This window comes from Paraperlucidibaca wandonensis (genome assembly GCF_042677145.1).
Lineage (GTDB): Bacteria > Pseudomonadota > Gammaproteobacteria > Pseudomonadales > Moraxellaceae > Perlucidibaca > Perlucidibaca wandonensis.
Genome location: NZ_JBHTIT010000001.1, coordinates 1,379,841 through 1,836,598, shown reverse-complemented (window position 1 = coordinate 1,836,598; position 456,758 = coordinate 1,379,841). Strand labels below are relative to the sequence as shown.

The 456,758-nt window shown below is 52.6% G+C and carries 427 protein-coding genes, 3 tRNA genes, 1 other RNA gene and 12 pseudogenes (2 of these 443 cut by a window edge); 258 read left to right on the top strand and 185 right to left on the bottom strand.

The genetic code is table 11. The features are described 5' to 3' along the window. From ribD to ACFQ0F_RS08605, 10 genes are all read left to right on the top strand, one after another. Positions 1-1,031, top strand: partial view of a bifunctional diaminohydroxyphosphoribosylaminopyrimidine deaminase/5-amino-6-(5-phosphoribosylamino)uracil reductase RibD gene (gene ribD / locus ACFQ0F_RS08650; RefSeq protein ID WP_379071197.1) — the 3' portion only. Its footprint begins 172 nt before the window's first position; 1,031 of the gene's 1,203 nt are visible here — the last part of the coding sequence; its start codon lies beyond the left edge, outside the window; its stop codon occupies positions 1,029-1,031. Between the two features lie 17 nt (positions 1,032-1,048). Next, a complete protein-coding gene (locus ACFQ0F_RS08645; RefSeq protein WP_379071194.1) occupies positions 1,049-1,714 on the top strand; it encodes a riboflavin synthase in 666 nt (221 codons plus the stop codon). Beyond that, entirely contained in the window at positions 1,701-2,060 is a 360-nt protein-coding gene (locus ACFQ0F_RS08640; protein WP_379071191.1) for a hypothetical protein, read from the top strand. The genes ACFQ0F_RS08645 and ACFQ0F_RS08640 overlap by 14 nt, the downstream gene beginning before the upstream one ends. Positions 2,061-2,101: 41 nt before the next feature. Next, complete coding sequence (ribBA, locus tag ACFQ0F_RS08635) at positions 2,102-3,205, top strand: bifunctional 3,4-dihydroxy-2-butanone-4-phosphate synthase/GTP cyclohydrolase II (protein WP_340676089.1); 1,104 nt, start codon at positions 2,102-2,104, stop codon at positions 3,203-3,205. 15 nt (positions 3,206-3,220) lie between these two features. Next, the gene (gene ribH / locus ACFQ0F_RS08630; RefSeq protein WP_340676090.1) at positions 3,221-3,694 is read left to right on the top strand and encodes a 6,7-dimethyl-8-ribityllumazine synthase; all 474 of its coding nucleotides are present in this window, start codon (positions 3,221-3,223) and stop codon (positions 3,692-3,694) included. 3 nt (positions 3,695-3,697) lie between these two features. Further along, a complete protein-coding gene (nusB, locus tag ACFQ0F_RS08625; protein ID WP_340676091.1) occupies positions 3,698-4,138 on the top strand; it encodes a transcription antitermination factor NusB in 441 nt (146 codons plus the stop codon). A 50-nt stretch (positions 4,139-4,188) separates the two neighbouring features. Then, on the top strand, positions 4,189-5,256 hold the full coding sequence (thiL, locus tag ACFQ0F_RS08620; protein ID WP_379071186.1) for a thiamine-phosphate kinase: 1,068 nt from the start codon (positions 4,189-4,191) through the stop codon (positions 5,254-5,256). A gap of 10 nt (positions 5,257-5,266) precedes the next feature. Further along, positions 5,267-5,794, top strand: coding sequence for a phosphatidylglycerophosphatase A family protein (locus tag ACFQ0F_RS08615; RefSeq protein WP_340676093.1), 528 nt, complete (start codon positions 5,267-5,269; stop codon positions 5,792-5,794). 102 nt (positions 5,795-5,896) lie between these two features. Then, a complete protein-coding gene (ribA, locus tag ACFQ0F_RS08610; protein WP_379071182.1) occupies positions 5,897-6,496 on the top strand; it encodes a GTP cyclohydrolase II in 600 nt (199 codons plus the stop codon). Further along, positions 6,493-7,824, top strand: coding sequence for a tryptophan--tRNA ligase (locus ACFQ0F_RS08605; RefSeq protein ID WP_379071179.1), 1,332 nt, complete (start codon positions 6,493-6,495; stop codon positions 7,822-7,824). Before ribA ends, ACFQ0F_RS08605 begins: the two co-directional genes overlap by 4 nt. A gap of 22 nt (positions 7,825-7,846) precedes the next feature. On the opposite strand, the gene ACFQ0F_RS08600 is transcribed toward ACFQ0F_RS08605, so the two are convergent. The 5 genes from ACFQ0F_RS08600 to ACFQ0F_RS08580 all read right to left on the bottom strand — a co-directional run bounded on the left by ACFQ0F_RS08600 (position 7,847) and on the right by ACFQ0F_RS08580 (position 13,700). Then, entirely contained in the window at positions 7,847-8,275 is a 429-nt protein-coding gene (locus ACFQ0F_RS08600; RefSeq protein ID WP_340676096.1) for a CBS domain-containing protein, read from the bottom strand. An 87-nt stretch (positions 8,276-8,362) separates the two neighbouring features. Continuing rightward, positions 8,363-10,357, bottom strand: coding sequence for a 1-deoxy-D-xylulose-5-phosphate synthase (locus tag ACFQ0F_RS08595; protein ID WP_379072160.1), 1,995 nt, complete (start codon positions 10,355-10,357; stop codon positions 8,363-8,365). A 38-nt stretch (positions 10,358-10,395) separates the two neighbouring features. After that, entirely contained in the window at positions 10,396-11,349 is a 954-nt protein-coding gene (locus ACFQ0F_RS08590; protein ID WP_379071175.1) for a polyprenyl synthetase family protein, read from the bottom strand. A gap of 5 nt (positions 11,350-11,354) precedes the next feature. Then, entirely contained in the window at positions 11,355-11,606 is a 252-nt protein-coding gene (locus tag ACFQ0F_RS08585) for an exodeoxyribonuclease VII small subunit (protein WP_340676098.1), read from the bottom strand. Between the two features lie 54 nt (positions 11,607-11,660). Beyond that, complete coding sequence (locus ACFQ0F_RS08580; protein WP_379071172.1) at positions 11,661-13,700, bottom strand: TonB-dependent receptor; 2,040 nt, start codon at positions 13,698-13,700, stop codon at positions 11,661-11,663. A 128-nt stretch (positions 13,701-13,828) separates the two neighbouring features. Here ACFQ0F_RS08580 and ACFQ0F_RS08575 point away from each other — a divergent pair, with 128 nt between their 5' ends. Continuing rightward, on the top strand, positions 13,829-14,320 hold the full coding sequence (locus ACFQ0F_RS08575) for a hypothetical protein (protein ID WP_340676100.1): 492 nt from the start codon (positions 13,829-13,831) through the stop codon (positions 14,318-14,320). Positions 14,321-14,332: 12 nt separating this feature from the next. Beyond that, the gene (locus ACFQ0F_RS08570) at positions 14,333-15,115 is read left to right on the top strand and encodes a TetR/AcrR family transcriptional regulator (protein ID WP_340676101.1); all 783 of its coding nucleotides are present in this window, start codon (positions 14,333-14,335) and stop codon (positions 15,113-15,115) included. On the opposite strand, the gene mtgA is transcribed toward ACFQ0F_RS08570, so the two are convergent. Further along, positions 15,075-15,809, bottom strand: coding sequence for a monofunctional biosynthetic peptidoglycan transglycosylase (gene mtgA / locus ACFQ0F_RS08565; protein ID WP_379071168.1), 735 nt, complete (start codon positions 15,807-15,809; stop codon positions 15,075-15,077). The genes ACFQ0F_RS08570 and mtgA overlap by 41 nt on opposite strands. Before the next feature lie 4 nt (positions 15,810-15,813). Next, on the bottom strand, positions 15,814-16,824 hold the full coding sequence (locus tag ACFQ0F_RS08560; protein ID WP_340676103.1) for a class 1 fructose-bisphosphatase: 1,011 nt from the start codon (positions 16,822-16,824) through the stop codon (positions 15,814-15,816). Positions 16,825-16,977: 153 nt separating this feature from the next. Here ACFQ0F_RS08560 and mscL point away from each other — a divergent pair, with 153 nt between their 5' ends. The 6 genes from mscL (at position 16,978) to ACFQ0F_RS08530 (ending at position 22,991) form a co-directional block, all read left to right on the top strand. Then, a complete protein-coding gene (gene mscL, locus ACFQ0F_RS08555) occupies positions 16,978-17,391 on the top strand; it encodes a large-conductance mechanosensitive channel protein MscL (protein ID WP_340676104.1) in 414 nt (137 codons plus the stop codon). Between the two features lie 4 nt (positions 17,392-17,395). After that, positions 17,396-18,829: a patatin-like phospholipase family protein gene (locus ACFQ0F_RS08550; RefSeq protein ID WP_379071164.1), complete on the top strand. Its 1,434-nt coding sequence runs from the start codon at positions 17,396-17,398 to the stop codon at positions 18,827-18,829. A gap of 96 nt (positions 18,830-18,925) precedes the next feature. Continuing rightward, the gene (locus ACFQ0F_RS08545) at positions 18,926-20,014 is read left to right on the top strand and encodes a ferredoxin reductase (RefSeq protein WP_340676106.1); all 1,089 of its coding nucleotides are present in this window, start codon (positions 18,926-18,928) and stop codon (positions 20,012-20,014) included. A 25-nt stretch (positions 20,015-20,039) separates the two neighbouring features. Beyond that, complete coding sequence (locus ACFQ0F_RS08540) at positions 20,040-21,158, top strand: fatty acid desaturase family protein (RefSeq protein WP_379071161.1); 1,119 nt, start codon at positions 20,040-20,042, stop codon at positions 21,156-21,158. 3 nt (positions 21,159-21,161) lie between these two features. Then, the gene (locus ACFQ0F_RS08535; RefSeq protein ID WP_340676107.1) at positions 21,162-22,325 is read left to right on the top strand and encodes an esterase/lipase family protein; all 1,164 of its coding nucleotides are present in this window, start codon (positions 21,162-21,164) and stop codon (positions 22,323-22,325) included. 48 nt (positions 22,326-22,373) lie between these two features. After that, positions 22,374-22,991: a class I SAM-dependent methyltransferase gene (locus ACFQ0F_RS08530; RefSeq protein WP_340676108.1), complete on the top strand. Its 618-nt coding sequence runs from the start codon at positions 22,374-22,376 to the stop codon at positions 22,989-22,991. Between the two features lie 40 nt (positions 22,992-23,031). On the opposite strand, the gene ACFQ0F_RS08525 is transcribed toward ACFQ0F_RS08530, so the two are convergent. The 4 genes from ACFQ0F_RS08525 to ACFQ0F_RS08510 all read right to left on the bottom strand — a co-directional run bounded on the left by ACFQ0F_RS08525 (position 23,032) and on the right by ACFQ0F_RS08510 (position 31,427). Then, positions 23,032-23,940, bottom strand: a complete 909-nt coding sequence (locus ACFQ0F_RS08525) for a transglutaminase family protein (protein WP_379071158.1) — start codon at positions 23,938-23,940, stop codon at positions 23,032-23,034. Next, entirely contained in the window at positions 23,940-26,411 is a 2,472-nt protein-coding gene (locus ACFQ0F_RS08520) for a circularly permuted type 2 ATP-grasp protein (protein WP_379071155.1), read from the bottom strand. Before ACFQ0F_RS08520 ends, ACFQ0F_RS08525 begins: the two co-directional genes overlap by 1 nt. Before the next feature lie 27 nt (positions 26,412-26,438). Beyond that, on the bottom strand, positions 26,439-29,756 hold the full coding sequence (locus ACFQ0F_RS08515; RefSeq protein WP_379071152.1) for a transglutaminase family protein: 3,318 nt from the start codon (positions 29,754-29,756) through the stop codon (positions 26,439-26,441). Positions 29,757-29,846: 90 nt separating this feature from the next. Then, a complete protein-coding gene (locus tag ACFQ0F_RS08510) occupies positions 29,847-31,427 on the bottom strand; it encodes an inorganic phosphate transporter (RefSeq protein ID WP_379071149.1) in 1,581 nt (526 codons plus the stop codon). Between the two features lie 128 nt (positions 31,428-31,555). On the opposite strand from ACFQ0F_RS08510, the gene ACFQ0F_RS08505 reads away from it, so the two are divergent. Next, on the top strand, positions 31,556-32,431 hold the full coding sequence (locus ACFQ0F_RS08505) for a crotonase/enoyl-CoA hydratase family protein (protein ID WP_379071146.1): 876 nt from the start codon (positions 31,556-31,558) through the stop codon (positions 32,429-32,431). 83 nt (positions 32,432-32,514) lie between these two features. Here the strand turns inward: ACFQ0F_RS08505 and ACFQ0F_RS08500 are convergent, their stop codons facing one another. Next, positions 32,515-33,876 (bottom strand): DEAD/DEAH box helicase, encoded by a 1,362-nt coding sequence (locus tag ACFQ0F_RS08500; RefSeq protein WP_340676114.1) that lies wholly within the window; start codon positions 33,874-33,876, stop codon positions 32,515-32,517. Positions 33,877-34,126: 250 nt separating this feature from the next. On the opposite strand from ACFQ0F_RS08500, the gene ACFQ0F_RS08495 reads away from it, so the two are divergent. From ACFQ0F_RS08495 to ACFQ0F_RS08480, 4 genes are read left to right on the top strand one after another with little or no spacing between them, the layout of a single operon-like run. After that, on the top strand, positions 34,127-34,540 hold the full coding sequence (locus tag ACFQ0F_RS08495) for a hypothetical protein (RefSeq protein WP_379071143.1): 414 nt from the start codon (positions 34,127-34,129) through the stop codon (positions 34,538-34,540). Further along, on the top strand, positions 34,540-35,367 hold the full coding sequence (locus tag ACFQ0F_RS08490; RefSeq protein ID WP_379071140.1) for an SDR family oxidoreductase: 828 nt from the start codon (positions 34,540-34,542) through the stop codon (positions 35,365-35,367). Before ACFQ0F_RS08495 ends, ACFQ0F_RS08490 begins: the two co-directional genes overlap by 1 nt. A 14-nt stretch (positions 35,368-35,381) precedes the next feature. Further along, entirely contained in the window at positions 35,382-37,592 is a 2,211-nt protein-coding gene (locus ACFQ0F_RS08485; protein WP_379071137.1) for a hypothetical protein, read from the top strand. A gap of 3 nt (positions 37,593-37,595) precedes the next feature. Beyond that, positions 37,596-39,017 (top strand): hypothetical protein, encoded by a 1,422-nt coding sequence (locus ACFQ0F_RS08480; protein ID WP_379071134.1) that lies wholly within the window; start codon positions 37,596-37,598, stop codon positions 39,015-39,017. A 5-nt stretch (positions 39,018-39,022) separates the two neighbouring features. On the opposite strand, the gene ACFQ0F_RS08475 is transcribed toward ACFQ0F_RS08480, so the two are convergent. Beyond that, complete coding sequence (locus tag ACFQ0F_RS08475) at positions 39,023-39,940, bottom strand: mechanosensitive ion channel family protein (RefSeq protein ID WP_379071131.1); 918 nt, start codon at positions 39,938-39,940, stop codon at positions 39,023-39,025. A gap of 103 nt (positions 39,941-40,043) precedes the next feature. On the opposite strand from ACFQ0F_RS08475, the gene ACFQ0F_RS08470 reads away from it, so the two are divergent. Further along, complete coding sequence (locus ACFQ0F_RS08470; protein WP_379071128.1) at positions 40,044-40,916, top strand: mechanosensitive ion channel family protein; 873 nt, start codon at positions 40,044-40,046, stop codon at positions 40,914-40,916. A 1-nt stretch (position 40,917) separates the two neighbouring features. Here the strand turns inward: ACFQ0F_RS08470 and ACFQ0F_RS08465 are convergent, their stop codons facing one another. The 9 genes from ACFQ0F_RS08465 to ACFQ0F_RS08425 form a co-directional block, all read right to left on the bottom strand. Further along, positions 40,918-41,958, bottom strand: coding sequence for a potassium channel family protein (locus ACFQ0F_RS08465; protein ID WP_379071125.1), 1,041 nt, complete (start codon positions 41,956-41,958; stop codon positions 40,918-40,920). After that, positions 41,955-42,851: a mechanosensitive ion channel family protein gene (locus tag ACFQ0F_RS08460; protein WP_340676122.1), complete on the bottom strand. Its 897-nt coding sequence runs from the start codon at positions 42,849-42,851 to the stop codon at positions 41,955-41,957. The genes ACFQ0F_RS08465 and ACFQ0F_RS08460 overlap by 4 nt, the downstream gene beginning before the upstream one ends. A 10-nt stretch (positions 42,852-42,861) precedes the next feature. Further along, positions 42,862-46,005, bottom strand: coding sequence for a hypothetical protein (locus ACFQ0F_RS08455; protein ID WP_379071122.1), 3,144 nt, complete (start codon positions 46,003-46,005; stop codon positions 42,862-42,864). A gap of 179 nt (positions 46,006-46,184) precedes the next feature. After that, on the bottom strand, positions 46,185-46,883 hold the full coding sequence (locus ACFQ0F_RS08450) for an anti-sigma factor (RefSeq protein WP_379071119.1): 699 nt from the start codon (positions 46,881-46,883) through the stop codon (positions 46,185-46,187). Continuing rightward, positions 46,870-47,421, bottom strand: coding sequence for an RNA polymerase sigma factor (locus tag ACFQ0F_RS08445; protein ID WP_340676125.1), 552 nt, complete (start codon positions 47,419-47,421; stop codon positions 46,870-46,872). The genes ACFQ0F_RS08450 and ACFQ0F_RS08445 overlap by 14 nt, the downstream gene beginning before the upstream one ends. A gap of 2 nt (positions 47,422-47,423) precedes the next feature. Beyond that, a complete protein-coding gene (locus tag ACFQ0F_RS08440) occupies positions 47,424-48,566 on the bottom strand; it encodes a HupE/UreJ family protein (protein ID WP_340676126.1) in 1,143 nt (380 codons plus the stop codon). Beyond that, positions 48,563-49,705 carry a hypothetical protein gene (locus tag ACFQ0F_RS08435; protein ID WP_379071115.1) on the bottom strand — a complete coding sequence of 381 codons (1,143 nt, stop codon included), beginning with the start codon at positions 49,703-49,705 and terminating at the stop codon, positions 48,563-48,565. The genes ACFQ0F_RS08440 and ACFQ0F_RS08435 overlap by 4 nt, the downstream gene beginning before the upstream one ends. 32 nt (positions 49,706-49,737) lie before the next feature. Then, the gene (locus ACFQ0F_RS08430) at positions 49,738-49,953 is read right to left on the bottom strand and encodes a hypothetical protein (RefSeq protein WP_340676128.1); all 216 of its coding nucleotides are present in this window, start codon (positions 49,951-49,953) and stop codon (positions 49,738-49,740) included. 21 nt (positions 49,954-49,974) lie between these two features. Next, positions 49,975-51,417: a DUF4331 domain-containing protein gene (locus ACFQ0F_RS08425; protein WP_379072157.1), complete on the bottom strand. Its 1,443-nt coding sequence runs from the start codon at positions 51,415-51,417 to the stop codon at positions 49,975-49,977. Between the two features lie 649 nt (positions 51,418-52,066). On the opposite strand from ACFQ0F_RS08425, the gene ACFQ0F_RS08420 reads away from it, so the two are divergent. From ACFQ0F_RS08420 to ACFQ0F_RS08405, 4 genes are all read left to right on the top strand, one after another. Next, on the top strand, positions 52,067-54,205 hold the full coding sequence (locus tag ACFQ0F_RS08420; RefSeq protein WP_379071112.1) for a TonB-dependent siderophore receptor: 2,139 nt from the start codon (positions 52,067-52,069) through the stop codon (positions 54,203-54,205). A 292-nt stretch (positions 54,206-54,497) separates the two neighbouring features. Further along, entirely contained in the window at positions 54,498-56,198 is a 1,701-nt protein-coding gene (locus tag ACFQ0F_RS08415) for a PepSY-associated TM helix domain-containing protein (protein WP_379071109.1), read from the top strand. Continuing rightward, on the top strand, positions 56,188-56,499 hold the full coding sequence (locus ACFQ0F_RS08410; protein WP_379071106.1) for a DUF3325 domain-containing protein: 312 nt from the start codon (positions 56,188-56,190) through the stop codon (positions 56,497-56,499). The genes ACFQ0F_RS08415 and ACFQ0F_RS08410 overlap by 11 nt, the downstream gene beginning before the upstream one ends. 386 nt (positions 56,500-56,885) lie before the next feature. Next, positions 56,886-57,302, top strand: coding sequence for a hypothetical protein (locus tag ACFQ0F_RS08405; protein WP_379071103.1), 417 nt, complete (start codon positions 56,886-56,888; stop codon positions 57,300-57,302). A gap of 534 nt (positions 57,303-57,836) precedes the next feature. Here the strand turns inward: ACFQ0F_RS08405 and ACFQ0F_RS08400 are convergent. Next, positions 57,837-58,550, bottom strand: coding sequence for a helix-turn-helix domain-containing protein (locus ACFQ0F_RS08400; protein WP_379071101.1), 714 nt, complete (start codon positions 58,548-58,550; stop codon positions 57,837-57,839). A 121-nt stretch (positions 58,551-58,671) separates the two neighbouring features. On the opposite strand from ACFQ0F_RS08400, the gene ACFQ0F_RS08395 reads away from it, so the two are divergent. The 15 genes and pseudogenes from ACFQ0F_RS08395 (at position 58,672) to ACFQ0F_RS08325 (ending at position 70,285) form a co-directional block, all read left to right on the top strand. Further along, positions 58,672-58,872 carry a hypothetical protein gene (locus ACFQ0F_RS08395; RefSeq protein ID WP_379071098.1) on the top strand — a complete coding sequence of 67 codons (201 nt, stop codon included), beginning with the start codon at positions 58,672-58,674 and terminating at the stop codon, positions 58,870-58,872. Between the two features lie 109 nt (positions 58,873-58,981). Continuing rightward, positions 58,982-60,286, top strand: coding sequence for a protein rep (locus tag ACFQ0F_RS08390; protein WP_379071095.1), 1,305 nt, complete (start codon positions 58,982-58,984; stop codon positions 60,284-60,286). Between the two features lie 13 nt (positions 60,287-60,299). Then, positions 60,300-60,656, top strand: coding sequence for a hypothetical protein (locus ACFQ0F_RS08385; RefSeq protein WP_379071092.1), 357 nt, complete (start codon positions 60,300-60,302; stop codon positions 60,654-60,656). A gap of 98 nt (positions 60,657-60,754) precedes the next feature. Beyond that, positions 60,755-60,931 (top strand): hypothetical protein, encoded by a 177-nt coding sequence (locus ACFQ0F_RS08380; RefSeq protein WP_379071090.1) that lies wholly within the window; start codon positions 60,755-60,757, stop codon positions 60,929-60,931. Positions 60,932-61,023: 92 nt separating this feature from the next. Then, positions 61,024-61,248 (top strand): hypothetical protein, encoded by a 225-nt coding sequence (locus tag ACFQ0F_RS08375; protein ID WP_379071087.1) that lies wholly within the window; start codon positions 61,024-61,026, stop codon positions 61,246-61,248. A gap of 114 nt (positions 61,249-61,362) precedes the next feature. Continuing rightward, positions 61,363-62,613 (top strand): hypothetical protein, encoded by a 1,251-nt coding sequence (locus ACFQ0F_RS08370; RefSeq protein WP_379071084.1) that lies wholly within the window; start codon positions 61,363-61,365, stop codon positions 62,611-62,613. 1 nt (position 62,614) lies between these two features. Then, positions 62,615-62,893 (top strand): hypothetical protein, encoded by a 279-nt coding sequence (locus ACFQ0F_RS08365; RefSeq protein WP_379071081.1) that lies wholly within the window; start codon positions 62,615-62,617, stop codon positions 62,891-62,893. Further along, positions 62,893-63,906 carry a zonular occludens toxin domain-containing protein gene (locus ACFQ0F_RS08360; RefSeq protein ID WP_379071078.1) on the top strand — a complete coding sequence of 338 codons (1,014 nt, stop codon included), beginning with the start codon at positions 62,893-62,895 and terminating at the stop codon, positions 63,904-63,906. Before ACFQ0F_RS08365 ends, ACFQ0F_RS08360 begins: the two co-directional genes overlap by 1 nt. Continuing rightward, positions 63,903-65,141 (top strand): type II secretion system protein GspD, encoded by a 1,239-nt coding sequence (locus ACFQ0F_RS08355; RefSeq protein ID WP_379071075.1) that lies wholly within the window; start codon positions 63,903-63,905, stop codon positions 65,139-65,141. Before ACFQ0F_RS08360 ends, ACFQ0F_RS08355 begins: the two co-directional genes overlap by 4 nt. Next, complete coding sequence (locus ACFQ0F_RS08350) at positions 65,141-66,151, top strand: phage integrase (RefSeq protein ID WP_379071072.1); 1,011 nt, start codon at positions 65,141-65,143, stop codon at positions 66,149-66,151. Before ACFQ0F_RS08355 ends, ACFQ0F_RS08350 begins: the two co-directional genes overlap by 1 nt. Before the next feature lie 58 nt (positions 66,152-66,209). Continuing rightward, complete coding sequence (locus tag ACFQ0F_RS08345; RefSeq protein WP_379071068.1) at positions 66,210-67,193, top strand: DUF6602 domain-containing protein; 984 nt, start codon at positions 66,210-66,212, stop codon at positions 67,191-67,193. Between the two features lie 297 nt (positions 67,194-67,490). Next, positions 67,491-68,126 carry a hypothetical protein gene (locus ACFQ0F_RS08340; protein WP_379071065.1) on the top strand — a complete coding sequence of 212 codons (636 nt, stop codon included), beginning with the start codon at positions 67,491-67,493 and terminating at the stop codon, positions 68,124-68,126. After that, positions 68,123-68,311: pseudogene (locus tag ACFQ0F_RS08335) on the top strand (helix-turn-helix domain-containing protein); the annotation flags it as partial. The gene ACFQ0F_RS08340 and the pseudogene ACFQ0F_RS08335, both read left to right, overlap by 4 nt. Before the next feature lie 69 nt (positions 68,312-68,380). After that, positions 68,381-69,328 (top strand): ImmA/IrrE family metallo-endopeptidase, encoded by a 948-nt coding sequence (locus ACFQ0F_RS08330; protein WP_379072154.1) that lies wholly within the window; start codon positions 68,381-68,383, stop codon positions 69,326-69,328. A gap of 348 nt (positions 69,329-69,676) precedes the next feature. After that, a complete protein-coding gene (locus ACFQ0F_RS08325; protein WP_379071062.1) occupies positions 69,677-70,285 on the top strand; it encodes a hypothetical protein in 609 nt (202 codons plus the stop codon). Positions 70,286-70,403: 118 nt separating this feature from the next. On the opposite strand, the gene ACFQ0F_RS08320 is transcribed toward ACFQ0F_RS08325, so the two are convergent. The 6 genes from ACFQ0F_RS08320 to ACFQ0F_RS08295 all read right to left on the bottom strand — a co-directional run bounded on the left by ACFQ0F_RS08320 (position 70,404) and on the right by ACFQ0F_RS08295 (position 75,952). Then, a tRNA-Ile gene (locus ACFQ0F_RS08320) sits at positions 70,404-70,480 on the bottom strand. A gap of 60 nt (positions 70,481-70,540) precedes the next feature. Next, the gene (locus ACFQ0F_RS08315; protein WP_379071059.1) at positions 70,541-71,998 is read right to left on the bottom strand and encodes an SDR family NAD(P)-dependent oxidoreductase; all 1,458 of its coding nucleotides are present in this window, start codon (positions 71,996-71,998) and stop codon (positions 70,541-70,543) included. 96 nt (positions 71,999-72,094) lie between these two features. Further along, positions 72,095-72,844 (bottom strand): SDR family NAD(P)-dependent oxidoreductase, encoded by a 750-nt coding sequence (locus ACFQ0F_RS08310; protein ID WP_379071056.1) that lies wholly within the window; start codon positions 72,842-72,844, stop codon positions 72,095-72,097. After that, positions 72,841-74,232, bottom strand: coding sequence for a DASH family cryptochrome (locus ACFQ0F_RS08305; RefSeq protein WP_379071053.1), 1,392 nt, complete (start codon positions 74,230-74,232; stop codon positions 72,841-72,843). Before ACFQ0F_RS08305 ends, ACFQ0F_RS08310 begins: the two co-directional genes overlap by 4 nt. Before the next feature lie 35 nt (positions 74,233-74,267). Beyond that, positions 74,268-75,272 carry an NAD(P)/FAD-dependent oxidoreductase gene (locus ACFQ0F_RS08300; RefSeq protein ID WP_379071050.1) on the bottom strand — a complete coding sequence of 335 codons (1,005 nt, stop codon included), beginning with the start codon at positions 75,270-75,272 and terminating at the stop codon, positions 74,268-74,270. A gap of 74 nt (positions 75,273-75,346) precedes the next feature. Beyond that, the gene (locus tag ACFQ0F_RS08295; protein WP_379071047.1) at positions 75,347-75,952 is read right to left on the bottom strand and encodes a TetR/AcrR family transcriptional regulator; all 606 of its coding nucleotides are present in this window, start codon (positions 75,950-75,952) and stop codon (positions 75,347-75,349) included. A gap of 73 nt (positions 75,953-76,025) precedes the next feature. On the opposite strand from ACFQ0F_RS08295, the gene ACFQ0F_RS08290 reads away from it, so the two are divergent. Both ACFQ0F_RS08290 and ACFQ0F_RS08285 read left to right on the top strand, forming a co-directional pair. After that, on the top strand, positions 76,026-78,044 hold the full coding sequence (locus ACFQ0F_RS08290) for an oxidoreductase (protein ID WP_379071044.1): 2,019 nt from the start codon (positions 76,026-76,028) through the stop codon (positions 78,042-78,044). A 118-nt stretch (positions 78,045-78,162) separates the two neighbouring features. Continuing rightward, positions 78,163-78,990, top strand: coding sequence for an SDR family NAD(P)-dependent oxidoreductase (locus ACFQ0F_RS08285; protein ID WP_379071040.1), 828 nt, complete (start codon positions 78,163-78,165; stop codon positions 78,988-78,990). A gap of 112 nt (positions 78,991-79,102) precedes the next feature. On the opposite strand, the gene rpoD is transcribed toward ACFQ0F_RS08285, so the two are convergent. The 4 genes from rpoD to rpsU all read right to left on the bottom strand — a co-directional run bounded on the left by rpoD (position 79,103) and on the right by rpsU (position 84,167). Next, positions 79,103-81,031 (bottom strand): RNA polymerase sigma factor RpoD, encoded by a 1,929-nt coding sequence (gene rpoD / locus ACFQ0F_RS08280; RefSeq protein ID WP_340675629.1) that lies wholly within the window; start codon positions 81,029-81,031, stop codon positions 79,103-79,105. Between the two features lie 143 nt (positions 81,032-81,174). Further along, positions 81,175-83,265, bottom strand: a complete 2,091-nt coding sequence (gene dnaG, locus ACFQ0F_RS08275; protein ID WP_379071037.1) for a DNA primase — start codon at positions 83,263-83,265, stop codon at positions 81,175-81,177. 119 nt (positions 83,266-83,384) lie between these two features. Continuing rightward, entirely contained in the window at positions 83,385-83,834 is a 450-nt protein-coding gene (locus ACFQ0F_RS08270; protein WP_340675391.1) for a GatB/YqeY domain-containing protein, read from the bottom strand. Between the two features lie 117 nt (positions 83,835-83,951). Next, the gene (gene rpsU, locus ACFQ0F_RS08265; protein WP_340675392.1) at positions 83,952-84,167 is read right to left on the bottom strand and encodes a 30S ribosomal protein S21; all 216 of its coding nucleotides are present in this window, start codon (positions 84,165-84,167) and stop codon (positions 83,952-83,954) included. Positions 84,168-84,302: 135 nt separating this feature from the next. Here rpsU and tsaD point away from each other — a divergent pair, with 135 nt between their 5' ends. Then, positions 84,303-85,322 (top strand): tRNA (adenosine(37)-N6)-threonylcarbamoyltransferase complex transferase subunit TsaD, encoded by a 1,020-nt coding sequence (tsaD, locus tag ACFQ0F_RS08260; RefSeq protein WP_340675393.1) that lies wholly within the window; start codon positions 84,303-84,305, stop codon positions 85,320-85,322. A 26-nt stretch (positions 85,323-85,348) separates the two neighbouring features. Here the strand turns inward: tsaD and plsY are convergent, their stop codons facing one another. Then, positions 85,349-85,948, bottom strand: a complete 600-nt coding sequence (plsY, locus tag ACFQ0F_RS08255; RefSeq protein WP_379071033.1) for a glycerol-3-phosphate 1-O-acyltransferase PlsY — start codon at positions 85,946-85,948, stop codon at positions 85,349-85,351. A gap of 68 nt (positions 85,949-86,016) precedes the next feature. On the opposite strand from plsY, the gene folB reads away from it, so the two are divergent. Further along, a complete protein-coding gene (folB, locus tag ACFQ0F_RS08250; protein ID WP_340675395.1) occupies positions 86,017-86,379 on the top strand; it encodes a dihydroneopterin aldolase in 363 nt (120 codons plus the stop codon). 48 nt (positions 86,380-86,427) lie between these two features. On the opposite strand, the gene ACFQ0F_RS08245 is transcribed toward folB, so the two are convergent. The 6 genes from ACFQ0F_RS08245 to pdxA are packed head-to-tail and all read right to left on the bottom strand — an operon-like array spanning position 86,428 to position 91,470. Beyond that, positions 86,428-87,180 carry a pteridine reductase gene (locus tag ACFQ0F_RS08245; protein WP_379071030.1) on the bottom strand — a complete coding sequence of 251 codons (753 nt, stop codon included), beginning with the start codon at positions 87,178-87,180 and terminating at the stop codon, positions 86,428-86,430. Then, on the bottom strand, positions 87,173-88,414 hold the full coding sequence (locus tag ACFQ0F_RS08240; protein ID WP_379071027.1) for a multifunctional CCA addition/repair protein: 1,242 nt from the start codon (positions 88,412-88,414) through the stop codon (positions 87,173-87,175). The genes ACFQ0F_RS08245 and ACFQ0F_RS08240 overlap by 8 nt, the downstream gene beginning before the upstream one ends. Continuing rightward, positions 88,411-89,223, bottom strand: a complete 813-nt coding sequence (locus tag ACFQ0F_RS08235) for a symmetrical bis(5'-nucleosyl)-tetraphosphatase (protein WP_379071024.1) — start codon at positions 89,221-89,223, stop codon at positions 88,411-88,413. The genes ACFQ0F_RS08240 and ACFQ0F_RS08235 overlap by 4 nt, the downstream gene beginning before the upstream one ends. Beyond that, positions 89,223-89,618 carry a Co2+/Mg2+ efflux protein ApaG gene (apaG, locus tag ACFQ0F_RS08230; protein WP_340675399.1) on the bottom strand — a complete coding sequence of 132 codons (396 nt, stop codon included), beginning with the start codon at positions 89,616-89,618 and terminating at the stop codon, positions 89,223-89,225. The genes ACFQ0F_RS08235 and apaG overlap by 1 nt, the downstream gene beginning before the upstream one ends. Next, positions 89,615-90,445 carry a 16S rRNA (adenine(1518)-N(6)/adenine(1519)-N(6))-dimethyltransferase RsmA gene (gene rsmA, locus ACFQ0F_RS08225; protein WP_340675400.1) on the bottom strand — a complete coding sequence of 277 codons (831 nt, stop codon included), beginning with the start codon at positions 90,443-90,445 and terminating at the stop codon, positions 89,615-89,617. Before rsmA ends, apaG begins: the two co-directional genes overlap by 4 nt. Further along, the gene (pdxA, locus tag ACFQ0F_RS08220) at positions 90,442-91,470 is read right to left on the bottom strand and encodes a 4-hydroxythreonine-4-phosphate dehydrogenase PdxA (protein ID WP_379071020.1); all 1,029 of its coding nucleotides are present in this window, start codon (positions 91,468-91,470) and stop codon (positions 90,442-90,444) included. The genes rsmA and pdxA overlap by 4 nt, the downstream gene beginning before the upstream one ends. A gap of 263 nt (positions 91,471-91,733) precedes the next feature. On the opposite strand from pdxA, the gene ACFQ0F_RS08215 reads away from it, so the two are divergent. Together ACFQ0F_RS08215 and ACFQ0F_RS08210 are read left to right on the top strand one after the other, a co-directional pair. Beyond that, positions 91,734-92,909: a sensor histidine kinase gene (locus tag ACFQ0F_RS08215; RefSeq protein WP_340675402.1), complete on the top strand. Its 1,176-nt coding sequence runs from the start codon at positions 91,734-91,736 to the stop codon at positions 92,907-92,909. Positions 92,910-92,911: 2 nt separating this feature from the next. Continuing rightward, on the top strand, positions 92,912-93,595 hold the full coding sequence (locus tag ACFQ0F_RS08210; RefSeq protein ID WP_379071017.1) for a response regulator: 684 nt from the start codon (positions 92,912-92,914) through the stop codon (positions 93,593-93,595). Between the two features lie 6 nt (positions 93,596-93,601). Here ACFQ0F_RS08210 and ACFQ0F_RS08205 read toward each other — a convergent pair whose 3' ends face one another. Both ACFQ0F_RS08205 and ACFQ0F_RS08200 read right to left on the bottom strand, forming a co-directional pair. Beyond that, positions 93,602-94,987 carry a peptidylprolyl isomerase gene (locus ACFQ0F_RS08205; protein WP_340675404.1) on the bottom strand — a complete coding sequence of 462 codons (1,386 nt, stop codon included), beginning with the start codon at positions 94,985-94,987 and terminating at the stop codon, positions 93,602-93,604. After that, complete coding sequence (locus tag ACFQ0F_RS08200; protein ID WP_379071014.1) at positions 94,987-97,674, bottom strand: LPS-assembly protein LptD; 2,688 nt, start codon at positions 97,672-97,674, stop codon at positions 94,987-94,989. Before ACFQ0F_RS08200 ends, ACFQ0F_RS08205 begins: the two co-directional genes overlap by 1 nt. A 78-nt stretch (positions 97,675-97,752) precedes the next feature. On the opposite strand from ACFQ0F_RS08200, the gene ACFQ0F_RS08195 reads away from it, so the two are divergent. From ACFQ0F_RS08195 to ACFQ0F_RS08155, 9 genes are all read left to right on the top strand, one after another. Then, positions 97,753-98,808: an aminoglycoside phosphotransferase family protein gene (locus tag ACFQ0F_RS08195; protein ID WP_379071012.1), complete on the top strand. Its 1,056-nt coding sequence runs from the start codon at positions 97,753-97,755 to the stop codon at positions 98,806-98,808. Next, a complete protein-coding gene (gene murU, locus ACFQ0F_RS08190; protein WP_379071009.1) occupies positions 98,805-99,521 on the top strand; it encodes an N-acetylmuramate alpha-1-phosphate uridylyltransferase MurU in 717 nt (238 codons plus the stop codon). Before ACFQ0F_RS08195 ends, murU begins: the two co-directional genes overlap by 4 nt. 16 nt (positions 99,522-99,537) lie before the next feature. Then, the gene (gene rpe, locus ACFQ0F_RS08185; protein WP_340675408.1) at positions 99,538-100,212 is read left to right on the top strand and encodes a ribulose-phosphate 3-epimerase; all 675 of its coding nucleotides are present in this window, start codon (positions 99,538-99,540) and stop codon (positions 100,210-100,212) included. A gap of 42 nt (positions 100,213-100,254) precedes the next feature. After that, positions 100,255-100,944: a phosphoglycolate phosphatase gene (locus ACFQ0F_RS08180; RefSeq protein WP_379071006.1), complete on the top strand. Its 690-nt coding sequence runs from the start codon at positions 100,255-100,257 to the stop codon at positions 100,942-100,944. 157 nt (positions 100,945-101,101) lie between these two features. Beyond that, positions 101,102-102,586 (top strand): anthranilate synthase component I, encoded by a 1,485-nt coding sequence (gene trpE, locus ACFQ0F_RS08175; RefSeq protein ID WP_340675410.1) that lies wholly within the window; start codon positions 101,102-101,104, stop codon positions 102,584-102,586. A 3-nt stretch (positions 102,587-102,589) separates the two neighbouring features. Then, entirely contained in the window at positions 102,590-103,174 is a 585-nt protein-coding gene (locus ACFQ0F_RS08170; RefSeq protein ID WP_340675411.1) for an aminodeoxychorismate/anthranilate synthase component II, read from the top strand. A gap of 2 nt (positions 103,175-103,176) precedes the next feature. Beyond that, positions 103,177-104,226: an anthranilate phosphoribosyltransferase gene (trpD, locus tag ACFQ0F_RS08165; RefSeq protein WP_340675412.1), complete on the top strand. Its 1,050-nt coding sequence runs from the start codon at positions 103,177-103,179 to the stop codon at positions 104,224-104,226. Then, positions 104,223-105,011 (top strand): indole-3-glycerol phosphate synthase TrpC, encoded by a 789-nt coding sequence (gene trpC / locus ACFQ0F_RS08160; protein WP_340675413.1) that lies wholly within the window; start codon positions 104,223-104,225, stop codon positions 105,009-105,011. Before trpD ends, trpC begins: the two co-directional genes overlap by 4 nt. 57 nt (positions 105,012-105,068) lie before the next feature. Then, positions 105,069-105,494: an OsmC family protein gene (locus ACFQ0F_RS08155; protein WP_379070999.1), complete on the top strand. Its 426-nt coding sequence runs from the start codon at positions 105,069-105,071 to the stop codon at positions 105,492-105,494. A gap of 13 nt (positions 105,495-105,507) precedes the next feature. Here ACFQ0F_RS08155 and coq7 read toward each other — a convergent pair whose 3' ends face one another. Further along, positions 105,508-106,152, bottom strand: coding sequence for a 2-polyprenyl-3-methyl-6-methoxy-1,4-benzoquinone monooxygenase (gene coq7 / locus ACFQ0F_RS08150; RefSeq protein WP_340675415.1), 645 nt, complete (start codon positions 106,150-106,152; stop codon positions 105,508-105,510). A 3-nt stretch (positions 106,153-106,155) separates the two neighbouring features. Further along, a complete protein-coding gene (locus ACFQ0F_RS08145; protein ID WP_340675416.1) occupies positions 106,156-106,500 on the bottom strand; it encodes a histidine triad nucleotide-binding protein in 345 nt (114 codons plus the stop codon). Positions 106,501-106,845: 345 nt separating this feature from the next. Here ACFQ0F_RS08145 and glnA point away from each other — a divergent pair, with 345 nt between their 5' ends. From glnA to ACFQ0F_RS08095, 10 genes are all read left to right on the top strand, one after another. Further along, positions 106,846-108,255, top strand: coding sequence for a type I glutamate--ammonia ligase (glnA, locus tag ACFQ0F_RS08140; protein ID WP_340675417.1), 1,410 nt, complete (start codon positions 106,846-106,848; stop codon positions 108,253-108,255). Between the two features lie 147 nt (positions 108,256-108,402). Beyond that, a complete protein-coding gene (glnE, locus tag ACFQ0F_RS08135; protein WP_379070993.1) occupies positions 108,403-111,117 on the top strand; it encodes a bifunctional [glutamate--ammonia ligase]-adenylyl-L-tyrosine phosphorylase/[glutamate--ammonia-ligase] adenylyltransferase in 2,715 nt (904 codons plus the stop codon). Continuing rightward, the gene (rfbD, locus tag ACFQ0F_RS08130) at positions 111,114-112,016 is read left to right on the top strand and encodes a dTDP-4-dehydrorhamnose reductase (RefSeq protein WP_379070990.1); all 903 of its coding nucleotides are present in this window, start codon (positions 111,114-111,116) and stop codon (positions 112,014-112,016) included. Before glnE ends, rfbD begins: the two co-directional genes overlap by 4 nt. Positions 112,017-112,112: 96 nt before the next feature. Further along, positions 112,113-113,036 carry a branched-chain amino acid transaminase gene (locus ACFQ0F_RS08125; RefSeq protein ID WP_379070987.1) on the top strand — a complete coding sequence of 308 codons (924 nt, stop codon included), beginning with the start codon at positions 112,113-112,115 and terminating at the stop codon, positions 113,034-113,036. Positions 113,037-113,039: 3 nt separating this feature from the next. Beyond that, on the top strand, positions 113,040-113,978 hold the full coding sequence (locus ACFQ0F_RS08120; protein ID WP_379070984.1) for a mitochondrial fission ELM1 family protein: 939 nt from the start codon (positions 113,040-113,042) through the stop codon (positions 113,976-113,978). After that, positions 113,975-114,790, top strand: coding sequence for a polysaccharide deacetylase family protein (locus ACFQ0F_RS08115; RefSeq protein WP_379070981.1), 816 nt, complete (start codon positions 113,975-113,977; stop codon positions 114,788-114,790). The genes ACFQ0F_RS08120 and ACFQ0F_RS08115 overlap by 4 nt, the downstream gene beginning before the upstream one ends. Continuing rightward, the gene (locus ACFQ0F_RS08110; RefSeq protein ID WP_340675423.1) at positions 114,780-115,775 is read left to right on the top strand and encodes an ELM1/GtrOC1 family putative glycosyltransferase; all 996 of its coding nucleotides are present in this window, start codon (positions 114,780-114,782) and stop codon (positions 115,773-115,775) included. Before ACFQ0F_RS08115 ends, ACFQ0F_RS08110 begins: the two co-directional genes overlap by 11 nt. A 2-nt stretch (positions 115,776-115,777) precedes the next feature. Then, positions 115,778-116,860, top strand: a complete 1,083-nt coding sequence (locus tag ACFQ0F_RS08105) for a glycosyltransferase (protein WP_379070978.1) — start codon at positions 115,778-115,780, stop codon at positions 116,858-116,860. 3 nt (positions 116,861-116,863) lie between these two features. Continuing rightward, positions 116,864-117,649, top strand: a complete 786-nt coding sequence (locus ACFQ0F_RS08100; RefSeq protein ID WP_379070975.1) for a glycosyltransferase — start codon at positions 116,864-116,866, stop codon at positions 117,647-117,649. Between the two features lie 108 nt (positions 117,650-117,757). Further along, entirely contained in the window at positions 117,758-118,699 is a 942-nt protein-coding gene (locus ACFQ0F_RS08095; protein ID WP_379070972.1) for a glycosyltransferase, read from the top strand. 2 nt (positions 118,700-118,701) lie between these two features. Here ACFQ0F_RS08095 and ACFQ0F_RS08090 read toward each other — a convergent pair whose 3' ends face one another. From ACFQ0F_RS08090 to ACFQ0F_RS08040, 11 genes are all read right to left on the bottom strand, one after another. Then, entirely contained in the window at positions 118,702-119,640 is a 939-nt protein-coding gene (locus ACFQ0F_RS08090; protein ID WP_379070969.1) for a glycosyltransferase family 2 protein, read from the bottom strand. Further along, on the bottom strand, positions 119,640-120,572 hold the full coding sequence (locus ACFQ0F_RS08085; RefSeq protein ID WP_379070966.1) for a glycosyltransferase family protein: 933 nt from the start codon (positions 120,570-120,572) through the stop codon (positions 119,640-119,642). Before ACFQ0F_RS08085 ends, ACFQ0F_RS08090 begins: the two co-directional genes overlap by 1 nt. A gap of 10 nt (positions 120,573-120,582) precedes the next feature. Next, complete coding sequence (locus ACFQ0F_RS08080) at positions 120,583-121,698, bottom strand: glycosyltransferase (protein WP_379070963.1); 1,116 nt, start codon at positions 121,696-121,698, stop codon at positions 120,583-120,585. Beyond that, positions 121,695-122,243, bottom strand: coding sequence for a dTDP-4-dehydrorhamnose 3,5-epimerase (rfbC, locus tag ACFQ0F_RS08075; protein WP_379070960.1), 549 nt, complete (start codon positions 122,241-122,243; stop codon positions 121,695-121,697). The genes ACFQ0F_RS08080 and rfbC overlap by 4 nt, the downstream gene beginning before the upstream one ends. Next, on the bottom strand, positions 122,240-123,109 hold the full coding sequence (gene rfbA / locus ACFQ0F_RS08070) for a glucose-1-phosphate thymidylyltransferase RfbA (protein ID WP_379070957.1): 870 nt from the start codon (positions 123,107-123,109) through the stop codon (positions 122,240-122,242). Before rfbA ends, rfbC begins: the two co-directional genes overlap by 4 nt. Next, on the bottom strand, positions 123,106-124,173 hold the full coding sequence (rfbB, locus tag ACFQ0F_RS08065; RefSeq protein ID WP_379070954.1) for a dTDP-glucose 4,6-dehydratase: 1,068 nt from the start codon (positions 124,171-124,173) through the stop codon (positions 123,106-123,108). Before rfbB ends, rfbA begins: the two co-directional genes overlap by 4 nt. A gap of 74 nt (positions 124,174-124,247) precedes the next feature. Continuing rightward, complete coding sequence (locus ACFQ0F_RS08060) at positions 124,248-125,372, bottom strand: DegT/DnrJ/EryC1/StrS family aminotransferase (RefSeq protein WP_379070951.1); 1,125 nt, start codon at positions 125,370-125,372, stop codon at positions 124,248-124,250. A 10-nt stretch (positions 125,373-125,382) separates the two neighbouring features. Next, positions 125,383-126,120, bottom strand: coding sequence for an N-acetyltransferase (locus ACFQ0F_RS08055; protein WP_379070948.1), 738 nt, complete (start codon positions 126,118-126,120; stop codon positions 125,383-125,385). Then, complete coding sequence (locus tag ACFQ0F_RS08050; protein WP_379070945.1) at positions 126,120-126,515, bottom strand: sugar 3,4-ketoisomerase; 396 nt, start codon at positions 126,513-126,515, stop codon at positions 126,120-126,122. The genes ACFQ0F_RS08055 and ACFQ0F_RS08050 overlap by 1 nt, the downstream gene beginning before the upstream one ends. After that, positions 126,512-127,471 carry an LpxL/LpxP family acyltransferase gene (locus ACFQ0F_RS08045; protein ID WP_379070943.1) on the bottom strand — a complete coding sequence of 320 codons (960 nt, stop codon included), beginning with the start codon at positions 127,469-127,471 and terminating at the stop codon, positions 126,512-126,514. Before ACFQ0F_RS08045 ends, ACFQ0F_RS08050 begins: the two co-directional genes overlap by 4 nt. 79 nt (positions 127,472-127,550) lie before the next feature. Continuing rightward, entirely contained in the window at positions 127,551-127,934 is a 384-nt protein-coding gene (locus tag ACFQ0F_RS08040) for a hypothetical protein (protein WP_379070940.1), read from the bottom strand. A gap of 431 nt (positions 127,935-128,365) precedes the next feature. On the opposite strand from ACFQ0F_RS08040, the gene waaA reads away from it, so the two are divergent. Continuing rightward, positions 128,366-129,661, top strand: a complete 1,296-nt coding sequence (gene waaA, locus ACFQ0F_RS08035; protein ID WP_379070937.1) for a lipid IV(A) 3-deoxy-D-manno-octulosonic acid transferase — start codon at positions 128,366-128,368, stop codon at positions 129,659-129,661. Further along, positions 129,658-130,398 (top strand): 16S rRNA (uracil(1498)-N(3))-methyltransferase, encoded by a 741-nt coding sequence (locus ACFQ0F_RS08030; RefSeq protein WP_379070934.1) that lies wholly within the window; start codon positions 129,658-129,660, stop codon positions 130,396-130,398. Before waaA ends, ACFQ0F_RS08030 begins: the two co-directional genes overlap by 4 nt. 34 nt (positions 130,399-130,432) lie before the next feature. On the opposite strand, the gene ACFQ0F_RS08025 is transcribed toward ACFQ0F_RS08030, so the two are convergent. Then, positions 130,433-131,785, bottom strand: a complete 1,353-nt coding sequence (locus ACFQ0F_RS08025; RefSeq protein ID WP_340675442.1) for a TolC family outer membrane protein — start codon at positions 131,783-131,785, stop codon at positions 130,433-130,435. A 282-nt stretch (positions 131,786-132,067) separates the two neighbouring features. Between ACFQ0F_RS08025 and thiC the strand changes: the two are divergent. The 6 genes and pseudogenes from thiC to serB form a co-directional block, all read left to right on the top strand. After that, a pseudogene (gene thiC, locus ACFQ0F_RS08020) lies at positions 132,068-133,894 on the top strand (phosphomethylpyrimidine synthase ThiC); the annotation flags it as partial. Continuing rightward, on the top strand, positions 133,894-134,508 hold the full coding sequence (locus ACFQ0F_RS08015; RefSeq protein WP_340675444.1) for an NUDIX domain-containing protein: 615 nt from the start codon (positions 133,894-133,896) through the stop codon (positions 134,506-134,508). The pseudogene thiC and the gene ACFQ0F_RS08015, both read left to right, overlap by 1 nt. 38 nt (positions 134,509-134,546) lie before the next feature. Continuing rightward, the gene (locus tag ACFQ0F_RS08010) at positions 134,547-135,053 is read left to right on the top strand and encodes a DUF1249 domain-containing protein (RefSeq protein ID WP_379070929.1); all 507 of its coding nucleotides are present in this window, start codon (positions 134,547-134,549) and stop codon (positions 135,051-135,053) included. Then, complete coding sequence (gene parE / locus ACFQ0F_RS08005) at positions 135,050-136,939, top strand: DNA topoisomerase IV subunit B (protein WP_379070926.1); 1,890 nt, start codon at positions 135,050-135,052, stop codon at positions 136,937-136,939. Before ACFQ0F_RS08010 ends, parE begins: the two co-directional genes overlap by 4 nt. Before the next feature lie 3 nt (positions 136,940-136,942). Next, on the top strand, positions 136,943-139,180 hold the full coding sequence (gene parC / locus ACFQ0F_RS08000; protein ID WP_340675447.1) for a DNA topoisomerase IV subunit A: 2,238 nt from the start codon (positions 136,943-136,945) through the stop codon (positions 139,178-139,180). Positions 139,181-139,186: 6 nt separating this feature from the next. Then, positions 139,187-140,410, top strand: coding sequence for a phosphoserine phosphatase SerB (serB, locus tag ACFQ0F_RS07995; RefSeq protein ID WP_379070923.1), 1,224 nt, complete (start codon positions 139,187-139,189; stop codon positions 140,408-140,410). Between the two features lie 38 nt (positions 140,411-140,448). On the opposite strand, the gene ACFQ0F_RS07990 is transcribed toward serB, so the two are convergent. From ACFQ0F_RS07990 to serA, 5 genes are all read right to left on the bottom strand, one after another. Continuing rightward, entirely contained in the window at positions 140,449-141,339 is an 891-nt protein-coding gene (locus ACFQ0F_RS07990) for a LysR family transcriptional regulator (RefSeq protein WP_340675449.1), read from the bottom strand. A 125-nt stretch (positions 141,340-141,464) separates the two neighbouring features. Further along, a complete protein-coding gene (locus ACFQ0F_RS07985) occupies positions 141,465-142,721 on the bottom strand; it encodes a hypothetical protein (protein WP_379070920.1) in 1,257 nt (418 codons plus the stop codon). A 156-nt stretch (positions 142,722-142,877) separates the two neighbouring features. Beyond that, positions 142,878-143,741: an archaetidylserine decarboxylase gene (gene asd / locus ACFQ0F_RS07980; RefSeq protein ID WP_379070917.1), complete on the bottom strand. Its 864-nt coding sequence runs from the start codon at positions 143,739-143,741 to the stop codon at positions 142,878-142,880. Between the two features lie 94 nt (positions 143,742-143,835). After that, a complete protein-coding gene (locus ACFQ0F_RS07975; RefSeq protein ID WP_379070914.1) occupies positions 143,836-144,558 on the bottom strand; it encodes a 4'-phosphopantetheinyl transferase family protein in 723 nt (240 codons plus the stop codon). 5 nt (positions 144,559-144,563) lie between these two features. Continuing rightward, the gene (serA, locus tag ACFQ0F_RS07970; RefSeq protein ID WP_340675453.1) at positions 144,564-145,793 is read right to left on the bottom strand and encodes a phosphoglycerate dehydrogenase; all 1,230 of its coding nucleotides are present in this window, start codon (positions 145,791-145,793) and stop codon (positions 144,564-144,566) included. 98 nt (positions 145,794-145,891) lie between these two features. Between serA and ACFQ0F_RS07965 the strand changes: the two genes are divergently transcribed. Further along, positions 145,892-147,292 (top strand): FAD-binding oxidoreductase, encoded by a 1,401-nt coding sequence (locus tag ACFQ0F_RS07965; RefSeq protein ID WP_379070911.1) that lies wholly within the window; start codon positions 145,892-145,894, stop codon positions 147,290-147,292. 48 nt (positions 147,293-147,340) lie between these two features. Then, positions 147,341-148,051: a fumarylacetoacetate hydrolase family protein gene (locus ACFQ0F_RS07960; RefSeq protein ID WP_379070908.1), complete on the top strand. Its 711-nt coding sequence runs from the start codon at positions 147,341-147,343 to the stop codon at positions 148,049-148,051. A 29-nt stretch (positions 148,052-148,080) separates the two neighbouring features. Here the strand turns inward: ACFQ0F_RS07960 and ACFQ0F_RS07955 are convergent, their stop codons facing one another. Both ACFQ0F_RS07955 and yrfG read right to left on the bottom strand, forming a co-directional pair. After that, positions 148,081-148,494: an RNA-binding S4 domain-containing protein gene (locus tag ACFQ0F_RS07955; RefSeq protein ID WP_379070906.1), complete on the bottom strand. Its 414-nt coding sequence runs from the start codon at positions 148,492-148,494 to the stop codon at positions 148,081-148,083. Next, complete coding sequence (gene yrfG, locus ACFQ0F_RS07950) at positions 148,491-149,228, bottom strand: GMP/IMP nucleotidase (RefSeq protein WP_379070903.1); 738 nt, start codon at positions 149,226-149,228, stop codon at positions 148,491-148,493. The genes ACFQ0F_RS07955 and yrfG overlap by 4 nt, the downstream gene beginning before the upstream one ends. Before the next feature lie 62 nt (positions 149,229-149,290). Between yrfG and ACFQ0F_RS07945 the strand changes: the two genes are divergently transcribed. Continuing rightward, complete coding sequence (locus ACFQ0F_RS07945) at positions 149,291-150,250, top strand: 3'(2'),5'-bisphosphate nucleotidase CysQ family protein (protein ID WP_379070900.1); 960 nt, start codon at positions 149,291-149,293, stop codon at positions 150,248-150,250. 60 nt (positions 150,251-150,310) lie between these two features. Here ACFQ0F_RS07945 and ACFQ0F_RS07940 read toward each other — a convergent pair whose 3' ends face one another. The 3 genes from ACFQ0F_RS07940 to ACFQ0F_RS07930 are packed head-to-tail and all read right to left on the bottom strand — an operon-like array spanning position 150,311 to position 152,921. Then, entirely contained in the window at positions 150,311-151,498 is a 1,188-nt protein-coding gene (locus ACFQ0F_RS07940) for an iron-containing alcohol dehydrogenase (protein WP_379070897.1), read from the bottom strand. Position 151,499: 1 nt separating this feature from the next. Beyond that, positions 151,500-152,027, bottom strand: a complete 528-nt coding sequence (locus ACFQ0F_RS07935; RefSeq protein WP_340675460.1) for a hypothetical protein — start codon at positions 152,025-152,027, stop codon at positions 151,500-151,502. 48 nt (positions 152,028-152,075) lie between these two features. Continuing rightward, positions 152,076-152,921, bottom strand: a complete 846-nt coding sequence (locus tag ACFQ0F_RS07930) for a 23S rRNA (adenine(2030)-N(6))-methyltransferase RlmJ (protein WP_340675461.1) — start codon at positions 152,919-152,921, stop codon at positions 152,076-152,078. Between ACFQ0F_RS07930 and ACFQ0F_RS07925 the strand changes: the two genes are divergently transcribed. Further along, entirely contained in the window at positions 152,920-153,615 is a 696-nt protein-coding gene (locus ACFQ0F_RS07925; protein ID WP_379070892.1) for a 2OG-Fe(II) oxygenase, read from the top strand. The two genes, ACFQ0F_RS07930 and ACFQ0F_RS07925, sit on opposite strands and share 2 nt — an antisense overlap. A 9-nt stretch (positions 153,616-153,624) precedes the next feature. Here ACFQ0F_RS07925 and ACFQ0F_RS07920 read toward each other — a convergent pair whose 3' ends face one another. From ACFQ0F_RS07920 to argE, 5 genes are all read right to left on the bottom strand, one after another. Next, the gene (locus ACFQ0F_RS07920) at positions 153,625-153,990 is read right to left on the bottom strand and encodes a CoA-binding protein (protein ID WP_379070889.1); all 366 of its coding nucleotides are present in this window, start codon (positions 153,988-153,990) and stop codon (positions 153,625-153,627) included. A 23-nt stretch (positions 153,991-154,013) separates the two neighbouring features. Next, positions 154,014-155,405 carry a DsbA family protein gene (locus tag ACFQ0F_RS07915; protein ID WP_379070886.1) on the bottom strand — a complete coding sequence of 464 codons (1,392 nt, stop codon included), beginning with the start codon at positions 155,403-155,405 and terminating at the stop codon, positions 154,014-154,016. A gap of 5 nt (positions 155,406-155,410) precedes the next feature. Then, on the bottom strand, positions 155,411-157,090 hold the full coding sequence (gene ilvD / locus ACFQ0F_RS07910; protein ID WP_379070883.1) for a dihydroxy-acid dehydratase: 1,680 nt from the start codon (positions 157,088-157,090) through the stop codon (positions 155,411-155,413). An 11-nt stretch (positions 157,091-157,101) separates the two neighbouring features. Beyond that, positions 157,102-158,421 carry an amino-acid N-acetyltransferase gene (gene argA, locus ACFQ0F_RS07905; protein WP_340675630.1) on the bottom strand — a complete coding sequence of 440 codons (1,320 nt, stop codon included), beginning with the start codon at positions 158,419-158,421 and terminating at the stop codon, positions 157,102-157,104. Between the two features lie 78 nt (positions 158,422-158,499). Next, positions 158,500-159,660 carry an acetylornithine deacetylase gene (argE, locus tag ACFQ0F_RS07900; RefSeq protein ID WP_340675466.1) on the bottom strand — a complete coding sequence of 387 codons (1,161 nt, stop codon included), beginning with the start codon at positions 159,658-159,660 and terminating at the stop codon, positions 158,500-158,502. 203 nt (positions 159,661-159,863) lie between these two features. Here argE and ACFQ0F_RS07895 point away from each other — a divergent pair, with 203 nt between their 5' ends. Both ACFQ0F_RS07895 and ACFQ0F_RS07890 read left to right on the top strand, forming a co-directional pair. Continuing rightward, the gene (locus ACFQ0F_RS07895; RefSeq protein WP_379070880.1) at positions 159,864-161,522 is read left to right on the top strand and encodes an alkaline phosphatase; all 1,659 of its coding nucleotides are present in this window, start codon (positions 159,864-159,866) and stop codon (positions 161,520-161,522) included. Next, positions 161,522-162,046, top strand: a complete 525-nt coding sequence (locus ACFQ0F_RS07890) for a hypothetical protein (protein ID WP_379070877.1) — start codon at positions 161,522-161,524, stop codon at positions 162,044-162,046. The genes ACFQ0F_RS07895 and ACFQ0F_RS07890 overlap by 1 nt, the downstream gene beginning before the upstream one ends. A gap of 35 nt (positions 162,047-162,081) precedes the next feature. Here ACFQ0F_RS07890 and tatC read toward each other — a convergent pair whose 3' ends face one another. From tatC to rpmE, 13 genes and pseudogenes are all read right to left on the bottom strand, one after another. Further along, complete coding sequence (gene tatC / locus ACFQ0F_RS07885; protein ID WP_379070874.1) at positions 162,082-162,843, bottom strand: twin-arginine translocase subunit TatC; 762 nt, start codon at positions 162,841-162,843, stop codon at positions 162,082-162,084. Next, positions 162,836-163,189 carry a Sec-independent protein translocase protein TatB gene (gene tatB, locus ACFQ0F_RS07880; protein ID WP_340675470.1) on the bottom strand — a complete coding sequence of 118 codons (354 nt, stop codon included), beginning with the start codon at positions 163,187-163,189 and terminating at the stop codon, positions 162,836-162,838. Before tatB ends, tatC begins: the two co-directional genes overlap by 8 nt. Before the next feature lie 20 nt (positions 163,190-163,209). Further along, positions 163,210-163,467 (bottom strand): twin-arginine translocase TatA/TatE family subunit, encoded by a 258-nt coding sequence (tatA, locus tag ACFQ0F_RS07875; RefSeq protein WP_340675471.1) that lies wholly within the window; start codon positions 163,465-163,467, stop codon positions 163,210-163,212. A 45-nt stretch (positions 163,468-163,512) separates the two neighbouring features. Beyond that, a pseudogene (gene hisIE / locus ACFQ0F_RS11720) lies at positions 163,513-164,237 on the bottom strand (bifunctional phosphoribosyl-AMP cyclohydrolase/phosphoribosyl-ATP diphosphatase HisIE). An 18-nt stretch (positions 164,238-164,255) separates the two neighbouring features. After that, positions 164,256-165,905: an AarF/UbiB family protein gene (locus tag ACFQ0F_RS07860; RefSeq protein ID WP_340675474.1), complete on the bottom strand. Its 1,650-nt coding sequence runs from the start codon at positions 165,903-165,905 to the stop codon at positions 164,256-164,258. After that, positions 165,902-166,534 (bottom strand): ubiquinone biosynthesis accessory factor UbiJ, encoded by a 633-nt coding sequence (locus ACFQ0F_RS07855; RefSeq protein ID WP_340675475.1) that lies wholly within the window; start codon positions 166,532-166,534, stop codon positions 165,902-165,904. Before ACFQ0F_RS07855 ends, ACFQ0F_RS07860 begins: the two co-directional genes overlap by 4 nt. Positions 166,535-166,554: 20 nt before the next feature. Next, positions 166,555-167,295 (bottom strand): annotated as a pseudogene (gene ubiE, locus ACFQ0F_RS07850) (bifunctional demethylmenaquinone methyltransferase/2-methoxy-6-polyprenyl-1,4-benzoquinol methylase UbiE); the annotation flags it as partial. Between the two features lie 56 nt (positions 167,296-167,351). Next, positions 167,352-168,101, bottom strand: coding sequence for an FFLEELY motif protein (locus tag ACFQ0F_RS07845; RefSeq protein ID WP_340675476.1), 750 nt, complete (start codon positions 168,099-168,101; stop codon positions 167,352-167,354). A 70-nt stretch (positions 168,102-168,171) separates the two neighbouring features. Continuing rightward, on the bottom strand, positions 168,172-169,518 hold the full coding sequence (gene hslU / locus ACFQ0F_RS07840) for an ATP-dependent protease ATPase subunit HslU (RefSeq protein WP_340675477.1): 1,347 nt from the start codon (positions 169,516-169,518) through the stop codon (positions 168,172-168,174). A gap of 2 nt (positions 169,519-169,520) precedes the next feature. Next, entirely contained in the window at positions 169,521-170,045 is a 525-nt protein-coding gene (gene hslV / locus ACFQ0F_RS07835) for an ATP-dependent protease subunit HslV (protein WP_340675478.1), read from the bottom strand. After that, positions 170,042-170,593 carry an SPOR domain-containing protein gene (locus ACFQ0F_RS07830; protein WP_379070866.1) on the bottom strand — a complete coding sequence of 184 codons (552 nt, stop codon included), beginning with the start codon at positions 170,591-170,593 and terminating at the stop codon, positions 170,042-170,044. The genes hslV and ACFQ0F_RS07830 overlap by 4 nt, the downstream gene beginning before the upstream one ends. Positions 170,594-170,726: 133 nt before the next feature. Then, complete coding sequence (argS, locus tag ACFQ0F_RS07825; protein ID WP_379070863.1) at positions 170,727-172,487, bottom strand: arginine--tRNA ligase; 1,761 nt, start codon at positions 172,485-172,487, stop codon at positions 170,727-170,729. Between the two features lie 107 nt (positions 172,488-172,594). Then, the gene (gene rpmE / locus ACFQ0F_RS07820) at positions 172,595-172,813 is read right to left on the bottom strand and encodes a 50S ribosomal protein L31 (RefSeq protein ID WP_340675481.1); all 219 of its coding nucleotides are present in this window, start codon (positions 172,811-172,813) and stop codon (positions 172,595-172,597) included. A gap of 202 nt (positions 172,814-173,015) precedes the next feature. Here rpmE and ACFQ0F_RS07815 point away from each other — a divergent pair, with 202 nt between their 5' ends. Then, positions 173,016-175,283 carry a primosomal protein N' gene (locus ACFQ0F_RS07815; RefSeq protein ID WP_379070860.1) on the top strand — a complete coding sequence of 756 codons (2,268 nt, stop codon included), beginning with the start codon at positions 173,016-173,018 and terminating at the stop codon, positions 175,281-175,283. Between the two features lie 3 nt (positions 175,284-175,286). Here the strand turns inward: ACFQ0F_RS07815 and ACFQ0F_RS07810 are convergent, their stop codons facing one another. Next, positions 175,287-177,785: a penicillin-binding protein 1A gene (locus ACFQ0F_RS07810; protein ID WP_340675483.1), complete on the bottom strand. Its 2,499-nt coding sequence runs from the start codon at positions 177,783-177,785 to the stop codon at positions 175,287-175,289. A 154-nt stretch (positions 177,786-177,939) separates the two neighbouring features. Between ACFQ0F_RS07810 and ACFQ0F_RS07805 the strand changes: the two genes are divergently transcribed. From ACFQ0F_RS07805 to ACFQ0F_RS07780, 6 genes are all read left to right on the top strand, one after another. Beyond that, positions 177,940-179,250, top strand: coding sequence for a secretin N-terminal domain-containing protein (locus ACFQ0F_RS07805; protein WP_340675484.1), 1,311 nt, complete (start codon positions 177,940-177,942; stop codon positions 179,248-179,250). Then, a complete protein-coding gene (gene aroK / locus ACFQ0F_RS07800) occupies positions 179,237-179,719 on the top strand; it encodes a shikimate kinase AroK (RefSeq protein WP_379072149.1) in 483 nt (160 codons plus the stop codon). The genes ACFQ0F_RS07805 and aroK overlap by 14 nt, the downstream gene beginning before the upstream one ends. Positions 179,720-179,747: 28 nt before the next feature. After that, positions 179,748-180,842 carry a 3-dehydroquinate synthase gene (gene aroB / locus ACFQ0F_RS07795; RefSeq protein ID WP_379070856.1) on the top strand — a complete coding sequence of 365 codons (1,095 nt, stop codon included), beginning with the start codon at positions 179,748-179,750 and terminating at the stop codon, positions 180,840-180,842. Continuing rightward, positions 180,839-181,567: a hypothetical protein gene (locus ACFQ0F_RS07790; protein ID WP_379070853.1), complete on the top strand. Its 729-nt coding sequence runs from the start codon at positions 180,839-180,841 to the stop codon at positions 181,565-181,567. The genes aroB and ACFQ0F_RS07790 overlap by 4 nt, the downstream gene beginning before the upstream one ends. Before the next feature lie 150 nt (positions 181,568-181,717). Then, the gene (gltB, locus tag ACFQ0F_RS07785; protein ID WP_379070850.1) at positions 181,718-186,184 is read left to right on the top strand and encodes a glutamate synthase large subunit; all 4,467 of its coding nucleotides are present in this window, start codon (positions 181,718-181,720) and stop codon (positions 186,182-186,184) included. 27 nt (positions 186,185-186,211) lie between these two features. Then, positions 186,212-187,633: an FAD-dependent oxidoreductase gene (locus ACFQ0F_RS07780; RefSeq protein ID WP_379070847.1), complete on the top strand. Its 1,422-nt coding sequence runs from the start codon at positions 186,212-186,214 to the stop codon at positions 187,631-187,633. A 90-nt stretch (positions 187,634-187,723) separates the two neighbouring features. On the opposite strand, the gene ACFQ0F_RS07775 is transcribed toward ACFQ0F_RS07780, so the two are convergent. Beyond that, positions 187,724-188,098, bottom strand: coding sequence for a hypothetical protein (locus tag ACFQ0F_RS07775; RefSeq protein WP_379070845.1), 375 nt, complete (start codon positions 188,096-188,098; stop codon positions 187,724-187,726). 89 nt (positions 188,099-188,187) lie between these two features. On the opposite strand from ACFQ0F_RS07775, the gene hemE reads away from it, so the two are divergent. After that, the gene (hemE, locus tag ACFQ0F_RS07770) at positions 188,188-189,288 is read left to right on the top strand and encodes a uroporphyrinogen decarboxylase (RefSeq protein ID WP_379070842.1); all 1,101 of its coding nucleotides are present in this window, start codon (positions 188,188-188,190) and stop codon (positions 189,286-189,288) included. A gap of 50 nt (positions 189,289-189,338) precedes the next feature. Here the strand turns inward: hemE and ACFQ0F_RS07765 are convergent, their stop codons facing one another. Both ACFQ0F_RS07765 and ACFQ0F_RS07760 read right to left on the bottom strand, forming a co-directional pair. Continuing rightward, positions 189,339-190,055, bottom strand: coding sequence for a hypothetical protein (locus ACFQ0F_RS07765; protein WP_379070839.1), 717 nt, complete (start codon positions 190,053-190,055; stop codon positions 189,339-189,341). A gap of 89 nt (positions 190,056-190,144) precedes the next feature. After that, the gene (locus ACFQ0F_RS07760) at positions 190,145-191,941 is read right to left on the bottom strand and encodes an ATP-binding cassette domain-containing protein (RefSeq protein WP_379070836.1); all 1,797 of its coding nucleotides are present in this window, start codon (positions 191,939-191,941) and stop codon (positions 190,145-190,147) included. 117 nt (positions 191,942-192,058) lie between these two features. On the opposite strand from ACFQ0F_RS07760, the gene ACFQ0F_RS07755 reads away from it, so the two are divergent. After that, positions 192,059-192,250, top strand: a complete 192-nt coding sequence (locus ACFQ0F_RS07755) for a SlyX family protein (RefSeq protein WP_379070833.1) — start codon at positions 192,059-192,061, stop codon at positions 192,248-192,250. Positions 192,251-192,308: 58 nt separating this feature from the next. Here the strand turns inward: ACFQ0F_RS07755 and ACFQ0F_RS07750 are convergent, their stop codons facing one another. Then, entirely contained in the window at positions 192,309-192,803 is a 495-nt protein-coding gene (locus ACFQ0F_RS07750; RefSeq protein WP_340675495.1) for a DUF4442 domain-containing protein, read from the bottom strand. Between the two features lie 5 nt (positions 192,804-192,808). Then, entirely contained in the window at positions 192,809-193,297 is a 489-nt protein-coding gene (locus ACFQ0F_RS07745; protein WP_379070830.1) for a YajQ family cyclic di-GMP-binding protein, read from the bottom strand. Positions 193,298-193,366: 69 nt separating this feature from the next. Between ACFQ0F_RS07745 and ACFQ0F_RS07740 the strand changes: the two genes are divergently transcribed. The 4 genes from ACFQ0F_RS07740 (at position 193,367) to ACFQ0F_RS07725 (ending at position 195,973) form a co-directional block, all read left to right on the top strand. After that, the gene (locus tag ACFQ0F_RS07740) at positions 193,367-193,864 is read left to right on the top strand and encodes a DUF4442 domain-containing protein (RefSeq protein ID WP_379070828.1); all 498 of its coding nucleotides are present in this window, start codon (positions 193,367-193,369) and stop codon (positions 193,862-193,864) included. Then, positions 193,864-194,511 carry an MBL fold metallo-hydrolase gene (locus ACFQ0F_RS07735; protein ID WP_340675498.1) on the top strand — a complete coding sequence of 216 codons (648 nt, stop codon included), beginning with the start codon at positions 193,864-193,866 and terminating at the stop codon, positions 194,509-194,511. Before ACFQ0F_RS07740 ends, ACFQ0F_RS07735 begins: the two co-directional genes overlap by 1 nt. Positions 194,512-194,627: 116 nt before the next feature. Beyond that, a complete protein-coding gene (locus ACFQ0F_RS07730) occupies positions 194,628-195,032 on the top strand; it encodes a PA2779 family protein (protein WP_379070824.1) in 405 nt (134 codons plus the stop codon). Between the two features lie 11 nt (positions 195,033-195,043). Then, positions 195,044-195,973 carry a PA2778 family cysteine peptidase gene (locus ACFQ0F_RS07725; RefSeq protein WP_379070821.1) on the top strand — a complete coding sequence of 310 codons (930 nt, stop codon included), beginning with the start codon at positions 195,044-195,046 and terminating at the stop codon, positions 195,971-195,973. On the opposite strand, the gene ACFQ0F_RS07720 is transcribed toward ACFQ0F_RS07725, so the two are convergent. Further along, positions 195,963-196,457, bottom strand: coding sequence for a hypothetical protein (locus ACFQ0F_RS07720; protein ID WP_379070818.1), 495 nt, complete (start codon positions 196,455-196,457; stop codon positions 195,963-195,965). The genes ACFQ0F_RS07725 and ACFQ0F_RS07720 overlap by 11 nt on opposite strands. A gap of 30 nt (positions 196,458-196,487) precedes the next feature. Then, positions 196,488-197,501, bottom strand: a complete 1,014-nt coding sequence (gene lipA, locus ACFQ0F_RS07715) for a lipoyl synthase (RefSeq protein ID WP_379070815.1) — start codon at positions 197,499-197,501, stop codon at positions 196,488-196,490. A gap of 172 nt (positions 197,502-197,673) precedes the next feature. Between lipA and sthA the strand changes: the two genes are divergently transcribed. Then, positions 197,674-199,059, top strand: coding sequence for a Si-specific NAD(P)(+) transhydrogenase (gene sthA / locus ACFQ0F_RS07710; RefSeq protein ID WP_379070812.1), 1,386 nt, complete (start codon positions 197,674-197,676; stop codon positions 199,057-199,059). Between the two features lie 66 nt (positions 199,060-199,125). On the opposite strand, the gene ACFQ0F_RS07705 is transcribed toward sthA, so the two are convergent. The 3 genes from ACFQ0F_RS07705 to ACFQ0F_RS07695 form a co-directional block, all read right to left on the bottom strand. Then, positions 199,126-199,980: a bile acid:sodium symporter family protein gene (locus ACFQ0F_RS07705; protein WP_379070809.1), complete on the bottom strand. Its 855-nt coding sequence runs from the start codon at positions 199,978-199,980 to the stop codon at positions 199,126-199,128. A 92-nt stretch (positions 199,981-200,072) separates the two neighbouring features. Further along, entirely contained in the window at positions 200,073-200,633 is a 561-nt protein-coding gene (locus ACFQ0F_RS07700; RefSeq protein WP_379070806.1) for a PH domain-containing protein, read from the bottom strand. A gap of 110 nt (positions 200,634-200,743) precedes the next feature. Next, complete coding sequence (locus tag ACFQ0F_RS07695) at positions 200,744-202,042, bottom strand: DcaP family trimeric outer membrane transporter (protein WP_379070803.1); 1,299 nt, start codon at positions 202,040-202,042, stop codon at positions 200,744-200,746. A gap of 218 nt (positions 202,043-202,260) precedes the next feature. On the opposite strand from ACFQ0F_RS07695, the gene acs reads away from it, so the two are divergent. After that, positions 202,261-204,213, top strand: coding sequence for an acetate--CoA ligase (gene acs, locus ACFQ0F_RS07690; protein WP_379070800.1), 1,953 nt, complete (start codon positions 202,261-202,263; stop codon positions 204,211-204,213). A 30-nt stretch (positions 204,214-204,243) separates the two neighbouring features. Continuing rightward, the gene (locus tag ACFQ0F_RS07685) at positions 204,244-204,915 is read left to right on the top strand and encodes a response regulator transcription factor (protein WP_340675508.1); all 672 of its coding nucleotides are present in this window, start codon (positions 204,244-204,246) and stop codon (positions 204,913-204,915) included. A 10-nt stretch (positions 204,916-204,925) separates the two neighbouring features. Here ACFQ0F_RS07685 and ACFQ0F_RS07680 read toward each other — a convergent pair whose 3' ends face one another. Genes ACFQ0F_RS07680 through ACFQ0F_RS07655 form a run of 6 tightly spaced genes read right to left on the bottom strand, consistent with a single transcriptional unit; the run spans position 204,926 to position 212,678 of the window. Further along, complete coding sequence (locus tag ACFQ0F_RS07680; RefSeq protein ID WP_379070791.1) at positions 204,926-205,738, bottom strand: class I SAM-dependent methyltransferase; 813 nt, start codon at positions 205,736-205,738, stop codon at positions 204,926-204,928. 3 nt (positions 205,739-205,741) lie between these two features. Next, on the bottom strand, positions 205,742-206,974 hold the full coding sequence (locus ACFQ0F_RS07675) for an FAD-dependent oxidoreductase (RefSeq protein ID WP_340675510.1): 1,233 nt from the start codon (positions 206,972-206,974) through the stop codon (positions 205,742-205,744). Positions 206,975-207,011: 37 nt separating this feature from the next. Then, positions 207,012-210,485, bottom strand: a complete 3,474-nt coding sequence (locus ACFQ0F_RS07670) for a PAS-domain containing protein (protein ID WP_379070787.1) — start codon at positions 210,483-210,485, stop codon at positions 207,012-207,014. Positions 210,486-210,545: 60 nt separating this feature from the next. After that, positions 210,546-211,217: a lipoyl(octanoyl) transferase LipB gene (gene lipB / locus ACFQ0F_RS07665; RefSeq protein WP_340675512.1), complete on the bottom strand. Its 672-nt coding sequence runs from the start codon at positions 211,215-211,217 to the stop codon at positions 210,546-210,548. 3 nt (positions 211,218-211,220) lie between these two features. Beyond that, entirely contained in the window at positions 211,221-211,505 is a 285-nt protein-coding gene (locus ACFQ0F_RS07660; protein WP_340675513.1) for a YbeD family protein, read from the bottom strand. A gap of 24 nt (positions 211,506-211,529) precedes the next feature. Next, positions 211,530-212,678 carry a D-alanyl-D-alanine carboxypeptidase family protein gene (locus tag ACFQ0F_RS07655; RefSeq protein WP_340675514.1) on the bottom strand — a complete coding sequence of 383 codons (1,149 nt, stop codon included), beginning with the start codon at positions 212,676-212,678 and terminating at the stop codon, positions 211,530-211,532. Positions 212,679-212,825: 147 nt separating this feature from the next. On the opposite strand from ACFQ0F_RS07655, the gene ACFQ0F_RS07650 reads away from it, so the two are divergent. Continuing rightward, positions 212,826-213,626 (top strand): crotonase/enoyl-CoA hydratase family protein, encoded by an 801-nt coding sequence (locus ACFQ0F_RS07650; protein ID WP_379070782.1) that lies wholly within the window; start codon positions 212,826-212,828, stop codon positions 213,624-213,626. A gap of 3 nt (positions 213,627-213,629) precedes the next feature. Here the strand turns inward: ACFQ0F_RS07650 and ACFQ0F_RS07645 are convergent. The 8 genes and pseudogenes from ACFQ0F_RS07645 to ACFQ0F_RS07610 all read right to left on the bottom strand — a co-directional run. Then, positions 213,630-214,208, bottom strand: a pseudogene (locus tag ACFQ0F_RS07645) (septal ring lytic transglycosylase RlpA family protein); the annotation flags it as partial. A 412-nt stretch (positions 214,209-214,620) separates the two neighbouring features. Continuing rightward, positions 214,621-215,667: a lytic murein transglycosylase B gene (mltB, locus tag ACFQ0F_RS07640; RefSeq protein WP_379070779.1), complete on the bottom strand. Its 1,047-nt coding sequence runs from the start codon at positions 215,665-215,667 to the stop codon at positions 214,621-214,623. Between the two features lie 22 nt (positions 215,668-215,689). Next, positions 215,690-216,838, bottom strand: coding sequence for a rod shape-determining protein RodA (rodA, locus tag ACFQ0F_RS07635; protein WP_340675517.1), 1,149 nt, complete (start codon positions 216,836-216,838; stop codon positions 215,690-215,692). Further along, a complete protein-coding gene (mrdA, locus tag ACFQ0F_RS07630) occupies positions 216,835-218,736 on the bottom strand; it encodes a penicillin-binding protein 2 (RefSeq protein WP_340675518.1) in 1,902 nt (633 codons plus the stop codon). Before mrdA ends, rodA begins: the two co-directional genes overlap by 4 nt. A gap of 53 nt (positions 218,737-218,789) precedes the next feature. Next, positions 218,790-219,257, bottom strand: a complete 468-nt coding sequence (rlmH, locus tag ACFQ0F_RS07625) for a 23S rRNA (pseudouridine(1915)-N(3))-methyltransferase RlmH (RefSeq protein ID WP_340675519.1) — start codon at positions 219,255-219,257, stop codon at positions 218,790-218,792. A gap of 15 nt (positions 219,258-219,272) precedes the next feature. After that, positions 219,273-219,632 (bottom strand): ribosome silencing factor, encoded by a 360-nt coding sequence (gene rsfS, locus ACFQ0F_RS07620; protein ID WP_340675520.1) that lies wholly within the window; start codon positions 219,630-219,632, stop codon positions 219,273-219,275. Further along, positions 219,629-220,330, bottom strand: a complete 702-nt coding sequence (gene nadD / locus ACFQ0F_RS07615; protein WP_379070773.1) for a nicotinate-nucleotide adenylyltransferase — start codon at positions 220,328-220,330, stop codon at positions 219,629-219,631. The genes rsfS and nadD overlap by 4 nt, the downstream gene beginning before the upstream one ends. Next, complete coding sequence (locus ACFQ0F_RS07610) at positions 220,305-221,561, bottom strand: glutamate-5-semialdehyde dehydrogenase (RefSeq protein ID WP_340675522.1); 1,257 nt, start codon at positions 221,559-221,561, stop codon at positions 220,305-220,307. The genes nadD and ACFQ0F_RS07610 overlap by 26 nt, the downstream gene beginning before the upstream one ends. 153 nt (positions 221,562-221,714) lie before the next feature. Here ACFQ0F_RS07610 and ACFQ0F_RS07605 point away from each other — a divergent pair, with 153 nt between their 5' ends. Then, positions 221,715-222,779 (top strand): META domain-containing protein, encoded by a 1,065-nt coding sequence (locus ACFQ0F_RS07605; RefSeq protein WP_379070770.1) that lies wholly within the window; start codon positions 221,715-221,717, stop codon positions 222,777-222,779. Between the two features lie 25 nt (positions 222,780-222,804). On the opposite strand, the gene ACFQ0F_RS07600 is transcribed toward ACFQ0F_RS07605, so the two are convergent. From ACFQ0F_RS07600 to leuS, 4 genes are read right to left on the bottom strand one after another with little or no spacing between them, the layout of a single operon-like run. Next, positions 222,805-223,596, bottom strand: a complete 792-nt coding sequence (locus ACFQ0F_RS07600) for an acyl-CoA thioesterase (protein WP_379070767.1) — start codon at positions 223,594-223,596, stop codon at positions 222,805-222,807. Positions 223,597-223,614: 18 nt separating this feature from the next. Then, positions 223,615-224,640: a DNA polymerase III subunit delta gene (holA, locus tag ACFQ0F_RS07595; protein WP_340675525.1), complete on the bottom strand. Its 1,026-nt coding sequence runs from the start codon at positions 224,638-224,640 to the stop codon at positions 223,615-223,617. After that, positions 224,624-225,211 (bottom strand): LPS-assembly lipoprotein LptE, encoded by a 588-nt coding sequence (locus tag ACFQ0F_RS07590; protein ID WP_379070764.1) that lies wholly within the window; start codon positions 225,209-225,211, stop codon positions 224,624-224,626. The genes holA and ACFQ0F_RS07590 overlap by 17 nt, the downstream gene beginning before the upstream one ends. A 28-nt stretch (positions 225,212-225,239) precedes the next feature. Further along, positions 225,240-227,864 (bottom strand): leucine--tRNA ligase, encoded by a 2,625-nt coding sequence (leuS, locus tag ACFQ0F_RS07585; protein WP_379070761.1) that lies wholly within the window; start codon positions 227,862-227,864, stop codon positions 225,240-225,242. A 93-nt stretch (positions 227,865-227,957) separates the two neighbouring features. Here leuS and ACFQ0F_RS07580 point away from each other — a divergent pair, with 93 nt between their 5' ends. Then, positions 227,958-228,728, top strand: coding sequence for a YdcF family protein (locus ACFQ0F_RS07580; RefSeq protein WP_379070758.1), 771 nt, complete (start codon positions 227,958-227,960; stop codon positions 228,726-228,728). Here the strand turns inward: ACFQ0F_RS07580 and ACFQ0F_RS07575 are convergent. Genes ACFQ0F_RS07575 through ACFQ0F_RS07555 form a run of 5 tightly spaced genes read right to left on the bottom strand, consistent with a single transcriptional unit; the run spans position 228,722 to position 234,171 of the window. Further along, positions 228,722-229,942: an ABC transporter permease gene (locus tag ACFQ0F_RS07575; RefSeq protein WP_379070755.1), complete on the bottom strand. Its 1,221-nt coding sequence runs from the start codon at positions 229,940-229,942 to the stop codon at positions 228,722-228,724. The two genes, ACFQ0F_RS07580 and ACFQ0F_RS07575, sit on opposite strands and share 7 nt — an antisense overlap. Next, the gene (locus ACFQ0F_RS07570) at positions 229,930-230,688 is read right to left on the bottom strand and encodes an ABC transporter ATP-binding protein (RefSeq protein WP_379070752.1); all 759 of its coding nucleotides are present in this window, start codon (positions 230,686-230,688) and stop codon (positions 229,930-229,932) included. The genes ACFQ0F_RS07575 and ACFQ0F_RS07570 overlap by 13 nt, the downstream gene beginning before the upstream one ends. Continuing rightward, complete coding sequence (locus ACFQ0F_RS07565) at positions 230,688-231,872, bottom strand: efflux RND transporter periplasmic adaptor subunit (RefSeq protein ID WP_340675531.1); 1,185 nt, start codon at positions 231,870-231,872, stop codon at positions 230,688-230,690. Before ACFQ0F_RS07565 ends, ACFQ0F_RS07570 begins: the two co-directional genes overlap by 1 nt. After that, positions 231,869-233,215: a TolC family protein gene (locus ACFQ0F_RS07560; protein WP_379070748.1), complete on the bottom strand. Its 1,347-nt coding sequence runs from the start codon at positions 233,213-233,215 to the stop codon at positions 231,869-231,871. The genes ACFQ0F_RS07565 and ACFQ0F_RS07560 overlap by 4 nt, the downstream gene beginning before the upstream one ends. After that, complete coding sequence (locus ACFQ0F_RS07555) at positions 233,215-234,171, bottom strand: TIGR01777 family oxidoreductase (protein WP_340675533.1); 957 nt, start codon at positions 234,169-234,171, stop codon at positions 233,215-233,217. Before ACFQ0F_RS07555 ends, ACFQ0F_RS07560 begins: the two co-directional genes overlap by 1 nt. A gap of 112 nt (positions 234,172-234,283) precedes the next feature. Here ACFQ0F_RS07555 and ACFQ0F_RS07550 point away from each other — a divergent pair, with 112 nt between their 5' ends. Next, the gene (locus tag ACFQ0F_RS07550; protein WP_379070745.1) at positions 234,284-235,363 is read left to right on the top strand and encodes a CobW family GTP-binding protein; all 1,080 of its coding nucleotides are present in this window, start codon (positions 234,284-234,286) and stop codon (positions 235,361-235,363) included. On the opposite strand, the gene lnt is transcribed toward ACFQ0F_RS07550, so the two are convergent. The 4 genes and pseudogenes from lnt to ACFQ0F_RS07530 form a co-directional block, all read right to left on the bottom strand. Next, a complete protein-coding gene (gene lnt, locus ACFQ0F_RS07545; RefSeq protein WP_379070742.1) occupies positions 235,331-236,869 on the bottom strand; it encodes an apolipoprotein N-acyltransferase in 1,539 nt (512 codons plus the stop codon). The genes ACFQ0F_RS07550 and lnt overlap by 33 nt on opposite strands. 3 nt (positions 236,870-236,872) lie before the next feature. After that, positions 236,873-237,718: an HlyC/CorC family transporter gene (locus ACFQ0F_RS07540; RefSeq protein WP_340675536.1), complete on the bottom strand. Its 846-nt coding sequence runs from the start codon at positions 237,716-237,718 to the stop codon at positions 236,873-236,875. After that, positions 237,715-238,233 carry an rRNA maturation RNase YbeY gene (gene ybeY / locus ACFQ0F_RS07535; RefSeq protein ID WP_340675537.1) on the bottom strand — a complete coding sequence of 173 codons (519 nt, stop codon included), beginning with the start codon at positions 238,231-238,233 and terminating at the stop codon, positions 237,715-237,717. The genes ACFQ0F_RS07540 and ybeY overlap by 4 nt, the downstream gene beginning before the upstream one ends. A gap of 19 nt (positions 238,234-238,252) precedes the next feature. Next, positions 238,253-239,227, bottom strand: a pseudogene (locus ACFQ0F_RS07530) (PhoH family protein); the annotation flags it as partial. A 224-nt stretch (positions 239,228-239,451) separates the two neighbouring features. Between ACFQ0F_RS07530 and ACFQ0F_RS07525 the strand changes: the two are divergent. The 3 genes from ACFQ0F_RS07525 (at position 239,452) to ACFQ0F_RS07515 (ending at position 242,261) form a co-directional block, all read left to right on the top strand. Further along, complete coding sequence (locus ACFQ0F_RS07525; RefSeq protein ID WP_379070738.1) at positions 239,452-240,423, top strand: alpha/beta hydrolase; 972 nt, start codon at positions 239,452-239,454, stop codon at positions 240,421-240,423. A gap of 74 nt (positions 240,424-240,497) precedes the next feature. Continuing rightward, positions 240,498-241,289 (top strand): TrmH family RNA methyltransferase, encoded by a 792-nt coding sequence (locus ACFQ0F_RS07520; RefSeq protein WP_340675539.1) that lies wholly within the window; start codon positions 240,498-240,500, stop codon positions 241,287-241,289. 3 nt (positions 241,290-241,292) lie between these two features. Continuing rightward, positions 241,293-242,261: a calcium/sodium antiporter gene (locus ACFQ0F_RS07515; RefSeq protein ID WP_340675540.1), complete on the top strand. Its 969-nt coding sequence runs from the start codon at positions 241,293-241,295 to the stop codon at positions 242,259-242,261. A 142-nt stretch (positions 242,262-242,403) separates the two neighbouring features. Here ACFQ0F_RS07515 and miaB read toward each other — a convergent pair. After that, positions 242,404-243,729, bottom strand: a pseudogene (miaB, locus tag ACFQ0F_RS07510) (tRNA (N6-isopentenyl adenosine(37)-C2)-methylthiotransferase MiaB); the annotation flags it as partial. A gap of 89 nt (positions 243,730-243,818) precedes the next feature. Here miaB and ACFQ0F_RS07505 point away from each other — a divergent pair. The 4 genes from ACFQ0F_RS07505 to ACFQ0F_RS07490 are packed head-to-tail and all read left to right on the top strand — an operon-like array spanning position 243,819 to position 247,892. Beyond that, entirely contained in the window at positions 243,819-245,762 is a 1,944-nt protein-coding gene (locus ACFQ0F_RS07505; RefSeq protein ID WP_379070734.1) for a lytic transglycosylase domain-containing protein, read from the top strand. Positions 245,763-245,765: 3 nt separating this feature from the next. Then, a complete protein-coding gene (locus ACFQ0F_RS07500) occupies positions 245,766-246,365 on the top strand; it encodes an SCO family protein (protein WP_340675542.1) in 600 nt (199 codons plus the stop codon). Continuing rightward, positions 246,362-246,850, top strand: a complete 489-nt coding sequence (locus ACFQ0F_RS07495) for a copper chaperone PCu(A)C (protein WP_340675543.1) — start codon at positions 246,362-246,364, stop codon at positions 246,848-246,850. Before ACFQ0F_RS07500 ends, ACFQ0F_RS07495 begins: the two co-directional genes overlap by 4 nt. Next, positions 246,840-247,892, top strand: a complete 1,053-nt coding sequence (locus tag ACFQ0F_RS07490) for an MBL fold metallo-hydrolase (protein WP_379070730.1) — start codon at positions 246,840-246,842, stop codon at positions 247,890-247,892. The genes ACFQ0F_RS07495 and ACFQ0F_RS07490 overlap by 11 nt, the downstream gene beginning before the upstream one ends. Here ACFQ0F_RS07490 and ACFQ0F_RS07485 read toward each other — a convergent pair. Genes ACFQ0F_RS07485 through ACFQ0F_RS07475 form a run of 3 tightly spaced genes read right to left on the bottom strand, consistent with a single transcriptional unit; the run spans position 247,889 to position 250,649 of the window. Beyond that, positions 247,889-248,920, bottom strand: coding sequence for a M14 family zinc carboxypeptidase (locus tag ACFQ0F_RS07485; RefSeq protein ID WP_379070727.1), 1,032 nt, complete (start codon positions 248,918-248,920; stop codon positions 247,889-247,891). The two genes, ACFQ0F_RS07490 and ACFQ0F_RS07485, sit on opposite strands and share 4 nt — an antisense overlap. Then, positions 248,917-249,894, bottom strand: coding sequence for a magnesium/cobalt transporter CorA (gene corA / locus ACFQ0F_RS07480; protein WP_379070725.1), 978 nt, complete (start codon positions 249,892-249,894; stop codon positions 248,917-248,919). The genes ACFQ0F_RS07485 and corA overlap by 4 nt, the downstream gene beginning before the upstream one ends. Before the next feature lie 38 nt (positions 249,895-249,932). Beyond that, positions 249,933-250,649 carry a double zinc ribbon domain-containing protein gene (locus tag ACFQ0F_RS07475; RefSeq protein WP_379070722.1) on the bottom strand — a complete coding sequence of 239 codons (717 nt, stop codon included), beginning with the start codon at positions 250,647-250,649 and terminating at the stop codon, positions 249,933-249,935. 48 nt (positions 250,650-250,697) lie between these two features. On the opposite strand from ACFQ0F_RS07475, the pseudogene bioB reads away from it, so the two are divergent. The 9 genes and pseudogenes from bioB to ACFQ0F_RS07430 form a co-directional block, all read left to right on the top strand. After that, positions 250,698-251,690 (top strand): annotated as a pseudogene (bioB, locus tag ACFQ0F_RS07470) (biotin synthase BioB); the annotation flags it as partial. Positions 251,691-251,830: 140 nt separating this feature from the next. Continuing rightward, complete coding sequence (locus tag ACFQ0F_RS07465) at positions 251,831-253,036, top strand: aminotransferase class I/II-fold pyridoxal phosphate-dependent enzyme (protein ID WP_379070720.1); 1,206 nt, start codon at positions 251,831-251,833, stop codon at positions 253,034-253,036. Positions 253,037-253,043: 7 nt separating this feature from the next. Next, positions 253,044-253,853 carry a pimeloyl-ACP methyl ester esterase BioH gene (gene bioH / locus ACFQ0F_RS07460; RefSeq protein WP_379070717.1) on the top strand — a complete coding sequence of 270 codons (810 nt, stop codon included), beginning with the start codon at positions 253,044-253,046 and terminating at the stop codon, positions 253,851-253,853. 56 nt (positions 253,854-253,909) lie between these two features. Continuing rightward, positions 253,910-254,701 (top strand): methyltransferase domain-containing protein, encoded by a 792-nt coding sequence (locus ACFQ0F_RS07455; RefSeq protein ID WP_379070714.1) that lies wholly within the window; start codon positions 253,910-253,912, stop codon positions 254,699-254,701. A gap of 55 nt (positions 254,702-254,756) precedes the next feature. After that, entirely contained in the window at positions 254,757-255,458 is a 702-nt protein-coding gene (gene bioD, locus ACFQ0F_RS07450) for a dethiobiotin synthase (RefSeq protein ID WP_379070711.1), read from the top strand. A gap of 258 nt (positions 255,459-255,716) precedes the next feature. Beyond that, the gene (locus ACFQ0F_RS07445; RefSeq protein ID WP_379070708.1) at positions 255,717-257,504 is read left to right on the top strand and encodes an acyl-CoA dehydrogenase C-terminal domain-containing protein; all 1,788 of its coding nucleotides are present in this window, start codon (positions 255,717-255,719) and stop codon (positions 257,502-257,504) included. A 104-nt stretch (positions 257,505-257,608) separates the two neighbouring features. After that, positions 257,609-259,387 (top strand): acyl-CoA dehydrogenase C-terminal domain-containing protein, encoded by a 1,779-nt coding sequence (locus ACFQ0F_RS07440; protein ID WP_379070705.1) that lies wholly within the window; start codon positions 257,609-257,611, stop codon positions 259,385-259,387. Positions 259,388-259,500: 113 nt separating this feature from the next. Continuing rightward, positions 259,501-260,508 carry a hypothetical protein gene (locus ACFQ0F_RS07435; RefSeq protein WP_379070702.1) on the top strand — a complete coding sequence of 336 codons (1,008 nt, stop codon included), beginning with the start codon at positions 259,501-259,503 and terminating at the stop codon, positions 260,506-260,508. After that, entirely contained in the window at positions 260,508-261,509 is a 1,002-nt protein-coding gene (locus ACFQ0F_RS07430; protein ID WP_379070699.1) for a hypothetical protein, read from the top strand. The genes ACFQ0F_RS07435 and ACFQ0F_RS07430 overlap by 1 nt, the downstream gene beginning before the upstream one ends. 10 nt (positions 261,510-261,519) lie before the next feature. On the opposite strand, the gene ACFQ0F_RS07425 is transcribed toward ACFQ0F_RS07430, so the two are convergent. The 10 genes from ACFQ0F_RS07425 to aroQ form a co-directional block, all read right to left on the bottom strand. Continuing rightward, positions 261,520-263,787: an NADP-dependent malic enzyme gene (locus ACFQ0F_RS07425; protein WP_340675631.1), complete on the bottom strand. Its 2,268-nt coding sequence runs from the start codon at positions 263,785-263,787 to the stop codon at positions 261,520-261,522. 86 nt (positions 263,788-263,873) lie between these two features. Further along, positions 263,874-265,169 (bottom strand): phosphoribosylamine--glycine ligase, encoded by a 1,296-nt coding sequence (purD, locus tag ACFQ0F_RS07420; protein ID WP_379070696.1) that lies wholly within the window; start codon positions 265,167-265,169, stop codon positions 263,874-263,876. A 16-nt stretch (positions 265,170-265,185) separates the two neighbouring features. Beyond that, positions 265,186-266,775, bottom strand: coding sequence for a bifunctional phosphoribosylaminoimidazolecarboxamide formyltransferase/IMP cyclohydrolase (gene purH, locus ACFQ0F_RS07415; protein WP_379070693.1), 1,590 nt, complete (start codon positions 266,773-266,775; stop codon positions 265,186-265,188). A 54-nt stretch (positions 266,776-266,829) separates the two neighbouring features. Then, a complete protein-coding gene (gene fis, locus ACFQ0F_RS07410; protein WP_220375698.1) occupies positions 266,830-267,105 on the bottom strand; it encodes a DNA-binding transcriptional regulator Fis in 276 nt (91 codons plus the stop codon). A gap of 39 nt (positions 267,106-267,144) precedes the next feature. Further along, positions 267,145-268,173: a tRNA dihydrouridine synthase DusB gene (dusB, locus tag ACFQ0F_RS07405; protein WP_340675559.1), complete on the bottom strand. Its 1,029-nt coding sequence runs from the start codon at positions 268,171-268,173 to the stop codon at positions 267,145-267,147. After that, on the bottom strand, positions 268,170-268,877 hold the full coding sequence (locus tag ACFQ0F_RS07400) for a DUF3426 domain-containing protein (protein WP_379070689.1): 708 nt from the start codon (positions 268,875-268,877) through the stop codon (positions 268,170-268,172). Before ACFQ0F_RS07400 ends, dusB begins: the two co-directional genes overlap by 4 nt. Positions 268,878-268,912: 35 nt before the next feature. Then, a complete protein-coding gene (gene prmA / locus ACFQ0F_RS07395; protein ID WP_379070686.1) occupies positions 268,913-269,809 on the bottom strand; it encodes a 50S ribosomal protein L11 methyltransferase in 897 nt (298 codons plus the stop codon). 125 nt (positions 269,810-269,934) lie between these two features. Then, on the bottom strand, positions 269,935-271,275 hold the full coding sequence (gene accC, locus ACFQ0F_RS07390) for an acetyl-CoA carboxylase biotin carboxylase subunit (protein WP_340675562.1): 1,341 nt from the start codon (positions 271,273-271,275) through the stop codon (positions 269,935-269,937). Positions 271,276-271,289: 14 nt separating this feature from the next. Then, a complete protein-coding gene (gene accB / locus ACFQ0F_RS07385; protein WP_340675563.1) occupies positions 271,290-271,763 on the bottom strand; it encodes an acetyl-CoA carboxylase biotin carboxyl carrier protein in 474 nt (157 codons plus the stop codon). A gap of 48 nt (positions 271,764-271,811) precedes the next feature. Next, on the bottom strand, positions 271,812-272,264 hold the full coding sequence (aroQ, locus tag ACFQ0F_RS07380) for a type II 3-dehydroquinate dehydratase (protein ID WP_379070681.1): 453 nt from the start codon (positions 272,262-272,264) through the stop codon (positions 271,812-271,814). A 398-nt stretch (positions 272,265-272,662) separates the two neighbouring features. Here aroQ and coxB point away from each other — a divergent pair, with 398 nt between their 5' ends. Genes coxB through ACFQ0F_RS07360 form a run of 4 tightly spaced genes read left to right on the top strand, consistent with a single transcriptional unit; the run spans position 272,663 to position 276,958 of the window. Beyond that, positions 272,663-273,844: a cytochrome c oxidase subunit II gene (gene coxB / locus ACFQ0F_RS07375; protein WP_340675565.1), complete on the top strand. Its 1,182-nt coding sequence runs from the start codon at positions 272,663-272,665 to the stop codon at positions 273,842-273,844. After that, positions 273,841-275,442 carry a cytochrome c oxidase subunit I gene (ctaD, locus tag ACFQ0F_RS07370; protein ID WP_340675566.1) on the top strand — a complete coding sequence of 534 codons (1,602 nt, stop codon included), beginning with the start codon at positions 273,841-273,843 and terminating at the stop codon, positions 275,440-275,442. The genes coxB and ctaD overlap by 4 nt, the downstream gene beginning before the upstream one ends. Positions 275,443-275,454: 12 nt before the next feature. Beyond that, entirely contained in the window at positions 275,455-275,988 is a 534-nt protein-coding gene (locus ACFQ0F_RS07365) for a cytochrome c oxidase assembly protein (protein ID WP_340675567.1), read from the top strand. Between the two features lie 52 nt (positions 275,989-276,040). Continuing rightward, entirely contained in the window at positions 276,041-276,958 is a 918-nt protein-coding gene (locus ACFQ0F_RS07360) for a cytochrome c oxidase subunit 3 (RefSeq protein WP_340675568.1), read from the top strand. 40 nt (positions 276,959-276,998) lie between these two features. Here ACFQ0F_RS07360 and ACFQ0F_RS07355 read toward each other — a convergent pair whose 3' ends face one another. Beyond that, positions 276,999-277,205 carry a DUF2909 family protein gene (locus ACFQ0F_RS07355; protein ID WP_340675569.1) on the bottom strand — a complete coding sequence of 69 codons (207 nt, stop codon included), beginning with the start codon at positions 277,203-277,205 and terminating at the stop codon, positions 276,999-277,001. Positions 277,206-277,253: 48 nt separating this feature from the next. Between ACFQ0F_RS07355 and ACFQ0F_RS07350 the strand changes: the two genes are divergently transcribed. The 9 genes and pseudogenes from ACFQ0F_RS07350 to ACFQ0F_RS07310 all read left to right on the top strand — a co-directional run bounded on the left by ACFQ0F_RS07350 (position 277,254) and on the right by ACFQ0F_RS07310 (position 285,222). Next, positions 277,254-277,979 carry an SURF1 family protein gene (locus ACFQ0F_RS07350; protein ID WP_379070674.1) on the top strand — a complete coding sequence of 242 codons (726 nt, stop codon included), beginning with the start codon at positions 277,254-277,256 and terminating at the stop codon, positions 277,977-277,979. Continuing rightward, positions 277,976-278,569, top strand: a complete 594-nt coding sequence (locus ACFQ0F_RS07345; RefSeq protein WP_379070671.1) for a hypothetical protein — start codon at positions 277,976-277,978, stop codon at positions 278,567-278,569. The genes ACFQ0F_RS07350 and ACFQ0F_RS07345 overlap by 4 nt, the downstream gene beginning before the upstream one ends. Then, positions 278,562-279,593 (top strand): COX15/CtaA family protein, encoded by a 1,032-nt coding sequence (locus ACFQ0F_RS07340; RefSeq protein ID WP_379070668.1) that lies wholly within the window; start codon positions 278,562-278,564, stop codon positions 279,591-279,593. The genes ACFQ0F_RS07345 and ACFQ0F_RS07340 overlap by 8 nt, the downstream gene beginning before the upstream one ends. Then, positions 279,590-280,492, top strand: a complete 903-nt coding sequence (gene cyoE / locus ACFQ0F_RS07335; protein ID WP_379070665.1) for a heme o synthase — start codon at positions 279,590-279,592, stop codon at positions 280,490-280,492. Before ACFQ0F_RS07340 ends, cyoE begins: the two co-directional genes overlap by 4 nt. 181 nt (positions 280,493-280,673) lie before the next feature. Further along, positions 280,674-280,886: a cold-shock protein gene (locus ACFQ0F_RS07330; protein WP_116207554.1), complete on the top strand. Its 213-nt coding sequence runs from the start codon at positions 280,674-280,676 to the stop codon at positions 280,884-280,886. Positions 280,887-281,478: 592 nt separating this feature from the next. Continuing rightward, positions 281,479-281,691 (top strand): cold-shock protein, encoded by a 213-nt coding sequence (locus ACFQ0F_RS07325; protein ID WP_340675632.1) that lies wholly within the window; start codon positions 281,479-281,481, stop codon positions 281,689-281,691. Between the two features lie 2 nt (positions 281,692-281,693). Continuing rightward, positions 281,694-282,911 (top strand): annotated as a pseudogene (gene rhlB / locus ACFQ0F_RS07320) (ATP-dependent RNA helicase RhlB); the annotation flags it as partial. Positions 282,912-283,160: 249 nt separating this feature from the next. Further along, positions 283,161-283,427, top strand: coding sequence for a DUF4212 domain-containing protein (locus ACFQ0F_RS07315; protein WP_340675574.1), 267 nt, complete (start codon positions 283,161-283,163; stop codon positions 283,425-283,427). A 13-nt stretch (positions 283,428-283,440) separates the two neighbouring features. Next, positions 283,441-285,222: a sodium:solute symporter family protein gene (locus tag ACFQ0F_RS07310; RefSeq protein ID WP_379070660.1), complete on the top strand. Its 1,782-nt coding sequence runs from the start codon at positions 283,441-283,443 to the stop codon at positions 285,220-285,222. A 53-nt stretch (positions 285,223-285,275) separates the two neighbouring features. Here the strand turns inward: ACFQ0F_RS07310 and ACFQ0F_RS07305 are convergent, their stop codons facing one another. From ACFQ0F_RS07305 to gatC, 4 genes are read right to left on the bottom strand one after another with little or no spacing between them, the layout of a single operon-like run. After that, complete coding sequence (locus tag ACFQ0F_RS07305) at positions 285,276-286,058, bottom strand: alpha/beta fold hydrolase (RefSeq protein ID WP_379070658.1); 783 nt, start codon at positions 286,056-286,058, stop codon at positions 285,276-285,278. Further along, complete coding sequence (gene gatB, locus ACFQ0F_RS07300) at positions 286,055-287,512, bottom strand: Asp-tRNA(Asn)/Glu-tRNA(Gln) amidotransferase subunit GatB (protein WP_379070655.1); 1,458 nt, start codon at positions 287,510-287,512, stop codon at positions 286,055-286,057. The genes ACFQ0F_RS07305 and gatB overlap by 4 nt, the downstream gene beginning before the upstream one ends. 21 nt (positions 287,513-287,533) lie before the next feature. Next, positions 287,534-289,009: an Asp-tRNA(Asn)/Glu-tRNA(Gln) amidotransferase subunit GatA gene (gene gatA, locus ACFQ0F_RS07295; protein WP_340675633.1), complete on the bottom strand. Its 1,476-nt coding sequence runs from the start codon at positions 289,007-289,009 to the stop codon at positions 287,534-287,536. Beyond that, complete coding sequence (gatC, locus tag ACFQ0F_RS07290) at positions 289,010-289,297, bottom strand: Asp-tRNA(Asn)/Glu-tRNA(Gln) amidotransferase subunit GatC (protein WP_340675578.1); 288 nt, start codon at positions 289,295-289,297, stop codon at positions 289,010-289,012. A 203-nt stretch (positions 289,298-289,500) separates the two neighbouring features. Here gatC and ACFQ0F_RS07285 point away from each other — a divergent pair, with 203 nt between their 5' ends. From ACFQ0F_RS07285 to ACFQ0F_RS07255, 7 genes are read left to right on the top strand one after another with little or no spacing between them, the layout of a single operon-like run. Beyond that, positions 289,501-290,541, top strand: coding sequence for a rod shape-determining protein (locus ACFQ0F_RS07285; RefSeq protein WP_449304928.1), 1,041 nt, complete (start codon positions 289,501-289,503; stop codon positions 290,539-290,541). A 19-nt stretch (positions 290,542-290,560) separates the two neighbouring features. Further along, entirely contained in the window at positions 290,561-291,517 is a 957-nt protein-coding gene (mreC, locus tag ACFQ0F_RS07280) for a rod shape-determining protein MreC (RefSeq protein WP_379072144.1), read from the top strand. Further along, a complete protein-coding gene (mreD, locus tag ACFQ0F_RS07275) occupies positions 291,501-291,977 on the top strand; it encodes a rod shape-determining protein MreD (protein ID WP_340675579.1) in 477 nt (158 codons plus the stop codon). The genes mreC and mreD overlap by 17 nt, the downstream gene beginning before the upstream one ends. Further along, positions 291,974-292,561, top strand: coding sequence for a Maf family protein (locus tag ACFQ0F_RS07270; protein ID WP_340675580.1), 588 nt, complete (start codon positions 291,974-291,976; stop codon positions 292,559-292,561). The genes mreD and ACFQ0F_RS07270 overlap by 4 nt, the downstream gene beginning before the upstream one ends. A 9-nt stretch (positions 292,562-292,570) precedes the next feature. Further along, the gene (rng, locus tag ACFQ0F_RS07265) at positions 292,571-294,043 is read left to right on the top strand and encodes a ribonuclease G (RefSeq protein WP_340675636.1); all 1,473 of its coding nucleotides are present in this window, start codon (positions 292,571-292,573) and stop codon (positions 294,041-294,043) included. A gap of 12 nt (positions 294,044-294,055) precedes the next feature. Beyond that, a complete protein-coding gene (locus ACFQ0F_RS07260; protein ID WP_379070650.1) occupies positions 294,056-297,766 on the top strand; it encodes a YhdP family phospholipid transporter in 3,711 nt (1,236 codons plus the stop codon). A gap of 5 nt (positions 297,767-297,771) precedes the next feature. After that, entirely contained in the window at positions 297,772-298,590 is an 819-nt protein-coding gene (locus tag ACFQ0F_RS07255; RefSeq protein WP_340675582.1) for a carbon-nitrogen hydrolase family protein, read from the top strand. Positions 298,591-298,612: 22 nt separating this feature from the next. Here ACFQ0F_RS07255 and yjgA read toward each other — a convergent pair whose 3' ends face one another. From yjgA to ACFQ0F_RS07205, 10 genes are all read right to left on the bottom strand, one after another. Continuing rightward, positions 298,613-299,179, bottom strand: a complete 567-nt coding sequence (gene yjgA / locus ACFQ0F_RS07250; RefSeq protein ID WP_340675583.1) for a ribosome biogenesis factor YjgA — start codon at positions 299,177-299,179, stop codon at positions 298,613-298,615. Between the two features lie 43 nt (positions 299,180-299,222). Next, the gene (locus ACFQ0F_RS07245; RefSeq protein WP_340675584.1) at positions 299,223-299,498 is read right to left on the bottom strand and encodes an HPr family phosphocarrier protein; all 276 of its coding nucleotides are present in this window, start codon (positions 299,496-299,498) and stop codon (positions 299,223-299,225) included. After that, positions 299,498-300,370 carry an RNase adapter RapZ gene (rapZ, locus tag ACFQ0F_RS07240; protein ID WP_340675585.1) on the bottom strand — a complete coding sequence of 291 codons (873 nt, stop codon included), beginning with the start codon at positions 300,368-300,370 and terminating at the stop codon, positions 299,498-299,500. Before rapZ ends, ACFQ0F_RS07245 begins: the two co-directional genes overlap by 1 nt. Positions 300,371-300,509: 139 nt before the next feature. Next, positions 300,510-300,797 (bottom strand): ribosome hibernation-promoting factor, HPF/YfiA family, encoded by a 288-nt coding sequence (gene hpf, locus ACFQ0F_RS07235; protein ID WP_340675586.1) that lies wholly within the window; start codon positions 300,795-300,797, stop codon positions 300,510-300,512. Between the two features lie 203 nt (positions 300,798-301,000). Continuing rightward, positions 301,001-302,461 (bottom strand): RNA polymerase factor sigma-54, encoded by a 1,461-nt coding sequence (locus ACFQ0F_RS07230; RefSeq protein ID WP_379072140.1) that lies wholly within the window; start codon positions 302,459-302,461, stop codon positions 301,001-301,003. Then, positions 302,461-303,186, bottom strand: a complete 726-nt coding sequence (gene lptB, locus ACFQ0F_RS07225; protein WP_340675587.1) for an LPS export ABC transporter ATP-binding protein — start codon at positions 303,184-303,186, stop codon at positions 302,461-302,463. The genes ACFQ0F_RS07230 and lptB overlap by 1 nt, the downstream gene beginning before the upstream one ends. Beyond that, a complete protein-coding gene (gene lptA / locus ACFQ0F_RS07220) occupies positions 303,183-303,758 on the bottom strand; it encodes a lipopolysaccharide transport periplasmic protein LptA (RefSeq protein WP_340675588.1) in 576 nt (191 codons plus the stop codon). The genes lptB and lptA overlap by 4 nt, the downstream gene beginning before the upstream one ends. Beyond that, the gene (lptC, locus tag ACFQ0F_RS07215; protein WP_340675589.1) at positions 303,742-304,305 is read right to left on the bottom strand and encodes an LPS export ABC transporter periplasmic protein LptC; all 564 of its coding nucleotides are present in this window, start codon (positions 304,303-304,305) and stop codon (positions 303,742-303,744) included. The genes lptA and lptC overlap by 17 nt, the downstream gene beginning before the upstream one ends. Beyond that, positions 304,305-304,838: a 3-deoxy-manno-octulosonate-8-phosphatase KdsC gene (gene kdsC / locus ACFQ0F_RS07210; protein WP_379070643.1), complete on the bottom strand. Its 534-nt coding sequence runs from the start codon at positions 304,836-304,838 to the stop codon at positions 304,305-304,307. Before kdsC ends, lptC begins: the two co-directional genes overlap by 1 nt. Continuing rightward, a complete protein-coding gene (locus ACFQ0F_RS07205; RefSeq protein ID WP_340675591.1) occupies positions 304,838-305,809 on the bottom strand; it encodes a KpsF/GutQ family sugar-phosphate isomerase in 972 nt (323 codons plus the stop codon). The genes kdsC and ACFQ0F_RS07205 overlap by 1 nt, the downstream gene beginning before the upstream one ends. A gap of 144 nt (positions 305,810-305,953) precedes the next feature. Here ACFQ0F_RS07205 and ACFQ0F_RS07200 point away from each other — a divergent pair, with 144 nt between their 5' ends. Genes ACFQ0F_RS07200 through hisC form a run of 10 tightly spaced genes read left to right on the top strand, consistent with a single transcriptional unit; the run spans position 305,954 to position 313,711 of the window. Continuing rightward, on the top strand, positions 305,954-306,757 hold the full coding sequence (locus ACFQ0F_RS07200) for an ABC transporter ATP-binding protein (protein ID WP_379070640.1): 804 nt from the start codon (positions 305,954-305,956) through the stop codon (positions 306,755-306,757). Positions 306,758-306,763: 6 nt separating this feature from the next. After that, a complete protein-coding gene (gene mlaE, locus ACFQ0F_RS07195) occupies positions 306,764-307,543 on the top strand; it encodes a lipid asymmetry maintenance ABC transporter permease subunit MlaE (RefSeq protein ID WP_379072137.1) in 780 nt (259 codons plus the stop codon). Beyond that, on the top strand, positions 307,543-308,049 hold the full coding sequence (gene mlaD / locus ACFQ0F_RS07190; protein WP_379070637.1) for an outer membrane lipid asymmetry maintenance protein MlaD: 507 nt from the start codon (positions 307,543-307,545) through the stop codon (positions 308,047-308,049). Before mlaE ends, mlaD begins: the two co-directional genes overlap by 1 nt. A gap of 46 nt (positions 308,050-308,095) precedes the next feature. Further along, on the top strand, positions 308,096-308,731 hold the full coding sequence (locus tag ACFQ0F_RS07185; RefSeq protein WP_379070634.1) for an MlaC/ttg2D family ABC transporter substrate-binding protein: 636 nt from the start codon (positions 308,096-308,098) through the stop codon (positions 308,729-308,731). After that, the gene (locus ACFQ0F_RS07180) at positions 308,731-309,060 is read left to right on the top strand and encodes an STAS domain-containing protein (protein WP_340675595.1); all 330 of its coding nucleotides are present in this window, start codon (positions 308,731-308,733) and stop codon (positions 309,058-309,060) included. The genes ACFQ0F_RS07185 and ACFQ0F_RS07180 overlap by 1 nt, the downstream gene beginning before the upstream one ends. Then, positions 309,057-309,308 (top strand): BolA family protein, encoded by a 252-nt coding sequence (locus ACFQ0F_RS07175; protein ID WP_340675596.1) that lies wholly within the window; start codon positions 309,057-309,059, stop codon positions 309,306-309,308. The genes ACFQ0F_RS07180 and ACFQ0F_RS07175 overlap by 4 nt, the downstream gene beginning before the upstream one ends. A gap of 41 nt (positions 309,309-309,349) precedes the next feature. Further along, positions 309,350-310,621, top strand: a complete 1,272-nt coding sequence (gene murA, locus ACFQ0F_RS07170; protein WP_340675597.1) for a UDP-N-acetylglucosamine 1-carboxyvinyltransferase — start codon at positions 309,350-309,352, stop codon at positions 310,619-310,621. Beyond that, on the top strand, positions 310,618-311,262 hold the full coding sequence (gene hisG / locus ACFQ0F_RS07165) for an ATP phosphoribosyltransferase (protein WP_340675598.1): 645 nt from the start codon (positions 310,618-310,620) through the stop codon (positions 311,260-311,262). Before murA ends, hisG begins: the two co-directional genes overlap by 4 nt. A gap of 34 nt (positions 311,263-311,296) precedes the next feature. Continuing rightward, a complete protein-coding gene (gene hisD / locus ACFQ0F_RS07160; protein ID WP_379070628.1) occupies positions 311,297-312,598 on the top strand; it encodes a histidinol dehydrogenase in 1,302 nt (433 codons plus the stop codon). 39 nt (positions 312,599-312,637) lie between these two features. Then, positions 312,638-313,711: a histidinol-phosphate transaminase gene (gene hisC / locus ACFQ0F_RS07155; protein ID WP_379070626.1), complete on the top strand. Its 1,074-nt coding sequence runs from the start codon at positions 312,638-312,640 to the stop codon at positions 313,709-313,711. 38 nt (positions 313,712-313,749) lie between these two features. Here the strand turns inward: hisC and ACFQ0F_RS07150 are convergent, their stop codons facing one another. Further along, positions 313,750-314,889: a S1C family serine protease gene (locus ACFQ0F_RS07150; RefSeq protein ID WP_379072134.1), complete on the bottom strand. Its 1,140-nt coding sequence runs from the start codon at positions 314,887-314,889 to the stop codon at positions 313,750-313,752. A gap of 77 nt (positions 314,890-314,966) precedes the next feature. Between ACFQ0F_RS07150 and ACFQ0F_RS07145 the strand changes: the two genes are divergently transcribed. After that, a complete protein-coding gene (locus ACFQ0F_RS07145; RefSeq protein WP_379070623.1) occupies positions 314,967-315,719 on the top strand; it encodes a Nif3-like dinuclear metal center hexameric protein in 753 nt (250 codons plus the stop codon). Positions 315,720-315,726: 7 nt separating this feature from the next. On the opposite strand, the gene pdxH is transcribed toward ACFQ0F_RS07145, so the two are convergent. Next, a complete protein-coding gene (gene pdxH, locus ACFQ0F_RS07140; RefSeq protein ID WP_379070620.1) occupies positions 315,727-316,362 on the bottom strand; it encodes a pyridoxamine 5'-phosphate oxidase in 636 nt (211 codons plus the stop codon). Further along, on the bottom strand, positions 316,359-317,381 hold the full coding sequence (locus tag ACFQ0F_RS07135) for a hypothetical protein (protein ID WP_379070617.1): 1,023 nt from the start codon (positions 317,379-317,381) through the stop codon (positions 316,359-316,361). Before ACFQ0F_RS07135 ends, pdxH begins: the two co-directional genes overlap by 4 nt. A 118-nt stretch (positions 317,382-317,499) precedes the next feature. Between ACFQ0F_RS07135 and ACFQ0F_RS07130 the strand changes: the two genes are divergently transcribed. Beyond that, entirely contained in the window at positions 317,500-318,042 is a 543-nt protein-coding gene (locus ACFQ0F_RS07130; RefSeq protein ID WP_379070614.1) for a C40 family peptidase, read from the top strand. Between the two features lie 26 nt (positions 318,043-318,068). Here the strand turns inward: ACFQ0F_RS07130 and ACFQ0F_RS07125 are convergent, their stop codons facing one another. Further along, entirely contained in the window at positions 318,069-318,842 is a 774-nt protein-coding gene (locus tag ACFQ0F_RS07125; protein WP_379070611.1) for a ferredoxin--NADP reductase, read from the bottom strand. Positions 318,843-318,982: 140 nt separating this feature from the next. Next, positions 318,983-320,173, bottom strand: coding sequence for an alpha/beta fold hydrolase (locus tag ACFQ0F_RS07120; protein WP_379070608.1), 1,191 nt, complete (start codon positions 320,171-320,173; stop codon positions 318,983-318,985). Positions 320,174-320,361: 188 nt separating this feature from the next. On the opposite strand from ACFQ0F_RS07120, the gene ACFQ0F_RS07115 reads away from it, so the two are divergent. The 6 genes from ACFQ0F_RS07115 (at position 320,362) to ACFQ0F_RS07090 (ending at position 325,089) form a co-directional block, all read left to right on the top strand. Beyond that, the gene (locus ACFQ0F_RS07115) at positions 320,362-321,126 is read left to right on the top strand and encodes a glutathione S-transferase N-terminal domain-containing protein (RefSeq protein WP_379070605.1); all 765 of its coding nucleotides are present in this window, start codon (positions 320,362-320,364) and stop codon (positions 321,124-321,126) included. A gap of 18 nt (positions 321,127-321,144) precedes the next feature. After that, a complete protein-coding gene (locus ACFQ0F_RS07110; protein ID WP_379070603.1) occupies positions 321,145-322,194 on the top strand; it encodes a hypothetical protein in 1,050 nt (349 codons plus the stop codon). 2 nt (positions 322,195-322,196) lie between these two features. Then, positions 322,197-322,733, top strand: a complete 537-nt coding sequence (locus ACFQ0F_RS07105) for a DUF2058 domain-containing protein (protein ID WP_340675609.1) — start codon at positions 322,197-322,199, stop codon at positions 322,731-322,733. 72 nt (positions 322,734-322,805) lie between these two features. Further along, complete coding sequence (gene lpxO, locus ACFQ0F_RS07100; RefSeq protein WP_340675610.1) at positions 322,806-323,705, top strand: lipid A hydroxylase LpxO; 900 nt, start codon at positions 322,806-322,808, stop codon at positions 323,703-323,705. Between the two features lie 68 nt (positions 323,706-323,773). Continuing rightward, the gene (locus ACFQ0F_RS07095; protein WP_379070598.1) at positions 323,774-324,637 is read left to right on the top strand and encodes an alpha/beta fold hydrolase; all 864 of its coding nucleotides are present in this window, start codon (positions 323,774-323,776) and stop codon (positions 324,635-324,637) included. Positions 324,638-324,768: 131 nt separating this feature from the next. After that, on the top strand, positions 324,769-325,089 hold the full coding sequence (locus ACFQ0F_RS07090) for a hypothetical protein (RefSeq protein WP_340675612.1): 321 nt from the start codon (positions 324,769-324,771) through the stop codon (positions 325,087-325,089). An 86-nt stretch (positions 325,090-325,175) separates the two neighbouring features. Here the strand turns inward: ACFQ0F_RS07090 and ACFQ0F_RS07085 are convergent, their stop codons facing one another. Then, positions 325,176-326,636, bottom strand: a complete 1,461-nt coding sequence (locus tag ACFQ0F_RS07085) for a flavin-containing monooxygenase (RefSeq protein WP_340675613.1) — start codon at positions 326,634-326,636, stop codon at positions 325,176-325,178. Positions 326,637-326,778: 142 nt separating this feature from the next. On the opposite strand from ACFQ0F_RS07085, the gene ACFQ0F_RS07080 reads away from it, so the two are divergent. Beyond that, positions 326,779-327,567, top strand: a complete 789-nt coding sequence (locus ACFQ0F_RS07080; protein WP_340675614.1) for a nitroreductase family protein — start codon at positions 326,779-326,781, stop codon at positions 327,565-327,567. A gap of 136 nt (positions 327,568-327,703) precedes the next feature. On the opposite strand, the gene acnB is transcribed toward ACFQ0F_RS07080, so the two are convergent. Both acnB and ACFQ0F_RS07070 read right to left on the bottom strand, forming a co-directional pair. Continuing rightward, on the bottom strand, positions 327,704-330,313 hold the full coding sequence (acnB, locus tag ACFQ0F_RS07075; RefSeq protein WP_340675615.1) for a bifunctional aconitate hydratase 2/2-methylisocitrate dehydratase: 2,610 nt from the start codon (positions 330,311-330,313) through the stop codon (positions 327,704-327,706). Between the two features lie 192 nt (positions 330,314-330,505). Further along, positions 330,506-330,958: a YhcB family protein gene (locus ACFQ0F_RS07070; RefSeq protein WP_379070592.1), complete on the bottom strand. Its 453-nt coding sequence runs from the start codon at positions 330,956-330,958 to the stop codon at positions 330,506-330,508. Positions 330,959-331,098: 140 nt separating this feature from the next. Between ACFQ0F_RS07070 and ACFQ0F_RS07065 the strand changes: the two genes are divergently transcribed. From ACFQ0F_RS07065 to ACFQ0F_RS07025, 9 genes are all read left to right on the top strand, one after another. Further along, complete coding sequence (locus tag ACFQ0F_RS07065) at positions 331,099-331,785, top strand: alpha/beta hydrolase (protein ID WP_379070589.1); 687 nt, start codon at positions 331,099-331,101, stop codon at positions 331,783-331,785. Further along, positions 331,751-332,905, top strand: a complete 1,155-nt coding sequence (gene zapE / locus ACFQ0F_RS07060; protein ID WP_379070586.1) for a cell division protein ZapE — start codon at positions 331,751-331,753, stop codon at positions 332,903-332,905. Before ACFQ0F_RS07065 ends, zapE begins: the two co-directional genes overlap by 35 nt. Before the next feature lie 227 nt (positions 332,906-333,132). Then, positions 333,133-333,561, top strand: a complete 429-nt coding sequence (rplM, locus tag ACFQ0F_RS07055; RefSeq protein ID WP_340675619.1) for a 50S ribosomal protein L13 — start codon at positions 333,133-333,135, stop codon at positions 333,559-333,561. Positions 333,562-333,572: 11 nt separating this feature from the next. Beyond that, positions 333,573-333,959: a 30S ribosomal protein S9 gene (gene rpsI, locus ACFQ0F_RS07050; protein WP_340675620.1), complete on the top strand. Its 387-nt coding sequence runs from the start codon at positions 333,573-333,575 to the stop codon at positions 333,957-333,959. Positions 333,960-334,194: 235 nt separating this feature from the next. After that, positions 334,195-334,785 carry a ubiquinol-cytochrome c reductase iron-sulfur subunit gene (gene petA / locus ACFQ0F_RS07045; RefSeq protein WP_340675621.1) on the top strand — a complete coding sequence of 197 codons (591 nt, stop codon included), beginning with the start codon at positions 334,195-334,197 and terminating at the stop codon, positions 334,783-334,785. Between the two features lie 23 nt (positions 334,786-334,808). Further along, positions 334,809-336,017, top strand: a complete 1,209-nt coding sequence (locus ACFQ0F_RS07040; RefSeq protein ID WP_379072131.1) for a cytochrome b — start codon at positions 334,809-334,811, stop codon at positions 336,015-336,017. Beyond that, on the top strand, positions 336,017-336,685 hold the full coding sequence (locus ACFQ0F_RS07035) for a cytochrome c1 (RefSeq protein WP_340675622.1): 669 nt from the start codon (positions 336,017-336,019) through the stop codon (positions 336,683-336,685). Before ACFQ0F_RS07040 ends, ACFQ0F_RS07035 begins: the two co-directional genes overlap by 1 nt. Positions 336,686-336,823: 138 nt before the next feature. Further along, a complete protein-coding gene (locus ACFQ0F_RS07030; protein WP_340675623.1) occupies positions 336,824-337,432 on the top strand; it encodes a glutathione S-transferase N-terminal domain-containing protein in 609 nt (202 codons plus the stop codon). An 8-nt stretch (positions 337,433-337,440) separates the two neighbouring features. Then, positions 337,441-337,845: a ClpXP protease specificity-enhancing factor gene (locus ACFQ0F_RS07025; protein WP_340675624.1), complete on the top strand. Its 405-nt coding sequence runs from the start codon at positions 337,441-337,443 to the stop codon at positions 337,843-337,845. 1 nt (position 337,846) lies between these two features. Here the strand turns inward: ACFQ0F_RS07025 and ACFQ0F_RS07020 are convergent, their stop codons facing one another. From ACFQ0F_RS07020 to ACFQ0F_RS07010, 3 genes are read right to left on the bottom strand one after another with little or no spacing between them, the layout of a single operon-like run. Further along, a complete protein-coding gene (locus ACFQ0F_RS07020) occupies positions 337,847-338,443 on the bottom strand; it encodes a BON domain-containing protein (RefSeq protein ID WP_379070578.1) in 597 nt (198 codons plus the stop codon). Continuing rightward, positions 338,433-339,029 (bottom strand): D-sedoheptulose-7-phosphate isomerase, encoded by a 597-nt coding sequence (locus tag ACFQ0F_RS07015; RefSeq protein ID WP_340675626.1) that lies wholly within the window; start codon positions 339,027-339,029, stop codon positions 338,433-338,435. Before ACFQ0F_RS07015 ends, ACFQ0F_RS07020 begins: the two co-directional genes overlap by 11 nt. 15 nt (positions 339,030-339,044) lie before the next feature. Then, positions 339,045-339,443 carry a YraN family protein gene (locus ACFQ0F_RS07010; RefSeq protein WP_340675627.1) on the bottom strand — a complete coding sequence of 133 codons (399 nt, stop codon included), beginning with the start codon at positions 339,441-339,443 and terminating at the stop codon, positions 339,045-339,047. A gap of 92 nt (positions 339,444-339,535) precedes the next feature. On the opposite strand from ACFQ0F_RS07010, the gene rsmI reads away from it, so the two are divergent. The 19 genes from rsmI to lpxC all read left to right on the top strand — a co-directional run bounded on the left by rsmI (position 339,536) and on the right by lpxC (position 359,477). Next, positions 339,536-340,396: a 16S rRNA (cytidine(1402)-2'-O)-methyltransferase gene (rsmI, locus tag ACFQ0F_RS07005; RefSeq protein WP_379070574.1), complete on the top strand. Its 861-nt coding sequence runs from the start codon at positions 339,536-339,538 to the stop codon at positions 340,394-340,396. A gap of 66 nt (positions 340,397-340,462) precedes the next feature. Continuing rightward, positions 340,463-340,816: RNase P RNA component class A (gene rnpB / locus ACFQ0F_RS07000), an RNA gene on the top strand. A gap of 71 nt (positions 340,817-340,887) precedes the next feature. After that, positions 340,888-341,274, top strand: coding sequence for a hypothetical protein (locus ACFQ0F_RS06995; RefSeq protein ID WP_379070571.1), 387 nt, complete (start codon positions 340,888-340,890; stop codon positions 341,272-341,274). Between the two features lie 314 nt (positions 341,275-341,588). Next, positions 341,589-342,044 carry a division/cell wall cluster transcriptional repressor MraZ gene (gene mraZ / locus ACFQ0F_RS06990; protein WP_340674835.1) on the top strand — a complete coding sequence of 152 codons (456 nt, stop codon included), beginning with the start codon at positions 341,589-341,591 and terminating at the stop codon, positions 342,042-342,044. A gap of 2 nt (positions 342,045-342,046) precedes the next feature. Further along, positions 342,047-342,991: a 16S rRNA (cytosine(1402)-N(4))-methyltransferase RsmH gene (rsmH, locus tag ACFQ0F_RS06985; protein WP_379070566.1), complete on the top strand. Its 945-nt coding sequence runs from the start codon at positions 342,047-342,049 to the stop codon at positions 342,989-342,991. Further along, positions 342,988-343,299, top strand: a complete 312-nt coding sequence (gene ftsL, locus ACFQ0F_RS06980; RefSeq protein WP_340674836.1) for a cell division protein FtsL — start codon at positions 342,988-342,990, stop codon at positions 343,297-343,299. Before rsmH ends, ftsL begins: the two co-directional genes overlap by 4 nt. Then, positions 343,296-345,080: a peptidoglycan D,D-transpeptidase FtsI family protein gene (locus tag ACFQ0F_RS06975; RefSeq protein WP_379070561.1), complete on the top strand. Its 1,785-nt coding sequence runs from the start codon at positions 343,296-343,298 to the stop codon at positions 345,078-345,080. Before ftsL ends, ACFQ0F_RS06975 begins: the two co-directional genes overlap by 4 nt. A 1-nt stretch (position 345,081) precedes the next feature. Next, positions 345,082-346,557, top strand: coding sequence for a UDP-N-acetylmuramoyl-L-alanyl-D-glutamate--2,6-diaminopimelate ligase (locus ACFQ0F_RS06970; protein ID WP_379070558.1), 1,476 nt, complete (start codon positions 345,082-345,084; stop codon positions 346,555-346,557). Next, entirely contained in the window at positions 346,554-347,906 is a 1,353-nt protein-coding gene (locus ACFQ0F_RS06965; RefSeq protein ID WP_379070555.1) for a UDP-N-acetylmuramoyl-tripeptide--D-alanyl-D-alanine ligase, read from the top strand. Before ACFQ0F_RS06970 ends, ACFQ0F_RS06965 begins: the two co-directional genes overlap by 4 nt. Continuing rightward, positions 347,906-348,988 (top strand): phospho-N-acetylmuramoyl-pentapeptide-transferase, encoded by a 1,083-nt coding sequence (gene mraY, locus ACFQ0F_RS06960; RefSeq protein ID WP_340674840.1) that lies wholly within the window; start codon positions 347,906-347,908, stop codon positions 348,986-348,988. Before ACFQ0F_RS06965 ends, mraY begins: the two co-directional genes overlap by 1 nt. Before the next feature lie 9 nt (positions 348,989-348,997). Next, positions 348,998-350,380 (top strand): UDP-N-acetylmuramoyl-L-alanine--D-glutamate ligase, encoded by a 1,383-nt coding sequence (gene murD / locus ACFQ0F_RS06955; protein ID WP_379070550.1) that lies wholly within the window; start codon positions 348,998-349,000, stop codon positions 350,378-350,380. Continuing rightward, the gene (gene ftsW / locus ACFQ0F_RS06950; RefSeq protein WP_379070547.1) at positions 350,377-351,573 is read left to right on the top strand and encodes a putative lipid II flippase FtsW; all 1,197 of its coding nucleotides are present in this window, start codon (positions 350,377-350,379) and stop codon (positions 351,571-351,573) included. The genes murD and ftsW overlap by 4 nt, the downstream gene beginning before the upstream one ends. Next, the gene (murG, locus tag ACFQ0F_RS06945; RefSeq protein WP_379070544.1) at positions 351,560-352,639 is read left to right on the top strand and encodes an undecaprenyldiphospho-muramoylpentapeptide beta-N-acetylglucosaminyltransferase; all 1,080 of its coding nucleotides are present in this window, start codon (positions 351,560-351,562) and stop codon (positions 352,637-352,639) included. Before ftsW ends, murG begins: the two co-directional genes overlap by 14 nt. Next, positions 352,636-354,069 (top strand): UDP-N-acetylmuramate--L-alanine ligase, encoded by a 1,434-nt coding sequence (murC, locus tag ACFQ0F_RS06940; RefSeq protein WP_379070541.1) that lies wholly within the window; start codon positions 352,636-352,638, stop codon positions 354,067-354,069. The genes murG and murC overlap by 4 nt, the downstream gene beginning before the upstream one ends. Beyond that, a complete protein-coding gene (locus ACFQ0F_RS06935) occupies positions 354,066-354,995 on the top strand; it encodes a D-alanine--D-alanine ligase (RefSeq protein WP_379070538.1) in 930 nt (309 codons plus the stop codon). Before murC ends, ACFQ0F_RS06935 begins: the two co-directional genes overlap by 4 nt. Further along, on the top strand, positions 354,992-355,819 hold the full coding sequence (locus tag ACFQ0F_RS06930) for a cell division protein FtsQ/DivIB (protein ID WP_379070535.1): 828 nt from the start codon (positions 354,992-354,994) through the stop codon (positions 355,817-355,819). Before ACFQ0F_RS06935 ends, ACFQ0F_RS06930 begins: the two co-directional genes overlap by 4 nt. A gap of 64 nt (positions 355,820-355,883) precedes the next feature. Continuing rightward, the gene (gene ftsA, locus ACFQ0F_RS06925; RefSeq protein WP_340674847.1) at positions 355,884-357,146 is read left to right on the top strand and encodes a cell division protein FtsA; all 1,263 of its coding nucleotides are present in this window, start codon (positions 355,884-355,886) and stop codon (positions 357,144-357,146) included. A 122-nt stretch (positions 357,147-357,268) separates the two neighbouring features. Further along, entirely contained in the window at positions 357,269-358,507 is a 1,239-nt protein-coding gene (gene ftsZ / locus ACFQ0F_RS06920) for a cell division protein FtsZ (protein ID WP_340674848.1), read from the top strand. A gap of 55 nt (positions 358,508-358,562) precedes the next feature. Continuing rightward, positions 358,563-359,477 carry a UDP-3-O-acyl-N-acetylglucosamine deacetylase gene (gene lpxC, locus ACFQ0F_RS06915; protein WP_340674849.1) on the top strand — a complete coding sequence of 305 codons (915 nt, stop codon included), beginning with the start codon at positions 358,563-358,565 and terminating at the stop codon, positions 359,475-359,477. A gap of 88 nt (positions 359,478-359,565) precedes the next feature. Here lpxC and ACFQ0F_RS06910 read toward each other — a convergent pair whose 3' ends face one another. Beyond that, on the bottom strand, positions 359,566-360,021 hold the full coding sequence (locus ACFQ0F_RS06910) for a DciA family protein (RefSeq protein ID WP_340674850.1): 456 nt from the start codon (positions 360,019-360,021) through the stop codon (positions 359,566-359,568). A 52-nt stretch (positions 360,022-360,073) separates the two neighbouring features. Between ACFQ0F_RS06910 and ACFQ0F_RS06905 the strand changes: the two genes are divergently transcribed. From ACFQ0F_RS06905 to ACFQ0F_RS06890, 4 genes are all read left to right on the top strand, one after another. After that, complete coding sequence (locus tag ACFQ0F_RS06905; RefSeq protein WP_379070530.1) at positions 360,074-360,970, top strand: M23 family metallopeptidase; 897 nt, start codon at positions 360,074-360,076, stop codon at positions 360,968-360,970. A gap of 171 nt (positions 360,971-361,141) precedes the next feature. Beyond that, positions 361,142-363,916 (top strand): preprotein translocase subunit SecA, encoded by a 2,775-nt coding sequence (gene secA, locus ACFQ0F_RS06900; RefSeq protein ID WP_379070527.1) that lies wholly within the window; start codon positions 361,142-361,144, stop codon positions 363,914-363,916. Between the two features lie 35 nt (positions 363,917-363,951). Then, positions 363,952-365,172 (top strand): bifunctional glutamate N-acetyltransferase/amino-acid acetyltransferase ArgJ, encoded by a 1,221-nt coding sequence (gene argJ, locus ACFQ0F_RS06895; protein ID WP_379070524.1) that lies wholly within the window; start codon positions 363,952-363,954, stop codon positions 365,170-365,172. A gap of 1 nt (position 365,173) precedes the next feature. Next, positions 365,174-366,157 carry a Nudix family hydrolase gene (locus ACFQ0F_RS06890; RefSeq protein ID WP_379070521.1) on the top strand — a complete coding sequence of 328 codons (984 nt, stop codon included), beginning with the start codon at positions 365,174-365,176 and terminating at the stop codon, positions 366,155-366,157. A gap of 24 nt (positions 366,158-366,181) precedes the next feature. Here ACFQ0F_RS06890 and ACFQ0F_RS06885 read toward each other — a convergent pair whose 3' ends face one another. Genes ACFQ0F_RS06885 through ACFQ0F_RS06860 form a run of 6 tightly spaced genes read right to left on the bottom strand, consistent with a single transcriptional unit; the run spans position 366,182 to position 370,504 of the window. Then, positions 366,182-366,394, bottom strand: a complete 213-nt coding sequence (locus ACFQ0F_RS06885) for a DNA gyrase inhibitor YacG (protein WP_340674855.1) — start codon at positions 366,392-366,394, stop codon at positions 366,182-366,184. Then, the gene (gene coaE / locus ACFQ0F_RS06880) at positions 366,391-366,990 is read right to left on the bottom strand and encodes a dephospho-CoA kinase (protein ID WP_379070518.1); all 600 of its coding nucleotides are present in this window, start codon (positions 366,988-366,990) and stop codon (positions 366,391-366,393) included. The genes ACFQ0F_RS06885 and coaE overlap by 4 nt, the downstream gene beginning before the upstream one ends. Continuing rightward, positions 366,972-367,865 (bottom strand): prepilin peptidase, encoded by an 894-nt coding sequence (locus ACFQ0F_RS06875; protein ID WP_340674857.1) that lies wholly within the window; start codon positions 367,863-367,865, stop codon positions 366,972-366,974. The genes coaE and ACFQ0F_RS06875 overlap by 19 nt, the downstream gene beginning before the upstream one ends. After that, entirely contained in the window at positions 367,865-368,941 is a 1,077-nt protein-coding gene (locus ACFQ0F_RS06870; RefSeq protein WP_379070515.1) for a type II secretion system F family protein, read from the bottom strand. The genes ACFQ0F_RS06875 and ACFQ0F_RS06870 overlap by 1 nt, the downstream gene beginning before the upstream one ends. Next, positions 368,929-370,053, bottom strand: a complete 1,125-nt coding sequence (locus tag ACFQ0F_RS06865) for a GspE/PulE family protein (RefSeq protein ID WP_379070513.1) — start codon at positions 370,051-370,053, stop codon at positions 368,929-368,931. Before ACFQ0F_RS06865 ends, ACFQ0F_RS06870 begins: the two co-directional genes overlap by 13 nt. A gap of 7 nt (positions 370,054-370,060) precedes the next feature. Continuing rightward, positions 370,061-370,504: a pilin gene (locus ACFQ0F_RS06860; RefSeq protein WP_379070510.1), complete on the bottom strand. Its 444-nt coding sequence runs from the start codon at positions 370,502-370,504 to the stop codon at positions 370,061-370,063. A 201-nt stretch (positions 370,505-370,705) separates the two neighbouring features. Here ACFQ0F_RS06860 and ACFQ0F_RS06855 point away from each other — a divergent pair. From ACFQ0F_RS06855 to ACFQ0F_RS06845, 3 genes are all read left to right on the top strand, one after another. Further along, positions 370,706-370,781: transfer RNA gene (locus tag ACFQ0F_RS06855), tRNA-Thr, on the top strand. A 104-nt stretch (positions 370,782-370,885) separates the two neighbouring features. Continuing rightward, the gene (locus ACFQ0F_RS06850) at positions 370,886-371,941 is read left to right on the top strand and encodes an integrase (RefSeq protein ID WP_379070507.1); all 1,056 of its coding nucleotides are present in this window, start codon (positions 370,886-370,888) and stop codon (positions 371,939-371,941) included. 22 nt (positions 371,942-371,963) lie between these two features. Further along, positions 371,964-372,239 (top strand): hypothetical protein, encoded by a 276-nt coding sequence (locus ACFQ0F_RS06845; RefSeq protein ID WP_379070504.1) that lies wholly within the window; start codon positions 371,964-371,966, stop codon positions 372,237-372,239. Positions 372,240-372,242: 3 nt separating this feature from the next. Here the strand turns inward: ACFQ0F_RS06845 and ACFQ0F_RS06840 are convergent, their stop codons facing one another. Next, positions 372,243-372,476 (bottom strand): helix-turn-helix domain-containing protein, encoded by a 234-nt coding sequence (locus ACFQ0F_RS06840; protein WP_379070501.1) that lies wholly within the window; start codon positions 372,474-372,476, stop codon positions 372,243-372,245. A 357-nt stretch (positions 372,477-372,833) separates the two neighbouring features. Here ACFQ0F_RS06840 and ACFQ0F_RS06835 point away from each other — a divergent pair, with 357 nt between their 5' ends. From ACFQ0F_RS06835 to upx, 3 genes are all read left to right on the top strand, one after another. Next, a complete protein-coding gene (locus ACFQ0F_RS06835) occupies positions 372,834-373,094 on the top strand; it encodes a hypothetical protein (RefSeq protein ID WP_379070498.1) in 261 nt (86 codons plus the stop codon). Positions 373,095-373,612: 518 nt separating this feature from the next. Beyond that, the gene (locus ACFQ0F_RS06830; protein WP_379070495.1) at positions 373,613-373,822 is read left to right on the top strand and encodes a hypothetical protein; all 210 of its coding nucleotides are present in this window, start codon (positions 373,613-373,615) and stop codon (positions 373,820-373,822) included. Positions 373,823-374,043: 221 nt separating this feature from the next. Further along, positions 374,044-377,856 carry an anti-phage protein Upx gene (gene upx / locus ACFQ0F_RS06825; protein WP_379070492.1) on the top strand — a complete coding sequence of 1,271 codons (3,813 nt, stop codon included), beginning with the start codon at positions 374,044-374,046 and terminating at the stop codon, positions 377,854-377,856. Between the two features lie 29 nt (positions 377,857-377,885). On the opposite strand, the gene ACFQ0F_RS06820 is transcribed toward upx, so the two are convergent. From ACFQ0F_RS06820 to ACFQ0F_RS06805, 4 genes are all read right to left on the bottom strand, one after another. After that, positions 377,886-378,491, bottom strand: coding sequence for a hypothetical protein (locus ACFQ0F_RS06820; protein ID WP_379070489.1), 606 nt, complete (start codon positions 378,489-378,491; stop codon positions 377,886-377,888). A gap of 110 nt (positions 378,492-378,601) precedes the next feature. Beyond that, on the bottom strand, positions 378,602-379,435 hold the full coding sequence (locus tag ACFQ0F_RS06815) for a hypothetical protein (protein ID WP_379070486.1): 834 nt from the start codon (positions 379,433-379,435) through the stop codon (positions 378,602-378,604). Further along, positions 379,432-381,045: a hypothetical protein gene (locus ACFQ0F_RS06810; RefSeq protein WP_379070483.1), complete on the bottom strand. Its 1,614-nt coding sequence runs from the start codon at positions 381,043-381,045 to the stop codon at positions 379,432-379,434. Before ACFQ0F_RS06810 ends, ACFQ0F_RS06815 begins: the two co-directional genes overlap by 4 nt. 4 nt (positions 381,046-381,049) lie before the next feature. Then, entirely contained in the window at positions 381,050-381,364 is a 315-nt protein-coding gene (locus ACFQ0F_RS06805) for a hypothetical protein (RefSeq protein WP_379070481.1), read from the bottom strand. Between the two features lie 352 nt (positions 381,365-381,716). On the opposite strand from ACFQ0F_RS06805, the pseudogene ACFQ0F_RS06800 reads away from it, so the two are divergent. The 3 genes and pseudogenes from ACFQ0F_RS06800 to ACFQ0F_RS06790 all read left to right on the top strand — a co-directional run. Next, positions 381,717-382,004, top strand: a pseudogene (locus ACFQ0F_RS06800) (hypothetical protein); the annotation flags it as partial. Between the two features lie 171 nt (positions 382,005-382,175). Continuing rightward, positions 382,176-383,291 carry a hypothetical protein gene (locus ACFQ0F_RS06795; protein WP_379070478.1) on the top strand — a complete coding sequence of 372 codons (1,116 nt, stop codon included), beginning with the start codon at positions 382,176-382,178 and terminating at the stop codon, positions 383,289-383,291. A 274-nt stretch (positions 383,292-383,565) separates the two neighbouring features. Further along, complete coding sequence (locus ACFQ0F_RS06790; RefSeq protein ID WP_379072129.1) at positions 383,566-384,066, top strand: ion transporter; 501 nt, start codon at positions 383,566-383,568, stop codon at positions 384,064-384,066. A 436-nt stretch (positions 384,067-384,502) separates the two neighbouring features. Here ACFQ0F_RS06790 and nhaR read toward each other — a convergent pair whose 3' ends face one another. Next, on the bottom strand, positions 384,503-385,414 hold the full coding sequence (nhaR, locus tag ACFQ0F_RS06785; RefSeq protein ID WP_379070475.1) for a transcriptional activator NhaR: 912 nt from the start codon (positions 385,412-385,414) through the stop codon (positions 384,503-384,505). 212 nt (positions 385,415-385,626) lie between these two features. On the opposite strand from nhaR, the gene ACFQ0F_RS06780 reads away from it, so the two are divergent. Both ACFQ0F_RS06780 and ACFQ0F_RS06775 read left to right on the top strand, forming a co-directional pair. Beyond that, the gene (locus ACFQ0F_RS06780; RefSeq protein ID WP_340674862.1) at positions 385,627-386,577 is read left to right on the top strand and encodes a sodium-dependent bicarbonate transport family permease; all 951 of its coding nucleotides are present in this window, start codon (positions 385,627-385,629) and stop codon (positions 386,575-386,577) included. A gap of 5 nt (positions 386,578-386,582) precedes the next feature. After that, positions 386,583-386,885 carry a P-II family nitrogen regulator gene (locus ACFQ0F_RS06775; protein WP_340674863.1) on the top strand — a complete coding sequence of 101 codons (303 nt, stop codon included), beginning with the start codon at positions 386,583-386,585 and terminating at the stop codon, positions 386,883-386,885. A 171-nt stretch (positions 386,886-387,056) separates the two neighbouring features. Here ACFQ0F_RS06775 and ACFQ0F_RS06770 read toward each other — a convergent pair whose 3' ends face one another. The 3 genes from ACFQ0F_RS06770 to ACFQ0F_RS06760 form a co-directional block, all read right to left on the bottom strand. After that, the gene (locus ACFQ0F_RS06770) at positions 387,057-389,924 is read right to left on the bottom strand and encodes a valine--tRNA ligase (protein WP_379070470.1); all 2,868 of its coding nucleotides are present in this window, start codon (positions 389,922-389,924) and stop codon (positions 387,057-387,059) included. Between the two features lie 98 nt (positions 389,925-390,022). Next, positions 390,023-390,454, bottom strand: coding sequence for a DNA polymerase III subunit chi (locus ACFQ0F_RS06765; RefSeq protein ID WP_379070467.1), 432 nt, complete (start codon positions 390,452-390,454; stop codon positions 390,023-390,025). Between the two features lie 3 nt (positions 390,455-390,457). Beyond that, positions 390,458-391,951, bottom strand: a complete 1,494-nt coding sequence (locus ACFQ0F_RS06760; protein ID WP_379070464.1) for a leucyl aminopeptidase — start codon at positions 391,949-391,951, stop codon at positions 390,458-390,460. A 177-nt stretch (positions 391,952-392,128) separates the two neighbouring features. On the opposite strand from ACFQ0F_RS06760, the gene lptF reads away from it, so the two are divergent. The 4 genes from lptF to ACFQ0F_RS06740 are packed head-to-tail and all read left to right on the top strand — an operon-like array spanning position 392,129 to position 395,286. Next, on the top strand, positions 392,129-393,226 hold the full coding sequence (lptF, locus tag ACFQ0F_RS06755; protein ID WP_340674867.1) for an LPS export ABC transporter permease LptF: 1,098 nt from the start codon (positions 392,129-392,131) through the stop codon (positions 393,224-393,226). Further along, positions 393,223-394,287 (top strand): LPS export ABC transporter permease LptG, encoded by a 1,065-nt coding sequence (gene lptG / locus ACFQ0F_RS06750; protein ID WP_340674868.1) that lies wholly within the window; start codon positions 393,223-393,225, stop codon positions 394,285-394,287. Before lptF ends, lptG begins: the two co-directional genes overlap by 4 nt. Further along, a complete protein-coding gene (locus tag ACFQ0F_RS06745) occupies positions 394,287-394,955 on the top strand; it encodes a PP2C family protein-serine/threonine phosphatase (protein WP_379070459.1) in 669 nt (222 codons plus the stop codon). The genes lptG and ACFQ0F_RS06745 overlap by 1 nt, the downstream gene beginning before the upstream one ends. Further along, the gene (locus ACFQ0F_RS06740) at positions 394,942-395,286 is read left to right on the top strand and encodes a hypothetical protein (protein ID WP_379070456.1); all 345 of its coding nucleotides are present in this window, start codon (positions 394,942-394,944) and stop codon (positions 395,284-395,286) included. Before ACFQ0F_RS06745 ends, ACFQ0F_RS06740 begins: the two co-directional genes overlap by 14 nt. 14 nt (positions 395,287-395,300) lie before the next feature. Here the strand turns inward: ACFQ0F_RS06740 and ACFQ0F_RS06735 are convergent, their stop codons facing one another. Then, complete coding sequence (locus ACFQ0F_RS06735) at positions 395,301-395,963, bottom strand: RDD family protein (protein WP_340674871.1); 663 nt, start codon at positions 395,961-395,963, stop codon at positions 395,301-395,303. Between the two features lie 71 nt (positions 395,964-396,034). After that, positions 396,035-396,121, bottom strand: a tRNA-Leu gene (locus tag ACFQ0F_RS06730). 100 nt (positions 396,122-396,221) lie between these two features. On the opposite strand from ACFQ0F_RS06730, the gene queA reads away from it, so the two are divergent. The 7 genes from queA (at position 396,222) to ACFQ0F_RS06695 (ending at position 402,891) form a co-directional block, all read left to right on the top strand. Continuing rightward, the gene (gene queA / locus ACFQ0F_RS06725; protein ID WP_379070452.1) at positions 396,222-397,397 is read left to right on the top strand and encodes a tRNA preQ1(34) S-adenosylmethionine ribosyltransferase-isomerase QueA; all 1,176 of its coding nucleotides are present in this window, start codon (positions 396,222-396,224) and stop codon (positions 397,395-397,397) included. Further along, entirely contained in the window at positions 397,394-398,524 is a 1,131-nt protein-coding gene (gene tgt / locus ACFQ0F_RS06720) for a tRNA guanosine(34) transglycosylase Tgt (RefSeq protein ID WP_379070449.1), read from the top strand. Before queA ends, tgt begins: the two co-directional genes overlap by 4 nt. A gap of 5 nt (positions 398,525-398,529) precedes the next feature. Beyond that, positions 398,530-398,865 (top strand): preprotein translocase subunit YajC, encoded by a 336-nt coding sequence (gene yajC / locus ACFQ0F_RS06715; RefSeq protein WP_340674874.1) that lies wholly within the window; start codon positions 398,530-398,532, stop codon positions 398,863-398,865. Positions 398,866-398,916: 51 nt separating this feature from the next. Further along, positions 398,917-400,773 carry a protein translocase subunit SecD gene (gene secD, locus ACFQ0F_RS06710; RefSeq protein ID WP_379070445.1) on the top strand — a complete coding sequence of 619 codons (1,857 nt, stop codon included), beginning with the start codon at positions 398,917-398,919 and terminating at the stop codon, positions 400,771-400,773. Positions 400,774-400,782: 9 nt separating this feature from the next. Beyond that, entirely contained in the window at positions 400,783-401,700 is a 918-nt protein-coding gene (gene secF, locus ACFQ0F_RS06705; RefSeq protein WP_379070442.1) for a protein translocase subunit SecF, read from the top strand. 79 nt (positions 401,701-401,779) lie between these two features. Beyond that, the gene (locus ACFQ0F_RS06700; protein ID WP_379070440.1) at positions 401,780-402,055 is read left to right on the top strand and encodes a hypothetical protein; all 276 of its coding nucleotides are present in this window, start codon (positions 401,780-401,782) and stop codon (positions 402,053-402,055) included. Between the two features lie 182 nt (positions 402,056-402,237). Beyond that, positions 402,238-402,891, top strand: coding sequence for a hypothetical protein (locus ACFQ0F_RS06695; RefSeq protein WP_340674878.1), 654 nt, complete (start codon positions 402,238-402,240; stop codon positions 402,889-402,891). Between the two features lie 56 nt (positions 402,892-402,947). Here the strand turns inward: ACFQ0F_RS06695 and suhB are convergent, their stop codons facing one another. Then, a complete protein-coding gene (suhB, locus tag ACFQ0F_RS06690) occupies positions 402,948-403,763 on the bottom strand; it encodes an inositol-1-monophosphatase (protein ID WP_340674879.1) in 816 nt (271 codons plus the stop codon). Positions 403,764-403,819: 56 nt separating this feature from the next. Here suhB and ACFQ0F_RS06685 point away from each other — a divergent pair, with 56 nt between their 5' ends. Both ACFQ0F_RS06685 and cysE read left to right on the top strand, forming a co-directional pair. Next, positions 403,820-404,614 carry an RNA methyltransferase gene (locus tag ACFQ0F_RS06685; protein WP_340674880.1) on the top strand — a complete coding sequence of 265 codons (795 nt, stop codon included), beginning with the start codon at positions 403,820-403,822 and terminating at the stop codon, positions 404,612-404,614. 29 nt (positions 404,615-404,643) lie between these two features. Then, positions 404,644-405,435 carry a serine O-acetyltransferase gene (gene cysE, locus ACFQ0F_RS06680; RefSeq protein WP_449304934.1) on the top strand — a complete coding sequence of 264 codons (792 nt, stop codon included), beginning with the start codon at positions 404,644-404,646 and terminating at the stop codon, positions 405,433-405,435. Positions 405,436-405,442: 7 nt separating this feature from the next. On the opposite strand, the gene ACFQ0F_RS06675 is transcribed toward cysE, so the two are convergent. Continuing rightward, on the bottom strand, positions 405,443-406,750 hold the full coding sequence (locus tag ACFQ0F_RS06675) for a hemolysin family protein (protein ID WP_340674881.1): 1,308 nt from the start codon (positions 406,748-406,750) through the stop codon (positions 405,443-405,445). Between the two features lie 231 nt (positions 406,751-406,981). On the opposite strand from ACFQ0F_RS06675, the gene iscR reads away from it, so the two are divergent. The 16 genes and pseudogenes from iscR (at position 406,982) to der (ending at position 421,281) form a co-directional block, all read left to right on the top strand. After that, positions 406,982-407,491 (top strand): Fe-S cluster assembly transcriptional regulator IscR, encoded by a 510-nt coding sequence (iscR, locus tag ACFQ0F_RS06670; RefSeq protein ID WP_340674882.1) that lies wholly within the window; start codon positions 406,982-406,984, stop codon positions 407,489-407,491. Between the two features lie 39 nt (positions 407,492-407,530). Beyond that, positions 407,531-408,748: an IscS subfamily cysteine desulfurase gene (locus tag ACFQ0F_RS06665; RefSeq protein ID WP_379070436.1), complete on the top strand. Its 1,218-nt coding sequence runs from the start codon at positions 407,531-407,533 to the stop codon at positions 408,746-408,748. Positions 408,749-408,776: 28 nt separating this feature from the next. Next, a complete protein-coding gene (iscU, locus tag ACFQ0F_RS06660; RefSeq protein ID WP_340674884.1) occupies positions 408,777-409,160 on the top strand; it encodes a Fe-S cluster assembly scaffold IscU in 384 nt (127 codons plus the stop codon). A 38-nt stretch (positions 409,161-409,198) separates the two neighbouring features. Further along, positions 409,199-409,522: an iron-sulfur cluster assembly protein IscA gene (gene iscA / locus ACFQ0F_RS06655; RefSeq protein ID WP_340674885.1), complete on the top strand. Its 324-nt coding sequence runs from the start codon at positions 409,199-409,201 to the stop codon at positions 409,520-409,522. Between the two features lie 15 nt (positions 409,523-409,537). After that, positions 409,538-410,089, top strand: coding sequence for a Fe-S protein assembly co-chaperone HscB (hscB, locus tag ACFQ0F_RS06650; protein WP_340674886.1), 552 nt, complete (start codon positions 409,538-409,540; stop codon positions 410,087-410,089). Continuing rightward, the gene (gene hscA, locus ACFQ0F_RS06645) at positions 410,089-411,972 is read left to right on the top strand and encodes a Fe-S protein assembly chaperone HscA (protein WP_379070431.1); all 1,884 of its coding nucleotides are present in this window, start codon (positions 410,089-410,091) and stop codon (positions 411,970-411,972) included. The genes hscB and hscA overlap by 1 nt, the downstream gene beginning before the upstream one ends. Before the next feature lies 1 nt (position 411,973). Then, entirely contained in the window at positions 411,974-412,312 is a 339-nt protein-coding gene (gene fdx / locus ACFQ0F_RS06640) for an ISC system 2Fe-2S type ferredoxin (protein WP_340674888.1), read from the top strand. A 7-nt stretch (positions 412,313-412,319) separates the two neighbouring features. Beyond that, on the top strand, positions 412,320-412,517 hold the full coding sequence (gene iscX / locus ACFQ0F_RS06635) for a Fe-S cluster assembly protein IscX (protein ID WP_379070428.1): 198 nt from the start codon (positions 412,320-412,322) through the stop codon (positions 412,515-412,517). Positions 412,518-412,583: 66 nt separating this feature from the next. Next, on the top strand, positions 412,584-413,015 hold the full coding sequence (gene ndk, locus ACFQ0F_RS06630; protein WP_340674890.1) for a nucleoside-diphosphate kinase: 432 nt from the start codon (positions 412,584-412,586) through the stop codon (positions 413,013-413,015). A gap of 198 nt (positions 413,016-413,213) precedes the next feature. Beyond that, positions 413,214-414,374 (top strand): annotated as a pseudogene (gene rlmN / locus ACFQ0F_RS06625) (23S rRNA (adenine(2503)-C(2))-methyltransferase RlmN); the annotation flags it as partial. Between the two features lie 10 nt (positions 414,375-414,384). Next, on the top strand, positions 414,385-415,542 hold the full coding sequence (locus ACFQ0F_RS06620) for a helix-turn-helix domain-containing protein (RefSeq protein WP_379070425.1): 1,158 nt from the start codon (positions 414,385-414,387) through the stop codon (positions 415,540-415,542). A gap of 29 nt (positions 415,543-415,571) precedes the next feature. After that, complete coding sequence (gene ispG, locus ACFQ0F_RS06615) at positions 415,572-416,690, top strand: flavodoxin-dependent (E)-4-hydroxy-3-methylbut-2-enyl-diphosphate synthase (protein WP_340674902.1); 1,119 nt, start codon at positions 415,572-415,574, stop codon at positions 416,688-416,690. Between the two features lie 22 nt (positions 416,691-416,712). Beyond that, positions 416,713-417,996 carry a histidine--tRNA ligase gene (gene hisS, locus ACFQ0F_RS06610; protein WP_340674892.1) on the top strand — a complete coding sequence of 428 codons (1,284 nt, stop codon included), beginning with the start codon at positions 416,713-416,715 and terminating at the stop codon, positions 417,994-417,996. A 14-nt stretch (positions 417,997-418,010) separates the two neighbouring features. Continuing rightward, positions 418,011-418,694, top strand: a complete 684-nt coding sequence (locus tag ACFQ0F_RS06605; protein WP_379070422.1) for a YfgM family protein — start codon at positions 418,011-418,013, stop codon at positions 418,692-418,694. 1 nt (position 418,695) lies between these two features. Further along, on the top strand, positions 418,696-419,844 hold the full coding sequence (gene bamB, locus ACFQ0F_RS06600; RefSeq protein ID WP_340674894.1) for an outer membrane protein assembly factor BamB: 1,149 nt from the start codon (positions 418,696-418,698) through the stop codon (positions 419,842-419,844). A 33-nt stretch (positions 419,845-419,877) separates the two neighbouring features. Next, positions 419,878-421,281: a ribosome biogenesis GTPase Der gene (gene der / locus ACFQ0F_RS06595; RefSeq protein ID WP_340674895.1), complete on the top strand. Its 1,404-nt coding sequence runs from the start codon at positions 419,878-419,880 to the stop codon at positions 421,279-421,281. A 69-nt stretch (positions 421,282-421,350) separates the two neighbouring features. Here the strand turns inward: der and ACFQ0F_RS06590 are convergent, their stop codons facing one another. Together ACFQ0F_RS06590 and xseA are read right to left on the bottom strand one after the other, a co-directional pair. Further along, positions 421,351-422,478, bottom strand: coding sequence for a M23 family metallopeptidase (locus tag ACFQ0F_RS06590; protein ID WP_340674896.1), 1,128 nt, complete (start codon positions 422,476-422,478; stop codon positions 421,351-421,353). Beyond that, positions 422,475-423,839, bottom strand: a complete 1,365-nt coding sequence (xseA, locus tag ACFQ0F_RS06585; RefSeq protein ID WP_379070417.1) for an exodeoxyribonuclease VII large subunit — start codon at positions 423,837-423,839, stop codon at positions 422,475-422,477. Before xseA ends, ACFQ0F_RS06590 begins: the two co-directional genes overlap by 4 nt. 198 nt (positions 423,840-424,037) lie before the next feature. On the opposite strand from xseA, the gene guaB reads away from it, so the two are divergent. The 4 genes from guaB (at position 424,038) to ACFQ0F_RS06565 (ending at position 428,883) form a co-directional block, all read left to right on the top strand. Then, positions 424,038-425,504 (top strand): IMP dehydrogenase, encoded by a 1,467-nt coding sequence (gene guaB / locus ACFQ0F_RS06580; RefSeq protein ID WP_340674898.1) that lies wholly within the window; start codon positions 424,038-424,040, stop codon positions 425,502-425,504. After that, entirely contained in the window at positions 425,501-427,141 is a 1,641-nt protein-coding gene (guaA, locus tag ACFQ0F_RS06575; protein ID WP_379070414.1) for a glutamine-hydrolyzing GMP synthase, read from the top strand. Before guaB ends, guaA begins: the two co-directional genes overlap by 4 nt. A gap of 69 nt (positions 427,142-427,210) precedes the next feature. Then, positions 427,211-428,206 carry an Lnb N-terminal periplasmic domain-containing protein gene (locus ACFQ0F_RS06570; protein ID WP_379070411.1) on the top strand — a complete coding sequence of 332 codons (996 nt, stop codon included), beginning with the start codon at positions 427,211-427,213 and terminating at the stop codon, positions 428,204-428,206. 353 nt (positions 428,207-428,559) lie between these two features. Continuing rightward, complete coding sequence (locus tag ACFQ0F_RS06565) at positions 428,560-428,883, top strand: hypothetical protein (protein ID WP_379070408.1); 324 nt, start codon at positions 428,560-428,562, stop codon at positions 428,881-428,883. 1 nt (position 428,884) lies between these two features. Here the strand turns inward: ACFQ0F_RS06565 and ACFQ0F_RS06560 are convergent, their stop codons facing one another. Further along, positions 428,885-429,058 carry a hypothetical protein gene (locus tag ACFQ0F_RS06560; RefSeq protein ID WP_379070405.1) on the bottom strand — a complete coding sequence of 58 codons (174 nt, stop codon included), beginning with the start codon at positions 429,056-429,058 and terminating at the stop codon, positions 428,885-428,887. Between the two features lie 215 nt (positions 429,059-429,273). On the opposite strand from ACFQ0F_RS06560, the gene ACFQ0F_RS06555 reads away from it, so the two are divergent. The 25 genes and pseudogenes from ACFQ0F_RS06555 to asnB form a co-directional block, all read left to right on the top strand. Further along, positions 429,274-429,816: a nucleoside deaminase gene (locus ACFQ0F_RS06555; RefSeq protein ID WP_379072125.1), complete on the top strand. Its 543-nt coding sequence runs from the start codon at positions 429,274-429,276 to the stop codon at positions 429,814-429,816. A gap of 157 nt (positions 429,817-429,973) precedes the next feature. Beyond that, on the top strand, positions 429,974-430,195 hold the full coding sequence (locus ACFQ0F_RS06550) for a hypothetical protein (protein WP_379070402.1): 222 nt from the start codon (positions 429,974-429,976) through the stop codon (positions 430,193-430,195). Positions 430,196-430,270: 75 nt separating this feature from the next. Next, complete coding sequence (locus ACFQ0F_RS06545) at positions 430,271-431,644, top strand: YjbF family lipoprotein (protein WP_379070399.1); 1,374 nt, start codon at positions 430,271-430,273, stop codon at positions 431,642-431,644. Continuing rightward, positions 431,641-433,968 (top strand): YjbH domain-containing protein, encoded by a 2,328-nt coding sequence (locus ACFQ0F_RS06540; protein ID WP_379070396.1) that lies wholly within the window; start codon positions 431,641-431,643, stop codon positions 433,966-433,968. The genes ACFQ0F_RS06545 and ACFQ0F_RS06540 overlap by 4 nt, the downstream gene beginning before the upstream one ends. 118 nt (positions 433,969-434,086) lie before the next feature. Further along, positions 434,087-435,208, top strand: a complete 1,122-nt coding sequence (locus tag ACFQ0F_RS06535; protein ID WP_379070393.1) for a polysaccharide biosynthesis/export family protein — start codon at positions 434,087-434,089, stop codon at positions 435,206-435,208. Further along, entirely contained in the window at positions 435,208-435,636 is a 429-nt protein-coding gene (locus ACFQ0F_RS06530; RefSeq protein ID WP_379070391.1) for a low molecular weight protein-tyrosine-phosphatase, read from the top strand. Before ACFQ0F_RS06535 ends, ACFQ0F_RS06530 begins: the two co-directional genes overlap by 1 nt. A 48-nt stretch (positions 435,637-435,684) precedes the next feature. Next, complete coding sequence (locus tag ACFQ0F_RS06525) at positions 435,685-437,865, top strand: polysaccharide biosynthesis tyrosine autokinase (protein WP_379070388.1); 2,181 nt, start codon at positions 435,685-435,687, stop codon at positions 437,863-437,865. 18 nt (positions 437,866-437,883) lie between these two features. After that, complete coding sequence (gene wecB / locus ACFQ0F_RS06520) at positions 437,884-439,008, top strand: non-hydrolyzing UDP-N-acetylglucosamine 2-epimerase (RefSeq protein ID WP_379072122.1); 1,125 nt, start codon at positions 437,884-437,886, stop codon at positions 439,006-439,008. A gap of 136 nt (positions 439,009-439,144) precedes the next feature. Next, positions 439,145-440,410 (top strand): UDP-N-acetyl-D-mannosamine dehydrogenase, encoded by a 1,266-nt coding sequence (wecC, locus tag ACFQ0F_RS06515; RefSeq protein ID WP_379070385.1) that lies wholly within the window; start codon positions 439,145-439,147, stop codon positions 440,408-440,410. Positions 440,411-440,412: 2 nt separating this feature from the next. Beyond that, on the top strand, positions 440,413-441,603 hold the full coding sequence (locus ACFQ0F_RS06510) for a UDP-N-acetylglucosamine 4,6-dehydratase (protein WP_379070382.1): 1,191 nt from the start codon (positions 440,413-440,415) through the stop codon (positions 441,601-441,603). 15 nt (positions 441,604-441,618) lie between these two features. Continuing rightward, positions 441,619-442,767 carry a LegC family aminotransferase gene (locus ACFQ0F_RS06505; protein WP_379070379.1) on the top strand — a complete coding sequence of 383 codons (1,149 nt, stop codon included), beginning with the start codon at positions 441,619-441,621 and terminating at the stop codon, positions 442,765-442,767. Between the two features lie 207 nt (positions 442,768-442,974). Next, on the top strand, positions 442,975-443,286 hold the full coding sequence (locus ACFQ0F_RS06500; RefSeq protein ID WP_379070376.1) for a hypothetical protein: 312 nt from the start codon (positions 442,975-442,977) through the stop codon (positions 443,284-443,286). A 113-nt stretch (positions 443,287-443,399) separates the two neighbouring features. After that, on the top strand, positions 443,400-444,548 hold the full coding sequence (gene neuC, locus ACFQ0F_RS06495; protein ID WP_379070373.1) for a UDP-N-acetylglucosamine 2-epimerase: 1,149 nt from the start codon (positions 443,400-443,402) through the stop codon (positions 444,546-444,548). Next, positions 444,548-445,624, top strand: a complete 1,077-nt coding sequence (gene neuB, locus ACFQ0F_RS06490) for an N-acetylneuraminate synthase (RefSeq protein ID WP_379070370.1) — start codon at positions 444,548-444,550, stop codon at positions 445,622-445,624. The genes neuC and neuB overlap by 1 nt, the downstream gene beginning before the upstream one ends. Continuing rightward, positions 445,617-446,273, top strand: a complete 657-nt coding sequence (locus tag ACFQ0F_RS06485; RefSeq protein WP_379070367.1) for an acetyltransferase — start codon at positions 445,617-445,619, stop codon at positions 446,271-446,273. The genes neuB and ACFQ0F_RS06485 overlap by 8 nt, the downstream gene beginning before the upstream one ends. Next, a complete protein-coding gene (locus ACFQ0F_RS06480) occupies positions 446,273-447,325 on the top strand; it encodes a nucleotidyltransferase family protein (protein WP_379070364.1) in 1,053 nt (350 codons plus the stop codon). Before ACFQ0F_RS06485 ends, ACFQ0F_RS06480 begins: the two co-directional genes overlap by 1 nt. After that, positions 447,322-448,014: a pseudaminic acid cytidylyltransferase gene (pseF, locus tag ACFQ0F_RS06475; RefSeq protein WP_379070361.1), complete on the top strand. Its 693-nt coding sequence runs from the start codon at positions 447,322-447,324 to the stop codon at positions 448,012-448,014. The genes ACFQ0F_RS06480 and pseF overlap by 4 nt, the downstream gene beginning before the upstream one ends. A 46-nt stretch (positions 448,015-448,060) precedes the next feature. Next, a pseudogene (locus tag ACFQ0F_RS06470) lies at positions 448,061-449,079 on the top strand (IS30 family transposase). A 58-nt stretch (positions 449,080-449,137) separates the two neighbouring features. After that, on the top strand, positions 449,138-450,103 hold the full coding sequence (locus ACFQ0F_RS06465; protein WP_379070358.1) for a Gfo/Idh/MocA family oxidoreductase: 966 nt from the start codon (positions 449,138-449,140) through the stop codon (positions 450,101-450,103). A 13-nt stretch (positions 450,104-450,116) separates the two neighbouring features. Further along, a complete protein-coding gene (locus ACFQ0F_RS06460; protein WP_379070355.1) occupies positions 450,117-451,058 on the top strand; it encodes a Gfo/Idh/MocA family oxidoreductase in 942 nt (313 codons plus the stop codon). 42 nt (positions 451,059-451,100) lie between these two features. Beyond that, complete coding sequence (locus ACFQ0F_RS06455; protein ID WP_379070352.1) at positions 451,101-451,790, top strand: hypothetical protein; 690 nt, start codon at positions 451,101-451,103, stop codon at positions 451,788-451,790. Further along, on the top strand, positions 451,791-453,149 hold the full coding sequence (locus ACFQ0F_RS06450; RefSeq protein WP_379070349.1) for a lipopolysaccharide biosynthesis protein: 1,359 nt from the start codon (positions 451,791-451,793) through the stop codon (positions 453,147-453,149). A gap of 2 nt (positions 453,150-453,151) precedes the next feature. Next, positions 453,152-454,360, top strand: a complete 1,209-nt coding sequence (locus tag ACFQ0F_RS06445; protein ID WP_379070346.1) for a hypothetical protein — start codon at positions 453,152-453,154, stop codon at positions 454,358-454,360. Continuing rightward, entirely contained in the window at positions 454,357-456,105 is a 1,749-nt protein-coding gene (locus ACFQ0F_RS06440) for a hypothetical protein (protein WP_379070344.1), read from the top strand. The genes ACFQ0F_RS06445 and ACFQ0F_RS06440 overlap by 4 nt, the downstream gene beginning before the upstream one ends. Then, positions 456,089-456,758, top strand: partial view of an asparagine synthase (glutamine-hydrolyzing) gene (gene asnB, locus ACFQ0F_RS06435; protein WP_379070341.1) — the beginning only. The gene runs 1,190 nt beyond the window's last position; the window shows 670 of its 1,860 coding nt (coding positions 1-670); the start codon lies at positions 456,089-456,091; its stop codon lies off the right edge, out of view. Before ACFQ0F_RS06440 ends, asnB begins: the two co-directional genes overlap by 17 nt.

Genomic DNA, 456,758 nt, shown 5'->3' with positions numbered 1-456,758 from the left:
TTTATGCTTTGGCTGAGGCGGGAGAGTTAGCTCGCGGTGCAACAGCCTACGTCACGCTCGAGCCCTGCGCACATCATGGCCGTACGCCGCCCTGTGCTGAGGCATTGATCGCTGCTGGCGTGGCAGAAGTGGTGGTCGCCGTTCGTGATGCTAATCCGCAGGTCGCTGGCCGTGGCCTCAAGCTCTTAAGAGATGCCGGCATTCATGTCCGCGATGGCTTGCTCGCTGAACAGGCGCAGGCGCAAAACCCCGGATTTTTACGTGTGATGGCCGGCGGTCGCCCTTGGCTGCGCGCAAAAATAGCCCTCAGTGCCGATGGCCGCAGCGCCATGGCATCGGGCGAGTCGAAATGGATTACCGGCAGTGCCGCCCGCGCCGATGTGCAGCGATGGCGGGCACGTAGCAGCGCTATTATTACCGGCTCTGCTACGATTTTGGCCGATGACCCTAGTTTGAATGTGCGTCCAGAGATGTGGGCGGATGCTGCGCAGCTGCAGGCACATGCGGCCAATGGCGTGCGTCAACCTGAGCGTGTGGTGCTCGACACGTTTGCGCGTACGCCTATAGATTCCGCATTGTTTGCGGCGGGTGGTGCGGTGCGCGTATTGCATGGTGCTATTGATGGTTCTGCTGAAGTGGCCGCTCGAGTTGAGGCTCTGAAGGCAAGTGGTGCATTACTGCAGGCGATAGCGTTGGCAACAGCTAATTCGCCTACACAGAGCGCTCCGCAAACGGCCAGCAACCAATCAGGTCTAGATATTCACGCGGCATTATCCACGCTAGCGGCAGCGGGCCATCACACCTTAATGCTGGAGGCGGGCGCCACGCTCACCGGTGCTTTTTTACGAGCAGGCGTGGTCGATGAATTAATTGTTTACCAAGCGCCAACGTTACTCGGCAGCGAAGCGCGTGCTGCCATTGCATGGCCCATGCAGCGCATGACTGAGCAGTGCCGCTTGAGGGTTACGGATCGCCGCCAAATCGGTGAAGATACCCGCACGATTTACCATTGCTCAGTTGCAGCAACTTAAGGCTCCGGAGTTAGGCAATGTTTACAGGCATTATTGAAGCGGTTGGTTTAGTACGACGTATGGAGCCGCGCGGCGGAGACCTGCGCTTAACCATCGCCACCGGCAAGCTAGACATGGCTGACGTCAAACTCGGTGATTCGATTGCTACTAATGGCGTTTGCCTGACCGTGATTGCGCAGGGCAGCGATTGGTATAGCGCCGATGTCTCGCTGGAAACCGTGGCACGCTCAACGTTAGCGAACTTCACCGTTGGCCATCGCGTCAACTTAGAAAAAGCTTTGTTACCGACTACGCGCTTGGGCGGCCATTTGGTCAGTGGTCATGTTGATGGCGTTGGTGAAATTGTCTCGGTTACGCCAAGTGCGCGCTCGATTCGCTACCGCGTGAAAGCCCCTGATAGCCTCGCGAAATACATGGCGGAAAAAGGTTCGATCACCACCGATGGCGTGAGTTTGACCATTAATGCCATCGATGGTGCCGTGTTTGATCTCAATATCGTGCCGCACACCGTGCAAGAAACTAATGTCGGTGATTGGGCTCCAGGCGTTAAGCTCAACCTCGAAGTCGATGTTTTAGCGCGCTACCTCGAGCGTTTGATGATGGGCGAGCGCGCTGCACAATCCACTGCTGGCGCTGGTATTACGCTGGCTATGTTGGCGGAGAATGGTTATGGCTCACATTAAAATGAAGCACACTTTTTCGCAGCACCTAAAGTTGGCGGCACTGGTGATTGCGCTCATGCCTGCCTCGGCATTTACTGTCGATTTTGCCGCCGCCCGCGAGCAGCAGTTTATGCAGACCTGCATGACAGATGCGACCGTAGCTGCTGGCCAGCGCGAAGCCTTGTGTCGTTGCATTTTTGACGCCTTCGCCTACGGTGGCGAAACGCGTTTTGGCATCACCGATGTTTTAGCTTTAGACGAACGTGTTTGGGAGGCTCCTGATCGGCGCCTACCTCGCAATGCCCTCGGCGAGGGTGTACGCCAAATCCGCCAAGCCTGTGTTCGTGAAGTTAATACGGCACGCTAATTAACCGGCCTTTTCTCGGCCATTAACTCGATAGGATAGGCATGAAACTTGATTCTGTAGAAGCGCTGATTGAAGACATACGCCAAGGCAAAATGGTGGTGTTGATGGACGACGAAGATCGCGAAAATGAAGGCGATATCGTCATGGCCGCCTCACATTGCCAAGCCGAGCACATCAATTTTATGGCGCGTCATGCGCGCGGCTTAATTTGCATGCCGATGACGCGTGAGCGTTGCCAGCAGCTCGATCTCGGCCTCATGGTGCAAGCCAATGGCTCCGGCTATGGCACGAAATTCACCGTGTCTATTGAGGCGGCAACAGGTGTCACTACTGGTATTTCCGCTGCCGATCGCGCACGCACCGTGCAGGCGGCTGCTGGCTTAAATGCTACGTCGGCAGACATCGTTCAGCCGGGTCACATTTTCCCATTGATGGCTGAGCCCGGCGGCGTTTTGCATCGTGCTGGCCATACCGAAGCTGCTTGTGACTTCGCGCGACTAGCAGGTCTTGATCCCAGCGGTGTTATTTGTGAAGTGATGAATGACGACGGCACCATGGCGCGCCGTCCTGATTTAGAAAAGTTTGCCGAAGAGCATGGGCTGAAAATCGGCACCATCGCCGACTTAATTCACTACCGCATGGTGCATGAGCAAACCGTGGCATGTGAGTCGACACGCACACTGCCTACTGAGTTTGGTGACTTCCAGCTGCACGTATATCGCGAAGCCAACAACGACGGTGTACACATTGCCCTAGTTAAAGGTGAGCTTGGAAGTGGTGCTGTGCCGACAGTACGTGTGCACGCCGTAAGCCCGTTGCGAGATCTTTTACATGCTCGCTATAACGGTCGCTTGGGTTGGAATATGCAGCGCAGCCTGAAAGCCATAAGCGAGGCCGAGTCTGGCGTGCTAGTGCTGCTCAGCCAAGACTATCGCGCCGCCGATATGATTGAACACATCGAAGGTTTTTTTGCTGAGCGTCCGCGTACGACGGAGACATCTGGCATGTACCGCACTATCGGTGTTGGCTCGCAAATTTTGCGCGATTTAGGCGTGTCGAAAATGCGTTTGCTGAGCTCGCCAATGAAATTTAATGCGCTCTCGGGTTTTGGCCTTGAGATCGTCGAATACATTACTACTGATTAAATCTGAGGATAAACCATGAGCCAAATCAAAACCTTGGAAGGTAACTTCCAAAACGCCAATGCCCGCTATGCGATCACCGTTGGCCGTTTCAATAGCTTTGTTGTGGAATCACTGCTCAGCGGTGCACTTGACGCGCTAAAGCGTCATGGCGTGACTGACGACAACATCACCGTCGTGCGTGCACCAGGTGCGTGGGAGCTGCCATTGGTAGCGAAAAAGCTCATTGCTACTGGTAAATACGATGCTGTTATCGCGCTTGGCGCCGTGATTCGTGGTGGCACACCGCACTTCGATTTCGTCGCTGGCGAATGCGCGAAAGGCTTGGGCGTTGTGTCATTGGACTCGGATATTCCAGTGAGCTTTGGCGTGCTAACGGTCGATTCCATTGAGCAAGCGATTGAGCGTTCAGGCACGAAAGCAGGCAATAAAGGCGCCGATGCAGCTATGGTTGCCATCGAGATGATTTCGCTACTAAAGGCGGTAGGTTAACTCGTGAGCGCAAGCCCTGGCCTCAATCCTGCAGCGCGCCGTAAGGCCCGGCGTTTCGCGCTGCAGGGACTCTATGAATGGCAAATGTCTGGTAACCCGGCATTTGAAATCGAGGCGCGTTATCGCGTCGAAAATGCCATGCACAAAGTTGACTTGGATTATTTCCATGACCTGCTGCATGGCGTGCCACCGATCCATGCCGAACTCGACGAACTGTTTACGCCACTGCTCGACCGCGAGTTTTCCGCGCTAGACCCAGTGGAGTTGGCGATTTTGCGCATCGGCAGTTTCGAGCTTCAGCATCGTGTCGACGTGCCTTATCGCGTGGTGATTAACGAGAGCATTGAGCTGGCGAAAACCTTTGGTGCGACCGAATCACATAAATACATCAACGGTATTTTGGATCAGTTGGCGCAGAGCTTACGCCGGCATGAGCTTGATTAATTCATGATGCTTTTCAGCTCAGCGATGCCAGCTATGCGGAGTTTTGCGCAGTGAGCATCGGTGAGTTTGAGTTGATTCGGCGCTACTTTGTTCGCGACAAAATCACTGTGCCGGGGCACCCAAGCGTGGGCACTCCGCAAGTGACTTTGGGCATTGGCGATGATGCTGCGCTGCTGGAAGTGCCTGAAGGCGAGCGCTTGGTGGTGACCACCGATACGCTGGTTGCTGGCCGACACTTCTTGCCCAATGCCGACCCTGGCGATATAGCTTGGAAGGCGCTGGCGGTGAATCTCTCTGACCTGGCGGCGATGTCCGCTACCCCATTAGCGGTGACGCTAAATCTGACTTTGCCCGAGGCAGATGAATCGTGGCTGGCGGCATTTTCCACAGGATTTTGGAATTTAGCCGACATCTATGAGCTGCCCTTGGTTGGCGGTGACACCACGCGTGGGCCATTGTCGGTAACCATTACCGCAATGGGCAGCGTTGAGCAGCGTTATGCTTTACGGCGCAGCACGGCTCAAATTGGCGATGTGATTTGTGCCACCGGAACTTTGGGCGATGCTGGCGCGGGTTTGGCGCTGGCGCTGTATGCGTTTAAACAAGCGAGCTTGCCGTTGGCTTCAGATGCCACGGCTGCTGCGCTCGCCGATGAAGCGCTACTCAACCTTTCCGATGATCACCAAGACTATCTCCTCGATCGGCTCAATCGGCCATCACCGCGCATAAACTCAGGTGTGGGCGTTCGTGGTTTCGCCAGCGCCGGTATGGATATTTCCGATGGTCTCTTGCAGGACCTTGGCCATCTGCTCGCGGCTTCAGGCGTGGGCGCAGAGCTTGAGATCGACAATCTGCCTCTATCCGATGCGCTGAAAGCGTATGCTCGCACCAGCCTGAAAGCCCATGCGCAAGCACGTGATTGGGCCTTAAGCGCCGGCGATGATTACGAGCTACTGCTGACCATCCCGCCAGATAAATGGCAGCAGCTCGATAACACGCCGGCAATAAAATCTAAGCTCACAGCCATCGGTAAAGTGACGAAAACTCTCGGCTTGCGCTTGACCAAGCAAGGCAAGGCTTGGGAGCATGAAGGCCTCGCTGGATATCAGCACTTTTGAGTACGCGCGCATGAAACAGCCGCTGCCACGCTTACCGCGTGCGCTGGATTTATTAGCCTATGGTTTTGGCTCAGGCCGCAGTCCGAAAGCTCCAGGCACTGTTGGCTCTGCGCTCGCCGTGGTTTGGTTTGCCGCATTCGCCAGTTTTCCCTTGCCGGTGTACCTGATTTGGGTGGCGATTGCCGCTGTCGCCGGCGTCGCCATTTGTGGTGAGGCCGCTAAACATATGGGCGTACATGATCATCCGGGCATTGTCTGGGATGAGTTTGTTGGCCAATGGATTGCGCTAATCCCCGTGGTGCCACTGCTGAACTGGGACACCCACCACGTTATTGCCGTACTGCTCGGCTTTGGCCTGTTTCGCCTCTTCGATATTTGGAAGCCATGGCCGGTGAGCTGGGCCGATGGCCATGTGCATGGCGGCCTTGGCATCATGCTCGACGATATTATTGCAGGCGCTATGGCCGCTATCGTGCTCTATTTCATCCTGCCGTATTTGCCCGCAGCCGAAGCTGGCTGGTTTGGTATCGTGCAATAAGCACTCACGCTTTTTTGCGTACTCCTTCTGCGCGCGAGTCTGCCGCAGAGGGGCGCAGTTTTGCTACACTCTGCACCCCCTGCGTTGACCGGAGCCGATCTGGTGGCCTTTGAATTTGTAGCTGCATCCCGCTTGCCGACACAGTTTGGCGAGTTTTCCATTCATGCATTCCAAGATAGCGCCTCTGGCAAAGAGCATATTGCCCTGAGCATGGGCACGCTTGATGACGGCGAGCCAGTGCTAATGCGCGTGCATTCGGAATGCTTAACGGGGGACAGCTTTGGAAGTTTGCGTTGCGATTGCGGCCCGCAGTTACATGCCGCCATGCAGCAAGTCAGTGAGTTAGGTCGCGGCGTTATTTTGTATTTACGACAAGAAGGCCGAGGCATTGGTCTGGTCAATAAAATCCGCGCATATGCCTTGCAAGATGCTGGTGCCGACACCGTTGAGGCCAATGAGCAACTCGGTTTTGGCGCTGACTTACGCGAATACGCCATGTGCGAAGACATGCTGCGGCATTTAGGCGTAACTCGTGTGCGCCTACTAACTAATAACCCTAAGAAGGTTGATGGCCTGCGTGCTGTAGGCATCGATGTCATTGAGCGCGTGGCTTTGTTTGTTGGCGGCAACCCGCACAACGAAGGCTATATGCAAACTAAGACCGATAAAATGGGCCATATGCTGGCGCCGGAGAAGTCATGAGCGTGCGTGTTCTCACCGGCATTACCACTACCGGCATCCCACATTTGGGTAATTACGCCGGCGCTATTCGCCCAGCGGTTGCCGCTAGCCGCGAGAGCGGTGTCGATGCCTTTTATTTTCTTGCCGACTATCACGCGCTGATCAAATGCGATGACCCCGCGCGCATCGCTCAGTCGCGCTTGTCTATCGCCGCAACGTGGTTGGCCTGTGGCTTGGATGCTGAGCGCGCCACGTTTTATCGGCAATCAGATATTCCTGAAACCACCGAGCTGAACTGGCTGCTGACTTGTGTTGCTGGCAAAGGCTTGTTGAATCGTGCGCACGCTTATAAGGCTGCAGTAACGGCAAATGTCGATGCGGGCCAAGATGCCGATGCCGGCGTGACCATGGGTTTGTATAGCTATCCTGTGCTAATGGCCGCCGATATTTTGCTGTTCAATGCCCATCGCGTGCCGGTCGGTCGCGACCAAATTCAGCATGTGGAAATGGCGCGTGATATCGCCCAGCGCTTTAACCACGTTTTCGGCAAAGGTCGCGACTATTTTACGCTGCCTGATGCTGTTGTTGATGAGCAAGTGGCGACGTTACCCGGCCTTGATGGCCGCAAAATGTCGAAAAGCTACGACAACACCATCCCGCTATTTTCTACCGCGAAGCAGTTGAAAACTGCAATTTCGCGCATCGTTACCGATTCACGTTTGCCTGGCGAAGCCAAGGATGCCGACAGCTCGCATCTATTCCAAATCTATCGTGGCTTTGCCAGCAATGAGTCCAGCGCCGAGTTCCGCCAGAGCCTGCTCGATGGCATGGGCTGGGGCGATGCCAAGCAACAGCTCTTTGCCTTGCTCGATGCCGAGCTAGCGCCGGGTCGCGAGCACTACAATGCCTTGCTGCAACGACCAGATGATCTTGAAGATATCTTGCTAGCAGGCGCGGCTAAAGCGCGTGCGATTGCGCAACCATTTTTAGCGGAATTACGCGAAGCCGTAGGCTTGCAAAGCTTTCGTAGCAAAGCGGCTAACAACACAGCGAAAGTGAAAAAAACGACGAATGCTGCGCGCGTGGTTAGTGCTCGCGATAGTGATGGTCAGTTCCGTTTCCGTCTGCGCAATGCCGCCGGCGATGTGCTGCTAACCAGCATCGCCTTTGCTGATGGCAAAAGTGCCGGTCTAGCGGCGAAAGCCATGATTCAAGGCAGTGATGAATGGCAGAGCAGCGAGTCTGCTTGTGCGCTGTGGCAGGCTGGCGTATTGGTGGCTGAGTGCGAAGCGGAGCTGGCTGATGCTGCGGTTATCGCCTTAGCCGAACTGCGCGCTTTAGAAGATTAACTGCCCAGGCGGCAGTGGCTAGTTAAGTAGCCACTGCGCTAGCAGGGTCTCGTTTTTGCGCAAGATCATGGAGTGCGCGCAGCACATCGCGGCGACTAATCTGACCGACCACCACGCCCAAGTCATCAACTACAGGCAAGCGTCGGCGCCCACGTTTCTGAAACAAATCAGCAGCGTCTAAAATACTTTGGCTAGGATGAATGGAGTCGATGCCAATACTCATGACATCGCGCACTAGGCCTGAGCTCATGTCGTAATAACCCGACTGCAAAAGGTCACCCAGGCAGTCAGCCTCAGAAAACATACCAATTAGTTCGCCATTTTGAACCACGGGCGCGCCAGATATTTTGTGCTGCAGCAGGGTTTTGATGGCGGCATCGATGCTCACTTCAGGGCTGAGCACGATAGGCTGTTTAGCCATGTAATGGTCGACACGGATATCATGCAGCATCTAGCGACCTCGACTTAGCGACTATGGTTATCGAGTCATGGCCTAAGTCGAGGGCGGGGTCAAGTGGCTTGCGCCCAGTGACAGTTTTTAGTGGCCGAGCTGCGTGCGAGCAAGGCGTTCGCCGATGGCGCGCACAATGCCATCGCGATCAAGACCGCAGGCGGCATGCATTTGCACAGGCGAGGCGTGTTCGATATAGGCGTCGCGAATGCCGATGGTGAGTAGGCCGCAGTGGTAGCCATTGGCGTGCAGCCACTCGCCGACAGCTGAGCCGGCTCCGCCCATCACCGCGTGCTCTTCAACACTGACCAATAGGCTGTGGCTGTTGGCAAGTTCGACTAAGCAGGCTTCATCTAGCGGTTTTACCCAGCGCATATCAACGATGGTGGGCGTTGCTAGACCTAGTTTTTTTAGCTCATCGGCGGCCTGTGCCACGGCTTCTAGGCGCGAGCCGAAGTTTAGGATGGCAACTTCAACGCCACGACGTAGCGTGCGTGCGCGGCCAATGGCTGGCAGCTCAGTGCTTGCGTTGATAGCTGCGCCAGTGCCGGTACCGCGCGGATAGCGCACCGCCGATGGGCCTTGGTGTTGCCACGCGGCTTCGAGCAGGGCGTGGCATTCGGCTTCATCGCTGGGCGCGGCGATGATCATATTGGGGATGCAGCGCAGGAAGGCGAGGTCGTAGGCGCCGGCATGCGTCGGACCATCTTCGCCAACTAAGCCGGCACGATCGATGGCAAAGGTGACATCGAGATTTTGCAGGGCAACGTCGTGAATGAGCTGGTCATAGCCGCGTTGTAGAAACGTCGAGTAGATGGCGACAACGGGTTTCAAACCTTCGCAGGCAAGGCCGGCGGCAAAGGTTACTGCGTGCTGCTCGGCAATCGCCACGTCGTGATAGCGCTCGGGATATTGTGCGGCAAAACTCACCATGCCTGAGCCTTCGCACATGGCTGGCGTGATGCCGACCAAGCGCAAGTCTTTCGCGGCAGCTGCGCAAAGCCAGTCGCCGAAAACATCGGAGTATTTTTTCGGCTTCGGCGCGACAGCCGCAACTACATGAGCGGCGCTGGCTGTGGCATCAATAGAGCTAGCCGCTGTTTTCTTCGCCTTAGCAGCGGGCTCTGCTGCACGCTCGGTCACTGGCGCAATTTTGCTAATCGCGTGATAGCCAATTGGGTCAGCTTCGGCCGGCGCAAAACCTTTACCTTTGGTGGTAAACACATGCAGCAGCTGCGGCCCTTTCGCCTCGCTTAAATTGGCGATGGTCTCGATAAGCTCATCGAGGTTGTGGCCATCAATCGGGCCAACATAGTTAAAGCCGATGGACTCAAACAAGGCGCCGGGCGCGTCGGTGACCATGGTCTTCATTTGTTCTTCGGTGCGGCGAACAAAGTTCATCGCGGTAGGCATCGATTGCAGCACGCGCTTGCCGCCTTCACGTAGCGCGATATAGCTTTTGCTTGCCCAAATACGCGAGAAATAATTCGACAGGCCGCCGACTGCATTTGAAATCGACATTTGGTTGTCGTTCAAAATCACCAGCATATTGGCATTTTGATGTGCAGCGTCATTTAGCGCTTCGAAGGCCATGCCCGCCGTCATTGCGCCATCGCCAATAACGGCAACCACTTTACGCTCACTGCCAGTGAGCTCGGCGGCACGTGCCATGCCCAGTGCGGCAGAAATCGATGTTGACGAGTGGCCAACGCCAAAGGTGTCGTAAGGCGATTCTTCGCGGCGTGGAAACGCGGCGAGGCCATCTTGCTGGCGCATGGTGAGCATTTGCTCTTTGCGACCAGTTAAAATTTTGTGCGGATAGGTCTGATGGCCAACGTCCCAGACAACTCTGTCCTGAGGCGTGTTGTAGACATAATGCAGGGCAATGGTGAGCTCAATAACGCCGAGGCCGGCACCAAAGTGACCGCCTGTTTGACCCGTGCTCCAGAGCATAAACTCGCGTAATTCGCGGGCCAGTTCAGGCAGCGCGTCGACCGGCAACTCACGCAGTTTATCCGGCGTCGGCACTTGGTCGAGCAGGGGCGTAAGCGGTCGATTCAGCGGAATTTCGTGGAACATCAGAGGCCTTCCTGAGCAGATGGGCGAATTATACCCATTCGTCAGTGATCGCGCGCGAGTAAGTAGTTTGCCAGCGTGCGTAATGGTTCTGCGGGCTCGCCCAATGGCGCGAGTGCGGCCAAGGCATCATCGGTGAGTTGGCGCGCTAAAGCTTGCGCTGCTCCTAAGCCCAGTAGTGCAGGGTAGGTGGCTTTCGCATGTGCGGCGTCGGCGCCAGATTGCTTGCCAAGCGTGGCGGTGTCGCCGATGACATCAAGCACGTCATCGTGGACTTGGAAGGCTAGACCTAAAGCATCGGCGTAATGATCAAGTGCTGCGAGTTGAGCCTCGCTGGCGTTGCCAGCAAGCGCGCCTAAACGCACGGCGGCGCGAATCAGAGCGCCGGTCTTGTAGCGATGAATTTGACTGAGGGCATCGACGGTGATGCTTTGGCCTTCGGCGGCGAGGTCGAGGCGTTGGCCATAAACCATGTCGCGTGCGGCCTGAGCCAGTGCGCGCGTTTGCTCGGCGGCGATTAGTGCGTGTGCGCTTGAGGATACGCGTGCCGCGTCTGCATTCGGCGCATCAACTAGCCCGTCGCTTAGTGCGCAAAAGGCCAGAGCTTGCAGCGCATCGCCGGCTAAAAGTGCTGTGGCCTCATCGAACTGGCGATGGCAGGTGGGCTGGCCACGGCGCAGATTATCGTCATCCATGCAGGGTAAGTCGTCGTGCACTAGTGAGTAGCCATGAATGCACTCGACGGATAATGCCGCCGATTCAGCGGCCTGCCAGCTGCCGCCGACGCTTAAGCACGCGCCCCAAGCTAAAGCTGGTCGCACGCGCTTGCCGCCATTGGCCATGGCGTAGTCTATGGCGGCGTTAAGCCGCTCATCATGGCCCTGATGGCGTGCGAGAAAGTCCTGCAGCAGAGGTGTAAAGCGAGTCTGCGTCTGAACTAAAAGCTCTGGCAGCGAAGCGGCCGCTAACGATGTAGCGGCCTCAGATGCGATGGGCATGGTGCTTAGCTATCGTCGCGCGGTGTGAATGCCTCGGTGTCGAGGCTGCCATCGCGCTTGGCGAGTAGCAGCTGCACTTTTTGCTCGGCGGCATCTAGCGATTGCTGGCATTGGCGGGTGAGGCGCACGCCTTCTTCGAAGGCTTTTAGTGCATCTTCCAATGGCAAGTCGCCGCCTTCTAAGCGCTGCACTTGCGACTCTAGTTCGGCGAGCGCGCGCTCAAAATCGACAGGCTTTGCTTGCGTTGCGTCCGTCATCGCGGCTCTCCGTTTTTCGCACAAAATTGAATGCGCTATTTAACCATGCCACGGCTAAAACTTATATCGCAAGCCTACGACGCCGCCACGCCCTGGCGCTGGCACGGCATCCTTAATGAACGATGTGGCGCGGCGAATATCATCATCGAGCAAGTTAGTGCCTTGCACGAAAACACTGGCCTCGCTGCTGCCATGACGGTGCAGCACTACGCTGACATCGGCATTTAGCAGGCCATAGCCGGCAGTTTGTGTGTCGAGGCGACCTGGGCGATCTTGATCCATGGCCTGAACATAGCTGATGTTGGCGCTGGTGGCTTTAAAGTGGCCATGCAAGCTCAGGCCATAGCGTGCCGGAGTTAGACGTGGCGCAGGAGCATCGCCAGTCGAAGTTTCGATGGTGCCACGCACGGCATCGGTAAAGCCGCGAATGCTCAGCTGTACGGGGCCGTCGGTTTCATTTAAAAGCGCATAGTTGGCGGCGAGTTCGTAGCCGCTGAAGCGAGCGCGATTTTGACGATAGTTGATCAACAAGAACTCGCCGGCAGCATTGACAGTGCCATCGTCTTCAACTCGTGTTGGATTGCCGAGGCCATCGTCGACTTCACTGGCATAAATATAATTGCGTGCCTGCTTGTGAAATACGCTGGCCTCGAAGCCAAAGCGGCCTTGGTGATGATCAAAGCCAATCTCCAAATCTTGACTCTGTTCTAAGCGCAGCTGAGCGCCGCCAACTTCGAAGGTTCCAGTGGCGGCGTGAGGGCCTTGGGCATACAACTCCTCAATGGCCGGTGCACGTTCAGCATGCGTTAGCGTGATACGTAAGTGGCTGTTTTCGCTGATGTCATAAAGATTGCCTAACGATGCACTGACCGGCGTAAAGTCACGAGCAACGGCTCCTTCTGGGTCCATTCGTACGCTTTCCACCCGCGCACCTAACTCAATTTTATTGCGGCCAAAGCGGCGCTCTTCCAGCACAAAAAGTCCAGCCTGCTGGCTTTTGGTTGCCGGCACATAAGCCTCATCGCCAATGGCGGCAAATTCGCGTTGACCTAATTGCACACCGACCACGCCACGAAAGCCGGCAATAGGCTGATGCACAGCTTCAATGCGTGCCTGCGTTTCATTATTGGTGAAGCGTGTGCCGGCAGTGGCGGCATCTTCAAACTCGGTGTGGCCATAGCGCGAGTCGCTGATCTTGAAGCGTAGAGACTCCAATGCTGAAATAGGGTCACGAAGCAGCGCCTGTGCGTCGTAGCGGCGCTGGCGCATAACGATAAATGCTTCATCCTCCACCGGCAGGCCATAACGTTGGTCGTATTGGCTGGCGGAGAAGCCAAAGGCATTGCCTGCATCGCTGATATAGCTATAGCCGAGTGCGCCGTTATCGAGGTCGTTGGCGCTATTGGCGAGGCGGCCTTGGCTCGGACTGCTGCCATCCACAGCCGCATTGCCTGGAATGGCGTAGTTTTCGCTGCGGCTACGGGTTCCGTCGATATGCCATTGGTGATTGCCTTGGCCATAGTTGATGTCGGCCGCGCCTAGAGCGTTGCGTGCGTTGGAGCCTTGGCTCGCCTCTAGCGATCCTGAAAAGCCTTCGGTTACCTCGGTGGCAAGGCGCGAGTCGGTGACATTGACCACGCCGCCAGAGGCGCTGCTGCCGTAAAGCAGGCTCGCGGGGCCTTTAATAATTTCGATTTGGCGCGCGATTAAGGGGTTGATGGTGACCGCATGATCGGGGCTGAGCGCCGACACATCCATGGCGCTAATGCCGTTGGCGAGCACATCGACGCGTGGACCAGATTGTCCGCGAATGACCGGACGTGATGCCCCAGCGCCAAAGTCGCCGGTGCTAATGCCGGGCTCATTTGCTAAAGTTTCGCCAATGCTTGCGCGCTTCTTACTGGCCAAGTCTTCACCGCTCAAAACTGCAATAGGCTGTACTAACTCATCGGCAGTGCGGCCTAAAGGGCTGGCGCTAATGGTTATTTCGAGTAATGGCTTGGCTTCTGGGGTGTTGGCCAAACTCATGCCGCTAGCTAATGCAGTAAGGGCAAAAAGACTTAAAGGTGTAGAGCGATAAAGGCGGGCGCGCATTAAACATATCTCCGGTGGCTGATGGCCGATATGTTATACCATAACACTTTTAGTGCAAGCCCTAAGACTATTCGGCAGGCATCATCGACTGCGTTATGATGCGGCATCGATGATTAAGGGGTGCATCTGTGTCCGTAACCAAGCCATTTACCGAGGCCGAGCTGGCCCAAATTAAAAAAGACTGTCAGCGCAAAGTGCGTCGCATAGCGTGGGTCTCTGCCGGCGCAGCCATTGTGCCAGTGCCTTTATTTGATGTGGTATTTGATGTCGGCGTGTTGATTAAAGTTGTGCCTGAGATCAACCAGCGCTTCGGCCTTGAGCCTGAACAAATTGCGCAGATGTCAGATGAGACGCGCATTCAAGTATGGAAGCGGCGCGCTGAGCGCGGCAGCGAGTTGATTGGTATGGTCGTTACCCGCGAGCTGATTCGTCGCAGCCTGCAAGGCATGGGTACGCGCATTGTGGCGAAGCAAGTGACGAAATTTATTCCGTTAGGTGGGCAAATTGTCGCCGCAACTTTGGGTTATTGGATCATGCGCAAGTTGGCCATGAGCCATGTTGATGATTGCTACGAAGTTGCGCTAACGGCTAATGGCCATAGTCCGAAAGCGAAGCGCTAACCTGGAAATAGCATGATCGATGAGTCGCCGAAAAAACCAAGCAAGCAGGCCGCCGAAGTGAAGGCCTCTTCCGCGAAAACCGCTGCTGCTAAAAATCCTGCTGCGAAGAAAGCTGCCGAGAAAAAGCCATCAGCCGATCGCGGCAGACGCTATCGCGGCGTCAGTGAAGAGGCGCGACAAGCTGAGCGCCGCCAACGCTTTGTCGAGGCAGGGCTGACCGTGTTTGGTTCGCGGGGTTATCACAGCTCCACGGTGCGCAGTATTTGTGCTGAAGCAGGGCTGACTGAGCGCTATTTTTACGAATCATTCTCCAATAGCGAAGACTTGCTTTGCGTGGTCTACGACTACACCAATCAGCGTGTACGCGAGCGCGTATTGGCTGCTGTGATGGATGCACCGCGCGATGTCTCAGCCATGGCCTACGCCACCTTGGTGGCGTTTCTTAGCATCATGCGTGATGACCCACGGATGGCTCAGCTATTATTTGTTGAGGTGCTAGGAGTGAGCGAGCGTGTCGATCAGCGCTACCGCAAAAGCGTCGAAGACTTTGCCCAGCTCATGCAGCTTATGGTGGCTCCACTGCTTGACGCGAAAGCCTTGCCGGCACCTTTGCAGCCCGACATTTTATCGGTGGCGATGCTGGGCTCGGTGATTACCGTGGTTTCGCGCTGGATGATCAATGGCTTTCAAGAGCCCATCGACACCATCGCGGAAAACTTGCACGTTGTCTTAGTTGCGATGATGCGCCATTTGGTTATTTTGGCGGACGCACCTGATGCATCCGCTTCGAAATAGTCGCAGTACGGCGGTTCAAATAGCGCGTGCTGCGATGCTTATCGTAGTAGCGCGGGTTGGGGATCATCGCAGCTAGTTTCGCCGCTTGTTGCGGGCTTAGATTATTCGCGGAAACGCCGAAATAATGCCGTGCGGCGGCTTCGGCACCAAACACACCATCGCCCCATTCGATCACATTTAGATAAATTTCGAAGATACGCCGCTTATCTAAGCGCTGTTCGATCATCAGCGTGATGATGGCTTCTTCGCCTTTGCGCAAGGGCGAGCGCGAGCCTGATAAAAATAGGTTTTTCGCCAGCTGCTGCGAAATTGTAGAGCCGCCGGCAACAATGCGACCCTTCTTAATATTTTTCTTCCACGCTACCTCAATGCCATCCCAGTCGAAGCCTTCGTGCTGAGTGAAGCCACTATCTTCTGCGACCATTACCGCGCGTTTTAATGAGCCTGAGATACGCTCATACGGCACCCATTTATGCTTCAGTGCCGCGTCCGGATTTTGCTGCTGCATGGCATCTAGGCGAGCACTCATAAACGCCGTCGACTGCACCGGCCGACTTTCCCACCACCAAATCTGCGCATATACCCATGCGTGCCAAGCCAGCACCATGGTTAGCGAGAGCAGCACTAAGCGCCCAAGCAAACGCCGCCACAGCGGCTTGGCTTTGCGCCGCGTGCTTTTCGTGTTTTTACGCATACGTTTAAGCACTATGCAGGCGGGTCAACTCAGCGATTTCTTCGCTAGCACCAAGCATCACCGGCACGCGTTGGTGCAGGCCGCTAGGCTGAATATCCATGATGCGCTGATGACCGGTGCTGGCCTCGCCGCCGGCTTGCTCGACCAACCAAGCCATTGGGTTTGCCTCATACATCAGGCGTAATTTGCCGCCTTTGCTGGCCATTTTGCTATCGAGTGGATAGAGAAATACGCCGCCACGACAGAGTAGGCGATGGACATCGGCGACCATTGCGGCAACCCAACGCATATTGAAATCTTTCGCGCGCGGGCCGGTTTTGCCGGCGAGCAAATCCGCGACATAGCTCTGCACCGGTGCTTCCCAAAAGCGCTGATTCGACATATTGATGGCGAACTCCTGCGTTTGCGCGGGCAGAGTTAAGTTTTCTTGGGTGAGCAGGAGCTCGCCGCTGTAGCGATCGAGCGTGAAGGCATGCACGCCATGGCCTAGGGTAAGAATGAACTGCGTTGATGGGCCATAAATGGCATAGCCAGCGGCAACTTGGGCGCTGCCGGGCTGTAAAAACACGGAGGCATCGCGGGCATCGCAGCCGTTTGGTGCCGGCAGCACAGAGAAAATGGTGCCTACGGGCGCATTGATGTCGATGTTTGATGAGCCATCGAGCGGATCAAATAAGAGTAAGTAAGCGCCTTCGCTGCCCGGGTGTGGCACAGGGAATGGGTCGTCCATTTCTTCCGAAGCCATACCGGCTAGGTGGCTGCCGTCGCTATGTAGCTGTAGCAAAATATCATTGGCGATGACGTCGAGCTTTTTCTGATCTTCACCTTGCACATTTTCGCTGCCGGCAGCGCCAAGCACGCCAGCGAGCGCACCTTGGCCAATGGCGGCGCCAATACGACGACAGGCTTCAGCCGTGACCATCAGGGTTTGGATGAGATTAGCGGGCAGGGCGCCATGGCCGCGGCTTGAGTCATGCAGCCAGTCGGTGAAGGTAATGTGTTGCTCTGTGGTCATGTCGCGGCCCTGTTTGAGTCAATAATGTAGGCAGTATAGCAGTGCACTAGATGACTGCGAGCGATGGAAAACTCTGTTTCGGGCTAGACGCTTTTGTCATTGCACCGTTTAATAGGCGCCTGCCACTCGGCTGAGCAACCTAGGAGGCCTCTAATGAGCCTGATCCAAGAATTCCGTCAGTTTGCTATTAAAGGCAATGTGATTGATCTCGCTGTCGGCATCATCATTGGTGCTGCATTTGGCAAAATCGTATCGTCGTTTGTTGGCGATATTGTCATGCCACCTATTGGTGTCTTAGTTGGCGGTGTCAGCTTTGTTGACCTTGCGGTAGTGCTAAAAGAAGCAGTTGGTGATCAACCCGCTGTGCTACTGAACTACGGTAAGTTTCTGCAAACATTACTAGATTTCTTCATCGTTGCATTCTCAGTGATGATGGCTGTGAAAGGCATCAACTCGATGAAGCGCAAACCTGAGCCAGCACCTGAGAAGGCCGCAGCGCCAGTTCCGCCAACGCCACAAGAGCAGCTCTTGATGGAAATTCGCGACCTATTGAAACAAAAAGGCTAAAGCCATGAGTCTGAGCGAGGAAGACGCCTTACTGCGCATTAAGCGAATGGAGGCCTCGCTCATTCGTAGCCATCTTGCGCACAGCGATGTGCTGCCGAAAGCGGACTACCAGCTTCTGCGCTATGCCTTAGTGCTGGCACGCTTGCGAGCGTTTAGCCCCGGTGCTGCAGGCCCTCGTGGCGAACAGCGTGAAGTACGTAAAGAGGTCACGCTCAATACCTCGCCGGTGTCGAGCTTGCGCCAGCTTTTGCTAGACACGCTCTATGTTCCGCTGCGGGAACAACGCAATATATTGCTGCGCTTAAGCCAAGCACGTCAGCAAGTCGACGGTGTGCGTACGGCGACCGCGCAGGCGCGGCGTGAACTCATTGCAACACATGCCCACGACTTTAGTGCTGCCGAACTCGATGCCGAGCTTTGCCACAAAGTTTTGGTGCTGATGCCGGGTGGCGGTGGTGGCTCTGGCTTTGTCTATATTGGCTTAGTCGCGCGCTTAAAGGCTGAGGGCTTGATGCCCTCGTATATCGTCGGTGCGTCCATTGGTGCCTTGCTTGGCGGCCTGATGGCACGAGATGCTGAGCCTGATATTGATGCCTTGATGGCCTGGGGCAAGGGTCTGCGCATGCGGCAGATTTTCTCGCGACCTACCATCGGTGGTGCCTTGAGTTTGCCTGGTGCCGTGCGCCTGCATTTGCGTGGCATGGATCAAATGCTGCGTCATCCGGATGGCTCGCCGCTGCGCATCAAAGACTTGGCCATTCCCTACGATGCATTGATAGCCGGCGTAAAACTCTCGGCCTACCGTGATTTGCCTGCCGCTCCTGAGCGCCGTAGCCATATGCTGGGCGCACCGCTAGTGGTGGCAGAGCGCATGTTGCAGCTGCTGAGCTACTTCAGTCCGCACGTTGCCAAAGGTATCGTTCTGGGCCGAGATGAAGTCACGCGTGAGATGCGCGTTGTCGATGCCATTGGTTTGTCTTCGGCGATTCCCGGTGTGTTGCAATACGCACCTTGGCGAGAAGATGCGCATAGCCTGAAAATTCTCAGCGATCTGCGTGAAACGCATAAATTACGCGCCTTCATGGATGGCGGCACGGTGGCAAATGTGCCGGCTCGCGCCGCTTGGAAGGGTGTGCAGTCGGGCCGTATTGGCACCCGTAATGCTTACTATCTAGCGCTGGACTGTTTCCATCCGCAATGGAGTGCAGGCCATGCTTGGCTGATCCCCGTAACGCAGGCTATTCAGGCGCAATTACCGGCGCAGCGGCCCTATTACGATTGGCTAGTTCGCTTTCAGCCAACACCATCGCCAGTGAATTTATTGCCCACCGAAGCGGTGTTCGATAAGGCATTTCAATGGGGGTGGCAGCAAGCGGATGCCATTTTGCCGCAACTACATGAGGCCCTAAAGCCATTGCAAGTGCCTGATTTTACTTAAGCTAAAAGCTTATTTAAAAAATTGAGTGTACAAGTGTTGACCTAAAATAAGTACATGTGTACTCTGAGTGTGTAGATGTTCACTTGGAGACGCAAAATGTCGTCGCAATTTGTCTTACCCTCATTTGTTGGTCGTGTCGTTAAGTCTGTAGTGACCCCTTCGGTCATCGACTTCTGGGCCGCCGAGTTAGGCCTTGATAGCCGTGTTGAGCGCACCGTTTGCCGCGTCGTTGCGCGCTGGATGGAAACAGCCGACACTGTTACTTTGGTCGTTAAACCTAATCGTAATTTCTCTGGCTTCAAGGCTGGTCAGCACGTCAACCTCAGCGTAGAGATTGACGGCATTCGCCATACTCGCAGCTATAGCTTCAGCGAAGCGCCTGCGGCAACTGGCTTACTCGCCATTACCGTGAAAAAAGTACCGAATGGTCGCGTTAGTAATTACTTAGTCGATCGGGTAAGTGTTGGCGATCGCATTGAGCTCGGCCAAGCTTTTGGTGACATGACCTTTGCTCAAGGCGCACCAGAAAAAATCGTCATGCTCGCAGCCGGTAGCGGTGTTACGCCTTTGATGAGCCTGCTGCGTGAGCTTGCGCAACAACAAATGCCCAGTGATGTGGTGTTTATGTTTTGGGCGCGTACACGTGCTGATCTGATTTTCCGCACCGAGCTAGAGGTGCTAGCAGCGCAATACCCGCAGCTTCGATTAGTGCCGATTTATGAGCATGAGACCGAGCTGCAAGCTGGCGACTTAACTGGTCGTCCATGCGCCGAGCATTTTGCTGATATTGCCGACATGAATGAACGCACGGTATATGCCTGCGGCCCAACCGGCTTTATGAACGCTGTGCAGACATTGGTTGCCGATCAAGCGCAGGTGTTTCATGCCGAAGCCTTTACGCCGCCAGTGTTTGTTCCCAGCAGCACAGAGACCGTACGCGTGTTCTTGAAGAAGTCCAATAAGCATGTCGATTTGCCACAAGGCATGCCGCTACTCGACGCGCTTGAAGCACAAGGCATCAAGCCAAATTCGGGTTGCCGTATGGGCATTTGTAACACTTGCGCCTGTGGCAAGTCTGGTGGCGTGACACGCAACTTATTAACCCAAGAATTAGATGTCGATGACACTGCTAGCTTACGCATCTGCGTTAATGCCGCTGTCGGCGACCTCACTTTAGATTTGTAATGCCACAGGCATTCGGAGAAATATCATGAGCAAGAGCCGTCAGTTGAGCCCAGCAGAAATCGAAGCCTTTGGTGCCGAAGTTGATGCCATTAAGCAGCGCCATTTAGCCGATGTTGGCGAGCGTGATGCAAGCTATATTCGCAAGATCGAAAAAGCTGTGCGCTATACCGAAATAGCCGGTCGCGGTCTGTTGATGGCCGGCATTTTCCCGCCCGCATTTGTTGCCGGTGCGACACTGCTAGGTGTGTCGAAAATTCTCGACAATATGGAACTTGGCCATAACGTCATGCATGGTCAGTACGACTTTATGCAAGATCCGCGCTTTAGTGGCCAGACGTTTGAGTGGGACACTTGGTGCACCGCCGATAACTGGCGCTATAGCCACAACTTCATGCACCACACCTACACCAATGTGCTCGGCCAAGATCACGATATTGGCTATGGCGTGCTGCGTATTTTCCCTGAGCAAAAATGGGAGCCACGTTTCTTGGCTAACCCTGTGCTAGCCGTCACGCTAGCCGTACTTTTCGAAAACTTATTAGCACTGCAAACTCTGGAGACAGAGAAAGTTCTGGCTGGTGAGAAAACTTGGAAAGAATGGTTTAAGCAAGGCAAACCAACATTCCGTAAAGGCTTTAAGCAAGTCGCGAAAGACTATGTATTTTTCCCCTTGCTGGCCGGCCCATTCTTTTTGCCGGTATTGGCGGGGAACTTTATCGCCAACATCATGCGTAATTTGTGGACCTTCACCATCATTTTCTGTGGTCACTTTACTGAAGATGCCGAAGTGTTTGCCATTGAGACACTAGAAAATGAAACACGTGGTCAATGGTATTTGCGCCAGATGCGTGGCTCGTCGAACCTCACTGGCGGCAAGCTATTTCACATCATGAGCGGCAATTTAAGCCATCAAATCGAGCACCATTTATTCCCAGAAGTGCCGGCACATCGTTATGCCGAAATGTCGGTGGAAATGCGCGAAATCGCCAAGCGCTATGGCCAGAACTACAACAGTGCTTCACTGGTAAAACAGTTCAGCACAGTCGCTGGTCGTATCTTGCGCCATGCCTTACCTAGCTCGCCTAAAAAGGCGCTAACCGTGCTCGCGGCTGAGGGAAAAGTCAGCTTGGCGCAGGCGGCTTAAGCCATGCGTTTAGCCTTATGGAGTAGCAAGGGCGTGGCGCATTTGGCCATGCACTCGGCGGCTGAGATCACGGAGCTGGTTACCGAAATGCACGGCACCATTAAGCGTGTGCCATTGCCCTTGGGTGCTGGCCTTAGTGATGCTCGTGCCGCGGCGCCATTTCCATATCGACTCATCTCCGGCGTGTTTCGTCAGTTGGCGCGCGGTATTGGCATGTTGCCGGTGCATGCCGACCTGACATACCAACCGCCATATGCATTGCCGATCATCAGTGCGTTAAATGGTGTCTGCGGCGATAAGCTGGCGCGCTGGCAAAGCCCGCTAGCGCTGCCGATGAGCTTGCGCGATAGCGAAGGCCATGCCATTGCTTGGGGTGATCTCACAGGCGCTACGCCGAACACAAAAATCGCGCTATACATTCATGGCTTGTGCATGAGCGATCGCGAATGGCAAGCGCCTACCAAGCAAGCTACCGATGAATTGATGCGCAGCAAAGGCTGGCAAACTGGCCATCTGCGCTACAACAGCGGCCGTGCGATTTGGCAAAATGGTGCAGATTTGGCGAACTGGTTGGAAGCAGCCAATGCGGCTTATCCGGCTCGCGAAATTGTGCTTATTGGCCATAGCATGGGCGGCCTGCTAATGCGTAGTGCCTTTGCCTATGCGCAGGATCATGGCCAAAGCTGGCCGGCACGAGTAAGCAAAGCTGCGTATTTAGCGACACCACATTTGGGCGCGCCACTGGAGCGCGCTGGCAATCGTCTCAATACTTTGCTCGGTCATTCGCCTTACACCGCGCCATTTATGCGCTTGGGCAATATCCGTAGCGCAGCAATTAAGGATCTGCGTTACGGCTTCATCAGCCAAGTCGAGCATGAGCAAACGCAAGACATCGGTTCGCGCGATCATCGTCTGCAATTAAATCCATTACCCGATGGCATGGCGCATTTGCTGATAGCCGGCAGCCGTAATCCGGAAGCTGCAAAAAACTGGGTCGGCGATGGCTTAGTGCCGCTCTATAGCGCACTTGGCCAACACAACCGCGCCGAGAAAACACTGCTCGCGGAAAATATCACACGCTTGTGCTTCGACCATGTCGATCACCTTGCCATGCTGAGCGATGTTCGCGTTTGGGATGCGCTCACCGACTGGTGGCTAGCGCCCTAAGGCGGAATGCGTTACAACCCATGACATCATTTTCAATGAGTTGATGTCATGGGTTTCTACGATAAGCATATTCTTCCGCATCTAATTAACTGCGCCTGCGGTTTGCCCGCAATGATGGGGCAGCGCGCGAAACTGATTCCGTTGGCGACAGGACGCGTCATTGAGTTAGGCATCGGCACCGGACTTAATCTGCCATTTTATGATGCGAAAAAAGTCAGCGCGATTATCGGCGTTGACCCCGCCGTAGGCATGCATAAAAAAGCCCGCGAGCGCGCTGAGCAAATCAGTATCCCCGTCGAAACCGTAGCGCTAGAGCTAGAGCAAATTGCGGCCGAAGACGATAGCTTCGACACTGCCGTGAGCACATTCACTCTCTGTACAATTCCTGATGCTATTGCTGCGTTGCACGAGGTTCGTCGCGTGCTGAAGCCTGGTGGTGAGCTGCTATTTTGTGAGCATGGCAAGTCACCGGATGCTGGCGTCTATGCTTGGCAGCAGCGCATACAGCCATTCTGGAAACCATTGGCCGGCGGCTGTCATTTAGATCGTGATATTCCAGCGATTATTGAGCAGGGCGGCTTTCGCATCGTGGAGATGGAAAAACGCTATTTGAAAGGGCCGAAGCCGATGACGTATGTTTTTCGTGGTCGCGCTGTGGCGGTGTAATCGATCCAGTCGCTAAGATGACTGAGTGTTCGCCCTTTGCTTATGCCTCTGGCAGCAGTTGATCTTCATAGGGCGCTACCGTCACGCGCACGGTGAGTTCATGATGACCGCCACCATGAATCACGCCGCGTAAGGGCGAGATGTCGGTGAAGTCACGACCCCAGGCAAGCGTGATGTGCTGTTGGCTTGGGCTAATATTATTGGTCGGGTCGAAGTCCATCCAACCCTGTGATGGACACCAAACTGATACCCAGGCATGCGAAGCATCGGCACCAATCAGGCGAGCCTGACCGGGTGGCGGCTGAGTTAGTAAGTAACCACTAACGTAACGTGCCGGTAGGCCGTAGGCGCGTAAGCACGCAATCATGAGCTGGGCAAAATCTTGGCAGACGCCGCGCTTTTTGCGCAGTACCTCAAGCAACGGTGTGCCAATATCAGTTGCCTCAGGATCAAAGGTTAGTTCAGTAAATATACGCTGCATCAGTGCGTGGGCGACCTGAAAAATTGGTCGGCCGGGGACAAAGCAGGGTGCGGCCCAGTCGGCAAACTCATGCTTAATTCGAATAAGCGGCGACTCATGCCGGAAAATTAGAGCGTCGCGTTGCTCTGGGGTCAGTGCAGCTGAGCCCGGATAACGACACATCGCGGTAACCACCTGCCATGGCAGGCTTGAAGACAGCGCCACAGGCTTGCGGGCTAGCACAGAAATATCGAGCTCGCTGATCAAGCTCAAGTGCTGATGCGGTTGATTAAGTTCTATGGTTTGGTTTGGATTGCCGAAGCTGTCGTTGCTCGTCTGGCTAAAGTCCGGAGCCGGCTGGATATTGATGCGCGCCGTATGAATTTGCTGCCAAGCCAGCGGCCGTGGTGCTAAGTGCAGTACTTGCTGCGAGAGCAAGACCAGCTGCTGATAATCGTAAAGGGTTTCGTGGCGAATACGGTAGCGCATCAGCTTGAGCTCATCTGTTGGCTATCGTCATCGACATGGGCGAAAAACTGTAATGCAATGCCATTGCCAGCGCCAAGAGCGGCGCCTTGAATATCGGCAATCAAGGGGCTGAGTCGTTTTAAGCAGCGTTGTAGTCGATCAGGAAAGCCTAACTCACCCTCAATAACTGACAAGTCCAAGCTAAGCAGATCATCGTGTGCGCTTTGCATTAGTGGGAGGTCACGACTACCTAAGTCGCGCATCATGCTAAGCAAATGGGTGATCTGATGGCCAAGGCCATGCGGGTTGCTAGGGTCAAGTAGCAGTAGGTCGAGCACGGGCAGCCATTGCGCCTGAGTTAAATAGCGCAGCCGATAAGTAATGCGGCTATTGGCCATTTCCAGTAGCCAGTCAAGGCTTTCGCTGGCCTCATTGGCGGGGCTATCGAGCACTGTCATGATCAGTTGCGCTTGGCCTTGTAGCCGTTCGAGGCGGCGACCTAGCATTAGAAAGCGCCAGCTTACATCTTGCGTCATGTCATCGAAGGCAAAGCCGGATAGCGCCGATAGTGTGGTCATTAGGCGGTCAATAAAATTCAACGCTGAGGCTGGATCGAGCACATCAGGGCTGAGTTGGCGCGCCTCGGCCTCAAGCTCAACAATAGCCTGCCAATTTTCCTGCGATAAGTAGCGATGCACTTGGCTACTGGCGAGCACTAGCGCGCGCAGTGTTGACAGCAGATCAGGATGACTGCCGTTGCTATGCACACTGCTGAGCAGCTGCTGTGTAAGTTCATCTTCAGTGCTAAACAGCTCTAAGCTCTGGCCATAATGTAGCGCCAGCATCAGCCCTAAGCCTTGGCTTGGATCTGCTTCCATGTGACGAATTAACGTTGAACGAATGAGCCGTGCGTGATGGTCGGCGCGTTCAGCGTAGCGTCCAAGCCAAAACAGATTTTCAGCGATGCGTGAGGGCAGGTAGGGATCAATACGGCGCAAGTCGCGTATGTGTATGCGCTTACCTTGAGGCAAGTGTTGGCGAGGTTTAGCGCTAAAACAAACCCAGGTATCTTTGCTAGTGCCGCCGCGCTGCATCGACACCATATCATCGTGAGAATTGGCAGCGACGCGCGTGAGAGCCCCGGGCATCACTACATAGCCAGACTCTGTTGCTACGGCATACACGCGCATACCGCAGGCATGATTATTAAAGCGCTGGCTGTCGCGATGCCACATAGGTGCTTGCGCGAGCTGCATGCGTTCTTGTGCGAGATAGACATATGGGCGCTGGCGTATGCGCTCGCATAGGTCTTTGCGTGCAGCAGGAGACAGGTCGCGACCAAAGACGGGATCAAAGCGTTGCGAGCTAAACACGGGTTTAAACACCAACTCATCTATGCGCTCAAGTGCTTCTTCCATAACTGCTGGCTCGCCACACCACCATGTCGCTACTGAAGGCAAGCTTAAGGGTGCGCCCAGCAGACGCTCGCTAATGGCTGGCAGAAAGCCCAACAGACCCTGCGACTCCAGTACCCCACTGCCCAAGGCATTTGCAATGAGCACATGGCCGGCGCGTGCAACGGCAAGCAGGCCAGGCACGCCTAGCGCTGACTCATTGCGAAGCTCTAAAGGGTCACAGTAGCTATCGTCTAAGCGGCGATAGATTGCATGTACGCGCTTGAGGCCAGTCAATGTTTTCAAATAAACATAGGGTTGGCGCACACTTAAGTCATGACCTTCAACAAGAGGAATGCCGAGATGGCGTGCGAGATAGACATGCTCAAAGTAGGTTTCGCTATAGCGGCCTGGGCTGAGCAATACCACCAAGGGTGATTCATCGTCACAGGGAGCTTGACGCTTTAGCGTAGCGAGTAGCGTATCGAAAAATGGTGATAAGGATTGCACACCAAGGCTGCGAAATGCCTCGGGAAACGCGCGCGCGACTACCTGTCGATTTTCGAAAGCATACCCAGCACCGCTAGGCGCTTGCGTACGATCGGCCATTAGCCACCATTGGCCATCGCCGGCTCGCGCGAGATCAGCGGCATAGACATGGACATAGCAGCCTTTCGGCGGTTTGACATCACGGCAGGCGGTTAAATAGTTGGGGTGGCCAAAGACTAGTTCGGGTGGCAGCAAGCCCTCATTGAGCAAATGTTGTGGGCCGTAAATATCTTGTGCTACGGCATTGAGCAGGTGCGCGCGCTGAGCAACGCCGTCAGCAATGATCTGCCACTCTTCAGGCGGAATAAGGTTTGGTACGGCCCCGACGCGCCAACTATGTTCTTGATTCTCGCCATAGAGCGCGTAGGTAACACCATTTTCTTGGATGCGTCGGGTCACAAGATCATCACGCTGCTGCATCTGCGCGGGACTGAGCTTGCCCAGTGCGTCAGCCATGGGCTGCCAGTGCGGGCGCAGCTTACCGTCGGCACTGAACAGTTCATGGTAACGACCGGGTTGCGGGCGCAGAGAATTTAGCAAGGAAGTCATGGTGGCCTATCAGCTAAGTATGCGGCGTTAGGTCGGCCTAACGTGGCGCAAATCTACCATGAACGGGTGCTCTCGGCGTGGCGGCAATGTCGTGATGCTCACTTTGCCGCCACTATGGCCATGGCGCATAAAGCGCGCCAAACGCCGACCTTCAGCCTCATAGGCATTGATTGGTGCGCCTTCATAGCTGCGTCCGCCCGGATGCATAACGTGATACTGGCAACCACCGAGCGCACGATCATGCCAAGTGTCGATAATGTCGAAGGTCAGTGGTGCATGCACACCGATGGTCGGGTGTAGGCAGTTGCTCGGTTGCCACGCACGATAACGTACGGCGGCAATGTATTCGCCAGCGACGTCGGTTTGCCGGAGTGGCAGCGCAACACCATTGCAGGTGACGGTATAGCGATCGGGCGCCATGCCACTGACTTTCACCTCAACACGCTCTACCGAAGAGTCGACATAGCGCACAGTGCCACCGGCGCCAGCTTCTTCGCCGAGTACATGCCAGGGCTCAAGCGCTTGGTTTAGCTCCATGTGCATGCCCTTGATGTCCAAGTCACCATAGTGCGGGAAGCGGAAATTGAACTGCGCGCGATACCAGTCGGGTGAGACGGCATAGCCGGCATCTTTCAAAATACTTAAGACGTCGTGGAAGTCTTGCTCGACTTCGTGGCGCAACATGAAGCGATCATGCAGCGTCGTGCCCCAACGTGCGAGTCGCTCAGGCGCATACGGCGTTTGCCAGAAATGCGCGACCAGTGCGCGCAACAAGACCTGTTGCGCCAACGACATGTCCACATGTGGTGGCATGTCAAAGCCGCGTAATTCGAGCAGGCCGAGACGTCCAGTGCTGCTATCGGGCGAATACAGTTTGTCTATGCAAAATTCAGCGCGATGCGTATTGCCAGTGGCATCGACGAGCAAATGCCGAAGCAGACGATCGACTAGCCATGGCGGACAACTTTCGCCAGCTGGTGGAAATTGCGCAAACGCAGTTTCCAATTCATAGAGTGCATCTTGGCGCGCCTCATCAATGCGTGGTGCCTGTGAGGTTGGGCCAATAAACAGTCCTGAAAACAAATATGACAGCGACGGGTGGTTATGCCAAAAGCTGACCAAACTACGCAGCAAATCTGGTCGCCGCAAAAATGGCGAATCGACGGGCGTGGCACCACCAAGCACGGTGTGATTGCCACCGCCGGTGCCGGTGTGGCGGCCATCGACCATGAATTTTTCAGGACTTAAATGGCACTCATGCGCGGCTTGATAGAGAAATTGTGTGCGCTCGACTGTCTCCGCCCAACTTGTGGCTGGGTGAATATTGACTTCGATCACGCCAGGGTCTGGCGTCACTGAAAAGCGCTCTAGGCGCGGGTCTTTTGGCGGCTCATAGCCTTCTAAAATCACCGGCTGCTTGAGGATTTTTGCAGTGGCTTCAATGGCGGCCATCAGCTCAATGAACGCAGGTAGCTCGGCTAGCGGCGGCAGGAATAGATACAAATGACCATCGCGGACTTGTGCGCATAGGCTGGTGCGCACGATACCGTCGGCGGAGGCGTTGAGGCTAGGTTTAGCCGCATGCATTTCGGCTTCAGCATCGCGCTCATCGGCACGCGTCATGCGCGGTGAACATAGGGATGATGTCAGCGATAGCGCAGGGTAGGACTGCTGTGGATCTTGCGCATGCAGATAGGGGAAGTCTGATGATTTCACCCATGGCAATGACTCTAGCGGCAGGCGATAGCCCATGGGCGAGTCACCAGGCAGCAAGTAGCAAGTTTCATCGCGCAAAAACCATTGCCCAGTTTGCCAGCGTTTGCCGTTGTGGCTGCGTGCTAGCGGTAGGGCATAGCCCACTACCTCGCCGAGGCCTTCTTCGGCAAAAATGCGCGCCATGCGAGCACGTTCCATCGGGTCTTTGAGGCGGGGGTCGCTGGGTAGCACATTGCTTGGCAAGCTTCTCTCGCGCCAAAGGTAATACAGCGTGTCCTCATAGGTGGGAAACAGACTACCTTGTGGGAGGTGCAGGGCGAGGCTGAGCTTTTTTAAGAAGCTTTCAGCGTCAGCGCTGGTGGCATTGCCAGGTGTTTGCTCATCGGCAAACAGCGCAGAGTTTTTCCACAGCGGCTTGCCATCACGTCGCCAAAAGCAGTTCAGAGACCAGCGCGGTAATTGTTCACCGGGATACCATTTGCCTTGGCCGAAGTGTTGTAAGCCGCCTTTGGCGTATTGATCGGCCATGCGCTTATAAAGCTCGATCGCACGAGCACGTTTGGTTGGGCCGAGGGCATCGGTATTCCATTCGGCACCATCAGGGTCGTCGGCGGCGACAAAAGTCGGCTCTCCACCCATGGTTAGGCGTACATCCTGTTTTTTCAGGTCAACATCGATGCGTGTCCCGAGGGCAATCATGGCTTCGCGCTGAGCATCCGTGAGTGGCTGAGTGACGCGCGGTTGCTCATCGAGGCGAGTAACGGACATCTCATGGCTGAACTCGCACTCGGCCTCATCAACAACACCGCTGATTGGCGCGGCAGAAGTAGGCTCTGGACTGGCGGCTAGTGGTAGATGACCTTCGCCGGCAAACAGACCGGAGGTCGGGTCTAGGCCAACCCATCCGGCGCCAGGTAAATAGACTTCGCACCATGCATGCAAGTCGGTGAAGTCGACCTCGGGGCCATTGGGGCCATCGACTGATTTCACATCGGGTGTGAGCTGAATTAAGTAGCCCGAGACAAAGCGCGCAGCGACGCCAAGATGGCGCATCAGTTGCACCATTAGCCATGCCGTGTCGCGGCAGGAGCCAGAGCGTTTGCTCAGTGTTTCATCGGGAGTTTGCACGCCGGGTTCTAGGCGAATGGTGTAGGCAATATCGTTAAATAAGCGCTGGTTGATATCGACTAAAAAGTCGATGGTCGGGCGTTTGGTTTTCGGGATCGCATCAAGATAGTGCGTTAGCGATGGCGTCAACGCGTTCACGCGTCGATATGGTGCGAGCTCACGTTCTAGCGCCTCATCCTCGCTGGGTGTAAACGGCCATTGCTCCGCTTCAGGAGCAAGGAAAAAGTCAAAAGGGTTGATGACGGAAAGCTCAGCCGTTAGATCAACGGTAACGCGGAAGTGCGTGGTTTTTTCTGGGAAGACCAAGCGCGCAAGATGGTTGGCCTGCGGGTCTTGCTGCCAGTTAACGAAGTGCTCTTCAGGCGTGATGCCGAGGCTATAAGAGAGGATGCGCGTGCGGCAATGTGGTGTCGGGCGCAAACGCACTAACTGTGGGCCAAGTTGTACAGGACGGTCATATCGGTAGTCCGATACATGATGCAGTGCAATTATAATGGACACAGCGAGCCTCGGTAAGCAGACATCTTAGCGAAAGCACAGCAAGTGCCGTGCCATCGCTAAGGTGCTCAGGCTGCAGAGTAGCTTTTGGCCTTAAGCAAGCATGCCGCGCAGCATAAAGAAGATCAGGCTGGCCATCAGTGCCGTGGCTGGCACAGTGATGATCCACGCCGAAACGATGCGCATGATTTGCGAGCGTTTCACCAACTCTTTGCGATAGACCTTTTTCAGATTTTTGCGCTCACCTTTAGAGAAGTGCGCGGGATCTTCATTGGCCTTAGACAGTGCCTTTAGGTCACGCAGCATCACCCCTTTTTGATGAATGTCGGCGTGATTAAAGTGTTGTAAGAAAACATCGATGGCAGCTTGGTCATCTTCTGGGTGGTGATCTTTAATCTCCATAACCATGCGATCGTAGTTTTTCTTCAGATATTCGCGCAGAAAGCCCACACCAAATACACCGCCCACGGCGATATGTGTCGAACTCACAGGCAAGCCGAGCTGGCTGGCAATAATCACCGTGATGGTTGCCGCCATAGCAATGCAAAAAGCGCGCATTTGATCAAGCTCGGTAATGCCGGTGCCGACAGTGCGAATGACTTTTGGGCCAAACAAAGCTAGACCAATCACGATGCCCAGCGCGCCAATCATCATTACCCATAAAGGGATAGCCGCCGAGGTGCCGAACTCACCTGGATGCGCCGTGTAGACATCGACAATGGCTGCTAATGGGCCGATGGCATTGGCGACATCATTGGAGCCATGAGCAAAGCTGAGCAGGGCGGCGGCGAAAATCAGTGGCACGGTGAATAAGCTATTTACGCCTTGCTTGCCTTCGAGGAACTGCGACTTAGGCTGCCTTAGTCGCCAACGCACAAGAACAAAAACGCCGAGAGCAATGACTAAGCCAATTAATGTGGCCTGCATCAGAGAGATGTGAACTATCTGTTTCAGGCCTTTTTGTAGGATATAGACGCTGAACACCAAGGCCATGGCCGCGACTAGCCACGGCACCACTTTTCGAGCTGCCGCCATCATGTCGGGCTTGTAGGTAATGCTGCGTTTAATCAAATACAAAAACGCCGCAGCGACGAGACCGCCGAGCACAGGTGAGATGATCCAGCTTGCTGCGATGCCGCTCATCGTGGACCAGTTCACAATATCAAAGCCGGAGGCAGCGATGCCGCCGCCGAGAACAGCGCCAACGATAGAGTGTGTAGTCGAAACTGGTGCGCCGATAGCCGTGGCAATGTTTAGCCAGAGTGCGCCAGCGATTAGTGCGGCCATCATGATCCAAACAAAAGTGTCGGAGTCTGGAATTAAGTTGGGGTCGATAATGCCATTGCGAATGGTGCCAACCACTTCGCCACCGGCAATGATAGCGCCAGCGGCCTCGAAGACAGCGGCGATCGCAAGCGCGCCACCGAGCGTCAGTGCGCGTGAGCCCACGGCGGGGCCAACATTATTGGCGACATCGTTCGCGCCGATGTTCATTGCCATATAGCCGCCAACCATCGCGGCCATAACTAACATGATGCTAACTTCGCCAACGCTTTGGCTGGCGGCGTATAACATCACGCCTAAAATAAAGAGCAGGCCTATGCCGAGCCGGACTTGATCGCCGCGGTTTTTATCCATCGCGCGATCCATGCCTTCTAAATGCTTTAGATCCATGACCCAACCTCTGTGATATTTATAAGACAAAATTATGACAGAAAGTGGACATGGATTGCGCGGTTGTCGAAAGTGCTTCGCTCAGGTACAACCGCAGTTCATCGAAAACTTAGTCATTGGAGCGTTGCATGAGCTATACCACCCTGAAATATGACGTGAGTGAACACATCCTCACGCTGACGCTTAATCGTCCCGATCAGCTCAATAGCTTTACGGTGATCATGGCCAATGAGTTAGTGGACGCCTTTGGTCGTGCTAGCGAAGATGATGAGGTTCGCGCCATTGTGGTAACGGGCGCTGGCCGTGCCTTTTGTGCTGGCATGGATTTAACGGCACCGGGCAATGTCTTTGGTTTAGATGAGTCACAACAGCCCAGTGTTGAAGATATGCATTCACGCCTGAATGATCCGGCTATTTTTGATGGTGTGCGCGATACCGGCGGCCGCGTGACTTTGGCGATTTACGACTGCAAAAAACCGGTCATTGGTGCCATTAACGGTGCCGCGGTTGGTATTGGCGCGACCATGACCTTGGCCATGGATATTCGATTGGTGTCGGAGAAAGCCCGTATTGGTTTTGTCTTTGGCAAAATCGGCGTAGTGCCCGAGGCCTGCTCGAGCTGGTTTTTGCCGCGTATCGTTGGCATTCAGCAAGCGCTGGAATGGGTCTATAGCGGCGATATTTTAACTGCAGAGCAAGTGCTCGCTGGCAGGCTCGTGCGCTCGGTGCATACGGCCGATGATTTGCTGCCAGCAGCCTATGAGCTCGCGCGGAAGTTCAGCCAGAACAAGTCGCCAGTGGCCGTCGCCTTTGCTCGCCAGATGATGTATCGCAACGCCGCGCAGCCGCATCCTATTGAGGCGCATCGCATCGATTCCTTGGCGATGTTCTACACTAGCCTGGAAGATGGCAAAGAGGGCGTGCAGTCGTTTTTAGAGAAGCGTGACCCGCAGTACACCAGCCGTGCCAGCAAGATGCCGGCGATTTATCCTTGGTGGAAATAGGCGGCTAAAACGACATCAGCGCGCTTTTTAGGGCGCGCTGATGTCGTTTTAGGCTGTTAAGCGCGAAGGCTTATCGCGAAGGCTTATCGCGAAGGCTTAGAGCCTGACGAAGGCCGTGAGCTTGGGCGTGATGTTGGTCGCGACGAGGGCGCAGGTGCTGCGCCCGCAGCCGGACCATTGCCCGATGAGCGACGGCGCTGGCTGGGCTGATCGCGACGAACTTGATCAGCTGCACGCGCAGGCTTATCGCGGCGAGGACCACGGGGTGGTGGCGCCTTGCGCAGTGGCTCAGGCTTGGCGTTAGGGTCGGGCTCAAATCCGGGCACGATGACGCGGTTAAGCTTCTGTTTAATCGTGCGTTCGATATCTGCGAGCAACTTCAGCTCATCGACACAAACCAATGACACCGCTTCACCGCCGGCGCCGGCGCGACCAGTACGGCCAATGCGGTGAACGTAGTCTTCCGCCACTTGCGGTAACTCATAGTTGACCACATAAGGCAGGGAGTCGATGTCGATGCCGCGTGCGGCAATATCGGTGGCGACTAGCACGCGCAGGCGATTGGACTTGAATTCGCGCAGCGCTTTTTCTCGCGCTGTCTGGCTTTTATTGCCGTGGATGGCCATGGCCGCAATGCCATTTTTATCGAGCTGATCGGCAAGGCGGTTGGCGCCATGCTTGGTGCGCGTAAACACCAGTACTTGCGACCATTCACCATCGAGGATGAGCTTCTCAAGGAGCTGACGTTTGGCTTCGCGATCGACTGGATAAATGGTCTGTTCGATGCGCTCGACGGTGGTGTTGCGCGGCGTAACTTCGACTGTGGCTGGGTCTTTCAGCAAGCTATTGGCGAGGTTGCGAATTTCATCGGCAAAGGTTGCAGAAAACAGTAAGTTTTGGCGCTGCTTGGGCAATATCGCGAGCACGCGGCGGATGTCGCGAATAAAGCCCATGTCGAGCATGCGATCAGCTTCATCAAGAACGAATAGCTCAATGCCGCCAAGATCCAAGGTGCCTTGGCCAACGTGATCGAGTAGACGGCCAGGTGTTGCCACCAGAATATCGACTTTGCCGCGTAGCTTAGTGACCTGCGGCTGCATGCCAACGCCACCAAACATCACCATCGAGTTTAGCGATAACTGTTTGCCATAGGTGCTAACGCTTTCTTCGACTTGCGCGGCAAGTTCACGCGTTGGAGTCAAAATCAGTGCGCGTGGGCGATGGCGTGTGCTCGGGTGCATGGCATGGCGTGAGCTCAGCAATTGCAGCATGGGCAGCGTGAAGCCGGCAGTTTTGCCGGTGCCAGTTTGTGCGGCGGCGAGTAAGTCGCGGCCGGCTAAAACCACTGGGATAGCGTCACGTTGAATTGGCGTGGGCGTGGTGTAACCCACGGCCTCGAGTGCTTGCAGCAGCTCGGGCATCAGGCCCAGATCAGCAAAAGACATAGGAGAAACTCTAGAAATAGACGCGCATCATACCGCATGCGCGCCTCAGCCTGAGATCTGTATGTAAATTAAGCAGAATCGCTCACGTGATAATAAGCCATGAAAATGGCGTACTTCACAGCGGTTGTTACAATTAAGTAGTTTGTGTGAGCATCGATTTTTGTTATGTTGCTTAAAATAAAAATTAACGACAAAAAGTGACATAAATGTCCGCCACTTTTTTGTCACAAAATGACGGCAGCTAGTGTTTATGCGAAATTTTATCTACGCCATCTTGGCGATTATCTCTCTGATTGCATTGTGGTTTTTCATGGCGCCAAGCGCGCCGCAAACCTCCGTGGTAGCTTTTGTCGCAACCCCCGATCTAACAACAAATAACGAGCCCAAGGCGGCTATCGAAACCGCCGATTATCATTGGCAAATTCAAGCAGGGAAAATCATCGGGCCGCAGCAAGTTGAGGTGCCTCAGAATGAAACTTTGCTGTTGTCTTTCATCAGCGATGTGCCCGACGAAGTGCATTTGCACGGCTACGAGCAAGCAGTACAGATCAATGCAAACGAGCCTGCCACGCTCCGCGTTCGACTTGAGCATAGCGGTCGCTTTGAGCTCGAAACGCATCGCCTACATCGCGTAATCAGCGTACTTGAAGTGGAGCCGCGCTAATGATTTTAATCACCGGTTGCTCTAGCGGCATTGGCCATGCACTTGCCTTGGCGCTGCATGCGCGCGGAGCTTCGGTGTGTGCGACTGCGCGCCGCCCAGAGACATTAGGCGAGTTAGCAGAAAAAGGCATTTTGACACTTGGCCTAGATGTAAACAGCCCTAACTCTATTGCGGCATTAATGGCTGAGCTAGCGCAACGCAATATCACCCTGACCGGCCTTGTGAACAATGCTGGGTACGGTCTTATGGGGCCTCTCGCCGATATTTCAGCAGCTGATGCTTCGCAACAATTTCAAACCAATGTGCTCAGCCTCTTGGCAATGACACAGGCCGTTATTCCTACTATGGCCGCGCAAGGGCAAGGCTTAGTCGTTAACGTTGGCAGTGTCTCGGGTGTGCTCACCACGCCATTTGCGGGCGCTTACTGTGCCACGAAGGCTGCCGTGCACTCACTCTCCGATGCACTGCGCATGGAGCTTGCGCCCTTAGGCATTCACGTCATGGTGGTGCAGCCAGGAGCCATTGCCTCATCGTTTGGCGCGACAGCAAGTAACACCGTTGAGGTGAGGCCTGGCTCGCTATATGCGCCACTAGCGAACGCTATCATGAAGCGCGCATCGGCATCACAGCAGCAAGCAACGCCAGCTGCAGTCTTTGCTGAGCAACTGGCAGCAGCAATGCTGCGTAGAACACCTCCTGCATATATACGTTTGGGCAAGGGCGGTCGAGCATTGCCATTGTTAGCGCGTTGGCTGCCGCTATCGCTACGCGATGCGCTACTCAGCCGACTCTTTTCCTTACCTAAACTAAAAACATTAAAAAAATAATAACGAGGCTAGACATGAATATTTCAGGTTTTTCTACACGTATCGCCATGGCGGCGCTACTGGTAGCAACGAGCGCCTTGGTAGCTTGTGGCAATAGCAGCGATGGTGCCGCTGCTGGATCTGAGAATCCGCAAACGCGCCTTGCACCAAAGACAAAGTATGCGATGGCGAATAACTGCTTTGCACTGCAGTCGGTTGCAAGCAATGCCTATGCTGCGAGCAATGGCTCTGGCGGTTATGCCTTCAGCGCAAGCTCTCCAGCCAATGCTGAAGCGTTCTATATGAAGCCAACGGCCTTGGGTGAGTATTTAATCCAGGCAAAAAACAAAACATTATTGAGTAATGCGGGTGCCGCGATTGGCAGCGCCATGAAGCCAAGCAATGCCACGGTGTGGTCAGTAGATATGCCTCGCGCTGGCGTCTTTACGCTAAGCAATAGCGATACGGATAAGCGGATGCAGCTAGGCGAGCAAAATGCCTTGATCTTGTCTTCTAGCTCCGATAAAGCCGGCGAATTCCGCTTTGTGCCGACTACCGATTGCACGCCGTACCCTGAAATTAGCACCGATATTGTAGGTAAAACCTATGTTGGCCGCGGTATTGATAAGCCTGTTATCGGCTTTGCTGAAGTGCATACGCACATGGCCATGGGTCATGAAATGTCCGATGGCAAACACATTGTTGGTCCATCTGCTGGCGGTGTGATGTATGGCCAAATGTTCCATCGCTTTGGCGTGCCGCATGCGATGGCGGATTGTGCTGATTGGCATGGACCGCAAGGTATTCGTGATCCCGAGGCTCTTATCCTCGACATGACGCCTTTAACAATGCATGACACGAAGGGGTGGCCCACATTTATTGACTGGCCAAAAGCTGACTCACAGCTTCACCAAGCTATGTACTACAAATGGGTCGAGCGTGCTTGGCAGGCAGGCATGCGAATTATGGTTACTGAAGGCACAAATATTGCTGCGCTTTGCGAAGTGGGTCGATTGGCTGTGCTGCGCCCTGGAGCAGAATGTAACGACATGCGCCTAGGTATTTCGCAGGTAAAGTATCTATTTCAGCTGCAAGATTATGTTGATGCTCAAGAAGGTGGCCCGGGCCTAGGCTGGTTTCGGATCGTGAAAACTCCGCAAGAAGCTCGACGAGTGATTAACGATGGCAAGCTTGCCGTGGTGGCAGGCCTAGAGTTTGCCAACGTGTTTGATTGCACCGTTCATTTCACGCCAGGTGGTTTGCTGGGCGAAGTGCGAGGTTGTACGAAGGAAAGTATAGATCGCCAAATCGATGAAGTATGGGACCTCGGCGTGCGTGAAATCTTCCCGTATCACGACATCAATAGCGCGCTTGGTGGCACTGGTTTGTTTAGTGACATTCTCAATATCGTCGGCTTTTACGGTACCGGCGGCTTTTGGCAAACATACGACTGCCCAGATGGCGGAGAAGGCGAAAAATACTTTTTTTCTGCGGGTGCGAAAATCGCCATCACACCGCCGGGCTTAGGTAATGATCCTCTTACGAGCACACTAATGGGGCTGACTAAAGGCCTGCTGCCACTGTATCCATCGGATCGTCGCCAATGTAATGCACGTGGCATGACCGATCTCGGTGAGTACGTCATGCAGCGCCTGATGGCCAAAGGCTTCGTCATTGATATTGATCATGCGGAACTGTCCATCAAAACCAAAATGCTGGATATGGCGAATGCTCAAACACCTAAGTACCCGCTGATTTCGGCACACGGTGCGCATGGCGGCTTAAGCATTAAACAAGCAAAAGACCTGCTTGCTGGTGGCGGCTTAATTTATCCATTCAAACCTAATGGCAAAGGCCACGTTGATTTCCTAAACAAGCTCAAGCCAATCTGGCCAGCTGATCGCGGGCCTATTCCACTCGGCTACGGTATGGATGCTAATGGCATTGCTGACCGTGCAGGCCCTCGTGGCGCGGGTAGCAAGCCTGTGCAATATCCATTCACCTTGTTCCAAGGTCCAGACTGGGGTCCACAGTTTGAAGGCATCGCACCTTTAAAGGTCAACCTGCAAACTCATCCTGAAAGTGGCAAAACATGGCCTATCGATGAAGTCGGTACTGCGCATTACGGCATGATGGCTGACTATGTTGAAGAGGTTCGTTTGGAGGGCGGCAAGGAAGCTATCGATGCGCTTTATCGTTCGGCCGAAGCCTATATTCAAATGTGGGAACAAACGGTGAATCGTTAAGTCATGCGCCGAAGCATTGCGCTTGCAGCGCTAGTGTGTGGGCTGATGCCATCATTGGCATTGGCCCATTCCTTTGGCCGCCAATACAACTTGCCAGTTCCGCTGTGGCTCTATCTTTATGGTGGCGCGGCGGCACTGGCGTTATCATTTTTTTTAGCCGCATTTATGATGCGCGGCGAACAACATGCTGTGGTAAAGCCACGGCGGCTACTTTATAAAAAATCCTCAAAAGCATACTTGGCGCGATCGCTTAGTGTGGGCTTTCTGCTGCTTACAATTGCCACGGGATTTTTGGGCAATCGCGACCCTTACGTTAACTTCAATATGACCTTTTTCTGGATCGTATTTTTGCTGGGCTTTACTTATCTCAGCACGTTAACTGGAAATTATTATCGCGATATAAATCCATTCACTAGCCTAGGTCTAGTCTTTAGCCGAGTTTTCCCGCGCTGGCGACGAGGCTATTTTCGTTACCCTTCATGGGCGAATTATTGGCCAGCTTTGATTGCCTATTTAGGCTTAATTTGGATAGAGCTATTTACTCATAACACGCCACTAAGCTTAGGTCAGACCTTAGGTGCTTACACACTGTATTGCCTGGTCGGCATGGCGCTATTTGGCGTGGCGAAATGGTCGCGCTATGGAGAGCTATTTAGTGTGATGTTTCGCCTGATGGCACTGATGTCACCGTTCCATCGTGGCCGACATACCGTGTCTTGGCAGGCGCCGCTCTCTGGCATGTTGCGCGAGCAGCCGCGACATTTAGCACTGCTGCTATTCGTATTATTTTTATTATCGTCGACGGCATTTGATGGCCTGCGTGCGACGAGCTGGTGGGTTGCTCTTTTTTGGCAAGATCGCACTGGCCTGCTTACCGAATGGTTAGGCAGTGCGCCAATCTACAATTTCTCTACCTTGAGGCCTTACTACATGGCTTATGAAAGCAGTGTGCTCCTGCTTTCACCCTTTGTTTATGGCGCGATTTATATGCTCTGCATGGCGTTGGCCAAACTGCTGACGGGTAGCCCATTGACGGTGATACAGCTCAGCTTGCGCTTTGCCTATAGCCTGCTGCCGATAGCCTTGGTCTATAACATCACGCATTACTACACGCTGATTTTCACGCAAGGCGTGAAGGTAGTGAGCATGTTGTCTGACCCCTTTGGCTGGGGCTGGAACCTATTTGGCACGGCAGGTTTGTGGCGCGCACCGATCATTCCCGATGTTGCCGTGGTCTGGCATACACAGGTCGGGCTGATCGTCTTGGGGCATGTCATCAGTGTTTATATTGGCCACCGTATCGCGCTGCGCACTTTCGCGACGGCGCGCCAAGCCACGCTGAGTCAGCTGCCACTATTGGTTTTAATGATGGCTTTTACCGCATCAGGCTTATGGATTTTGGCGCAGCCAATTGGTGCTCGATAACGTAGCTATGCTGCTGGCTCTGCGTCACTACTTTCGTTTGCGATACGCAGCACGCCGGAACGAATATGCAGGTCGCGTTGCGGAAATGGAATCTCGATATTACGGGCGCTCAGCTCGGTTTCTAATGCCCATAAATATAAGGCCTGAGTGCGAGCTGGCGTTTTGACTAGATCCTCATCTACCCAAATCACTAGCTCGAAGTTCAGGCTGCTGTCGCCAAATCCCACCAACCAAACATCGCTTTTATGTGTGGTATTACTCACCGTACCTTCAACTGAAGCCGCTGCGGCTAAGCCGGCTTCACGCACGAGTTCCTTGTCGCAACCATAGGCCGCGCCAAAGGGTACATGTATGCGGCGATTCTCATTATCGAAGGTCCAGTTTGTCACGCGGCCATTGATAAATTCGGAGTTGGGCACAATTACGTCAACTGAGTCATTGGTCGTGACGCGGGTATAGCGAATACTTATCTCACTAACGCGACCAACCACTCCCGATTGCAAGTCGACAAAATCACCGACCTTTAAGGTTTGCTCAAGTAGCAGCACGATGCCAGAAATAAAATTGCTGAAAATATTCTGTAAGCCGAAGCCAATACCGACACCGATGGCTCCGCCGACCAGCGCCAAGTGCGATAAATTGATGCCGAGATAGTCGATGCCCATAAAGGCAACAATGCCCCAGACTGTATAGCGCATGATGCGTGATAGAGCATAAATTCCGGATTTGCTGAGTGTAACGGTGCGGTCGGGCCGAGCTAGTCGTAATAGGCCACGGTCAATAATGGCTACAAGCACTCGAGCTAATACTAAAAAGCCGATGAGGGCGATAATGCGGCTTACGGTGATGTCGGTTTTCCCGACACTAAGTAGCGGGTGTGTGAGTAGCTGGGTTACTTGATCTAGCCATTGCAAGAAGTCCATGTGCTACCCAGAGTTGTGTTGACGCAATTGAGTGAATACTTGGATCATACAAGGCTGAGCTGTGGTGTAAACAAAAGTCATCATTAATGAATTAGAGGCTGGTATGGATGAGTTGAGCTCGCGTTTGCTGGCACGGTTACAAGATGCTTTTTCAATGGAAGAAATGGCGCAAACGGCCGTCAATGGCCTGATTAACATCGCCACTGCCTTGGCAGTATTCATGGCTTTTTATGTTATTTGGCGATTGCTCAGAGTGGCTCTAAATGTCGCATCTGCGCGCAGTGGTGTTGATGAGACCACTGTGTCATTTATGCAAACACTATTGAAATACGGTGTGTTGGCGGTTGGTTTTATTAGTGCGCTAGATACGGCTGGCGTACAGACTGGGGCAGTCATTGCCTCACTGGGCATTGCTGGCTTGACCATAGGTTTTGCGGCCAAAGATGCGTTGTCGAATTTGATCTCAGGCATTTTAATTTTTATTGATAGACCATTTGTGATTGGCGACTTAGTTGAAGTTGATGGTCAATACGGTCGTGTTGATCGCATCACGCTGCGGTCAACACGCATCATCACGCGCGATGGCAAAATGCTGGCGGTGCCAAATACCGAAGTAATTAATCAAACCGTAGCTAGCTACACCAACTTTCCTAATTTACGCATCGATATTGCGGTGACAGTGGGTGTGGAGGAGAGCTTGGGCCGTGTTCGTGAGCTGCTCTTAGGCATCCTTAAGGATAAGCCTGAATATATGAGCGAGCCTGCGCCGCGCGTGGTAGTTACAGCCTTGAATGACTATAACCTTGCCTTGGAGCTGCAGGCATGGATTATCAATGAGCGTGAGCATGTTGAGCTGCGTTTTGCCTTACGCGAGAGCGTTTTTGAAACATTGCGCGCAGCAGGAGTAGAGATGCCTCTTGAGACCTTGCAGCTAGTGGCTCCCAATACTGAGGAGCCAGTGCTGCGAGCATCATAGGCTAAGGTGTGTCTGTTGCTTGGCTGGACTCAATTTCTAGTAGTCGATCATTGGGCTGAGCACGTGAACGCTCGCCCTCCCAGAAACCGATGTGTTCGCCGCCGCGATTAATTCGCACAACTAAATTTGGTCCTAGCTCGCGCATAGTTTTGCCGATCTCCTCTGGCTCTACGGCACGCTCAATTAAGCGAACGCGGCCATCGGATTGCATGAGATCATTGATGTAGTCTGCGACATGAGTGGACTCAACAGAGTCCGCCATTAAGTAGCCGCCGACAATCGATGGCGCGATGATGGCGTCAGCACCGGCTTGGCGAATGAGCTTAATATTCTCCTCTTCACTGGCAGATGCGATAACGCGAACACTCGGGTTCAGGTGGCGAGAGGTCAATATCGTGAGCACGGCAGCATCATCGCGACCAAGGCAAATGAGCACTGCTTTAGCCTGCGCGATACCGGCATCGGTGAGTATATATTCGCTAGTGGCATCGCCTAAAAGGCCAATATAGCCATGTTCTGCTGCGGCTTTTAAGTTCTCAGCATGTTGGTCAATGATCAGCACTTGGCCGATAGGCGTGCCGCGCAATACTGCCTCGTGTGCGGCACTTCTGCCGCTATGACCATAACCACAAATGATCACATGGTCGCGTAGGGATTTTTGTAAACGAGTCATGCGACGTGTCTCCAGCCAGCGTTGTAGCACTAGCTCGTAAGCAGTGCCTAAGAAAATAAACCAAATGATTAAGCGCAGCGGTGTGACAAAAATAGTGTCGATTAGGCGAGCGCGATCACTGATCGGCACGATGTCGCCATAGCCCACGGTGGTGATGGTGACGGCGGTAAAATAAGCGACATCACCGAAGCTCATATGACCATCGTGCGTATCTTTTAAGCCATCACGATCAAGCCAGAAAATCAGTAAAACTAGCCCAATCAAAGCCAGGATAAGACCGATTCGTCGGAGCAAAACATGTTCTGGTGAGTGCTCAGATTTTATATAAATACGCTTTCGCGGCTTCTGTGTTCGAACCGGTGGAATCATGGTTGGCCGCCGTGCTCGCCAGGAACCATTGGGCTGATGTTCGTCGCCGTGCCGGGCTCGCTATTGAGTAGAGCCTCACTGGGCTCACGCGGGGCTAGCCGATATAAAATAGCAGGTCGTTGAATATTGGCTTCGGCAAAGCCGCGCACGATGCGCTCGGTCACATCGGACTCGAGCAGCTTTTCATTGCGCACATCCATGACATAGACCTTGGTGCGAACGCGCAGCGCGAAATATTGCTCATGTACCACTTCGTTAACCAACACTGCCCATGGTTTGTCGAGATAGGCATATGGGCTGCTAGTAATCGCATCACGCGCAATGCGTTTGGCGCTAGCAAGGTCTTGGTCGATGGCAATATAAAAGTCGAGCTGGATGAGCATATTGAGCTCGCCAGCATTGCCGCTGGAAACGCTGTCATTAAGAAACTTGTTATTGGGAATGGTGATGAGGTTGTCATCCAGCGTGACCAAGCGTACCGAGCGCAGGCCAATGGCAACAATTTCGCCATAATAGCCATCGAAGCTGACTCGATCGCCGACTTGAAATGGCTTATCGATGAGCAGAGTGATGCCGGCAATAATTGATGCCGCCAAGTCTTTAAAAGCAAAGCCAACCGTGACCGCAATGGTGCCGCCCAAGGCCAGCAGCATTTCATCCGAGAGCACAAAAATCACCGGCACAATGGCCGAGATAGTGCCGATATAAATAACGAAACGAAGGATGGTGGCGAGCTGATTAATCGCTAAGCGGCGGTCCACCATGCGGTCGCCAAGCTGATCGCTGGCTTTGCGCAAGAGCTGAACTGCGGCCCAAGCGAAGGCAATAATAATCAGCACCGTGGGGATGCTGCCAGGGCGAATAAATTGCAAAATTTGCGTGGTGTCATTCATTGCGTATGCCTCATACCACGAGTAATTTTTTACGCTGCAAAAAGCGCAGCACGGCACGGTTCCAATGCGATGACACGCGGTAGCGTTGGTCGTCGCAGGTGGTTAAAAAGCCGCGCTTATGTAGCAAGTACAAAGCACGCTCGCACTCATTTAAGGCAAAGCATAATGATTTTGCGGCCTCGGGGGCAGTGAGGTTTTCATGCTGCACCAAGCACGCCAAAACATAGTGCGTGCGCGTGGCGAAGTCCTCAAGTGCACTCATCGGAGGCATGGGGAAGAGATGCACTTCGACGCGCTTATCGCCGATCAGCTGTAACGACATACGGAAAAAGTGCAGGGCTAAGCGCGGATTGCCATCGGCATAATCCCAAACCAGCCGGTGATAACGATCGGCAACACGCTCCGCTTCTTCGTCGTTGATCAGTGGTGTTGGGTTTGGCGCTAAGGCATCGTTATTAAGCAGGCTGTCGTAGTCGGCAGTGAAGCCGGCGGATTCCATGCGTGCATCGATAAGTTCGCCAATACGTTGGTCAGACCATGGCGGTAGTGCCAAGTGCTGGTCGTAGACATCACGGTTGGGATGGATGCGCTGCAAATACTCAAACGGCCATGATGCGAAAGCAATGACCCAGAGCACACGCCCCACAGTGGCCTGAGCGATGTAGACAAAGGCATCGTAGCCAGCCAAGCCGCCGACTGTGCGCAACATTAGGTTTTGGCCTAAGTCGAGCAGCACAACTTGCGGGCGCTGCGCGTGCAGCTGAGCAATGATTTGATCTGGATCTGTCGAGTCTGCGATGCCGAGCGCGTGGCAGAGCAATAGGCAAACACCATCGGCCTGATAATTACGCTCTTCTAGGCTGTGATAAACACAGGTCATATCGTCCGGCAGGCTGCGTTTGAGCGCCATCAGCCAGCTAGTTTTGCCGGCGCCACGATCGCCCGTTAGCGCGATCAAGTCGCCACGGCCGCCATCATGGAGCGCGATAGCTTTCTCTAGGACAGTGTTGAGCTTAGGGAAGTTATCGATGCTGAGGTCGGCAGTAGCGGGCTCTTCGCTGAATGCCAGCATCAGTTCTTCCGGCAGTGGTGCGACCTCAAAAGCATCTGCTTGATTGCGCGATTTGCGCTCGAGTTGGCGGCGAAATAAGTAGGCTAAGGCCTTGCGTGTTTGTTCAAAGCCAAGCGCTAAATCGCTGACCCATGTCCATAAGCCACGCGCTGCAACGAAGATAAATGCCATGGCGGCAAGGGCTAAACCATAGCTATGATTTTGGCTTTTATGAACTAGCTCAGCTAAGCGACCATTTGGCGAATAGCTCAAATACGCTTGCGTGACTTCGCTACGCCAGGCGCGGATTAAGCGCCAAGCCACGATCAAACCACCAAGCGTCGCAACGTCCTCGGCAATGCCATAAAGCGCACCGCGACCGAGTAAGGCTTGCGCAAAAATTAGGTAAATGGTGACTACTAAGGCCCAGCGCGCGACCCAGCGTAATGAGCGCAAAATCTTGTGATTGAGCTCGTTGCTAACGGCTCGGTAGCGAGAAATGGCGGTGAGAAATACTCGGTGAATCAGCGCCAAAGCCAGTGCGTAAAAGCCATAGGCATAGGCTAGTTTGCGCAGCACAGCCACTTCAGCAATGATCAACTCCGACGCATAAAGCCAGTCGAAAATCAGATAGATGCTGAGCAGTAAGGTGAGTTCGCGGGCAACAGCGGTGAGGGTGATGGCGGCGCGATCGATATTGGCGCGTAAGGTCTTTGGCTGCACATGCGTGATGAGCCATTGCCGAGCGCGATTAATCCAGCCTCGGCAGCGGCGTCGCACCCATACGCTGAGCCCGATAAGCAGCAGTAGCTTTAGTAAATCAATGCCGAGTTTGCCGGCGGTAAACACATCTTGCAGCAGCGAGAATAGGCTCTGGGCGTCATGCGCTCGTTGCAGCGGATACCAGCTAGCCATGAGGCGAACGTGGGCGATTTCATCGAGCACCCGAGCCATGCCCTGGGTATTAAAGCCGGTTGCCTCTGAGCGCTTTTCGGGGCTGAGCTGGCCTAGTAAAGTCACGCGCTGGGCCTGCAAAGTTTGCAGGCCAGTCATCTTAGTATTGGCGTCTTGATAGCGCTCTTGCTGCTCGCGCTCTGTGAGCTGTGCGGTTTCTTGTGCTATGCGCTGGCGCAGCTGGATGATGCGTGCGACTAGCGCACCGTGAGCGGCAAAGCGGCTGTCGTTTAGCGATAGCGGCTCTTCTCGTAGGGGCAGCTGACTGGCGCTATTGAGTCTGTTTAGCGCTTGCGCCGCACCTTCGCGCAGGCTCTTTAAATCGCTACGAATGCTGCTGTAAAGTTCGTCGGCCTGCGCGCTTGGCAATGGTGTTTGCTGCGAGACAGCTGCGTAACGGGCAAATAATTCTCGGCGTTGATCGAGCTGGGTTTGATTAGATTCGGCCCATTGTTGGCGCAGCGCTGCAAGCTCGCTGAGTTGCGCTAATAGACGCGCCTCTTCAGTCGCCAATACGCGCTCGCCATCATTACGCGCGGCAGTAGCAGCGGCCAGCGCGTTATCGCGAGCAAGTTCAGTAGATGCTAAAGCCTTTGCCGAAGCCGCTTGTTCGGCCAGCAATGATTCTTGCGCGCGCTTTAAGCGGTCTTGCTCAATGAGCGCGACGCGTCGCTCCGCTGGCAGCTGCAGAAAGCTCAAGCGCAGGCGATCACGCTCACGTCGCAATAAAACAAAATGGTCTGCCTGAGCGACGGGAGCTTTAGATTGCACTTGCTCGGTGCCAGCCTTCTTGCTTGGTGCGGTGTCTTTTTTCTCCGCACTGCTATTTGTCGCTGGCGCTTCCTCTATCTCGACACTTAGCCGCTCTTGCAGCGATTGGATGCGCTGCGTCACGGCTTGCGCATCGCTTAAGTCAATTTCAAATAGCGCTGGCAGCGAGGCGTTTTGTGGCAGCTGACCGACTAGCAATGCCTGCAAATCGGCAATCTCGGCCTGTAAATGCGTCAGCGTGACTTCTTGTGCGCTAGGTACAGCAGCTTCGCGAGGGGGCGCATCTTTGCTGGCGGGCTCTACGCTCCAGGCCGTCGGTGCAGACAGCATGGCGGTGGCCAATAATATGGCGCGTAGCCAGTTCGGCTGATTAGTCAAAACGTACCCCAGGCGAATTTTTCTTAGTGCTTAGTATGCCCTGACAGCAGCCTTAGGTCATAGGGTGTTGATGGCTTCCTGCATAGCTAGGCCTTATGACCATATTAGCGTCGTAAATTGCTGAAGAAAAACCTAAAACCGTGTCTGAGATTAATTGACTACTACAGACTTACGGTGCTCTAACTTTTGGAGGCTTTACCGCTAAATATAACTGGGCCGCTGGGCAGAGCATTGAGTGAGCCACCAAGTGGTTCATCGCTAATAGCAAAAACCGTAACCCGACTTAGCTGATCGCGCTGAGTAACGCTGAGGTTTAGCGTGGAGCTTTGTTCAACCAAAGTAATTATCCCTAGCGAGTGCGGAGTACCTTCTGTATCGATAGCCCAGAGTTGCAGGCTTCGATTAGCAGGTTGTTGCCAAGCCACGTTGACTGAGACGCTGACTTGGCCGTCGCTACGCTGGCTAATTTGCCAGCGAGCGAGCTGATGTTCACTGCTCAGCGTTGCCAGTGTTTTCAGCTGCAAAGCCGGAGTTGAAATGGTCGTAGGAGCTGACGGTAACGCTAACCAGAGGCCAAGGCTTGCGGCCATAGCTAAGGTTGCACCAATCCAGCGTGCATTCGTTGAGCGGCGAGCAGGCAAAGGTACTGGCGCGGCAAAAAGTACCTGCTCAATACCATTCCACACTCCAGTCGGTACGGGCGTTTCCGGTAGCCAGTTTGCCATCGGCGCTAAGAGCTGCTCCCAACTTGCAACTTGGTCAATAAGCTTTGAGTCCGCGGCGCTCAATCGTTGCCAGCGTTTAGCTGCTGCTCCACGCAGTGTCCCTAAGGCAGCTTCGGCACTAAGGGCGTCAGTCATCTCATTAGATAGTTGCATGATGTAGGCACCTCCGTAAGTTTGCTAAGCCGCGGCGGACATGTGACTTCACCGAGCCCAGTGGGGCTGCGAGCTTTTCGGCCAGTTCGCGATGGCTTAGGCCATGAAAAAATGCCAGCGTAAGAGCGCGTTGCTGCTGGCTATCGAGGCCATCCATACAGCGTGCTAAGTCGGTAGCTTCATGTTGAGTTTGCAAGGCCTGTAATGGCGATGGTTGCTCAGAAACCAATTCTGGCCAGTCGACTAAGTCAACTTCTTCAATACGGCTTGTGCGTTGCCGTAAGCTATCTATGCATCGATTTCGGACAATGACATTTAGCCAGACTTGCACGCTGCCTTTACCTGCGTGATAGCTGCTAGCTGAGCGCCAAATATTGATAAAAGCTTCCTGCAGCACTTCCTGCGCTAAGTCGCGATTGCGCAAAACCGAAATGGCTAAAGTGAATAGCCTTGGTGACGTGCGTTGGTAAAGCGTCGCAAATGCTTGTTGGTCACCAGCACCCATGCGTGTGACCAAGTCGGCCAGTTCGTCGGCCATAATTACCCCGGAATAAGTTGCCATTCAAATACCCGTTGCAACAGCCAAATACTCGCCACCAGAGCGATGAGTAAGCTGCCAACAGGCAGTACAAATTTGCGATAAATGCGTGAAGATCTAGCCCACCAAAGTAGTGGAAATAACACTAAGACAATACTCAGTTGGCCTAGCTCAACACCGGTATTAAAGCCTGCTAGAGCTGAAAGGCGAGGGCCCGTGGTAAGCGGTAATCCTTGCAATACGCCAGCAAAACCAAAGCCATGAATCAGACCAAAGAGGCCGGCCAGCAGTGCGCGCGAGTGAATCAGGCGTGGCGATATTGTGTGCACGGCGGCGAGCACAATGGAGGCAGCAATAGCCGACTCTACCCATCGTGAAGGCAGCACAACCACTTGAAGTGCAGCAAGCGCCAAGGTGATCGAGTGTGCCACAGTAAAGGCGGTCACAACGCCAGCCGTATGCGTTATGGCTGAGCGAAATGAACGCGAGGGTAGCCACTGTTTATCTTGGCGCGCTAGACAGGCCGGTAGCAGCAAGCACAGTAAAAATAAAATATGGTCGTAGCCAGAGAGCAAATGATGAATGCCCTCATGCATAAAGCGCGTAAACGTTAACCACAGACTGGAGTCGGTAGCGATATCAACGGCACCTTGATCGGGGCGAAGCACGGCTGTGCTGTGCTGGTTTCCTGAGTGCAGGCTGAGCAGCCCTCGGTGTAGGCTATCGATGCCGTTTAGCAGGCGATAGTCGATATTCAGCGCATCACCATCTTGTGCACCGGGGCAAGTAACTAGCCAGTGCTGAGCGGCATACAGCCCATCGCTATGTTGCACTACGCCCAGCGGAGCCGACTGGCCCAGCCATTCGCAGGCGTGCTTGCCCAGCTTCAGTGTTAGTTGGCTTTGCAGCAGGCTTTCTATATCGGCACTGCGCGTGCGTACTTCGCCCCACGTTAGCTGATGATCATTATTGCTATCGAGCACGAGCAGCAAATCTAAGTCGCGCAGCGCCACATCCCATGTCACACCAAGTACAGGGCCGTCTTGCTCAATCGTTAAATAGCTATCGCCTGCTTTATGCGCCCAACTCAGCGAAGCCAGCAGTAAAAGGCAGATGCCCGCAAAAATCCGCAGACAATGACTCATTTATTTGAGCTCGGTAACGCGGCATTTCCAGCACTCAGCCAGCGCTGTACACGGACATCTTCAAACTTAGTGCTGGCTTGCCATTTGGCCAAGATAGCTAAGTCTTTTTTGGCAGATTGCGCTAAGGCGGCTCGAATATATATGCGGTAGTCAGCGGTTTCGCGCTGCACCGTCCAATTGCGCTGAGCAAGGCGTAAAGCAGTTGCGGGTTGCTGCATTACATCCAAATAAAATGTGGCTAGTTCGCGCTCATGGCCAGGCTCGCCTCGCGCTAGGAATGCCTGCCAGCGACCAAGCGCTTGCTGCTTATGCGCAGTTGCAGACTTGCTAAGGCCTAGCTGTTGTTCGGCTCGCGTGAGTAAGCTGAGTAGACCATCGTGGGCCGTCCACGGCGCAAGCAAGCTCAGGCTATCGCGTGCATGCCCTTGCCAAAATAACCAGTCGGCATAGGCAGCTACGGCCTCAGCTGATCCCGCAGCTGCCGCTTCTCGATAGTCGTCCTCGGCACTGTTATCGGATCCGAGTCTATCGGCCATGTCGGCCTGACTCAGGCGCCACCACGTGCGTTGATCCGAGGTTAGCCCTAGCTGCTTGGCGGGCAAGGCATTGAGCCTGGCCAGTGCTTCGCTTGCTTGTCCGGTCGCCCCTTGCACTTGCGCTTGGCAGATCAAGGAAAACGGCAACATCGCAAGGCCCGTGAGCTGATGACAGCGCTTTGTGGCATGAGCATAGCGGCCTTGAACTAGGGCAATCGATGCGCTCATTAATGCTGCTTCTGAATGCACGGCAGAAGGCGAGGCCAGTAGGGTATTGAGCACGCGCTCAGCAGCATCAAAATGATGATTTGCTTGCAGCAATCGTGCTTGAAGTAATTGGGTGCCAAGATCGGCAGGGTGTTTGGCTAGCAGCACACGCAGTTGCGCGTCGGCATAGCCTAAATATCGAGGGTCGCCTTGTTGTCTGGCGATAGTGAGTAAGCTTTGCACGCGTTCTAGTTGCGAGGCGAGTGAGCTTGTATTGGTAGTGGTGGTTGGTGCACTGATGCGTGGGCCAGATGGCAAAGATTCCAACACGATGCTGTCGTCGGAGGGTGTAATTACCTGGCGCATGGTGTCGGCCGCCCATAAGGGCGTCGACACTAGCGTACTCAGGGCAAGAAGTAGCCCAAGCCTCATAGAGGCTCCGGCTCCGTCGTTTCTGGCGTTGTAGCTATCAGGCGATCAAATAGCGCCTGCATGGGTTCCATCGCTTCGCTCATGTCATTAAGCAATGCGCGAACCTCAGCAACAAAACCATCGTTAGCTACGGCCTTATTGTTTTCGCCATCACAGGCAGCCAGCGCGAACGCGGCTACTGTGACTAAGGCGAGTGGGGTGAATTTGTTCATCGTCACTCTCCTGTTGGTGGCTTAGTTAGTGGATGTAGCGCCAGCTAATGGTGTTTTCAGGTATGGGAAGGTGCTGTTGAACTGGCTTGCTTGTTGGATTGCGCCATCAGTAAAGCCCAGCGTGCCTGCTTTAGCATCATCAGGAGAGCAAACGCCAAGACCTGCATGACAGAGCAAGCCCATAGCTACACGTAGCTCAATATCGACAACATCATCGCCAGGGCGACGGCCATTGGGGAAGCCGGCATTGTCGCCTGCTACAACACCTAGGCGATTTTGATTTGCTGCAGGTACTGGCGGCACATCAGACGTATTTAGGCGCAGCATTTCTGAACCTTTCACATTAGCCGGTTGGTTTAAGCCAGGAACGCCGGTTAAGAACGCTGTGACTAAATCGGTTCGCGGGAAGTTCGTGGGTGCTGGTGTTTGAAATAGCGCCTCAATCAAAAATGGTAGTGATGGATTGGTCACGTAGTCGGCAAACTGCGCATCATCTTTTGGCTGGCTGGCATTGAATTTATCTTTGTCTTTTAGACCAATAATAACTTCATTCACCAGCGGCATGCCGAGGCGTGAAACTTGTGCCCATGGGCCGCCTTCCTTGCTTGCGGAGCTATTGTTGCTGCCGGGTTTAGGGTTGATCAAACGCGCTTGGCGTACGCTAGCGGTAGTCCAGCCCCCAATAACCTTTTCATTGCCAGCGGTTAAGCAGCTACTGGGTATTTCCATGGCCAATGTGGTGACGTTTTTATCGGCGAGATCGTCGCGCTCAACACTTTCGCTGCCAACAGGGTTGGCAATATTGATCAAGTCAAAGGTCTCGCCCAAGTTCACCACAAAGGAATCTTTACGCTGACCGACGAATATTTTGCCCTGCGTGGAGCAGCCTGGAATGTCTACGTTGTAGATAAACTGGTTCGCATAGGAGGCATAGTTGGGAATGGATTTGTTGCCGATGTTATCGACTGGCTTAGTGAATGTGCTGCCGCCACCAGCAGCATTGGTCAGCAGTTGGCGCGAGCTGTTAGCGCCACGACGTGGGCCTTTTACCATGGTGACGGTGAATGATTCCGCTACATTAAGCGTCGGAACATTGCCTTGGGGTGGCAAGTTGACTAAAGGTATTGAAGTCATTTTGCCGCCTACGGGAACCTTTAGGTCTTTAAGCGTATTTTTGAAGCGAAACTGGAAAGTAATGTCTTCGACCGCATCGCCGTTATTGTCGAGATGAATTTCATAAAGCGCATTCGGGTCGAGAGAGAAGTAGTTTGGTCCGCCGTAGGCATCTTGTAGCGGTAGGTAGTTAGCAATCAGCGTTACAAAGTTCTGACGGTTAGCTTCATAGCTGCGGAACATATAAAAGTCAGTGCCATCGACTTTCGGTTGTGAGGTGATATACGGCGCTTCACGGTGACTTGAGGCGTATGCGGTAGTAGCAACGGTCGCGCTAGCCATCAGCATCATGCCGACTAAAGGCAACAGGCGCGGGCGTTGGGATTTGCGATTGATCATAGGGTAACTCCACGAATTCTAAGCGTTATGGTGGTGTTGCTAGACCTATACGCAGCGTGTGGAGGTTTGGATGCAGTTATTTTTAGCTTTTTGCTATGAGCGACTCGATTGGATAACCAAATGATCTTGGCGAGATAGGCGATTAAGATTTTTTGGCACTGGCTAAGCGTCATTTTGTAGTGGTCAACTAACTCCGGACGTTGCTTTAACTGTTCTTCCGAGAGCACTGGACCTTTAAGCTACGTGAAGACATGCCGTTAAGGTGCAAGTAATTGACTAGTATCATAAATTGGTGGGCCCGGTCGGACTTGAACCGACGACCAAAGGATTATGAGTTCCGTTATAAATCAATAAGTTAATGATAATTAAGCGAAAGTTAGCGTAACCTATTAATCGGTACAGTTGTTTGAAATCAGTGGTTTAGCATAGTTAAGCGAAATGTAGCCAAGCTGAGCACTGTACCTCTGCTGTACCTTTTCTATCGTAATAGTCAGATGCAACTCAGCATGATGGGCAAGGTGTTTTGCGGAGATTTTCCTTGCACCCGTAATGCTAAATGATAATAATTAGCATTACGAATTACAGATTGGTGTTAGTCGACATGTCTCAGGTAGCATTTCATCCAACGCGCATAGCTCTTGTTGTGGCGCTTACATGCGGTCAAATCTCGACTGCGGTAGCAGAAAGTTCCGCGGCGCCAGCTGCTCCTCTGGTAATGCCAGAGGTGGTCATCACAGACGCCATGGGCGTGCTTGATGATGGATTAATTACACAGTCCCGCGCCGCGTCGGTAGGTAAAAGCTCAGCAGCCATTCAAGACACACCATTCGCCATGAGCATCATTGATGTTGAGCAAATTCGCGAAACTGGTGCAAAAAACATTCAGGAAGCGCTCGTATACAGCTCCGGAGTTTATTCCGGTCGCTATGGCTTTGATACTCGAGGCGATTGGGCAGCAATTCGAGGTCTCTCACCATCAAACTATATTGATGGTCTGCGAAGTGGATTTGGTTCGTACAATAACGTCCGTCCAGAAATTTACAGCTTAGAGTCATTAGAGGTTCTTAAGGGGCCATCTTCGGCGTTATACGGACAAGCTGAGCTGGGCGGCATTGTGAATGTGGTGACCAAAAAGCCAAGCAGTACGGCATCTAAAGAAGTTGAAATGCAGTTGGGTAGTCATGGGCGCAAGCAGTTGGCTCTCGATTTGACGGGCCCTGTAAGTAAAGATCAAAAATTCTTGTACCGCTTAGTCGCCTTAAAGCGCGATAGCGATACGCAAGTAGATTACGTAAATGATGATGCCGAGCTTTTAGCGCCATCATTAACTTGGCGTCCAAATGAGAATGCAAGTATTACGGCGCAATACACGTATCAAAAAAACGACTCAAAAGTGTCTTCGCAATTCCTACCATCAAAGGGAACGATTGATCCTGCGCCATTAGGTCAAATTCCTTCTAGTCGTTTTATGGGTGAGCCAGATTGGGATCGTTACGATACGGATAAAAATGAATTTAGTTTGATTTGGGATCAGCGCATTTCTGACTCCTGGAAGGTGGTGAGCAATCTAAGGCAAACAAACTCATCAAGTGAGACTCGAGAGATATATGCGCAGGTTGGGCCAGTGCCTGATGACGCTGGAAATATAGGTCGAACAGTATATGCAGCGGATCGTGAGACCGATGTTTTTGCAGCGGATTTCAGGTTTGAAGGAAGCTTTAAGCTTGGAGCGACAAAGCACAATGTGGCTGTTGGCGTTGATCATCAGAATGCATTGTGGGAAGAGTTTAATTACACAAATACAAAGCCAACATTAGCGGCAAATGGAGTTGATGACTTCAATTTGTACAGCCCTGTTTATGGCTCGGCAGGCATGATGAACTATCTCTCTACGCTTACGACAGTAGATAGAAATGACAATAAAATTGTGCAAACTGGCGTGTATGTCATGGACCACATGGAGTGGGGCCCATGGGTTGTATCTGCTGCAGTGCGCAATGACCGAGCTCAAAATGAGTTATTGAAAGTGGTAGGTTCGAATGATGTGGTTAAAAACTCGGCTACCACAGGGCGCGCAGGCTTGATGTATCGTTTGGATAATGGAGTTTCGCCATACATTAGTTGGTCTTCAGCTTTCTCGCCAAACTTAGGCACCGATGGCACACCTGGTGCCGGCTTTCTTAAGCCAACAACTGGAGAGCAAACAGAGGCGGGGGTGAAGTATTTATCCCACTCAGGACGCACATCAGCGACATTGGCTTGGTTTGATATTGAGCAGCAGAATCGAGTTATCGATGGCGCAACACCTGGTGGTAGCGAACAAGTTGGTGCTGTCATTAAAGGTTGGGAGGCAGAGGTTCGTCAACGAGTAGGTCCGCTTGAGATAATGGCCAATTACACAGATTTCGATGCAAAAAACGAAGCAACTGGCCATCGACTGTCGGCTATTGCTGAGAAAACAGCATCTGCGTGGGGGCAGTATTATTTCGCATCTGGCCTGCGAGCCGGCTTAGGTGCTAGGTACATTGGCGATGTAGTTGGAAGTAATAGTGCGCCGCAAGTCCCTTCGGTCACTCTGTATGACGCAATGGTTGGCTATACGACGGGCCCGTGGGATGTGCGTCTAGATGCAAGAAATTTAGCTGATAAAACCTATGTTTCTTGGTGCCGTGGTGCAGGCATGGACTGTGGCTATGGGGAGCAATTAAGCGCCAATCTCACAACACGTTATCGCTTCTAAGATATGTGGCCAACTATCTCTCGCATTTTTGCCGCCCTAATCGGCGGCTATGCGTTTACATGGGGCATTGCCTCATTCGGCATTGCTGGTCTAGTGGCATCTGGCATCGATTTTCATGATGCAGAAGCCGCCATGTATATAGCTGCATTTTTAGTTTATCTAGGCGTATTTCTATGGGCGTTTTGTGTGCCCAGTCTAATTCGTTTGTGGGCGATACTTTTTGGTAGTGCAGCAATATTGATAGCGTCATCCTTGCTATTGCAGCGGTTTATTTTGTCTTGAGAGTTTCCCCATGTTGACTAATTTTCGGCAGACCATGGCATGGCTCCATACCTGGTTTGGTCTCGTGCTTGGCTTTATTCTAATGGTGTGCTTTTTCTTTGGCACGCTGTCAGTGTTCGACAGAGAGATTGATCGTTGGGCTATTCCTCAGACTCGGTTTGAGCCGCAGCCTATGCCATCTTTTGACAAGGTGTTGTTGCCAGTATTGCAGCAAATCCTGCCTGAGCAAGATGACTATGATGCGAAAGTCCAAAAGCTTCATGACTCATCCAAGGGTGACGTTCCGGCGCGAGCGACGCTGCTACAAGATAGATACTGGGCCTATACCACGCATCGCGACCCTGTTCTTGGGATGGGTGTCAGATTTAGCGTCCCTACTGCATATGATGCTATGGAGGCACGTAGGATTAATGGCGATGTAGTCTTGGACCCTCGCAGTGGCGAGATTATTTCAGACAGTGCATTACGTATTGGTAGTGGATGGTTTTATCCGATGCACTACAGTCTAAATTGGCCTTGGAAAAATATTGGCTATTGGATCGTTGGCTTAGCGGCTTTCACTATGTTGGTGGCATTAGTTACTGGTGTGATTTTGCACAGAAAGGTGTTTCGCGAGTTTTTCACTTTTCGCCCAGGTCGCCGAACGCAACGAAGTGCGCTTGACCTACATAACATGACCGGTGTGATGGCTCTGCCATTCCATTTTTTCTTTGCGTTTACTGGCTTGGTGATTTTTGCGGGAACTATCTTTTTGCCAGTTACGCATACATTGCTAAAGCCAATTCATGATGAGCAACATGTGCTTGAGGCGCAGCGCACGGGACTGCCTAGTGAACGATCCGGCACTGCAGCTGCACTGTCATCGGTAGATGCAATGGTCGTAGAAGCAAAGACACGATGGGCCGCACGAGGCATGCCTGGCGAGGTGGGATTTCTGCAAGTTAATTTCGTCGGTGATGAAAATAGCTATGTGAGTATTTATCGCGCAGGAAGTGATCGGGTAGCGTTGGTTGGGGAGGGGGTTTACTTCCAAGGGAGTACTGGCAAGGTGCTTTATGAGGATCCAGTGCGAAGTCCAGTTTCCGCCACTAATGAGTTTTTGACCGGTTTGCATTTACAACATTTTGAGCACTGGCTGTTGCGCTGGCTGTATGTTGTGGGGGGGGTACTGGGTAGTTTATGTATTGCCACCGGATTTATTTTCTTTGTTGAGAAGCGCAAAAATCAGCATGCAAAGATTGGTAGCTACGGCAGCTGTATCGTTGATTCCCTCGCGGTAACTATGATCACAGGGATGTGTATTGCAGCTGTTGGAATGCTGGTCACTAATAGGCTGCTTCCGGCTGAGTTAATCGCTAAAGGCGATTATGAGAAAGCTTCATTTTGGGGGCTATGGATGCTTGCTATGGTGCATGCATTTATTCGTAGTAGCCCAGTCGCGCAAGCTAAGCATAATCCTGCTTGGCAAGAACAGTGCTGGGTTATCGCAGCCTTAGCGATAGCGGCTGTTGGGCTCAATTGGATTACCACTGGCGACCATTTATTGAAAACGCTTGTGTGGGATCGTTACTGGCCAGTAGCTGGCGTGGACTTGTCTTTGATCACAGTAGCTTGCATTTCGGTTTGGGCTGCAAGGAAGCTCTCTCGAAAGGATTTAAGTGACTCAGCTAGCCTTGAGTCAGAAAGGCAAGGTGATCAAAATGTCGGATAGCCTTTGGTTGGTGATAGCGGCATTTATTAGCTTTATTGGTATGGCGTGGATTGCACTAAGCTTTTCTGCACATTGGCAGCAGATAATGCAGAGGCCCTCGCAGCAACATCGAGTTGCACGCCAGCTATTAAGGGCTCTGGGCTATTTATGCGTGTTGCTAGCATTATTAGCCTGTCTTATGGCCGATCATCCATCGATTGCGATCTTGGCTTGGCTAATGTTATCGACCGCCTCGGCATTTTTAGTTGCCAATATTATTGCTTGGCGCCCATCATTTTTGCGATTCGTATGGGTTCGATAATCTGGAGGCCAAAGGAGGTGCCGCGGCTCGGCACTGTACCTTTGCTGTACCGCTAGACCATGGGACTGCATGGGCTATATGCATAAGCAATTGATTTATAACATAAATTGGTGGGCCCGGTCGGACTTGAACCGACGACCAAAGGATTATGAGGGCGTTTACTTCCGCCTCTGGTTTGCCACGATTTCACACAATGCACCATATACGCGGCTTCTGGATTTTGCTGACCTTTGTTAGAGCACAATAAACCATAGTTCTGTTGACACTTTGTTGACATCAGAGCGGGTGCTGCTTGGCTAATGTTGAGGCGAAGTGTTTAATATGATCAAACAAGGTGACTTGAGCATGCTCAAGTTCTAGCTACGAAAGATCGACATGGATGACGTATGAAAATTTTAGCATTGTTTGTTTCAACAGTTTTGGCCACCACTAATGCTTTTGCGGCTACTTCACCATTGCTTGCTGGCATGACCGATGCGCGACTTATGGTTTACCCCTCCGAGTATAAAGATGCAGCGACCCGTGCATTTAGTAAGCGTTTAACTCTGAATGATGCATCGCCCAACGTAGTTTCGGTAAGTGTCAATGTGTACCAGGGAGGTATGATCAACGGGAACAGAATCAACTTTGGCAGTGTTCAGCTGGAGATTTATCGTCCCGGGACTGTGAGCATTAACGGCAAACCTGTTGTTGCTAAGGTTGGTGTATGGTCGGCTTCAGAGAATGTCTACTCAGACGATGGCTTTTCATTTGTTAATCCCTATAACTCAATTGAAAGTCTTGCATCTAAGGCATTTAGATAAAGTTAGGTTGCATCTAAGTTGCCTAAAAAAATGAGTTTGCTCAAAGTTAAGTAGGTGTCTTGCCTAGCTCATAGCTCAGAGACTCTCGGCATGATTTTTCAATTCAGATCGACTTGTGAGAATGCAAAATGATGAAGCGCCAGAGTAGGCCTAAAGCGGAAGGGCTTAAGCGTCCGCCAAGCTCTGATCTTAATGTGCTTATTAGCAAAATAACTAAGCAGAATTGTCATCCAGAAACTGATACTGGTGTGTCAGCTGGTCGAGAGAGGGTTGTTTTCCAGAAATAGCATCCTTTAAAACCCCAACCCTAAAATAGCTAAGTTATTGTTATGTATGGGTAATTTTTTTATCGGAAGCTTCGGCGTTGTGATTTTTAATGATGTTCGCCTTTTCTGACACCAAAAACGAACTTTAATGGCTTCTATAGGTCTTGCGCTGCATTGCAAGCCATTGATTTTTAAAAACTTTAAAAGTTGCGTCCTTTAAAACCCCACCCCCCCTCAGCTTCAACTTGTGCATGCCCAAGTTTTAGACCTACTTTGTCCAACGGTTAAGACTCGCTTTAGCTTCAAGAAACTCTTTGCCTTCTATTGCTGCCTCGTCGCATATTTGAGACTCCCAAATGACTCGACCGCTTTCGGCCTTATCAAGCTCTCCGATGATGCATTTCAGCTCAAAGCGTTCAATGCCAATGTCTTTTAGCCATGCAATAAATAGGCTTGTTTCCATCGATGGCTTCTCGCTTTTCAGCGAAATTGAACCGTAGTCAGCCCAAACTACATCTTCTGTTTCGCCATGCCGAGTCCTAACCGGTATTGCACAGGCAACATCTATAGCCTTTTTGTCAGTTATAAATATTGCCTTAGCTGATAGGGCTTTTATCTTCACTGCACATTCTTCAGGGCTTCTTGGGTCAAACCTATTAATGATCGTCATAGCGACTTGATCACTGGCCTTGGCATTTTCAGGCATCAGATGCCCTCCAATTTTTTGCACTTTCCCACTGATCAGCCACAGTGCATGTTCAGGAAATGCTTGTGCAATTTTGGTCAGCACTTCGCCGCCTGGCATAACACCTTTTTGTTCTAAAGCTTTAATGGTGTGGATGTTTACACCAGTGCTTTCAGCAAATTGTTCACGTGTCATTTTGACGCCCTCTCTAATGCTCCGAACTCTCTCTGGCAACGAGAAAAAGAGTTCCCTAGCAATTTTTTGAGTTTTTGAATCTTCCTCGTTGACAGGTGTCATGATATACCCTAGCCTCAACTAAGGGGTAAGTTATTACCCCTTGAGAGTGATTTTGGTGATAATTTTATATTCTACTGCTTTGTTATCACTGAGCAGTAAGAAAATTTCGGAGTGAGGCTAAATGAGCGAAAACGTTAACGTAAAGCTAATGGAACTACTTTCTTTTACACCGGTTCAAACGCTTGAGCGGTTTTCATTTTTTTCCGGCCTTCCTGAAGGGGTCGTTCGTGGCATGACCGAGCGTGGACAGCTACCGACGCGAAAAATTGGCAAGCGCCGATTGGTCAATCTCGTCAAGTTGGCTCAAGAGTGCTCTGAATAAAAAGAAAAGCCCCCACAGGGTGCAACCTGCGGGGGCTTAGTTTTGTCCACCAATCCGTCTAGAGAAGGGAGACACCACTATGGTACCTGTCTGTTTTGAACAGTCAAACATGACGCAATTATTGGATGCCGGAAGTACGCCCCGCAGCGTTAGCGAGGAGCGCACTACCGGCATCCAAGGTGGCCCTCTTGGTAACATGGCCATAACGACTTCACCCTACCCACAATTCAATAGCTTGAAGCTTCCCGAAAATTTCGGAATGGCAATTGATTTGAACACTGGTGAGTTTCTGAATCAGATTGGGCCTCATCAATATGAGGTTTCCGACATTGACCGAGCTACTAGCAAATACGCTCTTCGTTCAGCCGCACGTGAGCTGCTGAAGCCATATCGCAAAACAAGCAACGAAGGTAAATCCTTACCAGTTTATAAAACAGTTCGTTGTGGTCTTTATCTAGTCAGTAGAGGTTCCGGTGTTGGCGTTCTTCGTTCTACTGAATATGGAACCGCACATTTTTCAAACTTATGCACTTGCTCAAATGTTTGGCTATGCACAGTTTGTGCCTCCAAAATTTCAAACCGACGCCATGCTGAGTTGATTCAAGCTACACAGCGTAATAACGAAAGTGGCGGCGTAAACGGCTTACTTACTGTCACAGTTCCTCATGCTCGTGCTGATCGTTGCGCCGAGGTAATAGAGCGCGTTCAAAAGCTCTTTTCGACGCTGAATAGCGGTAAAGCAGCTGTTAATTTCAAAAACAGGAATTCAATCCTAGGCCAAGTTCGAGCACTTGAGTTCACTCATGGCTTCAATGGATGGCACCCCCATATTCACAGCCTTCTTTTTGCTGAACATCCAATGTGTTGGGAAGAAGCGGGCGATGAGCTATATCGGCGTTGGTCTTCATCAGCAAAAAAACACTACGGTTGGGAATTGCCGCGAATTTCTTTAGATCTTCGCGGTGGCGAAAGAGCAGCCTCATACGTATCGAAATGGGGAATAGAAGATGAGATCACCAAAGGCTTACAAAAAGAGGGCAAAAGCGGAAGCCGCAGCCCTTGGGGTCTACTTTCAGACTACGCGAACGGCAATACCCTTGCAGGAAAACACTGGCAAGAGTTCGCAACTTCAGTTTGTAAAAAAACCAATTCAGATCGAATTATTTCCAGTCGCCAATTGGTATGGAGTCGAGGCTTAAAAGGGATCTATGGCATTGGCGAAGCTACCGACGAAGAGATAGCAGCAAATCAAATTGAGCCGGCAATTCTGCTCGGCACCCTTACTTTTGATGAGTGGAAAAAAGTCATTGGTCAGCCTTTCGAGGCTCGTCCTGTGCTTTTGCAAATCGCCAGTATTGGCACTATCGAAGATGTAAAAACTTACGTTAATTCACTACCCCCTGTTTCTAAATAAAAGGAAATAAATCATGAGCTTTCTAAACTCAACCGTTTCAAAAAAATCGTACCTAATGAACATCTACCCAAGCAAAGGCGTAATTCAAAGCTCAGGCCAAGCCTATGACACAACGCACGTCTGGCTAATGGCACAGCAAAAAAATCCCAATGGTACTAGCGGTTTCACTGTTGAGATGTGTCGTTGGGGCACCTCTGAAAACGCTGCCAAATTTGATCATATTCGATTGGATCAAACCGGCCCTATTGAAGTCGAAATTGAGCTCCGCGAAGTCCACAAAGGCACTGGCGATAATGAGCGCAAAGAAATTGAGATCCTAAATATGCGTCTTGTTCAGCCAAGCGTAGTGGCAGAGAAAAAGGCTTCCTAATGAGCTATCAGCAAGTAGTAGTCGGCTGTCAGACGGGCACAAAGTGGACTGCACCTTTGTCCACTTCTACGCCTGATCCATGTCCATCTGGACAGAAAATGACTGCGATAACGCTTGTCTTACCAACTCAGTCAGAGCTCGATTTGTTGAGTTCTGGTGGATTTGATGCGGTTGAGGCCGGTGGCTATTTTTCGTTTGCTCTTGGAGCTGTAATTGCTTTTTGGCTGCTCGGTAAAAGCGTTGGCGCTATTACCAATTTTGTTAAAAAAGTTTAGCTGCCGTGCAAGGTGGCTACTCAAAAGAATCCCCTCTCTGGGGTAGGGCCGCAGACCCATTTCTGTAAAACCAATCCGTCTGGAGAAGAAAAATGGAAGTTAAAACCAAGTTCAGCCCGTTGACCAAAGTTGCTGCCGTTGCAACTGTTTATGCTTTAACCGCACCGGTTCATGCCGATGCTATTAGCGACCTTACCGACTCTGTTGATTTCGCTTCGGTGATCACAGGCGTTATGGCGATTGCTGCCTCTATCCTTGCCCTTTACCTGGCATTGAAGGGCGCGCAAATCATCTTGAAAAAAGTCAAAGGCGCCTAATGGAGAGGGCGGGGGAAACCCTGCCCTTTTTTATATGCAAGCATTCTGGAACATAGCTCTTTTTGCGCTAGGCATCGCGTGTGCTTGGTCACTTGTTATTGGTTGGGAGAAAACATGAAGCGCCATTTCATTCCATTTGCATTCCTTGCAATGTTTTTGCCCCAACTCTCCCAAGCTGCAAGTATTCCTACAACTGCATCTTCACGTGTAGGCGTTGTTATTGAAGGCGCAATTATTTCTAAAACTATCGCTCAAGGCGTAGCTAAGACTGACGCAAAAGTCCTTGCAACCAGTTCGGCAGTTGGCGCGCTTTCCTCTGTTTTAACCCCCGCTTGTTATACGGCAGGTTGGATAAGCATGGGATATTGCATGGTTCTTAATGCAGCTCTACCCATATTTGTTGCACTCGCTATTAACTCATCCACCCAAATCATGACTGCTGCCGAGGGTGTAAGCCTTCTTCGAAATCCGATTACTGCTACGTCAGGTTCTTCGCCTTCTACTTATCCCGAACTAATTGAGTCTATGGGCTATCAGGCTGAACGCAGTTACAGCTACACAGGCTCTAACAGTGTACCTATGAGGCAGCACTTCAAAACTACAGTTGGGGACAATGGATACAGCCCCATTACTGGTTGGAACGAAGTATATATTTATCAAGTTTCAAACTATCTTGGCACTGGCTTGGCAGTTTGGGTTCACTTGTATGAGATGAACTACCCAGTTGGCCCCATTTTATTTAATCCAACTTTGCCTCAAGAGGCTGTTAAAAACATACCTGAAGCCGATCTTCCTAAACTAGTTACTCCAGAAGTACTTGCAGATAGTGCAAATACATCATGGAGTAAAGCAGCTGAACAGCCGGACTACCAAGGTCAGCCTTACAATCCTGAAGATCCAATTACTCCTGCCGACATTCAGCGCGAATTGGCTAAGTTACCTGCTTCTGAACATCCAACTGTTGCTGATTACATTAGTCCTCAGCTGCCAGGAAATGTTGACCCTCTGACTCATGTGGCTTCTACAGATCCAAGCACTTCTACAGGTGGTGCTCAGACTATTAATGTGACAGTTGATCTTGGTGCTGATCCTGCTATAGCCGAACCCACTCTTGAGGAAGCCCCCACCGGTACTTCAATTGTTCAACCATTGCTTGATCAGCTTAATCCATTCCGCAATTTCAATTTGCCTGCCCACGCTAGTCAATGCCCTGTTGCGGTAATTGAGTTCTCCATGTTCTCACGTAGTTTTTCCGGTCAGATTGGCAGTCACTGTACCCTTTGGGAACAAAACGCTTCACTTCTTGCGGGTGTGATGACTGCATTTTGGTTGCTAAGTGCCACCTTCATTTTCTTGAGGGCTTAACATGTATGCCATTCTGTTTTCAGCTTTTAACTCTGCACTTGCTTGGGTCTTCCGTGCTGTCCTAGTTAAGTTCGTTGTTGCTTATACGTTGTTCCACTTCATACGGCTTGTTGTTGAGGTTGTTGCCTCGCTTGGGCCATCTGCATCGGCTCTTGAAAGTGCGTTCGCTGCTATTCCACCTGGCGTCTGGTGGTTCTTGGATGCCTTCCAGATTGGCTTTGGTTTAACTGTGTGTCTCTCTGCCTATAGCGCAGCCTTCATTATTAGAAGGCTTTCGTAATGCCTATTAATGCATATACAGGTTTGATGGGCTCAGGCAAAAGCTACGAGGTGGTTTCTTCGGTAATCCTTGATGCACTTTCTCAAGGTCGCCGCATAGTGTCGAATATTGACGGATTAAATTATGAAAAAATTGTTGATTACTTAATTTCTAAGCGTGGACTTGAAGAGGAAAAAATCGGTACTGTTGTTTTGGTTAGCAATGAGCAAGTTAAGTCGCCTAATTTCTTTTGTCATGGCACTGAAGTTGAAACTATTGTTCAAGCAGGGGATCTTGTTTGCATCGATGAGGCTTGGCGTTTTTGGGGCGCAGGTGAGGCCATTCCGGATCCACACTTTATTTTCTTTCGTGAACATCGGCACTATGCCCACCCCGAGACAAACGTTTGCTGTGACCTAGTTCTAATGGTTCAAGACATTAGTGACTTAAACCGAAAACTAAAAGCTGTCGTTGAGTTGTCCTTCCGCACCAAGAAGCATAAGGCTTTGGGCCTTTCAAAGTATTACGTTGTTCAGGTTTTTGAAGGATATCGGCTTAACGCTAAAACCCAAGTTAATATGCTTCAGAAAAAATACGACCCTACGATTTTTCCTCTGTATTCCAGTTATGCGGGTGGCAAGGGCAAGGAAGTAACAATTGATAAGCGACAGAATTTGCTCCTATCAAAAGGCTTTCTGATACCTGCCTTCCTAGTTGTAGCATTAGCTGCCTTTGGCATACCAAAAGTTTGGCAGTTTTTCCACCCCAAGCCGACACCACCAAAAAGTAATGTCAGCACTAGCCGACCTCACCTAGCGCCAAGTGTTAACGCATCATCGGACACGACTGTTTCAACTTCGACAACTCTACGAATTGTTGGTTACTACTTACGTTCCGATGGTGAATACATTGTTATTTATATGGATGGCCCATACACACGATCAGCGAAGGCTCGTGCTTTTATCATGGATGGCTATAACACTACCGGCTTCATTAATGGGCAGCCGGTTGCTTTCTTTGGTGGCACTCAATGAGACTATTTCTCATAGTTTTGCTCTCCCTTGCTTCAACGCAACTTTTCGCGGCGATGCCTAAGCTTGTTTTTGATCAAGTTCCTATCGCTGATTTAATACGCATTTATTACAGTGATATAGAGAAAAAGAGCTTCTTAATTGACGACTCAGCTTTGGCAATTAACAAGCGACTCAGCCTGACTTTTCAGGGTTCAAAACCATCTGAATACTCAAGAATGATGAAGCATGCTTTACGCATTTCAGGTCTTGAGTTGATCAGCATGGAAGATCTGGATGTTATTGTTTCAAAGCCTGTAGCCACTTCAACGGCTATTCAGCACTTCTATGCATACAAGCCAAAGCATCGAGAAGTTTCTCAGCTAATAGACCAAATGCGTTCATCATTTCCGGAAGGCCAATTCACAACACAGCGCACGATAAGCGGGTCGGCATCCCTTGAGCCAGGTCAGCAACTCTCGGATCAAGGTGCTACAGCAAACATCAGCCGACGCGCTGACATTTTGACCTTTCGTGGCTCGGATCAAAACATTAAAGACCTGCAACTATTACTAGGCACGCTAGATGTTGCTGAGCGCCAAGCTAATGTCCAGTTGCTCGTCTACGAGTTCCAAAGTGGTAGCCAAGACTCAAGCGCACTTAAAGTTGTTGCTGACCTTCTAGGTGGCCGGTTAGGGCTTACGGCGGGACTGTCTCATCAGGGCGATGCTTCTATGCAATTAAGCGTTTCTGGTCTTAGCGTTGTTGCTGACGTACTTAAGACGGATGAACGTTTTAAAGTTGTAAGCCGACCATTTCTAAGCGTTAAAAATGGATCTGCTGCACGTTTTCAATCTGGTAGTGATGTACCGGTATTAGGTTCAATTACTACGGATAAAAATGGCAATCCGCTACAGTCCATTGAGTATCGCAGTTCCGGTGTTATTCTCGATGTGACTCCAAACATCCATGAAAAAGATGTTGAGCTTTCTGTCAGGCAGCAACTAAGCGATTTCAGTCAGACTCAAATTGGTGTCAACAGTAGCCCAACTTTGAACAAGCGTGAGTTGAGCACTACGCTTGTGACTAAATTCGGAGAGGTGGTCGTACTTGGTGGCCTAAAATCAGAGCGTGAGTCTGACAGCAAGCGTTGGTTTCCTTTCTTCAATCTCTTTCCTCTGAGCAAGTCTAAGGAGTCACGTTCTACTGAATTGGTCGTTCTTCTTCAGCTTCAGCCTGTAGTTCCGGAGCAAGGCTGATGAGCATAACCAAAACCCCAAGTGGCCGTTGGCTTGTAGATATTCAGCCAGGCGGCAGAGGTCACAAACGGTTTCGTAAGACTGTCGATACTAAAGCTGAAGCTTTACGTTTTGAGCTTCACGTTTCAGCGCAAGTGCAATCGGGTCAACCTTGGCAACCAACAGCTAAGGATCGTCGGCGTCTAAGTGATCTTGTTAAGCGGTGGCACGACGTACATGGTCGCAATCTCAAAGATTCTGAGAACCGAAGGCGACACTTGGACAATATTGTTTTGTCCCTCGGCAACCCCATTGCCGTTCAATTTACTTCAAAGCAATTTGCGGATTATCGCGCCTCTCGGCTCGATGATGGCGTAAGCGCGAACACGATTAACCATGACCATTCATACCTACGTGCTGTTTTTAATGAATTGATTAGATTGGGTGATTGGCAGTCTCCAAATCCTTTGCTATCCGTTCGCAGGCTTAAAACTGTTGATACTGAGCTTTCATATCTCACTCACTACGACATTCGCCGCTTGCTTGACCAACTAAAACAAGGCCCAAACGACAGTGCCTATATCATTGCGCGAGTTTGTTTGGCTACCGGTGCTCGGTGGAGTGAAGCTGAGCTACTTTGTCGTGAAGACGTTCTGCCAGGCAAGCTTCGCTATTTAGGCAAGAATGGCCGCTATCGCTACATCCCGATTTCGGCTGATATTGAAAATGATCTTGTTGGCCGCGCAGATTCAGGGCGACTCTTTGTTCCTTCTTATAACGCATTCCGTTATGCGCTTAAGCGTTCTGGCATTGATCTTCCCGATGGTCAAATGACGCATGTTTTGCGTCATACCTTCGCTAGTCACTTTATGCAAAATGGCGGCAGCATTCTTACACTTCAGCGTATTTTGGATCATTCAAGCCTAGCCATGACCATTCGCTATGCTCACATGGCGCCGGATCACCTTTTGCAAGCACTCGATCTGAATCCACTGGCTGTGCAGCTGTCTGCCGGAGACAATGTTTTGTGAGATTTGCTTAATTGATTTAAGCTATTGATATTCCAACTTATTACTTGGTGCATAGCTCATGTCTACTGCTTATCATGATGTACATGATTTTATTAGGGCGATGTCTGACACTATAAAAGATGAGTATGACCGAATTCAGCGAAGAGCACTTGATGACCCTGGAACTGCAGGAGATGAAGGCGAGGAGAACTGGAGGTCTCTTTTGGAGGGATGGTTGCCGAAGGGCTATACGGTTGTGACAAAAGGTAGAATATTGGGCTTTGATGGTGAAAGTAGCCCTCAAATGGATGTAATTGTTTTGCGGCCCTCATATCCACAAATTCTTATAAAAAAGAAGCATTATCTAATTGGCGGTGTTGCGGCAGCCTTCGAGTGTAAGTTAACTCTTAATGCTGCTCATGTAACAGAAGCCGTTAAAACGGGAGCTAAGTTGAGGCGTTTAATTAGGCCTCGCTTTGGCACGCCATATTTCGATTTAACTAGTCCTTTATTGTATGGGATTTTATCCCATGCTCACTCTTGGAACGCAGCTTCTTCAACTCCCTATGAGAATATTAGAAGTGCTCTTGATGCTGCCGATGCAACGTATGTTGAGCATCCTAGGGAGATGATTGATTTTATTTGTGTGGCAAATCTTGGAGGATTTGCTTCGGGCCGATCTGCCAAAGTCTCTGTGCCATGTGTGGCTACGGGAGCCGATGGGCAAAGCTGGCCGTCCATATCGGAGGTCCCTCAAACAGCTACCTCGTACAACGAGATGCGAACACATGATGACAAGTACAATGCTATTGGTATGTTATTGGTTAGATTGACCCATAAACTTGCTTATGAGGATCCTTCGCTTCGCGAGCTTTCAATGGATCTTTCCCATATTGGGTTTCCTGGGCAAGGGCTTGCTTTCGATGGTCGCCAAAGGGTGTGGCCTGAAAGTGTGATTTCTAACTATTCGCGAGAAAATTTGCCGCAGAAGTATCAAGACTGCACGCTTATTGTTGGTGAACATAAACATCCATGGAACCAGTGGAAGGCAATTTACTATTAAGTATTAAACTGAATGGCGTTCATGCACGGCTCCAGATTATCTTTAACAGACTCTTGAGCTGAATCTACTCGTGACACTTGCATTACACTAGCGACCCCCTGCCTCCGTTAAACCAATCGCGTAGCGATAATTCACGCACCTATGCTCTGAGTAGGCACTCGCGCAGACGCTGCCAACACTGCTACACGTCCCTAGATGAGTAAAATGAACACCTTCTAAATTTAAGTGTCACATCCATTGTGGCGACAACTTTTATGGTGTAAATTCGTATTCACGACATCTGCTGGTGATTCGATCATGAAGAGCAAAGAAGCTATCGGAAAAATCTTGACGGACTCTATCCCTAGAGAGTTTATCCTCAATTTTGAAAGGCATTACCCCGCCGCGCTCGAGAAAGCGCAGCAAATAGGCGACACGGTAGCTGAAGGGCACCGTAACTCGGTTGTCGGTCATCACCGACACTTTGCTTTGAATGAAGCCGTTGTGCATGCGTTCGATGACACGGGCATTACGCATAATCCTCTGCGCGGCAATGGCATTGTATTTGGCCGAGTTAATGTTGCGACTCTGGGGCGAGTACACATGAATTATGGTAAGTGGGATAATTCGAGGCGTAGTAAGTCCAAGATTAAGCTGTGTCTTCCGAACAAAAAAATAGCAGCAATAGTCCAGTATGATTTTTGGAGTCCTGTGGATACTCCGATAGCAGAGATAACAGCATTTTTGGTTACGCAAGGAAGTGGCACTGCCATGAGTCCTGCAACAGCCTACATAGTTGTCCCTGACGACACTATGGATTTGCGAAATCCAATATTCTTAGAGCCACTCAGTGTTTTTATTCAGCGTTATCAGCAACTCGAATCTGTTGTTGATAGTGCGGTTCCTAGGCTGAAGGCTGGTGTCAAAATAATGGAGCACTCGGATAAATCATGAGTCGTTCAATTGGAAACTTCATCCCAGCAAGACTGGATCAGGCACTGGCGGCACGCGGCTTCTCTGCTGTCGAGTTATCTGCCAGAGCTGGAGTTACGGCTACTACGATTAGTCGCTGGAGAAATGGGGCTCAACTTCCAAGCGGTGATGTGTTGTGTCGTTTGGCTGAGGAGCTGAGAGTCAGTCCTGAGTGGCTCACTCGTCCTATTTTTGAGGCTGTCTCCAAACCGTACTTTCGAGGAAGTATTGCGCCTATGAAAGCAGAGCGCTCTATTTTACGTGCACGAGTAGAGTGGCTTGATGAGATATCCCAGCAGCTTGAACAGTATGTGGATTATCCACAGGTCAATCTGCCATCAGTGCCTTACGAAAAGCTAAGTGATATTACTAATGCAGATATTGAAGATGCCGCCGAACGGTGCCGTACACAATGGGGCTTAAAGAATGGCCCTGTAGCAGATGTTTTGCTGCTATTAGAAAGTGCAGGTGTGCTTGTTGCCAGAGAGGAGACAGGGACTCCGCGAATCGAAGGTTTATCTGCATGGAGTGCTACTGGGCGACCATTGGTGCTGTTGTGTGCTGATAAAGGCAATGCATATCGTAGCCGTTTTGATGCTGCGCATGAGCTTGGCCATCTTGTTTTGCATAAGCATATTGAAGCGCCAGTTGACCCTGCTGCGCACAAGCTCATGGAGCAACAAGCGCATCGCTTCGCCGGTGCTTTTTTATTGCCAAGTCGCGGCTTTGCGGCTGAGGTGTCATCACCTGTCTCATTACAAGGCTTGCTCTTTCTAAAGAGGAGATGGGGTGTCTCTGTTGCGGCAATGATTATGCGGCTTGTTGCTTTAGGTATTATTGGCGATGCTGACTACCTAAGATTGATCAAGCTTAGGTCTGCAAAGTGGGGCAATAAGCAGGAGCCTAATGATGAAGACCGAGAGCCGGAGACGCCACGGCTACTGCGTCGTACTGTTGAGCTTCTTGAGCAGGAAGGGGTTGTGAGAGCTGATGCATTACCCTCATTGACTGGGTTGTCCGCGCGTGATGTGGAGGGCTTGCTTGGACTGCCATTTGGGTCACTTAGCCTTCCGAAGGCAAGTGTGTTGGAGCTTTCTCTAAAACCTAAGATAAGTGCTAGTACAGATGGCGAGCCATCTCCTCGCGGTGACAATATCTTAAAGTTCAGCTCACCCCATAAGTGATAGAAGAGACGCTTGTTTTACAAGACACCTTGCGTCCGAGCTTGAGTAAGATCTGATGGGTCTCTCTGGCATGCTGTAATGCATGGGGGGTTGCCTTTTTTTGCTCATAAAGGCAACTTAGCAATCGCCCTTGCGGGTAGATAGATCCGTTTGGCGTGCCGTAAGTTATTGATAGGCAATAAAAAACCCGCTATATGCGGGTTCTTTACAATTCTCTTCGTCTGTCCTCGGGGGGAGGCTTTCGCCCGCAAGTCCCGTGGCTAGTTAAGTTAGCTTAAGGTAACAAAGCAGATGGTGTCAACGGTAAGTGAAATTGAGGCAGTTAGGCAGGCGCTTTCGACTGCTCGTATGAGTACCTACGAAAGAGAGGCTAAATGGTCGTTGCCTGCTGATCCGTCTGCATTGCACCTGTATGCATGGAATGCCCAGATGTCAGCAGCACTTTTATTACCTCTTCACATCTGTGAGGTTGTTATCCGCAACGCAGTATCTGATGTTTTGGTCGCTACCTACGGAGCGAATTGGCCGTGGGAAGTGACATTTGAGCGAAGCTTGCCGGCTGCGGCAAAGGGATATTGTCAGGTCAAAGACCTTCAGATGGCACGTAAAGGTGTGACCACTGTCGGCAAAGTTATTCCTGAACTCAAGTTCATCTTCTGGCAAAAAATGTTTACTAGCCGTCATGATGTTCGTCTTTGGGATGTACATTTGCGAAGTGTCATGCTCAATGCCCCATTGGCTGATCCTATCCGCACTATTCGAAAGTCAGCTTATGACAGCTTGGAGCAGATACGACTGTTGAGGAATCGCATTGCGCATCACGAGCCGATTTTCTCAAGAAATCTTGCTGATGACATTGAGATGATAAATAAGCTTGTGATGCTGAGATCGCGTGATGTCGCTAACTGGATGAAACATTATGAGCAGGCTACGTTCCTTCTGGCAAATAAGCCATGACTATTCACAACACGTCAAAGAGTAAAAAAACATTTGATGCGGTTGACACTTCGTTGGCAGGTGCAGAGGTTTAGTATCTACTTTGATGGCTACTTGCCACTCAAGCGATTGATTTAATTGGTGGGCCCGGTCGGACTTGAACCGACGACCAAAGGATTATGAGTCCTCTGCTCTAACCAACTGAGCTACAGGCCCGCACGAGTGGCTTGACGCCGAAATGCAGGCGCGCAGTGTAGCAAGCACGATGCCGCTCGACTAGACAGAAATCTGTTCTTCATACCAAGAAATTAATGCTTGCACGTCGGTTTCGCTGCTGGCGGTGTTGGGCAGTAGTGCGCCGGGGCGGCGGGCGCGATCAAACCAAAACTCACCGCTGTGTTGGCCTTGTGCAAACACGGGATGGCTGGCGAGCCAGACGGCGGTGTCGCTGCCTTGGCGCGCGTTGCGTAGCCATTTGCCCATGCGCTGATTGAAGTCGGGCAGGGCGCTGGCCACGCCAGGCGTTGCGGCCCAGCCGGGATGCATGGTGTGCAGGCCTAGGCCACGATGTTGCGTGGCCCAGTACTGGCTAACATCGAGCAAAGCGCGTTTGGCTCGGGCATAGGCTTGGGGGCCGTTAAAGGGCTCATTGGCGAAGGCCATGTCATCGAGCCGAATGCCTTGTGTGTAGAGCCCACCGGAGACGACTTGAATGATGCGGCCGCCACGTGCGGCGAGCATTGGCGCGAGAGCTTGAGTGAGCAGCGCGGGCGCGACGAAATTCACCGCCATGGTGCGCTCTAGGCCATCGCTAGTAAGCGCTTGTGAATCGAATAGCGCGCCGGCGTTATTGATCCAGACATCTAATGGCCGCTCAAGCGCCAATAGCTGCTGGCTGAGCGCGCGCGTGCTGGCGATGTTGGAGAGCTCAGCCTCAATGCATTGAATGTCGATGGCGTGGCTGGCCCACGGGCGTATGCTTTCCGCTGCTTGCGCTAAGCGCTCAGCTCCGCGGCCGATCAACACTAAGTCGGCTCCCAATCGCGCCAACTGTTGCGCGCAAGCCAGCCCTAAACCGGATGTCACACCGCTAATGCCAACGCGTCGGCCATCGAGGTAGCGCGAGAGGCCACGCGAGGGCATCTTGCGATAGCCGCGGCGGGTGTAGTTGATCATGCCGGGTAAGACTAAGCGCTCGGCTAGTCGTGCTAGGGCGCCGGGCTGCGAGGGCCCGTCATTTTCTAGCGCGCCTTTGAGGCCGTTCATCGCGGCATCGCTAAGGCGGCTGCCCCACCAATTCAACACGGGCATGAGTAAGCTCGGGACATCTGCAGTGGTGATGTCGGCGCGATAATCTAGCGTGCATTCGTTCGCGCTAGTGGCGCTCAGCGCGAGCGTATCGACAGCAGTAAAGCCATCGCCAATGCCGGTGAGCACTAGGCGTGCCTGACCTTGCTCTGATGGTGGCTCGCAAATGTCGAGTGTGTAGCGCATGGGCACAGAGCGGCCCATGACATTGAGTTGCAACGCGAAGGACGGCTTGCTCAGCCCAGAGCGAGATACTGAATCGCCGTGGGTGCTTTCGAGCTCCTGTGTTGAGCTCGTGGCCTCGCGCTCAGCGCTAAATACGCCCGGGTCCCATTGCTCGATATTGTCGAAATCGCGTAGGTAGCGAAAGACTTCCACCAAGGAGCGTTTCAGTGGCAATACGCGGTGCAAATTCAGTGTGGTCATTGAAGACTCCGGTGGCGCGAAAGCGTCCATGCTACCGGCAAATAGCGGTGCATGGGCTAATGTGTGCTGAGTTTAGCGTTGAATCACTCGCCTATATTAGCCGCGTGGTAGCGGATGAATTAGTGCTTGGCCACCATCGATATTAATATTTTGGCCGGTGATCCAGCTCGCCTCATCGCTCAGTAAAAACGCCATCAGCCCGGCAATATCAGGGCCGCGGCCGATGCGCTGCATAGGGTTAGGTTTGCTATTGCGCGCGATGGCTTCGTCGCTGTCGGTCAGGCGTCCTGCCAGTGGCGACACGACTAGGGCCGGGTGCACGCAATTGACGCGTATGCCTTTGTCGGCATAAGTCGCCGCGGTGCTCAGCGCGAGCCCGGCGACGGCAGCCTTGGCGCTACCGATGGCTTCATGATTAGGAAAGCCGGCATGTGCCACCAATGAGCCGACCAAAACAGCCGCCGAGGGCTCGCGATGTTTGCGCGCGCCATCGACAAAGGCTTTTAGGCAGTAGGCCGCCGAGTAAAAATTATGCTTCATCACGGCCTCAAAATCGGCCTCGCGCGTGAGGTGCAACGGCTTAATAAACGTCGAGCCTACGCAATGGGCAAAGCCAGTGATGGGCCCCATGGCAGCTTCGGCGCTAACGCGTAAGTCGGCGGCCACGCCCGGCTCAGCCACATCGCCAGCGGCAATATGGCAGGGCGTATCGAGTCGATCGGCCAGCGTTTGTAGGCGCTCGGCATCGCGACCGGTTAGTACTAAACGATGGCCTTTTGCCGCTAAGCTTTCGGCGAGGGCCGAGCCGACTGTGCCGGCAGCGCCGGTAATCCATGTGGTATTCATCGCATGTGCTCCTGATCGGAATGATGTCGTTCGGATAACCAATAGCGCTGATAAGCGCCATCGGGGTCATACATAGCGGCTTGGCGTGATGGGCTGAAGCGACGATCGCTGCGCGGATCGGTACCGGCGCCAGCGAGGTAGAGCCAGTTGCCTTGGTTGCTGGCGACATCGAAATCGATGAGCTGATGCTCAAACCACGCTGCACCCAAGCGCCAGTCTAGCGCTAAGTCGTGAATCAAATAACTGGCGACATTTTGCCGCATGCGATTGCCCATATAGCCGCTGGCGGCGAGTTCGCGCATGGCGGCATCGACCCAGTCGCAACCAGTATTACCTTGGCACCAAGCAGCAAAAGCAGCAGGGTTATGACGTGCTTTTGCGCTGCTGTGCGAGAGCTGATTTTGGATGCCACTCCGGCTGAAGCAGCGCCGGCCATAGCGCCACATCAGTAGCTGAAAATACTCGCGCCAGAGCAGCTCAAACCAGAGCCAATAGCTACCGTCATTGGCGCCTAAGCGCGCCTCATAGGCCAGTCGTTGTACTTCAATTTCGCGCACCGAGAGACTGCCCACAGCCAGCCACGGCGACCATTTGCTCGAATAATCGCTGCCTAACAAGCCGTTGCGCGTGGTTTTGTAATCGGCCACGAGACCGCTGCTGAAATAGCGCGCCAGATGCGCCAGTCCAGCGGTCTCGCTGCCCTGCCAGGCAGGCTCGGTATAAGGCAATGCGCTACGGGTGGCGGTTGAACACTGCTGTGCCGATGCGCTGTGTGAATGCAATAAAGCCGCAACCTGTTCGCGTGCCTGAGCATAAAAATCTGCGGGCAACTCAGCGGATGGTGGCAGTGCCGTTGGTGCAGCCAGCGGAGCCACACTTGGCCATTGTGCGGTCTCAATGAGTTTGCGAAAACGCGTGAATGGCACTGGAAATGGCTCAAGCGCAAACGGCAAATCATCGGGGTCAAACAGACCGCCGCCGTGCACAGCCTGCACTGTTACGCCGCTTGCCTGCAACTTCGCAATGGCCTCGCGTTCTTCCCAGTCGGGATGGGCATGCACAAAAATCGGTGCTTCACCTAAGGCTCGGCTGATATCGCCGAGCGCTTGCACCGGCTCGGCGAGCACAATCATCAGCTCATTGCCCAAGGCACGAAGCGAGGTATCAAGCGCGCCTAATGCTTGGCCAAGATATGCAAGGCGATGCACACCAATACGTGGCACACCCGCTGGCCCCAGCGCCAGCCAATGCGGTGGCAGACAATAGACCGCAAGTAATCGCTCAGCGCGGCTGGCGAGTCGTAATGGTGCATGATCATGCAGGCGTAAATCGTGGCGAAACCAGACAATGGCCTGTGCGTTATCTTTAAGTGGCAGCGATGGGTTCATGATGGCCTTAGGCTGTCAACGGCTGTCAACGGCTGTCAACGGCAGTCAACGGCAGTCAACGGCAGTTCGGCGCAGATGGCGTCGGCTGCCGCCAAGCCGCTGTGCATGGCATCGATAGCAGTTGCGCCCAAGCAGGCATCGCCGGCATAAAACAGGCCATGCTCGCCACGCAAATATGCCTTACCGGCAGCAGCACTGACATAGCCATAACGCCAGCGATGAGCCTCTAAAGATTCTGTGTTGGCGGGCAATTTGAGTGCTTCAGCGGCAGCGTGCATCAGTGCTAGAGCTACGCTTTCGCTACTCTCTTCTAGATGCGCCGCGCTCCATGCTGCCGTAGCATGCAACGTAAAACGGGGTGCGCCGCCACCTTGAGGGCGCAGGTCTTCACGGATGCACAGAGCAATGCCACTGGCCTGCAAGTCATCGCGAATGAAAACGCCGGCTGCAAGTGCTGGCGAGGCTTTTGGCGCCCAGCGCACACTCCAGCAGGGCGCATGGTGCATCGTTTGTAGCTGCTGACACAGGCGATACTGGCTGGGTAGCTTCGATAGTAATGCCAATGCTTGTACTGGTGGGCAGGTCATCAGTACTCGATCAAATGGCCCAAGCCAACCCAGCTGCTCGCTAAATTTCAGCCACCAATTATTGCCGTCGTGCTTGAGCTCGCACAGTGTGTGTTCAAAGTGGCAGGTAAGGCCTTCTGTCCACAGCTGTGCGAGGCTATTGATGCTGTCGCTAGGCACAAACGCAGGCTGTTTTTCACCATGGATGGCGCTGACATGAAGTGTGCTCAGTCCATGGCTCAGGGCGTGTTGCAGGCGCGGATCGCTGGGAGTGGGAGCCTGTGTTGGCATGGATAAAAACGGTGCACCATGATTAAAGCTGCCCCAGTCACTGCGGTGCGAAGCCAGTCGGCCACCGGCGCGGCGGGCTTTATCGAAGACTGTGCAGAGCAGGCCTTGATGCTGAGCTTCGCTGGCGGCTATTAAGCCGCTGGCGCCGGCACCGATGATGGCGAGGCGGAGAACGTTGTGCATGTCGGCAGTCTCATCGCTAAATCAAGACGCTTACCCTGCCTGTATTGCTATTATTTTTGTATTACACACAAGGTCTACGCCGAGCTTTTGTCTAAGGCTTGATGAATCAATGCCATCGCCGTTTTTGCGATGTCCTCGATAGTCTCTGCGGTAAATGCCAGGCCATCGTTATACATACGGCAGAGGCCATGAAGCGTGGCCCAAGCAACCTGCACGACACGTAGGGCGCTGACGCTGGCGGGTAGTTCACCGCGATCTTGCATGCTCTGAACATGCTGCGTAATGATACGCACATGTGCCCTAGCAGCAGTTCGAAATGACTCTGCATTGGGGTCACGCCAGAGCAGGCTGCCGAAAATTAAGTCATACAGCGCGGCCTCGCGACGAGCAAAGCCGACGTAACCCAGAGCAAAACTTTCCGCGCTAGCATCGCTCGTGATGGCCGCCTGCATGACCACCACAAACTCCGCCATCGCAGCCTCACCTAGGCTTGTGAGTAAGGCGTGCTTGCTGCGGAAGTGGTGATAAAGCGCTGGTGTCGAAACGCCAAGCTCATCAGCCAATTGTCGTAAGCTCAAAGCCTGCACGCCCTCGGCTCGAATGCGAGCAAGACCCGCTGTAATTATGCTATGACGCAGGTCACCATGATGATAGCTAGGCTTGCTTGGCGCTCTTGACATTGCCGTAAATCCTCGTATCTTAACGGTGTTAACTTTAGCGCGCTAACGTCGTTTTGACGAGGACTTAATTACAATGACTGCTTTTAATCACATGCTGGCCCCGCTCGATCTAGGCTTCACCACGCTTCGCAACCGCATCGTCATGGGCTCCATGCACACTGGCTTAGAAGATCGCTTCTGGAATTACGGCAAGCTTGCGGCCTATTTTGCTGAGCGCGCCAAGGGCGGTACGGCATTGATGATTACCGGTGGTATCGCAATGAATCGCCAAGGTTGGTTGCTGCCTGCAGCCGGCACCATGAATAGTTACGGCGATATTATGAATCATCGCCGAGTGACGTCAGCGGTACATGAGCACGGTGGCAAAATTCTTATGCAAATGCTGCACGCCGGTCGTTATGGCTATCACCCATTTCAGGTGTCGTCGTCGGCGGTGAAGTCGGCCATCAACCCGTTTAAACCAAAGGCAATGACCGAAAAGGTTATTCTGTCGACCATCAAAGACTACGCTCACTCTGCTCGTTTGGCACAAATGGCCGGTTACGACGGCGTGGAGATCATGGGTTCAGAAGGTTATTTGCTGAACCAGTTCATCTGTTCACGAGTGAACCAGCGTACCGATCAATGGGGTGGCTCGGTAGAAAATCGCATGCGCTTACCGGTAGAAATTGTTAAGGCCGTGCGTGCAAAAGTTGGCCCGAACTTCATTATTTGCTATCGCATGTCGCTGATCGATTTAGTGCCCGGTGGTAATACCTGGGATGAGATCGTGACCATCTGCAAAGCCCTTGAGGCCGCAGGCATAACTATTCTCAATACCGGTATTGGCTGGCATGAAGCGCGTGTCCCGACCATCGCCACGCAAGTGCCACGTGCGGCTTTCCGTAGCGTTACTGCGCGCATCAAAAAAGAGCTGAAGGTGCCGGTGATGGCATCGAACCGCATCAATACGCCTGAGGTTTGCGAAGACATCGTTGAAAGCGGCGATGCCGATTTGATTTCGATGGCACGTCCACTTTTGGCCGACCCAGACTTCGTTAATAAAGCAGCGGCAGGCAAGCCAGAAGCTATCAATACATGTATCGCCTGCAACCAGGGTTGCTTGGATCTGACCTTCTCAAACAAGCGTGCTACTTGCTTGGTAAACCCACGTGCGGGTTACGAAACTGAATTGGTCTATGTGAAGTCGACGAGGCCGAAAAAAGTCGCCGTCGTTGGCGGTGGCATGGCTGGCCTAACCGCCGCCACAGTAGCTGCCGATCGTGGTCATGACGTCACACTGTTTGAATCAGCAGCAGATATTGGTGGCCAATTTAATATGGCCGCCGCCGTGCCTGGCAAAGAAGAGTTCCAAGAAACCATTCGTTTCTATCGCTATGAAGTAGAACGTAGCGGCGTGAAAGTGAAGCTCAACACCAGCGTTAGCCATGAGGATTTAGCAAGCTTTGATGACATCGTCATTGCTACCGGCGTCAAACCACGCATTCCACGCTTTCCTGGCATTGACCATCCGAAAGTGTTGGACTACGCCCAAGTTCTGCGCGGCGAAGTTAATGTTGGCCAACGCGTGGCAGTGATTGGCTCCGGTGGTATTGGTGTCGACACCTGCGCCTACCTTCTCGAAGAGCACAATCAGTCGGTCGAACATTGGGCGAAGTATTGGGGCATCGATTTTGATGTCACCGAGAATGGCCTAACGGCACCTGAGCGTCGTTTTGCTTCGCGTGAAATCACCATGTTGCAACGTAAGCCTGGCGTGAAAAAAATGGGTGCAGGCCCAGGTAAAACCACGGGCTGGGCGCACAAATTATTACTTGGTCAATTTGGTGTGAAAATGCTCGCCGAAGTTGAATATGTAAAGGTCGATGACCTTGGTTTGCATATTCGTGTGGATGGTGAGGAGCGTATCCTCGATGTCGATCATGTAATTTTGTGCGCGGGCCAAGAGTCAGTGACAGATATGCTGCCGCGCGATGCTGAAGGCAAAATTACCGACAGCCGTTACCACGTAATTGGTGGTGCCAAGCTGGCTGGTGAGCTTGATGCGCGTCGTGCCATTCGTGAAGGTGCTGAATTAGCTGCGGCACTATAAGGTTGGTTTAAGGCTCGTCGCGCTTAGGGTAAGTGCGGCGGGTTTTAAAATTCATTGACATGGCGCGTTGTCACTTATATCGTGCCATCGTTCACTGTCACCGTATTAGGGTTTCCTTATGAAAGATTTCAAGAATAAAGTGGCTGCCATCACCGGTGCTGGTTCTGGCATGGGTCGTTCGCTTGCTGTGTTGTTGGCCGCACGCGGCTGTCACGTAGCACTTAGCGACATCAATGAAAAAGGCTTGGCTGAAACAGTCAAACTGCTCGATGGCACTGGCGTTAAAGTCACCTCGCAGAAGCTCGATGTTGCCGATAAAGACGCCGTTTTTGCTTGGGCCGATAAAGTTGCCGGCGACCATGGCAAAGTAAATTTGATCTTCAACAACGCTGGCGTTGCTCTCGGCTCAGTAGTTGACGGTGGTGGTTACGATGATTTTGAATGGATCATGAACATCAACTTTTGGGGAGTGGTGCATGGCACCAAGGCATTCTTGCCTTACCTAAAGGATGCTGGTGATGGCCATATCATTAACACCAGCAGCTTGTTTGGCTTGATTGCTGTGCCTTCGCAGAGCGCCTATAACGCCTCGAAATTTGCTGTGCGTGGCTTCACTGAAGCTTTGCGCGAAGAATTGGATTTGCAAAAAGTTGGTGTGAGCGCGACCAGCGTTCATCCCGGTGGCATTAAAACCAATATCGCCAAAGCGGCGCGTATGGATCAGTCAATCAGCAAGATTGGTATGGATGCGAGCAGCACCGCCAAGTTTGAAAAACTATTCCGTACCACTGCCGATGAAGCCGCTGCACAAATGCTTCGTGCCGTGGAAAAAAATCAGCGCCGCTTACTTATTGGTGCCGATGCCAAGGTTTTAGATTTGGTCGTGCGCATCTTCCCATCGGGCTATCAAAAGCTGATTGCGATGGGTTCGAGCCGCATGAAGTAAAATGCGCGAGACATAAAAAAACCGGCTTTAAAGGCCGGTTTTTTTATGTCCAAGAACATTGAGCTGTTAAAGGCGGCGCTCTGCAAACTCACAGAGCGCCGCGTTTGCCAGATTACTCAGTGTCGAGGAATGAACGCAGGTGTTCGGAGCGAGTTGGATGGCGCAGCTTACGCAGCGCTTTCGCTTCAATCTGACGAATACGCTCACGCGTGACATCAAACTGTTTGCCCACTTCTTCCAAGGTATGGTCGGTATTCATATCGATACCGAAGCGCATACGCAGCACTTTCGCTTCGCGTGGCGTGAGGTTTTCTAAAACTTCACGCGTTGCTTCACGAAGGCCTTCCGAGGTCGCAGCATCGATAGGCGAGGTCACCAAAGTGTCCTCAATGAAGTCACCTAAATGGCTGTCTTCATCATCACCAATCGGCGTCTCCATGGAGATCGGCTCTTTCGCGATCTTCAGGACTTTGCGCACTTTGTCTTCAGGCATTTCTAAGCGTTCGCCGAGTTCTTCAGGCGTTGGTTCGCGACCCATTTCTTGCAGCATCTGACGCGACACGCGGTTGAGCTTGTTGATGGTCTCAATCATGTGCACGGGGATACGAATGGTGCGCGCTTGGTCAGCAATCGAACGGGTGATGGCCTGACGAATCCACCATGTCGCATAGGTCGAAAACTTAAAGCCACGACGGTATTCAAACTTGTCGACGGCTTTCATCAAGCCGATATTGCCTTCTTGGATCAAGTCCAAGAACTGCAGGCCACGGTTGGTGTATTTCTTCGCAATCGAAATAACCAAACGCAGGTTGGCCTCGACCATTTCCTTTTTGGCGCGACGTGCTTTCGCTTCGCCAACGCTCATGCGGCGGCTGATCGCTTTTATTTCGGCGATGCTTAAGCCGCCATGATTGTCACTAACTTCAAGCAGGCGTTCTTGCGCACGAATAATATATTCGCGTTGTGTTTCAAGAGCTTTAGCAATCGATTTGCGTTTGCTGACAACACCATCTAGCCACGTCAGGTCAATTTCATTGCCGGGGAAGTCGGCGAGGAAATGGCTGCGATCCATGCGAGCGCGACGTACGCAGGAAATCATGATCACGCGTTCTTGCGCACGAATGATGCTGATGTTGGAGCGAATATGCTCAGCGATGCCGTCATACACGCGTGGCGTTAATTTGAACATCATGAACTGGTTAGCCAGTTCTTCGACGTTGGTCTGCCACACTTTCGATTCGCGACCTTGGCGCTCTTCGGAGCTGTCCGTTTTCTTTAGCTGCTTGCGTAGTGCATCCACGCGCGCTGCCAGCTTTTCCATGTCGATGCCGCCATCATTTTCATCGGCAGTATCGTCATCAGTAGTGCTTTCTTCTTCCTCTTCGCTATCGTCTGCTTTGGCGTCTTTTGAGCCTTTTGCATCCTTAGCGTCTTTCGCCTCTTTGGCTTTCTTGGCGGCCAAAGCGGCTAGGGCCGCGTTGTGATCAACTTCTTTAGGTGCGCTAGCGCCATCATCATCAGGGTCTAAAAAGCCAGAGATAACGTCATTAATGCGGCGCTCGCCAGCATCGATTGCATCAAACTCATCGACTAGTAATTCCACCGCACGTGGCCAATAAGCCATGGCGTGCAGAACGTCGCGGATGCCTTCTTCGATGCGTTTGGCGATAGCAATTTCGCCTTCGCGGGTGAGCAGCTCGACCGTGCCCATTTCGCGCATATACATACGCACGGGGTCGGTGGTGCGGCCGGGCTCGTTCTCCACCGAGGCCAAAACGGCAGCGGCTTCTTCGGCGGCGAGGTCATCGTCGCTGGCTTCTGGCGTTTCCTCACGCATGAGGTCGTCAGCGGCAGGCGCGCGCTCGTGCACCGGGATGCCCAAGTCATTGAGCATCTGAATGATGTCTTCGATTTGCTCGCTTTCAGTGACCGATTCAGGAAGGTGATCGTTCACCTCGCCATAGGTCAGATAGCCTTGATCTTTGCCGCGCTTGATGAGCTCGGCGAGCAGGGAGTTACGCTTTGCCTTATCCAACGGCATATCGTCTGGTCCATCTGCGTCTTGCTGAGATGGATCTGGCGTGTTCGGCTTTTTGGTGCTCATGTGGCCCCTCGCGCAACGGCTGCAAAATAAGAGCGGGATTATAAGCCGAGAAGGGGGTGTTTGTCAGCTCACAAGCGTACTCAGCTACTCGGTGCTTGCGGCAATTGACGCATCCAGTCAGCGAACTCACGCTTTGCCAGCGTTAAAGCCAGTAGGTTTTCCATATTTGGCGATTTTTGCAGTGTGTTATCGGCATGAGCAATGCGCTGTTCGAGTAATCGGCTGTGTAAGCGATGGCTCAGCGCTTCAGCTTCCAATGTGCTGTCGGCGTCGGGTAAAAGGCTTTCAGCAGCTGCGATGGAGGCTAATGCTTCACCTTCGGGTCGGCCATGCCAGCTTCCTAGTAACGCCGCTAAGGAGCGTTCTGGCGCTTCTCGTAGAGCCTGGGCTAATGTGCAAAGCAGCTCGGTTTCGGGGTCGTTGAGGCTGCCGAGCATGGCTTCGGGCCAGAGTTGCGCATGGCTTGGCTCGCGCAGCAACAGGCGAATGGCCTGCGCCGACAATGAGCGTAGCCCAGGTCGTGCCGGCGCTTGCGGGCGCAGCTTGCGTGCTGCTTGTTGGGTGAATGGGCGCTTGCTCGGCGTAAAGCTCGATGGTCGCTCATCACTCTGGTTCGATGAGCTTGCTAGGCTGGCGTAATAAGCCTCGTCAATGGAGCTGCGCTCGTCATCGTCTGCGGCCCAGTGTGTGTCATAGGCGGCATCATGCGAGCTGTCATGTTGGGGCTGATGATTCTGCTCATAATTACTCTGCGCATGACGATGTGACTGCTGCGTGCTCGCTGTCTGTTGAGCAGTCTGCGCCACGGCCTCAGCGGCAGCTTTCGCTGCCTGCTCACGCGCCACAGTCTGTGCCTCATGCTTTTCTAACATTTGCGCGAGCTGCTTTTCCAGCACGGCCACGCTGAGCTGAGTGATCTCGCTTAGGCGCTGCAATAGCAAGGTGCGAAACAGCGACTCCGGCATAGTCATCAGCAATGGCAGCGCCACGGTCGCGAGCTGTGTGCGGCCTTCGATCGACGCTAGGTTTAGCGATTCACTTAAATGCTTAAATAATTGGTCGGCCAGCGGCACGGAATCGGCATCGATGCGCGCACGAAACATCGCCGCGCCTTCTTTGCGCACAAGGCTATCGGGGTCTTCGCCATCGGGCAGAAAAAGAAACTTCGCACCAACGCCATCGCGCAGAGCGGGCAGGGCATTCTCTAGGGCGCGCCAAGCAGCGCGGCGGCCAGCGCTGTCACCATCGAAGCAAAAAACGACTTCGGGCACGACGCGAAATAGGCGTTCGACATGCGTGGTGCTAGTGGCTGTGCCAAGCGTTGCCACGGCCTCATGGATGCCGGCTTGCGCGAGCGCGACCACATCCATATAGCCTTCGACCACGAGTAGGCGTGTGAGCTTGCCGGACTGGCGTGCCTCATAAAGCCCATACAGTTCTTGGCCTTTGTGGAACACCGGTGACTCAGGCGAGTTCAAATATTTGGGCTTGTCGTCGTTGAGTACGCGACCACCAAAGGCGATGACGCGACCACGAAAATCACGGATGGGGAAAATTACCCGATCGCGCATCGCGTCATAGTGAGATTGGCGCTGCGGGTTGAAAATAGCCAAACCCGAGGCTAGCAAGAGATCGCGCATGGCCGTGTCTTGGCCAAGACTTTGCAGCATGTTATCCCAGCCTGGCGGCGCGTATCCAATGCGAAACTGCTTGGCGATTGCGCCGCTAACACCACGATTTTTTAGATAGCCAACGGCGCGCTGCTTCTGCGTGGCGCTACGAAGTTGCTGCTCAAAAAATACGGCGGCGCGCTCAAGAGCATCGAATAAGGGCTGCTGTGTTGGCTTGTGTGCCGCGGCGGCATCGCGTGTTTCAGGTAGTGTTAAACCGGCGGCACCAGCGAGTTGGCGCAGGCCATCAATGAAGTCGAGACGGTCGTGCTCTATCAGAAAGCTCAGTGCGTTACCGGTGGCACCACAGCCGAAGCAGTAATAAAACTGCTTCTCGCGATTGACCGTAAACGAGGGCGATTTTTCTTGATGGAAAGGGCAGCAGGCCGAGTAATTTTTGCCCGCACGCTTGAGCTTGACGCGTGCGTCAATCAGATCGACGACATCGGTGCGCAAAAGCACTTCATCGATAAATGATTGCGGAATACGACCAGCGGACATGCGGGCTAATGCTCAAGCAGAAACGGGGAGTTGAGTGTGCGACAGCAAGCTTTGCAGCGCAATCGTCAGTCAATTGAGCAGGAGCTTTTTTGGCTGACGATCTCTAGGCTGGTGCTTTCTTAAATTGAAAGGCGCGCTTTAACTTGCTGCGACAGTGCACCGACATCGGCACGACCAGCGACCATGGGGCGCAATAAATTCATCACTTTACCCATGTCTTTCGGGCTAGTGGCACCAGCTTCAGCAATGGCAGCGGAAATCAGCGAGAGTAGTTCCTCTTCGCTTAATGGCGCTGGCAAAAACTCTTGCAGAATGGCTATCTCAGTATTTTCACGCTCGGCCAACTCTTGGCGATCACCAGCAATAAAAGCGGCGGCGGATTCGCGGCGCTGCTTCACTAGTTTTTCCATGACGCCTAAGGAGCGGGCATCATCGAGCTCAATGCGCTCATCGACTTCAATTTGTTTAAACGCGGCGAGTGCGGTGCGGATCACCAGCAGGCGATCTTTTTGCTGGGCGCGCATGGCGTCTTTCATGGCATCTGTTAGACGAACTTTTAGTGCAGGCATGACAAAGCTAGCTCATACAGCGAGTGAATGCTGAAGCGATAGAAATAAAGCAGATGTGACCAACGCAGCTATGCGGTACGCGAGCGCAAAAGAATCTGCTCGCGTAACCAGCATGGCTTAGTACAAGCGTTTAACTTTTACGGCTTCGCGCTGTACTTTTTTGGCGTGACGCTTAACAGCGGCAGCGGCTTTGCGCTTGCGCTCTTGCGTGGGCTTCTCGTAGAAGTCACGTTTGCGAACATCGGCTAACACACCAGCTTTTTCGCATGAACGCTTGAAGCGACGCAGTGCGACGTCAAACGGTTCGCCTTCTTTTACTTTAACGTTGGGCATGAATTGCTCACCTGTTACAAATTACGGAACGCCATCGGGGGCGTGGGGCGCGGATTTTAGCCAGATTCATCTGGAATGGCAAACACCCTGTGTAGAGCGCTACACTTCGCGCCATGAAAAATGGAGAGAAATGGCATGCGCGTGCTAGGTATTGAGACCTCGTGTGATGAAACTGGCGTCGCTATTTATGACGATGCGCCGGGGGCTGGGCTATTGGCGCATCGCCTGCATAGCCAAATTGAGATGCATAAAGACTATGGCGGCGTGGTGCCCGAGCTGGCCTCGCGCGACCATATTCGCCGCCTCGTGCCCTTAGTGCGCGGCATGATGGCCGATGCCGACATCAGTGCCGATAGCATCGATGGTATCGCCTACACATCGGGCCCTGGGCTTGCTGGCGCGCTGTTAACAGGTGCGCTAATGGCACGCTCGCTGGCCTACGCCTGGGGCGTGCCTGCCGTCGGCGTGCATCATATGGAAGGGCATTTGCTAGCGCCTTTGCTAGAGGCTGAGCCGCCTGAGTTTCCTTTTGTCGCCCTATTGGTTTCTGGCGGCCATACCCAGCTCATGAAAGTTGAAGGTATTGGCCGTTACGAGCTGCTCGGCGAATCCATCGACGATGCTGCCGGCGAGGCCTTCGATAAAGTCGCCAAAATGCTCGGGCTGGACTATCCCGGCGGGCCATCGGTGGCGCGTCTAGCCTTAACTGGCCGTGATGATGCCTTTAAATTTCCACGCCCAATGCTCGACCGCCCAGGTTTGGACTTCTCGTTTAGTGGCTTAAAAACCGCTGTGCTCACCGCGCGCAATCAATCAGAGGATTCGCCAACTAAAGTTGCCGATATTTGTGCAAGTTTTGAGGCGGCAGCGGTCGATACCTTAATTCGCAAATGCTTACGCGCATTAAAGCAGACTGGCTTGAAGCGCTTGGTACTAGCGGGTGGTGTCAGTGCAAATAAGCGCCTGCGCCATGACTTAGCGCTGGCCTTGAAACCTATAGGTGGCCAAGCGTTTTATCCTGCTCCAGCTTTTTGCACTGATAACGGCGCAATGATCGCCTTTGCTGGCGCGCAGCGTTTGCGTGCGGGTGAGCGTCAAGACCTAACGGTTAATGTGCGTGCGCGATGGCCAATGACTGAGCTGGCAGCCATCTAAGGTCTATTCAAGATAAGCCGCCGCCGCTATTTAAAGCGGCGTTCAGTGCCCTCGATTAGCGCCTTCATATTGGCTTTGTGGCGCGCCAATAGCAGCAAGCTCATGCCGACCACGCCGAGCATGGCTTCGGGCAGCAAAAACTGAGTAAGGATGGGTGCGGCAATAAAGCCAACGATGGCGCCAAGCGAGGAGTAGCGTGTTAGCGCAAATGCCGTAATCCAAAGCGCGATCACGGTGCCGCCAATAATTGGCGATAGTGCGAGTAAAACGCCGAGCGCAGTCGCCACACCTTTGCCACCTTCGAAGCGAAAAAAGATCGGGTATAAATGACCCATAAAGGCGGCGAAGCCAATGGCACTAACCAGCATCACATCGAGCCCGTAATAGCGCGCTGCAAGGACTGGCAATACGCCTTTTAGCATGTCGCCGAGCAAAGTTAGGATCGCGGCTTTTTTGCCGCCGAGGCGTAGCACATTGGTAGTGCCAGGGTTGCGTGAGCCATCGGTGCGCGGGTCGGGCAAGCCCATAATACGACAAACAATGATCGCGGCCGAAACAGAGCCGGCGAGATAGGCTAGAATCAGCGCCGCAATCGCAACAAAGTCGGCAATAGATTCAGGGCTCATAGTCGCTCCAACTTGGGGTATGTGGCTCGCATCTTAGCAAAAAAATCAGGCGCGAAACGGGGCAACACGTGGACATTGTATACATTCGAGATTTCAAAATTGAGACGGTCATTGGCATGTTTCAATGGGAGCGCCGCATCCAGCAGACGCTGAGTTTGGACTTGGAGATGGCTTGGGACATTCGCCCAGCTGCGGCTACCGACACGATTGCCGAGGCACTGGATTATCGAGCAGTGTCGGAGCGACTGAAGTCGCATGTGGAGCAGGCGCATTATCAGCTGGTTGAAACCTTGGCTGAATCGATTTGGCAGATTTTACGCGAGGAGTTTTCGGTGCCGTGGTGCCGCCTGCGTGTGAGCAAGCCAGGTGCGGTACGTGGTGCGAAAGATGTTGGTGTGCTGATAGAGCGTGGTGTGAAGCCAGCTCAGTAGGTCCGGGCGTTTGTTACTTAACGAGCGCTAGGCCTGTTGTCGGCGGGCTCAGCCCCAGACCGTGCGACCGCCATCGACAGCGATAATCTGACCATTGATGTAGCTAGTACCAGTAATTAAAAACACCACTGCTTCAGCAACTGCCTCAACGCCACCAACTCGCCCCATGGGCACGGTGCGCAAGATCTCGGTCTTCATTGCCTCACTCATTTCACCGCTACCTTCGGGCCAGGCAATTGCGCCTGGCGACACACCATTGACACGAATAGCAGGTGCCAGCTCCTTTGCTAGTGCCCGAGTCATGGCGGCATTGGCTGCTTTTGCCATGCAGTAGAGGCTGTGATCTTGCAGCGGATATGCAGCGTGAATATCAATGATATTGACGATGGCGCCAGCGCCACGTGCTGCCAATGCAGGCCGCAGCGCTTGGCTTAGGAAATACGGAGCGCGCGCATTGCTGGCGAAAAGAAGGTCCCAGTCATTTTGCGTGGCACCACCAAAGGGCGTGGGGTAGAAGCTAGAGGCGTTGTTCACCAATGCATCGAGTCGCCTCCAATGCGCCTGTGCTTTCTCGGCTAGTGCTGTAATTGCATTTGCATCGCTAAGGTCGGCGACGAGATAGTGCGCTGAATCTAAGCGCTGGAGATTTAGGCGCTGGCACAGGCTTTCAGCATCGGCCTCGCTGTGATGGCAGTGCACCAATACGCGCCAGCCTAAGGCGTGTAACTGCTCAGTAATGGCTGCACCAACTCGCTTTGCAGCACCTGTGATTAGCGCAACGGGAGCGTCAGAATTATTCATGCTTAGCCTGCCAACTCGCCTTAAATTCAGTCAGTCTTTCTAGTCGTATGGCCGCAATGGCGTTAGCCATTTCCGCACCACGATAACCTTGCGCAACAAGCGCGGCATTGTCGATATGACAGGCAGCAGCAGCGCCTAACCAAAAATCGCGCTGCCAATACGGGCGATCTTCCAAGCCTGTGCGTCCACGAGCATCGGCCTCGCAGGCATTGAGAAACTCGCCTAGGCGCTCGTGTCGGCGCCACGCATCTACGCGCTGCAAACGATCAAGTAAAACTTCTGCCGAGTGTGTATTGGCGCGATGGCAGTCAAGATGAAACTCGCCAACGACGCGAGCTAAGGCCTGATGTGTCGCCGGCACTTTTAGGCGAGCGCAGAGCGCATCGATCAATGGCAGGCCGCGAACTTCATGGCCGGTATGGCTTGGTAAAACAGGGTCTGGCGTTAGGGCTTTGCCGAGATCATGCACGAGCACAGCAAAGCGGACAGCGCTTGAGGCTTGCAGGCGCGCGGCCTGGCCTAAGGCCATTAGCGTGTGCACGCCGGTGTCTATTTCGGGGTGATAATCCGCGCGCTGGGGCACACCAAAGAGCGCATCGACTTCGGGAAAACAGACCTTTAGCGCGCCACAATCGCGCAGTACTTGGAAATAAATCTGCGGTGCGTCGCTCATTAGCGCACGTTCGGTTTCTTGCCACACGCGCTCGGGCGTTAGCAGTGCCAGTTCGCCTGACTCTGCCAGTTCGCGCATCAGCGCTAATGTATCGTTGGCCACGCGAAAGCCAAGACTATGAAAACGTGCGGCAAATCGTGCAACGCGCAGCACACGCAGTGGATCTTCAGCAAACGCCGGTGAGACGTGTCGCAGTAAGCGGTCGGCTAAGTCTTGCTGGCCACCGTAGGGGTCGATTAGCGCGCCAGCGTCAGCTTTGGCCATGGCGTTGATGGTGAGGTCGCGGCGCTCAAGGTCGGCCTCCAAGCTCACATCGGGATGAAAGTCGCAGATAAAGCCGTGATAGCCCGCGCCCTGTTTACGCTCGGTGCGCGCCAAGGCGTATTCGGCCTGCGTTTCGGGATGCAAAAATACCGGGAATTCATGTCCAACTTGGCGATAGCCTTGATCGGTTAGCCATTCCGGTGTTGCGCCTACCACCACATAATCGATGTCATGTACCGGCAGGCCGAGCAGCTCATCACGCACGGCACCGCCAACGCGATAAATCTGCGGGCTCATGTCAGCCCCGGCGTACTGGTCGTGCGCTCGCCGGTCTCTAGGCAATAGGCCGTGAGGTATTTGCCCCAGACGCAGCCGCTATCGAGTGCGATGGCATGGGTTTGATGAGTGATGCTGTCGAGCGCTGCCCAATGGCCGAAAAATACGCGCTGGGCAACAGGGCGCAGAGCCGGCCAATCAAACCATGCCTTAAAGCCTTCGGGCAGATCGCTATTGCCAGTTTTGTGCTGAAAATTTAACTGGCCATCGGCGTCGATTAAACGCATGCGAGTGAAATGATTGGTGATGACGCGCAGGCGATCGGTACCAGCTAAGTCATCGCTCCACGCACTGGGCTCGTTGCCATACATGGCGGCAAAAAAACCAGCGGCGTGTTCGCTGCGTAGGATGGTTTCAACCTCAAAGGCGAGCGTTTGCGCCTGCTCAAAAGACCAGCTTGGCGGTAGACCAGCATGAGTCAACACATCGCCTGTGGGCAGTGTGATCAGCAGCGGCTGTTGCTGCAGCCAGCGCATGAGCTCAGCGGCATCGAATGCATCTAGAATCGGCTGTGTGAGATCTTTTGGCTTCACTCTGGCATGGCCGTGAAAGGCTGCTAACAAGTGCAAGTCATGGTTGCCGAGCACGGTGCTGGCAGCTGAACCAAGATTTTTAATAAGCCGCAATGTGCCAAGTGAATCTGGCCCGCGTGCGACTAAATCACCAGCAAAAAACACATGATCGGTAGATGGATCAAAGGCGATGCGCACTAATAAGTCTTCGAGCGCGGCTCGACAACCTTGCACATCGCCGATGAGAAAATGGCGCATCAGTTTAGTACGCGAGGGATAGCCAGCGTGAAGGCAGGAATCGGCGATTCGAAGCGCTCGCCAATGTCATCGAGCATGCCATAGGAGCCGTGCATGCTGCCCACTGGCGTTTCGATCACGGTGCCACTGGTGTATTCGAAAAATTCGCCCGGGGCTAAAACGGGCTGCTCGCCAATCACGCCATCGCCGCGAATTTCCTGCACGCTGGCCTCACTATTTGTGATGATCCAGTGCCGCGTTAGCAGGCGTACGGTGCGCGTGCCTTCGTTTTTAATATGAATGTGATAGGCAAACACATAGCGCTGATCACTCGGGCTCGATGGCTCTGCAAGGTATTCGCTGCGCACCGATACGCGGATGCCGCGCTCGTCGGTTGCTTGCACTGATTGGCTCATGTGGGTTCGTCCAAAAGGGCGTGAGTAATGGCTACATAGTCTGCCACTGACAAGGTTTCAGGGCGAGCACCTAAGTTTACGCCAGCCTTTTCCAATGCGCTGGCGGGGTATTTTCCTAGGGCATTGCGTAAGGTTTTTCGGCGCATAGTAAATGCAGTGCCGACAACTTCGCCGAGCAGTTTTTCATCACGGCAAGGATGTGGCAACACAGCGTGTGGCGTGAGGCGAATGATCGCCGACATCACTTTCGGCGGCGGATTAAATGCCTCTGGCGGCACATCAAATAGCCATTCGGGCAAGCAGCGATATTGCGTCATCACACTCAGTCGGCCATAGGCTGAATCGCCTGGGCCAGAGCACAGCCGATCGACCACTTCCTTTTGCAGCATAAAAGTCATGTCGACGATCAGTTCGCTATGGCTGAGCAGATGAAAAATCAGCGGTGTGGAGATGTTATAGGGCAGGTTGCCAATGACACGAATCGGCGCATCGGCACTCGCCAAGGTGCTGAAATCGAACTTCAGCGCATCGCCTTCGTGAATGATCAGCTCGCCGAGACCTGCCAGTGTTTTTGGCAAACGAGCAGCTAAGTCACGATCGAGCTCGATGACGTGCAGGCGCTCAACGGCTGGCAATAAAAACTTTGTCAGTGCTGCTAAGCCTGGACCAATTTCCACCACTGATTGGCCAGGAATTGGCGTGAAGCTGGCGACGATTTGCTGAATCACGCGCTCATCATGGAGAAAGTTTTGGCCAAAGCGTTTGCGTACAACATGGCCCTCAACAGCTTTTCCTGATGGGCGGCGCTTTGGGCGAGGTGAGTTCATACGAGTAAATCCTGTGTGCCCAATAGCGAGCGTCTAGCGTTGATCATGGCAAGTGCCTCATGGATGGCGGCTTTCAAGCTGCCGGCATTGGCAAGACCGGTGCCGGCGAGTGTGAGCGCGGTGCCGTGATCAACTGAGGTGCGAATAATTGGTAGGCCTAGCGTGATGTTCACGGCATTGCCGAAGCCGGCGTGTTTTAGCACCGGCAAACCTTGGTCATGATACATCGCCAAGACGGCATCGGCCTGCTGCAAATGCTGTGGCGTAAACAGTGTGTCGGCGGGCAGTGGGCCGATGAGGCTTAAACCTTCTTCGCGCAAGGCCGCGAGTGTGGGCTCAATAATTTCAATTTCTTCGCGGCCCAAATGCCCACCCTCGCCGGCGTGCGGATTCAGGCCAGTGACATAAATTCGCGGCTGAGCAATACCAAACTTATCGCGTAAATCGGCGTGCAAAATTCGTAACACCTGCTTCAGGCGTGTCGGCGTGATGGCATCGGCAACATCGCGCAAGGGTAAGTGCGTCGTAGCCAGCGCCACGCGCAAGCCGAGGCAGGTCAGCATCATCACCACGCGCTCAACGCCGCATCGCTCTTGCAGAAACTCGGTGTGGCCGCTGAAGGCAATGCCAGCGTCGTTAATCACCGCCTTGTGCAGCGGGGCAGTTATTAATGCATCGAAGCCACCATCTAGACAACCATCGCAGGCACGGGTTAGTGAGGCCAAGACTGCAGGCACTAGTGCGGTATTGAGTTGGCCGGGCTGCTCCTGTTCGGGCAATGGCGTTTCGCAAACCCACAAATGCCCAGGCGTATGCTCTGAAGCAGGTGAGTTAGGCTGCCAAGCGCTACAGCTCAGCGGCAGCTTCAAGCGCGCAGCAGCACGCAGCAGCATGGCGCTATCGCTAATGGCAATGAGTTGCGCCGGCCACGACTCTTGGGCAATCTGCACAAGCAGATCGGGGCCAATGCCAGCAGGTTCGCCGGGCGTTAGCGCTAGGCGTGAAATGATATGAGGGTGTGACATGCGAAGGTGCATCCCGTGCGTCGGTCATTCACGCCATTGTGCCATAGGCAACCTGAGAGGGGAGTGAATGCCGACGTCGGACGCTCTGCGCTGGAGGCCTACCGCAAAGGGCTGCAGTGCAGGTGTTATGGCCAGCAGAGGTGGCCTGATTAACGACTTGGCTATTGTTAGATGATTGCTCCGCGCCGCCAAGTAAAAATCCCGTAAAATCGGCGTAGTTATTTTCACACACGCTTTTTATGTGGCCTTTCATGGAGAGCGTTATGTTGTCGTGGCTGAGTTTACGCCCATACGTTTTTGCGCTCAGCGTGTTGGCGGCGACTACCTTGCTCGCATGGCTATTGCAGCCCTATGTGTCGCTACCAAATCTCGTCTTACTATTTGTTATGGCCGCCGTCATGGTGGCCTATTGGGGCGGTCGTGGCGCAGCTGTGTTGGCGTCGGTGCTGGGAGGTTTGGCTTATGCCGTGCTCTATGTGCCATGGGCATTTTTGGATGTTGCGGAAACGGGGCAGTACGCCTTAACGCTATTTATTACTGTCGGTTTGAGTTGGTTTATTAGCCAGCTCACCACGCGTTGGCGAGATCAAGCATTGGTCGCTACCGAGCGGGCGCGCGAGCTAGACCGGCTGTATCGCTATACCCGTGAGCTAGAGACCGAACGCCTTCGCAACTCGGTATTAAGCGCGCTATCGCATGATTTGCGCACGCCATTGGCAAGTCTAGTGGGTGCGAGCTCATCGTTAATGTCTGATGAAATCACCTTAGATGAGCCCGCTCAGCGCGAACTCATGAGTCTTATTTATGATGAGTCGCGGCGCATGCAGGTGCTCGTTGAGAATTTGCTGGAGTTAGCGCGACTTGAGTCCGGCCCGGTAAAACTGCAGCAAGACTGGCAGGCCTTGGAAGAGGTATTAGGCGCTGCTCTGGCGGTATGGCGTCGTGCATTAGCGCCGCGAGAAATTCGTGTAGAACTGCCTGATGACTTGCCGTTGCTGCGCTTTGACCCACGTTTATTAGAGCGAGTATTCGCCAATTTATTTGAAAATATTGGTAAATACACGCCGGAGCAGACTGTGGTTACTGTGCGCGCCAAGGTTCTTGCCGATGTTGTGACTTTGACCATTAGTGACAATGGCCCGGGCTTTAGTGAAGACCCTAGCATGCTGTTTCAGAAATTTTATCGTGGCGACAGCGTGGGTTCTGCACCGGGCGCTGGGCTAGGTTTGACGATTTGTCGTGCCATTATGGATGCCCATGACGGAAGCATTGTGGCGAGTAGTCGAGATCCGCAAGGTGCACGTTTTACTCTGAGCTTGCCGACGAGCGCGCAACCCATGCTCGACTACGATGAGGCTTCAGATGACGATGAGCTTGCATTGCCAAGCAATAGTGCTCAAACAGCAGTAGCTAATGCAGCGACCGAAGGTAGGGACTAGGCATGAGCGTTGATATTTTAGTGATTGAAGATGAGTCCAGCCTGGTGCGATTACTATCGACGGCGCTGACGGCTCAAGGCTACGTCGTCACCACCGCGATGTCGGGGAATGAAGCTTTAGCGCGTGTGGCCGTAGATGATCCAGCACTGATTTTGCTCGATCTTGGCCTGCCAGATATTGATGGCCTTCAGCTATTGCCGCGGCTGAAAGAGCGCTGTGCAGCGCAAGTTATTGTGGTATCGGCACGCAGCCGCGAAGAGGAAAAAATTGCAGCGCTTGATGCCGGTGCGGAGGATTACTTAACCAAGCCATTTGGTGTGGCTGAGCTTTTAGCGCGCTTACGCGTGGCGCAGAGGAGGCGGCTCGAAAGTACGCCAATTAGTCAGCAATATTCGGTGGCTGAGTTGTTTATTGATTTAGCACAACGCCAAGTCACTCTGGCCGGTGTGCCGGTGAGATTAACGCCGAAAGAGTTTCAGATGTTGGCCATTTTGGCGCAATCGGCTGGGCGAGTGGTCACGCATGCTCAGCTATTGCAGGCGGTATGGGGACGCCATCATGGCGATGACACCCACTATTTGCGGATTTATTTGCGGCAACTGCGACAGAAAATTGAAGCCAATCCAAGCGAGCCCCGTTATTTGCTAACGGAGCTCGGTGTTGGTTATCGTTTGGCGGCAGAGTAGTAGGGCTTAGTTGCTGCCACGGAAGTCGACATAGGCCTCTGCGCGAAGCTCACGTAGCCATGCCCCAAGCTCTTCGTCATAGGCTCGAGCAAAGAGAATCTGCTTAGCACGATCGCGTAGAACGGTTTCGCGCATATCTTTTTCACGCTCGCCATCGACGCGCAAAATATGCCAGCCAAAACTACTTTGGAATGGTTGGCTAATAGCACCGATCGGTGTTTGCCCAATCATGCTGTCGAACTCAGGCACCATGTCGCCGGGCGAAACCCAGCCCAAGTCGCCACCTTTTACTGCAGAGCCTGGGTCTTGCGAATTGATGCGTGCTAACTCAGCAAAGTCGGCGCCATTTTTCAGCTTCTTATAAAGCACATTCATGACTTCACGAATGTCTTCGCTAGACTGCAAGTCATTGGGACGCATGAGAATATGACGCACCTCACGCTGCTTAACGACCGTAGTAGGGACGGGCGGTGGTGGCGGCAATAGTGTGTTTGGGCTGCGCAGTTCGCGACGATCCAGTAGCCAAATTAAGTGCCAGCCGCGCGGTGAGCGAATTAGCTCTGGCGCATCACCAGCGATCAAGCGCTCTAGCGGCGCTTGCAGTAAGTCGGGCAGTTGCGCAGTGCTACGCCAGCCTAATGGCTCAATTGCGGCCTCAGGAGCTTTGCCTTTAAAGCTATCGATGGCCTGCTCGGGAGTCATTGCCTGCGCTTGCAACTGCAGAATTTGCTTGGCGAGATCGGCTAAGCGCAGCTGCTCTTTAGCGTTGGCACTTTCTTCCACGGGCACTAGCACTTGCGTGACTAAATACTCCATGGTTGGCGCTGCAACGGGCGCGGCAGCTTCTGACTTTTTATTGAGCTGAACATCGAGCTGTCGGTTTAGCTCGGAGCCGGCAGGCGTGGCCATAAACTGATTGATGTCGGCATCAGTAATATTGATGCGATCGTTCATGCGGCGTTGGCGCATACGCTCAATGATTTGCTCGCGAGCAATGGCATTGCGCAAATACTCGAACGAAGTGCCTGGTGTGCTGTCGAGCTTGGCGCGAAAGGCGTCAAGGCTTAAGCCATTTTGCTTGGCTAAATTTGCCAGCGCGGCATTCACGGTATTGTCATCAGGGCGAATGCTGTTGCGGCTAGCGAGTTGTAGCTGCAAGTTTTCCATGATCAGCTGTTCGCGAGCGGCACCAAATAGCTGCGCATCGTCTGGCACTTGAGCGCCGCGCTGCTGCGCTTGAAAGCGCAGGTCGCCCATACGCGCTTCGATATCAGATTTCAAAATCACGCCATCGTTGACGATGACGGCGACTTGATCGACCGCTGTCGCCGCGTGCGATACGCCAGTTAGCAGTGTCGTTAAGCAGGTGAGTGCCAGCAGATAGCGCCGCATTAAAAGCCTTCCTTTTTGTGATCAAGTTGGTTGTAGCCGAACACGTTTTTCTCAAACAAGGTGTCGACGTTAGTGCCGAATCCTGCCAAACCTTTCAGCACGATTTCAATAAAGATAGCCTCGCGGCTACGGTCAGATGTGGGGCTGTTGTTGGCCGCCGCATCGGCAATAAAACTGCGTTTAAACAGGCGCACCTGCCAACAGCAAGCCTCGTACGATACGCCAAAGAGAGCCTCTTGTGACTCTTTTTCCTTGATGTCGTAGTTCCATAAGCCGAGCACTTTCCAGTTCACGCCCAATGGTTGAACGAAGGATAGCTGAGTTTGGCTGACGGCTTTTTGGCCGATGCTTGGGTCATCGCGGCGGAAGCGATAGCCGGCGTTATAGAGGCGGTCGCCTGTTTTTGGTAAGTAGCTAGCGCCAACGCTGTATTGCGAGAGGCGAGAGCCTTCAGAGTCCATCAGCAAGTCGGCAAAAAAGCTGGTTTCTTCATTGGCGCGGAAAGTCATATTGCCGGCATAGCTAGATGCGGGGCTGGTGTCGACTGCGACAGCAGGATCTAAGCGAACCTCGCGGTCACGCAAATAGACAATTTGGCCTAATGACGCTTGTAGGCGCTCAAAGCCATCGGCGTCGAGCCAGCGGGAGGTTAAGCCGATAGCGACCTGGTTGGCATCATCGATGCGGTCACCGCCGGAAAAGCGGGTGTCACGAAAGAGCTGATCATAGCTAAATGTGGTCACGGCGCTGTCGAAGTTAGGCAATGAGCTTTGGTCGCGATTCGGCGCGTAGAGGTAATACAGGCGAGGCTCAAGTACTTGCGAGCTGCCGTTATTGCTGAAGCGTTCGAAAATTAAACCAGTGTCTAGACTTAGCGTTGGCACAGTTAGGCTGGTATCTTCATTGCCAGTGACGCCATTGCCATCGAGCGCATAGCTCAAGTGGCTGAGTTTGGCTGCTGGACGTAGATAGCCCCAAGGTTGCGAATAATCAAAGCGAACCTCTGGATCTAAGCGTATGCGTGTGCCATTGACTTCGGGCGCGCTGCCATCATCAATATTGCGCTCAAAGCGAGCTACTTCCGCGCGCATGCTGCGTTGCCAGCCCGGTAAGCGCTCGCGCTCACTGGTGACTAGAAATTGCGGTACGCGTGAGTAGGGCTTATCGACATCTAAAAGATCAGGGTCGATGGTTTGGAAGCCTTGTGCTCGAGCGACGAAATGCCAGTCTGGTGTGTCGTAAAACACTTCGCCTAAACGCTCTTGGTGCGTTTGGTTAGCGAGATTTAGGTCAGTGCCTAAATCGGTGAAATAGAAATTATCTGAGACATAATTCAGCGAGGTACGTGCGCGCCAGCCATTTTGCCAATCAGCGCGCTGATCTAGCGAGGCGGACTTGCGATCTTCACCTGTTTTTTGATCGCCAGGCAAAATAGCCGCTTTCAGCTCGCCGCTGCCAAAGTCATGCGTTAAATAGCGAGTTTCGGTTTCTAGCATGGCACCGCGCGAGCTCAGCAGACGCGGTGTCACTGTGGCATCGAGTTGCGGTGCAATATTCAAATAAATCGGCACTGACAGATCGAAGCCGCCATCGTTGGTGTTACCAAAGCGCGGAATCAAGATGCCGGTTTGGCGGCGATCATCAATTGGAAAGCGGAAGTACGGTAAGTACAGAATTGGCACGTCTTGAATGCGCAATTTAGCGCTATAAACTTCGCCAATGCCGGTGTTGGGATTGAGCTCAATATCTTTCGCTTCAAATGACCAGACACGACTACCTGGTGCGCAAGTGGTGTAAATGCCGCGGTCGATTAATAGCGTGCCGTCGCTAAAGCGGCGCATACGATCGGCGCGGCCGTGGGCATGCATGGCTTGCGAGACAAACTCGCTGCTGAGTAGTTGGCCTGCGCTGGTGTTGATATTCACTACCGCTTGTTCGCCGGTGAGCAATACGCCGGGTTGAGCAATGCGCACATTGCCATCGAAGCGACCAAAGTTACGGTCTTGCGTGATGCTGCCGCTGTCGGCTTCGAGCAGGCGGCCGCCCTGTGTGATGCGCACGCTGCCGCTGAGATCAGCGCCGCCTTCATCGTTATAGCTTAATGAGTTGGCTAGAGCCTCGATGTCGGAGGTGTCTAAGTCGCCCAATGGTGTGCTCAATGGCACAGGCGTGGCCCATGCGCCTTGGCAAGTGGCATCTAATGGCGGCTTGTCGGCGTCGGGCAGTTGTGCGATTTGAGCGGTGGTTAACCAGCCTAGGCGTGTCCCGACTGTATCGACACTGTCTAGATCTTTAGTCGGCGTGGCGGCTATCGATGTCGCAGCAGCTGGAGCATCCACGACAACTTTGTCGGCTGGTTTCGCGGGCTCAATAATTCTTGCCGGTTCAGCAATAGTAGGCGGAATAACCGCGCTGCTCGGGCTTGGCTGATTCACCGATTTCGGAGCGACCGGACTAGGAACGCTGGGCAGTTGCATCAGCAAAGATGATGGACGTTGTGGCTTAGGAGCCTCAATAAATTCATCGTCACGCTCAGCAGCGGCATAAACTGAGAGTCCTTCATTGGACTCGACGCCGTATGGTGACGCAGATAAGCCGGCGCTAGGCAGCACTAAAAGTGCTGCAGCCAGAGGGGTTAGGCGGGCAAAAGCCACCTTTGCAGAAGTATTTACAAGTTTATTTGTCATGGCGCGCAAGCAGGGGTCGCATCAGGATTTAACGGATAATAGAATCATTGACCCCTGTTCAGCTAGGAAAATCCCGTAATGAGCTCAGATGTCCGCGCGCAACAGCTCGCGCAATGGCTGCACGCTTGGCATAAAGGCCAGCCGCAGTGGTCTTCCACCATGGGCCCATTAACGATGATTTCTGGCGATGCCAGCTTTCGCCGCTACTTCCGCCAAGTGTTTTCGCAGGGCAGTTTAGTGGCTGTCGATGCGCCACCCGAAAAGGAAAATTGCCATCCATTCGTGGCGATTGCCGGTGCGTTACACGACCACGGCCTGTGTGTGCCGCAAGTGCTGGCATGGTCGTCATCGAAAGGATTTATGCTGCTCACCGATTTGGGCGACACCTTGTTAGGTTCGGAGCTGAGCGCGACATCGGTCAACACACTTTATGGTGCCGCGATGACGGCATTGATCGATATGCTGGATTGCCCTGCGCCAACCAATTACGCCTTGCCTAGCTATGACCGTGAGCGCCTGCTAACAGAAATGCGTCTGCTCAGTGATTGGTTTATTCCGCAGCTCTTGGGCGTGACCTTAAATGAAGTTGATGCAGCTGCTCTTGAGGCGCAATTTGGTCTGATCGCCGATGCTATTGCAGAGCAGCCCACCGGCTTTGTTCATCGTGATTATCACTCGCGCAATCTCATGCTCACGCCCGAAGGCGAGCTTGGCATTATCGATTTTCAAGACGCGGTAACAGGGCCAATTACCTATGATCTGATGTCGCTATTGCGCGATGCCTATGTGGTTTGGCCGGCAGAGGATGTCAATCGTTGGATTGCGCAATTTCATCGCCAGCTGCAGCAGGCAGGCAAACTTGAGCGACATATTAGCTTGAGCTTGTTTGCGCGCTGGTGCGATTGGATCGCCGTGCAACGCCATCTCAAAGTGTTGGGTATTTTTGCTCGCCTAAGCTTTCGCGACGGCAAGCATGGCTATCTCAACGATATTCCTGTGGTCTATCGCTATGCGCTTGATGAATTAGCGCCGTATGCAGAGCTGGCACCATTACGTGCCATCTTGCTGAAGATTTTGCCCGAATATTTAGCGCGCAACCCGAGTGCTGCGCCGACATTGGAGTCGTATTTGTGAAAGCAATGATTCTGGCTGCCGGTCTGGGTACGCGCATGCGGCCACTGACTGATGACACGCCGAAGCCTCTACTCAAGGTGGGTGGCAAGCCGCTGATCGTATGGCATCTTGAAGCTTTGCGTGCGGCAGGAATAACACAAGTCGTTATTAATACTGCATGGCTAGGTAAAAAGCTCGAGCAGGTCTTGGCAGATGGGCGCAGTTTCGGCGTGCAAATTCATTGGTCGCATGAACCTGATGGCAAGCCGCTGGAAACAGCAGGTGGCATCGTGCAGGCGCTGAGCTTGATCGGCAATGAGCCATTTATCTTGGTCAATGGCGATATTTGGCTGCGCTATAACATGACTGCCTTGCGCGGGGCGTTGGCTCCTGGCAAGCAGGCACACTTAGTGTTAGTCGATAATCCTGAGCATAATTTAATGGGTGATTTTGGCTTGCAGGGCATCACATCTGGCGCCCCTGTGGTTGGAGAGCAGGCGTTGCTGACTGATAAGTGTGAAGACTCAGCCTTCACATATGCCGGCTTGGCCGTGTATTGTCCTAGTCTCTTTCAGGGCTTAAGCCAAGGTGTGCGGCCATTGGCTCCCTTGCTGCATGATGCCATTGCCGCTGGCCGTGCCAGTGGTGAGTATTTTCCCGGCCCTTGGGTTGATGTTGGCACGCCGCAGCGACTTACCGACCTAGATACGGCCATCTGCGCCCGCCAAATTTAACTTGTACGAGAGCGTTATGACTGAGTTTTTAATTGCACCATCCATTCTGTCTGCTGATTTTGCTCGCCTTGGTGCGGAAGTCGATGCCGTGCTCGAAGCGGGTGCCGATGTCGTGCATTTCGATGTCATGGATAATCACTATGTGCCGAATCTGACCATTGGTCCGATGGTCTGCAAAGCGCTGCGCAAATACGGCGTCACTGCGCCCATCGATGCGCATTTGATGGTGCGTCCGGTCGATCGCCTGATCGGTGATTTTATTGAAGCGGGTGCCAGTATCGTCACCTTTCACCCCGAAGCCTCTGATCATGTCGACCGCTCATTGGAGCTGATACGCTCGGGTGGCGCCAAATGCGGGCTAGTGTTTAATCCAGGCACGCCGCTGCATTACCTTGACTACGTGATGGATAAGGTTGATGTGATTTTGTTGATGAGCGTGAACCCCGGTTTCGGTGGGCAGAAATTCATTCCCGGCACCTTGGCAAAGCTGCGTGAAGCACGTGCACGCATTGACGCTTCGGGGCGTGATATTCGTTTAGAGATTGATGGCGGCGTGACCGCGAAAAATATTCGTGAAATTGCCGAGGCTGGCGCTGATATGTTTGTTGCCGGTTCGGCAATCTTCAATACGCCGAGTTATGCCGAAGCTATTGCTGCGATGCGTGCGGAGTTGGCGCAAGCAAAACGCTAGGGCAGACTGGTCGAAGTGCTTTCTAACAGCGGAGTGTGCGACATGGATGAACTGAAAAGTTGGTTTGGTGGTCTACCGCAACTCATTATGTTTGATTTGGATGGCACGCTTGCCGATAGCGCTGCTGATATTGCCATTGCGCTCAATCGCGCGCTGGACGACTTGGCTCTGCCGCCAGTGGCCGATGAAGTGGTGCGCAACGGCATTGGTCGTGGTGCCGCACGCTTAATGGATGTCGCCCTGCAGCATGTGCGGCCTCAGCTCGATAACGCCATGCAGCGCCAAGTTGAAAACGAGCAATTGCTGAGCGCTTTTATGCACCGCTACGAAGACGCGGTGTGCGAATTCAGCACGGTGTATCCCGGCGTACGTGAGTTTCTCGACGCGGCAAAAGCGCAGGGCATTAACATGGCCTGCATCACCAACAAGCCGCTAAAGCCCGCCAATGCACTGCTCGATGCGCTCGAACTCAGTGAGTATTTCAGCGTGGTGTTGGGCGGCGATTCTTTAACGCACAAAAAGCCACACCCCGAACCGCTGCAACATTCGCTGCGGCATTTCTCAGTAACTCCCGACAAAGCCCTGATGATTGGTGACTCGCGCAATGACGTGGAAGCGGCGAAAGCGGCTGGCGTGCGTGTATTGGCACTGCCCTATGGCTATAATTACGGCGAAGCCATTGAGGCCAGTGAACCCGATCGCGTGGTTGCCACATTGGCCGACATGCTTTAATTTTCAAACCTCTGTGATAGGCGCGACGGTGTGTCGCGCTATCCGCTGAATTTAGGTGTGCATGATGCGTTTGCTCAACCGTGTTGACTGCTTCTGCTGGCGATGGTGATTGCCTCGCTAACACGTTGTGCCGTCTGCATTTTTTGAGTGAAACCACATGAACGCTGAAACCTTTGCTGGGCTATTAGCCCAAGGCTATAACCGCATCCCCGTGGTGCGCGAAATCCTCGCCGATCTCGATACTCCTCTGTCGTGCTACCTGAAAGTGGCGAACGCGCCTTACACCTATTTGTTTGAATCGGTGCAGGGCGGTGAGCAGTGGGGCCGCTATTCGATGATCGGCTTGCCAGCACGAACGGTGTTGCGCATCAATGGTCATCAGATCGACATTCGCCGTGATGGTGTGGTGCTCGAACAGTTCACTTGTGATGACCCATTGGCTTTTGTCGATGAGTTTCGCGAGCGTTATCGCGTACCAGAGCTTGAGCATTTGCCACGCTTCAGCGGCGGCCTCGTCGGCTATTTCTCTTACGACACTGTGCGTTATGTCGAGAAGCGTTTGGCCGCCGTAGTAAAACCAGACCCGATTGGCACGCCAGATATTTTCTTTATGGTGTCAGATGAAGTCTTGGTTTTCGACAACATCAAGGGCACGGTGCTGCTCGTTGTCCATGCCGACCCTGCACAGGCTGATGCGCTGGCGAATGCTGAAAAGCGTATCGACGATTTGGTAGCGGTACTGCGCCAACCTATCTCCGTGCGTCCAGAAGATGCCTTTGTGCCTGATCAGGTCACGTGCGAGGCAGACTTTGTTTCTAGCTTTCCTGAGGCCGACTTTAAGGCCGGCGTGAACCGCATCAAGGATTATGTGCTGGCGGGCGATGTCATGCAGGTAGTGCCGTCGCAGCGCTTAAGTGCGCCATTTGTGCAGCCACCGTTGTCGCTGTATCGCGCCTTGCGACATCTGAATCCATCGCCTTATATGTACTTTGTTCATTGCGACGACTTCCATATTGTCGGCTCCAGTCCAGAAATTTTGGCTCGCGTTGAAAATGGCCAAGTCTCGGTGCGCCCGATTGCCGGCACACGCAAGCGCGGTGCCACACCTGAGCGCGATCGTGAGCTCGAAGTGGAGTTATTGGCCGACCCGAAAGAGATTGCCGAGCATCTGATGCTTATCGATTTAGGTCGCAATGACGTTGGTCGCGTCGCACAAATCGGCCAAGTGCGCCTGACTGAAAAAATGAAGATCGAGCGCTACTCGCACGTCATGCATATCGTCTCCAATGTTGAGGCGACATTGCGTCCCGAAGTGACGGCGCTCGATGTCCTGCGCGCGACTTTGCCGGCCGGCACGCTGTCGGGTGCACCGAAAGTGCGTGCGATGGAAATTATCGATGAGCTCGAGCCAGTGAAACGCGGCATTTATGGCGGCGCCGTCGGCTATTTAGCGTGGAATGGTGCGATGGACACGGCGATTGCCATTCGCACCGCCGTGCTCAAAGACGGCCAAATGCATGTGCAGGCAGGTGCCGGCGTCGTTGCCGATTCCGTGCCTGAGCTGGAATGGATGGAAACCTTAAATAAAGCGCGTGCGCTCATGAAAGCCGCTGAGCTGGCATCGACCGGGTTTGGGAGCTAAGCCATGTTGCTGATGATCGATAATTACGACTCCTTCACTTACAACCTCGTGCAGTATTTCGGCGAGCTCGGTGAAGAAGTGCGTGTCTTTCGCAATGATGAAATCACCCTAGAGCAAATCGCTGAGCTAGCACCATCGCGCTTAGTTGTCTCGCCGGGCCCATGTACCCCGACCGAGGCAGGCATTTCGATTGCTGCCATTGAGCGCTTTGCTGGGCAGATTCCCATCTTGGGCGTGTGCTTAGGCCACCAGAGCATTGGCCAGTTATATGGCGGTGAAGTGGTGCGCGCACGGCAGGTCATGCATGGCAAAACCTCGCCGGTGTATCACGCCAATCAAGGCGTGTTTCGCGACCTTAATAACCCGCTGGTGTCGACACGTTACCATTCACTAGTGGTGCGCGCCGAGACCTTGCCCGAGTGCCTGGAGGTGACGGCGTGGACGCAACATGCCGATGGCTCGCGTGATGAAATCATGGGTCTGCGCCATAAAACCTTGGCAGTGGAGGGCGTGCAATTTCACCCCGAATCTATTCTCAGTGAGCAAGGTCATGCGCTGCTGAAAAACTTTCTTGAGCAGGTGCGATGAGCATGGACATAAAAGCTTCCCTTGGGCGTTTGGTCGAGCGCATCAATCTGTCCACAGATGAAATGCAAGACATCATGCGCGCGCTGATGCAGGGCGAGTTGGCCGATGCGCAAATTGCAGCGCTGCTGGTGGCATTGCGCATGAAGGGCGAGTCGATTGATGAGATTGAAGGTGCAGCACGCGTAATGCGCGAGCTCGCCACGCCGGTCGTGCTTGCTGAGCATCCGCACATCGTCGACATCGTCGGTACTGGTGGTGATGGCGCTAACTTATTTAATGTCTCTACTGCGGCAGCGATGGTGGTTGCCGCCGCCGGCGCGCGCGTGGCTAAGCATGGTAATCGTGCGGTGTCATCGAAAAGTGGTAGCGCCGACTTGCTCGAAGCTGCTGGTGTTAATTTGGCGCTCGATGCCGAGCAAGTCGCACGCTGCATCAATGAAGTTGGTGTTGGCTTTTTGTTCGCAGTGAATCATCACGGCGCGATGAAGTATGCGGTGCCGGCTCGACAAGCAGTGGGCATTCGCACGCTGTTTAATTTGCTTGGTCCACTGACCAATCCGGCCTTTGTAAAGCGCCAAGTCGTTGGTGTATTTAACCCTGCGTTATGCCGCCCGATGGCGGAGGTGCTAATGCGGTTGGGTAGTGTTCATGCATTAGTGGTGTGTGCCAATGATGGCCTCGATGAGGTTTCGCTAGCCACGCCCACCCGCGTGGCTGAGCTGAAAAATGGCGAAGTGAAAGAGTATGTCATCACGCCAGAATCGCTTGGCGTGCCCAGTCAAAGCCTTGTGGGTTTGAGTGTGGCGAATTCGTCTGAATCGCTGGCTCTAATTCAAAATGCCTTGGGCAAGCGCAGCACGCCCGAGGCAGTGAAGGCGGCGCAGCTCATCTCGCTCAATGCTGGTGCGGCGATTTACGTTGCCGGCATTTGCCAGACTTGGGCGCAAGGCGTGGCCTTTGCCGATGACTTAATGTGTAGCGGTCAAGCATTAGAGAAGCTAAATGATCTGCGCTCATTTACCCGTGCCTTGCGCCCGGAGGCCTCAGCGTGAGTACTATTCTCGACAAAATCATGGCGCGTAAGCGCGAAGAAGTTGCCACGCGCCGCAAGCGTTATTCGCTAGCTAATCAAGAAGACTTTGCCCGCGAAGCTAGCCCTGTGCGTGGCTTCACCGCCGCCGTGCAAGGCCGCATTGCGCAAGGTCAATCGGGCGTAATTGCCGAGATTAAAAAGGCTTCGCCATCGAAAGGTGTGATTCGCGAAAACTTTCAGCCCGATGCCATTGCCGCGTCGTATCAAGCCGGTGGCGCTGCCTGTTTATCGGTGCTGACCGATGTCGACTTTTTCCAAGGCAGCGATGCTTATCTCAAGCAAGCTCGTGCTGCCTGCGACTTGCCGGTAATCCGCAAAGACTTTCTCTACGATCCGTATCAAGTAGTTGAAGCGCGTGGCATCGGTGCCGATTGCGTGCTGCTGATCGTGGCTGCGCTTTCCGATGCCCAGCTCAATGAGCTCTATGCCTGTGCTCGCGAGCACAATATGGATGTCTTAATTGAGGTGCATGATCGCGCCGAGCTGCTGCGTGCTTTGCCCTTAGGTAGTCCGCTAGTTGGTATCAATAACCGCAACCTTCACAGCTTCGAGGTCTCGCTCAATAACACGCTAGATTTGCTCGCTGAAATCCCAACGGGGCGCACAGTGATTACTGAGAGCGGCATTAGCACGCGCGATGATGTTGCCTTGATGCGTGAGCATGGCGTCAATGGTTTCTTAGTAGGTGAGGCCTTTATGCGCGCGCCTGAACCAGGCGATATGCTGGCGTCTCTGTTTAGTTAAGCATTTTTTTTCAAACGGCATTTATAAGCTCAGGCGATTTGAGCAGAGGAGTTCATCATGCAAGCACGCGTTCATTGGCAGGGCGAAGTCAGCTTCCGCGCCGAGTCCGGCACTGGTCATTCGGTGGTGATGGATGGTCCACCGGACCACGGCGGCTTAGATCGTGGCCCGCGCCCCATGGAGCTTTTGCTGATGGGCATGGGCGGCTGCGCTTCGTTTGATGTCATGACCATGCTAAAAAAATCGCGCCAGCAAGTCACTCATTGCGAGGCCGTACTCGATGCCGAACGCGCCGACGCCGTGCCAGCAGTTTTCACCAAAATTCATGTGCACTTCATCGTAGAAGGCATTGGCCTAAATGAGGCGCATGTGAAGCGCGCCGTTATGCTCTCTGCAGAAAAATACTGCTCGGCATCGATCATGCTGCAGGCCGGCGGCGTCGAAATTACGCATAGCTATGAGGTGTTAGAAACACCCGGCTGAGTAATGATCGGAACTACACGTAATAAGTAGTTCCTGTCATCACTTTGGCCATCACCGACATGGCGTGCTGCACCGGCGCAGGCAATTCAGCGGCGCCGGCATCAATGGCCATTTGCCGATGTTCCGCTTCGTCGCTATGCATCTGCGCCAGTACCGCGCGGGTGCGGCGATCGTTCATGGGTAGCTGGTTTAAATGCCCCTGCAAATGCTCACAAACCTGAGCCTCAGTCGCGGCAACAAAGCCCAAGCTCCATTTATCGCCAGCCAAACCAGCTAAAGCGCCCATAGCAAACGATGCGCCATAAAACAGCGGATTTAAGCGGCTAGCCGGCGCGCCCAGCTCATCTAAACGCTGCTGGCACCACGCCAAATGATCGACTTCTTCGGCAGCTGCTTGCTGCATATCGCTACGCACTGTTGGCAGCTTTGCGGTTAGCGCTTGGCCTTGATAGAGCGCCTGCGCGCAGACCTCGCCAGTATGATTTACTCGCATAAAGCCGGCCACTTGGCGGCGTTCCTCATCAGATAAGCCTGCTTCAGCATGGGCAATAGCTGGCGACGGGCGCTGTGCCACGGCGGCATCGCGAGCCAGTGTGCGCAAGACTTGGTCGGCCTCGCAGATGAGCTTGTCGACCCAGCTTAATTGACGTTGGCTCATGACTTAACCTGGTGGCCAAGTGAGCTTGCGACCAGCAAGCAAGTGCAGGTGGATGTGGTAGACGCTTTGGCCGCCGTTACCATTGCAATTCATCACCACGCGATAGCCATCGTCGGCCACGCCTAAGTCGGCGGCGAGCTTGCTGGCAGTGGTCATCAGTTCACCTAAAATCAGCGCTTCACTCGCAGGCACATCATTGAGCGTGGTGTAGTGCTGCTTGGGGATAATCAGCAAGTGCGTTGGTGCTGCGGGAAATAAGTCGTGGAAAGCCACCACGCGATCATCTTCATAAACGATGCGAGCGTTGACTTCTTTGTTGGCGATCTTGCAAAAAATGCAGTCGGTCATAAGCTGACTCTGAGGTTTGAGGGTGAATAAAACATATAGCTAGCTAGCCTAAGGGCTCTGCTGTCTTTGAGCAATAAATGCTATTGTATCTCGCCTTGCGGTGAGCTGTGAGCTCATGGCAAGGCGTGCATTATTTTGGTGCGCTTCCGCAGCATCCTGCCTTATTTTGGGGCAAGTGGCGCAGGGCAAGCACCAATGTAGCGCTCGGAAGGCCGCTAGTACTGAGCTTATGACGTTTTGCTCAGACTGGCATGGATGTTGCTGAAACCCTAGTCAGACAACGCGCGCTCTGCGCCTCGTTAGTCATTTACTCGAATTGAACACCAGCTCTCTGGAGGAGCCAATATGTCGAACAAGGTGCTGAATCTGATCAAAGAAAACGAAGCCAGATGGGTAGACTTTCGTTTCACCGACACCAAGGGTAAAGAGCAGCATGTCTCCTACCCAGCCCACACCATAGACGAAGATACTTTCGTTGATGGCAAAATGTTTGATGGTTCCTCCATCGCCGGCTGGAAAGGCATTGAGGCCTCAGACATGATTCTCATGCCTGATGCTGAAACCGCTTTCATGGACCCGTTCTTTGAAGAATCCACCGTCGTTGTTACCTGCGACGTTATTGAGCCAACAACCGGCCAGGGCTACGAGCGCGATCCACGCTCCATCGCCAAACGCGCTGAAGCGTATTTGCAGTCGACCGGTATTGGCGACACTGCATTCTTTGGCCCAGAGCCAGAGTTCTTCATTTTTGACGACGTTAAATGGCAAATCGATTATTCCGGCTGCAGCGTGAAAATCAGCGCAGAAGAAGCGGCATGGTCAACCAACAGCACATTTGAAGGCGGCAACTCAGGCCACCGTCCTAGCATCAAAGGCGGCTACTTCCCCGTGCCACCAATGGACCCAGCGCAAGATTTACGTGCTGCCATGTGTACTGCTATCGAAGCTATGCTTGGCGAAGGTAAAGTTGAAGTGCAGCACCACGAAGTGGCGACTTGCCAGGCCGAAATCGGTGTCACTTTTAACACGCTAGTGCGCAAAGCTGACGAAGTGCAGGTACTGAAATACGCCATTCACAACACAGCTCACGCCTACGGTAAAACTGCTACGTTTATGCCTAAGCCCATCGTTGGTGATAACGGCTCTGGCATGCACGTGCACATGTCCATCTCCAAAGATGGCAAAAACTTGTTTGCTGGCGACCAGTACGCGGGCTTGTCGGAAATGGCTTTGTTCTTCATCGGCGGCATCATCAAGCATGCCCGCGCGTTGAACGCGATCACCAACCCCTCGACCAATAGCTATAAGCGTCTCGTGCCACATTACGAAGCGCCCATCATGCTGGCTTATTCGGCACGCAACCGTTCAGCTTCGATCCGTATTCCTTATGTGTCGAGCCCGAAAGGCAAGCGTATTGAAGCGCGCTTCCCAGACCCCGTAGCTAACCCCTACCTGTGTTTTGCTGCGCTGTTGATGGCTGGCCTCGATGGCATCCAAAACAAAATGCACCCAGGCGAAGCAGCAGACAAAAACCTGTATGACTTACCGCCAGAAGAAGAAGCGAAGATCCCAACAGTAGCTCACAGCTTAGAAATGGCTCTCGACGCTCTGAAGGCTGACCATGACTTCCTGCTTAAAGGTGGCGTGTTCACTAAAGAAATGTTGGATGCCTACATTGAGTTGAAAACTGAAGAAGCTCGCCGTGTTAGCACGACGACTCACCCAGTTGAATTCGATATGTACTACAGCTGCTAGTCGCTTAGCGGTTTTAGCTGCGCCAAAAGGCCTGCCTCGTGCAGGCCTTTTTGTTATTGGGCATCGGCAAAATGTTATGGTGCGTGGCATCATCAGCGCTGATTTGAGCGCGATAGCATTAAGCAAAACTATTAGAAGGGAACAGGCATGGAGCTGCTGAAAAACGCATTAGCGTGGTCGCCATGGTTCGCCCAGCAATATGAGCTACTAACACCGGTGCAGCGCGAGGCTTTGCTGGCATCGTTGTTTCTGGCGCGGAGTGCTGCTGATTGGCAGGCCTTGGCTCAAGCGCAAATAGCTGATCTGCCAAGCGCCGAGTCGCGTCCATTACCAGAGCTTGCTCGTGGCGTTGATCCACGCTGGCAGGCACGGCTGCGACAATGGCGCCGTGTCGAGCAAATGCGCTTAATTGCTCGCGATATGTCGCGCTTGTCGACCATGCCTGAGCTCACAGCTGAGCTGTCGTATTTTGCCGATGCTGCAGTCGGTGTGGCATTGGCGCAAGCGCATCAAGAAGTTGCCTTACTGCACGGGCAGCCGATAGGTGGCGACAGTGGTAAGTCGCAGGCCATGTTGGTCATTGGCATGGGAAAGCTAGGTGGCTATGAGCTCAATCTCTCCTCCGATATTGACCTGATTTTCAGCTACGAGGAAGAGGGCGAAACCGATGGTCGCCGCAGCATTAGCAACCAAGAGTTTTTTAGTAAGGTTGGGCAGCGCATCATTACCCTGCTTGATCCAATCACTGCCGATGGCTTTGTCTTTCGCGTTGATATGCGCCTGCGGCCTTGGGGTGATGGCTCCGCGCTAGTTGCTGGCTTTGATGCACTTGAGAGCTATTACGAGCGCCATGGTCGCGAATGGGAGCGCTATGCTTTTATAAAAGCGCGTATATGCGCTGGCGATAGGGCTGCTGGTGAGCGCTTGATGAAATCTCTCAAGCCTTTTGTTTATCGGCGCTATATTGATTTCGGCGTGTTTGAGTCGCTGCGTGAAATGAAATCAATGATTGCGCGTGAAGTGCGCCGCCTTGACCGCGAAGACAATATCAAGCTCGGAAGCGGTGGTATTCGCGAGATCGAATTTATCGCGCAAGCATTTCAGCTGATTCGCGGTGGTGTCGATACGCCGTTGCAAACACGTGAGTTATTGACGGTGTTGCCGTTACTGGCTGAGCGTGAGCTATTGCCGCAAGCAGCTGTGGATGAACTGACAGCGGCTTATTATTTTTTGCGCGATTGCGAGCATCGCATACAGGCTTTGTATGACCAACAAACACAAACGCTACCCAGTGCTGCCTCAGATCGCCAGCGCTTAGCAGAGGCAATGGGATATGCCGATTGGCCGATGTTTAGTGCCGCGCTGGCGGCTCATCGTGCAGTAGTTAGCAGCTACTTTCAGGATGTGATTGTTTCGAGTGAGGCTGAGCCTGCAGATGAGGCTGCAATGGATACCTGGCCAGAGGCTGTGCAAGCGCTGATTGACTCACGTGCTAGCCAGCAACTGGGTAGTACTAGTCGAGCGCGCTTAAAGCGACTACTGCCTTTGCTTGTCACGCAATGCCAAGCGCATGAGCGACCGGAATTGGCGTTGTCACGCGTACTTCCGCTGATCGAAGCTACGCTGCGGCGCTCGGCTTACCTGATGCTATTAATTGAAAATCCCGAAGCGCTGTCTCGATTAGTGGATCTTTGTGCAGTCAGCCCCTGGATTGCCGAAGCACTGGCGCGGCATCCAGTCTTGCTCGATGAACTACTCAATGCCGCCACTTTGTTTGCGCCGCCAAGCGCTGAGGTCTTAGCGACCGACTTACGTTCGCAGCTCATGCGCATCCCCGAGGATGATCTTGAGCGACAGATGGATGTGCTGCGTATTTTCCAAAAAGGTCATGTGTTGCGCGTAGCGGCATCGGACCTGAAAGGCACATTGCCATTGATGAAAATTAGCGATGCACTGACGTGGATTGCGGAGGTTGTGCTGCAAGAAGTGTTGAATCTGTGTTGGCATCAATTGGTGGCTAAACATGGCCGACCGCATCGTGTCGATGGTAGCGATTGTGAGCCAGGATTCATCATTGTTGGCTACGGCAAACTCGGTGGCATTGAGCTTGGCTATGGCTCCGATTTGGACTTGGTGTTTATTCACGATGGCGATCCGTCCGGTGAAACCAATGGCGCTAAGCCGTTAGACACCGCCAGTTTTTACGCGCGCCTAGGGCAAAAAATCATTCACATGATGACCACGGCAATGGCCACGGGCCTGCTCTATGACGTGGACATGCGCCTACGACCTTCTGGCGCATCAGGTTTACTGGTGACTTCGCTCGATGGTTTTGCCAAATACCAGGCTGAACATGCTTGGACCTGGGAGCATCAGGCCTTGGTACGGGCTCGCGTGGTGGCCGGCGATCAGGCGTTGGCGGAAGGTTTTGGCGGTGTGCGCGAAGCGCTTTTACGGCGCACACGCGACGCCGCATCTCTACGTATTGAAGTTGTTGAGATGCGGCAAAAAATGCGCGATCACCTAGCGCCAAAAGATCTGAGCGAAGTGGACTTAAAGCACAGCCCTGGCGGCCTTGTTGATATTGAATTTTTAGTGCAATACCTAGCGCTGGCACACGCTCATGCGCACCCTGAAATCTGTCAGTGGCCGGACAATATGCGCCTGCTAGAGACATTTATGACGACGGGTATTTTGCCAGCAGCGGATGCGCAGCAGTTGATGGAGGCATATATCAGCCTTCGTGCGCGTGGGCACCGCCAGGCCTTGGCCAATGAGAAGCAGCTACTTGCGGCAGATGAGCTGCGTAGCGAGCGCGAAGCGGTGCGGCGCATTTGGTACGACACAATGGAGAGTTTATGAAAATACTAATTACCGGTGCCAATGGCCAAGTGGGCCATGCACTAACGCAGCGTCTGGCTAGCTTAGGCGAAGTCATTGCCCTGGATAGACAAGGTGCAGACTTGAGTAAACCTGAGGGGTTGGTGGCTGTGCTCGATGCACATCGGCCAGACTGGATCATCAATGCAGCGGCTTATACAGCAGTAGATAAAGCCGAGAGTGAGCAGGACTTGGCGAATGAGATCAATACTAAAGCACCAGGCGTGATGGCTGCATGGGCCGAAAAGCATGGCGCGAGATTGGTGCATTACTCCACCGACTATGTTTTCGATGGCCAGCTTGATCGACCTTACAGAGAGGATGACGCGACGGCTCCGCTGAATGTTTACGGCGCCACTAAGTTGGCCGGTGAGCAAGCTATTTTGGCGACAAAGGCGCAGGCATGGGTGTTCCGCACAACCTGGGTTTTTGCTGCTCATGGCGCTAATTTCCTGAAAACCATGCTAAGGCTAGGGCAGGAGCGCGATGCTCTGTCGGTGGTTAATGACCAGATCGGTGCGCCAACCTCGGCTAGTTGGATAGCAGAGGTTACGGCACGCTTGATCGAGGCGGAAAACACACCGGCTACAGGTGTTTATCATCTGGCCGCTGCGGGTAGCACGCACTGGCAGGGCTATGCGCAATTTGTGCTTAGTGAGGCTCAGCGCCTAGGTGTGTCACTTAAGGTGAGTCCTGAGCAAGTGGCCGGCATTCCGTCGAGCGCGTATCCGACGCCGGCACAACGACCAATGAACTCGCGCCTAAATAGCGATGCACTCATGGGTGCCTTAGGTCTAAGCGCGCCGGATTGGCGCACAGACGTGGCACAAGTGACTGCGGAACTCGTGGGTCAAGCAAAATCATCAAGCAAGGGCGTTTAGCTAGTATCGAAAAGCACGACTTTATGGTGCAATAGCCCACTACTTTTTATTGTGCTGGCCGAATGGCGAGCGCGCTGCGTGCGTGGAGAGCAAGCGATGTCGATGTCTGATCGTGATGGGGTGATTTGGTATGACGGCAAATTGGTGCCGTGGCGTGAAGCACAAACTCATGTGCTTACTCACACCTTGCATTACGGCATGGGCGTCTTTGAAGGCGTACGCGCGTATTCCACCGATCGTGGAGCCTCGATTTTCCGCCTGAAAGAGCATACTGAACGACTATTTATGTCGGCGCATATCATGAATATGCCAATGCCTTACAGCCGCGATGAAATCAACGAGGCGCATCGCACCGTGGTTCGCGAAAACAAACTGCCGCACGCGTATTTGCGCCCGATGGTGTTTTACGGATCTGAAGGCATGGGCCTGCGCGCCAGCAACCTGAAAGTGCATGTGATCGTGGCGGCTTGGGAGTGGCCCGCGTATATGGGTGCTGAAGCCTTAGAGCGTGGCATCAAAGTTCGCACATCTAGCTACACGCGCCACCACGTCAACATCTCGATGACGCGCGCGAAAGCCAACGGCAACTACATCAACTCAATGTTGGCACTGCAAGAGGCCATCTCTGGTGGTGCTGAAGAAGCATTGATGCTCGACCCTGAGGGCTATGTTGCTGAGGGTTCGGGTGAGAACGTTTTCATCGTGCGCGATGGTGTGATCTACACGCCTGATGTGACCTCATGCCTCGACGGCATTACGCGTAAAACCGTGATTCAGCTAGCTGAAGCCAATGGCTACACGGTGAAAGAGAAGCGCATTACTCGCGACGAAGTTTATATTGCGGACGAAGCGTTCTTTACTGGCACCGCTGCTGAAGTCACCCCAATTCGCGAGCTCGATGGCCGCATGATTGGCGCAGGCCATCGTGGTCCTATCACCACCGTGCTGCAGAAGCAGTATTTTGATGTTGTTAACGGTCGCTCGGCTGAGCATGCCGATTGGCTGACACCGGTCAGTTAATCGATGCCGACTGCTGCCGAAAAACCTGAGGCCGCTGAGCGACCTCAGGTTATTTGGCGGCTGCTCGATGGCAAGCCCGGTCATGAAAATCAGACTTTAGGCTTGTTGCGTGCACTCGAGCGCCTTGCTGCTGAGCGTGGCCAAGCTGCGCCGCAATGTATTGAGTTACCTGTCGCTGATCAGCACTTTTCCTTATGGGGTTTCGTGCTCAAGCGCTTTCATCTTGGCCAAAACCTGCCGTCGCCAGATTTTATTATCGGTGCTGGCCATCGCACGCATTGGCCCATGCTCTGCGCCCGTCGCGCTTTCGGCGGCAAAGCCATTGCGCTGATGTCGCCAAGTCTGCCTTGTGCTTTCTTCGACCTAGTTGTTGCTCCCGCGCACGACGGCTTAACAGGCCGTAATGTTGTCGTCACCGAAGGCGTGCTCAATGCCATGCAGCCGGGCGTGAAAACCTCGGGCTATACGCTGGTATTAGTGGGCGGTGAAAGTAAGCATTTTGAATGGTCAAATGAGCAGGTGTTGACGCGGCTAAAAGAGCTGGCCACGCGCTACCCGACGCTTTGTGTGACCGACTCGCGGCGTACACCTGCCACTTTGCGGGCTGAGCTGGCCTCGATTTTTGCTGATCGCTACATGCCATGGGAAAACTGTCCGACAGGATGGCTAGTCAACGAGTTAGCCAGCGCAGAGAATGCTTGGGTGACTGAGGATAGCGTATCGATGATTTATGAAGCATTAAGTGCCGGGTGTCGTGTTGGCTTGCTAGGCCTTAGCGAGGCTAAAGGGCGACTGGCGCAAGGCATTGCAAGTCTACGGGAGGCGAAGCGAGTAGTGCGCTGGTTGCCAGGCACAATAATGCCTGCATTGCCTTTGGTGCCGCAGGCTCTTGCTGAGTCTGATCGAGTAGCGCATACCTTATTTTCGGCGGCGCGAGCGTGATTACACTCTGCTTATTGCCCGCGTTATGGCTGCTTTGGTTCTCTCACCGTTATGCTTGGTGGCGGCCAGTGATGAGCTGGCAGCATCCGCGCGTGTTGATGTATCACATGGTTAGTTCGCATAAAAGTGGGGCTAGGTTTAACGGTCTGCGTGTGTGCCCCAAGCGCTTCGAGCAACAGGTACGCTGGTTGGCAAACAACGGATTTCAGTTTTTCACGGTGAGCGAGTTGTGGGCACAATGGGCCACGCTGCCAGAGAAAGCAGTAGCCATTACTTTTGATGACGGTTATGCCGATAACTTGCACAACGCGCTGCCCATCTTGAAAAAATACAATGCCTGCGCCACGGTTTATGTCGTGGTCGATCGTCATGATCGCGATTGGTCTACCTATAAGAAAGCACATCATAATTCTGGTGAGTTAGCGCGCGAATCCAAACTTAGCGATGCAGAAGTACTTGAGCTTGTTGCTAGTGGCCGCATCGAAATCGCGTCGCACACACTGACGCATTGCAATATGGCAACTACATCGATTGCCGATAAGCGTCATGAATTAGCCGCATCAAAGCATGAGCTGGAAGTCTTGATTCAGCGCCCCGTGATCAGCTTTGCCTATCCCTTTGGCATCTATTCTGCTGAAGATATTCAGCTTGCTCGCGAGGCTGGCTACAGCACAGCGGTAACTACGGTAGAAGGCATTGATAAGCTCCAACCCTTGCCCGATCCATTAGACCTCAAGCGTATTAAAGTCAGTGGAAAAGATAATTTATTAGCGTTTGTCATGCGTATGCGCGGAGGTCGGCGTGGCTGGTGATCGTGTACTCTGGCTATTAAGCGATGGTGCGCCCGGACATTGGAGCCAGAGCCAAGGCATTGCTGATGCACTAGCAGCAACGGAGCCGGTTGATATTCAGCGTATCAATTTGACCGTGCGCAGTACCTTTTGGAAGAGGCTTGGACGGCTGAGCATGCCTTGGATTCGCAACTCACGGTGGTGGCTAGCCAAAGTCTATAACATCAGGCTTCCAGCTAGTACGCCAAGTCTTATTATCTCTTCAGGCGGCAACACACTACTGGCCAATGCTTTATTAGCTCGATTGTTCAACGCGCCTAACGTGTATAGCGGCACGCTCAAAGGATACGACGCGAGTGCTTATCGAGTGATCTTCACTGTGGTTAGCCAAAAGTTGAGTAACAATTGTATTCTGCCCCTGCCTCCTGTGCCGCAGGCTATTTCGTCTGTCCCTGATATTGCCGGCGATGCGACACCATGTGTCGCGGTATTAATTGGCGGAGATGGTGCTGGTTATCGCTACACAGCCGCTGACTGGCGGAACTTGGCGCAATGGTTAGTTGCACTGGCCGCATCCCGCGAAGCACGTATTTTATTGACTACTTCGAGACGAACAGGCGCCGCTGCTGAAGCTATTTTGCAAGCGGAACTGCCGGTCGATTTGCTGGCAGATGCTGTTTGGTGGTTACAAGACCCACGTCCTGTGGTGCGTAGCTTTTTGCAGCGCGCGACGTCGGTGGTGGTTACCGAGGATAGTCTGACGATGATTGCCGAGAGTATTTATTCTCGCCGTGAGGTGCTGACCTGGGCGCCCGAGCAAGTCGCACCCAATACCAATGATGCACAAGCACTCGCTAATTATGCAGCTGATGGTTTAATTTTCCGAAGCCATATGGGGGCAGAAATTAACTTACTTGCCCGGGATGCCAAAATAGCTCACTGCCCTGATGTGCCGGGGATGATTCGCGCTGCTTTACAGCCTCATCTCAATTTAGGCGAGCTCTGAACATGCAGATTTTAATCTGGGGTCGCTATGGAAACTATGGCCCGGACTATCCTAGAAATCGTGTTATTGAAAGTATTTTGCGCGCTCAAGGGCACGGAATCAGTCGCTTCTTGCCTAGATTGTCATGGCTGGCTGACTGGGAGTACTCCTTACGTGGAGGAAGTGTGCCGGATCTTATTTGGGTTCCTTGCTTTCGTCAGCGTGACCTTGCCGCTGCGGCTCGCTACGCGCGCCGCCACAAGATTCCACTCGTCTTTGATCCACTCATTAGCGCTTACGACAAGAGAGTGAATGAGCGTCAGAAGTTCGCGGCTAGTAGCACTAAAGCAAAGCGTCTGCTTGCTTGGGAGAGTGGGCTTTTCCAGCAGGCAGACTGGTTAATTGCCGACACCATTGGACATGCAGGCTATTTTGTTGAGACTTTTGGTGTGTCGCGAGAGCGAGTGGTGGTGGTTCCTGTGGGCGCTGAAGAGGCCATATTTACGCCGCAGCCATGGCCTGCTAAAGCGCACGATGCGCCGTTGGAGCTGACTTTTTTTGGCACTTTCATTGGCCTGCAAGGTGTCGATGTGTTGGCGCAAGCCATATTGCAATATGAAGGGCCGCCGGTGCGTTGGCGCTTGATTGGCGAAGGGCCAATGCGAGCTGAGTGCGAATCAGTATTGGCGCACCTACGAGTTGAGGCACCGGGCGCTGGCGTGAGCTTTGAGCCCTGGGGGCCATTGCATGAGCTGCCTAGTCGTCTTGCCAGTAGCGATGCCATCTTAGGTATTTTTGGTGGCAGCGCCAAAGCGCAGCGGGTGATTCCGAATAAGGTGTATCAGGGATTGGCGATTGGGCGACCTGTAATTACGGCAAGTACGGATGCTTACCCTGATGTTTTGCGAGTTAGTGAGGCCAATGGTTTGTTTTGGGCATTGCCAGGTGAAGCCCTATCAATAGTTCAAGCTGTGATGAGGCTGCATCAGTATCGTGAGAGCCTAGGTGATATTGGTGTTGCCGCTAGAGCTGTTTATGAGCAGTGCTTCTCAAATGAAGTGTTGGCAAAGCAGATTGCTTTATTGCTTTCGACGATAAAGAAGTGATCTATGCATAAAGTATCAATAATTATTCCAAATTTTAACTATGGTCAGTATGTGAGTGAGGCAATAGAGTCCGCGCTCAATCAAACCTATCCTAATATTGAAGTTATTTTTATTGACGATGGCTCAGTCGATGGTAGCCTTGATGCAGCTTTGAGCTATTCGATCACAGTGTTGTCGCAAGAAAATCAAGGAGTTTCTGCCGCTAGAAATAATGCAGCTAGTATGGCGACAGGTGACTATCTATTATTTCTTGATTCAGATGATTTGCTATATCCAGATGCAATAGAGGTTATGGTTAAAGAGCTAGCCTCATCAGAGGCTAATATTGGATTTTGCTATGGGCAGCTTCAGTATTTTGGCGAAAAAAATGATATTTTTATATCTGCTCCATTCGATCCGAAAAAACTTTCATTCGCAAACTATATTCAAACTAGTGTTTTAATTAAAAAGTCTATATTTGATGCGGTTGGTGGGTTTGATCGAGGGTTTGCTTTGAGGGAGGACTGGGAGCTTTTCATACGTGTTTGGCATTATGGCTACAGTGGAAAATATTTGCCAAGACCAGTGATAAAATATAGAAAGCACAGGCCAAAAAAGGTTGTTCGGGAAATGAGTAAGCTGAGAAAGAGGCTTTCGGATGTAAAGCTGATTAGGCTGTATCCAATGTTTTTCTGGCGTAAAGTTTTGTCAAGCCCTGTCAGGTTTTTATATTACAATTTTCGTTATTTCAAGCCGTCAATGGTTGGCAATTATGGTAAATCTAAAATGGAAATTAAATTAATTAAATAATATTTATGTCTTGTAAGTATGGCAGCTTACGTACACGATCTGTAATGATTAAGACATGAGCTTGAGTAGCGATTCAGCTGCTAAGGCGCCTCACTGATGAGTCCGGCAATGCAATTAACACCACAGGTTACGTTCTTTCTTTTCGCTTATAACCAAGAGGCGTTTATCAGAGCTGCTTGCGAAGCTGCACTAGCTCAAACCTATACGCCTCTAAAAATAATATTGTCTGATGATTGCTCTACCGACAAGACATTTCAAATCATGAAAGAGATAGTTGCAAACTATAGTGGCCCTCACGAGGTAGTGCTTAACCGTAATGAGCAAAACTTGGGCTTGATTGGCCATGTTAACCATGCAGTGACAATGGCTGATGCAGACTTAATAGTGGTTGCAGCAGGTGATGATATTTCTCTGCCTGATCGGACCTCAGCAATTGTGAATGCCTATCAGGAGCGAAAAGGAATGGCTTTCTCGTTCCACTCGGCAGTTACGAAAATTGATGTACAGGGCAGTTCGCTAGGTTTGTGGGAGCCGCCCTTGACGGAAAATAAGCCATCGGCAATGGCGCTAGCAGATAGTACATCTTTGGTCATTGGGGCGACTCATGCCTGGACTAAAGATGTATTTCAGACCTTTGGGCCAATTACTTACCGTCGAGCCTACGAAGACTTAGTAATCGCTTATCGAAGTGCGCTGTTGGGTGGGCTACATTATATTAATCAACCGCTAGTAGCTTATCGCGTTGGGAATGGTGGGCTTTCAACGTCGGCGTGGGAGCCAGTAAAGAATAAGAAAGAGCGGCGTGCTAGGCTCGTTAATGGCTTGATGGTGTCTATCGATGTGCTCGAGCAAAGGCGAGCCGACTGTCTTACTATTCGAGAGCATAGTTTGGCAAAAGCTTTGACCCATGTTCTGTGGAGAAATAAAATTTCCTTGTTTGTTTATCAGCAGGACATGCCTATTTTTAAAGTTTTTGTCTTAGCCATTAAGCATGGCTGTATCCACGCGTTCACTAGAGCATACTCGCGACGCCTACGAAGAGTAGTTTAGTCTTAGAGGAAGTAGCCTAACGGCCCTAGTGAGTAGTTCTTTATTTTACGAAGCTGCTTTTTTAGAGAGTCATTTGGGAAAAGTAATTTACGCATACGGAGTAGGTTCAGAAAAGTAGTAAAGCTGAGAATCGTGTGAGAAGCAGATGAGTGCTTCAGCAGTAATGTGGCCAGATGTTTTGCTGGCTGCTCTCCAGGTAGTGAGATGACGGCCTTTGCCAGATAGTAAAGCGCGTTGCGAGATGATTGAAAGCGCGCTCTTTTGCTCTTTCGTGGACGACTTTTGTTGGCGCCGTTGACCTGATTGTGGTCATGAATACGGTGTTGGGTTAGTGCGATGGGTAAGTACCGCAGCTGCCCGAGACCGCAAGCAACTACTGCTAGCCAGTGATCGTATATTGGACCTGCGGGAAATGGCTGAGCAAGTTCGATAAAGTCTCTGCTCAGCATCATATTATGTCCAGAGTAGCAATTTGCAAAAAAAAGCGACTCTTGCGATTGGAGGATCTTTTTTTGGCCAATATATGTGAGCTCCGACGGCGCGCTCAGCTCGCCGTATTGGTCAATTATGCAACCATCTGAGCAGGTTAGGCCGGCGCGATGCATTTCCCAGTCGTTAACCATAGTTTCTATTTTATTAGCTATCCAAATATCATCTTGATCACTGATGAAAATCAAGTCGCCCTTACTTGAATGCAGTGCTGCTTCAAAGGTCCTGTTTGAACCTTGATTTGATGAGTTAAGCAGCAAGCGTATATTGCCGTGTAGCTGTTGATAGGCGCGAATAATTTCTACTGTGCCGTCGGTAGAGCAGTCATCAATGATCAAAACTTCATCGGCAGGCATGGTCTGCTGAATAATGCTATCTAGCTGGGCAGCCAAGAACTTTTCACCATTGTAGGTGGCCATTACCACTGACACGCTGAGCGTAGAGTTGCTCATTACATATGATCCATTAGTGTTTTGAGGCGATGAATAAAGGAATGATTCTCAATGCAGTGCGCATGACCGTTTGCTGCAATCGCTCGACAGTGTTCGCTATTTTGAATAAGCATAGCGATTTCAGAAGGGTTGCGATACACAACGATGTCTCGATCAATAGTAAAGTTTAGCTTCAGGTCGCCCACTGCATCAGTGACTAAACAACTACCATAAGCTGTGGCATCAAAGCATCGTGCAGGTAGCCCCGCCATTATATTGTTGGTGTTGATCTGATTTAGAATGAACTTATGATTACCGTAGAGATCTCTTACCGCCTGCAATGACAGTCGTTTATTGAGAGTTTTTATTGCAGGATTTTTTAAAATTGGCCATTTAGGCCCGATGACTAATGTGGGGTAGTTAATTTTCTCTAGCAACTCAATGCGATTCTCTGATGGCGCGGCAACAAATAAAAGCTCGCTTCGGCGCGATTCCCAGCTTGGCTGGGTCGCTTGAGAGGGTATAGTGGCTAATGGCAGGTACTTGCTGGATAAGCCTAATGATAGCCCTTGCCTTACCAGAGCGGTGTCGGTGAAATAAAATGTGTGAATACTTGTATTTTCGACAAGTCTTTTCTCAAATCGATCACCGATCCATTGGGCCGTTTTGGCCCCGGACCGTGTCAGTAGCTCGTTGATTTCTGACCTTAAATAAAAAAGATCAACTAGTAGTATATGGGTGGGTGAGAAGCTAGTAAGCACGCCTTCTAGGTCTTTTGCGACTTGCCGCCTATAGGCTGGCGCACTATCTCCTAGAAGGCCTTTGAGCGCGTGCGATCGCCAATTTTCATGATTAAGAGCGAAGCCGCGCGACATATTGTCAGCGGACGCTAAAACATCTTCATACCAATTAAGTATGCCGCCGCGCTTGCCTATTATTAGTAGCCTATTCATTTAGTAACGTTTAATTGGTAATAGGGCGCTGCTGATAAGCGTCCAGCGTTAGTGCACACATATTCTTGAGACTAAAGCTTTTAGCGTTAATGCAGTGATCTTTCATGCTCAGAGTCTTTATTAGCTTTAGTTGTAGATCGGGCTGATTGTTTAGTTGTGCCGCTCCTGTTGGATAGCATGCATTCAAAATTTCGCCCACGCCCCCATGGCTCCACCCGACAACAGGTGTGCCAATGCTCAGGGCCTCTAGAACAGTGCGCCCAAACGTTTCTGGCTGTGTTGATAGCGAAAGCACAATGTCGCATTGACTAAAAACTTCGCGAATATCACTGCGAAGCCCCGTAAACGTAATATCACTGCTTAGCCCAAGCTCGGCTACTCGCGCCTGAAGCTCAGCTAGATAGGGGCGCTTTTTCTCTTCCACACCTCCAACTATCAATCCGTGCACAGCAGAGTCTTGGGACTTCATTTTCAGCAGAAGGCTGAAAAAATCTTCATGGCCCTTTAATCGCGTGATGCGGCCAGGCAAGCACAGTACTTTTTTGCCTATCAGTTGAGGATAGTCTTGCTTCCATTTAGCTAGCCATTGCGCCGATGGCTGATAACCGCGAGGAAACTCCTCTGGATCCACGCCGCGATAAATCAGTTTTATTCGCTCTGGTGGGCAGCTAGGATAGTTCGTCAAGATATACTCGCGAACAGTTTCCGACACTGCAATCACTACCTCTCCCTTAGTCATAATCGCGCTATATGGGCTCACCGAATATAGGCCATGCACAGTAGTGATAAAGCGTGGACGTGTGGATGGGTGCATGCGGCGCAGTGCGAGCCAAGCAATCCATGCGGGGATGCGTGATCGTGCATGCACGATGTCAGGTTTGAGTTCGCGTAGCAGTCGGCGAAACGGGCGTATTTGAAACAAGCTGGCCAAAGACTTACGGTGCACTGGAATTTGGATGTGCTCGCTACCTTCGCGAACCAATTGGTCGACTAGTCTCCCTCCATTTGATGCCACAATAGAGCGATGCCCTGCAGCCACTAATGCGCGAGCGATCTCTAGTGTGCCGCGCTCCACGCCACCACTGTGTAGGGCAGGCAAGGTTTGCAACACGGTTAGTTTTTTCATGCTAGGAGCTCAGCTAACGTTAAGCCTTGGCGATCCTTATCAGTTAGCAATGGTTCGTCGCTAAGCTCATGCAAGGGCCAGTCAATCTTAAGCGCAGGATCATTCCAAAGTAGCGTAGCCTCTGATGCTGGATGATAGAAATCCGTAGTCTTATATAGAAAGTCAGCGGACTCACTCAGCACCAAGAAGCCATGGGCTAAGCCTGGCGGTATCCAGAGTTGGCGATGATTATCTTCGTTTAGCTCAGTGCCCACATGTTGGCCAAAGGTCGGTGAGTCAGGGCGAATATCCACGGCGACATCGTAGACACGACCTATAGGTACTCGTACCAACTTGCCTTGTGGCCGCACGCGCTGAAAGTGCAGGCCACGCAATACACCCTTGCGTGAGCGTGAGTGATTGTCTTGCACGAAAGCGACCTCATGCCCAATAGCTGCGTTAAACGCTTGGGCATTCCAGCTTTCTAGGAAAAAGCCTCGGGCATCGCCAAATACTTTCGGCTCTAAAATAAATACATCAGCAATGGCCGTTTTAATTACGTTCATGCTTCACCCAATACGCCAAGCAAGTACTGGCCATAGCCTGTTTTTTTCAATGACTCAGCTTCAGCCTGTAGGCGTTCGCGGCACAGCCAACCCTGGCGATAACCAATTTCCTCAAGGCAGGCCACTTTTAAGCCTTGGCGTTTTTCAATGGTTTGTACGAATGAGCCCGCTTCCATTAACGAGTCATGGGTGCCGGTATCTAGCCAAGCAAAGCCGCGACCTAGTAGCTCTACGTGCAGATCGCCACGAGCCAAGTAGGCATTATTGATGTCAGTGATTTCTAACTCACCACGCGCTGAGGGTTTTACGGCGCGTGCGATATCCACGATGTCTTTGTCGTAAAAATACAGGCCAGTAACGGCGTAGTTTGACTTGGGCTGTGCGGGCTTTTCTTCAATAGACAAGGCCTTGCCACTGCTATCAAAATCAACCACACCGAAGCGTTCTGGGTCGGTCACGTGGTAGCCAAAAACGGTCGCACCGGTTTCGCGATTTGCGGCTTGCTTGAGCTGTGCGCTGAACGATTGGCCATAAAAAATATTGTCGCCGAGCACTAAGCACACGCGGTCATCGCCAATGAAGTCAGCACCGATGATGAAGGCTTGTGCTAAGCCATCGGGACTGGGCTGGATAGCGTAGCTCAGCGAAATGCCGAAGCTGCTGCCATCGCCAAGAAGACGCTGATAGCCTGGCAGATCATCAGGTGTAGAAATAATCAGTATGTCGCGAATGCCCGCGAGCATTAGCACCGATAGCGGGTAGTAAATCATTGGTTTGTCGTAGATAGGTAGTAGCTGCTTCGACAAACCACGGGTGATGGGGTGTAGTCGTGTGCCCGAACCGCCGGCGAGGATGATGCCCTTCATTGTGTTGCTCCAATACGTTGTAATTGATAGGCGCCGCTCAGCACGCGCTGCCACCACGCCTCATTGGCCAAATACCATTGCACGGTTTTGCGCAAACCGCTGTCGAATGACTCTTGCGGCACCCATCCTAATTCGCGCTCAATTTTTGAGGCGTCAATGGCGTAGCGCGCGTCATGACCTGGGCGATCTTTGACAAAAGTGATGAGATCTTCATAGCGCGCTACGCCAGCAGGTTTGCGGTCAGCGGCAAGCTCTTCAAGCAACGCACATAAGGTTCGCACCACATGAATATTGGTTTGCTCATTGTGACCGCCAATATTATAGGTTTCACCGACTTCACCGGTTGTGACCACGCGTATTAGTGCTCGTGCATGGTCCTCCACATAGAGCCAATCGCGAATTTGCAAACCATCGCCATAGACTGGCAGCGGCTTGCCTGCCAAGGCATTGAGCATCACGTGCGGGATGAGTTTCTCGGGGAAATGGTAGGGGCCGTAGTTGTTCGAGCAGTTGGTGATCAGCGTTGGGAAACCATAGGTACGTTGCCAAGCGCGCACGAGGTGATCGCTCGCGGCTTTGCTAGCCGAGTATGGCGAGCTCGGCGCGTATGGTGTGGTTTCTAAAAACAGGTCATCGGTGCCATGGAGGTCGCCGTAGACTTCATCGGTGCTGATGTGATGAAAGCGAAAGGCCTCACGGCGCGATGCATCGAGTCCTGACCAATAGGCCCGAGCTGCTTCGAGCAAAGTGTAAGTGCCGGTGATGTTGGTGTGAATAAACTCACCTGGTCCATCAATGGAGCGATCGACATGTGACTCGGCGGCCAAATGCATGACGGCATCGGGTTGATGCTCTGCGAAGACGCGATCGAGTGCGGCGCGATCACAAATATTGACTTGCTCAAAGGCGTAGCGTGATGAGCTCGCGGCATCGGCTAGTGATTCGATGTTACCGGCATACGTTAGGCAGTCAACATTGATCACTGAGTGTTGGCTGTGCGCAATTAGTTCGCGAACTACGGCTGAGCCTATAAAGCCGGCACCGCCGGTGACTAAAATTTTCATGCGAATTCCTGTAAAAATCTATCCGTACTTTAGAGTTAGAAAGTGAGCACTTAGACTTTGAATGTTTAGCAAATCTAACATTTCTGAAAGCTATTACACGCAGCGATAACTCTCTCTACTTGCTCTGCCGTTATTGTTGGACCTATTGGCAGACTTAGTACTTGTTCATGCATAAGCTCGGAGGCAGGGAGAGCTAATGAGCTTAGCGATTTATAGGCCTGCTGCTTGTGCGGAGGTATTGGGTAGTGAATAAGTGTTTGCACACCATTATTGAGCATATGCTTTTGCAGCTCTGCTCGATGCTCACAGCGAATAACGTATAAGTGCCACACGTGCGACTCTGTGTCGTTCACGCTATTTTGGAGGGCCTGTGTGGGTAGTGCGATCAGCGGGTTGTTAATGCCTCGAGTGTAGGCATCTGCCACTGTTCTGCGTTGCGCCATTTCCGTATCAAGATGCTTTAGCTTCACACTAAGCATGGCTGCTTGAATTTCATCTAAACGACTATTAACACCCTGGTACAGGTTTTTGTACTTCTCGTGCGAGCCATAGTTCCCTAGCGCACGTAATGTTTTGGCAAGCTCGTCATCATTAGTAGTAATCGCTCCAGCATCTCCTAGCGCTCCGAGGTTTTTTCCAGGATAAAAGCTAAAGCCACTGGCATCACCCCAGTTACCGGATTTTTTGCCATTAATGCTAGCGCCGTGAGCTTGGGCTGAGTCTTCCAAGACTAATAAGTTATGCCGTTTAGCTATAGCCATTATCGCGGGCATATCGGCTAATTGGCCATAGAGGTGCACAGGCAATATAGCCCGTGTCTTCGGTGTAATCGCCTTCTCGATTAAGCTTGGCGACACGTTATATGTTTGCTCGTCGGGCTCGACTAAAACAGGCACTAGTCGATTTTCAGTAATCGCTAAAATGCTTGCGATATACGTATTAGCAGGCACGATGATCTCATCGCCTTCTTTTAGTTTGCCGAGTGCTTTCCATGCGCGAAATACAAGAATTAGTGCGTCTAGGCCATTGGCGACACCAATGGCGTGCTTGGTGCCACAGTACTGCGCAAACGCTTGCTCGAACTGAGCAAGTTCACTGCCACCGATATACCAACCAGAGTCGATAACTCGTGCGCAAGCATCGACTAGCTCGGCGCGATATTTGGCGTTGATGGATTTTAAATCTAGAAATGGAATCACATTCGTGCTCTTATGTCGCTGGCCATAATTTGGTTATTTCTTCTGGATACCCTCGTTTAAAATGCTCTCGCCACGGGTATGCAGGTCCAGACTTATCTGAAAGCTGTATCTTTGATGTTGAGCAAATAAGTTTAGCAGGAGACCCTGCGTAAACCATGTCTGGTTGAGTTTCGCCTTTAAGTGAAGAGTGCGCCCCAACCAAGCAGCCTTTCGCAACAATTGCGCCAGGCAAAATGACACTCATTGTTGCTATTACTGCATAATCCTCTATGGTTACACCAAGTAAAGTTTTGCTAGGTGGGTGAGGGTCATTTGTTAACACAACGTATGGAAATATCCAGACAAAGCTACCTATCTTTGATTTTTGCCCAATGTGCACATTACTATGAAACCTGACGTAATCACCTATTTCACAGTGCCCTTGTAAGTCTGACAATGTTCCAATTTGGAGCCCCCTGCCTGCTTTTACTTTTTCACGAACTGTAACTCTGTGGCCAGTTATTAAGCCCTCTGCAAATACTGACCCCTCGTAAAATATACTATGCGATCTAATGTGTGAGCTTTTCCCTATAGTTAGCAGTTTTTGATCTGATAAGCTATTACTTACTCCAATTTCACAAAATCCTTCAATTATAGTTCCATCATTAATTTCGACATTATCATATATTATTGTATATGGCCCAATCGAAACATCATTTCCGATTTTAGATTTTTCTGACACTATTGCTGTTTTATGAATTAGACTCATTATAATGCCCTTAAAAACTCATCGTAGTTTCGAATATAATCTGTTTCATTATAATGCTCACTAGCTAGCACAAGCAGCACGCAATCTGTACTGAAGTCATGCATTTCTCGCCAAACTAAATCACCAATGATTAAGCCCTTGGTAGGCGAGTCCAGCCAAGCCTCTTTTCGTGTAGCGCCATCATCTAAGACCATTCGGCATTTGCCCGTAACACATACCGCGATCTGCTTAAGATTTCTATGCGCATGAAAACCTCTAGCTACGCCGCTTTGTGTGCCAAATATGTAGTACACCCGCTTAATCTCAAACGGCACAGTTTTATGTGCTTCAAGAGCGACTAATGATCCTCGGTCATCACCTAGCGGTGGAAAATTCGCCCATTGAATTAAACTCATGCGTCCTTCTTCCTTTTTTTCTTCGCATAATACGAGAGCTGACCTTCTAGTTGGCTCTTAAACCGTCGATGAAACCACATGTATTGCGCCGGCGCACGCCGAATCAGCGTGCCCAACTCTGCGTTTATGCGACTAGCATCGACGACATCATCGCCGCACGGGTAGCCCTCTAGCGCTGGCGTAAAACTCAGCGTGTAGTCGGCGTCATCGCCGTGACGCATGAAGTGTGAAAACAACACAGCGGAGCCATTGACTTTGGCCATGCGTGCGGTGGCAGTGAGCGTGGCGGCGGGCACGCCAAAAAATGGTGCCATGACGCCTTGCTTGAGGCCGAAATCTTGGTCTACTGAAGTCCATACGGTTTCGCCTTTTTTCAGCGCTTTAAACAGCGAGCGCATGTCGGCGTGGTCGATTTGGCCGGAGTAGAGCTTGGCGCGGCGGTTGCGGATAAACCAATCGGCGACGGGATTATTTTGCGGGCGATAGACTACTTGCAGTGGAAATTGCTGCGAGATGATGACGCCGCTTAAGTCTAAGTGGCTGTAATGCGCCCCGAGAATGATGACGCCACGCCCTTCGGCTTGAGCGGCATGGACATGCTCGACGCCATTCACGCGGCAGGCTTTCAGTAGCAGCGAGGGTGAGCGCATCCAGCCACGGGCGACTTCCATTACGCCGATGCCGCCTTCGCGGAAGATATTGCGCACTAAAAGCTCACGCTCGCTCTCACTGAGCTCGGGAAAGCACAGGCCAATGTTTACTCGAGTATCTGCCACGCGTGATGGCACCAGCTTATAAGCAAGCGCGCCTATGCCTGCGCCCATGCGCCGTTGTACTGCCCATGGCAGCCAGCCGAGCAGGCACATCAGGCCTAAGCCGAACCAGATCGGCCAATAGCGTGGATGTAGCATGAATAAGTGAATACCGTCGTCGGCGCGAACTACATTACGTCCCATAACTACCTGTCATCAAAATCAAAACTGCGCCTAGTGTATGTCGGTCAGTGCAATGCCTCCAGTGCTGCAAAAGGCAGGACTAGCCCAAACGTCGCCGATAAGTCAGGAGTGCCAAAATAAGCAAAAGTGGCAAAGCCATTTCAAGACTCTCTTCCATGGCCACAATGACAAGTCGAGCATTTGCAGGAATAGCGATATTAAATAGCTCATGCATTTGTGAACTAAAGCGATCAAGAATCTTGGATGTAGCACCTAGCGCAAGGCTGTAAACAAGTAGGTGTGCTGAGGTGTCTGAGCTTGCGTGATTGCGTAAAAACTGCAGCATAAGCTTGGCTAAATATATAAGCAAAGCAATCATGAGAAGCAAAATTAAGCCGCCAATAAGCTTGTCGTACAAAGGAGTATCTGGGCTTTTATAAAAGTTGGATTTGATAAAGCTATCGCTAAACAATGCCTTATGCATATCAAACTCTCGGGCGCACATAAGTAGAGCTGCGATACTTGAGCCAAGGCGAACACGTAACTGCAGCTGGCTCTGCAATAAAACAACGGCAGCCAGTATTAACCATAGGACTGTGCTGAACACTTCGTATGGACCACTTTCGCTATATAAAAAAGTCGAAACTTCGAGCGGTGCCTTTAGTGCTATGTAGGCAGCAATGCCTAGATAGGCGGCCAGTGGCGGGAGTAAGACTTTTAGGGTGGATACGTGGCTTTTCAATTTACTGTCTCATTGGCTATCTGCTTGATAGGGCGATTATTCTGTAGCTGGCTCTACTGATCGGAATCTTTTAAGGCATATCCGCGAGCCATAATTACCTGTCATCAAAACCTAAACAGCGCCTAGTGTATGCGGGTAGAATCATTGCCTCCAGTATTTCCGAGGAATGGCTTTTGCCCCGTTGGCTCTACACCGTGTTGCTCACGCTAGCATTCCCTTTTGTGTTTCTGCGGCTATGGCTGCGCGGGCGCGCGTCGCCTGCTTATCGCCTGCGTTGGCGCGAGCGTTTGGGGCGGGCCCCGAGCGATGCCTCAATGCTCACGCGCCCGATTTGGCTGCATGCAGTTTCGCTTGGTGAAACATTGGCTGCGCGACCGTTGGTCGAGGCCATTCGCGAGCATTATCCCGATGTGCCACTACTGATCACGACCATGACGCCGACTGGCTCGGCGCAAGTGCGTGCGCTTTGGGGCGATGACAATGCTGACTTTGCCCATGTCTATGCGCCGTATGATTTCCCGTGGGCCGTGCGGCGCTTTCTCGCGCACTGGCAGCCGCGCGCATTAGTGATTATGGAAACTGAGTTGTGGCCAAATACTTTGGTGGCGGCACGGGCTCGTGGCATTCCGGTGATGCTCGCCAATGCTCGGCTCTCGGAGCGCTCGGCACGTGGCTATGAGCGTGCGGGCCTTCTTGGTGCTGAATTGATGCGCCAACTCACGGTGGTGGCTGCGCAAGATGAGGCTACGGCTGAGCGCTTTTGCTTGCTGGGGGTGCCATCGAATCAAGTTGTGCGCACAGGTAGCGTTAAGTTCGATCTCGCCGTGCCTGAGCATTTGCATGATGACGCTGCGCGCTGGCGCGTGGCGTGGTCTTTGCTTCAGCGGTCGGTGTGGGTCGCAGCAAGTACGCATGCGGGTGAAGATGAGATTGTGCTGGCAGCGCATCGTGCAATTTTGCAGACACATCCCGAGGCGCTGCTGATTTTGGTGCCACGCCATCCAGAGCGCTTCGATGCCGTCGCTAAGCTCATTAGCAACGAAGGCTTGCAGGCTGTTAGGCGCTCATCGCATGAGCTAGTCGGCGCCAACACGCAAGTATTGCTGGCCGATAGCATGGGTGAGTTATTGCTCTGGCTGGCCATGGCGAAAGTGGCTTTTGTTGGCGGCTCGCTGCTTGCGCCAGGCGGCGGACATAATGCGCTGGAGCCATTGGCTGTGGGCGTGTCGACGCTGACCGGCCCGCATTACACCAACTTTCAAAGCATCAATGACACGCTCATCGCGGCCGGCGCTTTGACTGTCGTGAGCAGCGCGGCGGAGCTAGCGCAGGCAGTTTTAGCGCGCTTCGATGATCCTGAGTTACTGCAGAGGCAGCGTGCTGCAGGTGCGGCCGTCATGGCGGCAAATCAGGGCGCAGTGGGGCGACAGCTGGAGTTGTTAGCGCCTTGGTTGGGCGAGGGCGCGTGAACCTCATCACTTTTACATCGGAAGATTTAATCGCACCCGACACGCTGGTGTTGCGCGATCGCCGCTTACAGCATTTGCTCACCGTAAATCGCCCTGAAATTGGCTCGCTTTTAAAAGTCGGTGAACTAGGTGGCATGATCGGTCAAGGTGAGATCATCGCGCTTTCGCCTGAGCAGGCGACACTGCGCATTCGTCTCGATACACCGCCTCCGCCAAAACGCGAAATGGTTTTAGTGCTGGCGTTGCCGCGACCGAAAATGCTCAAGCGCATCTTGCAAATGGTGGTGACGTTGGGCGTGACTGAGCTGGTTTTAATCAATAGTTTTCGCGTGGAAAAAAGCTTTTGGCAAAGCCCGTGGCTCAGCGAGGCGGCTATTGCTGAGCAGCTGCGTTTGGGGCTGGAGCAGGCTGGCGACACAGTCGCTCCGCGAGTGACATTGGCACCGCGTTTTAAACCATTTGTCGAGGATGATTTGCCGGCGTTAATGCAGGGTCGCCAAGGCTGGGTCGCGCATCCAGCTAAGCAAGCTAATGGGCCACAAGAGGGCAGTGCAGAGACGAGGCGCTTATCCCCCAGTACTAAGCCCACGCTCTTAGCCATTGGCCCAGAGGGTGGATTTATCGCTTATGAAATAGAAAAACTGCAGGCCGCAGGCCTAATCTGCTGCGATCTCGGCCCACGTATTTTGCGCGTAGAGACAGCGGTCGCAGTGGCACTAGGGCAGCTATTGCCTTAGCGGCGATCACGCCATAAGCATCCGACCATTACGCTTATTTTGCCGCTAACCAGCCGTTCACCGTCGCAACTGTCGCTTCATCTAGCTGCCCGGCCAGCGCCTTCAATCGCAAGCTATTCATCACATAGTCGTAGCGCGCGTTAGCGTAGTCACGGCTAGCGGAATAAACGCGTGTTTCAGCTTGCAACAACTCGACGATATTACGCGAGCCTACTGAGTAGCCGGCCTGTGCGGCCTCACGCGCGAGCTCTGCTGAGCGCAGGGCGCGCTGGCGAGCGGCAAGGCGTTGGCTATCGGTTTTAACCGTCATAAATGCGGTGCGTGTAGCGGTCACGATTTGATGTTCTTGCGCCATCGCCGCTGCGCGAGCGGCATCGGCTTGATAACCAGCTTGCTTGACCAACGCCAGCGTGCGACCGCCGGCAAATAGCTCCCAGCGCGCCTCTACGCCGATAGCACTTTGGCGGCCAGCATTAAAGTTGATCGGCGAGTTTGGGTTGGGTGGTGTGATATCTGAATTGCGAATATCGCCGGTGCTGGCATAGGCATCAATGGATGGTAGGAAGCCTGCCCGTTGCGCTTCTTTAGCTTTCGCTGCGGCCGTTGCGGCGAAGCGTGCGGCAATTAAGCCAGGGTTGTTTTGCTTCGCGAGTTCGGCCCATGCTTTGGAGTCATTCGGCACTGGGTTTGGGGTCGGGATGCTTTCTGGTAAAGGTGATAAATCATCGACTTCGGTGGCTAAAGCGGCGTTTAGCGTTTCCTTGGCATGAGTTAGGCCTATTTCAGCGCTCAAGCGCTCGGCAGTCGCGGTGTCACGCTGAGCATCGGCCTCTACAACATCGGCGCGAGCGATCACGCCGACTTTAAATTGTGCCTGAGCTTTATCGCGCTGGCTGCTCAATGCATTTTCTTGTGCCTGCGCGAACGCCAGTGTGTCTTGCGCACGCAGTACATCAAAATAAGCACTGGCAACACCTAAAAATAACTCTTGGGTGCGGCTATCGGCCTCGGCTTCCTGCTGCGAACGCTGTGCACTAATGGCCTTGTACTGATGCCAAGCATCCCAATGAAAAATTGGCTGAGTTAGGCGTGCGCCCCAGGTGGTTTGCTTGTAGTCGAGCTTGCCAAGGGCGGCTGACTGGCTATTGATGTTGATTTTGTTATAGCTGGCTTCTGCACCTAAGTGCGGCAATAGCGCTGAGCGCGCAATAATCGTGGATTGGCCTGCAGCGAGGCGTTGTGCACGTACTGCCGCTAAATTTGGATCATTGACTGAGGCGAGTTGAATGGCGCCAAGTAGGTCTAGCGCATGCGCCGGCAGCGCAATAGTAGCGGTGGAAATAGACAGCATGGCCAAGCTAAGCAGGCGTTTGGACAAAGTGCGCATGAGGCATGACTCAAAAAATGATTGCGAGAGCCTAAGCTGAGGCGCGGTGACGTGCAAGTCATCGTGCCGATGAGCTGCTCATACACTACACATGTAGGAGCAAAGCAGGCACTCAAAGCCTCGCGTCGTGTTGTGACAGCAGGCCCTCGCGCTATATAGTGGCGCATCGCTGAGCGGCCGAGCGGCCGCTATTTACTACGCCATCAGGATGAGCTCATGAATTCGCCCGAAAAAGCCTTTTTAAGCAGTGCTGCCACTGTCGATGCAGCAGCCATTGCGCCGTTGCCAAACTCGCGCAAGGTCTACGTTACGGGCTCGCGTCCTGATATTCGCGTGCCGCAGCGCGAAATTAGCTTGGATGACACACATACCAATAATGGCATTGAGAAAAATGCGCCGGTCATTGTGTACGACACATCCGGTCCTTACACCGACCCATCGGTGAAAATTGATATTCGCCAAGGCTTGGCCAGTGTGCGCTCGAGCTGGATCGATGAGCGTGGCGATGTTGAATTGCTCAGTGGCGTTAGCTCAACCTTCGGCCTACAGCGCGAAAAAGACTTAACCACTGCTAATTTGCGCTTTGGCCACACGCGCCAACCACGCCGCGCTAAGGCCGGCATGAATGTGTCGCAAATGCATTATGCGCGTCGCGGCATCATCACGCCGGAAATGGAATACGTAGCGATTCGTGAAAATCAGCGCTATGAAGCTATGGCCGATAGCGGCCTGTTGCACCATCAGCATCCGGGCCAGAGTTTTGGTGCGTCGATTCCGAAAATCATCACGCCTGAATTCGTGCGTGAAGAAATTGCTCGTGGCCGCGCGATCATTCCTGCCAACATTAACCACACTGAAGTCGAGCCTATGATTATTGGCCGTAACTTTTTGGTTAAGGTCAACGCCAATATCGGTAACTCAGCGCTGGGCTCTTCGATCGATGAAGAGGTGGAAAAAATGACCTGGGCCATCCGTTGGGGTGGCGACACCGTGATGGATCTTTCCACCGGCAAAAACATCCACGAAACTCGCGAATGGATCATTCGTAACTCGCCGGTGCCAATTGGCACGGTGCCGGTGTATCAGGCTTTGGAAAAAGTCGGCGGTGTTGCTGAAGACTTAACGTGGGAACTTTATCGCGACACGCTTATTGAGCAGGCCGAGCAGGGCGTGGATTACTTCACTATCCATGCTGGTGTGCTCTTGCGCCACGTGCCACTGACTGCAAAACGCATGACTGGCATTGTTTCGCGCGGTGGTTCCATCATGGCTAAGTGGTGCTTGGCGCATCACAAAGAAAACTTCCTTTACACGCATTTCGAAGACATCTGCGAAATCATGAAAGCCTACGACGTGTCCTTCTCACTTGGTGATGGTCTACGTCCTGGTTCAATTGCCGATGCCAATGATGCGGCCCAGTTTGGTGAGCTAGAAGCACTTGGCGAGCTGACTAAAATCGCGTGGAAGCACGATGTGCAAACTATGATCGAAGGCCCAGGCCACGTGCCTATGCATTTGATCAAAGAGAATATGGATAAGCAGCTTGAATGCTGCGATGAAGCGCCGTTCTACACCTTAGGCCCGCTCACCACCGACATCGCACCAGGCTATGACCACATCACTTCCGGCATTGGCGCTGCCATGATCGGTTGGTTCGGCTGCGCCATGCTCTGCTATGTGACACCGAAAGAGCATTTGGGCCTGCCCAATAAAAAAGATGTGAAAGACGGCATCATCACCTACAAGATCGCCGCTCATGCCGCCGATTTGGCGAAAGGCCATCCGGGTTCGCAAATTCGCGACAACGCACTGAGCAAAGCCCGCTTTGAATTCCGTTGGGATGACCAATTCAATCTCGCGCTCGACCCCGATACCGCTCGCTCATATCACGATGAAACGCTGCCGAAAGAGGCGCATAAAGTGGCGCATTTCTGCTCCATGTGTGGCCCGAAGTTTTGCTCGATGAAAATCACCCAAGATGTGCGTGATTACGCCGATAAGCTCGATGCTAATAAAACTGCTGAGGAGTTAGCAGAGGCAGAAAAAGGCATGGCCGAAATGTCCGCAGAGTTCCGTCGCCAAGGCGCGCAGCTCTATAAGGAAGTCTGATGAATCACGGCGAATCTGAATCTGGCGATATCGAAGTCATCCAGCGCGATACTGTGTTTCAAGGCTTTTATCGCCTCGATCGCGTGCGCTTAAAGCACCGCCAGTTCGATGGATCAATGGGCCCAGAAATTAGCCGTGAGTTATTTGTTCGGCCGCATGCAGTCGGCGTGCTGGTTATCGATCCTGAGACCAGCGAGCTGCTGCTAATTGAGCAGTTTCGTGTTGGCGCCATGGCGGATAAATACCCTTGGCAAATCGAAGTGGTTGCGGGCTTGGTTGAGCCTGGCGAATCACTGGAAGCCGTGGCTATTCGCGAAACTGTCGAAGAGGCCGGCGTGGCTATTTCAGAGCTAGAAAAAGTCTTTGAGTTTATGCCCAGTGCTGGCGGCTCTGATGAGCGCTTCACCTTGTTTGTCGCCCCAGCCAATTTGTCCCGCGCCGGTGGCGTGCACGGCGTAGTGGAAGAGGGCGAGAACATTCGCGTTACCGTGGTCAGTCTAAACCAAGCGCTGCAATGGCTTGCGCAAGGTCGTATCAATAACGCGCCGTGCATGCTTGCTGTGCAGTGGTACGCTGCGAATCGCGATCGCCTGAAAAAGAAGTGGGGTAAATAGCCTCAATGTGGCCGCGATACACCGTCGATCTGGCGGGCATGCATGCACTTTACGAACTCAATTACGCGCGCATGACCAAACTCCTGCGCGGTGCTGGCGTGCACGCTCGCGTGGGCTATATTGCGCCAATTGAGTTTGCCTGGGGTGAATCGGTCAAGTTTGGCGAGCTGTGGTTGCCGCAACCGGTTTTGCAGCTCAGCCGTATCGAACAAACGCGTTATACCGAGACTTGGCGTTTGGCACAGATGACCCCGGCCTTGCCGTGGTGCCCCGAGCTCGACATGGAAGTGCGCCTCTATAATGACGCCGAAATGGCCGATGTCTTACGCTTTCAGCGCGCGCGGCGGATTCCCGCTATTGTTGGCCTCGCCGACGCACAAGGCTGGCGCGTCAACGAAAAAGAATTAGTAAATCGATTTTTAGGTGATTGTCTGCAGCATTGCTTGGCTTATGGTCATGCTAGAGACCCTCGATTATTGCCTGATTTTTCGCGCTGGGATGGCTTATCGCAGCCGCCTTTGGCGCCCTCGGAGGATGTGGAATGAGTGTTTATAGTGCCTCGGCTATTGAGGTTTTATCGGGGCTAGATCCGGTGCGCAAACGCCCGGGCATGTATACCGACACCACGCGCCCGAACCACATGGTGCAGGAAATTCTCGACAACTCCGTAGACGAGGCCCTCGGCGGTTTTGCTGATGAAGTCCGCGTTGTGCTCCACGCCGATGGCCTCATTGAGATCAGCGACAACGGCCGTGGTATGCCTGTCGATATTCATCCTGAGCATGGCGTTTCGGGTATCGAGCTCATCCTCACGCGTCTGCATGCTGGCGGTAAATTTTCCGGCAAAAATTATAAATATTCCGGTGGTTTGCACGGTGTTGGCGCCTCAGTGGTTAACGCCTTATCGACACATTTGGAAGTCGAAGTAAAACGCAATGGCCAGCTCTGGCGCATGACCTTTGCCGATGGCTATAAGCGTGATGATCTGCAAATTGTTGGTGATTGCGCTAAGCGCGCAACAGGCACGGTGGTGCGCTTTCGCCCCGATCCGAAATACTTTGACTCGTCGAAAGTCTCGCTGACCAAACTCAGGCATGTGCTGCGCGCAAAAGCGGTGCTTTGCCCCGGCCTACACTTACATTTTCACGATGTCGCCAGCGGCGAGCGCCTCGAATGGCATTATCAAGATGGCTTAAGAGATTATCTGGTTGAAGCTACCGATGGTTGGATGCGCCTGCCCGATGAGCCATTTCTAGGTCAGTTTGAGTCCAAAGCCGAAACGGTAGATTGGGCGGTGTTGTGGTTGCCCGAAGGCGGCGATCTAACGCAAGAATCCTACGTTAACCTCATTCCCACCATACAGGGCGGCACTCACGTAAACGGCCTGCGTAGCGGCTTGCTCGATGCATTGCGAGAGTTCTGCGAATTCCGCAGCCTACTTCCGCGCGGCATCAAATTAGCACCTGAAGATCTTTGGGATCGCTGTGCTTTTGTGCTTTCAGTGAAGATGCAAGATCCGCAATTTGCCGGCCAAACCAAAGAGCGCTTGAGCTCGCGTGAGTGCGCGGCGTTTGTCTCTGGTGTCGTGAAGGATGCGTTTTCGCTGTATTTGAACCAACACACCGAGATGGCCGATCAGCTCGCTCAGCTCGTGATTAATTCAGCTCAGCGCCGGCTGAAGCAAAACAAACAAGTCGCTCGTAAGCGCATCACATCAGGCCCTGCACTACCTGGCAAGTTGGCTGATTGTGCTGGCTCAGATATCAAGCGCAGCGAATTATTTTTGGTCGAAGGTGACTCCGCTGGTGGTTCAGCGAAGCAGGCTCGAGATCGCCAATTTCAGGCTGTTATGCCCTTGCGCGGTAAAATTCTCAACACATGGGAAGTGGAGTCGACACAGATTCTCGCCTCGCAAGAAGTGCACGACATTGCCGTCGCGCTCGGTGTCGATCCCGGTTCTGAAGATTTAAGCGGCCTGCGTTATGGCAAGGTCTGTATTCTCGCCGACGCTGACTCCGATGGTCTTCACATCGCCACACTGCTTTGCGCTCTGTTTATGCAGCACTTTCCAGCTCTAGTGCGTGGCGGTCATGTCTGTGTTGCGATGCCGCCGTTATTTCGTATCGACCTCGGCAAGCAAGTGTTTTACGCCCTCGATGAAGCCGAGAAAAAAGGCATCCTTGATCGCTTAGAGGCTGAAAATAAGCGTGGCAAGCCGCAAGTCACGCGCTTTAAAGGTCTCGGCGAAATGAATCCGCTGCAACTGCGCGAAACCACCATGGCTCCGGATACGCGCCGGCTCATCCAGCTGGTACTTGATGAACCCGAAGCCACACACGAAATGATGGATATGCTGCTGGCGAAAAAGCGCTCCGGCGACCGCAAAATATGGTTAGAGGCCAAAGGTAATTTGGCCGATGTGGAAGTATAAGAAATGACTGACGAACTGATCTTGCCCGCCGATGGCACTGAGCTGGTGCCCATGCGCACCTACACCGAGCAGGCGTATTTGAACTACTCGATGTACGTGATTAAAGACCGTGCGCTGCCGCATATTGGCGATGGTTTGAAGCCAGTACAGCGCCGCATTGTCTATGCGATGAGCGAGCTTGGACTGAAAAATACCGCCAAGCATAAAAAGTCGGCGCGTACCGTCGGCGATGTGCTCGGCAAATACCACCCGCACGGCGACTCAGCCTGTTACGAAGCCATGGTGTTGATGGCGCAGCCGTTCAGCTATCGCTACCCATTGGTCGATGGTCAGGGCAACTGGGGTTCACCAGACGATCCTAAATCCTTCGCCGCCATGCGTTACACCGAAGCCAAGCTCTCGCCCTATGCTGACACGCTGCTCGCTGAGCTAGAGCAGGGCACAGTGAATTGGCAGCCTAACTTCGATGGCACACTCGATGAGCCCTGCGTCTTACCCGCGCGTCTGCCCAACTTATTGCTCAATGGCACGACTGGTATTGCGGTCGGCATGGCTACTGACATCCCCGCGCACAACCTGCGCGAAATCGCCCAAGCCACCATCGCACTGCTAAACGATCCCGGTCTCTCGCTCGATGATCTTTGCGAGTTTGTGCAAGGCCCAGACCTTGCTACCGCCGCCGAAATCATCACCCCGCGCCACGACCTCGTGCAGATGTACGCCACTGGTCGCGGCGGTTTCAAAATGCGCGCGGTCTATGAAATCGATGATGGCGACATCGTCATCACCGCCTTGCCGCATCAAGTCTCTGGCGCAAAAATTCTCACGCAAATCGCCGATCAAATGCAGGCGAAAAAGCTGCCATGGGTTGCCGATTTACGCGACGAATCTGACCATGAAAATCCAACGCGCCTAGTCGTGGTGCCGCGCTCAAATCGTGTCGATGCTGAGCAGCTGATGGGGCATTTATTCGCCACCACCGAGTTAGAGAGCAGCTATCGCGTCAATATGAACGTCATCGGTCTCGATGGTCGCCCGCGCGTCATGGGCCTGCGCGAAATGCTCAGCGAATGGCTAGAATTCCGCACACTCACCGTGCGTCGCCGTCTACAGCATCGCCTCGATAAAGTTTTGGCGCGTTTGCACATCCTCGATGGTTTGTTGATTGCCTTCTTAAATATCGATGAAGTCATCCGCATTATTCGCTACGAAGAAGAGCCTAAAGCCGAGCTGATGCTGCGTTTTGGCCTTAGCGATATGCAGGCCGAAGCCATCCTTGAGTTGAAACTGCGGCATTTGGCCAAGCTCGAAGAAATGCGCATCAAAGGTGAGCAAGATGAGCTGGCGAAAGAGCGCGATCATCTGCAAAAAATCTTGGGCTCGCATCTGCTATTGAAGCGATTAATTATCAAAGAAATTGAAGCTGATGCCGCCAAATACGGCGACGCGCGGCGTTCGCCATTGGTCGAGCGACGCGAAGCTGAAGCCTTAAAAGAAAGTGATCTAACACCCGCCGAGCCCGTCACTGTAGTGCTTTCCGACAAAGGCTGGGTACGCGCCGCCAAAGGTCATGATGTCGATGGCACTAGCCTCAGCTATAAAGCCGGCGATGCCTTCCTAGTGCAAGCCGCAGGTAAGTCCAACCAGCAGGCTATCTTTATGGATAGCACGGGCCGTAGCTATTCCTTGTTGGCCAATACCTTGCCCAGCGCACGTGGCCAAGGCGAACCGCTGACCACAAAATTAAACCCTCCCGCAGGCGCGCAGTTTGTCTGCCTTATCATGGGTGAGACATCGCAGCGTGTGCTACTTAGCAGTAACGCAGGCTATGGCTTTGTCGCCACACTCGCTGATATGGAGGCGGGCAATCGCAACGGTAAAGCCTTGCTGACCTTGCCTGCTGGCTCCGAGGTGGTGGCACCTGTCTTACTAAAAGGCAGTGAGCAAGATCAGTTGGCGGTGCTCAGCAGTGGTGGACGTTTACTGGTATTCCCAATTGCTGATTTGCCGCGTTTGGCAAAAGGTAAGGGCAATAAGTTAATGAATTTGAGTGCCAGCGAAGGTGAGAGCATTGTCCAAGTCATCCCCATTGCCGAAGGTCAAAAACTCACGGTAATTGCCGGCGCGCGCCACGTCACACTCAACGATAAAGACCTTGCTCACTATGTTGGCGAGCGCGGCCGTCGTGGTCAAAAATTACCGCGCGGCTTCCAGAAAGTCGACGGCCTGCGCGTGGAGTAACTGTAGATGCGTGAAATTCTCTTAGTATCAATCTCTGGCCCTGATCGTCCCGGTATTAGCGCCGCCCTTACTGAGGCGTTGGCTTCTCATAAAGTGAGCGTGCTTGATGTCAGTCAGGCCGTTATTCATGACCAGCTCACGTTAGGCCTGGTGATTGAAACTGGCGGTGAGCAGGACTCGGCCATTCTCATGCGTGCGGTGTTGTTTAAAGCGCACGCACTCGGCCTGCAGGCTCGCTTCACGCCGATCAGCGCTGATAGCTATCACCAATGGGTTTCTGGTCACGGCAAGGCGCGATATATCTTTACGGTGTTGGCGCGCAAAATCACCGCTGAGCATTTAGCGGCGATGACCAAGTTGATCGCTGAGCAAGGCTTAAACATCGATGGCCTGCAGCGTTTATCGGGTCGCGTTCCTTTAGAAGGTGAGGGCGGTGAGAAGCAAGCTAAGGCTTGCGTCGAGTTTTCGGTACGCGGCGAGCCGAAATCAGCTGATGCTCTGCGCGCGGAATTATTACGCTTGGCTGGTGAGCACGGCATCGATATTGCCTTCCAAAAAGACAATGCCTTTCGCCGTAATCGCCGCCTCGTTTGCTTCGACATGGACTCCACACTGATTGAGCATGAAGTCATCGATGAGCTCGCTATGGCGGCCGGTGTTGGTGCGCAAGTGGCGGCAATTACTGAGCGAGCCATGCTTGGTGAACTCGACTTTACGCAAAGCTTTGAGTCTAGAGTGGCCTTGCTTAAAGGTCTTGATGCGAGTGTGTTGGAGTCAATAGCGCAGTCGCTGAAGCTCACTGAGGGAGCTGAGCATCTCATGCTCACACTCAAGGCTCTTGGCTATAAAACCGCTATCTTGTCCGGTGGCTTTAACTATTTTGGTGAATACTTGCAGCGCAAATTAGGCATCGATTATGTCTTTGCTAATCAACTTGAAATTGAAGATGGCAAAGTCACTGGCCGCGTTACTGGCCAGGTAGTTGATGGCGCACGCAAGGCTGAACTATTGAAAATGATTGCCGAAAAGGAAGGCGTGAATCTAGAGCAAGTCATCGCTGTAGGTGATGGCGCTAATGACTTGCCTATGCTCAGCATTGCAGGTCTAGGCATTGCCTTCCGCGCTAAACCATTGGTGCGTGCAAATGCCAAACAAGCCATCTCTACCCTTGGTCTCGACGGCATTTTGTACTTGCTTGGTGTGCGCGATAGAGACTTGGATTTAATCTAAATACTGGCCAAGGCTATGTGCTTTGGTCGCAGCTATTTTTAGTCCGGTAAATTGACACCACACGCCGCTAAGAATCGTCTTAGTCCACGTGTGGTGTATTTGTTTTTATGGCGCAATACAAAAAGTGATCGGCGTAAGTCTAAGAATGGTGTGTTTAAGATCACCACGCGCCCAGCATCGTGTGCTTCCTGCAGTGTCATACGTGAGGCACAGCCCAGCCCAATATTTGCCTCTACGGCACGTCGGATGGCTTCGGTGTGACTAAGCTCTAGCCGTATATGCATGCCAACTAATTTTCCTGCGATAGCATTATCAAATACTTCGCGCGTGCCCGAGCCAGCCTCACGCAAAATCCATTGCGCCTGATTCAAGTCTTCGAGTGTCAGTGACTCTTTCGTAGCGAGTGGATGTTGGGGGCTGGCAAATATCACTAGCTCATCATCTATCCATGGCAATACATCGATATCGGGGTCGTGGCAAAAGCCTTCAATAAAGCCAATATCGCAGGTGAATTGCCTTACAGACTCGACAACGTGGCGCGTATTGCCTACGTCTAAGCTGATTTCTGCTTCGGGGTGTAGCTGCAGATAGTCGCCGATGCGCTGAGGCATCAAATAGTTGCCTACGCTTAAGCTGGCACCAATGCGCAAGCGGCCGCTACCTGGTAGATCGCCGCGACAGATATCTTCGATTTCACGAACGCGGGCAACTGACTCTAGCGCGAGTGGTAGTAGGCGATGGCCAAGGTCATTAATCTGTAGGCGTCTACCGACACGATCAAAGACTTTCTCGCCAAGCTGCGACTCTAGATCTGAAAGCGCCATGCTGGTCGCGCTTTGCGTGAGATTGAGCCACTCTGAGGCGCGTGTAACGCTGCCTTCGCGTGCCACAGCGGCAAATACATCGAGCTGTTTTAAGGTGATGCGCATGAGCAGTTGCCAATAAGTAAACGCAATGCTCTAGCTTAGCGGAACTTAGTCTCTGAAAACAAAACACCCCGCACTAGGCGGGGTGTTTTTGATGTTGCTTCAGCAGTCCATTGCTGCGAAGTTGCTTACAGACCTAGCAGGCCGAGTAAGCCACCAATAGGAGCCAATGGTGTGCCGGCTAATGCGCCAGATAGTGGACCTGTGCTACCTGTACCACCGGTTGGTAAGCCGCCGCCGAGCAAGTCACCTAGTAATGGGATGCCTGCTAAAGGATTGTCACCACCTGTGCTGCCTGTAGCGCCACAATTACCTGTCAGCTTCAGTGGGCAAGTTAGCGCACTTAAAGGATTTAGAAGCGTTGGTAGTAAACCATCAGTACCGGCAAGAGGAACCAAGATTGCGCCCAATGAATCCGTCAGTTGGTTAATACCAGCTTGGATTTGTGGGCCAGCGGTACTTGCTAGCTGGCCTGTTGGGTCTAGACCGATCAGGGTGCCAGTTAAGTTGCTTAGCAAATTGTTCAATAGGGCTTGCAGCTCTGCTGCAGTGCTTGGCTGTTCAATCTGATCCAGAACGCCACCGAGATCAACCAATGTGTCGGACAGCAGTACGAGTACGCCACCAACAATCGGGGCTGTAACAACTTGGTCTGGCAGGCTGTCACTCAGTGCAGTACCAAGCTGTGCAACACCTTGGCCGAGCTGATCAACAATCTCACCGTTGGCACCACCATTTTGGATGGCTAATAGTGGGCCTAAGATGGCGTCTAATGGTGTGCCAGTTGGTCCACCAGCAGGTGTGCCTGAGCCACCTAATGTGCCAAGTGCTTCTAGGGGCGTACCAGCGAATGGGTTGCTGCCACCACCAAATAGAGCAATCAATGCATCTAATGGTGAGCCGCCAGTACCGCCGCCAGTAGTGCCACCTTGTGATCCGCAGTTACTCACTGCGCTAGGGTCGGCCAAGGCCATTAATGCATTAGGCAAGTTGACTGTCAGTGATTGCAATGCAGTTGATAAGCTGTCGCCACTGGCCAATAGAGCTGCCTGCAGAGCCGCTGGGTCCTGCGTGCCTAGTGTGGTATTCAGGCTGCCGAGCAAATTGGTTAGCAGGGCGTCGGGACCATCAACAAGATCGTTTACTGTTGGGTCTAAGCAAAAGACTAAGGCGCCTAATGGATTGTCAGTGCCAATAAGGCCTGCGAGGCCAGTCAATGTGCCGCTGAGTTGAGTTTGTGTGTCGTCAAGAATTAGGCGTGGGCCAGTACCACCGCCAGTACCACCGCCACCAGTAGTATTGCTATTGCCATCAGCGCCGCAGGCAGCAAGACCAAGTGCTAGCGCGCAGCTAGCAGCTAAGCGAGTAAATTTAGATGTGTTCATATAAGCCTCGGCAAATCGTGGCGCTGCAAAACCGAGGTCGAGCAGCACATATGGGTAATTTGGTTACGGTGCGGATTGTAAACGTCAAACGCGCTTGGATTTGTAGAGCTTTTGTAAACAACTGTATAGGACTGCCTGGTCATATACATAAACGCATTACTTTTTGCTTAAAACATAGCCTAAACGCTGGCCCATGCGTGTCGAGCTGCTAGTTACAAATTCCTTTTCCCAGCTCATTACGTTTGGCCCGAAGAGAATAATGGCGGTGGAGCCGAGGCGGAAGCGGCCTAATTCGTCACCGCTGTTTAGTGTGATTTGCTCATGGGCTGCAAAGTCGCGCGTGCGGATTTCTGAACCTATAGCTTCGACGCCGCCCCAGACAGTTTCAATGCTGGCGACAATCATCGCGCCGACTAAAATCACAACCATGGGGCCAGCTTCGGTGTCGAAATGGGCTACTAAGCGTTCATTACGGGCAAATAAGTTGGGCACGGTTTGCGCGGTGAGGGTGTTGACCGAAAATAGATCGCCGGGCACATAGACGCTGCGTGTGAGCTTGCCAGTGAGTGGCATGTGTACACGGTGATAGTCGCGTGGCGATAAATACACAGTGGCGAACTGGCCGCCAATATACGCTTGTGCGCTTGTGTTATCGGCGAGTAAGTCGCTGAGGCTGTAGTCGTGGCCTTTGGCTTGAAATACACGGTCATTGGTGATGGGGCCGAGTTGCGAAATCGCGCCATCGGCTGGGCAGAGAATGCTGTCGTTCTCTGTGCACAATGGCCGTGCGCCGGGCTTTAAGGCGCGCGTGAAAAAATCGTTGAAACAGGCGTATTGCGACAAGTCTGGCTCTAGCGCTTCGCTCATGTCGACGTTATAGCGTTCGGCAAAGCGTTGAATGAAAGTATCTTTTATCCATGGTGTGGTGCTGGAAGCAATTTTGCCAACGAGGCGCGAGAGCCCGTGTTGCGGCAGCAGATATTGCACCGATGTGCGCAGGCGGTCGACTGTGAGAGCCATGGTATTAATTTCCTAAAAGTAATGTCGCGATGGTAATGCACAGATGATCTGGCATAAAGCGTTCGAGGGCAGTGGGCGTATTGTTTACGACGTGTTACAGCGCGAGTGCTGCTGGCCAACTCAAGCTAAGGACGCCAATTTCGGTTGGCGCTGCATTGGGTTCGTTTAGCGAAACCGTGAGGCTATGCCATTGGCCGAGTTGAACGTGCTCAATGACTGCGGTGGCCGTGTTGAGGCTTTTTAGATCGATGCGCAAACCCATGCCTTGAGCTTTAACGACCGCCTCTTTGCGTGTCCAGATGCTTAAAAAACCAAGATCAGTGTCAGCGAGGCTATGTTCATTTGGGTGGTAGTAGCGGTTAATTAAGGCTTCTCGCGATCGTGAGCGACCGAGCACTTCTAGATCTATGCCCAAGGCTCCAGCTAGAGTTTCCGACTCCGACTCCGACTCCGACTTTGTGTTTGAGGCGGTCTGCTGTTGAAAAAACTCATGCGGAGCAATCGCTAGCGCCACAATATATTGGCTATGTGACCAGTTCAGTTGCCAACGACCATCGGGCCAATAGGGCTTGCCTAGATCAGTTGTTTGTAGCTCGGGCGGCGTTAAGCTGTTGTCGTCGTGCTCTGCGAGCCATGACAACACTTGAGCTCTTTGGCGCTGCCGTAGCGAATCGGCGGGCAGGGGTTCTAGTGCGGCTATATATACGGTGATGTGTTCAGGCGCAGCGCCATCGCGAATGCAGCCTTGTGTGTCGACGTTATAAATGACTCGGCCGCCACGAGCGGGAGCTGCGATGGCGGCCGAGATCATAGACATTTAGCTTAGTACAGTACGCGGGTGCGAATAGTGCCGTTGATCTGTTGCAGCTTTTCTAGCGCGACGTCTGAATAAGCAGCGTCAACTTCCATGACTAAATAGCCGATGGTGTCGTTGGTCATCAGCGATTGGCCGCTAATGTTGATGCCATTTTCAGCAAACACTAAGTTGATGGCCGAGAGCACGCCAGGAATGTTTTTGTGGATGTGCAGCAGGCGGTGTTTGCCCGGGGTCACGGGCAGTGATACTTCAGGGAAGTTCACCGATGTGGTGGTTGCGCCGGTATCGGAATAGCGTGCGAATTTCTCTGCAACCTCTAGGCCGATATTGGCCTGTGCTTCTAGTGTTGAGCCACCAATATGCGGCGTCAAAATCACATTGAATAAGCCACGCAGCGGCGACACGAACTCTTCATCGTTTGATTTTGGCTCTTTCGGGAACACGTCAATTGCCGCGCCGTTTAAGTGCTTGCTAGTAATAGCTGCGGCCAATGCATCGATATCGACACAGGTGCCACGTGCGGCATTGATGAAGATGCTGCCTGCTTTCATTTGTGCGAAATGCTCAGCGCGCATCATATTGCGAGTCGATGGTACGTCTGGCACATGCAGTGAAACTACATCGGATGTGCTTAGCAGCTCTTCCATGCTGGTAACTTGGCGAGCATTGCCGAGTGGCAGCTTGGTTAGCGTATCGAAATAAATAACGTGCATGCCCAGTGATTCAGCTAGAACAGAAAGCTGCGAACCAATGGAGCCATAACCGACGATGCCTAGCGTTTTACCGCGAGCTTCGTAAGAGCCTTCAGCCGACTTTGACCAGCCGCCGGAATGTACCATGGCGTTTTTTTCTGGGATGCCGCGAAGCAATAAAATGAGCTGGCCCAAGACCAGTTCGGCGACTGAGCGAGTGTTTGAGTAGGGCGCATTAAAAACGGGAATGCCGCGCGTTAGTGCCGCTTTCAAATCGACTTGGTTGGTGCCGATGCAAAAGCAACCAATGGCCACGAGTTTGTCAGCTGCAGCAATCACTTTTTCGGTGAGCTGCGTGCGCGAGCGAAGGCCAACGAAGTGTGCATCTTTGATCTTTTCAATCAGCACATCTTCGTCGAGTGCACCGCGAATGTATTCAATATTGGTGTAGCCATTGTTGGCTAAAATATCGAGCGCATTTTTGTGAACACCTTCGAGCAACAGAAAGCGGATTTTGGCTTTATCGAGGGATAGCTGGCTCATGATGCGCGCTCGCAGATGGTAATTTCGAGGGCGGCATAGTAGCACAGGCTCTGCATTAGGTAGAATGGTCGAATTGAAATCTGTTATAGGACGCTGACATGGCATTGGCCGCTGCAACACTTCAGGCATTGGTAAATATTGTGGGCGAGTCCCGCGTGCGTGTGGATGAGCAAAGCTTGGCAACTTGGGGTGTGGACTGGACCAAAATGTATACGCCAGCGCCATCAGCCATTGTTTTTCCATCGAGCATCGAACAAGTGCAGGCGGTGGTTCGTCTGGCCAATGAGGCGGGCTTTGCCATCGTGCCATCGGGCGGTCGTACTGGCCTGTCGGCGGGCGCAGTTGCTGCCAATGGCGAAGTGGTGGTGAGCTTCGACTATTTAAATAAGATCACTGAGTTCATCGCGGAGGATCGCGCGGTGCGTATTCAGGCTGGCGTGGTGACTGAGCAGCTGCAAAATTTTGCTGAAGAAAAAGGTCTGTATTATCCGGTCGATTTCGCTTCGGCGGGCTCGTCGCAACTGGGCGGCAATATTGGCACCAATGCTGGCGGCATCAAGGTTATTAAGTACGGCATGACTCGTAATTGGGTGTTGGGCTTGAAGGTAGTGACCGGCAAGGGCGACATTCTCGAACTCAATAAAGACATGATCAAAAATGCCACCGGCTATGATTTGCGGCATTTATTTATTGGCGCTGAAGGCACGCTGGGTCTGGTGGTTGAGGCGACAATGAAGCTCGACCGTGCACCGCGTAATTTGCAGGTGATGGTCTTGGGCACTCCCGACTTTCCATCGGTGATGAATGTGTTGCGAGAGTTTCAGGCTCGGCTAGACCTTACCGCCTTTGAGTTTTTCTCTGAGTTGTCGGTGCAGATAGTCACTGCGCATTCGGGGATTCCGCGGCCGTTCGAATCCGCGACTCCGTTTTACGCACTGCTTGAGTTCGAGGCTCTGTCGGAGGCCATGAGCGATGAGGCAATGACTATTTTCGAGCATTGCGTGGAGCAGGGTTGGGTAGTTGATGGCGTGCTAGGCCAGTCGGAAACTCAGGCGAAAAACCTCTGGCGCCTGCGCGAAGATATCTCAGAGACCATCGCTCCCTTCACGCCGTATAAAAACGACATCTCGGTGATGATTGCGCGCGTTCCGGCTTTTATTGCCGATATCGACACCATTGTCTCTAGTCAATATCCAGACTTCCGCGTGGTCTGGTTTGGCCATATTGGTGATGGCAACTTGCACTTAAACATCCTCAAGCCCGATGCCATGGAAAAAGCTGATTTCTTCGCCAAGTGCAAAGAGGTCAATGTGCAGGTGTTTGAGACGGTGCAGAAATACAACGGCTCGGTGTCGGCAGAGCACGGTGTTGGCATGACTAAGAAAGCGTATTTGACCTATACGCGCTCGCCGGTTGAGATTGAGTATTTGCGTGCGATCAAGCAGGTTTTTGACCCGAACGGTGTGATGAATCCGGGCAAGATTTTTGATTTAGCTTGAAGCCGCTCGGCATTTGCGTTGGCGTTTTATGAGATAGGAGTGGACGGCATGGATTATCAGCATCAATGGTATGGCGGAGCGGCAACAAACTTACCCGTTGGCAAGCTGGTCTGTGTCGGTCGCAATTACGCTGCCCATGCGCGCGAGCTTGGTAACGAAGTGCCTGATGCACCGATTATTTTCCTTAAGCCAAGCACATCGGCCGTGGCATTGGAGTCTGAGTTTCCAATTCCAGTGGGGCAGGGCGAATGCCATTTTGAAACTGAAATCACGCTGCTGATTGGCCAGAGCCTGCTTGTGCCTGCGCAGAGTAATTCCGTTACGAAAGACATCACAGCTTTGCAAGAAGTGAGCGCTGAGCAAGCACGTGCGGCTATTGCTGGCGTTGGTTTAGGCTTAGACCTTACCTTGCGTGAGAAGCAAAACGAGCTAAAAGCGAAAGGACAGCCCTGGGAGTTAGCCAAAGCATTCGATGGCTCGGCGCCGTTGAGTGGCTTTTTGCCAGTGACTGATTTTTCTGACTTAGCTGCAGTTGAATTCAGCTTGAGCATCAATGGTGAGCGCCGTCAAAGTGGTGATAGCGCCGATATGATCACCGACATGATTGCTTTGCTGCAGTTTATTACGCGCTATATCACGCTGCTGCCGGGAGATGTGGTGATGACAGGTACTCCTGCTGGCGTGGCGGCATTACATTCGGGCGATACGTTAACGTTGCAATTAGCTGATTTAGCGACGTGGAAAACACGAGTGCTTTAGCGGCGTTATTAACTAAGTAGCAAGCCAGCTCATTCGCCAAACCCGCGCTGAAAACGATGGATCTGCCGGCGCTCTTTCTTATTCGGCTTATGGTCAGGATGCGCTAAGTTTTGTGCCTTGCGCTGCTCACGAAGATCGTCGCGCTTAGCAATACTTTCTGGTGTTTCGTGATACAGCATCTGCGCCACCGGCGCAGGCCCTCGCACGCTCGACAGCGCATCAACGACAATGATTTTCTCATCATGACCTTGTCGAATAGTCAGAGTCATATCGACAAATACTTCGCGGCTCACTTTTACGCGCTGACCATCGCAATGCACATGGCCGCTGTCGATGGCGTCTTTTGCTAGCGAGCGCGTTTTGTAAAAACGAGCTGCCCACAGCCATTTATCAACTCGTGTGCGAGTGTCGTTGTCGCTAGCGTTTTTACTGCCCGACTTCATTTTTTTGTAGGCTCCGAGGCCGCCTTGAGCGCAGCAATATCGCCTAATGCAGGAATAATCCCAAGCTCAGCAAACTGATCAATTGCCGGATAACGCAGGCGTTTACGTGCGGGCTTTTCGCTATCGGGTGTGCTCACACAAATGCAGTCGCGGATGCCAAAAAGCTGAGCGCTATCAAGCACTGCTTCGCTGTCATCAACAAAAATACTGCGTGATGGGTCTATATTTTGCTGCTCACACAGCTGCTGCCAGAACGCTTGATCTTCTTTTGGCTGGCCATAGTCATGCGAGCTCACCATGGCATCGAAATAATGAGCAAAGGTCTGTACGGTTAGCTTTAGTTCAAGGCTTGAGCGATGCGCATTGGTGGCAAGAATTAAGCGTCGTCCGCTATTTTTCACAGCTGCTAAAAAAGCAAAGGCGTCGGCACGCTCGCGGATTAAATGCTTCAGGTCATTTTTGTGCGGCACAATATCGAAGCCAACCTGTTCGCTCCAGAAATCGGTGCAATACCAGTTCAGCTGGCCTTGATGATGTTGAAAGCGCATGAGCAATTCGCCCAAGCCTTGCTCGCGCGGCAAGCCGTTGTGATCGGCAAAGAGTGCGGGCAGGTGCTGCATCCAAAAGACATTGTCGAAGTGCAGGTCGAGCACGGTGCCATCCATGTCTAAAATTACCGTGTCGATGGTTTGCCAATCGATGGTGGTGTTGGCAGTGTCGAGCAAAGCAGTCATTCGCGTATCCTGTGGCTTATGCGCAGCGATGCGCAGCAGCTCATTAGTTTCGAGGCCAAATCATGTCAGCCGATATTAAAAATAATCTTCAAAAGATCGCCGAAGCAAGCGTTCGCGATAGTGTAACGCGAGATGCGTTGGCTGCGGTGATGGCTGTTGCTGAAGATGCTGGGCGCGCCATCATGGCGATTTATAGCGACTCGGCGCGATGGGCGGTGACAGAAAAGTCCGACTCCTCGCCGATTACTGCTGCCGATATTGCCGCCCATGAAAGCATCGTTAAGGGACTGCAGGCGCTAGCAGATAAGACCTTGGCGGGCCTACCAGTTTTGTCAGAAGAGTCCTCGCCAGACGATTTACGCGATCGTCGAGATTGGGCTGCGTACTGGTTGGTTGACCCACTTGATGGCACTAAAGAGTTCATTGCGCGCAATGGTGAGTTCAGCGTCAATATTGCCTTGGTAATTGGCCACGAGGCCGTCTTGGGTGTGGTCTATGGGCCGGCAAATGGCGTTAGCTATGTGTCGGCAGAGGGCGTGGGCAGTTTTCGGGTCGGGACTGAGGCAGTCATTGAGACTACAGCAGTGGCTGAAGCCATCAGCTCCGTTTCGGCAAACAAAGCCGCCTCCGCATGGATGCCAATCCAAGCGCGTGCACCAAATTGGTCGGCCTCAAATGGCACACTCAACTTAACCGTTAGTCGCCGTCATGGCCTCGAGCGCCTAGCCCATTTTGAGCAGTCGCTACAGGCGACCGGATGGCAGGTGAGCTCTATTCCTGCTGGCTCTGCATTTAAGATTTGTGTCGTGGCCGAGGGTCGCGCTCATGCTTATCCGCGCTTTGGGCCGACCAGCGAATGGGATACTGCTGCCGCTCAAGTCGTGCTCGAGCAAGCGGGCGGTGAGTTGGTTGACGCGAAAGGTCAGCGCTTTTTGTATAACTGCCGAAGCACGCTACTCAATGGCGATTTTTTGGCCGTCGCTAAGGCCAGTGAGCCTTGGTTGAAGCATTGGCCAAGCTAGTTTTTCAAGGCGAAAAAAAAGCCCAGTTTTGAGCTGGGCTTTTTTATTGCTGCGAGAGGTTTAGCCCCAGGCTTTTTCCAGAAGTGCCAACACTTGCTTGCGATCAACCTCTTTCGGATTAATCACAATCGAGCCGTCATCCAGCGTTAAGTCAGCGATGTGGTCAAACTGATCGCGCGTGACTTTGCCGGTTTCTTGCAGGGTGCGTGGCAGCTTGCAGCGCGCATGTATCTCATCACGCATGCGACGAATTTCTTCGATAGCACGGTCGGCGCGTTGTGCCGCTGGTGTGCTGGCGTAGACCTCAGCGCCAGCAATCGACAGTAGTAAGTCGGCGATGCGGTCACCATTTTTGTCTTTGTTAAACTCCAGCACATAAGGCAGGAATAAGTTCATGCACAGGCCATGCGGCAGATGACTGGCCGCGCCCAGTGAGTGACCTAATGAGTGCACGAGACCAACCATGGCATTGGAAAATGCGATGCCGGCCATGGTTGAGGCTTGCGCGAGCTCTAGACGGCCATCGGAGTCGCTGGGGTTATCCAGTACTTTCAATAGATTAGCGCTGACTTTAGCGATGGCGCTAGTGGCGTAGGCGTCGCTAATTGGGTTATGCGCCATGCAGGTGTAGGCCTCAATGGCATGCGTCATAGCATCCATGCCGGTCATCGCAGTGATGTGCGGTGGCAAGGTTAGCGTCATGCGCGGATCGAGCACGGCGGCATTGGGCATTAAGAAGTACGACACAAAGGGCATTTTCACGCCGGCTTGGTTGTCGGAAATCACCGCGATAGCGGTAGTTTCTGAGCCTGTGCCAGATGTCGTTGGCACCACAAATAAAGGCTTCAACGGACGCTTCAGCACATGTGCACCGGAGTAGGCGCGTAGATCATCGCCGCCTTCAGAGACCAAAATATTGACCGCCTTACAGGTATCGATAACCGAACCACCGCCAACGGCAATGATGGCATCGCAACCGTTGTCGTTATAAACCTTGGCAGCGGCATGCACGGTTTCAATCGAGCTATCTGGCGGAACATCATCAAAAATTGTGCTGACATTGATCTCGGCTGCAGCAAGTGCGCCTTCGATATGCTTAAGCAAGCCGACTGCGCGCACGCCTTTATCGGTGATGATCATTGGATTTTTGGAGCTGAGAATATCGAGCTCAAACGGGATGTGTTCTAACGCAGCATTGCCCGCGATGACTTTAACGGGGCAAAAAAATTCGTAGTAAGGCTTGCTCATATCAGTTCCCTGCAATCAGCGATTTGGCGACTAGGCCGTAAATGCGTGCGGCTTTGGTGATCTTTTCGGTGAGCGGTACGGCGTCGTAACGCTTCACGGCGCGCTCGGCAATCAGGCGCGGCAAAATCAAGGTTTCCATCTTGTTCAAACAGCGCACTAAGCGAATGGCGTGACTGACATTGCCATCGGCAATCATACGGTCATTGGCAAAGGCTTGCGCGGTGCCTTCTTGGAAGGAAAACACCAAAAAGGCATGCGAGAGATGCTTGAAGCGGATGGTTAGTTCGGGCTTGCCGACAGGAGCTGAAATGACTTCGGAGTGGCCATTTTTGCCGATGCGCAAAAAGAAGCTAGGGCCGCTTGGGAAGACAGTCATGCAAACCTGGAAGCCTTCGGGCAGTGCCGCGAGCTCTTTTTGCACGGTTTCATCGACGCGGCTAGCTGCTGCTAAGCCGCCGCCAACCACTTTCATCATGGTGGCGACATAGGCTTTTTGAGCTTGGTAGCTCAGGTGTTCCTTGGTAATCATGGTGCTCTCGGTCATCCGCTCAGCGTGATGGTGCCGAGTTTAGAGCAGTTACTCTAAATTGACTAGCCAGCGCACTTTGGTCGAGCGCTGCGGATGCTCAGATAAACGGTCGACTAACCATGCCAAGGTTTTCTGTGCCTCTTCGTAGAATCCCCAAGGTGGGTTAATGACGATTAAGCCGCTGCCATTTAGGCCTAAGGCGTTGTCGTCGGGCTGCATTAATAGTTCGCATGACAGCATTTTATTTATTCCGCTATTCATCAGCTCGCGATAAAATTTCACGATAGATGCGCGCTGCTTGATCGGGAACCAAATGCCATAAACGCCGGTTGGCCATTTTTTATGTGCAGCCACGATGAGCTTAACCAGTTGCGGAAAGCTATCGCGCTCAAGCTCATAAGGCGGGTCGATGAGCACCAAGCCGCGTTTTTCCTTTGGTGGAATCAACGCAGTTAAGCCTTCATAGGCATTGCGTTGGTGCACGGCCACGCGCGAATCGTTCTTGAAGTAATGGCGCAAACTGGCGACTTCAGCGTGCTGCACATCGATAAAAATGGCGCTGTCTTGTTCGCGCAATTGGCGCTGGCCTAGCCATGGCGAGCCGGGGTAATTGCTACGCGCTCCTGTGGCTTGGCAGGCAAGCACGCCTTGCAGGTATTCGGCCACCCATATTGGTGCGCCGCGATGGTCATCTAAGCGGTCGATGCCTTGTTGGTATTCACCGGTTTTCTGAGCCTGCATGCCATGCAAGTCGTAAACGCCGGCGCCGGCATGCGTGTCGATAAAGCAAAATGCCGACTCTTTCTTTTTCAAATGCGCCATTAGGCCCATTTGCAGACTGTGCTTCATAACATCGGCAAAATTGCCGGCGTGAAAGTGGTGACGATAATTCATGGCAACAACATCAGGTAGTGAACCGCAGATGATACCCGCTAATGACAGCGTTGAGACGATTGTGGTGTGGCCAGATCTAATTCGAATAGCGAGCGAGCAGCTTTTCGAACAGGGTTGGGCAGTTATAGCCAATGCTATTCCGCCTGATTTACTGCGTGCATTGCAGCTCGAGTTGCAGGAGCGCGATGGTGCTGAGGAGTTATATCGCGCTGGCATCGGCCGTGGCTCAACGCATCAGGTCACGGGCAAAGTGCGTGGTGATCGTATCGCGTGGCTGGAGCCGGAGTGGCCGGCGGCAGCGGCTTATTTGGCGCTAATGGCGCAGCTGCAAGCACATTTAAATGAAATGGGCTTTTTAGGCTTGGCCGACTTTGAGGCGCATTACGCGATTTATGACCTAGGTAGCTTTTATCGCCGCCATACCGATCAACATATCGAGGTGAGTGTGCTGGGCGCAGGGCGGCGTATTGTTTCAACGGTGTTGTATTTAAACGATGCGCCGTGGCCTAGCGATGGCGGTGGCGAACTGGTGCTGTATCCGCCTGAGCAGGCGACTGTGAATATTTGCCCCGAGGGCGGAAGTCTCGTCGTGTTTTGGAGCGACACCATTGTTCATGAGGTGCTGCCTGCGCAGCAGACTCGCCGCAGCATTGCTGGCTGGATGCGTACGCGCGGCAGTGAATTGCCAGTGTAGGCTTTTGCCTTAGTCGTATTGGCCAGTACGCAGCAGCACCAGCGTGCAGGCGTTTTCTACCGTAATGCCTTGAGCTTGGAGCGCGGCACTAGCCTGCGGATGTTCTGCGCCAGGATTAAAAATGACACGCTTTGGGTTTAGCGCAAGCAGTGACTCAAGCTGGCTATCGAGGTGGGCTGGCGCAACATAAATGGTCACGGTGTCGACGGCTTCGCTGATTGCATCGAGGCTACGTGCAACTGTAATTCCATCGATTTGATCATGGCCAGGATTAACCGGAATTACTCGGTGGCCATATTTTTGCAGCAGAACCATCGCTTGATGGCTATAGCGTTCTCGCTTCGGACTGGCACCGAGTACCACAACCGTTTCCATATGGTTACTCCTTAGCTGCTTAGTTAGCGTCGCGAACTGAGTGGATGATTTATTTTCAATGCATCATTGAGCGCATCTTCCAAAACCCAAAGTCTATCCTGGCCCCAAGTTTGGCATAGCGGTTGGCCATCGAGGTGCAAGTTAAAGCTTGGCACGCCCCACAACCCTAGCGCTAATAGCTCGCCATGATGCTGTGATGCAGCTTCGCGCCAGTCATCACTAGCCAATGCAGCATCGACAATATCGGCAGTCACGCCAGCGCGCAAAGCACAGGCGTAAATCTCGGGTAGATGGCTTAAGTCACGACCCTCATGCCAAATCGCCGCGCAGGCGGACTCGGCAAAATCTAGCGCTAGTTTTTCCGATTGTGTGAGCACCGCATGTGTCACCGCTAGACAATGTTCTACGCCAGCGCCGACAGGATCGCAAATGCGACCAAAGTCTAGGTCGAGTAAATCGGCTTCACGTTTGCTATCAAGCAAAATATATAAGCGCTTAATGGTTGGCACGGGCAGGCCGCGCATGACCATGGGCAAGACCGGCTTTAGGCGCAAGACAATGCCGTAATGTTCGGCGAGTAGGCGGATGCGGCTCAGCGCTAAATATGAGTAGGGGCTGCGATAAGAAAAGTAGACATCGAGTTCGGCGTCGAGTGCGCGCAAGTCGGCTAGTCGCTCAGCATCGCTGACGAGAAAGTGGCCATCGATATGCGTACTCCACTGCGCGCTGGCGGTGCCTAAGTTCAAGCTGGTTAGGCGGCGGCTTAAGTAATCTAAGCGATCAATGCCCCAATACCATTCGCCGGCGTAATGCAGCATGGCGCTGGCGTAATGGCCGAGTTGGCGCTGCTTGTCGGCATTGCGTTTTAAGTGGCTAGCAATGGAGTCGGCATCGAACTTTGCAGAGCCCATGTTTATCGCGAGTTCGTCCTGACACTGTTGCAATGCAGGGTGATCTTTTCGCCATAGTGCGCGCAAAACATCACGCGCCTGCTCCATGACCGACGCCTCTTGATCTGAAAGCTCGAGCGCAATTAATAATCGCTCAGCTAGCGCAAGATCCTTTGCATTTGCTTGCCATGATGTCGGAGCGTCGAGGCCATGCCAACGCGCGAGGCGGGTGGCATCGTGACCAGAAAATTGCGTTAAACGCTCCGGCTCTGGCGTGGTATCAGGGCTTCCGGAACCGAGCATGCGTAGGCTTATACGCAGGCCAAAGTCGGCCTCTAAAGTGGGTAGTGCTTGCAGTAATAAATACGCGTAAGGGTCATCTACGCGTAACCAAACACTGACTTGATGCGGGTAGCGCCCGAGCCGTCGCCAAGCTTCCAGGCCACTACGCCGCAGATCACGCAGCTTATTGCTGGTGAGTGTGGCGCTGAGGCGTGGCTGGAGAAATCGCTGTAGGCGGCTCATATCGCTTACGCGTCTGTGACTGCGCCTTCAGAGGCGCTCGACACTAGCTTGGCGTATTTGGCCAGCACACCACGAGTGTAGACCGGCGCAGGGGCAGTCCAGCGTGCACGGCGTTCCGCCAAGGTGGCATCGGATACAGCAACGCTGATTTCGCGAGTTTCGGCATCGATGGTAATCGCATCGCCATCTTCGAGCAGAGCAATCGGGCCGCCATCTTGCGCTTCAGGTGTGATGTGACCAACAACAAAACCATGCGAGCCACCGGAGAAGCGGCCATCGGTAATTAGCGCGACTTCTTTGCCTAGACCTTTGCCCATCACGGCTGAGGTTGGCGAGAGCATTTCGCGCATGCCGGGGCCGCCTTTCGGGCCTTCGTAACGAATCACAATGACATCGCCTGCGACCACTTCGCCATTGAGGATGCCGGCGAGTGCGGCTTCTTCACCGTGATAAACACGGGCGCGGCCTTCAAAGCGCAAGCCTTCTTTGCCAGTGATTTTAGCAACGGCACCTGTCGGCGATAAATTGCCGTGCAAAATCACTAAGTGAGAATCTTTTTTGATCGGATTATCGAAGGCACGAATGATGTCTTGATCGGCTGGATAGTCGGCGACGTATTCGAGGTTCTCCGCCAGTGTCTTGCCGGTGACGGTAAGTGTGTCGCCATGCAATAGGCCAGCATTGAGCATGCGTTTCATCAGAGGCTGAATGCCACCGATGGCGACTAATTCGCTCATCATGTATTTGCCGGATGGACGTAGGTCGGCCAGCACCGGTGTGGTTTTGCCGATCTCGGTGAAGTCGTTGAGTGTTAGCGGCACATTCACGGCGTGTGCCATGGCCAATAAATGCAGCACGGCGTTGGTGGAGCCAGCTAAAGCGATGACCACACGAATGGCGTTTTCGAAAGCCTTACGCGTCATGATATCGCTAGGCTTTATGTCGCGTGCTAATAGGTCGAGTACTTGCTCGCCGGCACGGAAGCAGTCGAGTGCCTTGTCGCTACCGGTGGCATCTTGTGCGCTGGAGCCGGGCAGTGACATGCCCAAGGCTTCAATCGCCGAAGCCATGGTGTTGGCGGTGTACATGCCGCCACACGAGCCTGCGCCAGGAATAGCGGTTTCTTCAATTTGCTTGACTTGAATGAGGTCGATGTCGCCTTTGGCGTGCTGACCAACCGCTTCAAATACCGAAATAATGTCGGTATGGCCGTGACCGGGTTTGATCGTGCCGCCATAAACAAAGATGGCCGGGCGGTTCAAACGCGCCATGGCGATCAAGCAGCCGGGCATGTTTTTATCACAGCCACCAACTGCCACTACGCCATCAAAGCCCTCGCAGCCAACTACGGTTTCAATCGAGTCAGCAATGACTTCGCGCGACACCAGCGAATACTTCATGCCTTCTGTGCCGTTGGCGATGCCATCGGAAATAGTGATGGTGTTGAAAATCACGCCTTTGCCGCCAGCCGCATTAGCGCCTTTTTCGGCCTCTTCGGCGAGCTTGTCGATGTGCATATTGCATGGCGTTACGTTCGCCCAAGTTGAGGCGATGCCGATTTGCGGTTTTTTGAAATCTTCATCGGTGAAGCCCACTGCGCGCAGCATGGCGCGACCGGGTGCGGCTTCAACGCCATCAACCACTTGTGATGAGAACTTGCGCATATTGTCGGTAATTTTTGTCATGACCGGTTTCCTTAAAGCTTTTTGCTAAAGACCAGCGAGTTGCGCTGGAAGTTGTAGAGAGAGAGACGTTGTTTCGGCAAGTCATCGACAGTGGCTGGCTCAAAACCATGCTCTTGAAACCACAGCGCAGTGCGCGTGGTGAGCACGAAAAGCTGGCGTAGACCTTTGCTCATGGCGCGATTTTCCAAGAAGGCCATCAGCTCGGAGCCGCGTGCACCTTTGCGGTAGTTCGGGTGGATGGCGACGCAGGCAATCTCACCCGATGGAATTTCGCCGGGGCTGGTTGGCAGCGGATAGAGCGCGGCGCAGCCGATAATCATGCCGTCGCGTTCGACCACAGCAAAATGCGAAATTTCACTTTCCAGTTTGCGCCGTGAGCGCCGTACCAAAATGCCTTGCTCCTCGAGCGGCTCAAGCATTTCGATGAGACCGCCGACATCTTCAATTTCGGCGGTGCGAATTTCTTCGTATGGGTCGTGAGTGATCAGCGTGCCAGATCCATCACGGGTGAACAGCTCTTGCAGCATGGCGCCGTCGCGGGCATAGGAAATGATGTGCACGCGTTTGACGCCTTCGCGGCAAGCTTCGCGTGCGGCGTTCATATGGCGCAGCAACTCGGTGTCGATGATGCGATTACGCAAATATTGATCGACTTCGTTGGGGATCATTTCACGCAATAGGCGCTCGTCATCTTCGCCCAAAATGCCTTCGCGCTCGCCCAAGCAAATTAGCTTATCGGCCTGCAAAGCAGTCGCCACTGACACGGCAACATCTTCAGCCAAAATATTGAAGACCTCACCCGTGGTGGAGTAGCCAGTTGGGCCAAGAATGACGATGTGGTGGTTGTCGAGGTTTTTGTTGATGGCTTCAATATCGACCGAGCGCACTTCACCGGTTAAGCCAAAGTCGACACCATCGCGCACGCCATAGGGCTTGGCGGTAATGAAGTTGCCAGAGACTGCATCGATTTTGGCGCCGAACATTGGCGAGTTGGCGAGACCCATCGACAGTAATGCTTCGATCTCTAGGCGAATAGCGCCAACGGCATCCATGACGCAACGCAGGGCCTCACGCGTGGTGACGCGAATGCCATTGTGATAAGGCGTTTGCAGGCCGTATTCGACGAGATTCTCATCGATTTGCGGGCGCGCACCATGCACCAAAACTAAGTTAATGCCGAGCGAGTGCAGTAGCGCGATGTCATGCACGATATTGCGGAAGTTCTCGTGATTGACGGCTTCACCGCCAAACAGCAGTACAAAGGTTTTGCCGCGATGCGCATTGATATACGGCGCGGAGTTACGAAACCAATGCACATATTGGTCCGACATGGTGTCTTGAAAAGGGGTTTGGCTACTCAAGGGAGGGCCTTCCGTGATGTTAAGTTAAGAAGCGATTGTATAAGCCGATTAGTGCGCTAAGCAAAAGCGTTTTACTAAGCCGCGTAAGATATTAATTGTTGGGTTGAGATTGGCTAGTTCAACATATTCATTGGGCTGATGCGCAACGTCGATATTTCCAGGGCCAAAAATCAGTGCATCCATGCCCAAGGCCTGTAAATACGGGCCTTCGGTGCCAAAAGCAGCAGCGCCGGCTGGGTAGTTCGTGAGCTGCTCCAGCGCTTGCACCAATGGTGATTCAGCAGGAGTTTCGAGCGCGGGTGTGCCGGCAAAAAGCGGCTCATTGCGAATGCTAACGTTGAAGCGTTCGGCCAGTGGCAGCAAACGCATATTGATGTCTGCGCGCAACTCGGCCATGTCCATGCCGGGAAGCGGGCGTAAATCGTATTGCAGTTCGCAGCTTGCGCAGATGCGATTAGGGTTATCGCCTCCGTGAATACAGCCCAAGTTTAGCGTTGGTGTAGGCACGGTAAATAGCGCGTTGTGATACCGGCTGGCGAGTTGCTCACGGTAGGCAATGAGCTCGCCAATGACGGCATGCATAGCATCAAGCGCATTGCGACCGAGGCTTGGATCACTGGAATGGCCGCTTTGGCCTTCAATGAAGATGCGCTCCATCATCGCGCCTTTGTGCATGCGCAGTGGACGCATGCTAGTGGGCTCGCCGATCACTGCGTAGCGGGCTTTTGGTTTGCCGGCATCGACCAAGGCGCGGGCGCCGGCCATGCTAGTTTCTTCGTCGCAAGTGGCCAAAATAATCAGCGGTGCGGCTAAAGTTTTGCCGGCGCGAATGTGAGCCACGGCTTCATCGGCGGCGGCTAAAGCAAGCGGGAAAAAGCCTTTCATGTCGGCGCTGCCGAGGCCATATAAACGGCCATCGCGCTCAGTCAATTCGAAGGGGTCGTTATGCCAGCCGTTAGAGTCAAACGGCACGGTGTCGGTATGGCCAGAAAACACCAAGCCACCAGGGCCTTCGCCAAGGGTGGCGAGTAAATTGGCCTTGCCCGGTGACACCGGCATGATTTCGCAACGAAAGCCGAGCGCTGTTGCCCATTCGGCAATCAGATCGATGACTGCGCGATTACCTTGGTCGATCGAGGCGTCAGTCGAGCTCACGCTAGGCGTGGCGATGAGGGCATTGAGTTGTGAGCGTAGTGCGGCGGAAATCATGATTATCAATAGTGTTGGTTTAACGAAGCAATACACCATACACCGGAATGCGAGCGCGCTCTACTGAGCAATAGGCAGCGTTGCTAGGAGAAAATTGAAAGCGTCATCTGGGCGTCATGGCCGCGTCACTTGGGGTTGTGACTATCTATGAGTTATTTCAGTGCGCCATCGGGCGCGCGACCATAATCCATAGGAGCAGACTGATGAAGATGAAAATAATTGCCGCTGGAGTATTAGCGGCATCAACAATGGCATTGTTACAAGCTTGTGGTGGTTCTTCAGCAGTAGCTGATGTGCCTAGTATGTTGGCAGTGAATAAGGCCGACGTAACTTACTTCAGTGCGCGCGGTCAGCAGCGCTTGAGTGAAGAGCAGGCGCGTCAGGCTATTGCCAGTGGCAAAGCGAAAAACGTGATTTTATTTGTCGGGGATGGCTTCGGTATTTCAACACTCACCGCCGCACGTATTTTTGATGGCCAAGAACAAAACAAAGATGGCGAGTCGAACACTTTGTACATGGAGTCACTGCCGTACTTGGCGTTATCGCGTACTTATTCAGTGAATCAACAAACAGCTGATTCGGCTCCTACCATGACTGCAATGGTCACTGGTGTTAAAACCAAAGAAGGCTATTTGTCTGTTACCGGCGCAATAAAGAAAAACGCCGCCGATGGCTGCGCTGATTCGCGTAAATTAGCCACTATTGCAGAGCTTGCCGAAACGCAAGGCATGTCGACTGGAGTGGTTTCGACTGCACGCTTGACTCATGCCACGCCAGCAGCGGTTTATAGTCATATTCCTAACCGAGATGCCGAGAGCGATCGAGATCTTGCCGACTTAGTAGCTGCTAATGCTGTTGCTGCTACTGGTTGTACGGACATAGCCTCGCAGTTGATTAACTTTCCTGTTGGTGATGGTTTAGAGGTTGCGATGGGCGGTGGTCGCCGCGCTTTTTTACCTAAAACAATTAAGGATATTGAGGGTAGCTTTGGCCGTCGTAATGACGGACGTGACTTAACAGCAGAGTGGTTGGCTAAGCACCCTGCAAACATGGGCGGGGCCGTAGTCCAAACTAAAGCTCAGTTTGATGCTTTGAATGCCGCAGCGACTAACCATGTATTAGGTTTATTTAATGCGTCACACATGGACTTTGAGGCTGATCGTAAAAATGATGCGTCGCCTCAGGGTGAGCCATCACTGGCTGATATGACCAGCAAAGCCATTAGTATTTTGAGTAAGAACCAAAAGGGCTACTTCTTAATGGTTGAGGCAGGTCGCATCGATCATGCACACCATGCAGGTAACGCTTATCGCGCATTGAAGGATTCGCAGGCATTTGATGCGGCTATCAAAAAGGCCGATGAATTAACCAATGATAGCGATACATTGATTGTGGTTACTGCTGACCATAGCCACACATTGACGATTGGTGGTTACCCAATTCGTAACAACCCCATCTTAGGTCTGACGCGTGAAGCTAATGGCGCCACTGGCGATGTTGAAACCAGCGATGCTGTTGATTTGCTAGGTAAGCCCTACACCACGCTGCTTTATGCCAACGGTTTAGGCTTTGCTGCGGGCGTAGCTGGTGAAGACATCTATGGTGCTAAAACAAGTAAAACCGATATGACGCCTGGCTCGTTAAGCAATCCTCGTGCCGACCTCACAAGCGTCAATACCAAAGACATGAACTATCACCAAGAGGCTTTAGTGCCGACATCGGCTGAGACTCATGCCGGTGAGGATGTGATGATTTTTGCCAAAGGTCCAGGCGCACATTTATTCCGAGGAGTGGTAGAGCAAAGTTATATTTTCCATGTCATGGCTGACGCACACCCACTTCTCAGCAGTATGGTGAAGTAATGAGGGTTCGCCAGATCGTGCTGGCGTTGTCTGTGGCCGGTGCCTTTATGGCACCGGCTCATGCACAGCGTTGGGTGGAATATGAAGTGATTGCCGACGCTGGATACTGTGGGTCGTTGCCACCCGTATTTGCAGTGACACGCTGGAGTCATGCGAAAAATAGGCATGTCGCTATGCAGGCGCCAGGTCAGCTTTGGCAGTGGCGGGCATCAACGCAAGGGCGTATTCAGCAAGTGCTTTTTTGGGCGCAAGACATCAAGCAAGGGGTGAGCTTTACGCATCCTTTGGAGTTGGCTCGCGCGCCTCAAGCGGCCGAGTTTGAGCGTCTGCTGAAGTCTCCGAAACAGCCATTTAGCCTAGCGTGTGGCGGTACTGCTAAGCCTGTGCGGCAATGGGATGCACCAGTGAAGGCGTTGGTGGCAAGTCAGCTGATTGATCAGGCTGATTTAGCGGACATGGATGGTAATCCGTTGGCGCGGGACTTACTGATGCGGATGGGCATGAGCCACGCGCATCAGCATTAGATTTAGATGATGTTGTGAGACTAAGCCGCGCTGGGCTATTCGCTAGCGTGGCTTTTTCGTTGGCGCTCTAGGATGCTGCCGAAAAATAAGCCTGCTTCAAACAGCAACCACATGGGTACGGCGAGCATGGTCATCGATAATGCATCCGGTGGCGTCAAGAACATCGAGACGGCAAAGCAGCCGACAATGATGTAGCGACGCTTTTCGGCAAGAGATGCGCTGCTGACTACGCCGGCGGCTATTAGCACGAGCACGGCGATGGGAATCTCAAAGGTGACGCCGAAGACTAAAAATAGCTTTAGTGCGAAGTCTAAATAGAGATTGATGTCGGTCATGATGGCGACATCTTCAGGGCCGATGCGGGTGAAGAAGCCGAGGATGGCCGGCAGCGTGATGAAGTAGGCGAAGGCGATGCCGGCGTAAAACAGCACGACACTGCTGAACACTAAAGGGATGGCAATGCGGCGTTCGCGTTGATAAAGCGCCGGTGCAATAAAGCCCCAGAGCTGAAATAAAATATAGGGCACGCTGGCAAACAGCGCGACAAAAAATGTCAGCTTAAATGGCGCCATGAATGGCGAAGTGACATCGGTGGCGATCATCGTACTGCCGATGGGCAGTAGTGCGCGCAGCGGCGCTGATAGCCAGGCGTAAATATCGTTGGCGAAATACACCAAGCTGAAAAACACCACGATGAGCAGAATGATGATGCGCAATAGTCGTGTGCGTAATTCGATGAGATGCGCGACTAAGGGCATTTCGCCGCTAGGGATTTCGGGAGAAGTCTGCTCAGTCATTGGGCTTGCCCTGCGGCTGATTATCGCTGATTTTTACCGTGCTAGATTCATCAGCATCGGTTGTGCTTTCGGCAGCAGGCGCTGGAGCGTTCAAGCTTTGCATAATATCAGTGCTCAATTGCTGCTTTGCGGCCTCGGCCTTGGCCATTTCTTTACGAATCCGCTCACGCATTTCAGAGCTAGCGACTTCGTTTTCGATGTCCGCTTGGACATTGATAATGGTGCGACGAATGCGGCCAATCCAAGCGCCGGCCATACGCGCGGCATGCGGTAGTTTCTCAGGCCCAAGCACCACTAGCGCGATGATCGCGAGGACAAATAATTCGCTAAAGCCGACATCAAACATGGCGCGCGTCTCGTTGGGTGCTAGCTGTCTTTGCGTTCGTGTGAGCTGGGCTCATTAGCTTTGATATCGCTTGGCGGCACTTGGTCCTGAGGCTGATGCGTGACTTTCTGCTCCGGCGCTTTTGCTTTTGCCTCGTCGTCTCCGCTCATCGACTCTTTAAAGCCTTTAATAGCGCCGCCTAGATCCTTGCCTAAGTTTTTTAATTTGCTGGTGCCAAAGAGCAGCACGACAATAACCAGCAGCAGCAAAATATGTGGTAGTGACAGTCCAGATAACATTGATATCTCCTCGCGCTAGCGCGCCATTTCCATTTGCTAAAATTATTAAGGGGTGTCGCGGCTAGCCTTTTCGTCATGGCCGGACAGGCCGAAACGTCGTGCTAGCTCCGCTAAAATTTGATCGGGATGGCCGCCTAAATGGCTGAGCATGACCAATGAGTGAAACCATAAATCGGCAGTCTCGGAGACTAGCTCATCGAGTGATCCGCTGCGCTCAGCGTCTTTTGCGGCAATGATGGTCTCAGTGCATTCTTCGCCGACTTTCTCGAGAATTTTGTTTAGGCCCTTATGGTGCAGGCTGGCAACGTAGGAGCTCTCAGGGCTAGCCTTTTTGCGCTCAGCCAAGACTAGCGCGAGTTCGCGTAGCACATGATTTTTGTCAGAATCGCTCATGAGTAAATCTCGTCCGGTGATTTCAGCACGGGGTCTACGGTTTGCCATTGGCCATCGTGTAGCCGGCGATAGAAGCAGGATTCGCGGCCAGTGTGGCAGGCCATGCCGCCGATTTGCTCAACTTGCATAGTGATGACATCGGCATCGCAATCTAGACGCAGTTCAATGAGCTTTTGCACGTGGCCAGACTCTTCGCCTTTGCGCCAGAGTTTAGCGCGCGAGCGTGACCAATAAATCGCACGCTGCTCGGCGACGGTTAGCGCCAAGGCTTCGCGATTCATCCAAGCGACCATGAGGATACGGCCACTTTGATGGTCTTGCGCGATGGCAGGAATCAGGCCATCGCTATCGAACTTCACATCATCTAGCCAAGACATACTAGCCTCCACGGCAAATTAGGCGCGAGTTACACGCCAGAGCGCGCTGACTACGATAACAGCAATGCTCCAACCTAGCAGCGCTGGTGGTGCTGACCACGGCAGGGCATCGGCACTGGCTAAGGCCATCAAGCCGCCACCGATAACGCCGAACCAGGCAATGAAATCTTGCCGACGACCTACGCGCAAGTCGGCCTGCAATGCGGTGAGCGCATCGAGCTGGCGACGCTGCCATTGGCCTTGCAGGCGTTGCTGGCTGAGCGCATCGAAAATGAGTTGGGGTAATTCGGGTAGGCCGGCGAGTAAGATCGGCGTGTCTTCTTTCACGCGCTTGAGCAGAGCTTTCGGGCCGATACGGTCGTTCATCCATTGCGTCAAAAGCGGCTTGGCTAGAGACCAAATATCAAGTGCCGGATAAAGCTCACGGCCTAGGCCTTCGACATGAATCAGCGTCTTCAGCAGTAGCACCAGCTGAGGCGGAATGTGTAGGCCATGCACGCGTGACATGTCGAGTAGGCCCGCCAAAATCGGCGCAAGTTGCACTTGGTCGATGGGCTTGCTCAGCACCGGCTCTACTAAGCGGCGAACTTCACGGCTGATGACATCCAGCGGTGCGCCAGCAGGAATCCAGCCGGCAGTTGCCGCTACGCGCACCAGTTGTCCGAAGTCACGTTGAATTAAGCTCAGTAAAATCTGCGCGATGGTGAGCTGGTCTTCGCTAGGCAAAGTACCGACGATGGCGCAATCCAGACCGATAAATCGCGGGTCGCTGGGGTTGGCGGTTTCAACATAGACATTGCCGGGGTGCATGTCGGCATGAAAAAAGTTGTCGCGAAATACTTGCGTGAAAAAGATGGTTAAGCCTTTTTCTGCCAAGCGTTCGCGATCGATGCCTAAACGGTCGAATGTTGCGTGGTCATTAATCGGCACGCCTTCGATGCGCTCGGCGATCATGATCTCGCGGCTGCCATTGGCCTCGTAAATTTCGGGCACATAAAACAGCGGCGAATTAACAAAATTGGCGCGCAATTGCCGCGTGTTATCGGCCTCAAGTGCGAGATCGGTTTCATCGAGCAGGGTGCGTTCGTAATCGTTGACGATGCGCGTTAGTGGAATCACGCGCAGGTCGAGTCGGCGCTCGGCAATTTCGGCTAATGACTTTAGCAAGGCCATATCGGTGCGAATGCGATCGGCGACGCCGGGGCGCAATATTTTGACGATGACTTCGCGGCCATCACGCAGCGCGGCAGTATGAACTTGGGCAATGGATGCAGCTGCCAGCGGTTCATCATCAAAGCGAGCAAAGGCCTCGTTTAAGGACAGGCCTAGTTCGCGCTCAACAATGGCTTTGGCCTCAATCACAGCGAATGGCGGCACATTTTCTTGCAGCTTGGTGAGCTCGTCGAGCACGGCCGGCGGCAATAAATCACGACGTGTCGAGATCAGTTGACCGAGCTTAATAAATAGCGGGCCAAGTTCTTCAAAGGCGAGGCGAATGCGCTCAGGTTGCTGCGCCTGAGCTCCTGCAAACCACCAGGCTGGATGTAGGCGGAACGCGATGATGGCTAAGTGCGCCAACAGACTCGGCGGTGGCGGCAATAGGGTATCGAGGCGATAGCGCGCAAATACGCTCCACAGCACCAATAAACGTGGCAAGTGGCGCATCATGTCGTTGATCCTTGCAGTTTGCTCAGGCGTTGTTGCACGCGTTTAAGGCGAGCTTCTAAGCGTTCGCTGTCGGCGCGCAGATCATCGCAGTCGCTAACAAATTCGTCGATTTCCCAGCGCACCGGCAAGACTTCGCGCTCTTCTTGCAGATACTCGCGGCTATTGAGCAAAAAGGTTTTTGCGGCTTTTTGTGCGAAGCCAAAAAGGCCTCGGACATGGCGGCCAACTTCGTGTGCAGCACTGTCACCAAAGAGCATGCTCAGCGGTTCTTCCCAGTCAATATCGAGCTGCTTAGCAATACCATGGAGTTGCTCAATGAGCTGCACTTGGCCATGCACGCGCAGCGGCCCGCCAATCAATTGCAATTCGCGCGACAAGGCCAGTTTCAGCAGTGCGCCGGTTTGCGCTTCGATGGTGGCGTGTGGGCGTTCGGTCGATTCTGGCAGCAAGCGAATACGCTCATCCTGAATGCGCAACATGACACTAAAGCGCGGCGATTCAGTCTCGACATAAATCGATTTACCGCTGAGCTCGCGCAGACGCAGACGCGTAGCGGGGTCGTATTGCAGTGCGCGATTGACCAGCGTTTCAACGCCGCGCAGGGCTAAGACTATAGGGAGCGATGGCATGGGCTGTCCTGTGCGGGCGCTTAAAAGCGGAAGCCGCGATGCAGGGCGACAATGCCGCCGGTGAGATTGTGATAGTCGCAACGCTCGAAACCGGCCTCGACCATCATGTCTTTCAGCGTGTCTTGGTCGGGATGCATGCGAATGCTCTCGGCCAAGTAGCGATAGCTTTCGGAGTCGTTAGCGACGAGCTTGCCCATGGCCGGCAGCAAGCTGAATGAATAAGCGTCGTAAATCTTCGCCAAGGGTTCGAAAATTGGCTTGGAGAATTCCAAGATCAATAAGCGGCCGCCGGGCTTTAAGCTTTGATACATCGAGCGTAAGGCGGCGTTTTTGTCGGTGACATTGCGCAGGCCAAAAGCGATGGTGATGAGGTCAAAACTGCCCGGCTCAAACGGCAGGCACTCGGCATTGGCTTGGACAAAACCCATATTACCGTGCACACCCTGATCGAGGAGGCGGTCGCGGCCAACTTGCAGCATAGAGGAGTTGATGTCGGCCAAAATGACGTGGCCGTTAGCGCCAACTTCGCGCGAAAATGCTTTGGCTAAATCGCCGGTACCGCCGGCAATATCGAGCACGCGTTGCCCCGGGCGCACCCCAGAAAGCTCAATAGCAAAACGCTTCCACAGGCGATGAATGCCCAAAGACATCAGATCATTCATGACGTCGTATTTGGCTGCAACCGAGTGAAAAACCTCGGCAACTTTGCCAGCTTTTTCACTGGCAGCTACGGTTTTATAGCCAAAGTGAGTTTGCTCTCCGGTGGCAGCGCCGCCAACTAGCGGGCCATTAACGGGGGGTAATGAAGGTCGTTTTGTCATGCCGAGGGCTCGTCATCGTCTACTGCAAAAGGGTCGCTGGCGCCTTGCGCGAGCCTGTCGAGGATACGCGTTTCGCGGCCCAAGAACACATCCAAAAAGCCGGCCACGGACTTCATTGGCTTCATCACAGCAAAGCCGGTGCCCATGAAGTCGTAGAGGCCAGCGAGGCCAGCCATATGTGCCGGGCCTTTGGACATTTTAAAGGTGGCGGTAATCAAGCGTGAGCGCACATAGCGGTCAAGGCCTAGGCCGAGTTCGCGCAGCAAATGCATTTGCGTGTGGCGTGCTTCAATTTGGTCTAGGCGGCGATAGCTGGCGATCAAGTCGACATCTGTGGGTGCGTCAACACCGTGAGTGAGTAAGTCTTGCGCCACCGCTTCATCAAGCTCGCCGGTGAGCGCATTAGCTTCAACGGCAATCGCCGCGGTGCGCATGACTGAGTCGGGAAGCAGGCGTGTGGCCACAGGTAGGGCTTTTTCGATTTCGCGGGCTAATTCATCGAGCTCAAGACCGGTGTAGATGTCGTTGAGGAAAAACTCGGTGATTGGCGCAAAGCGTTTATCGGCCAATAAGCTGTGGTGTGTGCGGCGTAGGCGCGCAGTTTGCAGCGCTTGCACGGCGAGCACTTGGGCGGCCAATGCAGCATTGCCATGACGACTCCAGATGCGATAGCGGCCAATGCCAGCACGAATGCGGGTATTGGTGTCTGGAGTACCCTGAGTGGGTAATTTCACGGCAGCGTTCATGGTCTTGGTCTCTCGTCGTACGCCCGCGATCATGCAGACGTTGCAGTCTTTCTAGTTAAGCAGCCGGGTGTTACAAAATGAACCGGCTCAGATCATCGTCTTCAACCAAGGCGCCGAGATGCTTGGTGACATCTTCTGCGCTAATGATCAGTGTTGCGCCAGCCTGCTTCAGAGCTAAGTCGGCAGCATCGAAAGCAATGCCTTCAAGTAAACGTTCCAGCACCGTATGCAAACGCCGCGCACCAATATTTTCGGTACGCTCATTGACCTGCCATGCAACCTTCGCCAGCTCGGCAATGGCTTCCGCAGCGAACTCTAGCTTCAGGCCTTCAGTGCCCAGTAGCGCAATATATTGCTCAGTCAGCGAGCAATGCGGCTCAGTTAAAATGCGCTCGAAGTCAGCTGGTGTTAGCGCGCTTAATTCCACACGAACGGGCAGGCGGCCTTGTAGCTCGGGAATCAAGTCTGATGGCTTGGCGAGGTGAAATGCGCCGGAGCAGATAAACAAAATATGATCAGTTTTTACGATGCCATATTTGGTGTTTACGCTGCAGCCTTCGATGAGCGGTAGCAAGTCACGCTGCACGCCATCGCGCGAGACATCAGCACCTTGGCTGTCACCACGGCGGCAAACTTTGTCTATTTCATCAATGAAAACGATGCCTTGCTGCTCCACCGAGTGCAGGGCTTTTGCTTTCAAATCGTCTTCATTGACGAGCTTGCCAGCTTCCTCTTCACGCACGCGCTTATAGGCTTCGGCAATGCTTAGGCGTTGAGTTTTTTTCTTCGCCCCGCCAAGACCGGAAAACATTTTCTGCAATTGATTGCCCATGTCTTCCATGCCCGGCGGCGTCATCATATCTACGCTTGGCGCGGCTTGGCTGAGCTCAATCTCAATGCTTTGCTCATTGAGCTCGCCAGCGCGTAGACGACGGCGAAATAGCTGGCGGGTGGCGCTATCGGGCGGTGGTGCTGCATCTTTCTGCCATTCGCTGCCGCTTGGGCCTGGGAGCAAAGCATCGAGGATGCGCTCTTCAGCGGCTTCATCGGCGCGTTGGCCAACATCGGCCACAGCTATTTCGCGCTGTAGCTTTAGCGCCATATCAGCCAAATCACGAATAATGGTTTCGACATCACGGCCGACATAGCCAACTTCGGTGAACTTTGTCGCTTCGACTTTGATGAATGGCGCCTGCGCCAAGCGCGCTAAACGCCGAGCAATCTCGGTTTTGCCAACACCGGTTGGGCCTATCATCAAGATGTTTTTTGGCGTTACTTCAGCGCGCATGGCTTCAGGCAATTGCAGACGACGCCAGCGGTTACGCAGTGCTAATGCGACGGCGCGTTTAGCTGCTTGCTGGCCAACAATGTGTAGGTCTAATTCGTGAACAATTTCACGCGGAGTCATCGCAGTCATGATTAATAATCCAAGCGTTCTAGCGTGTGCGAATGATTGGTGAAGACACAGATATCACCAGCCGTTTGCAGGCCGTAGCGCACAATGGCTTCGGCGTCGAGTTCGCTGTGATCCATCAGGGCACGAGCGGCGGCGAGGGCAAAGTTGCCACCGGAACCAATGCTGATGATGCCGTGCTCTGGCTCTAGTACATCGCCATTGCCGGTGATGATGAGTGAGGCGCTGTGATCAGCAACGGCGAGTAATGCTTCGAGGCGTCGCAGTGTGCGGTCAGTGCGCCAGTCCTTTGCCATTTCAACGGCGGCACGCACTAGATGCCCACTATGCTTTTCCAGTTTCGCTTCGAAGTATTCAAACAGAGTGAAGGCATCTGCTGTACCGCCGGCAAATCCAGCAATTACTTGATCTTTATAGAGGCGACGGACCTTACGCGCGTTGCCTTTCATCACGGTATTGCCAAGCGATACTTGGCCGTCGCCGCCGAGTACGACAGTGTTGCCACGGCGTACACATAAAATAGTTGTCATTGGCTGTCTCCCAGACTGCTTAAGGGGATGGCATCGAGGCCTTCGGTAGCCAAACGTGCGCGCGCATCAGCTAGATGACGTGCGCTATCAAATGGGCCGGCAACAATACGTTCTAGCGGTTTGCCTTGCGCATCGAAACCACTTTGGCGTTGCGCGGGAATATTTAAAGATTTGAGCTCAGCTAAGCGCTCATTGGCCTGTGTGCCGTTGCGAAATGCACCGACTTGTAGCCATCGAGTTGATGACTGCTCGCTAGCTTCAGGCGTAGTCGCTGGAGTTTTCGCCTGTGGTCGTGGCGCACTGCGAGCATCAGGCGTGCGTGATGGCAGCACACGCTGATTTGGCAAAATATCGTAAAACTCAAAACGCTCAGCCGGTTTTTTCGCGGGCGTATTGGCTGCTGGTGCCTGTTGTGGCGCCTCATCTAGGCTGCTAAGCGCAGCCGGTACACCTTCAACCTCTTCGCTGGGGCGATGCTGTAGCGTCCAAATGCCATAGCCAAGTAGGCCTGCTAGCAAGACAAATAGGATAAGACGGCCAGGCGGCATGCGGCGTCGCGGTGGCTGCTGCTTTGTTCTGCGCGCTGCACCTTGCGGGCGCTTTGATGCGGACGATTTGCTTTTGCTAGCGCCATTGCGAGTGGCGCCTGAAGCTGGTGGGCGTGAGTTGGTGGCCACAGGTTTACATTCGCTCCGGTGCTGCCACGCCAAGCAAGCCTAGGCCGTGGGCTAAGACTTTTTGCACTGCTAGGCTCACCGTGAGGCGGGCGTGACGCAGCGAGCTGTCATCGACCAACATTTTGTTGGTGTTGTAATAGCTATGGAACTCTTGCGCGAGTTCACGCAAGGCAAACGCGAGCTGATGCGGTGCTTGTTGGCGGGCCGCATTGGCGACGGCATCGGGCCAGGCGTCGAGGCGTTTCACCAGCTCGGTGAGACCAGCATCGGCGAGTGATGGCAATGCGGAGAGGCCAGCAGCGGCGTCGAAACTCAAGTCGCGGGTAGCGCATTCGCGGAAAATGCTGGCGATGCGAGCGTGCGCGTACTGCAAGTAATACACCGGATTTTCGGCCGATTGTGAGCGCGCTAAATCGATATCGAATTCGAGGTGTTGTTCCGGTGCGCGCGACAGATAGAAGAAGCGCGTGGCGTCATTGCCGGCCTCTTCAATCAGCTGCGATAGCGTGACGAAATTGCCTGAGCGTTTGCCCATCCGGCCCGATGACAAAGTGACGAACTGAATCAGCGCGACGACAAATTTATCGCCTTCGCCAGTCAGTGCTTCGATGGCCGCACGTACACGCGCGATATAGCCGTGGTGATCGGCGCCCCAGACATCGATGAGCACGTCATAGCCACGATCAAGTTTATTTAAGTGGTAGGCGACATCGGCGGCGAAGTAAGTGTGGACGCCGTTGTCACGGACCATGCAGCGATCTTTTTCATCGCCCAAAGCGCTGGTGCGCAGCCAAAGTGCGCCATTTATATCATAGACATGGCCGCGTTCACGCAGGCGCGAAATGGCTAGGTCAATAGCACCGCTCTCGGCCAGGCTACGCTCAGAGAACCACGCATCGAAAGAGACATTAAACGCCGCCAAAGTAGTTTTGATTGCGGCGAGTTGAGTGTCGAGCGCGAAGTCTTGCAGCGTGCGATAGCCCGCGCCCAAAACTTCCTGCACGCGTGCAATTAATGAGTCGATATGCGCTTCTTTGATGGCTTTCGCTTCATCGCCATCATCAGCGCTATCGGGCAAAACACCGGTCATTAGCTCGGCATAAGGTAGGAAGTAAGCACGGCCATCGCGAGCGACTAAAGCCTGTGCGCACTCGATAATGTATTCGGCTGGATAAGCGCGCGAAGGAATAGCGACGGTCTCGCCTAAGGCCTCGAGGTAACGCAAATACACCGATACTGCGAGTACGTCGGTTTGGCGGCCGGCGTCATTCACGTAGTACTCGGTATCGACCACATAACCGGTGGCACGGAGCAAGCTTGCTAGTGCAGAACCATAAGCCGCGCCGCGACCGTGACCGACATGCATGGGGCCTGTGGGGTTTGCCGAGACGTATTCGAGCAGCACGCGTTGGCCATTGCCGATGTTGGGCGAGCCATATGCTTGCGCGTCTTTCAAAATGTGTTCGATGGCGGCAAAGCGGCTGCCGGCATTTAAAAAGAAGTTGATAAAGCCAGGGCCTGCCAGCTCAACGCGGCTAATTGCGTCGTTGGCGGGTAGGGCATCAATGATGGCTTGAGCAATTACGCGTGGTGGTTTGCCTGCGGCTTTCGCCGACATCAGCGCGATATTGCTAGCCCAGTCGCCATGTGCAGGATCGCGGGTGCGCTCAAACTGCAGTGTGGGCTGAAAATCGGCCGGCAATAGGCCGTCTTGACGTAGTGTGTCGAGGGCAGCTGCTAGTAGCGTTTCGAGCGCGTGCTTCATTGAGGCATCCGAGTCTTAAAAATCGTGGCGATTGTAGCAATAAAAAAGGCGAGCCCTTGGAAGGTGCCCGCCTTTTTCTGATCCACGCGGGGCGTGGCAGCCGCAGTTTACTTCTTGAAGCTGCGGGCGCCGCCAAAGCGTTGTTTGAACTTGTCGATACGACCGCCAGTTTCGACGTTTTTCTGTTTGCCAGTGTAGAACGGGTGGCAAGCTGAGCAGACGTCGATCAGAAAGTCTTTGCACGAGGTTGAACGGGTTTCAAAGACATTGCCGCATGAGCAAGTGGCTTTGACTGCTTCGTATTTTGGATGGATATCAGCACGCATAATGTTTACCTAAATCAAGGAACGGGTTAAGGGTGTGTCGCGCTCCTGACGGGCTTTTATCTGCCTTTACAGGCAGCTGAAGCAAACGCACAGGCACGACAACAGGCCATTCTCTTGGCTCACCGCAAACATCGCTTCGTTGCGGCCAAGCTCAACAAGGACGCGCATTCTAGGCGATGATCGATGTTTAGCCAAGCGCTGCATGCAAGTACTAGGAAGAGGCGCTAGCTGCAAGCTTGGCCAGAGTGCTAGTCTGCGCGCCATGCCTATCGCTCATCTTGCCCTGCCATCGCCTCTGCGCCATGGCTTCGATTATCGCCTGCCTGCTGGTGTGCACGAGCTGCCGCCGGGTGTGCGCGTGCGAGCACCCTTTGGCCGCCGCGAGGTTATTGGCTGGCTGCTGCATGAGGCCGCAGAGAGCGATGTGCCGGCAGCAAAAATGCGCGCTGTGCTTGAGATCATTGATAGCGAACCCGCTCTGAATGCGGAGCTTTGGCAGTTAGCGCTATGGGCCGCGCGCTATTATCAGCATCCTATTGGCGATGCGCTTACGCAAATGGTGCCGGCCTTGATTCGCCAAGGTGAGCCTTTGCGCGCCACGCTTGAGTCGTGCTGGCGGCTTACTGCGCGCGGTCTAGCATTAAGCGAGGATGGCTTGAGTCGTGCGCCGAAACAATTGGCTGCATTGCAGCTATTAAGTGCGCATCCACAAGGTTTATCTGAAACCACCTGCCGGGCGCTGCAGATTGCGCGCGAAGCATTGAAGGCCTTGAGTGAAAAGGGTTTGGCCGAATGTTTTCAGCCTGAACATGCAGCAAAAGCACCGACGCCAGCTTGGCCGGCATTGGGCTTGGCTCAAGCTGAACTTAGGCTTAATGCTGAGCAGGCTGTTGCTTTCGATGCACTACGGAAAGCTGAGGATGGCTTTCGAGTTTGGCTTTTACAAGGCGTCACCGGCAGCGGTAAAACCGAAGTGTATTTGCAGCATATTGCTCAAGTGTTGCGCAGTGGTCGCCAGGTTTTAGTGCTAGTGCCGGAAATTGGTTTAACGCCGCAAACAGTGGCGCGTTTTCAGGCGCGTTTTCGCTGCCCAGTGTTGGCGCTGCATTCTGGCTTAAGTGATCGCGAACGCATGCAAGTTTGGCGACAAGCGCGCGAGGGTTTGGCGGGAATTATTATCGGCACGCGCTCGGCTGTGTTTACGCCGTTGGCGCGGCCGGGCTTGATCGTCATCGATGAAGAGCATGACTTGTCGTTTAAGCAGCAGGAAGGTTTTCGCTATCATGGTCGCGATGTGGCGATACGTCGTGCACAGCTCGAAAACATTCCCATTGTTTTGGGCTCGGCAACGCCGTCATTAGAGACATTAGCCAATGTTCATGCGGGGCGTTATCAGCGCCTAGAGCTCAAGCTGCGAGCAGGTGGAGCGAAAGCGCCTTTGGTGCGCTGCGTGGATTTGCGCGGCCAGATTTTGACGGATGGTCTATGCACAGCGGCGCGTGAGGCCATGACTGAAACGCTAGCGCGTGGTGAGCAAGTTTTGGTTTTCCTCAACCGCCGTGGCTTTGCTCCCGTTATGCTTTGTCACGCCTGTGGCTGGCAGGCCGGCTGTGATCGCTGCGATGCCAAGCCAACCTTGCATCGCGCGCCGATGCGTCTGCAATGCCACCATTGCGGCAGCGAGCGACCGCCACCCATGCATTGCCCCGATTGTGGCAGCAGTGATTTACGCCCAGCCGGAGTCGGCACCGAGCGCTTGGCCGATGCCCTGAGTCAGCACTTCGCCAATACGCCGGTGTATCGCGTCGATCGTGATAGTACGCGCCGAAAAGGCAGCTTCGATGTCTTGATGAATGCCATAGCCAAGCCGGAGGCAGCGGTTTTGGTCGGCACCCAAATGTTGGCAAAAGGCCATCATTTCCCCAATGTCACTTTGGTGGTGATTCCCAACTGTGATGGCGGTTTATTTAGCGCCGATTTTCGTGGCCCCGAGCGCTTGGCGCAGCAGTTGGTGCAGGTCTCAGGGCGAGCAGGGCGTGCGGAAAAGCCTGGGCGCGTGTTGATACAAACGCATCAGCCCGACCATCCTTTATTGCAGCAATTATTTAGCCAAGGCTATGACGCCTGCGCACAAACTCTGCTTAATGAGCGCCAGCTGATGGGCTTGCCGCCAGCCGCGAGTATGGCGCTGCTGCGCGCTGAAGCGCCGCAGGATAGCGCGCCGCAAGAGCTACTGAGTGATGTCGCACATTGGCTGCGCGAAGATGAGCCATTGGTGCAAGCGTGGGGGCCGATGCCGGCACCAATGGCGCGCAAAGCCGGCATGCATCGCTGGCATTTATTGCTGAAAACGACTGAACGCAAGCCGCTGCATTTGGCCTTGTCGCGCGTAGTGGCTTGGCTTGAGGCCTCGCCCGAAGCGCGGCGGGTACGATGGTCTATCGACATCGACCCGCAGGAGCTGAGCTAGGTTTTAGGGCACGCTATTGAGTAGGCGCTTGATAGCACCACTGATGCCACCCTCTGTCGCACCTTCTGCCGATGCCGGATCGACCGGCACGGGTATCGGCTCAGGAATCGCCGGCACACGCTCATCAGTGAACCATTCCTTAACCGCATTTGGGTCGTCGTCTACGGTGCGCTGACCTGTCGTGCGATCGATGGTAATGGCTGTTAAGCCTGGTGGTGCTGGCGGCAAGCTCATCGGCATGCCGCGTAAAGCCGTCGCCATGTATTCACGCCAGATTGGCAGTGCGGCAACGCCACCGTATTCACTGCGACCTAAGCTTGCAGGCTTATCGAAACCGACCCAGCTCACTGCGACCATCTTGCCGTTAAAGCCAGCAAACCACGCGTCTTTGGCCTCATCGGTGGTGCCGGTTTTGCCGGCAAGATCGCTACGGCCAAGGCTGAGTGCTGCACGCCCGGTACCGCGCACAATCACGTCCTGCATGATGTTGTACATCTGCCATGCTGCGCGCGGACGCATGATACGTAAGGCGGGATTTTTGTCTGCGGCAGGCGTTGTGCTGAGGCCGCCGATTTGCAGCTCGCTATTGATTGGTGCTTCGCTGCTGTCATCGGCTTCAGCTGGAATTACCGTGGTGCCGTCTTCGTTTTCGGCAGCCCCACTGGTTTCAAGTGCACTGGCAACGATGGCCGTTGGTATCTCGCACTCGCGGCAAACACGACGAGGGTTGGCCTCGAAAACAATTTTGCCTGAACGGTCGACCACTTTTTCGATGAAATAGGGGTTGATGCGCAAGCCACCGTTGGCGATGGCGGCAAAAGCCGTGGCCATTTGTACCGGCAACACTTCACCTGTGCCTAGCGCTAGCGTTAGGTTGTTAGGCATATGTTTTGGGTCGATACCAAAGCGGCTGATGTAGTTGCGCGCCGACGACACGCCAACGGCTTGCAGTAGGCGGATCGAGACCAAGTTGCGGGACAAGTAGAGCGCGCGCCGTAGCGTGATCGGGCCCATGAATTTACCGTCAGAGTTGCTCGGTTGCCAGCCATCGAAATCGAGTGGGGCATCGTCAATCAAGCTCGCTGGCGTATAGCCGCGCTCCAGTGCTTTCGCATAAATAAACGGCTTGATGATGGAGCCGGCCTGACGCCGGCCTTGTATTGAGCGGTTAAATTTACTGCGCGAGTAGTCAAAGCCGCCAACCAGCGCTTCGATCGCGCCAGTCTCAGGGTTGAGAGCAATCAACTGGCCCTGCACTTGTGGAATCTGCGCCAAAGTCCAGCTTTTACCATTGGGCTGAAGACGAATAATGTCGCCAACTTTCAGGATTTGGCTGGCGGTCGTGGGTAGGTTGCTATAACGATTGGTGTCGATATAGCGGCGCGCCCAGCGCATAGCATCCCAGTTCAATACCACGCGTTCGCCTGAGCGCAGTTCGACGGTTGCGGACTGCTTGGCTACCGCTGAAACAACGGCGGGTTCAAGTGTGCCGATGCGTGAAAGTGTATTGAGCGGTGTAGTGTCTACGCGCGCTTCGGCGCCGCGCCAGCCATGGCGACGGTCATAGGCTAAGAGGCCATTGATAACGGCGTTATTGGCGGCGTCTTGATTGCTCACACCCACGGTGGTGTAGACCTTATAGCCAGAGTCATAGACTTTTTCGCCGAAACGCTCGAGTAGCGCTTCACGCACCATTTCGGCCAAGTACGGCGCGGAGACATCCTGCAAGCTACTTTTGTAGTTCAGGCCGACAGGTGCTTTCAGCGCCTTGTCGTGGTCGGCTTTATTGATGAAGCCGAGCTTAAGCATGCGACCGATGATCCAGTTGCGGCGGACCATGGCGCGATCAGGATTGGCCACTGGGTTATAGCGCGATGGCGCTTTGGGCAGGCCGGCAATCATCGCCATTTCGGCGACAGTGAGCTGCGCGACGGGCTTGCCATAATAAATTTTGGCGGCAGCACCAATGCCATAGGCGCGCTGACCTAAGTAGATTTTATTGAGATAGAGCTCGAGAATCTCTTGCTTGGTAAGCGAGTCTTCGATGCGTTTAGCGAGCAGAATTTCGGTGAATTTGCGATTGAATGTGCGGGCATTGGTGAGGAAGTAGTTTTTCGCCAGCTGCATGGTAATCGTCGAGCCACCAGAGCGAATGCTGCCGCTGGTGACGAGCTCGCCAAAGGCGCGGCCTAGGCTGGAGTAGTCGATGCCGTCATGCTGGAAAAATTGGTCATCTTCGGCTGCTAAAAACGCATTAACCAAGGTTTTCGGAATCTGTGCATAGGTCAATGGCACCGTGTGCTTAACGCCGAACTCGCTAATGACTTTACCTTCGCGGGTAAGCACTTGCAGCGGCGTTTCGTAACGCACTTCCTTCAATATGGAAATGTCGGGTAGCTCTGGGGTTAGCGTTAGCCAAGAGCCGCTAGCGCTCAGCGTAATACCTGCTAGGCCTAAGCCCATCCAGCGCAACCAACGAAATGACACGGCCTGTTCGCTCATAACTCACCTTGTGCGTACATCGAGCTAGTGCTCGCAAGAGCGCGAAGTATACGCTTGCTTAACGACGACTGACACGGGGAGCGGTTGGCATTTCGTTGTCGGCGTTGCTACACCTAGTGTGTGATGCCGAGGTTGAGCTGCCAAGGAGGGCTGCATGTGTAACGTGCTTAGTTGGGCGGCGTGGCTATGCTTTGTATTGATCTGGCCGACTGCACATGCAGCAAATTTGAAAGTCAGTCTAAGTGACGCCGATGCGCGCGCCGTTATTGTCGATATGGCGCGTTCGGCAAAAATTAATGTGCTGCTCAGTGATCGCGTGCAAGGCAAAGTGACCATTGAGGCCAAGGCTCAAGACCGTGTCGGCCTGCTCGATGCTGTTTTGCATGCTCGCGGATTGGCTCGTGAAAAAGTTGGCGATATTTTCTGGGTGGCTCCGCTGGATGAGATTACGCAGCGCGATACGCAGGCGCGCGCCAAAGCCCTAGCGCAAGAGTCTCGAGAACCGCTAATGACTGAGCTGATTATCTTGCATCATGCGAAGTCATCGGAGCTAGTTAAGCTACTGTCGAGTACGAATGCTGGTGAGCGCTTACTTGGCCCGCGTGGTCGTGCCGATGCCGATAGCCGAACTAACACGCTATTGGTGACCGATCATGCCGCGCGCTTAGCACAGCTGAAGCAGTGGCTGCTAACGCTCGATCGTGCCAGTCGGCAAGTGTTGATCGAGTCGAAGCTGGTTTCTGTGTCGCGCAATAAATCCAGTGCTTACGGCGCGCAATGGTCATTCAAGCGCGTTAATGGCAGTGGCTTGATCCCATTGTCCGCAACAGGCGTTGATGCTTCAGCTATTCGCTATGGCTTATTAGGCATCGATGGGCCAACGCTAGATCTAACGCTATCGGCACTAGTTAGTGAGGGTGATGGCAAAATTCTGGCTCGACCTAGTGTTATGACTGCTGAGCAGCAGCCCGCACGCATTGCCTCGGGGCAGCAAATTCCCTATCAAGAAACCACGCAAAGCGGCGCAAGCACCACGCGATTTATCAATGCTGAATTGAGCTTAGATATCGTGCCGGCGATTTCGCTAGGCGGAGATATTCAGTTGTCATTGAAGCTCAGTCACGACAGTCCAGGCGAGCTGCAGCCCAATGGTTCACGCGCTATTGATACCAATCGTTTAGAGACACAAGTGCGATTACGGGATGGTCAGACCCTAGTGCTTGGCGGTATCTTTCGCCAACAAGCAGTAAAAGCTACCAGTGCAGTGCCTTTTTTGGGCAAAATACCCTTGCTTGGTGCCTTGTTTAGGCGCGATACCATGCGCCAAGATGAACAAGAGCTGTTTATTTTTGTCACCCCTAAGCTGATAAGCGACGCTGTTTATCCAACGGAAGAAACGGGAACACACGATGCACCAGGCGAGGGTGAAGAATATTTTTCTAGTCGGACCGATGGGAGCGGGTAAAACCACTATCGGCCGTCAGATAGCCGAGCTTTTGCGCTGGGACTTTATCGATTCAGATCATGAAATCGAAGCGCGTACGGGCGCAAATATCCCGTGGATCTTTGATATTGAAGGCGAAACTGGCTTTCGCCAGCGCGAGTCCATGGTTATTGAGGCACTAACGCAGCGGCAGCATATCGTTTTAGCAACGGGCGGCGGCGCTATCATGCGCGCTGAAAATCGCGCGGCTTTACATGCACGCGGCACGGTTATTTACTTGGAAACGCCGGTAGAGCGTCAGCTTGAGCGCACGGCGCGCGACCAAAACCGGCCATTGCTGCAAACGCCAGACCCACGCGCTAAACTCACCGCCTTGCTTATTGAGCGTGACCCTCTGTATCGCGAGGTTGCGCACTACATCATGCCCACCGAGCGCAGCAGCGCGCGCGATGTCGCATTCCATATTTTACAAGTGTTGGGTTTACGCTAAGTCCGCACTTTAGTCAGGTCGAGAACCCATGCCCGTGTTAACCGTGGCCTTAGGTCAGCGCAGTTACCCTATTCATATCGATGAGCAGGTATTTGCCCAAGCCGATTTGCTCTTGCCGCATATTGTCGGCCGCCAAGTCATGTTGGTCAGCAACACCACGGTCGCTCCGCTGTATCTGGCTCCCGTGCGCGAGGTTCTGCAGAAGGCCGGCTTAACCGTTGCTGATGTGATTTTGCCCGATGGCGAGCAGTACAAAGATTGGCAGCATTTACAGCTTATTTTTGATGCCTTGCTGCAGGCTCGATTTGGCCGTAAAGCCACATTAATAGCGCTTGGCGGCGGCGTGATTGGCGATATGACCGGCTTTGCTGCCGCCACGTATCAGCGCGGCGTTAATTTTATTCAGATTCCCACCACCTTGCTCGCGCAAGTCGATTCCTCTGTGGGCGGCAAAACCGGCATCAATCATCCTTTGGGAAAAAATATGATTGGTGCCTTTATGCAGCCACAAGTGGTTTTGGCCGACACTGCCGTGCTGCGCACTTTGCCTGATCGTGAGCTGTCGGCGGGTTTGGCTGAAGTCATCAAATACGGCTTGATTCGCGACACTACGTTTTTGCAATGGCTGCATGAGCAGATGCCAGCATTGATGGCGCGCGAACCAGCGGTTTTAGCTGAGGCTGTGGCGCGCTCCTGTCAGCATAAAGCCGAAGTGGTTGCCGCCGATGAGCTAGAGCAGCATGATGTCCGCGCATTGCTTAATTTAGGTCATACCTTTGGTCATGCCATCGAAACCAATATGGGCTATGGCAGCTGGCTACACGGCGAAGCGGTCGCAGTTGGCATGTTGATGGCGGCAGATTTGTCGCAACGCATGGGCTGGATTAGCGCCACCGAAGTGAAAGAGTTGCGCACATTGCTGCTCGCTGCTGGCCTGCCTGTGCAAGCTCCTGTGAGTATTTCGCAAGCAGATTTTCTGACCGCTATGGCGGTAGATAAAAAGAACGTTGATGGTCAATTGCGTTTGGTGCTGCTGAAGCGCGTGGGCGAGGCCGTGGTAGTTGATATGACTGACCTAAGCTTAGTTCGCGACACTTTGGCTGCAGCTGGAGTCACGGCATGAATGTCTCTCGCTTCCAGTCACGCATCGGTCTCGCTCTGATCGTGGTATTCATAATCGGCTTGGTCGTGCTCAATGCCAGAGTACCTGAGCGTGTCGACATGAATGAAAAAGAGCTGGGTAATATCGTACGTGCTGGCGAAACCGAATTTAAAGAAGGCTTTGGTGCCTTCCCTGAAATAGTGCCTGATAATGGTGGCGACCAGCCTGTGCCTTTTGATGGTTTAGCGCCGCAGCGCTACTCGCAATATCGTTCGGAGCAATGGCTGGCGGCACAAGACAAAGCTGGCTACACAATTCAGCTTGCGGTGTTTTCGTCTGAGCGAGGCGCAACGGAGTTTTTGACGCAAAATGGCAATAGCGCCGATTTACGCTATTTTGAGTTGCCAGAAATGCCAGACCCTGCACTGGGCTTAGTCACAACAGCAAGGTCACGCTTCGTTGTAAGCTATGGTGAGTTTTACAGCAGCGACCAAGCGGTAGCGGTGGCGGAGAGCTTGACTGGCTTTGGCGGGCAGTTTTTAGTGCGCCCGTGGGAGAGTTATCAAATTTCGCTGGCATCGGTGCGCGCTGTTTTAGCGAAAAATTACTTGGCGCAGCAGGAGGCGCTGGCAAATGCTAGGGCGGCAGCGGCTGCTAAAGCAGAGTCAGCAGAGCTAACAGCTCAGCCATTTCAAGGAGTAGACCCAGTCGAGTCGCTACAAAAAAATCAGGGTCGAGCTCCGTAGTTTTTTTTACAGGCCGGCGCGTGAGATCACCACTGGCTAATTGAGTAAAACGCGGTTTTCCAGTAATATGCGCATCCATTTTTTGTGGTATGCGATTTTACTGTGTCCACAAGGAAACCATAAACCTTTGTTTCATAAGGTGACTTATTGATGGAAGAACCAACGGTCGTCAACGCAGGCTTATATCATCCCGACGAATTTCGCGATAACTGCGGGTTTGGCCTCATAGCGCACATGACAGGCGATGCTAGTCACCACCTAGTTCAAACAGCTATTGAGTCACTCAGCTGCATGACGCACCGAGGCGCTATTGCTGCCGATGGCAAGACCGGAGACGGTTGCGGTTTGTTGTTGGCCATGCCTCGAGAGTTCTTCAAGTCTGTTGCTCAAGCCGAGTTAGGCGTTAGCCTCAATGAGCGCTTCGCGGCAGGCCTAGTCTTTCTTAATACCGATCCAGTGAAAGCACAGCACGCGCGCGATACATTAGCTGCCGAGTTGGCAGCTGAAGGTTTAAGTGTTGCTGGCTGGCGTAAAGTGCCTACCGATAACAGTATCCTCGGCGAGATCGCCTTGCGCTCTTTACCGGTTTTTGAGCAAGTCTTTGTGCAGGCTGACGGCTTTGATGAAGAGACTGCTAATCGTAAGCTATTTTTAGCGCGTCGCCGTGCAGAGCAAAAGCTGCGTGATGACTTGCTGTATTACGTCACGACACTATCGACACAAGTCATATCGTATAAAGGTTTGGTGATGCCGGCAGATTTGCCGAGCTTCTTCACCGATCTCGGCGATCCTCGCATGGCTACGCATATCTGCGTATTTCACCAGCGCTTCTCCACCAATACGCTGCCTCGCTGGCCTTTGGCTCAGCCATTCCGCTACTTGGCGCACAATGGTGAAATCAATACTGTCAGTGGTAATCGTCAGTGGGCATTGGCGCGTACGCCGAAGTTTACCCATCCAGATTTACCGGGCCTGACTGAGCTGACGCCGCTCATCAACCTGACCGGCTCTGACTCATCCAGCCTCGATAATATGCTGGAGATTCTACTAGCTGGCGGCATGAGCCTATTCCGTGCTCTGCGTACGCTAGTGCCTCCTGCATGGCAAAACGTCGACTCCATGGATACCGATCTACGTGCATTTTACGAATATAACGCTAAGCACATGGAAGCTTGGGATGGCCCGGCAGGTTTAGTCATTACCGATGGTCGTTATGCGGTTTGTATGCTCGATCGTAATGGCCTGCGTCCAGCGCGCTATGTCATCACTAAAAACGGCTATATCACGCTAGCGTCTGAGATTGGCGTGTGGAATTACGCGCCAGAAGATGTCATTTCTAAAGGTCGTGTTGGCCCAGGTAAGTTGATTGCTGTCGATACGCAGACCGGCACTTTGCTCGATACTAAAGCTATCGATGATGTGCTGAAAAATGCGCAACCTTATAAAAAATGGCTACGTGCAGAAGCTCGTCGTATCGAAAGCGACCGTGCTTTAGAGAAGCAGCTGCTTGGCCAAGTGTCTCGTGAGCGCTTAAATATTTACCAAAAAATGTTCTTGGTAACGTATGAAGAGCGCGATCAAATTATTCGTCCGCTAGCAGAGGCTGGCCAAGAAGCTGTCGGCTCAATGGGCGATGACACGCCAATGGCTGTTCTCTCTGGTCGCGTGCGGCACTTGGCGGATTATTTCCGCCAGCAGTTTGCCCAGGTCACTAACCCGCCAATTGATCCTTTGCGCGAAGCTATTGTGATGTCTTTGGAGACAGCATTTGGTCCAGAGCTGAATATCTTTGAAGAGACGCCAGAGCATGCGCGTCGCGCGATTGTTTCCAGCCCTGTACTTTCGCATAGCAAGTTCCAGCAGCTGCAAAGCGTTGATCTGCCAGGCTTTGAGTCGGAAGCTATCGACTTAAACTATGCCGAAGATGAAGGCTTGCAAGCGGCGATACTACGAGTTTGTAAACAAGCTGAGGCTGCAGTCAGTGCTGGTCGTTCGCAGCTAGTCTTAAGTGACCGAAATATTCGTGAAAACTACTTGCCAATCAACGCATTGATGGCAACTGGTGCTATTCACCATTATTTAATAAAAGTGGGTTTGCGCTGTGACGCTAACCTTATTGTAGAAACGGCTGTCGCGCGCGATGCACACCATTTCGCCGTTTTATTAGGCTTTGGTGCTACCGCTATTTACCCTTATTTGGCTTATGACATCATTGCCGATATGGCTCGCAGCGGCGAAATCCTTGGCGACCCACTTGAGGCGCAAGCGTATTTCCGCAAAGGCGTCGATAAAGGTCTACTGAAAATCCTATCAAAAATGGGTATTTCTACAGTGGCCTCTTATCGTGGCGCTCAGCTTTTTGAGGCGGTTGGTCTTAATCGTGAAGTGGTCGACCTTTGCTTCAAAGGTGTACCAAGCCGCATTCAAGGCGCTGGCTTTGCTGAGCTGGAAGTCGATCAGCGTTTACTTGGTGCAGATGCATGGCGTGCGCGTAAGCAAATTGATCAAGGTGGCTTGCTCAAGTTTGTTTATGGCAAGGAGTATCACGCCTTTAATCCAGACGTGATCAATAGCCTACACACGGCCGTACGCTCCGGTGCTTACAGCGACTATCAGGCCTATGCCGACTTGGTGAACTTACGCCCAGTGACGACACTGCGTGATTTATTGCAGCTGAAAAAAGCTGCGACACCATTGGCGATTGACACAGTCGAGCCGCTGGAAGCAATTCTGCGACGCTTCGACTCAGCAGGCATGTCATTGGGCGCGCTCTCGCCTGAGGCTCACGAGTCGATTGCTATTGCCATGAACACTCTCGGCGGTCGCTCTAACTCCGGTGAGGGCGGCGAAGATCCTGTGCGCTATGGCACACTGAAAAACTCGAAAATTAAGCAAGTTGCATCGGGTCGTTTTGGTGTCACGCCAGCTTACTTAGCTAGTGCTGAAGTGCTGCAGATTAAAGTTGCTCAAGGCGCTAAGCCGGGCGAGGGTGGCCAGTTGCCAGGCGGCAAGGTCAATGCTCTGATCGCTCGTTTGCGCCATTCGGTGCCTGGTGTAACGCTGATTTCACCACCACCGCATCACGATATTTATTCGATCGAAGATTTGTCGCAGCTTATTTTTGACTTGAAGCAAGTCAATCCAAGAGCATTAGTGTCGGTCAAGCTCGTGTCTGAACCTGGCGTTGGTACCATTGCTGCTGGTGTTGCCAAGGCCTACGCCGACCTCATCACTATTTCCGGTTATGACGGCGGTACTGCAGCTTCGCCCTTGAGCTCGATCCATCACGCCGGTTCGCCATGGGAGTTAGGTCTGTCTGAAGCGCAACAAGCGCTGCGTGCTAATGACCTGCGCGGCAAGGTGCGCGTGCAAACCGATGGCGGCTTGAAAACTGGTCTCGATGTGGTGAAGGCGGCTATTTTAGGTGCAGAAAGCTTTGGTTTCGGCTCAACACCGATGATCGCTTTAGGCTGTAAATACCTGCGTATTTGCCATTTGAATAACTGCGCCACTGGTGTTGCTACTCAGCAAGATAAATTGCGTCAGGACCACTTCATTGGTGAGCCCGAAATGCTGATGAACTTCTTCAAGTTCATCGCAGAAGAGACGCGCCAATGGTTGGCCGTGCTCGGTGTAGCCTCACTGAGCGAGCTAATTGGTCGTACTGACTTGCTTGAATGTCTGCCCGGCACGACTGAAAAGCATAAGCGCCTAGACCTGATGCCATTGTTGAAAAACGATCACATATCTGCAGATAAACCACAGTTCTGCCAAGACAAGCGCAACGAGCCATTCGATAAAGGTGTGTTGGCTGAGAAGATTGTGGCTGAGATCCTGCCGGCGATTGAAGGCAAGAAAGGTGGTGAGTTTAGTTACTCTATCGGTAACTGTGACCGCTCAATTGGCGCACGAGTATCGGGTGAAATTGCACTGCGTCATGGCGATCAAGGCATGAGCGATGCACCGATCACATTGAAATTCACTGGTACTGCCGGCCAGAGCTTTGGCGTCTGGAATGCCGGTGGCCTGAACCTACACCTCGAAGGTGATGCCAACGATTACGTCGGTAAAGGCATGGCTGGCGGTCAGTTGGTGATTCGTCCTTCGAAAGGCGCTGCATTTAAGTCGCAAGACACGGCCATAATCGGCAACACCTGCCTCTATGGCGCAACGGGCGGCACACTTTATGCTGCCGGTACTGCTGGCGAGCGATTCGCGGTACGTAACTCGGGGTGTCATGCAGTCATTGAAGGCGCTGGCGATCATTGCTGCGAATACATGACTGGTGGTTTGGTTACTATTTTGGGCTCAACAGGCTTGAACTTTGGTGCCGGTATGACTGGCGGCTTCGCCTATGTGCTCGACTTGGAGAATAACTTCTTCGATCGTTGCAATCATGAGTTGATCGAGATTCATCGCATCAGTACCGAACCTATGGGCCCACATCGCCATCACTTGAAGTCGGTATTGCGTGATTACGTAAAAGCGACTGATAGTGACTGGGGGCGTGTCGTGTTGGAGGAGTTTGATGATTACCATCGCAAATTCTGGCTGGTTAAACCTAAAGCCGCCAACATTAAAGAACTGCTGAAAAGCACCGTGTCTAATCCGCAGTAAGCCCGAACGGCAATAAGAGGCAAGATCATGGCAGAGCGCCTAAATAACGATTTTCAATTCTTGGATGTGGCGCGTCATGACCCATCTAAGAAAGCTCTTGGTGTCCGCCGAGCGGAGTTTATCGAGATTTATCAACCATTTACTAAGCCAGAAGTGGAAGGCCAGTCGCATCGCTGCTTAAGTTGCGGCAACCCCTACTGCGAGTGGAAGTGCCCCGTGCACAACTATATTCCTAACTGGTTGCAGTTGGTTTCTGAGGGGCGTTTGTTTGAGGCAGCAGAGCTTTGCCACCAAACCAATACGCTGCCAGAAGTCTGTGGCCGCGTTTGCCCGCAGGATCGTTTATGCGAAGGCGCTTGCACCCTCAACGATGGTTTTGGCGCTGTGACTATCGGCAATACTGAAAAGTATATTGTCGATACGGCGTTTGCTATGGGCTGGCGTCCAGATCTGTCTGGCGTAGTCGCGACGGGTAAAAAAGTGGCGATTATTGGTGCCGGCCCTGCTGGCTTGGGCTGTGCCGACGTGTTGACTCGTGCCGGTGTGAAAGCAGTGGTGTTTGATAAAAATCCAGAAATCGGTGGTTTGCTGACCTTTGGCATCCCCGAGTTCAAAATGGAAAAAACGGTGATGAGCCAACGTCGCGAAATTTTCAGCGACATGGGCATTGAGTTCCGCCTTAACACCGAAATCGGCAAAGACATAAGCATCGATGAGCTGCTAGGCGAGTATGACGCTGTCTTCATGGGCATGGGCACATACACCTATATGAAAGGTGGTTTTCCCGGCGAAGAGCTACCCGGTGTTTACGATGCGCTAGACCTGCTTATCGCCACCGTAAATCGCAATCTCGGCTTCGAGAAAGACCCTGCGGATTACATCGATATGTCCGGTAAAAAAGTGGTGGTGCTTGGTGGTGGTGACACGGCCATGGACTGCAACCGTACATCGATTCGTCAGGGTGCGGAGAGCGTGACTTGCGCTTATCGCCGTGATGAAGAAAACATGCCGGGCTCACGCCGCGAAGTTCGTAATGCGCGCGAAGAGGGTGTGCAGTTTATGTTTAACCGTCAGCCAGTGGAAATCGTTGGCGACGGCTATAAAGTCACTGGCGTGAAGGTCGTCGAAACTCAGCTTGGCGAGCCTGATGCACGTGGCCGCCGTAGCCCAGAACCAGTGCCAGGCTCAGAGCAAATTTTGCCAGCCGATGCCGTGGTTCTGGCCTTTGGTTTCCGTCCTAGCCCGGCCGATTGGTTCGCGACCACGAGCATCGACACCGATAGCTCAGGCCGTGTGACTGCGCCAGAAGTTGCTACCTATAAGTTCCAAACCAGCAACCCGAAAGTGTTTGCCGGTGGCGATATGGTACGTGGTTCTGATTTGGTGGTGACAGCGATTTGGGAAGGCCGCCAGGCAGCTGAAGGCATCATGGATTATCTAGACGTTTAAATAATCCTGACCGATAAAAAAGGCCAGCATCAACGCTGGCCTTTTTTATGTCTCGAGAAACGTCGTGGCGCGCTCTATGAAAGCTAAGAGTTACTCTCGGCAGTCATTACCTTGAGTGCGCCAGCGTAGAATCACTTTCTGCTTATTGACTTCAAAATAGGTTTGGCAGCGGCGAGTTATCGTGTTGCTACCAAAGCCGAGGCCAGTAAAAAATCCACCATTGCTGCTGCCGGTAAAAACCCCGGTCTGTACGCTGGGTGAGCTGGTATAGCTCGATTGTTTATCCCAGGTATAAACCGTATTACCGTTAGGGGCTTCGAAACTACCGCTGGGATAGCCCCAGTCATCCATCACCACATTGATAGATTTGCCGACATAGGTGTCGATACGTGCCTCATAGCGCTCGCGAGTGGCGCAGGCGCTAACCATCGTAATTGCTATCAATATCAGCAAAAGTCGCGTCATGACTGAGTACTCCCTCGTTCGCTGCTACAATACGCCGGCCTTGGTGCAGACAGCAAATGCACCGCAAAACTGATTGGAGGAAAGTGTCGATGTCTGAGTTGCAAAATGACCGCTACTTACGCGCCTTGCTGCGTCAGAGCACCGACCGCACACCGGTTTGGATGATGCGCCAAGCCGGGCGCTATCTGCCTGAATATCGCGCTACTCGCGCTCAAGCCGGCGACTTCATGAAGCTAATGAAAAACCCTGAGCTCGCCTGCGAAGTCACAATGCAGCCGCTGCGTCGCTTTCCTCTTGATGCCGCGATTTTATTCTCCGACATCCTGACTATTCCCGATGCCATGGGTTTGGGTCTGTATTTTGAAACTGGCGAAGGCCCGCGCTTTCAACGTACGGTGCGCACCATGGCCGATGTCGCGGCGCTGCCTATCCCGGACCCTGAGTTAGACACAGGCTATGTGATGGATGCGGTGCGCACGATTCGTCGCGAGCTAAAAGGCCAAGTGCCGCTGATTGGCTTTGCTGGCAGTCCGTGGACATTAGCGACGTATATGATTCAAGGCGGTTCCTCGCGCGATTTCCGCGAGTCGAAAACCTTGATGGCGACGAACCCAGAAGTGCTGCACGCACTGCTCGATAAACTCGCGCAATCGGTAACACTGTATTTGAATGCGCAAATTCGTGCCGGCGCGCAAGCGATTCAGATTTTCGACTCATGGGGCGGGGCGCTTTCACATGGTGCTTATCGCGAGTTTTCATTGCGCTATATGCAGCAAATCATCGATGGTTTGATCCGTGAAAACGACGGGCGTCGTGTGCCCATTACGCTGTTTACCAAAGGCGGCGGGCAATGGCTGGAAGCGATGGCTGATACTGGTGCTGATGCCTTAGGCCTAGATTGGACCACCGACTTAGGCGAGGCGCGTGCTCGCGTAGGCCATCGTGTTGCGCTGCAAGGCAATATGGATCCATCCATGCTCTACGCGCCACTGCCACGTATCGAGCAAGAAGTAGAGCAACTGCTAACTAGCTATGCCAATGCTTGGACGCCTGAGCTCGGTGAAACCGCCGGTAGCGGCCATATCTTCAACCTAGGCCATGGCATTGAACAGTTTGTTGATCCGGTGCACGCCGGTGCGTTCATTGAGGCCGTGGTACAGCGCTCGGGGAAATTCCACCAGCCGCGCTAAGAGACGAAGGTAGCTAGAGTTTAGTCATTTAAGCTCTAGCTACGCCGCTCTCAACCACGCCAGCTTTGGATGCGAGGCTCTGGAAATATCATTGTAAAGTCAGTGATTTTTATCGCAGCGATACAGCGGCCTTTCGCTAAGTCGGGAAAATAATCTGAGTTAAACTTCCAGTCGATTACCTTCGCCCATTTGCCATGGCCAGTCGTTGACGGTGTTAGCGTGTACTCAAGACCTTCCCAAACTTGCGACAATGTGCGAATAGCTTTTGGCACGAGATTAGTCGGAAGCGGCAGTTTAGGGCCCATGCTACTAAGAACTAATTCGGCAATCATGTCGCCATTATCGGCAGTGAGACGAGCAGAGTCGGTGCCGCTATCATTAAAGTTGATCTCAAAGTCGCAGCGATCCTTCGGGATACCCCAGTTGCTCCTTCCATTAGTAACTGAGGCTTGGCTCGATACATAAATGCGACTAATACTGGCACGACGGGCATCGTTAAACTGAAAGCTTCCAGGTATGAATAACAGCTCTTGGTAAGGACCGACTGGGCTACTGTCGTAGTTCACGAGCATGGCAAGGCTAAGCTTGCTGCGGCGAGATTTACGTAAAGAGCTTGGTGTGAATGTGCAGCTATCCAGTACATCTTCGGGCATTTTTAACGCGATTAAATAGCCTTGGCCAGTCAGTGTCCAAGGAGCTGGTGCTAGCACATCAGGGAGATCGGTATTGTCGCAGGAAGGTGTATTGAGTGAGGCTAAAGCTGTCATTTAAGGCGCTCATTTAAATTAATGCGCGCAGCCTGCCAAAGCGTGACCGCTTGGTCAAGCTTTGAGGCACACACTTTGCTTTTTTGTCCTTAAGCCTCGCCGCCAAACTCTTCCCAGCGTGACAGCAACACCAATAACTCATCATCAATTAATGGCAGGCGCTGAGCCATCGCGGTGGCTTTTTCGAGATCGCTAACAAAGAGTTGGCCATCGGCAAGTGCCGCTTGTAGCTCGGCCTGCTCAGCTTCCAAGGCATCGATTTTCCCAGGAATAGCATCGAGTTCGCGCTGCTCTTTAAAGCTGAGCTTGCGCTTGGCTGGCTTCGCAGAAGTGGCCGCGGCTTTCGCCGTAGGCACTTCGCTCACCGTGCTAATGGGCTCTGGACGTTGGCGCAACCAATCAGCATAACCGCCGACGTATTCATTGATCTGACCTTCGCCTTCAAATACCCATGTGCTCGTTACAACCGCGTCTAAAAAGGCTCGATCGTGGCTAATCAGCAGTAAGGTGCCTGGATAGCTAACCAGCAGCTCCTCAAGCAGCTCCAATGTTTCAACATCGAGGTCGTTGGTAGGTTCGTCGAGGATGAGCACGTTGCTTGGCCGCGTGAATAGTTTGGCCAGCAGCAAGCGATTACGCTCGCCACCCGACAGCGCTTTCACTGGCGTACGGGCGCGTTGAGGTGAGAATAGGAAGTCTTGTAGATAGCCCAGGATGTGTTTGCGCTGACCATTAATCTCTATGTAATCCGAACCTTGCCCAACGTTATCAACCACGGTGGCCTCAAGGTCGAGGGCGCTACGGAGCTGGTCAAAATAGTTCACGGACAGCTGAGTGCCGTGAGTGATTTTGCCAGCGTCGGGCTCGAGGTCATCTAGCAGCATACGAATTAGCGTGGTTTTGCCGACGCCGTTATCGCCGATTAGGCCAATTTTATCGCCACGCATAATGACTGTAGAGAAATCTTGAACGAGGTTGAGGCCACCGAGACTCAGGCTTAAGCTCTCTGCCGTTAGTACAAGCTTGCCTGAACGTTCGGCTTCGGCCATTACCAAGCGCGCGTTACCTTGGCGATTACGGCGCTCAGCGCGCTCACGGCGTAGTTGTTCTAAGTCACGCACGCGGCCTTCGTTACGGGTACGGCGGGCTTTAATGCCTTGGCGTATCCAGACTTCTTCTTGCGCGAGCTTTTTATCAAACACCGCGTTTTGATGGCCTTCGGCGCTTAGCTGCTCAGCTTTGCGTTCTAAATAGGCTTCGTAATTGCCGGGGTAGCTGCGCAGTTGGCCACGATCGACTTCGACCAAGCGAGTCGCTAAATTGCCTAAGAAGCGACGATCGTGACTGATGAACAACAGCGTGCCATTCCAGCCTAAAAGGAAATCTTCGATCCAAGTGATCGAGCGTACGTCGAGGTGGTTGGTGGGCTCATCGAGCAGCAAGATGTCGGGCTCGGTAACCAATGCACGTGCGAGCAAAACGCGGCGCTTACGACCACCAGAAAGCGAATTGAAGTCTGCGTATGGGTCGAGGCTTAAGCGCGTAGTGATCTTGTTGATGCGGATCTGGATTTCCCAGTCCTCCAAAGCGGCATCGCTATCGGGCAGATCATCAAAGCCGCCGGCAATAATGTCCTCAACCGTTCCGGTCCAGCCCTGTGGCACCTCTTGGCGCAATGACGCGACGCGAGCACCTTGTGTGCGCATGACTTCGCCGGTGTCGGCTATCAATTCGCCGGCAATGATTTTTAGCAGGGTCGATTTACCCTCGCCATTGCGGCCAATAACGCAGACACGCTCGCCACGCTCAAGGCTAAACGACACTTTTGATAGCAGCGCGGGGCCGCCAAAAGCAATGGATACATCACGCAGAGAAAGCAAGGCCATGGGTATAACAACAGCTGAAGTTTGAGTGGCGCGCAGTCTAGCAGATGCGCGGCTCTAGAGCCTCTGCCATACTGCGCGACACACAGGTTTTGGCGGGGAGTAGTGATGGAGTCGCGTTTGACAGACTTAGAAGTAAAAGTCGCCTATCAGGATGACTTGCTTGATGCCTTAAATCGATTGGTGGCGACGCAGCAGGATCATATTGCGCGCTTGCAGGGCGATATGCGTCACTTATACGAGCAGATGAAAACGCTGCAGCCTAGCGGCATGGGTGACTCTGATGTTGAGCCACCGCCGCCGCATTATTGAGGCGCAATGCTTGCCTGATTAAGTGTGCCTTTTCTCAGATGTGCAGTACGGCGAGCGCTTATTTGCGCTTCTTGCTGGTCCAAGCCCAGAGCATCTCGCAATTCACCGGCTGCTCGCCAGTGGCGTCAGTCACCACGACCGGCACCAGCACTTCACCTTTTGGCTCGTTACGAATACGGTTGATGTCGGCTTGCGTGAGCGTTGCCACTGCGCGCAAATCACCTGATGAACGGCGAACATAATCGACCTTCAAGGTTTTAATCAGCGGCATTTTGTCATCGGGCAAGTTCACGCCAACAACAAAGCCTGAGGCGGTTTCTGCTAAGAGCGCCATCGCTGCTGCGTGCACGCTTTTGATGTGATTTTGCACTTTACGGCGGTTCTTGATGCTGACAATCACACGGGTTTCGCTGATCTCTTCATAGAGCAGAGCCGAAGTGCCAACAAAAGGCACTACTCGACCAAAAATCATTGAAATAGCGCGTTGGCGTAAACTTTCTGGCAGGGCCTGAAAAGGCCGCATGGCGCGCGTGATGTTATTGCTAAAAGCCATCGCTATTAATCCTTGAAATTATTGAATTGCAGCGGCAAACCCAGCTGCTGCTCGCGTAAAAATGCCATTACGGTTTGTAAGGTATCGCGCTTTTTATCGCTCACGCGCACTTTGTCGCCCTGAATACTGGCTTGAACTTTATGGCCATTTTCTTTTAATAGCTTCACTACTTTTTTTGCAGTGTTGCTGTCCAAACCATCTTTCAGCTTGATGATTTGGTGCATGAACTTGCCCGAGGCTTCCATTTTTTGTGGATCGAAAACTTGTGGGTCGACTTTGCGCTTGATCATTTGGCTTTCGAGCATGGCGAGCACTTGCTCGACCTGAAAGTCTGATTCAGCGCTAAGTTTAATTTCTTTGTTTTTCTCGTTGAAGCTTACCGATACTTCCGAGCCGCGAAAGTCGAAACGCGTAGCGATCTCTTTCGTGGTGTTTTGTACGGCGTGATTAACCTCGTAAACCTCGAGTTCTGAAACGACATCCATCGATGGCATGGTAAAGTGCTCCTTGGCAATGATGGGGCGAGTGTAGCCCAAAATGTCATCATATCTGAAGGTGTCTGTATGAAAGCGAGTCGTCTACGGTGGTTGTTTTCTTTGTATTTTCCGTTCTTAGGGGCGGGTATTCGAGTCGATCGTATCAGTCCAGACTTTAGCGAAATCGACGTTTCCATGAAGCTAACGTTCTGGAATAAAAATTACGTCGGCACGCACTTTGGCGGCAGCCTTTACAGTATGGTCGATCCGTTTTACATGCTCATCCTAATGAGACGCTTAGGGCCGCACTATATTGTCTGGGATCAGGCCGCGAAAATTGATTTTTTGCGCCCCGGTAAGAGCCAAGTATTTGCCTACTTTCGCCTGCCTGATGGCCTGCTTGAGCAAATCAAAACACAGGCCGCCACAGGTGACGCCGTGCGTCCCGAGCTTGTTGTGGAGGTTGTTGATGCCGATGGCCAAGTGATTGCCCGCGTGAATAAAACCCTTTATGTGCGCCTGAAACCAGAGCACCGACCACCCGCTGCGGCCGAAATCAGTCGCCCGAACCAGGAGCTGAGTTAATGGCTTTACGCTTTCGTATTCACCCCGTGACCCCGTTTGAACAAAATTGTAGTTTGATTTGGTGCGATGCCACCAATGAAGCAGCGCTCGTTGATGCCGGCGGTGACGCCGATAAACTATTGGCTCTGGTCGCCTCCGAAGGCGTGACACTCACCAAGCTGCTAGTCACTCATGCACACATCGATCACGCCGGTGCCGTGGCCGATTTGGCTGAGCAATTGCACCTGCCAATTGAGGGGCCGCACCCCGGCGATCAGTTTTGGATCGATCGCTTAGATGATCAATCGCGCATGTTTCAATTCCCCACGGCGCGGCCATTTACGCCGACGCGTTGGCTAGATCAAGGCAATGAGGTCACGGTTGGTGCGGAGACATTATTGGTGCGCCACTGCCCCGGCCACACTCCAGGGCATGTCGTATTTATTTCGGAAAGTGCAGGCGTGAGTTTTGTTGGCGATGTGCTGTTTGCCGGCTCTATAGGCCGCACCGATTTCCCTATGGGCAATCATCAGGACTTGCTCGATGCCATTAAGCGTGAGCTCTGGACACTGCCTGATGATATGCGTTTTGTGCCCGGCCACGGCCCGATGTCGACCATTGGCCATGAGCGCCGTACCAACCCATTTGTGGCCGACCGACGCGGCTGAGAGGCGCATGTTAGCGCTTTGACTAAGCGGTTCGAAAGAATGGCGCGACTGGAGATATGTCAACGTGGTAGATGGTTTACGCGTATATTGGACAAGCTATCCATGAGGTAATAAAAATGAAAAAGTTCATTCGAGCTGCAACAGCAAGTGTATTGATTGTGACTACGAGCGCCTGGAGCATGGCTGCAATTGCTGGGCCCATTGCCCCGGAAACGTATTTGTCGAGCAGCGATAGCGCTGCAATTGAAGGCCAGCGTGCGCAGGTGGTGGATTGGCTTCAGCGCGAAGAAGTACGTACGCAAATGACGCGTTTTGGTGTTGACTCAGACCAAGCGGTTGATCGTGTTGCGGCATTATCTGATGAAGAAGTGCAGCGTTTAGCAGAGAAAATTGATTCCACGCCAGTCGGTGCTGGTGGTGGTGGCGTTATTGGCGCCGTCATCTTTGTTTTCTTGGTATTGCTAGTAACCGATATTCTAGGCTTCACCAAAATCTTCCCGTTCACACGCTCCATTCGTTGAGTCGATCCAGTATGCGTCTAAGCCAACTCTGGCTGACGGCGCTGCTGGCGTTATTATTGAGCGCCTGCATGACACCGCAGGCGCTTGATTTACGCGTGCAGCCGCCGCCATCGGTAGAACTCAGCAACGTCCCTTTCTATGCTCAGCGCGAGTATGAGTGCGGCCCTGCGGCATTGGCCATGGTGATGACCTATCTTGGTTCGCCGGTCACGCCCGAAGCGCTTGCGCCATCACTGTATATTCCAGGCCGAGAAGGCACGCTCACCGATGAGCTCGTGGCTCAATCGCGCCAGCGCGGGTTTGTGCCCGAGCGCTTAGCGCCGAACTTGCGCGTGCTTGCACAGGCAGTCGCCGATGGCAGCCCGGTCGTGGTGTTTCAAAACAATGGTTTGTCGTGGTATCCGGTCTGGCATTACGCCGTTGTTATTGGCGTCGATACTGCACGTGAAAAGATTATTCTGCGCTCTGGCGAGCAGAAGCGCTTGGTGCTGAGTTGGTCGGTGTTTGATCGAACGTGGGCACGTAGTGGGCGCTGGGCTACTCGTTTGCTGCCAGTGCAGGCTGAATGGCCGGCATCCGTGACCTCATCTGTCGTGGCTAAGCAGCTCGTGGTCATGGCTAAAGCAGCACCGCCAGAGCTTGCCATGGCCGGTTTGCGCCGTGGTCTAAGTTATTGGCCAGAAGAGATTTCCTTGTGGTTGGCACAGGCGCAGCTCGCTGAACAAGAAACAGGTTTGGCCAGCGCTGAGGCCGTGCTGCAGGAAGGTTTGAAAGCGCAGCCGGAGTCGCCTTGGCTGCTAAATAATTTAGCCGATGTGCTCATTCGCAGTGGCCGTCCCCTGTCGGCGTTGGCCATGGCCCAGCGTGCTGTAAAGCAGCTTGATCGGGCTGAGACGCGCGCCACATTGGCGGCGGCAAAAGCGGCGCTAGCTACTGACTAATATAGCGCGTGATATGCAGCGGCAAGCTCAACGCACTATCGCCATCCAACAGTGCTTCGGGGCAATGGCTTAGCTTTTTTGGTAGTTCGGTAGGAATCGACGAGCTGAAGCTGATGCGGACATCATTGCCCATGAGTGTGTTGTGTAAAGGGCTTTTCCGGCGCCATAGAACATAGCGAAAGAAGTGCCCAAGAATAGTAGTGCGCTGCATGAGAGTGACGCTAATGCTGCCCTGATCATTGGCTGTGATGCTGGCGCTAGTGGCCGTTAGGTAGTGGTTATCGACTTGAATGAGCACGCGCTGCTGGCCGAAAAAGCGCCAGACGGCTAGCCAAAACTGCAAGTTTTCTACGTAGAAACGCAGGCTACCAACCTTCTTTATAGGTGCACGAGATGCCCAAGCGCGCCAGCCAATATCGACGCGCTCACCAGGGATTTCGCCACTGGCGTGGTTGATCTGCAAACGATGAAACAAGTCAGTCATGTGCTAAAAGCCATCCAGTAGTTATGGCCATCAATTGGCTTGAGCCGCAACAGTCATCGCATTGACGTCGACGCCAGCAAATTGCAGGTCGGCGTGATAGCTCGAGCGCACCATGGGGCCGCTAGCAACGTTGCGAAAACCAATTTTGCGGCCATAAGCGGCGTAGCGAGCAAACTCATCGGGATGAACAAAACGATCGACCGGCGCATGCGTTTTCGAGGGCTGCAAATACTGGCCGATGGTGACTAGGTCGACATCGTGAGCTCTCAAGTCATCGAGTAGCGCGAGTACTTCTTCTTCAGTTTCGCCAATGCCGACCATAAGGCCGCATTTGGTGGCGATGTCTGGGCGCTCTTGCTTGAAGCGTTGCAGCAGTGTTAACGAGTGCTGATAGTCCGAGCCCGGCCGAATAGCTTTATATAAGCGCTGCACAGTTTCGATATTGTGGTTGAACACGTCTGGCGGGCATTCGCTGATTAAGCGCAACGCGATATCCATACGGCCACGAAAGTCGGGTACTAAAATTTCCATTTTGATGTGAGGGTTGCGCTCGCGCACAGCGACGATGCAGTCGACAAAATGCTGTGCGCCGCCATCCTTCAAGTCGTCACGATCGACCGAAGTCACCACCACGTATTTCAGGCCAAGGTTGGCCACTGTTTCGGCTAAGTTATGTGGCTCTTCGGCATCGAGCATATTGGGGCGGCCGTGGGCGACATCGCAAAATGGGCATCGGCGTGTACAAATATCGCCCATGATCATAAAGGTCGCGGTGCCGCCACCAAAGCATTCGGCAAGGTTAGGGCAGGCGGCTTCTTCGCACACGGTGTGCAGTTTTTGCTCGCGCAGCAGGCCTTTGATTCGCGCTACTTCGGCTGGGTTTTTAATGCGTACACGGATCCAGTCAGGCTTGCGCGGCATTTCCACGGTGGGGATGATTTTCACCGGAATACGCGCCATTTTCTCCGCACCACGCAGCTTCACGCCGGTCTCGATGCGCACAGGATTGGGGCTACTAAGAGTGGGCTCGCTGGAGTTGCTCATGATGGCTCATCAGGACACTAAAGATGTGCCTGAGTGTAGCGTAAAACCGATGCTAGTGTGCCGGCATGTATTACGCTGAGAGACCATTCTTTGGTTGAATAAGCCAGACAAACGCCCGTAAAAACACTACCCTAATAGTCAATCTAAGGCATAGCAAATAGGGCGGATCAGCATGTTAGCGCGTTACGATGTGGTAGTGATTGGTGCTGGACCTGCGGGTGAGGGTGCGGCCATGAAATTGGTTAAGGAAGGCCGGCGCGTTGCGGTGATCGATCAGCTTGGCGAAGTTGGTGGCAACTGTGCGCATGTGGGCACTATTCCATCCAAGGCACTGCGCCAGACCGTCTATAACCTGATGCGTTTTCGCCGTGACCCATTGCTGTCGCGCATGGCCGATATTCGCAGCCTGCCGCTGTCGCAAGTGTTGGCACGCGCGCATAAAGTCATTGATATACAAGTAACTACTCATCACCGCTTTTTCGAGCGCAACGACGTTGATCTGTATTACGGTGAGGCTCGCTTCGAGGATGATCACACCATGAGCGTGCTGACCTCTGAGGGTGTTAGCGAGCGCATTGGTTTTGAGTCTGCGGTAATTGCTACCGGCAGCCGCCCGTATCAGCCTGCTGACATCGACTTTAATCATCCACGCGTTTTCGATAGCGATAAGATCTTGAAGCTCGACTATCCAGTGCAAAAGCTGATTATTTATGGCGCTGGCGTGATTGGTTGCGAGTATGCATCGATTTTTGTTGGCCTCGGCTACAAGGTCGATCTGGTCAATACGCAGCCGCAGTTGCTGTCATTTTTAGACAATGAAATTGCCGATGCGCTGTCGCATTATCTTCGTGATTTAGGTGTGCTTATTCGAAATCAAGAGGAATACAGCAAGCTTGAAACGCAGGACGATTGCGTGATTTTGCACACGAAGTCGGGCAAGAAAATTAAGGCCGATGCCATTCTCTGGTGCAACGGCCGTGCCGGTAATACTGAAACGCTCAACCTTGAGGCCGTAGGCTTGAGTGCCAATAGTCGTGGCCAAATTGCTGTCGATGAGCGCTATTGCACAGACGCCGCGAATGTTTACGCGGCAGGCGATGTCATTGGTCCGCCCGCGCTAGCATCTGCTGCCTATGATCAAGGTCGCTGTGCCGCTGCGCACATCACTGGTAGTCAAGATGTGCCGCATGTTGGCGATGTGCCGACGGGCATTTACACCATCCCCGAGATCTCCTGCATTGGCCGTACCGAGCGCCAACTCACCGAAGATAAAGTGCCCTATGAGGTTGGTCAGTCATTCTTTAGGCATCTTGCGCGCGCGCAGATTTCGGGCGATGTCGTTGGTATGTTGAAAATCTTATTTCATCGCGATACGCGTGAGATTTTGGGCATTCATTGCTTCGGTAATAACGCCGCTGAGATTGTCCACATTGGTCAGGCGGTGATGAATTTGCCGAATAACTCGATCGAGTATTTTGCCAATACCACGTTTAACTATCCGACCATGGCTGAGGCTTATCGGGTGGCGGCGCTCAATGGCATGAACCGTCTGTTTTAACAGACACAAAGCGCTGCCTTAACACTAAAAAGCCCCGCCACATGCATTGTGTGGCGGGGCTTTTTTCTAGCTATTGCGGCTATGCATCCATTTCGCAAATGCACCGGCAGTGAAGAACATAAACAGGCTATACACCGCAGCAGGGATGATCATTGATGCCGATACCATTGCGCCCACGGCCATTGCTAGCGTGGTGTTATGCACGCCGAGCTCAATGCTGATGGCGGTTGATTGCGGGCCATCTAAGCCGGCGAGTTTTGAGCTGCCATAGCTAATGCCCATGGCGAAGACGTTAAGGCAGAGCACGGCTAGGCCGACGCTGGCGATATTGCTAAAGATATGCTCTTGCTCAGACCAGAGCACAACAAACACCACCAAGATAAAAAAGATGGTGGCGATTTTTTTCACTAGCGGCTCAAAGCGTATCGACCATTGTGTGGCGCGACTGCGAACAATCATGCCGATGCCTAGTGGTAGCAAGGTAATGAGCAGGATTTTCATCACGATGGGCATCATGGCGATTTCATATTGCGCTTCGCCATGCATAAACCATTGAGTCGATAAGTCGAGCAAGATCGGCACAGTAAACACTGCCGCAACACTACTAATTGCTGTCATGGTTAGTGATAGTGCGGTATCGCCTTTCGCAAGATGAGTGAGCATATTGGCAGTGGTGCCGCCTGGCGATGCGCCAAGCAATACCATGCCGACAGCAAGCTCTGGTGGTAGCTTAAAGGCTATTGCAAGGCCAACTGCGAGAAGGGGCGAGATGAAGATCAGGTTAGCCATACCGACGGCGACACCGCGTGGGTAGACCGCAACACGGCGAAAATCAGCGACTGTGAGCGCAAGCCCAAGGCTGAATAGAATGATAAAAAGAGAGATGGGCAGGAGCACCAAAATAAAAACGCTATCACTCATAGCAATGACCTAGGTTGTTTTAGTTGTGCCTAGATCATGCGTGAGACGAGTGACTTGCTCAAGTCCTAAATTTCAATACTGTAACGAATGGTTTAATTACTTGCCGTACGGCGACTGACAGCGACCGCGATCGCGCGTTTTGCACGCGTTGGATGGCCGATAACTGGCCCCCAAACTACTTCACCATTGATCAGTTGCATGCCAACACGGCCAATATTGAGGGCACGACCGGTCGCACCTTGCTGCACCCAAATTGAGCTGATTTGATGCAGCTCGATTTTGCGTTCAGCACGCCCAGCCAAGCCTTCGCGAACTAGCACGCGATGCTGGTTGATGCGCATGACATTACTGGTTTGACGAAGTACGCCAAACAGGCCGACCGCTAGCCAAAGTAGCCAGCCGCCTCCGCCGCCAGACAAAACGCCGGTCATTGCTAGAAATGCGTGAGCACTCCAAAACGCGGCAATCGGCCAAGCGCCGGTAGCGACGCAGAAGTCGACATGGCTATCTTTATCGGAAGCGGGAAGTGTGATGCTACGAAGGCGCTCAGTAGGGCCTCGGGTATCGAACTCGGGGGCTTTGCCTGCAGGAAGGCCATCGGTGATGGCTTCTAAGGCGCGTAAGCTGCGACCAGCAATGTGCCAGCGACTCATGAGCGTGTACTCAAATGGGCTAAGACAACTTAAGTGTAGGTTAGCCCATGGTGGTTTATCTGCAAGGCTTTAGTGGCAGATATGTATGGCCTTTGTGTGCCGCAGGGCGCTTAAAAGCTGTACTTGGCCATGAATTGCAGGCGATCTACGTTGCCGTCACGACCATCTTCAACCTCGCGATTGGCATGTAGATACTCAGCGCCAATATCCAGTTTCGGTGTCACGCTATAAATGATGTTGGTCAAGCCAGAGAAAATGGTTTTGTTGGCATCACTAATGGCTGCCGTTGGCGCCAGAATATCTGGGTTATCTATTGATAAAACAGAGGCCTGAATGCTGCTGCGCAGTTTATCGGACCATAAATGGCGATAGGTCACATAGCCCGCGACCACGTCAATTGCCTCTAGATTGCCACTGGCATCGACGACGGCATCACCGCTGGTTCCGAGCGCAACATAGCGACCGAGGCCGCTGCCGTAGGTAGCCATATAGCGAATATCATCGCCGCTACTGAGATTATATTTGCCTGAGAGAGAAATGCCGTAGCCTTCGGTAGTTTCATCTTGGCCGGCTGCATTTTGGCTAGTTTTTAGCTGGCGCGCCAAAGCGGCAACGCTGATATGGCCAAAGTCTGCTTTGTGCGTATAGCGAGCAACTAAGTCTGGCATGGCGTTGGAGCCTTGATCAGTAATCGATACGGCACCAGCTGGAACACTTCGGCTAGCTAGTGCAGTTTCGGCGTTCTCGACGGAGAACTGCCAATTACCCGTGCTATAGCGTACCTGAGGCTGGCGACCGAAAACTGTGCCATCGGAAGAACCAACGAAGTCCACAGTTTCAGGTAATGCACCGAGGTCTTGGAAGGTTGTCCAAGTTTGGCCAATCAACCATTTGTCATAGGTCAAAAATGCGTGACGTAAGCCGGGATCATAGTTGTTGGTGACGCGCTCAGAGCCACGTGCCGGGCTCTGAAAATCCATCTCGATATAGGCTTTGACCGACTTGCCATCGCCAGCAGGCGTTTCAGTCTTGAAGAAGAAACGTGTTTGCTGCGCGTGCATATCAAACACTGAACTTGCGTTGCCATTGCCAGCAGAGATGGGCGTGGCACTTGGCACGTAAAAGTCGCGACCACTGGAGCTGCCGGCCACTGAGCCATCAGAGAAGCGTGAATACAGTGCGTCAACTTTTACATAGCCGCCAAAACTAAATTTGGTATCACCAAAAGAGACGCTGCTATTTGAGGTGACTGGTGCTGGAGTGGCATTTTGTTGTGCCACTTGAGCTTCGAGCTGTTCTAGGCGATCGCGTAAGGCGGCAATTTCACTGCTAGTGTCTGCTAAGGCAAAGCCAGGAAACATGGCAGCAGCTAGTGGGGTCAGCAGGGCGATTTTGGTTAGGCGCTTCATCTTCTTATTCTCCAACGCAAAGTAGGTTTTGCTTGTATAGCGCTGCGCTGGTGTGAACTGTATTAGGCATTGGTATCTAACACTTAGGTCGTAATGCTCGGTGCTGGTAGAGTTTTTGTGCCAGTGATACGAAAGGCTAATGCAGATAATGCCTTGCGCGAGGCATACTCGGGGAAGGTGCTAAGGCATATAAGACAGACAACTGAGGAGCCAACGCCATGAGCGACGCCACTGTAATTCCTGTACCAGCCCATTATTTAGCTGCGGGCACACGTAATACCGCCGATGAATACGCCACGCGTTATGCCGAGTCGATCGCTAATCCCGACGCATTTTGGGCGAAAGAGGCGCAGGTCGTGGACTGGATGAAGCCATTCACTCAAGTCAAAGATGTCTCATTTAACCCTGAAGATTTACGCATCAAATGGTTTGCTGATGGTGAGCTCAACGTTGCCGCCAACTGCTTAGATCGTCAGTTAGCCAAGCGCGGCGATAAAACTGCCATTATTTGGGAGGGCGATGACCCGCGTGAGTCGCGCCACATTACCTATCGCGAGCTGCATGCTGAGGTCTGTAAATTTGCCAATGTGCTAACAGCGAAAGGTGTCAAAAAAGGCGATCGCGTCACCATTTATATGCCGATGATCCCAGAGGCAGCGGTGGCTATGCTGGCATGTACGCGTATTGGCGCGCCGCATTCGGTGGTGTTTGGCGGTTTTTCGCCAGACTCATTAGCAGGACGTATTGAAGACTGCGGTTCTACCGTAGTGATTACTGCCGACGAAGGCTTGCGAGGCAGCAAAGCTGTACCACTGAAGGCTAACGTCGATAACGCGATTCGCACGCCAGCAGGTTCTGGCGTGACCACAGTCATTGTGGTTCGTCGCACCGGTGGCTCGGTGAACTGGGATAACAAGCGCGACTTTTGGTACCACGACCTAATGACCGGCGCTTCAGCTGATCACGCTGCTGTCGCGATGAACGCCGAAGACCCGTTATTTATTCTCTACACATCGGGTTCGACCGGTAAGCCTAAAGGCGTGCTGCACACCACCGGCGGCTATTTGGTTTATGTCACCAGCACCTTCGCCAATATGTTCGATTTACGCGAAGATGATGTGTTCTGGTGTACCGCCGATGTAGGCTGGGTCACCGGACATAGCTATTTGCTCTACGGCCCTTTAGCCAATGGCGCAACTACCGTGATGTTTGAAGGTGTGCCGCAATACCCCGACTGGAGCCGTATTGGCAAGGTCGTCGATAAGCACCACGTCAGCATTCTCTACACCGCACCGACAGCCATTCGCGCACTGATGCGTGAGGGCGATGGCCCAACGCTAGAAAGCAGCCGCAAGTCGCTACGCCTGCTTGGCTCGGTCGGTGAACCAATCAACCCCGAAGCATGGAATTGGTATCACCGAGTTGTCGGCGACTCGCGTTGCCCAATCATCGATACTTGGTGGCAAACTGAAACTGGTGGCGTCTTAATTACGCCATTGCCTGGCGCTGTTGATATGAAGCCGGGCTCCGCCAGCCGTCCGTATTTCGGCATTAAGCCCGCTATTTTAGATAACGATGGCTCGCTGATGAAAGGCGTTTGTGAGGGCAACTTAGTTATTACAGACTCATGGCCTGGTCAGATGCGCTCGATCTATGGCGATCACAAACGCTTTGCTGAAACTTACTTTAACGTCTTCCCCGGCGTATACACCACTGGCGATGGCGCGCGTCGCGATGCCGATGATTATTACTGGATCACTGGTCGCGTCGATGATGTGCTAAACGTGTCAGGCCATCGCATGGGCACGGCTGAAGTCGAAAGCGCCTTGGTATCGCATGTGGCGGTGGCTGAAGCTGCAGTTGTTGGCTTTCCGCACGATATTAAAGGTCAGGGCATTTTTGCCTATGTCACGCTGCAAGAAGGCCATGAGCCTAGCGAAGAGTTACGCAAGGCTTTAGTGATTCATGTGCGCGCTGAAATTGGTCCAATTGCTGCTCCTGATCAGATTCAATGGGCACCTGGCTTGCCAAAAACGCGCTCTGGAAAAATCATGCGTCGCATCTTGCGCAAAATCGCCGCCAACGAGTTTGACGGCTTGGGTGACACATCAACCTTGGCCGATCCGAGCGTTGTCGATAGTCTGGTACAGGGCCGTCGCGCCGAGGCTTAAGCTATCGTTGCATTACTAGAGAGGTGTGCCATGTATTTTGTGATTGCCGATGATCATCCGCTATTTCGCGATGCCCTCAAAGGCGCCGTGGCACGTCTTTACCCCGATGCGACGATTGCCGAAGCTGACACCACGGCATCGTTGCAGACGTTATTAGAGCGTGGCGAAGAGCCTGATCTATTGCTCTTGGATTTGCACATGCCCGGTGCATCAGGTTTCTCAGGTTTGATTCATGTGCGTGCGCGCTTTCCATCGTTGCCGGTGATTGTGGTCTCTGGCAATGAAGAGCCTGGGGTGATTCGTCGTGCGGTAGCGCATGGTGCCAGTGGCTATATTCCGAAGTCGACAGGCTTGGATGAAATGGCGAAAGCTATTGCGCAAGTGCTCGATGGCGATGTCTGGTTGCCAGCCAGCGCGGCGAGTTCACAGCCTACGCATTTAGCCCCAGATGAAGCCGATATCGCCAAGCGTTTGCGTGATCTCACACCGCAGCAATTTCGCGTGCTGATGATGCTCGCCGATGGCCTGCTGAATAAGCAGATCGCCTATGAGCTGAACGTGTCGGAAGCGACTATCAAGGCACATATGACCGCTATTTTGAAGAAGCTCGGCGCATCAAATCGAACGCAGGCGGTAGTGGCTGCATCGAAGCTGCAACTCGACCCAAGTATGCGTTTAGCGCAGGTAATTGAAGAAGATTGATCGCGAGTTTTTACGCGGATTTTTCGCCAGAAATAAGCACATAACGCACCTTGCCGCTCGCGACTAATGAGCGGCAGAGTCGGGCTGTTAAGCTTAGTTTCCACCATGCCGGATGCAGCTGATCGCTAAGCGACAGGCTTTGTTTGCGATGCGCAATGGCAAGAGCAAAGCCTGCTAATACTGACTCTGTTAAATCATCGATACGCTGTATTGCTAAGCCAGCATTTTCAAAAATACTCGGCGGCTCAACACTCGAAAATGATTGATGCCAAACACCGGACCAGGCAATGCCGCAGGCCATTAATTGGGTTTTTAGCTGCGCTTTTTGTGAGCGCGTGAGCTCGGTATTAATGTGCAATGTGCTTAGCGCCCAACGCCCCTGCGGCGTGAGCTGAGCGGCAATATTACCTAAGCTAGAGCCGAACGATCGGGCATGATAAAGCGCATCAACAGCGATGATGACATCAACTAGCGGTAGCTCAGACCACGGCGCATCAAAGTCTGCCTGAATGCCACGATGATTTACGCCAAGCCCCTTGAACTCAGCCGGCAGCGTCGTTAGGGCCTGATCAATCGTGATGATATTGCGCACACCATGGCTCGCCCATAAGCGCAGGCTAGCACCTGCACCGGCGCCTAGCTCAAGCAAGCTGTCACGCTCGTTTATGCCAACTGCAGCAGCATGCAGCAGCGCTAATCGATTCGCTGCTTCGTTATATGGCTGGCTCGAGCTGAGTTGATTATCTTTGCTAATCCAAGCGCCGAGATTGCCCCAGTGCGGGGCAGGGCCAGCGGCGCCTAGTAAGCGACTTTGTACATCCACGCCTTAAGCTTTTGCAGCAGGAATAAATGCCGCCACTGCCTGTGCCGAACGCACCGCAGACTCCAATAACGGCACGCCGGCATGAGCCCATGAGCCGCAGAAAAATACACGGCGGCCAGCTTCTGCATGCAGCACGCGCAGCTGCTCATGCACACTGTGAGTGCCGCTATGAACTACGGCGCGCGCCAGTGGCACACGAACGATCACATGCTCATCGGCTGGTGGGAATAAAGGATTCCACGTTTGCAAAATAGGCGCAGCATCTTGCAGGCTAGGCTCCACAGCATTGACCCAAACACTAAACATCGCCTGCGATAAATCGCGCGAGATGCTGTAGTTCAACGCCGACCAATCGCTGCGTTTTGCCGGCAAAAAGCGCGTATCGGTATGCACCCAAAGCTCGCCATGATCGAAACGAATGCCCTGCATTAAGGTCTGTTCGCGCTGCCAAGGCGTATCGAGAAAGCCGAGTTGATTAGCTTGAGTTGCCACCACCACGCGATCAAAAATACCACCTTCGCCACGAGCATTAAGTACTTCAACACCCTCAGCCAACTCACGCACCGATTGCACAGGGCTGCCGCTAATGCGCAAGAGGTCTTTGCCGAGCGCAGCCACTAGTGCCGGCGTGCCACCTTGCAAGCGCACCAAAGTATCGCCATGGACAATAGTGTTGAGTAAGGACAGCAGTTGATGCGCAGGCCAGGCCAATAGATGCTGCTCATCGCAGGTGCAGATAGTCGTTAGCAATGGCAGCACTAGTCCGCGCCAAAATAACGGGTCGAAAGAGGTGTCGGCGAGTAGCTCAGCTAAAGTGCGCGGATCATCGGCGCTGAGGTCTGCTAGGCAAGTACGTAGTTGCCAAAAGCCACGTGCAAGACGGGCGCTATTGAGACCGATATGACGCCATGAGCCCACACTCGGTAGGCCAAATAAGCGGCTGCTGCGAAACCATGTGGATTGATCATCGAGCCAACTGCAGGCGGCAAATGTATCGACTGGAAATGTTGAGACACCAACGGAGGCGGCAAGATCGATCACGCTGCCCCAAACTTGTGGGCTCATTACGCGCAAAGGCACATCGACTAGGCCGCCTTGCCAGTTCAGGCTATGCGCATCCATGCCATGGCCATTTTGTGCTTCAAAAATCGTGATGCGATGGCCTGCGCGCGAGAGAAAGTGCGCGGCGGCTAAGCCGGCCATCCCGCTGCCAATAATGGCGATGTTTTGCTGCATAAACTAAGGCCTAGGGCGTACCCAGCTAATAAATGACTTAAAGCGATTGTGCGCTGGCGGCTAAAAATGCGCGCAATGCCGCAGGTTTAATGGGCTTACGCAGTAAGCCAAGGCCCGCAGCGCGCACCGCTTGCGCAGTCTCATCGCTATGATCGGCTGTCACTAATGCGCCAACTCGACCAACGGCTAAGGTGAGCAGCAAGTCTAAACCATCTTCGTCGTTGGTCAGATGATAGTCTGCCAAAATTACCTCAGGCTGATATTCCTCTAGCTGCGCATGCGCTTCTGCACCATTGCTAGCAACGACGACAGTGCAGCCCCAGCGACCTAGTAAGGCCTGCATGCCAGCTAAAATATCTGGCTCGTTATCGATGCAGAGCACCGTTAAGCGACTTAAGTCGCCGGCATTCGCCACGGCTAAGTCGCTGCTATTTACAGCGCGAATGGCAGGTGAGCAGGCGCTCATGCGAATGCTAAAGCAGGCTCCACGACCACTCGCCGAGCGCAGGCTAATGCGATGCCCAAGCAGCCGCACCATGCGATCGACAATGGCGAGACCCAGGCCAAGGCCTTTTTCGCCCCAAGGAGAAGCTTCGCCGCCACGTTGAAACTCTTCAAAAATACTGGCTTGTCGGCCCAAAGGAACACCGGGGCCAGTATCACGCACATCAAGACGCCAGCCTTGGCCATTGTCGCAGCGACGCAAGCCAACGAGCACGCCGCCATTGCGGGTATAGCGCAGGGCATTGCTTAGTAAGTTTTGAATAATGCGGCGCAACCATTGCCTATCGCTACGCACCCAAATTGCGCCCTTGGGCATCCATAGTCTTAGGGTAAGGCCACGTTGAGCTGCTAAGGGCCGGACTTGCTCAATCAGTTCGATTAACAGCGCATCTAGCGCGATGGCTTCGGGGTGCGGCAGTAGTGCTCCCGCATCTAGGCGTGAAATATCCAGCAAGGCCGAGAGTAGCTCTTCAGCGCCACGCAGCGAGCTATCGAGCTGCTGGGCCAATACGCCGACCTCGCCAGATAGCTCAGGATGCTGGCTTAGTGCTGATGAGAACAGTCGCGCGGCATTCATTGGCTGCAAAATATCGTGGCTGGCAGCGGCTAAAAAACGTGTTTTAGATTGGTTGGCTTCAACAGCTTGGCTCTTCGCCTGCTCTTGTGCCGCTAGAGCTGTCTGTAGCTCGGCCGTGCGCAATGCAACACGTTCCTCTAGTTCGGTTTTGGCTTCAGCTAGTGTGTGTTCAGTACGCTTGAAGTGTGTGATATCGGCAAATGTAGTCACAAAGCCGCCGCCGGGCACTGGCCGTCCGCGTAGCTCTAACACTTGGCCATCGGGCCGAATGCGCTCAAAAATATGCGGACTGCCTTCGCGCATATGACGAATGCGCTTTTCGACATGGGCGTCGATTAGGCCTGGCCCGCACTCGCCTTGTTCGGCGTTATAGCGAATCAAATCTGCCACAGGGCAACCGGTATAGACCATGCCATCGGGGTAATCAAAAAGTTCAAGATAGCGTCGATTCCATGCCACCAAGCGCATTTCAGCATCGACCACACTAATACCCTGCTCGATGTGCTCCATCATGGTGTTGAGCACGCCGCGATTAAAGCGTTGCAGCTGTGAGCTTTGATCAAGCAAGGCTACTACTTGGCCAATCTCTAAACCACTGCCGCGCAGAACCGTGGTTAAAATGGCACGCGATGATGCAGCGCCCATGGCACCGGCTAGCAAGCGCTCGGTAAATTGCACCCAAGCACGACTGGCCGAGCGGCGTAAGTCGAGTTGCTGGCCACGCCCGCGAGCAAACTGATCAAAGGCCTGATTTGTCGCTTCCTCACCTAGGATACGAGAGGCCAAAGCGTGAAGCTCGCTGAGCGGTAGGCGCTGCCATTCTTCTGTATGTAGCGCTTGGCTTTGCGTGGTAAATGGATCAAGAAAGTGGCTGCTTTCAAGCTGCTCACTGATGCCTGGGCGAAAGCGTAAAGACACCACGACAAAGCAGCTGATATTGACCAACAAACTCCAAAATACACCGTGCGTGAGCGGGTCCCACCCCTCTAGATAAAACAACGCTTGTGGGCGTAGCCAGCTAAGGCCGAATGGTCCTTGACTGAGCCATTCAGCACTGAGGCCAAGCGCGGGCAGCATGGCGGGGATCATTAGTGTGTAGGCCCAGACACTGATGCCGGCGATGAGACCGACCATCACGCCTTGGCGACTGCCGCCGCGCCAAAACAGGCCAGCAAGCAGGGCGGGAGCGAAGTGCGCAACGGCTGAGAATGCGAGTAGGCCGACGGCATTGAGCTGAGAGAACTCTTCAATGACTCGGTAGTAGCCGTAGCCGAGTAGCGTTAGCGCAATAATCGATAAGCGGCGAATAAGTAGGAGTCGGAGCGCGAGACGCTGGCCAAAGCGCTTCGAGCGCAACAGCATGGGCACAACCAAGTCGTTGGTAATCATGGTCGATAACGCCACGCTGGAGACGATCACCATGCCGGCGGCAGCGGAGAATCCGCCGATAAAGGCAAATACCGCGAGAGCTTCATTATTGGCCGCTAACGGCAGCGCGAGCACGGCAATATCGGGATGCATGCGCGCCAAGCCGGGGTCGAGCAGAGCCATCGCGGCGATGGGTAAAACCGCTAGCGAAATCAACAGTAAATAGCCGCCAAACCAATTATGCGACTGGCGAACATGGCTGGCATCGTTGCACTCGACAACGCCGACATGGAACTGGCGCGGTAAGCAGACCATGGCTAAAAATGCCAATAGGACTTGCGCTAGAAAACCTTGCGGCAGATCACTAGGTCGGGCTAATTGATCGAGTGCTGGTGAGTTAATCCAATCGCTAGGCAGGGCATCGAGATGCAGTAGCGCGAAAATGCCGACAGCGACCAATGCGGCAAGCTTGACCACAGACTCAAGCGCCACGGCGAGCATCAGGCCTTGATGGTGCTCGGTGGCATCGATGTGGCGCGTACCAAATAAGATGGCGAGAGCGGCCAGCACCAAGCTAATCCACAGCGCGGTATCGCTAGTCGGGAAGGGGTTGTTGAGGCCGGCTGCGCTGAGCACATTCACGCTCATGGCCACCGCTTTAAGTTGCAGCGCGATATACGGCAGCGCGCCAATAATGGCAATTACCGCAACGGTACCTGCTAGATGCTGAGCCTTGCCATAACGTGCGGCAATAAAGTCAGCAATGCTGGTAATCGACTGCGCCTTGCTGATGAGTACCAAACGCTCCATCAAGCCGCGAGCAAATAGAATAAACAGCAGCGGGCCGAGATAGATAGGCAGGTAGCCCCAGCCATTGGTTACGGCAGAGCCAACGGCGCCATAAAACGTCCACGAAGTGCAGTACACCGCGAGCGTTAGGCTATAAATAATGCCTTGCTGACGATGGCTTAAACGCGGGCTGTGATGGTCGCCCCAATACGCCACCGCAAATAGCAGTGATACATAGAGGACGGAGACTAGGGGCAGAAGCCACTGTGGCATAGAGCCATTCCATCAATGATAAGAACGACTTGCGACTATGGTATATGAGCGATTGGCTGTCTAGCGCTGCTCATCTAGACCAAGGTCTAGTTCAGGGAAGTGTTGGCTCAATGCCAAGCAGCAGGCTTTATCGACTGCGGTGATTAATTCGCGGTCGCTGAGTGCGCGCGAGGGATGGTCTTGCGCTAGTTCATCGCGCAGTTGGCACATGACTAGGCCGGCATAGCCGCAGGGGTTGATGCCGAGAAAGGGTTGCATATCCATGGCGACATTAAGCGAGAAGCCGTGATAGCTGCGACCGCGACGAATGCGCAGTCCTAGCGAGGCAATTTTTCGACCTTGCACATAAACACCATGCGCGTCGCGATTGGCTTCAGCGGCAATGCCAAAGGAGCGAATGGCATCGGTGAGTGCATCTTCCACGCGCTCAACAAATTTGCGCGTGTTAACGCCAATACGATCGATGTCGACTAGTAAATAGCCGACAAGCTGGCCAGGGCCATGATAGGTAACCTGGCCGCCGCGATCACTCTGCACAATGGGAATGTTGTTGCTGAGCAAGACATGTTCGGGCTTGCCTGCTTGGCCTTGGGTGTATACCGGCGAATGCTCGAGCAGCCATAGTTGGTCACTGCTATCGGCATCGCGCGTCTCGGTATAAGTCTTCATAGCCTCATAGCAGCCCGAATATTCGAGCTCTGCTAAGCGGCTAATCTGCCAAGGACGTGCCATGATTTAGAGTGCTAAACGAATGGCCGGCTCAGCGGCGAGCGCGGCGTAGACATCGTTAATCTGCTCTTTGCGCTCGGCATGAAAAACCACTCGTATCGATACATATTTGCCTTTCGACGAGGTCTGCATCTCAATTGTGGCTGGATCAAAGCTGGGCACATATTTGCAAATGAGGTCGGCAACAATCTGTGCCATTGGCTGGCTCGCCTCTCCCATGACTTTTAAGGGGTAGTCCATGGGAAAGACCCATAGTTCTTCATTCTTAATGTCGGTAGGGCGTTCAGTCATTGCCGGCCTCGTCTGTGTAGTGGCTTAGAATAAGTTGGTCAAAAAGCGTTTTAGGTAGTGCCACATGCGCACCACGAAGTTGGCTTCTTCAACAGCTTCCATGGCGACAACTGGCTGAGTGGCAAGCACTTTGCCATCGATGCTAACCACGACTTCGCCAACCACTTGGCCTTTGGCGATTGGTGCGCTGAGCTCTGGCTGCAAACGTGTTTTTGCTTCAACTGAGTCTTTTTTGCCGCGTGGTAGGGTCAGCGATAAATCATCCGCTAAGCCAACTTTCACAGTGTCGGCAACACCAAACCACAATGGCGCTTCAGAGAGGATGGTGCCAGCTTTCATTGGTGTCACGCTTTCGTAGCTGCTAAAGCCCCAGTTCAATAGAGCGCGCACTTGGTCTGCACGAGCTTGCATACTGGTGGTGCCCATAACGGCAGCAATCAAACGCATGCTGCTACGTTGGCTAGATGCTACTAGGCAATAGCCTGCGGCATTGGTGTGGCCTGTTTTCAAGCCATCGACAGTTGGGTCAGTATAAAGCAGGGCATTACGGTTGCCTTGCTTGATGTTGTTGTAAGTAAAAGACTTTTCCGAATAAATCGGGTAGTACTTATTGCTATCTTTGATGATGGCGCGTGCCAAGATCGCCATATCACGAGCGGTAGTGATATGGGCTGGGTCGGGCAAGCCAGTGGCATTCATAAAATGCGTATTTTTCATGCCTAAGCGCTTAGCTTCGCCATTCATGATCTCGGCGAATGCTGGCTCTGAGCCGGCAATATGTTCAGCTAAGGCTTTCGATGCATCGTTACCGGATTGAATAATGACGCCACGGAGCATGTCGATGACAGTGGCTTGACCATTGAGCGGCAAGTACATGCACGATTCATTGCTAGAGCCACGGCACCAAGCGTGTTCGCTAACGCCGACCAAATCAGTCTCTTTTAGACGACCTGAATCGAGCGCACGTTCGACGATGTAGCTGGTCATCATTTTGGTCAATGATGCTGGCTCAACCGGCATGTCGGCGTTGTTGTCAGTGAGGACTTGGCCAGAGGCAAAGTCGATCAAGATTGAGGATTTATTATCGAGCGCGGGCGGGGTTGGAATAACAAAGGCCAGTGCGGGGGCGGAGACTAAGCTCAACACCAAGGGCAGGGCTAAACGAAAATTCATAACAGATCCTAAATCGGTGTGTGGCGGGCACAGTTCAGGCGAGAGCTGGGACTGTGCGAGAGCGCGCCTAGTTTACTGCATGATGCCCTCGGGATGGCAGTCATCTGCTAATCTTGCACGCAAGATTAGTTAGAGCTGAGATAAACCATGGCGGCAATTCGGATTGAGCGACACGGCAACATCGCTGAAGTAATTTTGGCGCGTGCGGAGAAGCACAACGCGGTCAGCGTCGATACGCTTACCGAGCTCATTGCTGCAGGTCGCGAGTTATCGCGCGATAAAAACCTGCGGGCGGTGATTATTCATGGCGAAGGCCCGAGTTTTTGCAGTGGCCTAAACATTCCCAGTTTTATGGCTAAGCCACAAAACATGGCGCGGCACTTTTTACGACCTTTATGGCGCAACACCAATAATTTTCAGGAAGTGGCTTGGGTTTGGCGTCGTTTAGCCGTGCCTGTGATCGCGGTATTGCATGGCCGTTGCTATGGAGCGGGCATGCAAATCGCTTTAGCCGCCGACTTCCGCCTTGCCACGCCAGATTGCGAGCTCTCAATCATGGAGGCGAAATGGGGTTTGGTGCCAGATATGTCGGGCACTGTGAGCCTGCGCGATTTAGTGCCGATAGATATTGCCAAGCGCTTATCGATGACGGCCGAATGCTTTAGTGCCGAGCAGGGCAAGGTGTGGGGTTTGGTGACAGAGACTCACGAACAGCCATTGCTTGCGGCGCGTGAGTTGGCCGCGAGCATTGCAACGCGTTCACCAGACTCAGTGGCATCGACTAAGTTTCTCTTTCAGCGCGCATGGCCGGCGTCGGAAAATCATGCATTTTGGCTAGAGCGCTGGTATCAGCTGCGTTTGCTGTTTGGTAAGAACCAACGCGTGGCGGTGAAGACTGTGCAGACTGGAAAGACACAGCCGTATTTGCCGCGCCGCATAAAAAGCTAAGGCTTATTCTTCGGGGCTTGGGCGAATGGCGATATTCATCATCAAGCCGACTCGCTGTGCGCGCAAACCTCGAATCACTAACTCAGCTTCCTCACGAGTCAGCATGGGTCCAACTGAGACCCGGTAAGCCTGCTCTGGGTCGCGCTCTTTGATGACATCAATGCCAACGCCTTTTGGGATGATAGTTAGCAGGCGACTTTCCAAATCGTGGGCAAGATCAGCATTGCGAAAGTTACCCAAACGCACGCGATAAACCTCTGATGAGTTGAGCGCTTTGCCTTTGCGCAAATGACCGGTTCGACCTTGGTCGACAGGCTCAATGCTGACTTTCGCCACGCCTTTAAAGCCTAAGGCTTGCGCTGCCGCGTAGGACAGGTCGAGCATGCGTTTGCCGTGATATGGGCCACGATCATTTACCTTAACGATGACAACACGGTTATTGCTGAGGTTGGTGACGCGGATATAACTAGGCAGCGGTAGCGTGCGATGTGCAGCAGTGAGCTGATGCATATTGAAGATTTCACCGCTGGCGGTTCGGCGGCCATTAAAGCCTGGGCCATACCATGACGATATGCCGACTTGGCGTGGGCCAAGGTCGATTGTGTCGATGAAATAGGGTTCGCCGCGTAGCAGCCAAGAAGCGCTCGTGCCGTAGCTGGCTAGCTCATCTTCGTCGAGTTTAAGGCCGGCTTCAGACTCATCGGCAATGGCATCAATTAATAAGCCGCTGTCATTGACCTCGTTATCGACGATGGCTTCTGCGGATTCGCTTGCGAGTTGCCATTGCTGCCAATTAGGCGCGCCGAGGTTAGCGGCAGGCGTTGCTTGTGGGGCTGGCGGTGGTGTTGATTGAGGCGTTACTTGAGGTGTTGCTTGCGGCGCTGCCTCTTCCTCTTCCGCGTAGCTGGCTGGTGAGAGTGTCACGCCAAGCAGTAAGCAGAGGAGTAGCGAACAACTTTGGCCAGCAAACAAGTGCTGGCCAAAGCGCTTTGCCCTAGGGCAGGTGACTGATGGCACGCGTGCGTGCGCTTGCATCTGCGGTTTTCTTATCATGGGCCGCTTGTATCTCTTCGGCCAATTGGTGCGTGGCCATTGCGTAGAGGATACTGCGGTTATAACGCGTGATGACAAAAAAGTTGTTAAAGCCTATCCAAAACTCGCCGCCATTGTCGCCCTGCAGACGTAAACCAGACACTGGCGTGTTTGCGGGGAAAATCTGCTTTTGGCGCGGCGTGATGCCGGCTTTAGCTAAAGCGGCAATGGTCGATGTGGTTTTCAGGTCGGTGCTAGTCGCATCATCATAGTTATCGCCATGGATGGCTGCGCGCACAGTCACGGGTTCGCCAGCTTTCCAGCCATTGGCTTTGAAGTAGTTGGCAATGGAGCCGATGGCATCGACAGGGTTGTTGATTAGGTCGATACGGCCATCACCATCGAAGTCGATAGCGAGACGGCGCCAGCTCGACGGCATGAACTGTGGAAAGCCCATTGCGCCGGCATAGGAGCCTTTGGCTTCAAGCGGATTGATGCCATTTTGCTTCGATAGAATGAGAAACTCACGCAGTTCATTGCGGAAAAACTTGGCGCGGGGTGGATAGTCGAAGCCTAGTGTGGCCAAGGCTTCGATGACTTTGTAGCCGCCTTTATTGCCGCCAAATTTAGTTTCTACACCCAAGATCGCTAAAATCATGCTGGCGGGCACGCCAAACTGAGCTTCGGCACGCGCAAGTGGTTCTTGGTATTGCTCCCAGAAGTCTACGCCGGCATCGACACGCGAGCTTTGCATGAAGATCGGACGGTAATCTTTCCATTCACGGCTTTTTTCTGCCGGACGAGCAATCAGTTCTAAAATTTTGTCTTGGCGCGATACATCTTCAAACAGTTTCGCCAGTTCGCCGGGCGCATAGATTTGCTGCGCTTCGAGCGTCTCAATCATGTCATTGAGTTCGTCGTATTTGGAAAAGTCGCCTGCGATGGCGTGGCCGCCGGTGCTGAGTGCAAGGGCGGTGACCGCCGCTCGCCAAGGAAATCGTAGCGTCATGCTGAATGCTCCAGAAAAAAGTTTAGCCCATTAACTTGCGATGCGCTTGTATCGACATCAGCACGCCAAAGCCTGACATCAAGGTAATAATGGCTGTGCCGCCGTAACTGATGAACGGTAACGGGACTCCCACCACAGGTAGAATGCCGCTGACCATGCCTGCGTTGACAAAGACGTAGACAAAAAATGACATCGTGATGGCTCCAGCCAATAGCCGACCATACGAAGTTTGCGCGTTGGTGGCAATTTGTATGGCGCGAATAAGGATAGCTAAGTACAGAGTTAGTAGAACAATCACGCCGATAAATCCGAACTCTTCCGAGAAGGCGGCGATGATGAAGTCGGTATGGCCTTCGGGCAGAAAGTGCAGATGTGATTGGGTACCATCAAGCCAGCCTTTGCCGGAAAGGCCGCCTGAGCCAATGGCGGTTTTTGATTGAATAATATTCCAGCCATTGCCGAGTGGGTCTGACTCTGGATCAAATAGCGTGATGACGCGACGACGTTGATAGTCGTGAAGAAATGTCCAGGCAACTGGCGCCGCCGCTGCCGCTAGAGCTGCCATGCCGCCAATTAAACGCCAAGAAAGTCCGGCGAAAAATAGAACAAAAAAGCCGCTCATAAACACCAAGATAGAGGTGCCAAGGTCGGGCTGTTCGGCGATTAGGCCAACGGGTACTAAGATCATCACGATGCAGACAAGCAGGTCGCGAAAACGAATGGGGATCGGGCGTGTGGACAGATACCAGGCGATCATCATCGGCATGGCGAGCTTGAGAAATTCGGATGGCTGGACACTAGTGACGCCGGGGATGTCGATCCAGCGCTGCGCGCCCATACGCACTTCGCCGATAAAAACGACAGCAACCAATAGGATGCTGCTAAGGCCATAAAGCCAAGGTGAGATATAGGCATAACTATTAGGTGTAATGCGCGCAAAAATCAGCATGACACCAAAGCCCAGCACAAAACTGCTGGCTTGTTTCAGTGTCATGGTGAGGTCGGCACCACTGGCGCTATAGAGCGCGATGAGGCCGAGTAAGGAGGCGGCAATGAGCAGCGATGTCAGCACGGGGTCTAGGCGTAGTAGGCCCCAAATATCGATGCGCCGCTGAAAGTCAGCGCCAGTATTACTGGTGGTGCGAGCATAGCGCTGCTGAGGCGTATTCATTCGCCAGCATCCTCTGGAACTACCTTCGGCGGTGGTGGCAGCGTGCGGTTAATCTCGTAATCAAATAGCACTCGCGCAATCGGCGCAGCCGTTGAACTACCATGCTTACCATTTTCCACTAAGACGGCAACTGCAATGACAGGGTTTGTCACTGGAGCAAAGCCCATAAACCAGGCGTGATCATAGTGGCGCTCATCAAGCTTGGATTCGTCATAACGCTCGCCTTGTTTAATGCCTTTGACCTGCGCGGTGCCCGTTTTGCCTGCGATGTCATAGCCTTCGAGGCCAATACGCAAACGACTTGCCGTGCCGCGTGCGCCGTGTATAACCTCGCGCATGGCAAAGTGCATTTTGTCCCAGTCTTCGGGCTGGCCGTTGTATGGAATTAGATCGGGCTTGGGCAGATCAGGCTGGAATGTGGGGTCGCTGCTGCTGCGCAAAACATGTGGTCGTATGCGATGGCCGCCGTTGGCGACAATGGCTGTGGCTAGGGCAATTTGCAGCGGCGTAGCGGTGAAGTAGCCTTGGCCAATGCCCACCGACATCATTTCGCCGCGATACCACGGTGCGTTTAGGCGCTTACGTTTCCACGCCACCGAGGGCAGAGTGCCGGTGCGCTCGTTGACCAGATCGATGCCGGTTTCTTTGCCAAAACCGAATTCGGCCATCCAATCGTGAAAGCGGTCTACGCCCATACGGTCGGATAGTTGGTAGTAATAAGTGTCGCAAGACTGCTCTATGGATGTGACCATATTGACTCTGCCATGGCCTTGCTTTTTCCAGTCACGAAAGCGGTGATTCACGCCCGGCAACATGAAGTATCCGGGATCGCTGATGGTGTAGTCCCAATCGACTAGGCCGTAATGCAGCCCACCCAGGGCCTCGAATGGTTTGATGGTAGAGCCGGGTGGGTAGACGCCCTGTAAAGCGCGGTTATACAGCGGGCGATCGATATGGTCGCGCAGGCCGTTATAGAGCGACGATGGGATGCCGCCGACAAATAAGTTGGGGTCGAAGCCTGGGTTGCTGACGAAGGCGAGCACCGAGCCATCTCGTGGGTCTAAGGCAACAATGGCGCCACGGCGGCCAGCGAGCTGCTCATGGGCGAGTTGCTGTAGCTGGATATCTAGGCTGAGCTTTAAGTCCGTGCCGCGCTGCGGTGGTGTGCGTTTTAGTACGCGAATTTGACGGCCAAAAGCGTTGGTTTCAACGTGTTGATAACCAACTTTTCCGTGCAGCACCGACTCGTAATACTTCTCGATGCCAAGCTTGCCGATCAAGTTGGTGCCAGCATAGGCGGTGGCATCTAAGTTTTTTTGATCTTGTTCAGAAATGCGCGAGACATAACCCAAGACATGGGCAAATAGCTCGCCTTGCGGGTAGTAACGAGAAATATCGTTTTCTGCGCTAACACCTGGAAATAAATAGCGTTTCTCTGTGAAACTGGCTAAGTCTTCTTCGCTTAAGCGCGAGCGAATTGGTACTAGCTCATAGCGGCGAGACACGCGCAGGCGCTTTTTAAAACGCTCAATCTCTTCTGGCATGAGATTGATAACGGGTACGAGTCTTTTAATCGTTTCGTCTAGGTCGCTGACTTGCTGGCGATTAATAACGAGGGCGAAAATAGGGCGATTATCGGCAAGTAACACGCCATTGCGGTCATAAATAAAGCCGCGTGGCGGAGCGATAGCCTCGAGATGAATACGGTTGTTTTCAGACTGCGTGACATAGGTTTCGTGCTGCATTAGTTGCAGCCAACCGTAGCGTAAAACCAGTAGCGTGAAGGCGAAAACAATAAAGCCGCCAGCAACAGCGGCACGACCTTTAAATAAGCCAACTTCAGCGAGTTGGTTTTTCATGGTCATGCGTTCTTGCGGCGTATTGTGATCTGGTTTCATGGACACAACAATAATTTATTGGGCGACGGTTTTAGGTAACGTCCGCGCACGGCTTAGCGGTGGTAGGGATGTCCCTTTAGCAGTGTCCATGCGCGATAAATCTGTTCGGCAAGGAGCACGCGCACTAATGGGTGTGGCAGCGTTAGCGGCGACAATGACCATTGCTCATCAGCGCGTGCCGAGGCATCAGCCGATAACCCTTCAGGGCCGCCCACGAGTAGGCTGATATTACGACCTTCAGCCAACCATTGTCTGAGTTTTTGCGATAAATCCTCAGTGCTCCACGGCTTGCCATGAACTTCGAGGGCGATGACGCGATCATTGTTCGCGACTGCAGCTAGCTGCGCTTCGCCTTCTTTCTCGGTTAGGCGCGCGATATCAACCGATTTTCCACGCTTGCCCGCCGCGATCTCAACGAGTTCAAGGCGCACATCATCGTTTAAGCGTTTGGAAAATTCGTGATAGCCCGTGCTAACCCAGTCGGGCATGCGCGTGCCCACCGCGATGAGTCTGATTTTCATCGCGATGGCCTAGCGTTAAACGCTAGATGTGCTGGCGCCCTGAGCTGTCCAGAGACGCTCAAGGTCATAGAACACGCGAGTGGCGGGCAGCATGACGTGGACAATCACGCCGGCGAGATCGATAAGAACCCATTCGCCTTCACGATCGCCTTCAATGCCGATGGGTGGGAATCCAGCGGCTTTGGCCTTGACCTGAACTTCATCGGCAATAGCGCGGACATGGCGCGTCGAAGTGCCGCTAGCGATGATCATGGTGTCGGTCATGCTAGTTAGTGGGCGCACGTCGAGCGTAGTGATCTGCTGTGCTTTCATATCGGCCAAGGCGTTGAGCGCGGCGTCTTGTAATCGTTGTGTATCGTCGTCAAGAGCATTCATGAGCTTGCTGGTGTCTCCGTAGCACGGTAAAGCCCGTGGTTAGCAATGTAGTCGCGTACTGGCGTGGCAAGCCAGTCATCAGTCGGTAAATTATTACCGATGCGTTGGCGTAGTTCCGTGCTTGAGATATCCCTTGCGGGGGTATCGAGTCTCAGCACAGCGCCAAAGGGGCGCGATTGTAACAGCTTGGCATCACTCTGATGGTGACTTTTTAGCCATATTTTCACCGTATCTGGCCAATCGAGTGTAATGCCAGGCCGCGTTGCGATAACAATATGAGCTAGATCGGTGAGATTTTGCCAATCGCGCCAGCGCGGCAAGCTATGCAGGCTATCGGCACCGATGAGAAAAGCCAATGGCGTTGCCGAGCCAATACGCTGTCGCCAACGCCTTAGGGTGTCGATAGTGTAGATCGGCGGTGCTTGGCTGAGCTCATCATCGCTAAAGTACCAGCTTGGCTCGGCGCTCGCGTTTAGCTGCAGGCGTAGCATGTCTGCACGCTGTGATGGCGTGGCGCCAGTGCTCGACTTTAACGGCGAGCCAGGCGTTGGCAGCCAATGCACCGTTTCCGCGCCAAGCAGTGCTTGTGCTGCGCATGCGGTATCAACGTGGCCGCGATGTACGGGGTCAAAGGAGCCGCCAAAGAGCAGCTGCATGGAGTGGCTAATGCGCTTATTGGCGTATTTGGCCGTCGCCAAACACGATCCATTTTTGCGAGGTTAGGCCTTCCAAGCCAACTGGGCCTCGGGCGTGAATTTTATCGGTAGAAATACCGATTTCAGCGCCCAAGCCGTACTCAAAGCCATCGGCAAAGCGCGTTGAAGCATTGATCATTACCGAGCTAGAGTCGACTTCTGCCAAGAATCGGCGGCCACGGCTATAATGCTCAGTCACGATGACATCGGTGTGGTGCGAGCCGTAATGGTTAATGTGATCAATCGCTTCACTAAGATCATTAACGACTTTAATGGCTAATACGGGCGCTAAATACTCAGTGAACCAATCGGCTTCGGTAGCGGCCAAAATAGTGGGTAAAATGGCGCAGGTTTTTTCACAGCCGCGTAGTTCAACGCCTTTGCTGTTGAAGGCATCAGCCAGTGCAGGCAGCAGTTTGGCGGCAATTGGTGCGTCGATTAGCAGTGTTTCCATGGCATTGCAGACGCCATAGCGGTGCGTTTTCGCGTTTAGCGCAATGCGGCCTGCTTTGGCTTGGTCGGCGTCACGATCAATAAAGACATGGCAGTTGCCGTCGAGGTGTTTGATCACTGGCACGCGCGCTTCTCGTGTGATGCGCTCAATCAGGCCTTTGCCACCGCGTGGCACGATGACATCGACATGTTCGCTATCGGTAATTAAGGCGCCAACGGCGGCACGATCGGTGGTTTCAACGACCTGTACTACGCTTGCGGGCAGGCCAGCATTAACGAGACCGGCACTAATGGCCATGGCAATGGCTTGGTTGCTGTGTAGGGCTTCGCTGCCGCCGCGCAAAATCGCGGCATTGCCCGACTTTAGGCAGAGCGAGGCCGCTTCTAGTGTGACGTTGGGGCGTGACTCATAAATGATGCCAATGACGCCGAGTGGCACGCGCATTTTGCCGAGCTGAATGCCTGATGGCCGATAGGTGAAGTCGGTCATTTCGCCAATGGGGTCGGGTAGCGCGATGACTTGGCGCAGGCCTTCGAGCATGCCGTCGAAACGCTCATCATTGAGCTGTAAGCGGTCGAGCAGAGCAGGGTCAAGATCATTGGCGCGGCCAGCATCGACATCGCAAGTGTTGGCAGCAATGATTTTGCTGCGATGCGCGACCATGGCGTCATGAATTGCTTGCAGCGCGGCATTTTTAGTTTGTGTGTTGGCGCGAGCAATAATGCGCGATGCGCTGCGTGCTTGGGCGCCAAGTTGCGACATATAGGCGGAAATATCCATTGAGCTTTATTCTCCTCAGTTGCCCAGAGTATAGCGAAGTTCATTAGGCGCTGGCATTCGGGCTTTACAATAGCGCACGCGCGTGGGACTTTCACAACCATGATGCGCATTTCAATAACTACTCAGTGGCTGCGTCTCAGTTGGCTTTGTGCCTTGCCCTTATGGCTAGGTGCGTGCAGCTTATGGCCGTATCACAGCGCGCCAGCGCCCATCCCTAATTTACCGGCCACCTGGTCCGGGGATGTCACTTGTCCGGGCTGTGTGCCGCATCAGCAAACACTAACCTTATTTGCCGATGGCAGCTTTCATTTACGCGATGAATATCCGGCCAATCAGCGTCGTCGTGGTCGAGAGTCTTTTTATGATATTGGTCAATGGTCACGCTTAAGCGGCGATGAGTCGCGGCTCATCCTTCGTGGCGGTAGCGAGACCCTGCGCCAATTCCGCTTGCAGCATGGTGGTGAGCTACGGCAGCTAGATGCCTCGGGCGCTGATATTCGCTCCATTCGCGACTATGTGCTGACCCGAGAAAAAGGTTTAGATCCAGTCGCTGGGCCAATGCGTTTGCTTGGCAAGCTTAGTGTGGATGATACGCAACTGCGCTTTAGCGAATGCTTAACCGGCCGTGAAATGACAGTAATTGACGGCCTGCCAGCAAGCGTCATTAAGCAGTATCGAGTAGCGCAAAAGCTGGTTAACGAGACCGGTAGCGCCCCAGTACTTGCTAGCGTGATTGGTGTGTTTAGTGCACGCCTAGCAACGAGCGATGAAGGCTCAGAGAATGCATCAGTTTGGCAAGTAACAGTTCCGCGAGTGCTGCGCTTTTGGCCTGGCGAGGACTGTGGCATAGGGGCTGCTGCGCCGAGTTTGCCATTGCGCGATACGCCTTGGCGGGTGCTCGCGATTGCTAATGAGCCTATCAAGGCTGACCCAATGGCGGCGACCTTGGCGCTACGTCTTCACGATGATGGCAAGGTCTCGGGGCATACCGGCTGTAATATTTTACGCAGCCAATATCGTAGCGACGACAGTGCACTCAATTTCGATGCTGTGATGATTACGCGTCGCGCCTGCATGAATCCAATGGCGCAAGCGCTAGAAACTACTTGGATTGAGGTTTTGCGCCGCACCACAGCTTATCGCGTGGTCGGCAGCTATTTAGAGTTGCTTGCTGGTGATCGTGTATTGGCGCGTTTGATCGCTAACGAAATGCATTGATTTAGCCGCGCGCCTTACTCCGTGCTTAAAGAAACCCCGCCACATGTTGCTGCGAACTTGCCACTAACTGCCCCGATGCCGACCACAGCTGTGAGCGCGCCACCGTGTAGCCATCGCCACAACTCAGCGTTTGCGCTTCGTACTGCCACCAGCCATCGGCCGCGATAGATTCTGCCAACACTTCGCAATCTAGCGTCCATGTCATGGTGCTGATTGGCGCGGGGCGCGTGAACATTTGCAGCGTTGTTGGTGGCCACGCATCAACATAGGCCATGATGATCGCTGGCGTGAGCAAAGTGCCTTCGGGCAGGCTTTCTTTTAGGCATACCCAGCCGCTGACATTGGCCGTTTTGCTGCTGGTAAATGGTAGGCCGCCGCTAACCCAGCGAAAATCAAATCGTCGAGTAAAATCAGGCACTAAGCCGGGCAGATCGGGCATGGCCTGGCCAGTTTCTGGAGCAGCAACTCTGGGTGCGATGCTGCGGGGAACAATAATTTCTGATGCGCGAGCTTCACCACACGTGGCCGTTAGCATTGCTACGGTTTTGCCGTCTTGCAGCATCCGGCATTGCGCTTGTAGCGATGATTTTCCGCTACGAATAAGTTCACTATTAAATTGAACTTCGCCAGGCGCAGCGGGGCCAATAAAATGAATGCTGGCGCTGCGCAGTGGTCGACCCTGCAAGGTGGTTTTTTCCAGATGGGTTTGCATAAGCGCTGCCACTAGGCCGCCATAAGTCGCGCGGCCTTGGCCCCAGCCATCAGGAATGGTAGCGCCGGTGTTTGTTACGTTGGCTAAAATATCGAGTAAGTTCATTGCGGATTCCAAGGGCATTTAGCCGGTAAAAAGTGGGCGGCCGGCCATGGCCATGGCAAGGCGTAATAAGCCATCCCAAGCACGATCAGGCGACTGACCTTTAATCGCGCGATCAATGTCGATGATGCCGCTGCTCATGCGTTGTAAGCGCGGCAGGCTTAGGCGGCGCAATGCATTTTGTGCCGGACCTTGGCGGCGTGACCAAAAGCCTTGTTGCGTGAGTAGTTGTGAAGAGGCTTGGCGTTGGTCGCTGCTGTGCATTTGCTCGGCAATTAAGGTGAGCCCGCGCAAGTCTTTCTGTAAGGCCCAAAGCACGATGGACTCTGCTACGCCTTCGGCTTGCAAGCCCAGCACTAAGCGTGCGGTACGTGTGGCGTCGCCATTGAGTACGGCATCGGCTAAATCGAACACCGAATAGCGTGCGCTGTCGCTGACCACGGCGGCAACATCTTCCACGCTTGGTGCGGTATCTGGGTGCAGGAGCTTGAGTTTTTCTAGCGTTTGCGCGGCGGCAAGTAGGTTGCCTTCGGTGCGATCAACAATGAGCTGTAAGGCATCGGCAGGCAGGCTCAGGCCCAAGCCTTTGGCGCGTGCCGTCAGCCATTTCGGCAATTCATTGGCGTCGATGTTATACAGCGAGACACCAACTCCAGCGCCTTCTACTTCGCTATACCATTTCGCTTTCTGAGCTTTGCCGTCGATCTTCGGCAGTAAAATCAGTAGCACCGTGTCTTCTGGCGGTTGTGCGGCTAAGGCGCAAAGTGCCTGAGTGGCAGCGGCGTCTGGCTTATTGTTGAAGCGCAACTCCATCAGGCGGCGCTGGGCAAACAGGGATAAAGCTTGCGCGTCGGCCAACACATCAGACCAGTTAAAGCTGCGGTCGACATCGTGGCGAATGCGCTCGTCATAGCCTTGCTTTATGGCCGCGGCGCGAATGCCATCAGCCGCTTCTTGCACCAGTAATGGCTCATCGCCATTGATGAGGTATAGCGCGGCAAGCGGTGACTCAAGGTGACGGGCTAGTTGCTCAGGGCGTAGTTGCATCGGGGCTTGTTTTAGTAAAACTGGTCGACTCTGGACTAGCTTTCGCAGTGTCTGGAGTGTCTGGAATATCACCTTCAGGGCTGAGATCATCGGCCGTTAAGCGTGTGAGCTGAGTCATGATCTGCGCCACAGCTTGCTGGCGTAAATCATCGATGAGAGTGTTTTCTTCCTCGTACTTGCCAACAATGCGCGTGTTATCGAACTGATACGTACGGCGTAAGCGAATCACGCGATTCGGTGTGGCGGGCACACCGCTGGCATAGCGTAGTTGGTATTCAAGCTCGAAAAACAAAGTGTATTCAGCGGCCTTCGCGCGCGAGTCGATGCTCGTGGTTTGTCGCGTGATGCGCTCGGCGGTTAAGTGCAGGCGCAGTGGAGCAGCTTCGCTGATGACGCCACCGGCACGCTGAATGCCGGCAATCAGGTCGCGTTGTGTGGTGCTGTCTTCGCCAACCACGCCAATGGGGCTGATGATGCTTGGTAGCGTGTAGCTGCCGCGCAGTGCAAAGCCGCAGGCGCTTAAGCCGAGTGCAATAAGTGCAACAAGGGCAATCTGTCCCAAACGGGGCATGGCAAAACTCCTGTGTGCTGCCTGTACGTTAAACAACGATATTGACCAATTTTTGCTTCACCACAATGATTTTTTTCACCGTCGCGCCTGCCATTGCTCGTTGCGCATCATCATTTGCCAATGCAGCGGCTTCGATATCGGCTTGGCTAGCATCGGGCGCAACGTCGATTTGGCCGCGCAATTTGCCATTTACCTGAATCATTAGCGTCAGACTATCACGGGTCAGCGCGATGGCATCGACCTGTGGCCAGTGAGCATCGCTCAAGCCACCAGCTAGACCAAGCGCCTGCAAAAGCGTATGACCAATATGCGGTGCAATCGGCGATAGCAAGGTGACGGCGGCAAGCAAGGCTTCGCGAACTAGGCTGTGCGTATTGGCATTGGCAATGGGTGCTTTTGGCAGCGCGTTGAGTAGCTCCATCACAGCGGCGATGGCGGTGTTGAAGGTTTGGCGGCGCTCGTAGTCATCGCTTACTTTGGCGATGGTCTCGTGCAGCTTGCGGCGTAGCGCCTTGTCATCGCGGCTTAGTGCGGCAATGTCTAAGGCGCCAGGTGTGCCTTGCGATACGTGTTCATGAACAATGCGCCACAGGCGTTTTAGGAAGCGGTTAGCGCCTTCAACACCGGTGTCCGACCATTCCAGTGACTGGTCTGGCGGCGCGGCAAACATCATGAATACGCGTGAGGTGTCGGCACCAAACTGGTCAATCATGGCTTGCGGATCGACGCCGTTGTTTTTCGACTTCGACATTTTTTCCATGCCACCGTGAACCACGGGCTGGCCATCGGCAGTCAGTGTGGCGCCGGTAATGCGGCCTTTGTCGTCGTGCGTGAGTTGCACATCGGCAGGGTTGATCCAGTCTTTTTTGCCATTGTCAGCTTCACGATAAAACGTGTCGGCAATGACCATGCCCTGAGTCAGCAAACGCTTGAATGGCTCATCGCCAGCGAGCAAGCCTTCATCGCGCATGAGTTTATGGAAAAAGCGCGCGTAGAGCAGGTGCAAAATGGCGTGTTCGATGCCGCCGATGTATTGATCGACTGGCAGCCATTGTTTGCCGGCGGCTGGTTCGACCATGGCCGTTGTGCTTTGCGGTGAGGCATAGCGCGCGTAATACCACGATGACTCCACGAACGTGTCCATGGTGTCGGTTTCGCGTTTAGCCGCCGCGCCACAGCTTGGGCAAGTGGTCTCGTAAAACTCGGGCATGCGCGCAAGCGGTGAGCCAGCGCCATCGGGCACTACATCCTCAGGCAGCACTACCGGCAGCTGATCTTCGGGCACCGGCACATCGCCACAGCTTGCGCAGTGAATGATGGGGATTGGACAGCCCCAATAGCGTTGGCGCGAGATGCCCCAATCGCGGAGGCGGAATTGGGTTTTGCGCGCGCCATGGCCGTTGGCTTCTAAATCGGCAACGATGGCATCAAAGGCCTCGGTCACGCTCAGGCCATTGTATTTTTCGCTATTGATGCTGGTGAGACCGGATTTTTGGCCATACCAGTCTTGCCAGTTGCTGGCGTCAAAAACGCCGTCGGCCGTGGCGTAGACCGACAGAATCGGCAGCGCGTATTTATTGGCAAAAGCAAAGTCGCGTTCGTCATGAGCGGGCACGGCCATCACCGCGCCTTCGCCATAGCCCCAGAGTACATAGTTGGCGACATAGACCGGCAGTTTGCGGCCATTGAGAGGATGGATAACGAACTGGCCAGTGGCCATGCCCTTTTTCTCCATCGTCGCCATGTCGGCTTCGGCGACTGAACCAGCTTTGCATTCAGCAATAAAAGCAGCGAGTTCAGGATTGTTCAGCGCCGCACGTTGCGCCAATGGATGCTCGCCAGCTACGGCAACATAGGTCGCGCCCATGAGTGTGTCGGGGCGGGTGGTGTAGACCTTGAGTTGGCCATTGATGCCAATGCTGAGCTCGTCGTAATCGAAGCTGATATCGGCGCCGAAGCTTTTGCCGATCCAATTGCGTTGCATGGTTTTGACCTGCTCAGGCCAGCCATCGAGCTGGTCAAGGTCTTGCAATAATTGCTCGGCGTATTGCGTGATGCCGAAGTAATACATGGGGATTTCGCGTTTTTCGACCAGTGCGCCGGAGCGCCAGCCGCGACCATCAATGACTTGCTCATTGGCAAGCACGGTTTGGTCGATAGGGTCCCAGTTCACACTGCCCGACTTTTTATAAATCACGCCTTTTTCAAATAGGCGGGTAAATAGCCATTGTTCCCAGCGGTAATAGTCTGGCTTGCAGGTGGCGATTTCACGCGACCAATCGATGGCCAGCCCTAAGGATTTAAGCTGGGTTTTCATGTATTCGATATTGGCGTAAGTCCATTTCGCTGGCGCCACGGAATTGTTCATCGCGGCGTTTTCAGCGGGCAGGCCGAAAGCGTCCCAGCCCATTGGTTGCATGACATTGAAGCCATTTAAGCGCTTGAAGCGGCTCAGTACATCGCCGATGGTGTAGTTGCGCACGTGGCCCATGTGCAGCTTGCCGCTAGGGTAGGGAAACATCGATAAGCAATAGTATTTAGGGCGCGTGTCGTTATCGTCGGCGATGTGTGCGTTTGTGGCTTCCCACTCGGCTCGGGCGGCGGCTTCAAGGATCTGCGGCAAATACTGTTCTTGCATAAATATAAAACTCATCGAATTACGCGAAATGCGCCATAGGATACGCTATGCGCTCTGGCCGCGGTATAGCAGCGGCAGCTTGTGGGCCGATCTAACTGGGAATGACCGATGCCGATGACTCAAATTATTCATGCGCTACTGTTGCCACCGGCCTTGCTCTGCTGGATGGGTTTGCTGGCGTTATTGCTGGCCTGGCGAGGTTGGCGCATCAGTGCAACGGCAGTGGCGTTGCTGGCGATTGTGCTTAATTACGCGTTAGCCACGCCAGTTGGGGCCTATGCCATCTCGCATCCATTGGAGCAGCGCGTGTCGGCATTGAATGATCTGGCGCAGATACCCAGCGCCGGCTATCAGGCCATTGTTGTACTCGGCGGTGGCCGTTATGACGCCGCGCCAGAGTTTGCTGGTGCCGATGTGATGAGCAGTGAAATGCTAACGCGCCTGCGCTATGCCGCCCGTGTTGAGCGCGCAACGAAATTGCCGATTCTTGTTACCGGTGGTTCGCCCTTGGGCAAGGCCGATGATGAGGCGAGCTTGATGGCGCAGTCATTATTGGAGGATTTTCGCGTGCCCGTGCGCTGGCAGGAGCGGTTGTCGCGCACCACGGAAGAGAATGCTGAGCTGAGCTGGGCCATGCTGTCGCCACTGGGCATTAAACGCATTGTCTTGGTCAGTCATGCCTCGCATTTGCCGCGGGCACAGGCTTTGTTTGAGCACGTGGGCTTTCAGGTGCTGGCGGCACCAACTGGCTTCACTACCGAGGGCGCAGAATGCCGACCAATTATTTGCTATACGCCGCAGCACAGCTCATTGCTCGAGACGCGGCGAGCCTTGCACGAATGGTTGGGGCTGGCTCGCGATGCACTCGTCGTTCATTGAAAACGTAATGCTTCAATAGGCCGTAACTTTGCTGCGCGATTGGCGGGGTAATAGCCGAAGAAAATGCCAATTGCGCCGGCAACCCCGAAAGCTAGCAGCAATGAGCTGAGCGTGACAATCACTAGCAAATCGAAGATCAGCGCCACGCTTAAGGCGATGCCGATGCCAACGGCGACGCCAATAATGCAGCCAACCAATGAAATCACCACGGCCTCTAGCAGAAACTGCAGGCGGATAGCATTTGGCCGCGCGCCGATGGCCATGCGAATGCCGATTTCACGTGTGCGCTCAGTGACTGAGACCAACATGATATTCATGATGCCGATGCCGCCTACCAGCAGCGAGATACCGGCAATAGCGCCCAGTAGTAGCGATAAAATAGCCGTGGTTTCGGCGGCAGTATTGGCTAGAGCTGTCAGGTTTTGCAGAGTGAAGTCATCTTCAGCGTCGTTACTGAGGCGATGACGCTGACGTAGATTAATGCGCAGATCACGCTCGACGCGTGGCATCGCTTCCTCACTAGTCGCTTGCACCATGATCATGCGCACCGAGTTGCGAAAGCGGTTGCCAAAAAGCTTGCGCTGCGCGGTAGTGATAGGAATGACGATGGTGTCGTCTTGGTCACGGCCGTCGAGGCTTTGGCCTTTGCTGCCAAGCACGCCGATAACTTGGAATGGTAGGTTTCGAATGCGCAGGGTTTCGCCAATCGGGTCTTCATTGCCAAACAAATTGCTAGCGACCTTTTTGCCGATCACGGCGACTTGCGCAGCCGATTGTATTTCGGGTTGATCAAAGGCGTAGCCAGAAGTGACGGTCCAGTCGCGCAATGTAAAATAGTCGGCGTTGGAGCCTACGACATAAGTGTTCCAGTTTTGCGCGCCATAAATGACTTGCGAGCTGGATTGCACGACCGGTGCGGCGGAGGCAACGCCTGTTATCTCGCGTAAGGCGCTAGCGTCATTGACGGTGAGGCTGGGCGCGCTGCCATAACCGCTGCGCACGCCATTGGCACTAGTGGCGCCAGGTAAAATGATGAATAGATTTGAGCCCATGCTTTTGATCGAATCATTGACGCGGGTTTGCACGCCTTGGCCGATGGCGAGCATGGCGATGACCGCACCGACACCGATAATCATGCCGAGCATAGTGAGAAAGCTGCGTAGGCGGTTAGCTTTCAGTGCCAGTAAAGCCTCGCGGAGCATTAGCCACCACATGGCGCGGCTCCTGATGTGGCTGTGCTGCTTCCAGCTATAGGTGCCGGCTTCAAGCCCTCACTCGCCGGCCCATCAAACTCTTTATGGCCATCGACTAAGCGCACCAAGCGTTGCGCGTGAGCAGCAATATCGGGCTCGTGTGTGACTAAAACTAAGGTGATGCCTTCTTCGCGGTTAAGCTGGCCAAACAGCGCCATGATTTCCGCACTGGTTTGTGTGTCTAGGTTGCCGGTGGGCTCATCGGCCAAGATCAAGGCTGGGCGATTTACCAATGCGCGGGCAATGGCCACGCGCTGCTGCTGACCGCCAGAAATTTCACTAGGCAAGGCTTGTGTGCGTTGGCCCAAACCGACGCGCGCAAGCATGTCACTGGCGCGCTGTTCGCGCTCAGCTTTTGCCACGCCAGCATAGGTCAAAGGCAGAGCAACATTGTCGAGCAGGCTGGAGCGCGGCAGCAGGTTAAAGCCCTGAAAAACAAAGCCGATGGTACGGTTGCGTAAGTCGGCAAGTTGATCGTCATTGAGCGTATTGACTTGTTCACTGGCCAAGGTGAAGTCGCCGCCGCTGGCACTATCGAGACAACCTAAGATATTCATCAGGGTTGATTTTCCCGAGCCAGATGGCCCCATGATGGCAACGAATTCGCCGCTCTCAATGGTCAAATCGATGCCGTGCAAAATTCGCACTGGACCAACGCCACTAGGGTAATCCTTAACGATTTGTTTGAGCTCAATGACGCTGGCCATTAGTCTCTCATCCGAAACTTCATGCCTTTACTGGCCACTTCTTCTGCCGATAAAACTTGCTCGATGACTACTTTGTCATCCACCTTTAGTGCTGACTTGTCACCGAGCACTTCAGTAAAGCGGCGATCGGTAATGCCCAGTGTCACACTGAATGGTTTTAAGCCATCAGCTGTCTGCTGCCAGACGGTGCCTTTTTGGCCGGCCTTAGCTTTTACACTAGGCTTGCTTTGCGTTTCGGCTTCCTCCTCGATAGGCGCCAGTTTGGCATCTTCTGGTGGTCGAAAACGCAGCGCGGCTGTTGGCACACGTAAGATATTTTTGCGCTCTAAAGTGTCGATAGTGACGTAAGCCGTCATGCCCGGCAGGAGCTGACCATCGGCGTTATCAACACGAATGATGACGGCATAAGTCACCACATTTTGCTCGGTTAATGGGTTCAGACGGACTTGCACGACCTCGCCAACGAAGCGCTTATTTGGATAAGCATCGACACGAAATTTTGCGCTTTGACCCACGTGTATGCCGCCAATATCAGACTCGGTGAAATAGGCGTCGATGTTCATTTGGCGTAAGTCTTGAGCGATTTTATAAAGCTCAGGTGTTTGAAAGCTCGCGGTAACGGTCTGGCCAACATCGACGGCGCGTGACACAACCACGCCAGCAACTGGTGATCGAATTACGGCGTAGCTCAAATTGACTTGATCGCGTTGCACCTGTGCTTGCGCCTGCGCCACGCGGGCCTTCGCTTCAGCTAAGGCTTGGCGGGCTTGATCAACTTCTTGTGTGGAAGCAAAGCCTTCGCTGGCTAAGGGGCCGATGCGCCGCCAATTTGCATTAGCCAGTGCTAAGCCGGCCTGTGTGCTGCTTAGGTTGGCGCGCGACTGTGTAAGTTGAGCTTGCAGCAGCGAGTCATCGAGGCGCATCAGCACTTGGCCAGCACTGACCTTGTCGTTGAAGTCGGCGGTATAGGAGGTGACGATGCCGGAGACTTGGGTGCCAACGGAGACTAGCGTGACAGGACTGAGCTGGCCATTGGCCGACACGGTTTGGGCAATGTCGCCACGATCGACACTGGCGAATTCGTAGCGCGGGGCATCGCTGCCGCTAAAGCAGCTGCGCATGATGAGGGCAGCGATAACAATAAGGCCGAGGATGGCAAGCCAGCGGAGACGAGAGGCGGTCATGGTTGGATATCCTGAAATGCAGCATCGGGTGAGGCGGTGAGTAGGCCGGCGGCGCGCGCGAGTTGAACGCGTGCGCTGGCCCAGTCGAAGCGGGCGCGGGCTTGTTGTTGGCGAGCATCGGCGAGGGTGCTTTGAGCGGTTAAGACATTGAGCACATTGCCTAGGCCGGCTCGGTAGCGCGCTAGGGCGGCACGGCTAGATTCGGCTGCCGATGCCAGCAAGCTGTCGGTTGCATCGATGCGCGAACGAGCGGTATTGACTTGCTGCCATGCCAGCCAGACATCAAGGCCGACTTGCTGGCGAATGCGATCGAGCTCAAGCGTTTGTTGATCAATTTGGCTTTGCGCACCACGTTCCTGATAGCGCTGCTGAAAGCCGGTAAACAGTGGCAAGGTTGCAGTTACAGCGACTTGGCCGGAGTCGCGCTGGCCAAAGCTATTTCGGCTATCGCCAGCACTGGCGTTGAGGCTAATGCGCGGCAGGCGTTGCGCAGCTAATTGATCTAGTGATGACTCAGCAGCGGCGACTTGCTGCTCCTGCGCGATACGTTCTGGCCGGCGTTCATCGGCCAGTTGCATCAATACTGCAAGCGCAGGCGGTGCGCTGAGTTGGCTTGGATCGGGCAGGGTGGTCTGCGGTGTAAGGGCCGTATTGGCGGGGTAGTTGGCGAGCACGGCTAGCTGACCATTGCTGGCGGCAAGTTCGCCTTCACGCTGGATGAGCACCAACTCTGCTTGAGCCAAAGCAGTTTGCGCTTGCAGCGTATCTTCGCGTGTTCCAACGCCAACTTTAATGCGCTTTTCAGCGGCTTCGGCAGTCTCTTTTGCGGCAGCTAATGAAGATTTCGCGCTAGCGAAGCTGGCCTCGGCCGCAAGACGGTTAAACCATGCGGTAACCGCTTGTGCCGCGAGGCTATGGATGCTGGCATCGGCACTGGCTTGAAGACTGGCAAGGGTGTTTTTGGCTTGTGAGACATCCGCTTCGCGGCCGCCAAAATCATAAAGTAGCCAGCTCGCATTGGCGCTCAATGTGCGTTGATCTGGGTCAGTGCCGGCTACGCGGTCGCCAAAATCACGGCTGCTGCTGGCACTAATATTTAAGCTGGGATAATAGCCTGAGTTGGCAGCGCCAACTTGTGCACGTTGAGTTTGCACACGTTGCCATGCAGCGCGGGTGTCGAGGTTGGCGCAGAGACTGCGCTCAACATAGCGTGCGAGTGTGAGTTGAGTGTCTTGGCTAATGTCTGGGCAGGCGGTCGTGGCGACTGTGCTTGCCTGTGCTGAGCTAATTCCGATGCTAAGCGCAAGCAGCCCCAGTGCATTTTGCCAAGTGACCCGTTTCATTAATCGTTATCTCTTGAGCTGTCGTTTCTTGAGAGCGCCGAGCGTAGGGCATCTTCTAGCGTGCTATGAAGGAAGCGATAGTCGGCGCTTAGTAAGCGGCTAGGCATGACGCGTTGGCCATCGAGCAAGAGAGTGGACATCTCACCAAGGCCTAGTTTCAGCACGCTGGCGGGCACGCGTAAAAATGCTGGGCGACGCAATAATCGGGCTAATGTGCGAGTGAATTCGGCATTGCTCACTGGCGCGGGTGCGGTAAGGTTAAACACGCCGTGTAATGAACGATCGGTGAGCATGCGTAAAACCACTTGGACCACATCGCTGCGCGACACCCAGGACAAATACTGTTCGCCATTGCCCAAAACGCCTCCCAAGCCTAAGCCAAACACTGGCAATAAGCGGCGCAACATACCGCCGCCTGGGCCTATAACGACGCCTAAGCGCAAAGTGCATACGCGCGCGTTTGCTGGCGCGGCGGCAAGCGCGGCGGCTTCCCAGTCGCGGCAAAGATGATGGGTGTAGTCGCCGCTTTCGGCAGACGATTCTTCATCTAAAATACGCTCGCCTTGGCTGCCATACCATCCAACAGCAGAGCCTGAAATAAGCACATTGGGCTTGTGCTTAGCGCGGCGTAGCCAATCGCCAAGTGACTCGGTAAGCAGCACGCGGCTGGCATGTAGTTCGAGCTTCCTTTGAGTAGTCCAAGGCTTATCAGCGATGCCTTCGCCGGCAAGATTGATGACGGCATCGAAGGCTTCATCACGCGCTAGCGCATCGAGTGAGGAAACAAAGCGCAGGCGGCCAGTGTCGGCCCAAGCGGCATAATGCTTCGCCATTTTTTCGGGCTGGCGGGTCAGCAATGTTAGGTGGTCGCCTTGAGCTTGATCGGGTGCACCGACTAATACAGGTACGAGTTGAGCGCCAATAAATCCTGTGCCGCCGGTGATCAAAATATTCATCGCAGGCATCCCTGTGTCATCATCGATTTTTAAGTCTAGTGTGGCTGCAGGCATTGTGCCTATGGCGAGTGCTGAACAGAAGCGTAGACCAGACAGAATCGGTGAACTTTACATGACTTTACCCACAAACTCCGCTGAGCCAAACGCCGGCGCTCAAGGCATGAGCTTTAAGGCCGCGCCTGCGAAAAAGCTTTCAGTGCATCTAGTCACCGGCTTTTTAGGCGCTGGTAAAACCACCTTGATTTCGCGCTGGATGGCCGAGAAGCCAGTCGATGAACGCTGGGCAATTTTGGTCAATGAATTTGGTCAGATCGGCATCGACCAAACAGCTTGGGCAGGCGACGATGTATTTATTCAAGAAGTCGCTGGTGGCTGTATTTGCTGCTTGCAAAATATGCCACTGCAACTGGCGCTGGGGAAAATAACCAGTCGCGGCGATATTGATCGCCTGATCATTGAGCCGACGGGCTTAGGCCACCCAACGCAGATTATTGAGACGCTACAGGAGGCGCACTGGCAACCATACTTGAGCTTGGCGGCGAGTGTTTGTGTGCTCGATGCGCGCATGCTTAACGATGCCAGAGTGCGCGAGCATGAGACGTTTATTGCGCAAGTAGCGGTGGCCGATGTGCTGCTATTTAGCAAAGCCGATGTGCTCAGTGATGCTGAGCGAATAACCGCCAATGAGTTTGCTGCTGAGCTATCGCCAGCGAAGGCTCTGGTGGCATTTGTTGAGCCTGAGTCGTCGTGTATTGAGGCTTTATCGGTGGCAGCGAAGCCGCCAAAGCAGCAGCGTCGCAGTCTGCTACATGCGCCAGTTATTGTAGCGCTCAGCCCTCGCTTAGATGGCGTAAGTGCTGAACAAGCCGCACAGGCCAAGCTTCCGCCGTATCACTACCATGAGCCAGCTCAAGGCCACTTCATTGGTGGCTGGATATTGCCGGCAAGCTGGTGTTTTTGCCACGATGAGTTGCTTACTGAGCTGATGTCATGGCGCGACGCCGAGCGCGTGAAGGGTGTGTTTCATACCGATAAAGGCTGGATATTTTTTAACGCTACAGCGCTGGATTTAGCTATTCGCTCGAGTGAATACCGCAGCGACAGTCGCGTGGAAATAATAAGCCCAATCGATCTGGATTGGGCTCTGCGTGAGCAGCGATTACTGGCCTGTCTTATCGCTGCTACGGCCTAGGCGAACACTGCGTTGCCAGCTAACCAGTAATAGCAAAACACAGAGCAATAGCACTGGCCAGACGCCGGTGCGCTGCCATGGCGTGAGGCCATGCGCGGGATAAATTTCGCCACGTAATACGGTGCGTGTAAATGACGGCGCTTGGCTGACGACATGGCCTTGTGGGTCGATGAATGCCGTCACGCCATTATTGGTGGCGCGTACAATATAGCGACCGGTTTCTTTCGCGCGCATCCGCACCATCTGAAAGTGTTGCGCCGGGCCTATCGAATGGCCGAACCAGCCGTCATTGCTCACCGTGACTAAATAATCCACGTTCGATAAGCGCTGCACCAACGATGGATAGGCAATTTCGTAGCAAATAAACGGCGCTAGCGTGCGGCCTTTGATTAGCAACGGCCCTTGCTCGGCGGGGCCCCAAGTGAAGCTAGACATGGGCAAATCAAAGAATGGAATAGTGCCGCGAATCCATTTTTCAAAGGGAATGTATTCGCCAATCGGCACTAGCTGCTGCTTGTGATAAATGCCTAGGCCATCGCCCGATGCCATGATGCTGTTGTAAAACAATATCTCGGTGCGATCATTGTTCCATGTTGCGTAGGGAATGCCGGTAACAAAGGCGCTGCCAGCTTTTATCGCTTCATAATCAAGATCAGCCAATAGGTCTCTGGCTTCATGAGCAAATTGCGGGATGGCTGCTTCAGGCCAAATGACTAAGTCGCGACCCCATTCGCTTTTCGATAAATCTTGATAAATAGCGGTGGTTTTGTCGCGCCATTCCAAAGCCCATTTCGACTCTTGTGGAATATTGCCCTGTACCAAGCTAACGCTAACTGGCGCTTCTTTATTGATTGTGGTCCAGCTGATGGGGGCGAGTAATCCGCCAACCAACCATGTCAGAGCGATCGCGATAATGGCGCCAGGCGCGGCCTTGCCATGACGCAAGATGCTGAGCAAAGCCACGGCACTGATGCCGGCGGCCAAGCTCACGCCATAGATGCCCATGAGCGGTGCCCAGCCCGACAACGGCGTATCGATAAAGCCGTAGCCTGTCATCAGCCAGGGGAAGCCGGTCAGTAGCCATGAGCGCAGCCATTCGCCCAGCACCAGTAGCGCCGGAAGTGCCAGCCAATTCAAGCGCCAGAGCTTTAGGCGGCCATACAGCCAGCCACCGGGGACAAAGAGCAACGCCATCACCAGTGCAACCACAGCAAGCATGAGCAGTGAGACTGGCCAACTGGTGTTGCCGTAGTCGTGCATCGATACTAATAGCCAGCTGCTGCCGTGCAGCCATAAGCCCGCGCCGAACATATAGTGCAGCCAAGCGCTACGACGCGCGCTACTTTGCTCGAGCAAATTGGCAAGCAGTGCGAGTGCCAAAAGTGCCACGGGCCACGCGTTGTAAGGCGCAAGGCCGAAGGGCATGAGCGCGCCAAGGATGAGCGCGAGTGGCGTGCGCAGAGGTGTTTGTCTCAGGGCGTCGAGCAGGGCAAAAAAGCGTTTCATTGTTTAGCGAACTTCAACTTTAAGTAGGCGAATGGTGCGGTTGTCGGCTTGCAGAACACTGAAGCGCCAGCGATCTAGCTCGATCACTTCGCCTTGTTCGGGCAGGCGTTCGAAGGCGTTGAGAATGATGCCGGCGATGGTGTCGAAGTCGTCATTGCTGAAATTGCTTTTGAAGTAGTCGTTAAATTCGGCGATGGGCGTGAAGGCTTTTACTAGCCATTCGCCAGGATGCATTTCTCGAATATCTTGATCTTCAAAGCTTTCATCTTCGTCATGCTCATCGTCAATTTCGCCAACGATTTGCTCTAGTGCATCTTCAAAAGTGACTAGGCCGGCAATGCCGCCATACTCATTGACGACGATGGCCATATGGCTTTTTTTGCTGCGAAACTCGCGAATCAATTTATCCAAGTGCGTGGATTCCGGCACAAAAAACACTGGCCGTAAAAATTCCATCACAGTGGCATCGTCGCAATGATTATTGACCAGTTTCAATAGGTCTTTGGCAAACAAAATGCCCACGACTTCATCGGGATTATCGGTGGCGATAACGGGGAAGCGTGAATGTGCTGACTCAATCAAACCAGCCATGGCATTGCTGACGGTTTCGTCGGCACGCAGGGCAACCATCTGCGCACGAGGGATCATAATCTCGCGCACTTGGCGCTCAGAGACTTGTAGCGTGGATTCAATAATGCGCTGTGCTTCAACATCCATTAATCCGCGCTTTGCCGACTCACGAATAATTTCGAGCAGCTCCTCGCGGGTGTTGATTTCGCCACTCCAGGCATCCGCTAAGCGGCTTAACCACGACTTCGATGTGTCTCCAGACGATCGATCCTCGCTCATGGCGATGTTTTCCCCTCTTCTAGTGCGTTGTTTGTCAGGTCGTCATCATACGGGTTATCGATGCCAAGACACGACAATATCTCAAGTTCTAGAGGTTCCATGCGTGCGGCATCGTCTAGTTCAATGTGGTCATAACCGAGTAAATGCAAGCTGCCGTGGACAATCATATGCGCCCAATGCGCTGCTAAAGGCTTGCCTTGCTCATGCGCTTCTGTGGCAACAACATCGGCGCAAATGGCCAAGTCGCCTAATGGCCGCTCATCAAGTTCGGCGAGCAGGGCTTCGGGCAAATCGGCTGGGAATGACAGCACATTGGTGGCGTAATTTTTGTCGCGATACTGCGCATTGAGCTCGCGGCCTTCTTCTTTGCTGACGATGCGAATATCGACCGAGCACGGCTGCGTAATGCTGAGCGCTCTCAGCACAGCGTCTACATAGCGCGTGCAATCAACTTCAGTGGGCAAGCCTTCTGGGCTGATACCGTCGTCGACGTCTAACCAAACATTAGCGGCCATGATGACCTCGCGGCGCTGGCTGTTTCGCATCCCAGGCTTCATAAGCGTCGACAATGCGCATCACCAAGGGATGGCGTACGACGTCGCGCGAGGCAAAGCGCGTGACATGAATGCCTTTGACCTGCTCTAAAATAGTCAGCGCCTGAGTCAGGCCAGACTCCATGCCGCGAGGCAAGTCGACTTGGCTGATATCGCCAGTAATGACGGCGCGCGAGCCATAGCCCAAGCGCGTCAAAAACATCTTCATTTGTTCCGGCGTGGTGTTTTGTGCCTCATCCAAAATGATGAAGGCGTGATTGAGTGTGCGCCCGCGCATATAGGCCAGCGGTGCAACTTCAATGACTTGGCGTTCAATCAATTTCGCCACGCGCTCAAGGCCGAGCATTTCGTATAGCGCGTCATAGAGCGGGCGCAAATACGGGTTAATTTTTTCTGATAAGTCGCCGGGCAAAAAGCCGAGCTTTTCGCCGGCCTCAACCGCCGGCCGCACCAGCAATATGCGCTTCACTTGGTCTTTTTCGAGCTGGTCGACTGCACAAGCTACGGCCAAATACGTCTTGCCAGTACCGGCAGGGCCCACGCCAAAGCTGATGTCGTGACTGAGAATCTGCTCGACATAACGCTGTTGATTTTGCCCGCGCGGTCGAATAGTGCCTTTTTTCGTCATTAACACGGGGCCTTCGCCACCACCGACGTGCACAGGATTGCTGGATAGCTCGCCAAGTGCAATTTGCAGCACTAAATGCACGGTCTCAGGTGCCAGCGTTAGACTGTCATCAGTTTCTGCATAGAGTCGCTCGAGCACGGTGACCGCTATTTCGCGCATATCAGCCTCGCCAATAATCTCGAGGCTGTAGCCACGATGCAGTACGCGCAGGCTGAGGCGCTGCTCAATAAGTTTGATGTGCTCATTGAATTGGCCACAAAGAATGGCTAAACGGCGAGGATCTTGCGGGCTAAGTTCCAGCGTGCTGGTGTGTTCAGACGTATTCAAAAGGGCAGTGTTCTCGGTGAGTTTGTGCACAGAGAATAACTGAAATTGACAAGTCGCGGCAGTTACTGAAGCGCATGCATTGTCCTACTACAAATCTCCACAACTTCACTAGGGAAATTCATTGGCGACCAGACATACGTCTGATATGTTCGATGCTTAGGTGCGCAAAAGTTAAGTAATTCACTGCTCCGTCGATAACAATAAATAAAGACAGAAGGCCTGCCATGACAACATCAGATCCGCACCACCCTTATCCGCATGCCAGTAAGCAGGCGCATGCTGTTGGTTGGCTTATGTCGGCCACAGTGCGCCCAATTGCTAGCACGTTGGTACGCTCACCTGAGGGCCTGATTGCACTGAGAAATGGCTTTCGCGCGCTTAGTGTTGTCTTGGAGCGCACGCCGAAAACGGTGCGTGTGACAAAGATGCAGAAAGATGATGTTCGTGGTGAATGGGTGGTAGCGCCGAAAGCGCATAATGTCCCGCGCGTGGTGCTGTACTTGCACGGTGGCGGCTATTTTTTTGGCTCAGGCTCGCTGCATAGACAAATCACTTGGCGGCTCTCGCAAGCCTTGTCGCGGCCAGTTTTTGCTATCGACTACCGACTTGCTCCACGCCATAGCTTCGAAGATTGGCGCGATGACGCCGTTGCTTCCTATAAGTATTTGCTAAGCCAGGGCTATAAAGGTTCGGATATCACGGTGGCAGGCGACTCTGCTGGTGGCCACTTAACCTTGGTGCTGCTGCAAACTTTACGCGATCGTGGCATTAGCTTGCCGAGAGCGGCAATTTGTATCTCGCCATGGACGGATCTGAGCGCTGACTCGCTAGCGTTAACCGCACATCCACGCCGAGATCCGTACATTCCCAATGCCGCTTTGGGCTATATCTGCCGCTTTCTGACACGTAATCGCAGCCCCTTCGATGCCCTAGTGTCGCCGGTGCATGGCAATTTCCGTGGCTTGCCACCGCTATACATTATGGTCGGCTCGACTGAAATTTTACGTGATGATGCGCGCCGAACTGTCGAACATGCGCGTGCAGCTGGCGTAAAAGTTGTCTATGAAGAATGGCATCGCATGCCGCATGTGTTTCCATTTATGGCTGCAGTATTGCCAGAAGGACGCTTGGCATTCCGTCATATGCGTGAATTTTTAGCCCGAATTGAAACGCCGGCATTGTCGTTAGTTGCCTAGGACGGTTAGCATGCAAGGCCGTGGCGACAGCTTTGTTGCTACGGTCTTGGTAACTACTCAGGTCATCCCACGTCATGTCATCTTCTGCTGAAATCACCAAAGCTGAGCACAAACGCGTTCGCGCATTGCAACAAAAAGCCGGACGCCGCGAGCAGTCGGCATTTCTGGTTGAAGGCGCGAAAAGTGTTCACGAACTTCTAGCCTCAGACTGGCCCGTTGTCGCAGTCTACGCCAGCCACGAGCAAGCTGCTGAATTTCGCGATGCTACTAGTCGTCGTGGCCTACGCCTAATCGAAATCAGCGCCAGCTTATTAAGCAGTTTGGGCAATTACACCAATAACGAATCAGCCTTGGCGATTGCCGGTCAGCGCGCTTGGCGCGCTATGCCTCTGCGCGAAGGCCAACTCACGCTTGCGCTAGATGATCTACGCGACCCCGGTAATCTCGGCACTATTTTGCGCCTTGCCGACTGGTATGGCGTGAGTCAGATCGTCGCCTCGCAAACCACCACTGAATTATTTAACCCGAAAGTCATTGCCGCCAGCATGGGCTCGTTTTTGCGTGTGCCATTTCATGTCGTGGATCTACCCGAATGGTTAGCTGCCGCGCGCGCGCAGGCCGTTGTTTGTGGCGCGGTGATGGATGGCGAAAGCACGCACGCATTACGCGGCCCACTATTTTCTGCGCAGCAGCCGGGCGTACTCGTCATCGGTAACGAATCCAAAGGCATCAGTGCAGCGATTGCCTCGCAGCTTAGTGAGCGTGTGAGTATTCCGTGCTTTGGCGGTGCCGAATCGCTCAATGCTGGTGTGGCAACAGGTATTTTATTGGACCAATGGCGCCGTGATGCGCAGATCAGGAGTTAAGCCATGATTATCGCTTTACTGCTTGTCGCTGCGGGCATCACTCTGTTGGTTGTGGGTGGTGAAGTCATGCTGCGTGGCGCTGTGCGCTTGGCCACACTGTGGCGCTTATCGCCTGCGGTAATTGGCCTGACGGTAGTCGCAGCGGGCACCTCGATACCTGAGCTTGCCGTGAGCGGTGCAGCGGCCATGCAAGGCAGCACAGACATTGCAATGGCCAATGTGGTTGGCTCTAATATTTTCAATATCGCCTTTATTCTCGGCCTGTGCGCGATCATTCGACCGTTTGCCGTCGAGGGCAATACGCTAAGGCTCGAATATCCGGTGCTTTTATTGATGACATTGTTTGGCCTTGTCATCGCCCAAGACTTAATGATTAGCCGGCTCGATGCGCTCCTTTGTATCGCCTTTTATGTCGGCTTTACCGCCTATGTTGTGCGGCTGGTGCGCGGCCAAGCGACGGCTAATGAGCTCGAACAATTCGACGCAGAAACGCAGGCGCTATTGGTTATGGAGACGCCGCCAACGCTGCTGCCTAGTCTCGGCCTAGTTGCCGGTGGCACAGTGCTATTGGCGTTTGGTGCGCAGCTTACGGTTCAAGGCGCATCGGATTTAGCGCGGCTCTGGGGTTGGTCGGAGCGGGTGATAGGGCTAACCATTGTCTCGATGGGCACGGGCTTGCCGGAAGTAGTGGCCTCGCTAGTATCAAGTTTGCGCGGCCGCAGTGATATGGCCATTGGCAACGTTATTGGCTCAAACTTATTCAATATTTTGATGGTCGTAGGCATCACCGCGAGCATCGCGCCATTGCCCGTGTCTGCTGCGCTAGTAAGCAACGACATGCTCTGGATGCTGGGTATTACGCTGCTGCTTTTCCCGTTGCTCTGGACTGGATGGCGGGTCAATCGTGTCGAAGGTGCTCTGTTGCTGGCGGTATATGGCCTGTATTTGGCGCTTTTACTGCAGCAAGCTTAAGCTTTAAGCGCCCGAGCTGTTAGACATCGGGCGCTTAAAGCTAGAGAGCTGTTTACACCGCCGCATGCCATAGCGGAATACGACCGGGGATGGGCATGACACCGATGCTCGCTTCCTCGTCAGACTCGACCCATAGTGCTGCTTCAGCGCGCAGGGCATTAATCGATTCAATGCCACTGATTTTTAGCGTGGCAAAACGACCAATTAAGCTGGCGTCGCCGGGGAAATGAATCCAACGTGTATTCTCGGCAATGCCCACCAAATAGCCCGGATAACGCTTCGATTCGCGATCAATTAGCACGCGTTGTTCGGTGTCCATCATGGCATCGGTTTTGCGGCCGGTGTTTCTGGCGATCATGGTTTGCAGGCGTTGTAAACGCTGCTTTTTTTCAACGTGCGAGACACTATCAGGCAACTCAGCTGCTGGTGTGCCGGGGCGTTTTGAGTAAATGAAACTATAGGAATGATCGTAGTCGACAAACTCGATTAGCTTCAGCGTGTCTTCAAAGTCTTCCTCAGTTTCATTAGGGAAACCAATGATGAAATCCGAGGCGATTTCGATGCCTGGCTTCGCTGCTTTTAAGCGCGTGATGGTGTCTTTATAAGTGTCGATTTCATGGTTGCGCTTCATCGCTGCCAAAATGCGGTTGGAGCCACTTTGTACCGGCAAATGCACATGCGCGGCTAACTCAGGCACATCGGCATGCGCTTGAATTAAGGCGTCGTTGAATTCGAGTGGATGCGAGGTGGTGTAGCGAATGCGGCCAATGCCGGGGATCGCCGCAACCGCGCGCAAGAGCTCAGCAAAGCCACAAATATGGCCGTCGTGATGCTCGCCATAATAGCCATTCACATTTTGCCCAAGCAGCGTGACTTCGCGCACGCCTTGGCGCGCAATATGGGCAACTTCGGCGATGACATCATCGAATGGGCGTGAGACTTCTTCGCCGCGAGTGTAGGGCACTACACAGAAGCTGCAGTATTTCGAACAACCTTCCATGATCGAGACAAAGGCTTTATGGCCTTCGATGCGAGGCTCAGGCAGGAAGTCGAATTTCTCATTTTCAGGGAAACGCACATCGACCTGGGCAATGCGCTCGCGGTCGGCGGGTTGCACCGATAAATCATTGAGCATTTGCGGCAGGCGGTGCAATGTTTGCGGGCCAAATACCATATCGACATAGGGCGCGCGCTGCAAAATGCCTTCGCCTTCTTGTGAGGCAACACAGCCACCAACACCGATAATCACTTCAGGACGGGCGAGTTTTAAACGCTGCCATCGGCCGAGCTGAGAGAACACTTTCTCTTGCGCCTTTTCGCGAATCGAGCAGGTGTTGAGCAAGAGCACGTCAGCCTCTTCCGCCACGTTGGTGCGAACGAGTTGATGAGAGTCGCTGAGCAAGTCGAGCATCCGTGAGGAGTCGTACTCGTTCATTTGGCAACCTTGTGTTTCGATGTATAGCTTGCGAGCCATGAGCGCGTTAATCCGTCCTATTAAACGCGCGCATTATACAGCTATGCTGCGCGCTAGCGCGAAATGGCTTTAAAGGAGCAAAAATGCCGGCGTTCATACGTATTTTAGCAGTAGCTGCTATTGCTTGGATTAGCCCTGTAATGGCCGCCGACAGTGACTATTTGGCCGCTCGTGATGCTTTTCGAACTGGTAATCATGATGCGCTAGCAAAAGCTCAGCGCCAGCTCAGTGACTCACCTTTACAAGTTTATGCCGAGTTTTGGCAGCTTTGGCGGCGATTAAAGTTGCCAGATGCCACCGCTGATGTAGATGCTTTTCTCGCGAAAGAGAAGGGCAGCTATTTAGCCGAAAAGCTACGCATGGAATGGCTAGAGCAGTTGGCCAAGCGCAGCGACTGGACCAGCTTTCAGCGCCAGTACCCGCTACTTATCGATACGCCTAGCATCACCCTGCAGTGCTACAACTGGCAGGCGATGATGGCGGCTAAGCCCGATATCAAACTGCCCGATGCCGTAACGCCGCTGTGGTACACGGCAAAAGATCTGCCCTCGGAATGTTTGCCAGTGCAAGCGCAGCTTCAGCGCACAGGTCTAATTGACGATGAGGCAAAATGGACGCGCTTTCGTCTTGCCATGGAGGCCAATGCGCAAGGCCTGGCACGCTATTTAGCGCAAAGCCTAAATCTCACGCTAAACGCCGCCACACAGCAGCAGGTGCGTGATCAGCCAGAAGTATTTTTGGCGCGCTTTAATCCTAAGCAGCGCCTCGATCGCGAATTGGCCGTTTGGGCGTATGGCCGATGGGCGCGCACGAATTTGCCGGCAGCGCTGACGCATTTAGAGGTCGAAGGTGATGAGCTAGCAGAGCAATCGGCATTGGCATGGCGCCAGCTCGCGATGACCGGTGCGCGTCAGTTCAATGCCGATAGCGAGATTTGGTTTGCGCGCAGTGAATCGGCGCCGTGGTCGGATTTACAACGTGAGGCTAGGTTGCGTCTGCTGGTTCGACTGGGCCAATGGCCGGCGTATTTAAAAGGCTATGCAACTATGCCTGCGAGCATTCGCCAGGAGCGTGCGTGGCGCTTTTGGGCAGCGCGTGCCAATAGTGCGATGAGCTCCGATACAGGCCAAACAAAGTCGCAGCGTAAGCTTTATGGCAATAGCGCGCAGACGTTGTTTGCCGGCTTGAGTAATGACGATGATTATTATGGTTTGCTGGCGCGCGAGCGCTTAGGTCAGGCCATGGGCCCAGTGCCAGAGAAAATAAACATTAATGATGCCGACCGTGCTCGCCTAGCCAAGCACGCGGGCTTTCAGCGAGCCTTTGCGCTTTATGGTTTGGGCCTGCGCTGGGAGTCAGCGAGCGAGTTTAACTGGTCGGTGCGCGGCAGTGATGATCGCTTGCTGCTAACTGCGGCGAATCAGGCTAATGCTATGGGCTGGTATGACCGCGCCATTTATGCCGCTGAGCGCACGCAGGCCGATCATGCCCTGCATTACCGTTTTATCGCGCCTTACCGCGACATCACTCAAGCCTATGCTAAAGACATGGCGCTTGATGAAGCTTGGGTTTATGGCTTGATGCGTCAAGAAAGCCGCTTTGCACCGAAAGCTACCTCTGGTGCAGGGGCTAGTGGCTTGATGCAGCTCATGCCGGGTACCGCGCAATGGGTGGCGAAACAACTGGGCATTCCTTATAGCGCAAGCATGACCAATGATGCTGGGCAAAACGTGCAGCTAGGCACCTACTATTTGCGTCATGTCGAAGACACTTTGGGGCATCCCGTGTTGGCAACTGCAGGCTATAACGCAGGCCCACGCCGAGCCTTGGAGTGGCAGCCTGATACCGCGATGGATGCGACTCAATACATCGAAAGCATTCCGTTTCCTGAGACGCGTGACTACGTGAAAAAAGTCATGGCGAATGCGGTGAGTTATGCTCGGCTTTTTGGTCGCGGCGAAACCAAGTTGAGCACGCGTTTAGGGACGATTCCTGCACGCCAAATGACACCGATACAAGGGCCTTAAAAGATGAGTAAATCGCCACGTAAAAAACTCCGCATCGCCATTGTTGCTGCACTGGTTATCAGTGTTGGTTTAGCGGCGTGGGCTTGGCTTCAACGCCCCGTGTATTCGGGTTTGCCAGTATTAAAGCTGGGTGGCGAATTTAGTTTAGATAATGCCAATGGCCAGCCCTTTGCGTTGCAAGACAGCTCAGGCCAGGTTCGCTTACTGAGCTTTGGCTACACGCATTGCCCCGATATTTGTCCAATGACATTGGCGCGTTATCGAGCTGTGCTAGACGCTTTAGGCGATGATGGCGCTAAGCTGCAGACGATTATGATTAGCATCGACCCTGCACGCGATACGCCAGAAATTTTGCACAAATACGTGAGCTATTTTAGCCCGCAGATTGTTGGCTTAACGGGCACACCTGAGGCCATTGCTGTGGTGGCGAAGCAGTATGGTGCATATGTTTCGGTCAACGGCGATGACGTTAGTCATTCAGATTACTTATATTTGATCGATCGTGATGGCCGGGTGCGGCGTTTGTATGATCAACAAGCTGGCGTTGACGCTATCGTGAAAGAGGCGAAAGTCTTGATGCAGGAACCTCGGGAGGGTGTATGAAAGGCTGTTTGCTGGCGGGCGCTTTGCTACTAATGAGCGGTGCGGTATGGGCTGAGGCGAGTGCAGTGCCAGCCAAATCGCTTACGTCTGCTAAGCCGCAGATTATTGCGCGTGATGCCTGGGTGCGTGAAGTGCCTCCGGTATCGCCGGCCGCTGCGCTGTTTGTCACTTTGCATAATGCAGGCGCTAAGGCAGTAGCCATTACAAAGATGAGCAGCCCTGTGGCAGAGCGCGTGGAGTGGCACGACATGATCATGGCGGATGGCCATATGCGTATGTCGCAGCGCCATGTCATCGAGCTGCCAGTGGGAGATACGGCTCTTGCACCCGGTGCTAGCCATTTGATGCTGCTGAACTTGCGCCAACCATTGCGAGTGGGTGACTCAGTGCCTGTGCGTTTGAGTTTAGCGAATGGTGAGGTGCTAGCACTGAATGCTACGGTGCGCGCGACACAGCCTAATAAGCAGGCTCCGCATGAGCACTGAGGACGTAAATTCGTTGCGCTACTCTGCTGAAGCCACGTTGGCGCGCTTTAAGGCCAAACTCGGCTTTCTCTCGAAGCCAAAAATTTCTCTGGCACCAAATGCACATTGGAATGGCGAGACTTTTCGCAACCATGGCAAGTACATCAAGCATGATGCTTGGGCGGCCTTACGCTGGCTGCGAACTCGCCAACCTGAGCAATGGCCGCAATGGGTAGACTCCGAGCCAACGGCAAAGCCGACGACTTGCCATAGCGAGCAAATCGCCGATTGGCGCGTGACTTACGTCAATCACGCCACCGTGCTGGTGCAAATTGGGCCATGGAACTTACTTACTGATCCTGTTTGGTCGGACCGCGTTAGTCCTGTCACCTTTGCTGGTCCCAAGCGCGTGCGCAGTGTTGGTATCGCACTCGATGACCTCCCGCCAATTCACGCTGTATTACTAAGCCATGACCACTATGATCATCTCGATATTCGCACCTTGATGTGGCTGCATGAGCGCGATAAACCGATGATCGTCACGGGCCTAGGCGTTGATGCAGTGCTTAAAGCGCATGGCATCGATACCGTGGTGGCATTGGATTGGTGGCAGTCAGTAACGCTTGGGCCATTGGAGCTGTTTTTCTTGCCTGCGCAGCACTTCTCAGGCCGTGGGGCGCGTGATCGTAATCGCACTTTATGGGGTAGCTTGCTGGTGCGCAGCTCGGCGGGCTCGCTATATTTTGCCGGCGACACAGGCTATGGCCCGCACTTTCAATCGATCTATGAGCACTTTGGCGCACCTAGATTGGCGCTATTGCCTATCGGCGCGTATGAACCTCGTTGGTTTATGGGGCCGGTACATATGGACCCCGCCGATGCCGTGCGCGCGCATCAAGATTTACAGGCGATATATTCACTGGGTATTCATTTCAATACCTTTCAGCTCACCGATGAGGCGATTGATGCACCTGTCATTGCGCTAAAGACTGAGCTAGCGAAGCAGGGCGTTAACACTGCTTATTTTGGCGTGCTGAGTGAAGGTGAAAGCCGGTCGGCTTAAGTCGACTTTCGATACCAAAGGTCAAGCGCGGCATCGTGTAGGGCGCCGCGTTGAGCGTTGTTTGGTAGCCAAGCTTGGTGCGACAAACTGGCCTGCTGCATGAAGTCAAACCAGGTTAGATGGCGCCGTAGTACGCGAGTATGTCGATGCGGTAGCAGTGGGTTGAATAGCCCTAATGGATTGAATAATTGCCTTGGATTTTTCTTCATCCACATCCATGAGCCCATTTCGAGCGTAAAGGGTAGGAAGGTGTGTGTGGGCTGGCATTCGCGCAGCTCATCATATAAGTAGTCCCAGACATCCCCATGCGTGGTGTAGCTCAACGACTGCGGTTCAATGGCATAAAAGTCGTGGTGCGGATAAGTTCGCTGAAACAGCTCATTCAGCGCATAGGCCTCGGCAAGCTGAGGAAAGGGTTGATGGCTGCGTGCGTAAGGAAACCAGAGTCTGTCTTGAAAGCCAAAGCCGGAATGGCAGTCGACAGCCATGGAAAACGGATGGCTGTGCAAGCGCTCGCGAACGACACGAAATAGTGCCTCTGCCTCTGGCGCTAATGCCTCGTTGGCATGACCGCGAAACCAGGGCAGGCGAGAGCTTAGGCGTTGGCCGCCGAGTGGCCAAGGTACGCGGTGCTCAGCATCGATAGGCGCATGGCGCATCAGATCAATGCCATCGGGGTTGGCTCGTGTGCCACGTAAGAATCCGCCGGGATTGACGATGGGCACAAAAACTAGCCGTACCTTTTCCAGCAGGCTGTGCAAGCTGCTATCCCAGCTGAGGCGTTGAACTAAGTTATTGAGGTAGGCAATCAACACTTGGCTGCCGATACGCTCGACGCCATGCACTCCGCCGAAATAGCCAATCGCCGGCGCATCGAGTCGGCGTGTACCAAGGCTTAAGCACCACAGTGGCAGGGTTTGGCCATCACACTGAATGTGGGTGACGATTTCAGGGCAAAGTTTAGAGCCAGCTTGCTCAATTAAGCGCTCTAGTGCCAACAACTCAGGGCTGCCGGCAAGATGTTTCACAGCCAGTTACGACGTTTGAAATAGAGGAATGGTGCTACTGCTGACAGCACCATTAGGCCGATAGCGAAGGGGTAGCCAATAGTCCAGTCGAGCTCAGGCATGATGCGAAAGTTCATGCCGTAGACGCTGGCGATCATGGTTGGCGGTAAAAATACCACCGAGGCCACAGAGAAAATCTTGATGATTTTGTTCTGATTAACGTTAATAAAGCCGAGGGTGGTGTCGAGCAAGAACTTAATCTTATCGAACAAAAATGAGGTGTGCGCGATCAGTGACTCAGAGTCACGGATGATGTCGCGAAGGCGCTCGCTGAGCTCAGTGTTGAGCATGCCTGAGCGCAATAGCAGATAGAGCATGCGCTGCAAATCGACCATGGAAATACGCACTTTACCGATGATGTCTTCCTGCTGACCAATCTCGGTCAATAGCGATTCCATGTCATCGGTTTCGGCATTACCCAATACTTGCGCGCTGGTGACTTCTAAATCGGCGGCAATGCGCTCGATCATGTCGGCGAGGTTTTCCACCTTGGTTTCAAATAGGCCAATTAAAATCGATTTTGGATTGTTGACGTTAACCAAGCCTTTGCGGGCACGAAGGCGAAACAGACGAAATGCCGCAAGCTCCTCTTCGCGAAGCGTAAATAATCGGTCGCCATTGAAAACGAAAGCAGCAGAAATATTGGTTGATGACTGATCGGCATAGTTCAGAAAGTATGAGCTGATGTGCAGGCCATCGTCGTTTTCATAGAAGCGTGAAGTCGCCTCAATTTCGTATAGGTCGTCGATGCTTGGCAGCTCTTGCTGATAGGCGGTGCGTACCCATTCGCGCTCTTCTTCGGTGGGGTTGATCAGGTCAATCCACAAAATATCTGAGATGAGGTCTTCTGCCGCATTAATGGCGACTGGTTCGAGCAAACCCTTATTCAGGGTAAAGGCCATCAGCATGCGTGGCATCTCCCAAGTTTCCCGCATTCTAGCAACGCATGCGGCTTGGCAGCTAGCACTAAGCGTCATCGCGCCAAGGTTCTGGCAATAACTAAGATATCAACTTGGCGCGCACCAGCGGCAAGTAGGCACTGACTGATGGCTTCGGCTGTGGCGCCGGTGGTCAAGACATCGTCAACTAGAAGTACGTGCTGTTGCTCAAGCGCTGGGCCGTGCCAGACAAAGGCTCCGGTCAGGTTGCTGCGCCGCTCGTCTGCGTGCAGGGTCTTTTGCATGCGAGTGTCGCGGACGCGTAAAAGCTGATGTGCGCTGACTGGTCGCTTTAGGCGCTGGGCCATGACTCGTGCCAGTAGCAGCGTTTGGTTATAGCCGCGCTGCTGTAGTCGTTTGGCATGGATGGGCACAGGGATGATGAGATCTGGCAGGTCATCGCTATCGATACGATCCGCTAAGCGCTGACCAAAGTAATCAGCAAGTACTAAGCGGCCATGATATTTCAGTGCCGAGATTAGTCGATCAATAGGAAAGCTAAAGTTAAATAATGCATAAGCTCGTTGCCAAGATGGCGGCTCATCAAGGCAGTCTTGGCAGCGCTCGGCATCAACGCTAAGTGGTCGGGCGCAGCGAGCGCAGGCACTCATTAGCCAAGGTAAGTCGGCAGAGCAATCGGCACAAATGCAGTGGCGAATACCACGGTCATGGCAGAGCGCGCAGCGATTGGCGCGCAGTACGTCAACTAATTTGCTTGAGATAAGTTGACGATGACTGTTCAGTCTAGTCACAATAGCGGCCATTATCGTTTTAGCGCCAACATTCTCACCGAGGTTCATATGCAATCCTTCGCAGCCAATAATTCAACTTCTCATCAGCAAGCTATTAGCGACTCTGTGCAAAACAGCGTTCGTCATAACTGGACTCGGCCAGAAGTTGCTGCGCTATTCGACCTGCCATTTAATGATTTGCTGTTTCGTGCACAGACCGTGCACCGTGAAAACTTCGACGCCAATGCCGTGCAAGTCAGCACGTTGCTGTCGATTAAAACCGGCGCCTGCCCCGAAGACTGCAAGTACTGCTCGCAGTCCGGTCACTACGACACCGGCCTCGATAAAGAAAAGCTGCTCGCTATAGAAAAGGTAGTCGAAGAAGCGACAAATGCTAGGGAGAAAGGTGCCTCGCGTTTTTGCATGGGTGCTGCATGGCGCAGTCCACGTGAAAAAGACATGCCTTATGTGATTGAAATGGTGAAGCGTGTGAAGGCGCTAGGTTTGGAAACCTGCATGACGCTGGGCATGCTCGACTCAAATCAAGCCTCGGAGTTGGCGACGGCGGGCTTGGATTATTACAACCATAACCTCGACACCAGCCCTGAGCATTACGCGCAAATCATTACTACTCGTAGCTACCAAGATCGTCTCGATACGCTGTCGCATGTGCGTGATGCTGGCATGAAAGTTTGCGCTGGCGGTATTGTTGGCCTTGGCGAGCGCCGCGAAGATCGCATTGGTTTATTGACGCAATTGGCCACGCTGCCGGCGCATCCTGAGTCAGTGCCGATTAACCAACTGGTGAAAATTCCGGGCACGCCCTTGGGCAATGTTGAAGATCTAGATCCGTTTGAGTTTGTGCGTACCATCGCAGTTGCGCGCATTCTGATGCCGAAAAGCATGGTGCGTTTATCTGCTGGTCGTGAAGAAATGCCTGAGTCGCAACAGGCGCTATGCTTCTTGGCTGGCGCGAATTCGATTTTTTACGGCGATAAATTGCTGACTACGGCCAACCCTGAGGCTGAGTCTGACTTGATGCTGTTTAAGCGTCTGGGATTGAAGCCGATGGTGGAGTCGGATATTGCACTCGATAAAAGCGCTAGCGATACGGCCAGTACTGAGTTGGCCCGTGTGCCCGCACAGCACGCCGCTGCTAAACCGCTTTGGCACGACGCAATGGCAGTGAGCGTCTAAGCGCAATGACCTCATCGCTGCCGGATAATTGGCAGAGTTGGCTCGTCAATACGCTAGCAGCGCGCGATCGTGATGGCTTGCGTAGAGCGCCGGCCAGCATCGATTCGATGCAAGCCACACGCGTGCAGCGCGATGGCCAGTGGCTCGCTAATTTCTGTAGCAATGACTACTTAGGTCTCGCCGCCGAACCAGCCTTGCAAGATGCTTTGATCGACGCCGTGCGCCGCGTTGGCGTTGGTGCCGGTTCGGCCAGCCTAGTCTGTGGGCATCATCGCGAGCACGCCGCGCTCAGCGAAGAGCTGGCGGATTGGCTCGGCGTGGAAGCAGTGCTGCTGTTTGGCAACGGCTATTTAGCCAATCTGGGTGTGCTCACCGGCTTGGCGGGTCGAGGCGATGCCATCGTGCAAGATCGCCTAAACCATGCCTCATTGATTGATGGCGCGATGGCATCAGGCGCTAAGCATTTGCGCTACGCTCACGCCGATGCCAGCGCAGCAGAGCAGCGTTTTGCGAGCCTGCCCGAGAGTATTTCCAAGCGGGTATTAGTCAGCGACGGCGTGTTCAGCATGGATGGTGATATCGCACCTGTGGCCGATTTAGTCGTGGTGGCTAAGCGTCAACAAGCCTTATTTATCCTTGATGAAGCCCATGCTTTTGGCGTCATCGGCAGCGAGGGCCGCGGCAGTGTCAGTCATGCCACGCTAGCAAATGACGCCGTGCCTTTGCGCATTGGCACGCTAGGTAAAGCCTTTGGTGTCTATGGTGCTTTCGCTGCCGGTCCACGCGTATTAATCGATGCTCTACAGCAGTTGGCTAGGCCAGCGATTTACACTACGGCGCTACCGCCAGCTTTGGCTGCGGTGACTCGAGTGGCGTTAAAGCATGTGCGCAATGATCAGTGGCGACGCGACCAATTGCAGGCAAATATTGCGCAGTTCCGTACCGGCGCATTGGCGCAAGGTTGGCGGCTTATGTCCAGCGAAACGGCCATCCAGCCGATACTAATTGGCGACACCGCCAGTGCTAACGCACTCAGTGCTGAGTTGCTCGCCCGCGGCTTTTGGGTCAGCAGTATACGGCCGCCGACTGTGCCGGTGGGCAGTGCGCGTTTGCGCGTGACGCTGAGTAGTGCGCACAGCAGCGAGGCCATCGCCGGCTTGCTTAATGCACTGGCGGAGTTGACGCCACGCTTTCTCTCAAACCAAAACTGAGTTTCATATGACCGCGTTAATGCTCTACCACGACAGCTATGACAGCACCGGCCCACTCGGCAGCGCCGCGCCAGACTTGGTCTTGTTGCATGGCTGGGGTCTACACACGATAGTCTGGGATCCGGTGGTGCCGTTTTTGCTCGAGCGCTTTCGTGTCACGGTGATTGATCTGCCCGGCATGGGTCGTAGCCCATTGCCCAATGCAACGCTAACGCAAGATTCAGTGCTTGCTCAGCTGGCAGCGGTCGCGCCAGAAAAAGCACTGTGGCTGGGCTGGTCGCTGGGCGGTGAGCTGGCCTTGGCATTTGCCGCCAAATATCCTGAGCGAGTAACAGGGCTGATGCTCATTGCCAGTAACCCATGCTTTGTGAAAGCTGACGACTGGCCACATGCCATGCCGCCTGAAACCTTTGCCGCCTTCGCTAACTTTTTTGATGAAGACCCCGAAGCCACACTGATTCGCTTTTTATCACTGCAATGTATGGGTTCGGCGCGTGCCAAAAACGACATCCGCTTCCTGCAAGAAATCATGTATTTCCATGGCTTGCCAGCGCCACGAGCGCTTCGCGAAGGCCTGCAGTTATTGCACGACATGGATTTGCGCGAGGCATTTAGCCAGTTAAAAATGCCGGTGTCGGTGCTGCTTGGTCGTCATGATCAGCTGGTGCCGGCATTAGTCTCCGATGACTTGAGCGCGCTACGACCTGGCCTGCCTTTACGCATACTGGAGGGTAGTGGTCATGTGCCATTTTTGGCCCAGCCCGAGGCGTTTGAGCAAGCTGTGAACGAGCTATTGGCCGAGATGGGTATTGCCTAGTGAGCTGCCTCACCATGGAGCCTAGAAGTACTCAGCGAGCCTTAAGTGGCCAGCCATTGAGCAGTTGGCAGAGCACAGTCACTCGGCATTTTCAGCGCGCAGCGACTACCTACGCCAATGTCTCTGAGCTTCAGCAGGCATCCATGAACGACCTGCTGGCTGAGTGCCGCGCGCAAGGATTAGTTTTGGAGCTAGGCGCTGGACAGTGCCATCTCGCCTCAGCCATTGCTGCTCGCCTAGAAGTGTCATCATTAGTAGCGTTAGACATCAGCGAGGCCATGCTGCGCACTGCGCCGCCGCAAGCCAAGGTATCGCGCGTGGTGGCTTCAGCATTAGCCATCCCGTTGATAGATCACAGCGTTGACGCCATCGTCAGTCATTTTGCGCTGCATTGGTGTTTAGCGCCGGCTGCCGTTGCTGCCGAGATGCATCGTGTCATTCGTCGCGATGGTCATGTGCAATTAGCTATTCCGCTGGCGGGCAGTCTTGCCCCGTTGCATGGCGAGCAGGGCGATGGTGCATTATTGCTACCACTGAACGAATGGCAGCAGGCCTTTGCCTCTCGAGCAGATTCAGCCTCGCCTATACCAAGCTCAGCTTGGGCCTGCGAGCACGACGCAGTAAAAACCTATACACGCCACTTTCATACAGCCTCAAAATGGCTCAGCTATTTGCGTGCCATGGGCGTCACCGCCAAGCCAAAAAGCCAGCAGTCGCAAAGTCCGCAATCGGGGCTGGCGGGAAAGCAGGGCTATCAATATTTAATCAAGCGTCTTGAGCAAGCAGCTGAACCAGCCGGTATACCCTTCACCTTTAAGGTTTGGCACGCACAATTTCGAGCGCTCTAATCGGCCTACTTTGGCTTGCTGCATGTTGAAAACCGAAAGTAATCAGGAGTAAGGCATGGCGGCATTTTTCATCACTGGCACAGACACCGACATCGGTAAAACTTATGTCGCGGTCGCGATGCTTAATGCCGCAAATCAAGCTGGCTTTAGCACGCTCGGCCTCAAGCCCGTGGCCGCCGGTTGTGAAGCCACGGTCGATGGCCTACGCAATAGCGATGCCCTAGCCTTGCAGGCAGCGAGCAGCATCAAGCTCAGCTATGAAGAGGTCAATCCGATTGCATTGCCGGTAGCCTGCGCACCGCACTTGGCCGCTGCTGAGGCTGGTCGGCGCTTAAGCATCAGTCAGCTTTCGGGCTTTTGCCGTGGCAGCCTAAGTCATCGTGCCGATCTTGCTTTAATAGAAGGTGCTGGCGGTTGGCGCGTGCCTATTAATGACCGCGAGATGCTCAGTGGCTTGCCGAGGGCCTTAGGCGTGCCAGTAATTTTGGTCGTCGGCATGCGCTTAGGTGCGCTCAACGCCGCATTTTTATCTGCCGAGGCGATTTTGAAGGATGGCCTGCGCTTGGTTGGATGGGTCGCCAATGTTATTGAGCCCGATATGCTCAAGCTCGATGACAATATCGAAACCCTCAAGCGCTGGCTGCCTGCGCCATGTTTGGGCGTTTTACCTTGGGCGCCAGAGAGCGATGCGAAAACGGCCGCTAGCCATCTAGACTTGACATCTCTAAGCCTTAAAGCACGACCGAGCAGTCAGTAATAGACGAAATGACCAGCCTTTGTCCTAGCGAAAGTAGGACAATGAAGTGAATACACTGAGTTTGTCGTTAATACAGTGAATTACAGAAAGCGTGAATGGTCGGTCACATATCGCACTGTGTGATTGACGGAATCTTTACTACACTGTGTAGACCTCAGGCCAGAGCTGCTTGTGTTTTAAGCGTATTTTTTGCTCTATAGCCTGTTAAATAAAACCCTATGCTGTGCTTCTTGCACCGCACACACAAAGGAATAACTCATGGCTTTTCAATACAAAGCGCCACAACGCGACATGCAGTTTGTAATGCACGATGTGCTGGGCTTAGAAAGCCTCTACGCCAGCCTGCCAAAATTTAGCGAAACCAACCGCGAGCTAATCGATAGCATCGTGGAAGCCGGCGCCCAGTTCTGCGAAGGCGAGTTAGCGCCAATCAATCGCTCCGGCGACGAAGAAGGCTGTCATTTCGACAATGGCGTGGTGACCACACCTAAAGGCTTTAAAGAAGCTTATGCCAAATACGTTGAGCTTGGCTTCGGCTCGTTGTCAGCCGAAGAGGGTCATGGTGGCCAAGGCTTGCCACCGACCATCGGTATCGCTATGAGCGAAATGATGGGCACGGCAAACTGGTCATTTGGTATGTACCCGGGCTTATCGCACGGCGCTATCAACACAGTCGAAGCACACGGCACGCCGGAGCAAAAAGAAACTTATTTGACTAAGCTGGTATCAGGCGAGTGGACTGGCACCATGTGCTTGACTGAATCGCACGCCGGCTCTGACTTAGGTCTGATTCGCACCAAAGCTGAACCTAATGCCGATGGCAGCTATAATGTTACTGGCACGAAGATTTTCATCTCTGCCGGCGAGCATGATCTTGCAGAAAACATTATTCACATTACGCTCGCCCGCCTGCCCGATGCACCAAAAGGCACTAAAGGTATTTCGCTGTTCATCGTGCCTAAGTTCATGCCCGATGGCACTCGCAATACTGTGGCTTGTGGCTCAATCGAACACAAAATGGGTATCAAGGCCTCCGCTACTTGCGTGATGAACTTTGATGGCGCTAAAGGCTTCCTAATTGGCCCACCCAATCGTGGCTTGAACTGCATGTTCACTTTCATGAACGTTGCCCGCATCGGTACCGCCGTGCAAGGCTTGGCTGCTGCCGAAGGTTCATTCCAAGGTGCTTTGGAATATGCTCGCGACCGTACCGCCATGCGTGCGTTAACTGGCCCAGCTGCTCCAGAGCAAGAAGCCGATCCAATTATCGTGCATCCTGCAGTGCGCCAAATGTTGCTGACGCAAAAAGCCTTTGCTGAAGGTGGTCGTTTGCTTTGCTACTGGCTATCGACTCAGACCGACTTACTCAACGGCTCAGATGACGCAGACGCGAAAAAACAAGCCGATGACTTGATGTCATTCCTAACACCAATCGCAAAAGCATTCTTAACTGAAACGGGTTACGAAGCAGCTAACCACGGTGTTCAAGTCTACGGTGGCCATGGTTTCGTGCGCGAATGGGGTATGGAGCAAATCGTTCGCGATACGCGTATTGCTTTGCTCTATGAAGGCACCACACAAATCCAAGCGCTCGACCTGCTTGGCCGTAAAGTGTTGCAGTCACAAGGCGCTATGCTGCGTAACTTCACTAAAATCGTGCACAAGTTCTGCGAAGCCAACAATGACAACGCTGAGATGGCACAGTTCATTGAGCCGCTAGTTGCTGTGAACAAAGAGTGGGGCGATCTGACCATGAAGATCGGCATGAAGGCCATGCAAAACCCGAACGAAGCCGGTGCTGCTGCGGTCGACTACATGATGTTCTCGGGCTATGCCACCTTGGCTTACTTGTGGGCATGGATGGCGCAAGTCGCACAGTCAAAACTGGCTGCAGGCGACGGCGATGCCGCGTTCTATCAAGCGAAAATCAAAACCGCACAGTTCTACTTCCAAAAACTGTTGCCACGCACCAAGTCACATGCCGCCATTATCGAAACTGGTGGTGATGTACTAATGCAAATGGACTCGGAAGCGTTCGCGTTCTAAAGTTGCACACATGCTGTAAGTGAACGAGGGCCCGCAGATGCGGGCTTTCGTCTTTATATTGCTGCCTCCTTGGGCGGCGTCGATATGATTGAAGGAAGGCCACCATGCCCGTATTTAAAGCTCCGCTGCGTGATATGCGATTTATCCTCGATGATGTTTTTCAAGCCACCGACCTCTGGGCGCGCTTACCGGCCCTCGCTGATGTCGTTGATCGCGACACTGTCGATGCCATTCTCGAAGAGGCAGGTAAATTTAACGAACAGGTGGTGTTTCCACTGAACCGTAGCGGCGATGAAGAGGGTGCTGTATTTAGCAATGGCAAAGTGACGACGCCGGCCGGCTTCAAAGAAGCCTTCACGCAATACGGCGATGGCGGCTGGATTGGTCTTGGCGCTGACCCACGTTGGGGTGGTCAGGGCATGCCAAAAATGGTCACAGTGATGACTGAAGAGATTATTTTCGGCGCTAACCCATCGTTTGCGCTGTATCCATTACTGGGTATTGGCGCAGCATTGGCGATGTCGCAACACGCCAGCGATGAGCTTAATGAGCGTTATTTGCCAAAGATTTACACCGGCGAATGGGCAGGCACCATGTGCCTCACCGAACCACATGCGGGCACTGACTTAGGTATCATTAAAACAAAAGCGGTACCGCAGGCTGATGGCTCATACGACATCACTGGCACAAAGATTTTCATCACCGGCGGCGAGCATGACCTGAGCAGCAATATCATCCATTTGGTATTGGCTAAACTGCCTGATGCACCCGCTGGCTCAAAAGGTATTTCGCTATTCGTGGTGCCGAAATTTTTGGTCAATAAGGACGGCAGTGTTGGTGCTCGCAATCCCGTGTCGGCAGGCAGCATCGAACACAAAATGGGCATCAAAGCCTCGGCTACTTGCGTGATGAACTTCGACGCTGCCAAAGGCTGGCTGGTCGGTGAGCTGAACCAAGGCTTGGCCGCGATGTTTGTGATGATGAACTACGAGCGCTTATCGATGGGCCTGCAAGGCATTGGTGCCTCTGAAGTGGCCTATCAAAACGCCGCTGCTTACGCTAAAGATCGCCTGCAAGGCCGCTCGGCTAAAGGTGCAACTCAGCCCGAAAAGCCAGCCGATAGCATTTTGGTGCATCCCGATGTGCGCCGTATGCTGCTTAAAGTGCGTGCGCATAATGAGGCTGGCCGTTGCTTTGCCATGTATGTCTCGAAGTATCTCGATCTCGCCAAATACAGCGATGATACTGAAGAGCGTGCGCAGGCCGCTGATCGCGTTGCCCTAATGACGCCGGTGGCAAAAGCCTTCCTCACCGACAAAGCCTTTGAAGCTTGTGTCGATGCTCAGCAAGTCTTTGGCGGCCACGGTTATGTGCGCGAATGGGGTATGGAGCAGCTGGTTCGCGACACTCGTATTGCGCAAATTTATGAAGGTACCAATGGCGTTCAGGCCATGGATTTGGTCGGTCGTAAATTAGTGAAAAACCGTGGTGCGTTTGTCCATGGCTATCTGACCGAAGTACGTGAACTTATTGCCCAAGTGCAGGGCGACACAGGCTTGAGCGCTATGGCGCAAGCGACTGCCGATGCCGCCGATGCAATTGCTCAGGCAACGGATGATCTGATTGCCGCTAGTGCGCAAAACGCAGATGAAGTTAATGCTGCGGCCGTAGACTTCCTGCACGCCTTTGGCCTGCTTTGCTATGCGCATATGTGGCTGATGATGCTGCAGGCATCGCAAGGTAAGACCGATGACTTCTACGCCGATAAACGCCGTGTTGGTGCATTTTTCTATAGCCGAATGTTACCGGAGCTAGAGATGCGCTTGGCCCTAGTGCGAGGCGGAGCCGCACCACTAATGGCATTGAGTGCTGAGAGCTTCTGAATAATGGCTACTTTTTAGTCACTATTCAGTAACTTAACTACTGTAATTGCCACTGGAAACTGAGCTCTCGGTGTGACAGCCTGACATTAGGCAGTCCACTGGGAGGGACAGTCGTGAAAACTCTACAACAATGGCTAATTGGCTTCTCGCTGCTGCTCTCTGCGCAGTCGCCGGCCTATGCCGCAGACTTCGCGCCAAGCATTGAGTCTGAGCCCTGTATTGCGCGTGATAGCGCTGGTGACTTGCTAGGTTGGGCAGACTATCCGCATTGCCTTGTTGAGCTGCGAGCGCAGTCGAGCGTGCGCTGGTTCGATGATTGGCTAGGTCATGCCGATATGGATGACAGCGCATCAATAGCCTTGCGCGCCATTTCTGAATTCACCGTCGATGATAAGGGTGATTTAACCGCTGCTCTGCGCTTGCGTGCGCAAGTTGCATTGCCACGATTAAGCAAACGCCTATCGCTAGTGTTTGAAGATGAGAGCAAAGAAACCAGCTCTCTACGCAGCATTCCTAGTGTCAATGAGTCAGTTCTAGCGCTGCGCTGGCTAGTCTTGAACTTAGAGCGCATGCGTATTGAGACCGATGCGGGTGTGCGTTCAGGCCCTGATCTTTTTGTGCGCGGTCGCTTTGCAACTTCCTATGCCATTACGCCAGATGATCAGGTGCGCTTTGCACAAAGCCTGCGCTACGGCGCTAAGGAAAAAGTGCGCGCCATCAATAGCATTGACTACAGCCATGCCATGCAAGACAACAGCGTTTTTTCACTCTATCACCAGTTAGATTTCCAACAAGAAAATGACGTTGATGGCGCATTTTGGTCGCGAGGTGCTGTCCTTAGCCGAGGGCTTAGCACGGAAAGCAGTGCGGCCTTTGGTGTCGGGCAAGAGGGTGTAAGCGAGAGCTGGCAAGAGCGTTCGCGCTATGCATGGGTGCGCTATCGCCAGCAGTTTTTACGCGACTGGCTGTTTTACGAAGTTGAGCCACGGCTAACGCAGACGCGTGATCGAGATTGGGATACGCTACCGTCATTGACCCTGCGACTTGAGGTGCATTTCGGCCACCAGCGCCGTGATAAGCCAGAGCGGGTAGCTTTTTTTCCTAGCTTAGATGATCGTTAATGACTGCAACAGATTCTCTGCCCGCCAAGCAACCGGCTTGGCTTGGCGGCTTCGATGAGCATGTACGCTGGGGCTTAAACTCCACCACTGACACCGCTTATTGGCTACAGCAATACACTGCGATTCACCCCTTGCGCCGACAAGCACAATTACGCGTGGCCTTGGCATTGTTTTCTCGCGATGGCCAGCCGCGTGTGCATTGCCTGCACGATGAACGCCGCCTAGTTGGTGCTAACCTATTGCGCTGGCGTGAGCGTGGCGATTGGGCCACGACCGAGCATAGCTGGCCATCAGGCAGCTTTTTAAGCGAGCGTGATGGTCTGCAACGAGCCCGCTTTTTCGGCACTGATGGCCAAGCGCTAACCACTAGCAGCAGTGTCTTGCAGGTGCCGAAGCGCAGCATTTTGCGCAGCCCATTGGGCGCGCTTAAAGCCCAAGCTCACACCCGAGATGGCCATTGGCAAATTACGCCACCGAGCAAAACCGGCGCATCGCCTTTAATCCTCGATGGCCGTGCTGAAGGTGGTCAATGGCAGTGCCATAGCCGCCTTGCCGCCATGGGCAGCGCGCAACTGCAATGCGTCAATTTCGATGGCCAGACCAAAGCTAGCGTAGTTGCCATGGGGCAATGGCTGGCGCCAGCGCTAGGACGGCGTGCGCCATTAACCATTGCGCAAGCGCAAGTCAGTGTTGGTGGTCGAGACTATTGTTTCGATCGCTGGATGCCGAATGCCACGACGGATGCACCAGAGTTTGCTGATTATCGCTGGATGGCAACGCTAGTTAACGACGATTTCCGTCTGCATATTCACGCCGATGGCGGCAATCCGCGCATTACGCCGTGGCTAGCATTAGAGGATGAGAGAAATCGCTGGTTGGCGCGCACCTTGCGTGTCACGCCATTTGCCAGCTTACGCCTGCGCATCTACCCGAGGGGCAGTGAGCAGGCGTATATCGATTTACGTAGCGAGCAATGCTTGCTGCAAACCGTGCTGCCTTAAGGCCTGTGCGTTAGATACGCAGCGAGGCTTCGGCGACGGTTACCGCTGTCATGTTGACGATGCGGCGCACTGTCGATGTTGGCGTCAAGATGTGTACCGGACGGCGAGCGCCGAGCAAGATTGGACCAATCGTTACGCCATTGCCGCTGGATGTTTTCAGCAGGTTAAAGGCGATATTGGCGGCATCTAAGTTAGGCATGATGAGCAGATTCGCAGGGCCTTTCAAACGCGAGTTTGGCAAAACCTTGTTGCGAATATGTTCATTTAGCGCAGCATCACCATGCATCTCACCATCAACCTCTAAGTCCGGCGCGCGTTCTCTTAGTAGGGCAAAAGCCTCACGCATTTTACGTGCGCTTGGATTGTCATCAGTGCCGAAATTGGAGTGTGATAACAGCGCTACTTTTGGTGTTAGACCAAAGTTTCGCACGACTTCAGCGGCCTTAAGCGTGATGTCAACGAGCTGCTCAGCGGTAGGGTCTGGATTGACATACGTGTCAGTAATAAACAGCGTCATGTCTTGCAGCATGAGCACATTGAGCGCTGCATAGTTTTGCGCGTCATCAGACAAGCCAACAATTCGGCTGACATAACGTAAGTGAAGATCATAGTTCGCGAAGGTGCCACAAATCATGCCATCAACATCGCCGAAATGGACGAGTAGCGAACCAATCAACGTGGTACGGCGACGTACTTCGCGCATGGCTAATTCTTGGCCAATGCCGCGGCGTTCCATCAATGATAGATAGTGTTTCCAGAACTCTTCGTAGCGCGCGATATTGTCTTGATCGACAATTTCAACATCGTGGCCAGGGCGAATACGTAAGCCTAGCGCCTTGATTTGGTCATTGATGTCGCTGGTGCGGCCAATCAGTACGGGGAAGGCGATGCCTTCATCAACAGCGATTTGCGCAGCACGTAGCACGCGAGGATCTTCACCTTCGCAGTAAGCAATACGCTTGGGCGATGCTTTCGCAGCAGCAAACACGGGCTTCATCAAGAATGCTGAGTTATAGACAAACTCAGACAGGCGTTGACGATAAGCCGCGAAGTCGGTGATGGGTCGAGTGGCAACACCGGAGTCCATCGCCGCCTGTGCAACTGCGGGAGCGATAGCCATGATTAGGCGCGGATCTAGCGGGCCTGGAATCAGGTATTCGCGGCCAAAGCTACTGGGCGAACCACTGTAGGCGGCAGAGTCAGACGATTCCACATGCGCCATTTTAGAGATGGCATGGACGCAGGCGATTTTCATCTCTTCGTTGACTGTGGTCGCGCCAGAGTCGAGTGCGCCACGGAAAATATACGGGAAGCAGAGAGCGTTATTGACCTGATTTGGGTAGTCCGAGCGTCCAGTTGCGATGATGGCATCTGGGCGCACAGCTTTCGCAAGCTCTGGCAAAATTTCTGGAGTTGGGTTGGCCAAGGCGAAAATGATCGGGTCCGCCGCCATTTCTTTGACCATGTCTTGCGTAACGATGCCTGCAGTTGAAAGACCCAAGAACATGTCTGCGCCGGGGAATACATCGGCCAAGGTGCGGGCATCAGTATCTTGAGCATAAGCTTGTTTGCTAGCGTCTAGGTTGCTACGACCGCTATGAACGACGCCTTTAGAGTCGATCACGAAAATATTGCTGCGGGTTGCGCCCAACGACACCAGCAAATTCAGGCAGGAGATTGCGGCAGCGCCGGCACCTGAACAGATGATTTTGATGTCTTCGATTTTTTTCTTCGATAGCAGTAGGGCGTTCAATAAGCCCGCGCCAACGATGATCGATGTACCGTGCTGGTCATCGTGAAATACAGGGATTTTGCAGCGTTCGCGCAGCTTTTTCTCGATATAGAAACACTCAGGTGCTTTGATATCTTCGAGATTGATGCCACCGAATGTGGGTTCTAATGACGCGATGATGTCGACGAGTTTGTCGGGGTCGCGCTCATTGATCTCGATATCGAAAACGTCGATGCCGGCGAATTTTTTAAAGAGAACACCCTTGCCTTCCATGACTGGTTTTGAGGCTAAAGGACCAATATCGCCAAGACCGAGCACCGCAGTGCCGTTAGTGATGACGGCGACGAGGTTGCCACGAGCCGTGTAGCGCGAAACAGTGGATGGGTCACGCTGGATTTCTTCGCAAGGTGCCGCGACACCGGGCGAGTAAGCCAAGGCCAAGTCGCGCTGGTTGACCAGCTGCTTGCTTGGCGTGACGTTGATTTTGCCGGGCTGGGGAAACTCGTGATAGTCCAGAGCCGCCTTACGCAGTGCCTCATCCATAATGATTCTCGCTCATACCAGTGCCTATTTGAGCGCGAGATTATAGCACCGCTGCAGTACCTTAGTGTGGCGCGAGTCCTGCTTTTGCGTTAGGAGCGTGACTCTGTAGTTTCGCGAGCCACTGCGCGGTAGCCAATATCGAGGCGATGGGTCTCACCGGGCCATTGGATTTTGGCAATTTCAGCATAGGCGGCTTGCTGTGCAGCATGCACACTTTCGCCTAGGCCGGTGGCGCAAAGCACACGGCCGCCGCTAGTGACAACTTGGCCATCGACTAGCTTAGTGCCGGCATGAAATACCTTGGCGCCGTCGGCTTCATGGCCTAAGCCTTCAATTGTGTCGCCGGTGCGAATATCGCCAGGATAGCCTTCGGCGGCCATGACGACGCCGAGTGCAGCGCGTTCATCCCAGCTAGCGGTGGTGTTGGCTAGATTGCCATCAATGCCGGCTTCAATGAGCTCAAGTAGCGAGCTTTGCAGGCGCATCATGATCGGTTGAGTTTCAGGGTCGCCGAAGCGGCAGTTGAACTCGATCACTTTCGGTGCGCCATCGGCGTCGATCATCAGGCCGGCGTAAAGGAAGCCGGTGTAATCATTGTCTTCTGCTTTCATGCCAGCAACGGTTGGTTCGATGACTTCGCGCATTACGCGAGCATGAACTTCGCTGGTGACAACTGGTGCCGGTGAGTAAGCGCCCATGCCGCCAGTGTTGGGGCCGGTGTCGCCATCGCCAATGCGTTTATGGTCTTGGCTAGTGGCCATGGCGAGTGCGTTATCGCCATCGACCATGACAATAAATGAGGCTTCTTCGCCGTCGAGAAACTCTTCGACGACTACGCGCGAACCAGCATCGCCGAATTTATTGCCCGAAAGCATGTCGACGATGGCATCTTCGGCCTCTGCCAGTGTCATCGCGACAATGACGCCTTTGCCAGCGGCTAGGCCATCGGCTTTGATGACAATGGGCGCGCCTTTGTCACGAACATAGGCTAGTGCGGCATCGGTTTCGGTGAAGACACCGTAGTAAGCAGTAGGGATGTTGTGGCGAGCTAAGAAATCTTTGGCGAACGCTTTTGAGCCTTCGAGCTGAGCGGCGAGTTGGGTTGGACCCCAGATGCGCAATTCAGCGGCGCGGAAGGCATCGACCACACCATTGACTAAAGGCGCTTCTGGGCCAACCACGGTGACATCAATGCCTTGTGTTTGAGCAAAGCTCACCAACACGGCGTTATTTAGGATATCTAGTGCGACGTTTTCACACTTAGGTTCGCGTGCGGTGCCGGCATTACCGGGTGCAACAAAAACGGTGCTTACGCGCGGGTCTTGAGCCAATTTCCAAGCCAGTGCGTGCTCACGACCACCGGAACCTAAGAGTAAAATTTTCATCGTCTATCTCAGCAAATTAGTGGCGGAAGTGGCGCATGCCGGTGAAGACCATGGCGATGCCAGCTTCGTCGGCGGCAGCAATGGTTTCAGCGTCACGCATGGAGCCACCAGGCTGGATAATCGCAGAAATGCCTACTTTGGCGGCGTTATCGATGCCGTCGCGGAAGGGGAAGAATGCGTCCGATGCCATCACTGCGCCAGGCACAGGCAGGCCGGCATGCTCGGCTTTAATGGCGGCGATGCGTGCAGAGTTAACGCGGCTCATTTGGCCGGCGCCAATGCCGATGGTTTGGCGATTCTTCGCGTAAACAATGGCATTTGATTTGACGTATTTGGCTACTTTCCACGCGAAAATCAGGTCGTGAATCTCAGCTTCCGTTGGCGCGCGCTTAGTGACGATTTTCAGGTCGTCGCTGCCAATCATACCCATGTCTTGATCTTGCACGAGCAGTCCACCATTGACGCGTTTGAAGTCCCACTGGCTAGTGCGAGCATCAATTGCTGGCAGCTCGCCGCAGGCCATCACGCGGACATTTTGCTTGGCGGCGGTAATCGCCAAAGCTTCTGGCGTAACACTTGGCGCGATGATCACTTCGACGAATTGGCGCGAGACAATGGCTTGCGCAGTGGCGGCATCGAGCTCGCGGTTGAAGGCAATGATGCCGCCAAAAGCTGATTCGGTGTCGGTTGCGTAGGCCAGCTCGTAAGCCGCCAAAATGCCATCGAGCGAGACCGATACACCACAGGGGTTGGCGTGCTTGACGATGACGCAAGCCGGCTTGGCAAAGCCTTTCACGCACTCGAGCGCAGCATCGGTGTCGGCAATATTGTTGTATGACAGCTCTTTACCTTGCAGCTGCACGGCGCTGGCAACGCTAGCCTCACGGCCAGTCGACTCAACATAAAATGCCGCACGCTGATGCGGGTTTTCCCCATAGCGCAGTTCTTGAGACTTAATGAACTGGCTATTGAAAGTGCGTGGGAAAGTATCGCGCGAGCTTAGATCAGCCGGTTTTTCACCGACCAAGGCACCTAGGTAGTTGGCAATCATGCCGTCATAGCCAGCGGTGTGCTCGAAGGCTTTTACGGCTAGATCGAATCGTGTGGCGTGCGACAAACCACCTTCGGCTTGGACTTCAGCCAAGACACGGTCGTAGTCGCTGCTATTAACAACGATGCCAACATGAGCATGGTTTTTTGCGGCTGAGCGCACCATGGTTGGCCCGCCGATATCGATATTCTCAATAGCATCGGGCAGTGTGCAGCTCGGCTTAGCAACGGTGGCGGCGAAGGGGTAGAGGTTAACCACCACCAAGTCGATGCCGCCAATATCATGCTCAGCCATGACGGCATCATCTTGGCCGCGGCGACCTAAAATGCCGCCGTGAATTTTCGGGTGCAGCGTTTTCACTCGGCCATCCATCATTTCTGGGAAGCCGGTGTAGTCCGACACTTCAGTGACGGCAATGCCTTCGCTGCGCAGTAGCTGATAAGTGCCGCCAGTCGACAGCAAGGCCACGCCGGCGTCTGCAAGACCGCGAGCGAATGGCACTAAGCCGGATTTATCGGAAACACTTAATAAGGCACGCTGCACACGATGGGTCATGACTTCACTCACAAAAAAAGAGGGGCTATGAAAAGATGCTGACTAAGAAGCGACTTAGTTCATCAGGCCGTGTTGCTTGAGTTTTTTACGCAGCGTGCCGCGGTTTAAGCCAAGAATTTCTGAGGCGCGAGTCTGGTTGCCACGGGTGTATTCGAGCACAACTTCTAAAAGCGGCGTTTCAACTTCAGCTAAAACCATTTCATAAACATCGCTGGCGCGTTCGCCATCGAGGTGGGCGAAATAGTTGCGCATGGCCAGCTCAACGTGGTCGCGCAAGGTTTGGTTTGGGCGGGTGCTGGTGCTGGTTAACGGCTTTTTAATGACAGACATGTCCATGCAAAACTCTCACAAGTGGTAATAAAGAACACGCTATGCCGCACAACCAGAGTCTGGCTGTAGCGTACTCAGGTGCGAAAAAAAGTCACTGACCAAGCGTCGCTGCTGGTCGGCATCCGTTAAGGCATTAAAAGGACGGCTCAGGGCGCGTCCGTTAGGTATGTGCTCGGCGTACCAAGACACATGTTTGCGTGCAAAGCGCACGCCGAGATCCGGCCCATAAAACTCATGCAGGCTATCCACATGCTGCAACACAATAGCTTCCCGCTCCGTCCATGAAATGGGCGGTAGTTGCTGGCCTGTGCTGAGGTAGTGCTGGATCTCGCGAAATAACCATGGGCGCCCATGAGCGCCACGGCCGATCATTATACCATCGCAGCCAGTGTGCTCAAAGACGAAGCGAGCCTTTTCTGGCGTGCAGATGTCGCCATTGGCCAAAATAGGTAGGCCTACGGAGGCTTTTATTTCGGCAATGGTGTCGTACTCGGCATCGCCAAGATATTTGTCTTCGCGTGTGCGGCCATGCACAGATAGCAGGCTAATGCCTGCATCTTCAGCAATGCGCGCGATGTTGACGCCGTTGCGCGCTGAGCGTGCCCAGCCAGTACGAATCTTTAACGTCACCGGTACATCCACTGCGGCAACCACGGCTTGCAAGATTTCGGCGACTAAGGCTTCGTCTTGCATCAATGCCGATCCAGCCAAGCGATTGCAAACCTTCTTCGCTGGGCAGCCCATATTGATGTCAATAATTTGCGCGCCATTGATAACATTAAGGCGTGCGGCCTCGGCCATCATGGCGGGGTCATAGCCAACTATTTGCACGGTGATGGGGCCAGGCTCGCCGGCGTGGTCTAGACGAAAGCGCGACTTTTGCGAATCCCATAAGCGCGATTCTGAGGTGACCATTTCCGACACTACATGGCCTGCGCCAAGCTCACGGCAGAGCTGGCGAAACGGTCGGTCCGTAACACCGGCCATTGGCGCCAAAGCTAGCGGCACATCGAGGCGATATGGCCCGATGTGTAGCGGCTTAAAAAAAGTGTTTAGGGCTTCGCTCATGGCTGCGCTTTAAGCTCGGCTTGCTCAAAGATCGGGTAGCGGCCATCGCTGCCGGGCTCAAGCACCACGGAAACACGAATGCGCACAGGCTGATCGGAAGCAATGAGTGCTTTCGGAGCAAATTGGGCGGATAAGCCGGCAGGTAAATAGTCGGCAGCGCTGATGGTGCGGCGGCCAACCAGGCTATTTTGCCAGTCACGCAAGCTTACTTGCAGGGCTGGCCATGGCTGTAGGATGCGTGCGCGATTAGTCAGCACGGCATCGAGATGCCAAACGGTGGAGCTGCTTGGCTCACTACTTAAGCTCAGGCCGGTGACTTCCCAAGCATTGTCTAGGATGGGTCGGTTCAGCGTATAGCCTATGCGATCTAGCGCCGGCGTTAGCACGCTACGCACCAGAGGCTGCTGCAGCCAAAACTGCTGACTGAGCCAGAGGCTTTGTGCGATGACTAATATTGTTGCGATAAAGGCCAAAATAAACCAAGGCCATTGCCGAGTTGATTTTGCTACTGGTTCGGCGTCGAGCTCCACTGGGATATCAACGCGATATAGATCAGCAATGGGATTGCTGCGCATAATCGGCTTAATGTCGGCGGCGATAGGCTCGTTCACGGCTTGCTCAGGAGCGGCCTCGGGAGTTGTCTCAGGGCTACTCTCGGGTGCATCCAAAGGCTTGTCGTTATTGCTGTCGCTGGGCGTAGTCATGGCGTCATCATCTCGGCAAAGCAGGGTGTTGGCGTTTAGCTGTGTTTACGACCTGATAGTCGGCACCAGTCTTCATCGCGCGTGGCGAGGCCGTCCATGGTAAACCATTGCTCATAAATCGTACGCAGCTCATCGACCTGAGACAAGATGATGCCGGATAGCGCAATCTCGCCTGCTGGCTTGCAATAGCCGGCCAGTAGCGGGGCCAGCTGACCTAAGGGGCCGGCTAAAATATTCGCCACCACGACATCTGCGCCTTCGCCATTATTGAAGTCGGCGGGCATGTCATCGGGCATAAAAACGCGTAGGCGATCAGCAACACCGTTGCGCTCAGCGTTGTCTTTTGTAGCGGTTAATGCTTGTGGGTCAAGGTCTACGCACCAGGCTTCGCGAGCGCCAAGCAGTAGAGCGGCAACGGCTAAAATGCCAGAGCCGCAGCCGTAATCGACGACGACTTTATCTTGCAGGTCTAGGCTGTCTAGCCACTCCATGCAAAGTGCTGTGGTTTGGTGCGTGCCGGTGCCAAACGCTAGGCCCGGATCGAGTAATAAGTTGATGGCGTCGGGGCGTGGTGGTGGCGTCCAGCTAGGCACTACCCATAGGCGCTCGCCAAAACACATGGGGTGATAGTTATCCATCCACGCGCGTTCCCAATCTTTGTCTTCTAATACTTCAATGCGATGCGGCGGTAGCGCGTGGCCGAGCTGGCGCTCAAGAAACTCCACGACGGCGTCCATTTCTGAGTCGACAACAAACAGGCCGGTGATTTGCGTTGCATCCCATAATGGCTGCGCGCCAGGTGGTGGCTCAAGCAGTGGTTGGTCGCCGGCGTCTTGCATGAGTACGGCGCTGGCGCCGGCAAGTTCTAGGAGCTCATCGTAGTGTTCTACTTCAGCTTTACGGGTGCTGATGGTGAGTTGCAGCCAAGACATGACGAGCTCCAAAAAAACAGGACGCGCAGTGTAGTCGGGAAGCTGGCGATTTTATAGTCAAAAAGGCCTAAATCGGCCTTTTTGCTATGTAACATTGTTGGAGAATTGCTGTGGCTGCTTAAGCTTTAGCTCAAACCCAGCTTGTTTTCGAGGTGATGAATGTCGACGCCACCGGCAAGAAAGTCGGGATCTTGCAAGATAATGTCGCGATGTAGCGTGATATTGCTGCGAATGCCGTCGATCACGATTTCATCGAGCGCGTTATGCAGGCGTCTCAAGGCGATTTCGCGCGTTGGGCCGTATGCAATGAGCTTGCCGATTAGAGAGTCGTAGTGTGGTGGCACGGTGTAGCCCGAGTACAGGTGCGAATCCATGCGAATGCCGGGGCCGCCGGGTGCGTGGTAGTAATTCACTTTGCCGGGGCAGGGCATAAAGGTTTTCGGGTCTTCGGCGTTGATGCGACTTTCTACGGCGTGGCCATGTAAAGAGATTTGGTCTTGCGTGACCGATAAGCCTAAGCCAGCGGCAACGCGTAACTGCTCTTTGATGATATCGACACCAGTAACCATTTCGGTAACGGGGTGTTCGACCTGCACGCGCGTGTTCATTTCGATGAAGTAGAAGCGTTCGTTTTCATAGAGAAACTCGAAAGTGCCGGCGCCGCGATATTTCATCTGTTCGCAGGCACGCACGCAGGCGGCATAAACTTCTTCGCGTAATTTCATGGGGATGTGCGGTGCAGGAGCTTCTTCGACAACTTTTTGATGGCGACGCTGCAGTGAGCAATCGCGGTCATAAAGATGAATTGCTTTACCTTCGCCATCGCCAATAATTTGAATTTCAACATGGCGCGGATGGACGAGGAATTTCTCCATATACACCGTGTCATCACCAAAAGCGGCGCCGGCCTCTGAGCGTGTGATAGCCAACGAGCTAGCGACTTCACTCATATTATGCACGACGCGCATGCCGCGACCACCGCCGCCAGAAGCTGCTTTGATGATCACTGGCAGGCCAATTTTGGCGGCCATTTCTTCGGCATTTTCTTCTGTCACGGCGCCGTCTGAGCCAGGTACGGTAGGTACGCCAGCGGCTTTCATGGCAACAATCGCGGAAACTTTATTGCCCATCATACGGATGGTTTCAGCACGCGGGCCGATGAAAATGAAGCCTGACTTCTCTACGCGCTCGGCGAAGTCCGCGTTTTCGGCCAAAAAGCCATAGCCGGGATGAATCGCTTGCGCGTCGGTGACTTCAGCAGCTGAAATCAGTGCAGGAATGTTTAAGTAAGAGGCCTTGCTCGCAGCAGGGCCAATACACACGGCTTGATCGGCTAAGCGCACATGTAATAAATCACGATCGGCCTTGGAATATACGGCGACAGTTTTGATGCCTAATTCTTTGCAGGCACGCAAAATACGCAGGGCAATTTCGCCTCGGTTGGCGATGACCACCTTGTCCAACATAGGGTGATCTCCGCTTAAACGATGGTGAAGAGAGGTTGATCGAACTCAACCGGCTGACCATCTTCGATCAAAATGCTTTCCACCACGCCAGCTTTGTCGGCTTGGATTTGGTTCATCATTTTCATCGCCTCAATGATGCAGAGCACATCGCCAACTTGCACCGTGGCGCCGACTTCAACAAAGCGCGGCGATGTTGGTGACGGTGAGCGGTAGAAGCTGCCAACCATAGGTGAGCGTTGCACAAAGCCTTGCGTTGATGGCTCGCTAGCTGCCGGTGCCGTGCCTTTCGATGCTTCGGCGTCTGCTGCTGGAGCAGCGGCAATTGGCGCTGCCATTGCTGCCATTGCGGGCGGTAAGCTATAGCTGACAGCGCTAGGTGCACGATTACGTGCAATACGTACGGACTCTTCGCCCTCGGTAATCTCTAGCTCATCGATGCCTGATTCTTCAACTAGTTCGATCAACTTTTTAATCTTACGAATGTCCATGTAAAAGCTCCTAAAATATGTGCTTAGCCTAAGGCTGAGTAAGTTTAATTAATGCGGTGTGGCGGGGCGCAGGTGGCGCAACGCATAGCTCAGGGCAAGCTCGTAGCCGAGTGGCCCTAAACCGCAGATCACGCCGATGGCGCGATCTGATAAATACGAGTGGTGGCGAAAGCTTTCGCGGCTGTGCACATTGGATAAATGCACTTCTATAAACGGGATGTTGACCGCTAATAATGCATCGCGAAGCGCCACTGATGTGTGCGTGAAGGCGGCGGGATTAATAATAATAAACTGCGTGCCATCAAGACCTGCCTGTTGCACGCGATCAATCAACGCGCCTTCGTGATTGCTTTGGAAGCAATCTAGCGTGACGTCGGCATGAGCTGCTTGCTGGCTTAGGCGAGAGTTAATCGCATCAAGCGTGTCGGCGCCATAAATGCCCGGCTCGCGCTTGCCGAGTAAGTTTAGATTGGGGCCATGCAGCACTAAAATTGCTGACATATTGCGATGTCCTTGTCGTAGGCAGCAGGTTTGTGCCAGTAAAAGCTAGGCCTAAGTCGAAACTGTGAGCCTGTAAATTCGTCTATCGTCGGCGAATGTCGCAGAAACGATGTTCGATAAGATTCCGCACAATACCCAATGCAGTTCTATCCGGCAATAAAATTACGATGAAATCTGTGGCGTGGGCAGCTATTGTGACTGGTTGGTCACGACTGTCAAGTCGACGATGGTCGGCAATCAAAGAAAAATTCGTGACTCACTGGACACCCGTCGTCGATGGTCTTACTCTCGGCTTCGAATAAGAAGAGGTGGGCACGTTGCAACGGCCAGTCACCCAGCCAGTGCAATGGATAAGTCCATCAGTGTTTCGAGTAGAACCACATACGAGGGTCCGTTGCATGCGGAAATTTGTCTTTTTGCGCACTATTTGCGCTGCACTGTTACTGTTCTTTACACCATGGCTTATGGCATCCACCAGCTGGGATATGACCCCAGGCGTGACGGATATCAGCCAGCAGGTTCACGGCCTACATCGAACAATTTTCTATATTTGCGCTGCCATAGGCCTGTTCGTTTTTGGCCTCATGTTTTGGTCTATTCTGCATCACCGTAAATCCAAAGGCGCTGTGGCCGCCAACTTTCACGAAAGCACCACGGTTGAAATAATCTGGACCATTGTGCCCTTTATTATTTTGATTGCGATGGCGGTGCCAGCAACGAAAGTACTGGTGGCGATGTACGACACCAGTGAGTCCACATTGACTGTTCGAGTGACTGGCTCTCAATGGAAGTGGAACTACGAGTACCTAACCTACGACGATGATAAAGACGTAAACGTTAGCTTTTTCTCCGTCCTCTCCACGCCTCGTGAACAGTATGAGCGCCAAGGTAAGGGCTGGTTAAACAACACTCCGGATTTTAAAAATCATCCAAACTACCTGATTGAGGTTGATAAGCCTCTAGTGATCCCAACTGGGCAAAAGATCCGCTTTTTAATTACGGCTGACGATGTTATTCACGCTTGGTGGGTGCCAGATTTTGCTATCAAGCGCGATGCTGTGCCGGGATTTATTAATGAAGTGTGGGCAGATGTTCCTGTGGGCAAAGAAGGGATTTACCGCGGTCGCTGTGCTGAGCTGTGCGGCAAAGACCACGCTTTTATGCCCATTGTTGTAGAGGCGAAATCCAAGGCTGATTTCAATGCATGGCTAGCTGAGGCGAAAGTGGCCTCGGTTGAAGAGGCCAAGGCCGCCGCAGCGTCTGTAGATTATCAATTCCCTTCATTAGATGCGGCTGTGAAAGAGGGTGAGGCTGTTTATCTTGCGCGGTGTGCTGCTTGCCACCAAGCAAATGGCACAGGCTTGCCGCCGATGTTCCCTGCGTTGAAGGGCAGCAAAATGGCTACCGAAAAAGCGCACCTTGAAGACCATATTAATATTATTTTGCACGGCAAAAATGCCATGCCGGCATGGAGCGGCTTACTCACGGCTCGTGAGCTAGCTGCCGTTACAACGTATGAGCGCAACGCTTGGGGTAATGACACCGGCGACCTAATCCAGCCCTTGGAGTTTGCGAAATGAGTACGAATCAAGCATCCATGACGCACGCCGCCGATGCGCATCACCCTCAGCTGAAGCCGTTCTTGCTGCGTATGTTTACGACGACTAACCACAAAGATATCGGCACTATGTATTTGGTGTTCGCGCTCTTAATGCTGCTCTGCGGCGGCTTGGCAGCGATGGTGATTCGTGCCGAGCTGATGTATCCCGGCATGCAGCTGGTGCAGCCTGACTTCTTTAATCAGATGACTACTGTGCACGGCTTGCTAATGGTATTTGGTGCCATCATGCCGGCGTTTACCGGCTTCGCAAACTGGATGGTGCCGATGATGATTGGTGCGCCCGATATGGCGCTACCACGACTCAATAACTTCTCATTCTGGCTGCTGCCGTTTGCGTTCGCTATCCTTATCGGCTCGGTGATTATGTCCATCCTTGGTTATGGCTCTGCGCCCAACTTTGGCTGGACCTTCTACGCCCCGTTGTCGACCACGTATGGCCCGGCAAGTACAGACTTCTTCATTTTTTCTGTCCACCTGATGGGTATTTCGTCGATCCTCGGCGCCATCAATGTGGTCGTGACCATTTTCAACCTGCGTGCCCCCGGCATGACCATGATGAAAATGCCATTGTTTGTTTGGACTTGGCTGATCACCGCATTTTTGCTGATCGCGGTGATGCCGGTGCTGGCGGGCGCGGTGACCATGATGCTTACCGACCGACACTTTGGCACCAGCTTCTTTGATGCTGCTGGTGGCGGCGACCCTGTCATGTTTCAGCATATTTTCTGGTTCTTCGGGCATCCCGAGGTCTACATCATGATTTTGCCGTCGTTCGGCATTATCTCGGCGATCATTCCAGTATTTGCGCGTAAGCCGCTGTTTGGTTACCCATCAATGGTCTATGCCACTGCTTCGATTGCGTTGCTATCGTTTGTGGTTTGGGCGCATCACATGTTCACCACCGGTTTGCCGCTCGCTGGGTCATTGTTCTATATGTACATGACCATGCTGATTTCGGTGCCCACAGGCGTGAAAGTGTTTAACTGGGTCGCCACTATGTGGAAGGGCTCGATGACCTTTGAAGTGCCGATGCTGTTTGCGCTGGCTTTCGTGGTTTTGTTCACCATTGGTGGTTTCTCCGGTCTGATGTTGGCAATCACCCCGGCGGATTATCAGTATCAAGATACTTACTTCGTCGTCGCTCACTTTCACTATGTGTTGGTTACTGGCTCATTGTTTGCAATCTTTGCTGGTGCCTATTATTGGCTGCCAAAATGGTCCGGCCATATGTTCAACACGACACTGGCCAAGCTGCACTTTTGGAGCTCTCTGCTGTCGGTGAACCTGCTGTTCTTCCCCATGCACTTTGTTGGCCTCGCCGGCATGCCGCGCCGTTATGCCGACTACTCCATGCAGTTTGCCGATTTGAACTTCTGGATCTCCATCGGCGGCTTCTGGTTTGGTGCCAGCCAGCTCTTCTTTATTGCCGTGCTGTTAACTATCAAGCGTCAACCGAAAGCCAGCGCAAACCCATGGGAAGCGCAAGAAGGCTTGGAGTGGACACTGCCCAGCCCAGCGCCATATCACACCTTTGAAACGCCACCGATCATTAAGTAAGCGCTAGATAACATGACCATGCCCAGCCCACAGAAACGACAGTTGCGCCTGCTACTGTTGAGTGTGGTTGGCATGTTTGTGTTTGCCGTGTTTTTGATGCCACCACTTTATGACGCGTTTTGTGAGCTGACAGGACTTAATGGAAAGCCCAATACGACAGCTGCAGTGGCGAGCGAAGTAGTCGACTTAAATCGCACCATTACTGTGGAGTTTTTAACCTCAGTTGATGCTGGGCTGCCTTGGCAATTTAAGAGTGAGAAAAATGCCATTGAAGTACATCCTGGTCAGATTAATACAGTCAAATTTGATGTTGTTAACAATGCGCGAACGGCGGTTACTGGTCGTGCCATCCCATCAATATCCCCAGCCTTAGGCGCAAGCCACTTAAAGAAAACAGAGTGTTTTTGTTTTCAAGAACAAACTTTGGCTGCCGGGCAAACTGTGGAAATGCCAGTAGTGTTTTACATTGATCCAGACTTACCTAAAAGCGTTAAAACCATCACCTTGGCGTATCGCTTTTATCGTCATTCAGATAAAACCTTATAAGAACATGCTGAGAGCCTTACCCCGCAGAGGGTATTCGTAAAAGGAGTGACACATGAGTACATCGCCACAAGAGAGCCCTGCTGGGCAAAGACCAGAACAGTATTTTGTGCCAGCTAGCAGCCCTTGGCCTATTGTTGGGTCATTTGTTCTGTTTATTTTAGTGATTGGTGCGGGCAACTTGATTCAGAGTAAAGGCGGCTCTGGCTTGGTGGCGAATGAAGGAACCTTCAACTTCTTATTCCCGTTAGGACTGCTAGGCGTATTTGGCATGATGTATTACTGGTTTCGCGACACGGTGCGCGAAAGCTTAGGTAATCAAAATTCACTGCAAATGGATCGTTCTTATCGCCAAGGTATGACGTGGTTTATTTTCTCTGAAATTATGTTTTTCGCGGCTTTTTTTGGCGCTCTGTTTTACGCCCGCACACTCAGCGTGCCGTGGCTAGCAGGCGAAGGCAAAGGTGTGATGACGCATGAGGTACTGTGGCCGCAGTTTCAGGCGCTATGGCCACTAGTTACTATGCCTAGCGGTCAAACCACGACAGCTATGGGGCCGTGGGGTCTACCATTTTTAAACACCGTAATTCTGCTCACTTCTTCCGTAACGCTAACCGTTGCACATCACGCATTACTCGAAGGTAATCGCGCACGTCAGGTTGGCTTTCTCGCCATTACCGCCGCGCTCGGCATGATATTCCTAGCCTGTCAGGTCTATGAATATCATCATGCCTATACGGCGCTAGGGCTGACAATGGAGTCGGGCATTTATGGCTCTACCTTCTTTATGCTCACGGGCTTTCACGGCTTACACGTGACTATCGGCACCATCATGCTCACCGTGATGACCATACGCTCAATTAAAGGGCACTTGACTCCAGATAACCATTTCGCCTTTGAAGCCACGGCCTGGTATTGGCACTTTGTTGATGTGGTGTGGTTATTCCTCTTTATTGTGGTGTATTGGCTGTAATGATGGTCTTGACGCCTCGCATTAGGCGAGGCGCCAGTGCTTATATGGCATGTGGCGTGATGTAGCCCAGAGTGCCAAGCACAAATAACGCAACGACAATAATAATGGACAGAATAACGCGGCGTTTCAGCGCTTCTAGTAAGCGCTTGGGGTCGCTAGGTTGGCCGCGTGAGAGTGCACGTAGCGCCAAGGCAAGTTGCCAAACCACTAAGCCTAAAGCGATGAGAAGAATAATTTTGGTCAGCATGAATCTACTCCGCGTAATGAGGCTTGCAGTATACGAGGAGTTCATACTTTGTCTGTAGCTGCGTCGCCGCAACCACCATCGCTATGGGCTTGGATTTTGCTTGTTAGTGTTGCAGGCATCTTATTGTCTTTAGCATTTTGGCAGTATCAACGAGGCGAAGACAAAGCCGTGTGGTTAGCGCAGCAAGTTCAGGGCAGTCAGTCTGCAGAGCTTGCTTGGTCGCAAACGCGTGCCTCAGTAGATGCAATGGTGAACAACCCAGTGCGAATTACTGGGCGTTTTTTGCCAGAGTATAAAATTGCTTTAGATAATCAGCCGCGAGCTGGCCGCGCTGGCGTTGAGCTATTGGTGCTTTTTAAGCCTGAGGCGAGTCAGTCCTCGGTTTTTGTCAATTTAGGTTGGGTGCCAAACGACCGAAATGGTGGTCCAGCTCTGCCAGTAAGCTTGCCGATCAATGGTGAGATCTACGGTGTCGTGCACCAACCATCGGCATTTATCACTTTGGGCGGCCCTGAGTTATTTAATAATGTCTGGCGAGTAGGGCGCATTGAGCCTGAAGCATGGGCGGCACGTTGGCAGATGAATATTGTGCCATGGGTGCTCAGGCTTGATGCCTCCGTGCCAGGTGCGTACTTGCGCGATTGGTCGCCGACAGAGAAGCAACAATTTGGGCCAGATCGTCATCGTGCTTATGCCTTTCAATGGTTAGCGTTGGCAATGGCGTGGTGTGGCTGTTGGTATGCCTTTTGGCGCAAAGGATTAGGAAGCGTATGAGTAAGCAAAAAAAGCCAGTAGCGAGACGAAATCGCTGGTTGCTATTGGGTTTTTTGGCCACCTTTATTGTGCCAATTATTGTTGGTCAGTTAGCCTATGACGGCAGTTGGTTTCGTGGTGGGCAGACCAATAAAGGCGAGCTAATCAATCCGCCATTGGCCAGTTCAAACTATGGCTGGCAGACCAAAAATACCGATGCGCCGGCACTCGATGCGCGCTGGTGGGTGGTGTATGCCTTGCCTGAAAGCTGTAATGCCGCTTGTCAGCAGAGCATTCAGGCATTGCCAAGAATGCATGAAAGCATAGGTCGCGAACGCGAGCGAATGGGCATTTTACTAGTTGCCGCTGAAGGTCAGAAAGCCTTGCCAGAATGGTTGCCTGAGTCGTTAAGCAACGCCGATTTTGTGCAATGGGTGACGCCAACCGTGAGTGGGTCTGCGCTAACTCAAGACAGTTGGTACATCATGGATCCTATGGGCTGGATGATGTTGCGCTACGCTATCCCAAGCGAAGAAGCCCCAGCAATTTTACGCGCGCAAGAGCTACTCGATGACCTATTAAAACTCTTAAAGGCATCTCGCATTGGTTAAGGCCCGCTACCCACGACTATATCGCGGCGTTCAATTTGCCGTGGTGCTTACGCTTATCGTCATTATGCTTGGGGCATGGACTCGTCTGCGTGATGCTGGATTGGGCTGCCCCGATTGGCCAACGTGCTACGGCCATTTAACGGTGCCATCAACACCGGAAAGCTTGGCGCGAGCTGAGGCGCTTTATCCGGGCAGCGTGGTGGAGCCGGCAAAGGCATGGCCGGAAACTATTCACCGGTATTTTGCTAGCAGCATTGGCCTCGTTATTTTGTTGCTGGCGGCATATTGCTGGCGTCGTCGGGAAGAGGACGCGATGCCCTGGCGGCATGCTCTAGCGCTATTAGTTTTGGTTTGCGTGCAAGGTGCTTTTGGCGCGTTGACCGTCACAGAAAAGCTTTATCCGCCTGTAGTCACAGCGCATTTGCTCTTGGGTTTTTCAACATTGACGGGCTTATTTTGGCTGCTGTTGCGAGTGCGTGGCGCCTTTCCTCCCACAGGCGATCGAGGTGCATCGCGACTTGGTTCATGGGTGGGCATAGCCATTGCATTGCTAGTCTGCCAAATAGCATTAGGCGGATGGACGGCGTCAAATTATGCCGCCACCGTTTGTACCAAACTGCCCATCTGCCAGACGGGTTGGCAGCAGGCTTGGTCGCCAGCCGAGGCTTTTAAGCTGTTTCATAATGATGATCAGTCGTATGAGTTTGCGCCACACTTGGGCCCTGCCGAAAAAATCACCATTCATGCGACTCATCGGATCGGTGCTATCGCTATTACGGCGCTATTCATTGGCCTGATAGTCTTGCTCATACGTCGCACCCATGCCACGCGCTACCGCTTTTTTGCGCTGCTGCTTGGGGCTGGGCTCTTTGTGCAAATTAGCTTAGGCATAGTCAATGTGGTTGCTGGGCTGCCACTCTGGAATGCAGTTGCGCATAACGTTTGGGCGGCAATATTGCTGCAATTATTGGTGGCATTAGCCTATGCCATTCACCGCGAAAAACGATTAGGAGGCTACTCATGACAACTCATATCGCCGAAATGGCAATGCGCCCTAGCTGGCGCGATTTTTGGGCCTTAACCAAACCTCGCGTGGTCGCCATGCTGATGGTCACAGCCGTAGTTGGCATGGTGTTGGCGCCGCATGAGTGGTTGAGCGCTTGGCAATATACAGCGGCGATTATTGGTCTTTGGGCTGGCATGGCGTCTGCTGCCGTGATCAACCAGTTTGCTGACCAGCAATACGACGCCATGATGGCGCGCACCCAGAGTCGCCCTTTAGTGAAAGGGCGCGTCACTGCCACGATGGCTTTGACCTGGGCTGGATTTTTGGCTGCCGCATCGATGATTTTGCTAACAGTTTGGGTAAACCCGCTAACCGCATGGCTAACCGCGCTTGGCATGGTTGGCTATGCCGGTATATATACGCGCTATCTAAAGCACGCATCGCCGCAAAATATTGTCATTGGTGGCTTGTCAGGCGCACTGCCTCCGTTGCTAGGTTGGGCCGCAGTCACGGGGCAGATGTCGGCTGAGGCATGGCTATTAGTGTTATTGATATTTGTTTGGACGCCGCCACATTTTTGGGCGTTGGCTATTCATCGTCGCGACGAATATGCCAATGCGGGCATTCCCATGCTGCCAGTGACGCACGGCATCGAGCTGACTAAGTCGCTAGTTTGGTATTACACCATTCTTTTATTATTGGTGAGCTTGCTGCCTTATTTGATCGGCATGATGGGGCCGGTGTATCTAGTGATGGCCATTGTCTTCGGGCTTGGCTTTATGCGAGAGGCCTGGCGCCTGCGTTATCACGACAAAGAAGGGCAGGCGATGAAGACATTCGGATTCTCGATTGTCTATTTGTTGGGTGTATTTGGCGGCCTGCTTTTAGACAGAATGATCAGCGTGGCAGTGGCTTAATGCCGATAAAGCACCATCCTGACAAAAGAAATCATACTTGCTTGTTGCTATGTGGGTGCAATCCGTGTCTAATCAGTTAGCCCGTGGGCATCATCACCTCGTAACGCTTTGTTTACCCATATGCGCCAAGGTTTGATGGCAGCACCACGGCCATCCGATACAGCGTTATTTGAGGTTGATTATGTCGCAACGTGAAGAAGGCACCGTGAAATGGTTCAACGATGCCAAAGGTTTTGGTTTTATTCAACGTCAGGCTGGTGAGGACGTGTTTGTTCACTTCCGCGCTATCCGTGGCGATGGTCACCGTTCATTACGTGATGGCCAAAAAGTTGAATTCAGCGTAGTTAAAGGTCAAAAAGGCTTCCAAGCCGAAGACGTTTTGCCGCTAGACTGATACTGTTTGTGAGAGCGGGCCTTCGGGCCCGCAATCATATCTAGTGCGGGTTTTTTTATCATTCCCCGCCATTTTAAATTTTCTTTAGTTACTGCATCGGGAGCCGGGTTTTATTTCCTGACGTGCTCGGCTTTGGTATTGGTATCTCGTTGGCCCGATGCCCAACCAGGTGATAGCCGCGTCGAGAGTACCCGTTATGCGTAGCAAACAAACTGTTGCATTGATTTATTCTGCTTTAGGTCTGGGTTTCGCCCTCAATGGCCTGTTCATGCTTATCCTGCCAAGTCTTTGGCTCAAACTATTCCCGCTAGCCTTTGTTGATCCTGCCGCGAATGCCGAATTTGCTGTTCGTCTATTGGGCACCATCGATATTGGTATGGCTCCTCTGTTTTTCTGGTGTGCGCGTAATTTAAAGCGCTGCCGTACCGTTCGTCTCTCATTAAGCATCATGGCCACAGGCTCTGCTGCCGTTGCTATTTTCAGCATGGTTGCTGGCAGTGCGTCGCTGATGAGCTTATTGCCGTCAATCATTTTGTTTGCCTTGCCAGCCCTTATTTTACTTGCACTGAGTTTGCCAGCCCGCACCATTCGTGTGAAAGGCCCGCGCGAGCAAGGTGAAGTGAAGTGGTTTAACGCCAATAAAGGCTTCGGCTTTATTACCCGCGACATGGGCGAAGATATTTTTGTGCATTACCGCGCGATTCGTGGCGAAGGCCATCGCACATTGCGTGAAGGCCAGCGCGTCGATTTCTACCTTAAGCGCGGTGACAAGGGCTTGCAGGCTGATGATGTGCAGATGATTTGAGCATGACAAATGACATAACTGCAGAACAGGCGAGTGCGGCAGCTGCTACGGTAGCGCTGGACTCAGCCTCCGACGCAACGCCTGAGGCTGAGCCCGCAGCGCCCGTGTTATTTCGTGATCTAGCGCTGCCCAATGAAATATTGCGCGCGGTAGATGATCTTGGCTTCTCTCAGTGCACGCCAATTCAAGGCCGTGTTCTGCGCTTCACATTGGCCGGTCACGATGCTATTGGCCGCGCACAAACCGGCACTGGTAAGACCGCGGCATTTTTGCTGACGGTCATTGCCGATTTCCTGAAAAACCCTCCTAGTCCTGAGCGTTGCTTAGGCGAGCCACGAGCTTTGGTATTAGCACCAACTCGTGAGCTGGCATTGCAGATTGCTCGCGACGCAGAAGATTTGGGTAAGTACGCCAATCTCAATGTGGTGACACTAGTTGGTGGCATGGACTACGAGAAGCAGCGTCGTCAATTGAGCAGCGCTCCCGTGGATATCGTGGTGGCAACACCTGGACGCCTCATCGATTTCGCTAATAAGCAGGAGCTATTCCTCGACCAAGTCGAACTGCTCGTAATTGATGAAGCTGATCGTATGCTCGACATGGGATTTATCCCTGATGTGAAGCGTATTGTTCGCCTGACACCACCGAAATCGCATCGCCAAACGCTAATGTTCTCGGCAACTTTTACGAAAGATGTGCTTAATTTAGCGGCGCAATGGACGTTCTATCCAGTCACCATTGAGATAGAGCCTGAGTCCGCCGCAACCGCAAATATTGAGCAAAAGGTCTATATCGTCACTGCCGATGAAAAAGTAGCGCTGCTCTACAACCTCATCACCACACAATCCTTGGATCGCGTCATGGTCTTCGCCAATCGCCGCGATCAAACGCGCCGATTAACGGATGTGTTGAAGGCGCATGATATTTCCTGCGCCTTGCTCTCTGGCGATGTGCCGCAGGAAAAGCGTGTGAAAACGCTAGAGAATTTCCGCGAAGGCAAAATCAAAGTGCTAGTCGCTACTGATGTGGCAGGCCGTGGCATTCATATCGATGGCGTCAGTCATGTAGTGAATTTCACCTTGCCCGAGCAGCCCGATGACTATGTGCACCGCATTGGTCGTACCGGTCGTGCCGGCGCTAGTGGCACTAGCATCAGCTTTGCTTGTGAAGATGATGGCCACTTAATTCCCGAACTTGAAGCCGCTATTGGACGAAAGTTGGAGTGTCTGTATCCACCTGCTGAGCTACTCGCTGAAATACCAAAAGTGAATGTAGTGCATGGTGCCTCTGGCGCTCAACCCGCACCACGTAAGCCTCGCCCAGGCGGTGGCTCATCTCACACAGGCAATCGCCGCCGCTAAACCTGACTCCACCATTTGTTTTCTTACGACCAAAGTCCTGATTCCCGAATCAGGACAGATCGTTAGAGTCGATATCAGGCATTTTGCCTTCGTATCGGAGAAAAACAAATGGCGAGTTCCAATAACTCTCAGGCGAAAGCCTATTGGCAAGCCAACCTAAGGCTCCTACTTAGTTTGCTTGTGGTGTGGTTTGTCGTGTCCTTTGGTTTTGGCATTCTGTTTGTTGATGCCCTCAATCAAATCCATCTTGGCGGTTTCAAATTAGGCTTCTGGTTTGCCCAGCAAGGCTCTATTTTTACTTTTGTGATTTTGATTTTCGTTTATGCAGCAAAGATGAATTCGCTTGATCGTAAATTTGACGTTCATGAAGATTAATCGGAGCTAATAAATGGATACTCAAACTTGGATTTATCTCGCTGTCGGCTCCTCTTTCGCGCTCTATTTCGGTATTGCGCTGTGGGCACGCGCCGGCTCAACTAGCGAGTATTACGTCGCCGGCGGCGGCATTCACCCCATCGCAAACGGTATGGCAACTGCCGCTGACTGGATGAGTGCCGCGTCATTTATTTCGATGGCTGGCATCATCTCGTTCTCGGGCTATAGCGGCTCGGCCTATCTGATGGGCTGGACTGGCGGTTATGTGTTGATGGCCCTATTACTCGCGCCATACCTGCGCAAGTTCGGTAAATTCACTGTGCCTACCTTCATTGGCGATCGCTTCTATTCGCAAACGGCACGTATCGTTGCGGTGGTGTGCTTGTTGGTGATTTCACTAACCTATGTAATCGGTCAGATGCGCGGCGCTGGTGTCGCATTTTCGCGATTCCTCGAAGTCGACATTGAAACCGGCCTCTATATCGGCATGGCCGTGGTCTTTAGCTATTCCGTATTAGGCGGCATGAAAGGCATTACCTATACGCAAATCGCGCAATACGTCGTGCTGATTTTTGCCTACACCGTTCCTGCCATATTCATCTCTCTGCAATTAACCGGTTGGGCTATTCCGCAGATTGGTTTAGGCGCTACCTTGCAAGGCAGCGACAATGTGTTCTTGCTACAGGCCGTTGATAATATTGTTCAAGACCTTGGGTTTGCGCAATACACCGGCATGGGTTCGGCGACCACACTTAACGTCTTTCTGCTTACCATGTCACTGATGATCGGTACTGCCGGTCTGCCTCACGTAATTGTGCGCTTTTTCACCGTACCGAAAGTGCGCGATGCACGCCGCTCAGCGGGTTGGGCCTTAGTGTTTATCGCCATTCTCTACACCACAGCACCAGCAGTTGGCGCGATGGCAATCTACAACTTGGCGAAAACCATCCAGCCCGGTGAAGTGGGTAGTCCAACTGGCAATATGGTGTTGGAAGATCGCCCAGATTGGATGAGATCGTGGGAAAAAACCGGTTTGCTGAGCTTTGAAGACAAAAATGGCGATGGTCGTGTGCAGTATTACAACGACAAGAACCCTGAGTTTGCCGCTAAAGCAGAAGCCGCAGGTTGGAAGGGCAATGAAATCACTATCGATAAAGACATCATGGTGCTGGCTAATCCAGAGATTGCGAAGCTACCGAACTGGGTAATTGCGTTAGTTGCAGCGGGTGGTTTGGCGGCGGCGTTATCGACAGCGGCAGGTTTATTGTTGGCGATCTCTTCAGCCATTTCGCATGATTTGTTGAAGGGCGTGTTTATGCCGAAAATCAGCGATAAGAGCGAGTTGCGTGCCAGTCGAATCAGTATGGTCGGTGCCATCATTGTGGCCGGCTACTTGGGGCTTAATCCGCCCGGCTTTGCTGCGGAGGTGGTGGCATTGGCCTTCGGCTTAGCTGCGGCCTCTCTATTTCCTGTGCTGATGATGGGTATTTTCAGTAAGCGCATGAATAAAGAGGGTGCGATTGCCGGCATGTTGGCAGGCCTACTAAGTACGGTGATCTACATCTTCTTATTTAAAGGCTGGTTCTTTATGTCAGGCACCAATATGTACCCAGACACCTTGGATGGTTGGTTCTTTGGTGTTTCACCATCGGGCTTCGGTGTCATTGGTGCGCTGATCAACTTCGCTGTGGCTTATGCCGTGTCGAGCATGACACCGGCCCCATCACAGGAAATCCAAGACTTGGTGGAAAGTGTACGGATTCCACGCGGTGCAACTTCGGCTGTTGCTCATTAATTTGGGTATCCCTAGATAGCAAAAAGCCCGCTAATGCGGGCTTTTTGTTGTGCTTAGCTTTTATTGCCGGTCAAAATTAACCTAGCTACCCCTTCGGGGTCATCCCACATAGGGACATGGCCCCAGCTCCATGGCTTGAGCCAAGTTGCATGAGCGGGCAAGGCTTCGCGCCGCTGGAGTGCTCTAGTGAGCAAAAGATCTAAGCGGCCAAAGGCTACTGTGATCGGAATGGTTAGCTCATTAATGCCATGAACCAAGTCGATAGCATCGTATGTGGCATCAAAGCCTGGCGCATGGGCAAAATCTTGTAACGAGCGGATAGCTGCATCTGCTGGGATTTTATAGCCACGAATCGACATAGGGATGGCTAGAAATGCACTACGCACAGGGGCAATTTTAACCAAGCGCTCAGATACGCGTGGAAAGCGCTTAGCCATCATGCGAGCAGAATCAAATATGGGACGAATATGCCGAGGGGTATTGTCCGAGCTAGCTAGACCTGCTGGTGAGATAGCCACCACACTTCGCGCTAGACCATGAGTTGCTGCCGCTAGCGCGAGCCAACCGCCCATGGAGTTGCCGGCAATATCCACTGGTTCATCGATGCCTAGGCTAAGCAAAGTTTGCTTGAGGCCATCGACCAATGCGTCCTCAGTGACAGGGCCAACTAGCGCTGGCGTTTGACCAAAGCCTGCAATATCCACAGCAATGACGCGGCGCTCACGTGCAAGCAAAGACATAACGGGCTGCCACGCGGCATGACTCATGCCAATGCCGTGAAGCAATAGTAGTGGCCTTCCTTGGCCTTGTTCAACGTGAAACCAGGGTGTCGTCATGCTTCGTGTAACTTGCGTTTGAGCAGCTCATTGAGCACGGCTGGATTGGCTTTGCCACGTGATGCTTTCATGGCTTGGCCGACGAAGAAGCCAAAAAGCTTGGCCTGTTTGTTTTCGTCGCTGGCGCGGTATTGCTCAACTTGTGCAGCATTGTCGGCAATGATTTGCGCGATTAAGGCTTCGATAGCGCCAGTGTCGGTTTCTTGCTTGAGGCCATCGCGTTCGATGATCTCGTCGGCACTCGTGCCATCGCCAGCAAACAGCGAAGCAAATACCTGCTTAGCAATTTTGCCGGAAATAGTGTTGTCGCTGATGCGCAGCAGCAGGCCGCCGAGCTGGGCAGGACTGATCGGTGATTGCGCAATGTCTAGCTCAGCTTTATTTAATGCGGCCAATAGCTCGCCGGTGACCCAGTTCGCGGCTGGTTTTGCCGCTGTTACGCCGCCGGCTGTAGTTACTGTGGCTTCGAAAAAGTCGGCTAAGTCCCGGCTGGCAGTGAGCACATGCGCATCATAAGCAGAGAGTTCCATTTCGCTTTCAAAGCGAGCCCGCTTGGCCGCCGGCAACTCAGGCAAGCTGGCGCGAATGGCTTCTAAGGTGGCGTCGTCGATGACCACGGGCAACAAGTCAGGGTCGGGGAAGTAGCGGTAATCATTGGCTTCTTCTTTGCTACGCATGGCGCGCGTTTCATTTTTGGCGACGTCGTAAAGCACGGTAGCCTGATGAATACTGCGGCCTGACTCTAGCTCATCGATCTGCCAATTAATTTCGCTATCAATGGCCTTCTCAATGAACTTAAACGAGTTCACGTTTTTGATTTCGCGACGCGTGCCCATGGGCTGGCCAGGGCGGTTAATAGAGACGTTGCAATCGCAGCGCATCGAGCCTTCGGCCATATTGCCATCGGAAATATCGAGGTAGCGAATCAAGGCATGGATGGCTTTGGCGTAGGCCACGGCCTCTTTCGCTGAGCACATCTCTGGTTCAGAAACTATTTCTAGTAGAGGCGTGCCAGCACGGTTTAAATCGATGCCGGTCATACCTGAGAAGTTCTCATGCAATGACTTGCCAGCGTCTTCTTCCAAATGCGCACGGGTGATGCCGACGCGCTTTACCGTGCCGTCATCGAGCGTGATGTCGATATGACCTTTGCCGACAATGGGGTGATCCATTTGCGAGATTTGATAGCCCTTAGGCAAGTCGGGGTAGAAATAGTTTTTGCGCGCAAACACTGAGCGCTGACTGATTTCGGCATCGATGCCTAAACCAAAGCAAATGGCGCGACGCACCACTCCTTCGTTAAGCACAGGTAATACGCCGGGCATGCCGAGGTCAATTAGGCTCGCGTGAGCATTCGGCTCGGCACCAAAGCTGGTGGCGCTGCCGGAGAAAATTTTCGATTCGGTGTTGAGCTGAACGTGTACTTCCAGGCCAATCACAACTTCCCAAGTCATCGTGTTTTATCCTTCAAATCTTTAGGCAAATGCCGCGGGTAAGCGTGTGTGCCAATCGGTCACGCCCTGATAACGATGCGCAACATTGAGCAGCTTAGCTTCACTCCAATACGGGCCGATGAGCTGCAGGCCGACCGGCAAGCCGTCACTAAAGCCAGCAGGAATGCTCATGCCCGGCAAGCCGGCCAAGTTAGTGGCGATGGTGTAGATGTCTTGCAAATACATCGATACCGGATCGGTTTTTTTTGCGCCCAAAGCAAACGCTGTTTCAGGCGCGGTAGGGCCTAAAATTACGTCGCACTGTGTAAAGGCTTGATCGAAATCTTGCTTAATCAGGCGGCGCACGCGCTGAGCCTGCAAATAGTAAGCGTCGTAATAGCCAGCGGAGAGGGCGTAAGTGCCGATCATCACGCGGCGGCGAACTTCCTCGCCAAAACCTTCAGCGCGCGAGCGCTTGTAGAGGTCTTCGAGGTCGCTGGGGTTTTCGCAGCGATGGCCAAAGCGCACGCCATCAAAGCGTGACAGGTTCGATGAACATTCGGCAGGTGCAATGACGTAATACGCAGGCACCGATAGACCGCTATTGGGCAGATCGACTTCGACGAATTCAGCACCTAGCTTTTTTAACTCGGCGATGGAGGCATCGATGAGTGTAGCGATTTCAGAACTTAAGCCTTCGCCAAAAAACTGTTTGGGCAAACCAATTCGTAAGCCACTTAACGAGTCATTAAGGCCGGCGCGATAGTCAGGTACGGGATGGTCGATTGATGTTGAATCTTTAGCGTCATGACCAGCCATGACTTGTAGCAATAGCGCGGCGTCTTCGGCGCTTTGCGTCATTGGGCCGGCTTGGTCGAGGCTGGAGGCGAAAGCGATCATGCCCCAGCGCGAAATGCGACCGTAGCTGGGTTTTAGGCCAGTGAGGTTGCAGAGCGCCGCAGGTTGGCGAATCGAGCCGCCGGTGTCGGTGCCAGTGGCGGCAGGCGCTAGACGAGCAGCAACGGCCGCTGCAGAACCACCTGAGGAGCCACCAGGCACACGCGAAGTATCCCACGGGTTTTTTACGGCACCATAAAACGAAGTTTCGTTCGATGAGCCCATGGCGAATTCATCCATATTGGTTTTACCCAACATGATGAGGCCGGCGTCATTGCAGCGAGTGATGACTTCGGCGTTATAGGGCGAAATAAAGCTGTCGAGCATCTTCGAGCCGCAGCTAGTGCGCACGCCTTGGCTGCAGAAAATATCCTTCTGCGCCAGCGGCAGACCGGTCAGTGCATGGGCAGCGCCGCTAGCCAAACGAGTGTCGGCGGCCGCAGCTTGGGCCAGCGCTAATTCCGGCGTAACCGTAATAAAGCTATTCAAACCACCATCGGCAGCGTTATCAAAGCGTGCGATGCGATCGAGAAAGTGCTGGGTTAGCTCAACACTGGAGAATTTTTTTTGCGCCAAGCCATCGGCCAGTGCGCTTAAAGAAAGCGTATGCAAACTCATGATTTACTCAACCACACGAGGAACGAGGTAGCAGCCATCGGCCACAGCAGGGGCAATCGCCTGATAATCGTCGCGACGATTTGGCTCAGTGGCGACATCAGCGCGTAAGGCTTGGGTGGCATCAACGGGGTGAGCCATCGGCGCAATGCCTTGCGTATCAACCGCTTGCAGCTGATCAATGAGGCCGAGGATGGTGTTTAAGCTGTCGGTGACGCGCTGTTGCTCATCTTGCGGTAATTGCAGACGTGCCAAATGGGCAATACGGCCCACTTGCTCTGGTGTTAGTGCCATAGGGGCTTTTGCTCCGTGCTGAGCGCGTAAGTCGGCTCAAAAAAATGCGAGGAATCGATCAAAGTTATCACAGTCACAACTTGTCCAAAAGTCGCAGTTTGTTTACTCTTGCAGCATTGTAGACCAAGTGCTGATTCTTGGCAGCCGCTCAACTGCATTGCTACTTTGATAAGTGGCCATGCCATCATCTTTTAGGTAACCCAATGTTGTTTAAACGACTTCTCGGCCTGTTTTCGGCCGACCTCGCGATTGACTTAGGCACGGCAAACACACTGATCTATATCCCTGAGCGCGGTATCGTGCTCGATGAGCCATCGGTTGTTGCCATTCGCACCACCGGTGTGACCAAAACGGTTGCCGCTGTCGGCACCGATGCGAAGCGCATGTTGGGTCGCACACCAGGCAATATTTCTGCGATTCGTCCCTTGAAAGATGGCGTGATTGCCGACTTCGAAGTTACTGAAAAAATGCTGCAGTACTTCATCAAGCGCGTGCATGAGTCTGGCTTTATGCCGCCACGCCCACGCGTCTTGGTTTGCGTACCATGCAAATCAACCTTGGTTGAGCGTCGTGCTATTCGCGAGTCAGTACTTGGTGCTGGTGCTCGCGAAGTGCGCTTGATTGAAGAACCCATGGCCGCAGCCATTGGCGCCGGTCTGCCGATTGAGCAAGCCTGTGGTTCGATGGTTGTCGATATTGGTGGTGGCACCACAGAAATCGCGGTGATCTCGCTGTCCGGTTCGGTTTATTCCGACTCCGTACGTATCGGCGGCGACCTGCTCGACGATTGCATCGTGTCTTATGTGCGTCGCCAACATGGCTGCCTAATTGGCGATGCCACCGCTGAGCGCATCAAGCAAGAAATTGGTACGGCCTTCCCTGGTGGTGAACTGCGTGAAATCGAAGTGCGCGGTCGTAACCTTGCCGAAGGTGTGCCACGCACATTCACTTTGAACTCCGATGAAATCTTGGGCGCTATCCAAGATCCGCTCACCGGCATTATCACCGCTATTAAAAGCGCGTTGGAACAAACGCCAGCCGAGCTATCAGCCGATATTGCTGAGCGTGGCATGGTGTTGACCGGCGGTGGCGCATTGCTGCGTGATCTCGACAAACTCATGGCGAAGGAAACTGGCCTGCCAGTTATCGTTGCCGAAGATCCGCTGACCTGCGTCGCGCGTGGCGGCGGCCGTGCGTTGGAATTCATCGACAACATCGCCTACGACATGTTGTTTCAAGACTGACGCCCTAGCGGGGTGAGCTATTAGTAACGGCCTGTTTGTCCGCAACCGTCGCGATGGGATGAGCTTCATCCTCGCGGCGTCTTGTGCGATCGCTTTACTCTTTGTTGATGCCCAACGCCCAAGCCCTCTACAGCCTATGCGCGACAGCTTTTATGAGGCTGTCGAGCCGCTGTTTTATGGCTTAGCTTGGCCCAGTCAAAGCATCGAAGAGCTTTCCAATAACTTACGTTTTGGCCTGCAATTGCAGTCTGAAAACGAACAGTTGCGCCAAGAGAATTTATTGCTGCGTTCGCAGGTACAAAAGCTCTCCTTTTTAGCGAGCGACAATGCGCGCCTGCGTGATCTGCATGACGCCGCCAGCGTGCTCAATAGTCGCGTGCTGATTAGTGAGATCATCGGTGTGGACCCAGACCCAGACCGTCATGTGCTGATCATTAATCGTGGGCATGGCCAAGGTTTATATGAAGGCCAGCCGGTTTTGGACTCGTTAGGTATTTTTGGCCGAGTCATTCAGTCGGGTAAAACCACATCGCGCATCATGCTTATCACTGATCGCTCGCACTCAGTGCCAGTGCGAATCAACCGTAATGGTATTCGCGCAATTTTATCGGGCACGGGTAATCGCACTGAGCTTAGGCTGCAATACGTTCCTGAGAAATCTGATATTGCCGTCGGCGATTTGTTGGTGACATCAGGGCTTGGCCTGGATTTTCCAGAAGGATATCCAGTCGCAAAAGTAACGGCGATTCACCGTCAAGCTGATGACCAGTTTTTGCGTATTACAGCGTCGCCAGTGGCGGCGTTAGATCGCAGTCGTTATGTTTTGGCCTTATTTGAGAAGCCTGTAGGTGCTCAATATTTGATTCGGCCAGAAAAAATGAAAGTGGTGCCAGCACCTAGTGAAGCGCCGCCTGCTGTAGTGCCTGTTCCGGCAGCACGCCCATCTACCGAGGTGACTAATGCTCCGTCACCATAATCCCTTCCTTGGGATTTTGCTTAGCGTTATAGCTGCGCTATTACTCAGCATTTTGCCTTTGTCCTCAGAGCTAAATCCTTGGCGCCCAGAGTGGCTAACTTTGATTTTGATCTTTTGGGGTATGCATGCGCCGCAATGGGTTGGGATTTGGATAGCGTTGATTTTAGGCGTCATTTTAGATGTGCTGTTGGCTACGCCGCTGGGCTTTTATGGTCTATCTTCAGTAGTTGTGATTCAGCTGGCGCGCGCGACTCAGCGTTGGTCTGGGATATTTTCAGTGCGCCAAACGACATTATTGGTTCTTAGCCTTATCTTGGTTAGCCGAGTAATACATTTCGTCTTGTTAACGCTGCAAAACCTGATGCCAGACCCGACGATCTTTTTCTTGCCGGTTCTGTCCAGCGCCATGATGTGGCCCACTATTTTATTACTGCTTAAACGTTGGAGTCAGCGTACATGAGTCGTTCGCCGCGTTTATTGTTGGCCTCTTCGTCGCCTAGGCGCTTGGCGTTGCTGCGTCAGATACACTTAATGCCAGCCGTGTTGCCGGTGGATGTCGATGAGTCAGTGCTTGAGGGTGAGGCACCTGAGGCTTATGTGCGGCGCTTAGCCTTAGCCAAAGCGCAGGCTGGGCAAACGCGAGCAGACGATGCTGAGGCCTGGGTTGTCGCTGCCGATACAACCGTGGTAGCGGGTGGGCAGATACTTGGCAAGCCAACTTCATTTGCCGATGCACAGCGTATTTGGGCTCTGCTGCCATCACCTGATCATTGTGTTTATACCGGCATAGCGGTCATACATGGCGATCATATCGAGGTTGAGGTAGTAAGTACTCGGGTCGAGTTTTTACTTATTCCTGAAGCTGATCAATTGGCCTATTGGAATAGCGATGAGCCAAAAGACAAAGCCGGTGCCTACGCCGTTCAGGGCCGAGCCGCACAATATGTGAAGTCTTTGCACGGCAGCTATACTAATGTCGTCGGCCTACCTTTAGCGGAGACTGTCGCTTTATTGCGACGCGCTAATTATCCACTCTGGGAATAAAACATGGTCATGCGCGGCCCCAATACCGATGAGGTTTTGATTAATGTGACGCCGATGGAGTCACGGGTCGCCTTGATCGAAAATGGCGTCGTGCAAGAGCTTTATATCGAGCGTGCTGCGCATCGCGGCCATGTTGGTAATATTTATCGCGGCAAAGTCGTACGCGTGCTGCCGGGCATGCAAGCGGCATTTATTGAAATTGGCTTAAGCCGCACCGGCTTTATCCATGTCAATGAAGTGCGCCTAGGCGCCGATCGCGAGCGTCCTGAAACCATTTCTGCCTTACACGAAGGCCAAAGCATCACTGTGCAAGTGATGAAAGACATGATGGGTAGTAAAGGCGCACGCCTGACCATGGATCTGTCTATTCCCGCGCGCTATTTGGTTTATATGCCATATAGCGATCAGCTTGGTATTTCGCAAAAAATCGACGATGAGCCTGAGCGTGATCGCCTAAAGACCATGGTGCGCGGTTTGTCTGAAGAGATGGCCGCCGAGCTCGGTGGCGGCTTTATTGTCCGCACGGTGGCTGAAGGAGTAGATGATGCTGAGCTGCGTCACGACATGGCGTTTTTGCTCAAGCTCTGGCGGCATATTCAACAGCAAACTTTAGTGGTTTCTGGGCCGGCCTGTATCAGCGAAGAGCTGCCTTTGGCGTTGCGTACTTTGCGTGACTTAGTTGGCCCTGAAGTGCAAAAAATATTCATCGATTCGCGCGAAACTTTTCAGCGTGCATTGATCTTTGCCCGTGAGTTCGTCCCAGGTTGTGAGGCGCGAATTGAGCATTATCAAGGTGAGCGCCCGTTATTTGATCTTTACAATGTCGAAGATGATTTGCAGAAGGCCTTGGAGCGCAAGGTTCATTTAAAGTCTGGCGGCTATTTGATTATCGATCAGACCGAGGCGATGAGTACGGTCGACGTCAATACTGGCTCCTATGTTGGCACGCGTAACCTAGAAGACACGGTGTTCAAAACTAATCTTGAAGCCACGCACGCGATTGCTCGGCAACTTAGATTACGCAACTTAGGCGGTATCATCATCCTCGATTTTATCGATATGCAGGAAGATGAGCATCGCGCGCAAGTGCTGCGCTCCTTGGAAAAAATGCTCGCCAGAGACCATGCTAAAACACATATCACACAGGTGTCATCGCTAGGTTTGGTGGAGATGACGCGTAAGCGCACACGCGACTCGCTCGAGCATATTTTGTGTGAAAGCTGTCCCAGTTGCGCTGGTCGTGGCACAGTGAAAACTGCCGAAACTGTCTGTTTTGAAATCTTCCGTGAGTTATTGCGTGAAGCGCGCGCGTATGATGCTGCCAATGGCTATTCGATAGTTGCCAGCCAGCGCGTAATAGATCGTCTATTGGGTGAAGAGTCGTCAGCCGTAGCTGACTTGGAAGCGTTTATTGGCAAGCCAATACGCATTCAAGTAGAGACTAGTTACAGTCAGGAGCAATACGATGTGGTTTTGCTCTAAGCGAGTTCACTGATGAGCTCAGCGCGCAGCGCGGTTAATCGCAGTTTTCATAGCGTCTTATGGCTGATGGCCTTGGTGCTAATTCCTCTCGCCGTGGTGGTCGGTTTGGGGCGCGAACTGGCCCCGCTGGTGAGCGAGCAAAAGCCGGCCATTGAGCGCTTATTATCTGAAAAAACAGGGCTGTCGATTCGCTTAGGCAGTGTCAGCGCGAGCTGGCATGGCCTTACGCCACGACTGATAGCCACTAATATTGCGTTGGCCGACCCTAGTGCACCGACAGATACTTTGCTGACTATTCCAGGCTTGAGCACTGAGCCAGATTGGTGGGCGACACTGCGTGATTTATCGCCGCGCTTGCGGACTGAAATCGATGGCTTATCACTGACGCTTGCGCCTAACCCTGAAGGCGGCATTCGTATTTTAGAGCTCAGTGGGCTTGGCTCATCGCATCCTGAGCGCGCACGTGAAAGTCTGCGTTGGCTAGTGGCGCAACCTAGTATCGCACTGAGCAATAGCGCTTTGGCTTGGCAGGCGCCGAATCAAATCAAGCAGGGCATACACGACTTAACCATCAGCCAATACAGCCACGGCGATGACTATCGTGCACAAGTGCAGTTTAAGCTGCAGGATAAAAGCGATATCCAGCGCGGTATTATTCGCCTCGAAGGCGACCCATTGGCTTGGCAAACCGTACCTTGGCAGCTGTATTTAAATATTCAAAACTTGAGCGATTGGCAGCCATGGGTGGCTTTATTGCCCGAGGGCTGGCAGCTTGATTTGCAGGAAGGCCACGGAGAACTATGGCTATCTGGTCAGGGCGATAAGCCTGAGCAAGCAACAGTCTCCGTGAAAAATGTTTCTATGCGAGCTCGCTGGCCCGATGCTAAATCTTATGTGCTGAGTGATTTGCATGGCGTTTTTATGGTGCAAGGCGAGCTTGCTCGCGGCCATCTAGCCTTTAGCAATATCCAAGGCAAGCTTGATGGCTTAGCGATTCCTATGCAGCGTGGCCATCTAGCCTGGCAGCCTGACGCATTGAATGTCGCCCTGGCAGGCTTATCGCTTGCCGATGCTTATACGCTAGTGAAGCGCGAGGAGCTGATACCTGCGTCACTTGCGCCCATGCTGCAGAAGCTAAACCCCACGGGCTATCTGCCGCGTGTGCATATTCAAGCCGTACGCCGTGATGAGCAGTGGGCGCTCAGCACTGCCAATGCCGAGTTCAAAGCCCTGAGCTGGCAAGCCTATAAAGCCTTGCCAGGCGTGAGCAATATGGCAGGCTGGCTGCAAGCTAGCGCAGACCAAGGCTTAGCCTATTTGGATACACGCCGCGCCTCTATTAATGCGCCAGAAGTATTTCGCGAGCCCATTGCTGCCAATATGCTGCGCGGCGGTGTGCGTTGGTATCGCCAACAAGATCAATGGCATATCGATACTGGCGTGCTCGCGCTGGACAACGCCGATGCCAAAGCGCGCGTACAGCTAGCGCTGCAGCTGCCGATTAAAGATCCCGGTGCCGGCCGCCTAGACTTATTAGCTGGGCTTTATGATGGTCAGGTCGCTAGCGCTTGGCGCTATGTGCCGTGGCATTCTGCCGGAGATCACACATTGGCTTGGCTGCGAAGCGCATTAGCGGCCGGCCAAGTTCCTAGTGGCACGTTCGCCTATAGCGGTGCACTGCGCCACGATAGCCCCGACGCCGGCCAACTCGATATGTCATTAAAGCTGGCCAATGCCTCGCTTGACTATGTGCCGGGCTGGCCTGCATTGAGCCAGCTGAATGGCCAAGTGGATATTCGCGGTCGTGACCTAAGCGTTAGCGTTAATGCTGGCCGCGTGATGGATGGCACTATTTCACGCGCCGTGGCGAGCATTCCTGAACTACATAAGCCCGTATTAAGTGTCGATGCCGATTTGGCTTTGGATTTAAGTGATCTCGACCGCTTATTGGCTGAGTCGCCGCTGAAAACAAAGACCGCCGAAGTTGCTAACCTGCTGCTCATGCGCGGTCCTGCAAAAGCTAATTTGCAGCTGACGATTCCCTTCGCCACGCATCAGCCTTTAATCAAGGTTAGCGCCACGGTAGAGCAAGCCGAAGTGGGCTTGGCCGATAGCCCCGTGCAGCTGACAAATGTTAGCGGCGCAATAACGTTTGATGAAAGTGCAGGCCTAAATGGGCAGCTCGCCGGCAAACTCTGGAACGAGGCCGCACAAGTGGAGTTATCAGGCGATAAGCGTGGTAGCCAGTGGCGCTCGCAGGCGATAAAAGTTAACGCGCCCATTACTGCTGTATCGCTTAGTCGCTGGCTAGGTACTGATTTAACAGCCTATATCGATGGCCGTACATCGGCACTGGTTAATGTTGACATTCCTATTTCGCACGCGGGAGCAGTGGGCCTGCGTATCAGTAGTAACTTGAAGGGTATGGCGATTAAGCTTCCTGCACCATTGGCTAAACCGGCCTCTCAGGCCGCGGAATTGGTTTATCAAGGTAAACTCGGCCCAGGCAAGCAGTTGGCGCGAGCGACCATCGATGGCATGGCTCAAGTTGGCTTAACCTGGCGAAATAAACAGCTCAAGCAATTACTGGTGCGTGTTGGGCTGCCAGGTTTGGCATGGAATGAGCGCGCGGGCATTGGCATTGAGGCGAGTGTTGATAACTTGCAGCTCAATGATTGGCGTGCATTTGTAGCTAAGGCACCGACTAAATCGGTGAGCCAAAAGCTAGTGCAAGCGATGCCGACATTTCAGCGCTTAAACTTACAAACTAAGGCACTGATGGCTGGCGAAGAAAATCTTGGCCCAGTCCGCTTGAGCTTGGTGCGTGAAGAAGCAGACTGGATTATTTCCGCCGATAATATACAGCCATCGGCCTTGCCAAAATGGCCGTCGACGCATGTGGAAGCTCGTGTTAAGCCGCAAGCCACAGGTTGGTTGGTCGAGCCCTTGCGCCTAAGCCAGCCCAACGCAGACTTCAATGGCAAGTTGAGCTGGCGCACAGGCCCACGCGCTAGCACTCAGCTGTCGGGACAGGTCGATACTCGCGCCAGTGCGGCACTATTTACGCAGCTAGGCCTTAGCGGTGGCTTGGAGTCACGCAGCGGCCAGCTTAATGCTGAGCTAGCTTGGCCCGGCGACCCCAGCGACTTCGCATTGGCACAACTAAATGGCAAATTTAGCGCGAACTTTAAGTCCGGACGCTTAATCGGCATTGATCGTATAAACCCACTGGCACGCGTTTTTGGCCTAGTAAACGCCAGCAATCTCATGCGTCGATTACGTTTTGACTTCTCCGATGTCACGCGCAAAGGTCTTAGTTTTGATGAGATTAAACTCGCCGGAGAGCTTAATCGTGGCGTGCTCTTGCCAGCCAATATAGACCTTGATGGCCCTTCAGTGAGCATGCAGGGGCGGGGCAGCGTGAATCTGATCACACACGAAGTAGACCAGCGTTTGCGTGTGGATGTTCCGGTGAGCAGTGCGTTGCCTGTCGTTGCTGGCTTTCTAGCCGGCCCGATTGTCGGCGGCGCTTTGGTTGCAGCAGATTTATTACTCGATAAGCAGCTCGCACGGCTTACGTCGATTCGTTACCACGTGACCGGCACATGGGATGACTTACGCATCAATGATGAGGCTATCGTGAAGCCAGAAGAGCTAAAGTCTAGCGCTAAAGCTAAGGACGCAAATGCTGCTTCTGCTAATGAGAGCAGGGCACAGGAGTAAGCACTATGCACGTGGCAGCACTTGAGCTTTGCAGCGGCGACGACATTTCTGCTAATCAGCGAGCTATTGCCGACGGTATGACATCGGCTCGAGAGCAAGGTGTCGACCTATTGGTATTGCCAGAAAACTGCTTAGTTTTTGGCCCCGATGCCGCCGGTCTGGCCGCGCAGCATCATGCCCAGTGGCTAACGTGGTTTGCTGAGCAAGCTCGCGCCAATGACCTGTGGTTATTGGCGGGCACTGTGCCACTACCTTATCGCCCCGATGGCAGCGCCGTGCCCAATGGCCGTGTGCGCAGCGCCTGCTTATTGTTCGACGCTTCAGGCAACTTGGTCGGCCGCTATGACAAGCGACATCTATTTGATGCTCAGGTCGGCGATGCTCAAGGAGCTTATCGAGAATCCGCTCGCTATGAGCCTGGCACTGAAATAAATCTGCTAGCAACACCGTGGGGGCAGTTGGGTGTGCTGACATGCTACGACCTACGCTTTCCCGAGCAGGCACGTGCCTTACGCCAAGCAGGCGCAGATATATTCGCCGTGCCCGCTGCATTTACTGCTAAGACTGGTGAGGCACATTGGCAGGTATTACTGCGTGCTCGCGCTATTGAAAATCAATGCATGTTCATTGGTGCGGGGCAGGGCGGGCAGCACAGTGTCACAAGGCAGACGTGGGGCCATAGCCAAATCATTGATGCATGGGGGCAGGTGCTGGCTGAGCGTACGATGACCTCGCAGCCAGCATTGGTGATTGCAGAGTTTGATTGCGAGCAGCAGCAAGCTTGGCGTGAGCAGATGCCGGTAGAAGCGCATCGCCTCGATTAGCTGCTGCCGCTGTGCGTAAAAACTAGCTATTAATCGCGGCTAATTCACGCAGGTGCAGCCAAAGCCTATGCTGCGCTGGGGTTGGTTGCTCAGCCTCATCTGCTGCCACGTCGGCTTGGCCGTTAGCATTAGCCGAGTCCTTAGCTGTTTTTAGCTTGGTAAATTCCTGCTGAGCTTGGCGAACATATTGACGCAGTGTGTGGCGATCGGCAGCAGGAAACCGCGACAAAACCTCACCAATATAGGCGTCGCCCTGTTGTATTAGGCGCTCTTGAATTAGATCTAGCTGGCGTTGCAGCGCAGGGTTTTTCAATGGATGCATGGCAGCCAAAAGCGCTGCTTCATCGGCATGACGCATGAGCTTGCCAATATATTGCTTATGGCGACGCAAGGCTTCATTCGCCTTGATCTTCTTCATATCAAGAAATGCTTTCAGCAGCATGTCATCGATAGGCAATTGTTTGAGTTGCCTATCACTGAGCTCAGCGAGACGCTCGCCTAAGGCTTGTAACCTATCGACCGAACGTTTTTTATCGGCTCTACTGATGAAAAATTCATCATCTTCTTCGGGCAGGTTACGCAAACTCATCGGAGCTCCAGCAGGGGATAGCAATGGCAGCGGCGATGATAGCCTATTCTGCCTCGCCAAACCTGTCGGCGATGAGTGTTGTTACTGCTGTATAGGCCGAGTCGGCGTCATCGCCATCAACTTCAAGGCGTAAACGGCTGCCCTGACCAGCACCTAACATCAGCAATGCCATGATGCTGCGTGCATCAACTAAGCGCTCACCACGCCCAATACGTATAGAGGATTGAAAGCGCGAGGCGGTTTCCACGAGCTTGGCCGATGCCCGAGCATGTAAGCCAAGTCTATTAACGATGTCGATATCTGCTGCGTGTTTCGCCATTAAAGCGGTCCTGGCCGATGTAGCTCTCGATGTCTAACTTGGAGTTTTCCTAGGGTCGCTGTCAAGGCTTGAGCCAGTCGTTCAACCATATAAACACTGCGATGTTGGCCGCCGGTGCAGCCAATAGCGACAGTGACATAGCTACGATCATTGGCTTGTAGTTCCGGTAACCACTTATTAATAAATGCAAAAATGTCGTTGAACATGCCATCAACAATAGGCTTTCCTTGCAAATACTTTGCTACGGGCAGGTCTAGGCCGGTTAAGTGCCGCAAAGTCATTTCCCAATGCGGGTTGGGTAGGCAGCGAACATCAAACACGAGATCGGCATCGAGTGGTACGCCGTGTTTAAAGCCAAATGAGGTGAGTAAAATATTATTCTGCATAGTGCTGGCGTCGGCAAAACGCCGGCGCAGGCTTTCGCGTAGGTCATGCACCGATAAGGTCGTGGTGTCGAGTTGCAGTGCTGCGTGTGAGGCTAGGGGGTCAAGCAGTACGCGCTCATAAGCAATAGCTTCTTCCAGCGAGCGAGCATCGGAGCTTAAGGGATGGCGGCGGCGCGTAGAGCTAAAGCGCGCTAGCAGCACATCTTCACGAGCGTCTAAGTAAACCACTTGCGGCTGTATATTTATCACCGCGAGGCGACGGCAAATTTCGCTATAGCGCGCTAAGTCTTGGCTGCGATTGCGTGCGTCAATGCCAACAGCTATGCGCATCGAGCCATTGTTCTGGTCGTCTTCGAAGTTAGCAACGAGATCAGGGATGAGAGCAACGGGAAGATTGTCGACGCAGTAGTAGCCGAGATCTTCCAGTTGATGCAACGCAGTCGTTTTTCCTGAGCCCGAGCGTCCGCTCACAATCACCAGTTTCATTTTACTACCTAGTTAAATTGCTGAGCCTTATCCTCGGTTGTGGCGCGATGATTGGCAAGTAGGCATTCGTAGAGTTTATGAAACTGTGTAATGAAAAATGCCCAGCGAGGCTGGGCATTTAGCAGGTGAATCGGTGGCATCAATGTGATGCGTGCTTCTCTTTATGGCGCACTACCTGTCGGTCGAGCTTATCCGACAGTTTATCAATGGCGGCGTAGAGGTCATCGGACTGGGCGTTAGCAAATAATTTTGCTCCTGAAGTTCGAATCACTGCTTCGGCTTTTTGCACCAATTTATCGACACTTAAAATGACGTCGATACTGGTGATATGGTCAAAATGCCGCTCAATACGCGCGAGTTTAGACTCGGCATAATCACGGAGGGCATGGGTGAGTTCAACGTGGTGTCCACTAATGGTCATTTGCATGAGACGTTTCCTCGCTTTCGTGATTGACGACAGCGGAAACCAAAGACCTTCAAGACGGTGGCGGGTCGTACGATTAGGGCATTTGCAGCCCTGCACGGGCGGCCTGTCGAGTCCGAAAGCAGAGGTTCCCAGTGTTGGGGTTCACAGCTTGCTTCGCTTCACATCAACATCCGTTATGACTTTACTTAGCCATGCCCAAATTATTAAAGCAAGCGCTTTCGATCGGTAGATGATGGAATGTTGAGCGACTCGCGATACTTAGCCACAGTACGCCTTGCGACCTCAATACCTTGCTCTAAAAGTAGGTCCGCTAACTTGCTGTCACTCAATGGTTTTCTCTGATTTTCTTGGCCTACGAGCTTTTTAATCATGGCGCGAATGGCTGTTGATGATGCCTCGCCACCGGAGCTAGTTCCGACGTGTGACGAGAAAAAATACTTGAGTTCAAACAGACCACGAGGAGTGAGCAAGTATTTTTGCGTGGTGACGCGAGAAATTGTCGACTCATGCAGGCCGACCTCATCGGCGACCTCACGCAAAATCAGTGGTTTCATGGCCTCTGGGCCTTGCTCTAAGAAGCCACGTTGATGCTCAACGATGCAAGTCGCTACCTTTAGCAGGGTTTCATGACGGCTTTGTAGGCTTTTGATCAGCCAGCGCGCCTCCTGCAAGTTGTCACGAATATATTGGTTGTCAGGGCTGCTATCGGCGCGACGAATCATGCCGGCATAACCCGCGTTGACGCGTAATTTCGGTGCAGCATCGGGGTTTAGCTCAACTCGCCAGAAACCGCGCAGCTTGCGCACCACAACATCAGGAATGACTTGGCGCTCATCATCGGCACTCGCCCAGCCTTCGCCAGGATGAGGCTTAAGCTCGCGTATCAATGCGATGGCGGCGTGAACGGAGCGCTCTGATAAGCCCGTGGCTCGCGTTAAGCCGGCAAGGTCGCCCGACGCTAGTCGAGCGGTGTGCTCACGTAAGATTAACTTGGCGCCGTCTAAGTATTCGGTGTCATCGGGCTTTTGATTGAGCTGAATCAATAGGCATTCGCTGAGATCGCGAGCGGCCACGCCAGGTGGGTCGAATTGCTGAATGCGATGTAGAACAGCGATGACTTCGTCTTCTTCAGCCTCTTCATTGCACCAGCTCAGCGCGGTTTCGGCGAGCTCATCAAGGCTGACCGTGAGGTAGCCGCGGCTATCAAGGCCATCAATAATGGCTTCAGCGATGACTCGATCTAGCGTGCTAAAAGGCGTCACATTGAGTTGCCAATGCAAATGGTCTTGCAGCGTTTCTATCGCCGCCTTGCGGGCCTCAATGGGCTCGCCATCTTCGTCGACAGGCTCGCCACCGCTGCCGCTATTGCTACCAATATAGATATCATCCCAGGCGGTATCGACAGGGAGGTCATCAGATAGTTGGTCGTGTTTATCGAGATCTAGCGATTCGCGGACAGGTTCTTCTTTCGGCGCGGCCTCAATGTGCTCGCCATCATCTGAGCCTTGGCCGTCATCGAGTTCTAGTAAAGGGTTGTCGTCGAGTGCAGCCTGAACCTCTTGTTGTAGCTCTAGAGTCGACATCGCTAGCAGTTTAATCGCCTGCTGCAGCTGCGGTGTCATTGTTAAGCTTTGACTGATCCCTAGTTGTAAGCTTGGCTTCATCACAACGAGAACTGCTCCCCAAGATAAACTTCACGCACCAGCGGATTGGCTAGAATGGCTTCTGGCGTGCCCTCAGCAATCTCTACGCCGGCGCTAACGATATAAGCCTTTTCGCAAATGTCTAAGGTTTCGCGGACATTGTGATCGGTGATTAGCACGCCAATTCCGCGCTGCTTCAAATGCATGATGATGGCCTTAATGTCGGCCACGGAAATAGGGTCAACGCCTGCGAAGGGCTCATCAAGCAAAATAAACTGTGGGTCGCTGGCCAAAGCGCGTGCGATTTCGACACGACGGCGCTCACCACCAGATAAGCTCATGCCTAAGCTTTTACGAATATGCGTGATGTGAAACTCAGCTAGCAATGACTCAAGTTTGGCCAGGCGCTCGGCCTTTTTCATGCCGCCGCGCGTTTCTAAAATGGCTAAAATATTGTCTTCCACGCTGAGCTTGCGAAAGATCGATGCCTCTTGTGGTAAGTAGCCGATGCCTTTGCGCGCGCGACCGTGCATGGGCAGGTGCGAGATGTCTTGGTTATCGAGCAGGATGCGGCCACGCTCCATCGGCACTAGGCCAACGATCATATAAAAGCTGGTGGTTTTCCCGGCACCGTTGGGGCCGAGTAGGCCGACAATTTGCGCGCTTTCAACGCTCAAGCTGACATCTTTTACGACGGTGCGACCCTTATAGCTTTTCGCTAAATTCTCTACGCGCAATACGCTCATTGTGCCGCTCCCAAAGGTGCGGCTGCAGGCGCAAGTATCGCCTTATCTTTAGTGGGTTTTTTCTCGCCACGTGCTTGTGGTGGAAACACTAGCTGCACACGCTGTTGGCTATTGCCGCTAGCTTCGATTTGCTTTTTCTCGGTCGAATAGACAATGCGCGGACCGCTAAAGCTGGCGCCATCTTGCTTCAGCAAGGCATTGCCAATAAGCGTGATAGTGCCGGTGCGATGATCAAATTGAATCTCGTCGGCGGTGGCATTAACTAAGCCTTTGGCTGGATCGGTGCGCTGCTGATAGCGAGCCGGCTTGCCAAGTGTGCGCGCGGTCGTCAGTGCGCCTTTGTCATCGATGCGCAAAGTCATCGTGTCGCCTTGCACTTTTAATGTGCCCTGAATAACAACGACATTGCCGCGATACACGGCTTCGCCCGCTTTCTCATCGAAGCGAGCGTTATCGGCGCTGATATTGACGGGCTGCTCTGCATCTTCAGGCAGCGCCCAGCTCAGCACGGGAGTGAGTGTTGTAGCCGCGAGCAATAGCAGGCGGGCGATGCGCTTAGCGCGATGGTGCATATGACACCTCAACGGCGGATGAAAGTTGCAAGTTTTTGCCCTGTAAGTCAGCAGTGAGGCCAGTGCCGCTCATCTTGCCCTGCGTGCTAGTGATAGTCACGCGCTCAGGCGTAGAGACACGGTTGGCTTTCGGCTCGATGCGCAGGCGGGAAGTGCTTAATTGTAGCGGTGCTGCATTGGGCATAGTGCGCACAGCAATTACTTGGCCATTAAACCACGCCTCACTGCTAGGGTCGCCGCTGGTCGCAGTTAGGCTAGTTAAGCGCCACATGGGTTGGCCCTTGTCATAGAGGCGCAAGTCGGGTTGGGTGAGATCGAAGCGTTCGGGGCTGGGGCGATGTATTAGCTGCGTGCCGTTGGCTGTGCGTAGTAATTGGCCGTCGGGGCCGGTTTCCCAGAGTGCGAGGCCATCGACGATATAGTCAGGCGTGCGGCCATCGCTGCTGTCACCTAGCTCTTCGCTGTTCCAGCCGCCATAGCCGTAGTAGCCCAGTGCGCCGACAATCAAAAGAAGGCCGGAGACTCTTAGCAGCGGGCGCGTATCCATCAGTGTGCCAAGTACGGCGCGAGCGCTTCGTCGTAACGATCTTGCGCCATGAGCAATAGATCGCAGACTTCGCGCACGGCCCCGCGGCCGCCAGAAAGCGTGGTGACATGGTCGGCGCGCTGGCGTAATTCGCTGTGGGCATTGGCCACTGCAACGCCAAGGCCTGTCGCTAAAATGGCGGGCAGATCGGGCCAGTCATCACCAACATAGGCGACTTCTTCCAAGCTTAAGTTCAGCGTTTGGATAAGCTCATGCAGTGCCACGAGTTTATCTTCGCGACCTTGCTGCAAATGCTTGATGCCTAAGTTTCGGGCACGACGTTGTACTAATTCAGTGGTGCGGCCGGTGATGATGGCAACTTGTACGCCAGTGCTTTGCAGCATTTTGATGCCATGGCCATCTTGCGTGTCGAAGGTTTTTGTCTCGTCACCAGCTTCGGAAAAATACAGGCGGCCATCGGTCAGTACGCCATCGACATCAAGCGCTAATAGACGAATATTGCGGGCTTTTTCTTTTACGCGGCAGGAAATCATTACACCACTCCGGCACGGAGGAAACCGTGCATATTGGCGGCGCCGACGGGGCGGCGTTCGGCATCAATTACCACGACGCCATTAATGCGGCGAGCGTCCATTTCTGCCAATGCTTCGGCGGCCAAAATGCCGGCGCGCACGGTGAGGCAGTTTGGCGTCATGACTTGCTCAATGGGCGTATTTTTAATGTCTAAGTTTTGGTCGATGCTGCGGCGTAAATCGCCATCAGTATAGAGGCCGGCGAGGCGACCATCGGCATCAACAACGGTGGTCATGCCTAAGCCTTTGCGGGTGATTTCGAGCAGGGCATCGCGAATGGAGGTGCCTACGCTGACCATTGGTACGTCGTCGCCTTTATTCATGATGTCATCGACGCGTAATAAGAGACGGCGGCCTAAAGCGCCGCCCGGATGCGATAGCGCAAAATCTTCGGCAGTGAAACCACGGGCCTCTAATAAAGCCACGGCTAAGGCATCGCCAAGTACCAAAGTTGAGGTCGTTGATGAGGTTGGGGCTAGGCCCAGCGGGCAGGCCTCTGGTGACTTACCAATCGTCAGAGCAACATCGGCTAACTGAGCCATGCTGCAAACAGGTAGGGCGGTGATGGTAATAAGTTTGGCGCGCAGGCGTTTGATGACCGGAATGATGCCGAGAATCTCATGAGCTTCACCAGAATTAGAAATTGCGATGATGACGTCATTGCCAGTGACCATGCCGAGATCGCCGTGGCTAGCCTCACCTGGGTGCATAAAGAATGCTGGTGTGCCGGTAGAGGCGAAGGTGGCCGCCATTTTCTTGCCGATATGGCCGGACTTGCCCATGCCTGTGACAACAACGCGACCAGTGCAGGCCATAAGCAGTTCGCAGGCGGCGCCAAAAGCTTCATCGAGCAATGGGCGCATGGCGTCTAAGGCGGCGATTTCGACAGTCAGTACGCGCTGCCCAGTGGCGATAAAGTCGCTTTGGGTCATATCGGCATCCTTTCAGGCTAAATAAATTATCGTGGCTAATTATGAACAAGCGCGCCAGTCGCGGCCAGTCCTAAGCGATGTTTCCGATACAGTAATCATCGATGCTATGATGCGCGCCATTCTTTAGTTAGGCGATGCCTTGCCATGTCCGATACTGCTGATGATTTAGTCACCATTTCCGACTTGCGCTTTAAACGTGGCGAACGGGTGATTTTTGATGGCGTCAATGTACGCATACGCCGCGGCCAAGTCACGGCCATTATGGGCCCGTCGGGCTGCGGTAAAACTACCTTGCTACGCTTTATTGGTGGTCAGCTACGCCCGGCCAGCGGCAGTGTAAAAGTTGCAGGTCAAGAAGTGCCGAAACTATCGCGTGATGACTTATTTAAGCTGCGTGCCCGCATGGGCATGCTATTTCAGTCGGGTGCGCTATTCAGCGACTTATCGGTCTATGAGAATGTGGCATTTCCGTTGCGTGCGCATACCAAGTTACCTGAAGAGTTGATCGGCGATATCGTGCGTTTGAAGTTGGAGTCGGTTGGTTTGCGTGGTGCTGAGAAGCTGGCGCCGGCTGAGCTTTCGGGCGGCATGGCGCGGCGTGCCGCACTTGCCCGTGCCATCGTACTAGACCCCGAATTGATCATGTATGACGAGCCTTTTGCTGGCCAAGATCCTATTGCCATGGGTGTTTTAGTGCGCTTGATTCGTACTCTGCGCGAAGCCCTGAAGCTGACCTCTGTTATTGTTTCGCACGATGTCGATGAGACGCTGTCCATTGCCGACTATATTTATATTTTGGCCAATGGCAAAGTTGTCGGCGAAGGCTCGCCCGATGAGCTGCGTGCTTCTGAGTCGCCACTGGTGCAGCAATTCCTCAACGGTAGCGCCGATGGTCCGGTGCGCTTTCACTACCCATCGCCCACGTGGGCCGATGCGCTGAGGTCCTAAACTATGTTGTCTGCAATCTCCCGTTTAGGTTCGCGTGGACTGGCTGCTATTGCCACCCTAGGCGATGCCTTCATCATGCTTTGGCAAGCCATTATGTGTTGGCCGCGTTGGCGTTTGGCCCTGCCGCTATTGATCGCGCAGATTTTTTCTGTCGGCGTTTTATCGCTAGTGATTATCGTGATTTCCGGCCTCTTCATCGGCATGGTGCTTGGTCTTCAGGGCTACAACATTCTCATCACCTATGGCAGCGAGCAAGCGCTCGGCACCATGGTCGCCTTAACGCTCACCCGTGAGCTTGGCCCAGTGGTCACCGCGTTACTCTTTGCTGGCCGCGCTGGCTCGGCATTAACCGCTGAAATTGGCCTAATGAAAGCCACCGAGCAGCTATCCAGCATGGAAATGATTGGCGTTGATCCTTTGCGTCGCATTATTGCGCCGCGCTTTTGGGCAGGTGTCATCAGCATGCCTTTATTGGCGACGATTTTTGTTGCTGTTGGTATCTTGGGTGGTCGCGTAGTTGGCGTCGATTGGCTGGGAATTTTTGAAGGCTCGTATTGGGCCAATATGCAGCAATCAGTCAACTTCGCCGATGATGTCTTGCGTGGCTTGTTGAAAGCAGTGGTATTTGGCATCGCGGTAACGTGGATTGCCGTCTACCAAGGCTATGCTAGTGAACCCACTAGCGAAGGTATTTCTCGTTCGACCACTCGTACGGTGGTTTATGGCTCGCTGGCAGTGCTGGCACTCGATTTTATTCTCACTGCGGTGATGTTCGGAGGCGTGTGATGCGTATTAAGTCTATTGAGTTAATGGTGGGCAGCTTTTTGCTGATGGCTTTCGCCGCGCTGATGTTTTTAGCGATCCAAGTCAGCGGTTTGTCAGGCGAGTTAAATAAGCCTAGCTATCGCGTCTATGCGCTATTTCAAAATGTCGGCGGCCTCACCGTGCGGGCAAAGGTGACCATGGCTGGTGTGCCGATTGGCCGTGTCGAATCCATTACGTTAGACCCGAAAACACTGTTGGCGCGCGTTGAGATGTCGATTGAAAATGACGTTAATGACATCAGCACAGATACCGTTTCTGCGATTTTGACCGCCGGCCTATTAGGTGAAAAGTATATTGGTCTTACGCCGGGCGCCGATGAAGAAGTATTGAAAGAAGGCAGCCGTATTTATCAAACGCAGTCATCGTTGGTGCTTGAAGATTTGATCAGCAAGTTCTTGTTTAACAAGGCAACTGAGACGCCACCTGCAAGTGCTGCGTCATCGCCAACGGCAGATGAAGCGTTTTAAGAGTTAATTTGGCAAACGCCAAAGCCTAAAAGTTTGGAGATTTGATATGTCGCGCTTTCTAACATGGTCTGTTTTGGTTCCTGTACTTGCCCTAGCTTCGCCTGCGGTAGTGCAGGCCGCTGTTGAAACTAACCCGCAAGTAGTAGTGCAAACGGCCATTACTCAGCTCACCGCACGCATCGATAAAGACCGCGCGGCGCTGCGCAAAAGCCCAACAGCATTAAATGCGGTAATCGAAGAAAATATCACACCATTTGTTGATGTTCCGGGCATCGCACGTGGTGTTATGGGTCAGTATTTTCGCCAAGCTAGCGATGCTCAGCGCGATCAATTCGCCACCATATTTAAACAAAGCATGGTACGCACTTACGCCAACGGCCTGACTTCCTATGACAATCAAAAAGTCACAGTGAAGCCTTACAAGCCCGGCGATGATGCTAATCGTGCACAAGTCGAAGTTGAGGTTGCTTTGGAAAACGGCACTGTAGTGCCAATCATTTTCCAAATGATTCGAGCTGGCGATGGCCGCTGGATGACTCGTAACTTGATCGTCAATGGTTTAAACCTTGGCCTGACTTTCCGTAAGCGCTTCGCAGAAGTCGTCGAGCAAAGTGCTGGCAACTTAGACAAGGCTATTGCTGGTTGGTCGCCTGCCCCAATCGAAGTGGTTAAGGCAAAATAATGAGCCATCAGATTGCGCCGCAGCCCAATGGCTTGAGCTTAGCTGGCCGTGTTGACTACAACAATGCCGGTGCTTGCCAGCGCGAAGGCCAAGCTATTTTGGCCGCTTTGCCAGTTGATAGTGCTTGGACTTGCGAGCTTTCCGCGCTAGAAACAGGTAGTAGCGTTACCGCCGCTGTGCTCATGGCATGGCAGCGTTTTGCTATTAGTCGTAATAGCACGCTGTCGCTAACGCAAGCACCAGAGCGTTTGGTGTCAATTTTAGCCGCCAGTAATTTAGATAAAATTTTTGCCGTAGAACGCACTATGGAAGGAAATGTAACGCTATGAATGCCAGTGAAATCCAACAACTCCTGAGCGCTGCAATTACCGATGCAGATCACATTGCTGTCGAAGGCGATGGCGGGAAATTCAATGTCACTGTGGTGCACAGCTCTTTCGAAACCATGCGTCCGGTGGCTAAACAGCAGTTTATTTACGGCCCCTTGCAAGCACATATCTCCAGCGGTGCCATTCATGCGGTAAGCATGCGTACCCTGACGCCCGAAGAATGGCGTAAAATGAAGCTCTTCGGCTGAACCCTTTCGTTTAACTCTTAGCACAGGCGGCTCGCACTTCCATGGATAAATTATTGATCGTTGGCGGTCGTCGCCTGAGTGGCGATGTGCGCATTTCTGGCGCAAAAAACGCTGCCCTACCTTTATTGGTAGCCCCTCTACTGACCGATGACCCGGTTACCGTCACCAACGTGCCTAAGCTGCAAGACGTGACGACGATTTTAAAAGTCGTCAGCAGCATGGGTGTCGACGTGCAATTTGCCGATGATAATGTCGTGCACATCAATGCAAGCTCGCTGAACTCTGCTGTTGCGCCGTATGAGTTAGTGCGCACCATGCGTGCTTCGATCTTGGTGCTCGGGCCATTGCTTGCACGTCATGGCGAGGCGACAGTGTCTTTGCCCGGTGGCTGTGCTATTGGCTCACGTCCAGTCGACCAACATTTGAAAGCACTGGAAAAGTTAGGCGCTGAAATTAGCGTAGAAAACGGTAACGTGCATGGCAAAGTGAATGGCCGATTAAAAGGCGCGCGCTTGATTTTCGACATGGTGACTGTGGGCGGCACAGAAAATATTATGATGGCCGCGAGCCTTGCTGAAGGCACTACGGTTATTGAAAACGCCGCGCGCGAACCAGAGATTGTTAACCTCGCTGAAATGCTCATTGCTATGGGTGCAAACATCGAAGGCGCTGGTAGCTCAACGATCACTATTCATGGTGTCGAAAAGCTCCATGGCTGCACACATGCGGTGATTCCAGACCGTATCGAAACCGGTTCGTATCTATGTGCTGCCGCCATTACCGGCGGCTCTATTCGCGCCACCCACGCCGACCCATCGCAACTTGATGCCGTCTTACTGAAGCTTGAAGAAGCTGGCGCCGAAATTAACACAGGCCCTGACTGGGTTAGTTTAGATATGCATGGCCGTCGCCCGAAAGCAGTGAGCTTTCGCACCGCACCGCACCCTGCATTTCCTACCGATATGCAGGCGCAGTTTATGGCGCTAAATACGGTGGCGGAGGGTGTTAGCACCATCAGCGAAACCATTTTTGAAAACCGCTTTATGCACGTGCCTGAGCTTAGCCGTTTTGGCGCGCAGATCAGTGTCGATGGCCATACTGCTGTTGTTACTGGCGTTGATACTTTGCTCGCAGCACCGGTCATGGCGACCGATTTGCGCGCATCCATGTCGCTAGTGCTAGCAGCATTGGTGGCTGAAGGTGAGACCGTGATGGATCGGCTTTACCATATGGACCGTGGCTATGAGAGCCTCGATGAGAAGCTGCGCGGCCTTGGCGCCGATGTTCAGCGTTTATCGCGGAGACCCTCATGAGTTTAACGATTGCTTTGTCTAAGGGACGTATTTTAAAAGACACGCTACCCTTGCTGGCAGAGGCGGGTATTGAGCTTTTAGAAGATCCTGAAAAAAGCCGAAAACTGATTTTTCCAACCTCGCAAGACGGTGTGAGCATCATCATTTTACGCGCCACCGATGTGCCCACGTTTGTACAAAATGGTGCGGCTGATATTGGTGTTGCTGGCAAGGATGTATTGGTCGAGCACGGTGCCGATGGTTTATTTGAGCTAGTCGATTTACGCATTGCTCAATGCCGCTTAATGACCGCAGCAGCGGTCAATGCGCCAGCACCAGCAGGGCGTTTACGTGTGGCGACCAAGTTCATCAATACAGCAAAGCGCTGGTATGCCGAGCGCGGCGAGCAGGTCGAGCTGATCAAGCTCTATGGCTCGATGGAGCTAGCTCCGGTGATGGGTTTGGCCGATGTTATTGTTGATGTGGTCGACACCGGAAAAACGCTGAAAGAAAACGGTTTAGAGCCGCGCGAATTGATCATGCAAGTGAGCTCGCGGCTGATCGTAAACAAGCTGGCGATGAAAATGAAACAATCGCAGATTGCACCATTAGTGGCCAAATTGCAGGCCGCAGTGGATGCGCGCGAGTGCGTATCTGCCTAAGGCCGGCGAGCGATATATTTTAGATAGGTAGGGCATGAAAAGACTCGATAGCCGCGACGCCAACTTTAATCAGCAGCTCGATGCATTGCTGGCATGGGAGGGCGTGTCTGATGCCGCTGTGCAAGCGCGTGTTATCGACATCATTACGCGTGTACGTGCCGAAGGTGATACCGCATTAGTCGAGTTCAGCAATCAATTCGATCAAGTTAATGCCGCTACCATGGCTGATTTATCAGTCAGCCCAGAGCGCTTAAAGCAAGCCTATGACGGCCTGCCAAATACTGAACGCGATGCGCTAACGCAAGCTGCTGAGCGCATCCGACGCTATCACGCACATCAAGTGCAAGAGTCTTGGCAGTACACCGAAGCCGATGGCACTATCCTTGGCCAGCAAGTCACTGCGCTCGATCGTGTCGGCATTTATGTGCCTGGCGGCAAAGCCTCGTATCCATCATCTGTGTTGATGAACGCATTGCCGGCAAAGGTCGCTGGTGTTGCTGAGATCATCATGGTGGTGCCGACTCCGCGTGGCGAGATCAACGAATTAGTCTTTGCTGCCGCGCATTTGGCTGAGGTCGATCGTGTCTTTACGCTCGGTGGTGCGCAAGCGGTTGCGGCCTTGGCTTATGGCACCGAAACCGTGCCGCGGGTGGATAAAATTGTGGGCCCTGGCAATGTTTATGTCGCCACAGCCAAACGCCATGTCTTCGGTCAAGTCGGCATTGACATGATCGCCGGGCCATCAGAAATTTTGATTTATTGCGATGGCCAAACCGATCCAGACTGGATTGCCATGGATCTGTTTTCGCAGGCCGAACACGACGAGCAAGCTCAGTCTTTATTGATCGCTTGTGATGCTGCGTATTTGGATGCTGTTGAGGCCTCAATTGAGCGTTTGCTGCCAACTTTGGATCGCGTGGACATTGCCACCACATCATTGCGTGATCGTGGTGCTTTGATTTTAGTGGCCGATGAAACTGAGGCATTGGCGCTGATTAATCGCATTGCGCCCGAGCATTTAGAGTTATCGGTGGCTGATCCTCAGGCTTTATTGCCATCGATTCGCCATGCCGGCGCCATCTTCTTGGGTCGCCACACGCCAGAAGCTTTGGGTGATTATTGCGCCGGGCCAAACCACGTATTGCCAACCTCGGGTACCGCGCGTTTTTCATCGCCGCTAGGTGTCTACGATTTTCAAAAGCGCAGCAGCTTGATTGGTTGCTCGCCACAAGGTGCATCAACACTGGCTGCAGTGGCTTCGGTGTTGGCGCGCGGTGAGGGCTTAACGGCGCATGCGCGTTCGGCCGAATATCGCTTATTGCCTAAGGCTGATTGAAGCGCTTAAGGCGAAAACTTTTTAGGAGTATCAAACGCGATGAGCCGTTTCTGGAGTGCGCGTGTGCGCGAGTTGGTGCCCTATGTGCCGGGCGAACAACCAAAGATCAGCAATCTGATTAAGCTCAATACCAATGAGCATCCATTCGGGCCCTCGCCAAAAGCCATCGCGGCGATGCAAGCGGCTCTGAACGACGACCTGCGCTTATATCCAGATCCTAACGCCGATGCGTTGCGCCAAGCCATCTCCGACTATTACGACCTTGCTGCTCAAGGTGGCGATCAGTCGTGGGTGTTTGTTGGTAACGGCTCCGATGAAGTATTGGCACATGCCTTTCACGGCCTATTTCAGCACGATAAGCCGCTGCTATTTCCCGACATCAGCTACAGCTTTTACCCGGTCTATGCTCAGCTCTATGACATCGCCTACGAGACCGTGCCGCTGACCGACAGCTTCGCCATTAACCCTGCTGACTATTCGCGCCCTAATGGCGGCGTGATTTTCCCCAACCCCAATGCGCCCACGGGCTGTGTATTGGCCTTGGATACGATTGAGCAAATCTTGCAGGCCAATCGCGATGTTGTGGTCTTGGTGGATGAGGCTTATATCGATTTTGGCGGCGATTCTGCTGTGGCTTTAGTCGGCCGCTATGACAACTTGTTGATCACACACACACTATCGAAATCGCGTGCGCTCGCTGGTTTGCGCGTGGGTCTAGCGATTGGCCAGCCGCACTTAATTGAAGCTTTAGAGCGCATTAAAAATAGCTTCAACTCATATCCGCTTGGCCGTGTTGCGCTGGCAGGCGCGCAGGCAGCATTTGAAGACAAAGCGTATTTTGATTCGATGCAGCAGATGGTCATCATGCAGCGCGATAGTTTGACGGCGAAGCTTGAGCGTTTGGGTTTTGACGTGCTGCCATCGGGCGCGAACTTTGTCTTTGCTCAGCACCCTAAGCATGGCGGCGCAGACTTAGCGCAGGCCCTGCGTGAGCGGGCGGTGGTGGTGCGGCACTTCAATAAGCCGCGCATCGATAATTTCTTGCGCATCACCGTGGGCACGCCAGATCAGCATGCCGCCTTAATCGACGCGCTCAGCGAAATTCTCACTTAAGCGCGTCGATATAAACGATTCGGACGAACGACTGAGAGCTAATTCGCTTTCGGTCGCTCGCCCATCGTTACTGTTAATGCTTTTTCCTCTTTATCGCGACGCACCACAATGGTCACCTTGGCATTGGGCTTATAGCCACCTATTTGCCGAATTACCTGATCGGCACTGATCACATCCTTGTCTTCAATATTGATAATTTCATCGCCCGGCTTAAGGCCGGCGCGGTCTGCAGGACCACCTTTCATCACAGCAGCGACAGTGACTTGGCTGTCTTTGGAGCGGCTAGGTGGGCCGTCGCGATGGCTTTGCCCGGCTATCTCAATGCCCAGCCAGCCGCGCACCACATGGCCGTGAGCGATAATCTCTTGTAAGACTTGCTGAGCAATCGGTGCGGCAATAGCAAAGCCGATGCCCATGCTGCCGCCAGAGCGAGAGTAGATGGCGGTATTAATGCCCATCAAATTACCTTGCACATCAATCAATGCCCCGCCGGAATTGCCAGGGTTTATTGCGGCGTCGGTCTGAATAAAGTCTTCATAGGTGTTGATGCCTAAACCACTGCGACCTAGCGCTGAAATGATGCCTTGTGTCACGGTTTGGCCAACGCCAAAAGGGTTGCCGATAGCTAAAACGACATCGCCAACCGCACTAGGGTTTTGGCGGAAAGGTAGGGCGGGTAAGTCACTCAGGGCGATTTTAAGCACCGCAAGGTCGGTGTCGGGGTCTGTGCCAATGAGTTTGGCTTGGACTTCGCGGCCATCATGTGTGGCGACCAATATTTCATCAGCACCGGCAACGACATGCGCATTGGTCAGCACATAGCCATCGCTAGAAACGATAACGCCAGAACCTAGGCTCGATGCCGAACGCTCGCGCGGTGCGGCTTGGCCATGAAAGCGTAGCCATTGCTCCAAAAATGGGTCGATGTTTTGCTTCACGGTTTGCGTGGTGTAAATATTTACCACTGCGGGTGCGGCCTTAGCCACAGCTGGTGCGTAGGAAATAGGCCCGCTTAATGCTGGCGGATTAGCGTTTTCTGATGGTTGCGGAAGATTCAAAGTAATCGGGGCAGGCGTCGGCGAAGATGAAAACGCATCGGGCCATTGTTTCTCAACACCAACATAGCCGACCACTCCGGCCAGTAAAATCCATGGAAGTGCAGTTGCTGCGCGCATAATTTATCCTTCTCGCTATTCAGACAGGGCATTACAGTACGGGCTCGATGCCATGGCATCAAGCTTATCAAGGAGGTTACATGCGATTAAACGCACTAGTAGCGCGGCTCGATGACGAATTAAGCGCAGATAAATTTAGTGATTACTGCCCCAACGGCTTACAAGTTCAGGGCCGCGACGAGGTACACAAAATTGTCAGTGGTGTGACCGCGAGTGAGGCATTGATCGATGCCGCCATTGCAGCAAATGCCGATGCGATTTTGGTGCATCACGGCTATTTTTGGAAAGGTGAGGCGGCGCAAGTGGTGGGCATGAAGCGGCGGCGCTTAGCCAAGTTATTAGCGCATGACATCTCGTTGATTACCTATCATTTGCCGCTAGATGCTCATCCTACACTTGGCAATAACGCACAGTTGGCGCGGCGCTTAGGTTTGTTGCGTGAGTGTTCTTTATATGATGATCCGCGCCAAGTTGGCGATGTGGGGCGTTTAGAAAGTCCCATGAGTGCCGAGGCTTTTGCAGAGCGTATTGCGCATGTCTTACAGCGTAAGCCGCTGCATATCGCTGGCGGACCGGCGCTAATTCAGCGCGTGGCGTGGTGTACCGGCGGTGCTCAAGGATTTATTGAGCAGGCCGCCAGTCATGGTGTCGATGCGTATATTAGTGGCGAGATTTCGGAGCCCACCGTGCATGTCGCGCGCGAATGCGGTCTGCATTACTTTGCCGCTGGCCATCACGCCACCGAGCGTTATGGCGTGCAGGCATTGGGCGAATGGTGTGCGGAAAACTTAGGTCTAAACCACGAGTTTATCGATTGCGACAGCCCGGCCTAAAGCAAGTTTAAGGTTGAAGTCGGCTGCGATGCCAAGCGCCATCACCCGATGGTAAATACAGCACACGATCATGCAAGCGGCTTGGGCGACCCTGCCAAAACTCCACATGATCAGCGACTAGCCTATAGCCGCCCCAGTGCGGCGGTCTAGGTACCTCAGTGGGATACTTCGCCTTCAGCTCTCGCTCTCGCTCTAATAGCAGCTCAGGAGCTTCCAGTGCTTGGCTTTGTGCTGAAACCCAAGCGCCTATTTGGCTGCCATAAGGCCGCGAAGCAAAGTAGGCATCGGAGTCACTAGCGCGAAGCTTTTCAGCACGGCCTTCAATGCGCACTTGGCGCTCAAGTTCGGGCCAAAAGAACGTACTGGATGCATAAGGATTTGCAGCCAATTGGTGGCCTTTACGGCTGTCGTAGTTGGTGTAAAAGTGCACGGCACCATCGGCAATGCCTTTCAATAAAACGATACGCCCTGAAGGTCGCGCATTTGAGTCTACGGTAGCTAAATGCATGGCTGTCGCGTCTGGCACGCCCGCCTCAATCGCTTCATCTAGCCACTGCTGAAGCTGGCCGTAAGGATCAACGTGGCATTGCTCTGGGCTCAAGCCTTTGAGGCCATAATCGAGTCGAATATCCGCTAAGTTCATACCTGTTTTCCAATGAGGTCTTGTATCAGGGTGCGTGTTTCAGGGGCATCGAAGAAGCGCGCAAAATGCTCTTTTAAGCGCCGCTCAATATAGCCAGAGTCATTTAGCGCATTGACCATAGGCTCACCAACAGCGACGACTTCACGTGCAATATGGTCGCGCTCAATGCCCATCAGACGTAAGAAGTGCATAGCTGGCATATTGCCAGCGTGAGCAAACCATGCCTGAACTAATAAGCTGATTTGTTGCTTCATATAGTCTGTTTGGCGAATCTGATTCCAATACAGCACGGCCAAATAGCTTAAGCCTTGAGTTTCTAAATGCCGAGTCGCCTGACCAAGCTGATAAGCCTCTAAGCGCGGCCAGACTAGCTCGGCATATTGGGCGATGGCATCGTTGTTTAAGGCTTTATCGAGCAGCTGCTCACTGAATTTGGCGGTGGCAGAAATATTGCGCGATAAATACGCCTTGATAGCCTGCTCGATAGTTTCATCTAAACGGCCCATGCGGCCTAGCATGTTGCGGCTTACCTTCACTAATGAGCTAAAGCCGGGGACACGGCGAGCGATGGCGTTATCTGTTGTTAAATAATCGACGATGCTGTGGTAAACCACATCGGAGAGCACGCGTGTATAGACCGGGCTGCTAAGCGCGCTGTGAATGAGTTCTTGGCGCAATGCTGGTCTTTCGACTAAACGTTGTACCATTAAGTCGTAAATTTGTTTATTAATGAGCTGCCGCATGGGTTGTTGCTGGTGGCTGGGGTTATTTAACCCAAGCTCCACCAACATGACGGCTTGCTCGCGCATTGTGTCGGTTGGCGAATAGCTTAAGATATTACGCTCTATCCATGAGATGACCTGGCTTTCACTGAGCAAATCTCGAGCGCTGATAGTTTCTAGTAAGTCGCAGTAAGCGTTGGCTTCGATGTCTAGGTGTGTGCGGAGCGCATCACCTTTGAAGTCTTGTAGAAAAAATTGCAGCTGAGCGTTTAAGAGCGCCTCGGCAGGGTGGCTCATTCAGGTCTCCCGCTCGCAAGCATTGCTTGCGAAATGATAATAACTAATAGCCTGCAACATAGCGGGTTGAGTGCGCAAAATCCATGCGCATCTCGCAAAATATAAGAGGATTTACACCATGAAAAACGGTCTTCATCGAAGCGTTTTAGGCATGGTTGGACTGATATTAATGAGTTCGACAGTGTGGGCTGATGGTCCCCGCACATTAAGTAGCGCTGCACCTAAGTTTGCTGACAGTAGCCTTGTATCGCCGGCTGCAGCCGACGATATGGTAATGACTGCTCTGACTTTGATGGGTACACCCTATAAATGGGGCGGCACTTCGCCTGAAGAGGGCTTCGATTGCTCGGGCTTGGTGCAGTATATTTATCGCGATGTTAGCGATGTTGTGCTGCCTCGTACTGCGGCGCAAATGGCAAGCCTAGCCGGTCGAGATGTCACAGAAAAAGAGTTGGTCGTTGGTGACTTACTGTTTTTTCGCTTAGGCAATAGCCGCGCGATTAATCATGTTGGCGTTTATATTGGCGACAATCGTTTCGTACATGCGCCACGAACAGGCGCTGTGATTCGTATTGATCCGCTAACCAATCGCTATTGGATGCGCTACTTCGATCGTGCCCGCCGCCTGTTTACAGACGACGGGCATTTTGTTGCACGCTAAGTGCGGCTACTGCTTAAACGCTGAGCTTATTTCTCAACAAATGCGCGCTCAATGACGTAGTGCGCTTGTTGGCCATGACGCGATTCGGTGAAGCCGCGCTCTTCAAGCATCACCACTAAGTCTTTCAGCATGCTCGGGCTGCCACACATCATCACGCGGTCAGTTTCGACGTTTAATGGCGGTAAGCCAATATCGCTAAAGAGCTTGCCGGACTCGATGAGATTGGTCAGGCGGCCTTGGTTGCGAAACTCTTCGCGCGTAACCGTAGGGTAGTAAATCAATTTTTTGCGTGATTCTGCACCGAAGAACTCGTTGTCATGTAGCTGCTCGGAAATGAAGTCGGCATAGGCTAGCTCGCTGACTTCGCGCACGCCGTGGCAGAGTACGACATGGTCGTAGCGCTCATAGACCTCAGGATCTTTGATGATGCTCATGAATGGCGCTAAGCCGGTGCCAGTCGACAACATATACAGCGTTTTGCCGGGCAAAAGGTTGTCCATGATCAGCGTGCCAGTGGGCTTGCGGCTGACCATCAGAGTGTCGCCTGGCTGTAAATGCTGCAGGCGCGAGGTCAATGGGCCATCGGGCACTTTGATGCTGAAAAATTCAAGATGTTCTTCGTAGTTGGCGCTGACAATTGAGTAGGCACGCATCAGTGGCTTGCCTTCAGTCTCTAAGCCGATCATGACGAAGTGGCCATTGTGAAAGCGTAGGCCGGGGTCACGCGTGGTGGTAAAACTGAACAAAGTGTCATTCCAATGATGAACACTTAGGACGGTTTCTTGGGCTACGTTAGACATGATCAAATCTCTTGACGGGGCTGAGGCGTTGAGCGCGAATAATAAAGTATCGCCGATTTAGTGGCCAGTTTAAGGCGCAAACTTAATCAGAACTATCGGGTAATTCTGATTAAACCTATCAGAAAATCGAATGTTTCTGATTATTGAGAGCGAGGTGCAAGCCAGTCGGCTAGCTGCGGCCACGCCTCTGTTGGCGTATTACTGCCGGCTAAAATGCCCATATGGCCACCGGAAATAAGCGCCAATGTGGCGTCATCGCTGCTGATTAAGTCGGGTAGTGGACGCATTGCGTCGGCTGTGACCATGGTGTCTTGCTTGCCAGCAAAGGCCAGCAAAGAAGCCTTGATGTCGGCAAAGTCTATTTGATGCTTACCAAGGTGAATACGGCCGTCAGCAAGATCATTATCGAGCCAAATACGAATCATCATGTCTTGGATGACGCCGCCGGGGTAGGCCACCATGTCATCGAGAAAGGCGCCGTTGGTGGCGTGATTGACCACAAATTCGCGATCATCGAGACGTGTGATTAGTTCCCAATAGCCCAGCAGGCTATTGGCAGGGCTGAGCATTTTGAATGATAAGGAATTGATCCAGCCTGGAGTATGCAGTAGGCGAGGGCTGAGATTATGCACACGAAATCCTGTGTGCTTGCGCACCCAAGCCGCTTGTTTGGCGAGGCGCTGATACATCTTGCCGAGTGCACCAGAGGCATGGCCGTTGATCGGTGTGCCGACGATAACCAAGTTACGAATGTTCGGGTCTTTGCTGAGCGCGGCATAGCCCAATGACAGCACGCCGCCAATGCTCCAGCCGTGCAGGCTGAGCTCTTCGACTCCAGCATGACGACGGATATGGCTTAAGTAATCCGGCATAAAGTCGGCAATATAAGTCTCTAAATTGTAGTGGGTATGGCGTAGTGTGGGCCGACCCCAGTCAATCAAATACACTGAGAAGCCATGGGCTAGCAGAAACTTGACCAAGCTGCGCTCAGGGAAAAAGTCATAAATATTCATGTTCACCGCGAGTGGCGGCACTAACACTACAGGCACGCGATGGCGCTTCGGATTTACCGCCAATGTGCCTTCGCCGAGCGGAATCTCAGTGTCGGTGAGGGGCAGGTAATGGCGCAGCTTCACCAAACCATTGTCGTGCAAGACTTCATAAGGCGTTTGGCCCGATAGCGTGAGTTCGCGCGTGCGCAGAAAGCGATCATTAGCATTGGTCAATACGCGACTACCTTCGTGGCGCAACACCGCAGCGCGTTTCGCTAGCTTGTGGCGTTGCTGCTGTAGCGACTGACTAAGGCGTTCGGGCAATGATGGGCGTGGCATAAATGGCTCCTGAGCGGCGGGCAATGTTCAAGCTAACGGCTTGAGTATCCGCAGCGCGTACATAATGTGCGAACTATAGCGACTATTCGGTCATTGGCAGTGGCCTAAATGCCGTGAGCGAATGCGTTTGGCGTCAACGCGGCGTTGTGGCAAAGTCATCGCCTTCTTTTGTTTGCGAGATTTATCTCATGTCATTCGCTCATCAACTTAATATTTTAAGCTCAGTTCTGGCCTCAACAGCTGCTGGTTGGCGCGGTGGCGCTGGGCGTGCCTTCTTTAAGCAGCCCGAGCAACGCCCCGTATTGTTTGATATCGAGAACTGCCCATATTGCCGAATGGTGCGTGAAGCGGCGACCGCCTTGCACTTAGATTTAGATATTCGCCCATGCCCGAAAAACGGCACGCGCTTTCGCGCACAGGCCATTGAAGTTGGTGGCAAGCTGCAGTTTCCATTGCTGCAAGACCCCAACACCGGCACCGTACTTTATGAGTCGGGTGCGATCATTGATTATTTATTCCGCGCCTACGCAAATCGCCCAGCGCCAGCTACCTATAAAAAAACGCCGCTACATACTGCGAGTAGCCTATTGGCTAGCGCTACGCGGGCGACTGCGGGCATGCGCGTAAAGCCTTCGCGAGCACCAGAGAAGCCACTGGCATTGTGGAGCTTTGAGATCAGCCCATATTCTCGCCCAGTGCGCGAACTGCTCTGTGAGCTGGAAATTCCCTATAGCCTGCATAACCTGGGCAAAGAGCATTGGACCGAAATTGGGCCAGCTGTGCAGCGCCTGAAGCCTGGTCCTTATGTGCCAAAAGCTGGCGGCAAGCGTGAGCAATTTATGCAAAAGCATGGCCGTGTGCAGCTGCCATTCCTGCAAGATCCTAATACTGGCGCTGAGCTTTTCGAATCCGAAGCGATTTTGTCTTATTTGAAAGCAAACTACGCAATCTAAACTTAAGGCTCGCTCATCATGACCAAGAAAAAAACTCCCGCGCACCCAGTAGTTGCTGCTCTATACGAGGCGCATGTCTCGCATTCGATGGCCTTACTCACTGGTGATGGCCTGCTAGAGCATCTGTCTGCCGAGCTTGATGCTGACTTAGTCAATGCCAAGAAGCTCAAGCTCACACAGATGGTTAGCAAAGAGCAAATTCTGGCCACTGCACGTGCCTATGCCGTTGAGATGCCGATGTCGGGCGGCATTCCTGAGTTGGTCGGTGATATCGCTCGCGTCTTGCATGCGCATCCAATTCACGATGACACCAAGCTCAGCGACATTGTCTCCGACAAGCAAGCGCGCGAAATCATCAATAAAGCCGTTGAGCTGCATGAGTTGCGCGACAAACTTATCCACGCCGTCTTGGGCAACCCTTTATTGGTGGAGATGTCGTCAGATCTTATTTCGCGCGGCATCAAAGGCTATTTGGCGCAAGGCAATGCTGCTGCTAAAGGCATCCCAGGAGCCTCGGCACTGATGGGCTTGGGTAAGTCGGTGCTGAGTAAAGCCTCGCCGGGTTTGGAAAAATCATTAGATGAAGGCTTGCAGGCCTATGTGCGTAAAAGCACGCAAGCCACTTTGCGCACAAGTGAAGAATCGCTTAAGGCCAAGCTTAGCGACGAGACTGTGCGCCGTATTGCGCTTGATGTTTGGGCTGATATTAAGCACTGGCCGGCCAGTCGTTTCCGCGAATATGTGAGCGCGGCAAGCCTGGAAGAAATCTTTGTTATCGGCTATGAGTTCTGGCGCGGCGAACTGCGTCATACGCCGTATTACGGGGTATTACTGGAAGTGGCCATCGATAGCTTTTTCGATAAATATCATGATGCCACGCTGCAATTTTTGCTCGACGAGGTGGGCGTAACACGCGAGATGATTTTCGCTGAGCTTTCACGCTTTGCCCCACCGGCTATTGCTGCATTGCATAAGGCGAAATTACTCGATGGCATCGTGCGTCGCCAATTGCTGCCGTTTTATCAATCTGGTCGCATTGAGGCGATATTGGCTGAGCAGGGAACTTAAACATGGCCTCCTTGAAAGACCAATTAATGCAGGCTGGGCTGGCCAATGCCAAGCGTGCACGTCAGGCCGATCACGCCAAGCGTCAAGCCGCCAAAGGCCGACATGAGGAAGTGCCAGCGGCTGAGCTGGTCAAGCAAGCGCGAGCTGAGCAATTAGTGCGTGATCAGGCTGCCAATAAAGCGCAGCAAGATACTCAGGCTGAAAAAGCCATCGTTGCGCAAATTCGTCAGCTTATTGAAATGCATCAGATCGATCGTAGCGGCGGTGATCAGCCCTATCAGTTTGCAGACGGCAGCAAAATCCGCAAGCTTTGGCTGCGCCCTGCGCAGATCGACCAAGTGGCTCGTGGTCAGATTGCTATTGTGCGTATTGGCGCTGCGGCGTCGATTGAATTTGCCTTAGTGCCGACAGCTATTGCAGAGAAAATTGCACAGCGTGATAGCGCTCGTGTGGTGCTGAAGGTCGAGCGCCAAGCGCAGGCTGTAGCGGATGATGACCCCTATGCGGACTATGTGATTCCTGATGACCTGATGTGGTAGTACGTTGTGGCTTTGACGCCATCCTGCAAGGTAAAATGGCGGCGTCTAGTCGTACCTATTGAGTAAGCAAATATGAAGTGGATAATTCTCGCGATATTCATTGCGTCGGCCATTTTTGTGCAGCGCCGCGGCAAGGTGAAGCACAAGTTTTCGCGGCAGTTTTTCGATCACTCCACTTTGATGGCACCGATCAACGTCATCATGTATTGGTGGTCTAAAGTACCGACCACGCCGTACTTGTCGCAAGACCATTTCCCTGAAGTTGCGGTGCTTGCTGAGCATTGGGAAGAGATTCGCGATGAAGCTAAAGCCTTGGGCGAGAAGGGCTTGATCAAGGCATCTGCTGAATACAACGACGCCGGTTTTAACTCCTTTTTCAAGGTCGGCTGGAAGCGCTTTTATTTGAAATGGTATGAAGACGGCCATCCGTCCGCTGCAGAACTGTGCCCCAAAACCACGGCGTTGGTGCGCAGCCTAGATTCGGTGAAAGCCGCAATGTTTACTGAGCTACCACCGGGCAGTCGCCTAGTGCGCCATCGCGACCCGTTTGCTGGCTCCTTGCGTTATCACTTAGGCCTGATTACGCCCAACGATGATCGTTGCTTTATCGATGTCGATGGCGAACGTTATAGCTGGCGCGACGGCGAGGGTGTGATGTTTGATGAAACTTATATCCATTACGCCGAAAACATGACTGACGAAAATCGTATTATTTTGCTCTGCGATATTGAGCGGCCGATGACGCGGCGTTGGGCGCAAGCGCTGAATAATTGGTTTGCACGCACGGTGATGACGGCGGCTAGCTCGCCAAATACCGACAGCGATAAAACTGGCGGCATCAACAAAGCATTTAGCTATTTATACTTAGTGCGCTTGCGTGCCAAGGCGCTGAAAAAGACCAACCGCACGCTGTATTACGTGCTGAAGTGGTTGATTCTCGGTGGCCTGCTGGCGTGGATATTTATCTTTTAAGCGCTACATCTTAGGAGCTAGCTTATAGCCTGCACTCAGCAGGCCTTGCCTAGCTCGGGAGCTGGCCTATGTCGTTTTCCGCCCAATTGCTCTCGTGGGAGCGTAGCGGTGATTATCGCGAGCTTAAGGGCCAGCGCCACTTTGTCCACATCGCCGGCACCGGCCCAGCCTTGCTACTGTTACATGGCTTTCCATCCGCTAGCGTTGACTGGGCGCCGCTATGGCCGCAGCTCACGGCACATTTTCGCTGCTACACCTTCGATTTTCTCGGCTTTGGCCTCAGTGCCAAGCCTAAGAAGCACCACTACAGCATCTTCGATCAAGCTGATCGAGTAGAAGCGCTGCTGCGTGCCGAAGGCGTTGAGCACTACCATATTCTTGCTCATGACATTGGCGACACGGTGGCGCAGGAGTTATTGGCGCGTCAGCTCGATGGCAGCGGCCATGGCCAAGTAGGCCGTGTCTGCTTGCTCAATGGCGGGTTATTTCCGGAAACCCATCGCGCGCTACTCACGCAAAAGCTTTTGGCTAGTCCATTAGGCCCTTTAGTTGCACGCCTGATGCGCCGTGAAGTGTTTGTTGATCGCTTGCAGGCGGCATGCTGCCATCAGCTGCCAGATGAGGCTGTGAACGATATGTGGGCCTTGCTGAAGCACAATGATGGGCATTTGCGTATGCCGAAGCTCATTGGCTATATGGCCGAGCGCCAGCAGCAGCGAGCGCGCTGGGTCGGTGCCTTGCAACATACGGCGAGCCCATTGCGTGTGGTGGTGGGTGCCGATGATCCTATTTCTGGTGAGCACATGTTGGCGCGTTACCGAGAGCTGACCACTCAGCCCAATACTCAAGCCTTGCCTGGCCTTGGTCATTACCCGCAAGTCGAGCGACCTGAACAAGTATGGGCAGCTATTTCCCCGTTTTTAATCGACTAAGTGACCTAGTAAATGTGCAATGGTGCCAAAGGCAGCATTGAGCAGATGAGAGGTAGTGCTGTCTAGCCATCTCCGGAGTATGGTTGGTCTATCCGACTAGAGTTGGGTTGAAGTGCCTCGGAGGGATGATTATGTCGCACAACGCCTTTGCTGAGCTGATTCAAGAGTGGGAAGCTCGGCAGTTATTACACCGGCAAAAAGTGCCTATGCAGGTCAGTGTATTCGATACTGATCGCGTTAAAATTCAGGCGCTTGCAGCTGTTTACAATCTCAGCGAGCAAGAGATTATTGCCAGCGTTTTGCATCATGGCTTGTTTGAGCTTGAGACGCGCATGCCTTACCAAAAGGGCACACGAGTAATTCGTGTCGAAGAGGGCGAGGAAATTTTCGAAGACATTGGCATGATGCCGCGCTATATCGCGAAAATTCACGAGCTTACACGCGGCCATTGAGCACTTAGTTTGCTAGATATGTGACTTGCAAAACCTTAACTAAAAAGCCGCTTAGTAGCGGCTTTTTAGTATCTAACGTTATCGGTTTAAGCTTTCTTAAACTGGAAGTGGCGGAAGTTTGGCTTGCGCATGCGCATCCAATATTTCCAGGTGAAACCAGGCCAGATGGTGAAGTTCTTGCCATCTTCATCGATATACCAGCTTTTACAGCCACCTTCGCTCCAGACCATTTTCTGTAGTTCGGCTTGAATGCGCTCATTATAAGCGTCTTGCACCTCGGGCTTGACTGATATCTCAGCGGCACCACGCTTGTCCATCTCATCTAGACAGCTTATGGCATAGCGAATTTGCTGCTCAATCATGAAGATAATCGAGTTATGGCCGAGCGCAGTATTCGGGCCAAGCAACATGAATAAGTTTGGTAAGTCTTTGAGTGTAGTGCCTAAATAAGCACTTAAGCCGCCTTCTTTGGAGCGCGTTTCAATACCATCGCGGCCATACAAATGCAGCGGACCTAATGGGTCCTTGGTATCAAAGCCGGTGCCGCAAATAATGGCATCGACTTGGTGTTCCTGGCCATTGGAATCGATAACACTGTTGGCGCGCACTTCTTTGACGCCAGCGGCGATGACCTTGACGTTATCGCGAGCCAGAGCTGGGTAGTAGTTATTTGAAAACAGCACGCGCTTGCAACCAATGGTGTAGTTGGGTGTTAGTTTTTCGCGCAATTCAGGGTCTTTGATCTGTCTTTTCAGATGCCAACGCGCTAATTTCTCAATCGCCACCATGAGTTTTGGATGCACAAAACCTAGAGCGAATGCTTCGGCCTGCCAGTAAATCCCAGCACGCACTAAATTTTGTGACGCCGGTAAGAAGTTGAATAGTTTTTTCACGCCGGCATTAATGACGCCATCGGGTTTTGGCACCAACCAAGGTGGTGTGCGCTGAAACAGCACTAGCTCATCCACTTTAGGTGCGATTTGCGGCACAAACTGGATGGCGCTGGCGCCAGTGCCAATAACCGCAACGCGCTTGCCTGTGAGGTCGTAGTCGTGATTCCAGCGTGCGGAGTGGAACATTGTGCCTTTGAAATTATCGAGGCCCTTTACGTTGGGCAGTGCAGGGCGGCTTAAACCACCAATGCCGGAGATCACCACGCGCGCGGTATATGCCTTGCCATCCCCTGTTTTGAGTTGCCAGCGCTTATCAGCATCGCTCCAGCGCGCTTCAATCAGCTCGCTATTGCCGCGAAAGTGCGAGTAGAGATCATATTTGCTCGCGCACTTTTTCATATAAGCCAAAATTTCGGCTTGGCCTGAGTAGAAACGTGACCAATCGGGGTTTTGATCGAATGAGTACGAATACATATGTGATGGCACATCGCAGGCGGCGCCCGGATAATCATTGTCGAGCCAAGTGCCGCCAAAGTCGGTCGATTTTTCTAAAATGAGAAAATCGTTACGGCCGGATTTTTTCAGAAAAATGCCCATGCCTAGGCCTGAAAATCCGCTGCCAACGACAATGATATCGTGATGTGGGGTGGTCATAGATAAGACGCCTCAAGGTTAGTAATCCGACAAATGTAAGGTTAGCATGTGGCCATAAAATGTCACGCCATTTGTTCTTCTAGTTTGACAGTAACAATAGGCTTGGCTAGCTTTCCAACACTTTAATATGAAAGAGATAATTATGTCCGCTAAGTCAGCAACAAAATCTAAGCCTGTCGTTGTCACCGCCGATGGTAAATCGCGCTACTACGAGCCTGCGCCTACCGGCATAGATTTAGAGTCATTTCGCCAAGTAGTGATTAGCCGCCGCTCGGTGCGTAAGTTCACCAATAAGCCGATTCCGCAAGCGGTCATGGATGATTGTTTGGATATGGCGTTGCTGGCACCTTGCTCATCAGGCCTGCAGCCGTGGGAGTTTTTCATTGTTCGCTCGAAGGATAAAAAAGCCAAACTAGTGAAAGCTTGCATGAGTCAGCTAGCCGCTAAAACTGCAGCAGAGCTAATTGTTTGTGTTGCTCGTACCGATAGGATTGATGAGTTTTCACGCAAAATGCTGCGTGAGTGGCCTATGCCCGATGTGCCAAAATTAGTGCAGCGTTATTATCAGCTCATTCCGTATAACTACGCGCCAGGCCCGCTTAACAGCTTTGCTATGGTGAAAAAGGCCGCGTTTTCAGTGGGCGGCTTGGTTGCGGCAGTGCCGCGTGGCCCTTATACCAAATCAGAAGTCGATTTGTGGGCAGCAAAAAGCACAGCATTGGCTTGCGAAAACTTAGTGCTGGCGTTTCGTGCTCATGGTTACGACACCTGCATGATGGAAGGTTTTGATGAAGTGCGTGTGCGCAAGCTATTGAGCCTAGGTGATGCCTCATTCCCAATCATGGTTGTGGGTGCGGGCGAACGTGCTGATGATGGCGTGTTTTGGCCGCAGGTACGCTTTGAGCGTGAGCTATTTGTGCACGAGGTTTGAGCAGAAATCAGGCTGGCTATGCTTATTAGGGTGCTGCCTGCCTTGAGGCTAAGCTGATCTAAGTACGCCGTGGGGCAAAACTACGTATAAAAAAGCCCAGCATATAGCTGGGCTTTTTTGTGTATCACTGCGGCTATTATGTCAGCTGAGCGATATCAATTTTACCCGCTGGAGTTGTGTACTCCTCCATCTTGTCAAAGTTCAGGTATTGATAAATCTCGCCTGACATTGATTCGATTTGCTTAGCGTACTCCATGTACTCAGCCACGGTGGGTAGCTTGCCAATAACAGCGGCAACTGACGCTAGCTCGGCTGAGGCCAAGTAGACATCGGCACCTTGGCCTAAACGGTTGGGGAAGTTACGCGTCGATGTCGATACGCAAGTGCTGTTGGGTGCGACGCGAGCTTGGTTGCCCATGCACAGCGAGCAGCCAGGCATCTCAGTACGAGCACCAGCACGGCCATAGATGTTGTAGTAGCCTTCTTCCATGAGCTGATGCTGATCCATTTTGGTCGGCGGGGCGATCCACAATTTCGTGGTCAGCGATCCACCAGGCACTTTGTCGAGCAGCTTACCAGCAGCGCGGAAGTGACCAATGTTGGTCATGCATGAGCCAATGAAGACTTCATCGATCTTAGTGCCAGCAACATCGGATAGCAGCTTGGCGTCATCTGGATCGTTCGGGCAGCAGAGCACAGGCTCTTTTACATCGGCCAGATCGATTTCGATGATTTCGGCGTACTCAGCGTCTTTATCAGCGCGTAGCAGGCTTGGGTTGGCCAGCCATTTTTCCATATTGCCAATGCGGCGCGCGATGGTGCGAGCATCGCCATAGCCATTGGAAATCATCCATTTCAGCATGGTGATGTTGGAGGTCAGGTACTCTTTCACGCTGGCTTCCGACAAGGTGATCGTGCAACCCGCAGCTGAACGCTCAGCAGAAGCATCTGACAATTCAAAGGCTTGCTCGGCAGTTAGGTGCTCAAGGCCTTCAATTTCCAGAATGCGACCGTTGAAGGCGTTGATTTTGCCTTTCTTCTCAACAGTGAGCAGGCCTTTTTGGATGCCGTAGTAAGGAATCGCGTGCACCAAGTCACGTAGCGTGATGCCTGGCTGCATTTTGCCTTTGAAGCGCACTAGCACTGATTCAGGCATGTCTAATGGCATCACGCCAGTAGCGGCTGCGAAGGCCACCAAGCCAGAACCAGCTGGGAAGGAAATGCCCAGTGGGAAGCGAGTGTGCGAGTCGCCGCCGGTGCCGACAGTGTCGGGCAGCAACATGCGGTTGAGCCAAGAGTGGATGATGCCGTCGCCTGGACGCAGCGAAACACCGCCACGGTTCATGATGAAGTCTGGCAGTGTGTGGTGCGTGCCAACGTCAACAGGTTTTGGATAGGCGGCGGTGTGGCAGAACGATTGCATAACCAAGTCAGCCGAGAAACCCAAGCAAGCCAAATCTTTCAGCTCGTCGCGTGTCATTGGGCCAGTGGTATCTTGCGAGCCCACGGTGGTCATTTTCGGTTCGCAGTACGTGCCTGGGCGAACGCCTAAGCCTTCTGGCAGGTTGCAAGCGCGACCGACCATTTTCTGTGCCAGCGTGAAACCTTTTTTGGTGTCTGTTGGCAAGTGTGGCTGGCGGAATAGAGTCGATGCACTAAGACCTAAAGCTTCACGAGCTCGGTTGGTCAAGCCACGGCCGATGATCAAGTTGATACGGCCACCGGCACGTACTTCGTCTAGCAATACCTGTGATTTTAGCTCGAAATTGACGATGACTTCATCGGTGCCGTGCTTGCAGATTTTGCCTTCGAATGGGTAGATGTCGATGACATCGCCCATGTGGAGCGAGTTAACGTCGCACTCAAATGGCAGCGCACCAGCATCTTCCATGGTGTTGAAGAAGATAGGAGCGATTTTGTTGCCGATACAAACGCCGCCATCGCGCTTGTTAGGGATGTGCGGCAAGTCATCGCCAGTGAACCAGAGCACCGAGTTGGTAGCTGATTTACGGCTTGAGCCTGTACCAACTACATCACCAACATAGGCAACTGTGTGGCCTTTAGCTTTCAGTGCTTCGATCTGTTTGATCGAACCAATTTCGCCGGGCTTGTCAGGCGTAATACCATCGCGCGCGTTTTTCAGCATGGCGTTGGCGTGTAGCGGGATGTCTGGGCGGCTCCACGCATCTTGCGCAGGCGACAGGTCATCGGTGTTGGTTTCGCCGGTCACTTTGAACACGGTGACGGTGATTTTTTGCGCAACGTCTGGACGGTTGGTGAACCATTCGCCATCGGCCCATGACTGCATGACGCCTTTAGCGTGGGCATTACCACCCTTAGCTTTCTCTTCAACATCGTGGAAAGCATCAAATACGAGTAATGTCTTTTTCAGCGCAATGGCGGCTTCGGCTGCTAGATTTGCATCATCTAGCAAAGTAACTAGCGGGGCCACGTTGTAACCACCAAGCATTGTGCCAAGCAGATACACAGCGCGTTGCTTGCTGATAAGAGCTGAGTCAGCTTTGCCAGTAGCGATAGCGGCTAAGTAGCCAGCTTTCACATAGGCAGCGGGGTCAACACCAGGCGGAACTCGGTTTTCAAGCAGGTCTACTAAGAAGTCTTCTTCGCCCTTAGGTGGGTTTTTTAAGAGTTCGACTACGGAGGCGACTTGTGCTTCATCTAGTGGTTTTGGGGGTACGCCGAGGGCGGCGCGTTCGGCAACATGCTGACGATAGGCTTCGAGCACAGTGGAGTCCTCTGGAGGGGGCGGTAAAAACTAAACCACCACGATAATCGGCCCACTGAGGCCAATGCACACGATGGTTTAGTGTGAATTCGGTTGAAAATTATAATCTATAGACGCACGAAAAGTAAGGTCGGCACTCGTCCAATCGTCTGAGGCCGACTTGCAGGCGCGCGCCGTATTTTTCAACAAGACTTATTTAAATCCATAACGCTCATCGAGCATGCCCTTATCGAGCGGATCCTTAGTGGCGTAGTCGCGTGGCGGCTCATAATACGAAAAGTCGCCCGACTCAATGCCCGCGTAAGGGTTCGGCTCTTGTGGCTCAGGAGCGGGGCCAGACAGACCAACAAACTGGTTGGCGGGGTTGTCTTCACGAGCGCGCTTAGGGTCATTGCACAGTACTTGTGCCCCCGTGCGTAGGTGCTCATGAATCTCACGATAGCGCTGTGTCATCTCGTTCACTAGCTGTGCCGAGTGCTCGAAGTGGCTGCGCACATCATTTTGATAATTTTCGTGGCGACTTTGCAGATCAGTGAGCAGAGCCTCTAGCTCGTGGCTGCGGTGATCGGAAGTCCGACGTTTCATGTAATAAGCGCCAATTGCAACGCCAATGAAAAAGAATACTGTGCTCCACAACGCCGTCATCTGAACTCTCCCTATCGGCTTAATGCCGAGCTACCACCTAAGCGCGTATTATTCATGCAAATAACAGCGTTGGCGATCGATGTGTGTATCTATACCATTCTCGCCGCTACTTGCGAAAGATCTACGTAGAGGACTTCGGCATGGCCGGTAACGAAAACTCCCCCTTTAAGTACGCTGTCGGTGACCATCGGCTGACACTACCTGGCCCGATGGGCCCGTTACAGGCCATTTTGTCTGTGCCGCCTCATGCCCGAGCAAAATCCTTGGCTGTGCTCTGCCATCCGCACCCGCTATTTGGCGGCACCATGGAAAATAAAGTTATTTTCACCGCTCATAGAGCATGTCGCGATGCCAGCATGGCAAGCCTCAGATTCAACTTTCGTGGTGTAGGCGAAAGTGCTGGTGAGTTCGATCATGGCGCCGGCGAGCAGCATGATGTGCTGGCGGTACTGGCTTGGGCGCAGGCGACGCTGGGTATTGAAGAGCTCACCCTCATTGGCTTCTCTTTTGGTGCTTTTGTGGCTGCTACAGTTTGGGCTAAGGCAACTCAAGCATCTTTGCAGGGGCGCTCGCTGATGCTGATTGCGCCGCCTGTGACGCGGTTTCCGATGGTCGGTTTCCAGTTGCCAAAAGGCACGCGAGTGATTTATGGCAATGAGGATGAGGTTGTCGATCCGCAGGCCATTAGTGACTGGCTGGAAACGCAAAATGCTGAAATAGAGGAGCGTGTGATGACGGGCGCCAGTCATTTTTTCCATGGTCGCTTGACCGATTTACGCGATTGGGTTCGTCATGGCATTGAAGCAGGAGAAGGCCGCAATGGCTGATGTGCAAAACAAAAGTAGCCCTCTTGGGCCATTGCCAAGCTATGAGCTGCTCATCGCACAAGAGGGCTACACCGCTGATCCTGCGCAAAGAGAAGCGGTAGAGGGCTTGCAGCAAGTATTTGATGAGCTTCTTGCGCGCTTTGAGCGTGCTCAGCGCGTGCGAGGCCCTGCGCGGATACGAGAAATTAGGCGTCAAAAGTTGCCAGCCCAAGGTCTGTATTTATGGGGTGGAGTAGGCCGTGGTAAGACTTGGTTGATGGATTTATTTTTTGAGTCAGTGCCATTTCGGCGCAAGTTACGCGTGCATTTTCATCGCTTTATGCAGCGAGTTCATCTTCAGCTGAAAGAGTTGCAGGGCACAAAAGACCCACTCTCGCACGTCGCCGACACCTTGCATAATGAGGCTGTTGTTATTTGCTTCGATGAGTTTTTTGTTACTGACATTGCCGATGCGATGATTTTGGGTGGATTGTTCGAGCGCTTGTTTGTGCGCGGTGTGACCCTTGTGGCCACATCAAATATCGTGCCTGAGCGTTTGTATGAAAACGGCTTGCAGCGCCAGCGCTTCCTTCCTGCCATCGCGCTAGTGCAAGCGCATTGCCGAGTGCTCAATGTGGATGCCGGCATTGATTATCGACTGCGCGTATTAACGCAGGCGGCGCTCTACTACACGCCAGTGGATGATGCAGCTGCACAAGCTTTGCAGGCGCGTTTTAGAGAGCTAACGCTCGGACAGAGTGTGCAGAACTCGCCACTTAATATTAATGATAGGACGGTCGAGGTTCTTTGTCGCAGTGATGATGTGCTCTGGGTTAGCTTTACGGAGCTCTGCGAAGAGCCTAGAAGCGCTCATGACTATATTGAGCTGGCACGTGTTTACCACTCAGTAGTGCTGGTTGGTATTCCTGAGCTGGGTATAGATAACGACGATGCAGCAAGGCGCTTTATCAATTTGATCGATGAGCTTTATGATCGCTGCGTTAATTTGGTGGCATCCGCTGAGCGGCCTATTTTGTCGCTATACTCAGGCGGGCGCTTGAGCTTTGAGTTTGAGCGAACCCAAAGTCGATTGCAGGAAATGCAATCCAGCGATTATTTGATGCGCCCACATCGGCCTTAGGCGTATGGCATGCAGAGCAATCAAGCTTGTTTTGTAGGTCCGAGGCTATGTATATAGCGCGCTATTGCTCACACGCTGACCTAATTAGCGCAGCAATGCCTAGGGTAGTGAAAAAATCTTCAAGCAGTCATTGCCAATAGGCTCGTCCTTGGGTAACATTCGCGACCTCATTGCGGTGACAACATTTTTGGGTTGCCGCACAACTCGATTTTTGAAGGCAAGTTGACATGAAGACTATCAGTGCCAAGCCTGAGACCGTAAAGCGTGAATGGTTTGTGGTTGACGCAAACGGTAAAACGCTGGGTCGTCTAGCTTCCGCTATTGCCGTGCGTCTGCGCGGTAAGCACAAGCCAGAATTTACTCCGCACGTCGACACCGGCGATTACATTGTTGTTGTGAACGCTAGCAAAGTAGCTGTCACTGGCAACAAGGTTCAGGACAAAATGTACTGGCACCACACAGGCTTCCCTGGTGGTATCAAAGGCGTGAATTTCGAGAAGCTATTGGCACATCGCCCTGAAGCTCCTTTGGAAATCGCCGTTAAAGGCATGCTGCCAAAAGGCCCATTGGGTCGTGATATGCTGGCTAAGTTGAAAGTGTATGGTGGTGCTGAGCATCCCCATTCCGCCCAACAGCCGCAAGAACTGAATATCTGAGCGCCTAAGCTATGACAATGAATTACGGTACTGGCCGTCGCAAAACTGCGACAGCACGCGTGTTTATCACTCCGGGTAAAGGCGACATCGTCGTTAATGACCGCCCGTTGGATACTTACTTTGGTCGTGAAACTGCTCGTATGGTGGTGCGTCAGCCACTAGAGTTGGTTGAGCTTCTGACTCAATTCGACATCAAAGTCACCGTTGCTGGTGGTGGTATCGGCGGCCAAGCCGGTGCAATTCGTCATGGCATTACACGTGCTTTGGTGGAATACAACGAAGAGCTGAAATCGCCACTGCGTAAAGCAGGCTTCGTAACGCGTGATGCGCGTGAAGTTGAGCGTAAGAAAATCGGTCTGCGTAAAGCGCGTAAGCGTCCACAGTACTCGAAGCGTTAATCTGCTCGGCGCTAGTCGCCGACGCCGATACAAAAAGCCCGCTTGGTTTACCAGCGGGCTTTTTGCATTTGGTCTATTTTCTGTGTAATGAGCGGAAACTCTGTGTGGATATGGCTTTCTTTATCTTGTCAGTTCCATGCTATTTCATTAACATGTGTGGGCTTTTTCAAGCTCCGCCAGGTACCAGCGCGTGCCTCTAAATGGCGGCCTTAAGCTGATTCGGAGAGTGCGTCTAATGAGTACTGACGGCGTAAATGTTGATCGCCGCCGCCTGCTGATTGGTGCCACAGCTGCTGTAGGTGCTGTGGGCGTCGCAGGGGTAGCAGTTCCCTTTGTAAAATCGTGGAACCCGAGCGCCAAGGCGAAAGCCGCTGGTGCACCCGTCACCGCTGACATTAGTCAGATCGAGCCTGGCCAGCGCGCTGTGTTTGAGTGGCGTGGTAAGCCTGTTTGGGTGGTGCGTCGCACGCCTGAAATGCTGAGAACGCTGTCTACGCACGATAGCAAGCTTAATGACCCAAATTCTGAAGTTGAAACTCAGCAGCCTGCATACGCTAAAAACCCCACGCGCTCAATTAAGCCTGAGTTTTTGGTGTTGACCGGTATTTGCACGCACTTGGGCTGTTCTCCATTATTCCGTCCAGAAGTTGCTGCTGCCGATTTAGGTGCAGACTGGGTCGGTGGGTTCTTTTGTCCATGCCACGGCTCGCGCTTTGACTTAGCTGGTCGCGTCTTTAGTGGTGTGCCGGCGCCAACAAACTTAGTGGTGCCACCTTACCGCTACGTAACAGACTCTGTGATTGTGATTGGTGAGGATACCGTCTGATGGCAAATCTAGGTAAAAGCCTTATGGGCTGGGTAGATGCGCGTTTCCCCGCGACTGAAACCTACGAATATCACATGTCGAAGTACTATGCCCCGAAGAACTTCAACTTCTGGTATTTCTTCGGTGTGTTGTCAATGATTGTGTTGGTTAACCAACTGGTTACCGGTATTTGGTTGACGATGTCTTACAACCCGTCAGGCGAAGGTGCATTTGATTCTATCGAATACATCATGCGTGACGTTGAGTACGGCTGGTTATTGCGCTATATGCACTCCACCGGCGCATCCGCGTTCTTCGTTGTGATTTATCTGCATATGTTCCGCGGCTTGCTTTACGGTTCATACAAAAAGCCTCGTGAGCTGGTGTGGCTGTTCGGTATGGCCATCTACTTAGCGCTAATGGCTGAAGGCTTCTTCGGTTACCTGCTGCCATGGGGCAATATGTCCTATTGGGGTGCGCAAGTTATTCTGAACTTGGCTGGTGCTGTGCCAGTTGTCGGCGAGCAGCTAGTGACTTGGGTTCGCGGCGACTACTTGATCTCTGGCATTACCTTGAACCGCTTCTTCGCATTACACGTGGTGGCGATTCCTCTAGTGCTTGTGGCCTTAGTGTTTATGCACTTGGTTGCATTGCACCATGTGGGCTCAAACAACCCTGATGGCGTTGACATCAAGAAAGTGAAAGGCGAAGACGGTATTCCACTAGATGGCATTGCTTTCCACCCTTACTACACGGTGCATGACTTAGTCGGTATTGTGGTGTTCTTGGCGGCTTTCTCGGCAGTGTTGTTCTTCTTCCCTGATGGCGGTGGCTACTTCTTGGAGCGACCAAACTTCGAGCCAGCTAACCCGCTGAAGACGCCTGATCACATTGCTCCAGTATGGTATTACACCCCGTACTACGCGATTCTGCGTGCAGTACCGTCAAAAATTGGTGGTGTGGTTGCCATGGGTGCGGCGATTGCCATTCTCTTTGTCCTGCCTTGGCTGGATAAGAGCCCGGTGAAATCGATGCGCTATAAAGGCACGCAAAGCAAGATTTGGCTTGGTGTGTTTGTCATCAGCTTCTTAGGCTTGGGCTACTTAGGCGCAGTACCTTCCGATCCTGTTAAAACCGTGATGTCGCAGATCTTGACGATTACTTATTTCTTGTTTTTCTTACTCATGCCGTTCTATACGTCCATGGAGAAGGTAAAACCTGTGCCTGATCGCATTACTGGGGGATCACACTAATGAAAAAGTTGATCATGGCTCTTGTCTTGTCGATAGCACCGGTTTGGGCTTTCGCCTCGGCTGGTGGCGCCTGCGGTGAGCTGCACGAATGCGAAGTAGCACCGATCAATTTGCACGATAAAGCATCGTTGCAGAAAGGCGCTCAGCTTTTTCTAAGCTACTGCTCAGGCTGTCATAGCGCGAAATACTTGCGTTACGAGCGAATGTCACAAGATTTAGACATCGACCCTGCGTTGGTTGAAAAGTACATGATGTTTACTAGCGATAAAATCGGCGATCCGATCAACTCGCACGTGAGCCCGAAAGATCAAGCCAAATGGTTTGGTAATGCGCCGCCTGATCTGTCTTTGGAAACACGTTTCCGCTCGCCAGACTGGGTCTATACCTACTTGCTTAACTTCTATCCAGACGATAAACGTCCATGGGGTGTAAACAACCACGTCTTTAAAGATGTTGGTATGCCTCATGTACTACAACCGCTGGAGAAAGAGCTAGGTCCTGAAGGTTATGAAGAAGCTATGGGCGACCTGGTTAACTTCATGACGTATATGGCTGAACCTTCGCGCACCACGCGTGAAGCCATGGGTTTTTGGGTGTTACTGTTCTTGGCAGTGCTCTTTATTCCCGTGTACTTCCTGAACAAAGAGTTCTGGAAAGACGTTAAATAATCCCACATCGGCATTTGCCGGCTGTGGTCTTGAGCAGAAGGGCGCGCGCTTTACGGTGCCGCCCTTTTGCTTTTGCGCTTCTGAGTGGAGCGCTTGCTAGGGGGATTTAAGATGGCGACGGTTACACGACGCGCTTCAATGACTTTTTATTCGGAAGCGGCGGATCATTACAGCCACCGCGTACGCTTTGTGTTGGCCGAAAAAGGTGTTTCAGTCGATGTAGTGAGTGTTTCTGCAGGCAATCGCCCAGCCGATTTAGCAGATTTGAACCCGTATAACGAACTGCCGGTATTGGTCGATCGTGACTTATCGCTTTATGAAACCAAAGTCATGATGGAATACCTTGACGAACGCTTTCCACACCCACCATTGCTACCGATTTATCCGGTTGCACGTGCGCAGGCTAGATTATTGGCTTATCGCATTGAGAAAGATTGGTGCTCGCAAGTCGATGCCATTTTGTCGGGTAAGTTGAAGGATGCGGCTTTACAGAAAGCGCAAAAAACACTTCGCGATAGCTTGATTACGGTTGCCCCGATTTTTAACGAGATGCCTTTCTTCATGAGCGAAGAGTTTTCTCTGCTCGATTGCATGTTGGCACCAATCTTATGGCGCTTGCCGGCAATGGGTATTGAGCTGCCAGAGCGCTCATGCAAAGGCATGGTGCGTTATATGGGGCAGATCTTCCATCGCGATGGCTTCTTAGCCAGCTTGACCGATGTTGAACGCGATATGCGCCGAGGCTGAAACCAGTGATGCAGCTGAAAGGAACGCGCCCTTACTTTATTCGTGCCATCTATGAGTGGTTAGTCGATGCCGACTTTACGCCATACTTATTGGTCGATGCGTATTGGCCGGGCTGCGAGTTGCCCCAACAATTTGTTGAGGATGGCCGCATTGTGCTTAACGTCATGCCATCGGCTGTGCGCGACTTAGTTTTGGGCAATGAAGCGGTGTTGTTTTCAGCGCGTTTTGGCGGCATGCCAATGGCGATACAAGTGCCAGTGGGTGCAGTGCTGGGCATTTATGCAAAGGAAAATGGCGAAGGTCTATTTTTCGAAGCTACGGAATACTCGCCCGAGCCACCGCCTATTGCTGAAGCTGAGCCTGCAATAGAAAAAGCCGCGAAGCCGCGGCCTTTTCTCAGTGTGGTGAAATAGCTTATTGAGCGTTCGGCTCACCAACTATTTCCAGCACTTTCACAATCCGTGTCACGCCATCGAGCGCCTGCAGGCGCAAAATGGCGCGATCGGCTTGGCGCTGCGTCAGTGCGCCCATCAAATACACCGTGCCATTTTTGGCGACAATCTTGGTTTGCGAGCTAGGCACATTATCGGCTGTGGCTAAGGTAAAGCCGGCCTTTCTTTCCAGCATGTCATCGCCCGCCCGATCTAGCAGGCCGCGGTTCACTGCCACTTCTAGCTCATTGTGTACTGAGCGTACGTCTTTATAGCTCTTCGCGATTTGCGTAATGCGGCTTTTAATTTCAGCGCTCTGCACTTCGCCAACGATCAATATGACCTGATAAAACGATTCAACTTGGATGCGACCATCGCGCGCGGCTGGAATGTCGCGGAAAATATCGCGAAGAACGGCTTGCGATAGGCTTATATCAGTTAGTGAAAGCGCCGTTGTGCGCGTGCCAGGGTCTGCGATGCCAGGGGCAACGCCCATTTTGGCCAGCGTGGTACAGCCTGAAAGTAACGCAGTGCTAACGATGGCAGCAGTCAATATGATTTTCATGGGTTTAATAAGCAAGGTCTGGATCTCCAAATAAGGCTGTGTCGATTAAGGCGCAGCAGCAATGCAAAGTAAAGAGTTGCGCTTCATGCACTCGGTAGCTGCGATGGTCTGGGATTTGAATCAATACATCACGCTCGCTAAGTAGACGCGCAATTTCGCCACCGCTGGCGCCGGTGAGTGCAATCACCGGGCAGTTTCGCTCTTGAGCAGCATGCACGGCGGCAATGATATTAGGGGCGGTGGCGCTGGCAGATAGCACCACCAAGACATCACCAGTTTGCGCGATGGCGAGAAATGGCCGCGAAAATGATTCGGTGAGGCGGTTGTCCTGTGCTAAAGCGCTTAGCGTGATGCTATCTGGAGCCAACGCTAATGCTGGTAGGGCGGGGCGCTCAGGGTCAAAGCGATTGAGCAGCTTGCTAACAAAAATCTGTGCGTTGGCGCCTGAGGCGCCGTTGCCGCAACTGATGATCTTGTGCCCATTCACCAAGGCATCGACCATAACCATAGCGGCTTGCTCGATGGCGGGGCTAGCTTCTTCAACGAGCTTGGCTAGTGTGCTCATGGCATCGTGGCCGAGTTGGGCAATGCGTGCTTGCATGATTCATCCGTAAAGTTAAAACGCGCTAAATGCGCCGCGCAACCAAACACGTTGCCAGTGCGGCGGTTTGCCATTAAAAGCAATGACATCAAATCGACTGCTGAAGGTAGCGTAGTGTGGGTTTTGGCGCAAAAAGAAAGCGGCTGTTTTGCTCATTTTGCTTCGCTTTTGCGCGTTTATCGTGGCAATGGCTCCACCAAATTCAACGCTACTGCGCCAGCGTACTTCAGTAAACACCAGCTTGCCGTAATGGTTGACGCTGATGATATCAATCTCGCCAGCACGGCAGAGGTAGTTTTGCGCAATGATGCGATGGCCGGCGCTAATAAGCAGCTCGCAAGCGTCGGCCTCGGCTATGCGACCTTGCACCTGTGTCGGTGAGCCTGCTTTTAATGTCTTGCGCACGGATGGCATGGCTAACTCCTTGGCTTTATCTCTAGTTAAGACCATGGCGCATGCCTGTGCTGGCACGTAAGCTTAGCGATCAATGAAAAGTGGATGCTGCGATGAGTAAGTTGGAAGCGGGCGTGTTGTATGTGGTGGCGACAGCCATTGGCGATAACGATGATTTATCGCCGCGCGCAAAGGCTACGCTGCAAGCGGTGTCGATGATTGCAGCCGAAGACACGCGCGACGCTGGTCGCTTGCTGCGAGAGCTAGGCATCACCACCCCAACCACGGCAGTACATGATCACAATGAGGCCGAACGCGTGCCCATGCTGATTGAGCGCATGCTCGCTGGTGAGTCGCTGGCGCTGATTTCCGATGCCGGCACGCCGTTGATTAGCGACCCTGGCTATCGAGTGGTGGCAGCAGCGCATGAGGCGGGCATACGAGTGTCACCAGTACCGGGCGCTTGTGCAGCAATTGCAGCTTTAAGCGCCGCCGGTTTGGCATCTGACCGATTTCATTTCGAAGGTTTTTTATCGGCGAAGGCCGGCCCTCGCGAGTCGCGATTACAGGCTTTGGCGCAGACACCGCATAGCCTGATTTTTTATGAAGCGCCGCATCGCATCGTCGATACTCTAGCGGCAATGACCAGTGTCTTTGGCGAACAGCGCTTGGCAACCTTGGCGCGTGAGCTGACAAAAACTTTCGAGACAATTAAACGCGCGCCATTGGCTGAACTATTAGCTTGGGTTGAGGCCGACAGTAATCAGCAGCGGGGCGAAATGGTCATTGTTGTGGCCGGCGCGCCAGCACTGGCGGTGAATGATCAGCACAGCATCACGGCCGAGGCTTTGTTGGCGGTATTGGTGCGGGAGTTGCCGGTGAAGCAGGCAGCAGCTATTGCTGCGGAGGTTTTGGGGCTACGTAAAAATGCACTTTACGAGTTGGCGCAGCAGTTGCGCGAGGCGGCGCAGTAGTTGATGTCAGTAAATGCTGAGATATGCGCCTTGAGTTAGTGCTCCTGCCGCCGTATGCTGCGCGCCGGAGTTGGCCAGACGATCGCTGCCCTGCATGCAGGGGGGAGGAAAGTCCGGGCTTCATAGGGCAGAGTGCCAGGTAACGCCTGGGCGGCGCGAGCCGACGGAAAGTGCAACAGAGAGTAGACCGCCGAACGGCATCCTCGGATGTGCGTGGTAAGGGTGAAACGGTGCGGTAAGAGCGCACCACGAGTCTGGTAACAGACCGGTACGGCAAACCCCACTCGAAGCAAGACCAAATAGGTGTCCAGACGCGCGGCCCGCGCGGGACACGGGTAGGTTGCTTGAGCGCATCGGCGACGGTGCGCCTAGAGGAATGATCGTCCACGACAGAACCCGGCTTACCGGCTGACTCCGACCTATTATGTGAGCTGAGCTTGAGATGTGTAGTAGCCTCTATATGCTCGGTGGCCTTGAAAGTGAGATAGAGCATGAAAAGTAAGCTAGAGATATATGCGCTTTCAGTCTGTTTCGCCGCAGTATTTTGTATCGTCATCTCGGCAGGTATTGCGGGCTATGCTGTGTTCACAGTAGCAACGCCTGAGTTAACGCTAAACGAAAATACCTACTCCAATCATCAGACGAACGATGCTTATTGGCGTAGTCAGCCATCGTATTCAAGCGATGGTAAGCAAGAGGCGAGGCCCAGTGAGGCAAAGCTAAGTCAGCAGCGGCAGGAGTCGCTTGTGATTGCCATTAACGGCGAGCGGCGTAGTGGCTTTCAGACGCTGCTGCAATGCTTTATGTTTCTGCTGGTAGCAGGGCTGACGTTGCTGATTCACTGGCGCGTGGCTCGAGGCGCTCGATCTACGACCTAGCGTAGATCTGTTACACCCTTGTCTAAGCTTCGCATAACTAATTTATATATAACTATAAATTCTAACGTTAGCGAAGCTCTCGTATTGGCATGAGGAAACATCGCTAAGTCATTGTTTATCTTCTATTCAATGACAATGTTGATTCTGCGCATTAAAGCTAAGTCATTGTTATTCAATACCTAAACTATACATATAACCGACTGAGACTGTCCTTGACGCTCAGCGGTCGCATCCCTATATTGCCAACAGAGTGGGGAAAAGTGTGACTTTGTGGTTTTTATTGTTTTTATCGCCCACTCGGGAAGGCTAATCGAATGTTTCGCGGCTACGACGAACTCAACATGGACGCCAAAGGGCGCATCGGCTTGCCGACGCGTTACCACGAGCGCGTTATGGCTGAGTGTCAGGGAAAATTTGTCCTGACCGTCGATATTCGTGAAAGATGCTTAGTGCTGTACCCATTGCCTGAATGGGAAGTCATTGAAGCGCGGCTTGATGCACTGCCGAGTTCTAGTGCGCCGTTAGCCATGCTCAAGCGTCGCCTAATGGGCTATGCAACAGAAATTAATCTCGATAGCGCGGGGCGATTTTTGGTTAGCCCCGAGCTACGCAAATTTGCACTATTTGAAAAAGCTGTGGTGTTTGCCGGTCAGGGCAAGAAATGTGAAATCTGGCATAAGCCTACCTGGGATGCTCTACAAGCTGAGCTGCTCAATGCCGACTTCTCGGCTGCCGAGCTTGCGCAAGCCATTGATACTCTGGCGCTATAACCATGAATGCCTTAGTTCACCTCACTGTCCTACTCAATGAGACCGTCGCTGCCGTCTTGGGCAAGCCTGATGGCGTCTATGTGGATGCGACATTTGGCCGAGGCGGACATACACGCCATCTACTAGCGCAGCTTGGCCCTAACGCGCGCGTCATTGGTTTCGATAAAGACCCGCAAGCGATCGCCAGCGGTGAAGCATTAATGCGTGAAGACTCGCGCTTTGAAATCATCCATGACTCTTTTGCTAGCTTGCTGCCGGCATTGGAAGCGCGTGGTTTGTTGGGTCAGGTTGATGGCTTGCTGGCGGACTTAGGTGTGTCATCGCCACAGATAGATGATGCCGAGCGCGGCTTTAGCTTTATGAATGATGGCCCGCTCGATATGCGCATGGATACCACGCGCGGTTTAAGTGCGGCGCAATGGTTGGTGCAGATTTCCGAAGCTGAACTCACCGATGTCTTTAAAACTTATGGCGAAGAGCGTCATGCCCGCCGTATTGCTCGCGCGGTATTGGCTGAGCAGGCGGTGACGCCGATTACGCGAACTAAAGTGTTGGCTGATGTCATTGCTAAAGCGCATCCATCGTGGGAGCGCCATAAGCATCCGGCGACGCGATGCTTCCAGGCTATTCGCATTGCGGTGAATCGTGAGCTCGGTGATTTAGAAGATTTGCTAGCGCAAAGTCTGCATGCATTGAATGCTGGCGGTCGTTTGGCTGTGATTAGCTTCCATTCGCTGGAAGACCGCTTAGTGAAGCAGTTCATTGTGCGTGAGGCTAAGGGCGATGACTTTCCGCCGGGCCTGCCGGTGACCATTGCGCAAATGAATCCGCAGCTGAAAAAAATTGGCAAAGCCGTGGAGCCCAGTGCCGAGGAAGTCAACGCAAATCCTCGCGCTCGTAGTGCGCATTTACGCGTGGCAGAGCGTTTAGCGAGCGTGCGAAAATGAGCTGGGCAGCGCGTTTAAGCGGCCTGCGCCTAAGCTTGATGCAGCCTATTCTTTGGCAAAATGCCTGCGTCATCGTGGTGCTGGTGTCGACATCGATTGCGGTGGCCTTCAGCGTGCATAAGTCGCGTCTGTATTTAGCAGACTTGCAGTCATTGCAAACTGAGCGTGATCAGCTGGAAGTGGAATGGGGTCAACTTCTGCTAGAGCAGCAAGCATGGGGTGCTTACGGGCGCATTGGCAAAGTCGCGGTTGATGAGCTCGGTATGCGCTCGCCGGCGCCGCATGACGTCATGATGGTGCGGCCATGAATCAGCGCACTAACTCACCAAATCAGCGTGCTAACTCACGCGCTAAGACAAAGCCCGCCGCGAGTGATCATGGCGGGCTTAAGTATGTTGGGCGCCATCGCTTTGTGCTGTTTATTCTCGCGGTTTTATTTGGCGGCATTACTCTGCGTGCCGGCTATTTAACAGTCGTCGATAGTGAATTTCTGCGCGCTCAAGGTGATGCTCGCATGATGCGTACTGAGCCGATTATGGCCATGCGCGGCGTCATTCGTGACCGAAATAATACGCCGCTGGCGGTGAGCACGCCGGTCACGACCCTATGGCTGAATCCTCGCCAAGCCATTGCCGCTAAACTTGATGTGGTGGCGCTGGCGAAAGCATTGAAGTTATCGCCTGCAGATTTGCAGGCCAAAATTAAGCGCCATCGTGAGAAAGGCTTCATCTATTTAGTGCGTCACATGACACCAAATGATGCAGAAGAAGTGTTGGCCAAAGATTTTGCTGGCGTGTATTCGATGACCGAGTACAAGCGCTTTTACCCTGAAGCCGAAGCCACCGCGCATATGCTCGGTTTTACTGGTACAGATGATCATGGCCGTGAAGGCTTAGAGTTATCTTTCGATAAAAAGCTCGCTGGCATTGAAGGCAGCAAGCGCGTGATGAAAGATTTGAAAGGTCATCGCGTACAGGATGTGGCGCTGCTCAAGCCTGCGCGCCCTGGCCAAGATGTCATCTTGAGTTTTGATTCGCGTGTGCAGTATTCGGCGTATCGCGAATTGGCCCGAGGCGTGGCTGAGCACAATGCCGTGGCTGGCGTGTTGGTCTCGCTAGATGTCGAGACCGGCGAAGTCCTAGCAATGGCCAGTGTGCCATCGTTCAACCCGAATAATCGCGGCACGCTTGATATCGACGCTGTGCGTAATCGCGCGGTCACCGACATGTTTGAGCCGGGCTCGACGCTAAAACCATTTACTTTGGTGGCGGCATTGGAGAGCGGAAAATTCACCACTAGCAGTCATTTCGATACCTCGCCAGGTACGTATCGCGTGCTCAATAAAGTCGTGCGTGATCACAGCAATTACGGCGTTATCGATATGCAAACTGTGCTGACCAAGTCCAGCAACGTTGCGACTGCACAAATTGCCATGGCCTTGCCGCGCGATACGCTGCCGCTGCTGCATCAGCACTTAGGCTTTGGCAGCACCACTGGCAGTGGCTTTCCCGGCGAGAGCGCTGGTATTTTGCAGCCATCAAATCGTTGGAATCCTGTTGAAGTCGCCACCATGTCTTATGGCTATGGTGTGACGGTGACTGCACTGCAATTGGCTCAGGCATACGCAACGATCGCTAGTGGCGGCATTCAGCGGCCCGTGAGTTTTATTAAAGTGAATGGCCCGGTTGAAGGCCATCGAGTGATTCCAGAAGTCATCGCTAAAAGCTTGATCCCCATGATGGAAACTGTGGTTACGCAGGAAGGCACTGCGCTTCGTGCAGCAGTGCCGGGCTATCGCGTGGCAGGCAAAACTGGCACAGCTCATAAAGCAAAGGGCGGCGGCTATTCTAGTGACCAATACATGTCCTTGTTTGTCGGTATGGCTCCAGCTAGCAATCCTAAAATTGTTACCGCGGTGATCATCGATACGCCTCGCAAGGGTGGCTATTACGGCGGCTTGGCAGCAGCACCAGTATTTTCGCGCAGCATGGCCGACGCCTTACGCCTAATGAATGTCGAGCCAGATCGCAGCAGCGAGCGCTTGGCTGGTCAGGCGCGCTTACCTTATCGCCCTGCGGCAGGAGGCTGAGATGATGACACTCGGCGATTTACTACCTAGCTGCCCTGATCAATGGCAATCGATTGCCATTGAGTCGTTGGTTGCCGACTCGCGTCAAGTAACCGCGGGCACCTGTTTCATTGCTGTCGCCGGTACGCATTACAACGCGCATGAGCATATTCCTGCTGCCATCGAAGCTGGTGCAGCGGTAGTTTTGACTGAGGCCGATAATCATTTCACTCTGAACACTGTCATCAATCATGTGCCGGTATTAGCCGTGCCAGGCCTAGGCGACATGCTCGGGCTTTTGGCGGCGCGCTGGTATGGACAGCCCTCGCAAGCTATGACTGTGCTTGCCACTACTGGCACCAATGGTAAAACCAGCATCGCCAATTTACTCGCTGGCGCATGCAATAAATTAGGCCTGCGTGCGGCAGTCATGGGCACCTTAGGCAATGGCTTTCCGGGCAAACTAGCTCCGGCAATTTTCACCACGCCAGATCCTCTGCAGTTACAGCGCCTGTTAGCCGATTTCCGAGATCAAGGTGCGCAGGCTGTTGCCCTTGAGGCGAGCTCGCATGGGCTGAGCCAAGGCCGCTTAACTGGCACACGCATTCATACCGCTTTGTTTACCAATTTGACGCGCGATCATCTTGATTATCACGGCGACATGGACTCATATGCGGCGAGCAAGGCCTCGTTATTTCGCTGGCCTGATCTGCGCGCGGCGGTCATAAACGCCGATGATATTTACGGCGCAGAAATGATGGCGCAGCTCGCTGACAACGTGCAATGCCTGCGCTATAGCTTAAATCCAGCTAGCGATGTTGAGCTGGTAGCGGAGTCAGTAGAGGCCACACTCGATGGCCTGCACATTTCGCTGCGCATTGCCGGCAAAACAGTGACGTTAAAAAGCCCATTGATTGGTCATTTTAATGCCAGCAATTTACTTGCTGTAGTTGGTGGCCTGCTTAGCATTGGTCATGACATCGATGCCATCGTGGCTGCTTTAGCTGAGGTGTCACCGGTGCCTGGCCGCATGCAATGTTTGCGCGAATCTGGCACACCATTAGCGGTGGTTGATTACGCACACACACCAGATGCTTTGGCGCAGGCACTAAAGGCGGCGCGTGAACATACCAAGGCCAAGCTTTGGGTGGTGTTTGGTTGTGGCGGTGGTCGTGACACCGGTAAGCGTCCAGAAATGGGTCGTATTGCTGGCGAGTTAGCCGATCACGTAGTCATCACCACAGACAACCCACGCGAAGAAGATCCACAAGCGATTGTTGATCATGTGCGCTCAGGCTTAGCGGCAGATCGCAGCGTGCGTTGCGTGCTTGATCGTGGCGATGCCATCGCGCAAGTGATAGCAGAAGCGGGCGAAGATGATCTGGTTTTGGTGGCCGGCAAAGGTCATGAAACTTACCAAGAAGTGCACGGCGTGCGTACTCCATTTAGTGATGTAGAGCAGGTGCGTATGGCCTTGCTGTTGAGGAGTAGAGCATGAAGCTCTCGGATATTGCTCGCGCCATTGCGGGCGAACTGGTTGGCTTGGATGCCGATGTTGGTAGCTTCTCGACCGATACCCGCACGCTACAGGCCGATGATGTGTTTATCGCGCTCAATGGTGCTCGTACCAATGCTAATGACTTGCTCGCACAAGCCGCGGCTAAAGGTGCACTAGCCGCGATTACTGAATCATTGGATCCATCGGCAGGCATCGCTCAAATTGTTGTGGCTGATTGCCATGCCGCCCTAGGTCGGTTGGCGACTGCATGGTGCGAGCGCTTCCCTAAGCTCACCAAAGTGGCGATGACGGGCTCGGCAGGCAAAACATCTACCAAAGAAATGACTGCGCGAATTTTTGAAGGCTTAGGTAATACCTTGGCTACGAAGGGTAATTTTAATAACGATATTGGTGTGCCACTAACGCTGCTGCGTTTGCGTGATGAGCACCAATACGGCGTGTTTGAACTTGGCGCAAATCATCTTGGCGAAATCGCTTACACCGCCGCAATGGTGAAGCCGCAGGCAGTGGTGATCACCAATGTTGGCACTGCACATTTAGAAGGATTCGGTAGTCGCGAGGGTATTGCGCGCGCTAAGGGCGAGATTTACTCCGCTTTGGCCGATGACGGTGTGGCGGTAATTAATCGTGATGATGAGTTCGCTGATTTCTGGCTTGAAGCGATGGGCTCGCGCCGTGTAGTGACATTCTCGCTACAGGCTGGCGCTGACATTTATGCGAGCAATATTAGCCACGGTGATACGCCGCAATATGCCTTTCAGCTTCATATCGGTGAGCAATCAGCGCCTGTACAGCTGCAAGTATTGGGTCGTCATCAGGTCGCAAATGCTTTGGCAGCAGCCGGTTTGGCGCATGCCTGCGGCGTGTCACTAGAGGCCATTGTGCAAGGTTTATCAAGCACGCGCCCGTTTATGGGTCGCAGTGTGCTGCATCGCCTCGGTGAGTCTTATCTCATCGATGACAGCTACAATGCTAATCCCGACAGCATGAAAGCAGCGATTGATTTGCTGTGCTCGCTGCCGGGCCGACGCGTATTGGTATTGGGCGATATGGGTGAATTGGGCGATGCCACCGCATCGGGCCATCGTGAAGTCGGAGCGTACGCAAAAATGAAAAAAATAGACGCGTTAATGACCACAGGTCAGCACCAGCATTTTTATGCCGATGGCTTTGGCAATCAGGCGCAATTATTTCCTGATCACAATGCCTTAGTGAAAGCCTTAGAGCATGAGCTACAAGGCGTAGTCAGTGCTTTGATTAAAGGCTCACGCAGCGCACGCATGGAGCAGATCGTGCACGCTGTTACTGAGTCGGCGGGAGTGCACTAATGCTCCTAGTCTTAGCCGATTGGGCCAGCCAGCATGTGAAAGGCTTTGCGGTATTTAACTACCTCACCTTTCGCTTCATGCTCAGCATTGTCACTGCCTTTGCGCTATCGCTTTGGTGGGGGCCGTGGATGATTGAGCGCCTGAAAGCGATGAAATTTGGCCAAGCCATTCGCACAGATGGCCCGCAAACGCATTTGGCTAAAGTCGGCACGCCAACTATGGGCGGCGTACTCATTTTGACCACGATTTTGGTCAGCACCTTGGCTTGGGCGCGCTTAGATAATATGTATATCTGGGTGGTGCTGGCGGTGATGGCAGTGTTTGGCATGGTCGGTTGGGTCGATGACTATCGCAAAGTTGTCGAGAAAGACCCTCGCGGTTTGCCGAGTCGTTGGAAGTATTTCTGGCAGTCGGTGGCTGGTCTTGGTGCGGCAGTGTTTCTTTACATGACTGCGAAAACGCCAATTGAAACCAGTCTCATCGTGCCGTTTTTCAAAGACATCATTATCCCGCTTGGTATCGCCTACATCGTGCTCAGCTACTTCGTCATCGTAGGTGCTAGTAATGCGGTCAATCTTACCGACGGCCTTGATGGCTTGGCGATTATGCCTACCGTCATGGTCGCTGGCGCATTGGCTATTTTTGCCTACGTCACCGGCAATATTAAGTTCGCCACCTACCTGCAAATCCCCTTCGTGGCCGGGTCGGGCGAGCTCATCATTATCTGTGGCGCAATCATTGGCGCCGGTCTTGGTTTCCTCTGGTTCAACGCGTATCCCGCGCAAGTTTTCATGGGTGATGTCGGCGCGCTGTCACTGGGTGCTGTGCTCGGCACTATCGCGGTCATCGTGCGTCAGGAAATCGTTTTATTCGTTATGTGCGGGGTCTTCGTCATGGAGACCGTGTCGGTAATGATGCAGGTGGCAAGCTTCAAACTCACCGGCAAACGCATCTTCCGCATGGCTCCTATTCATCACCATTTTGAACTTAAAGGCTGGCCCGAGACTCGCGTGGTTGCGCGTTTCTGGATCATCTCATTCATGTTGGTGCTCATTGGTCTTGCGACCTTGAAATTGCGTTAGGAGCTGAGCATGTTAATAGCGCGCGGTGGTCTACGAGTAGTGATTGGTCTGGGTAAGACTGGGCTCTCGTGCGTGCGTTATTTACGTAGCAAAGGCTATAGCGTTGCGGTTAATGATACGCGCGAGCATCCGCCCGGTTTAGCTGAGCTCAGTGCTGAGTTTCCCGAAGTTAATGTGTATCTTGGCGGCTTAAATGCCGAGCTGCTGTTGTCGGCCAGTGAAATTATTTCCAGCCCAGGCATGGCAATTTCTACACCAGAAATTGCTGCCGCAAGTCGCGCAGGTGTTTTGGTGGTTGGCGACGTAGAGCTATTTTGCCGCGAAGCCACGGCACCGATTATTGCTATCACCGGATCTAACGCAAAAAGCACAGTCACCACATTGATGGGTTTGATGGCCGAGCGTGACGGCTTAAATGTCGGCGTTTGCGGCAATATCGGCACACCAGTTTTAGACATGCTCGCTGAGGGTGACAAAGACCTCTACGTCATGGAGTTGTCGTCATTCCAGCTTGAAACCACGCATTCGCTGAAAGCAGCGGTGGCGGTGGTGTTGAACATCAGCGAAGACCATATGGATCGCTACAGCGGCATGGTCGAATATCATCAGACTAAGCACCGTATTTTCCGCAACTGCCAGCGCTATGTATTTAACCGCGATGACAAATTAACACGGCCATTAATCGCCGATAGTCTGCCGCATGCAAGTTTTGGTTTGAGTGCGCCAGATCTAAACGATCACGGCGTTTTAAGCGTCGATGGCGAGCCTTGGTTGGCACGCGGTCGCGAGCTATTAATGCCTGTTGCCGAGTTGCAAATCTTTGGTCAGCACAATATTGCCAATGCGCTAGCTTGTTTGGCATTGGGCGAGGCTGTGGGCATGTCGCGTGATGCCATGCTAGCCACATTGCGCGATTTCAGCGGCTTAAAACATCGCTGCCAACGCGTCGCCTTGGCCGATGACATCGCTTGGTATAACGACTCTAAAGGCACTAATGTTGGCGCAACGCTCGCGGCTATTCATGGCCTAGGTGCGGCAATTGCGCCGGCTGGCGGTCGCGTTGTGCTCATTGCTGGCGGTGTCGGTAAAGGTCAAGATTTCACGCCATTGCAAACGGCTATGGCCAGCTTCGGCCGTGCGCTAGTGTTGATCGGTGAGGATGCGTCGGTGATTGATGCCGCCATCACCGCCGAGTTGCCACGCCAGCGTTGCGCGAGCTTGGATGAGGCCATCGCCAGCGCTCGTCAATTTGCCCAGCCCCACGATGCCATTTTGCTGTCGCCAGCTTGCGCTAGCTTCGACATGTTTAAGCATTACGAAGATCGCGGCGATCAGTTTGCGCTTGGCGTGCAAACATTCGTTGCCGGCTCCAATACGGGGCATTCATCATGATGGCCCGCGTGCTTGCTCCATATCAAAACATGCGCATGAATCTGAGCTTGCTCAGCGATCGTCAGTATGTGCTGCTCTCAGCGGGCTTCTTATTTTGCATCGGCCTAATCATGGTTGGCTCGGCATCGATGGGCGTCGCTGATGCCAACTATGGCAATCCGTTCTACTTCTTCACGCGCCACTTGATCTATCTAGCCATTGGCCTAGTGGTTGCCGCGGTGGTTTCGCAAGTGCCCATGGAGACATGGAATCGTTATAGCTACTGGCTGTTTTTAGTGGCGCTTGTGCTGATTGTATTGGTCTTGATTCCTGGTATTGGCCGTCGCGTAAATGGCAGCATGCGGTGGATTGGCATTGGTGGCTTAACCATCCAGCCATCAGAAATATTGAAGTTTGCTGGCGTGTTGGCGATGGCTGCCTACTTATGGCGCCGCCAAGAAGATGTGCGCTCAGGCTGGATGGGCTTTCTCAAGCCAATGGCATTTGCCGGCATATCTGTTGGCTTGATGTTGGCAGAGCCTGACTTCGGCGCCAGCATGGTGATTGTCATTGCATTGATGGCGATGCTGTTTTTGGCAGGCTCGCCAATGGCGCTGTATTTAATGCTGTCGGGCGGAATTTTATTGGGTGCCATCGGCATCATGATCGCCGAGCCTTATCGGATGAAGCGCTTAATGGCGTTCACCGATCCATGGGCCGATCAATACAATAGTGGTTACCAGCTAGTGCAAAGCTTGATCGCCTTCGGTCGTGGCGATTGGTTTGGTGTTGGCTTAGGCCATAGCGTGCAAAAATTATTCTACTTGCCCGAAGCACATACCGACTTCGTTTTTGCCGTTTATGCCGAAGAGTTTGGCCTAGTCGGCGTCTTGTTATTATTGCTAGCCATGGTCACTTTGGTCATGACTGGCCTGCGCATTGGCCAACGTGCTGAGCGTGCTGGCCAGATATTTTCTGGCTATGTCGCCTATGGCTTGTCGGTGACTATCGGCATCCAAGCAGCGATCAATATCGGCGTTAATATCGGTCTGTTTCCAACCAAAGGCCTGACGCTACCGCTAGTCAGCTACGGTGGCTCCAGTTTGGTCATGATGTTTGTGGTCTTGGCAGTGCTTTTGCGCATCGATGCCGAAGCCAGCGAGCCACAAGAACGCGCTGTGCGTCGTCCGGGAGGCCTCAATGACTATCGTTAAATCGGTGGTAGTGATGGCTGGCGGCACTGGCGGTCACGTCTTCCCGGCATTAGCTGTGGCGCGTGGACTGCAAGCTGAGGGCGTGAAAGTGCATTGGCTGGGTACAGCGCGCGGCATTGAGGCCGACATCGTGCCGAAAGCGGGCATTGCTATTAGCTATTTAAATGTTGGCGGCCTACGCGGCAATGGCCTGCTGCCTTTGCTGCAAGCGCCGTTTAAGTTGCTTGTAGCGGTTTGGCAGGCGATGGCAATTTGCCGCCGCGTCAATGCCGATGCCGTCATTGGCCTCGGTGGCTATGTTACTGGCCCCGGTGGCGTGGCCGCGCGACTACTGGGCCTGCCACTGTATATCCATGAGCAAAACGCCATTGCCGGTTTTACTAATAAAACTCTGGCGCGTTTTGCCACACGCATTTTGCAGGCCTTCCCCAGTGCCTTTGCCGCTTCGAGCAAGGTAAGCACCGTGGGTAATCCAGTGCGTGCTGACATTGCTAGCTTGCCCATGCCCGCTATTCGTTACGGCGAACGTCAAGGCCAGCTGCAGGTACTGGTTTTAGGCGGAAGTTTAGGTGCTGTGGCGTTAAACCAATTGGTGCCAGAAGCGTTCGCTGAGCTAGAGCCAGCAGCGCGCCCAATCATTCGCCATCAAGCCGGCCGCAAGCATGCCGCCAATGCTGAGGCGGTCTACGCCAAGCTCGGTGTGCAAGCCACGGTGCTGCCATTTATCGATGATATGGCGGCTGAATACGCGTGGGCCGATGTCGTTATTTGCCGTAGCGGTGCGCTAACCGTGTCCGAGTTGGCAGCAGTGGGTGTGGCATCGGTACTGATTCCATTCCCACATGCTGTTGATGATCACCAAACCGCCAATGCACGCTTTTTAAGCGATGCTGGCGCGGCGTTATTGTTTCAACAAAAAGATTTAACGGTGTCGGCATTTGCCGCTACTTTGCGCGGATTATTGCAGCGCGAAAAATTACAACAAATGGCTGAAAAGGCTCGTGCCTTGGCAGAGACCGAAGCCACTACGCGTGTGGTTAACACGATTTTACGAGGTGAAGCATGAGACCCATCACACGCAGCCGCATGATTGAAATTCCTGAAATGCGCCGGATTCGCCGCATTCACTTTGTCGGCATCGGTGGCGCAGGCATGTGCGGTATCGCCGAAGTCTTGCTCAATCAGGGCTATGAAATCGCTGGCTCGGACATGAAAGAAAGCAAGAACACGCAGCGCTTAAAAGAGCTGGGTGTGGATATTTTTATCGGCCACGATGCAGCACATATTGAGACCGCAGATGTTTTGGTGGTGTCTACCGCTATTGATACTAGCAACCCAGAAGTTAATGCTGCACTGAGCCGTCGCTTACCGATTGTGCGTCGCGCGCAAATGCTCGCTGAGCTGATGCGCTATCGACACGGTATAGCCATTGCGGGCACTCATGGGAAAACCACAACAACCAGTTTAATTGCTTCGATTCTAGGCGAAGCTGGCTTTGACCCAACGTATGTGATTGGTGGTCTGCTCAATAGTGCTGGTACGAATGCCAAGCTCGGTAGCAGCCGTTATTTTGTAGCGGAAGCTGACGAAAGTGACGCCTCATTTTTACACTTACAACCCATGGTTTCAGTGGTTACCAATATCGATGCTGATCACATGGAAACCTACGGTGGTGACTTTGAAGTATTAAAGCGCACCTTTATTGATTTCTTGCACAACCTACCGTTTTACGGTCTTGCTGTTGTTTGCGGTGATGATCCAATCGTCACCGAACTACTGCCGCAGATTGCTCGTCCAACCGTGACTTATGGCTTTAACGAAGGCAACGATGTGCGCGCGGTAGACATCGAGCAAGATGGTTTGCAAACACGCTTCACCGCACTGCGTGAAGGTCGTGATCCACTGCAGGTAACGTTAAATTTGCCTGGCTTGCACAATGTTTTAAATAGCTTAGCGGCAATAGCCGTGGCCACCGATGAAGGTGTTGACGATGCCGCCATGGTCAAGGCGCTCGATGATTTCGAAGGTGTGGGCCGTCGCTTCCAGCGCTTAGGCGTAATGCATGGCGTGCAATTGGTTGATGACTACGGTCATCACCCTCGTGAAGTCGCAGCAACTATTGCCGCTGCTCGTCAGGCTTACCCAGACCGCCGCTTAGTCATGCTGTTTCAGCCGCATCGCTACACGCGCACGCGCGACTGCTTTGAGGATTTTGTGCATGTGCTCTCTAGCGTCGACGCACTACTTTTACTCGATGTTTATAGCGCAGGTGAAAAACCTATTTCAGGTGCCGATAGCCGTTCATTAGCGCGCAGTGTCCGCAACCGTGGCCTAGTTGACCCCGTATTCGTTGAGGCTAGTGATGAGCTGGCCAGCATCCTGCCGAGCATTTTAAAAGCAGGCGATGTCTTGCTAACCCAAGGCGCTGGTACCGTCGGCAGCATTGCCGTGGAGCTGGCACAACACCAACTCTATTTATCGGAGCCTAAGGCATGAGCCAGTCTGTCGATTTTGGCCGCGTGGCCGTGCTCTATGGTGGCACTGCCGCCGAGCGACCCGTGTCATTAATCAGCGGCGCTGCGGTGCTGAAAGCCTTGCAAGAAGCTGGAGTCGATGCGCATCGCTTCGATCCTGCCGAGCGCGATATTGTCGAAGTGCAGGGCTATGACCGTGCCTTTATCGTGCTCCATGGCCGCGGCGGTGAAGACGGCGTTATTCAGGGCGTGCTCGAACAATTCCAAGTGCCTTACACCGGCAGTGGCGTCATGGCCTCAGCCATCGGCATGGATAAAGCGCGCACTAAACAGCTGTGGGTTGGTTGCGGTCTGCCAACGCCAACGTATCGCCGTTTATATGCCGGCATGGATTTCGCAGCAGTCGTCGCCGACTTAGGCCTGCCATTAATGGTCAAGCCCTCACGCGAAGGCTCGAGCATTGGCATGGCCAAAGTCTATAGCGTGGAAGACTTAGCGAAAGCCTATGAAGTCGCAGCAAAGCACGATAGCGAAGTCATTGCCGAGCACTTTATTCAAGGCAGCGAATACACCATCGCCATTTTAGGCGACCGTGCATTGCCAGTAATTCGCATGGTGCCGGCGACAGACTTCTACGACTTTGAAGCAAAGTATTCACGCAATGACACCCAGTACAACATTCCAAGCGGCTTGCTTGCTGAAGATGAAGCTGAGCTACAACGTCTGTCACTCGAAGCATTTCGCGTTTTAGGCGCACGTGGCTGGGGTCGAATCGATGCCATGCGCGATGCCGATGGCCGCTTCTGGTTGCTCGAAATCAACACAGTCCCCGGCATGACTGACCACTCATTGGTGCCGATGGCCGCTGCTGCATGCGGCATCGATTTCACGCAGCTAGTGTTGACGATTTTGGCGCAAGCCACACGTGAAAACGGAGACGCTGCATGAGCGCTGCTCGCCGCCCCATAGGTGCTGTGCCTCGGCCAAAGCCGAAGCCAGCACGCGAGCCACTATTGGCTAATGGGCGCTGGCGACAACTGCTGAGCTGGAAGCTGAACTTCAGTTTCTCGGCAGGCTTAGGGCAGAAATTGGTGGTGTTGGTATCGCTTATTGCGATTGCGGTTGTGCTCGTGGCGGTATCGACAGTTTGGCGCGATTGGCAATTAAAGACGCCTATCAGCCACGTCAATATTACTGGCGACTTGCATCAGCTCGAACGCAACGATTTACAAACGGCACTAGAACGACAAGTGCGCGGCACATTTTTCACCGTCAACTTGGCCGCGCTACAGAGCACCGCGAAGCGCTATCCCTGGGTTGCCGATGTCAGCGCATCGCGTCATTGGCCAAACTCGGTGCGCATCAATATTCGTGAAAAACAAGCGGTCGCGCGTTGGCAGCCTAGCGGTTTAGTGAGTGGGGATGGTTCGGTGTTTCGCCCGCGCAGCGCCACTGGCGTTAGCGACTTACCGCTGCTGTCAGGGCCGCGCTCGCAATCGCAGTTTGTTTTGCAGCGTTACGAAAAAATGGCGGCGGTATTGGCGCGAGTTGGTTTGCGCATAGAGGCTTTAGCGCTTACCGATCGCATGAGCTGGGAATTAACGCTCAATGACGGCGTGAAAGTATTAGTAGATGGCCAAGATACTTTGGCTAAGTTGGAACGATTTACGGTGCTCTATGAGCGCCAGTTGGCGGGCGAGATTACTAGTATCGCTCGAGTAGATTTGCGCTATCGCAACGGCGTAGCGATTGGTTGGCGGCAAGCGGGGTAAAACAACAATGAGCAATATATATCACGGCAGCTTTCGGTCACCTTCGGTGGCCAGGATGGATAACATGGCACATAACGCACAAGCACCTATGATTGTGGCAATCGACATCGGCACCTCGAAAGTGGTTTGCCTAGTCGGTCAAATCAATTCCGCTGAGCAGTCGCTAGAAATTATTGGCTACGGCTCGCGGCCATCAAAAGGTATGCGCAAAGGTGTAGTCGTCAACATTGACGAAACCATGGTGGCCATTAAGGAGGCTGTAGGTGAGGCTGAGCTGATGGCCGACTGCAGCATTTTCTCAGCCTATATTGGCATTGCCGGCAGCCATATTGGCGGTCGCAACGCCAGTGCCGTGGTTGCCACTCGTGATGGTGAGGTGTCGAAAAATGACATCGAGCGCGTTATAGAGGCGGCAAAGTCGGGCGCCAATCCTGTCGATCAGCGCATATTGCATGTGCTGCCGCAGGAGTATCTGGTCGATAACCAAGGCGATGTCCGCAATCCTTTGGGCATGGCTGGCGTGCGCTTAGAAGGCCATATTCATATGGTGACTTGCTCTGCCAACGCCGCGCAAAATCTTGAGAAATGTGTGAGTGGCTGTGAGATCGCTATCGATGATTTGGTGCTTGAGCAATACGCATCGAGCTTCGCTGTGCTCACCGAAGATGAAAAAGAACTCGGTGTCTGCCTGATCGATATTGGTGGCGGCACAACCGATATTGCGGTGTTCGTAAATGGCGCCATTCGCCACACGGCAGTAATCCCTATTGCCGGCGACCAAGTGACTAATGACATTGCGATGGCATTGCGCACGCCAACGCCAGCTGCCGATGACATCAAAACACGCTACGCCTGCGTCGTGCCGCAACTAGTCGATCCTGAGCAAACCATTAGCGTGCCCGGCATGGGCGATCGCCCAGCGCGCACCATGGCTAGACAAACATTGGCAGCCGTCGTTGAACCACGTTACGAAGAGCTATTTAGCTTAGTACAAGCTGAGCTTGATCGTTGCGGTTACGGCGATCATCTAGCAGCTGGTGTGGTGATGACTGGTGGCTCGGCACGCATCGAAGGTGCAGTGCAATTAGCCGAGTCTATTTTCCATTTACCGGTGCGTATCGGTATGCCGCAGTCGCTGAAGTTAGGCGGCATGGAAGAGCTTTTGCAAAACCCAATTTACGCCACCGGTATTGGCCTATTGATGTATGGCAAGCAACGTTCGTTAGCAAATGGCGTGAGCAGCAAGCCACGTCAAGGCCATGGCGCAACTAAAGGTCTTGGTGAAGCAATGGGTAAGTTGAAAGGTTGGTTTGCAAACAACTTTTAAGTGTTAGGCGAATGAGCTGAGCGCTTTTGACGGTCGCGGGACGGCGGCCACAGTGGCAGGAAGCCAAAAAATTTGAAGCATTTATACAAATCGGCGAAAGCCCTAAGGGGCTGGAGAACATCATGGAAAACGTATTTACACTAGCAGAAAACGGCGGCGAACTCGGTTCAGCCATTATTAAAGTCGTTGGTATTGGCGGCGGCGGCGGTAATGCCGTTGAGCATATGGTTGCTAATCAAGTGCAAGGTGTGGACTTCATTTGCGCTAACACCGACAAACAAGCATTAACAAAAATGTCCGCGCGTACTTTGATTCACATGGGCGATGCAGTCACGCGCGGCCTAGGCGCTGGTGCAAACCCAGAAGTAGGCCGCCAAGCAGCAGTGGAAGATCGCGATCGTATTCGTGAGACATTGCAAGGTGCCGATATGGTCTTCATCACAGCCGGTATGGGCGGTGGTACAGGCACTGGCGGCGCGCCAGTAGTTGCAGAAGTGGCTCGTGAAATGGGCATCCTGACGGTTGGTGTAGTAACTAAGCCATTCCCATTCGAAGGCAAAAAGCGCATGGATGTAGCGAACCAAGGCATTGAGGCTTTGGCGCATCACGTCGATTCGCTGATCACCATCCCGAACGGTAAGCTTCTGCAAGTACTCGGCAAGGTTTCGCTGGTCGAAGCCTTCCGTGCAGCTAATAACGTATTGCAAGGTGCGGTACAGGGCATCGCCGATATGATTTTGCACCCTGGCCACATCAACGTCGATTTCGCCGATGTGCGCGCAGTCATGTCTGAGCAAGGTTTAGCGATGATGGGTTCGGGTTCGGCCAAAGGTGAAGAGCGCGCGCGCATTGCCACCGAAATGGCAATTCACAGCCCGTTGCTCGATGACGTGCAGCTAAAAGGTGCGCGCGGTGTATTGGTATCGATTGCGGCTAACGAAAGCTTAGGTCTTGATGAGTTCTCTGATGTCGGCGACATCGTGAACGAATTTGCTTCTGAGTCAGCGACTGTGGTCATCGGCACTATTTTGGATGAAACCTTAGGTGATGAAATTCGCGTCACTGTGGTTGCTACTGGTTTGCCGAAAGCGAGCACCCCAGCTCATGCACGCCCACTGGCGCAGAAAGGCTCAGCCATGAGCTTGGTGCCAGCAGCATCTGCCGCAACGGCATCGACTGATAAGCCAGTTGTGCCAATGGCGCAGGCGGTGAGCTCAAGCCCAGCGCCAGCAGAAGATGCTTACGCCAAGTACGACACACCAGCCTATGAGCGTAATGCCAAAGTGGTGAACGGCTCGCCGCGTCGTGCAGACTTGAACTTGCTGAATATCCCAGCATTTTTGCGTCGCCAGGCTGATTGAGGGATTTCAGAGGCTCTGCTACTATGCATTACCTCTGAAATATCTTGTAACAATCATGCTAAAGCAACGGACCGTCAAGCAAGTCATACGCGCCAGTGGTGTGGGCCTGCACAGTGGCGAGAAAGTATATCTCGCCCTGCATCCCGCGCCGGTGGACTCAGGCATTGTGTTTCGCCGCACAGACCTGAATCCTCCGGTACTCATCCCCGCGCGCGCAGACCTCGTGCGAGAGACCACCATGTCGTCCAACTTGGTGGTCGATGATGACGTGCGCGTCGGTACCGTTGAACATTTGATGTCGGCACTCGCTGGTCTCGGCATCGATAACGCCTTGATCGATGTTAGCGCGCCAGAAATTCCCATCATGGATGGTAGCGCTGGCCCCTTCGTGTTTTTGATTCAAGCGGCGGGCATTGCTGAGCAAGAAGCGCCAAAGCGTTATGCCCGCATTAAGCGCCGTGTAGAAGTTCGCGATGGCGACAAAATTGCCGCTTTCGAGCCCTACAACGGCTTCAAAGTATCGTTCACCATCGACTTCGATCATCCAGCATTTCACGATGAACACAAATGGGCGACTGTGGATTTTTCCACCACTGCTTATGTTAATGAAGTTAGTCGCGCTCGCACCTTTGGATTTTTACGCGATATCGAATATTTGCGTGCTAATAACCTCGCTAAAGGCGGCAGTATGGATAACGCCATTGTGGTTGATGACACGGGCGTGATGAACGCAGACGGCCTGCGTTTCGAAGATGAGTTTGTTCGTCACAAAATGCTCGACGCCATCGGCGATTTGTATTTATTTGGCTGCAGTATTTTGGGCGCGTATGAAGGCTATAAGGCTGGACATGCGATGAACAATAAATTGCTGAGAGCGATGATTGAGCAGCCAGATGCTTGGGAAATTGTCACATTTGATGACGAAAATTTAACGCCAATTTCGTATGTAAAAGCCGATTCGCTGCACTAATGGCCAATAAATAGCCTATTATTACAATGGCTTACATTTATGCGCGGCCGAATTCTGAAAAATCAAGCAAGATATGAGTACTTCGCAGTCACTCTGAATGTCTTGCTAAGTCCCTCAATTTCTTGCTAAGTTCCGCATCTGAAAGCCCATTGGCCACAGCAATTAAATGCTTTGCGCTCTCGCGGCTGATGCGTAACGGAGCTTTTTTTGGCTTCGGCGGAACAGGATTTGTAAGGCTGGCAGGCGGCGGTTTTAACACCGTACGTATGCTTGTCAGTGCGGAAAAAGCGTCATGCGCTTTGAGTTGTTGAATTAAAATACGATTTAGATAACGCAGTTGGTTGGCTGCAGTGGTGTGATACACCGCCACCGTAAGCAGACCCTGCTGATATGAGAAAAGCCGACACGAAGATCGGAGACTATCATCCAAGACACTGCGCCAAATGGATTCATGCGTTGTGCTAATAGCAAAGCGGCGTTGCCAACGAGCAATTACAGGTCGTTGTAAAACGTCAGTTAGCGATAGCAGTTGATTGGTACGCATGAGTACTCCCCGTTAGTTTTCATCATACGGGCAGTGAACCGAGATAACGAGTATGAACATAATTTTTTTAAGCCGTAAACACGGCAGACCACTGACATTACAGCTTAATCCCCGCCTACTAGTATCTGGCGTTGTGGGCTTAGTGTTTTTATCGCTAGGTATTGGCGCAGCCGGCTATTGGGCCGCAACTACCTATGTGATGGAACCATCGGTGCCGCAGTTTTCTGCTGCCGATAAGGCCCGTCAAGAAGATCTACGAGCTATGGCTGAGCGCATGGCCGACATCCAGGCACGCATGATGCGCATTGACGCTCTGGGTGCTCATTTAGCTGAAAACGCAAAGCTTAAAGGTGATGAATTCGACTTCTCGAAAAACCCTCCAATGGGCGGGCCATTAGATGAAGATTCGGAAGACATCAGCATGGGCAAGGCGCCCGATCGTCGTGCGGTAGAGAAGAGCTTGTCACAAATGTGGCAAAACATTCAGGCTCGTGAAGCTCAGCTGATGGCTCTTGATCACACGCTGAAAGGCTTGCGTGACCAAACGGTGAATCTCAACAATATGCCGATTCGCCAAGGCTATATCACTTCGTCGTTTGGCTATCGCAGCGATCCGTTTACTGGCGGCACCAAATTCCATGGCGGCATCGATTTCGCCGGCAGCGAAGGCACCGAAATTTACTCAGTCGCCGATGGTGTTGTTGTCTACGCGGGCTCTCGCTCAGGTTTTGGCAATTTGGTTGAAATCGACCATGGCGACGGCATGGTGACACGCTACGCGCATGCTCGCGCCGTGGCAGTTCGTGTAGGTGACTTGGTCAGCAAAGATCAATTAGTTGCCTATATGGGCTCGACAGGCCGCTCGACTGGTACGCATTTGCACTATGAAGTGCTGCGCCATGGTCAGCGTATCAACCCTGCTAGTTTTATTCGTTTGGCTAGCCGCTAATCAATAGCAGCTCTCATTCTGATGTTTCAGAATCGATAAAAAAACCAGCCTAGGCTGGTTTTTTTATCTCTGTAATCGCTGCATTGCACAGCAACTTCAGCGAAATACTTTCGTAGCGCAATAAAGTCGGTAGAATGACGCGCTGATTTGCACATTCCCTGAGTGGTGACCATGTTTTCACGCCTAGTTCACGGCCTGTTCGGTACCAAAAACGAACGCGAACTCAAACGCATGCGCCAGATTGTTGCGCGCATTAATGCCTTAGAGACAGAAACCGACGCCTTAACCGACGCCGAATTGCAAGCCAAGACTGCAAGCTTCAAGCAGCGCTTTGCGCAGGGCGAAAGCCTCGATGCGCTGCTGCCAGAAGCTTTTGCCGTTTGCCGTACCGCTGCCCAGCGCGTACTCGGCATGCGCCATTATGATGTCCAGTTAATTGGTGGCATCGTGCTGCACGAAGGCCGTATTGCCGAAATGCGTACGGGTGAAGGCAAGACGCTTACAGCGACTTTGCCGGCCTATCTCAATGGCCTATCTGGCGCTGGCGTCCACATCGTTACCGTTAACGACTATCTCGCTAGCCGTGACGCCGAGTGGAACCGCCCACTGATTGAGTTTTTAGGGTTGACCATTGGTGTTGTGCGTGGGCAGCAGCCACCTGATGAAAAACGCGCTGCGTATCGCGCCGATATCACCTACGGCACTAACAATGAATTTGGCTTCGATTATCTGCGCGATAATATGGCCTTCCGCTTGGAGGATCGCTTCCAGCGTGGTCATGCCTATGCGCTGATTGACGAGGTCGACTCGATTCTCATCGATGAAGCTCGCACGCCACTGATTATTTCAGGTGCTAGCGAAGATTCATCCAAGCTTTATGCGCAAATTGATAAGCTGATTCCATTGCTGACTCGCCAAGCTGAAGAAGCTGTGGCGGATGGCGGGCACTATTGGTTCGATGAAAAATCACGCCAAGTAGAGCTCACCGAAGCGGGTCATGAGTTTGTGGAAGATCGCATGGTCGACATGGGCTTATTGGCTGAAGGCGATAGCTTGTATTCGCCGGCGCATTTGAATTTGCTGCACCATGTGCATGCCGCATTGCGTGGTCATGTGCTATTCCAGCGCGATGTGCATTACCTCGTGACCAATGATGAAGTGGTCATTGTTGATGAGCATACAGGCCGCACCATGCCTGGTCGTCGCTGGTCCGATGGTCTGCACCAAGCTGTTGAGGCGAAAGAGGGCGTTACCATCCAGTCTGAAAACCAGACCATGGCTACCACGACTTTCCAAAACTTATTCCGCCTTTACCGCAAGCTCTCAGGCATGACCGGTACCGCCGATACTGAAGCTGCCGAGTTCCATCAAATCTATGGCCTAGATGTGGTGGTGATTCCAACGCATCGCCCGATGGTGCGGAAAGATTTGGAAGATTTGGTCTATCTCAGCCCAGATGAAAAATACAGCGCGATTGTCGCCGACATTATCGCTTATCGCGAAAAGGGCGCGCCGATCTTGGTCGGTACAGCTACGATTGAGGCCAGTGAGCTGCTGTCGAATGCACTCAATAAAGCCAATATTTCGCACCGCGTATTGAACGCTAAGTTCCATGAGCATGAAGCAGAAATCATCGCTCAGGCAGGTCGTTCGGGCACGGTGACCATTGCGACAAACATGGCTGGTCGTGGTACCGATATTTTACTCGGTGGCAGCTGGCGCGCAGAAGCTGAGAAGCTTGGCGATGCCATCACGCCAGAGCAGCGCGATGCCCTGCGTATGGCGTGGGAAGCTGATCATGCCAAAGTAATTGCAGCCGGTGGCTTGCATATTATTGGTTCTGAGCGCCACGAATCACGCCGCATCGATAACCAGCTGCGCGGCCGTTCGGGCCGTCAAGGCGACCCAGGTGTGACGCGTTTTTACTTGTCACTCGAAGATGACTTGATGCGCATCTTCGCCAGTGATCGCGTCAAAGGCATGATGAAATCGCTAGGCATGAAGCCTGGTGAGGCCATCGAGCATCCATGGGTGTCGAAATCGATTGAAGGTGCTCAGCGTAAAGTTGAGGCGCGCAACTTCGATATTCGTAAAAACTTGCTGAAATACGATGACGTTGCGAATGAGCAGCGCCAAGCAATCTATCGCCAACGCGATGACATTCTCGGCGCTGAGCACATCAGCGACAACGTCACGCTGATTTTCAGCGATGTCGTTGAGAACGTTATTAATATCTATGTCCCGCCGCAAAGCTTAGACGAGCAATGGGACATTGCCGGTCTTGAGCACGCTATTCAAGCCGACTTCAACCTCACCTTGCCGGTACAAAAATGGCTAGATGACGACAGCAAGTTGCACGAGGATGGCTTGCGTGAGCGCATTCGTGAAGAAGTGCAGACCGCTTGGCAAGAAAAGCGTGAGCGTATGGGCACAACGGTGGCGAACCAGCTTGAGAAACAGCTCATGCTGCAAGTCATCGATCGCCATTGGAAAGATCACTTAGCGCAGATGGATTATTTGCGTAAGGGCATCCATTTACGTGGCTACGCTCAGCGTAATCCTGAGCAAGAATATAAGCGCGAAGCCTTTGAGCTGTTTGAGCAGTTGGTTAACTCAGTGAAGTTAGAGCTGGTGCAAACTGTGTCGCGTTTGCATGTGCCAACCGAGGCTGAAGTGGCTGCCATGGAAGCGCAGCGGGCCGCCGAAGCACAATCTATGTCGATGCAATATGCGCACGGCGATGCCAGTGCTGATATGCCGATGGAAGAGTTTGCCGACGAACACTTTTCGCCTGAACAGGCTGAGCAAGCAATTTCTGCCGCTCAGCAGCCAGCGGAGACGCCGGTGCAGCCATTCGTTCGCGAAGGTGAGAAAGTTGGTCGCAACGACCCATGCCCTTGTGGTTCAGGCCGTAAATACAAGCAGTGTCACGGACAATTAGCGTAATGAATGCTGGCGCACTAGCGTCGTAGGAGTCGGTCATGGCGGTTGGTGATGTGTCGATGCCGGTAATGCATCCGGTCGCAGGTGTGAAGATTGGTTTTGCTGAAGCCGGCATCCGCTATAAAAATCGCCGCGATTTGGTGGTTTTTGAGTTGGCCGCGGGCACGCATACCGCCGCTGTGTTTACCACCAATGCCTTTTGCGCTGCGCCAGTGCGTGTTGCTCAGCGCCATTTAGCCGAGGCTTCACCGCGCTACTTAGTCATCAATACCGGCAATGCCAACGCAGGTACCGGCGCTGCCGGCATGACTGTGGCTGAGCTGAGCTGTGAGAGCTTGGCGAAGTTGGTGGGTGCTGAGCCACATGAAGTGCTGCCATTTTCGACCGGCGTGATTGGCGAGCTATTGCCCGTATCGCGCCTTCAGGCAGGCTTGCCACAGGCCATTAGCTCCTTGGCTGCTGTGCAGTGGGCTGAGGCTGCGGCGGGCATCATGACTACCGACACGCTGCCGAAAGGTGCGAGCGAGCAATTTAGCGTCGGTGGCGTGGTCTACACGGTAACCGGCATCTCCAAAGGTGCGGGCATGATTCGCCCGAATATGGCGACTATGCTGGGCTATGTTGCGACCGATTTGGCGATTGCACCTGAGTTATTACAGGCCGTGTTGCGCGAGCTTGCCGATACGTCGTTTAATCGCATCACCATTGATGGCGACACCTCGACCAACGACGCTTGCGTGTTGATGGCGACGGGGCAGGCCGGCAATGCGCTGATTACTGATCGTAATGATCCATTATTTGTGGCGGCGCTACCGGTGCTGCAGCGCGTATTTTTGCGCTTGGCGCAGCTTATCGTGCGTGATGGCGAGGGCGCGACCAAGTTTATGACGGTGCGTGTCGAAGGCGGCGCGAATACGGACGAGTGCTGCGATGTGGCTTACGCCGTGGCGCATTCACCGCTGATCAAAACTGCATTTTTTGCGTCTGACCCGAACTGGGGTCGTATTTTGGCCGCCATTGGCCGTGCCGGTGTGCCCGCGCTAGACGTGAGTATTTTGCGCGTTTGGCTCGATGATGTACTGCTCTGCGAGCATGGTGGCGCCGCAGCTTCGTATACCGAGGCCCAAGGTTCGCGTGTGATGTCGCAGCCGGAAATCACCATTCGCATCGATCTTGCTCGCGGCACCGCCTGCGACACGGTGTGGACCTGCGACTTGTCATACGACTACGTGAAAATCAACGCCGACTACCGCTCCTAAGATGCGTGTGGTTGTGGCGGTGTGCCGCAATGAGCTAGGCGAAGTATTACTAGCTCAGCGCGCTGCCAAAGCGCATCTGGGTGGTACTTGGGAGTTTCCTGGCGGTAAGGTTGAGACGGGCGAGTCCGATGAGGCTGCTCTTGCGCGTGAATTGCGTGAGGAGGTCGGGCTTGATTTACCACGTTCGGCCGCAGCGCTGTTTCAGCCTTTGCTTACTCGCCAGTTCAATTATCCGGATCGATCACTAACTATCGTGGCCTATACGCTAGCGCTGAATGCGGCGCAGTGTGCATTGTTGCAAGGTCGAGAAGGTCAGGCGTTGCGCTGGGAAAAACCTGAAGCTATTTCTTTACTGCCGACTCCGGCGGCCAATGCGCCGTTGATTGCTGCGTTGCGCTGGCCATCGTGTTGGCATATCACTCCCAACTTTGCTTTTAATGACTCGGCCAGCGAGAGCGCTGTGTTGGGTTGGGTGGCTGAGCGCTGCACTTTGTCTGGGGTAAACCATGGTCTCGTGCTGCGCTTGCCGCAGTGGTCATTAGTAGCTTATGTCGCGCTAGCTAAGCGAGCGTTAGCCTTAACTGAGGTGGTAGGCCTGCCTTTGCTGCTGCACGGCGATGTGCGCGCGTGTGCTTCGGTTGGCGCGTTTGGTTTTCATGCCAGCTCATCACAGGCCTTGCAGTGGCAGCAGCAAGCTTTAAGCAAGGCCGATGTTTTACCGACTGGATATTGTTTGGCGGTAGCGACTCATGGTGCTGATGAGCTGGCGCTGGCTCAGGCAGTGGCGGCTGATTGGGCGTGGTTGTCGCCGGTATTGCCGACGCCATCGCATCCTGATGCTGCTGGTTTGGGCTGGCCTGCTTGGGCAGCGTTGGCGCAGGCAACGACTCTGCCGGTGTATGCGCTGGGCGGCCTGCGCCAGTCACAAGTGGCTCAGGCGCGCAGCCATGGCGGCGTTGGTGTAGCGGGTATTAGCGGGTTTTAGTTTGCCGCCGAGTTGAGCTTTAAATCACTCGTGCTCGTCAAATTCATCGGGTGGGGTTTGTGCCGGAATGGCATAGCGTTCACTGGCCCAAGCGCCTAAATCAATTAGCCGGCAGCGATCGCTGCAAAAAGGCCGAAACTCTGATGCTGGCTCCCAGCGCACCAAGCGCTTGCAGTTTGGGCAATTTAGAATGGCTACGCCGTCATCATCATCGGGAAGTTTTACGCTGTCGTTCATGGTTGCCACGCGAGATAGGTTTGGTGAATATCGTTAATCTGTTGTTGAAGCTCAGCCACTGAGCCTTCATTGCTGATGACATCATCGGCTGCCGCAAGGCGCTGCTCGCGCGTCCATTGCGCTGCCATGATGGCGCGAATCTGCGCTTCGCTAACACCATCACGCTGACTAGCTCGCGCTAGTTGAGTCGCCTCTGACGCATCAATCAATAAGCTGCGCTGAGTTAGCGCTGCTTGGCCCGATTCCCAAAGCAAGGGCGAGGCCAAAATGGCATAGGGTGATTGTGCTGCCATGCATTGTTCATGCAAACGCTGGCGAATAGCCGGGTGAGTTATTGCTTCCAATGCTTTGCGCTGGGCTGGATCGGCGAAAACGATTTCACGTAATACGGCGCGGTTAAGCGTGCCATCAGCCTGTAAAACGTTCTGGCCAAAATGCTCAGCAATGTCGGCGAGCGCGGATTCGCCGATTTGGACGATTTCACGCGCCACAATATCAGCATCGATAACATCGATACCTAGTGTTTGAAAATGATCGGTGGCAGCGGTTTTTCCTGATCCGATGCCGCCACTAACACCTAAAATCCAAGCGGCCATAGCGTTTGTGACTGAGTTGCAAATGAGCCGGCAAGGGTAGCGACTAGCGGCTGCCAAAACAACACAGCGCCGGCAATAGCTAAGGCAGGGCCGAAAGCAAATGCACCTTGCTCGCCTTTGCGCCAGCGCAGCCAAAGCGCAAAAACGAGACCAATAACCGAGGCCATCAATAGTAAATTAGGCAGTGCCCAAGGGCCGAGCCAAGCGCCCAGTGCTGCGAGTAATTTGGTATCGCCGCCGCCAAGGCCATCGCGACCAGTAAAAAGTTTGAAGCCAGCTGCGAGACTCCAAAATACGCCGTAGCTAAGGGCGCAGGCGATAACGGCTTCGTGTAGTGAAATAGGCATTGGGTTGATGCCCATTGCTGTGGCGAGCAGACCCAGCCACAGTAGCAATAGCGTGAGGCGGTCGGGCAGCCATTGGCTATCAAAATCGATGAGTGCAGAGACTAATAGTAGGGTGCTAAAAACAGCTGCAGCGACTGCGCTCAATTGCCAACCCAAACTCAGCACTGAAGCCAGCGCAATGGCGGCAACTGAGAGTTCAACTAAGGGGTAGCGAACGCTGATGCGGGCTTGGCAATGATGGCAGCGGCCGCGCAAAAATAGCCAGCTAAACACCGGCCAGAGATCGCGAAGACGCAACGGTGTGTGGCAATGCGGGCAGTGTGAGCGCGGATGGCTGAGGTCAAATCTGGCGTCGCTTTGCGTGTCTACTGAAGCGGTATCGCTTAGCGGGTTTGGTAAGTCGTGGGCATCAAGGTAAGCAATGACATCAGCGCGATATTCTGCGTCCATTTGTTTAGGTGTGCGATGAATCACGACATTGCAAAAGCTGCCGATGATGAGACCGAAAATGACCACCAGCAATAGCATTAAATCACCTGACCTAATTGAAATAATGGAAGGTAGAGCGAGAGCACCAAGGTGCCAACAATGACGCCTAAAAAAGCCATGAGCAAGGGTTCAATGAGCTTTACCGATTGTTCGCAGCGGCGCTCAAGTTCGGCTTCAAATTGCACAGCTAATGTCTCCAACATGGTCGCGAGCATACCCGATTCTTCGCCGATGGCGATCATTTGCCAACTCAGTGCGGGGTAGAGCGGCTGCTGCTTTAGCGCCTCAGATAAGCGCTGGCCATGACAAACTGCATCGCGCAAAGGTGTTTGAACGCCACTCAATGGCGACTGCCCAATAAGGCTGGCGGTGCAGTCGAGAGCATCGACAAATGATAGGCCGGCACTCAAGGTTTCGCAGAGGCCACGGTGCCATTGACCAAGGGCATGCGCTCGCGTGAGCGGGCCGGCTACTGGCAAATGCCAGAGCAAGCGGTAAAGCCCCGATCGTACCGCTGCTGATCGCCGCCAAAACCATGCCAATGCGCTGCTGATAAGCGCCACCGCCGCAAGCAAATGCAGCCCGTAATTTGCTACCCAAGTGCTCAAGTTCATCACGCGCTGAGTAAGCCAAGGTAGCTCGGCATCGAAACTGGCATAGAGCTCGGCAAAGCTTGGCACTACTTGTGTGAGCAAATATGCGCTCACCAATAGTGCGCCAGCGAGTACCACTAAAGGGTAGCGAATGGCGCGTTGAACCTCTTGCTTCAAGCTTTGCCGACGTTGCTGGGCATGGACTAGGCGACTGAGTTGTTCGTTGAGCCGGCCGGTTTGCTCAGCCATGCCCAAGAGCGCGGTGTCGGCCTCACTAAATACCTGTTTCTGACTAAGGCTGTGTGACAGACTCTGGCCTTGCTCAATGCCATTGAGTACCGGCTGCCACCAGCGTTGCTGAGGCACGGGCTGCTGCAGTTGTAGAAGGCCTAGTGCGGGGTGTAGGGCAATGCCAGAGCGCAGTAGCATTGCCAATTGCGCTAACCATTGGCGACGAACAGAGGCTACAGGCGCTTGTGGTCGCTCGCGCCAATTCTGTAAACGTTGTCCTAATGTGTGCATAGTTCACGGCCTAATACGCGCTCGATTTCGCGCACTTCCGTTAAGCCAGAGCTCACACATTCGGCGGCGTGTTCGCGCATTGAGTGCCAGCGCTGCTTTATTAACAATGCGCTCAATTCGCGCTGATCGGCACCATTGGCCCAGGCATTAACGATTTCTGGGGTGAGTGCTAGCGCTTCATATAGCCCGAGTCGGCCTTGATAACCATCTATGCATTCGATGCAGCCGAAACGGCTGAGTGGCGCGCAATGGCCACAGCGCTTGCGAACTAGGCGTTGCGACAGTACCAAGCGTAAGCAGCTACTAACTAAATAATCCGGCACGCCCAAGTGCCGCAGCCGAGTTAGGCTTTCTAGGGCACTGCCGGTGTGCAATGTCGATAATACCAAGTGCCCAGTTTCGGCTGCTTGCACGGCCATATCGGCGGTGGCTTTATCACGAATCTCGCCAACCATAATGACATCGGGGTCGTGGCGCAGAAGCGCACGTAAGATTTCCGCAAAGCCCAAGCCGATGCGCGGCGTAATCGCGGTTTGGTTAACGCCCGCCAAAATATGCTCGATGGGGTCTTCGACAGTGGCGATATGCCGTTCGCGAGAGTTCAACGCTTGCAGGCAGGCATATAGCGTGGTGGTTTTGCCTGAGCCAGTGGGGCCGGTAATCAGAATTAAACCATCTGGGTACTGTAGAGCATGGTCAAGATTGGCGCCGATATGATTGGGTAAATTAAGCTCAGCAAGATTGCGTAAAGCGCCTGTTTCGCAAAGCCTCAAACAAAGCTTTTCACCATGCAATGTGGGCAAGCTGGCGACACGCAGGCTGCCGACATCGGGCAGGTTGAGACGTCCATCTTGCGGTAGTCGCCGCTCGGCCAAATCAAGACTGGCCAAGACCTTGATGCGTGAAACTAGCCGACCTTGCCATTGCGCGGGAATATGTTGCCAGTCGTGAAGCAGACCATGAATGCGTAGGCGCAGCTGCGCGCCATCAGCCATCGCATCGATATGCAAATCTGAGGCGCCTAGGCTAACCGCTTGGCGCAGCAGAGTGCTAAGCCACGGCACGATATCTTCATCCTGGCGTGGTAGAGCGATGTCTGGGCGCTGATTCATATACTGCCTACACGCCGGTGCGCTGGCGAGTGCAAGCATCTATCGCGCCATTGGCCACATTGGCTAATGTCCAGTTCAGCATGTCGTTGGCCAGTGTGCCGGTGAGTGTCACCATGCAATCACCAGCTTTAGCATTGCCTGTTACGGTGGCGACTATCGTGTCGGTGCCACTGCTAGCTAAAGTTAGCGCTCCTGTGCTGTGCTGCGGAGCTGGTAGTGCAGTTAGACCAATTTTTGCTGCGGTGTCGCAAGCGGTGGCCTGTCCGCCTTCTTGCTGTAAACATTCAGCAACTGCGAGCTTAAAAGGCTCAACCTGGGTGAGATTCACTGACCATCGCGCCCGAGTTAAGTAGTCTTGGTATTGCGGCACTGCTACCGCCGACAACACCGCGATAATGGCGACAACAATCATCAGCTCAATTAAGCTAAAACCGCGCGATGAGATACGCATAAGGTGGCCTCCTTGCCATGCGCCCGGGGTGGGCGTGTCCTGTGCTTAAAAAGCATAGACACGACAAAGCTAGCTCGCTAGGGCGAGGCCAATATATTTTTTCAGCGCTTGGCAGAGGCATTGAATTGAGCATTCGCGGCGATATGATTTCGCGGCTTGTCAGCGCCAGTGGGCACCGTTAAAATCTCCATCCCGCCTTAAGCCGGTGTAGCTCAGTTGGTAGAGCAGCGCATTCGTAATGCGAAGGTCGTAGGTTCGACTCCTATCTCCGGCACCAATAAAATCAGCAGCTTAGCGTTAATAAAGCGCCGTCTGTCGTTCAGTTATCGATTTATTGTCCAATTTCTGTCCAAATATACTTCTGGAAGATGAGGATACGTCATGGCGTCATTTCGTAAGCGAGGAGACCTGCAATGGCAGGCTCGTATCGCTCGTAAGGGATATCCCGCGCAAGTCAAAACATTCAATACCAAGAGTGAAGCGGAGGCATGGGCGCGTGATATTGAGCGCGACATGGATCGGGGTGGTTTCATTAGCCGCGTTGAAGCCGAGTCGACCACGCTGAAGGCTTGCATTGATCGCTACACGCGTGAAGTTAGCGCTCAAAAACGGGGATACCAGAAGGAAATCTATCTGGCGAATATCTGGAGTGCCTTGCCACTAGCTAGTCGCTTTATGTCCTCTATTCGTAGTTCCGATATAGCCAGCTTACGTGATGACTGGTTGAAAACACTGAAGCCGGCGACGGTATTACGTCGTATAGCTTTCATCTCGCATGTTTTTACGATTGCTCGCAAAGAGTGGCGTATGGAGAGCATTACCAATCCTGTTGCGCTAATCCGAAAGCCGCAGCCGAACAATGCTAGATCGCGCAGGCTAGACGATCATGCGCTTCAATCGACCAAGGGTATTGGTGCAAATGAGCTGGATACTGTTATTGCGGCCTCACAGTCAGATCTCTTGCCTACGATTGTTGTCCTAGCTATTGAAACGGCAATGCGTCGAGGTGAGATTGCAGATATGCAGTGGGAGCATGTAGATCTAAAGCGTCGCTTTGTACATTTGCCCGAGACTAAGAACGGTAGCTCACGCGATGTTCCTCTATCACCCAAAGCAATCACGGTACTAGAGAGGCTTCAGCAATCTAGCGGCCCAGTTTTTAATCTTAGGTCGGATGCCATCACGAGAGCGTTTGATCGTGCGCGTCAGCGAGCGCGAAAGCTGTACGAAGTCAGATGTGAAGAGCAGGGTATTGAGTCGGATAAACGATTTTTGATGGACTTACGCTTTCATGACTTGCGGCATGAGGCGACCTCTAGGTTGGCGAGCATTTTTCCATTGCATGAGTTGACCAAGATTACTGGGCACAAAGATCCACGCATGCTTATGCGGTACTACCACCCAAGGGCTGAGGATTTAGCACTGAAGTTGAAGTAGATAGCCAAGGAGAGGTAGGCAAATGCTTGAGAAATTCAGCTCGTGGTACTTCGGTCCGGAAATGAAAGAGAAAGATAAGTGGCCTTATCTGCACTTCATTTTTGTCACTCACTTAGCCGCACTATTGGCAATTTTCGGCCCTGTGCGCGGCCTTGGCCCTGCTATGTGGACGGCAGCCATGCTGATTGACTTTTATATGCATATTGAGAGGGTTGATGGGCGTTATCCACTGTCTATGCTGGGTGGGCTGTGTATTTTGATATGCACAGCCATAATTTTGCTGACTCTGGGTATGTAATGGTTAGCTTTTGTGTGACTTTTCGAGGTACGCGTAGCACTTCTCTAAAAGTACGAGTGGATGCACGTCAAGTACCGAGCAGATATCTTCGATCTTCTCTAGTGTCGGTGACTTCAGGCCGCGCTCTAACATGCTCAGATAAGTTCGGCTGCTGACTATAGCGAAGTCTTCCTGAGTTAGACCTTTCTCGATACGTATCTCTTTTAGAGCCAAGCCAAAAGCTTGTTTCAGATCCATTGTACCGTCCCCTCAAAGAGAACGATAAGGCCCTATTGAACACTATGGGGCTACAAACTATAGTGTTCGTAGCGGCGCTTTGCCGAGCCCTGCAGCTTTAGGATGGAGGTGAGATATGAGTGGCGTAATACTTTTTATTCTTTGCGTTGCGCTAGTGGTTTGCTATCTCAAGAAAAGGCAAGTTGATATGACGCTGGGAGCTAAAAGTAAACGCTGGAAGGTTGAATGGTGTGGCGTAGATAGGATCCGAGAAGATCGATCCGGTTTAAGTTTAAGCTTACTTTCGATGGATAGTCATGATGACTGATGATTCGATTAATGACTAAAAATAGCGTGATCATTTAAGGATGAAGTTCAGTGAAAAAACTATTGATGGGATTATTGGTGGGACTAACCGTAACTTTTGCTTCGGCAGATGAGGTGAGACCAGTGAAGCGTATTCCATTTGATACTCAGCAGCCGGTTGTCGTTAATGCAGGTCCGTTGCCTGGAATGGTGGTAGTTTCAACTGTCTTAAAATCAGCAGAAACAGGTGGGGTCATTGGTGAGTGCCAAACACTGGTCTATGGCTACAATCAATACGATAAAGTTCATGGCTTTTCATGTTTTAAAAAATAAAGCTTGAGCTGAAGGTTCGTGCTGTGAATCAGTGTGGGTAAACCCGTAGGGAGTTATCCACACGGTTTTCGCAGAAAAGATTCATAGTAATGGGATTTGTCTTTACGGATTTATTCAGGCCAACCTTCCTAGGCATTATTCTCTTAAATATTTCCACTAGAGCTTTGCTGGCGACAGTTTATTAGTGGAACACTATTTCTTCTTCCAAGTGTAAGAATATCAATGTAGATGAGCTCTTATTATCTGACGTCGGCCAGAGACTCCGCGAGCAGGGGACTACATTTCTATCCAGCGCTCGAATTAAAGTGGTATAGATAGTTTCATCGTTAAGCGTACTTGGTGGAGTCTTGAATTAAATGAAGCCGCGAAAACCGGAGCGTCCACAGAAGTCTGGGTTGAGTGCGAGTTTGCGCTTTCCCTTTTCTCAAGTGAAAACTACAAGCGAGCATACGAGAGTTATAAGGCCAGCAAAGGGAAACTTAAAGAGTTCGATGAATTAATGTACTGAGGCTAGCGCAATGACATTTGATGAATATAACGCTTACATAACGTCGATGACGCAGGAGCTACAAACAATTGCCGAGAGAACTCTTAATCAAGCTCTTCTGGGTATTGCAGACGCATCGAATCCGATGTTTATTGAGCTAATGCAACGGCATGCACACCTGACAAAGCTATCCTCTGAAATCACTGAAAAGATGGTGGCAATGATGAATTTCGAAAGTTAATTGTGAGCCCGTTTCATCTACCAATTTCAACGCCTTGGCTCAACCCCGCATTCAAGCTGATCTCCGCAAAAAGCCGCGCAGGCCGCTTACTTTTACGTTGGCTGTCTGTTCTTGCCCGATTTCGGCCAAGAACAGACGCTTGAGCTTTTTAATTGCCCCAGTCACGTTATTACCGTCCTTCGTAGACTCAGGCTAGCACAACCCCTTACTTGGAGCCGCACGTGAACGAGCCTCTCTCTTCGCCGAGTTTGGACACCCTCCTTGAGGCAATGCACGAGAAGGCCGCTTGGGTAGACCTCAAGCACTCTCTCAGTGATGTTGCGCAGGATAACGCAGAGCTTGTCTCCGAACTCGCCAGCTTCGAACGGGATAGCACAGTGGCTTTGCTCGCCAGCCTTCTCACCCTCCCTGTACACCAGTCCGAGTGCTTGCGATTTGAGCTCCTCGCTGCCCTTGCCCTCATTTACTGTAAAGGCCAGCAGGTTGCCATGGTCGACGATGCACAGCGCTGGCATGCAGCCATCGGCGCGTCGAACAGTGTCAGTGGGGAGGACCCGCCAGAAGATGTGTTCGTCTCCCTCGTTGGGAATGCTAGGGGCGATTACCGCGTGTTGGAAGGAGTGTGGGAGGCTGCAGGATTTTATACACAGCTGATTGTCGACATTGTCTTTGATATGCCTGATGCTGGCCACTATCGCCCGCTCAGACGAGCCGTACAGGCGCTTCTTCGCCTCTCGGACGTTGTCTGTGCCCGCTCTGGTCTCCACCGTTTCGAGCCCGGTGTTGAAAACGCCCCCGACTCGCTTGATACCGGCGGTCTTGATGCGGGCGTGCTCCGCTCACGTGTCATGTTGACTAATGGCATGCTACGGGCGGCGGATGTTGCGGTCGCAGACCTTGCTCCCTTCATTCTCAATCACGAACAGATCCCCTCGCTCGGCAGCCAGTTGCCCGGGGCGGGAATGCTAGAGCAGCGGCCGCTGTTACGCATACGGGACGGCCTTGTCGTTGTGTTGCCTACGGCCCTTTCTATCGCTCTTCGCCATGCGGTGATGGCCTTCGCCATGCGGACAGGGGAGCTGAGTAACCTCGACAAGGCACTGGCCAATTCCCATGCGCGTACCTTTTTCGAAACTCCGGTCTTCGGCAGCGGCGAGCGGTTGATGTTGTCCTGGGGGCAGCATAAGACGACCCGGTTGGCGACCGTCGTCTCCTCGGTTGATGTGGGCCACTTTATGATGCTCCAATTCGTTTTGCCCTCCATGCAGCAGTATCCAGATACAGGTTTTAGCGGCATGGTTCGGCTTGATGAGGAGACCTCGCACTTCCTCGACGTCGGCGTTACAAAGAGCGCCATTGAAATTGCCGACCAGCCCGGCTTTCAGCGCGGCATTGTCGTGCGCGTCGGTTGTGGCTGGGGTGCGGGCTTTGCCGGCACGGCACCAAAATTGCCTGAAGGATGGCAGTTCGAGTGGATGTCTTGCGCGGATTTTGTCCGTATAGGGTCGCTAGTTGAGATGTCCCCGCTTGCCTTCTGGCGTGTGCAGGATGCGAAAGAAACAATTGCGCGAGCCGGTGTGCAACTCATCAACGTCAATGGCATGCTCAATCTTCTCGGCTGGGTACGTGCCAATGACGGCCACATGGTTCCCCACGACCAGTTGATGGAGGGGCGCATTTCGCCCGAGCACCCGCTGATGCTGATGATTCCATTGAATATGCTCCGTGATGTGCGCATGGCAGCGGATGTAGGGTTTGACCGGCACCGTACCAAGGACAACAGTGGCAAATGGCACCGGGTGATGCGGTCGTCAGCGGAGGATTTCTTCCCGACCGAACGCGAACGAAAATGCTACGTCTCCATCGATGAGCTTGAGGCCAAACGTCTGACCTGTGTGTATGAGGGACAGAGCAATCTCTGGGTGACGATTGAAGCACCCGACATGAAAGATCGCGGACTCATCATTGAGCTTGCCAGAATGGTACGGACATGGATTGGACGGGTTAGCGAGGCACTGGAAACTTTTGGTGAACGGACAACCAGAAAATCAGTAAAGGTCTATCTGCATTTTGCAGGTAGCGACGATATTGGCCGATTCGAGAATGAGGAGATTCCCCTCGATCTGAATACATTCTGGCGACTGGAGCGTGTGCGTGAACAGGGAGCGCTTCGAGTGGTGTTCAAGGACGGGTACCTTGCCGGCTTTCGTGTGCCGTACAACCGTGCAGAGCGAGCTCTTGTACGTGCACTTGGCACCGCGTTTGCCACCCTTCTTCGGATCGATGCGCCATTCGAAAATGCGAACGCAGTCGAGCAGATGGCGGTTCCCAATGATACAGCGCGCAGCTTTCACCTCATGCAGACGTTTGACTTCAGCGACTATGTGCGCGACTCACTGACCCGAGAGCTTCTGACCGTCGAGCACGTCGAGTCGGGCGCTGCCCGGATTGAGCTTGGATGGCGTGCTGTTGCGGCCGATGCACCTGCACGTTACGAGGGCAAGAAGGCGGTGGGCAAGCTCCTCAACGGCGTGGTTGCTTTGCTTCTCAATGATATGCAGATCGAGCTTTCCCGCTTTGATCGCAAGAAGATCCTTATGCGCCTTCTCGAGAACTGTGAGCAAGCACGCGGCGGTGAGAGCCAATGGCATCGCACAGCCGCTGCCGTCCTTGGCCTGCATGCTGGGGAAGACGGTGTTGATGCGACGATTGCCAAGCAATTAGGACGTTATGCCGGTGCGGCACTGACCTCCCGACTAGTCACCGAAATGGCCCTCTGCACGTGCCCCACAAACGGAGGGACTGAGGCCTCTGACATGGCGCTCAGTCGGCTACTTGCACGTGCCTCACTGCTCTTTCGCATCGGAGGCATGTCAGATGCGGTGCGCTTCGGCGCACTGCCTGCTGTTGTCATTATCTCCCCACTAGGTGACCTGCTCTTCCGCGACGAGCTCGGGGAATTAGTGCTCGAACCACTGTTATCGAAGGCTACCAATGAGCGATTCGAAGCGCATGCGGCACGATTCGAGCGGCACTATACAAAGACTGATGAGTTAGAAGACGTGGCCGACGACGATCGTACTGACGATGCCAAGGTCGATTACAAACTCGAGACCTTCCTTGCATTTTGGAAGGAGGAAATGAGCTTTTCGGTTGAAGACGGCCTTTGCTTCGTCAAAGCACTTGAGTCGGTCGGCATGGAGCAACACGCTGCGATTTTCGAGATGAAATGGAGTGATCTAAAGGCTGCTGGCAAGTCGGCGGGATTAGATAGTGAGGTCGTTGATGCATTCCTCCACCAGTTCGTGCTGAGTACACGCCCGAAGTGGGAAGAGGTGCCAAGCGGATTTGAACTTTCCGAAATCTATCCTTGGCGGTTTGGTCGCCGCCTGTCAGTTGCTGCTCGCCCGATGTTGCAGATAGACGAAAGCGATGATCCGTTGGTGATCGTAGCGCCAGGGCTCCTACACACGTCGCTGAAGTACGTCTTCGAAGGAGCGCATACAGGGAGGCTCAAACGGGAGTTTTTCCGCACGGAAGGGATGAGAGACGAGTGGCTGGGGGAAGCTCGGGAAGGACTCTCGTTCGAAAAGACCTTAGAAAGAGATCTCCGCGAGGCAGGATGGACTGTTCGGCATGGCATCGGCTTTCCGGAAATTTTGCGGAGAAACCTAACAACAGATCCTGGCGATATCGATCTGCTAGCTTGGCGCTCAGACCGCAATCAGGTTCTCATAGTCGAATGCAAGGATCTTTCACTTGCCCGGAACTACTCGGAAGTCGCCGCCCAACTCTCTGAGTACCAAGGCGATGAGATAAAAGGCAAACCAGACAAACTCAAAAAGCATCTGAAGCGTGTAGCGCTCGCACGGGAGAACCTCGGAGACATGGCTCGGTTCACCTCCGTAACAAATCCTGAGCTTGTGTCCTGGCTTGTTTTCAGTGGTGCATCCCCAGTCACTTATGCGCAGTCGCAGATCGCTGCACTGGAAGGTACCCATGTCGGGCGACCAAACGACCTTCTTGAGTTCTGATGGAAGGTATCCAGCACGTCGCCGCTTCATTAGGTGCTAAATATTGTTTTGGCCATCAAGTGTGGCGGTACAGTGGAGCGAGGGGCTCCTTGTGCGGCATAAGTGCCTTTTAGCGTGACAAGCGTCTTCCTGCACTCCGCAATATCTTTCTCCAGCCTTACTTTTGTTTTCTTCTGGGCCTCAATACTTTCTTGGCGAAGTCTAAGGCCGGCCATGGCTGCTTGTAGCCCTTCAGCCGCGAGCTGCTGAGCTTCACGCAGCGTCAGCAGTTGTTGTTTCAGATTAGCACTCTCAGCGGAAAGATCTTTGTGGATCGCTTGCTCCGTCTTTATCAGCATGGCTATTTGGGTTAGTCGAAGTTGTCGTCGTTTTATCAGAAGCCATAAGCAAAATATCAATGCTGTTGCCAGCAGAGTGCCGGATACCATGCCATCTGCATTTCGCAGTATGTAGGTGTAGTACTTAAACTTGGCGGGGTCAGGTTGTGTCGTTGAGCTAGAGGTTGTCATTCCTCCTAAGCGACGAGCAATGCTGCATGTAAGCGTTGCAGTGCAGGCTGCATCAAAAGCTGCCTCTTCTTGAGTTTTTCTGAGATATTTAATCTCGGCCTCGTTTGCTGCTGCAAGCTTGAGCATGGAGGCTTGTCCTGCGACGTATCCCCGCTGAAAAGCTAAGTCTGTCTGAGTATCACAGCCACTTAGAATGAGGACTGCGAGCATTAGTGTCATATACCCGAAGCTAGTTTTCATGCTGCACCTTCCGCACGCTTTTTTCTGCCATGCGTAAGCGAGTAGGGGTGAAGCGGAGCATTGATGGCTGGCTCATGAATGAAGCTGATACACCGTATCAATTCTGGTGCAGGGCGTGTGGCATCAAGAGAGACCCATTTGTTGGCGATGTTGTCCTTGCGCCAGCGGATGATGCCGTCTGGTGATGTCAGTGTTGCTCGGTAGCGTTCGACCAGTCCGCGGATCTGTGTGACGACGATGACTTGTTGGACTTCGTTGGCTTGTAGTTGCCGCAGCAGTCCCCACAAAAATAAGTCGAGCCGGCGGCTGGTTTTCTCCGTTCGTTCGACCTCGATGCTCAGTCGGTTGCCATGTGCGTCAATGCAGAGGCAGTCTGAGATTTTCTCATAGCTATTAGCATTGGCCCTCAACAGTCGATCCGGCAGCGGACTGTGGATCTTGCCTTGGGCTTGGGCGCGAGCAATGAACCATTGGAGTGAGACCTCGTGCCGTACCTTGCGATGATCGATGGTACTCGGGCGAGTGTCGTAGTGGGCAGGCAGATAGTCATCCAGCTCAGCGGCTACGCTGCAGCCATCCAGGGTCAGCATCCACAAATTCGCGCCTTGCAGTTCATCACTTTCGACACGGCGCAGTAGGCCGGCTTTCTCAAGGCGAGCCGTTAGATTGCGCGCTACGGCGGCACTGGAGGCCAGCAGTTCGGCGGTGACTTGATTAGTCGAATAATGCCATCGCCACAGCCAACTGATGACCGTGGCATTCTTCTCAAGCCCACGCAGAAAGGGACTGGCGGTTGAGCTTCGAGGATTGCGAACGGAAGAGGTCATCATGCGCTCCTCCGTGCTTTGGTGAGTGCGCCGTCAGTGCGAAGAGCGCACTGGTTTAAGCGCTGAGATGCGCAGAGCAGATGCTCACCATAAAGATGGTGATTTGAAAAGCTGGGTTTGGTGCCAAGCCCTAGTCGCCATGCGCCTTTCCGCTGGACGCGTAACCGGTCTTGCTCGGGCTGAACGCCCTTCGCCGAACCCTGGGGCGTCGTCGTCTCGCAGCGCGCGACCATCCAGATTGGATGCTGCGCTGGCGCGCCGACTTGGCCGTTAGCCTTCGCCCTTCGGGTTTCTGCCTTCGCAGAAATCGGCATAGCCACACTTGCCCCTGCGGGGGACAGGCTGGACGCCTGACCATCAATCTGGATGGTCGCGCGCTTCGCTCCGACGCCGGGGCTTTGCCCCCGACTCACGCTGGGGCGTGGTCGGCCCCCCCGCGATTCGTGCTTGGCACACTCATCGTCTATCGGCCTGTTGGCCTCAGACCCACTTACGTGGGCCCCCTTCGGCCCAAAGGGTTGGGCCTGCGCGCTTTGGGCTTGCCGGCGGGCTACGATTATTAATTGATTAATAACGATTAGCCGCCAATCTGGCTTGTCCTCAAGCCAGTCATTACAAGCGCTAGAGGATGCCTTCGTGTCACTTGGGCTATGTCCTCGCACGGGGCTTGTAATGTGCGCGCACGGTGAACGATATGTCTGTGCGCGGAGAAAATATGTTTGCGCACGGTGGCTCGGCACCGGCTCTAGCACTCTATTCTTGCTCTTTTTTCGCGCGCGCCCTTTGCCAAAATCATGCTTGATATGCACTTTTTCATCGATAGCATATTCGAATGACTTGCCATGCTTTATGGCTGCGCAATGTACTGCGGCAAGTGCTTTTTTTAACTCTTGCTTGAAACCCGCCATGTGGCGATTGGTGCTGCCACTTAGGGAATGGATGGTGTCAATTTTATAAGGGAGGGGGTTAGCGTGAGTGGAATAAAAAGCGTGTAACCACTGCGCTAAAGGGTGGCCTGAAAGTTCAAACCTGATGTTTAGATCAATCGCTGTCCATTCATTACGACCAAAAAGCGATCGCAATTCAGAGTTGAGCTGGATCTCAAAACGTTTGCTATCTGGATTCCTAACACAGGAATCTATTAATGATCCCTCATAGATTGGTGAGCCAGCAGAAACCTGAAGTGTGGCATTCGTTAGGCGAGAAAGTCGGCGAGCTAAGAGTGCATGGTTTCGCCCATCATCGCCTCGTTTCAACATACTTAGCATGGCTGCTGCTGGAATTTTGCATGTTTGAGAATCGATACTTTTAAAGTGCTCAAACACGGCAAGCCAGACATCTAAGTCGGCTTGCTCGAGCTTAGCTCCCTTACAGATGATGTGGTGCTTTCCTAAGGCGCACACAGGTGTGCTTTCCTTTAGATTGGTTTTGCTTCTAGCTGATGTGCTAAATAATGATGAGCGGAGGAGCGCGTTCGGTGCGCTACCAACCATTTTTGGAAGCCATAGTTTGGGGGCCTGAATCGACCCCGTTGCTTTAATGCGCGTCTGGCTAGACTGCAAGCCACGCGCAGTCATCTCGGCTAGCCGCTCAAGTAGATTGGTATCGGCCATGATGTCAGTACTCAATATTTAATGGAGGTACTGCATCTTGCTTAGCCATCAGCATGGCTTTTAATTTGGTTGGGCGCCCACGTCGAGTATTTTTCTGGTTAATTAGGAGATGAACGTTTTCGATATAGTTAGCAACATCGCAGATGCTGAAGGTTCGTCTGCCTTCTTCTAAAGTGGAAGGGATCGGATACTTGTCATCGCTAAGTTTATTGCGGATGGTTTGCTCTGCGTGGCTTGTGGCTTTTGATACGTGTTCAACATGCATTAATGCTGGGAAGCCTGCTTTTAGCATAGCGCAGGCAAGTGGGGACAGGTACATATTGGTCTCGCACTCCAGCCGTGGCTGGATGTTTTATCAGGTGGAATTGGACCGCAAATGCGGCCGTATCATTCATCCGATCCCCTGAAGCCCGAGGATAGGTAGATAGCATTCGCCACCTGAAAAAATCACCCACCTAAAGCCAGCTAACATTCGTCGACTGGATAACATCGGCTACCTAAAGGCGGGGGCTTAGCAGTGATTTAACTACTGCTGACCATGAATAATTGTTATCCATATTTAACGGATCTGGCAATAGTGAGTTGTATACCTAGATCTACCGAAATTAAATATTTTCTAAGGAATGTTGTGGCAGCAACATGGCATTGCCACCGGCTGCTTTAAAATAGGTCTATTTCGTCTGCGCCTGCAGTGCTATCGGATGCAGAAAAGCATGGGGCTCCACGGAAGCTGCTGGGACAATGTGCCAATGGAGCGATTGTTTAGAAGCTAAAGGCAGAGTGGGTGTCGAGTGTTGGTTAACTGACTCGGCGAAAAGAGATGCACGATGTGACTTGCTAACTTGATGGAGTGGTATAAGTGTAGACCACTCCAGTTTAATGATGGCTTGGCACCAGCAGTAGCGGCCGAAAACTTAAAACGATGCCCGAGATTAGTTGATCACTACAAGCCTTGCTAGGAAGCAAAAGCTGTATTGCAATCGGCAGAGTAGAGTTAGAATGCGTGTGTTTTAGGGGCGTTTGCAAACGTAACTGAGTCAATCAGGGCGGCGCAAGCTAAGATGTAATATATGCCATTCTGATTAATGAAGTTAACTTATAAATAATTAATAATAAAAGGTGTGAGTATTATGTATAAGGGTCTTGAAGTTAAGCGCGGGATTCTTTTGAGCCTATGTTTTGCGGTGGTTTTGCTTGGCTCTGGCTGCGCTGCATATCCAATTAAAAATAATAATCTATTGAGCGCGCCTTTAGTATTTAAGTATCAACTTATTCAGGACTCGAGCTCAAGTAAAGAAAAAATAATTGCGGACGCAAGATTATTGCTGGTAAAAGAGGGGTATATATTCGATTCTCTAGCTGAATCCGCATATTCAAAATATGCGCCAAGAAAATATGAGTCAGTGATTGCAGATATAAATTCATATGGCTCTAACTTGATCGCAAAAAAAGTAAGGCTTGCTTTGTCAAGTAAAGAGTCATACACGTCAAATTTACCTTTGCCGAAATTTGATAAAGATTCGACAAGGCTGATTATGGATAGTGGTAATTATGAGTATGAAATCACTCTGTTTGACCCGAAGTATCGCAAGCCGCTGAAATATCCGGATCTGACTTATACGGCAAAAATAGATTCTAAAGTAAAAGGGATCTTACTGAATCGCAATGGATATATTGAAGGAAGAATCGACTCGGTTTCAACCGTTACGAATGTGGATGTTTTGTATAAGGGTCGTAATCCATCGAGTGCGTCAATGAAATTTTTTGATTTTGACTTGAATGGATTTAATCGTAAGCTTAATGCTCTTGTTAGTGAAATAAGCGATCTTAAAGTTAATGTTAAGGATAAAATTCATCAAGGGTTTATTAATGAGGCGTCGAGTAGGTATAGGAAGTCCAACTCTATCGCCATTCCATTAATTGAGAAGAAATTCAATGTGAATTTTGAGACAGCAAAGGCTAGGATTCAGCGAAATCTAGGTGGATACAAATACGATGAGCAAAAGTCTACTTTTACTTTTGGTGAGAGTAATGAGTTTGCATTTCTGTGGTTTAGCAAAATAATTTGTGAAAGAAACGTAGTGATATCACTCTTCCCAGATAGAAATGATACGGTAATAACTATCGGCGGGAATTATACTTCCGTGGTAGATAATTATGGAGGAGCAGGCCGCTATGGCGAAGAGTTTGTTAATAAAAAAACTAATGATCTAATAGCTGAACTCACTGCTCTGTTAAGCAATTAGTGCCCATTTAACGTGATAGCTACCCGAGCCTTAAGGATCGGGTAGCTATCACGGCTTTATGTTTGATCTAGTGTCAGGCGTTGGCGATTCCGCTGCATTATTTTCGAAAGCCTTGCCTAAGTTGCGGCTGTTTTAGGGTGGAATACTGTCTAGAAAACAAGCTCTGCACCATTATTCACTCCTAGTATTCGGCCTTTTCATATCCAATCTTCTTCGTTATGGGGTTGGACCCTAAAGCATTAGGAGAAATTCTACTTCTGAATCCGATTAATTTCTGGGGGGATTACCAAATCGATGGTCATTTGTAACGAGCTTCTTTGGAGTCATAGATTTAGTGGCAATTTTGCCATTCTACTTAACTACTGGATTGGATTTAAGGGTCGTTAGAGCGTTTCGCTTATTGCGCCTCTTCCGAATTCTCAAGCTTGCACGATATAGTAAGGCGATGAACAGATTTAGTGTGGCGTTAAGCCTCGCGAAAGAGGAGCTTGTCCTTTTTCTTGCTATGTCAGCTGTTGTTCTATATTTATCCGCTGTAGGTATTTACTACTTCGAAAACACCGCTCAGCCTGAGGCATTTAAGTCGGTATTTCATAGCCTTTGGTGGTCTGTAACTACATTAACAACGGTTGGGTACGGAGATATGTATCCCGTAACAGCGGGCGGGAAAGCTTTTACTTTCATAGTATTGTTAGTGGGGCTGGGTTTAGTTTCGGTTCCAGCTGGACTAATAGCATCAGCCCTCTCGAAGGCTAGAGAGCTGGAGTCAGATTGAGTTGACCCTTCGTGAAATAATTTTCATCTCATCAGGTCTACTGTACTCGCAATCATAAGCCTTACCTATAAGCACTCTAATACAGAGATTGTCCAAATTTTGTCCAAGTACATCCAGGTTTTTGCGGTATATTGGCAAATACTTGGATGTACTTTGATGTACTGAAACTTTACTGTGGTGTTGATTTCTATGGAAATATTTGTAATTTCCCTATTTAAATCATCAGGTTGCAGCGTGCCTTTTGGCCATTCGTAATGCGAAGGTCGTAGGTTCGACTCCTATCTCCGGCACCATCTTGATAGTGCAAAAAAGTATCTTAGCTAAATCAGTGTGAAGCAGTGAAGTGCAGTAAAAGACACATTTTTGCGATGCAGCGGTGACAAGAAATACGCTTCAAACCAATGTGAGTCTAGGCTCATTAAGCTACTGCGCTGGGCTAGCGGATAGAGTCGCCTTCAATAAATAAAGATTGCTTCGCCGCCTCAGTAACCGCGACGACAGCCGGATGGGTCAGTCTGCGCTCAATAGAAATTGCGTAGTAACGCACCATGACCTCATGAGCGTAGCCGATGACCTCGACCCCATACTGTCCCCTAATTTCATCGCTCAGTATTGCCGGTGCAGGAAAAATGCCGGCACCGGCCTTGCCGAAGGCTTTCATCAGTGCACCGTCATCGAACTTACCGATGATATGTGGCCGGATCTGATGCTCGTTGAACCAGCGCGTCAGCGGTGCCTGCACTGCCGCTTTATCTCCCGGCAGTAAAAAAGGAGCACCATCTAGGGAGCGTGGAAACGTCGGCCGGTAGCGCTCGGCCAGTTCCGGCACGCCATAAAAAGCGATGGTGCATCGCCCCAGGGTGTGGTTGTAGCCCTTTACTCCCAACTCAGAAGGCAGTGGCCGATCAGCGATCACCAAGTCGAGTTGGTGGATGGCCAGCTCTGCGAACAGGCGCTCTAATTTATCCTCGTAGCATATGAGGCGCACAGGTTCAGCCAGTGCCAGTGCTGGCGCTAACAACTGATAAGCGAGCGATTTGGGCACCGCGTCGGCAACCCCCACCCGAAATGACTGCTCTCCGCTGCCGGCACCATGGCGTAACGATTGCTCGAGCTCGTTGCCTATCTGGAAAATCTCATCGGCATGGGACAGTGCCAGCTTTCCCGCAGATGTTAGCTCAAGACGCCTACCAATACGGCGGAACAGATCCGTGCCTAATGAACGCTCAAGCTCGGCGAGCTGGCCACTAATCGTCTGGGGAGTGAGATGCAGTCGCTCTGCGGCACGCGTGATGCTTCCGGCCTTGGTGATGTTCCAAAAGTAGTAAAGCTGTTTGTAGTTGAGCATGGGCAGTGCAACTCGCTATCAGTCTGTGACGAACTAATCACAAAGAATAATCTGATTTTCTTGATGCAAAAGCAAATCTAGGATTGCTCCCATATACTCCTGCATTGGAGTTAAAGGAGAATGGAATGCAGATGGAGATTCAGACCCGCGATATCACGTTGACCGATGGCTATCCCGGTATCCCCATCGAAAACACCAAATAGAGAACAGCAATGAATGTAATCGATCCTATTATCCTGTTTTTCCTGCTGGGTCTCGTCGCTGGCCTGCTGCGCTCAGAACTGCGTCTTCCGGCCGCTATTTACGAGTTTGTGAGCATTCTGCTGCTGCTCGCCATCGGTCTCAAGGGCGGCGTCGAGCTTGCCAAACAGCCGTTTGCTGACTTGCTGCCAGATATGCTGGCTGTGGTGGCAATGGGGTTTTTCCTGACACTACTCGCCTTTCCCGTGCTGCGCTTCGTGGGCCGCTTTAAGCGAGCAGATGCGGCTTCAATCGCCGCGCATTACGGCTCGGTGAGCGTTGGCACCTACGCCGTCGCAGTCGCTTACTTTGGCTCTCGTCAGATTACCTTCGAAGAGCACATGCCTCTGCTTCTGGTGATGCTGGAGATCCCCGCCATTTTGGTCGGCATCGTTCTGGCCCGCGGTGTGTCACGGCAGACACGCTGGAGTGAGGTCGCCCATGAAGTGTTTCTGGGCAAAGGCATCGTGTTGTTGGTCGGCGGCCTGCTCATCGGCTGGGCCGCTGGATCTGACGGATTGGCTTCGATCAAGCCTTTGTTCTTTGATCTCTTCAAGGGCATTCTGGCCCTGTTCCTGCTGGAGATGGGGTTGCTGACTGCGACACAGATGGGCGGTCTACGCAGGTACGGGCTATTCTTGGTTGTCTTTGGCGTTGGCATGCCCCTGTGTTCTTCGCTTGTGGGCATCGGCCTAGGGTTGGCACTGGGCTTGTCTGTCGGTGGCACGGCCATGCTTGCCACGCTGGCTGCCAGTGCTTCATACATCGCAGTGCCCGCCGCCATGCGCATATCGGTGCCCGAGGCCAACCCCACTTTGTCGCTGGGCGCTTCGCTGGGCGTCACATTCCCGTTCAATGTCTTGGTGGGCATCCCAATCTATTATGCGCTCGCCGTGTGGGCGCACACTTTCGTAGGAGGATGAAGCTAATGGAAGGACATACGCGCAAGCTGTTGACCATCGTCACCGAAGCAGCGGTCGAGGCTACTCTGCTCCGGGATATCGAGCGCTTAGGTGCCAACGGATACACCATCACCGACGCTCGTGGTAAAGGCGGTCGTGGTGTTCGCAATGCCGGTTGGGAAGCAAGCAGTAATATCCGCATTGAGGTGGTGTGCGACACCGATACAGCCGCAGTAATCGCCACTTACCTGCAGACGCATTACTACGACAATTACGCGATGATCTTGTTCGTGAGCGATATTGACGTGCTCCGGCCAGAAAAATTCTGAGCGAGAAGGATAAGGGTTGTCGTGGCAGTGGTAGGAAGGGAGCGAAAGCTAAACTGCTCGTAGAAGTAAACATCGCCCTCAGCTGCACCCGAAATGACGGAAAACCAGCGTGTAGTCCACGCCGGTTTTCCGTCTATTTTTTTGTGAGCGAATGGTCTGGTGCCGAGTTGATCAGCCCAGCGTCGCGATTTTCTCGCGTTGAGCCGCCAGTGAGGCTTGTGCGCGCTGGTTGTCGGTAATTTTTTCGCGCTCCTTGGCAACCACGTCGGCTGGCGCGCGCGCCACGAATGACTCGTTGGAGAGCTTGGCCTCGACGCGCGCCACCTCTTGACTGAGACGCGCAATCTCCTTGTCGAGGCGAGCCAATTCGGCACTAACATCAATCAGGCCAGCAAGCGGTACGCCTAGCGTCATCGTACCAACCAACGCCGTCGATACCGGCGGTAGCTCGGCTTCGTTGGCGATTACGGCAATGCTTTCAAGGCGACCGATAAAGCGCAGTAGTGCACCCTGGCGGTCGAGGCGGGCGATGTCGTCGGCAGCGGCATTACTGATTAGCAGCGGTAGCGGCTTACCTGGTGAAATGCCGAGCTCGCCGCGAATGTTGCGTAGGCCGGCAATGACCTGCTGAATCCACGCCACTTCGGCGGCAGCTTCGGCATCCACACGCGACAGATCAGGCTCCGGGAAGCGGGCCAGCATAAGGAACTCGCCACTGACATTGGCCAGCGGTTTCACGCGCTGCCAAATCTCTTCGGTAATGAAGGGCATTAACGGATGCGTAATGCGCAAGATGGTTTCGAGCACGCGCACCAAGGTGCGGCGGGTGGCTCGTTGCTCTTCGGCGCTGGCTGTAGTGCCCTCTGCCAGTACCGGCTTGGTCAGCTCTAAATACCAATCGCAGTATTCGTTCCAGACAAAGTCATAGATGGTCTGCGCAACGTGGTCGAAACGATATTCCTGCATTGAGGCGATGACGGCGGCTTCGGTTTCTTGCAGGCGCGAGATGATCCAGCGGTCGGCTAGCGAGTAGGTCAACGGCAGCGATTCATCTTGGCCGCAGTCTTTGCCTTCGGTGTGCGAGAGCACATAGCGCGTGGCATTCCAGAGCTTGTTGCAGAAGTTGCGATAGCCCTCGACACGGTTCATGTCGAACTTGATGTCGCGACCGGTCGAAGCCAGCGCGCAGTTAGTAAAGCGCAAGGCATCGGTACCAAAGGCGCGAATGCCTTCGGGGAATTCTTTGCGCGTGGACTTCTCGATTTTCTCGGCCATTTTCGGCTGCATGAGGCCGGTAGTGCGTTTCTCCACTAGCTCATCAAGGGTGATGCCATCGATGATGTCGAGCGGGTCGAGCACATTGCCCTTGGATTTCGACATTTTCTGGCCTTCGCCATCTCGCACCAAGCCGTGCACATACACAGTCTTGAACGGCACTTGCGGCGTGCCGTCGTCATTTTTCATGAAGTGCATGGTCATCATGATCATGCGTGCGACCCAGAAGAAAATGATGTCGAAGCCAGTGACCAGCACATTGGTCGGATGGAAAGTGGTCAAGTCTGGCGTTTTATCTGGCCAGCCTAGCGTGGAGAAAGTCCACAGCGCCGAGCTGAACCAGGTATCGAGCACATCATCATCTTGGCGCAAAGAAACATCGACGCCGAGCTTATGCTTGGCGCGCACTTCTGCTTCATCACGGCCAACATAGACGCGGCCAGTGTCGTCATACCAAGCAGGGATGCGATGACCCCACCAGAGCTGACGCGAAATGCACCAGTCTTGGATGTCGCGCATCCAGGAGTAATACATGTTTTGGTATTGCTCAGGCACGAACTTGATGCGTCCATCTTCAACCGCATCTAATGCCGGTTTGGCGAGCACAGAGGCCTTCACATACCACTGGTCAGTCAGCCATGGCTCAACGACAACATTGGAGCGGTCGCCGGTGGGCACTTTCAAATCGTGTGGTTTGATTTCGCCAAGCCAGCCCTCGGCTTCGGCTTGAATAACCACAGCCTTGCGTGCGGCAAAGCGGTCGAGGCCAGCGTAAGCGGCGGGGCAGACTTCAGGCGCTAATGGCGCAAAGGTGCTGCCGGCCATGATTTCGAAAGTCGCTAAAATCGCGGCGTCACGATCGAGCACATTGATCAATGGCAGGTCGTGGCGTTTGCCCACTTCATAGTCGTTGAAGTCGTGCGCTGGTGTGATTTTGACGCAGCCAGTGCCGAAGTCTTTATCGACATAGGTATCGGCCACGATAGGAATTAAGCGACCAGTAATTGGCAAACAAACCTGCTGGCCAATCAAATGCGTATAGCGTTCATCTTCAGGATGCACAGCCACGGCTGTGTCGCCGAGCATGGTCTCGGGGCGCGTGGTGGCAACGATCAAATAATCCGTACCCTCAACGCCTTGCAAACCGAGCGTCGAGCCCGCGATGGGATAGCGAAAGTGCCACATCGAGCCTTTCTTTTCTTCCGACAACACTTCCAAGTCGGAGATAGCCGTGTGCAGTTTCGGATCCCAGTTCACCAGGCGTTTGCCGCGATAAATCAGGCCATCTTCATGTAGGCGCACAAAGGCTTCTTGCACGGCTTTCGACAAGCCGGCATCCATGGTGAAGCGCTCGCGCGACCAATCTACCGATGAGCCAAGGCGGCGAATTTGACGGGTAATAGTGCCGCCGGATTGTTCTTTCCATTCCCAGACTTTTTCGAGGAATTTGTCACGGCCAAGGTCATGACGATTAATGCCCTGCGCCGCGAGTTGGCGCTCCACCACCATTTGCGTGGCGATGCCGGCGTGATCGGTGCCTGGCTGCCATAGCGTGTTGTGGCCGCGCATGCGGTGAAAACGCACGAGTGCATCCATGATGGCGTTGTTGAAACCGTGGCCCATATGCAGCGAGCCCGTCACGTTCGGCGGCGGGATCATGATGCTATAAGGCGTGCCTGTGCCAGATGGCTTAAAGCAGCCAGCGGCCTCCCAGCGTTCGCTCCAAGTGGCTTCAATATCGGCGGGGTTAAACGTGGGTTCCATAGATTTCTCGCAACGGCAAAACGAATGGTCAGCGGTGTGACCGAAAGGCGTGATTATACCTGCAGCAACGGCTTAGTGCGTGATGCTCAAGGCAGACACTAAACGGCTAATTCATGCGCATCGACTTTATAGCCTTGGCGCTTATAGGCTTTCCAATGCTCGCGAGCCTGTTCGCGCTCGGTGTCGGTGCCAGCCACTATCTCGATGACGCGATTAAAGCGCTCAAAGCCTGGCGCTAAATCAGCACCAAGATTGACCAAAATATCGCGGCATTCAGCTGGCGGCGCTTGCCATGTCACCCGTACCGGTGGCGGTGGCGTTGGGCCATCACCGACTAAATGATGCGGAATAAATGACTCGGCCTTGAATGTCCACAAGGCCTCATCGAGCGCTTCCGCCTCGGCTTTGGAGTCGGCAACAATCAACACTTGGCGCTTTTGTTTCAAGGCCTTTTCCGTCAAACGACAGACGGTGGTCGCCCGAGCGCTTAGAGGCGCTTCGGGCGGTAACACATAGAAAGTGATTTCCACAGCTTAGGCTGCTGCACGCGCGCGTAAAAACTCGAGCAGTAGCGGCACCGGGCGGCCAGTTGAGCCCTTTGCAGCGCCGCTAAGCCATGCGGTGCCCGCGATGTCTAAGTGCGCCCAGTCATAGGCCTTGGTGAAGCGAGCCAAATAGCAGGCGGCTGTGATCGAGCCAGCAGTAGGCCCACCAATGTTTGCGATGTCGGCAAATGGCGAGTCGAGTAATTCTTGGTAGTCATCCCAGACTGGCATGCGCCAGGCGCGATCATCAACGCGTTGGCCAGCAGCGAGCAGCTCATCGGCGAGTTCATCTTTGGGTGAGAACAAGCCGGTCGCGACTTTGCCCAAGGCCACCACGCAAGCGCCGGTGAGGGTAGCGATGTCGACTACGGCAGCAGGTTTAAAGCGTTCAACATAGGTCAGCGCGTCGCAGAGCACCAAGCGGCCTTCGGCGTCGGTGTTGAGAATTTCCACGGTTTGACCCGATAGCGTGGTGACAATGTCGCCGGGGCGTGTGGCGGTGCTAGAGGGCATGTTTTCCGCGCAGGCAATAACGCCGATGACATTGAGCTTGAGCTTGGCGAGCTTGATCGCGGCCATCACGCCTAAGACCGAAGCTGCTCCGCACATATCGTATTTCATCTCATCCATGCCGCTACCGGGTTTCAGGCTGATGCCGCCGGTATCGAAGGTGATGCCTTTGCCGACCAAGACCACCGGCGCATCTTTAGCCTTGCCGCCGGAGTAGGTCATGGTCACTAGCTGTGCTTCGTGAGCTGAGCCTGCCGACACCGACAGCAAGCAATGCATGCCCATTTTGCGTAGTTCGGCATCGCCTTTGACATCGACTTTCATGTTGCCATCATCACCGAGTGCCAAAGCCATTTCGGCAAGATAGCCGGGGTAGGCAACATTGGCTGGTTGGTTGCCTAAGTCGCGAGCAAAGTTCTGACCGGTACCGATGCATTGGCCCCAAACTAGCGCCTCTTTCGCAGCCTTCAGCTCAGCTTTATCGGCAATGGCCAAAGTGAGTTTTACTTTGGCTGCTTCTGTCGTTGGCTTCTTGGTTTTGTAGGCATCGAAACGGTAGCTGGCGGCCAGCGCAAAGCGAGTGTGGTCGCTAATGCGCTCATTCAGATCGCGGCCAGCAACGGGTAGTTCGCACAAGGTTGATGCCACTTTGCTCATTTTATTCGGCAGAGCTTTCATCGCGCTGGTGATGATTTTTTGCCATTGCTGCAAATTAATAGCTTCAGCATCGCCAGCACCAACGACCAATACTAAGCTCGCCTTCACGCCATTTAGACCATAGAGCGTTTGCGTTTGGCCGGGCTTGCCTTCAAAGCCAGCAGCATCGAGCGCGGCTTGCAGAGCGCCTGCACTTGCCTCGTTTAGTGCGGTGGCAGCAAGGCTTAAGCGCGTGCCTTGGGCGGCAATAACGAGTGCTGTGTGGGCAGCCTCGGCAAGATGATCGTGAGCAATAACGGCAACAGCCAAATCCATAAGAACCTCATTGTGGCGAATTCAGCGAATATCTACCCTTTAGATGATGCATTGAGGGCAGACACAGCCGAGTGGATGTCTGATAATCTGCGGCTAGTTTACTGCTCATCGGCCCTTTTGCCAGTGCCATCTCGCGCGCTGGCCGGCAATGACCCTCATTATTTATAGGATGCTGCTGTGATCATCCGGCGATACATCAATAAGCAAGTGCTAGGCACAACGATGGCGGTGGCGGGTTTGCTCACCGTTATCTTGATGAGCGGGCGCATCATTCAATTTTTTGAGCGCGCCGCCTCAGGCAAATTATCAGTCAATTTATTAGCAGCGGTGGTGTGGTATCGCCTGCCGAGTTTTCTTGAGCTGATTTTGCCATTAGGCCTTTTTATGGGGCTGCTACTCGCGCTTGGGCGCATGTATTTAGACAATGAAATGTCCGTCTTGTCGGCATCAGGCATTGGTCAACGGCATTTGATTCGTTGGCTATCGCCGGTGGTCATGCTGATCATTATTGCCACGGCCGTGATGTCGTTATGGCTAACATCACTGGGTTACGCGGCATCTGCCAAGCTTTACGCAGAGCAAGCCGAGCGCAGTACCTTTGACCTAATTCAGCCTGGCCGCTTTCAGCAACTCGGCGACCGTATGCTCTATGCCGATCTCAGCCCTGATCGCGAGCGCCTGCAAGATGTCATCATGTTGGAGGCGAAAAAAGACGCGAATGGCGTTGAGCGCCAAGTCATTATTCAAGCCAAATCGGGCCAGCGTGTTTACGATGAAGACTTAAAGGGCCAGGCCATCGAATTGAGTGAAGGTTCACGTTGGGATGTGCGGCCAGGCGATGGCGCTTATCAGCGTATGCAATTTGACAGCTATCGCCTGCGCTATAAACAAGCCGATGCGCCATTGGAAAAAGCCGATAGCCCACGCGCTATTTCAACGGCTGAGCTTTGGCAGCAGCGCTTCGATGACCCGAAAGCCGCCGCTGAAATAGGCTGGCGTTGGTCACTCATCGTGTTGGTGCCTATTATTTCTCTGCTGGCTTTGCCGCTGGCAAAAGTTAATCCACGCCAGGGCCGTTACCTGAAGTTGTTACCGGCAGTGGTGCTGTATTTGAGCTATGTCGTACTGCTAGTCGCCACGCGCAATGCCATTGAGAAGTCGCAACTGGGCGAAGCTGCTTATCTTGCGGTGCATGGCGTGTATCTAGTCTTGGCGCTGGTGCTGTTTCGCTTAGGCCGTCCGCGCCGTGTACCACATACGGCAGCCGCCACATGAAGCGTTTATCACGTCATGTAAGCGTTACCGTGTTGCTGGCCATGCTCATGGTGCAGGCGATGTTGCTCGGGTTAGATCTCGTGTTCTCGTTTATCGGCGAGCTCGACAATGTTCGCGGCGGATTTGGCGCTTGGCAGGCCTTCCAATACACGCTGTATATTTTGCCCAGCCACAGCTATGAAATTTTGCCGATGTCGGCATTGATTGGCGCTTTGGTCGGCCTCGGCACATTGGCCTCGAACTCCGAGCTGACCATTATGCGCGCTGCCGGTGTGAGCTTGGCGCGCATCGTGTGGTGGGTTGTTCGCGGCGCATTGGTCGTAATTTTGCTAGGCATGGCCTTGGGCGAATACGTGGTGCCGATTACCGAGCAGCGCGGCGACGCCTTGAAAGCAAGAGCTTTAGGCCAGGATTATCAGCCCGGTCGCATCACCGGTTATTGGCAGCGTGAAGGCAATGAGCTGATCAATATTCGTGTTGTCACCCCCGAAGGCGAGCTGCTTGGTGTTAGCCGTTACGCTTACAACGCCGATGGTCAGTTGCAGCAAGCTGTTTTCGCCGCACGCGGCGATTATCATGGCAGCCATTGGCAGCTGCACGATGTGAAAACCACCGAGTATTTGCCCGATGCTAGTGCGCAGGTAAGTACGCTAGCTAATTTAAATTGGCAGATTGATTTAACCCCAGAGTTTTTACGTGTCGCCGCCGCGCCACCGCAGCAATTAGGCTTGGTCGACTTGCACTCATTCTCGCAATACCTCAAACGCCAAGCGCTAGATTCAGGCACTTATGATCTGCAGTTTTGGAAAAAAATACTCAGCCCATTGGCGGTACTTTCCATGATGCTAATAGCCTGCTCATTTATTTTTGGCCCGCTACGCTCGGTGACCTTGGGCTTTCGAATTATCACTGGTGTCTTGATCGGCTTAAGCTTTCGCTATGTGCAAGAGGCCGCCGGCTTTGCCAGCCTGATCTATCACACACCACCATTATTGTCGGTGATTATTCCCATTGTATTGACCATGGCCCTTGGCGGCTTTGCGCTGTATCGAGCGCGCTGATGAGTTTACGTTGGCAGCAATGGGCGGTGACTGATATCGGTACCCGCCGCGCGCAAAACGAAGATGCCATTGTGCTGCGCGATGATGTTCAGTTATGGGCAGTGATTGATGGTCTTGGCGGTCAAGATACCGGCACTGTGGCCAGTGCAGCGCTAGCTCATGCGCTTGCGCACTTGAGCCTGTCGCCTCAGCTTGCAGATGCCTGCGATCAGCTCGACGATGTATTGCTTGCTGTGCATGAGCAAATTCACGCTTTTTCGCAAGCGCAGGAACCGACGCGATTGGTCGGCGCCACAGTTGGCGTGTTGCGCGCAACAGCAACGTGGAGCCTATTTATTTGGGTTGGCGATGTGCGCTTATATCGTCTGCGCGATGGTCAGTTTTCCTTGCTCAGCCAAGACCATATAGACGAGAGCGGCAATCTCACACGCCTCATTGGTACCGATGAACCCTTGCCAGATGCCGTGGTGTTACGCGCTCAAGCCGGTGATCGTTACTTGCTCTGCAGCGATGGCTTGCATGCGCAAGTGCCGGAAAATCGCTTACAGCATTGGCTAGCCCGAGACCCCGTTACAGCCGTGCGCGAGTTAGTCGCTGAGGCATTGGTTGCTGGCGGTCATGATAATGCCAGCATGGTATTACTAGAGGTCAGCAATGGCGACGATTGACCTAGACGACGTGAATTTTGCACTGCAAGAGCTGGTGCGCTTGCAGCTATCTGGCGAGCTTGCCGCTGAGGAGGCTTGGCGCGAGCGTCAGCAATTACTCGATGCGGTGGAAGCCAATTGGGATGATGTGCCCGAGCAGCTCGCGCAAACTAGCAGTGCCGCAGATGCTCCCACGGCAAGCGATTCTGATGATGAGCGCAGGCCATCAAGTGGGCAGCGCTTGCTCAGTTTTGTGTCGACGAAACTGTGGTCGCGTCTTCGCGAGCTAGGCTTGGTTTGGATCTTACTCGGCTTAACGCTAGCCACCTGCTTTTATGTGGCGTCGCTCTAAACCATAGCTAGGGGTTATTTGTCGCCAAAAAGCCCGAGAAAGCGGTAGGGCTTGCGGGTTTTTGGGCGCACTGGCACGCGCACGACTTCGGTATCACTCATGACATCGTGCAGGCAGCGGCCGTGGCTTAAACCAGTCAGTGGTAGCCAACCCCAAACATAATTCACCATGAAGCCGAGCAGTACGCTAAAGCCAAAGGCTTTGCCGTTGCCATCTTGCAATACCCAGGCGATTGCGCCGCAGGTCACTGGTAAAACGCAGGCAGATAAAAAGCGGCGTAGTGCGTCGCGCCAGCGCGGACGCTGACCATCGCGGCGAATAAGCTCTAGGCGCCAAGTTTGCATGCCTAAGGTTTGCCCGCTGCGTGTCCAGCAGTAACCATAAAAACCAAAGATGATGAGTACGCTGGCGGGGAATTGCAGGCCATAGCGGACTTCTGCCGAGAGTAGTTCAATTTCTTGCGCATGGGCCGATGTGCCGCTGGTGAAAATGCCGACCAAGATGACATTAAGTACGGCGAGTAGGGCGATAAGCAGCAGGGCATCATAAAGCAGGCAGATTAAACGCACACTGACGCCGGCACGCGGATATTCCAAAGCGCTAGGCGATTGTGTCTGAGTATTGCTTGGGGTTTTCTGGCGGCGTTTGCGCTGGAAGGGTGCAGATGAGCGACTCATTTTTAGATCCTGTCGTGGGGCGCTTAAAGCATAAGCAGACAAGGATCAAAGCATCGCGGAGCAAGGTCAAGTGGTGCCGAGGAAGGGAATCGAACCCTTACGATGTCTCCACCGGCGGATTTTGAGTCCGCTGCGTCTACCAGTTCCGCCACCTCGGCTTGAACTTGCTGCGTTGCGAGGCGCGATTATAGCGATGCATCACGCAGCGTCAAGACAAGACTGTTATACTTCGCCACCTTTTTTCACGATGCAGTGGGCATGAATCGCCGCGACTTCTATTTTGACCTGCCCGACGCACTCATTGCCCGCTATCCATTGGCCGAGCGCAGTGCCTCGCGCCTCCTATGTTTAAGCGGCAGCGATGGCAATGTGGTGCATCGCCAGTTTCGCGAATTGCCCGAACTTATCGCGCCCGGCGACCTGTTGGTGTTTAACCAGTCACGTGTGATGCCGGCGCGTTTGTTTGCGCAAAAAATCAGCGGTGGCCAAGTCGAAATTCTTATCGAGCGCCTGCCTAGCGCGACCACAGCGTTAGCACATTTGCGCGCCAGTAAGTCGCCGAAGCCTGGTAGTGAGCTCATTTTGAGCGATGGCACGCTTTTGCGCATGACAGCGCGAGCCGACGCACTCTTTGTGCTTGAGGCCGATGAGCCATGGGCAGGCATTATGGCGCGTGCTGGCGAGATGCCATTGCCGCCGTACTTTCAACGTGAAGCTGAGGCCAGCGATAACGAGCGTTATCAGACGGTTTACGCTCGCGACGAGGGCTCGGTGGCTGCGCCTACTGCTGGCCTGCATTTCGATGCTGGCGTGCTGGCAGGCTTAAAGGCGCGCGGCATTGAGACTGCATTTGTCACTCTGCATGTAGGTGCGGGTACTTTTCAGCCAGTACGCAGCGATCAGCTCGAAGATCACATCATGCATGCTGAGTGGTTAACGGTTTCAGCTGAAGTGATCGCTGCCGTGCAAGCCGCGCGTGCTCGTGGCGGTCGCGTCATCGCGGTTGGCACTACTAGCGTGCGTGCTTTGGAGTCGATGGCTTGGGCCAGTCGCGGCATTGATCCTGAGCAATGGCGAGTAGGGCAGAGCCAGCAAAGCGCCACCCAGTCGCAGTCGGCAAGCGCACAGCTCACGACTGACAAAACCACAATCGCCCAGCAGCTCAAGTCTTTCGCTGGCGACACACGACTATTCATTACGCCGGGTTACGATTGGCAAGTAATCGATGCCATGGTGACCAACTTCCATCTGCCCGAATCCACACTATTAATGTTGGTCTCGGCGATGGCAGGCCGTGAAGCCGTGCTTTCGGCCTACGCAGAGGCCATCGCGCAGAATTATCGATTTTTCAGCTATGGCGATGCCATGTGGGTCACCGGCCCTGATTGGCATGAGCAAAAAGCCGAGCTGCCTATCACACGAGAAAACTCATGAAGTTCACCCTACACGCCACCGATGGCAAAGCCCGTCGCGGCACGCTCACTTTCGATCGCGGCACAGTCGAAACTCCAGCATTTATGCCAGTCGGCACCTATGGCACGGTCAAAGGCATGCTGCCGCGCGATATCCATGCCATCGGCGCAGAGATTATCCTCGGTAATACCTTTCACCTCTGGCTGCGCCCTGGCACTGAGGTCATCAAGCAGCACGGTGATCTACACAATTTCACGCAATGGCAAGGTCCCATCCTCACCGATTCTGGCGGCTTCCAAGTCTTTAGCTTGGGCAAACTCAGAAAAATCACCGAAGAGGGCGTACGTTTTCAATCGCCGGTCGATGGCAGCAAGGTGTTCTTGAGCCCCGAAGAAAGCATGCGGATTCAGCGCGACCTCGGCTCCGACGTGGTGATGATTTTCGATGAGTGCACGCCGTATCCCGCCACGCATGAAGAAGCCGATAAGTCGCTGGAGTTGTCATTACGCTGGGCCAAACGCTCGAAAGACGCACATGGCGACAACCCCAATGCGCTCTTTGGCATTGTCCAAGGCGGCATGTATGAAGACTTGCGCCTAAAGTCGCTGGCCGGTCTTGAGCTGATCGATTTCGACGGTTATGCCATTGGCGGCTTATCGGTGGGTGAGCCCAAAGAGGACATGATCCGCATCTTGGACTTTTTGCCCGAACATTTGCCAGCCAATAAGCCACGCTACGTCATGGGTGTTGGTAAGCCTGAAGATTTAGTCGAAGGCGTGCGTCGCGGCATCGATATGTTCGACTGCGTAATGCCCACTCGTAATGCCCGCAATGGCCACTTTTTCGTCACCGATGGCCTCGTGCGCATTCGTAATAGCCAATACAAAACCGATACCGGCCCGCTCGACCCGCATTGCGATTGCGAAGCTTGCACGGGATTTTCGCGCGCCTATTTACATCACCTCGATAAGTGCGGCGAAATGCTTGGCGCACAACTCGGTACCATCCATAATTTACGCTACTACCAACGCCTCATGGCGGGTTTGCGCGAGGCCATTGAACAAGGTAGATTGCAGCACTTTGTCGATGACTTCTACGCCCGTCGAGACCTACCAACACCCCCGCTTAATGTGGATATTTCGGAGTAATATCAATGAGTTTCTTTATTTCTGACGCGCTTGCTGAAGGCGGTGCTGCCGCTGCTGGAGCACCATCAGCAACTGGTCAAATCGTCATGCTGTTAGGCTTTTTGGTGATCTTTTATTTTCTCTTATGGCGCCCGCAAGCAAAACGCCAAAAAGAAGCGAAAAATTTGATCGAAAGCCTGAGCAAAGGTGATGAAGTGGTTTTTGCCGGTGGTTTGCTTGGCCGCATTAACAAACTGGAAGGTGATTTTGCTGTCGTAGAAATCAACGACAACATGACTGTAAAAATTCAAAAAGCAGCAGTCATTGCTAATCTGCCCAAAGGCACTTTGAAAAGCCTTTAATCCTCACCACCCCCGACTCGCTCGGGGGTATTTATTTGTACAGGTGTCCGCATGCGTTTCCCCGCTTGGAAATATGTCCTGATTGCTTTTGTTTTAGTCATTTCGGTGCTCTATTCATTACCCAATCTTTACCCCGATGAACCAGCCCTGCAGGTTTCCGGTGCTCAGGCTGCTACGCCTATCGATGCTGAGCTGCTCAAGCGAGCCGCGTTTGCGCTCGATGAGGCCAAAATGGCCCATCACGGCGATGAAGTGCAGGCCAAGGGCGTCCTTCTGCGTCTCAATACGCCAGAAGAGCAGGTGCAAGCTCAAGCTGTTTTACGCCGAGCCTTAGGTGACAACTATGTCGTTGCCTTAAACCTAGCGCCAACGACACCAGATTGGCTGTCGGCCATTGGTGCCAAGCCAGTCAAGCTAGGCTTAGATTTACGCGGCGGTGTTCATTTCAAGCTAGAAGTCGATGTCGACAAAGCTCTAGAGCAGCGCCAAGAAGGCTATGCCAGCGATATTCGAAAGCAATTTCGTGATGCCAAAGTGGCCTATCGTGGCGTTAGCGAGTTAACTGGCGGCTCCTTAGAAGTTCGCTTTGCCGATGATGCGTCGCGCCAAGCCGGCCTCGATATTTTACGCGCGCAGTTTAGTGACTTTGCACCAGAGCTGATTAGTCACTCCGAAGGCCCAAGCATTCGCTTGGATTACACGCCAGCCAAACGCCGTGAAATTGTCGACTACGCCGTGGGTCAAAACTTAACCACTTTGCGCAATCGTATTAATGAAATCGGTGTATCTGAGCCAATTATTCAGCGTCAAGGCGCAAACCGCATTGTCGTTGAGTTGCCCGGTCTACAGGACACTGCAGAAGCGAAGCGTATTTTGGGCCGCACCGCGAGCCTTGAGTTCCGTTTCACTAGTCAAGAAGCCGACTCTGGCTTTAGTGCGCCGCCAGGCACCGAGCGTCTTGAGCGTTCGCAAGGCGGTACGGTATTGCTAGAAAAACGCAAAATCGTGACCGGTGAGCGCGTCACCAATGCGCAATCAAGCTTCGATGAGTACTCTCGCCCACAGGTCAACATCAACCTCGACAGCCGTGGTGGTCGCCTAATGGCTGATGCCACGCGCAATAGTGTTGGTCGTCAAATGGCTGTGCTATTTGTCGAAAACAAACAGCGCATTCGTTTTGAAACCGATGCCAATGGCAAAGCGGTAGAGATTCGCGACCCCTATATTGAGCGCCGCGTGATCAACGTTGCTACCGTGCAGTCCATGCTCGGCTCGCAGTTCCGTATTACTGGCCTAGACTCACCTGCAGAATCGCAAGAGCTCGCCTTGCTGCTGCGCGCGGGTGCGTTAGCGGCGCCAATGTATTTCGTTGAAGAGCGTACCGTTGGCCCAAGCTTAGGCCAGGAAAACATCGACAAAGGCTTGCTATCGACACAAATCGGTTTGCTTTTGGTCGCCTTAGTCATGCTCGCGGTCTACAAAGGTTTTGGTCTTATCGCCAATATTGCGGTGATGCTGAACTTGGCCATATTGATGGCAGTGATGGGTGCTTTGGGCGCTGCGCTATCGCTACCCGGTATTGCCGGCATCGTGCTCACCATCGGTATGGCGGTAGACGCTAACGTGCTGATTTGTGAACGTATCCGAGAGGAGTTGCGCAATGGCATGAGTCCGATGGCCTCGATTGTCGCCGGCTATGACCGCGCTTGGGGCACCATTCTCGATGCCAACTTGACCACGCTCATCGTCGCGATAATTTTGTTTGCCATCGGCACGGGCCCGATCAAAGGCTTCGCTATTACCCTGGCCATCGGCATTCTCACCTCCATGTTTACCGCCATCACCGTGACTCGTGCCATCGTGCAAGTGGTCTATGGTGGTCGCCGTATCAACAAAATCAGTATTTAAGAGGCCGTCATGAACGAAGTTCGTATCATCCGTTTCATGCGTTTTCGCCGCCTAATGGCCATTGTGTCAGGCGCGGTAGTGATAATTGGTCTCGTGTCGCTGCTGACACAAGGCTTAAACCTAGGGCTGGATTTCACTGGTGGCACGTCGATTGAATTGCGCTTTGAGCAGTCTGCGCATCAGGCAGAGGTAGCCGATGCACTAGAGAAGGCTGGCGTTAAAGATGCGGTGGTGCAGTATTTGGGTGGTGCGAACACCATTCAGGTACGACTACCGCCGCAGCCGGGTGAGGCTACTGCATTTGGTCAGCGTATTGCTGAAGCGGTGTCTACGCCAGGAAACCAAGCGACTGTGCAGCAAATCGATAGTGTCGGTTCGCAAGTAGGTGATGAGCAATACACGCAGTCATTGATCGCGATTTTGCTCGCCTTAGGCATGATGATGGTTTACGTCGCGATTCGTTATCGCTTCAAGTTCGCCGTTGGTGCAGTTATCTCGCTAATCCACGATGTGATCTTCACGCTCGGTGTATTTTCGCTATTTCAGCTGCCATTCGACTTAACCGTCTTGGCCGCCGTGTTAGCGCTAATTGGTTATTCGCTAAACGATACTATCGTGGTGTTTGACCGCGTTCGTGAAAACTTCCGCAAATTACGCAAATCCGACCCAGTCGAAATTGTTGATATTTCACTGACCGAGACTCTGCGTCGTACCATCATGACGGTAGCAACAGTGGTTGTTGTGGTCTTAGCCATGTTGATTGCCGGCGGCTCAGCACTACATTGGTTCTCGGTGGCAATGCTGGTTGGCCTATTTGCCGGTACGTATTCGTCGATCTACATTGCCTCGGCCTATGCCTTATCGATGGGCTTATCGAAAGAAGACTTTATTGTCGAAGTGAAAAAAGCCGAAGATGAGCGCCCATAGGTCGTTTGTCGCCGATAAGTTGATGCTAAATCTCAGTCATGTAAGATGGGCGAGCTACTAATCTTTTGGAGTTTTACGTATGAATATGAAATTAGCTGCTGCAGTCACACTGGTTATGGGTTCTGCGCTTTTGGCAGGTTGTGAGAAAAAACCAGAAACCGTGATGGACAGCGCTTCTGAAGTAGTTGACGAAGCTACTGATGCAGTTGGCGATGCCACTGATACACGTGAAAACGAAAGCATGAAAGATGCTGTAGAGGATCTGAAAGCATCAGTATCTGATGCTGGTGAAACAGTAACTGATGTAGCTAAAGATGCCAAAGCTGCTGGCGAAGCAGCCGTTAGCGGTAATTAATAAAGCCCGCGAATTTCGCAAGCTTTAGCCTGAAAAGCCCGACTTAGCCCTGTGCGAGTCGGGCTTTTTTAAGCCTAAAGCTTGGCAGTGCTAGACAAAAAGTATACAAATGCAGGCGCAATGCGCATTGTTATTGGCGAATATATAGCCAACCATGGGGTCATATTGCGAAGAGCTATGCCATGAAGCGATTACTTCTTATTAGCCTTGTAGCAGCATCGCCCTTACAGGCTGCTGAACTGCTGCCTATTCTCACGTTGAAGAATTTATTCAAAGGCGTGCCGGCTAAACTTGGCCTGATGAGCAAGCAAGAGCGTTTATTGCAAAGTGAGTTCGAGCGTTCAGAGGGCGGTATTAAAAGCCCAGATGCTGGCATCGGCCTAGTTTCCAGCGAGCGCGATATGGATACCCGATTCTGCCAATTAGGCGACTGCACATCGGGCAGCTCCTTGCGTATGCGTCAAGATCGTAGCGGTTTGGCCTGGAACTTACCGATAAGCAATGACTTCCGCGTTGCTGCAAAAGCTGAATGGGTGCGCTATCAAACTTACTCATTAACGCAGCGCAGCAGCGAAGGTTTGTTTGGCATGGGCATGGGGCTAGATAGCAGCTGGCGTTTAAGCAGTGCAATCTCAGCTTACGCCAGTGCAGGCGTGCTGCAACTCGATCAGCAAACTGGGGTAGAGGGTTTGTTTGGTTTGAGCACGCAGATCAATAAAGCGAAACTGTTTGTAGAGGCAACTTGGATGGACATGGACGCTTCTGATCGTACGACAGCAAGCGTTGAATCGAGCAATGTGCGCGTGGGCATCTCGCGAGCTTTTTCAGGGCTCTAAAAAATGCCCTGCTGTTTAGGCAAGGCATTTAGTTTTCTTACGGCGTTTGTTTCAACTTAACGCTTCAAGCTCGCCGGAATATGCGGTGCCAGTGTCGTCAACAAACCTTTAAATACTTTCGGATTGCCCGCGACAATATTGCCGCTGGTTAAATAGCCGTGGCCGCCGGTAAAGTCAGACACCAAACCACCAGCCTCACGAATGATGAGTTCGCCGGCAGCAATATCCCAAGGCGCTAAACCAAATTCAAAAAAGCCATCAAGGCGACCGGCTGCTACATAAGCCAAATCTAGCGATGCTGCACCGGCGCGGCGTAGGCCTGCGGTTTGCGTGGCAACGGCCTTAAACATGTTTAGGTAGCCATCCATCGCGTGCATTTGATCTGGGCGGAATGGGAAGCCGGTACCAATCAATGCGCCTTCGAGCGTGCGGCGATCCGATACGCGGAGGCGGCGGCCATTCATGGTCGCGCCACTGCCGCGGCTAGCAGAGAATGCTTCACGCTTGAGCGGGTCTAGCACCACGGCATGTTCAGTCACACCTCGGTATTGCACAGCAATCGAGATCGCGTATTGCGGAAAGCCGTGAATAAAATTGGTGGTGCCATCGAGCGGATCGATGATCCACAGCCAATCCGCATCTTCACCTTTGCCAGCGGTAGCGCCTGACTCTTCAGCTTGGATGCTATGGCCTGGGTAGGTTTTACGGACAAATTCGATGATGGCGCGCTCGGCGGCAATATCGACTTGGGTGACATAGTCGTTTAAGCCTTTGGCTTCAACGTCAACTAGATCTAAACGATCGGCGGCTTTCGCGATAATATCGGCGGCCAAATTGGCGGCGCGAAGCGCCATAGTCAGCATGGGTTGCATGAAGCGGACTCTGTATAAAGAACGTGGATTGCAGCTAGTGTAACATAGGCGGCCTTATGAATATCTCTACTCGCATCATCCTTGTGCATACAACCTTACCGGCAAACATCGGTTCGGCTGCGCGTGCCATGAAAACCATGGGCCTCACCGATCTGGTGTTGGTCTCCCCTAAATTTTTCCCACATGCCGATGCAACCTCATTGGCGTCAGGGGCTTCAGACATTTTGGCGAATGCTCGAGTGGTCGAAACCTTGGCTGACGCCATGGCCGATTGCGAGGTGGTACTGGGTGCCAGCGCGCGTAATCGCACCATAAATATGGCGCAAATTGATGCTCGTGAAGCAGGCCTGATGGCTCAGCAATACGGCGCTAAAGGCGCAAAGTTGGCATTTGTCTTTGGTCGAGAAGACCGTGGCTTAACTAACGAAGAGCTACAGCTTTGTCATGGCCATGTATTTATCCCAACCAACGAAGCCTATGGTGTGCTCAATGTGGCCTCGGCAGTACAAGTACTAAGTTATGAGGCACGCATGGCGCATTTGCTCGCCGACAATGCCGAGTTGACTACTGCTGCTTCAGCTATTGAGCCTGAGCGTATGCCGATTACCCTAGTGCCATGGGATGAAGAGTTGGTGGCCGGCGCCGACATGACGCAATTTTATGCTCATATGGAACAAGCACTGGTGGCAGTGGACTTTTTGGACCCGAGTAACCCTCGCCAAATCATGACACGACTGCGCCGACTATTTGGCCGCACGCGTCTCGACAAGCCTGAGTACAATCTTTTGCGTGGATTTTTTAAGCGCGTTATCGCCATGAAACCTGCTGCGCCAAAACAGGAAAACATATGAATAGTAATGACAGCAACCCGCCTGATGGTTTGTTTTGCCGCATCCGAGAAGACATCGATTCGGTGTTTAATCGCGACCCAGCGGCGCGCACTCGGCTTGAGGTGCTGCTTAATTACCCCGGCCTACACGCTGCTTTAGCACATCGCTGGTCGCATCGTTTATGGAATGCCGACTGGAAGGGATTAGCGCGTTTTATCTCGACCTTGTCACGCTTTTGGACCGGTATTGAGATTCATCCAGGTGCGAAAATTGGCCGTCGATTCTTCATTGATCATGGCATGGGCGTGGTCATTGGTGAGACCGCAGAGATTGGTGATGACGTTACGCTGTATCACGGCGTGACTTTGGGCGGCACATCTTGGAATGGTGGAAAGCGTCATCCAACATTGGAAGATGGCGTGGTGGTTGGTGCGGGCGCAAAAGTGCTGGGACCTATCATCGTAGGGCGGGGTGCGAAAATTGGCTCTAACGCCGTCGTGGTCAAGGCTGTGCCAGCAGAGGCTACGGTCGTGGGCCCAGCGGCGCGCGTGATTATTCCCGCCGCTTGCCAAGATGCGAAAGAGCAAGCTCGCCGCGACTTTGCCGAACGCATAGGCTTCCCATCATATGCCGCACAGCCTGACTTGCCAGATCCAGTGCTCGCTGCCATGCGCGATATGCTCGACCATATGCAGGCATCAGAGGCGCGTATGGATCGCATTTGTGGTGATTTGCATAAGGCAGGCATTGAAGTCTGCAGCGAAAGGCCCGAGGCCATTCGTGCAGAAACATTGGCGACGGTACATGAAGATGACGTTGAGCCTACGCCTCCACAGCAGTAAGCGTGAGTTACTCTGGTGACTCAACGACCCAATCGTCGAGCTGAGTCACCAGTAGTTGATCGATTCGATGGTTTTCAATATCGACAACCTCGAAGCGGAAGCCGGCATATTCCACGCTATCGGTGAGCTTGGGTGTTTTGCGTAGCTGATAGCTCATGAAGCCGGCAATGGTTTCGTAGTTTTCATCATCTGGAAAAGCATCAATCGCCAATACATGCATGACCGTTTCGACCGGCGTGAAGCCATCAATAAGCCAGCTTTTGTCGTCGCGGCGGACAATTTGCTGCTGATTAGCACTGACTAAGTCGCCCATCACTGTGTTCATCACGTCGTTGAGCGTGATCAAACCAACCACCAGCGCGTACTCGTTGAGCACGATGGCGAAATCTTCGCGGCCTTGGCGAAACTGCGTAAGTAGCTCCGACAGCGTTAGCGTATCGGGCACGGTCATGATGGGCTTGATCCACGGCGCACCGGTGAGTATCAGCGGCTCATTATTGATGATGCGTAGCAGCAGATCTTTCGAATCGGCATAGCCGACCATGCGATCAATGACATCGTCGCAGACCATAAATTTCGAGTGCGCGTGCTGGCCGATCAAGGCACGTAGCTCGGCTTCAGACTCCTGCAGCGTGAAATAAATAATGCTTTCACGCGTGGTCATAGCCGAAGTCACCAAGCGCGACTCTAAATCAAACACATTGCCAATAACTTGCTGCTCGGTCATGTGCATGATGCCAGCCTGTGTGCCGGCTTCCATCACGGCATGAATATCTTCACTGGTTATCTCATCGCTGCGTTGGCCGGGTAGGCCGAGAGCCACCATAAGCCGGTCAGATAGTGAGTCAAAGGCCCAAACCAGCGGCTTTAGTATGCGAATAATCCACTGCATCGGGCCAATGACGCGAAGTGCCACAGCTTCGGGAGAGGCCATGGCGAGGCGCTTTGGAATCAAATCGGCAAACAAAATAAACAAGGAAGTGATGGTGATAAACGACATCACTAGACCAATTGTGGCGCTATAGGCGCTGGGGTAGAACCATAAAACGATGTTTTCAAATGCGGGTGTCAGCGTTGCCTCGCCCAAAATGCCGGCGAGGATGGCGACCGCATTAAGGCCAATTTGGATGCCGGTGAAAAAATGCCCGGGGTTGTCTTGCATGGCCAAAATTTGCACGGCGCGAATGTCGCCATCATTAGCTAACACGCGTAAGCGCAGGCGTCGTGAGGCGGCGAGCGCGATTTCTGATACTGAGAAAAATGAACTAATGGCCATCAACAACACTAACAATAGCAACTCTTGAGCAAAGCTCATGACACTCTCCGGCAGGTATTACGTAGTTACGGTGCTTGAGCTAACGGAGCAGCAGTTAGGCTGCAAGCCACGGCAGTATAGCCGCGATTAGGCAGAAATTATGCCTTCTGCTACTGGCAATTGCAGCGCTCACTGCCTACAATTCCGACCGCTTTAGTAGGCTAAATAGTTGACTAAAGTAGTCGGATTTAATACCCTAGTAAAACACTCGGAATTAGCCGGAGCTTCGCGATGCGTTTGACCACTAAAGGCCGCTATGCCGTGACAGCTATGCTTGACCTAGCGATCAACGCGCAGCATGGCCCAGTCAATTTGAATGATATCTCGGATCGCCAGTCGATTTCCGTGTCGTATTTAGAGCAGTTATTTGCCAAGTTGCGCAAAAGCGCCTTGGTTAATAGCGTACGCGGTCCCGGTGGCGGTTATCAATTAGCACGCGCCGCCGATGGCATTTATGTCGCACAAATTATCGACGCAGTTGATGAGTCGGTCGATGTCACACGATGTGGTGGCCAGGGCGACTGTCAACAAGGCGTTAAATGCCTAACCCATGAATTGTGGACAGATTTGAGTCAACAGATTCATAGCTTTTTAGACAATATTAGCCTGCAAGCTTTGGTGGCGCGGCGTGAAGTACAGACCGTGTCGATACGCCAAAGCGAACAGCAACAACGCCGCCGCCAAGATGGCGCGCAGGCCGATACACCCATGCAAGCCGGCGCCCAATTGGCAACGGCTTAACGCGTTAGCTACGCCTGACACAGACATACAGAGGTTTATATGAAGCGTCCGATCTATCTCGATTACTCCTCCACCACGCCAGTCGATCCACGTGTGGCTGAGGCCATGATGGACTGTTTGCGACTGGAGGGTAACTTCGGTAACCCAGCCTCTCGCTCGCATATGTATGGCTGGCAGGCTGAAGAGGCCGTGGAAACCGCGCGTGGCAATGTGGCCAGCTTGGTCAATGCCGATCCGCGTGAGATCGTTTGGACTTCGGGCGCAACCGAATCAAACAACCTCGCTATCAAAGGCGTGGCGGGTTTTTACGGCAATAAAGGCAAGCATATCCTGACCTCGAAAATCGAGCACAAGGCTGTGCTAGACGCCTGCCGTCAGCTTGAGCGTGAAGGTTTTGAAGTTACTTACCTAGACCCCGAGGCTGGTACTGGTTTGATTCAGCCAGCGATGGTCGAAGCTGCACTGCGCGATGACACTATTTTGGTCTCGCTAATGCACGTCAATAACGAAATCGGCACCATCACCGACATCGCTGCGATTGGTGAAATTACTCGCGCTCGTGGCATTTTATTCCACGTAGATGCCGCGCAATCAACAGGCAAAATCGACATCGACTTAGACACCATGAAAGTTGATTTGATGAGCTTTTGTGCGCACAAAACCTATGGCCCGAAAGGCGTTGGTGCACTCTTCGTGCGTCGTAAGCCACGTGTGCGTCTAGAAGCGCAAATTCATGGCGGCGGTCATGAGCGCGGTATGCGTTCGGGCACCTTGCCTACGCACCAGTTGGTGGGCATGGGCGAAGCTTTCCGCATCGCGAAAATTGAGATGCATGCTGAGCAAGAGCGCCTGCGTGGCCTGCGCGACCGCCTCTGGGCCGGTTTTCAAGATCTCGAGCAAGTCTTTGTTAACGGCTCGCTGGAACAGCGCATTGCCGGTAACTTAAACGTCAGTTTCAACTTAGTTGAAGGTGAGTCGCTGATCATGGCATTGAAGGATCTAGCGGTGTCGTCGGGCTCGGCCTGTACCTCGGCCAGCCTTGAGCCATCGTATGTGTTGCGCGCTTTAGGCTTAACCGATGAGCTAGCGCACAGCTCGATTCGCTTCACCACTGGACGCTTCACCACTGAGGCCGACATCGATTACGTCATCGGGCATGCCAAGGATGCGGTTAATCGTTTACGCGATTTATCACCACTTTGGGATATGTACAAAGATGGTATTGACCTATCAACCGTGCAGTGGGCAGCACACTAAACCTACCCAGTAGACGAGGAGAATTATCATGGCCTATAGCGAAAAAGTCATCGACCATTACGAAAACCCGCGCAACGTTGGCAAGCTCGACAAAGGCGATGCCGATGTTGGTACTGGCATGGTTGGCGCACCTGCTTGCGGCGACGTTATGCAGCTGCAAATCAAGGTCAACGCTGCTGGCGTGATCGAAGATGCCAAGTTCAAAACTTACGGCTGTGGCTCGGCCATTGCCTCGAGCTCGCTGGTCACCGAATGGGTGAAAGGCAAGAGCTTGGACGAAGCAGCGGGCATCAAAAACACGCAAATCGCAGAAGAGTTAGCACTACCACCAGTGAAAATTCACTGCTCAGTGTTGGCCGAAGATGCGATTAAAGCAGCGGTTGCCGATTACCGTAAAAAGCACGGCGCTTAAGCGTCATACAGACACAAATAGCTACGAGGAGTTAGTCCATGGCCATTAGTCTCAGCGAACCCGCCGCACGTCATATTGCCGCTTGCCTAGCCGGCCGCAGCAAAGGCGAGGGCGTGCGCGTGGGCATTAAAACCTCGGGCTGCTCTGGCTTGGCTTATGTGCTCGAGTTTGTCGACAGCATTGCTCCAGAAGATCAAGTTTTTGAGTCGCATGGCATCAAAGTCATTGTCGATCCGAAAAGCTTGGCCTACCTAGACGGCACGCAAATGGATTTCGTCAAAGAAGGCCTCAACGAAGGCTTTAAGTTCACCAACCCCAATCAAAAGGGCGAATGCGGCTGCGGCGAATCGTTTACGGTGTAAGCCGCGGTTTGGCCCATGAGCCCGTTTCCGGAGTCGCGTGTGGATAGCAGTGAAAACTACTTTGCCTTATTTGGTTTGCCGGTGGCTTATGGTCTCGACGCGCAGGCCTTAAGCCCTGTATGGCGTCAGTTGCAGCAGCAATACCATCCCGATCGCTTTAGCCACGATGAGCAAGCTCAGCAGCAGGCCGTGCTGATGTCATCGCGCATCAATTCTGCTCATGACACGCTGCGCGACCCTGTGCGTCGTGCGCGCTATCTGCTCGAGCTTGCAGGCTTCGGCATCGACAACGAAAGCACGACGGTTTCCGACACTGACTTTCTCATGGCGCAAATGGATCTTCGCGAACAGCTCGACGAAGCCGACAGCATTGAAGGCTTAGAAGGTCTGCGCGATGAAGTTGGGCAATGGCAGGCGAGTTTACAGCGCGAATTTGCCATCGATTATGCCGAGCCAGACTGGTCAGAGGCACAAGATACCGTGCGTAAAATGCAATTCATGCAGCGCTTGCTGAGCGAGATCGATCGCCATATTGAGCGCCTAGAAGACGAACAGGATCTGTATTAATGGCTTTGTTACAAATCGCCGAACCCGGTCAAGCCCAGGCCCCGCATCAGCATCGTTTGGCGGTCGGCATTGATCTAGGCACTACACATTCATTAGTTGCCACTGTGCAAAGTGGCTTGCCTCGCGTATTGCCCGATGCCACTGGGCAAGTGTTGCTGCCATCTGTCGTGCATTACTCTGCCGATGGTGCGGTGACAGTCGGCGAGGCTGCGCGCGAGCGTGGTGGTCATGACGCCATTAATACACTGGCGTCGGTAAAGCGCTTTATGGGTCGTGGTGCCGATGCCGCTCAAGCTTTGGGCGACCAGCTGCCATACAACATCGTCACTCATGACAATGGCGTGCCGTATTTTCAAACCGCCGCCGGTGAACGTAGTCCGGTGGAAGCATCCAGCGAGATTTTGAAAGCGCTACGCATACGCGCCGAAGTCGTTATGGGCGGCGAGCTGGCGGGCGCAGTGATTACCGTGCCGGCGTATTTTGATGAGTCGCAACGCCAAGCCACTAAAGATGCCGCCCGTGTGGCTGGCCTGAATGTGTTGCGCTTGTTGAATGAGCCAACTGCAGCTGCGGTGGCTTATGGCTTAGATCGTGAAGCTGAAGGCGTACACGCCATCTATGATCTTGGCGGCGGCACCTTCGATATTTCTATTTTGCGTCTGCATAAAGGCGTGTTTGAAGTACTCTCAACCGGTGGTGATTCAGCCCTCGGCGGCGATGACTTCGATCATGTCATCGCGACTTGGTTGATGCAGCAAGCTCAGATTACTCAGCCCGATGCCGATGCACAGCGGCGTTTGCTAACCACTGCGCGTAAAGTTAAAGAGGCGCTTACCGAGCGTCAATCGGTAACGCTGAACATCAGCGAAGGCACCGGTGGTGCGCCTGCCGATTGGCAGGGCACACTCACGCGCGAAGCTTTCGAAGCGCTGATCATGCCACTGGTCGATCGTACGCTGAAAGCCTGTCGTCGCGCCCTGCGTGATGCTGGTTTAAAGCCCGCTGATTTAAGCGAAGCGGTATTGGTTGGTGGCTCAACGCGTGTGCCTTTGGTGCGCGAACGTGTTGGTACATTTTTCGGTAAGCCAGCACTAGCGCATCTCGATCCCGATCAAGTCGTCGCTATTGGCGCAGCTGTTCAGGCCGATGTCTTAGTCGGTAATAAGCCCGATAGCGACTTGTTATTGCTCGATGTCATCCCGCTGTCTTTAGGTTTAGAAACCTATGGCGGTTTGGTGGAAAAAATTGTGCCGCGCAACACGCCGATTCCGGTCACGCGCGGGCAAGAATTCACCACTTTCAAGGATGGTCAAACCGCGATGAGCCTGCACGTGCTGCAAGGTGAGCGCGAGCTAGTGGCCGATTGCCGCTCATTGACGAGATTTGAATTACGCGGCATTCCGCCGATGGTTGCTGGTGCTGCGCGCATTGTGGTGACCTTTCAAGTCGATGCCGATGGCCTGCTCAGCGTTAGCGCCATGGAAACCACTTCCGGTGTGCGCGCCGATATTGTGGTGAAGCCTTCATGGGGCTTGGCGGACGACGATATTTTGCGCCTGCTCAAAGAGTCGCAAGCGCACGCCAGCGATGACATGCACGCGCGCAGTTTGCATGAGGCCAAAGCCGAAGCTGAACGCTTGTGGTTAGCCATCGAGGCAGCGCTAGCGAAAGACAGCCATTTGCTCGATAGCGCAGAGTTGCAGCTACTCAATGAGCAAGTCGGCGCACTCAAAACATTAGCTAGTGGCGATGATAGCGCGGCCATTACTGCCGCCGCAGAAGCGCTCAATGCAGCCAGCGAAGCCTTTGCCGCCCGGCGCATGGACGCTGGCATACAATCGGCCTTTACCGGCAAAACCCTGACTCAGCTCGAGGAGAAATAACATGCCGCAGATCATTATTTTGCCGCATCACGAGGTCTGCCCTGATGGCGCAGTGATCGAAGCAAATGTTGGCGAAACTGTCTGCGACGCGGCCTTGCGCCATGGCATAGAAATTGAGCATGCCTGCGAAAAGTCCTGTGCCTGCACGACCTGTCACGTAGTGGTACGCGAAGGTTTTAATTCGCTCGGCGAGCTCGACGAATTGGAAGAAGACTTGCTCGATAAAGCCTGGGGTTTAGAGGCTGAATCGCGCCTGTCATGTCAGGCAAGAGTGGCGAACGAAGATTTAGTCGTCGAAATCCCGCGCTACACACTCAACCACGCATCAGAAAAACACTGAGGTCGTTATGTCATTAAAATGGACTGATACGCTAGAAATCGCCATTGCTATGTGCGATGCGCACCCTAATATTGACCCGCTTACCGTGCGTTTTACCGACTTACGGGAATGGGTAATGGCGCTGCCTGAGTTCAATGACGACCCCGCGCATTGTGGCGAAAAAGTCTTAGAAGCTATTCAAATGGCGTGGATAGACGAAGTTTAAGCGCGTATAATTTGCGCCCATTGACTGGCACTGGGCCAGCGCAGACTAATTTTTTTGGAGTGCCTCATGGCGATCGAACGTACCCTGTCTATTGTTAAACCCGATGCTGTTGGTAAAAACGCTATTGGTGCTATTTTCAGCCGCTTTGAAGCTGCTGGCTTGGTTATTGTTGCTACTAAAATGAAGCACCTGTCGCAAGCCGAAGCTGAAGGCTTCTACGCTGAGCACCGCGAACGCGGCTTCTTCAAAGACTTGGTCGCTTTCATGACTTCCGGTCCAGTAGTTGTTAGCGCCTTAGAAGGCGAAAACGCTGTATTGGCTCACCGTGACATTCTGGGTGCAACTAACCCTAAAGATGCAGCGCCAGGCACTATCCGCGCTGACTTCGCTGTTAGCATCGATGAAAACGCCGCTCACGGCTCCGACTCAACTACGTCGGCTGCTCGCGAAATTGGCTATTTCTTCAGTGAATTAGAAGTTTTTGCCCGCACCCGCTAAGGTGTGAAAGCTCATGTTCTGATACAGTCCATGAGCTGCGCATGCGACACAGCTTTCGAAGCTAAACGTCGCCGTGATAGGCCGCAGCATTTCGATGCCGCGGCCTTCGCACACCAAGGTTTATGATTTCCTGAGCCTTGAGTAACGACATAATTGGTGTAGCAACCCGTCGAGAATGATATGACTGATACCCCTGCCAAGCAAAATTTGCTGGGCTTGAGCCGCCAAGAAATGGAAGACTATTTCGCCACCATTGGCGAGAAAAAATTTCGTGCCGGTCAAGTCATGAAATGGATACATCAGCAGGGCGTCAGTGACTTTGCCGAGATGACTAATCTGGCGAAAACACTGCGCGTTAAGCTCGAACAGTACGCTGAAGTACGCCCACCGGAAGTCACCTACAAGCATTTTTCCGCCGATGGCACACGCAAGTGGATCATCAAGGTTGGCGACAATGCCATGGTCGAAGCCGTACTCATTCCTGATGGCGATCGCAAAACTTTATGTGTGTCTTCGCAAGTCGGCTGCGCGCTCGATTGCAGCTTTTGTTCGACTGGCAAACAAGGCTTCATGCGCGACTTATCCGCTGCAGAAATCATTGGCCAAGTCTGGATAGCTAACCGCTCATATTTAGATGAAGGCGAGTTCACTGGCCGCAATGCCGATGGCGAACTTACTCGTACCCGCGCACTCACCAATGTGGTGATGATGGGCATGGGCGAGCCCTTGCTCAATCTCGATGCGGTGATGCCCGCGATGAGCATCATGCTCGACGACTTTGCTTATGGCCTGTCGAAACGCCGCGTTACGCTGTCGACCTCGGGCGTGGTGCCCATGCTCGACAAGCTAACGCAAACCATGGATGTCGCATTGGCGGTATCACTGCACGCGCCTAATGATGCGCTGCGCAATGAGCTGGTGCCGATCAATAAAAAATACCCCTTGGCTGAGTTAATGGCTGCCTGTAAGCGCTGGCTATTGCATCATCAAGGCAAAGAAATTGGTCGCCGCAAAGTCACCATGGAATACGTCATGCTCGATGGTGTGAATGACCAGCCTGAACATGCGCGTCAGCTCGCTGCACTGCTGAAAGATGTGCCGAGCAAGATCAACTTAATTCCGTTTAACCCGTTTCCGCACACGCCCTACCTGTGTTCGCCGCGCGAGCGCATTTTAGCGTTTCAAAACACATTGATTCGCGCCGGATTTACCACCACCATTCGTGCCACTCGTGGTGATGATATCGACGCCGCTTGCGGCCAATTGGTGGGGCAGGTGAAAGATCGCACACGTCGCGCGGAGCGCTGGCAAGCCAGTACCCGTGATGCCCAAATAATAACAACACGTTCGATAGATTGAGGATGATGCCGTGAGCACTGCCGACGAATCCAAACAGGCGCAGGAAGTGCCCGTACCAGAAGCTACGGAAGCGCAAGTCGCCGCTACAGCCAAGTCAGACTCGCTGAGTCCTGGCGCAAAATTACGCGTGGCGCGCGAAGGCAAAGGCATGAGCTTGGAGCAAGTCGCGAAAGAGACCTTGCTGACCTCGCGCTACTTAAAAGCGCTTGAGGCCGACGACTACGACACCTTGCCAGGCACCACATTTGTGCGCGGATATTTACGTCGTTATGCCGGGATCGTAGGCGTATCTGCCGATGCATTAGTAGCCGAATTTGATGTTATTTGGCAGGCTCGTACGGCAGCTGCAGCATTGGTGGCCGATGAAAAGCCTCGGGTCACGCATAAGCCTGCGGCATATAGCAGTTCAGCATCCAGTCGTCGCACCTTTTTCACGCGCACGGCCCGCCAGTTTCCTTTGGCGACCTTGCTGTCGTGGGGCTCCGTTTTATTGCTGTTGGCTTTATTGCTCGGCAGCTTGTTTTGGAATGACTCGACGACTGTTAGCCCAGCACAAGAAACTAGCGAAACCATCGATTTAAATGCCGCGGTTGCACCAACGCCGGCCACGGTCCTTGGGTCACCGGCCTCTACAGGTGTAAGCGCTGGGTCATTAAGCAATGCGCCGGTGACTGCAGCTGGCACAGTGAATCCAGCAGCGGCTTCAACACCTGATGCCTCAACAGTTGCCACAGCACCTGCAACATCAGCCGCAGCCCCTGCCACTACGCCAGCGCCAGCAGCTAAGCCTGTGGCACCTGCAACGACACCAGTCATTGCCCCCACGCCAAGCCCTGCAGCGGCAAACACCGCCGCGCCGACCACAACTATTCCCGTGGTGAGCTTGCCAGCTGCTCCGGCAGAAGCAGCTGCGCCAGTGCCGCCACGTAGCGATACCCTGAGCTTTAATTTCACCGGTAAGTCGTGGATCAGTGTTCGTGATTCCACCGGTCAAGAGCTGGTGTATGGCCTAAAAAACGCGGGCCAGTCGGTTACTGTCACCGGCCAGCCACCATTTGCGATTAATATCGGCAGCGTCCGCGATACGCAGATGAGCCGCAATGGCACGCCTATAAACTTGAAACCGTACACACGTGGTGAGATCGCCAGTTTCCGTCTCGGCCGCTAAACCAGTCGTATAACGAGGTAGCCATGAGCATGCACGAGTCACCCATTAAGCGCCGTCTGACCCGCAAAATTCGCGTCGGCAATGTCTTTGTGGGCGGTGATGCGCCGATCACTGTGCAAACCATGACCAACACCGAAACCTGCGATGTTGCCGCCACCGTGGCGCAGATTCAGCGCTGCGCCGACGCCGGCGCCGATATTGTGCGCGTGTCAGTACCGACCATGGAAGCCGCGAAAGCCTTTGGCTTAATTCGCCAACAAGTCGACGTGCCGCTGGTTGCCGACATCCATTTTGACCACAAGATAGCGCTGGCCGTGGCCGACTACGGTGCCGATTGCTTGCGCATCAACCCCGGCAATATCGGCTCTGATGACAAAGTTCGCGAAGTCGTTGCCGCCGCGCGCCATCATGGCATTTCGATCCGCATCGGCGTCAATGCTGGCTCGCTGGAAAAAGACATTCAGAAAAAGTATGGCGAACCCACTGGCGCGGCCTTGCTTGAATCGGCCATGCGCCACATCGATATTCTTGACCGTCTAAACTTCCACGAATTCAAAGTTAGCGTGAAAGCATCCAATGTGTTTTTAACGCTTGATGCTTATCGCCTGCTGTCGGCGCAAATCGATAATCCGCTGCATTTAGGCGTGACCGAAGCCGGCGTGTTTCGCTCCGGCACCGTGAAATCGGCGGTGGCGATGGGCGGGCTTTTGCTTGAAGGCATTGGCGACACTTTGCGTGTTTCCCTCGCTGCCGAACCAGAAGATGAAGTCAAAGTCGGCTTCGATATTTTGAAGTCACTCGGCATTCGCTCAAACGGCATTAATTTCATTGCCTGCCCCAGCTGTTCGCGCCAAGAATTCGATGTTATCCGTGTCATGAACGCTCTTGAGGCGCGCCTCGAAGATGTGCGCGTGCCCATGGATGTCTCGGTTATTGGCTGCAAAGTGAATGGCCCAGGCGAGGCCAAAGAGGCCGACATTGGCGTGGTCGGCGCGGCACCAAAAAGCTTGGTGTATCGCAATGGCGAAAAAAGCCATCTCATCGACACTAATAACCTAGTCAATGAAATCGAAGCCATGGTGCGTGAGCGCGTGAAAGAAAAAACCGCGCAAGATGCTAAATTAATTGTGAAAACGGCCGCTGACTAAGCAGCCCAAAAGAGAACTACTGATGAGTCGCTTATCTGCCATCCGTGGCATGAATGATATTTTGCCCGAGGCTACGCCGCGCTGGCAGCAACTGGAAACCACACTGCGCACCTTGATGCAGCGCTATGGCTATCGCGAGATTCGCCTGCCAGTCGTCGAGCCCACATCGTTGTTTAAACGCGCGATTGGTGAAGTCACCGACATTGTCGAAAAAGAAATGTACTGCTTCGAAGACCGCAGCGGTGAGTCCATCACCTTGCGACCAGAAGGCACTGCCGGCTGCGTGCGCGCCTGCCTAGAGCACGGCCTCACGCACAATCAAAGCCCCAAGCTCTGGTATGCCGGCCCGATGTTTCGCTACGAGCGGCCACAAAAGGGTCGCTACCGCCAGTTTCATCAGTTTGGCATCGAAACCTTTGGCCAAGCTGGTGCCGACATGGACGCCGAGCTCATCCTAATGACCGCGCGCTTATGGCGTGAGCTAGGCATTAGCGATGCGGTCACGCTAGAGCTCAATAGCTTAGGCGAGCTAGAAGCACGTGCTGCATTTCGCCAAGCCTTGGTAAAATACCTAGAGCAGTTTCGAACTCAACTCGATGATGACTCGCAGCGTCGTTTAACCACAAATCCGCTGCGTATCCTCGATAGCAAAGACGTAAACACCCAAGCCATCTTGAAAGATGCACCTAAGCTTGCCGACTACTTAGATGACGTTTCGAAAGCGCACTTTGCACAGCTCTGCGCGCATTTAGATGCCTGCGGCGTTAGCTATCGCATCAACCCAAACTTGGTGCGCGGCTTAGACTATTACAACAAGACCGTATTTGAGTGGGTTACCACCGCACTTGGCGCGCAAGGCACTGTCTGTGCTGGCGGTCGCTATGATGGCTTGGTTGAGCAGCTTGGCGGCCAAGCAACGCCAGCCGTCGGCTGCGCCATGGGCTTGGAGCGCTTGGTATTGCTGCTAGATGCATTGCTGCCAAGCACAGCTGAGCGCGATGCCGACGTCTTTGTCATTGGCTTGGGTGAGGGCAGCAGTGTCGCCGCCACCGTGTTAGCCGAGCAACTGCACAATGCCCTACCGGATGCACGAATCGTGTATAACTGCGGCGGTGGCAGCGTAAAATCACAGTTTCGCAAAGCCGATAAGTCGGGTGCCAGCGTGGCACTTGTACTGGGCGAAAGTGAAATTGCTAGCGGCACCGTGGCGGTGAAGTGGCTGCGAGAACAACGAGAACAATTAACCTGTACCCAAGCCGAGGCTATCGGTGTGGTGCGTGACGCACTGTTAATCAGCGCGCAATAAACGAGGGAACTGGTGTGGCTTACGAAGATGATGAAGTCGTTGAAAATTTAAAAAACTGGTGGCAAAAAAATGGCACTGCGTTGATGTTTGCTGTCGCCGTTGGCCTATTCAGTTTTGCTGGCTGGCGCTATTGGCAAACCACTAGCGTCGAGGCCGCCACGCAAGCACAAAGCTTGCAACAGCAAATGCAAATTGACGTGCAGCGCCTGAGCACCAACCCCAACGATAAAGATATCTTGGCGGAAGTGCAGCGCCTCGGCGATCAGCTCATGAAAGACTATAGCCGCACACCTTATGCGCAAGATGCCGCGTTACTGCTGGCGAAAGTCGCTGTTGAGGCGAATGACTTACCGAAGGCTATTACTCTGCTGAAGGGTGTGATTGCTGATAGCAGCGATAACACAGAAGTTGCCTTGGCACAGTCACGCTTGGCACGAGTGCAGGCCGCTAAAGGCGATTTCGCCGATGCTCTGAGCACACTGAGTGAGATCAAAGAGGCTTCGTTGGCACCGGTCGTCAATGAAATCCGCGGCGATATATTTATGCAGCAAAATAAAGTGGAAGATGCTAAAGCTGCTTATCAAGCCGCCGATGCCGCGCTTGCTGCACGTGATGAATCTCGCCCTTTACTTGAGCTTAAGCTTGCTGATGTTGGTCTAGAGCCAGCCGCACGCACCGCCACCGATTTGGAGCATTAAGATGATGCGGCGTATCGTTGGTCTTGGCTTGCCAGCCACCTGTTTGCTACTGGCAGCCTGCAGCAGCAACCCTTCACGCGAAGGTGTCGCGCCGCTTCCTGAGCTACCCAGCAACTCCGTCACGCTCGATGACCGTTGGTCAGTCAATGTCGGCGACGGCAACGATGGCGAAGTGGTTCAACTTGAGCCAGCCGTGAAAGCGCCGGCAGTTTATGCCGCTAGTCGCGATGGCATCATTCGCTCAGTAGGGCGCGCATCTGGCTCCGTGCGTTGGACGCGCGACCTCGACGTTGGCATCACCGGTGGCGTTGGCCTTGGCGATGATGTCTTGGCGGTAGGCACCGAACAGTCCGACTTGCTCCTGCTGAATAGCAAAGATGGCACAACCATTTGGACCGCAAAGCTGGGCTCGGCATTATTGTCCTTGCCGCGTTTGACACAAAAAGATGTCATCGTGCAAACCTTAGATGGCCGCATCCAAGTTTTTAATATCAGTGATGGCAAACTCCGCTGGCAGTTCGATACGCCAGTACCGCCACTGTCATTGCGTGGTAATGCCGCGCCAATCGTCAGCGGCGACAAGCTCTATGCCGTTAGCGGCCAAGGCGATTTGTATCAGCTCGACCTCAAATCTGGCTTGCCCATATGGCAAACACGCGTTACCAATTCGCGCGGCCGTGGCGAAATTGAGCGCCTGATGGACATCGACGGTGATCTCGTGCTCGATAATAACGGCACGCTCTACACCGCCGGCTTCCAGTCTCAGCTCACAGCAACCGATACCGTTGCCGTGCGCCGCCGCTGGCAAATCAACGTTTCCACCTCGCAAAGTGTTGGCCTTGATGGCGCCCATGTTTATGCTGTCGATAACGATGGCACTATGGCAGCGATAAATCGCATCACCGGCGAGCTGGTATGGAAGCAAGATGGCCTAAAAGGGCGTAAACTCTTGTCCCCCGTGATTTGGCGTGGCCTAGTCGTTGTTGGCGACAGTGATGGCTATCTGCATTTGTTCAGTCCGGTGGATGGCAAACCACGTGGCCGCGAGCGTGCGTCCAGAGACCCGCTCATGAGCGTGGTGGTTGACGCCCCGCAACTGCTTACTTTAACCACGAAAGGCAAACTCCGCGCTTGGGATGTAAAACCCTAAGCGCGCCGCGCCCGACCTTGTGAAGACTTAAATATGAAACCTGTTATTGCCCTGGTCGGGCGTCCGAATGTCGGCAAATCGACCCTGTTTAACCAGCTCACGAAAAGCCGCGACGCTCTTGTTGCCGACTTGCCCGGGCTTACTCGCGACCGTAAATACGGTGACGCCTGCATCGAAAACAAATCTTTTATCGTCATCGACACTGGCGGTATTGGTGAGTCCGATCTGGGCATTGACGCGCCTATGGCTGAGCAATCGCAGCAAGCCATTATGGAAGCCGACATCGTTCTATTTTTGGTTGATGCGCGCGCGGGCCTAATGCCAGCGGATGTGCAGATTGCTGATCAACTGCGCATGCGCGGTAAGCCAATTCATCTCATTGTTAACAAGATCGACGGCCTGCAAGAAGAAGTCGGCATGGCAGAGTTTCATCGCCTAGGTCTTGGCGAGACGCATGCTATTGCGGCCAGCCACGGTCGTGGCGTGACCTTGATGATGGAACGCATTCTGGCCGAATTCCCTGAAGATGAACCCTTCGAGGAAGATCCAGAAGGTGGCATTCGCATCGCCATCATTGGCCGTCCGAACGTGGGTAAATCGACGCTGGTTAACCGTTTATTGGGTGAAGAGCGTGTGGTGGTTTATGACATGCCTGGCACTACGCGCGACAGTATTTATATTCCCTTCGAGCGCCAAGGCCAGCGCTATACGCTGATCGACACCGCCGGTGTGCGGCGCCGTGGTCGCGTTGATGAGACCGTAGAAAAGTTCTCGGTGATCAAAACGCTGCAAGCGGTGAAAGATGCCAACGTAGTCGTCATGGTCATGGACGCCCATGAAAGCATCGTTGATCAAGACTTAAACTTGCTCGGTTTTGTGTTGGAAACTGGTCGCGCGCTGGTGATTGCCATCAACAAATGGGATGGCATGACCGAGTATGAAAAGCTGACCTTACGCAATGCCATGCAGCATCGTTTTGACTTTATTCCCTATGTGAAAATCCACCTGATTTCAGCCAAGTTTGGCACCGCAGTCGGTGATTTATACCCATCGATTCAGCGTGCTTATGAATCGGCTATGATTCGCGTGCCGACCAATCGCCTAACCACATTGCTTGAAGATGCGGTGCAGCAACACCAGCCGCCATTGGTGGGCGGTCGCCGCATTAAGCTGCGCTATTGCCATATGGGTGGTCACAATCCGCCGCTGTTTATTATCCACGGCAACCAAACTGAATCGGTGCCGGCGGTGTATAAGCGCTATCTAGAAAACATCTTCCGTAAAATCTTGAAGCTCTCTGGCACACCCGTGCGCATCGAGTTCAAAACCAGTGAAAACCCGTTTAAAGATCGAGTGAATAGGCTCACCGATGGCCAAGCTGAGCGCCGCCGTCGCTTTGTGCAGACGCACAAAAAGGCTGCGAAAAAGCGCAAATAATCTATCGTTTGATGCATATAAAAATGGCCACGTAATGTGGCCATTTTTGTTTCTGCGTGTCGTGAAAGGTTATTTCGCTGGGCTGTCTTCGGCTAGCAGTAGGCGGGGATCGATGCGCTGATCATTGAGGCTGACGGTCCAGTGCAAATGCGGGCCAGTAGCTCGGCCAGTGGCGCCAACTTTACCTACGGGGTCGCCAGCTTTTAATTTTTGGCCAGCCTGCACCAAGACTTTGTCGAAATGGCAGAGCATGGAGAACACGCCTTGGCCGTGATCAATAATCGCGGTGCGGCCATTGAAAAAGTAATCGCCGACAAGTGCCACCGTACCATCAGCTGGGCTGCGAGCAATTGCGCCTTTAGGTGCGGCAATGTCTATGCCCATATGTGGGTTGCGTGGTTCATCGTTAAAGAAGCGCTTGAAGCCGAATGGGCTACTTAAGCGACCAGTAATCGGCCATTGAAACTTTGGCCATTGGGCATCGGCATGAACTGAGGTGGTAAACACGCGATAGGCGGCTTTTTGCTCGGCGGCTTCACGGCTAAAGCGTGCGAGTTGGTCAGGGTCTGGATGGACGTATTTAGTTTCTTTAATTGTCAGGCGCTGTTCGGGATAGTCACCGGCAGTCACGGTGAAACTCATTAATGCTTCGCCAGTGGGTGTGCCGGTCAATGCTTGCACGCCGGTTGCTTCTAGGCCTGCACCAATAACGGCAACGCGTGGGCCATTGGTAGTTAAACGGCCGACCCAGACTGGATTGCCTTGATAATAAAGCGGGCCTTCGCTAGCGGGTGTGGTGAGCGTGCTCAGGTCGAGTACGACGAGGCCGCCGTTTATGGCAGCAACGCGAGGCAGTTTGGCGACGGGGTTCTTTTCAATAGTCGACGGTGCGGCGGCGTTCGCCGCATCGGATTCTGCATTAGCTGAGGTAGCGGTCTTATTGCTCACGGTGCTAGCTGGAGTAGCGGTAGTAAGTTTAGATGCGCTGGCTGCGGCAGCAGCTGGCGATTCTTCTGCCCAAGCAGATGGCACAAAATCGACAAATACGCTCAAGCCAATGAGTACGCCACAAGCCCAACGCAGGGCATGAAGCTTGCCATCGCGAGGATGATCTTCGCGATCGTGAACATCGCTAAAGCGTTCAATTTCCGCATTGGCGGGTGTGGGGCGGGCAGTGTGTGAAGCAAAAAACATCATGGTGATTCCTTAACAGTCAGCACTCGGGCGCTGACTTCTCCATCGTGTAGTCGTGCGGTAATGACGCTATCGACGGCTGTCGCGTTGACCGAACGTAGTAATTGACCTTGATCATCGCTCACTAATGCGTAGCCACGGCCGAGTACAGCCAGCGGGCTCACCGAATGTGCGCGCTGACTGAGGTGTTGTAGCCATTGTCTGCGTTGCTGCAAATGGCGCTGCGTGGCGTTTTGCAAACGCTGCTGCCATTGCGCGATGGCGGCGCGGTAAGCATCTAAGCGCCGCGCAGGATGTTGTGCATGCAGACGAGCATCAATGCGCTGCAATTGCTGGCGCTGTTGCGAAAGCATAAAACGCAGCTGGCGTTGCAGACGCAGTTCCAATGTATCGAGGCGTTGACGTTGGTCTTGCAGCAAGCGCTCGGGGCTGCGCAAACGCACTCGCACAGCCTGTAGGCGTTGGCGCTGTAGCTGCAATAAGCGGCTCATGGCGGCATGACTACGGCGAGCCAACTGTGTGATATCACTGCCGAGTTGCATCTGATCTTGACTGACTAACTCAGCCGCTGCCGATGGTGTTGGCGCTCGCACATCGACAACAAAATCGGCAATGGTGAAATCGATTTCGTGCCCAACACCGCTAACCACGGGGATGGGCATGTCGGCGAGCGCTCGCACCACGGCTTCATCGTTAAAAGCCCAAAGATCTTCGAGTGAGCCACCGCCACGCGCCACGATGAGCACATCGATGGGCGGTAGATTCTCAGGTGGCGAGGCCAGCCATTCTTGCAGTTGGGTGAGGGCAGTGACGATAGCCGCTGGCGCTTCCGTGCCTTGTACCGGCACCGGCAAAATGCTCACGGCTAGGCCTGGTGCGCGGCGTTTGAGTACCTGCACAATATCGCGCACGGCCGCGCCGCTAGGAGAGGTAAGCACCGCGACGCCACGTGGGTGTGCGGGCAGGGCGCGTTTGCGCTCGGGCGAAAATAGACCTTCGGCAGCAAGGCGCGACTTGAGCATCTCGAAGGCTTGTTGCAGCGCACCACGACCAGCATCTTCGAGGTGCTCAACAATGAGCTGATAGTCACCGCGCGGCGCATACAGGCTGACCTTGGCTCGCACTAATACTTGTTGGCCGTTGCTTGGTGGTGTTTGTAGTTTTGCCGCCGTACGTGCACCACGAAACATCGCCGCGCGCACTTGGGCGTGCTCATCTTTTAGCGTGAAATATAAATGGCCAGAGCTGGGCGCCGACATATTGGAGATTTCGCCACGCAGCCAAACGCGGCCGTAGTTGAACTCGAGGAGTTCGCGTACGCTGCCATTGAGTTGGCTGATCGAAAGTACGGTTGGTGTATTCATGTCTGTGATTTTGCCACAGGCCACAGATAGTTGCGCGGGGTGGCATCCATGCCTCGTAGGTCCGACTCAGGGCCATCACCCCGCGCGCATATCATCATCGCTAAAGATTTCTACTGACGGAAAGCGTAAAAAGGCCTAGAATGTGCGGCTATCTTTATCCGCTGGCCTGTGTTCTCAGGCACGCCAAGGAGTAGCTCTATGCTCGAAATCGCCCTAGATGCGCTCACATTTGATGATGTGTTGCTGCTGCCCGATTACTCCACCGTATTGCCCAAAGACGTGTGTTTAAAGACGCGCCTGACTCGCAAAATATTCTTGAGTATGCCCTTAGTGTCTGCTGCCATGGACACTGTTACCGAAGCACGCATGGCAATTGCCATGGCGCAAGAAGGTGGCATCGGCATTTTGCACAAAAACATGGATATCGCCGCGCAGGCCGCTGAAGTGCGCCGTGTGAAGAAGTTTGAAGCCGGTGTAGTGCAAGACCCAGTTACCGTGAGCCCTAAAACCACGGTCGGTGAACTCATCGAAATCACCAAGGCGCATCGCATTTCCGGCGTACCGGTCATGCAGGGCGACGAAGTTGTGGGCATTGTCACTAGCCGCGATTTACGTTTCGAAACGCGCATGGACTTGCCAGTCTCCGCCATCATGACGCCGCAAGCAAAACTGGTGACAGTGCGTGAAGGCGAGTCGCATGAGCGCATTAAAGAGTTGCTGCATGAGCACCGCATCGAAAAAGTGCTGGTGATCGACGACGACTTCCATCTCAAAGGCCTAATCACCGTCAACGATTTCCAAAAATCTGAACGCTTCCCTAGCGCCAGTAAAGACGATCAAGGTCGCTTGCTCGTTGGCGCAGCAGTGGGCACCGGTGCCGAAACACCAGCTCGCGTGGAAGCACTGATCGAAGCTGGCGTTGATGTCATCGTGGTCGACACCGCCCATGGCCATAGTGCCGGCGTGATCGAGCGCGTGCGCTGGATCAAGCAAAAGTATCCAAATATGCAAGTTATCGGCGGCAATATCGCCACTGGCGAAGCGGCGAAAGCCTTGCTAGAGGCTGGTGCAGATGCCGTGAAAGTGGGTATCGGCCCCGGCTCGATTTGCACCACGCGCATCGTCGCCGGCATCGGCGTGCCGCAAATTTCGGCTATCGATTCCGTCGCCCGCGCGCTTAATGACGAAATCCCTCTGATTGCCGATGGTGGTATTCGCTACTCTGGCGACATCGCTAAAGCTATCGCCGCCGGCGCTAGCAGCATCATGGTTGGTTCACTGCTGGCTGGCACTGAAGAGGCGCCAGGCGAAGTCGAGTTATTCCAAGGCCGCTATTACAAAGCTTACCGTGGCATGGGTTCGCTCGGCGCCATGGCGCAAACTGGCGGCGGCTCAGCCGATCGCTACTTCCAAGATGCTTCTGCTGGCGTAGAAAAATTGGTACCCGAAGGCATCGAAGGTCGCGTTGCTTATAAAGGCCCAATGAGCGGCATTATTCATCAAATGATGGGCGGCTTGCGCTCGTCGATGGGCTATACCGGCTCAGCCGACATCGCCACTGCGCGCACCAAGCCAAAGTTCATCAAGATTTCGGCCGCCGGCATGAAAGAATCGCATGTGCACGACGTCACCATCACCAAAGAAGCGCCGAATTACCGTTTATGAAAACTATGACTCAAGATATTCACGCCCACCGCCTGCTGATTCTCGATTTCGGCTCGCAATATAGCCAGCTCATTGCCCGCCGCGTGCGCGAGCTTGGTGTCTATTGCGAGATGCGCGCGTTCGATATGAGCGACGACGAAATTCGCGAATTCAACCCGAAGGGCATCATCTTGAGTGGCGGCCCGGAAACGGTCACGGTCGAAGGTTCGCCACGTGCGCCTGAATTAGTCTTTACGTTAGGTGTGCCGGTATTAGGTATTTGCTACGGCATGCAAACCATGGCGCAGCAACTCGGCGGCGAAGTGCAAAGCTCGCCGGTGCATGAGTTTGGTTACGCCGAAGTCACTGTAGTGCCAGACGCCGCACAAGCCGCCAATAACAGCGCCGACACCAGCCGTGATGCCTTATTTGGAAAGCTTGCCGACCGTGTAGATGCCTCAGGCAACTCAGTACTGGATGTCTGGATGTCGCACGGCGACAAAGTGGTCGAGTTGGCTCCAGGCTTCCGCATTACCGCTGCCACGCCTAGCTGCCCCATCGCCGCCATGGCCGATGAAGCGCGCGACTTTTACGGCCTGCAATTTCACCCTGAAGTCACGCACACGGCACAGGGCGGTGCGCTGCTGCAGCGTTTTGTCCATGATATTTGCCAAACCCAATCGCTATGGACGCCGGAAAATATCGCCGAAGACGCGATTGCCCGCGTACAAGCTCAAGTCGGCAACGACCAAGTTTTACTCGGCTTGTCCGGTGGCGTCGACTCATCTGTAGTCGCGGCGCTGCTGCACAAAGCCATCGGCGACCAGCTTACCTGTGTCTTTGTTGATAACGGCTTATTGCGCAAAAACGAAGGCGATCAAGTCATGGCCATGTTTGCGCAAAACATGGGCATTAAAGTCATTCGCGTCGATGCCGAAGATGAATTTTTGAATGGCCTCGCCGGAGTTTCTGACCCCGAAGCTAAGCGCAAAGTCATTGGCAAAACCTTCATCGATATTTTCGATTGCGAAGCCACCAAACTGGCGACCTCTCCAGAGCATCCAGTGAAGTGGCTGGCGCAAGGCACGATTTATCCCGACGTGATCGAGTCGGCCGCGAGCAAAACCGGCAAAGCGCATGTGATCAAATCCCACCACAACGTGGGCGGTTTGCCTGAGCATATGGCCATGCAGCTGGTGGAGCCGCTGCGCGAATTATTCAAAGATGAAGTGCGCAAACTCGGCGTCGCCCTCGGTCTGCCCGAAGACATGGTCTATCGCCACCCATTCCCCGGCCCCGGCTTGGGCGTGCGCATCCTCGGCGAAGTGAAAAAAGAATATGCCGACCTGCTGCGCGAAGCCGATGCCATCTTCATTGAGGAGCTGCGCCGCTTCGGCTGGTACACGAAAACTTCGCAAGCATTCGTGGTGTTCTTGCCGGTGAAATCTGTCGGCGTTGTTGGCGATGCCCGCCGCTACGCCTGGGTTGTTTCCTTGCGCGCTGTTGAAACCATCGACTTTATGACCGCACGCTGGGCACATCTGCCATACGATCTGCTAGAGAAGGTGTCGAATCGCATCATCAATGAGATTAGCGGCATTTCCCGTGTGGCCTATGATGTGTCGAGCAAGCCGCCGGCGACTATTGAATGGGAATAGTTTGAGTTTTTTGCGTTAAGGTTGGTTTGATTCTCTCGGCTTTTTGACGAACTCATCAGGGTCATCAACGTGCGCGCACTCATTATCTCTTGTTCGTTAATAGCAATTATCCTCGTGGCGGCAGCGCTGTGGTGGCGCAGCATCACGCCATCAAATGACCGCGATTGGGCGCCAGATGTTGCGCGCATGACCACTGGTTCGCTGAGCTTAGCGACTCATTCAGGCAAACGATCGACTATCGAGACAAGCTCTACTGCGCCTGTTGCTAGCGATGCCACCGAACTAGTCACGCTGCACAATGTGCGCAACTTCACTTGGCGCTCGGAAACCGACATCGATGAGCGTTGGGAAACCCGCCATTATGATCTCGCGCAACTCAGTTCAGTTGACCTCATCGTGTCCTATTGGACCATTGCCGCCATTGCCCACACACTCGTGTCATTCGGCTTCGATGATGGTCGTCACGTGGTCTTTTCGGTGGAAATTCGCAAAGAAAAAGGCGAAGAATTCTCTGAAATTGGCGGCTTTCTCAAACGCTTCGAGCTCAGTGTCGTGGCCGCCGACGAGCGCGACATCATTGGCGTACGCAGCAAAGTGCGTGACGAAAAAGTATTTCTATTTCGCACCCAGCTCAACGCCGCCGACCGACGCGCGCTATTTCTCGCCTATATAGAAGAGGCCAATACGCTCGCCGCCACTCCGCGCTTCTACCACACGCTCACCGCCAACTGCACCACCATCGTGTTCGGCATGATGCAGCGCATCATCGGCGATCTGCCCTGGGATTATCGTCTACTCGCCTCGGGTTATTTACCCAATTACGTTTATGACCTTGGCGGGCTTGATACTCGCTACGACTTCGCCACGCTTGAACGCATGGGTTATGTTAGCCGCCGCGTAAATGCTGCGCTTTCAGATGCAGCGGCTGCTGATGCAAAAGGTGATGCCAGCGCTGACGCTGGTGTCGAAGCTGGTGCGGTAGCTAATCGAGCGACGGAAGCGGCCGAGATTGAGTTTTCACGGGCTATTCGTGTTGGCATTCCAAAGTTGTCTGGCAAAAACTAAAGCCTATAGCTTGGGCCGGGGTTCGTGATGGCTCCGGGGGGGATATGCCGTTTTTCTCCTTTTTTCAAATGGCTAGTTTTATTAGGCATTCAGCGGGAGGAGCGCTTAATAAAACTAGCCATTTGAAAAATACTTTATTTAGCACTATCCCCCGCGACGGGTTTAGGCATCATCCTGGCAACCCGTGTTCAGCAAAAGTGGTAATGAGAGTCTATCTTTGATTATGCAGCCCATTGTCATAGCGAACTCAAGTCATGCAAAAGCCAGCATTATCCTGAACGCAGCAGTTAGCGCTGAAGAAAACGCCACAGCGGAAGCCATCACCAAACCATCTTAGTGTGGAAAATCCGGCGGTGGATGACTACTCCATGGAGGCGTTAGGGCGGCGGCTTCGGATTGCGCGCATTCGGCGAAATCTGGCGATTTGGGAGGTTGCGCTGGTGACGGGGTTTAATCGGAATACGATTTCGGCGCTGGAGCATGGTCATGCGGGCACGTCGATGGCGGTTTTGTGGGCGGTGTTGACGTTTTTTAAGCAGCAAGAAATTATGGCGAGTATTGCCGATCCGGATAAAGATGATTACGGCAAATGTCTGGAGGAGTGGATGCGTTCTGGGCGCTCAAGGCCCATCGTTAAGCCATATACACGGTCATCGCGACCGTTGTTGGATTGGTAAATTAGGTGGCGAGTGGGTTTTGAGTGGGCTGAAATAGCTCTTCAATCGGCTTTTGATGCATGGTGTCAAAATCATCTGGAACAGAAGTGTGACCAATTAAAAAGCCGAGGCGCTTCGTGCTATCAGGCTGTTTTGGTAATGCTTCTACTGCAATAGATTTGTTTGGCTCGTCCATTTTGAGACCTCGATTGCGCAACATTTAGAAGGCTAGTGTGCCTTTGGCTGTGCGGCGTGGCAACAAAGTCATTAGACTTCGTTTGCGCTGCTATGTTGTTGCAGCAAAGCTAAGCAGACGTAAGCACAAAAGGTGATGAAGTGTCGCAGCAGTCTCATAATCAGCAGTGTCAGGATCAGCAATCCAAAGGTCAGCAGCGTGAAGACGAGTTTTTCATGCGCATGGCGTTAGCGCAGGCGGAAGAGGCGGCGGGGCTCGGTGAGGTGCCTGTGGGGGCGGTGCTAGTTTTTGCGACTTCTAAGGCAGAGGCTCAGGTCAGTGAGGCAGAGTTCGCCGAGACCACAGCAATCAGCGAAGCCTCGCAAATCAGCGATGAAGCCGAGTGGGCGGCGCGGGTGATTGCGCGGGGGCATAATTGCCCGATCAAGAGCCACGATCCTACGGCGCATGCGGAGATTGAGGCGATTCGGCAGGCGGCGCGTGAAACGAGCAATTATCGGCTGGATGGCGCGACGCTGTATGTGACGTTGGAGCCGTGCACGATGTGCGTGGGGGCGATGGTGCATGCGCGGGTGCGGCGGGTGGTGTTTGCTGCGAGTGAGCCGAAGGCGGGGGCGCTAAAAAGTGCGCGGGCGCTGATGGATGCGGAGCAGAGCGGTTATTTTAATCATCGTTTTGAGTGGCAAGGTGGCGTGTTAGAGAATGAGGCATCCACCATGCTGAGTGCGTTTTTTAAGCAAAGGCGCTTGAAGCTCTAACGTGCAATATGGGCTGGCTCAAGCATTATTAAGTGCAAGATTAATGCGCAAATTGAAGCCCTAAACCCGACATTTGCTCAGAAAACGCGCGTTGACTGCGGCGCTTCAAGTCCGTAAAGTATGGCGGGTACAGAATTACAACTACTGAGGATTACTCATGAAGAAATTAGCCGCTGTTTTAATCATGGGCGCTATGGCTGGCGTATCGTTTGCTAACCCTGCTCCTGCTGGCGCTGCTGCTGGTGCTGGTGCTGCCGGTGTTGCTACAGGCGTTAGCGTTGCTGTTACTGTTGCCACTGTTGCCGCCGTTGCTGGTGTTGCTGCAGCTGTTGCAAACAGCAACAACGATTCGAACACCACTACAAACACCAATCCTTAAGATTCGTGTTTGAAGAAAAAAGGCCCCGCACGGGGTCTTTTTTTCGCGTGATTTAGCGAAATAAGCAGGGCTGCTATGCATAAACTTGTCGGATTTGCCTGTGTTGTCGCGGTGTCACTAGCCGGCTGCGCCACAAGTGCGCAATTTGGCCCTGCTGTCGAAACTTTTAAGGCGCTTTTCAGCAAGCCTGCCGATGTCACGCTCACGGCAGAAGAGCTCGCCAACTATCCCTATGCGGCGCAATACATACGTGTTGCTGAAAACCCGCGCGCGACCATTGTGTTGGCACAGCAGCAGGGCGGCATCGATTATTACGCCAGCTCTGAGGGTCGTTTGATCAGCCTTAAGCAAGGCCGCCTAATTGGCACCGACGGTTTTAGTACCGACGCCGCTTTCGTGGATGCATTGCCGGCGCCGCAAGCGGCCATCGATGCCGAAAAGCCGGTGTGCTGGCGATCGAGCTGGCGTGCTTGGGGTGAGTTGCAGGCCGGACACTATTTATTGACCGGATGTTTGCAGCCAGTGCAACGAGTAGAGCCAGCTAGCACAGTAAGCGAAGCTGATACCGCAAGCAGCGAAGCCGCAGAGCCAGCATTAACCATCGTTAAAGAAGATGTGCGCTCGCCAATCACTGGTCATCGCTACAGCAACTGGTATTGGCTCGATGCCGACAATAACGTGGTGAAATCGGAGCAGCAGCTGGGGCCATTGCTGCCGCGCTGGTCATTCGAAACCATACGCCGCGCCGCCGTTCAGCCTGAGCCGCAAGCGGTAAAACTGCCAGAAACTTATCAAGCGAGTGTGCCTAAAGGCGCAACTCTGAATGACTTATTACAATCGCTATTGGCGCAGCCGAACATTGACTGGGCCAATAGTGTGATTTACAGCACCGATCGCGAAGCTGAGCTAAACCAGCAGCGTGATGCAGTAGTTAAAAATCTAGAAGCGTTTGCCGCGTATTGGCAGGGCGAGAAATATTACGGCGTGGCCGCAACGGCAAACGCCTTGGCGAAAGACATGAGTGGCTGGCGCATGGCCGACCGTGTGCCAACGGCGGTGCATCCTGCGCGCTTGCTGATTTCGCCGCGACACAATCTAGCCCTGCGCGGCAGGCATTACGTTATCGAAGCTAATGGCATCACGCACCGCGTGGACGTGGCGGGCGCTATTCATCGCGCGAAATTGAATTTCTCGGCTGGCGGGCCATTACGGCAGTTGCGCGACACGCCGCTGTGGCGTCCGGGTGCCGATGAAGACATGATTTATCGCTTCCCGCGCGCTGGTAAGCCGGTGAAAGTAAGCATTACGCAGGGCTTGAGCGATAGCTTGGTGCTGCCGGGTGAGCGCTTTTTTGTGCCATTTAAAGCTAGTTGGTTGCACGGGCCGTTTGCCGATCTCAATGAGCAATTGTTGGCGGTATTTGCGCATCGCGTAGGAGAGGCAAAGTGAAGGTGTATTTTAGTGCGCTTGCCGTTACTGCCACGTTATTCACTGGCTTAGTCCACGCTGAAGAGGCGGTGTCACCAACGCCAGCACAAAACAGTGAGCCAGCAGCTGCCGAAGCCGAACAAGCACCAATTCATGAAGCTAAACCAGCTGGTGGCCTAAGCGCCAGCGAACTAGTGGCTGGCACCAGTTCGCCATTGCCACTATTTCCGTCATCGCCACCGCCCATCTATAACGACTTCGGCAGCCCGGGCTATTTGCAAATGCCGAGTGCGCGCATGGCACCCGATGGCGAAGTGGCATTGACCCTGAACAAAGTTGACCCCTACCTGCGCTACAACCTCAATGTGCAGATGCTGCCGTGGCTCGATGCCACCTTGCGCTATGTGCAAGACAGCAGCCGTACTTTGTTTACTGGTAAAGATTTCGTCGATAAAGGCGTGGATTTACGCTTTCGCCTGCTCGAAGAAACCGAGGTTCTTCCGGCGGTAGCGCTGGGTTTGCGAGATCTCGCCGGTACTGGTCTATTCAATGGCGAATTTCTCGTGGCCTCAAAGCGCTTAGGTGATTTTGACTTCACGGCGGGCTTAGGCTGGGGCAATTTAGGCGAACGAGATCGCCTAAAGAATCCATTTTGCACGGCTGCCGACCATTTCTGTACGCGCCCGAAAACCACGTCAGGTAAGGGTGGCCAGATCGAGTTTAAGAAATTCTTCACCGGCCCCATGAGCCCAATTGCTGGTGTGTCGTGGCAAACGCCGTGGCAGCCGCTGATCTTGCTCGCCGAAGCCGACGGCAACGACTACAGCAATGAGAGCAACCCGTCGGCCTTTGAGTCCGGCTCACCGTTTAACTTTGGTGCGCAGCTGCGCGTGAACCCAAATGTGGCGCTGCGCATGGGTTTTGAGCGCGGCAATACCGTGATGTTTGGCGTGGCCATCCACGGCAACCTGAATACCTTGCGTCAGGCGAAAAAAGTAGACCCTATTACTCCTGTGATGCCGACGCCAGAGGCGGTAATGCCCGTAGTAGCGGCGAATGAGCTAAGCGCAAGCAATGAAACGGGCGCTGTAGCAAGCAACGAGACAGACAACGAAGTCGCCAGCGAGCAAAACACTGCTGCCAACCCCGACTGGGTTGCTTTATCTAAACGTCTTCAGCGAGAGGCTGGCTACGAAGTCGAACAAATTGCCATCTCAGACGACACGCTGCAGCTGCGTGCTGAGCAAACGCGCTACCGCGACGCGCTAGTAGGTCATGAACGTGCTATGCGCGTGTTGCAAGCCACAGTGCCGGCGCCTATCCAGCATTTTGAGCTGATAGACACCGTGCATGGCCTAGGCCAAGTCATGGTGGCGGTCGATCGTGATGAACTAGTGGATGCGCTAACGCCTAGCGACATGCAGCCCGCCCTTGAGGATGTGCTAAGCCGCGAAGTGCCAAAAGACCTGAGCAATGCAACGGCTGAAAACAGCGTAAACAGCGTCGAAACCATCACCCCAGAACAAAGCCCATGGTCAACAACCCTAACGCCATATCTCCAGCAAGGTTTCGGTGGGGTCGACTCCATCTACACTTACGACATCGGTGGTCGCGCTGAGTTGGCTTGGGCAAAAGAGCAAACGCTGGCACAAGCCACTGTATTGGCCTCTTTGCTCAACAACTACACCGACTTCACGCAGCTCAACCCTGGCTTCACCACTTTGCCGCCGGTGCGCACGCGCATTCGTGAATACCTAGACCAGCCCATCCGACTGGAAGCTTTGCAGCTCACGCAATTTGGCGAGATTGGTAACGACTGGCAGGCGCAGGGCTACGGCGGTTATTTAGAGCTAATGTTTGTTGGTGTTGGTGGCGAAGTGCTGTACCGCCCACTCAATAGCACCTGGGGTGTGGGTGTGGATGTGAACGTGGTGCGCCAGCGCGACCCCGCGAGCGAGCTGGGTTTGCTTGACTACCAAGTCGAGACTGGGCACGTCACGCTTTACAAAGATCTGCCCAATTTTTACAACTTTAGGGTTAAACTCTCGGCCGGCCGTTACCTAGCAGGCGATGTAGGCAGCACAGTTGATATTTCGCGCGAATTCGCCTCGGGCGTGGTGGTTGGCGGTTATTTTGCCAAAACCAATGTCTCGACTGAGGAGTTTGGCGAAGGCAGCTTTAACAAAGGTTTTTACCTGCAAGTGCCACTAGACCTGCTCACCATCGGTCATACGAAATCTAAAGCTAGCTTAGGCTTTAATCCAATTCAGCGCGACGGCGGGCAAAAGCTTAGCCGTCGCAACAATTTGTGGTCTATCAGTGAACTGCGTGGGCCACGTCGGTAACGGTAAAACACACAATCAGCGCCGCAATAGGCGCTGAGCGCATTCATCACGTCGCAAGGGTTAGCGTACAACCTTGTGGCGGTAGCGTGTCTCATGAGTTAACACGAAGGTATTTGGCATGAAAAAAACCATCCACATGGCGGCGGCTATCCTCGCCGTAAGCGTCATTACTAGCGGTTGCGTGTTTGCGCCTGGGCAAAACCTATTGCCGAAAAGCTCCAGCCAAGGCGGTGGCGACGAGCCCGGTGTGGAAGTGGTGGTGCGGCCTATTACTGGCGATGTGATTGCCGAGCAAAACAGCGGTGAGCGCGTGGCGCAGCTGCAAGACACACTAGAAGAGCTGAGCGGCTTTAAGCCAGAGGCCTACCGCATTGGCGCTGGCGACGTGCTCAGCATTACCGTGTGGGACCACCCTGAGCTAACGGCTCCTGCCGGCACCGTGATCAACAATATCGAAGCTAATGGCCGTGTGATTCGTGATGATGGCACCTTCTTCTACCCTTACGCAGGCACCATACAAGCGGCTAACAAAACAGTCGATGAAGTACGCAGCCTATTAACCAGCCGCTTAACTAAATTCATTGCAAGCCCACAGATCGACGTGGCGGTAACACGCTACGGCAGCCAAAAAGTGTACTTAGTTGGTGCCTTCCAAAAAGCTTCGGCCTTGCCGGTGACCACAGTGCCATTGTCATTGCCCGACGCGCTTGGCCAAGCCGGTATCGACCTGCTCAACGCTGATCTATCGAGCTTGACGCTGCGCCGCGACGACATTACCTACGACCTAGACCTAGACGCTATCAACCGTGCGGGATTTACGGCAGCAAACGTCATGCTGAAAGACGGTGACCAATTACAGCTGCCTTACGCCGACCGCAAAAAGGTCTACGTAATGGGTGAGGTGACTCGTCCACAAGCCGTGCGCTTTAAATTGGCTAGCATCAGCTTGGCCGATGCCCTGCTAGAAGCTAACGGCCTGAACCAGAACACTTCGAAAGGCTCGTCTGTCTATGTCTTACGCGACCGCGCAGGCACCGATGCGAATTGGCGTGTGGTGGATGTCTATTCGCTAGACTCCAGCTCACCTGAGAGTCTAGTGCTGGCGGACAAGTTTGCCTTGCAGGCAGGCGACATGGTGTATGTGGGCAGCGCGGGCATCACCCGTTGGAACCGCGTCATCAGCCAGCTCTTCCCATCGGCTAGCCTGCTAAACACAGCGACTGACATTAAAAACAACTAATGTTTGATCGCATCCTAGTGGTGTGCATCGGCAATATTTGCCGCAGCCCCATGGCCGAGCAGCTGCTCAAAATCGAGCTGCCTCAAAAAGCCATTAGTTCGGCAGGCTTGGGCGCTTTGGTTAATGCGCTAGCAGATGACCATGCACAAGTATTAATGACTGAGCTTGGCCACGACATCAGCCAACATCGAGGGCGTCAGATCAACGCTGAGCTCATCAGCCAAGCAGATATCATCCTCGTGATGACGCAGAAGCAAGAAACCTTACTAACTCAGCAATACCCACAAGCCCGTGGCCGAGTCTATCGGCTCGGGCATTGGGACAAGCAAGACATCGCTGATCCCTATCAAAAGCCGCGTGAAGCCTTCGAGCTAGCGCTGCAGCATATTCAAACCGGCATTGCTTCCTGGCTGCCCAAACTGCGCTAAGCGCGCAGACACTCCTCTTAAGATCTAGCAACATACGGCACTCTATCTATGAACACTCCTACAAATTACACCCCTCCTGTGCAAACTCAAGATGCCGGTGATGACGAAATTGACCTGCGCGACCTTATTGGTAGCGTAGTAGAAGGGCGCTGGTGGGTAGCTGGCATAACGGCAGCGGCATTGAGCGTGGGTGTGCTCTACGCGCTGGTAGCAACGCCGATCTATCAAGTAAACGCCCTAGTGCAAGTCGAAGACAGTAAAGCTGGTGGCTTAGGTGCTGTAGCCGATGAGTTAGGCGGTCTGTTTGAAACCAAAACGCAGGCCGCGACTGAGATTGAGTTGATTCGCTCACGCATGGTGTTGGGTAAGTCGGTTGAAGACCTGCATTTAGACATCGTCGCGCAGCCTAAGTACTTTCCCGTTATTGGCAAAATGTTTGCTGGCAGCGAGCTACGTAACATTAGTGTGACTCGTTTTGATGTGCCAACAGCTCTACAAGGCGAAGCCTTTGAGTTGATCGTGCAAGCTGATGGTAAATTTCAGCTGATAGGCCCAGAAGGTGAGGCCTTAGGGGTTGGTGAGGTGAACAAGGCCTTTAACGCTAGTTGGCAAGGCGAACGCATTGGTTTGTTTGTGCGCGATTTAGTGAGTCCGATTGGCCAGTCATTTACGCTGATTAAGCAAAACCAGCTACAAGCGATTGCGCAAATTGAAAGCAGCTTAAGTGCTAGTGAGCAGGGCAAGCAAACCGGCATGATTAACCTGACTTATAAAGGCCCTAGTGCCGATAAAGCCAGCCAAATACTGAATCAAGTCACCAATAACTATGTGCGCCAAAACGTTGAGCGGAAATCTGCTGAAGCTCAGCAAACACTGCAGTTTTTAGACGACCAGCTACCTGAGATTAAGAAGCAGCTGGAAGCCGCTGAAGTGCGCTTTAACGAATACCGCATGCGCACTGGCTCTATCGACATTAGTAAAGAAGGTGAATTACTGCTGCAGCAAAGTGTGGTGGCGGAAACTGGCTTGCTAGAGCTGCAGCAAAAGCGCAAAGAATTGCTCGGGCGCTTCACCTCTGAGCACCCTTCAGTGCAAGTGTTAGATAAGCAGATAGGGGCTATGCAATCGCAGCGCGGCCAATTTACCGGCCAAGTAGACAAGTTGCCGAAAACTCAACAAGAGCTGCTGCGCCTAACGCGCGACTTGCAAGTGAGCCAAGAGCTGTACACACAGTTGCTGAATAACGCACAGCAACTGAAAGTGGTGCGTGCGGGTACCGTGGGTAATGTGCGCATCATCGACTTTGCACAGCCTACCTTGCGCCCGATAGCGCCGAAGAAATCATTGATTGTGGTGCTGGCATTATTGCTAGGCGGCATGATGGGCGTTGGTTTTGTGCTGCTGCGGCAAGCGCTGCGCAGCGGCGTGAAGGATGCTGCACAAATTGAAGCGAAAACAGGTGTGTCGGTTCTGGCAACGGTGCCAGCTAGTGATGCACAAGAGAAATTAGTTAAAAAGCTGCAAAAGAAAGGTGGCAGCTTGGCGGTATTGGCGCACTACGAGCCTAACGACTTAGCCATTGAGTCGCTGCGCAGCTTGCGCACTAGCTTGCACTTTGCCTTGGTAGATGCCTCGAACAACTTGTTGATGATTAGCGGCCCCGGCCCAGCCGTGGGTAAGTCATTTTTGAGTGTGAACATGGCTGCACTGCTAGCAAGCACGGGCGAGCGTGTGTTGCTGATAGACGCAGACATGCGCCGTGGTTATTTAAATGAGTATTTTGGCGCTGAGCGCAAACATGGTTTGTCGGAGTTGATTGCACAGGACCTAGAGGCGAGCTCTGTGGTTCGTGCGACTGGCCTAGAGAATTTCGACTATGTGGCAACCGGTGAGCTACCACCTAACCCTGCCGAGTTATTGCTGCACCCACGCTTTGAACAATTTTTGAAAGACATGGAAGCGAAATATGACCGTGTCATCATCGACAGCCCACCGGTGATGGCAGTAACGGATGCCGCCATTGTTGGACGGCACGCAGGTGCTACGTTGTTGGTTGCACGCTTTAATCAAACTCAGATGCGTGAGATTGAGTTGTCGTTGAAGCGCTTAGGACAGGCCGGTGTGAGCGTGAAGGGCGTGTTGCTGAACCGCGTAACGGCAGCGGCTGGGGGTTATGGTTACGGTTATAAATATGCGTATGCGTATAAATATGATCAGCGTAAAGAGTAAGGATTGATTACAAGGACAATAAAAGTGAAAGTATTGACAGTTTTTGGTACTCGTCCAGAAGCCATTAAAATGGCTCCTCTTGTACATGCCTTGGCTAAAGATAGCCGCTTTAACGCTAAAGTATGCGTAACGGCACAACACCGTGAAATGTTAGACCAAGTGCTTGAGCTTTTTAAAATTACCCCTGAATACGATTTAAACTTAATGAAAGTAGGGCAAACGCTGCCAGAAGTTACAAGCCGTATTTTGCAAGAGCTAACACCAGTACTTAAAGAGTTTAAACCAGATGTAGTACTTGTTCATGGCGACACGGCAACAACGTTTGCAGCAAGTTTAGCAGCTTATTATGAGCAAATAGCAGTTGGCCACGTTGAAGCTGGCTTGCGCACAGGTAATATTTATTCGCCATGGCCTGAAGAAGGTAACCGTAAATTAACGGGCGCTTTAACTAAGTTCCATTTTGCTCCAACGGATACATCTAAAGCGAATCTTTTAAAAGAAAACTATGCAGATGAAAATATCTTTGTAACGGGTAATACGGTTATTGATGCGTTATTACTTGTAAAGCGACAAATAGAAGATGACGCAGAGCTAAGTAATGCATTAGCTGCGCAATTCCCAATGCTTGATGAAAGTAAAAAGCTTATTTTAGTAACAGGTCATCGTCGAGAAAGTTTTGGCGGTGGCTTTGAGCGAATTTGTGAAGCGTTAGCGCAAACAGCCAAAGCTCACCCTGATACGCAAATACTTTACCCTGTCCATTTAAACCCTAATGTACAAGAGCCAGTAAAAAGAATTTTGAAGAATTTAGATAACGTACATCTAATAGAGCCACAACAGTACTTACCATTTGTGTATTTAATGAACCGTTCACTCATTATTTTGACTGACTCAGGTGGCATACAAGAAGAAGCACCAAGCCTAGGAAAGCCTGTACTGGTAATGCGCGATACAACAGAGCGCCCAGAGGCGGTAGACGCAGGTACAGTAAAATTAGTTGGTACTGATGTAACAAAAATCACTTCAGCGCTAAATGAGCTATTAACCAATGATGCTGCATATAAAATAATGAGTCGTGCCCATAACCCTTACGGTGACGGCCAAGCATGTCAGCGCATTTGCGATATATTAGCAAAAAACTAATGAGTAGCAGCGATTTTATATCACGTTTTACATTGAAAAAATATAGTGGAAAGCTTGAAAACACATAATTAAAGATTTTCATGGAAAGTATAAACAAGAATTTGTAGAAACTAAAACCTATTTAAAAAGGATTGTCATGTCATTTAATACAATTTCAGTTATTGGCTTAGGTTATATTGGTTTGCCAACAGCAGCAATGTTTGCATCGCGTAAAAAGAAAGTAATTGGTGTAGATGTAAATCAGCATGCTGTAGATACAATTAACCGTGGTGAAATTCATATAGTAGAGCCAGAACTAGATTTAATCGTACATTCTGCAGTAACAGAGGGCTACTTAAAAGCAGTAACTTCCCCAGAGCCTGCAGATGCATTTTTAATTGCAGTTCCAACCCCGTTTAAGAACAATGACTCTACAATACCTGAGCCAGATTTAAGCTACATCAAAAAAGCTAGCGAAGCTATTGCTCCGCTACTTAAAAAAGGTGACTTAGTAATATTAGAGTCTACATCACCAGTTGGCGCTACAGAGCAAATGGCTGAGTGGTTAGCGGCAGCTCGCCTTGACTTATCGTTCCCACAAGTTGCAGGTGAAGAAGCTGATGTAAATGTAGCGCATTGCCCTGAGCGAGTATTACCTGGCCATGTAGTGCGTGAGCTGGTTGAGAATGACCGCGTGATTGGCGGTATGACTGCAAAGTGTTCTATGCGTGCTGTAGAGCTATACAAAATATTTGTAGAGGGCGAGTGTGTAGTCGCTAATGCCCGTACAGCAGAAATGGCAAAGCTAACTGAGAACTCATGCCGAGATGTACAAATTGCTTTTGCCAATGAGTTATCAATCATTTGTGATAAGTTAGATATTAATGTTTGGGAGCTTATATCACTGGCTAACCGCCACCCGCGTATAAATATTTTACAACCAGGGCCTGGTGTCGGTGGGCATTGTATAGCTGTTGATCCATGGTTTATCGTTAGTAAAACGCCTGATGAAGCGCAAATAATTCACACAGCACGTAAAGTGAACGATGCTAAACCAGGGTGGGTAATTAATAAAGTGAAGTTGGCGATCGCTGACTTTTTACAAGCGAACCCAACCAAGACAGCCAAAGATGTCACCATTGCGTGTTATGGTTTAGCGTTTAAACCTGATATTGATGATTTACGCGAAAGCCCTGCTTTAAATATTGCTAAGCAAATCGCTGAACTGCATTCTGGAGCTGTTATCGCGGTTGAGCCTAATATTTCTGAGTTGCCAGGTAATGTCAGTGCATTAAAGTTATCTGAATTTGATGTTGCAAAAAAAACTGCTGATATTCATTTGATGTTAGTGGATCATAAAGAATTCAAAGATCAGAAAATGAAAAACAAATACTTAATAGATACTAAAGGAATTTGGTGTTAGATATGAACCACGTATTAAGATTAATTGGTCGTAATAAGCCGCTTTTTAATCAGGATATTAATGCTGTAGAAATTGAGCTTACCAAAGAAGTTTCTCGGTCTCGTTTTCTTGTTTTAGGTGGCGCAGGTTCAATTGGACAAGCTGTAACGACAGAGATTTTTAAACGTAATCCTAAAAAACTACATGTTGTTGATATAAGTGAAAACAACATGGTCGAACTAGTTCGTGATATTCGCAGTTCTTTTGGCTACATCGAAGGTGATTTTCAAGCATTTGCCTTAGATATTGGCTCTGTTGAATACGATGCTTTCATCAAAGCGGATGGGCAATATGATTACATCTTAAATCTATCTGCGCTTAAACATGTGCGCAGTGAAAAAGACCCATTTACATTAATGCGTATGATCGACGTAAATGTGTTTAATACAGATAAAACTATTCAGCAGTCGATAGACTGCGGAGCAAAAAAATATTTTTGTGTGTCTACCGATAAAGCCGCTAATCCTGTTAATATGATGGGTGCCTCAAAGCGCATTATGGAAATGTTTTTAATGCGCAAAAGTGAAGATATGTCTATTTCGACGGCACGTTTTGCAAACGTTGCATTTTCTGATGGGTCACTTTTGCATGGTTTTAATCAACGAATCCTAAAGCAGCAGCCTATCGTCGCACCTAGTGATATTAAACGTTACTTTGTTACCCCACAAGAATCAGGCGAGTTATGTTTGATGTCGTGTATTTTTGGTGATAACCGAGATATTTTCTTCCCAAAATTAAGCGAAGCATTACACCTAATTACATTTGCTGACATTGCAGTTAAATACCTCAACGAGCGAGGCTATGAACCGTACTTATGTAAAACGGAAGAGGAGTCTCGTGAGTTAGTTAAAACGTTACCAGCACAAGGTAAATGGCCATGCCTTTTCACCGAAAGTGATACAACGGGTGAAAAAGATTTCGAAGAGTTTTTTACCGACAATGAAGAACTCGATATGGCCCGTTTTGAGAATATAGGTATTATTAAAAATTCGCTTAAATATGACCATCAGCTATTAAAAGAATTTGAAAGCGAAATAGCTTCAATGAAAAATAATAAAGCGTGGACTAAAGAGCAAATTGTGGCGCTTTTCTTCAAAATGATCCCAAGATTTGGTCATAAAGAGATCGGTAAATATCTTGATGGAAAAATGTAAGCGGGTGTCGTTATTATGACCAAGCAATTTGTTTCGTTTGTTAAAGACCTTTATCAAACTAATGAATTTATTCCATTGCATGCGCCTACGTTTGCAGGTAATGAACAACAATATGTAGCAGAGACAATTAATAGCACATTTGTATCAAGTGTTGGCAAGTTTGTTGATGACTTTGAAAATCATATTGAAATTTACACAGGTACAGCCAAAGCTGTTGCGACTGTAAATGGCACTGCAGCATTACATGCTGCATTGTATATGGCAGGGGTTAAAGCAAACGATATAGTTATAACTCAAGCACTTACATTTGTAGCTACCTGCAATGCATTACATCACATGGGCGCACAGCCTGCATTTGTGGATGTTTCACCTATCAGTTTAGGGTTGTGTCCGAAGGCTTTAGAGTTATTTTTAGATGAGTACGCCGTTTTAACAGAAACTGGGCCTGTTCATAAGGCTACAAAGCAGCGTATTAAAGCAGTGATTCCTATGCACACGTTTGGTCACCCAGTTGAGCTGCATGAACTTATAGCAGTATGTGCAAAGTGGCAAGTTAGTTTAATTGAAGATGCAGCTGAGAGTTTGGGTTCTTTTTATAAGGGTCAACACACCGGTACATTTGGCGACTATGGCGCTATTAGCTTTAACGGCAACAAAGTTATTACCACTGGAGGCGGCGGTATAGTGTTGTGTAAAACTTTAGATGCAGGTAAACGCACTAAGCATGTAACTACAACCGCAAAAGTCCCACACCCTTATGAGTTTTATCATGATGAAGCGGGTTTTAACTACCGAATGCCAAATTTAAATGCGGCACTAGGCTGTGCACAAATGGAATCACTGGGTGCTTTTATTGATAATAAACGTAAGCTAGCATTAATGTATGCAGATTTTTTCAGTAGCTCAGCGTATAAATTTGTTACAGAGCCGGACTACGCAAAATCTAACTATTGGTTAAATGCAATAATTTGCCCAGATCATCAGTCTCGTGAAGCGCTACTAAAAAATTCTAATGCAAATGGTGTTATGACCAGGCCCATTTGGAAATTGATGCATCGCTTACCGATGTTTAAAAATGCGTTTAGAGGTGATCTTTCATATTCTGAATTTATAGAACGTCATTTAGTGAATATCCCAAGCTCACCTGTAAAAAGCTTAGGCTGAGCATAAGTTTATGAAGATTACTGTTTTTACAGGCACGAGAGCTGAATATTGTTTACTTTTTTAGCTTGGCAGTCTCAATAACCAAGTGCAAAGACACTACCTAATATAAATGAAATAATTATAGATGATAAAAGCCCTAGCGGTGGCAGGCCTAAGGTATTTGCCCAATTAGAGGAAAACTTACCTCTTCTCAATAATAGACTGAAGATGCACGCTTTACTCTTAATGGATTTCGACAACGCTTTTCAGGCAAGAATAACCAAGTTCAACCAGTTGCTAACTAACAAAAACTACGCTGATCGTGTATTCATTCTAGGGAAAGACGCCAAAGAAAGCGAAAGCCTTATAAGAACACTTAAGCAAAGCAATAACGAGAAAATTAGCAAGATATTGTTAGAAGACTGCCCAAAAACAGTAGCGCAAGAATGGCTGAACCAACATCTAAACTGTAACCAAAACGAAATTGAACGTATGCGAGAACAAGGAGTTTGTGAGTGGCTTTTCAACCATAAGGATTAATGCATCGCTTATCTACTTTTTGCAATGCTAAAGTCAAGGACGTGAAACCTAATACCAGCTGAATCCCAGTGAATAAGCTAAAGAAGCTTAAAGGCTAGTTAAAGAAATAAATTATGAAAAAAATCGCTGTTTTTACAGGTACACGTGCTGAATATGGTTTGTTGTATTGGTTATTAAAAGACTTGCAACATGACTCTGAGATTGAATTGCAGCTACTTGTTTCAGCCATGCACTTGTCACCTGAATTTGGTATGACCTACCAGCAGATAGAGGCTGATGGTTTTACCATTACTGAAAAAGTAGAAATGCTTTTATCTTCTGATTCAGCCGTTGGTACGGCTAAAAGTATTGGCTTAGGTGTGCTAGGTTTTGCTGATGCTTTAGAACGCATGAAGCCGGATGTATTGGTTGTGCTAGGTGACCGCTTTGAAGCCTTTGCTGTTGCACAAGCGGCAATGATTTTGCGCATTCCTATTGCTCATATTCATGGTGGCGAGATTACCGAAGGCGCTTATGATGATGCCCTTCGCCATGCCATTACTAAGCTGAGTTTATTGCACTTCACCTCAACTGAAACTCACCGTAATCGTGTCATTCAACTAGGTGAGCACCCCAGCCGAGTTTTTAATGTGGGTGCGGTAGGTTTAGACCATTTGCAGCGTAGTAAACTGCTTTCATTAGCTGAATTATCAGCTTCATTAAACTTCAAGCTAGAACAGTCATATTTTTTAGTGACTTACCATCCTGTTACTCTAGCCAGTGAGCCAGCCAAGGCGTCTTTTGAAAACCTACTAAGGGCTTTAGATGCGTTTCCACAGCACCAAATCATTTTGACCTACCCAAATGCTGACGATGGAGGGCGTGAAATTATTCCCGTGCTAGAAGCCTATGCTAAACAACAACCCACCCGAGTTTTAGCGATTCCATCTTTAGGTCATCAACGTTATTTAAGTGCGGTAAAACATGCGGCTGCGGTAGTGGGTAATTCATCGAGCGGAATTATTGAAGTGCCTTCTTTTAAAGTACCGACTATCAACTTGGGTGAACGCCAGCGAGGTCGTTTAGCTGCTGTAAGCGTTTTTTCTTGTCCTTCAAATACAGCCGCTATAATAGAAGCCTTGCAAGAAACATCAAAATACGACCTAAGCCAAGTGTTTAATCCTTATGGTAAAGGTAAGGCTAGCGAAGCTATTCTGGAGCAGCTTAAAGTAGCCGATTTATCCGTAGTTAAAACTTTTTATGATTTAAAAGAGAGCAGTTAATGATCGTTAAAATTATTGCCGAGGCCGGTGTAAACCATAACGGCAGTAAAGAGCTGGCGTTTAAACTGGTGGATGCTGCACATGCTGCTGGTGCGGATATTGTCAAGTTCCAAACCTTTAAAGCTAAAAAACTAGTGACCCAAGATGCCCAGCAGGCTGAATACCAAACCCGTAATACAGGTGTTGCAGAGTCTCAGTTTGCCATGCTCAGCCGCTTGGAGTTGAGTTATGCAACCCACCATGAGTTAGTAGCTTATTGCCAAAAGCTAGGTATGGAGTTTTTATCCACCGCCTTCGACCAAGATAGCCTAGACTTTTTAGTCAAAAACTTAGGGCTTAAAACCCTTAAAATTCCATCGGGTGAATTGACCAATGCGCCCTTTGTTTTGCAACATGCACACACTGGTTGCGATTTAATTGTATCTACCGGCATGGCAAGCTTAGCTGAAGTTGAAGCGGCTTTAGGTGTTATTGCTTTTGGTTTAACCCAGCCGCTTAGCACAGCACCCAGCGAAGAAGCCTTTGCTCGGGCCTATGCCAGCGTAGCAGGGCAGGCTGCACTCAAAACCCATGTAACCCTTTTGCATTGCACCACTGAATACCCAGCCCCTTTAGCAGAAGTGAACTTAAGAGCCATGCAAACCCTTGCTACAGCTTTTGGTCTAACCGCCGGTTATTCAGACCATACTGCAGGCATTACCATTCCGATTGCTGCTACTGCCATGGGTGCCAGCCTAATTGAAAAACACTTCACTCTAAATAAAACTCTGCCCGGCCCTGACCACCAGGCATCGCTTGAGCCCGATGAACTAAAATCCATGGTGCAAGCGATTCGTGATGTGGAATTATCTTTAGGCAGTGGTATTAAAAGCCCTCAACCTTCAGAAATAAAAAATAAAGCCATTGCACGCAAAAGCCTAGTCGTAGCTAAAGCCATTCAGGCGGGCGAAATATTTACAGAGGACAACCTAACCACCAAACGCCCAGGTGATGGTTTATCTCCCTACCAGTATTGGTCGCTGTTAGGTAAGCCAGCTCTACAAGACTATGCTGAAGGTGAGTTAATTAATGGCTAATAAACCTTTGGTTATGCTTGGTGCAGGTGGTCATGCTGCGGTATTGGCAGAAATACTGCTGGAACAAAAACTACCACTGATTGCTGTGGTAGCCCCAGACCCCATTCCAGCCAACAGCCCTTTAGCTGGCTTGAAGCGTATTACCAGTGACGAGCAATTACTGAGCACTTATTCACCTGTAGAAGTTTGGCTAGTGAATGGCTTGGGCTCTATACCCGACAATAACCTACGCTGGTGGATCTTTGAGTTTTTCTCAGAAAAAGGCTACCGCTTTGCCCATGTAATATCTCCCAAAGCTAACCTATCTAACTACCTAGAATTAGCCGAAGGCGTGCAAATTATGATGGGCGTACAAGTACAAACCAATGCCAGCATTGGTAAAAACAGCATTATTAATACCGGTGCAACTGTAGAGCACGACTGCAAAATAGGCGCTCACAACCATATTGCTCCAGGCGTTACCCTAAGTGGTGGCGTAATTACTGCTGAGCAAGTGCATATCGGCACAGGCGCAAGTGTGATACAAAATATTCAAATAGGTGAGCAAGCTGTGATAGGTGCAGGAACAACAGTTGTAAGAGATGTACCAGCTCAGCAAAGAATTATTCCAGCGGCAAGTCGAGTGATAAGCAAAGAGAGCACAAAGTAATGAGTGATTGGAAACGTGTTGTAATTAGTGCTGATGCTACTATTCGCGATGCCATGCGAGTGATTGATCAAGCCGCACTGCGCATTGGTTTGATATGCAATGAACAAAATAAACTATTAGGCACGGTCACCGATGGTGATATTCGTCGTGGCTTGCTAGTTAATTGTGAAATGCAAGATTCCGTTGCAAGGGTGATGAATACTCAGCCCATCACAGCTAAATTAACTAGCGCCCGTGAACAGCGTCTACAGTTGATGGATAAGCATGATTTACTTGCCTTACCCTTACTCGATGAAGCAGGTTATCTAGCAGGTTTAGAGACACTCCACCAAGCATTACAGCCAGCCAAGCGTGACAACCCTGTTTTTATTATGGCCGGGGGCTTTGGTACACGGCTACAGCCTTTAACTGACCACTGCCCAAAACCCATGCTGCGTGTAGGTGATAAACCTATGCTGGAGCACCTAATTAATCAGTTTATTAAACAAGGTTTCCACCGTTTTTATATTTCAACCCACTATATGCCAGAGGTAATTCACAACCATTTTGGTGATGGCAGCAACTGGGGTATTAGTGTTGAGTATGTGCATGAAGATAATCCTTTAGGCACTGGTGGTGCTTTAGGGTTACTTCCTAAAAATTTGCCTAACCTACCGCTTGTGATGATGAATGGCGATGTGCTAACCAAGCTAAACTACGCACAACTGTTGCAGCACCATGAAACTCAAGGCTTTGATGCGACTATGTCCGTCAGAGAAGACGAGCATCGAGTGCCTTTTGGTGTGATCGAGACGGAAGAGCAGCTCATTGTAAATATGGTCGAGAAACCAACCTTCCGTTATAAAGTCAACACCGGTATTTATGTTTTAAATCCAGAAATCATTGCCAAGGTTAAAGTCAATCAGCGCATCGATATGCCTACGTTGTTAGAGCAGGGTAGACAAGCAGGTAAGCGTATAGGTACATACACCAGTTATGATTATTGGCTGGATATCGGACAAATGAAAGACTACCAAAAAGCTCAGCTAGATATAGAAAGGTTGTTTAAATGAAAATCGCAATTATCCCCGCGCGCGGAGGTAGTAAAAGGCTACCAGGAAAAAATATTAAAGACCTAGCTGGCAAGCCCATGATTGCTTGGACTATCGAAGCAGCCTTAGAAAACCAAGTATTTGATCACGTTTTTGTTAGTACAGATGATGAGAAAATAGCCGAAGTAGCTAGACAAGCGGGCGCAAAAATACCGTTCCTGCGTCCCACAAAACTCGCTTCAGATGAAGCCAATACCAACGATGTAGTAACTCATCTAGTTGAATGGTTTGAAAAAGAACATAAACAACAAGCATCTACAATAGCAATTCTGCAACCTACTTCCCCCTTAAGAAACGCACAGCACATAAAAGAAGCTATGCAGCTAATGGAAGAGAAGTCAGCAAAAGCAGTGGTTTCAGTTTGTGAAGTTGAATACCCAATCCAATTTTGCAATAAATTAGGTAAAGATGGCTCAATGGATGGTTTTATTAAACCTAAAGACCTAAAAAGAACTCAAGAGCTAGAACCTTACTATCGACTAAACGGTGCCATTTATATCTTTTTAAAAATTTATGTAGGTAGCTTAAATCAGCTTTATAGCAAAGATACTTACTCTTATGTGATGGGTGCAAAAGAGTCGGTGGATGTGGATACACTGCAAGATTTTAAGTTGGCTGAGTTATTAATTAAAGAAAGGCAGTCTCAATAACCAAGTGCAACGATCCTGACTAATCAGGTAGCTTGTACCGATGCAAATACATTACACACACTTGGGCACAGAAGAGCGAGCCACCCTAATGCTGATGCGCCAAGAGGGTCATTCATTGACCTTCATCGCGCAACAGTTGAAACGATCAGCCAGTACGTTGAGCCGTGGGCTTAAGCGAAATAACGTTGCGTTGAATCAGCGTTACGATGCCGTTAAGCGGGTCGGCGCGCACGAGAAAAAACAATTTATTCCACGCAAAACCAACAAGCTAGCCGCAGGATGTAATCTGTTCGGGATTGCCAGCGGTCTTATAAAACTAGGCTGATCACCTCAGCAAATCAGCGGCAGACTGCGCGACATAATCCTAATCGCGCCGAGATGCACGTGTCGCATGAAACAATTTATACCGCGCTCTATGCCATGCCGCGCGGTGAGTTACGCAAAGAGCTGATACGTTGTTTGCGACAAGGTTATTATGGTCGTCGGAGCCGAGGCCAAGGCGAGGGTCGCCGTGCCGAGCTGCCGAATATGCTCAGCATTCATGAGCGCCTACCTGAGGTGGAAAGCCGCTTAGTGCCTGGGCATTGGGAAGCTGATCTAATCAAAGGCTCTGGCAATACATCCTCGATTGCCACGCTGGTTGAGCGCACAACTCGCGGTGTGATCTTGGCGAAAATGCCTAATGCCACGGCCGAGTCGACCTTGGAAGCTTAACCATGGCACTTAATCGCATCGATGCGCCGCTGCGCCAAACACTGACCTACGATCAGGGCCGAGAAATGAGTCGTCATGTTGAGCTAAACGAGCGTACGGGCATGACTGTGTACTTCGCCGACCCGCATAGCCCTTGGCAGCGTGGTAATAATGAAAACATGAATGGACTGATTTCGCCAGTACTTACCTAAAAGGACTGACCTGTAGGTACACTCTCAGAAGTATCTTTATGCGATTACTCACAGTTTAAACACTAAGCCGCGAGCCGTACTGAACTTCAAAATGCCGATCGAGGTTTATGCGGAAGTAACTGCGGCGTTGGCTGAGTCAGCGTCAGAAACTAAACAATAATGGGTTCGTTGTACTTGGACCTTGAGACCGCCCACTTCAAAATATCAAGGTGACAATTTTGCATAAAAAAATTCTAATTATAGGTGCAGGGCAGCTTGGCAGTCGTCATTTACAAGGTGCTTTACTAAGTGTTAATGCGCTCGATATTATTGTGATTGACCCTTCTGAAAATTCTTTAAATGTATGTCGTGAACGTGCAGAGCAAGTGACGGCAGGGCATCCGAATACTCGAATTACATATCAATGCTATATGCCTTCTGATCTGCAGATTGACGTATGTATTATTTCAACCGCAGCACGATACCGAGCGCAAGTTACACGACAGCTTCTAAGTCATAATGTGGTTAAATATATTATCTTTGAAAAAGTGCTGTTCCAAGCTCTATCTGAATATGATGAGATTGGCACATTACTAACGAGTAATGTGACTAAAGGGTGGGTTAACTGTCCTAGACGCTTGTTTCCTACATATGTAAGTATCGAAACACAACTAGATACATCAATACCAATTGATATGTGTGTAAAAGGAAATGCATGGGGGATGGCATGTAATAGTGTGCACTTCATTGATTTATTTGCATTTTTAATTCACCAGAGTGATATGTCAGTGAAGGATTCTCAGCTTGTTCCTGAAGTCATTGAAAGTAAGCGCCCTGGGTATTTAGAAATCGCAGGGAAACTGACCTTTGTTGCTGGAAAACATTCACTAGTAGTTGAAAGTGGCACTGAAGAAACTCCTGAACTAGTCATAACCTTATCTAATGGCGACGTAACTCACACAATTAACGAAATAAAAGGATCTTGGACGGAAAAAGTTGGTGACACTATTACTGAGCATACACATACAGCTCTTTTTCAAAGCCAGCTAACTGGCATGTGTATTGATGAAATCATTAATACTGATTTTTGTAATTTAACACCTTACGCTGAGTCTTGTGAAATACATACTCCGTTTATTGCGACTTTAATAGAACACATATCCCTGATTTTAAATAAAAAAATAGATGTATGTCCAATCACCTGATTTAGGAAATAACATGATTTGGTTAATTGGTTCAGGCTCTATGTCCATAGAGTACTCAAAGGTATTGGACGGGCTAAATAAACAGTATACTGTGGTAGGTCGAGGGCAGGCTTCGGCAGATACATTTTTCGAAGCAACTGGAAAACCAGTAGTGACTGGTGGTTTAGAGGCTTTTATTAAAAGTTCAGCTTCTGTTCCAGAGGCTGCAATTATAAGCGTTGGAGTTTATCAGCTATATGACACAGCGCTACAGTTGATTGAGTTCGGTGTGAAAAATATCTTGATAGAGAAGCCAGCTGCAGTTTCTTATCAACAGGTGGAAGACTTATGCGCAAGATGTGTGGCGTACAACAGTAATATCTATGTGGCCTATAACAGAAGGTTTTTCTCCTCTGTTTTAGAAGCTAAGAAAAGAATTGCAGAAGAAGGAGGCCCGACTTCTTTTAACTTTGAATTGACAGAATGGGCGCATTTGATAGAAAAAATCGACAAGCCATTAGACGTGTTGAGAAAATGGTTTTTGGCCAATTCTACACATGTTGCGGATCTTGCATTTTTCCTCGGTGGTAAGCCAAAGATGCTTACTTGTTTCACATCAGGGAGTTTAGAGTGGCATCCTGATGCCTCGATATTTGCAGGTGCAGGGGTCAGTCAGAGTGGCGCACTGTTCAACTATGCAGCAAACTGGGAATCTGCTGGACGATGGTCTGTCGAGGTTCTTACAAAAGATCATCGCTATATATTTAGACCTATGGAGCAGCTTCAGGTTCAAAAGAGAGGTCAAATAGCGGTTAATCTGGTTGAGGTCGACGACTCGTTAGATAAAGAGTACAAACCAGGCTTATATAAGCAGGTCAAAGCTTTCCTTATGCAAGACTGTGAGCACTTATGCTCTTTGGCTGAGCAAAAAAAACAATTTAAATCTTTTGAAAAAATGGCTGGATATGAAAGGTAACTACCTTTCATATTTCCTGAACAGCTATATGAGTCTTATTCTATGAACGCACTATTCTTAACGGACTCGCTTGGCTACCCGAGAGTAGACAACCAAGGCACTTCTGCCAGCGAGGTTTGGACTTATACAGTCCGAGATCAAGCTCAGAAAAAAAGTTGCAAAGTTTCTTTTTTTTTTGATATGAAACCTTTTCGGGATACCCGCTCTTTACTTGTTGATGTTGAGAAACACTGTTTAAGTTATTCGCCAGATCTCATTATTTTACAAGTGGGTATTGTAGATTGCTACCCAAGAGCGTTGACAAAAATAGAGTTACAAGTGGTGTCAAGATTGCCTATAATAAATCAACTCTCAAAAGCTTTCGTTAAGAAGTACTACAAAAAATTAGTACGAAAAAGAAACATCGCATATGTTCCTTTAGCAGAATACAAACAAAATCTAATAAAGCTAAAAGAGTTTTTTCCTAAAGCGAATTGGCTGGTAATTCCAATCGCGCCTGCTTCACAATCTTATATGGATGCCAATCCACTTATATCTAGTCGTATTGAAGCTTATAATGCGATTCAGGAAGTGGTGTTTTCTGACGCCTATAAAAACGATATCTATAAAAATTGTGACTTAGAAAAGGTATTTTTAGAAGATAATCATCATTTGTCAAAATACGGTCATAAAATAGTCTCATCTGGAGTATTTCGCCATCTACATAATTACGTATTAAATAAAGATAATTAATTGAATAGAAATATACTATTTTATGGTGGAGCCACTGGGGTCGCTCAAATCTTTTCTTTTTTGGCTTTATTTGCTTATACAGCGATGTTAAAGCCAGAAATGTATGCACTAGTTGCTATATTTGAGACTGTAATACTACTGCTGCAGTCATGTATTAGCGGTGCAATTGACCGAAGTTCTCAGCGTTTCTATCTGGAGTTGGAGCCGGACAAAGTGATTTCAACTTCAGCTTCTATTGCGATTGCTGGGGCGCTGCTTTTATTTCCTCTGACCATAGCCGGCACTATGTTATCCAGCCAAGTTACACTATTTGAATTTGTGATCATATATGTGACTGCAGTAAGTTATGTTCTGCATACAATTGTTATAGTGAAGTATCAATTTGCACAAAGACCGATGGATTATTTTCTTGCTACAGTTGCTAAGTCATTATCTTTTCTAATAGGCTCGATATTTTTTCTATATGTCTTAAAAATGCAGGCACAGTCATTTTTGTATGCAAGCTTGACTTCGGCGTTGATACTATTGGTTATATCGATTTGTGTCACTAAGCCTAAGCTTTCTGCATTAGGTGATAAGGCCTTAGTAAAGGAGATGCTTTCTTACTCTTTACCGTTTGTACCTACTTTGCTAGCGTCTTGGTTTATCACATGGTCTGTAAGATTCTTTATGGTCGGTCACATTCAAGCGCAAGATATAGGTGTTTTTTCTGCAGCACAAAAAGTTGCGATGGTGTTTTTTATATTTACTCAAACTGTAACACTTGTGGCTACCCCAGCACTATTTAGGTTGCTTAAAGATGGCAAAGAAGAACAAGCTAAAAATAATATGCTGTTAAGTATAAAAGCATTAATGATAGTAGCCTTAGGAATCACATTCTTTCTACCCGATATCTTAAGATTAGTAATGAGTGATGAGTATCAAAACATTCAAGGGTATATCACCATCTTAATGTATGTGAACTTTATCGCTGCAATACTTGGAGTGTCAAGCAGTATTCTATTTAGTTATTACAAGAAAACAGCTTTGCAAATGAAAGTGTTTTTGTTTATTGCACTAGTAAGTATTACACTCAATTCAACCTTAATCCCTATCTTCAAAATGCATGGCTTAGTCTTTTCATTACTGATACCTATAACTCTGCTAATTTTTCTACACTTTTACATTGTTAAAACGCAATTATCGTTTTCTGGATTAGGCTCGAAGGTTATGGCTATAGCAGCTATATTTTCTATTCTATTGCTTGTAAGTTATTACCTTAAAGAATTAGGTACAGGAAAATCATTCGTATTATTGTACGAGTTCGGTATTATTTTAACCCTAGGGTTTTGGACTTATAAGAGTAGGAAGGTCGCGTAACTATGTTGAATAAGTTATTTTTGTTGTGCTGTTTTTTTCCTTTCGTCTCACCTTTTCCTATTGGTAGTGATATTCAACCTTTAGCGGGAATTCTCGCAGCGTTTATTGTATTGAGGAAAGCAGTCAGCGAAAAGACGTTTAAACCATTATTGTTGATTGCTTTATTTGTGCCAATATTTCTTTTGGCATATAATAATCCCTTTTCAAGGTTTCTTGAGATTGATGTCGGAAAATTGGTTTCTCTTTCTTTTGGGGCTTTCATTATTGTTGGTTTTTATTATGCAAAGCATGAGCTCTCAAATAAGTTATTTATATGTATAGTAAGTTTTTATTTGCTTTTTACGATCCTACTATTGCTTTTCACAGAGCCAATGATTGCGATACAAAATTTAGTTATTCGCAACACTAATGCTACTGATTATACCTATAGAGGTGTTGCAACTCTTGTCACTGAACCAGGTTTATTCGGTGGTTTATTGGTGTTCTTCCTGATTATAACTGATTATTTATATAAATATAAAAATATGTCTAAAATAACTAAGTATATTATATATGGAATGGTGATTTTTATGTTGCTTATGACCAAGTCCGGAACTGGGTATTTATATTTTATTATATATATTGGCATTAAATACTTTACTGGTGAATATAAACTGCGCTACAAGTTGGCTTTTTTCCCTTTAATTGTTTTAGTTGGTGGCGTAGTATTTCTGTTTGGGCATCAAATTGGTGTTGGTGCATTTGGTCGAGGCGCAGATGTTATAATTCAACTGGCAGATCCTACATCACTAATGCTAAGTGATTCGTCAATCTTAACTAGGGTTGTGGACTTTTATCTGGGACTTGTTTCTATATTTCATTATCCGTTTGGTGTGGGAAATACTGCAGCTCTGAATAAAGCAGAGCAACTTATGGCTGTCACTCCATTTGTGCAAAATTTTTACATGAATACAGGCAAAGCTTTTGGTAGTAATTCCTCATTTACAATGCTTACTATTTCTTATGGTCTGTTATTTTGGTTGTATTTGCTTTTCTTATTTTGTTACGTATCAAATAGTAGTGCTAGCGCAAAATTTTTCGCATTTTTGTATTTATCCGTATCCTATTCGGCCGCATTTCCAGCTATATGGATATTAATAGCTTTACATATCAGAGGGGAGTCAAAAATTTCAAATAGAAAAGATACTGTTAATGAGGTTTCGCAGAAATGATATATGTTGCATTTACTAAAGAGGACTTTATTTGTTTCTCTGAGCTAATTAGTGCTGAGGATATTATTTTGGCATTTACAGATTGCTTTAGTGTAAAGGGTGTTAAGCATGCTTATGATGTATCGGATGCTGAGGTTAATTGGGGGGAACAGGTCGCGTTAGTGAGAAAATTTTTTACGGAGCTTAGTGAGCACAAAGAAGTCGATCTCAATGGTTACGCTAATAACTTTTTTGAATGTTCTATACGTTTGTCTGTTCAATATATAGAATCTTTAAAGCTGCACTCTAGCCAGCACTGCAAAGTAATATTTGCTGATAGGCTCTTTGGAAAGGGTCGTCCAAATTACTACTTATCTGAGCATGAGTCCCAAGGGCAGCTTATGTACAATAGAAAGTTTGCGTTACAAAGCACTGTTGAGAAAGCAGTTGAATCTCTTGGTCTTGAAATAAAGTACCTTAGCCGCAAGTTTAATTATCAGAAGTTAAGCAATACGCTTCGAGATACGGCGGTTTTTTCAATGAGACTTTTGCAAGCTTTGCGAGCAAATTTGACACAAAAACAACATATGTCAATAGAGCCGTTAGAAATAACTCCTTTTTATGCCGTGCTCAGAACTCAAGCACAGTTTTTTGCTGTAAAGCAAATTTTAGAATCTTCAACGATTCCTTTTACTATTATTTGTGCAGATACTTTTGTTCAGCGTAAATTATTTTATGTTGTTAACGAATGGGCCTGTAGTCAGAGTTTAATCAGAGTTGTAAAGCTACCTGAAGCAAATTTTTGGTTAACGATAAAAACATACCTAAAGACATTCTATCTTTCTATTAAAAGCTGTAATAAATTATTTAGCGGTGATGGTTTTACTGTTAATGTGAAGCAAGCTTGTAGAGAAGTAATTATAATGTCTGCTGATCTAGAGTTGTACCAGAATAGGTTAGCAAGGCTCCTTCCTATCGGTCAAAATAATAGTGTTTTTCTAACGTGTGAGCAAAAATCCCCCCATGCTTACACAGAGATTAATGTGGCAAAAAATAAAGGTTATAGAACAATTCAAGTTATGGCGTGTGATCAAGAGGCTAACGATTTGCCATTGCCAGCTGTAGCTGATATTTTCTTGACAGATACTTTAAAGAGAAAAGAGTTGTTTGAATCGAGATGGTCAAGTAAAACTTCTAGCTTAAAATATTTAGGGCCAATCAGGTTAAGTGAAGAGAAAACTGTAAAAGTAACCAATAAAAATGAATTTGAAGTATGTTACTTTTCTCATGTAACAGAGATCAATCAAAATAAAAAAATAATTCAACTTTTAGAAAAAATCAAAACTCAGTCTAAATCTTTTAACTATTGCATTAAGGTTCATCCAAGAGATTCAGGAAGCTGGTTAAAAGGCTCTTCAGTAGATGAAAACATAGTGTTTACATCGTCAAATATTACCAATGATGAGCTTTATGAAAAGTTTAAAATAGCAATCTCTAACCCAAGTGCGGTTGTCATGGAGTTACTTTGTCATTTTAAGCCATTTATATTTATTGATACAATTGAAAGTTATAAAAATATAGATTTTGTGAGTTGTGATGAAATGTATGCAGGGTATACAAAAAGTATAGATGCAATACCTGAGCTTTTAAGTGATAAATATGATTTATATTCAGAGGTAAGAGATTTGCATGCTCGAGTTTTTGGAAGCTCAGTAAGTGCTGTTAGTCAAAGAGATTTAGTTTCAATTTTTGAATGTAGAAGTTAATTATATGTGTGGATTAAGTTTTTTTTATAGCAAATCAAAAAGTTTTTCAAAAGAAATTCAAGAGAGTCTCGAATTAACTATTCACAGGGGGCCTGACTCAACGGGAGTTTATGAAACAGAGTATTGTGATAGTTTTATAGGCTTGGGTCATAATCGTTTGAGTATTATTGAGCTGTCTGATGCTGGAAGTCAGCCAATGCATAACGATAACGGATATTCAATAATTTTTAATGGTGAAATTTATAATCACAATGAGTTGAGATCTAAGTTAAAGGCAAATAATATTAGCTTCAGAGGTGGCTCTGACACCGAGGTAGCACTTCAGCTGTATATTGAGTATGGTTTAGAATCATTTTCAATGCTTGAGGGTATGTTCTGTATTATTATTTTGGATAAAGTAAATAATAAAATACACTTAGCAAGAGATGCAATAGGCATCAAGCCTGTTTATATCTCTAGTAATGATTTCGGTATATTCGCAAGCTCTGAAATTAAAGGGCTTAAACCATATCTAAATAATGAGCTTAGTTTTGACAAGAATGATATTTATGAATTTTTTAATACAGGTTTCTTATATGAGCCTGCTACAGGCTATAAAAATATAAAAAAATTAATGCCCGGGCATGTTTTAACTATTGATATTGCGAGTGGTA

Bases quoted from the DNA above. Each gene is read 5' to 3' on its own strand.
- ACFQ0F_RS08365 (WP_379071081.1), top strand. From the start codon at position 62,615: ATGTATGCCATTCTGTTTTCAGCTTTTAACTCTGCACTTGCTTGGGTC.
- ctaD (WP_340675566.1), top strand. From the start codon at position 273,841: ATGAGTACGAATCAAGCATCCATGACGCACGCCGCCGATGCGCATCAC.
- ACFQ0F_RS07130 (WP_379070614.1), top strand. From the start codon at position 317,500: ATGAAAAACGGTCTTCATCGAAGCGTTTTAGGCATGGTTGGACTGATA.
- fdx (WP_340674888.1), top strand. From the start codon at position 411,974: ATGCCGCAGATCATTATTTTGCCGCATCACGAGGTCTGCCCTGATGGC.
- neuC (WP_379070373.1), top strand. From the start codon at position 443,400: ATGAAAAAAATCGCTGTTTTTACAGGTACACGTGCTGAATATGGTTTG.
- pdxA (WP_379071020.1), bottom strand. From the start codon at position 91,470: ATGTCACACCCTCATATCATTTCACGCCTAGCGCTAACGCCCGGCGAA.
- ACFQ0F_RS07105 (WP_340675609.1), top strand. From the start codon at position 322,197: ATGGCCTCCTTGAAAGACCAATTAATGCAGGCTGGGCTGGCCAATGCC.
- ACFQ0F_RS07110 (WP_379070603.1), top strand. From the start codon at position 321,145: ATGACCAAGAAAAAAACTCCCGCGCACCCAGTAGTTGCTGCTCTATAC.
- ACFQ0F_RS08200 (WP_379071014.1), bottom strand. From the start codon at position 97,674: ATGACAAATAAACTTGTAAATACTTCTGCAAAGGTGGCTTTTGCCCGC.
- coxB (WP_340675565.1), top strand. From the start codon at position 272,663: ATGCGGAAATTTGTCTTTTTGCGCACTATTTGCGCTGCACTGTTACTG.
- ACFQ0F_RS06665 (WP_379070436.1), top strand. From the start codon at position 407,531: ATGAAGCGTCCGATCTATCTCGATTACTCCTCCACCACGCCAGTCGAT.
- ACFQ0F_RS07230 (WP_379072140.1), bottom strand. From the start codon at position 302,461: ATGAAGCCAAGCTTACAACTAGGGATCAGTCAAAGCTTAACAATGACA.
- ACFQ0F_RS07115 (WP_379070605.1), top strand. From the start codon at position 320,362: ATGTCATTCGCTCATCAACTTAATATTTTAAGCTCAGTTCTGGCCTCA.
- murD (WP_379070550.1), top strand. From the start codon at position 348,998: ATGTTAATAGCGCGCGGTGGTCTACGAGTAGTGATTGGTCTGGGTAAG.
- ACFQ0F_RS08050 (WP_379070945.1), bottom strand. From the start codon at position 126,515: ATGAGTTTAATTCAATGGGCGAATTTTCCACCGCTAGGTGATGACCGA.
- coaE (WP_379070518.1), bottom strand. From the start codon at position 366,990: ATGGCCGCTTGGATTTTAGGTGTTAGTGGCGGCATCGGATCAGGAAAA.
- ACFQ0F_RS07305 (WP_379070658.1), bottom strand. From the start codon at position 286,058: ATGACGACACCCTGGTTTCACGTTGAACAAGGCCAAGGAAGGCCACTA.
- iscA (WP_340674885.1), top strand. From the start codon at position 409,199: ATGGCCATTAGTCTCAGCGAACCCGCCGCACGTCATATTGCCGCTTGC.
- plsY (WP_379071033.1), bottom strand. From the start codon at position 85,948: ATGAGCCCTGAATCTATTGCCGACTTTGTTGCGATTGCGGCGCTGATT.
- tatB (WP_340675470.1), bottom strand. From the start codon at position 163,189: ATGTTTGATGTCGGCTTTAGCGAATTATTTGTCCTCGCGATCATCGCG.
- ACFQ0F_RS07330 (WP_116207554.1), top strand. From the start codon at position 280,674: ATGTCGCAACGTGAAGAAGGCACCGTGAAATGGTTCAACGATGCCAAA.
- rapZ (WP_340675585.1), bottom strand. From the start codon at position 300,370: ATGAAACTGGTGATTGTGAGCGGACGCTCGGGCTCAGGAAAAACGACT.
- rpmE (WP_340675481.1), bottom strand. From the start codon at position 172,813: ATGCGTGCTGATATCCATCCAAAATACGAAGCAGTCAAAGCCACTTGC.
- guaA (WP_379070414.1), top strand. From the start codon at position 425,501: ATGAAAACTATGACTCAAGATATTCACGCCCACCGCCTGCTGATTCTC.
- ndk (WP_340674890.1), top strand. From the start codon at position 412,584: ATGGCGATCGAACGTACCCTGTCTATTGTTAAACCCGATGCTGTTGGT.
- murA (WP_340675597.1), top strand. From the start codon at position 309,350: ATGGATAAATTATTGATCGTTGGCGGTCGTCGCCTGAGTGGCGATGTG.
- ACFQ0F_RS08215 (WP_340675402.1), top strand. From the start codon at position 91,734: ATGTTGTCGTGGCTGAGTTTACGCCCATACGTTTTTGCGCTCAGCGTG.
- ACFQ0F_RS07040 (WP_379072131.1), top strand. From the start codon at position 334,809: ATGGGCTGGGTAGATGCGCGTTTCCCCGCGACTGAAACCTACGAATAT.
- ftsL (WP_340674836.1), top strand. From the start codon at position 342,988: ATGAGCTGGGCAGCGCGTTTAAGCGGCCTGCGCCTAAGCTTGATGCAG.
- trpD (WP_340675412.1), top strand. From the start codon at position 103,177: ATGGACATAAAAGCTTCCCTTGGGCGTTTGGTCGAGCGCATCAATCTG.
- ACFQ0F_RS06530 (WP_379070391.1), top strand. From the start codon at position 435,208: ATGTTTGATCGCATCCTAGTGGTGTGCATCGGCAATATTTGCCGCAGC.
- hscB (WP_340674886.1), top strand. From the start codon at position 409,538: ATGAGCCCGTTTCCGGAGTCGCGTGTGGATAGCAGTGAAAACTACTTT.
- ACFQ0F_RS07175 (WP_340675596.1), top strand. From the start codon at position 309,057: ATGAATGCCAGTGAAATCCAACAACTCCTGAGCGCTGCAATTACCGAT.
- ACFQ0F_RS08480 (WP_379071134.1), top strand. From the start codon at position 37,596: ATGCGCCGAAGCATTGCGCTTGCAGCGCTAGTGTGTGGGCTGATGCCA.
- ribBA (WP_340676089.1), top strand. From the start codon at position 2,102: ATGAAACTTGATTCTGTAGAAGCGCTGATTGAAGACATACGCCAAGGC.
- ACFQ0F_RS08120 (WP_379070984.1), top strand. From the start codon at position 113,040: ATGCCGACTGCTGCCGAAAAACCTGAGGCCGCTGAGCGACCTCAGGTT.
- ACFQ0F_RS06480 (WP_379070364.1), top strand. From the start codon at position 446,273: ATGAGTGATTGGAAACGTGTTGTAATTAGTGCTGATGCTACTATTCGC.
- ACFQ0F_RS06845 (WP_379070504.1), top strand. From the start codon at position 371,964: ATGCTTGAGAAATTCAGCTCGTGGTACTTCGGTCCGGAAATGAAAGAG.
- acs (WP_379070800.1), top strand. From the start codon at position 202,261: ATGAGCGACGCCACTGTAATTCCTGTACCAGCCCATTATTTAGCTGCG.
- ACFQ0F_RS07780 (WP_379070847.1), top strand. From the start codon at position 186,212: ATGGCAGAGCGCCTAAATAACGATTTTCAATTCTTGGATGTGGCGCGT.
- hemE (WP_379070842.1), top strand. From the start codon at position 188,188: ATGTCTGAGTTGCAAAATGACCGCTACTTACGCGCCTTGCTGCGTCAG.
- ACFQ0F_RS08605 (WP_379071179.1), top strand. From the start codon at position 6,493: ATGAGCGTGCGTGTTCTCACCGGCATTACCACTACCGGCATCCCACAT.
- rsmH (WP_379070566.1), top strand. From the start codon at position 342,047: ATGAATGCCTTAGTTCACCTCACTGTCCTACTCAATGAGACCGTCGCT.
- queA (WP_379070452.1), top strand. From the start codon at position 396,222: ATGAATCGCCGCGACTTCTATTTTGACCTGCCCGACGCACTCATTGCC.
- lptB (WP_340675587.1), bottom strand. From the start codon at position 303,186: ATGAGCGTATTGCGCGTAGAGAATTTAGCGAAAAGCTATAAGGGTCGC.
- ACFQ0F_RS07315 (WP_340675574.1), top strand. From the start codon at position 283,161: ATGGCGAGTTCCAATAACTCTCAGGCGAAAGCCTATTGGCAAGCCAAC.
- lnt (WP_379070742.1), bottom strand. From the start codon at position 236,869: ATGAAACGCTTTTTTGCCCTGCTCGACGCCCTGAGACAAACACCTCTG.
- aroQ (WP_379070681.1), bottom strand. From the start codon at position 272,264: ATGTCAGCAATTTTAGTGCTGCATGGCCCCAATCTAAACTTACTCGGC.
- argS (WP_379070863.1), bottom strand. From the start codon at position 172,487: ATGAAGCACGCGCTCGAAACGCTACTAGCAGCTGCCCTCGACACACTA.
- bamB (WP_340674894.1), top strand. From the start codon at position 418,696: ATGATGCGGCGTATCGTTGGTCTTGGCTTGCCAGCCACCTGTTTGCTA.
- ACFQ0F_RS06965 (WP_379070555.1), top strand. From the start codon at position 346,554: ATGAAGCTCTCGGATATTGCTCGCGCCATTGCGGGCGAACTGGTTGGC.
- mrdA (WP_340675518.1), bottom strand. From the start codon at position 218,736: ATGAAACCAGATCACAATACGCCGCAAGAACGCATGACCATGAAAAAC.
- ACFQ0F_RS06455 (WP_379070352.1), top strand. From the start codon at position 451,101: ATGAACGCACTATTCTTAACGGACTCGCTTGGCTACCCGAGAGTAGAC.
- tatA (WP_340675471.1), bottom strand. From the start codon at position 163,467: ATGTTATCTGGACTGTCACTACCACATATTTTGCTGCTGCTGGTTATT.
- ACFQ0F_RS07285 (WP_449304928.1), top strand. From the start codon at position 289,501: ATGTTGTTTAAACGACTTCTCGGCCTGTTTTCGGCCGACCTCGCGATT.
- ACFQ0F_RS07575 (WP_379070755.1), bottom strand. From the start codon at position 229,942: ATGTGGTGGCTAATGCTCCGCGAGGCTTTACTGGCACTGAAAGCTAAC.
- ACFQ0F_RS07080 (WP_340675614.1), top strand. From the start codon at position 326,779: ATGTCCGCTAAGTCAGCAACAAAATCTAAGCCTGTCGTTGTCACCGCC.
- rlmH (WP_340675519.1), bottom strand. From the start codon at position 219,257: ATGAAAATCAGACTCATCGCGGTGGGCACGCGCATGCCCGACTGGGTT.
- coq7 (WP_340675415.1), bottom strand. From the start codon at position 106,152: ATGAGCCAACGTCAATTAAGCTGGGTCGACAAGCTCATCTGCGAGGCC.
- ribH (WP_340676090.1), top strand. From the start codon at position 3,221: ATGAGCCAAATCAAAACCTTGGAAGGTAACTTCCAAAACGCCAATGCC.
- ACFQ0F_RS07760 (WP_379070836.1), bottom strand. From the start codon at position 191,941: ATGGCCTTGCTTTCTCTGCGTGATGTATCCATTGCTTTTGGCGGCCCC.
- wecC (WP_379070385.1), top strand. From the start codon at position 439,145: ATGTCATTTAATACAATTTCAGTTATTGGCTTAGGTTATATTGGTTTG.
- ACFQ0F_RS08045 (WP_379070943.1), bottom strand. From the start codon at position 127,471: ATGGGACGTAATGTAGTTCGCGCCGACGACGGTATTCACTTATTCATG.
- asd (WP_379070917.1), bottom strand. From the start codon at position 143,741: ATGGCTCTCACAGTCGACCGCCTGCGCACATCGGTGCAATATCTGCTG.
- holA (WP_340675525.1), bottom strand. From the start codon at position 224,640: ATGCAACTACGCCCTGAGCAACTAGCCCGTCACCTTGAGTCACCGCTT.
- ACFQ0F_RS08080 (WP_379070963.1), bottom strand. From the start codon at position 121,698: ATGAAAAAACTAACCGTGTTGCAAACCTTGCCTGCCCTACACAGTGGT.
- ACFQ0F_RS07125 (WP_379070611.1), bottom strand. From the start codon at position 318,842: ATGTCTAACGTAGCCCAAGAAACCGTCCTAAGTGTTCATCATTGGAAT.
- ACFQ0F_RS08615 (WP_340676093.1), top strand. From the start codon at position 5,267: ATGAAACAGCCGCTGCCACGCTTACCGCGTGCGCTGGATTTATTAGCC.
- ACFQ0F_RS07745 (WP_379070830.1), bottom strand. From the start codon at position 193,297: ATGCCATCGATGGATGTCGTTTCAGAACTCGAGGTTTACGAGGTTAAT.
- ACFQ0F_RS07735 (WP_340675498.1), top strand. From the start codon at position 193,864: ATGGCTTTACGCTTTCGTATTCACCCCGTGACCCCGTTTGAACAAAAT.
- ACFQ0F_RS08210 (WP_379071017.1), top strand. From the start codon at position 92,912: ATGAGCGTTGATATTTTAGTGATTGAAGATGAGTCCAGCCTGGTGCGA.
- lptG (WP_340674868.1), top strand. From the start codon at position 393,223: ATGAAGCGTTTATCACGTCATGTAAGCGTTACCGTGTTGCTGGCCATG.
- ACFQ0F_RS07070 (WP_379070592.1), bottom strand. From the start codon at position 330,958: ATGACGGCGTTGTGGAGCACAGTATTCTTTTTCATTGGCGTTGCAATT.
- mlaD (WP_379070637.1), top strand. From the start codon at position 307,543: ATGCGTATTAAGTCTATTGAGTTAATGGTGGGCAGCTTTTTGCTGATG.
- ACFQ0F_RS07205 (WP_340675591.1), bottom strand. From the start codon at position 305,809: ATGACCCAAAGCGACTTTATCGCCACTGGGCAGCGCGTACTGACTGTC.
- ACFQ0F_RS07990 (WP_340675449.1), bottom strand. From the start codon at position 141,339: ATGCGCATCACCTTAAAACAGCTCGATGTATTTGCCGCTGTGGCACGC.
- zapE (WP_379070586.1), top strand. From the start codon at position 331,751: ATGGCATTGAAGCAGGAGAAGGCCGCAATGGCTGATGTGCAAAACAAA.
- ACFQ0F_RS08580 (WP_379071172.1), bottom strand. From the start codon at position 13,700: ATGCGCGCCCGCCTTTATCGCTCTACACCTTTAAGTCTTTTTGCCCTT.
- ACFQ0F_RS07655 (WP_340675514.1), bottom strand. From the start codon at position 212,678: ATGAATTTTCGTTTAGCCCTGCCCTTGGTGTTGAGCTTAGTCTCCGCC.
- ACFQ0F_RS07660 (WP_340675513.1), bottom strand. From the start codon at position 211,505: ATGACTGAACGCCCTACCGACATTAAGAATGAAGAACTATGGGTCTTT.
- ACFQ0F_RS06775 (WP_340674863.1), top strand. From the start codon at position 386,583: ATGGAAGGACATACGCGCAAGCTGTTGACCATCGTCACCGAAGCAGCG.
- ACFQ0F_RS07260 (WP_379070650.1), top strand. From the start codon at position 294,056: ATGAGCTCAGCGCGCAGCGCGGTTAATCGCAGTTTTCATAGCGTCTTA.
- ACFQ0F_RS07930 (WP_340675461.1), bottom strand. From the start codon at position 152,921: ATGAATTATCGTCACCACTTTCACGCCGGCAATTTTGCCGATGTTATG.
- rfbB (WP_379070954.1), bottom strand. From the start codon at position 124,173: ATGAAAATTTTAGTCACCGGCGGTGCCGGCTTTATAGGCTCAGCCGTA.
- ACFQ0F_RS07270 (WP_340675580.1), top strand. From the start codon at position 291,974: ATGAGTCGTTCGCCGCGTTTATTGTTGGCCTCTTCGTCGCCTAGGCGC.
- ACFQ0F_RS08245 (WP_379071030.1), bottom strand. From the start codon at position 87,180: ATGAATAATTCTGACGCTCCCGTTGCGCTAATCACAGGTGCTGCAAAG.
- ACFQ0F_RS08530 (WP_340676108.1), top strand. From the start codon at position 22,374: ATGGGTTTCTACGATAAGCATATTCTTCCGCATCTAATTAACTGCGCC.
- ACFQ0F_RS07725 (WP_379070821.1), top strand. From the start codon at position 195,044: ATGCGTCTAAGCCAACTCTGGCTGACGGCGCTGCTGGCGTTATTATTG.
- ACFQ0F_RS07685 (WP_340675508.1), top strand. From the start codon at position 204,244: ATGTATTTTGTGATTGCCGATGATCATCCGCTATTTCGCGATGCCCTC.
- ACFQ0F_RS08545 (WP_340676106.1), top strand. From the start codon at position 18,926: ATGTCGTCGCAATTTGTCTTACCCTCATTTGTTGGTCGTGTCGTTAAG.
- ACFQ0F_RS08490 (WP_379071140.1), top strand. From the start codon at position 34,540: ATGATTTTAATCACCGGTTGCTCTAGCGGCATTGGCCATGCACTTGCC.
- ACFQ0F_RS07255 (WP_340675582.1), top strand. From the start codon at position 297,772: ATGCACGTGGCAGCACTTGAGCTTTGCAGCGGCGACGACATTTCTGCT.
- rfbC (WP_379070960.1), bottom strand. From the start codon at position 122,243: ATGAACGTAATTAAAACGGCCATTGCTGATGTATTTATTTTAGAGCCG.
- ACFQ0F_RS07670 (WP_379070787.1), bottom strand. From the start codon at position 210,485: ATGCCACAGTGGCTTCTGCCCCTAGTCTCCGTCCTCTATGTATCACTG.
- tgt (WP_379070449.1), top strand. From the start codon at position 397,394: ATGAAGTTCACCCTACACGCCACCGATGGCAAAGCCCGTCGCGGCACG.
- ACFQ0F_RS07975 (WP_379070914.1), bottom strand. From the start codon at position 144,558: ATGTCTATGATCTCGGCCGCCATCGCAGCTCCCGCTCGTGGCGGCCGA.
- rsmI (WP_379070574.1), top strand. From the start codon at position 339,536: ATGAGTAAGTTGGAAGCGGGCGTGTTGTATGTGGTGGCGACAGCCATT.
- ACFQ0F_RS07590 (WP_379070764.1), bottom strand. From the start codon at position 225,211: ATGCCCCGTTTGGGACAGATTGCCCTTGTTGCACTTATTGCACTCGGC.
- accC (WP_340675562.1), bottom strand. From the start codon at position 271,275: ATGTTGGACAAGGTGGTCATCGCCAACCGAGGCGAAATTGCCCTGCGT.
- ACFQ0F_RS08390 (WP_379071095.1), top strand. From the start codon at position 58,982: ATGACGCAATTATTGGATGCCGGAAGTACGCCCCGCAGCGTTAGCGAG.
- ACFQ0F_RS07960 (WP_379070908.1), top strand. From the start codon at position 147,341: ATGGATTATCAGCATCAATGGTATGGCGGAGCGGCAACAAACTTACCC.
- ACFQ0F_RS06550 (WP_379070402.1), top strand. From the start codon at position 429,974: ATGAAGAAATTAGCCGCTGTTTTAATCATGGGCGCTATGGCTGGCGTA.
- ACFQ0F_RS06485 (WP_379070367.1), top strand. From the start codon at position 445,617: ATGGCTAATAAACCTTTGGTTATGCTTGGTGCAGGTGGTCATGCTGCG.
- ACFQ0F_RS07090 (WP_340675612.1), top strand. From the start codon at position 324,769: ATGTCGCACAACGCCTTTGCTGAGCTGATTCAAGAGTGGGAAGCTCGG.
- ACFQ0F_RS08015 (WP_340675444.1), top strand. From the start codon at position 133,894: ATGAATCACGGCGAATCTGAATCTGGCGATATCGAAGTCATCCAGCGC.
- ACFQ0F_RS07555 (WP_340675533.1), bottom strand. From the start codon at position 234,171: ATGAATATTTTGATCACCGGCGGCACAGGATTTATTGGCGCTCAACTC.
- glnA (WP_340675417.1), top strand. From the start codon at position 106,846: ATGTCGAACAAGGTGCTGAATCTGATCAAAGAAAACGAAGCCAGATGG.
- ACFQ0F_RS06870 (WP_379070515.1), bottom strand. From the start codon at position 368,941: ATGCACACATTAGGACAACGTTTACAGAATTGGCGCGAGCGACCACAA.
- ACFQ0F_RS08400 (WP_379071101.1), bottom strand. From the start codon at position 58,550: ATGACACCTGTCAACGAGGAAGATTCAAAAACTCAAAAAATTGCTAGG.
- ACFQ0F_RS07805 (WP_340675484.1), top strand. From the start codon at position 177,940: ATGTGTAACGTGCTTAGTTGGGCGGCGTGGCTATGCTTTGTATTGATC.
- ACFQ0F_RS08445 (WP_340676125.1), bottom strand. From the start codon at position 47,421: ATGGCCGACGAACTGGCCGACTTGGTCACACGCATGGGTGCTGGTGAC.
- ACFQ0F_RS06700 (WP_379070440.1), top strand. From the start codon at position 401,780: ATGAATATGAAATTAGCTGCTGCAGTCACACTGGTTATGGGTTCTGCG.
- rodA (WP_340675517.1), bottom strand. From the start codon at position 216,838: ATGAATACGCCTCAGCAGCGCTATGCTCGCACCACCAGTAATACTGGC.
- ACFQ0F_RS08040 (WP_379070940.1), bottom strand. From the start codon at position 127,934: ATGCATAAGGCATTGTTTAGCGATAGCTTTATCAAATCCAACTTTTAT.
- ACFQ0F_RS06840 (WP_379070501.1), bottom strand. From the start codon at position 372,476: ATGGATCTGAAACAAGCTTTTGGCTTGGCTCTAAAAGAGATACGTATC.
- ACFQ0F_RS08055 (WP_379070948.1), bottom strand. From the start codon at position 126,120: ATGAGTCTAATTCATAAAACAGCAATAGTGTCAGAAAAATCTAAAATC.
- pseF (WP_379070361.1), top strand. From the start codon at position 447,322: ATGAAAATCGCAATTATCCCCGCGCGCGGAGGTAGTAAAAGGCTACCA.
- ACFQ0F_RS08170 (WP_340675411.1), top strand. From the start codon at position 102,590: ATGTTGCTGATGATCGATAATTACGACTCCTTCACTTACAACCTCGTG.
- ACFQ0F_RS07360 (WP_340675568.1), top strand. From the start codon at position 276,041: ATGAGTACATCGCCACAAGAGAGCCCTGCTGGGCAAAGACCAGAACAG.
- ACFQ0F_RS07810 (WP_340675483.1), bottom strand. From the start codon at position 177,785: ATGAGCGAACAGGCCGTGTCATTTCGTTGGTTGCGCTGGATGGGCTTA.
- rpoD (WP_340675629.1), bottom strand. From the start codon at position 81,031: ATGCCGTTGGATAAGGCAAAGCGTAACTCCCTGCTCGCCGAGCTCATC.
- ACFQ0F_RS07515 (WP_340675540.1), top strand. From the start codon at position 241,293: ATGATTATCGCTTTACTGCTTGTCGCTGCGGGCATCACTCTGTTGGTT.
- dusB (WP_340675559.1), bottom strand. From the start codon at position 268,173: ATGAGCGAAGCCCTAAACACTTTTTTTAAGCCGCTACACATCGGGCCA.
- ACFQ0F_RS08510 (WP_379071149.1), bottom strand. From the start codon at position 31,427: ATGGATCTAAAGCATTTAGAAGGCATGGATCGCGCGATGGATAAAAAC.
- petA (WP_340675621.1), top strand. From the start codon at position 334,195: ATGAGTACTGACGGCGTAAATGTTGATCGCCGCCGCCTGCTGATTGGT.
- pdxH (WP_379070620.1), bottom strand. From the start codon at position 316,362: ATGAACTTAGCGGATATTCGACTCGATTATGGCCTCAAAGGCTTGAGC.
- ACFQ0F_RS07955 (WP_379070906.1), bottom strand. From the start codon at position 148,494: ATGAAGTCGGGCAGTAAAAACGCTAGCGACAACGACACTCGCACACGA.
- ACFQ0F_RS08360 (WP_379071078.1), top strand. From the start codon at position 62,893: ATGCCTATTAATGCATATACAGGTTTGATGGGCTCAGGCAAAAGCTAC.
- ACFQ0F_RS08025 (WP_340675442.1), bottom strand. From the start codon at position 131,785: ATGCGCACTTTGTCCAAACGCCTGCTTAGCTTGGCCATGCTGTCTATT.
- ACFQ0F_RS08405 (WP_379071103.1), top strand. From the start codon at position 56,886: ATGAAAATTTTAGCATTGTTTGTTTCAACAGTTTTGGCCACCACTAAT.
- ACFQ0F_RS06760 (WP_379070464.1), bottom strand. From the start codon at position 391,951: ATGGATTTGGCTGTTGCCGTTATTGCTCACGATCATCTTGCCGAGGCT.
- iscU (WP_340674884.1), top strand. From the start codon at position 408,777: ATGGCCTATAGCGAAAAAGTCATCGACCATTACGAAAACCCGCGCAAC.
- ACFQ0F_RS08300 (WP_379071050.1), bottom strand. From the start codon at position 75,272: ATGCACAACGTTCTCCGCCTCGCCATCATCGGTGCCGGCGCCAGCGGC.
- ACFQ0F_RS08375 (WP_379071087.1), top strand. From the start codon at position 61,024: ATGGAAGTTAAAACCAAGTTCAGCCCGTTGACCAAAGTTGCTGCCGTT.
- ACFQ0F_RS06555 (WP_379072125.1), top strand. From the start codon at position 429,274: ATGCGCATGGCGTTAGCGCAGGCGGAAGAGGCGGCGGGGCTCGGTGAG.
- ACFQ0F_RS06830 (WP_379070495.1), top strand. From the start codon at position 373,613: ATGACATTTGATGAATATAACGCTTACATAACGTCGATGACGCAGGAG.
- ACFQ0F_RS07610 (WP_340675522.1), bottom strand. From the start codon at position 221,561: ATGGATATTTCCGCCTATATGTCGCAACTTGGCGCCCAAGCACGCAGC.
- ACFQ0F_RS06810 (WP_379070483.1), bottom strand. From the start codon at position 381,045: ATGGCCGATACCAATCTACTTGAGCGGCTAGCCGAGATGACTGCGCGT.
- ACFQ0F_RS08290 (WP_379071044.1), top strand. From the start codon at position 76,026: ATGACTGCTTTTAATCACATGCTGGCCCCGCTCGATCTAGGCTTCACC.
- ACFQ0F_RS08325 (WP_379071062.1), top strand. From the start codon at position 69,677: ATGAGTACCTACGAAAGAGAGGCTAAATGGTCGTTGCCTGCTGATCCG.
- ACFQ0F_RS08560 (WP_340676103.1), bottom strand. From the start codon at position 16,824: ATGACCACAGAGCAACACATTACCTTCACCGACTGGCTGCATGACTCA.
- ACFQ0F_RS07525 (WP_379070738.1), top strand. From the start codon at position 239,452: ATGACAACATCAGATCCGCACCACCCTTATCCGCATGCCAGTAAGCAG.
- ACFQ0F_RS08240 (WP_379071027.1), bottom strand. From the start codon at position 88,414: ATGAGCCCGCAGATTTATCGCGTTGGCGGTGCCGTGCGTGATGAGCTG.
- ACFQ0F_RS08180 (WP_379071006.1), top strand. From the start codon at position 100,255: ATGGATGAACTGAAAAGTTGGTTTGGTGGTCTACCGCAACTCATTATG.
- purH (WP_379070693.1), bottom strand. From the start codon at position 266,775: ATGACCCATCGTGTGCAGCGTGCCTTATTAAGTGTTTCCGATAAATCC.
- ACFQ0F_RS07985 (WP_379070920.1), bottom strand. From the start codon at position 142,721: ATGAACACATCTAAATTTACTCGCTTAGCTGCTAGCTGCGCGCTAGCA.
- ACFQ0F_RS07895 (WP_379070880.1), top strand. From the start codon at position 159,864: ATGAAGATGAAAATAATTGCCGCTGGAGTATTAGCGGCATCAACAATG.
- ACFQ0F_RS07245 (WP_340675584.1), bottom strand. From the start codon at position 299,498: ATGGCGAAACACGCAGCAGATATCGACATCGTTAATAGACTTGGCTTA.
- ACFQ0F_RS07650 (WP_379070782.1), top strand. From the start codon at position 212,826: ATGGCGGCAATTCGGATTGAGCGACACGGCAACATCGCTGAAGTAATT.
- ACFQ0F_RS07815 (WP_379070860.1), top strand. From the start codon at position 173,016: ATGCAAGTACTAGGAAGAGGCGCTAGCTGCAAGCTTGGCCAGAGTGCT.
- ACFQ0F_RS06875 (WP_340674857.1), bottom strand. From the start codon at position 367,865: ATGCTATTGCTGGTGGTCATTTTCGGTCTCATCATCGGCAGCTTTTGC.
- ACFQ0F_RS07855 (WP_340675475.1), bottom strand. From the start codon at position 166,534: ATGCCATCGCTCCCTATAGTCTTAGCCCTGCGCGGCGTTGAAACGCTG.
- ACFQ0F_RS07915 (WP_379070886.1), bottom strand. From the start codon at position 155,405: ATGAGCCGCCTACAGCGATTTCTCCAGCCACGCCTCAGCGCCACACTC.
- ACFQ0F_RS07925 (WP_379070892.1), top strand. From the start codon at position 152,920: ATGGCAACAACATCAGGTAGTGAACCGCAGATGATACCCGCTAATGAC.
- ACFQ0F_RS06820 (WP_379070489.1), bottom strand. From the start codon at position 378,491: ATGCTCAAGCTTGCAGCAGCAAACGAGGCCGAGATTAAATATCTCAGA.
- ACFQ0F_RS08505 (WP_379071146.1), top strand. From the start codon at position 31,556: ATGAGCTATACCACCCTGAAATATGACGTGAGTGAACACATCCTCACG.
- ACFQ0F_RS08100 (WP_379070975.1), top strand. From the start codon at position 116,864: ATGCATAAAGTATCAATAATTATTCCAAATTTTAACTATGGTCAGTAT.
- lptC (WP_340675589.1), bottom strand. From the start codon at position 304,305: ATGGATACGCGCCCGCTGCTAAGAGTCTCCGGCCTTCTTTTGATTGTC.
- yrfG (WP_379070903.1), bottom strand. From the start codon at position 149,228: ATGACTGCTTTGCTCGACACTGCCAACACCACCATCGATTGGCAAACC.
- ACFQ0F_RS07500 (WP_340675542.1), top strand. From the start codon at position 245,766: ATGAGTAAATCGCCACGTAAAAAACTCCGCATCGCCATTGTTGCTGCA.
- parE (WP_379070926.1), top strand. From the start codon at position 135,050: ATGAGTGTTTATAGTGCCTCGGCTATTGAGGTTTTATCGGGGCTAGAT.
- ACFQ0F_RS08095 (WP_379070972.1), top strand. From the start codon at position 117,758: ATGCAATTAACACCACAGGTTACGTTCTTTCTTTTCGCTTATAACCAA.
- ACFQ0F_RS06935 (WP_379070538.1), top strand. From the start codon at position 354,066: ATGAGCCAGTCTGTCGATTTTGGCCGCGTGGCCGTGCTCTATGGTGGC.
- ACFQ0F_RS07560 (WP_379070748.1), bottom strand. From the start codon at position 233,215: ATGAAACGGGTCACTTGGCAAAATGCACTGGGGCTGCTTGCGCTTAGC.
- glnE (WP_379070993.1), top strand. From the start codon at position 108,403: ATGGAGCTGCTGAAAAACGCATTAGCGTGGTCGCCATGGTTCGCCCAG.
- gatC (WP_340675578.1), bottom strand. From the start codon at position 289,297: ATGGCACTAACACCAGAGCAAGTGGGCCGTATTGCCCATTTGGCACGT.
- ACFQ0F_RS06735 (WP_340674871.1), bottom strand. From the start codon at position 395,963: ATGAGTCGCTCATCTGCACCCTTCCAGCGCAAACGCCGCCAGAAAACC.
- aroB (WP_379070856.1), top strand. From the start codon at position 179,748: ATGCCCGTGTTAACCGTGGCCTTAGGTCAGCGCAGTTACCCTATTCAT.
- ACFQ0F_RS06525 (WP_379070388.1), top strand. From the start codon at position 435,685: ATGAACACTCCTACAAATTACACCCCTCCTGTGCAAACTCAAGATGCC.
- ACFQ0F_RS08525 (WP_379071158.1), bottom strand. From the start codon at position 23,940: ATGCGCTACCGTATTCGCCACGAAACCCTTTACGATTATCAGCAGCTG.
- ACFQ0F_RS08385 (WP_379071092.1), top strand. From the start codon at position 60,300: ATGAGCTTTCTAAACTCAACCGTTTCAAAAAAATCGTACCTAATGAAC.
- ACFQ0F_RS08155 (WP_379070999.1), top strand. From the start codon at position 105,069: ATGCAAGCACGCGTTCATTGGCAGGGCGAAGTCAGCTTCCGCGCCGAG.
- purD (WP_379070696.1), bottom strand. From the start codon at position 265,169: ATGAAAATTTTACTCTTAGGTTCCGGTGGTCGTGAGCACGCACTGGCT.
- mraY (WP_340674840.1), top strand. From the start codon at position 347,906: ATGCTCCTAGTCTTAGCCGATTGGGCCAGCCAGCATGTGAAAGGCTTT.
- rsmA (WP_340675400.1), bottom strand. From the start codon at position 90,445: ATGAACTCACCTCGCCCAAAGCGCCGCCCATCAGGAAAAGCTGTTGAG.
- secA (WP_379070527.1), top strand. From the start codon at position 361,142: ATGTTTTCACGCCTAGTTCACGGCCTGTTCGGTACCAAAAACGAACGC.
- ACFQ0F_RS07540 (WP_340675536.1), bottom strand. From the start codon at position 237,718: ATGAGCGAGGATCGATCGTCTGGAGACACATCGAAGTCGTGGTTAAGC.
- cyoE (WP_379070665.1), top strand. From the start codon at position 279,590: ATGACAACTCATATCGCCGAAATGGCAATGCGCCCTAGCTGGCGCGAT.
- ACFQ0F_RS06780 (WP_340674862.1), top strand. From the start codon at position 385,627: ATGAATGTAATCGATCCTATTATCCTGTTTTTCCTGCTGGGTCTCGTC.
- gatB (WP_379070655.1), bottom strand. From the start codon at position 287,512: ATGACTTGGGAAGTTGTGATTGGCCTGGAAGTACACGTTCAGCTCAAC.
- tsaD (WP_340675393.1), top strand. From the start codon at position 84,303: ATGCGCGTGCTAGGTATTGAGACCTCGTGTGATGAAACTGGCGTCGCT.
- ACFQ0F_RS06545 (WP_379070399.1), top strand. From the start codon at position 430,271: ATGCATAAACTTGTCGGATTTGCCTGTGTTGTCGCGGTGTCACTAGCC.
- ACFQ0F_RS07440 (WP_379070705.1), top strand. From the start codon at position 257,609: ATGCCCGTATTTAAAGCTCCGCTGCGTGATATGCGATTTATCCTCGAT.
- argA (WP_340675630.1), bottom strand. From the start codon at position 158,421: ATGTCGGACCAATATGTGCATTGGTTTCGTAACTCCGCGCCGTATATC.
- xseA (WP_379070417.1), bottom strand. From the start codon at position 423,839: ATGAATACACCAACCGTACTTTCGATCAGCCAACTCAATGGCAGCGTA.
- ACFQ0F_RS06695 (WP_340674878.1), top strand. From the start codon at position 402,238: ATGAAGCGATTACTTCTTATTAGCCTTGTAGCAGCATCGCCCTTACAG.
- ybeY (WP_340675537.1), bottom strand. From the start codon at position 238,233: ATGGCCGCTAATGTTTGGTTAGACGTCGACGACGGTATCAGCCCAGAA.
- ACFQ0F_RS08585 (WP_340676098.1), bottom strand. From the start codon at position 11,606: ATGACGGACGCAACGCAAGCAAAGCCTGTCGATTTTGAGCGCGCGCTC.
- ACFQ0F_RS07705 (WP_379070809.1), bottom strand. From the start codon at position 199,980: ATGAGTGATAGCGTTTTTATTTTGGTGCTCCTGCCCATCTCTCTTTTT.
- secD (WP_379070445.1), top strand. From the start codon at position 398,917: ATGCGTTTCCCCGCTTGGAAATATGTCCTGATTGCTTTTGTTTTAGTC.
- ACFQ0F_RS07445 (WP_379070708.1), top strand. From the start codon at position 255,717: ATGGCTTTTCAATACAAAGCGCCACAACGCGACATGCAGTTTGTAATG.
- mltB (WP_379070779.1), bottom strand. From the start codon at position 215,667: ATGACGCTACGATTTCCTTGGCGAGCGGCGGTCACCGCCCTTGCACTC.
- ACFQ0F_RS06795 (WP_379070478.1), top strand. From the start codon at position 382,176: ATGTATAAGGGTCTTGAAGTTAAGCGCGGGATTCTTTTGAGCCTATGT.
- ACFQ0F_RS08330 (WP_379072154.1), top strand. From the start codon at position 68,381: ATGAAAGCAGAGCGCTCTATTTTACGTGCACGAGTAGAGTGGCTTGAT.
- ACFQ0F_RS07065 (WP_379070589.1), top strand. From the start codon at position 331,099: ATGGCCGGTAACGAAAACTCCCCCTTTAAGTACGCTGTCGGTGACCAT.
- ACFQ0F_RS06560 (WP_379070405.1), bottom strand. From the start codon at position 429,058: ATGGACGAGCCAAACAAATCTATTGCAGTAGAAGCATTACCAAAACAG.
- der (WP_340674895.1), top strand. From the start codon at position 419,878: ATGAAACCTGTTATTGCCCTGGTCGGGCGTCCGAATGTCGGCAAATCG.
- ACFQ0F_RS08370 (WP_379071084.1), top strand. From the start codon at position 61,363: ATGAAGCGCCATTTCATTCCATTTGCATTCCTTGCAATGTTTTTGCCC.
- ftsW (WP_379070547.1), top strand. From the start codon at position 350,377: ATGATGGCCCGCGTGCTTGCTCCATATCAAAACATGCGCATGAATCTG.
- bioD (WP_379070711.1), top strand. From the start codon at position 254,757: ATGGCGGCATTTTTCATCACTGGCACAGACACCGACATCGGTAAAACT.
- ACFQ0F_RS08350 (WP_379071072.1), top strand. From the start codon at position 65,141: ATGAGCATAACCAAAACCCCAAGTGGCCGTTGGCTTGTAGATATTCAG.
- ACFQ0F_RS08570 (WP_340676101.1), top strand. From the start codon at position 14,333: ATGATCGATGAGTCGCCGAAAAAACCAAGCAAGCAGGCCGCCGAAGTG.
- ACFQ0F_RS07025 (WP_340675624.1), top strand. From the start codon at position 337,441: ATGCAGCTGAAAGGAACGCGCCCTTACTTTATTCGTGCCATCTATGAG.
- lpxO (WP_340675610.1), top strand. From the start codon at position 322,806: ATGAAGTGGATAATTCTCGCGATATTCATTGCGTCGGCCATTTTTGTG.
- ACFQ0F_RS08125 (WP_379070987.1), top strand. From the start codon at position 112,113: ATGTCGATGTCTGATCGTGATGGGGTGATTTGGTATGACGGCAAATTG.
- ACFQ0F_RS07695 (WP_379070803.1), bottom strand. From the start codon at position 202,042: ATGAAGCGCCTAACCAAAATCGCCCTGCTGACCCCACTAGCTGCTGCC.
- argJ (WP_379070524.1), top strand. From the start codon at position 363,952: ATGGCGGTTGGTGATGTGTCGATGCCGGTAATGCATCCGGTCGCAGGT.
- ACFQ0F_RS08600 (WP_340676096.1), bottom strand. From the start codon at position 8,275: ATGCTGCATGATATCCGTGTCGACCATTACATGGCTAAACAGCCTATC.
- parC (WP_340675447.1), top strand. From the start codon at position 136,943: ATGACTGACGAACTGATCTTGCCCGCCGATGGCACTGAGCTGGTGCCC.
- ACFQ0F_RS06930 (WP_379070535.1), top strand. From the start codon at position 354,992: ATGAGCGCTGCTCGCCGCCCCATAGGTGCTGTGCCTCGGCCAAAGCCG.
- ACFQ0F_RS07890 (WP_379070877.1), top strand. From the start codon at position 161,522: ATGAGGGTTCGCCAGATCGTGCTGGCGTTGTCTGTGGCCGGTGCCTTT.
- ACFQ0F_RS06740 (WP_379070456.1), top strand. From the start codon at position 394,942: ATGGCGACGATTGACCTAGACGACGTGAATTTTGCACTGCAAGAGCTG.
- ACFQ0F_RS07790 (WP_379070853.1), top strand. From the start codon at position 180,839: ATGAATGTCTCTCGCTTCCAGTCACGCATCGGTCTCGCTCTGATCGTG.
- ACFQ0F_RS07355 (WP_340675569.1), bottom strand. From the start codon at position 277,205: ATGCTGACCAAAATTATTCTTCTCATCGCTTTAGGCTTAGTGGTTTGG.
- ACFQ0F_RS06890 (WP_379070521.1), top strand. From the start codon at position 365,174: ATGCGTGTGGTTGTGGCGGTGTGCCGCAATGAGCTAGGCGAAGTATTA.
- rfbD (WP_379070990.1), top strand. From the start codon at position 111,114: ATGAAAATACTAATTACCGGTGCCAATGGCCAAGTGGGCCATGCACTA.
- ACFQ0F_RS08295 (WP_379071047.1), bottom strand. From the start codon at position 75,952: ATGTCAAGAGCGCCAAGCAAGCCTAGCTATCATCATGGTGACCTGCGT.
- ACFQ0F_RS08395 (WP_379071098.1), top strand. From the start codon at position 58,672: ATGAGCGAAAACGTTAACGTAAAGCTAATGGAACTACTTTCTTTTACA.
- ACFQ0F_RS08310 (WP_379071056.1), bottom strand. From the start codon at position 72,844: ATGAATACCACATGGATTACCGGCGCTGCCGGCACAGTCGGCTCGGCC.
- ACFQ0F_RS08485 (WP_379071137.1), top strand. From the start codon at position 35,382: ATGAATATTTCAGGTTTTTCTACACGTATCGCCATGGCGGCGCTACTG.
- prmA (WP_379070686.1), bottom strand. From the start codon at position 269,809: ATGTCTTGGCTGCAACTCACCATCAGCACCCGTAAAGCTGAAGTAGAA.
- ACFQ0F_RS08380 (WP_379071090.1), top strand. From the start codon at position 60,755: ATGACTGCGATAACGCTTGTCTTACCAACTCAGTCAGAGCTCGATTTG.
- ACFQ0F_RS08345 (WP_379071068.1), top strand. From the start codon at position 66,210: ATGTCTACTGCTTATCATGATGTACATGATTTTATTAGGGCGATGTCT.
- ACFQ0F_RS06910 (WP_340674850.1), bottom strand. From the start codon at position 360,021: ATGCGTACCAATCAACTGCTATCGCTAACTGACGTTTTACAACGACCT.
- ACFQ0F_RS07845 (WP_340675476.1), bottom strand. From the start codon at position 168,101: ATGAACGCTGCCGTGAAATTACCCACTCAGGGTACTCCAGACACCAAT.
- ACFQ0F_RS08495 (WP_379071143.1), top strand. From the start codon at position 34,127: ATGCGAAATTTTATCTACGCCATCTTGGCGATTATCTCTCTGATTGCA.
- ACFQ0F_RS07940 (WP_379070897.1), bottom strand. From the start codon at position 151,498: ATGAGCAAGCCTTACTACGAATTTTTTTGCCCCGTTAAAGTCATCGCG.
- ACFQ0F_RS07185 (WP_379070634.1), top strand. From the start codon at position 308,096: ATGTCGCGCTTTCTAACATGGTCTGTTTTGGTTCCTGTACTTGCCCTA.
- hslV (WP_340675478.1), bottom strand. From the start codon at position 170,045: ATGACAACTATTTTATGTGTACGCCGTGGCAACACTGTCGTACTCGGC.
- ACFQ0F_RS06535 (WP_379070393.1), top strand. From the start codon at position 434,087: ATGAAAAAAACCATCCACATGGCGGCGGCTATCCTCGCCGTAAGCGTC.
- ACFQ0F_RS08460 (WP_340676122.1), bottom strand. From the start codon at position 42,851: ATGAATGACACCACGCAAATTTTGCAATTTATTCGCCCTGGCAGCATC.
- ACFQ0F_RS08205 (WP_340675404.1), bottom strand. From the start codon at position 94,987: ATGCGGCGCTATCTGCTGGCACTCACCTGCTTAACGACACTGCTAACT.
- ACFQ0F_RS08590 (WP_379071175.1), bottom strand. From the start codon at position 11,349: ATGCCCATCGCATCTGAGGCCGCTACATCGTTAGCGGCCGCTTCGCTG.
- hisD (WP_379070628.1), top strand. From the start codon at position 311,297: ATGAAAAGACTCGATAGCCGCGACGCCAACTTTAATCAGCAGCTCGAT.
- rfbA (WP_379070957.1), bottom strand. From the start codon at position 123,109: ATGAAGGGCATCATCCTCGCCGGCGGTTCGGGCACACGACTACACCCC.
- ACFQ0F_RS06500 (WP_379070376.1), top strand. From the start codon at position 442,975: ATGCACGCTTTACTCTTAATGGATTTCGACAACGCTTTTCAGGCAAGA.
- ACFQ0F_RS07085 (WP_340675613.1), bottom strand. From the start codon at position 326,636: ATGACCACCCCACATCACGATATCATTGTCGTTGGCAGCGGATTTTCA.
- ACFQ0F_RS08520 (WP_379071155.1), bottom strand. From the start codon at position 26,411: ATGACTTCCTTGCTAAATTCTCTGCGCCCGCAACCCGGTCGTTACCAT.
- iscR (WP_340674882.1), top strand. From the start codon at position 406,982: ATGCGTTTGACCACTAAAGGCCGCTATGCCGTGACAGCTATGCTTGAC.
- serA (WP_340675453.1), bottom strand. From the start codon at position 145,793: ATGAGCCAGCTATCCCTCGATAAAGCCAAAATCCGCTTTCTGTTGCTC.
- ACFQ0F_RS07700 (WP_379070806.1), bottom strand. From the start codon at position 200,633: ATGAGTCGCTGGCACATTGCTGGTCGCAGCTTACGCGCCTTAGAAGCC.
- ACFQ0F_RS07010 (WP_340675627.1), bottom strand. From the start codon at position 339,443: ATGCCATCCGTGCGCAAGACATTAAAAGCAGGCTCACCGACACAGGTG.
- mtgA (WP_379071168.1), bottom strand. From the start codon at position 15,809: ATGCGTAAAAACACGAAAAGCACGCGGCGCAAAGCCAAGCCGCTGTGG.
- ACFQ0F_RS07520 (WP_340675539.1), top strand. From the start codon at position 240,498: ATGTCATCTTCTGCTGAAATCACCAAAGCTGAGCACAAACGCGTTCGC.
- tatC (WP_379070874.1), bottom strand. From the start codon at position 162,843: ATGACTGAGCAGACTTCTCCCGAAATCCCTAGCGGCGAAATGCCCTTA.
- ACFQ0F_RS06970 (WP_379070558.1), top strand. From the start codon at position 345,082: ATGATGACACTCGGCGATTTACTACCTAGCTGCCCTGATCAATGGCAA.
- ACFQ0F_RS08090 (WP_379070969.1), bottom strand. From the start codon at position 119,640: ATGAGCAACTCTACGCTCAGCGTGTCAGTGGTAATGGCCACCTACAAT.
- lpxC (WP_340674849.1), top strand. From the start codon at position 358,563: ATGCTAAAGCAACGGACCGTCAAGCAAGTCATACGCGCCAGTGGTGTG.
- ACFQ0F_RS07200 (WP_379070640.1), top strand. From the start codon at position 305,954: ATGTCCGATACTGCTGATGATTTAGTCACCATTTCCGACTTGCGCTTT.
- ACFQ0F_RS07580 (WP_379070758.1), top strand. From the start codon at position 227,958: ATGCCGATGACTCAAATTATTCATGCGCTACTGTTGCCACCGGCCTTG.
- ACFQ0F_RS07145 (WP_379070623.1), top strand. From the start codon at position 314,967: ATGCGATTAAACGCACTAGTAGCGCGGCTCGATGACGAATTAAGCGCA.
- ACFQ0F_RS07035 (WP_340675622.1), top strand. From the start codon at position 336,017: ATGAAAAAGTTGATCATGGCTCTTGTCTTGTCGATAGCACCGGTTTGG.
- bioH (WP_379070717.1), top strand. From the start codon at position 253,044: ATGACCGCGTTAATGCTCTACCACGACAGCTATGACAGCACCGGCCCA.
- ACFQ0F_RS07505 (WP_379070734.1), top strand. From the start codon at position 243,819: ATGCCGGCGTTCATACGTATTTTAGCAGTAGCTGCTATTGCTTGGATT.
- ftsA (WP_340674847.1), top strand. From the start codon at position 355,884: ATGGCACATAACGCACAAGCACCTATGATTGTGGCAATCGACATCGGC.
- ACFQ0F_RS06850 (WP_379070507.1), top strand. From the start codon at position 370,886: ATGGCGTCATTTCGTAAGCGAGGAGACCTGCAATGGCAGGCTCGTATC.
- mraZ (WP_340674835.1), top strand. From the start codon at position 341,589: ATGTTTCGCGGCTACGACGAACTCAACATGGACGCCAAAGGGCGCATC.
- ACFQ0F_RS07750 (WP_340675495.1), bottom strand. From the start codon at position 192,803: ATGGCTTTTAGCAATAACATCACGCGCGCCATGCGGCCTTTTCAGGCC.
- ACFQ0F_RS08475 (WP_379071131.1), bottom strand. From the start codon at position 39,940: ATGGACTTCTTGCAATGGCTAGATCAAGTAACCCAGCTACTCACACAC.
- ACFQ0F_RS06860 (WP_379070510.1), bottom strand. From the start codon at position 370,504: ATGCGTATCTCATCGCGCGGTTTTAGCTTAATTGAGCTGATGATTGTT.
- ACFQ0F_RS08500 (WP_340676114.1), bottom strand. From the start codon at position 33,876: ATGTCTTTTGCTGATCTGGGCCTGATGCCCGAGCTGCTGCAAGCACTC.
- ACFQ0F_RS06905 (WP_379070530.1), top strand. From the start codon at position 360,074: ATGAACATAATTTTTTTAAGCCGTAAACACGGCAGACCACTGACATTA.
- ACFQ0F_RS08195 (WP_379071012.1), top strand. From the start codon at position 97,753: ATGAGCTCAGATGTCCGCGCGCAACAGCTCGCGCAATGGCTGCACGCT.
- ACFQ0F_RS08415 (WP_379071109.1), top strand. From the start codon at position 54,498: ATGTTGACTAATTTTCGGCAGACCATGGCATGGCTCCATACCTGGTTT.
- ACFQ0F_RS06865 (WP_379070513.1), bottom strand. From the start codon at position 370,053: ATGAATCAGCGCCCAGACATCGCTCTACCACGCCAGGATGAAGATATC.
- ACFQ0F_RS08270 (WP_340675391.1), bottom strand. From the start codon at position 83,834: ATGCCTGCACTAAAAGTTCGTCTAACAGATGCCATGAAAGACGCCATG.
- ACFQ0F_RS08410 (WP_379071106.1), top strand. From the start codon at position 56,188: ATGTCGGATAGCCTTTGGTTGGTGATAGCGGCATTTATTAGCTTTATT.
- ACFQ0F_RS06815 (WP_379070486.1), bottom strand. From the start codon at position 379,435: ATGATGACCTCTTCCGTTCGCAATCCTCGAAGCTCAACCGCCAGTCCC.
- suhB (WP_340674879.1), bottom strand. From the start codon at position 403,763: ATGCAACCCATGCTGACTATGGCGCTTCGCGCCGCCAATTTGGCCGCC.
- ACFQ0F_RS07135 (WP_379070617.1), bottom strand. From the start codon at position 317,381: ATGAGCCACCCTGCCGAGGCGCTCTTAAACGCTCAGCTGCAATTTTTT.
- ACFQ0F_RS07600 (WP_379070767.1), bottom strand. From the start codon at position 223,596: ATGAACTTACTCGATATTTTAGCCAACGTAACAAACACCGGCGCTACC.
- ACFQ0F_RS07730 (WP_379070824.1), top strand. From the start codon at position 194,628: ATGAAAAAGTTCATTCGAGCTGCAACAGCAAGTGTATTGATTGTGACT.
- trpE (WP_340675410.1), top strand. From the start codon at position 101,102: ATGAACGCTGAAACCTTTGCTGGGCTATTAGCCCAAGGCTATAACCGC.
- rng (WP_340675636.1), top strand. From the start codon at position 292,571: ATGCGCGGCCCCAATACCGATGAGGTTTTGATTAATGTGACGCCGATG.
- ACFQ0F_RS08235 (WP_379071024.1), bottom strand. From the start codon at position 89,223: ATGCGCCATTTTCTCATCGGCGATGTGCAAGGTTGTCGAGCCGCGCTC.
- ACFQ0F_RS08355 (WP_379071075.1), top strand. From the start codon at position 63,903: ATGAGACTATTTCTCATAGTTTTGCTCTCCCTTGCTTCAACGCAACTT.
- ACFQ0F_RS07935 (WP_340675460.1), bottom strand. From the start codon at position 152,027: ATGATTACCAAGGAACACCTGAGCTACCAAGCTCAAAAAGCCTATGTC.
- ACFQ0F_RS08340 (WP_379071065.1), top strand. From the start codon at position 67,491: ATGAAGAGCAAAGAAGCTATCGGAAAAATCTTGACGGACTCTATCCCT.
- rplM (WP_340675619.1), top strand. From the start codon at position 333,133: ATGAAGACTATCAGTGCCAAGCCTGAGACCGTAAAGCGTGAATGGTTT.
- secF (WP_379070442.1), top strand. From the start codon at position 400,783: ATGAACGAAGTTCGTATCATCCGTTTCATGCGTTTTCGCCGCCTAATG.
- ACFQ0F_RS06460 (WP_379070355.1), top strand. From the start codon at position 450,117: ATGATTTGGTTAATTGGTTCAGGCTCTATGTCCATAGAGTACTCAAAG.
- ACFQ0F_RS06770 (WP_379070470.1), bottom strand. From the start codon at position 389,924: ATGGAACCCACGTTTAACCCCGCCGATATTGAAGCCACTTGGAGCGAA.
- ACFQ0F_RS07965 (WP_379070911.1), top strand. From the start codon at position 145,892: ATGGCATTGGCCGCTGCAACACTTCAGGCATTGGTAAATATTGTGGGC.
- ACFQ0F_RS06995 (WP_379070571.1), top strand. From the start codon at position 340,888: ATGAAAAGTAAGCTAGAGATATATGCGCTTTCAGTCTGTTTCGCCGCA.
- rsfS (WP_340675520.1), bottom strand. From the start codon at position 219,632: ATGAATGCTCTTGACGACGATACACAACGATTACAAGACGCCGCGCTC.
- corA (WP_379070725.1), bottom strand. From the start codon at position 249,894: ATGCGGGAAACTTGGGAGATGCCACGCATGCTGATGGCCTTTACCCTG.
- ACFQ0F_RS08315 (WP_379071059.1), bottom strand. From the start codon at position 71,998: ATGACCACACTGAATTTGCACCGCGTATTGCCACTGAAACGCTCCTTG.
- ilvD (WP_379070883.1), bottom strand. From the start codon at position 157,090: ATGACAAAAATTACCGACAATATGCGCAAGTTCTCATCACAAGTGGTT.
- ACFQ0F_RS07945 (WP_379070900.1), top strand. From the start codon at position 149,291: ATGTCAGCCGATATTAAAAATAATCTTCAAAAGATCGCCGAAGCAAGC.
- lptA (WP_340675588.1), bottom strand. From the start codon at position 303,758: ATGCACCATCGCGCTAAGCGCATCGCCCGCCTGCTATTGCTCGCGGCT.
- hisS (WP_340674892.1), top strand. From the start codon at position 416,713: ATGAGTCGCTTATCTGCCATCCGTGGCATGAATGATATTTTGCCCGAG.
- ACFQ0F_RS06440 (WP_379070344.1), top strand. From the start codon at position 454,357: ATGATATATGTTGCATTTACTAAAGAGGACTTTATTTGTTTCTCTGAG.
- yajC (WP_340674874.1), top strand. From the start codon at position 398,530: ATGAGTTTCTTTATTTCTGACGCGCTTGCTGAAGGCGGTGCTGCCGCT.
- mscL (WP_340676104.1), top strand. From the start codon at position 16,978: ATGAGCCTGATCCAAGAATTCCGTCAGTTTGCTATTAAAGGCAATGTG.
- lipB (WP_340675512.1), bottom strand. From the start codon at position 211,217: ATGGCACGTCCTTGGCAGATTAGCCGCTTAGCAGAGCTCGAATATTCG.
- fis (WP_220375698.1), bottom strand. From the start codon at position 267,105: ATGTCTGTCATTAAAAAGCCGTTAACCAGCACCAGCACCCGCCCAAAC.
- sthA (WP_379070812.1), top strand. From the start codon at position 197,674: ATGTTAGCGCGTTACGATGTGGTAGTGATTGGTGCTGGACCTGCGGGT.
- ACFQ0F_RS07030 (WP_340675623.1), top strand. From the start codon at position 336,824: ATGACTTTTTATTCGGAAGCGGCGGATCATTACAGCCACCGCGTACGC.
- ACFQ0F_RS07180 (WP_340675595.1), top strand. From the start codon at position 308,731: ATGAGCCATCAGATTGCGCCGCAGCCCAATGGCTTGAGCTTAGCTGGC.
- ACFQ0F_RS07310 (WP_379070660.1), top strand. From the start codon at position 283,441: ATGGATACTCAAACTTGGATTTATCTCGCTGTCGGCTCCTCTTTCGCG.
- ACFQ0F_RS08145 (WP_340675416.1), bottom strand. From the start codon at position 106,500: ATGACCGACTGCATTTTTTGCAAGATCGCCAACAAAGAAGTCAACGCT.
- ACFQ0F_RS08540 (WP_379071161.1), top strand. From the start codon at position 20,040: ATGAGCAAGAGCCGTCAGTTGAGCCCAGCAGAAATCGAAGCCTTTGGT.
- ACFQ0F_RS06975 (WP_379070561.1), top strand. From the start codon at position 343,296: ATGAATCAGCGCACTAACTCACCAAATCAGCGTGCTAACTCACGCGCT.
- accB (WP_340675563.1), bottom strand. From the start codon at position 271,763: ATGGACATTCGTAAGATTAAAAAGTTGATCGAACTAGTTGAAGAATCA.
- ACFQ0F_RS06445 (WP_379070346.1), top strand. From the start codon at position 453,152: ATGTTGAATAAGTTATTTTTGTTGTGCTGTTTTTTTCCTTTCGTCTCA.
- rpe (WP_340675408.1), top strand. From the start codon at position 99,538: ATGACTGAGTTTTTAATTGCACCATCCATTCTGTCTGCTGATTTTGCT.
- apaG (WP_340675399.1), bottom strand. From the start codon at position 89,618: ATGAGCCAATCAGTGCAAGCAACCGACGAGCGCGGCATCCGCGTATCG.
- ACFQ0F_RS07400 (WP_379070689.1), bottom strand. From the start codon at position 268,877: ATGACTACGCCCAGCGACAGCAATAACGACAAGCCTTTGGATGCACCC.
- ACFQ0F_RS08420 (WP_379071112.1), top strand. From the start codon at position 52,067: ATGTCTCAGGTAGCATTTCATCCAACGCGCATAGCTCTTGTTGTGGCG.
- neuB (WP_379070370.1), top strand. From the start codon at position 444,548: ATGATCGTTAAAATTATTGCCGAGGCCGGTGTAAACCATAACGGCAGT.
- ACFQ0F_RS07570 (WP_379070752.1), bottom strand. From the start codon at position 230,688: ATGGCCAGCGTCATTGAGCTCAAACAAATCGTTAAGGATTACCCTAGT.
- ACFQ0F_RS06885 (WP_340674855.1), bottom strand. From the start codon at position 366,394: ATGAACGACAGCGTAAAACTTCCCGATGATGATGACGGCGTAGCCATT.
- ACFQ0F_RS08010 (WP_379070929.1), top strand. From the start codon at position 134,547: ATGCATGCACTTTACGAACTCAATTACGCGCGCATGACCAAACTCCTG.
- iscX (WP_379070428.1), top strand. From the start codon at position 412,320: ATGTCATTAAAATGGACTGATACGCTAGAAATCGCCATTGCTATGTGC.
- ACFQ0F_RS08440 (WP_340676126.1), bottom strand. From the start codon at position 48,566: ATGAGTCATTGTCTGCGGATTTTTGCGGGCATCTGCCTTTTACTGCTG.
- leuS (WP_379070761.1), bottom strand. From the start codon at position 227,864: ATGAGTTTTATATTTATGCAAGAACAGTATTTGCCGCAGATCCTTGAA.
- ACFQ0F_RS08535 (WP_340676107.1), top strand. From the start codon at position 21,162: ATGCGTTTAGCCTTATGGAGTAGCAAGGGCGTGGCGCATTTGGCCATG.
- ACFQ0F_RS07465 (WP_379070720.1), top strand. From the start codon at position 251,831: ATGACCTCATCGCTGCCGGATAATTGGCAGAGTTGGCTCGTCAATACG.
- ACFQ0F_RS06505 (WP_379070379.1), top strand. From the start codon at position 441,619: ATGACCAAGCAATTTGTTTCGTTTGTTAAAGACCTTTATCAAACTAAT.
- hslU (WP_340675477.1), bottom strand. From the start codon at position 169,518: ATGACTGCGATGACTCCGCGTGAAATTGTTCACGAATTAGACCTACAC.
- ACFQ0F_RS08085 (WP_379070966.1), bottom strand. From the start codon at position 120,572: ATGAATAGGCTACTAATAATAGGCAAGCGCGGCGGCATACTTAATTGG.
- ACFQ0F_RS08550 (WP_379071164.1), top strand. From the start codon at position 17,396: ATGAGTCTGAGCGAGGAAGACGCCTTACTGCGCATTAAGCGAATGGAG.
- ACFQ0F_RS07490 (WP_379070730.1), top strand. From the start codon at position 246,840: ATGAGCACTGAGGACGTAAATTCGTTGCGCTACTCTGCTGAAGCCACG.
- guaB (WP_340674898.1), top strand. From the start codon at position 424,038: ATGCTCGAAATCGCCCTAGATGCGCTCACATTTGATGATGTGTTGCTG.
- ACFQ0F_RS07495 (WP_340675543.1), top strand. From the start codon at position 246,362: ATGAAAGGCTGTTTGCTGGCGGGCGCTTTGCTACTAATGAGCGGTGCG.
- ACFQ0F_RS07740 (WP_379070828.1), top strand. From the start codon at position 193,367: ATGAAAGCGAGTCGTCTACGGTGGTTGTTTTCTTTGTATTTTCCGTTC.
- mreD (WP_340675579.1), top strand. From the start codon at position 291,501: ATGCTCCGTCACCATAATCCCTTCCTTGGGATTTTGCTTAGCGTTATA.
- murC (WP_379070541.1), top strand. From the start codon at position 352,636: ATGAGACCCATCACACGCAGCCGCATGATTGAAATTCCTGAAATGCGC.
- ACFQ0F_RS06685 (WP_340674880.1), top strand. From the start codon at position 403,820: ATGAATATCTCTACTCGCATCATCCTTGTGCATACAACCTTACCGGCA.
- ACFQ0F_RS07675 (WP_340675510.1), bottom strand. From the start codon at position 206,974: ATGCAGCAAAACATCGCCATTATTGGCAGCGGGATGGCCGGCTTAGCC.
- serB (WP_379070923.1), top strand. From the start codon at position 139,187: ATGCGTGAAATTCTCTTAGTATCAATCTCTGGCCCTGATCGTCCCGGT.
- aroK (WP_379072149.1), top strand. From the start codon at position 179,237: ATGGGAGCGGGTAAAACCACTATCGGCCGTCAGATAGCCGAGCTTTTG.
- ACFQ0F_RS06590 (WP_340674896.1), bottom strand. From the start codon at position 422,478: ATGATGTTTTTTGCTTCACACACTGCCCGCCCCACACCCGCCAATGCG.
- ACFQ0F_RS08645 (WP_379071194.1), top strand. From the start codon at position 1,049: ATGTTTACAGGCATTATTGAAGCGGTTGGTTTAGTACGACGTATGGAG.
- murG (WP_379070544.1), top strand. From the start codon at position 351,560: ATGACTATCGTTAAATCGGTGGTAGTGATGGCTGGCGGCACTGGCGGT.
- hisG (WP_340675598.1), top strand. From the start codon at position 310,618: ATGAGTTTAACGATTGCTTTGTCTAAGGGACGTATTTTAAAAGACACG.
- gltB (WP_379070850.1), top strand. From the start codon at position 181,718: ATGGAAGAACCAACGGTCGTCAACGCAGGCTTATATCATCCCGACGAA.
- lipA (WP_379070815.1), bottom strand. From the start codon at position 197,501: ATGAGCAACTCCAGCGAGCCCACTCTTAGTAGCCCCAATCCTGTGCGC.
- ACFQ0F_RS07430 (WP_379070699.1), top strand. From the start codon at position 260,508: ATGACTGCAACAGATTCTCTGCCCGCCAAGCAACCGGCTTGGCTTGGC.
- ACFQ0F_RS08430 (WP_340676128.1), bottom strand. From the start codon at position 49,953: ATGAACAAATTCACCCCACTCGCCTTAGTCACAGTAGCCGCGTTCGCG.
- ispG (WP_340674902.1), top strand. From the start codon at position 415,572: ATGCACGAGTCACCCATTAAGCGCCGTCTGACCCGCAAAATTCGCGTC.
- ACFQ0F_RS08305 (WP_379071053.1), bottom strand. From the start codon at position 74,232: ATGAACCCATCGCTGCCACTTAAAGATAACGCACAGGCCATTGTCTGG.
- ACFQ0F_RS07565 (WP_340675531.1), bottom strand. From the start codon at position 231,872: ATGACCGCCTCTCGTCTCCGCTGGCTTGCCATCCTCGGCCTTATTGTT.
- ACFQ0F_RS08285 (WP_379071040.1), top strand. From the start codon at position 78,163: ATGAAAGATTTCAAGAATAAAGTGGCTGCCATCACCGGTGCTGGTTCT.
- ACFQ0F_RS06675 (WP_340674881.1), bottom strand. From the start codon at position 406,750: ATGAGCTTTGCTCAAGAGTTGCTATTGTTAGTGTTGTTGATGGCCATT.
- ACFQ0F_RS07830 (WP_379070866.1), bottom strand. From the start codon at position 170,593: ATGCCGCCTGGCCGTCTTATCCTATTTGTCTTGCTAGCAGGCCTACTT.
- ACFQ0F_RS07775 (WP_379070845.1), bottom strand. From the start codon at position 188,098: ATGACGCGACTTTTGCTGATATTGATAGCAATTACGATGGTTAGCGCC.
- hscA (WP_379070431.1), top strand. From the start codon at position 410,089: ATGGCTTTGTTACAAATCGCCGAACCCGGTCAAGCCCAGGCCCCGCAT.
- rpsU (WP_340675392.1), bottom strand. From the start codon at position 84,167: ATGCCCAACGTTAAAGTAAAAGAAGGCGAACCGTTTGACGTCGCACTG.
- ACFQ0F_RS08640 (WP_379071191.1), top strand. From the start codon at position 1,701: ATGGCTCACATTAAAATGAAGCACACTTTTTCGCAGCACCTAAAGTTG.
- ACFQ0F_RS07345 (WP_379070671.1), top strand. From the start codon at position 277,976: ATGAGTAAGCAAAAAAAGCCAGTAGCGAGACGAAATCGCTGGTTGCTA.
- ACFQ0F_RS08465 (WP_379071125.1), bottom strand. From the start codon at position 41,958: ATGATTCCACCGGTTCGAACACAGAAGCCGCGAAAGCGTATTTATATA.
- kdsC (WP_379070643.1), bottom strand. From the start codon at position 304,838: ATGATTTCCTGCCGCGTAAAAGAAAAAGCCCGCAATATTCGTCTATTA.
- ACFQ0F_RS07120 (WP_379070608.1), bottom strand. From the start codon at position 320,173: ATGCCACGCCCATCATTGCCCGAACGCCTTAGTCAGTCGCTACAGCAG.
- argE (WP_340675466.1), bottom strand. From the start codon at position 159,660: ATGATTTCCGCCGCACTACGCTCACAACTCAATGCCCTCATCGCCACG.
- ACFQ0F_RS08105 (WP_379070978.1), top strand. From the start codon at position 115,778: ATGCAGATTTTAATCTGGGGTCGCTATGGAAACTATGGCCCGGACTAT.
- nhaR (WP_379070475.1), bottom strand. From the start codon at position 385,414: ATGCTCAACTACAAACAGCTTTACTACTTTTGGAACATCACCAAGGCC.
- ACFQ0F_RS07550 (WP_379070745.1), top strand. From the start codon at position 234,284: ATGACTTTACCCACAAACTCCGCTGAGCCAAACGCCGGCGCTCAAGGC.
- yjgA (WP_340675583.1), bottom strand. From the start codon at position 299,179: ATGAGTTTGCGTAACCTGCCCGAAGAAGATGATGAATTTTTCATCAGT.
- ACFQ0F_RS07095 (WP_379070598.1), top strand. From the start codon at position 323,774: ATGTCGTTTTCCGCCCAATTGCTCTCGTGGGAGCGTAGCGGTGATTAT.
- ACFQ0F_RS08470 (WP_379071128.1), top strand. From the start codon at position 40,044: ATGGATGAGTTGAGCTCGCGTTTGCTGGCACGGTTACAAGATGCTTTT.
- ACFQ0F_RS07720 (WP_379070818.1), bottom strand. From the start codon at position 196,457: ATGACTGACTTGTTTCATCGTTTGCAGATCAACCACGCCAGTGGCGAA.
- hpf (WP_340675586.1), bottom strand. From the start codon at position 300,797: ATGCAAATGACCATTAGTGGACACCACGTTGAACTCACCCATGCCCTC.
- ACFQ0F_RS06510 (WP_379070382.1), top strand. From the start codon at position 440,413: ATGAACCACGTATTAAGATTAATTGGTCGTAATAAGCCGCTTTTTAAT.
- ACFQ0F_RS07860 (WP_340675474.1), bottom strand. From the start codon at position 165,905: ATGATGCGCCACTTGCCACGTTTATTGGTGCTGTGGAGCGTATTTGCG.
- ACFQ0F_RS08425 (WP_379072157.1), bottom strand. From the start codon at position 51,417: ATGATGCTGATGGCTAGCGCGACCGTTGCTACTACCGCATACGCCTCA.
- ACFQ0F_RS06805 (WP_379070481.1), bottom strand. From the start codon at position 381,364: ATGTACCTGTCCCCACTTGCCTGCGCTATGCTAAAAGCAGGCTTCCCA.
- ACFQ0F_RS07365 (WP_340675567.1), top strand. From the start codon at position 275,455: ATGACCATGCCCAGCCCACAGAAACGACAGTTGCGCCTGCTACTGTTG.
- dnaG (WP_379071037.1), bottom strand. From the start codon at position 83,265: ATGTCCGCTGGTCGTATTCCGCAATCATTTATCGATGAAGTGCTTTTG.
- rpsI (WP_340675620.1), top strand. From the start codon at position 333,573: ATGACAATGAATTACGGTACTGGCCGTCGCAAAACTGCGACAGCACGC.
- ACFQ0F_RS07015 (WP_340675626.1), bottom strand. From the start codon at position 339,029: ATGCAAGCACGCATTGCCCAACTCGGCCACGATGCCATGAGCACACTA.
- ACFQ0F_RS07920 (WP_379070889.1), bottom strand. From the start codon at position 153,990: ATGGAAACGGTTGTGGTACTCGGTGCCAGTCCGAAGCGAGAACGCTAT.
- ACFQ0F_RS08450 (WP_379071119.1), bottom strand. From the start codon at position 46,883: ATGCAACTATCTAATGAGATGACTGACGCCCTTAGTGCCGAAGCTGCC.
- ftsZ (WP_340674848.1), top strand. From the start codon at position 357,269: ATGGAAAACGTATTTACACTAGCAGAAAACGGCGGCGAACTCGGTTCA.
- ACFQ0F_RS07765 (WP_379070839.1), bottom strand. From the start codon at position 190,055: ATGACAGCTTTAGCCTCACTCAATACACCTTCCTGCGACAATACCGAT.
- hisC (WP_379070626.1), top strand. From the start codon at position 312,638: ATGAGCCGTTTCTGGAGTGCGCGTGTGCGCGAGTTGGTGCCCTATGTG.
- ACFQ0F_RS06745 (WP_379070459.1), top strand. From the start codon at position 394,287: ATGAGTTTACGTTGGCAGCAATGGGCGGTGACTGATATCGGTACCCGC.